This window comes from Pseudomonas sp. R2-60-08W, from assembly GCF_003852335.1.
Taxonomy (GTDB): domain Bacteria; phylum Pseudomonadota; class Gammaproteobacteria; order Pseudomonadales; family Pseudomonadaceae; genus Aquipseudomonas.
Map to the genome: position 1 here is coordinate 2,687,350 of NZ_CP027731.1, position 460,305 is coordinate 3,147,654.

393 protein-coding genes, 1 tRNA gene and 22 pseudogenes (2 of these 416 cut by a window edge) are annotated in these 460,305 nt (G+C 60.4%); 206 read left to right on the forward strand and 210 right to left on the reverse strand.

Features of this window, described 5'->3' with window-relative positions:
* The 5 genes in view from tssK to C4J90_RS12245 are tightly spaced (at most 19 nt apart) and all read left to right on the forward strand, a layout consistent with a single transcriptional unit that may run on beyond the window.
* Nucleotides 1-669, forward strand: the 3' portion of a protein-coding gene (tssK, locus tag C4J90_RS12225) for a type VI secretion system baseplate subunit TssK (protein ID WP_124362639.1). Its footprint begins 660 nt before the window's first position; the window shows 669 of its 1,329 coding nt (coding positions 661-1,329); its start codon lies beyond the left edge, outside the window; it ends in the stop codon at nt 667-669.
* A 5-nt stretch (nt 670-674) separates the two neighbouring features.
* Complete coding sequence (gene icmH, locus C4J90_RS12230; RefSeq protein ID WP_124419894.1) at nt 675-1,532, forward strand: type IVB secretion system protein IcmH/DotU; 858 nt, start codon at nt 675-677, stop codon at nt 1,530-1,532.
* 19 nt (nt 1,533-1,551) lie between these two features.
* Nucleotides 1,552-4,908 carry a type VI secretion system membrane subunit TssM gene (tssM, locus tag C4J90_RS12235; RefSeq protein WP_124419895.1) on the forward strand — a complete coding sequence of 1,119 codons (3,357 nt, stop codon included), beginning with the start codon at nt 1,552-1,554 and terminating at the stop codon, nt 4,906-4,908.
* A 5-nt stretch (nt 4,909-4,913) separates the two neighbouring features.
* Nucleotides 4,914-5,624 carry a PP2C family serine/threonine-protein phosphatase gene (locus C4J90_RS12240; protein ID WP_124419896.1) on the forward strand — a complete coding sequence of 237 codons (711 nt, stop codon included), beginning with the start codon at nt 4,914-4,916 and terminating at the stop codon, nt 5,622-5,624.
* Nucleotides 5,621-6,463 carry a serine/threonine-protein kinase gene (locus C4J90_RS12245; protein WP_124419897.1) on the forward strand — a complete coding sequence of 281 codons (843 nt, stop codon included), beginning with the start codon at nt 5,621-5,623 and terminating at the stop codon, nt 6,461-6,463. The genes C4J90_RS12240 and C4J90_RS12245 overlap by 4 nt, the downstream gene beginning before the upstream one ends.
* Before the next feature lie 8 nt (nt 6,464-6,471).
* Here the strand turns inward: C4J90_RS12245 and C4J90_RS12250 are convergent, their stop codons facing one another.
* Nucleotides 6,472-6,801, reverse strand: a complete 330-nt coding sequence (locus C4J90_RS12250; RefSeq protein ID WP_124362644.1) for a DUF6388 family protein — start codon at nt 6,799-6,801, stop codon at nt 6,472-6,474.
* An 11-nt stretch (nt 6,802-6,812) separates the two neighbouring features.
* Complete coding sequence (locus C4J90_RS12255; protein ID WP_256658962.1) at nt 6,813-7,067, reverse strand: hypothetical protein; 255 nt, start codon at nt 7,065-7,067, stop codon at nt 6,813-6,815.
* 341 nt (nt 7,068-7,408) lie between these two features.
* Here C4J90_RS12255 and C4J90_RS12260 point away from each other — a divergent pair, with 341 nt between their 5' ends.
* A complete protein-coding gene (locus C4J90_RS12260; protein WP_124419898.1) occupies nt 7,409-9,478 on the forward strand; it encodes an EAL domain-containing protein in 2,070 nt (689 codons plus the stop codon).
* A 430-nt stretch (nt 9,479-9,908) separates the two neighbouring features.
* Here C4J90_RS12260 and C4J90_RS12265 read toward each other — a convergent pair.
* From C4J90_RS12265 to C4J90_RS12275, 3 genes and pseudogenes are all read right to left on the reverse strand, one after another.
* Nucleotides 9,909-10,750 (reverse strand): annotated as a pseudogene (locus C4J90_RS12265) (metal-dependent hydrolase).
* 15 nt (nt 10,751-10,765) lie between these two features.
* A complete protein-coding gene (locus C4J90_RS12270) occupies nt 10,766-11,656 on the reverse strand; it encodes an SDR family oxidoreductase (RefSeq protein ID WP_124362648.1) in 891 nt (296 codons plus the stop codon).
* Complete coding sequence (locus tag C4J90_RS12275; protein WP_124414574.1) at nt 11,653-13,191, reverse strand: NAD(P)/FAD-dependent oxidoreductase; 1,539 nt, start codon at nt 13,189-13,191, stop codon at nt 11,653-11,655. The genes C4J90_RS12270 and C4J90_RS12275 overlap by 4 nt, the downstream gene beginning before the upstream one ends.
* A 267-nt stretch (nt 13,192-13,458) precedes the next feature.
* Between C4J90_RS12275 and C4J90_RS12280 the strand changes: the two genes are divergently transcribed.
* The 10 genes from C4J90_RS12280 (at nt 13,459) to C4J90_RS12325 (ending at nt 27,140) form a co-directional block, all read left to right on the forward strand.
* Nucleotides 13,459-14,457 (forward strand): alpha/beta fold hydrolase, encoded by a 999-nt coding sequence (locus tag C4J90_RS12280; RefSeq protein ID WP_124419899.1) that lies wholly within the window; start codon nt 13,459-13,461, stop codon nt 14,455-14,457.
* A 298-nt stretch (nt 14,458-14,755) separates the two neighbouring features.
* The gene (locus tag C4J90_RS12285) at nt 14,756-16,036 is read left to right on the forward strand and encodes an alkane 1-monooxygenase (RefSeq protein ID WP_124419900.1); all 1,281 of its coding nucleotides are present in this window, start codon (nt 14,756-14,758) and stop codon (nt 16,034-16,036) included.
* Nucleotides 16,037-16,160: 124 nt separating this feature from the next.
* A complete protein-coding gene (gene praA / locus C4J90_RS12290; RefSeq protein ID WP_124419901.1) occupies nt 16,161-16,664 on the forward strand; it encodes an alkane oxidation protein activator PraA in 504 nt (167 codons plus the stop codon).
* A 118-nt stretch (nt 16,665-16,782) separates the two neighbouring features.
* Nucleotides 16,783-17,268 carry an alkane oxidation protein activator PraB gene (gene praB / locus C4J90_RS12295; protein WP_124362653.1) on the forward strand — a complete coding sequence of 162 codons (486 nt, stop codon included), beginning with the start codon at nt 16,783-16,785 and terminating at the stop codon, nt 17,266-17,268.
* Nucleotides 17,269-17,469: 201 nt separating this feature from the next.
* Nucleotides 17,470-18,915, forward strand: a complete 1,446-nt coding sequence (locus C4J90_RS12300; protein WP_124419902.1) for an outer membrane protein transport protein — start codon at nt 17,470-17,472, stop codon at nt 18,913-18,915.
* Nucleotides 18,916-19,194: 279 nt separating this feature from the next.
* Nucleotides 19,195-21,720, forward strand: coding sequence for an acyl-CoA dehydrogenase (locus C4J90_RS12305; protein ID WP_124419903.1), 2,526 nt, complete (start codon nt 19,195-19,197; stop codon nt 21,718-21,720).
* Between the two features lie 138 nt (nt 21,721-21,858).
* The gene (locus tag C4J90_RS12310; RefSeq protein ID WP_124419904.1) at nt 21,859-23,202 is read left to right on the forward strand and encodes a 3-oxoacyl-ACP reductase; all 1,344 of its coding nucleotides are present in this window, start codon (nt 21,859-21,861) and stop codon (nt 23,200-23,202) included.
* A gap of 3 nt (nt 23,203-23,205) precedes the next feature.
* Nucleotides 23,206-24,114, forward strand: a complete 909-nt coding sequence (locus C4J90_RS12315; protein WP_124419905.1) for a MaoC/PaaZ C-terminal domain-containing protein — start codon at nt 23,206-23,208, stop codon at nt 24,112-24,114.
* Nucleotides 24,107-25,405 carry an acetyl-CoA C-acetyltransferase gene (locus C4J90_RS12320; RefSeq protein WP_124414582.1) on the forward strand — a complete coding sequence of 433 codons (1,299 nt, stop codon included), beginning with the start codon at nt 24,107-24,109 and terminating at the stop codon, nt 25,403-25,405. Before C4J90_RS12315 ends, C4J90_RS12320 begins: the two co-directional genes overlap by 8 nt.
* Before the next feature lie 31 nt (nt 25,406-25,436).
* Nucleotides 25,437-27,140, forward strand: a complete 1,704-nt coding sequence (locus C4J90_RS12325) for an AMP-binding protein (RefSeq protein WP_124419906.1) — start codon at nt 25,437-25,439, stop codon at nt 27,138-27,140.
* Nucleotides 27,141-27,254: 114 nt separating this feature from the next.
* On the opposite strand, the gene C4J90_RS12330 is transcribed toward C4J90_RS12325, so the two are convergent.
* Entirely contained in the window at nt 27,255-28,370 is a 1,116-nt protein-coding gene (locus C4J90_RS12330; RefSeq protein ID WP_124419907.1) for a Gfo/Idh/MocA family protein, read from the reverse strand.
* Entirely contained in the window at nt 28,363-28,566 is a 204-nt protein-coding gene (locus tag C4J90_RS12335; protein ID WP_124419908.1) for a hypothetical protein, read from the reverse strand. The genes C4J90_RS12330 and C4J90_RS12335 overlap by 8 nt, the downstream gene beginning before the upstream one ends.
* A gap of 180 nt (nt 28,567-28,746) precedes the next feature.
* On the opposite strand from C4J90_RS12335, the gene C4J90_RS12340 reads away from it, so the two are divergent.
* Nucleotides 28,747-29,799 carry a YCF48-related protein gene (locus C4J90_RS12340; RefSeq protein WP_177413425.1) on the forward strand — a complete coding sequence of 351 codons (1,053 nt, stop codon included), beginning with the start codon at nt 28,747-28,749 and terminating at the stop codon, nt 29,797-29,799.
* A gap of 16 nt (nt 29,800-29,815) precedes the next feature.
* Nucleotides 29,816-32,191 (forward strand): RND family transporter, encoded by a 2,376-nt coding sequence (locus C4J90_RS12345; RefSeq protein WP_124362662.1) that lies wholly within the window; start codon nt 29,816-29,818, stop codon nt 32,189-32,191.
* A 154-nt stretch (nt 32,192-32,345) separates the two neighbouring features.
* Here C4J90_RS12345 and C4J90_RS12350 read toward each other — a convergent pair whose 3' ends face one another.
* From C4J90_RS12350 to C4J90_RS12365, 3 genes are all read right to left on the reverse strand, one after another.
* On the reverse strand, nt 32,346-37,004 hold the full coding sequence (locus C4J90_RS12350; RefSeq protein ID WP_124419910.1) for a dermonecrotic toxin domain-containing protein: 4,659 nt from the start codon (nt 37,002-37,004) through the stop codon (nt 32,346-32,348).
* 395 nt (nt 37,005-37,399) lie between these two features.
* Nucleotides 37,400-42,262 carry a dermonecrotic toxin domain-containing protein gene (locus C4J90_RS12360; protein ID WP_164488015.1) on the reverse strand — a complete coding sequence of 1,621 codons (4,863 nt, stop codon included), beginning with the start codon at nt 42,260-42,262 and terminating at the stop codon, nt 37,400-37,402.
* Between the two features lie 193 nt (nt 42,263-42,455).
* The gene (locus C4J90_RS12365) at nt 42,456-47,372 is read right to left on the reverse strand and encodes a dermonecrotic toxin domain-containing protein (protein WP_124419912.1); all 4,917 of its coding nucleotides are present in this window, start codon (nt 47,370-47,372) and stop codon (nt 42,456-42,458) included.
* A gap of 146 nt (nt 47,373-47,518) precedes the next feature.
* On the opposite strand from C4J90_RS12365, the gene C4J90_RS12370 reads away from it, so the two are divergent.
* From C4J90_RS12370 to C4J90_RS12380, 3 genes are all read left to right on the forward strand, one after another.
* Nucleotides 47,519-47,809 (forward strand): DUF5629 family protein, encoded by a 291-nt coding sequence (locus C4J90_RS12370; RefSeq protein WP_124362667.1) that lies wholly within the window; start codon nt 47,519-47,521, stop codon nt 47,807-47,809.
* Nucleotides 47,796-48,971, forward strand: coding sequence for a lactonase family protein (locus C4J90_RS12375; protein ID WP_124419913.1), 1,176 nt, complete (start codon nt 47,796-47,798; stop codon nt 48,969-48,971). Before C4J90_RS12370 ends, C4J90_RS12375 begins: the two co-directional genes overlap by 14 nt.
* Nucleotides 48,972-49,127: 156 nt before the next feature.
* Nucleotides 49,128-49,307, forward strand: coding sequence for a hypothetical protein (locus C4J90_RS12380; protein ID WP_124362669.1), 180 nt, complete (start codon nt 49,128-49,130; stop codon nt 49,305-49,307).
* 58 nt (nt 49,308-49,365) lie between these two features.
* On the opposite strand, the gene C4J90_RS12385 is transcribed toward C4J90_RS12380, so the two are convergent.
* From C4J90_RS12385 to C4J90_RS12435, 11 genes are all read right to left on the reverse strand, one after another.
* Complete coding sequence (locus tag C4J90_RS12385; protein ID WP_124362670.1) at nt 49,366-49,959, reverse strand: glutathione S-transferase; 594 nt, start codon at nt 49,957-49,959, stop codon at nt 49,366-49,368.
* Nucleotides 49,956-53,594, reverse strand: a complete 3,639-nt coding sequence (locus C4J90_RS12390) for an AAA family ATPase (protein ID WP_124419914.1) — start codon at nt 53,592-53,594, stop codon at nt 49,956-49,958. Before C4J90_RS12390 ends, C4J90_RS12385 begins: the two co-directional genes overlap by 4 nt.
* The gene (locus C4J90_RS12395; RefSeq protein WP_124366882.1) at nt 53,591-54,832 is read right to left on the reverse strand and encodes an exonuclease SbcCD subunit D C-terminal domain-containing protein; all 1,242 of its coding nucleotides are present in this window, start codon (nt 54,830-54,832) and stop codon (nt 53,591-53,593) included. The genes C4J90_RS12390 and C4J90_RS12395 overlap by 4 nt, the downstream gene beginning before the upstream one ends.
* Nucleotides 54,833-55,076: 244 nt before the next feature.
* Nucleotides 55,077-55,316, reverse strand: a complete 240-nt coding sequence (locus C4J90_RS12400; RefSeq protein ID WP_124362673.1) for a DUF6124 family protein — start codon at nt 55,314-55,316, stop codon at nt 55,077-55,079.
* A gap of 462 nt (nt 55,317-55,778) precedes the next feature.
* Complete coding sequence (locus C4J90_RS12405) at nt 55,779-57,419, reverse strand: BatD family protein (protein ID WP_124419915.1); 1,641 nt, start codon at nt 57,417-57,419, stop codon at nt 55,779-55,781.
* Nucleotides 57,416-59,155 carry a tetratricopeptide repeat protein gene (locus tag C4J90_RS12410; RefSeq protein WP_124419916.1) on the reverse strand — a complete coding sequence of 580 codons (1,740 nt, stop codon included), beginning with the start codon at nt 59,153-59,155 and terminating at the stop codon, nt 57,416-57,418. Before C4J90_RS12410 ends, C4J90_RS12405 begins: the two co-directional genes overlap by 4 nt.
* Nucleotides 59,152-60,240: a VWA domain-containing protein gene (locus tag C4J90_RS12415; RefSeq protein ID WP_124419917.1), complete on the reverse strand. Its 1,089-nt coding sequence runs from the start codon at nt 60,238-60,240 to the stop codon at nt 59,152-59,154. The genes C4J90_RS12410 and C4J90_RS12415 overlap by 4 nt, the downstream gene beginning before the upstream one ends.
* Nucleotides 60,233-60,727 carry a DUF4381 domain-containing protein gene (locus tag C4J90_RS12420; protein WP_124419918.1) on the reverse strand — a complete coding sequence of 165 codons (495 nt, stop codon included), beginning with the start codon at nt 60,725-60,727 and terminating at the stop codon, nt 60,233-60,235. Before C4J90_RS12420 ends, C4J90_RS12415 begins: the two co-directional genes overlap by 8 nt.
* A complete protein-coding gene (locus tag C4J90_RS12425) occupies nt 60,724-61,656 on the reverse strand; it encodes a DUF58 domain-containing protein (RefSeq protein WP_124362678.1) in 933 nt (310 codons plus the stop codon). Before C4J90_RS12425 ends, C4J90_RS12420 begins: the two co-directional genes overlap by 4 nt.
* Before the next feature lie 5 nt (nt 61,657-61,661).
* Nucleotides 61,662-62,621 (reverse strand): MoxR family ATPase, encoded by a 960-nt coding sequence (locus C4J90_RS12430; protein ID WP_020301524.1) that lies wholly within the window; start codon nt 62,619-62,621, stop codon nt 61,662-61,664.
* 294 nt (nt 62,622-62,915) lie between these two features.
* On the reverse strand, nt 62,916-63,269 hold the full coding sequence (locus tag C4J90_RS12435; RefSeq protein ID WP_124419919.1) for a hypothetical protein: 354 nt from the start codon (nt 63,267-63,269) through the stop codon (nt 62,916-62,918).
* Nucleotides 63,270-63,740: 471 nt separating this feature from the next.
* Here C4J90_RS12435 and C4J90_RS12440 point away from each other — a divergent pair, with 471 nt between their 5' ends.
* Entirely contained in the window at nt 63,741-68,609 is a 4,869-nt protein-coding gene (locus C4J90_RS12440) for an NAD-glutamate dehydrogenase (RefSeq protein ID WP_124419920.1), read from the forward strand.
* 164 nt (nt 68,610-68,773) lie between these two features.
* Here the strand turns inward: C4J90_RS12440 and C4J90_RS12445 are convergent, their stop codons facing one another.
* The 3 genes from C4J90_RS12445 to C4J90_RS12455 all read right to left on the reverse strand — a co-directional run bounded on the left by C4J90_RS12445 (nt 68,774) and on the right by C4J90_RS12455 (nt 71,615).
* Nucleotides 68,774-69,460 carry a GntR family transcriptional regulator gene (locus tag C4J90_RS12445; protein WP_124419921.1) on the reverse strand — a complete coding sequence of 229 codons (687 nt, stop codon included), beginning with the start codon at nt 69,458-69,460 and terminating at the stop codon, nt 68,774-68,776.
* A 17-nt stretch (nt 69,461-69,477) separates the two neighbouring features.
* Nucleotides 69,478-70,179: a FadR/GntR family transcriptional regulator gene (locus tag C4J90_RS12450; protein ID WP_124362682.1), complete on the reverse strand. Its 702-nt coding sequence runs from the start codon at nt 70,177-70,179 to the stop codon at nt 69,478-69,480.
* Between the two features lie 125 nt (nt 70,180-70,304).
* Nucleotides 70,305-71,615, reverse strand: coding sequence for a C4-dicarboxylate transporter DctA (locus C4J90_RS12455; RefSeq protein ID WP_124362683.1), 1,311 nt, complete (start codon nt 71,613-71,615; stop codon nt 70,305-70,307).
* A 231-nt stretch (nt 71,616-71,846) separates the two neighbouring features.
* Here C4J90_RS12455 and C4J90_RS12460 point away from each other — a divergent pair, with 231 nt between their 5' ends.
* The gene (locus C4J90_RS12460) at nt 71,847-72,476 is read left to right on the forward strand and encodes a DNA-3-methyladenine glycosylase I (protein ID WP_124419922.1); all 630 of its coding nucleotides are present in this window, start codon (nt 71,847-71,849) and stop codon (nt 72,474-72,476) included.
* Between the two features lie 9 nt (nt 72,477-72,485).
* On the opposite strand, the gene C4J90_RS12465 is transcribed toward C4J90_RS12460, so the two are convergent.
* On the reverse strand, nt 72,486-73,640 hold the full coding sequence (locus C4J90_RS12465; protein ID WP_124419923.1) for a DUF1624 domain-containing protein: 1,155 nt from the start codon (nt 73,638-73,640) through the stop codon (nt 72,486-72,488).
* Between the two features lie 213 nt (nt 73,641-73,853).
* Here C4J90_RS12465 and yfcF point away from each other — a divergent pair, with 213 nt between their 5' ends.
* Nucleotides 73,854-74,486: a glutathione transferase gene (gene yfcF, locus C4J90_RS12470; protein ID WP_124419924.1), complete on the forward strand. Its 633-nt coding sequence runs from the start codon at nt 73,854-73,856 to the stop codon at nt 74,484-74,486.
* On the opposite strand, the gene C4J90_RS12475 is transcribed toward yfcF, so the two are convergent.
* Nucleotides 74,461-74,733, reverse strand: coding sequence for a hypothetical protein (locus C4J90_RS12475; RefSeq protein ID WP_124362687.1), 273 nt, complete (start codon nt 74,731-74,733; stop codon nt 74,461-74,463). The genes yfcF and C4J90_RS12475 overlap by 26 nt on opposite strands.
* A 143-nt stretch (nt 74,734-74,876) precedes the next feature.
* Here C4J90_RS12475 and C4J90_RS12480 point away from each other — a divergent pair, with 143 nt between their 5' ends.
* Entirely contained in the window at nt 74,877-75,521 is a 645-nt protein-coding gene (locus C4J90_RS12480; protein WP_124362688.1) for an ATPase, read from the forward strand.
* Nucleotides 75,522-75,565: 44 nt separating this feature from the next.
* Nucleotides 75,566-75,907 (forward strand): hypothetical protein, encoded by a 342-nt coding sequence (locus C4J90_RS12485; RefSeq protein ID WP_124404065.1) that lies wholly within the window; start codon nt 75,566-75,568, stop codon nt 75,905-75,907.
* A 129-nt stretch (nt 75,908-76,036) separates the two neighbouring features.
* Here C4J90_RS12485 and C4J90_RS12490 read toward each other — a convergent pair whose 3' ends face one another.
* Nucleotides 76,037-76,783 (reverse strand): creatininase family protein, encoded by a 747-nt coding sequence (locus C4J90_RS12490; protein WP_124419925.1) that lies wholly within the window; start codon nt 76,781-76,783, stop codon nt 76,037-76,039.
* Between the two features lie 30 nt (nt 76,784-76,813).
* Complete coding sequence (locus C4J90_RS12495) at nt 76,814-77,542, reverse strand: murein L,D-transpeptidase catalytic domain family protein (protein WP_124362691.1); 729 nt, start codon at nt 77,540-77,542, stop codon at nt 76,814-76,816.
* A gap of 39 nt (nt 77,543-77,581) precedes the next feature.
* Here C4J90_RS12495 and C4J90_RS12500 point away from each other — a divergent pair, with 39 nt between their 5' ends.
* Nucleotides 77,582-79,183 carry a murein L,D-transpeptidase gene (locus C4J90_RS12500; RefSeq protein ID WP_124419926.1) on the forward strand — a complete coding sequence of 534 codons (1,602 nt, stop codon included), beginning with the start codon at nt 77,582-77,584 and terminating at the stop codon, nt 79,181-79,183.
* A 114-nt stretch (nt 79,184-79,297) separates the two neighbouring features.
* Here C4J90_RS12500 and C4J90_RS12505 read toward each other — a convergent pair whose 3' ends face one another.
* Nucleotides 79,298-80,689, reverse strand: a complete 1,392-nt coding sequence (locus C4J90_RS12505; protein ID WP_124419927.1) for a HAMP domain-containing sensor histidine kinase — start codon at nt 80,687-80,689, stop codon at nt 79,298-79,300.
* Entirely contained in the window at nt 80,667-81,350 is a 684-nt protein-coding gene (locus tag C4J90_RS12510) for a response regulator transcription factor (protein ID WP_122539638.1), read from the reverse strand. Before C4J90_RS12510 ends, C4J90_RS12505 begins: the two co-directional genes overlap by 23 nt.
* Nucleotides 81,351-81,740: 390 nt before the next feature.
* Here C4J90_RS12510 and C4J90_RS12515 point away from each other — a divergent pair, with 390 nt between their 5' ends.
* Entirely contained in the window at nt 81,741-82,646 is a 906-nt protein-coding gene (locus C4J90_RS12515; RefSeq protein WP_124362694.1) for a hypothetical protein, read from the forward strand.
* A gap of 225 nt (nt 82,647-82,871) precedes the next feature.
* Here the strand turns inward: C4J90_RS12515 and C4J90_RS12520 are convergent, their stop codons facing one another.
* Entirely contained in the window at nt 82,872-83,780 is a 909-nt protein-coding gene (locus tag C4J90_RS12520; protein WP_124362695.1) for a MurR/RpiR family transcriptional regulator, read from the reverse strand.
* Between the two features lie 82 nt (nt 83,781-83,862).
* Nucleotides 83,863-84,066 (reverse strand): hypothetical protein, encoded by a 204-nt coding sequence (locus tag C4J90_RS12525; protein ID WP_124362696.1) that lies wholly within the window; start codon nt 84,064-84,066, stop codon nt 83,863-83,865.
* On the opposite strand from C4J90_RS12525, the gene iolC reads away from it, so the two are divergent.
* The 14 genes and pseudogenes from iolC to C4J90_RS27425 all read left to right on the forward strand — a co-directional run bounded on the left by iolC (nt 84,065) and on the right by C4J90_RS27425 (nt 99,545).
* A complete protein-coding gene (gene iolC, locus C4J90_RS12530; protein ID WP_124419928.1) occupies nt 84,065-86,002 on the forward strand; it encodes a 5-dehydro-2-deoxygluconokinase in 1,938 nt (645 codons plus the stop codon). The genes C4J90_RS12525 and iolC overlap by 2 nt on opposite strands.
* 171 nt (nt 86,003-86,173) lie before the next feature.
* Complete coding sequence (gene iolE / locus C4J90_RS12535; protein ID WP_124419929.1) at nt 86,174-87,061, forward strand: myo-inosose-2 dehydratase; 888 nt, start codon at nt 86,174-86,176, stop codon at nt 87,059-87,061.
* A gap of 2 nt (nt 87,062-87,063) precedes the next feature.
* Complete coding sequence (iolB, locus tag C4J90_RS12540; RefSeq protein WP_124419930.1) at nt 87,064-87,852, forward strand: 5-deoxy-glucuronate isomerase; 789 nt, start codon at nt 87,064-87,066, stop codon at nt 87,850-87,852.
* A 26-nt stretch (nt 87,853-87,878) separates the two neighbouring features.
* Entirely contained in the window at nt 87,879-88,694 is an 816-nt protein-coding gene (locus tag C4J90_RS12545) for a TIM barrel protein (protein WP_124419931.1), read from the forward strand.
* Between the two features lie 10 nt (nt 88,695-88,704).
* Nucleotides 88,705-90,636, forward strand: coding sequence for a 3D-(3,5/4)-trihydroxycyclohexane-1,2-dione acylhydrolase (decyclizing) (gene iolD, locus C4J90_RS12550; RefSeq protein ID WP_124419932.1), 1,932 nt, complete (start codon nt 88,705-88,707; stop codon nt 90,634-90,636).
* 19 nt (nt 90,637-90,655) lie between these two features.
* Nucleotides 90,656-91,666, forward strand: a complete 1,011-nt coding sequence (locus C4J90_RS12555) for a Gfo/Idh/MocA family protein (protein ID WP_124419933.1) — start codon at nt 90,656-90,658, stop codon at nt 91,664-91,666.
* Between the two features lie 153 nt (nt 91,667-91,819).
* The gene (locus tag C4J90_RS12560; protein WP_124419934.1) at nt 91,820-92,848 is read left to right on the forward strand and encodes a Gfo/Idh/MocA family oxidoreductase; all 1,029 of its coding nucleotides are present in this window, start codon (nt 91,820-91,822) and stop codon (nt 92,846-92,848) included.
* A gap of 128 nt (nt 92,849-92,976) precedes the next feature.
* The gene (locus C4J90_RS26895; protein ID WP_163001556.1) at nt 92,977-93,153 is read left to right on the forward strand and encodes a hypothetical protein; all 177 of its coding nucleotides are present in this window, start codon (nt 92,977-92,979) and stop codon (nt 93,151-93,153) included.
* Between the two features lie 48 nt (nt 93,154-93,201).
* Nucleotides 93,202-94,137 carry a sugar ABC transporter substrate-binding protein gene (locus C4J90_RS12565; RefSeq protein WP_124362704.1) on the forward strand — a complete coding sequence of 312 codons (936 nt, stop codon included), beginning with the start codon at nt 93,202-93,204 and terminating at the stop codon, nt 94,135-94,137.
* Between the two features lie 65 nt (nt 94,138-94,202).
* The gene (locus C4J90_RS12570; RefSeq protein ID WP_124362705.1) at nt 94,203-95,756 is read left to right on the forward strand and encodes a sugar ABC transporter ATP-binding protein; all 1,554 of its coding nucleotides are present in this window, start codon (nt 94,203-94,205) and stop codon (nt 95,754-95,756) included.
* 25 nt (nt 95,757-95,781) lie between these two features.
* Nucleotides 95,782-96,804, forward strand: coding sequence for an ABC transporter permease (locus C4J90_RS12575; protein WP_124362706.1), 1,023 nt, complete (start codon nt 95,782-95,784; stop codon nt 96,802-96,804).
* 420 nt (nt 96,805-97,224) lie between these two features.
* Nucleotides 97,225-97,629 (forward strand): TraR/DksA C4-type zinc finger protein, encoded by a 405-nt coding sequence (locus tag C4J90_RS12580; protein WP_003191666.1) that lies wholly within the window; start codon nt 97,225-97,227, stop codon nt 97,627-97,629.
* Between the two features lie 544 nt (nt 97,630-98,173).
* Nucleotides 98,174-99,406 (forward strand): methyl-accepting chemotaxis protein, encoded by a 1,233-nt coding sequence (locus tag C4J90_RS12585; RefSeq protein ID WP_372237500.1) that lies wholly within the window; start codon nt 98,174-98,176, stop codon nt 99,404-99,406.
* A pseudogene (locus C4J90_RS27425) lies at nt 99,352-99,545 on the forward strand (hypothetical protein). Before C4J90_RS12585 ends, C4J90_RS27425 begins: the two are co-directional and overlap by 55 nt.
* On the opposite strand, the gene C4J90_RS12590 reads toward C4J90_RS27425, so the two are convergent.
* On the reverse strand, nt 99,511-99,753 hold the full coding sequence (locus C4J90_RS12590; RefSeq protein WP_124362708.1) for a DUF2789 domain-containing protein: 243 nt from the start codon (nt 99,751-99,753) through the stop codon (nt 99,511-99,513). The pseudogene C4J90_RS27425 and the gene C4J90_RS12590 overlap by 35 nt on opposite strands.
* Before the next feature lie 71 nt (nt 99,754-99,824).
* Nucleotides 99,825-100,055, reverse strand: a complete 231-nt coding sequence (locus C4J90_RS12595) for a hypothetical protein (protein WP_124362709.1) — start codon at nt 100,053-100,055, stop codon at nt 99,825-99,827.
* A 762-nt stretch (nt 100,056-100,817) separates the two neighbouring features.
* On the opposite strand from C4J90_RS12595, the gene C4J90_RS12605 reads away from it, so the two are divergent.
* The 5 genes from C4J90_RS12605 to C4J90_RS12625 all read left to right on the forward strand — a co-directional run bounded on the left by C4J90_RS12605 (nt 100,818) and on the right by C4J90_RS12625 (nt 103,964).
* Nucleotides 100,818-101,288 (forward strand): hypothetical protein, encoded by a 471-nt coding sequence (locus C4J90_RS12605; protein ID WP_124362711.1) that lies wholly within the window; start codon nt 100,818-100,820, stop codon nt 101,286-101,288.
* Between the two features lie 131 nt (nt 101,289-101,419).
* Nucleotides 101,420-102,436, forward strand: a complete 1,017-nt coding sequence (locus C4J90_RS12610) for an ABC transporter substrate-binding protein (protein ID WP_124362712.1) — start codon at nt 101,420-101,422, stop codon at nt 102,434-102,436.
* Nucleotides 102,437-102,562: 126 nt separating this feature from the next.
* Nucleotides 102,563-103,000, forward strand: a complete 438-nt coding sequence (locus C4J90_RS12615; protein ID WP_124419936.1) for a DUF3995 domain-containing protein — start codon at nt 102,563-102,565, stop codon at nt 102,998-103,000.
* Nucleotides 103,001-103,090: 90 nt separating this feature from the next.
* Complete coding sequence (locus C4J90_RS12620; RefSeq protein WP_124419937.1) at nt 103,091-103,420, forward strand: hypothetical protein; 330 nt, start codon at nt 103,091-103,093, stop codon at nt 103,418-103,420.
* 97 nt (nt 103,421-103,517) lie between these two features.
* A complete protein-coding gene (locus tag C4J90_RS12625) occupies nt 103,518-103,964 on the forward strand; it encodes a GNAT family N-acetyltransferase (protein WP_124419938.1) in 447 nt (148 codons plus the stop codon).
* A 441-nt stretch (nt 103,965-104,405) separates the two neighbouring features.
* On the opposite strand, the gene C4J90_RS12630 is transcribed toward C4J90_RS12625, so the two are convergent.
* The gene (locus tag C4J90_RS12630) at nt 104,406-104,768 is read right to left on the reverse strand and encodes an NUDIX hydrolase (protein ID WP_124365144.1); all 363 of its coding nucleotides are present in this window, start codon (nt 104,766-104,768) and stop codon (nt 104,406-104,408) included.
* Nucleotides 104,769-104,893: 125 nt separating this feature from the next.
* Here C4J90_RS12630 and C4J90_RS12635 point away from each other — a divergent pair, with 125 nt between their 5' ends.
* The 3 genes from C4J90_RS12635 to C4J90_RS12645 all read left to right on the forward strand — a co-directional run bounded on the left by C4J90_RS12635 (nt 104,894) and on the right by C4J90_RS12645 (nt 107,245).
* Nucleotides 104,894-105,871: a Gfo/Idh/MocA family protein gene (locus tag C4J90_RS12635; RefSeq protein WP_124362716.1), complete on the forward strand. Its 978-nt coding sequence runs from the start codon at nt 104,894-104,896 to the stop codon at nt 105,869-105,871.
* 46 nt (nt 105,872-105,917) lie between these two features.
* The gene (locus C4J90_RS12640; RefSeq protein WP_124419939.1) at nt 105,918-106,547 is read left to right on the forward strand and encodes a ribonuclease T2; all 630 of its coding nucleotides are present in this window, start codon (nt 105,918-105,920) and stop codon (nt 106,545-106,547) included.
* 110 nt (nt 106,548-106,657) lie between these two features.
* Nucleotides 106,658-107,245 carry a LysE family translocator gene (locus C4J90_RS12645; RefSeq protein ID WP_124362718.1) on the forward strand — a complete coding sequence of 196 codons (588 nt, stop codon included), beginning with the start codon at nt 106,658-106,660 and terminating at the stop codon, nt 107,243-107,245.
* On the opposite strand, the gene C4J90_RS12650 is transcribed toward C4J90_RS12645, so the two are convergent.
* From C4J90_RS12650 to gloB, 8 genes and pseudogenes are all read right to left on the reverse strand, one after another.
* On the reverse strand, nt 107,187-108,080 hold the full coding sequence (locus C4J90_RS12650; RefSeq protein ID WP_124419940.1) for an AraC family transcriptional regulator: 894 nt from the start codon (nt 108,078-108,080) through the stop codon (nt 107,187-107,189). The two genes, C4J90_RS12645 and C4J90_RS12650, sit on opposite strands and share 59 nt — an antisense overlap.
* A 16-nt stretch (nt 108,081-108,096) precedes the next feature.
* Complete coding sequence (locus C4J90_RS12655) at nt 108,097-109,698, reverse strand: ABC transporter ATP-binding protein (protein WP_124419941.1); 1,602 nt, start codon at nt 109,696-109,698, stop codon at nt 108,097-108,099.
* 1 nt (nt 109,699) lies between these two features.
* Nucleotides 109,700-110,707, reverse strand: a pseudogene (locus tag C4J90_RS12660) (ABC transporter permease); the annotation flags it as partial.
* A gap of 12 nt (nt 110,708-110,719) precedes the next feature.
* The gene (locus C4J90_RS12665) at nt 110,720-111,793 is read right to left on the reverse strand and encodes a microcin C ABC transporter permease YejB (protein ID WP_124419942.1); all 1,074 of its coding nucleotides are present in this window, start codon (nt 111,791-111,793) and stop codon (nt 110,720-110,722) included.
* Nucleotides 111,794-113,632, reverse strand: coding sequence for an extracellular solute-binding protein (locus C4J90_RS12670; RefSeq protein ID WP_124419943.1), 1,839 nt, complete (start codon nt 113,630-113,632; stop codon nt 111,794-111,796). It lies immediately after the preceding gene.
* Nucleotides 113,629-115,458, reverse strand: coding sequence for an extracellular solute-binding protein (locus tag C4J90_RS12675; protein ID WP_124419944.1), 1,830 nt, complete (start codon nt 115,456-115,458; stop codon nt 113,629-113,631). Before C4J90_RS12675 ends, C4J90_RS12670 begins: the two co-directional genes overlap by 4 nt.
* A gap of 211 nt (nt 115,459-115,669) precedes the next feature.
* Nucleotides 115,670-117,070: a transglycosylase SLT domain-containing protein gene (locus C4J90_RS12680; RefSeq protein WP_124362725.1), complete on the reverse strand. Its 1,401-nt coding sequence runs from the start codon at nt 117,068-117,070 to the stop codon at nt 115,670-115,672.
* 98 nt (nt 117,071-117,168) lie between these two features.
* Entirely contained in the window at nt 117,169-117,936 is a 768-nt protein-coding gene (gloB, locus tag C4J90_RS12685) for a hydroxyacylglutathione hydrolase (protein ID WP_124419945.1), read from the reverse strand.
* A gap of 65 nt (nt 117,937-118,001) precedes the next feature.
* Between gloB and C4J90_RS12690 the strand changes: the two genes are divergently transcribed.
* The 3 genes from C4J90_RS12690 (at nt 118,002) to dnaQ (ending at nt 120,053) form a co-directional block, all read left to right on the forward strand.
* Entirely contained in the window at nt 118,002-118,760 is a 759-nt protein-coding gene (locus tag C4J90_RS12690; RefSeq protein ID WP_124419946.1) for a class I SAM-dependent methyltransferase, read from the forward strand.
* A 29-nt stretch (nt 118,761-118,789) separates the two neighbouring features.
* Entirely contained in the window at nt 118,790-119,242 is a 453-nt protein-coding gene (gene rnhA, locus C4J90_RS12695; protein ID WP_057725161.1) for a ribonuclease HI, read from the forward strand.
* 70 nt (nt 119,243-119,312) lie between these two features.
* Nucleotides 119,313-120,053, forward strand: a complete 741-nt coding sequence (dnaQ, locus tag C4J90_RS12700; protein WP_164485286.1) for a DNA polymerase III subunit epsilon — start codon at nt 119,313-119,315, stop codon at nt 120,051-120,053.
* Between the two features lie 72 nt (nt 120,054-120,125).
* Here the strand turns inward: dnaQ and C4J90_RS12705 are convergent, their stop codons facing one another.
* Nucleotides 120,126-121,760: a methyl-accepting chemotaxis protein gene (locus C4J90_RS12705; protein ID WP_124419947.1), complete on the reverse strand. Its 1,635-nt coding sequence runs from the start codon at nt 121,758-121,760 to the stop codon at nt 120,126-120,128.
* Nucleotides 121,761-121,986: 226 nt separating this feature from the next.
* On the opposite strand from C4J90_RS12705, the gene C4J90_RS12710 reads away from it, so the two are divergent.
* Together C4J90_RS12710 and C4J90_RS12715 are read left to right on the forward strand one after the other, a co-directional pair.
* Nucleotides 121,987-122,817, forward strand: a complete 831-nt coding sequence (locus C4J90_RS12710) for an undecaprenyl-diphosphate phosphatase (protein WP_124362730.1) — start codon at nt 121,987-121,989, stop codon at nt 122,815-122,817.
* A complete protein-coding gene (locus tag C4J90_RS12715) occupies nt 122,814-123,197 on the forward strand; it encodes a DUF1294 domain-containing protein (RefSeq protein WP_124419948.1) in 384 nt (127 codons plus the stop codon). The genes C4J90_RS12710 and C4J90_RS12715 overlap by 4 nt, the downstream gene beginning before the upstream one ends.
* On the opposite strand, the gene C4J90_RS12720 is transcribed toward C4J90_RS12715, so the two are convergent.
* Entirely contained in the window at nt 123,192-123,542 is a 351-nt protein-coding gene (locus C4J90_RS12720) for an MmcQ/YjbR family DNA-binding protein (RefSeq protein WP_124362732.1), read from the reverse strand. The two genes, C4J90_RS12715 and C4J90_RS12720, sit on opposite strands and share 6 nt — an antisense overlap.
* Nucleotides 123,539-124,447 carry a LysR substrate-binding domain-containing protein gene (locus C4J90_RS12725; protein ID WP_124404091.1) on the reverse strand — a complete coding sequence of 303 codons (909 nt, stop codon included), beginning with the start codon at nt 124,445-124,447 and terminating at the stop codon, nt 123,539-123,541. The genes C4J90_RS12720 and C4J90_RS12725 overlap by 4 nt, the downstream gene beginning before the upstream one ends.
* Nucleotides 124,448-124,573: 126 nt before the next feature.
* Here C4J90_RS12725 and C4J90_RS12730 point away from each other — a divergent pair, with 126 nt between their 5' ends.
* Complete coding sequence (locus tag C4J90_RS12730; RefSeq protein ID WP_124362734.1) at nt 124,574-125,185, forward strand: FMN-dependent NADH-azoreductase; 612 nt, start codon at nt 124,574-124,576, stop codon at nt 125,183-125,185.
* 192 nt (nt 125,186-125,377) lie between these two features.
* The gene (locus C4J90_RS12735) at nt 125,378-126,415 is read left to right on the forward strand and encodes a dienelactone hydrolase (protein ID WP_124366929.1); all 1,038 of its coding nucleotides are present in this window, start codon (nt 125,378-125,380) and stop codon (nt 126,413-126,415) included.
* Here C4J90_RS12735 and C4J90_RS12740 read toward each other — a convergent pair.
* From C4J90_RS12740 to C4J90_RS12755, 4 genes are all read right to left on the reverse strand, one after another.
* Nucleotides 126,409-127,581 carry an MFS transporter gene (locus C4J90_RS12740; protein ID WP_124419949.1) on the reverse strand — a complete coding sequence of 391 codons (1,173 nt, stop codon included), beginning with the start codon at nt 127,579-127,581 and terminating at the stop codon, nt 126,409-126,411. The two genes, C4J90_RS12735 and C4J90_RS12740, sit on opposite strands and share 7 nt — an antisense overlap.
* 118 nt (nt 127,582-127,699) lie before the next feature.
* On the reverse strand, nt 127,700-129,286 hold the full coding sequence (locus tag C4J90_RS12745; protein WP_124362737.1) for an ABC-F family ATPase: 1,587 nt from the start codon (nt 129,284-129,286) through the stop codon (nt 127,700-127,702).
* Between the two features lie 142 nt (nt 129,287-129,428).
* Complete coding sequence (locus C4J90_RS12750; protein WP_124414634.1) at nt 129,429-130,667, reverse strand: MFS transporter; 1,239 nt, start codon at nt 130,665-130,667, stop codon at nt 129,429-129,431.
* Between the two features lie 227 nt (nt 130,668-130,894).
* Nucleotides 130,895-131,281, reverse strand: coding sequence for a TIGR03067 domain-containing protein (locus C4J90_RS12755; protein WP_124362739.1), 387 nt, complete (start codon nt 131,279-131,281; stop codon nt 130,895-130,897).
* A 331-nt stretch (nt 131,282-131,612) separates the two neighbouring features.
* On the opposite strand from C4J90_RS12755, the gene C4J90_RS12760 reads away from it, so the two are divergent.
* On the forward strand, nt 131,613-132,938 hold the full coding sequence (locus C4J90_RS12760) for a Wzz/FepE/Etk N-terminal domain-containing protein (RefSeq protein WP_124414635.1): 1,326 nt from the start codon (nt 131,613-131,615) through the stop codon (nt 132,936-132,938).
* A 267-nt stretch (nt 132,939-133,205) separates the two neighbouring features.
* Nucleotides 133,206-134,105 (forward strand): lipid A hydroxylase LpxO, encoded by a 900-nt coding sequence (gene lpxO, locus C4J90_RS12765; protein WP_124409769.1) that lies wholly within the window; start codon nt 133,206-133,208, stop codon nt 134,103-134,105.
* A gap of 19 nt (nt 134,106-134,124) precedes the next feature.
* Here the strand turns inward: lpxO and ligD are convergent, their stop codons facing one another.
* Together ligD and C4J90_RS12775 are read right to left on the reverse strand one after the other, a co-directional pair.
* Complete coding sequence (ligD, locus tag C4J90_RS12770) at nt 134,125-136,656, reverse strand: DNA ligase D (protein WP_124419950.1); 2,532 nt, start codon at nt 136,654-136,656, stop codon at nt 134,125-134,127.
* Nucleotides 136,657-136,680: 24 nt separating this feature from the next.
* Nucleotides 136,681-137,520, reverse strand: a complete 840-nt coding sequence (locus tag C4J90_RS12775; protein WP_124362743.1) for a Ku protein — start codon at nt 137,518-137,520, stop codon at nt 136,681-136,683.
* Nucleotides 137,521-137,706: 186 nt separating this feature from the next.
* Here C4J90_RS12775 and C4J90_RS12780 point away from each other — a divergent pair, with 186 nt between their 5' ends.
* Complete coding sequence (locus tag C4J90_RS12780) at nt 137,707-138,033, forward strand: hypothetical protein (RefSeq protein ID WP_124419951.1); 327 nt, start codon at nt 137,707-137,709, stop codon at nt 138,031-138,033.
* 11 nt (nt 138,034-138,044) lie between these two features.
* Nucleotides 138,045-139,202: a PQQ-dependent sugar dehydrogenase gene (locus C4J90_RS12785; RefSeq protein ID WP_124419952.1), complete on the forward strand. Its 1,158-nt coding sequence runs from the start codon at nt 138,045-138,047 to the stop codon at nt 139,200-139,202.
* 132 nt (nt 139,203-139,334) lie between these two features.
* Here the strand turns inward: C4J90_RS12785 and C4J90_RS12790 are convergent, their stop codons facing one another.
* Nucleotides 139,335-139,814, reverse strand: coding sequence for a nuclear transport factor 2 family protein (locus C4J90_RS12790; RefSeq protein ID WP_124414637.1), 480 nt, complete (start codon nt 139,812-139,814; stop codon nt 139,335-139,337).
* A gap of 42 nt (nt 139,815-139,856) precedes the next feature.
* The gene (locus tag C4J90_RS12795; RefSeq protein WP_124419953.1) at nt 139,857-140,420 is read right to left on the reverse strand and encodes a TetR/AcrR family transcriptional regulator; all 564 of its coding nucleotides are present in this window, start codon (nt 140,418-140,420) and stop codon (nt 139,857-139,859) included.
* 125 nt (nt 140,421-140,545) lie between these two features.
* Here C4J90_RS12795 and pssA point away from each other — a divergent pair, with 125 nt between their 5' ends.
* On the forward strand, nt 140,546-141,889 hold the full coding sequence (gene pssA, locus C4J90_RS12800) for a CDP-diacylglycerol--serine O-phosphatidyltransferase (protein WP_124419954.1): 1,344 nt from the start codon (nt 140,546-140,548) through the stop codon (nt 141,887-141,889).
* Nucleotides 141,890-142,073: 184 nt separating this feature from the next.
* Here pssA and efeO (C4J90_RS12805) read toward each other — a convergent pair whose 3' ends face one another.
* From efeO (C4J90_RS12805) to efeU, 4 genes are read right to left on the reverse strand one after another with little or no spacing between them, the layout of a single operon-like run.
* A complete protein-coding gene (gene efeO / locus C4J90_RS12805) occupies nt 142,074-142,892 on the reverse strand; it encodes an iron uptake system protein EfeO (RefSeq protein WP_124419955.1) in 819 nt (272 codons plus the stop codon).
* Between the two features lie 26 nt (nt 142,893-142,918).
* On the reverse strand, nt 142,919-144,223 hold the full coding sequence (gene efeB, locus C4J90_RS12810) for an iron uptake transporter deferrochelatase/peroxidase subunit (protein ID WP_124419956.1): 1,305 nt from the start codon (nt 144,221-144,223) through the stop codon (nt 142,919-142,921).
* A gap of 13 nt (nt 144,224-144,236) precedes the next feature.
* Entirely contained in the window at nt 144,237-145,439 is a 1,203-nt protein-coding gene (efeO, locus tag C4J90_RS12815; protein WP_124419957.1) for an iron uptake system protein EfeO, read from the reverse strand.
* 10 nt (nt 145,440-145,449) lie between these two features.
* Nucleotides 145,450-146,295, reverse strand: a complete 846-nt coding sequence (gene efeU / locus C4J90_RS12820) for an iron uptake transporter permease EfeU (protein WP_124419958.1) — start codon at nt 146,293-146,295, stop codon at nt 145,450-145,452.
* A gap of 168 nt (nt 146,296-146,463) precedes the next feature.
* On the opposite strand from efeU, the gene C4J90_RS12825 reads away from it, so the two are divergent.
* Nucleotides 146,464-147,480: an AraC family transcriptional regulator gene (locus tag C4J90_RS12825; RefSeq protein ID WP_124419959.1), complete on the forward strand. Its 1,017-nt coding sequence runs from the start codon at nt 146,464-146,466 to the stop codon at nt 147,478-147,480.
* Nucleotides 147,481-147,714: 234 nt separating this feature from the next.
* On the opposite strand, the gene C4J90_RS12835 is transcribed toward C4J90_RS12825, so the two are convergent.
* From C4J90_RS12835 to C4J90_RS12850, 4 genes are all read right to left on the reverse strand, one after another.
* Complete coding sequence (locus C4J90_RS12835; RefSeq protein WP_124419960.1) at nt 147,715-149,130, reverse strand: efflux transporter outer membrane subunit; 1,416 nt, start codon at nt 149,128-149,130, stop codon at nt 147,715-147,717.
* Nucleotides 149,127-152,306, reverse strand: a complete 3,180-nt coding sequence (locus C4J90_RS12840) for an efflux RND transporter permease subunit (RefSeq protein ID WP_124362755.1) — start codon at nt 152,304-152,306, stop codon at nt 149,127-149,129. Before C4J90_RS12840 ends, C4J90_RS12835 begins: the two co-directional genes overlap by 4 nt.
* Nucleotides 152,307-152,321: 15 nt before the next feature.
* Nucleotides 152,322-153,563 (reverse strand): multidrug efflux RND transporter periplasmic adaptor subunit MexE, encoded by a 1,242-nt coding sequence (gene mexE, locus C4J90_RS12845; RefSeq protein ID WP_124362756.1) that lies wholly within the window; start codon nt 153,561-153,563, stop codon nt 152,322-152,324.
* Nucleotides 153,564-153,772: 209 nt separating this feature from the next.
* Nucleotides 153,773-154,648, reverse strand: a complete 876-nt coding sequence (locus tag C4J90_RS12850; RefSeq protein ID WP_124419961.1) for a LysR family transcriptional regulator — start codon at nt 154,646-154,648, stop codon at nt 153,773-153,775.
* A gap of 140 nt (nt 154,649-154,788) precedes the next feature.
* Between C4J90_RS12850 and C4J90_RS12855 the strand changes: the two genes are divergently transcribed.
* Nucleotides 154,789-155,673 (forward strand): NmrA/HSCARG family protein, encoded by an 885-nt coding sequence (locus C4J90_RS12855; protein WP_124419962.1) that lies wholly within the window; start codon nt 154,789-154,791, stop codon nt 155,671-155,673.
* On the opposite strand, the gene C4J90_RS12860 is transcribed toward C4J90_RS12855, so the two are convergent.
* The 4 genes from C4J90_RS12860 to C4J90_RS12875 are packed head-to-tail and all read right to left on the reverse strand — an operon-like array spanning nt 155,670 to nt 160,291.
* The gene (locus C4J90_RS12860; RefSeq protein ID WP_124419963.1) at nt 155,670-156,140 is read right to left on the reverse strand and encodes a response regulator; all 471 of its coding nucleotides are present in this window, start codon (nt 156,138-156,140) and stop codon (nt 155,670-155,672) included. The genes C4J90_RS12855 and C4J90_RS12860 overlap by 4 nt on opposite strands.
* Complete coding sequence (locus C4J90_RS12865; protein ID WP_124419964.1) at nt 156,137-158,452, reverse strand: ATP-binding protein; 2,316 nt, start codon at nt 158,450-158,452, stop codon at nt 156,137-156,139. Before C4J90_RS12865 ends, C4J90_RS12860 begins: the two co-directional genes overlap by 4 nt.
* A 10-nt stretch (nt 158,453-158,462) precedes the next feature.
* Nucleotides 158,463-159,116, reverse strand: coding sequence for a response regulator transcription factor (locus tag C4J90_RS12870; RefSeq protein WP_124419965.1), 654 nt, complete (start codon nt 159,114-159,116; stop codon nt 158,463-158,465).
* Nucleotides 159,113-160,291 (reverse strand): sensor histidine kinase, encoded by a 1,179-nt coding sequence (locus C4J90_RS12875; RefSeq protein ID WP_124419966.1) that lies wholly within the window; start codon nt 160,289-160,291, stop codon nt 159,113-159,115. Before C4J90_RS12875 ends, C4J90_RS12870 begins: the two co-directional genes overlap by 4 nt.
* A gap of 166 nt (nt 160,292-160,457) precedes the next feature.
* Here C4J90_RS12875 and C4J90_RS12880 point away from each other — a divergent pair, with 166 nt between their 5' ends.
* From C4J90_RS12880 to C4J90_RS12890, 3 genes are all read left to right on the forward strand, one after another.
* Nucleotides 160,458-160,976 carry an SgcJ/EcaC family oxidoreductase gene (locus C4J90_RS12880; RefSeq protein ID WP_124362763.1) on the forward strand — a complete coding sequence of 173 codons (519 nt, stop codon included), beginning with the start codon at nt 160,458-160,460 and terminating at the stop codon, nt 160,974-160,976.
* A 266-nt stretch (nt 160,977-161,242) separates the two neighbouring features.
* Nucleotides 161,243-161,560, forward strand: a complete 318-nt coding sequence (locus tag C4J90_RS12885) for a helix-turn-helix domain-containing protein (protein WP_124362764.1) — start codon at nt 161,243-161,245, stop codon at nt 161,558-161,560.
* Entirely contained in the window at nt 161,553-162,878 is a 1,326-nt protein-coding gene (locus C4J90_RS12890; protein ID WP_124362765.1) for a type II toxin-antitoxin system HipA family toxin, read from the forward strand. The genes C4J90_RS12885 and C4J90_RS12890 overlap by 8 nt, the downstream gene beginning before the upstream one ends.
* Here the strand turns inward: C4J90_RS12890 and C4J90_RS12895 are convergent.
* On the reverse strand, nt 162,834-163,394 hold the full coding sequence (locus C4J90_RS12895) for a TetR/AcrR family transcriptional regulator (RefSeq protein ID WP_124362766.1): 561 nt from the start codon (nt 163,392-163,394) through the stop codon (nt 162,834-162,836). The genes C4J90_RS12890 and C4J90_RS12895 overlap by 45 nt on opposite strands.
* A gap of 124 nt (nt 163,395-163,518) precedes the next feature.
* On the opposite strand from C4J90_RS12895, the gene C4J90_RS12900 reads away from it, so the two are divergent.
* Together C4J90_RS12900 and C4J90_RS12905 are read left to right on the forward strand one after the other, a co-directional pair.
* A complete protein-coding gene (locus C4J90_RS12900; protein ID WP_124362767.1) occupies nt 163,519-164,139 on the forward strand; it encodes a DJ-1/PfpI family protein in 621 nt (206 codons plus the stop codon).
* A gap of 41 nt (nt 164,140-164,180) precedes the next feature.
* Nucleotides 164,181-164,711: a DUF2867 domain-containing protein gene (locus C4J90_RS12905; RefSeq protein WP_124362768.1), complete on the forward strand. Its 531-nt coding sequence runs from the start codon at nt 164,181-164,183 to the stop codon at nt 164,709-164,711.
* 33 nt (nt 164,712-164,744) lie between these two features.
* Here C4J90_RS12905 and C4J90_RS12910 read toward each other — a convergent pair whose 3' ends face one another.
* The 16 genes from C4J90_RS12910 to C4J90_RS12985 all read right to left on the reverse strand — a co-directional run bounded on the left by C4J90_RS12910 (nt 164,745) and on the right by C4J90_RS12985 (nt 181,570).
* Nucleotides 164,745-166,088 (reverse strand): TolC family outer membrane protein, encoded by a 1,344-nt coding sequence (locus C4J90_RS12910; protein WP_124419967.1) that lies wholly within the window; start codon nt 166,086-166,088, stop codon nt 164,745-164,747.
* A 22-nt stretch (nt 166,089-166,110) separates the two neighbouring features.
* Nucleotides 166,111-167,628: a DHA2 family efflux MFS transporter permease subunit gene (locus C4J90_RS12915; protein WP_124362770.1), complete on the reverse strand. Its 1,518-nt coding sequence runs from the start codon at nt 167,626-167,628 to the stop codon at nt 166,111-166,113.
* Nucleotides 167,625-168,692 (reverse strand): HlyD family secretion protein, encoded by a 1,068-nt coding sequence (locus C4J90_RS12920; RefSeq protein ID WP_124362771.1) that lies wholly within the window; start codon nt 168,690-168,692, stop codon nt 167,625-167,627. The genes C4J90_RS12915 and C4J90_RS12920 overlap by 4 nt, the downstream gene beginning before the upstream one ends.
* Nucleotides 168,693-168,721: 29 nt before the next feature.
* Nucleotides 168,722-169,537 (reverse strand): DUF3050 domain-containing protein, encoded by an 816-nt coding sequence (locus C4J90_RS12925; RefSeq protein WP_124362772.1) that lies wholly within the window; start codon nt 169,535-169,537, stop codon nt 168,722-168,724.
* A gap of 47 nt (nt 169,538-169,584) precedes the next feature.
* Nucleotides 169,585-170,469 (reverse strand): fatty acid desaturase, encoded by an 885-nt coding sequence (locus tag C4J90_RS12930; RefSeq protein WP_256658969.1) that lies wholly within the window; start codon nt 170,467-170,469, stop codon nt 169,585-169,587.
* A gap of 85 nt (nt 170,470-170,554) precedes the next feature.
* A complete protein-coding gene (locus C4J90_RS12935) occupies nt 170,555-171,382 on the reverse strand; it encodes an SDR family oxidoreductase (protein WP_124419968.1) in 828 nt (275 codons plus the stop codon).
* Complete coding sequence (locus C4J90_RS12940) at nt 171,379-172,521, reverse strand: acyl-CoA dehydrogenase family protein (RefSeq protein WP_124362775.1); 1,143 nt, start codon at nt 172,519-172,521, stop codon at nt 171,379-171,381. The genes C4J90_RS12935 and C4J90_RS12940 overlap by 4 nt, the downstream gene beginning before the upstream one ends.
* Before the next feature lie 3 nt (nt 172,522-172,524).
* Nucleotides 172,525-172,968: a type II toxin-antitoxin system RatA family toxin gene (locus tag C4J90_RS12945; protein ID WP_124362776.1), complete on the reverse strand. Its 444-nt coding sequence runs from the start codon at nt 172,966-172,968 to the stop codon at nt 172,525-172,527.
* Nucleotides 172,969-172,982: 14 nt separating this feature from the next.
* Nucleotides 172,983-174,242, reverse strand: a complete 1,260-nt coding sequence (locus tag C4J90_RS12950) for an aspartate aminotransferase family protein (protein WP_124414653.1) — start codon at nt 174,240-174,242, stop codon at nt 172,983-172,985.
* Nucleotides 174,239-175,303 carry an SDR family oxidoreductase gene (locus C4J90_RS12955; RefSeq protein ID WP_124362778.1) on the reverse strand — a complete coding sequence of 355 codons (1,065 nt, stop codon included), beginning with the start codon at nt 175,301-175,303 and terminating at the stop codon, nt 174,239-174,241. The genes C4J90_RS12950 and C4J90_RS12955 overlap by 4 nt, the downstream gene beginning before the upstream one ends.
* Before the next feature lie 182 nt (nt 175,304-175,485).
* On the reverse strand, nt 175,486-176,214 hold the full coding sequence (locus C4J90_RS12960) for an AraC family transcriptional regulator (RefSeq protein WP_124362779.1): 729 nt from the start codon (nt 176,212-176,214) through the stop codon (nt 175,486-175,488).
* 179 nt (nt 176,215-176,393) lie between these two features.
* Entirely contained in the window at nt 176,394-177,725 is a 1,332-nt protein-coding gene (locus C4J90_RS12965) for an ABC transporter substrate-binding protein (RefSeq protein ID WP_124414654.1), read from the reverse strand.
* Nucleotides 177,726-177,753: 28 nt separating this feature from the next.
* Nucleotides 177,754-178,821, reverse strand: coding sequence for a branched-chain amino acid ABC transporter permease (locus C4J90_RS12970; RefSeq protein WP_124419969.1), 1,068 nt, complete (start codon nt 178,819-178,821; stop codon nt 177,754-177,756).
* A 22-nt stretch (nt 178,822-178,843) separates the two neighbouring features.
* On the reverse strand, nt 178,844-179,725 hold the full coding sequence (locus C4J90_RS12975; RefSeq protein WP_124419970.1) for a branched-chain amino acid ABC transporter permease: 882 nt from the start codon (nt 179,723-179,725) through the stop codon (nt 178,844-178,846).
* Between the two features lie 2 nt (nt 179,726-179,727).
* The gene (locus C4J90_RS12980) at nt 179,728-180,504 is read right to left on the reverse strand and encodes an ABC transporter ATP-binding protein (RefSeq protein ID WP_124362783.1); all 777 of its coding nucleotides are present in this window, start codon (nt 180,502-180,504) and stop codon (nt 179,728-179,730) included.
* Between the two features lie 10 nt (nt 180,505-180,514).
* Nucleotides 180,515-181,570 (reverse strand): AMP-binding protein, encoded by a 1,056-nt coding sequence (locus C4J90_RS12985; RefSeq protein ID WP_124419971.1) that lies wholly within the window; start codon nt 181,568-181,570, stop codon nt 180,515-180,517.
* Between the two features lie 1,093 nt (nt 181,571-182,663).
* Between C4J90_RS12985 and C4J90_RS27430 the strand changes: the two are divergent.
* From C4J90_RS27430 to C4J90_RS12995, 3 genes and pseudogenes are all read left to right on the forward strand, one after another.
* Nucleotides 182,664-183,083 (forward strand): annotated as a pseudogene (locus C4J90_RS27430) (HAMP domain-containing protein); the annotation flags it as partial.
* Nucleotides 183,084-183,185: 102 nt separating this feature from the next.
* Nucleotides 183,186-183,941: a methyl-accepting chemotaxis protein gene (locus C4J90_RS27435; RefSeq protein WP_372237501.1), complete on the forward strand. Its 756-nt coding sequence runs from the start codon at nt 183,186-183,188 to the stop codon at nt 183,939-183,941.
* 17 nt (nt 183,942-183,958) lie between these two features.
* Complete coding sequence (locus tag C4J90_RS12995; protein WP_124404135.1) at nt 183,959-184,879, forward strand: substrate-binding domain-containing protein; 921 nt, start codon at nt 183,959-183,961, stop codon at nt 184,877-184,879.
* A gap of 149 nt (nt 184,880-185,028) precedes the next feature.
* Here C4J90_RS12995 and C4J90_RS13000 read toward each other — a convergent pair whose 3' ends face one another.
* Both C4J90_RS13000 and C4J90_RS13005 read right to left on the reverse strand, forming a co-directional pair.
* Nucleotides 185,029-185,382: an MmcQ/YjbR family DNA-binding protein gene (locus C4J90_RS13000; RefSeq protein ID WP_124362787.1), complete on the reverse strand. Its 354-nt coding sequence runs from the start codon at nt 185,380-185,382 to the stop codon at nt 185,029-185,031.
* Nucleotides 185,383-185,392: 10 nt separating this feature from the next.
* On the reverse strand, nt 185,393-186,283 hold the full coding sequence (locus tag C4J90_RS13005; RefSeq protein WP_124362788.1) for an AraC family transcriptional regulator: 891 nt from the start codon (nt 186,281-186,283) through the stop codon (nt 185,393-185,395).
* 136 nt (nt 186,284-186,419) lie between these two features.
* Here C4J90_RS13005 and C4J90_RS13010 point away from each other — a divergent pair, with 136 nt between their 5' ends.
* Nucleotides 186,420-187,163 (forward strand): SDR family NAD(P)-dependent oxidoreductase, encoded by a 744-nt coding sequence (locus C4J90_RS13010; RefSeq protein WP_124419972.1) that lies wholly within the window; start codon nt 186,420-186,422, stop codon nt 187,161-187,163.
* 17 nt (nt 187,164-187,180) lie between these two features.
* On the forward strand, nt 187,181-187,582 hold the full coding sequence (locus C4J90_RS13015) for a VOC family protein (protein ID WP_124419973.1): 402 nt from the start codon (nt 187,181-187,183) through the stop codon (nt 187,580-187,582).
* Between the two features lie 249 nt (nt 187,583-187,831).
* Here the strand turns inward: C4J90_RS13015 and C4J90_RS27080 are convergent.
* Both C4J90_RS27080 and C4J90_RS13030 read right to left on the reverse strand, forming a co-directional pair.
* A pseudogene (locus C4J90_RS27080) lies at nt 187,832-187,936 on the reverse strand (hypothetical protein); the annotation flags it as partial.
* Nucleotides 187,937-188,081: 145 nt separating this feature from the next.
* Nucleotides 188,082-188,537 (reverse strand): annotated as a pseudogene (locus C4J90_RS13030) (aromatic alcohol reductase); the annotation flags it as partial.
* Here C4J90_RS13030 and C4J90_RS13035 point away from each other — a divergent pair.
* The gene (locus C4J90_RS13035; protein WP_124421205.1) at nt 188,524-188,943 is read left to right on the forward strand and encodes a helix-turn-helix domain-containing protein; all 420 of its coding nucleotides are present in this window, start codon (nt 188,524-188,526) and stop codon (nt 188,941-188,943) included. The pseudogene C4J90_RS13030 and the gene C4J90_RS13035 sit on opposite strands and share 14 nt — an antisense overlap.
* Nucleotides 188,944-189,162: 219 nt before the next feature.
* On the opposite strand, the gene C4J90_RS13040 is transcribed toward C4J90_RS13035, so the two are convergent.
* The 4 genes from C4J90_RS13040 to C4J90_RS13055 form a co-directional block, all read right to left on the reverse strand.
* The gene (locus C4J90_RS13040; RefSeq protein ID WP_124419974.1) at nt 189,163-189,795 is read right to left on the reverse strand and encodes a LysE family translocator; all 633 of its coding nucleotides are present in this window, start codon (nt 189,793-189,795) and stop codon (nt 189,163-189,165) included.
* A 62-nt stretch (nt 189,796-189,857) separates the two neighbouring features.
* The gene (locus C4J90_RS13045) at nt 189,858-190,685 is read right to left on the reverse strand and encodes a hypothetical protein (RefSeq protein WP_256658970.1); all 828 of its coding nucleotides are present in this window, start codon (nt 190,683-190,685) and stop codon (nt 189,858-189,860) included.
* Nucleotides 190,686-191,099: 414 nt separating this feature from the next.
* Complete coding sequence (locus tag C4J90_RS27090) at nt 191,100-191,639, reverse strand: AAA family ATPase (RefSeq protein WP_124419975.1); 540 nt, start codon at nt 191,637-191,639, stop codon at nt 191,100-191,102.
* Between the two features lie 135 nt (nt 191,640-191,774).
* Nucleotides 191,775-192,671 (reverse strand): LysR family transcriptional regulator, encoded by an 897-nt coding sequence (locus C4J90_RS13055; protein ID WP_124419976.1) that lies wholly within the window; start codon nt 192,669-192,671, stop codon nt 191,775-191,777.
* A gap of 152 nt (nt 192,672-192,823) precedes the next feature.
* On the opposite strand from C4J90_RS13055, the gene C4J90_RS13060 reads away from it, so the two are divergent.
* From C4J90_RS13060 to C4J90_RS13075, 4 genes are all read left to right on the forward strand, one after another.
* A complete protein-coding gene (locus C4J90_RS13060) occupies nt 192,824-193,477 on the forward strand; it encodes a hydrolase (RefSeq protein WP_124362794.1) in 654 nt (217 codons plus the stop codon).
* Nucleotides 193,478-193,645: 168 nt separating this feature from the next.
* A complete protein-coding gene (locus C4J90_RS13065) occupies nt 193,646-193,948 on the forward strand; it encodes a helix-turn-helix transcriptional regulator (RefSeq protein ID WP_101209484.1) in 303 nt (100 codons plus the stop codon).
* A 62-nt stretch (nt 193,949-194,010) separates the two neighbouring features.
* Nucleotides 194,011-194,985 (forward strand): zinc-dependent alcohol dehydrogenase family protein, encoded by a 975-nt coding sequence (locus C4J90_RS13070; RefSeq protein WP_124362795.1) that lies wholly within the window; start codon nt 194,011-194,013, stop codon nt 194,983-194,985.
* 42 nt (nt 194,986-195,027) lie between these two features.
* The gene (locus tag C4J90_RS13075) at nt 195,028-195,321 is read left to right on the forward strand and encodes an antibiotic biosynthesis monooxygenase (protein ID WP_124409817.1); all 294 of its coding nucleotides are present in this window, start codon (nt 195,028-195,030) and stop codon (nt 195,319-195,321) included.
* A 46-nt stretch (nt 195,322-195,367) separates the two neighbouring features.
* Here the strand turns inward: C4J90_RS13075 and C4J90_RS13080 are convergent, their stop codons facing one another.
* Nucleotides 195,368-197,227, reverse strand: coding sequence for an ABC transporter ATP-binding protein (locus C4J90_RS13080; RefSeq protein ID WP_124419977.1), 1,860 nt, complete (start codon nt 197,225-197,227; stop codon nt 195,368-195,370).
* A gap of 144 nt (nt 197,228-197,371) precedes the next feature.
* Between C4J90_RS13080 and C4J90_RS27095 the strand changes: the two are divergent.
* The 3 genes and pseudogenes from C4J90_RS27095 to C4J90_RS13095 all read left to right on the forward strand — a co-directional run bounded on the left by C4J90_RS27095 (nt 197,372) and on the right by C4J90_RS13095 (nt 199,027).
* Nucleotides 197,372-197,648: pseudogene (locus C4J90_RS27095) on the forward strand (hypothetical protein).
* Between the two features lie 3 nt (nt 197,649-197,651).
* Nucleotides 197,652-197,849: pseudogene (locus C4J90_RS27440) on the forward strand (hypothetical protein); the annotation flags it as partial.
* A gap of 269 nt (nt 197,850-198,118) precedes the next feature.
* A complete protein-coding gene (locus C4J90_RS13095; RefSeq protein ID WP_124362798.1) occupies nt 198,119-199,027 on the forward strand; it encodes a LysR family transcriptional regulator in 909 nt (302 codons plus the stop codon).
* Nucleotides 199,028-199,065: 38 nt separating this feature from the next.
* Here C4J90_RS13095 and C4J90_RS13100 read toward each other — a convergent pair whose 3' ends face one another.
* On the reverse strand, nt 199,066-200,154 hold the full coding sequence (locus C4J90_RS13100; RefSeq protein ID WP_124419978.1) for an alkene reductase: 1,089 nt from the start codon (nt 200,152-200,154) through the stop codon (nt 199,066-199,068).
* A 34-nt stretch (nt 200,155-200,188) separates the two neighbouring features.
* Complete coding sequence (locus C4J90_RS13105) at nt 200,189-200,947, reverse strand: SDR family oxidoreductase (protein WP_124419979.1); 759 nt, start codon at nt 200,945-200,947, stop codon at nt 200,189-200,191.
* A gap of 100 nt (nt 200,948-201,047) precedes the next feature.
* Here C4J90_RS13105 and C4J90_RS13110 point away from each other — a divergent pair, with 100 nt between their 5' ends.
* Nucleotides 201,048-202,001 carry a LysR family transcriptional regulator gene (locus C4J90_RS13110; RefSeq protein ID WP_124404148.1) on the forward strand — a complete coding sequence of 318 codons (954 nt, stop codon included), beginning with the start codon at nt 201,048-201,050 and terminating at the stop codon, nt 201,999-202,001.
* A gap of 21 nt (nt 202,002-202,022) precedes the next feature.
* Here C4J90_RS13110 and C4J90_RS13115 read toward each other — a convergent pair whose 3' ends face one another.
* The 12 genes from C4J90_RS13115 to C4J90_RS13175 form a co-directional block, all read right to left on the reverse strand.
* The gene (locus tag C4J90_RS13115) at nt 202,023-202,589 is read right to left on the reverse strand and encodes a thioredoxin domain-containing protein (protein WP_164487533.1); all 567 of its coding nucleotides are present in this window, start codon (nt 202,587-202,589) and stop codon (nt 202,023-202,025) included.
* A 68-nt stretch (nt 202,590-202,657) separates the two neighbouring features.
* Nucleotides 202,658-203,305 carry a hypothetical protein gene (locus C4J90_RS13120; protein ID WP_124362802.1) on the reverse strand — a complete coding sequence of 216 codons (648 nt, stop codon included), beginning with the start codon at nt 203,303-203,305 and terminating at the stop codon, nt 202,658-202,660.
* Nucleotides 203,306-203,402: 97 nt separating this feature from the next.
* Nucleotides 203,403-204,824, reverse strand: coding sequence for a mechanosensitive ion channel family protein (locus tag C4J90_RS13125; RefSeq protein ID WP_256658971.1), 1,422 nt, complete (start codon nt 204,822-204,824; stop codon nt 203,403-203,405).
* Between the two features lie 60 nt (nt 204,825-204,884).
* Nucleotides 204,885-205,733 carry an alpha/beta fold hydrolase gene (locus C4J90_RS13130; protein WP_164488016.1) on the reverse strand — a complete coding sequence of 283 codons (849 nt, stop codon included), beginning with the start codon at nt 205,731-205,733 and terminating at the stop codon, nt 204,885-204,887.
* A gap of 117 nt (nt 205,734-205,850) precedes the next feature.
* Complete coding sequence (locus C4J90_RS13135) at nt 205,851-206,867, reverse strand: alpha/beta hydrolase (protein ID WP_124419981.1); 1,017 nt, start codon at nt 206,865-206,867, stop codon at nt 205,851-205,853.
* A gap of 243 nt (nt 206,868-207,110) precedes the next feature.
* Nucleotides 207,111-207,863 (reverse strand): SDR family oxidoreductase, encoded by a 753-nt coding sequence (locus C4J90_RS13145; RefSeq protein ID WP_124362805.1) that lies wholly within the window; start codon nt 207,861-207,863, stop codon nt 207,111-207,113.
* Between the two features lie 53 nt (nt 207,864-207,916).
* Nucleotides 207,917-208,447 (reverse strand): DJ-1/PfpI family protein, encoded by a 531-nt coding sequence (locus C4J90_RS13150; RefSeq protein ID WP_124362806.1) that lies wholly within the window; start codon nt 208,445-208,447, stop codon nt 207,917-207,919.
* An 885-nt stretch (nt 208,448-209,332) separates the two neighbouring features.
* Nucleotides 209,333-210,946 (reverse strand): ABC transporter ATP-binding protein, encoded by a 1,614-nt coding sequence (locus C4J90_RS13155; protein ID WP_124419982.1) that lies wholly within the window; start codon nt 210,944-210,946, stop codon nt 209,333-209,335.
* A complete protein-coding gene (locus C4J90_RS13160) occupies nt 210,943-211,827 on the reverse strand; it encodes an ABC transporter permease (protein WP_124419983.1) in 885 nt (294 codons plus the stop codon). Before C4J90_RS13160 ends, C4J90_RS13155 begins: the two co-directional genes overlap by 4 nt.
* 3 nt (nt 211,828-211,830) lie before the next feature.
* Nucleotides 211,831-212,781 carry an ABC transporter permease gene (locus C4J90_RS13165; RefSeq protein WP_124362809.1) on the reverse strand — a complete coding sequence of 317 codons (951 nt, stop codon included), beginning with the start codon at nt 212,779-212,781 and terminating at the stop codon, nt 211,831-211,833.
* Complete coding sequence (locus C4J90_RS13170) at nt 212,778-214,391, reverse strand: ABC transporter substrate-binding protein (protein WP_124421207.1); 1,614 nt, start codon at nt 214,389-214,391, stop codon at nt 212,778-212,780. Before C4J90_RS13170 ends, C4J90_RS13165 begins: the two co-directional genes overlap by 4 nt.
* 45 nt (nt 214,392-214,436) lie before the next feature.
* The gene (locus C4J90_RS13175) at nt 214,437-216,857 is read right to left on the reverse strand and encodes a TonB-dependent siderophore receptor (protein ID WP_124419984.1); all 2,421 of its coding nucleotides are present in this window, start codon (nt 216,855-216,857) and stop codon (nt 214,437-214,439) included.
* 247 nt (nt 216,858-217,104) lie between these two features.
* Here C4J90_RS13175 and C4J90_RS13180 point away from each other — a divergent pair, with 247 nt between their 5' ends.
* The 5 genes and pseudogenes from C4J90_RS13180 to C4J90_RS27455 form a co-directional block, all read left to right on the forward strand.
* Entirely contained in the window at nt 217,105-218,913 is a 1,809-nt protein-coding gene (locus C4J90_RS13180; protein WP_124419985.1) for an ABC transporter ATP-binding protein, read from the forward strand.
* 277 nt (nt 218,914-219,190) lie between these two features.
* A complete protein-coding gene (locus C4J90_RS13185) occupies nt 219,191-220,288 on the forward strand; it encodes an ABC transporter substrate-binding protein (RefSeq protein WP_124419986.1) in 1,098 nt (365 codons plus the stop codon).
* A gap of 1,294 nt (nt 220,289-221,582) precedes the next feature.
* Nucleotides 221,583-222,632: pseudogene (locus tag C4J90_RS27445) on the forward strand (sensor histidine kinase); the annotation flags it as partial.
* Between the two features lie 246 nt (nt 222,633-222,878).
* Nucleotides 222,879-223,167, forward strand: a pseudogene (locus tag C4J90_RS27450) (response regulator transcription factor); the annotation flags it as partial.
* Between the two features lie 518 nt (nt 223,168-223,685).
* Nucleotides 223,686-224,024: pseudogene (locus C4J90_RS27455) on the forward strand (ATP-binding protein); the annotation flags it as partial.
* 155 nt (nt 224,025-224,179) lie between these two features.
* On the opposite strand, the gene C4J90_RS13195 reads toward C4J90_RS27455, so the two are convergent.
* From C4J90_RS13195 to C4J90_RS13215, 5 genes are read right to left on the reverse strand one after another with little or no spacing between them, the layout of a single operon-like run.
* Complete coding sequence (locus C4J90_RS13195; protein WP_124419988.1) at nt 224,180-225,640, reverse strand: FAD/NAD(P)-binding protein; 1,461 nt, start codon at nt 225,638-225,640, stop codon at nt 224,180-224,182.
* A 27-nt stretch (nt 225,641-225,667) separates the two neighbouring features.
* Nucleotides 225,668-226,300: an adenylyl-sulfate kinase gene (gene cysC / locus C4J90_RS13200; protein WP_256658972.1), complete on the reverse strand. Its 633-nt coding sequence runs from the start codon at nt 226,298-226,300 to the stop codon at nt 225,668-225,670.
* Nucleotides 226,301-226,327: 27 nt separating this feature from the next.
* Entirely contained in the window at nt 226,328-227,335 is a 1,008-nt protein-coding gene (locus C4J90_RS13205; protein WP_164488017.1) for an NAD(P)-dependent alcohol dehydrogenase, read from the reverse strand.
* Entirely contained in the window at nt 227,332-231,408 is a 4,077-nt protein-coding gene (locus tag C4J90_RS13210) for an SDR family oxidoreductase (RefSeq protein WP_124419990.1), read from the reverse strand. Before C4J90_RS13210 ends, C4J90_RS13205 begins: the two co-directional genes overlap by 4 nt.
* Nucleotides 231,409-231,445: 37 nt before the next feature.
* Entirely contained in the window at nt 231,446-232,381 is a 936-nt protein-coding gene (locus C4J90_RS13215; protein ID WP_124419991.1) for a DMT family transporter, read from the reverse strand.
* Between the two features lie 91 nt (nt 232,382-232,472).
* On the opposite strand from C4J90_RS13215, the gene C4J90_RS13220 reads away from it, so the two are divergent.
* Entirely contained in the window at nt 232,473-233,378 is a 906-nt protein-coding gene (locus C4J90_RS13220) for a LysR substrate-binding domain-containing protein (protein WP_124419992.1), read from the forward strand.
* On the opposite strand, the gene C4J90_RS13225 is transcribed toward C4J90_RS13220, so the two are convergent.
* From C4J90_RS13225 to C4J90_RS13265, 9 genes are all read right to left on the reverse strand, one after another.
* Nucleotides 233,361-234,521 (reverse strand): aromatic ring-hydroxylating dioxygenase subunit alpha, encoded by a 1,161-nt coding sequence (locus tag C4J90_RS13225; RefSeq protein WP_124419993.1) that lies wholly within the window; start codon nt 234,519-234,521, stop codon nt 233,361-233,363. The two genes, C4J90_RS13220 and C4J90_RS13225, sit on opposite strands and share 18 nt — an antisense overlap.
* 36 nt (nt 234,522-234,557) lie before the next feature.
* Nucleotides 234,558-235,661, reverse strand: a complete 1,104-nt coding sequence (locus tag C4J90_RS13230; protein WP_124419994.1) for a mandelate racemase/muconate lactonizing enzyme family protein — start codon at nt 235,659-235,661, stop codon at nt 234,558-234,560.
* Nucleotides 235,658-237,025: an NAD(P)-dependent oxidoreductase gene (locus tag C4J90_RS13235; protein WP_124419995.1), complete on the reverse strand. Its 1,368-nt coding sequence runs from the start codon at nt 237,023-237,025 to the stop codon at nt 235,658-235,660. The genes C4J90_RS13230 and C4J90_RS13235 overlap by 4 nt, the downstream gene beginning before the upstream one ends.
* A gap of 23 nt (nt 237,026-237,048) precedes the next feature.
* Nucleotides 237,049-237,978 (reverse strand): 2-oxoglutarate and iron-dependent oxygenase domain-containing protein, encoded by a 930-nt coding sequence (locus tag C4J90_RS13240; protein ID WP_177413399.1) that lies wholly within the window; start codon nt 237,976-237,978, stop codon nt 237,049-237,051.
* A 12-nt stretch (nt 237,979-237,990) separates the two neighbouring features.
* The gene (locus C4J90_RS13245; protein WP_124419996.1) at nt 237,991-238,680 is read right to left on the reverse strand and encodes a class I SAM-dependent methyltransferase; all 690 of its coding nucleotides are present in this window, start codon (nt 238,678-238,680) and stop codon (nt 237,991-237,993) included.
* Between the two features lie 233 nt (nt 238,681-238,913).
* Nucleotides 238,914-240,059, reverse strand: a complete 1,146-nt coding sequence (locus C4J90_RS13250; protein ID WP_124419997.1) for an MFS transporter — start codon at nt 240,057-240,059, stop codon at nt 238,914-238,916.
* A gap of 140 nt (nt 240,060-240,199) precedes the next feature.
* Nucleotides 240,200-241,435 (reverse strand): aromatic ring-hydroxylating dioxygenase subunit alpha, encoded by a 1,236-nt coding sequence (locus C4J90_RS13255; RefSeq protein ID WP_003181861.1) that lies wholly within the window; start codon nt 241,433-241,435, stop codon nt 240,200-240,202.
* A 193-nt stretch (nt 241,436-241,628) separates the two neighbouring features.
* The gene (locus tag C4J90_RS13260; RefSeq protein ID WP_124419998.1) at nt 241,629-242,990 is read right to left on the reverse strand and encodes an MmgE/PrpD family protein; all 1,362 of its coding nucleotides are present in this window, start codon (nt 242,988-242,990) and stop codon (nt 241,629-241,631) included.
* 130 nt (nt 242,991-243,120) lie between these two features.
* On the reverse strand, nt 243,121-244,077 hold the full coding sequence (locus C4J90_RS13265) for a LysR substrate-binding domain-containing protein (protein WP_003181858.1): 957 nt from the start codon (nt 244,075-244,077) through the stop codon (nt 243,121-243,123).
* A 365-nt stretch (nt 244,078-244,442) separates the two neighbouring features.
* On the opposite strand from C4J90_RS13265, the gene C4J90_RS13270 reads away from it, so the two are divergent.
* The 8 genes and pseudogenes from C4J90_RS13270 (at nt 244,443) to C4J90_RS13305 (ending at nt 252,814) form a co-directional block, all read left to right on the forward strand.
* On the forward strand, nt 244,443-245,477 hold the full coding sequence (locus C4J90_RS13270; RefSeq protein ID WP_003181855.1) for a glycine betaine/L-proline ABC transporter ATP-binding protein: 1,035 nt from the start codon (nt 244,443-244,445) through the stop codon (nt 245,475-245,477).
* A 46-nt stretch (nt 245,478-245,523) separates the two neighbouring features.
* Nucleotides 245,524-246,477 carry a glycine betaine/L-proline ABC transporter permease ProW gene (gene proW, locus C4J90_RS13275; RefSeq protein ID WP_027616458.1) on the forward strand — a complete coding sequence of 318 codons (954 nt, stop codon included), beginning with the start codon at nt 245,524-245,526 and terminating at the stop codon, nt 246,475-246,477.
* Nucleotides 246,478-246,518: 41 nt separating this feature from the next.
* Nucleotides 246,519-247,544 (forward strand): glycine betaine/L-proline ABC transporter substrate-binding protein ProX, encoded by a 1,026-nt coding sequence (proX, locus tag C4J90_RS13280; protein WP_164484540.1) that lies wholly within the window; start codon nt 246,519-246,521, stop codon nt 247,542-247,544.
* A 98-nt stretch (nt 247,545-247,642) separates the two neighbouring features.
* Nucleotides 247,643-248,713 (forward strand): GlxA family transcriptional regulator, encoded by a 1,071-nt coding sequence (locus C4J90_RS13285; protein WP_124419999.1) that lies wholly within the window; start codon nt 247,643-247,645, stop codon nt 248,711-248,713.
* A 102-nt stretch (nt 248,714-248,815) separates the two neighbouring features.
* The gene (locus tag C4J90_RS13290; protein WP_124420000.1) at nt 248,816-250,135 is read left to right on the forward strand and encodes an FAD-binding oxidoreductase; all 1,320 of its coding nucleotides are present in this window, start codon (nt 248,816-248,818) and stop codon (nt 250,133-250,135) included.
* Nucleotides 250,136-250,378: pseudogene (locus C4J90_RS13295) on the forward strand (MFS transporter); the annotation flags it as partial.
* Between the two features lie 41 nt (nt 250,379-250,419).
* On the forward strand, nt 250,420-251,322 hold the full coding sequence (locus tag C4J90_RS13300; RefSeq protein WP_124420001.1) for a dihydrodipicolinate synthase family protein: 903 nt from the start codon (nt 250,420-250,422) through the stop codon (nt 251,320-251,322).
* Nucleotide 251,323: 1 nt separating this feature from the next.
* Entirely contained in the window at nt 251,324-252,814 is a 1,491-nt protein-coding gene (locus C4J90_RS13305) for an aldehyde dehydrogenase (protein ID WP_003181840.1), read from the forward strand.
* Between the two features lie 274 nt (nt 252,815-253,088).
* Here C4J90_RS13305 and C4J90_RS13315 read toward each other — a convergent pair whose 3' ends face one another.
* On the reverse strand, nt 253,089-254,003 hold the full coding sequence (locus C4J90_RS13315) for a LysR family transcriptional regulator (protein WP_124362827.1): 915 nt from the start codon (nt 254,001-254,003) through the stop codon (nt 253,089-253,091).
* A gap of 269 nt (nt 254,004-254,272) precedes the next feature.
* On the opposite strand from C4J90_RS13315, the gene C4J90_RS13320 reads away from it, so the two are divergent.
* The 4 genes from C4J90_RS13320 to pgm all read left to right on the forward strand — a co-directional run bounded on the left by C4J90_RS13320 (nt 254,273) and on the right by pgm (nt 260,610).
* Nucleotides 254,273-255,295: a zinc-dependent alcohol dehydrogenase family protein gene (locus C4J90_RS13320; RefSeq protein WP_124362828.1), complete on the forward strand. Its 1,023-nt coding sequence runs from the start codon at nt 254,273-254,275 to the stop codon at nt 255,293-255,295.
* Between the two features lie 704 nt (nt 255,296-255,999).
* Nucleotides 256,000-257,418, forward strand: a complete 1,419-nt coding sequence (locus C4J90_RS13325) for a hypothetical protein (protein WP_177413401.1) — start codon at nt 256,000-256,002, stop codon at nt 257,416-257,418.
* Nucleotides 257,419-257,454: 36 nt separating this feature from the next.
* A complete protein-coding gene (locus C4J90_RS13330) occupies nt 257,455-258,858 on the forward strand; it encodes a PLP-dependent aminotransferase family protein (protein WP_124420003.1) in 1,404 nt (467 codons plus the stop codon).
* A gap of 108 nt (nt 258,859-258,966) precedes the next feature.
* Complete coding sequence (gene pgm / locus C4J90_RS13335; protein ID WP_124420004.1) at nt 258,967-260,610, forward strand: phosphoglucomutase (alpha-D-glucose-1,6-bisphosphate-dependent); 1,644 nt, start codon at nt 258,967-258,969, stop codon at nt 260,608-260,610.
* 126 nt (nt 260,611-260,736) lie between these two features.
* On the opposite strand, the gene C4J90_RS13340 is transcribed toward pgm, so the two are convergent.
* Nucleotides 260,737-261,432, reverse strand: coding sequence for a pirin family protein (locus C4J90_RS13340; RefSeq protein WP_124362832.1), 696 nt, complete (start codon nt 261,430-261,432; stop codon nt 260,737-260,739).
* Nucleotides 261,433-261,649: 217 nt separating this feature from the next.
* On the opposite strand from C4J90_RS13340, the gene C4J90_RS13345 reads away from it, so the two are divergent.
* Nucleotides 261,650-264,097 (forward strand): UvrD-helicase domain-containing protein, encoded by a 2,448-nt coding sequence (locus tag C4J90_RS13345; RefSeq protein ID WP_124420005.1) that lies wholly within the window; start codon nt 261,650-261,652, stop codon nt 264,095-264,097.
* A gap of 118 nt (nt 264,098-264,215) precedes the next feature.
* Here C4J90_RS13345 and C4J90_RS13350 read toward each other — a convergent pair whose 3' ends face one another.
* Nucleotides 264,216-264,488 (reverse strand): DUF1652 domain-containing protein, encoded by a 273-nt coding sequence (locus C4J90_RS13350; RefSeq protein WP_124362834.1) that lies wholly within the window; start codon nt 264,486-264,488, stop codon nt 264,216-264,218.
* 141 nt (nt 264,489-264,629) lie between these two features.
* On the opposite strand from C4J90_RS13350, the gene C4J90_RS27100 reads away from it, so the two are divergent.
* The 10 genes from C4J90_RS27100 (at nt 264,630) to C4J90_RS13395 (ending at nt 280,341) form a co-directional block, all read left to right on the forward strand.
* Nucleotides 264,630-264,758: a hypothetical protein gene (locus C4J90_RS27100; RefSeq protein WP_256658856.1), complete on the forward strand. Its 129-nt coding sequence runs from the start codon at nt 264,630-264,632 to the stop codon at nt 264,756-264,758.
* A gap of 9 nt (nt 264,759-264,767) precedes the next feature.
* Nucleotides 264,768-265,892 carry a P1 family peptidase gene (locus tag C4J90_RS13355; protein WP_124420006.1) on the forward strand — a complete coding sequence of 375 codons (1,125 nt, stop codon included), beginning with the start codon at nt 264,768-264,770 and terminating at the stop codon, nt 265,890-265,892.
* 348 nt (nt 265,893-266,240) lie between these two features.
* A complete protein-coding gene (locus C4J90_RS13360; RefSeq protein ID WP_124362836.1) occupies nt 266,241-267,674 on the forward strand; it encodes a serralysin family metalloprotease in 1,434 nt (477 codons plus the stop codon).
* A gap of 47 nt (nt 267,675-267,721) precedes the next feature.
* A complete protein-coding gene (locus C4J90_RS13365) occupies nt 267,722-268,078 on the forward strand; it encodes a protease inhibitor Inh/omp19 family protein (protein ID WP_124362837.1) in 357 nt (118 codons plus the stop codon).
* Between the two features lie 104 nt (nt 268,079-268,182).
* Nucleotides 268,183-269,934 (forward strand): type I secretion system permease/ATPase, encoded by a 1,752-nt coding sequence (locus C4J90_RS13370; protein ID WP_124420007.1) that lies wholly within the window; start codon nt 268,183-268,185, stop codon nt 269,932-269,934.
* Complete coding sequence (locus C4J90_RS13375; RefSeq protein ID WP_124420008.1) at nt 269,931-271,232, forward strand: HlyD family type I secretion periplasmic adaptor subunit; 1,302 nt, start codon at nt 269,931-269,933, stop codon at nt 271,230-271,232. Before C4J90_RS13370 ends, C4J90_RS13375 begins: the two co-directional genes overlap by 4 nt.
* Nucleotides 271,233-271,234: 2 nt before the next feature.
* Nucleotides 271,235-272,575 (forward strand): TolC family outer membrane protein, encoded by a 1,341-nt coding sequence (locus C4J90_RS13380; RefSeq protein ID WP_124420009.1) that lies wholly within the window; start codon nt 271,235-271,237, stop codon nt 272,573-272,575.
* A 32-nt stretch (nt 272,576-272,607) separates the two neighbouring features.
* Nucleotides 272,608-275,565, forward strand: a complete 2,958-nt coding sequence (locus C4J90_RS13385; RefSeq protein ID WP_124420010.1) for an autotransporter serine protease — start codon at nt 272,608-272,610, stop codon at nt 275,563-275,565.
* 158 nt (nt 275,566-275,723) lie between these two features.
* Nucleotides 275,724-278,831, forward strand: coding sequence for an autotransporter serine protease (locus C4J90_RS13390; RefSeq protein WP_124420011.1), 3,108 nt, complete (start codon nt 275,724-275,726; stop codon nt 278,829-278,831).
* 85 nt (nt 278,832-278,916) lie between these two features.
* Nucleotides 278,917-280,341, forward strand: coding sequence for a lipase (locus C4J90_RS13395; protein ID WP_124420012.1), 1,425 nt, complete (start codon nt 278,917-278,919; stop codon nt 280,339-280,341).
* 128 nt (nt 280,342-280,469) lie between these two features.
* On the opposite strand, the gene C4J90_RS13400 is transcribed toward C4J90_RS13395, so the two are convergent.
* Nucleotides 280,470-280,694, reverse strand: a complete 225-nt coding sequence (locus C4J90_RS13400) for a YgdI/YgdR family lipoprotein (RefSeq protein ID WP_057722473.1) — start codon at nt 280,692-280,694, stop codon at nt 280,470-280,472.
* Nucleotides 280,695-280,881: 187 nt separating this feature from the next.
* Between C4J90_RS13400 and C4J90_RS13405 the strand changes: the two genes are divergently transcribed.
* Nucleotides 280,882-282,528 carry a VRR-NUC domain-containing protein gene (locus C4J90_RS13405; RefSeq protein ID WP_124414702.1) on the forward strand — a complete coding sequence of 549 codons (1,647 nt, stop codon included), beginning with the start codon at nt 280,882-280,884 and terminating at the stop codon, nt 282,526-282,528.
* A complete protein-coding gene (locus tag C4J90_RS13410) occupies nt 282,525-284,783 on the forward strand; it encodes an ATP-dependent DNA helicase (RefSeq protein ID WP_124420013.1) in 2,259 nt (752 codons plus the stop codon). Before C4J90_RS13405 ends, C4J90_RS13410 begins: the two co-directional genes overlap by 4 nt.
* Nucleotides 284,784-284,897: 114 nt before the next feature.
* Here the strand turns inward: C4J90_RS13410 and C4J90_RS13415 are convergent, their stop codons facing one another.
* Together C4J90_RS13415 and C4J90_RS13420 are read right to left on the reverse strand one after the other, a co-directional pair.
* On the reverse strand, nt 284,898-285,848 hold the full coding sequence (locus C4J90_RS13415) for an alpha-E domain-containing protein (RefSeq protein ID WP_124362847.1): 951 nt from the start codon (nt 285,846-285,848) through the stop codon (nt 284,898-284,900).
* A 2-nt stretch (nt 285,849-285,850) separates the two neighbouring features.
* Complete coding sequence (locus C4J90_RS13420) at nt 285,851-287,260, reverse strand: circularly permuted type 2 ATP-grasp protein (RefSeq protein ID WP_124362848.1); 1,410 nt, start codon at nt 287,258-287,260, stop codon at nt 285,851-285,853.
* A gap of 371 nt (nt 287,261-287,631) precedes the next feature.
* Here C4J90_RS13420 and C4J90_RS13425 point away from each other — a divergent pair, with 371 nt between their 5' ends.
* The 3 genes from C4J90_RS13425 to C4J90_RS27105 all read left to right on the forward strand — a co-directional run bounded on the left by C4J90_RS13425 (nt 287,632) and on the right by C4J90_RS27105 (nt 288,623).
* Nucleotides 287,632-288,177, forward strand: a complete 546-nt coding sequence (locus C4J90_RS13425) for a hypothetical protein (protein WP_124420014.1) — start codon at nt 287,632-287,634, stop codon at nt 288,175-288,177.
* 84 nt (nt 288,178-288,261) lie between these two features.
* Nucleotides 288,262-288,477: a hypothetical protein gene (locus C4J90_RS13430; RefSeq protein ID WP_124420015.1), complete on the forward strand. Its 216-nt coding sequence runs from the start codon at nt 288,262-288,264 to the stop codon at nt 288,475-288,477.
* Between the two features lie 11 nt (nt 288,478-288,488).
* Nucleotides 288,489-288,623, forward strand: a complete 135-nt coding sequence (locus tag C4J90_RS27105) for a hypothetical protein (RefSeq protein ID WP_256658857.1) — start codon at nt 288,489-288,491, stop codon at nt 288,621-288,623.
* A gap of 93 nt (nt 288,624-288,716) precedes the next feature.
* Here the strand turns inward: C4J90_RS27105 and C4J90_RS13435 are convergent, their stop codons facing one another.
* The 5 genes from C4J90_RS13435 to C4J90_RS13455 form a co-directional block, all read right to left on the reverse strand.
* On the reverse strand, nt 288,717-290,063 hold the full coding sequence (locus C4J90_RS13435; protein ID WP_124414704.1) for a sodium:proton antiporter: 1,347 nt from the start codon (nt 290,061-290,063) through the stop codon (nt 288,717-288,719).
* Between the two features lie 111 nt (nt 290,064-290,174).
* Entirely contained in the window at nt 290,175-291,431 is a 1,257-nt protein-coding gene (locus C4J90_RS13440; RefSeq protein ID WP_124362852.1) for an EAL domain-containing response regulator, read from the reverse strand.
* A gap of 9 nt (nt 291,432-291,440) precedes the next feature.
* Entirely contained in the window at nt 291,441-291,824 is a 384-nt protein-coding gene (locus tag C4J90_RS13445; protein WP_124362853.1) for a response regulator, read from the reverse strand.
* Complete coding sequence (locus C4J90_RS13450; RefSeq protein ID WP_124420016.1) at nt 291,809-293,149, reverse strand: HAMP domain-containing sensor histidine kinase; 1,341 nt, start codon at nt 293,147-293,149, stop codon at nt 291,809-291,811. Before C4J90_RS13450 ends, C4J90_RS13445 begins: the two co-directional genes overlap by 16 nt.
* 61 nt (nt 293,150-293,210) lie before the next feature.
* Nucleotides 293,211-293,465: a hypothetical protein gene (locus C4J90_RS13455; RefSeq protein WP_124420017.1), complete on the reverse strand. Its 255-nt coding sequence runs from the start codon at nt 293,463-293,465 to the stop codon at nt 293,211-293,213.
* Here C4J90_RS13455 and C4J90_RS13460 point away from each other — a divergent pair.
* From C4J90_RS13460 to xylB, 5 genes are read left to right on the forward strand one after another with little or no spacing between them, the layout of a single operon-like run.
* A complete protein-coding gene (locus tag C4J90_RS13460) occupies nt 293,464-294,996 on the forward strand; it encodes a sugar ABC transporter ATP-binding protein (RefSeq protein WP_124420018.1) in 1,533 nt (510 codons plus the stop codon). The genes C4J90_RS13455 and C4J90_RS13460 overlap by 2 nt on opposite strands.
* On the forward strand, nt 294,989-295,972 hold the full coding sequence (locus tag C4J90_RS13465; protein WP_124367048.1) for a ribose ABC transporter permease: 984 nt from the start codon (nt 294,989-294,991) through the stop codon (nt 295,970-295,972). Before C4J90_RS13460 ends, C4J90_RS13465 begins: the two co-directional genes overlap by 8 nt.
* 34 nt (nt 295,973-296,006) lie before the next feature.
* On the forward strand, nt 296,007-296,939 hold the full coding sequence (locus tag C4J90_RS13470; protein ID WP_124420019.1) for an ABC transporter substrate-binding protein: 933 nt from the start codon (nt 296,007-296,009) through the stop codon (nt 296,937-296,939).
* 21 nt (nt 296,940-296,960) lie between these two features.
* Nucleotides 296,961-297,953: a LacI family DNA-binding transcriptional regulator gene (locus C4J90_RS13475; protein WP_124414709.1), complete on the forward strand. Its 993-nt coding sequence runs from the start codon at nt 296,961-296,963 to the stop codon at nt 297,951-297,953.
* 15 nt (nt 297,954-297,968) lie between these two features.
* The gene (xylB, locus tag C4J90_RS13480) at nt 297,969-299,429 is read left to right on the forward strand and encodes a xylulokinase (RefSeq protein ID WP_124420020.1); all 1,461 of its coding nucleotides are present in this window, start codon (nt 297,969-297,971) and stop codon (nt 299,427-299,429) included.
* Between the two features lie 145 nt (nt 299,430-299,574).
* On the opposite strand, the gene C4J90_RS13485 is transcribed toward xylB, so the two are convergent.
* Nucleotides 299,575-300,015 (reverse strand): Lrp/AsnC family transcriptional regulator, encoded by a 441-nt coding sequence (locus C4J90_RS13485; protein WP_124362860.1) that lies wholly within the window; start codon nt 300,013-300,015, stop codon nt 299,575-299,577.
* Nucleotides 300,016-300,124: 109 nt separating this feature from the next.
* On the opposite strand from C4J90_RS13485, the gene C4J90_RS13490 reads away from it, so the two are divergent.
* On the forward strand, nt 300,125-301,024 hold the full coding sequence (locus tag C4J90_RS13490) for a DMT family transporter (RefSeq protein ID WP_124420021.1): 900 nt from the start codon (nt 300,125-300,127) through the stop codon (nt 301,022-301,024).
* A gap of 96 nt (nt 301,025-301,120) precedes the next feature.
* On the opposite strand, the gene C4J90_RS13495 is transcribed toward C4J90_RS13490, so the two are convergent.
* The 3 genes from C4J90_RS13495 to C4J90_RS13505 form a co-directional block, all read right to left on the reverse strand.
* On the reverse strand, nt 301,121-303,100 hold the full coding sequence (locus C4J90_RS13495; RefSeq protein ID WP_124362862.1) for a U32 family peptidase: 1,980 nt from the start codon (nt 303,098-303,100) through the stop codon (nt 301,121-301,123).
* A 358-nt stretch (nt 303,101-303,458) separates the two neighbouring features.
* Complete coding sequence (locus C4J90_RS13500; protein ID WP_124420022.1) at nt 303,459-303,839, reverse strand: RidA family protein; 381 nt, start codon at nt 303,837-303,839, stop codon at nt 303,459-303,461.
* Nucleotides 303,840-303,911: 72 nt separating this feature from the next.
* Nucleotides 303,912-304,781 (reverse strand): oxaloacetate decarboxylase, encoded by an 870-nt coding sequence (locus C4J90_RS13505; RefSeq protein WP_124362864.1) that lies wholly within the window; start codon nt 304,779-304,781, stop codon nt 303,912-303,914.
* A gap of 290 nt (nt 304,782-305,071) precedes the next feature.
* Between C4J90_RS13505 and C4J90_RS13510 the strand changes: the two genes are divergently transcribed.
* The 3 genes from C4J90_RS13510 (at nt 305,072) to C4J90_RS13520 (ending at nt 308,410) form a co-directional block, all read left to right on the forward strand.
* Nucleotides 305,072-306,028: an ABC transporter substrate-binding protein gene (locus C4J90_RS13510; RefSeq protein WP_124420023.1), complete on the forward strand. Its 957-nt coding sequence runs from the start codon at nt 305,072-305,074 to the stop codon at nt 306,026-306,028.
* Between the two features lie 23 nt (nt 306,029-306,051).
* Entirely contained in the window at nt 306,052-307,374 is a 1,323-nt protein-coding gene (locus tag C4J90_RS13515; RefSeq protein WP_124420024.1) for an LLM class flavin-dependent oxidoreductase, read from the forward strand.
* Between the two features lie 103 nt (nt 307,375-307,477).
* Nucleotides 307,478-308,410, forward strand: a complete 933-nt coding sequence (locus C4J90_RS13520; protein ID WP_124420025.1) for a cupin — start codon at nt 307,478-307,480, stop codon at nt 308,408-308,410.
* A gap of 30 nt (nt 308,411-308,440) precedes the next feature.
* Here the strand turns inward: C4J90_RS13520 and C4J90_RS13525 are convergent, their stop codons facing one another.
* Nucleotides 308,441-308,701, reverse strand: a complete 261-nt coding sequence (locus C4J90_RS13525) for a metallothionein (RefSeq protein WP_177413403.1) — start codon at nt 308,699-308,701, stop codon at nt 308,441-308,443.
* A 192-nt stretch (nt 308,702-308,893) separates the two neighbouring features.
* Here C4J90_RS13525 and C4J90_RS13530 point away from each other — a divergent pair, with 192 nt between their 5' ends.
* The 3 genes from C4J90_RS13530 to C4J90_RS13540 all read left to right on the forward strand — a co-directional run bounded on the left by C4J90_RS13530 (nt 308,894) and on the right by C4J90_RS13540 (nt 311,322).
* On the forward strand, nt 308,894-309,124 hold the full coding sequence (locus C4J90_RS13530; protein WP_124420026.1) for a DUF317 domain-containing protein: 231 nt from the start codon (nt 308,894-308,896) through the stop codon (nt 309,122-309,124).
* 223 nt (nt 309,125-309,347) lie between these two features.
* Nucleotides 309,348-309,965, forward strand: a complete 618-nt coding sequence (locus C4J90_RS13535) for a dTMP kinase (protein ID WP_124420027.1) — start codon at nt 309,348-309,350, stop codon at nt 309,963-309,965.
* Between the two features lie 145 nt (nt 309,966-310,110).
* Nucleotides 310,111-311,322, forward strand: a complete 1,212-nt coding sequence (locus tag C4J90_RS13540) for a cytochrome c biogenesis protein DipZ (protein ID WP_124420028.1) — start codon at nt 310,111-310,113, stop codon at nt 311,320-311,322.
* A 3-nt stretch (nt 311,323-311,325) separates the two neighbouring features.
* Here the strand turns inward: C4J90_RS13540 and C4J90_RS13545 are convergent, their stop codons facing one another.
* Together C4J90_RS13545 and C4J90_RS13550 are read right to left on the reverse strand one after the other, a co-directional pair.
* Nucleotides 311,326-312,669 (reverse strand): HAMP domain-containing sensor histidine kinase, encoded by a 1,344-nt coding sequence (locus C4J90_RS13545; RefSeq protein WP_124420029.1) that lies wholly within the window; start codon nt 312,667-312,669, stop codon nt 311,326-311,328.
* The gene (locus C4J90_RS13550; RefSeq protein WP_124420030.1) at nt 312,666-313,406 is read right to left on the reverse strand and encodes a response regulator; all 741 of its coding nucleotides are present in this window, start codon (nt 313,404-313,406) and stop codon (nt 312,666-312,668) included. The genes C4J90_RS13545 and C4J90_RS13550 overlap by 4 nt, the downstream gene beginning before the upstream one ends.
* A gap of 268 nt (nt 313,407-313,674) precedes the next feature.
* Here C4J90_RS13550 and C4J90_RS13555 point away from each other — a divergent pair, with 268 nt between their 5' ends.
* The 5 genes from C4J90_RS13555 to C4J90_RS13575 all read left to right on the forward strand — a co-directional run bounded on the left by C4J90_RS13555 (nt 313,675) and on the right by C4J90_RS13575 (nt 318,896).
* The gene (locus C4J90_RS13555) at nt 313,675-314,997 is read left to right on the forward strand and encodes an epoxide hydrolase family protein (RefSeq protein ID WP_256658858.1); all 1,323 of its coding nucleotides are present in this window, start codon (nt 313,675-313,677) and stop codon (nt 314,995-314,997) included.
* Between the two features lie 62 nt (nt 314,998-315,059).
* Complete coding sequence (locus C4J90_RS13560) at nt 315,060-316,133, forward strand: alpha/beta fold hydrolase (protein WP_124420032.1); 1,074 nt, start codon at nt 315,060-315,062, stop codon at nt 316,131-316,133.
* A gap of 14 nt (nt 316,134-316,147) precedes the next feature.
* Entirely contained in the window at nt 316,148-316,648 is a 501-nt protein-coding gene (locus C4J90_RS13565; RefSeq protein ID WP_124420033.1) for a cytochrome P460 family protein, read from the forward strand.
* A 22-nt stretch (nt 316,649-316,670) separates the two neighbouring features.
* Nucleotides 316,671-317,447: an alpha/beta fold hydrolase gene (locus tag C4J90_RS13570; protein ID WP_124420034.1), complete on the forward strand. Its 777-nt coding sequence runs from the start codon at nt 316,671-316,673 to the stop codon at nt 317,445-317,447.
* A gap of 30 nt (nt 317,448-317,477) precedes the next feature.
* Complete coding sequence (locus C4J90_RS13575; protein WP_124420035.1) at nt 317,478-318,896, forward strand: aldehyde dehydrogenase family protein; 1,419 nt, start codon at nt 317,478-317,480, stop codon at nt 318,894-318,896.
* Nucleotides 318,897-319,137: 241 nt separating this feature from the next.
* Here the strand turns inward: C4J90_RS13575 and phzG are convergent, their stop codons facing one another.
* The 7 genes from phzG to C4J90_RS13610 are packed head-to-tail and all read right to left on the reverse strand — an operon-like array spanning nt 319,138 to nt 325,421.
* Nucleotides 319,138-319,806 carry a phenazine biosynthesis FMN-dependent oxidase PhzG gene (gene phzG / locus C4J90_RS13580; RefSeq protein WP_124420036.1) on the reverse strand — a complete coding sequence of 223 codons (669 nt, stop codon included), beginning with the start codon at nt 319,804-319,806 and terminating at the stop codon, nt 319,138-319,140.
* Nucleotides 319,803-320,639, reverse strand: coding sequence for a PhzF family phenazine biosynthesis protein (locus tag C4J90_RS13585; protein ID WP_124420037.1), 837 nt, complete (start codon nt 320,637-320,639; stop codon nt 319,803-319,805). The genes phzG and C4J90_RS13585 overlap by 4 nt, the downstream gene beginning before the upstream one ends.
* A 2-nt stretch (nt 320,640-320,641) precedes the next feature.
* Entirely contained in the window at nt 320,642-322,531 is a 1,890-nt protein-coding gene (locus C4J90_RS13590; RefSeq protein ID WP_372237502.1) for an anthranilate synthase family protein, read from the reverse strand.
* 20 nt (nt 322,532-322,551) lie between these two features.
* Nucleotides 322,552-323,175 (reverse strand): isochorismatase family protein, encoded by a 624-nt coding sequence (locus tag C4J90_RS13595; RefSeq protein WP_124414726.1) that lies wholly within the window; start codon nt 323,173-323,175, stop codon nt 322,552-322,554.
* Nucleotides 323,172-324,392 (reverse strand): 3-deoxy-7-phosphoheptulonate synthase, encoded by a 1,221-nt coding sequence (locus C4J90_RS13600; protein ID WP_124420039.1) that lies wholly within the window; start codon nt 324,390-324,392, stop codon nt 323,172-323,174. Before C4J90_RS13600 ends, C4J90_RS13595 begins: the two co-directional genes overlap by 4 nt.
* A gap of 23 nt (nt 324,393-324,415) precedes the next feature.
* Nucleotides 324,416-324,904 (reverse strand): PhzA/PhzB family protein, encoded by a 489-nt coding sequence (locus C4J90_RS13605; RefSeq protein ID WP_124420040.1) that lies wholly within the window; start codon nt 324,902-324,904, stop codon nt 324,416-324,418.
* A gap of 25 nt (nt 324,905-324,929) precedes the next feature.
* Entirely contained in the window at nt 324,930-325,421 is a 492-nt protein-coding gene (locus C4J90_RS13610; protein ID WP_124362895.1) for a PhzA/PhzB family protein, read from the reverse strand.
* A 402-nt stretch (nt 325,422-325,823) separates the two neighbouring features.
* Between C4J90_RS13610 and C4J90_RS13615 the strand changes: the two genes are divergently transcribed.
* Nucleotides 325,824-326,549 (forward strand): autoinducer binding domain-containing protein, encoded by a 726-nt coding sequence (locus tag C4J90_RS13615; RefSeq protein WP_124421210.1) that lies wholly within the window; start codon nt 325,824-325,826, stop codon nt 326,547-326,549.
* Between the two features lie 47 nt (nt 326,550-326,596).
* Here C4J90_RS13615 and C4J90_RS13620 read toward each other — a convergent pair whose 3' ends face one another.
* Entirely contained in the window at nt 326,597-327,187 is a 591-nt protein-coding gene (locus C4J90_RS13620; RefSeq protein WP_124420041.1) for an acyl-homoserine-lactone synthase, read from the reverse strand.
* Between the two features lie 267 nt (nt 327,188-327,454).
* On the opposite strand from C4J90_RS13620, the gene C4J90_RS13625 reads away from it, so the two are divergent.
* The 4 genes and pseudogenes from C4J90_RS13625 to C4J90_RS27465 form a co-directional block, all read left to right on the forward strand.
* Nucleotides 327,455-329,638, forward strand: a complete 2,184-nt coding sequence (locus C4J90_RS13625) for a PAS domain S-box protein (protein WP_124420042.1) — start codon at nt 327,455-327,457, stop codon at nt 329,636-329,638.
* A complete protein-coding gene (locus tag C4J90_RS13630) occupies nt 329,635-330,000 on the forward strand; it encodes a response regulator (protein WP_124362898.1) in 366 nt (121 codons plus the stop codon). Before C4J90_RS13625 ends, C4J90_RS13630 begins: the two co-directional genes overlap by 4 nt.
* A gap of 208 nt (nt 330,001-330,208) precedes the next feature.
* Nucleotides 330,209-330,886, forward strand: a pseudogene (locus tag C4J90_RS27460) (PAS domain-containing protein); the annotation flags it as partial.
* 111 nt (nt 330,887-330,997) lie between these two features.
* Nucleotides 330,998-331,474 (forward strand): annotated as a pseudogene (locus tag C4J90_RS27465) (methyl-accepting chemotaxis protein); the annotation flags it as partial.
* A 41-nt stretch (nt 331,475-331,515) separates the two neighbouring features.
* Here the strand turns inward: C4J90_RS27465 and C4J90_RS13640 are convergent.
* Nucleotides 331,516-332,991: a N,N-dimethylformamidase beta subunit family domain-containing protein gene (locus tag C4J90_RS13640; protein ID WP_124420043.1), complete on the reverse strand. Its 1,476-nt coding sequence runs from the start codon at nt 332,989-332,991 to the stop codon at nt 331,516-331,518.
* A gap of 336 nt (nt 332,992-333,327) precedes the next feature.
* Between C4J90_RS13640 and C4J90_RS13645 the strand changes: the two genes are divergently transcribed.
* The 3 genes from C4J90_RS13645 to C4J90_RS13655 all read left to right on the forward strand — a co-directional run bounded on the left by C4J90_RS13645 (nt 333,328) and on the right by C4J90_RS13655 (nt 336,253).
* Nucleotides 333,328-334,113, forward strand: a complete 786-nt coding sequence (locus C4J90_RS13645) for an IclR family transcriptional regulator (protein WP_124420044.1) — start codon at nt 333,328-333,330, stop codon at nt 334,111-334,113.
* Between the two features lie 45 nt (nt 334,114-334,158).
* Nucleotides 334,159-334,968, forward strand: coding sequence for a helix-turn-helix transcriptional regulator (locus C4J90_RS13650; protein ID WP_124420045.1), 810 nt, complete (start codon nt 334,159-334,161; stop codon nt 334,966-334,968).
* A 190-nt stretch (nt 334,969-335,158) separates the two neighbouring features.
* Nucleotides 335,159-336,253 (forward strand): alkene reductase, encoded by a 1,095-nt coding sequence (locus C4J90_RS13655; RefSeq protein WP_124420046.1) that lies wholly within the window; start codon nt 335,159-335,161, stop codon nt 336,251-336,253.
* A 103-nt stretch (nt 336,254-336,356) separates the two neighbouring features.
* Here the strand turns inward: C4J90_RS13655 and C4J90_RS13660 are convergent, their stop codons facing one another.
* The 4 genes from C4J90_RS13660 to C4J90_RS13675 all read right to left on the reverse strand — a co-directional run bounded on the left by C4J90_RS13660 (nt 336,357) and on the right by C4J90_RS13675 (nt 342,540).
* The gene (locus C4J90_RS13660) at nt 336,357-337,802 is read right to left on the reverse strand and encodes an amidase (protein WP_124420047.1); all 1,446 of its coding nucleotides are present in this window, start codon (nt 337,800-337,802) and stop codon (nt 336,357-336,359) included.
* Nucleotides 337,803-337,866: 64 nt separating this feature from the next.
* Nucleotides 337,867-339,210: an MFS transporter gene (locus C4J90_RS13665; protein WP_124362905.1), complete on the reverse strand. Its 1,344-nt coding sequence runs from the start codon at nt 339,208-339,210 to the stop codon at nt 337,867-337,869.
* Between the two features lie 300 nt (nt 339,211-339,510).
* On the reverse strand, nt 339,511-340,728 hold the full coding sequence (locus C4J90_RS13670; protein WP_124420048.1) for a fumarylacetoacetate hydrolase family protein: 1,218 nt from the start codon (nt 340,726-340,728) through the stop codon (nt 339,511-339,513).
* A gap of 27 nt (nt 340,729-340,755) precedes the next feature.
* A complete protein-coding gene (locus C4J90_RS13675; protein WP_124420049.1) occupies nt 340,756-342,540 on the reverse strand; it encodes an IlvD/Edd family dehydratase in 1,785 nt (594 codons plus the stop codon).
* A 266-nt stretch (nt 342,541-342,806) separates the two neighbouring features.
* Here C4J90_RS13675 and C4J90_RS13680 point away from each other — a divergent pair, with 266 nt between their 5' ends.
* From C4J90_RS13680 to C4J90_RS13690, 4 genes and pseudogenes are all read left to right on the forward strand, one after another.
* Nucleotides 342,807-343,844, forward strand: a complete 1,038-nt coding sequence (locus tag C4J90_RS13680; protein ID WP_124420050.1) for a LacI family DNA-binding transcriptional regulator — start codon at nt 342,807-342,809, stop codon at nt 343,842-343,844.
* Between the two features lie 180 nt (nt 343,845-344,024).
* Entirely contained in the window at nt 344,025-345,377 is a 1,353-nt protein-coding gene (locus tag C4J90_RS13685; RefSeq protein ID WP_124420051.1) for an MFS transporter, read from the forward strand.
* A 40-nt stretch (nt 345,378-345,417) separates the two neighbouring features.
* Nucleotides 345,418-345,564 carry a hypothetical protein gene (locus tag C4J90_RS26900; RefSeq protein WP_164488018.1) on the forward strand — a complete coding sequence of 49 codons (147 nt, stop codon included), beginning with the start codon at nt 345,418-345,420 and terminating at the stop codon, nt 345,562-345,564.
* A gap of 239 nt (nt 345,565-345,803) precedes the next feature.
* Nucleotides 345,804-346,135: pseudogene (locus C4J90_RS13690) on the forward strand (O-methyltransferase); the annotation flags it as partial.
* A gap of 55 nt (nt 346,136-346,190) precedes the next feature.
* On the opposite strand, the pseudogene C4J90_RS13695 reads toward C4J90_RS13690, so the two are convergent.
* The 10 genes and pseudogenes from C4J90_RS13695 to C4J90_RS27115 all read right to left on the reverse strand — a co-directional run bounded on the left by C4J90_RS13695 (nt 346,191) and on the right by C4J90_RS27115 (nt 354,088).
* Nucleotides 346,191-346,795 (reverse strand): annotated as a pseudogene (locus C4J90_RS13695) (aminodeoxychorismate/anthranilate synthase component II).
* Nucleotides 346,776-348,299, reverse strand: a complete 1,524-nt coding sequence (locus C4J90_RS13700) for an anthranilate synthase component I family protein (RefSeq protein WP_124420053.1) — start codon at nt 348,297-348,299, stop codon at nt 346,776-346,778. The pseudogene C4J90_RS13695 and the gene C4J90_RS13700 overlap by 20 nt, the downstream one beginning before the upstream one ends.
* 148 nt (nt 348,300-348,447) lie before the next feature.
* A complete protein-coding gene (locus C4J90_RS13705; RefSeq protein ID WP_256658859.1) occupies nt 348,448-348,972 on the reverse strand; it encodes a glutathione S-transferase family protein in 525 nt (174 codons plus the stop codon).
* 100 nt (nt 348,973-349,072) lie between these two features.
* Entirely contained in the window at nt 349,073-349,909 is an 837-nt protein-coding gene (locus C4J90_RS13710; RefSeq protein ID WP_124420054.1) for a glutamate racemase, read from the reverse strand.
* Between the two features lie 41 nt (nt 349,910-349,950).
* Nucleotides 349,951-350,553: a LysE family translocator gene (locus C4J90_RS13715; protein ID WP_124362914.1), complete on the reverse strand. Its 603-nt coding sequence runs from the start codon at nt 350,551-350,553 to the stop codon at nt 349,951-349,953.
* 91 nt (nt 350,554-350,644) lie between these two features.
* Nucleotides 350,645-351,358 carry a glutamine amidotransferase gene (locus tag C4J90_RS13720; RefSeq protein ID WP_124362915.1) on the reverse strand — a complete coding sequence of 238 codons (714 nt, stop codon included), beginning with the start codon at nt 351,356-351,358 and terminating at the stop codon, nt 350,645-350,647.
* 48 nt (nt 351,359-351,406) lie between these two features.
* Nucleotides 351,407-352,222 (reverse strand): annotated as a pseudogene (locus tag C4J90_RS27110) (FAD-dependent monooxygenase).
* Complete coding sequence (locus C4J90_RS13735; RefSeq protein WP_124421211.1) at nt 352,219-352,596, reverse strand: c-type cytochrome; 378 nt, start codon at nt 352,594-352,596, stop codon at nt 352,219-352,221. The pseudogene C4J90_RS27110 and the gene C4J90_RS13735 overlap by 4 nt, the downstream one beginning before the upstream one ends.
* A 401-nt stretch (nt 352,597-352,997) precedes the next feature.
* A complete protein-coding gene (locus C4J90_RS13740; RefSeq protein ID WP_256658860.1) occupies nt 352,998-353,600 on the reverse strand; it encodes a hypothetical protein in 603 nt (200 codons plus the stop codon).
* 266 nt (nt 353,601-353,866) lie between these two features.
* A complete protein-coding gene (locus tag C4J90_RS27115; RefSeq protein ID WP_256658861.1) occupies nt 353,867-354,088 on the reverse strand; it encodes a hypothetical protein in 222 nt (73 codons plus the stop codon).
* A gap of 301 nt (nt 354,089-354,389) precedes the next feature.
* On the opposite strand from C4J90_RS27115, the gene C4J90_RS13750 reads away from it, so the two are divergent.
* Entirely contained in the window at nt 354,390-355,421 is a 1,032-nt protein-coding gene (locus tag C4J90_RS13750) for a hypothetical protein (RefSeq protein WP_124420057.1), read from the forward strand.
* Nucleotides 355,422-355,496: 75 nt separating this feature from the next.
* Here C4J90_RS13750 and deoC read toward each other — a convergent pair whose 3' ends face one another.
* Nucleotides 355,497-356,180: a deoxyribose-phosphate aldolase gene (gene deoC / locus C4J90_RS13755; RefSeq protein WP_124367085.1), complete on the reverse strand. Its 684-nt coding sequence runs from the start codon at nt 356,178-356,180 to the stop codon at nt 355,497-355,499.
* A 129-nt stretch (nt 356,181-356,309) separates the two neighbouring features.
* Here deoC and deoR point away from each other — a divergent pair, with 129 nt between their 5' ends.
* Nucleotides 356,310-357,068: a DNA-binding transcriptional repressor DeoR gene (deoR, locus tag C4J90_RS13760; protein ID WP_124414737.1), complete on the forward strand. Its 759-nt coding sequence runs from the start codon at nt 356,310-356,312 to the stop codon at nt 357,066-357,068.
* Here the strand turns inward: deoR and C4J90_RS13765 are convergent.
* From C4J90_RS13765 to C4J90_RS27475, 5 genes and pseudogenes are all read right to left on the reverse strand, one after another.
* Complete coding sequence (locus tag C4J90_RS13765; protein WP_124420058.1) at nt 357,065-358,111, reverse strand: aldose 1-epimerase family protein; 1,047 nt, start codon at nt 358,109-358,111, stop codon at nt 357,065-357,067. The genes deoR and C4J90_RS13765 overlap by 4 nt on opposite strands.
* Nucleotides 358,108-359,439: an L-fucose:H+ symporter permease gene (gene fucP / locus C4J90_RS13770; protein ID WP_124362920.1), complete on the reverse strand. Its 1,332-nt coding sequence runs from the start codon at nt 359,437-359,439 to the stop codon at nt 358,108-358,110. The genes C4J90_RS13765 and fucP overlap by 4 nt, the downstream gene beginning before the upstream one ends.
* A 26-nt stretch (nt 359,440-359,465) precedes the next feature.
* Nucleotides 359,466-360,386 carry a ribokinase gene (gene rbsK / locus C4J90_RS13775; RefSeq protein WP_124409953.1) on the reverse strand — a complete coding sequence of 307 codons (921 nt, stop codon included), beginning with the start codon at nt 360,384-360,386 and terminating at the stop codon, nt 359,466-359,468.
* A 191-nt stretch (nt 360,387-360,577) separates the two neighbouring features.
* Nucleotides 360,578-361,441: a methyl-accepting chemotaxis protein gene (locus C4J90_RS27470; RefSeq protein WP_372237503.1), complete on the reverse strand. Its 864-nt coding sequence runs from the start codon at nt 361,439-361,441 to the stop codon at nt 360,578-360,580.
* Nucleotides 361,436-362,191: pseudogene (locus C4J90_RS27475) on the reverse strand (HAMP domain-containing protein); the annotation flags it as partial. The gene C4J90_RS27470 and the pseudogene C4J90_RS27475, both read right to left, overlap by 6 nt.
* A gap of 134 nt (nt 362,192-362,325) precedes the next feature.
* Here C4J90_RS27475 and C4J90_RS13785 point away from each other — a divergent pair.
* Nucleotides 362,326-363,522, forward strand: a complete 1,197-nt coding sequence (locus C4J90_RS13785) for a multidrug effflux MFS transporter (RefSeq protein ID WP_124420060.1) — start codon at nt 362,326-362,328, stop codon at nt 363,520-363,522.
* Nucleotides 363,523-363,525: 3 nt separating this feature from the next.
* On the opposite strand, the gene xerC is transcribed toward C4J90_RS13785, so the two are convergent.
* Together xerC and C4J90_RS13795 are read right to left on the reverse strand one after the other, a co-directional pair.
* Nucleotides 363,526-364,440 (reverse strand): tyrosine recombinase XerC, encoded by a 915-nt coding sequence (gene xerC / locus C4J90_RS13790; protein WP_124420061.1) that lies wholly within the window; start codon nt 364,438-364,440, stop codon nt 363,526-363,528.
* Between the two features lie 108 nt (nt 364,441-364,548).
* Nucleotides 364,549-365,361 carry a M949_RS01915 family surface polysaccharide biosynthesis protein gene (locus C4J90_RS13795; protein WP_124420062.1) on the reverse strand — a complete coding sequence of 271 codons (813 nt, stop codon included), beginning with the start codon at nt 365,359-365,361 and terminating at the stop codon, nt 364,549-364,551.
* Between the two features lie 412 nt (nt 365,362-365,773).
* On the opposite strand from C4J90_RS13795, the gene arnC reads away from it, so the two are divergent.
* From arnC to C4J90_RS13855, 12 genes are all read left to right on the forward strand, one after another.
* A complete protein-coding gene (arnC, locus tag C4J90_RS13800; protein ID WP_124362926.1) occupies nt 365,774-366,808 on the forward strand; it encodes an undecaprenyl-phosphate 4-deoxy-4-formamido-L-arabinose transferase in 1,035 nt (344 codons plus the stop codon).
* Nucleotides 366,805-368,796 carry a bifunctional UDP-4-amino-4-deoxy-L-arabinose formyltransferase/UDP-glucuronic acid oxidase ArnA gene (arnA, locus tag C4J90_RS13805; protein ID WP_124362927.1) on the forward strand — a complete coding sequence of 664 codons (1,992 nt, stop codon included), beginning with the start codon at nt 366,805-366,807 and terminating at the stop codon, nt 368,794-368,796. Before arnC ends, arnA begins: the two co-directional genes overlap by 4 nt.
* The gene (gene arnD / locus C4J90_RS13810; protein ID WP_124420063.1) at nt 368,796-369,680 is read left to right on the forward strand and encodes a 4-deoxy-4-formamido-L-arabinose-phosphoundecaprenol deformylase; all 885 of its coding nucleotides are present in this window, start codon (nt 368,796-368,798) and stop codon (nt 369,678-369,680) included. Before arnA ends, arnD begins: the two co-directional genes overlap by 1 nt.
* Entirely contained in the window at nt 369,677-371,332 is a 1,656-nt protein-coding gene (gene arnT, locus C4J90_RS13815; RefSeq protein WP_124420064.1) for a lipid IV(A) 4-amino-4-deoxy-L-arabinosyltransferase, read from the forward strand. The genes arnD and arnT overlap by 4 nt, the downstream gene beginning before the upstream one ends.
* A complete protein-coding gene (gene arnE, locus C4J90_RS13820) occupies nt 371,329-371,676 on the forward strand; it encodes a 4-amino-4-deoxy-L-arabinose-phosphoundecaprenol flippase subunit ArnE (protein WP_124404218.1) in 348 nt (115 codons plus the stop codon). Before arnT ends, arnE begins: the two co-directional genes overlap by 4 nt.
* A complete protein-coding gene (arnF, locus tag C4J90_RS13825; RefSeq protein WP_124420065.1) occupies nt 371,673-372,086 on the forward strand; it encodes a 4-amino-4-deoxy-L-arabinose-phosphoundecaprenol flippase subunit ArnF in 414 nt (137 codons plus the stop codon). The genes arnE and arnF overlap by 4 nt, the downstream gene beginning before the upstream one ends.
* Nucleotides 372,083-373,462 carry a UDP-glucose/GDP-mannose dehydrogenase family protein gene (locus C4J90_RS13830; RefSeq protein ID WP_124420066.1) on the forward strand — a complete coding sequence of 460 codons (1,380 nt, stop codon included), beginning with the start codon at nt 372,083-372,085 and terminating at the stop codon, nt 373,460-373,462. The genes arnF and C4J90_RS13830 overlap by 4 nt, the downstream gene beginning before the upstream one ends.
* A gap of 3 nt (nt 373,463-373,465) precedes the next feature.
* Nucleotides 373,466-375,088, forward strand: coding sequence for a glycosyltransferase family 39 protein (locus C4J90_RS13835; protein WP_124420067.1), 1,623 nt, complete (start codon nt 373,466-373,468; stop codon nt 375,086-375,088).
* Between the two features lie 296 nt (nt 375,089-375,384).
* Complete coding sequence (locus C4J90_RS13840; RefSeq protein WP_124414750.1) at nt 375,385-375,564, forward strand: hypothetical protein; 180 nt, start codon at nt 375,385-375,387, stop codon at nt 375,562-375,564.
* Nucleotides 375,565-375,728: 164 nt separating this feature from the next.
* A complete protein-coding gene (locus C4J90_RS13845) occupies nt 375,729-376,436 on the forward strand; it encodes an HPP family protein (protein WP_124362935.1) in 708 nt (235 codons plus the stop codon).
* 131 nt (nt 376,437-376,567) lie between these two features.
* Nucleotides 376,568-377,671: an enoyl-CoA hydratase/isomerase family protein gene (locus C4J90_RS13850; protein ID WP_124420068.1), complete on the forward strand. Its 1,104-nt coding sequence runs from the start codon at nt 376,568-376,570 to the stop codon at nt 377,669-377,671.
* Nucleotides 377,672-377,674: 3 nt separating this feature from the next.
* The gene (locus C4J90_RS13855; RefSeq protein ID WP_124420069.1) at nt 377,675-378,826 is read left to right on the forward strand and encodes an acyl-CoA dehydrogenase family protein; all 1,152 of its coding nucleotides are present in this window, start codon (nt 377,675-377,677) and stop codon (nt 378,824-378,826) included.
* Between the two features lie 146 nt (nt 378,827-378,972).
* On the opposite strand, the gene C4J90_RS13860 is transcribed toward C4J90_RS13855, so the two are convergent.
* Genes C4J90_RS13860 through C4J90_RS13880 form a run of 5 tightly spaced genes read right to left on the reverse strand, consistent with a single transcriptional unit; the run spans nt 378,973 to nt 384,530 of the window.
* Nucleotides 378,973-379,746 carry an enoyl-CoA hydratase gene (locus C4J90_RS13860; protein WP_092243611.1) on the reverse strand — a complete coding sequence of 258 codons (774 nt, stop codon included), beginning with the start codon at nt 379,744-379,746 and terminating at the stop codon, nt 378,973-378,975.
* Between the two features lie 11 nt (nt 379,747-379,757).
* On the reverse strand, nt 379,758-380,885 hold the full coding sequence (locus C4J90_RS13865; RefSeq protein ID WP_124414752.1) for an acyl-CoA dehydrogenase: 1,128 nt from the start codon (nt 380,883-380,885) through the stop codon (nt 379,758-379,760).
* 9 nt (nt 380,886-380,894) lie between these two features.
* Complete coding sequence (locus tag C4J90_RS13870; RefSeq protein WP_124407249.1) at nt 380,895-382,079, reverse strand: acetyl-CoA C-acyltransferase; 1,185 nt, start codon at nt 382,077-382,079, stop codon at nt 380,895-380,897.
* A 12-nt stretch (nt 382,080-382,091) separates the two neighbouring features.
* Nucleotides 382,092-382,859, reverse strand: a complete 768-nt coding sequence (locus C4J90_RS13875; protein WP_124420070.1) for an SDR family NAD(P)-dependent oxidoreductase — start codon at nt 382,857-382,859, stop codon at nt 382,092-382,094.
* 21 nt (nt 382,860-382,880) lie between these two features.
* Nucleotides 382,881-384,530, reverse strand: coding sequence for an AMP-binding protein (locus C4J90_RS13880; RefSeq protein ID WP_124420071.1), 1,650 nt, complete (start codon nt 384,528-384,530; stop codon nt 382,881-382,883).
* 203 nt (nt 384,531-384,733) lie between these two features.
* Here C4J90_RS13880 and C4J90_RS13885 point away from each other — a divergent pair, with 203 nt between their 5' ends.
* From C4J90_RS13885 to C4J90_RS13895, 3 genes are all read left to right on the forward strand, one after another.
* Nucleotides 384,734-385,792 (forward strand): tetratricopeptide repeat protein, encoded by a 1,059-nt coding sequence (locus C4J90_RS13885; protein WP_124362943.1) that lies wholly within the window; start codon nt 384,734-384,736, stop codon nt 385,790-385,792.
* A gap of 144 nt (nt 385,793-385,936) precedes the next feature.
* Nucleotides 385,937-387,439: an ATPase domain-containing protein gene (locus C4J90_RS13890; RefSeq protein ID WP_124362944.1), complete on the forward strand. Its 1,503-nt coding sequence runs from the start codon at nt 385,937-385,939 to the stop codon at nt 387,437-387,439.
* Nucleotides 387,436-389,106 carry an ATP-binding protein gene (locus tag C4J90_RS13895; RefSeq protein ID WP_124414756.1) on the forward strand — a complete coding sequence of 557 codons (1,671 nt, stop codon included), beginning with the start codon at nt 387,436-387,438 and terminating at the stop codon, nt 389,104-389,106. The genes C4J90_RS13890 and C4J90_RS13895 overlap by 4 nt, the downstream gene beginning before the upstream one ends.
* 25 nt (nt 389,107-389,131) lie before the next feature.
* On the opposite strand, the gene C4J90_RS13900 is transcribed toward C4J90_RS13895, so the two are convergent.
* The 5 genes from C4J90_RS13900 to C4J90_RS13920 all read right to left on the reverse strand — a co-directional run bounded on the left by C4J90_RS13900 (nt 389,132) and on the right by C4J90_RS13920 (nt 395,699).
* Nucleotides 389,132-389,509 (reverse strand): response regulator, encoded by a 378-nt coding sequence (locus C4J90_RS13900; protein WP_015372062.1) that lies wholly within the window; start codon nt 389,507-389,509, stop codon nt 389,132-389,134.
* A gap of 78 nt (nt 389,510-389,587) precedes the next feature.
* Nucleotides 389,588-390,781, reverse strand: a complete 1,194-nt coding sequence (locus C4J90_RS13905) for a hybrid sensor histidine kinase/response regulator (protein WP_124362946.1) — start codon at nt 390,779-390,781, stop codon at nt 389,588-389,590.
* On the reverse strand, nt 390,775-391,374 hold the full coding sequence (locus C4J90_RS13910; RefSeq protein ID WP_124362947.1) for a chemotaxis protein CheB: 600 nt from the start codon (nt 391,372-391,374) through the stop codon (nt 390,775-390,777). Before C4J90_RS13910 ends, C4J90_RS13905 begins: the two co-directional genes overlap by 7 nt.
* Nucleotides 391,371-392,201, reverse strand: coding sequence for a protein-glutamate O-methyltransferase CheR (locus C4J90_RS13915; RefSeq protein WP_372237478.1), 831 nt, complete (start codon nt 392,199-392,201; stop codon nt 391,371-391,373). Before C4J90_RS13915 ends, C4J90_RS13910 begins: the two co-directional genes overlap by 4 nt.
* Nucleotides 392,202-395,699 (reverse strand): response regulator, encoded by a 3,498-nt coding sequence (locus C4J90_RS13920; protein WP_124420072.1) that lies wholly within the window; start codon nt 395,697-395,699, stop codon nt 392,202-392,204.
* A gap of 236 nt (nt 395,700-395,935) precedes the next feature.
* Here C4J90_RS13920 and C4J90_RS13925 point away from each other — a divergent pair, with 236 nt between their 5' ends.
* Nucleotides 395,936-396,292, forward strand: a complete 357-nt coding sequence (locus tag C4J90_RS13925) for a response regulator (RefSeq protein ID WP_124414759.1) — start codon at nt 395,936-395,938, stop codon at nt 396,290-396,292.
* A gap of 108 nt (nt 396,293-396,400) precedes the next feature.
* Nucleotides 396,401-397,795: a DUF1254 domain-containing protein gene (locus tag C4J90_RS13930; protein ID WP_124420073.1), complete on the forward strand. Its 1,395-nt coding sequence runs from the start codon at nt 396,401-396,403 to the stop codon at nt 397,793-397,795.
* Between the two features lie 54 nt (nt 397,796-397,849).
* Here the strand turns inward: C4J90_RS13930 and C4J90_RS13935 are convergent, their stop codons facing one another.
* Complete coding sequence (locus C4J90_RS13935) at nt 397,850-398,521, reverse strand: DUF3313 domain-containing protein (protein ID WP_124420074.1); 672 nt, start codon at nt 398,519-398,521, stop codon at nt 397,850-397,852.
* A 424-nt stretch (nt 398,522-398,945) separates the two neighbouring features.
* Complete coding sequence (locus C4J90_RS13940) at nt 398,946-399,440, reverse strand: hypothetical protein (RefSeq protein ID WP_124420075.1); 495 nt, start codon at nt 399,438-399,440, stop codon at nt 398,946-398,948.
* A 245-nt stretch (nt 399,441-399,685) separates the two neighbouring features.
* On the opposite strand from C4J90_RS13940, the gene C4J90_RS13945 reads away from it, so the two are divergent.
* Nucleotides 399,686-400,378, forward strand: coding sequence for an aspartate/glutamate racemase family protein (locus C4J90_RS13945; protein WP_124420076.1), 693 nt, complete (start codon nt 399,686-399,688; stop codon nt 400,376-400,378).
* Here C4J90_RS13945 and C4J90_RS13950 read toward each other — a convergent pair.
* On the reverse strand, nt 400,375-400,887 hold the full coding sequence (locus C4J90_RS13950) for a GNAT family N-acetyltransferase (protein ID WP_124362955.1): 513 nt from the start codon (nt 400,885-400,887) through the stop codon (nt 400,375-400,377). The two genes, C4J90_RS13945 and C4J90_RS13950, sit on opposite strands and share 4 nt — an antisense overlap.
* Before the next feature lie 218 nt (nt 400,888-401,105).
* On the opposite strand from C4J90_RS13950, the gene C4J90_RS13955 reads away from it, so the two are divergent.
* A complete protein-coding gene (locus tag C4J90_RS13955) occupies nt 401,106-402,698 on the forward strand; it encodes an alpha/beta hydrolase (RefSeq protein ID WP_177412829.1) in 1,593 nt (530 codons plus the stop codon).
* Between the two features lie 8 nt (nt 402,699-402,706).
* On the opposite strand, the gene C4J90_RS13960 is transcribed toward C4J90_RS13955, so the two are convergent.
* The gene (locus tag C4J90_RS13960; RefSeq protein WP_124420077.1) at nt 402,707-403,846 is read right to left on the reverse strand and encodes a glycerate kinase; all 1,140 of its coding nucleotides are present in this window, start codon (nt 403,844-403,846) and stop codon (nt 402,707-402,709) included.
* Nucleotides 403,847-404,141: 295 nt separating this feature from the next.
* On the opposite strand from C4J90_RS13960, the gene C4J90_RS13965 reads away from it, so the two are divergent.
* Together C4J90_RS13965 and C4J90_RS13970 are read left to right on the forward strand one after the other, a co-directional pair.
* A complete protein-coding gene (locus C4J90_RS13965) occupies nt 404,142-405,938 on the forward strand; it encodes a triacylglycerol lipase (RefSeq protein WP_124420078.1) in 1,797 nt (598 codons plus the stop codon).
* Nucleotides 405,926-407,161 carry a T6SS immunity protein Tli4 family protein gene (locus C4J90_RS13970; protein WP_124420079.1) on the forward strand — a complete coding sequence of 412 codons (1,236 nt, stop codon included), beginning with the start codon at nt 405,926-405,928 and terminating at the stop codon, nt 407,159-407,161. The genes C4J90_RS13965 and C4J90_RS13970 overlap by 13 nt, the downstream gene beginning before the upstream one ends.
* 29 nt (nt 407,162-407,190) lie before the next feature.
* Here C4J90_RS13970 and C4J90_RS13975 read toward each other — a convergent pair whose 3' ends face one another.
* Complete coding sequence (locus tag C4J90_RS13975; RefSeq protein WP_124420080.1) at nt 407,191-408,294, reverse strand: sugar diacid recognition domain-containing protein; 1,104 nt, start codon at nt 408,292-408,294, stop codon at nt 407,191-407,193.
* A 161-nt stretch (nt 408,295-408,455) separates the two neighbouring features.
* Between C4J90_RS13975 and C4J90_RS13980 the strand changes: the two genes are divergently transcribed.
* The 4 genes from C4J90_RS13980 (at nt 408,456) to C4J90_RS13995 (ending at nt 413,580) form a co-directional block, all read left to right on the forward strand.
* Nucleotides 408,456-409,766, forward strand: coding sequence for an MFS transporter (locus C4J90_RS13980; RefSeq protein ID WP_124404242.1), 1,311 nt, complete (start codon nt 408,456-408,458; stop codon nt 409,764-409,766).
* Between the two features lie 168 nt (nt 409,767-409,934).
* Nucleotides 409,935-410,942 carry an aldo/keto reductase gene (locus C4J90_RS13985; RefSeq protein ID WP_124420081.1) on the forward strand — a complete coding sequence of 336 codons (1,008 nt, stop codon included), beginning with the start codon at nt 409,935-409,937 and terminating at the stop codon, nt 410,940-410,942.
* A 159-nt stretch (nt 410,943-411,101) separates the two neighbouring features.
* Complete coding sequence (gene rarD, locus C4J90_RS13990; RefSeq protein ID WP_124420082.1) at nt 411,102-411,983, forward strand: EamA family transporter RarD; 882 nt, start codon at nt 411,102-411,104, stop codon at nt 411,981-411,983.
* 265 nt (nt 411,984-412,248) lie between these two features.
* Entirely contained in the window at nt 412,249-413,580 is a 1,332-nt protein-coding gene (locus C4J90_RS13995; RefSeq protein ID WP_124420083.1) for an IS110 family transposase, read from the forward strand.
* 154 nt (nt 413,581-413,734) lie between these two features.
* On the opposite strand, the gene hppD is transcribed toward C4J90_RS13995, so the two are convergent.
* Both hppD and C4J90_RS14005 read right to left on the reverse strand, forming a co-directional pair.
* Nucleotides 413,735-414,811 (reverse strand): 4-hydroxyphenylpyruvate dioxygenase, encoded by a 1,077-nt coding sequence (gene hppD / locus C4J90_RS14000; RefSeq protein WP_124420084.1) that lies wholly within the window; start codon nt 414,809-414,811, stop codon nt 413,735-413,737.
* Between the two features lie 260 nt (nt 414,812-415,071).
* Nucleotides 415,072-415,995, reverse strand: a complete 924-nt coding sequence (locus C4J90_RS14005) for a DMT family transporter (protein WP_124420085.1) — start codon at nt 415,993-415,995, stop codon at nt 415,072-415,074.
* Nucleotides 415,996-416,068: 73 nt separating this feature from the next.
* Here C4J90_RS14005 and C4J90_RS14010 point away from each other — a divergent pair, with 73 nt between their 5' ends.
* From C4J90_RS14010 to C4J90_RS14020, 3 genes are all read left to right on the forward strand, one after another.
* Nucleotides 416,069-416,947: a LysR family transcriptional regulator gene (locus C4J90_RS14010; RefSeq protein ID WP_124414769.1), complete on the forward strand. Its 879-nt coding sequence runs from the start codon at nt 416,069-416,071 to the stop codon at nt 416,945-416,947.
* Between the two features lie 94 nt (nt 416,948-417,041).
* Nucleotides 417,042-418,583, forward strand: coding sequence for an EAL domain-containing protein (locus C4J90_RS14015; protein WP_124420086.1), 1,542 nt, complete (start codon nt 417,042-417,044; stop codon nt 418,581-418,583).
* A gap of 192 nt (nt 418,584-418,775) precedes the next feature.
* On the forward strand, nt 418,776-419,141 hold the full coding sequence (locus tag C4J90_RS14020; RefSeq protein WP_124362963.1) for a histone-like nucleoid-structuring protein, MvaT/MvaU family: 366 nt from the start codon (nt 418,776-418,778) through the stop codon (nt 419,139-419,141).
* 100 nt (nt 419,142-419,241) lie between these two features.
* Here the strand turns inward: C4J90_RS14020 and C4J90_RS14025 are convergent, their stop codons facing one another.
* Nucleotides 419,242-419,778, reverse strand: a complete 537-nt coding sequence (locus tag C4J90_RS14025) for a DUF4946 domain-containing protein (RefSeq protein ID WP_124421212.1) — start codon at nt 419,776-419,778, stop codon at nt 419,242-419,244.
* A gap of 178 nt (nt 419,779-419,956) precedes the next feature.
* On the opposite strand from C4J90_RS14025, the gene gloA reads away from it, so the two are divergent.
* Complete coding sequence (gene gloA / locus C4J90_RS14030; RefSeq protein ID WP_124362964.1) at nt 419,957-420,478, forward strand: lactoylglutathione lyase; 522 nt, start codon at nt 419,957-419,959, stop codon at nt 420,476-420,478.
* 49 nt (nt 420,479-420,527) lie between these two features.
* Here the strand turns inward: gloA and ahpF are convergent, their stop codons facing one another.
* From ahpF to C4J90_RS14045, 3 genes are all read right to left on the reverse strand, one after another.
* Nucleotides 420,528-422,093: an alkyl hydroperoxide reductase subunit F gene (ahpF, locus tag C4J90_RS14035; RefSeq protein ID WP_124367134.1), complete on the reverse strand. Its 1,566-nt coding sequence runs from the start codon at nt 422,091-422,093 to the stop codon at nt 420,528-420,530.
* 123 nt (nt 422,094-422,216) lie between these two features.
* Nucleotides 422,217-422,780: an alkyl hydroperoxide reductase subunit C gene (ahpC, locus tag C4J90_RS14040; RefSeq protein ID WP_003191303.1), complete on the reverse strand. Its 564-nt coding sequence runs from the start codon at nt 422,778-422,780 to the stop codon at nt 422,217-422,219.
* A 133-nt stretch (nt 422,781-422,913) separates the two neighbouring features.
* Nucleotides 422,914-423,846 (reverse strand): site-specific integrase, encoded by a 933-nt coding sequence (locus tag C4J90_RS14045; protein ID WP_124420087.1) that lies wholly within the window; start codon nt 423,844-423,846, stop codon nt 422,914-422,916.
* A 171-nt stretch (nt 423,847-424,017) separates the two neighbouring features.
* On the opposite strand from C4J90_RS14045, the gene C4J90_RS14050 reads away from it, so the two are divergent.
* Entirely contained in the window at nt 424,018-425,025 is a 1,008-nt protein-coding gene (locus tag C4J90_RS14050; RefSeq protein WP_124420088.1) for a DNA-binding protein, read from the forward strand.
* Here the strand turns inward: C4J90_RS14050 and gorA are convergent, their stop codons facing one another.
* Both gorA and galU read right to left on the reverse strand, forming a co-directional pair.
* Entirely contained in the window at nt 425,026-426,384 is a 1,359-nt protein-coding gene (gene gorA / locus C4J90_RS14055) for a glutathione-disulfide reductase (protein WP_124420089.1), read from the reverse strand. It lies immediately after the preceding gene.
* Nucleotides 426,385-426,490: 106 nt separating this feature from the next.
* On the reverse strand, nt 426,491-427,330 hold the full coding sequence (gene galU, locus C4J90_RS14060) for a UTP--glucose-1-phosphate uridylyltransferase GalU (protein ID WP_003173830.1): 840 nt from the start codon (nt 427,328-427,330) through the stop codon (nt 426,491-426,493).
* 299 nt (nt 427,331-427,629) lie between these two features.
* On the opposite strand from galU, the gene C4J90_RS14065 reads away from it, so the two are divergent.
* Entirely contained in the window at nt 427,630-427,815 is a 186-nt protein-coding gene (locus tag C4J90_RS14065; RefSeq protein ID WP_124414774.1) for a hypothetical protein, read from the forward strand.
* 143 nt (nt 427,816-427,958) lie between these two features.
* Complete coding sequence (locus C4J90_RS14070; RefSeq protein ID WP_124362970.1) at nt 427,959-428,240, forward strand: hypothetical protein; 282 nt, start codon at nt 427,959-427,961, stop codon at nt 428,238-428,240.
* A 9-nt stretch (nt 428,241-428,249) separates the two neighbouring features.
* On the opposite strand, the gene C4J90_RS14075 is transcribed toward C4J90_RS14070, so the two are convergent.
* The 4 genes from C4J90_RS14075 to C4J90_RS14090 all read right to left on the reverse strand — a co-directional run bounded on the left by C4J90_RS14075 (nt 428,250) and on the right by C4J90_RS14090 (nt 430,648).
* Nucleotides 428,250-428,480: a hypothetical protein gene (locus C4J90_RS14075; protein ID WP_124362971.1), complete on the reverse strand. Its 231-nt coding sequence runs from the start codon at nt 428,478-428,480 to the stop codon at nt 428,250-428,252.
* Between the two features lie 75 nt (nt 428,481-428,555).
* Nucleotides 428,556-429,467, reverse strand: a complete 912-nt coding sequence (locus C4J90_RS14080) for a c-type cytochrome (RefSeq protein WP_124420090.1) — start codon at nt 429,465-429,467, stop codon at nt 428,556-428,558.
* Nucleotides 429,464-430,111, reverse strand: a complete 648-nt coding sequence (locus C4J90_RS14085; RefSeq protein WP_124420091.1) for a c-type cytochrome — start codon at nt 430,109-430,111, stop codon at nt 429,464-429,466. The genes C4J90_RS14080 and C4J90_RS14085 overlap by 4 nt, the downstream gene beginning before the upstream one ends.
* Nucleotides 430,112-430,297: 186 nt before the next feature.
* Complete coding sequence (locus C4J90_RS14090; RefSeq protein ID WP_124420092.1) at nt 430,298-430,648, reverse strand: hypothetical protein; 351 nt, start codon at nt 430,646-430,648, stop codon at nt 430,298-430,300.
* A 212-nt stretch (nt 430,649-430,860) separates the two neighbouring features.
* On the opposite strand from C4J90_RS14090, the gene C4J90_RS14095 reads away from it, so the two are divergent.
* From C4J90_RS14095 to C4J90_RS14135, 10 genes are all read left to right on the forward strand, one after another.
* Nucleotides 430,861-431,163 carry a DUF1883 domain-containing protein gene (locus C4J90_RS14095; RefSeq protein ID WP_124362975.1) on the forward strand — a complete coding sequence of 101 codons (303 nt, stop codon included), beginning with the start codon at nt 430,861-430,863 and terminating at the stop codon, nt 431,161-431,163.
* Between the two features lie 26 nt (nt 431,164-431,189).
* Complete coding sequence (locus tag C4J90_RS26905; protein ID WP_164484542.1) at nt 431,190-431,357, forward strand: hypothetical protein; 168 nt, start codon at nt 431,190-431,192, stop codon at nt 431,355-431,357.
* A gap of 3 nt (nt 431,358-431,360) precedes the next feature.
* Entirely contained in the window at nt 431,361-432,026 is a 666-nt protein-coding gene (alkB, locus tag C4J90_RS14100) for a DNA oxidative demethylase AlkB (RefSeq protein ID WP_124420093.1), read from the forward strand.
* A gap of 132 nt (nt 432,027-432,158) precedes the next feature.
* A complete protein-coding gene (locus C4J90_RS14105) occupies nt 432,159-433,226 on the forward strand; it encodes a nitronate monooxygenase family protein (RefSeq protein WP_124420094.1) in 1,068 nt (355 codons plus the stop codon).
* Nucleotides 433,227-433,322: 96 nt separating this feature from the next.
* Nucleotides 433,323-434,075 (forward strand): molybdate ABC transporter substrate-binding protein, encoded by a 753-nt coding sequence (modA, locus tag C4J90_RS14110; RefSeq protein ID WP_124420095.1) that lies wholly within the window; start codon nt 433,323-433,325, stop codon nt 434,073-434,075.
* Nucleotides 434,076-434,756 (forward strand): molybdate ABC transporter permease subunit, encoded by a 681-nt coding sequence (gene modB / locus C4J90_RS14115; protein ID WP_124420096.1) that lies wholly within the window; start codon nt 434,076-434,078, stop codon nt 434,754-434,756.
* A 5-nt stretch (nt 434,757-434,761) separates the two neighbouring features.
* Complete coding sequence (gene modC / locus C4J90_RS14120) at nt 434,762-435,841, forward strand: molybdenum ABC transporter ATP-binding protein (protein WP_124362980.1); 1,080 nt, start codon at nt 434,762-434,764, stop codon at nt 435,839-435,841.
* A 75-nt stretch (nt 435,842-435,916) separates the two neighbouring features.
* Nucleotides 435,917-436,966 (forward strand): DNA topoisomerase IB, encoded by a 1,050-nt coding sequence (locus tag C4J90_RS14125; protein ID WP_124362981.1) that lies wholly within the window; start codon nt 435,917-435,919, stop codon nt 436,964-436,966.
* A 125-nt stretch (nt 436,967-437,091) separates the two neighbouring features.
* Complete coding sequence (locus C4J90_RS14130) at nt 437,092-438,726, forward strand: ATP-binding cassette domain-containing protein (RefSeq protein WP_124420097.1); 1,635 nt, start codon at nt 437,092-437,094, stop codon at nt 438,724-438,726.
* 64 nt (nt 438,727-438,790) lie between these two features.
* Complete coding sequence (locus C4J90_RS14135) at nt 438,791-439,495, forward strand: YoaK family protein (RefSeq protein ID WP_124362983.1); 705 nt, start codon at nt 438,791-438,793, stop codon at nt 439,493-439,495.
* A gap of 121 nt (nt 439,496-439,616) precedes the next feature.
* On the opposite strand, the gene C4J90_RS14140 is transcribed toward C4J90_RS14135, so the two are convergent.
* From C4J90_RS14140 to C4J90_RS14155, 4 genes are all read right to left on the reverse strand, one after another.
* Nucleotides 439,617-439,970, reverse strand: a complete 354-nt coding sequence (locus C4J90_RS14140; RefSeq protein ID WP_124362984.1) for a hypothetical protein — start codon at nt 439,968-439,970, stop codon at nt 439,617-439,619.
* Nucleotides 439,971-440,141: 171 nt separating this feature from the next.
* Nucleotides 440,142-440,453, reverse strand: a complete 312-nt coding sequence (locus C4J90_RS14145) for an AzlD domain-containing protein (RefSeq protein WP_124362985.1) — start codon at nt 440,451-440,453, stop codon at nt 440,142-440,144.
* Nucleotides 440,450-441,145 (reverse strand): AzlC family ABC transporter permease, encoded by a 696-nt coding sequence (locus C4J90_RS14150; RefSeq protein ID WP_124362986.1) that lies wholly within the window; start codon nt 441,143-441,145, stop codon nt 440,450-440,452. The genes C4J90_RS14145 and C4J90_RS14150 overlap by 4 nt, the downstream gene beginning before the upstream one ends.
* A gap of 71 nt (nt 441,146-441,216) precedes the next feature.
* Nucleotides 441,217-441,432, reverse strand: coding sequence for a hypothetical protein (locus tag C4J90_RS14155; protein WP_046068240.1), 216 nt, complete (start codon nt 441,430-441,432; stop codon nt 441,217-441,219).
* 171 nt (nt 441,433-441,603) lie between these two features.
* Between C4J90_RS14155 and C4J90_RS14160 the strand changes: the two genes are divergently transcribed.
* The 3 genes from C4J90_RS14160 to C4J90_RS14170 all read left to right on the forward strand — a co-directional run bounded on the left by C4J90_RS14160 (nt 441,604) and on the right by C4J90_RS14170 (nt 443,786).
* On the forward strand, nt 441,604-441,804 hold the full coding sequence (locus C4J90_RS14160) for a helix-turn-helix transcriptional regulator (RefSeq protein ID WP_124420098.1): 201 nt from the start codon (nt 441,604-441,606) through the stop codon (nt 441,802-441,804).
* A gap of 19 nt (nt 441,805-441,823) precedes the next feature.
* Nucleotides 441,824-443,107, forward strand: coding sequence for an arsenic transporter (locus C4J90_RS14165; RefSeq protein ID WP_124414787.1), 1,284 nt, complete (start codon nt 441,824-441,826; stop codon nt 443,105-443,107).
* A 67-nt stretch (nt 443,108-443,174) separates the two neighbouring features.
* Nucleotides 443,175-443,786: a LysE family transporter gene (locus C4J90_RS14170; protein ID WP_124420099.1), complete on the forward strand. Its 612-nt coding sequence runs from the start codon at nt 443,175-443,177 to the stop codon at nt 443,784-443,786.
* Between the two features lie 25 nt (nt 443,787-443,811).
* Here C4J90_RS14170 and C4J90_RS14175 read toward each other — a convergent pair whose 3' ends face one another.
* A complete protein-coding gene (locus C4J90_RS14175) occupies nt 443,812-444,504 on the reverse strand; it encodes a tellurite resistance TerB family protein (protein ID WP_124420100.1) in 693 nt (230 codons plus the stop codon).
* 125 nt (nt 444,505-444,629) lie between these two features.
* Here C4J90_RS14175 and C4J90_RS14180 point away from each other — a divergent pair, with 125 nt between their 5' ends.
* Complete coding sequence (locus C4J90_RS14180) at nt 444,630-445,157, forward strand: DinB family protein (RefSeq protein WP_124420101.1); 528 nt, start codon at nt 444,630-444,632, stop codon at nt 445,155-445,157.
* Nucleotides 445,158-445,167: 10 nt separating this feature from the next.
* Here C4J90_RS14180 and C4J90_RS14185 read toward each other — a convergent pair whose 3' ends face one another.
* A complete protein-coding gene (locus C4J90_RS14185; RefSeq protein WP_124420102.1) occupies nt 445,168-445,644 on the reverse strand; it encodes a hypothetical protein in 477 nt (158 codons plus the stop codon).
* A 224-nt stretch (nt 445,645-445,868) separates the two neighbouring features.
* Here C4J90_RS14185 and C4J90_RS14190 point away from each other — a divergent pair.
* Together C4J90_RS14190 and C4J90_RS14195 are read left to right on the forward strand one after the other, a co-directional pair.
* A tRNA-Leu gene (locus C4J90_RS14190) sits at nt 445,869-445,955 on the forward strand.
* Between the two features lie 285 nt (nt 445,956-446,240).
* Nucleotides 446,241-446,642, forward strand: coding sequence for a hypothetical protein (locus C4J90_RS14195; protein WP_124420103.1), 402 nt, complete (start codon nt 446,241-446,243; stop codon nt 446,640-446,642).
* A gap of 26 nt (nt 446,643-446,668) precedes the next feature.
* On the opposite strand, the pseudogene C4J90_RS27120 reads toward C4J90_RS14195, so the two are convergent.
* Nucleotides 446,669-446,920 (reverse strand): annotated as a pseudogene (locus C4J90_RS27120) (hypothetical protein).
* 118 nt (nt 446,921-447,038) lie between these two features.
* Here C4J90_RS27120 and C4J90_RS14205 point away from each other — a divergent pair.
* Both C4J90_RS14205 and C4J90_RS14210 read left to right on the forward strand, forming a co-directional pair.
* On the forward strand, nt 447,039-447,485 hold the full coding sequence (locus C4J90_RS14205; protein WP_124420104.1) for a hypothetical protein: 447 nt from the start codon (nt 447,039-447,041) through the stop codon (nt 447,483-447,485).
* A 106-nt stretch (nt 447,486-447,591) separates the two neighbouring features.
* On the forward strand, nt 447,592-447,957 hold the full coding sequence (locus C4J90_RS14210) for a hypothetical protein (RefSeq protein WP_124362996.1): 366 nt from the start codon (nt 447,592-447,594) through the stop codon (nt 447,955-447,957).
* Between the two features lie 9 nt (nt 447,958-447,966).
* Here C4J90_RS14210 and C4J90_RS14215 read toward each other — a convergent pair.
* Nucleotides 447,967-448,239, reverse strand: a pseudogene (locus C4J90_RS14215) (hypothetical protein); the annotation flags it as partial.
* A 113-nt stretch (nt 448,240-448,352) separates the two neighbouring features.
* On the opposite strand from C4J90_RS14215, the pseudogene C4J90_RS27295 reads away from it, so the two are divergent.
* Together C4J90_RS27295 and C4J90_RS14225 are read left to right on the forward strand one after the other, a co-directional pair.
* Nucleotides 448,353-448,508 (forward strand): annotated as a pseudogene (locus tag C4J90_RS27295) (integrase); the annotation flags it as partial.
* A 359-nt stretch (nt 448,509-448,867) separates the two neighbouring features.
* On the forward strand, nt 448,868-449,044 hold the full coding sequence (locus C4J90_RS14225) for a DUF3606 domain-containing protein (RefSeq protein WP_124367159.1): 177 nt from the start codon (nt 448,868-448,870) through the stop codon (nt 449,042-449,044).
* Nucleotides 449,045-449,127: 83 nt separating this feature from the next.
* Here the strand turns inward: C4J90_RS14225 and C4J90_RS14230 are convergent, their stop codons facing one another.
* The 4 genes and pseudogenes from C4J90_RS14230 to C4J90_RS14245 form a co-directional block, all read right to left on the reverse strand.
* Entirely contained in the window at nt 449,128-449,589 is a 462-nt protein-coding gene (locus C4J90_RS14230; protein WP_124362999.1) for a hypothetical protein, read from the reverse strand.
* Between the two features lie 175 nt (nt 449,590-449,764).
* Nucleotides 449,765-450,085 carry a hypothetical protein gene (locus tag C4J90_RS14235; protein WP_124420105.1) on the reverse strand — a complete coding sequence of 107 codons (321 nt, stop codon included), beginning with the start codon at nt 450,083-450,085 and terminating at the stop codon, nt 449,765-449,767.
* A gap of 5 nt (nt 450,086-450,090) precedes the next feature.
* Nucleotides 450,091-450,447: pseudogene (locus C4J90_RS14240) on the reverse strand (ShlB/FhaC/HecB family hemolysin secretion/activation protein); the annotation flags it as partial.
* A gap of 161 nt (nt 450,448-450,608) precedes the next feature.
* Nucleotides 450,609-451,067 (reverse strand): Hsp20 family protein, encoded by a 459-nt coding sequence (locus tag C4J90_RS14245; protein ID WP_124420106.1) that lies wholly within the window; start codon nt 451,065-451,067, stop codon nt 450,609-450,611.
* A 230-nt stretch (nt 451,068-451,297) separates the two neighbouring features.
* Between C4J90_RS14245 and C4J90_RS14250 the strand changes: the two genes are divergently transcribed.
* Nucleotides 451,298-451,726, forward strand: a complete 429-nt coding sequence (locus C4J90_RS14250; protein ID WP_124363002.1) for a hypothetical protein — start codon at nt 451,298-451,300, stop codon at nt 451,724-451,726.
* A 56-nt stretch (nt 451,727-451,782) separates the two neighbouring features.
* Here the strand turns inward: C4J90_RS14250 and treS are convergent, their stop codons facing one another.
* Complete coding sequence (gene treS, locus C4J90_RS14255; RefSeq protein ID WP_124420107.1) at nt 451,783-453,846, reverse strand: maltose alpha-D-glucosyltransferase; 2,064 nt, start codon at nt 453,844-453,846, stop codon at nt 451,783-451,785.
* Between the two features lie 299 nt (nt 453,847-454,145).
* Nucleotides 454,146-454,916, reverse strand: a complete 771-nt coding sequence (locus C4J90_RS14260; RefSeq protein ID WP_124421213.1) for an AraC family transcriptional regulator — start codon at nt 454,914-454,916, stop codon at nt 454,146-454,148.
* A gap of 187 nt (nt 454,917-455,103) precedes the next feature.
* Here C4J90_RS14260 and C4J90_RS14265 point away from each other — a divergent pair, with 187 nt between their 5' ends.
* The 4 genes from C4J90_RS14265 to C4J90_RS14280 form a co-directional block, all read left to right on the forward strand.
* Nucleotides 455,104-456,729: an APC family permease gene (locus tag C4J90_RS14265; protein WP_124420108.1), complete on the forward strand. Its 1,626-nt coding sequence runs from the start codon at nt 455,104-455,106 to the stop codon at nt 456,727-456,729.
* 11 nt (nt 456,730-456,740) lie between these two features.
* On the forward strand, nt 456,741-457,667 hold the full coding sequence (locus C4J90_RS14270; RefSeq protein WP_124420109.1) for a 4-hydroxyproline epimerase: 927 nt from the start codon (nt 456,741-456,743) through the stop codon (nt 457,665-457,667).
* A 37-nt stretch (nt 457,668-457,704) separates the two neighbouring features.
* Nucleotides 457,705-458,652 (forward strand): dihydrodipicolinate synthase family protein, encoded by a 948-nt coding sequence (locus C4J90_RS14275; protein WP_124420110.1) that lies wholly within the window; start codon nt 457,705-457,707, stop codon nt 458,650-458,652.
* Nucleotides 458,653-458,798: 146 nt separating this feature from the next.
* Nucleotides 458,799-460,305, forward strand: the 5' portion of a protein-coding gene (locus C4J90_RS14280) for an aldehyde dehydrogenase (NADP(+)) (protein ID WP_124420111.1). Its footprint extends 65 nt past the window's final position; 1,507 of the gene's 1,572 nt are visible here — the first part of the coding sequence; the start codon lies at nt 458,799-458,801; its stop codon lies beyond the right edge, outside the window.

Genomic DNA, 460,305 nt, shown 5'->3' on the forward strand with positions numbered 1-460,305 from the left:
GGCGAGAGCAGCGCCGCCGGCACGCAGGTGGGCGATTTCCTCATGCTGCAAGTGATCAATCGTACCGAGTTGGAGCTGCGCCACTGCTTGAGCCAGGCCCAGGTTCGCCCTGAAGCGGTGTTCCGCGCACTGGTGGCGCTGCTCGGTGAGTTGTCGACGTTCGCCAGCGATAGCAGGCGCCCGGCGCTGGATGTGCATTACCGGCACGCTGACCAGGGGGCAAGTTTCCGGGGGCTGATGGAGGCTGTGCGTACGGTGCTGTCGGTCGTGCTGGAACAGCACTCCATCGAGTTGCCATTGCAACAACGTCAGTACGGCGTATTGGTTTGCCCGGTCAGCGACCTGAAATTGCTGGGTACGGCGACGTTCATCCTGGCGGCTACGGCGCAATGTGATTCGGAGACATTGCGCCAACGTCTGCCAGCGCATTTGAAAGTCGGCGCGGTTGAGCGCATACGCGAATTGGTCAATCTGCACCTGGCGGGTATCAAGGTCAAACCACTGCCCGTGGCGCCGCGCCAGATCCCGTTCCACGCCGCCAAGACCTATTTCATGCTGGACATGAATGCCCGCGATATCGCGCAGCTGGAGCAGTCGGGTGGCTTCGCGTTCCATGTCGGGGGCGAGTTCGCCGGGCTTGAGCTGACCTTCTGGGCCATCAGGAATTGAATGCTATGGACAGTGAATACTCGCAGGACGAAAAAACCGTCCTGCTCGATCGCGACGGCCACGGGCCCGCGCAAGGGCCGCTCACGGAGTTCCCGGCGCCGCCGCGCTATGAACAATTGCAGGACCGGATGATCTACGCGAGCCAAGCACTGGGTGCGCACAGCTTCACCACAGCGCTCAATCCCCTCGTGGTCGCCGCCTGGGAGCTATTGTCGCAAGTGGTCCAGCTCAAGGGCTGCTCCGGTCGGGAAAACCTCATCACGATCAACGACCGATTGTCATCCGCGGTGACTCAATTCGAAACCCGTGCCTTGCAGGGTGGCATTGAAAATACCCAGGTCATGTCTGCGCGCTACGTGTTGTGCAGCGTGATCGACGAAGCAGTCGTCACCACGTCGTGGGGCGCTCGAAGTGACTGGTCGAAGGTGAGCCTGTTGAGTCGCTTTCATCACGAGACGTTTGGCGGCGAGAAAGTATTCCAGTTGCTGGAACGCCTGGCGCGCGACCCGGTAAAACACTTGGCGATGCTGGAGCTGGTGTACCTGTGCCTGTCCCTGGGGTTCGAAGGTAAATACCGGGTGATGGAGCGAGGGGTAGTGCAACTCGAAGCCGTTCGCGATGGCCTGTATCGACAGATCAGGCAGGTGCGAGGCAATCCACCGTCGGCGTCGGTGTTGCCGGAAGGGCAGGGGCGCACGCGACGCAGGCACGTACGCGTCATTCCGGTTGGCGGGTGTGTGGCCTTCACGCTGTGCGGTTTGCTCGCGATGTACACGGGATTCGCCTGGGTGTTGGAGCGAGAAAGGGCAAGTGCGCTGCAAAGCCTTCAATTGTCGGCGTCGGATCTTACCCGCACGCCCTAGTAAACGCAGGGAGCAACGAATGAACGCATTCTTCAAGGGCGTGGGCGCCGTGCTGGCCAAGGTTTGGGTGTGGAGCCTGATGCTGGTGCTTTGCTGCGCTGCATTTGTGTGGTACGCCGGACCGCTGTTGGCCGTGGACGACCACCGGTTCTGGCAAAGCGCCACTGCCCGCCTGTTGACCCTCAGCGTATTGTTTCTACTGTGGGGATTGGCGATGGTCCTGGCTGGCGGGCGCCGTGCTGCAGGACTCGAAAGGCCGGCTCCGCCAACCGCTCATCCGCCATTGAGAGCGGTGGAGGACGAGCAGAAGCACGTCCGTGGACGTTTCAAGGAAGCCCTTCATCGGTTGAAAACGTCTGCGCGCTATGGCGAGCGCAACGCACGTTGGCGCCATGATTTGCCCTGGTACCTGGTGATCGGTGAGCCGCGCAGTGGCCAGACCCAACTGTTGGCGGCAGCGGGTTTGCAGTCACCGTTCGATCAGGTTGACACGCGGCCGACGGGCGGCAGCGGGCAGTGTGACTGGTACTTCGCCGATGAAGGGGTGCTTATCGACACGCCAGGGCGCTATCTGATTCAACCAGACCGTTCGGTGGATGCCGCCGGCTGGACCACGCTGTTGGCCAGCCTGAGGTGGCGGCATCGAGTGCGCCCGCTCAACGGCGTGGTGGTGACGCTGTCGGTAGACAGGCTCCTGAGCGGTAATGAGCATGACCTGGAGCAACTGGCGCGCCATGTCCATTCGCGCGTGCAGGAAATTCAGCAGGTGCTGCAGGTGGACGTACCCCTCTATCTGGTGGTGACCCAGGCCGATCGACTGGCGGGGTTCATCGAGTACTTCGACTCACCGTCAGGGGACGATGTCGGAGCGGTGCTGGGCCAACCTCTGGAGGCTGACAAGGCGGGCAATGACATCACCCAGGTTCGCCGAGCGTTCGAGCAATTACTGCAACGTTTGCACGGCGAACTGATTGAGCGATTGCATCAGGAGCGCGATGTCGAGCGCCGCGGGCGAATGCTTGATTTTCCCCAGCAGACCGCGCAAATAGGCGAGCGTTTGTGCCTGTTTATCGAGTGGGCGTTTTGCGCCCATCGCTACCAGCGCATCAGCGGCTTGCGCGGGTTCTACCTGACCTGTGCCAGCGACAGCCGCAGCCATTTCGTGCAGGGCCTGTTCAGTCGGGTGATCTTTGCCGGAGCGGACCTGGCCGCCTTGCAGACCCGGGAGCGCCAGCGCATCTGGCGGCGCAATGGGTTGCTGGGGATGGCGGCTGCGCTGGTCCTGGCGGGTGCCGGGGGGCTGTGGATGCACAGTTACGCGGCCAACCAACAACGTTTGGCTCATATCGCTGCACTTAGCGCCCCCGTCGTGCAGGGTAGCGATGAAACCTTGACACTCCTGGCGCTGCTGGACGCTCGCTGGGCGGCGACCCAGGTGTTTCCCACACCAGGCGACACTCCGCTGATCGAGCGAGCCGGCCTGTATCAGGGCGAGGTCAGCCGACCGTGGGTGGCGCGCGCCTATGAGCAGGCGTTGCAGCAGCGACTGCTGGGCCGCACCGTTGCCCTGCTCGAAGAGCAGGTACGCGCCAGCCTCGGCGATCGCGAGCGCCTGCTCGACAACTTGCGTGCGTACCTGATGCTCAATCTGCGCGAACGCCGGGATACCGCGTGGTTGGCGCAGCATATGGCCAGCCATTGGTCGCTGCGGTTTCCCGGTGATATGCCGGTACAGAAGCGCCTGAATGAACATTGGGCGCGACTGCTTGAGCAGCCATTTTCCGCCCGCCTCAACGACGAGTTGGTGGCTCAGGCGCGGGCCGCGCTGCGGGGCGAGTCATTGGCCGACGTGGTGTACCGGGTGCTGCGCGAACAATCGCGCGACCTGGAGCCGTTGCGTCTGGCCGAGGGCAAGGTCTTTGCCGCCATCGATCCACCGGTTCCTGGCTTCTACACCAAAAGGTATGTGCAGTACTTCGAAGCGCAAGGCCCCAGGCTGGTAAACGCCATCGCCCAGGATAACTGGGTACTGGGCGAAGGCACTGACTTGAGCAACGAGGATCTGCAGCGCTTGATGATCGAACTGCAACAGCGCTACTTCAGTGAGTATGCCCAGGCCTGGAGCGACGCCCTCGGTCGCGTCAGGCTGCTGCACACCGACGGCCTGCGCGAGGATGCCGAACGGCTCGCGGGGCTGACGTCGGCCCAATCGCCAGTCCTTCTGCTATTGCAGCAGCTTCGTGAAAATACCCGTTTACTGCCGGGCCTGGAGCTGCCAGCAACGATGGCCCAGCCGTCAGGCGCGTTGGGCGTGATCGCCAAGGCTGCGGTGGCGCAGGGGCAGGCTGCCTTGGGCGACTCGGCACGCCGGGCTTTGCAGCGGCGTTTTGAACCCTTGCATCAGTTGCTGGATGAGCAGCAGAACCCCAGCGCGGAGCTGGCCCAGGGGTTGCGCCTGCTCGACCAATTGCACCTGCAATTGGCGACGCTGAGCCGTGAGGGTTCGCCGGAGCAGGCGGCCTTTTTGCGGGCAAAGCGGCGGATGGACGGCCAGCAGGACGTGCTGGGCGACCTGCGTGCAGCGTCCAGCCGTTTGCCGCTTCCGCTTGCCGGTTGGTTTGAAGGGATTGGCGATCAGACGTGGCGCCATTTATTGGACCAGGCCTATGCCCATGTCAATCAGCGCTACCAGAGCGAGGTGCAGGGGCTTTACGCCAGGGCGATTCGCCAACGGTACCCGTTCAATGCCCACGCGACGAGTGATGTGGCCCTTGACGATTTTCGTGAGTTCTTTAAACCCCAAGGCGTGTGGGCGCGTTTTTACGAGGGGTACCTGCGCTCGTTTGTCACTGCGGATGGCACGCGCTACCGGTTGCGTGGGCTGGACGGACAGGGTTTGCCGATCTCGCGTTCGCTGCTGGATCAACTGACGAAAGCCCAGGTTATCCGACGCAGCTTTTTCACCGAAGATCAGGGAGAGTTGGCGGTGGGCTTTACCTTGGCGCCCTACAGCCTGGATCAGTCGGTCAACCGAGCGATCCTGCGATTGGGTGAAAAGCAGTTGGAATACCGGCACGGCCCGATCATACCCATGACGTTCCGGTGGCCCATCGAAGCAGATAACGGACGCGCCAGCCTCGTACTGGAGAGGGGGGGCGAATTGCGCCCCCTGGGTATCGAGAAGAGCGCCGGCGCGTGGTCGTTGTTCCGTTTTTTCGACTTGCTGCAACGCGAGCCTGCGAGTGACCGCAACGCGCAGATCGTCAAGGCTGACCTGGCCGGATTGCGCGCCAACTACCTGCTGACCAGCCAACGGACACCCAGCCCATTTGAGATGGACACGTGGCGCACCTTCCGTCTGCCGGAGCAACTGTGAACCCGATGCGGCCCACATGGCGCAGCGCCGGGCGTACACAGCGCGGGCAGTCACGGCCGCGCAATGAGGATGCCCTGCTCGATTGCGCGCAAGGAGGCTGTTGGGCGGTGGCGGACGGCATGGGCGGGCACCGGCACGGCGATCTCGCGAGCGAGTGGGTGATCAGCAGCCTGGCTTCGTTGTCGGCGCAGGGCAGCCTTGACCAGCGGGTCGATGCGGTTCGACAACGGCTGCAAGGTGTCAATCAGCGGCTGGCGGATGCGCGGCGCACCGGCAGTGCGACGATGGGGAGTACGGTGGTCACACTGTTGCTGGATAACGGGCGTGCGGCCTGTGTGTGGGCGGGGGACAGCCGCTGTTATTTGTGGCGTGAACAACGCCTGTACCAGCTGTCGAAAGATCATTCGCTGTTGCAGCGCCTCATGGACGAGGGGCAGTTGAGTGCGACGCAAGCTCGGGCCCACCCTGATGCCAGAGCCTTGACCCGGGCCATTGGCGCGCACGCGTCATTGCGGCTTGCGGTGCTGGAGCTCAGGACCCGCCCTGGCGATGTGTTTTTATTGTGCAGCGATGGTCTCTACCAGGCACTCAGCCATGTCCAGCTGGGCCTGGCGTTGAGTGCAGGCGGGCCGCAGCAGGTCGTGGAAAGATTGTTCGCCAGCGCGTTGCGCGCCCCGGCACGCGATGATTTGACCGCCGTCGTGGTGCACTCATGAGTGCGGCATCAACTCCCCCGGTTTTGCTCGTTGGCCGCTACCACCTTGAGCAGGTCGTGGGCCGGGGCGGGATGGGCGTGGTGTACCGTGCGCGCGATCTGTTACATGAGCAATTTGGCGAGCCTTGTTCCGCTGTGGCGCTCAAGCTGCTGGACGAGTCTTTATCTGCATGCCCGGACGCCCATGTATTGCTGTTCAGCGAGTTTGCCCTGGCGCGCCGCCTGCGACATGAGCGCGTGGTGAGGGTGTATTCGTTTGAGGTGGATACATCCAGCCAGATCGCCTTTTTTACCATGGAGCTGCTGCATGGCCTGACGCTGGACCGACTGCTTGTGGAATGCCCTGATGGATTGCCGTGGGCAGAGCTGCAACCGATTGCCCTGCAACTGCTGGACGCGTTGGTTTATGCCCATCAACACAACGTGCTGCATGGCGATATCAAACCGGCCAATGTCATGGTGGGCGAAGCGGGCGTGCGTTTATTCGATTTCGGCCTTGGGCAGTCATTTGCGCAGACCCCGGCGGACTTGGCGGCGGTGAATCGCAGCCGGTTGAATGCCTGGACCCGGGCCTATGCGGCGCCTGAATTACTGGCGGGTGGCGCGTTGACGCCCGCTGCGGACCTCTATGGCGTGGCGTGCATCCTGTATGAGCTGGCCCAGGGCAAGCGCCTCGGGGAACGTCAACCGGGCGCCGGGCTGCCTCGGCCCAGGCAGTTGCCCCGACGTTGCTGGCCGGCACTGCACACCGCCTTGGCGCAAGACCCGCAACGCCGGGCCCTGACGGTCGCCGAGTTGCGGCAGGTCATGGGGTGCAGGCGGCTTCGCTGGTTCGGCTAGCCAGAACGTCAGCCAGCCAGGTCATGCAGTTGGCAGTAGTCGGCCCAACTCATGCCGGCCATCTGTGCGACTTCCTTGTGCACCTCGAGGCGCTGAGTTTCGAAGGCTTCGCTGGACTCGGCAGTCAGCTTGAGGGTCAGCTCCCAGGCGAACAGGCCCTGGCGCTCGGCCTGCGCCTCGAACGCTTCATACAGACGCTCGGTACGATACTGCGCCACGGTTTCTCCCCTGGCCTGGGCAGCCAGTGGGTTGAGGTTGTTCAATTCAGCGGCCACATCCGGGTGTTCGTGCAGGAACCGGTCCAGTGCGCGTTGATAGTTATCGCCAGGTGCTGACAACGCCAAGCCCCTCAGCGAGAGAGAGGGGAGTCGACGTCGGGCGCGTGCCCGTCGACGTGACGCCGAGCGCGCTTGCGCGACCTGCGCTGGAGCCAGCGTTGCAACGGTGCCAGTAAAAAGAACATCAGGTAGGCGACAAGCACCAACGTCAAATCTATCCAGGTCTCCGCGACGGGCCCGGTATACAGTTCGATGACGTTCTTGATGATAAATAACAGCGCCACGCTGCACAGCCACAACAGGATGGTGACAAATAGGGGGCGCATGGTGCTGGACCGCTTATGGTGCATGGTAAGGCTCTCTCTCCTTTGTGCCTGCTTCTGGCCAGGCAATATTCCCTGAGTGGGCACCCGGTGTTAACCAGGTTGTAACATCCTTTAACAAACGGAAACGCGGCGGATAATACCGACTCAGACAGGTTTAGGGGATGACTCAGGTCAGAAAGTTCGATTTTTTATCTAGGAATTTTCACAGCCCCCAGGTTTTTTTTGCTGAAAAGCCCGGTGAGATGGCAAAAAGCTTTCGCGCCGAGCATCAGGGCGTGTAGCGTTGACGGGTATTCCGGCGCTGATCTCCAGACCCCGCGAATACGGGCAGAGGGCGGCTCATGGCGCAAACGCTGTTCAAACTTTTCCTTACCCAGCGCCTGGCGGCCCTGGCCAGTATCGAGTCGTTGCGTGCGATTCGGGAGGGATTGTTGTGGATCCTGCCGTGCCTGTTGGTGTCTGCCATTTTCCTGATCCTGTCCGAATGCGCCAAGGTGCTGGGCTTCAGCCCACCGATAGTGAGCTTTCTTTCGGGCCTGCATGACCGGATCAGCTCGGTGATTCCACTGCTGGTCGCCGCTTCCATTGGCTATATGCTGGCCATTCAGCACCGCTTGCCACAACTGCCAATAGCCTTTTTGTGCCTTGCCAACGTAGTGGTGGCCACGTTTCTTTTGCGCGAATACCCTCGGGCTTCGGCCACCTTCCTGCTGTTCATTGCCATCGCGTCGCCGCTGATCAATGTGCCGGCCATCGCCTGGCTGCACCGTTTGCGTTGGACTCGCCTGGTGAATGAAGTCCTGATCGGACACAACCTCAAGGGCACGATCAACATGGTGCTGCCCGGTGCGATCACTGCGCTGGCATTGGTGGTGGTGTTGTCGTTGCTGCTGCAGATCCCCTATGTGGCGCAACTGCAGGGACCGCAGGTGCTCAATACGTTACAGGCGCCTTACGGCAGCGGCCTGTTTGTGACCTTGATGAACTCGCTGTTGTGGTTTTTCGGGATTCATGGCGTGTACGCCATGCAGCCGCTGTTCGACGTGCTGGATCAAGCTGTGGTACTCAACGGCACCGCGCTGGCGGCGGGTGAGCCGGTCCAATACCTGCTTAACAGCGGCCTGTTGGGCAGCTTCGCATTTATCGGTGGGTCGGGCGGCGCGTTGTGCCTGCTCCTGGCAATCCTGCTGTTTTCCAGGAGCCAGTCCATGCGGTTACTGGCGATGGCCAGCTTGCCGCTGTCGTTATTCAATGTCAGCGAAGTGCTGTTGTTCGGTTTGCCGATCATCCTCAACCCGCGGTTGTTCATACCCTTTTTGTTGGTGCCGGCGGTCAATGCGACGGTGGCGCTGGCGGTGGTGCAACTGGGTTGGGTAGCACCGGCCGTGGCCAGCGTGCCGTTTACCGCACCGGTGTTGCTCAATGCTTACCTCAGTACCCATGGCGACGTCGCGGCCGTGGTATTGCAGGTTGTACTGATGGGCCTGGGGACGCTGGTGTATGCGCCGTATGTACGGGCGATCCATCGCCAGGCAAGTGACGGCGGCACGGTATACCTCAAATCCCTGGACATGACATTTCGCGGCCTGGAGGAGAAGGGGCGGTTGCTGGAGTTCGACCCGGTACTCGCGTCGCACCGCGCCCTGGCCCGGCAGGCCATTGAGTTGAACCGGATCCAGCAGATCAGCGACTACGAGTTCTATCTTGAGTTTCAGCCCCAGGTCTCCACCCGTACCGGCCTGTGCACCGGCTGCGAAGCCTTGATGCGCGCCCGGGACAGCGAGGGCACGGTGCATTCACCCTGGGAGTTCCTGCAATGGTTGGCACAGGCCCGGTTGATGCCGGATGTGGACGTGTGGGTGGCGTCCCAGGCCGTACGCCAGTATCAACAGTGGAAGAAGGCCGGTTTTGAATTGCCCATGACCATCAATGTCTCCAGCGTCACCCTCAAGGACGCGGCTTATGGTAATCGCCTGGTGGAAATTCTCGCCCAGGCCCAGGGCTGGGTGTCGGTGGAAATCACCGAAGATGCGCTGGTCAGCGATATCCAGGCGACCCGTCAGACCATCCAGAAACTGCAGGCATTGGGGGCAAAGGTATATATCGATGACTTTGGCACCGGGTTTTCGGCGTTGAGTTACCTGCATCAGTTTCCGGTGGACTTCATCAAGATTGATCGCAGCTTCGTGGTTGCCCAGCACGATCCCAAGGGCGCTCAGGTGCTGACCGGCATGCTGCGTTTCTGTGAGGCGCTCAACCTGGGCGTGGTGGTGGAAGGGGTCGAGACCGCCGAGCAATTGGCGTTTCTGAATACGGGGGCTGAGTTGTTCATTCAGGGCTGGTATTTCAGCAGGGCGTTGCCGGGGCATGAAGTGCCGCTGTTTGTGCGCGAGCGGGCGGGGTTGGCGTGATCTGGCAGTCATGGGCTTAAGTATCTACACAACTTTGCAACTTTGTAGCAGCCTACGGTAACCACGATGCGAAGCGAGTTGCTCTTGATCTTGCTCTTGATCTAGGCGCCCCGTTAAACCACGCTGGCCGGAATTCGATATTGATTTGGGGGGGTAAACCGGCAGGGATGCCGGTTTAGCCGCCCCGCGCCATGGATGGCGCGTGGCGGCGGCCCCCCAAATCAATGTCGGATTACGGGCACACCGAGCCTAGGCGAGGTGCCGAGTGGTGGGGCAAGAGCGTTTTGCTTACTTTTGCGCTTTTCAAAAGTGAGCCGCTGTAAAAGCGGAACCCATAGCAGCCGTGACCGCAGAAACGGATATGTACTCGGTCCGATCCAACATCCTGGTCGGCCCAGAGGCCGCCATCGGGGGCAAGCCCCCTCCCACATTAGACCGCCTCGTAGCCCCGATTGGTCCGCTCGATCTGCTCGACCAGTGCGTCTATCCCCTCCAACCGTGCCCGATTGTCATGGTCCCAAGGATGAAAGCCCGGTTTGAAATAGTGCAGCCACGGCCGCAGCATGCGCGCAAAGATGCCCTTGGGGCATACAGAAACTTGAGCATGCGCCAGAACCCCTGCAGATGCCCACCCGACTTGCGGTCGGCAATCAACAGGCGCACGTGGAAATCGAACACCACCAGCCAGAACAGCAGCGTGGTAAACAGCATGGTGCCGGTGCGCAGCAAGTAGCGCTTGGGCCCAGGCGTGATCACCCGGTTCCACACATCGAAGGCCACCGCTTTATGTTCGGTTTCCTCAAGGGCGTGCCAGTACCACATCTGTTGGTAGCCCTTGAGTGAGTCGCCGAAACGCGACGGGTCGCTCAGCAGGATTTCCGCGAGCATCGCGGTGTAGTGCTCAAGGGCGATGGTCACCGCGAGGTTAAAAGATGGCGGCAGGTGTTTCTTTTGCAGGTCGAGAAAGAATTTCAAGCGGCGATCGAGGCTGTGCGCCGGCAGGCCTGCCGCTTGCAGCAGGTCGTTGTAGGCCACGTGTTCCCGGCTGTGCATGGCCTCCTGGCCGATGAAGCCCTGGATTTCTTTCTTGAGGTCCGGATCGTCGATGCGGGAACGGTAGTGGCGCACGCTGTCCATGAAAAACAGCTCGCCCTGGGGAAACAGCAGCGACAGGGCATTGAAAAAGTGCGTGATGAACGGGCCTTGTTCATGCCAGTTGGTGATGCGCCCGGCGGGCAGGGCGAAGCGGATATCACGGCGAATCGGCAACATGGGGTGTGCTCCTGTTCAGAGACGGGGCTCGTCGTTGGTTTCAAACACGGGCGTGCGTGGTTTGGGCGCCATGCGCCTGCTGGCAAACACCACCAGCGCTTGATAGGCCGCCGGCAGGCAACGGGCGAGCAGGTCGAGCAAATACGCGTCGCGGCCGATCAGCACGCGGCGTTTGTTTTTGCGCACGCCTTGCAGGATCACCTTGGCGGCCTGGTCGGCGTCGGTGATAAACAGCTTTTCGAAATCGGCGCGTGCCTGTTGTTCGCTATGGATAAGGAAACCGGTCATGTTCGCGTCAATCCGGCTGCTGCGGCAGATGTCGGTGCGAATTCCGCCAGGATGCACGCAGGTGGCGGAGACGCCGCAGCGTTGCAGGTCCAGCTCCTGGCGTAGCGCTTCGGTAAAGCCGCGCACCGCGAACTTGCTGGCGTTGTAGCCACTCATGCCGGGCTGGGCGAACAGGCCGAACACGCTGGAGGTGTTGACGATATGCCCGTCGCCGCTGGCCTTCAGGTAAGGCAGGAACGCCTTGGTGCCATGCACCACGCCCCAGAAATTGATGCCGACGATCCACTCCAGGTCGGCATAGTCCACGCCTTCCACGGTGCTCGACAGCGCCACTCCGGCATTATTGAAGACTAGGTTGACCTGGCCATGCTCGGCCGCACAACGCGCCGCCCACTCCAGCATGGCTTGACGGTCCGAGACATCCAGTACCTGAGTGGTGACGGTCACCGGCGACAGGGTCGAGGTCCTGACCAGGTCCCGTGTGCGCTCCAGCCCCTGGCTGTTCTTGTCGGCCAAGGCCAGGTGGCAACCCTCCCGTGCCAGGGCCAGTGCCAGTGCGCGACCCATGCCGGAGGCCGCTCCCGTGATTGCCGCCACGCGGCCGGTGAATGACTTCATGACAGACTGCCTTCTGTGGCGCAATGAGGGGTGGGTGCGGGGCGCGGCACAGGCACAACGGGCGCCCGGCTGACCACATAGTCCTTGAGCGCAAAATGCCGGGTGACTTGCTTGAAGCGCCACGTCGAGCCGGGCCACAGCGTGGTGTTCTTGCCGGTACGCGGGTCGAGGTACCAGCTTTGGCAACCGCCGGTATTCCAGATGGTGCGCTTGAGCTTGCCTTGCAATTGCTCGTTGTAGGCCTGCTCCACGGCGGGTTTGACCTCCACCATGGCGATGCGTTGGCGCTGCATCTGTTGCAACGCATCAAGGATGTAAGCGACCTGGGCTTCGATCATCAGAATCATCGAGTTGTGCCCCAAGCCGGTGTTGGGCCCGACGATCAGGAACAGGTTGGGATAGCCCGGCACCGTGGTGCCTTTATAGGCATGGGCGCCGTCGTGCCAGGTGTCCATCAGGTCGACGCCGTTGCGTCCGATGATGCAGCCACGGGGCAGGGGATCGGCAGCCTGGAACCCGGTGCCGAAGATCAGGCAATCGGCGGGGTGCTTGATGCCGTCAGCGGTGATCACGCCATCGGCTTCGACCCGCAGCACCTGGTCGCTCACCACCTCGACATTACTGCGTGACAACGCCGGGTAGTAGTCGTTGGAGATCAGCACACGCTTGCAGCCGATGGTGTAGTCCGGCGTCAGAATCTTGCGCAGGGAAGGGCGGGCCACTTGTTTGCGCAAATGACGCAGGGCGATTTTCTGCACCATCTTCATCAAGCGCGGGTGCAGGGCAAAGCCCACCACACGGCCTTCCAATGCCCAATAAAAGGCGCTACGCACCAGCCTTTGGGTCACTGGCAGATGCTTGAACAGCCAGCGTTCGACATGTGAGATCGGCCGGTCGGGTTTGGGCATGATCCAGGGCGGCGTGCGCTGGAACAGGTCCAGATGCGCCACTTGCGGCGCAATCTGCGGCACGAACTGAATAGCACTGGCGCCGGTGCCGATCACTGCCACGCGCTTGCCCTTCAAACTGTAGTCATGGTCCCACTGCTGCGAGTGGAAACGCTTGCCTTTGAAACTGTCGAGCCCAGGAATATCCGGCAATGTAGGACGCGACAGGCCACCCATGCCCGACACCAGCACTCGCGCACTGACTTGGCGGCCATCGCTGAACGTCAGTTGCCAGCGTTGCTGCTGATCATCGAACACCGCCCGTTGAAGGCCCATGCCGAAACGCAGGTACGGCGCCAGCCCGAAACGCCGCGCGCATTGCTCCAGGTAAGCGCGAATCTCCGCTTGCGGGGCAAATTGGCGCGTCCAGTCGGGGTTGGGCGCAAAGGAAAAGGAGTAGACATGGGACTGCACGTCACAGGCACAGCCAGGGTAGTGGTTGTCACGCCACGTACCGCCGAGTGTGTCGGCCTGCTCAGCGACGAAGAAATCGCTGAGCCCGGCTTGCTTGAGTTTGATCGCCATGCACAGGCCGGCGAAGCCCGAGCCGATGATGGCGATGTCGATTGCGTCGCTGTGGGCATTCATAAGCGGTCCTTGGTGGGCATCGGATGTGCTCCTGTTTTTCTTTTGTGTTTTAGATAGAACACCATTGCAAAGGAAAATTGAATTAATTATTTTAAAAAAGATTTTAAATAATCTACCTGAAAATTTCGCCTACGCTAGGACCTTGTTCGATCTATGCGACTTGTCCGACAGACGCGCATGGAGGCTGGGTCCAAGGTGTGGACGAAGGTTGAGGCCTTGATCAATCCCGATCAGGTCGCCAGCAGCAGGGAAGCAGAGGACCGAGCTATGGCTGTCGAGTGGGTTGTCGCTGCAGGTGTAGTGATAGGCGCGAGCGCTGTGTTGTGGGCTTTCAGCGCCTGGATGACACGGCGTATTGAAACCGCCGTTCCGATCAACGGGCGCGTCGTCGAGGTGGATGGCGAGCGCTTTCATTATGTAGACGAAGGCCAAGGCCCAGCGCTGGTGATGATCCACGGGCTGATGGGCAGCAGTCGCAACCTGACTTACGCGTTATCCGGTCAGTTACGTGGGCAGTTCCGCGTCATCAGCGTCGATCGCCCAGGGTCGGGCTACTCCAGTCGGCACAACCACACGGCGGCAGACCTGCCGGCCCAGGCGCGCCAAATGGCCGCTTTTATCAAAACCCTCGAGCTGGATCAGCCGCTGGTGCTTGGGCATTCCCTGGGCGGTGCGGTCGCCCTGGCATTGGCCCTTGACCATCCGCATGCGGTATCCGGCTTGATCCTGGTGGCGCCCTTGACCCATCCCCAGCGCATGCTGCCATTGGTGTTCCTGTCCTTGGCGGTGCGCCCCGCCTGGCTGCGACGCTGGGTGTCGCGCACCTTGACCCTGCCCATTGGCCTGTTGACCAAGGGCGCGGTGGTCAAGGGCGTATTCGCCCCCGATGCCGCCCCGCCAGACTTCGCTACGCGCGGCGGCGGTTTGCTGGGGATGCGTCCCGAGAACTTCTACGCGGCGTCCACTGAGATCAACCGAGTCAACGATCACTTGCCGGACATGGTCAAGCGCTACCCGCAATTGACGTTGCCAATCGGCCTCATCTACGGCGCCCGGGACAACGTGCTCGACTTCCAGAAACACGGTCAGGGCCTGGCCAGCAAGGTGCCCGGGCTGAAGCTGCAGGTGGTGGAAGACCGAGGGCACATGTTGCCGATTACCGCCACAGAGCGAGTGGTGGCGTTGGTCGAGCAGACCGCCAAACGGGCTGGGCTTGCACGAAGCGCCGCCGTATTGCAGCCCTCGTTTGCCTTGGCGGGCAAATAACCATGTCATGCGATCTGCGGTTCCAGCGCGTCGACGCCCGCCCTAGACACTTGGCCGGCGCTCTGAAAAAGAGACTGCCCGGTCACACAAAAAGGCCCGGATAAACTGGTTGACGACCTAACGATTCCGCGCTATTTATTTAAAAAATTATTTCAATTTCTAATTTGAAATATTTTTTGAAATGCCTAAGAGCGAATAAAATAATGAAAAAAACGCCTTTTATCGCATGGTTGATGTCTTGGAGCGGCCAGCGCTCCGCCCTCCTGTTTGCTGCCTCCGCCTGCGCTCGGAGGTGGGCATGAACCCGTCCCTGGCGATGCCAGGCGTCTGGGCCGACGGCAAGCGTTACCTGTGGTGGCTCGGCATCATGCCCCTGGCGACTCCACTGCTCTCGGGGGCCCTGGCTATCGGCACCGGTATTCAGCAACTGTGGTGGATCGGTGTGCTGGTCATCTTCGGCTTGATCCCATTGATCGACGGCCTGTTGGGTGAAGACCTCAGCAACCCGCCGGAATCTGCCGTCAGCCATCTCGAGTCCCAGCGCTACTACCGTTGGATCGTCTATACCGGCGTGCTGTTTGTGATCGCCTCGGTCGTGATCACCGGTTGGCTCGCCGCCGGCGGCATTGACTGGATTATCGGCGGCGGGCTGCTGCGGGCCACCACGACGCCCGATCCGTCGAGCGGGCTGGCACATGCCGCAGCGTTCATTAGCGCCCGCACCGAGTTGCACGGCCCCGTCAGTGGCTTCACTTATCTGGGCATGGCGATGTCCACCGGGGCCGCTACCGGTATCGCGATCAACACCGCTCATGAGTTGGGGCACAAACCCAAGCCATTGGAAGTGTTCCTGGCCAAGGTCACGCTGGCGCCGACGTTCTACGGGCACTTCTACACCGAACACAATCGTGGCCACCACGTACGCGTCGCCACACCGGAAGATCCGGCCAGTTCGCGGCTGGGTGAAAGCTTCTGGGCCTTCCTGCCGCGCTCGGTATGGTTCAGCGCTCGCTCGGCCTGGAACCTGGAGCGCGAACGCCTGCGCAAACTTGGCCTGCCGGCCTGGCACTGGAAGAACGCGGTGCTCAGCGCCTGGATGTACAGCGTGCTGCTCTGGGGGGCGATGATTGCCTGGCTGGGCGCGGCAGTGATCCCGTTCCTGATCATTCAGGGCGTCTACGGTTTCTCGTTGCTGGAAGTGGTGAATTACGTCGAGCATTACGGCCTCAAGCGCCAGAAATTGCCCAATGGTCGTTATGAGCGCTGTTCGCCGCGACACTCCTGGAACAGTAATCGAATAGTCACCAATATCTTCCTGTTTCAATTACAACGGCATTCCGATCATCATGCCAACCCCACGCGGAGTTATCAGTCGTTGCGCCACTTTGATGAGTCGCCGCAACTTCCCTATGGTTACGCGAGTATGATTGTCTGGGCCTATGTACCGTACTTGTGGCGGCGCCGGATGGATCATCGTGTATTGAATCATTATGCCGGTGATATCAACTTGGCTAATCTCCAGCCTTCACAGCGCTTGAAGTATCTGGAGAAGTACAGCGGCGAAGCCAAGCCGTTTTAATTTGAAATAAAAACGCGTTTTTCGAGTGTATTTCGATAAGGATTTCTACGTCGATTGTTTGTTAGCTTAGTTACAAGATGGTTGTTTACCCGAACGAAAATAATTTCAAGAGAAGGGCGTAAACATGCAAGTAACTCAGGTCACTATAAAGTTCACCGTTAAAGTCGTACTGGCCGCGCTGGGCATGATCGCGTGGCATCACGCACAGGCTGCCCGTATCGAACCTGCCGGTAGCGCGTTTACAGCCCAGGGCCCAATCAGCTTCTCCAAAGGCGCGTTGATCAGTGCCGACTGCACCATCAAGGTGGCCGGCAAAGTGACGGCCGATGGGACATCCGTCAATATCGACAAAGTGGCGTTCGATGGCGGGCTCAAGTGCAGCCGGGTCGAAGCTATTAATTTGCCATGGGTCTTGATTGCAAAGGATACAAAAAGCGGCTCGATGTCGAAGATCAGCGTCGACGTGCATGCATTCGGTCTGGGCGGCAAGTGCGGTCCTTCTACCGCAGTCGGTACGTGGGATAACGCCACCGGCAAGTTGGAGGCTGTCAATGTACCTATTGGTGATGATTGCACCATTAAAGCGGTGTCAATCAAGATGCCGCCTGATTTCAAAGTAGTTGAATAAGGTTGTCGGACTTAACTGAATTTGGCTGGAATATGAAGCTCTGCAGTTTTACAGGTGGCTTCGTGTTCATGGTCATTACCCCAGGCGAATAACTCGCCATTACATGTGAGGCAAAATAATGAAAAGCTTGAAAACCCTCGTTTGTGCAACTTCGTTTGCAATGTGCTTTGGCGCCGCGTCGATGGCCAGTGCGGCTTCCGTCTCTCCGGACGGTCCGTTCTCGACTAACGCAGGCACCATCGTGGTGAAGTCGCCTTCGTCTTTTGGCGCGGCAGTGACATGCGGTATCACTTTTACCGGCAATGTTAGCGGTGGCGTGGCCTCGATCAACGGCGCAACGCTGACCGGCGGCGGTCTGTGCGCTTTGCCAACGCTGACTAACCTGCCTTGGGTATTGACTGCCTCGACGGGCACCACCGGTACCGTGACCAATGTCGGCTACAAGATCAGCTCGATCCCAGCCACCAACTGCGGACCAACCCCTATCGCAGTCAACTGGGCTGCAGGGACCAAAACCCTTTCGGCCGCCAATCAGTCGCTGAGCGGAAACTGCACTGTGGTTTCGCTGAACGTTGTGGCCCCGACGCTCACGGTAAACCCGTAAGCGCGTGACTCCGTAAAGGGCTGATCACCCGTTGAAATGCCGGCGCCCCCCGCGAGGCGCCGGTCAACGGTAAATCGCCTTCGCTTATCACCCATCCCTGATTGTCATACACCGTTCCAGTACAGGCGCTTTTGAACAACGCTCCATGGCTACACGACCCACCGGCAGGGGCCGGGCGCACATAATAATAGGGAGTACCGCATGAATAATAAGAAACAACACGCTTACACGTTACTGGGACTGGCCCTGCTGGGAGGCCTGATCACTACGGGGCATGTGCAGGCGGGCGGGTTTTCCACGCCCACTTATGGCGCCCCCGGTTGGGGCCGCGCATTTGGTGGCGGTTCTCTGTTCAAGAATGACCCGAGTGCGGCGTACAACAACCCAGCGGCCATGGCGTTCATCGATTCAACCATCGTGCAGCAGACCGTCGATTACGCCCGGATCAAGATCAAATATTCCGGCCAGGCGTATGACCATAACGGCAACCCGGTGACCAACACGCCAGTGCTGGATGACCAAGGCAACCTGGGCGATCCGACCCTCAATACCAATAATGGCGGCCAGGGCGGTTTCACCGCATGGCTGCCCACTGGTTTTATGGTCATGCCCATCGGCGACCGCTTCGCTTTTGGCCTGAGCCAGGTCGTACCCCAAGGTATGAAAAGTACGTGGAACGAAAACTCAAAGCTGCGGGATTTCGCGGTCGACACCAAAATCGAGACCATCGGCCTGACAGGCTCCCTGTCGTTCAAGGTCAATGATGAATTTTCGGTCGGTGGTGGTGCCATCGTTCAGCGCAGCCAGGGCAACGTCAGCCAGAACATTGATCTGTTGGCTGCCGCAGATGTTTCTCCCGGGCTTGGCGGCACTGGCTTTCCGACCGGTGTCGGGCATTCCCTGATACGCGTGAAAGTCGACAACATCTCGGTGGGCTGGTTTGGTGGGGTGGTGTGGAAACCGACGCAGCAAGACACGCTGGGCTTGAATTACCACGCCAAGATCAAAAACAAGATGACCGGCAAGTACGATGTTTATACAGACGCCATCGGCCGTAACGCAATGACCAACCCGATTGGTCCGAACGGAGAGACGCTGGTTGAAATGGCCTATCCTGGCCTCAATCTGTTCCCGGATGGCGCGCATGCCAGTACTCAATTGGATATCCCGGCGACTGCTGCGATTGACTGGGTCCATCAGTTCAATGACCGCTGGACGCTCGGTGTGAGTGCGCAGTGGACTGAGTGGTCCTCATTTCAGGACCTCACACTCAAGTCGCAGGGCTCGACCATTGTTGCCATTCCCTACAACTACAAAAACGCGTGGATGACCTCAATCGGCGGCGATTACAAAGCCACCGACGAGCTCACCCTGCGTGCAGGTGTGGCGTATGACCAGACGCCTACCCGTAACTCCACCCGCGATCCGCGGATCCCTGATGGCGATCGTTATTTCCTGGCGTTTGGTGCCGGGTACGACATCAAGGCAGTGCCAGGCCTGTCAGTGGATGCCGCGTACTCGCACCAGTTCGTCGAAAAGGTCAACCTGAAAACCAAGAACGTCGATCGCCTCGGCGCTGCTCAACTGGACGGGAAGGCTGAGTCGTCAGGTGACGTCGTGAGCTTGTCGGCGACCTATAAGTTCTAGTCACGTACCTGACCGTGTTGAAGCCGGGTATTCAGCGCATCTTGAGACCCGGCGCACACTGACACGCTTACAGAACAATCCGCAGAACCTAATCGGAGCCACATGACTGATGCAATTAGGCTGCCTCGTTCAGCCCTGAATATTTTCGCCAGACCATTAAATAAAAATTTCAAAACAAAATTTGAATTTATTTTCCCGAGTTTGTAGTGTGGCTCTACGCCCCGCTCAATCCGAGCGGTCCGCACGGGTGCCACGCCCTGAATCAAGTAGAGGTATCCCATGGTTATCTGGTTATTGGTGGGTTTCGTTACGGCGATTGCCCTGGCGTATCGACAAGCCGCTGCCACCCTGTGGCTGGGCGCCGGCCTGGTATGGCTGGCGGCTGGCTATCTGTTCAACGCAGTGGCCGCATTCGGCGCTACCGTCACGGCGGTGCTGGTGGTGTTGCCGGCCTTGTTGTTGGCGATCAAACCCCTGCGCCGCGTGCTGTTGACCCGCAAGGCCCTGGGGCTGTTTCGTACGGTCATGCCGGCGATGTCCGACACCGAACGTGCGGCCATCGAATCCGGCACCGTGTGGTGGGACGCCGAGCTGTTCAGCGGCAAACCCAACTGGCAGCGCCTGCTGCAAGCCGCGCCGGCCAGCCTGAGTGCCGAAGAGCAGGCGTTCCTCGACAACGAAGTCGAAACCCTGTGCGACATCGCCAACGATTGGGAAACCACTCAGGTGTGGCAAGACATGTCCCCCGAGGGCTGGCAGTACACCAAGGATGCCGGCTTTCTCGGCATGATCATTCCCAAGCAGTACGGCGGCAAAGGCTTCTCCCACTATGCGCACTCACAAGTGGTGATGAAGCTGTCGACCCGCTGTTCGGCCGCGGCCATTTCGGTGATGGTGCCCAACTCCCTGGGGCCCGCCGAACTGCTGCTGCATTACGGCACCGACGCCCAGCGCAACTATTACCTGCCGCGTCTGGCGCGGGGTGAGGATATTCCGTGCTTTGCGCTGACCAGCCCATATGCCGGCTCCGATGCCGGGGCCATTCCCGACGTGGGGATTGTGTGCAAGGGCATGCACGAAGGCGAGGAGGTGCTGGGGTTCAGCGTGACCTGGGACAAGCGTTACATCACCCTCGGCCCGATTGCCACGGTGCTGGGCCTGGCGTTCCGTGCCGAGGACCCGGACGGTTTGCTCGGTGCCGCAGGTGCCTTGGGCATCACCTGCGCGCTGATTCCCACCTCCCATCCAGGCGTGAACAGCGGCCGTCGCCACTGGCCGCTGAATGCGGTATTCCAGAACGGTCCGACCACCGGCAAGGATGTGTTCATTCCGCTGGAATGGGTGATCGGCGGTCGCGAACAAGTCGGCAACGGCTGGCGCATGCTGATGGAATGCCTGGCGGCGGGCAGGGCGATTTCACTGCCGTCGGCCAACGTCGGCCTGGGCAAAGTGGCGGTCCGTGGCACCACCGCCTACGCTGCGATGCGTAAGCAGTTCGGCCTGCCCATCGGCAAGTTCGAAGGGGTGCAGGCACCGTTGGCCCGCATGGCCGGGCACTTGTATGCCTGTGATGCGGTGCGCAAGGTGTCGGTGGCGTCCCTGGATGCCGGCGAGAAACCTTCGGTCATCTCGGCCATCGCCAAATACCACGTCACCGAGCGCGCGCGAATGATCGTCAACGATGGCATGGACATCGTCGCCGGCAAGGGCATCTGCATGGGGCCCAATAATTTCCTGGCGCGCGCCTATCAGCAAAGCCCCATCGCCATCACCGTGGAAGGCGCGAACATCATGACCCGCTGCCTGATCATCTACGGCCAGGGCCTGATCCGCTGCCATCCCTATGTGCTGCGCGAAATGGAAGCGGCGCGCAACCCGGACCAGCGCAAGGCCCTGCAGGCGTTCGACAGCGCGATGTTCGGCCATGTGAGTTTTGTACTGGCCAACACCGTGCGTGCCACGGTACATGCGCTGACCGCTGGCCGGCTGATTTCTGCGCCGGCCAAGACTGACCCGGCGCTGGCTTCCTACTACCGCCAGGCCAATCGTCTGTCGGTGGTGCTGGCATTGGTCTCGGACGTTTCCATGGGGGTGCTGGGGGGCGCCCTCAAGCGCAAGGAAAGTATCACCGGGCGCCTGGGCGATATGCTGTCGCAGTTGTACATCCTGTCTTGCGTGCTCAAGCGCTTTGAGGACGACGGCCGGCCCCAGGCCGACTTGCCGCTGGTGCATTGGGCGGCCCAGGACGCATTGCTGCGCGCCCATGAAGCGCTGGCCGAAGTGCTCGACAATTACCCGTCCAAAGCCGCTGCGGCGGTGCTGCGGGCCTTGAGTTTCCCGTTTGGCATTCCTTTGCGCAAACCGTCGGATCGCCTGTTGGCCCAAGTCGCCGAGGTCGTACAGACCCCCGGCGAAACCCGCGACCGTTTGCTCGCCAACTCCTACATCCCGCGCCCGGAAATCGACAAGCTGGCCTATGGCGAACTGGGGTTCCGCCTGTTGCCCCAGGTGGAACTGATCGAGGCACGACTCAAGCCCGTCATCAAGCAAGGCCTGCTCGCGCCGATGCCGATCTCGGCCACGGCCTTTACCGGCTGGCGCGTCAAGGCACGGGCGTTGGATCTGATCAGCGACGACGAAGACGCTTTGCTCGCACGCTATGTGGAATACGCCGACCACGGCATCCAGGTCGACGATTTCCCGCAGGACTTCGGTTTGCTCGAGGCCCTGCAGCAGCGCAAGCAGGCGTTGGAGCCCGCCGCCAAACGTCGCGCCAGCCAAAGCGAGAACGCTTCGGTCAATTAATCCAAACGCGGTCCCAATGTGGGAGGGGGCTTGCTCCCGATAGCGGTGGCTCAGATGCAGATTCACTGACTGACACTCAGCTATCGGGGGCAAGCCCCCTCCCACATTTGATCGGATTTACAAAGCAGGATTTGTGTTATGAGTGACCGCTACCTTTCTTTCGTCAATTCCCCCTGGGGGCGCCGCCTGGCCCAGGCCGTTGGCTTGCCGCAACCCTTGCCCCTGCAACGCCATCGCAGCGGCCAGCACGGGTTGGCCAACCCGGTCATCGTCGCCGGGGCAGGGCGCCTGACCGAGCACGTACATCGCCTCTTCAGCAACACCGACACCGTCGCCGCCACCGCGGCGACCGTCAAGGCGCCGTCGACGGTGAAGGTGCAGGGCGCGGTGTTCGATGCCACGCACGTGGCCGACGTGCAGCACTTGGATGAGCTCTATACATTTTTTCACGCCAACGCCAGACGCCTGAGCCAACACGCGCGCGTGGTGGTACTCGGCACCGCACCGGAACATTGCCAGGACTTGCCCCAGGCCGTCGCCCAGCGCGCGCTCGAGGGGCTGGTGCGCTCGCTGGCCAAGGAGCTGCGCCGGGCGATCACCGTGCAATTGATCTACGTGGCGCCGGGCGCCGAAGACGCGTTGGACAGCAGCCTGCGTTTTTTCCTGTCGCGCCGTTCGGCTTATGTGTCGGGGCAAGTGATACGCCTCCAGAAGCCTGTGGACAGTCACATCACCCTTCACTGGGACAAACCGTTCGCCGGCCGTCGCGCCCTGGTGACCGGCGCCTCCCGCGGCATCGGCCTGGCCATCGCCCAGGTGTTGGCGCGCGACGGTGCCCATGTGGTGTGCGTCGACGTGCCCCAGGCCCAGTCGGCGCTGCAGCAGGCCGCCGACAGTGTGGACGGTTCGGCATTGCCCCTGGACATCACCGCGCCGGATGCCGCCGCGTTATTGCAGGCGCATGTCAGCCAGTATGGCGCCTTCGATGTGGTGGTCCACAATGCCGGAATCACCCGCGACAAGACCATCGCCAAGATGACCGAGACCGCCTGGCGCAGTGTGCTGGCGGTCAACCTGGAGGCGCCGTTGCAGCTCAGCCAGGCGCTGCTGGACAACCACGGCCTGAACCCCGGCGGGCGGATTGTGTGCGTCTCGTCGATTTCCGGTATCGCCGGCAACCTCGGGCAGAGCAACTACGCCACGTCCAAGGCCGGGGTGATCGGCCTGGTGCAGGGGCTGGCCCCGCGTGCGGCGGCACAGCAGGTGACGGTGAATGCGGTGGCGCCAGGGTTTATCGAGACGCAGATGACCGCGAAAGTCCCGCTGTTGATCCGCGAGGCTGGGCGGCGCATGAATTCGTTGCTGCAAGGCGGCCAACCGGTCGATGTGGCCGAGACCATCGCCTGGCTGGCGCATCCGGCGTCCGGTGGGGTCAACGGCCAGGTGGTGCGGGTGTGCGGCCAAAGCCTGCTGGGAGCCTGAACCATGGACTATGTGACCCAGATCATCGACCCGCCACCCTCGCGCATCCAACTGGTGTTCGACGCTGTGCGTGGCTTGCGCAAGCCCGAGCCTGGGTCCGCGCCGCCATTGCCCAGGGAGCGTCTGGTACGCACGGCGGTGGAGCTGTCGAGCCCCGCCATTGCGGCGTATGCGCGTACCTGTGGCTTTCGTCGCGAGCAGGGTGTGCCGCTGTCCTATCCCCACGTGCTGGCGTTCCCTTTGCACCTGATGCTGCTGACCCGACCCAGCTTCCCGTACCCGGCCAGCGGCATGGTGCATTTGGCCAATCGTATTCGCCAGCGCCAACGTTTGCATGAAGGCCAGGCGCTGCGCCTGGAAGTGTTTTGCGAACGCTGGGTTGCCCATCCAAAGGGGCAGGCGTTGAGCATCGCGACCCGTGCCTACGGCGCGGGCGCCCTGGTATGGGAAAGCGACAGCCTGTACCTGCGCCGGAATGTGAAAAATCCCGTCGGGGAGCGGTGGGTGGACGCACTGCCGTTACAGGACGAGGGCTTGCTACGCACCCAGCGCTGGGTATTGCCCGCCGATCTGGGGCGCCGTTTTGCCAAGGTCTCGGGGGACTTCAACCCGATCCATACCTCGGTGATGGGCGCGAAACTTTTCGGCTTTCGCCGCGCCATCGCTCACGGCATGTGGACCCTGGGCCGTGCGCTGGCGGCACAGCAGCCACCGGGTGGCCTGGACCACGCCGAGGCCCACTGCGATTTCAAATTGCCAATCTTCCTGCCCGGCCAGGTCGCCCTGTGGGGCCGCCCCGTGACCGGCCCGCTCCGTGAATTCGAAGTGCGCAATGTGGCCGGCGACAAACCGCATATGCGCGGGTTGTTGCTGTGGGATCAAACGCCTGGAATGAGAGCCTTACATGAGTGACTACAGCTTCAATCCGCCACCGACCCGACGCGTGGCGATCATCGGCGGTAACCGCCTGCCGTTTGCCCGTTCCAACACTGTGTATGCCCATGACAGTAACCAAGACTTGCTGGTGGCCGCCCTGCAAGGCCTGGTGGATCGCTACAACCTGCACGGTCAGCGCCTGGGCGAATTCGTCGCCGGTGCGGTGATCAAGCATTCGCGCGATTTCAACCTGGCGCGCGAGTCACTGCTGTCGACCACGCTGTGCGCGCAGACTCCGGCCTACGATGTGCAGCAGGCCTGCGGCACGGGCCTGGAAGCCGCGTTGCTGGTGGCCAATAAAATCGCGCTTGGCCAGATCGAAGTGGGTATCGCGGGAGGCGCGGACACCACCTCCGACGCGCCCATTGGCATCAACGAATCCCTGCGCCACACCTTGCTTGCGGCCAATCGGGCCAAGGGCATGGGCGACAAACTGAAGGCCTTGTTGAAGGTGCGCCCCTCGATGCTGTTCAAGCCGCTGCTGCCGCGCAATGGCGAGCCGCGCACCGGCTTGTCGATGGGCGAGCACTGCGAAGAAATGGCCAGGCGCTGGCAGATCAAGCGCCTGGCCCAGGATGAGTTGACCCTCGCCAGTCACCAACGCCTCGACGCGGCCTATAAGCGCGGTTTCTTCGACGATCTGATCAGCCCCCATCGGGGCCTCGCACGGGACAACAACCTGCGCGCCGACATCAGCCTGGAAAAACTCGCCAGCCTGGCGCCGGCCTTCGACCGCCAGGACGGCACGCTCACCGCCGGCAACTCAACGCCCCTGACCGACGGCGCTTCGGTGGTGTTGCTGGCCAGCGAAGCGTGGGCCGCTGCCAATGGCTGGCCGGTGCTGGCCTACCTGCGCACCGGCGAAACGGCGGCGGTGAATTTCGTCGACGGCACCGAAGGCCTGTTGATGGCCCCGGCCTACGCCGTACCGCGCATGCTCAAGCGCGAAGGCCTGGGCTTTGCCGATTTTGATTTCTTCGAAATCCACGAAGCATTCGCCGCCCAGGTGCTGTGCACGCTCAAGGCCTGGGAAGACCCCGACTACTGCCGCGAGCGGCTGGGCCTGGACGCACCGCTGGGCGCCATCGACCGCGCAAAAATGAATGTCAACGGCGGTTCGCTGGGCTGCGGCCATCCGTTTGCCGCCACCGGTGGCCGGCAACTGGCGGCGTTGGCCAAGGCCATCCATGAGCGCGGCGGCGGTCGCGGTTTGATCTCGATCTGTGCGGCGGGCGGGCTGGGTATTACCGCCATCGTCGAAAAGTAGCCCTATCCACAACAACAATAAGGACACAGCCATGAACGCCATCAGCCTGGAACACACCGAACGCATCTGGTTGAACGCCTACCTGCCCGGCGTGCCGGCGGACATCGACGCCGCTATCGAGGCTTACCCCTCGTTGCGCGAAGTGTTCGTGGAACACCTGGAAAAATTCCGCGAGCGGGTGGCGTATGTCAGCATCGGCACGCCCATGACTTACGCCGACTGGCACATCCAGGGCAGCGCATTTGCCGCCTGGCTGCAGGGCCAGGGGGTGAAGAAGGGCGACCGCGTCGCGTTGATGATGCCCAATTGTCTGCAGTACCCGATCTGCCTGCTGGGCACGATCCTGGCCGGCGCGGTGGTGGTCAACGTCAATCCGTTGTACACCGCCCATGAACTCAAGCACCTGCTCAAGGACAGTAGCGCCGAGACCGTGGTGATCTTCGAAAACTTCGCCCACACTCTGGAAAAGGTCATCGCCGGTAGCAGTGTCAAGCGCGTGGTGGTGGCGGCCATCGGCGACCTGCTCGGCACCTTCAAGGGCGCGGCGATGAACTTCATCCTGCGCAGCGTGCAGAAGCAGGTGCCGGCCTTCACGCTGCCTGGCTCGGTGCGTTTCAACCAGGTGCTGAAACAGGGGCGGGCGCTCAATTTTTTGCCCGTCAGCATAAGTCGCGATGAGCTGGCCTTCCTGCAATACACCGGCGGCACCACCGGCGATGCCAAAGGCGTGATGCTCAGCCATCGCAATATTATTGCCAACCTGTTGCAAGCCAAGGCCTGGGTCGGTGATCAACTGGACCAGGACAAGCAGGAGACCAACGTCACCTTGCTGCCGCTGTACCACATCTTTTCTTTGACGGTGAACTGCCTGATGTTCATGTGCCTGGGCGGGCGCAATATCCTGATCGCCAACCCACGGGACGTGAAGCGGGTGCAGATGATCCTGCGCAAGGAACGCTTCAACGGGATCGCCGGGGTCAACACGCTGTTTAACGGTTTGTTGGAGAACAAGGAGTTCTGCGCGCGGGACTTTTCCGACCTGCGCATGGTGATCGCCGGGGGCATGGCCACGCACACAGCGGTGGCCAAGCGCTGGAAGGAAGTCACCGGCTTGCCGATCATCGAGGGCTACGGGCTGACTGAGTGTTCGCCGGTGGTGAGCATCAGCCCCATCGACATCAACCGCATGCGCGAGATGGAATTCACCGGCAGCATCGGCGTGCCCTTGCCGTCGACCTGGGTGCGCTTCGTTCGTGAAGACGGCGAAATGGCCGAAATCGGCGAGCAAGGCGAACTGCAAGTGCGCGGGCCGCAAGTGATGCAGGGCTACTGGAAGCGCCCGAAGGAAACCGCCGAAGTGCTGGACGCCGAGGGCTGGTTGTCGACCGGTGATATCGGCGTGATGGATGAGCGCGGCTACATCCGCCTGGTGGATCGCAAGAAGGACATGATCCTGGTCTCGGGTTTCAACGTGTACCCGAACGAAATCGAGGACGTGGTGGCGATGCATCCAGGGGTGGCGGAAGTGGCGGCGATCGGTGTGGAAGATGGCGTGACCGGCGAGAAGGTCAAGATCATCGTGGTGCGCAAGGACCCGAGCCTGACCCAGGAGCAAATCCTCGCCCATTGCCGGGAATATCTGACCGGCTACAAGGTGCCGCGTTATGTGGAGTTCCGCACCACCGAACTGCCCAAAACCACGGTGGGCAAAGTACTGCGCCGAGCCTTGCGCTGATATTGAAGGCGACTGCGATCAAATGTGGGAGGGGGCTTGCTCCCGATAGCGGTGTATCAGCCGACTCATGTATTGGCTGAACCACCGCCATCGGGAGCAAGCCCCCTCCCACATTTAGATTGAGTTCACTTCGACCCAGCGCTCTTCAAGCGCCGCCACACGAATCGCCGTCGCCAGCCGCTCCACCGCCCACGCCGCTTCAAAATCAGTGCCATCCGCACCTTGCCCCGCCAGCGCCATGATCAGTTCGTGAACCTCCAGCGTCTTCAACTCGTTGTACCCCAACTGGTGGCCCGCCGCCGGGCTGAACGCGGCATAGCCGGGCAGGGCCGGGCCGGCGAGCAAGCGCTGGAAGCCATCCTGGCCGGCTCGGCACAGGCGCAGCTCGTTCAAGCGCTCCTGATCGAACGCCAGCGTGCCCAGGGTCCCGCTGATTTCGAAGCTCAGGTGATTCTTATAGCCATGCTTGAGCCAACTGCTGCTCACCGTGCCGCGCGCGCCGTTGGCAAAACGCAGCAGGGCATGCACCTGGTCATCCACGGCGATGCTCTTGAGTTCATGGCTGCCTTTGAGGGCCGGTCGTTGAGCGTGGACGGTGTGGGTATCGGCGCACACGCTGGCCACATCGCCCACCAGGTAATGGGCCATCGACAGTAAATGGCTGCCCAGGTCCGCCAGCGCGCCGCCAGCGTGTCCTACCTCGCAGCGCCACGACCATGGCGAGGCCGGGTCGGCCATGAAGTCTTCGCTGAATTCGCCCTGGAAACTGATGATCTCGCCAAGCTCGCCGCTGGCAATCATCTGTCGCGCCAGCACGATCATCGGGTTGTGCTGGTAGTTGTAACCCACGCGCGTCACCACACCGGCCGCGCTGGCAGCTCGACGCATGGCATCGGCCTGTTCCAGGCTGACGGCCAGCGGCTTCTCGCAATACACCGCCTTGCCGGCCGCAATCGCAGCCATGGCCATGGGGTAGTGGAGGTGGTTGGGGGTCGTGATGGCCACGACATCGACCTTGGGATCGTCGATCAGCGCCTGCCAGTCGGCGTGGGCCTGGGCAAACCCCCAGGCGCTGGCGCAACGCTGCGCGCGCTCGGCGTCGGCATCGGCCAGGGCCGCCAGTGTAAGCGTGACGGGCAGTTCGAACACCGCCCGAGCGTTGTTGAACGCCAGCGCGTGGGCGCGCCCCATGAAGCCTGTGCCGATCAAGCCGATTCCGAGTTCACGCATCGCCGTGGTCCTTTGGATTATTGTTTTCAGGAAGCGTATTAATGGAATAAATATTCTCAAAATTCAATAGATGGAATAAAAATTCATTATCCCGCATGGCGGTCTGATCGTTCCCACGCTCCGCGTGGTAACGCCGCCAGAGACGCTCTGCGTCCCATAACATCATCATTTGAGCTGATGCAGCTATATTCACCATGTGGCCAAACGCCGCCAGTTAACAAAAGATAACGTAGCGCCGATTGTCAGACGATTCCAAAGCCCGATAGGATGGCCCGTGCTTGCGTCAGGCGCTCTAGATTGCAGGTTTCAGAGCCCCGCGCAAAGCAACACGACCTAACAATAATAAATGGGAGAAAGGTCTATGAGTGAGCCTGTCATGGGTTGGGTTGTTTGCCGCCCACGCGCCGCACGCAAGCTTGCGTTGCTGGCCACAGCGCTCTCGCTGTTTGGCGCCGTTGCGTTACCCAGCGTCGTCCACGCCGCCAGCGATACCCCCGCCGCAGCGGTGTTTGCGATTGAATCCCCCAAGGCCGCCAAAGGCCTGATGATTGACGTGGTCCACGCCGGCCAGCGCCTGGTGGCGGTGGGTGATCGCGGGCACATCCTTTATTCCGATGACCAGGGCAGCACCTGGACCCAAGCCAAAGTCCCCACCCGGCAGTTGCTCACGGCGGTGTTCTTCGTCGATGCCAGCCACGGCTGGGCGGTCGGCCATGATGCGCAAATACTCGCCAGCAGCGACGGCGGCGCCACCTGGACCCAGCAATACCAGGACCTCAAGCGCGAAGCGCCGCTGCTCGATGTGTGGTTCAACGACGCCAATCACGGCCTGGCCGTGGGCGCCTACGGTGCGCTGATCGAGACCACCGACGGCGGCCAGACCTGGGAAGACGTCAGCGACCGCCTCGACAACGAAGACCAGTTCCACCTCAACGCCATCGCCTCCATCAAGGACGCCGGCCTGTTTATCGTTGGTGAGCAGGGCAGCATGTTTCGCTCCAGCGACGACGGCCAGACCTGGGAAAAACTCGAAGGCCCCTATGAGGGCTCATTGTTTGGCGTGATCGGCACCGCTCAAGCGCAAACGCTGCTGGCCTATGGTTTGCGCGGCAACCTGTACCGTTCCACCGATTTCGGCAGCACCTGGGAGCCCGTCGAGTTGAACGCGGCGCGGGGAGCGCTGGAGTTTGGTTTGTCCGGCGCGACCTTGCTGGAGGGTGGCGCCATCGTCGTCGTCGGCAATGGCGGCAGCGTGGTGGTCAGCCATGACGACGGCCAGACCTTCAGCGTGTTCAACCGTCCGGACCGTATCTCACTCTCGGCGGTCACTGCGGCCGGCAACGGCAACTTGGTCCTGGTCGGGCAGGGCGGCGTTCGCGTCGCTACCGCTGCTGGCGCCGAACCGCTCCTAAATAAAGAGCCAAAATAAGAAGAAGGCGGGAAATATGAGCAGTCATCACAACGATAAAGCGACCTTTCTTGAGCGCCTGATTTTCAATAACCGCCCGGCAGTGATCGTCATCTGCCTGCTGGTGAGTATCTTCCTGTTCTGGCAGGCGACCTTGATTCGCCCGTCTACCAGCTTTGAAAAGATGATTCCCCTCAAGCACCCCTTCATCGAGAAGATGATGGAGCACCGCAACGACCTGGCGAACCTGGGCAACACCGTGCGCATCTCCGTGGAAGCCAAAGACGGCGACATTTTCACGAAGGAGTACATGGAGACCCTGCGCCAGATCAACGACGAGGTGTTCTATATCTCCGGCGTCGACCGCTCGGGCCTCAAGTCGTTGTGGAGCCCCAGCGTGCGCTGGACCGAAGTGACCGAAGAAGGCTTCGCCGGCGGTGAAGTGATCCCGCAGAGCTACAACGGCTCGCCGCAAAGCCTCGACCAGTTGCGCAACAACGTGCTCAAGTCCGGCCAGGTCGGCCGGCTGGTGGCCAACGACTTCAAGTCGAGCATCGTTGATATCCCACTGCTGGAGTCCTACCCGGACCCGCAGGACCAGGGCAAGTTGCTGGCCCTGGATTACCGCAAGTTCTCCCATGAACTCGAAGACAAGATCCGCGACAAGTTCGAAGCGCAGAACCCCAACGTCAAGATCCACATCGTCGGCTTTGCCAAGAAAGTCGGTGACCTGATCGATGGCCTGGTGATGGTGGTGCTGTTCTTCGGCATCGCCTTCGTCATCACCCTGATCCTGCTGCTGTGGTTTACCAACTGCCTGCGCAGCACCGTCGCGGTGCTCAGCACCACGCTGGTCGCGGTGGTCTGGCAGCTCGGCCTGATGCACTTCTTCGGCTTCGGGCTGGACCCGTATTCGATGCTGGTGCCGTTCCTGATCTTCGCCATCGGCATCTCCCACGGGGTGCAGAAAATCAACGGGATCGCCCTGCAGTCGAGTGAGGCAGACAACGCCCTGACGGCCGCGCGGCGCACCTTCCGGCAACTGTTCCTGCCGGGGATGATCGCGATCCTCGCCGATGCCGTGGGCTTTATCACCTTGCTGATCATCGACATCGGCGTGATCCGCGAACTGGCGATCGGCGCGTCCATCGGCGTGGCGGTGATCGTGTTCACCAACCTGATCCTGCTGCCGGTGGCGATTTCCTATGTCGGCATCAGCCCGCGGGCCATCGCCCGGAGCAAGAAGGACGCGAACCGCGAACATCCTTTCTGGCGCCTGCTGTCGAACTTCGCCAACCCGAAAATCGCCCCCATCTCCATCGCCCTGGCCGTGCTCGCCTTCGGCGGCGGCCTCTGGTACAGCCAGAACCTCAAGATCGGCGACCTCGACCAAGGCGCGCCGGAACTGCGCCCCGACTCGCGCTACAACAAGGACAACAATTTCATTATCAGCAACTACTCCACCAGCTCCGACGTGCTGGTGGTGATGGTCAAGACCCGCGCCGAAGGTTGTTCGCGCTATGAAGCCATGGCGCCGATCGACCAGTTGATGTGGAAAATGCAGAACACCGAGGGCGTGCAGTCGGCGATCTCGCTGGTCACTGTGTCCAAGCAGATGATCAAGGGCATGAACGAGGGCAACCTGAAATGGGAAACCCTGTCGCGCAACCCGGACGTGCTGAACAACTCCATCGCCCGCGCCGACGGCCTGTACAACAATAATTGCTCCCTGGCGCCGGTGCTGGTGTTCCTCAACGACCACAAGGCCGAGACCCTCGACCGCGCCGTGCATGCGGTGCAGGACTTCGCCAAGGAGAACAATAAGGACGGCCTGGAATTCATCCTCGCCGCCGGCAACGCCGGGATCGAGGCGGCCACCAACGAGGTGATCAAGGAGTCGGAGCTGACCATCCTGATCCTGGTGTACCTGTGCGTGGCGACCATGTGCATGATCACTTTCCGCTCCTGGGCGGCGACCCTGTGCATCGTGCTGCCGCTGGTGCTGACCTCGGTGCTGGGCAATGCGCTGATGGCGTTCATGGGCATCGGCGTCAAGGTTGCGACCTTGCCGGTGGTGGCGCTGGGCGTGGGGATTGGCGTGGACTACGGCATCTACATCTACAGCCGCCTGGAAAGCTTCCTGCGTGCGGGCTTGCCGTTGCAGGAAGCCTATTACCAGACCCTCAAGTCCACCGGTAAAGCCGTGCTGTTTACCGGTTTGTGCCTGGCCATCGGCGTGTGCACCTGGATCTTCTCGGCCATCAAGTTCCAGGCCGACATGGGCCTGATGCTGACTTTCATGCTGCTGTGGAACATGTTCGGTGCGCTGTGGCTGCTGCCGGCACTGGCACGCTTCCTGATCAAGCCCGAGAAGCTGGCGGGGCAGAAAGGCAACTCGCTGTTTGCCCACTAAACGGCAAACAACCTGTAGGAGCGAGGGGGACGCCCAGTTCTTGCTCGCGAAGATCGTCAACGATAACGCGCTCATCCTGAATGAACGCGGCGCTCTCAGGTTCTTCGCGAGCAAGCTCGCTCCTACAATGAACGATGTTTCACAGGGCTTCGTATCACGGCGCCAACGGCAGGAACCAGCGCTCGGCCAGCCCCTTGTCGATCAAGCCACGGTGCACATCGACCACGGCCTGAGCACTTTGTGCCTTGGCCAACAGCGAGTAATAGCTTTGCTTGCGTTGCTCCCTGGTTTTCAGGTGCGCGGCGGTGTAGCTGGCTTTGGGGGCGTCAGCACTGGCGTAGTGAAAGTGCGCATACCACAACGGGTAGCCCTTCAGGTCAGTGACGGCATATTCCTGTACAAAGTCGCGACGCTCGCCACTCAATTGAATGCGCTCACCGTACCGTGCCACACCGACGCGTTTCTGGCTGATCAGGTACTCAAGATTGCCATGGGTGGGCGCCAGCTCCAGGCACAGCTGAATCCGCAACTCATCACCCTTGGTCGTCAGGCGAACGGCGGCCTGGCGCATTTCGGCCGCGAGCGCTTGGTCGGTTGCCACGCGGGCCTCTGCGGGAAGCGCCTGGATGGCCTGATCCAGTTCCGTGGCAAGTTTGTCGTAGCGTGCAGCCTCGAAATGCAGTACTTCCTGCACATCTTGAGGGTGTCTGGAAACCTTGCGGTAGTCGTCTCCCCTGCGTAGATGGGTATCGAGCATGGCCAGTAATTTACGCGCCTCACCCTTGACCACGCTCAGCCCACGGGCCACCGCGGGTGGTTTGGGAGCAAGTGGCTCGGTGAATGCTATCCACTCATCGCCACGTTGCGAATACAGGCCCAGCAGTTGGTCACCGATCTCGGAGCGTACCTCCACGGTCTCCAGACTGCCGATGGATTTCACCTCACCGATCAAGGTGCCGCGTTTCGGTGTCTTGATGACCTTTTTTGTCGGTCTTCCTGCCGTTGCCAAATTGCGCTTGGGTGCGCGCCGGCGAGGCTGTACCACCGGTTTGACTTCACCGGCCAATTGCTGGACGGCCTGCTGATAGAGTTCTTCTACCCGCATTGAGAGTCGGGCGAAGTACTCGTTTTCCAGTTCGTCGGCATTGACAATGCCGATCCCCTTCAAGGCGTCCACACTGCGGCCATAGTGTTCTACCAGGCTCTCCAAGACCTTGACGCGATCCTCAGTCGTCAGTTCCAGGGCGTTGAGCTCACTGTGAGTACGCACCTGTTCCTGCAAGGGGGTAAAAATACTGTCCAGGGTGTCGAACAGCGGATGACCAAATTCTTTGATCACGAGCAGCTTGAGGCTGCGGATCTGCAGATCCTTGATTGCCAGAGCGCTGATTTCGTTCGGTCGGTCCTGGGTCAGCCGCGCAAGCACCTCGCTGGCGGCGGCGCCCAGGTTGAACAGTTCATCCAGATAGCGATCCCTCAATTCCAGCCATTGGATCGAACGATCATTGATTTCCAGAGAGTCCTTGATGAACCGCTCATAACCTACAGGGTCACCGATGACGGCAAGTTTCAGCCGCGCACCGGCGACGGTGAAGTCCTTATTGGCATCGTAAAGGGCCGACCGATCTTTTTCGGCAATGACGACGTGTTTTCGCGCATTGTTGACGGTGTTTTCCATCAAGGACACGACGGTGCGGGTTGCCAGCGGGATACCCAGCTCATCACGCTCCTTCAGGCTCTCCAGCAATTGTCGATACTCGGTCGTCTGCTGTTGCAACGCCCCGTCGAAGCGCTGACGAGTGCCGGCTCGCTGTGCGGCGTTGAAGCGGTTATCGCGCTCGGCGCTTTCCATGACGGATTGTGCAATGTCGGTTGCCCTTTGCCGGTTTGTTTGCAAACTGATGAATTGGTTGTATTCGGCTTCCAATTGGCTGATCCGCTGCGCCCGCCGCTGGCGTTCAGCGGCAATACGTTTGGGGGGCATGCCGCCGCGCAGACGCAGCCGGATATCAACGGACCAGACACCCTGAGTGTCGGTACGTAAATGCGGGCCACGCCGTTGCGGTGCGGCGGAGTCGACGATCACCACCTCGCCGTCGGGCTCCAGGGTCACCTGGAACCAGTGTGAATCCACCAGGGCGTGCCAGAGGTCATTGATCAGGTACAGACCTTTGCGCGGTCCGTTCAAGATCGGCGCAGGCACAGTGGCCGGAGGCGTGGCGCGGAAGTCGGTCAGGCGCACGCGTTGGCTGGCCGTGAGCGCATGGGTCTGGGAAAAGCTGAAATCCAGAACGGTATTTTCCGGTTTCGGCAGCACGCCAGGCAACGACACGCCGGCTTGGTGGATGCGCGGCGGGCTGGGTACCGGCCACTGTTCGGCTATGCGTCTTGGCAGTAGCGGCGCCAATGCGTGCTCCTTGAATTCGGTCGCTACCACCGGCCGCGCCCGGTTCACGCTGGGTATGCCCTCCAACAGCAACAGGCCGAGGTTGAGCAGCATATCGATAGCCGCCAGCTCATGGGATTTTGGATCGCTATCACTTAAGGCACTGATGTCGCTGCCAAGGCTGGCATACAGGCTGAACAACCAACCCGTGACCATGGCCGGACCGCGCAACAAGGGCAGCAGGAGGTTACTGAACAGCAGGCTGGCCCCCTCCAGGAATACTTGCCAGCGGCTTTCGCTGTTGGACACCGAATCACTGTCTGCCTGCACCACCAGGGCCCGGGCGTTTTCGCTGTAGAGGTACTGCATCAAACGGCCTGTCACCAGGCATTGGTGCAATTCATCTTGATCGCTGCCCGTGGCCAGTTGGGCTGGTGAGGGAGGCCTGATGTAGGTGAACTCATCGCCAGGATGAAAATGTACGATGTGCGGTTCTTGAAAACCGCCGTTGGCGTAAATCGATCGGGCGCTGTCGGGCAGCCATGTCAGCACGCTGGTTTGCAGGGCACCGGGTTGCGCGATGGCCTGGAACAACGCCTCCCGGCTGGTGAACTCCTGGAGCGGGTCTGAATATAAGGGACGGTACAGGATGTGTGATCCCTCAGCGGTGTCCTGCCCTTCGATGATGTACATGTTGCTCACGATGTCCGGCTGGGCGCCGGGCTCGCGCAACAGTGACAGGTGGCGAATGACGATACCGCGCTGGTCGGCAACGTCTGTGTGCATCAACGCTTCAACCATGTGCGCACCGGCACGTGTCAGACCGAATGCCTGCTTGAGGCTCAACTCCAGGGCCAACAGAGGCAGATACACCGACTGTTGGTCGGCGAACAGCACCTCACGCTCTTGTGCCTGGGACATGTTTTCCAGCAGACGCTCGTTGAGCATCTGGGGGTAATACGTGCCGATGTCCACGCGCTCGATGAGACCGGCGGAGCCGGTGATATAGCCTGGGGTCAGCCAGGAGGGCAGTATCGCTCCCTGACGATGGGCAATGCTCAATTGACCGCTGGGCGCACTCACCAGGTTGTTGATGGCCAACTCCGTCAGACTCATTTGCTTGTGTTGGATAATGCCGACGGTGCCGGGGTAGCCGGCGGCAATCACGAACGTCAGTTCCAGGTCGTCGGGGTGCAAGGCGGATACCTGCGCCGGCGTGTTGAACTGTATGGCATCGTGTTGCAGCGCCTGCAGCAGCGCATCCACTGTAAAGGTCTTGAGGTCCTTGATGTCGCTGAGAAAGGTACGTCCGTTCCCGCGCTGTTTTGCACTGGCCAGGGCCAGGCTTAAACGACGATAGCTAAACTGATCGTCGACGCTGGCCTGTCGCAGCCAGTCCGGGAGCAGCGGACGCAATAGGGTCAGCAGCTCAGGTTGGATATCCGGTGCGTCGAGCAGGTATTGCCCGGGGTCGGTAATTTCGTGGTAGAGCGATTGCAACGCATCGAAGCCCTGGTTGACTGGCAGGCGTAATGCGCCGAGATTTTCCTGCTGCTGATTGAAAATCATCGCGGCCTGGTGATCGAAGATGTTGCCTTCGGGTTCATAGCGTCGGGTCACGATTTGCTGCGCCACGTATTGGGTGCTCAGATGCTCTCCCCAGGCTTGTATCAAGGCGTCCATGGACGAGAACGCCTCGATGCGCCCCCCAGCCTTACATAGCAATGCTGGCGCGGTGCCGTTGATGGTGCGTGTCAGGACTATCTCCGGCCCCAGCAAGGTGACGCGTTGGGGGGCACTGTCGATAGTGGTCTCAAGACAGTAGGCGAATACCGCTTCCTGGCCGTATTGCGCAACTCGCCGTTCGCGGTCCGGGCGGGTGATCAGTTGATCCACGGTCTCACGTTGCCAGACACCCAGTTCGGGTTGCTTGATGGCGCTGATTCTGAGGGCGTCCATCAACATATTGCTCAGCCAGCCCCAGGCATCGGGAACGACGTTGTTCCAATGTTGGAGCAGCGCGTTTTGCAGGGCGATGGGCAAGGTAGTGGGCAGCTCCTTGATCAAGGCCTCGATAACCTTCATGTCGAGCTTTTCCAGGGTCAGGCCAGGCAGTTTCAGACGTTTTGGCGGTGCTACTGAGAGGTAGTAAGACTTATCGCCGACGTCGCTGAAGTCCAGAATCGCACCGCTGGCCAGATATTCACGCACTGCTTGTAGCAGTGGGCGAATCTTGTACTCATTGTGGGTTTGCGGAATGAAGAGAGAGGACTTGGACAGGTCTATCGTGAGGGAAGGGTATTTTTCGGTAATGGATTCGCCGAGTAACTGTTTGATCACATCATTCAGGTCGGGCGGATCGGCAAATCGCGCGCTGACAGCTTTTGCCGTCAGGGGGCGGGGCTCTTGGGGGGTATGTATTTGCATGAAAAGTCCTTTTTTACAGGTAGCAGGTGGAATGGTTTTACTCGGCGGCACACGAATGGCAGGGCCATCGAGGCCTTGTCCGGCATGGGTATCTACACAACTTTTGATGCGACGCGAAACCCTGTGGCGAGGGAGCTTGCTCCCGTGACGGTCTGCCAGGCGAAACGTATTTAACGGGTTTATTGCGATTTAATTGTGGGAGCGGGCTTGCTCGCGAAAGCGGTGGTTCAGTCAAGGATGTATTCACTGACACAGCGCATTCGCGAGCAAGCCCGCTCCCACATTTGGCCCGCGTTTCACCCGCTCTATACCTGTCGGCTGTGAGGCCGTCCGGGTTCGAGCCCCTTCGCCATCGCAAGTACAGGAGCTCACCTGAGTTGTGTCGATACTTATGCTTATCCGGGCAATAGGCTCAAAAAGAGTTGCTGATCCAGCGGGGCAGTCACGGGGTTATAGAGGTCGCGCACGATGGATTTACTGTCTGCGCCTGCCTTCACGATCAGATCCTTGAGCGTCAAAAAACGATGTTCCGGTCGTTTCAAGTGGGCGGCGGTGTATTCGCCACCCGCGCTGGTGGGGCTGCTGTAGTGAAAATGCGCATACCACAATACGGTCTGAGCATTTTTCTCGCGCACGGCAAACTCAGAGACATAGTCCTTGGCGGCTGTTCGTTGCGGGCCATGCACCAGGCCGATATCCACCGCGCCGTGGCGGCGCAGGTAGTCGATGTTTTCTTGCCGAGGGCGTTGGGCCTTGTAACCTTCAATGCAGTGCTGCACGCCTTGCTGCCGGATCACACCGGCTTGCTCGCGCAGGCGTGCCACCGTTTGCGCTACCTCTGGTTTGTCCTGGTGAGCGGTGTGTATTTCATCGGCGATCGCCTCGATTCTTTTGGCCTGGTAATCGAGCATATCGCTCCAGTCACGAGGGTTGAGGTCGTCGCGGCGCAGTGGGTCCTTGAGTTTGCGTTTCTGGAATTCGATCGACTTTTCGATGGCCCCGACTTCACCGATCAACCTGTTGCCTTCCCCACGCAGCGTTGCAAAGGCGCGTACCTGAGGTGCGGGGGCGGGCGCTGCCGGTTTGGCGTCGACGATTTCCACCCAGCCTTCTGCGGGGTGCTCCATGAACCGGCCGCTGATTTGCTGGGTGATCGGATTGCGCGTGACAATAGTAGGAAACGGTGTGCCGGCCTCGGTCGGTTGCAGATCGCCGACCAGCGCCCCCTTGTCCCGTGATTTGAAGGTCCGCTTGGTTTGCGACACGGTTTTTATCGGCTTCAAGCTGGCCTGCCGAGGCGGCAGGAATTCTTCCTCGCGCAACAGGTTGGCCAGTTCGGTCTCGGCATTGCTGTTGGCGATTTCCAGGCGTTCGATCAACAGCATCATGTAGTGAGGGCGGACCAGCGGTGAGTCAAGTTCCACCAGGGAGCGGCAGATTTGCAGGCGTCTGTTGTAGTGCTTGATCAGATTGTTCAGCACATCCTTGTGCTCGCCGGACGTGAACCCCTCGGTGGTGAGCAGATCTATGTGACTGTCCTCTATCGACGACATGGCGCGCTGATAGTTGTCATAGAGACTGAGGAGATACTGTTCTTGTGGGGTTTGAGCAGAAATCGTCAGATCGATGCTCAGGTCGGTCAATTTATCCAGCGACGCAAGGACTACATATATTCGGTTGTAAAATCTGCGTACCGGATCGGCATTGAGATATTTTGTGCGTTGTGAGGCACCGCTTTTCTGCAGCTTGACCATTTCTTCGAGGGTGTTCTCAAGGTCGGTTATAGCCTGCGCATGCAGTTCAGCCGCGGCAAACACGGTCTCCATAAGATCCTGCACATAGGCGGATGACGCAGGATCGTGTGCCGTCCTTTGCAACTCGATCAGCGGTTGCCCCTCATCAGAATAAAAAGACGCGTGGTAAAACGAGCCAAGGCGTTTGATGCGCAGCTCATTGGCGGCGAGGATAGACAGGTATTGATCGATGCATTTCGATTCGTCATCAAACTGATTTTGCACCGCCTTGAATTCCCGATAACGCTTGATCAGGTCTCGGCGCAGTTGCAATAGAACGTCAGTCGTCTGATGAAACTGTTCTTCGCTGATCTTGTAGTTCAAGCGTGCTCTTGAGTACTGGGTCATCCGGGCTGCGTGCTCAGCCACCAGCGACTTGTCTTCAGGTGATGAACGCAACTTGGCGTAGGCAACCTTCAGCTCAACATGGGCTCTTTCAAACTGCCGTTTGGTGTCATTCAGTGCGTCGTCGATAGGCATTACGCGCGTGGTCTCTTGACGCACGGCATCAATTATCCGGTTGAGGTCTTCCCCGATCTCAGTGCGCTTTTGGTCAATTTCCGCCAGCTTTGCCTTAAGTCGGTTTTTCGGACCGCCCCCTCGCAGCTTCAGCCCTTGATCTAACGCCCAATGCCCATGTCCGTCGGTCTTGAGCCTGAACCCCGGGTGGGAGGGTTTTTCCGGATGAATAATAAAAACCTCAGCGAACCCAGGAACGATGCTGACGCGAAACAGCAGGCCCGCCACCGACGCGTGCCACTGATGACCGAGTCGGTACAACCCTTTGTAGGGTCCAATTTCGACGGCTGAAGGTGCCGGCTCCGGCCATGGGACGTTCAGTTCACGCAAGGCATTGAGCAGTCGTCGACTGGACGAATCCCTTGCGGTGGAGTGAATAAAGTCCACCAGCGTCTTGTCGCCGGCGGGTGGTTCGGCCGCCAGTGCTATCGGACCTTGCTCGACAGGTACCGTCGGTTGCGGTGAAGTGTCGGGCTGCGCACGACGCAAGGCCGCGAGGATCAACGGGCGATCGTTGTCGGCTGAACGCTGTGAGGGCTTGATGACCGGATGCTCCCCGGAACCTGCGTGCAACAGGATCAGCCCGATGTTAAGCAACACATCCACCCAGGCCAGTTCCCTGGCTGTGGCGTCATCACTTTGCAGCGCAGCAATATCCTGTTGGAGGCTGGTCGCCAATTGCAGCATCCAGCCTGCCAACATGGCCGGCCCCCGCAGCAGCGGCATGAGCAGGGTGTTGAACAGCAGCCAGCCGCCTTCCAGCAGGATCTTCCAGCGGCTCTCGGTATTGGAGACCGAGTCCCGGTCGGCCAGGTCCACCAGCGTCCTGGCGTTGCTGCCATACAGGTACTGACTCAGATTGCCGGAGGCCAGCGACTGCGCCAGGGAACCGTGAACCGCGTCACCGTTGGAGGGGCGGGCCAATTGGGCGGCTGGGGGCGCAGCCCATTGAACGGTGTCGTCTCCTTGGCCAAAGCGCAGGATATGCGGGCTGAGGAAACCACCATTGCTATAGATCGTCCGGGCGCCCTCCGGCATCCAGCTCAGTACACTGTCTTGCAAGGCGCCGGTCTGGGCAATCGCATCGAACAGCGCCTGGCGGGTTGCGAACTCCCGCAGCGCGTCCTGATACAGCGGTCGGTAGAGAATATGAGGGCCGACATCGCTGTTGCGAGGCTCAATGATGAACATGTTGTCGACGATATCCGCAGTGGTATCAGGCGTGCGGGTGAAAGCCAGCGGATGGATCTCTATGTCTTGCCCGTCGACAACGCGTCGGGGTGCATCGCGTTGCATCAAGGCCTTTACGTAGCGGTAGCCCAGGAACGTGAAGCCGTGTTCGCCACGCATCTTGTGTTCCAGCGCCTGAAGCGGCAAATGTACGCTCAACGCCTGATCGAACAGCGCCTCGCGACGGCGCGATTCGCTGCTGTCGCTGAGCAGCAGCTCACGGATCTTCTGGGGATAACGCTCGCCGATGTTGACCCGGCTGACCAGCCCGGGTGAACTGCTGAAAAGGCCCTTTTCACCGAGAATATAGTCCGCCGTCAGCCATGGCGGCAGCGGTGTTCCGGAGGTGTCACGAAGGGTCATTGCGCCGTGTGGAGCGGCTGCCAGATTGTTGACCGCCAGCTCCCGAAGACTCATGGTCACAGCGCTCAGATAACCGCCGCGCAAATCCCCGACCGGAACATGAAAGGTCAGCTCCAGGTTGCCCGGTTCGACACTGGACTCGGGATGATCCAGGCGTATCAGCTCGCGCAGTGCGCGGTCGGTGAAATCATGCAGGTTTTCGATCCCATCGAGAAAAGACGCGCCTGCCGTTTGCCGGCGCAGGCGTGCCTGTTCCACCAGCAGCTGACGATAGGCAAACCGGTCACCGGCGTTGGCCGTCTGTAGCCATTGGGGCAGTGCCGCCTTGATCGCCGCCTGGTTTATCGGATCAGGCACGGGCGCCTCATTGAAGAAGGGCGTGGGGTCGGTTATATCGGCGAACAGTTTTTCCAAAGGTCGCACACCGTCATGGGTCGGCAGTTGGATGGCTTCGAGGTTTTCCAGCTGGTGATTCAGCAGCAGGGCCGCCTGGACATCGAAGAGATTGCCGTCGGGTTCATAGCGTTTGATGATGATCTTATCGACCAGTACCTGGCTTTCCAGGCGTTTCCCCCACGCCTGGTTGAAGGCTTCCATTGAGGGGTACGCCTCGACGCTCCCGGAAGCCGCGCACAATAGTGTCAAGTCTCCCTGCACCACCAGAATATCGGGCGTCAGCAGGCGTGTGGTGGTGCCGTTGGCAATCAGGCAGGTTTCGAGGCAGTAAGCATGGATAAACCCGTCTGGATGCGGCATGGCCTGTCGCTCACGACGGTCGGGGTAGCGGGCCAGGTCAAAGAGCGCGTGCTGGGCTGCACGGCGTGCTTCGCCCCACAGGCTGGCCGCACTGCTCAGGTTGCCGGCCAGCAGGTCACCCAGCCATTGCCAGCGGCTGACGCCGGTGTCGCTGTTGAGGTTCCAGTAGGCAGCCAGTGCTTCCTGAAAGTGGAGGGGCAGGGCGTCAGCCAATTGGACGATGACCTGCTCGATAACCCGCATGTCCGGTTCTTTGGGGCCGTTGGCTTCATAAGTCAGATGCCTGGGGGCTTGCTGGGTCAGGAAGCAGCGCCGCCCGTCCACATGGGCGGTAAAGTCCATCGGCGTACTGTTGGCCAGATAGTCGAGTGCAACATCTGTCAGCAGTTTCAGGTCCCAGCCGCCTCGTTGATTGGGTTTGGCGACCTTGGCCTTGCTCAGGTCCAGCAGCAGGGGCGGGTAATGCTCAAGGATGGACTGGTGCAGAACTTGTTCGACTACATCGTGCAGGGTCGGTCGGCTGGCAAACTGGTGCGCGACGGCGTCGGCCGTCAGGTTGCTGCGGTGGGGACGCGGTGGGGATGAAATATCCGGCATGGCAGATTCCGTTCTATGGATAAAGGGCTGTCGTTTTGGGGCCAGAGTGGCGGGTCTGCAATCAATGAGGGTGGTAGCTGGCTACCGCTGAGGACTAAAAGGGCAACGACTCGAGCACGGCATGCTTCAAGCAAACGCCCGACGTTAAACCGTCGAGCGTTTGTGTTCGGATGGCTGTCGGTACGGCTTGAATTTACGGTGCAGGTGCGATGGCTAAAAAGAGTTGGTCCTGAGGCGGCACAATCAGCACGTAGAGGATTTTTTCAATGGGCTCGGCCCCTGGCTCCTGCTGGCTATGCAAGAGCGCTTGTACGTGCTGTTTGAGCAGGTCCTTTTGGGTGTACTTGCGCTGACTGGCCAGCTTCAGGTGTGCTCTGGTATAGCTGGCAGGTGGCGCATCGGCTGTCGCGTAGTGGAAGTGGGCGTACCACAACACGGTCGGAGGCTTTTGCGCTTTGTCATACACGGCATATTCAGTGAAAAAATCACCGCTGAGGGTAGGCCTTTGCGGGTCTGCCTGGCTGGTCAGGTTGATGTCGATTTCTTTCTGTCGCCACAAGTATTCAAGGCTTTGCAGCGTCGGCCACTGGCGTTTGTAAGCCTCGCTGCATACACGCTTCGCCATGCGCTGCATGTCTCTGGCGTGTGCCCGGTAGTTGTCGATCAAGTCTTGCGCCGAGGGCTGGCTGCGGTGTTCCCGAGCAATTTCATCGGCCAGGTCGGTTAGTTTTTTCGCCTGCCCGGTGAGCAACTCGTCCCAGTCAGCTGGATTGACATCTTGCCGGGTAAAGGGGTTTTCCAATTGGTGCTGCTGAGCGGTTATGGCCCGTTCAATCTCTGTGCGTTGCTGCACCAGTTTCTCGCCCTGGCTCTTTATCGCTGCCAGGGACCGCGCCTGTGGGGCAGGTTCTGGCACGTCCATCGGTGCCAGGGTTTTTTCCACCCAGGTGTCGGCCTCAAATTGTTCGAACGAAGTAACGGTTTCATCGAAAAATGGGTTGGTGATGGTGAAATGCTCTTGAGGGTGTTGGCCATCAGCAGGCCTGAGGTCACCGACCAGATAGTGTCTATTGCGGGTTTTGAAGATGCGCTTTGTACGGGCTTTTGGTCTGCGCAGCTTTGCCAGCGACGCTTCGACTTCCAGTGCCTCCTGGCTGCGCACCACGGCTTCCAGCTCGTTTTCGGCGAGGGTGCGAGCCCGTCTCAGCCCGCTCAGCAGCCGTTCGGCGATGAGGTGCACGCGCTGCGGATTAACAAACGTGAGGGCTTCGATGGCGGATGCGTAGCTGCGGTACTTGCCAAGGATAGTGTCATATAGCAGACGCTGTTCCTCGAGAGGATAACCGGTGCTGCTGCGCACTTCGGTGTGCGACAGCAAGACTTCACTCAGCCTCGATTCATCGAGATGTTTGATATACAGCAACTCCAGCGGGGAGGGCTCAACTGCTGACAGTTTTACGACCACCCGCGATAGCGGGATCAGAGCGTGGATTTCCAGATTTTCTGAAAAAAAATGTTGAGGAACGCTGATTTTTGCCAGCAACTCTTCCCGTATCACACGCCCCACCGCTGAGTCCTGCTCTAACAATTCAAGGGTGGTTTCCATTTCGCGGGAGCGGACCGCCATACGTTGGATCACGTCCGCGAGCTCAATTAATCGAGTAACGTGGTCGTTATAGTGCCAGGGACGTCCGCTCTGTATCTCAGGAAGCATGCGCTGCACCAAGTTATTCATTGGCTCGCCACGGTCGCTGAATAGAAAGGTGTCCGCCCATTTTTGCAGATGAAGATGCAGGCGCAGTTGATCATCCCAGAGCGACTTCAGGGTTATTGCCCTGTCCTGGACATGACCACGAGCCCCGGCGCACCGTTCGAGGTCCTGGCCCACCTTGTACAGTTCAATTCGCCGTGGCAGCAAAAGCGCATGCTTTTTTTCCAGGATATCCAGAGAAACTTCATAGCTGACGCGTATCTTTGAGTAGCTCGATATCTCCTGCTCGTGCCGCGTTTGAAGGGCTGTTTTCTGAGCGTCGGTGGCATTTTGCAGAAGCCGCCATACCAGTTTCAACGTACTGATTTGTTTGATCAGGTCATCACGGCTGCTGTTCATTCGAGTCAGCCACGTTCTGAATTCGGCCATCCCATGAGTGAGCTCCACATTGAGCTCTTGCATGCGGCCCTGAAGCAGTTCCAGTTGGCGGCGATTTTCCTCGCGCAGGGCCGCCACGCGCTTGGGACCACCGCCCGTCAGTTTCAGCCCACGATCCAGGGTCCAATGGCCGTTCCCGTCGGTGCTGAGTTTGATGCCGGGATGGTTGGGTTTGTCGGGATGAACAATGAACACTTCGTCAAAACCCGGAACGACAGTGACCCGAAAAAACAGGCCACCCACTGAGGCGTGCCAGTGGTTGTCGACCTTGAGCAACCCCTTGAGCGCACCAATAGCGATAGGTTCCGGTACCGGCTCAGGCCAAGGCGTGTTGACCTCGAGCAGTTTTTCCAGCAGACGCGCCGCTGCGCTGTCGCCGGCAAGGGAGCGATCAACGTCCAGCAGGGTTCTGCCGCCCCCTGGCGGTTCGGAAGGGAGGCCAACGATGCCACGTTCAATCAGCGGGAACCCGCTGCCTGCCCGGCCGGGTGGGCGCCTCAAGGGCAATCCTGCAAGGGTCTGTCGGGCGGTATTATCCTCGAGCAACGGCCCGCCTGAAGGTTGTGTGGGCAATCCATGGTGGATCAGTACCATGCCGATGTTGAGCAACAGGTCGACCCATGCGAGTTCCCTGGCAATGGGATCTTCGCTCGTCAATGCCGGCAGGTCCTGATTAAGGCTCAGTGCCAATTGCAGGAACCAGCCCACAGCCGCCAACGGTCCGCGCACCAGCATCAATAAAGTATTGAAACCCAGTTGCACCCCTTCGAGAATCAGCGCCCATCGGCTTTCAGTATTGGAGGTTGACTCACGGTCGGCCTGGTCGAGCAACTGACATGCTTCGCAGACAAACAGGTACTCCATCAATTCATTGCGGTTCAGTGCCTGCAGGATCTGATCGTTGCTTTCAGCATCCGCACTTGCCAGCGTCGCGGGCTTGGGGATGCCGGGCAAAGGGTCGAACTCTGAACCTATTCCGCTGATACGTATGTAATGCGGTTCTTTAAAGCCGCCATGGCTGTAGATGTCCCTGGCGTCATCGGCCAACCAGGCCAGTACGCTTTCCTGGATTGTCCCGGGCTGTGCGATGGCCTCCAGTAAACTGGCGCGGCTGGCAAACTCCAGCAGTGACTCACGATAGGCCGGGCGATAAAGCAGGTGCGGTCCGGATTGCGTGTCACGGGGCTCGATGATGAACATGTTCTGCACCACATCAGCCTTGGCGCCGGGTTTGCGTTGAAAGGCGAGGGTGCGCATGACGATTTCATCGGCGTCGACCCAACGCTCTGTACGGTGGGTGCCGACCACTGCCCTGACGCAACGCAAACCTCTTGGCGTCAGCCCGGCTTCACCTTTGATCTTGTGCTCAAGCGCCTGCATTTTCAGGGCGACGGGCCGTTGCCCGCAGAACATGCGTTTGCGCTTTTCAGCCTCCGGGGTATCACTCAGCAATTGCTGCTGTATATAGGCGGGGTAGTTCAGGCCGACATTGACACGTTGGATCAGTTCGTCCACGTAAGCCGTGGTCAGCCACGTTTCGATCTCCAGGCCTGCGGTGTGACGCAATGTCATGCGGCCTCTGGGTTTTCCCGAGAGGTTTTTCAAGGCCAGATCGACCAGGCTCATCGTGACCTTCTCGATGTAGCCACTTTGCAAGGTGCCGACGGGCACATCGAAGCTCAGTTCCAGTTCGTCGGCTTTGTATTTTGACTGCGCAACGTCTGTACAGGCGGCCTTGGCGTGCAATACGGCGTTTCTCTTCAAGCACAGTTGGTGATTCAAATGACGGGTGGCATAAGTGCGGATATCGTCCAGCCCATCCAGGTAGCCTTCACCCTGCGTCAGGCGTCTGAAGCTGGCTTGTTCGAGTAAGCATTGGCGGTAGACAAAGCGGTCGGCCGGTGAGGCATCTTGCAGCCACCTGGGGAGCGCGGCCTGGATTGGCGATAATGTTTCTATGGCGGTGAGTGGCGAAAGCGCAAACAAAGTGGCTGGATTGGTGATCGACGCAAACAGCGTTTCCATGTCGCTGACGGTGGTGGCGCCAGGCAGTCGGACCGCTGCGAGGTCCTCCAGGTGCTGGTTGAGCGCGAGTGCTGCCTGTACCTCGAAAATATCGCCGTCGGGTTCGTACAATTGCCAAGTGATTTTGTCGGCGATGAATTGCTCTGCCACATGTTTACCCCAAGCCTCCCCGAAAGCATCCAGGCTGGTGTAGGGCTCAATCCGGCCTGACACGGTACACAAAAACACCCGCTCGCCGCTGACCACCAGGATGTCGCTGGATTGCAACGTCAAGGTTGTGGCAGCACGTACAAGGTGCGTTTCCAGGGTATAGGCATGGATCGAGTTGTCGGGCCATGATCGCTTCGCTCTGGCCTCCCGGCTGGGGCAGTTTGCCAGTGTGCTGAGTATCTGCAGTTGTTGGGCATCATCCCCTGATTGGCGAATCGCCGAAGCCCTCAGCAAGCCTTGCAGCAAACCGGCCAGCCATTGCCAACGACTGCCGCCGGCATCACTGTCCTGGTTCCAGTATTTGGTCAGCGCATCTTGAAATCCGATAAACACAATCAAGGGCAGTTCCCGTATCACGCTTTCGACGACGTTCAGGTCATAGGAGACATGCTCATTGGCTGGCAGGGTGAGGCGGGTGCCCGTGGCGTCACTGAGGTAACTGTCGAGGTTGTGGCGCACGGAGAGGTCGGGGAAGCTGCCGTCGGCCATATGTTTGAGGGCCACCTCCAACAGCGGATGCAGGGCTCGGCCGCCGCCGTCACGGGGCAGTGCCAGGCAAAGATCGGAGAGCGCATTGGACAGGGATGGGAATTGTTCCTTCAAGGTATAGGTCAGCATCTGAGTAGCGACTGAACGCAGGGATGGACGCGTGAGAAATTGTGCTTCTACGGTCTTTTTCAGAAGGTTTTCAGCTGGGGCGCGCGTGGTGGTTGGCACGGGAGTCATCCTTAACGTGGGTTGGCGAGGTCCTCGTAAAGTAATGTCGACGGCGTGCCTGATGCGGTAGTCGGCTACCGCATGGCGATGGGAAAGAAGAAAGGCGCAAAGGATTGGTCTATCATCGACATTTTTCCCCTTGATGAATGATCCTGATGACTGCCGCCAGCCTGCTTACTGAACTTCAAACCAGCGACATGCTCGAAATCGATGGGCTGCATGCCTTCGATTTCACCTCAGACGAGCAAGGCTTGCGCATGACCTGCATGGACGGCCGGGCCGAGAAGCGCTGGACGTTCAGCCTCGCGCAAGTACAGGCCGCGACCTTTGATGACGCCTTGCAAAGCTGGACCCTCACCGGTGATTCGGGCGAACACCGCCTGGTGTGCATGGCCGCCTTCACCGGCAACAATAACGACGAGGAAGACGAGCATGATGATGCGTAAATTCTGGCCGCTGCTGATGGCCGGCAGTGTGGGGGCGATGTCGGTGCAGGCTGCACCGGCTGACACCTATGAATTGTTGGTGGGCAGCTACACCGCTGGCGCCAGCGAAGGTATTTATCGCCTGCAATTCGACAGCCGCACTGGCCAGTTCCAGGGCAAACCGGTGCTGGCAGCGAAGGCTGACAACCCTTCGTGGCTGACGGTCTCCAAAGACCAGAAGCACCTGTTTGTGGTCAATGAAAACGGTCCCGGCCAGCAAGACCCGGTCGGTCGCGTCAGCAGCTACAGCATCGACCCGAAGAGTCATCAGCTCACCCTGATCAATCAGGTGCAGAGCCTGGGTAACGAGCCGACCCATTCCAGCATCGCTGCGGATGGGCGTTACCTGTTCGTCGCCAATTATTCGGTGGTGGAAGACCCGGGCGGCAGCCTGGCAATCCTGCCGGTGGACGCTACCGGCAAACTGTCGGCGCCGGTGCAGTTGAGCGGGCACCCGGCCAGTCGCGTCAACCCCGAGCGCCAGGCCTCCAACCACGTGCACTCAGTGGTGTCTTCGCCGGATGGCAAGTACGTGTTTGTGCAGGACCTGGGGGCGGACAAAGTATTTGCCTACCATTACGACCCCAAGGCCAATCACGAATTGCCGCTGACCCCGGCCAACCAGGCATCGGTGCAATTGCCACCGGGCAGCGGCCCACGTCACCTGCTGTTCAGCGCCGATGGCAAGCACGCCTGGTTGACCACTGAGATGAGCGCGCAGGTCGCGGTGTTCGATTATGCCGACGGCAAGCTCACCCAGACCCAGTTGGTTGACTACGCCGCCGGGCAACCGGTGTCCGATAAGGCCGGCGCCGCCGTGCATGCGTCCAGTGACGGCAAGTTCCTGTATGTGAGCAATCGCGGCACCGCCAACCAGATCATCGTATTTGGCGTAGACCCAGCCACCGCCCACCTCAAAGAGCTGCAGCGCCGCAGCGTGGAAGGCGACCACCCGCGCGAGTTCAGCCTCGACCCGAGCGGCAAGTTCCTGCTGGTCGCCAACCAGAAGAGCAACGAAATTGTGGTGGTCGAACGTGACCCCAACACCGGCCTGCTGGGTAAAACCGTGCAGAAATTGCTGATCGATGCGCCCAGCGACCTCAAGTTCCTGGTGCGTCAATAAGCCACAGGCCCCGCAACGCGGGGCCTGACCCTAAGTATTAATTCCATTGATGACGGCTACTGTTTCAAAGCATTTCTAAGGTTCAACCCCCGGGCGTAAGTTGGGTTCCAAGGCCTCCCCAGGCCACTCAACCAAACGCACACAAGGGTTACCGACATGAATCTGAACCTCTTCTCCGTCATCGCCGCTTCCGCTGTTTCCGCCACCGTGGCCTTGCCTGCCAACGCCAGCGTGGACGTCGCCGGGAAAAAATCCAGCACCAGCGCCTACACCCAGAAATACCTGCAACAGAGCGCCAACTTTTATGCGGCGCTGGATCACAAGACCCAGGGCTAACACTGATCAACCTGTGGGAGGGGGCAAGCCCCCTCCCACAGGTTGATTGATGTTGGTTTCAGGGCTTTGCCATCACCGCGATAAACAGCGGTGACTCCAGAATCCGCTGTAGCCACGCCTGTAGCCGTGGATAGGGCGTACCCGCAAACCACTCGCGATCCACATGGGCGAACTGCCGCACAAACGGCACGATGGCTGCGTCTGCCAGGCTCATGTGCGCGGCGAGCAAGTACTCACGATCCGCCAGCAAACCCTCCAACTTCTGCAAGAACACCTCGCCCTCGGCCCGATAATCTTCCATCGGCTGCTGCGGATAGCGTTCGGCGTACTTGTATCGATTCAAATGATGTTTGAACAGGTCGTCATTTTCGGCGATCAATGCCAGTACCGCAGGATCACCTTGCAGTCGCCAATCGCCGGGGTCGTTTTGCGCCAATGCCCATTGCATGATCTCCAGGCTTTCCTCGATCACCCGACCTTCCACGCTCAGCACCGGAACCGTGCCCTTGGGCGACAATGCCAGCATCTCGGCCGGCTTGGCCTTGAGGCTCACCTCGATAATCTGCACCGCCACCCCCGAATAGCGCAGCGCCAGGCGTGCGCGCATCGCATAGGGGCAGCGCCGGAATGAATACAGCAGCGCTTCGCTCACTTGACCTCCAGGGTGCTCAAGCCATTGCCCTGGCGCTTGACCTGGATCTGCACCGGGATGCGCTCATGCATTTCCTGTACATGGGAAATCACCGCGACCTTGCGGCCCTGAGCCTGCAAACCGTCGAGGGCGTCCATGGCCAATTGCAGTGATTCGGGGTCGAGGCTGCCGAAACCTTCATCGATAAACAGCGATTCGATCTTCAACGTGCTTGACGCCATCGACGCCAGGCCCAAGGCCAATGCCAGGGACACCAGGAACGTCTCGCCGCCGGACAACGAGTGCACCGAGCGCAGTTCATCACCCATTTCCGTGTCCATCACCAGCAGGCCCAACATGCTGCCGCCACGCTTGAGGCGGTAGCGGCGCACCAGTTGGCGCAGCTGCACGTTGGCGTGATGCACCAGCAGGTCGAGGTTGTAGGCCTGGGCGATCTTGCGGAAGGTGTCGCCGGTGGCCGAGCCGATCAGCGCGTTCAGGCGGGCCCAGCGCTGCCATTCGTCATAGGCCTTGGCGATTTGCTCGGCCAGGGCGCTGTTGGCATCCTGGCGGCGCTGGTCCTCGGACTGGCGCGCGCGCAGTTCGGCGCAGTGTTTCTCGCCCTCGGCCAATTGCTGGTTGAGCGCGGCGAGGCTGCTGTCCAGCTGTTCGGCGTCCAGGTTGCCATTGTGCAAGGCCTGGTGCTCGGCGAGGCGTTGTTCGCGCTCTTGCAGCAGTACGCTGGCTTGTTCGACGGCTTTTTCGCAGGTGTGCAACTGCTGGCGCAGGTCGGTGATCTGGGCGTCGTCCAATGCCAGCAGACGCGCCAGACCGTCATCGTCCAGCTCGGGGCGCGCGGCGCGCCACGCGCTGATGCGCGTGTCCAGGGCCTGTCGTTCGCTCTCGAGCGCTTGCTGGCGCTCCTGCACGGCCTTGAGGTCGGCGACCAATTGCACCAGTGCGGAGTGAACGGCGTGCAACTCCTGGCTGGCATCGGCTTCGCTTTGGCGCGACTGGGCGACGGCCTGATCCAGTTGCTGTTGCCACTGTTCGGCGCTCGCGTGCTCGCCCAGCAATGCGCTGAGCGTTTCCTGGGCGTCGCGGTGCTGGGTGGCCAGCTCGGCGACCTGCAGATTCAGCGCCTCCAATTGCTGCTGGCGATGCTGCTGGTGGGTCTGTTGCTTCTCGATGGCCTGCTGACGCTCTTGTTGTTCAGCCAGCTCATCACGCTGATGGCCCAGGTGTTCCAGGCGCTGGCTGACCTGCTGATCAAGCTGCAGGAAGGTCGCCGCCGGTTCACTGCGCAAGCCTTCCAGCGTCGCGCTGGGCAACAGGCTGGCGAAGCTTGCAAGTTCTGCATCCAGGCGTTCGCGGTCGTTGGCCAGGGCGCGCTGCTGGTCGAGCAACAGTTGGCGGGCCTGCTGGCTGGCGTCCTGGGCGGCTTGCAACTGCTGCTGCAAACGCCCGGCGTTCTGTTGCAGGTTGAGCAGGGCGCTTTGGCGCTGTTCGTCCTGGGCGATGCTTTGCGTCAGTTGCGCCAGTTGCTGGGTCAACCAGCTGCTGCGCTTGGCGGCGTCCTGGTTGAACAGCGCGGCGCACAGCGGATGCGCCTGCAGGCTTGGCGCCAACGCTTGCTGCTGCAGCGCAAGCTGCTCCTGCTGCGCCAGGAATTCCTTTTGCTGGGCGATCAGGCCACCCACTTCGCCACGCAGCTCGGTGAGCTTTTCCTTGAGACTGTCGACGGCTTTCTGCGCCGTGGCCTCTTCGTTTTCATCGTGGCGCCCCAAGCTCTGCAACAACGCTTCGGGCTGGTGATACGGATGTTCGTGGCTGCCGCAGACGGGGCAGGGCTGGTCATCCTGCAACTGCTCGCGCAGTTCCTCGACGCTGGCACTGCGGGCCAGGCGCTGGCGCTCCAGCAGTTGCTTGGTCACCGTCAGGGTTTGCTCGGCCACCGTCAGCTCGGCTTTGGTTTGCAGGCCGGTCTGGTTCAGTTGCTCGCGCTGCTGCGCCGCCTCGGCGAGTTTTTGCGCCAGGCTGCTGGCCTGGGTGTCGAGCTGCTGCTGGCTGTCCCACAAACGTGCCAGGTCTTCGAAGGCACGTTGTTGCTTGCGATTGTCCTGCAAGAGGCTGGCGAGCAATTGCAGTTGTTCGGCCACTGCGTGCGGCTCGGCCCCGGCCTCCTGGTACAGCAGGTCCAGGGCTTCGCGCTGCTGGGTGAATTGCGCCACGGCGGCGGTGACGCGCTGTTCGAGTTGCGGCAGTTCGGTCTCGCCCTGATTCAGGCGATTGCCGATCAGCATCAACTGTTGCAAGCGGTCGCGGTAGGCGGTCCAGGCGTCGCTCAGGGGCGCGAGGGCGGCGCTGCGCTCCAGTTCAGCGGCCAGGCGTTGCAGGCGCTCGCCGACCTGGGCCTGCTTTTCTTGCAGGCTGTTGAGCAAAATCTGACCTTCGCTGCAGGCGGTGGCGTGCTGCTGCTGGTCCTCGGTGCGCTTGGCCAGTTCCTTGGTCAAGTGGGCGAGGGTGGTCTGTTGTTCGAAGGCCTGGCGCAACAACGGCGCGGCCTGCGCCTGGTTCTGCTGGGCTTGCCCGAGTGCCGACTGGGCGCTGGCCTGCTGCTGTTGCGCCTGTTCCTGGCGGCTGTGCAGCACGGCTTGTTGTGCAAGGTGCTGCTGAATCTGCGTGGCGAGCGGTGCCAGCAAGGCGTCGAGTTCTGCGCGGCGCAGGAAGTGATGGCGCTGTGGGGCGAGCTGGTCCAGGCGCGTCAGGTCCTGGCGCTGCTGGCCTTGGCTGTCCCACTGTTGCTGGGCGTGCTGCAACTGCTCGGCAGCGCTTTGCTGGCGCTCCTGCCATTCGCGCAGTTCCTTGAGCCAGGTGTGCTGCAATTCCAACTGCTTGAGCTGGGCCTGGTGGGTCTTGAGTTGCTGTTGCGCCTGGTTCAGTTGTTGATCCAGCTCGGCGCGCGCTTCGGCGGCCAGGGGCACCACGCCAGTGGCCTGGTCCTGCAACTGTTTGTGGGCGTCCCTGGCGTCCTTGGCCTTGTCGAAGGCGCGGCGGCCAAGTTGGGTGTAGAGCGCGGTGTCGGTGAGCTTTTCCAGCAGTTCGCTGCGCTCGTTGTCGTTGGCCTTGAGAAAGGCACTGAACTCGCTCTGCGCCAGCAGCACCGCACGGGTGAACTGTTCGAAGTTCAGGCCCAGGGCCAGTTCCAGCTGGGTCTTGTATTCGGTTTTCTGGCTGGCCAGCAGTTGCTCGCTGTCCAGGTCGATCAGGCTCTGGCGGCTGCTCTGCAGCTTGCCGCTGGCCTTGTCGCGGGCGCGGTTGGCTTCCCAGCGCGCCCGGTAGCGCCGGCCGCTGACGCCGACGAAATCCACCTCGGCGTAGCCACCGCCGGTACCCCGCCTGAGCAGGGTGCGCGGGTCGCCGATGGAAATATCGCTGTCGGCATCCGGCATCTTCGCCTGGCCGGTATCGCCCAAACGCGGCACCGCGCCAAACAGCGCCAGGCACAGTGCATCGAGCAGGGTGCTTTTGCCGGCGCCGGTCGGCCCGGTGATGGCGAACAGACCGGCACTGGCCAGCGGCTCGGCGGTGAAGTCGATCTCGAACGGCCCGGCCAGGGACGCGAGGTTTTTCAGGCGGATGGCGAGGATCTTCATGGCTGTTCGTCCTCCTGTTGCACTTCCTGGAGCAGCACGGCGAAGTCCTTCAAGGTTTGTTCATCCACTTCGCTGCCGTAGCTGTCCTGCCAGGCACGGCTGAACAGTTCCTGGGGCGTGAGCTGGTCGAGTTCGACCAGGCGCTCTTCATCGCCGTCAGCGCGCGGGCCGTTGCCGGCGTATTCGGCGGCGATGCGCACCAGGCGCACGGCCTTGCCTTGCAGGGCGGTTTCGATCTGCTGGCGCAGGTCCGGTTGTGGTTCGTCCAGGCGCACGCGCACTTCCAGCCAGGGATGGCGCTGGGTTTCGGCGAGCAGGTCGATGTCGGGCAGCTCGGCCAGGGCCTTGAGAATATCGGCCAGAGGCGCGGCTTCCAGGCGTTGCAGGTTGACCGAGCGCGGAATCAGCAGCGGTTCGACGCCGACCAGTCGTTCGCCCTGGAACGTTACGTCGAGCACCTGGTGCTTGTAGCTGATTTCGGAAAACGACAGCGGAATCGGCGAGCCGCTGTAGCGAATGCGCTCTTCGCCATTCACTTTTTGCGGCTTGTGCAGATGGCCGAGAGCAACATAGCCGACACTCTTATCGAACAGGCTGGCCGGCAGCGCCTCGGCATTGCCGATGATCAGGCTGCGCTCGGAGTCTTCCGACACCGAACCCCCGGCCATGTGCGCATGGCTGATGGCAACCAGCGCCTGGCCTTTCTTGCGTTTGGCGTTGGCGGCCGCGATCAGCCATTCATGCACTTGGCCGATGCCGCGCAGGTAATCATCGCCCAACTGCGCACCCGTGACTTCCGCCGGGCGCAGAAAGGGCAGCGCCAGGCACCAGGCGACGATCTTGCCTTTGGCGTCCGGCAATGGGATCAGCAGGCGTTCGGCATCCAATTGGCCGTCATCCAGCCACAGCACACGGCCCAACGCATGGGTACGCAGACGGCGCATCAGCGGGGCGGGCAACTCGATGCGCGAACCTGAGTCGTGGTTGCCGGCGATCATCACAATCGTCAGCGTGGGGTTTTGTTCGTGGGCGCCGATGATGAAGTCATACAGGCGCTCCTGGGCCTTGAGCGGCGGGTTGACCGTGTCGAAGATATCGCCAGCGATCAACAGCGCCTCCGGGCGGTGGGCCTTTAGTTGGCCCAGCAGCCATTCGAGGAAGCAGGCATGTTCGAAGTCGCGTTCCTGGCCGTGCAGGTTTTGCCCAAGGTGCCAGTCGGAGGTGTGAAACAGACGCAAGGCGAACTCCGTGGAGAAGATGAAAAGGAGGGGAGTTTACCTGTATTACTAGCGCAGTGCCTTGGGGGACGCCGGGGGTGATCGTTCCCACGCTCTGCGTGGTAATGCCTCCTGGGACGCTCCGCGTCCCGCCAGGCGCTGCAAGTTCCGCTACTGCACACAGGTGACGTAGAGCGTCACGGGCTGCATTCCCACGCGGGAGCGTGGGAACGATCTTTGAAGCCGCGCTCCACAGGGGGGGGCGTTATGCCTGGGGTTGCAGGCACTCCAAGGCTCGGTCCGCCAGGGTGCGGGCCATGTCGATCAGGTGGGCGGTGGAGCAGGCCATGTCGCGTTGGGCGCCGTTGAGGTCTTCAGCGGTCTGCGTTGCGGTAGTGGCGGCGCAACGTAATAGCGAGGCAATGCTTGCGATGGCGTCCTCGAAGCTGAGGTCTTCGTGGGCGACAAAAATCGGAAAGGGGGGATCGGGGACGAGTTTGTTCATGCGTGAAGCTCCTGCTTGGATTGGGAGCCATTCTTTTGCCGATCTCACACGTCAAAAGGTGGCAGCTATGTGCGGGGTGAGATACCGGAAAGCAGGACCCGGCCAGACCAAAGCCTGCCCGCACATAGCCGCCATAGACGGTCGTAGCGCATGGCGCCTGCTAATACACGGCATCTCACACCCGATCGCTGATATGCAGCGACGAAGCGAAGGCTATCCAGCGAAATGAGCAGGCGCAAGGCCGAAGGATTGTCTAGGAAACGTCCTGCAAATTAAAGCGATATGGATTGCTGGCCTTTAACAATGCATGTCCAGCAGGCGATGCAGGCCAACTGTGGGAGGGGGCTTGCCCCCGATGGCAATGGATCAGTGACAAGTATGTTGACTGACACACCGCTATTGATCGTTCCCACGCGGGAGCGTGGGAACGATCTTAGGTGGGGGCTTGCCTCGTGTCAGGGGTTATTTGGGGTAGAGCGGCGGCAGGCTGGTGGTATCGGTGGCCGGGTCTTGTACGCGCTCCGCCACGGGGATGGCCTTGATTGCGCGCCACAGGTCTTCACCCAGCCAATACTGGCCACTTTCGCTGTACAACGCGCCGTTCAGCCCGTCCAACGCATCCGACAGCGGCACGAAGCGCGCGGCCATGTCGGCGAGGGTTTCCGGTTGTTGGCGGGCCCAGGCATCCAGGGCCTGGCGGGTGGCGTGGGGGTCGTTGGCCTGGGTCGCGCGCTTGAGGTCGTCGAGCAGGGTGCGCGGGCTGGGGCCGGTTTGCGCGGCGCGTTGCACGGCGGGTTGGCGGCGGGCGCGCCACCACAGGCCGAAGCCCAGCAGGGTAGTGCAGGCCAGCAGCAAGGTGCTGAGCTGCCACAGCCACAGGCGTTCGTCATCCGGCGCGGTGATGACGGTCGGCGTGGCGGGGGTGTCCACCACCAGGCTCGGGTTGACCGCCACTTGCAGGGTGCGGGCCGGCAGGCTGGTGCGTTCCAGGTGGTCTTCGTGGGTGTTCCACCACACCACTTCCACGGCGGGCAGTTCCAGCGCACCGGCACGGGTGGGCACCAGTGCCTCGCGGTCTTCGCGGCTGCCGATCAGGCCACGGTCGCTGGTCTGGTTGCCCAGTACCGGTTGGTCCGGGTAGCGGCGCAGGCCGTTGACATCGGTACTGGGCAGCGCCGGCAGTTGCGCGCTGGACAGGCCCTCGACCTTGACCGTGAGGCTGCGCGTCAGCGAGTCACCGACCTGCACATGTTCGGGCACCGGGTTCCAGGCTTCGTCCAGGCTCAGGCTGCGCGCCGGCAACCAGGGCGTGTCGGCAGGGTAGAACTCGGGCTTGGGCTTGACCGTCAGCGCAAGCGGCGCTGAGCTGGCGTGGATCAGCTTGCCCGGCTTGGTGCCCTGCAGCGTATTCTCCTGGGGAGGGCGCGACTCCACCAGGGTCGCGCTGAAGGTCTGCGCCCCAATCGCCAAGGGCCCGCTGTGCTGCGGATAGATCGCGTAGCGGGTTTCGATCACGCCATGGCGAATGCTGTTGATGACTTTTTCATAGGTGCGCGACTCGCCCAATTGCTCGACCCGAGCGTCGGGGATTTGCAGGGGCGTGAGGCTGCTGTCGTCATACAGCGACACCGAGTGATACACGCGTACGGTCAACAGGGCCTGGGCCTGCACGTAAACGCTGGTCTGGTCGAGGTTGGCTTCGACGAACACCGGTGCCAGTTCGGCGCTGGTGTTCTGGCTGGCGGTTTCCAGCACTTGCAGGGTGATCGGCTGGGTCTTGAGGTCGCCCACTTGCAGCGGCGGGATCACCACGGTGCCGTTTTCCCTGGGCAGCAGGGTGATGATCCAGCGCGTGGTCGCGTGGTTATCGCCGCCCAGGGTGGTGAGCTGGTTGATCTGGCGCGTGCCGCTGACTTCGAACTGCGCATCCAGGGGCGACAGGTCGGGCTTGCCGAACTGGGTCACGTCGCTGGATTCCACCGTCAGCTCCACCGTTTCCCCGGAATTGAGGCGGCTGCGGTCGACGCTGGCGACCAGGTTCGCCGCCTGGGCGTGGCCTGCCGACAAGGCGAGCAAGAGCAGAAGGGTGGTGCGGCGGCTCATCGAGTCTTGTCCTGATGTTGTTGCTGTTCGTACCAGAATTTGCGTCGCAGCAGTTCACCGGGGTTGTCCGGGATCTGTTGCAGCCATTGCTCCAACGCCTGGCGATGTTCGCCTTCAAGGCTGGCATCGGCGGGGCGTAGCGGCGGCGTGGTGGTTTGCTCGTCGCCGAGCTCGCTGCCTGGCACGTCGTTACCGTCGGTTGGCGGCACGCCAGCGGTGTCGGTGGCGCCGTTGGCGGCTTGGCCCTGACCCTGGGTGGATTGTTCGCCACCCTGGGCATTTTGCCCGTCGGCGCCCGGTTGCGCAGTTTGGCCGGGTTGGGTGGTTTCGTCATCCTGGTTTTTTTCGGGTTCGTCGGGCTCAGGCTGGGCTTGTTCGCGCAGCAGGTTTTCCACCAGCGCCTTGTTCTTCAGGGCCGGCTGCAGATCGGGTTGGGCTTCCAGCGCCTGTTCGTAGGCATCGATCGCGGCTTCCAGCTCACCCGATCGGGCCAGGGCATTGCCGCGATTGTAGTGGGCGTAGGCGTTGTCACCCTGGGCAAAACGCTTGATGGCTTCGGCATAGTTACCGGCTTCGTACAGGGCCACGCCTTGCCATTGCGGGTCCTGGAAGCGTTCGGCGGCCTCGGCCGGGCGTTTTTTCTTCAGCAGGTACTGGCCTTGCTGGTCGGGGCGCAGCCACAGGTCCTGGAATTCGAAGGCATAGCTGGGCTGCGGTGCGACCATCAACAGCAGCGGCAGGCAGAACAGCCAGCCGCGGCGCCCGGCGCAGGCGGCCAACAGCAGCAGCGGCAGGAGCAGCCAGTAACCCTGGTCGGCCCAGGTGTCCAGGCGCAGCAGTTGACCGTCGTCGCGCAAGGCCTGGGGCGGGTCGAGTACGCCGAGTTGGCGCAGGTCTTTGTCGTCCAGGCGCGCGGCCCGGTAGCGGCCGCCCATTTCGCTGGCGAACGCCTTGAGGGTCGGGCTGTCGAGGCGTGGGATCAGGATCGCGCCCTGTTCGTCCTTGAGGAATTCGCCGCTTTCCTGGGTGACTGGCGTGCCTTCACGACTGCCGATCCCGAGGATCGACAAGCTCGGCGCCTGACTGCCTTGCAACAGCAACCGGATACCCTGGCGCTCCTGTTTGGACAGCGACGAGCCGATCAGCAGCAGGCGCCCCTGGCCGAGGCCGCCGTGCTTGAGCAGGGCCAGGGCTTTTTCCACGGCCAGGTCGGCGCGGTGGCCGGGCTCGGGCATGATCGAGGGGCGCAGCGCTTCAAGCAGGTTACGGCTGGTGGCCAGGTCATCCGACAGTGGCACCAGGGTGTGGGCGCTGCCGGCATACACGACGATGGCGGTTTGCGCATCGGTGCGTGCCTGCAGCAAGTCATAAAGCTTGCGCCGCGCCTGTTCGAGACGGTTGGGCGGGCTGTCGGTGGCGAGCATCTGCGGGGTGAGTTCCAGCAGCACCACCAGCGGGTCGGAAGGCTTCTGGCTGAGTTGTTCAACCCGTTGCCAACTGGGCCCCAGCAGCGCCAGCAACGCCAGCAGCCAGGCGATGCCCAGTACCACCCAAGGCGATTTGCTTTCGCGGCCGTTGCCGCCACTGAGCAGCGTGGCATGGAAGGCCTGGGGCAGGATGAGCTGCCAGCGCCCGGCGCGTTTTTGCCGGTGCCACAGTTGCCACAGCAACCAGCCGAGCAGCGGCAGCAGCAACAGCCACCACGGGCGCAGCCAGTGCGGCCACAAAGCGATCATCGACGCCTCCGCAAGCGCAGGCGCTTGAGGCGCTGGCGCCATTCCGGGCTCTGTGGCAGGAACATGCCCTTACTCGAGAGTTTGGTGTACAGCCGCTGCAAGGCGTTGTTCGGCCAGCGTTCGTGCACCACCAGCAACAGGCTGAGGAGCAGCGCCAGGGCCAGCGGGCCGCTGTACAACGCGTGGGCCGGGCGGGCCTGGGTGGGCTGCTGTTCGACGGGCTCGAGGGTATCGAGGGTGGTCTTGATCTGTTCCAGCTCGTTGCCATCGCGGGCGCGGAAATACTGGCCGCCCGTCGACTCGGCGAGGGCCTTCAGCGCCGGTTCGTCGAGGTCCAGGCTCGGGTTCACGCCGAGAATGCCCAGGGAGCCGGTTTGCTCAGGGTCGGCGCCGATGCCGATCGGGTAGATTTTCACGCCTTCTTCTGCGGCCAGGCGCGCAGCGGTGAGCGGGTCGATTTGTCCGGCGTTATTGGCGCCGTCGGTCACCAGGATCAGCACGCGGCTTTGCGCCGGGCGCTGGCGCAGGCGTTTCAGGGCCAGGCCGATGGCGTCGCCGATGGCGGTGTTCTTGCCGGCGATGCCGATGCGCGCTTCATCCAGCCAAGTGCGCACGGTGCGCCGGTCGAAAGTCAGCGGCGCTTGCAGGTAGGCCTGGCTGCCGAACAGGATCAGGCCCACGCGGTCGCCTTCACGGCCCTCGAGAAAATCCCCGAGCAAGTGCTGGACCAGCGCCAGGCGGCTGACGTCTTCGTCCTGCCAGTGCATGTCGGGAAAATCCATGGAGCCGGAGACATCCACCGCCACCAGCAAGTCGCGGCCACTGGCGGCAATCGGCAGCGGCTCGCCGAGCCATTCCGGGCGGGCGGCGGCGGTCAACAGCAACAGCCACAGCACCACGAACGGTGCCTGCTGGCGCCAGCCCGGCAGGTTCACCCGAGCGCGGCGCCGGGCCAGGCTTTCGAGGTCGTTGAGGTAGCTGACTTTCAACGCGGGTTCGCCACTGTCGGCTGCCGGCAGGACAAGGCGCATCAACCACGGCAAGGGCAACAGGGTGAAGATCCACGGCCAGGCGAACTCAAACATGTTTGCGAATCCAGGTGTCGACGGCTTGGGTCAGGCCAGCGATGGCCTTGTCGTCGAGTTTGCATTCTGGCTTGTAGGCGCCTTCGACCAGCACCATCCAGCGCGTGAGGCCGGCGGCGGGGCAGCGGTTATCGAGGAACGCCAGCCATTTGCGGCCGTTGAGGGTGTGGCTTTGGCTGTAGGGGTAGTCGTTGCGGCACAGGCGCTTGAGCAAGCCATTGAGTTGCTGCAGCCACGCTCCGGCGGGCGCGCCGTCATAGGGTTTGGGCATCAGCGCCAGCTCGGCCAGGGCCGCAATGCGCAGCGGGTCCAGCGGTTGTTCGGCGCGGGCCACGGGGCGGCGCGTGGGCAGGAAACGGCGCAGCCACCACAGGCCCCAGCCCAGCATCGGGAGCAGCAGCAACAACAGCCACCAGCCCGGCGCGGGCGGCCAGAAGCCGATGGCTGGCGGGGCGATCAGCGGTTGCAGTTGGTCGAGGTTGCTCATTGTTTTCTGACCGGGCGTTGCGGGTTGAGGTATTCGCGCAGTTGCTCGACCATTTCACTCTGGGTGCTCAACGGCATCAACAAGACGCGCAGCTTTTGTGCCAGCAGCTCCCAGCGGGCGATGCGCGCTTCGGCCTGGGCCTTGTAGGCCTGGCGCAAATCGAAATTGAGCGTATCGAGTTCCAGTTGCGCGCCTCGTTGCGCGAAACGCAGCAGCCCGGCGGCGGGCAGGGCGTGGTCCAGCGGATCGGAGATGGGCAGCAGCAGCAAATCGCAATGACGCGACAACAGGCTCAGTTGCTGCTCGGCGCCTTCAGTCAGCGCCCGTTCATCACAGATCACAATGCCCAGGCTGCCGGGGCGCAGCACTTCGCGGCCACGGCGCAGAGCCATGCCCAACGCGTCGGCTTCAGGAAGGCTTTCGGTGTTCAGGCTCTGGTTGACCCGCACCAGGCGGTTAAGCAGTTGCAGCAGGCTTTGCTTGCTGCGCCGGGGTTTGATTTCGTAATGCTCGCTGTCGCCGAACACCAGGCCGCCCACGCGGTCGTTGTGCCCCAGCGCGGCCCAACCGATCAGGCTGGCAGCTTGTGCGGCGAGCACCGACTTGAACATCTGCCCCGAGCCGAAAAACAGCCGGCAGCTTTGCTCGACCATGATGAAAATCGGCCGCTCGCGCTCTTCGTGGAACAGCTTGGTGTGGGGCTCCTGGGTGCGGGCGGTCACGCGCCAGTCGATGGTGCGCACGTCGTCCCCGGCCTGGTACACGCGCACCTGGTCGAAATCCACACCGCGCCCGCGTAGCTTGGAGTGGTGCAGGCCGATCAGCGGGCTGCGCTGGCCGGGGGTGGAGAACAATTGCACTTCACGCACGCGATGGCGCATCTCGATCAGCTCACTGAGCGTGACGTGGATACCCGCGCTCGCGTTCATCGACTTCAAGCGACGGCAACGACGTCAAGAATGCGTTGCACCACGCGGTCCTGGTCAACGCCTGCGGCTTCGGCCTCGAACGACAGAATGATGCGGTGGCGCAACACGTCGAACAGCACCGCCTGGATGTCTTCGGGGCTGACGAAGTCGCGGCCGGCCAGCCAGGCATGGGCGCGCGCGCAACGGTCGAGGGCGATGGAGCCGCGCGGGCTGGCGCCGTAGGCAATCCACTCGGCCATTTCCGGGTCGAACTTGGCCGGGGTGCGCGTGGCCATGACCAACTGCACCAGGTATTCCTCCACTGCATCGGCCATGTACAGGCCGAGAATCTCCTTACGCGCGGCAAAGATCGCCTGTTGGCTGACGCGGCGCTCGGGCTTGGTTTCGCCGTTGAGCGCTTCGCCACGCGCCTGTTGCAGGATGCGCCGTTCGACGGCGGCATCCGGAAAGCCGATCTTGACGTGCATCAGGAAACGGTCGAGCTGGGCCTCCGGCAGGGGGTAGGTGCCTTCCTGCTCGATGGGGTTCTGCGTGGCCATCACCAGAAACAGCGGCGACAGCTCGTAGGTGCTGCGGCCCACGCTGACCTGGCGCTCGGCCATGGCCTCGAGCAGCGCCGACTGGACCTTGGCCGGTGCGCGGTTGATTTCGTCCGCCAGCACCAGGTTGTGAAAGATCGGCCCCTGTTGAAAGACGAAGCTGCCGGTTTCGGGGCGATAGATTTCGGTGCCAGTGATGTCGGCGGGCAACAGGTCGGGGGTGAACTGGATACGATGGAACTGCGCTTCGATACCTTCGGCCAGCTCTTTGATCGCCTTGGTCTTGGCCAGGCCCGGCGCGCCTTCGACCAGCATATGGCCGTCGGCGAGCAGAGCGATCAGCAGGCGATCGATGAGTTTTTCCTGGCCGAGAATCTGCGTAGAAAGAAAGGTTCGCAGCGCAAGCAGCGCTTCACGATGTTCCATCGATGACGGTTCCTGGAAAGATGAGCCCGGGTGTCAGGGAAGAACACCGGCCTGGGGCGCTTACTTTAATGCATCGTGGGGTGTGGCGACTAACGGCGTGACGGGTATTTTTGGCAAAACTTGTAGGAAATTTGTGTAGGTGGTGCGCTTTCTGTTGTGAAGGCCGTCAATGTGGATGAGGGCCACTGTGGGAGGGGGCTTGCCCCCGATGACGGTGGGTCAGTCAATATTTCTGGCGACTGGCACACCGCTATCGGGGGCAAGCCCCCTCGCACATTTGATCCTGGGTGCAGCTCAAGTCCGCGTGTAGGTGCCAGTGCCTTTGAGGATGTTCTGCAGGGTTTCCTCGACCTCGGCCAGGTCGGAGGCGGCCGTGGCGTGGGTGATCTGCAACTGATCCTTGCCCCCCAGCGCATCCGCATCGCCGGCCGCCAGTTCGATCAATAAGCGGGTGTCGCCCAAGGTGACTTTCAGCCCATCCAGGGTCGAAGGCTCGTAATCCCAGGTCAGTTCCACCTCGTCTTCATCCGGATACCGGCTCAGCATGAACATCTCGCCGTTCTTGCCGTGGCAGCAGAGCATGGCCATGTTGTCTTCTTCGTCGTCACACGGGGTGACCATCAAGGCGTCGGTTTTCAGCTGCAGCATGGGGAATCCTGTGTGGAGGAGGGCGTTTGCGCCGGGTGATTGTGCCATTGCGGCGAATTTTATGCTGCATTGCGTGTCAGACCGAGTGCATGACCTGGCGGTCCAAAGCAGTCATTTTTGATACTGGCGGGCCTGAATATTGCCGGTTGCCCAAGTCGCAACCCCACACCTGCTTACCGATGACCGAATATGTCGCAGCACCGCAAGCAGCCGGCTTCCTACACTCGTTAAGCTGCGCAACGGATGTGCCCCGTGCCAGGCGCCTGACCTGCCCGTCGTACCGTCACCCGGCGCGGTGAGCATCTTGTGGAAGTTGTATGTGACCTGACTGTCTTGTCCAGCTTCACCCACCTGTCACTCTGATTCGTTTATGGTGCTTGTCATCACTACCAGAACAGAGCTGACGGTCTCCCCGCAAGGGGATAACACGCGACGCTTCCATCAATAACAAGCCCAAGCGGAGTACCACAGATGGCGTTCTTCACCGCAGCCAGCAAGGCCGACTTCCAGCACCAACTGCAAGCGGCACTGGCGCAGCACATCAGTGAACAGGCACTGCCACAAGTGGCGCTGTTCGCTGAGCAATTCTTCGGCATCATTTCCCTGGACGAACTGACCCAGCGTCGCCTTTCCGACCTGGCCGGTTGCACCCTGTCTGCCTGGCGCCTGCTTGAGCGCTTCGACCACACCCAACCGCAAGTGCGGGTTTACAACCCCGATTATGAACGTCATGGCTGGCAGTCGACCCACACCGCGGTTGAAGTGCTGCACCATGACCTGCCATTTCTGGTGGACTCGGTACGTACCGAGCTCAACCGCCGTGGCTACAGCATCCACACCCTGCAAACCACCGTGCTCAGCGTGCGCCGTGGCAGCAAGGGCGAGCTGCTGGAAATCCTGCCCAAGGGCACCCAGGGCGAAGGCATCCTGCAAGAATCGCTGATGTACCTGGAGATCGACCGCTGCGCCAACGCCGCCGAATTGAATGTGTTGAGCAAAGAGCTCGAGCAGGTGCTGGGCGAAGTGCGCGTGGCCGTGGCCGATTTCGAGCCGATGAAAGCCAAGGTCCAGGACCTGCTGGCCGGTGTCGACGCCAGTGAATTCGTGATCGACGGCGAAGAAAAAGCCGAGATCAAGAACTTCCTCGAATGGCTGGTGGGCAACCATTTCACCTTCCTTGGCTACGAAGAGTTCGTGGTACGTGACGAGGCGGACGGCGGTCATATCGAATATGACGCCAGCTCTTTCCTCGGTCTGACCAAGCTGCTGCGCGCCGGCCTCACCGCCGAAGACCTGCGCATCGAAGACTACGCCGTGGCCTACCTGCGCGAACCGACCGTGCTGTCGTTCGCCAAGGCTGCACACCCCAGCCGTGTGCACCGCCCGGCTTATCCGGACTACGTGTCGATCCGCGAGATCAGCGCCGACGGCAAGGTCATCAAGGAACACCGCTTCATGGGCCTGTACACCTCCTCGGTGTACGGCGAAAGCGTGCGGGTGATCCCTTACATCCGCCGCAAGGTCGCGGAAATCGAGCGCCGCTCGGGCTTCCAGGCCAAGGCGCACTTGGGTAAAGAACTGGCCCAGGTGGTGGAAGTACTGCCGCGTGACGACCTGTTCCAAACCCCGGTCGATGAGCTGTTCAGCACGGTGATGTCGATCGTGCAGATCCAGGAACGCAACAAGATCCGCGTATTCCTGCGCAAAGACCCGTACGGCCGTTTCTGCTACTGCCTGGCCTACGTGCCGCGTGACATCTATTCCACCGAAGTGCGCCAGAAAATCCAGCAAGTGCTGATGGATCGCCTGAAAGCCTCGGACTGCGAATTCTGGACCTTCTTCTCCGAATCCGTGCTGGCCCGTGTGCAGCTGATCCTGCGGGTTGACCCGAAGAATCGCCTGGACATCGACCCGGTGCAGCTGGAAAAAGAAGTGGTGCAGGCCTGCCGCAGCTGGCAGGACGACTACGCCAGCCTGGTGGTGGAAAGCTTCGGCGAAGCCCACGGCACCAATGTGCTGGCGGACTTCCCGAAAGGTTTCCCGGCCGGCTACCGCGAGCGTTTCGCCGCGCACTCGGCCGTGGTCGACATGCAGCATCTGCTCAGCCTCACCGAAGCCAACCCGCTGGTGATGAGCTTCTATCAGCCGCTGGGCCAGGTTTCCGGTCAGCGCGAGCTGCATTGCAAGCTGTATCACGCCGACACCCCGCTGGCGCTGTCCGACGTGCTGCCGATCCTGGAGAACCTCGGCCTGCGCGTGCTGGGTGAGTTCCCGTATCGCCTGCGCCACGCCAACGGCCGTGAGTTCTGGATCCATGATTTCGCGTTCATCGCCGCCGAAGGCGTGAACCTGGATATCCAGCAGCTCAACGACACCCTGCAGGACGCGTTCGTGCATATCGTCCACGGCGATGCCGAGAACGATGCGTTCAACCGCCTGGTGCTCACCGCCGGCCTGCCATGGCGTGACGTGGCGCTGCTGCGCGCTTACGCCCGTTATCTGAAGCAGATCCGCCTGGGCTTCGACCTCGGCTACATCGCCAGTACCCTGAACAACCACACCGACATCGCCCGCGAGTTGACCCGGTTGTTCAAGACCCGCTTCTACCTGGCGCGCAAGCTCACCGCCGATGACCTGGAAGACAAGCAGCAACGCCTGGAACAAGCGATCCTCAGCGCCCTGGACGACGTTCAGGTGCTCAACGAAGACCGCATCCTGCGTCGCTACCTCGACCTGATCAAGGCCACCCTGCGCACCAACTTCTATCAGTCTGACGCCAACGGCCAGAACAAGTCGTACTTCAGCTTCAAGTTCAACCCCCATGCGATCCCCGAGCTGCCCAAGCCGGTGCCGAAGTTTGAAATCTTCGTCTACTCGCCACGCGTCGAAGGCGTGCACCTGCGCTTTGGCAACGTGGCCCGTGGCGGCCTGCGCTGGTCCGACCGTGAAGAAGACTTCCGTACCGAAGTGCTCGGCCTGGTAAAAGCCCAGCAAGTGAAGAACTCGGTGATCGTGCCGGTGGGCGCCAAGGGCGGCTTCCTGCCGCGTCGCCTGCCGTTGGGTGGCAGCCGTGACGAGATCGCGGCCGAGGGCATCGCCTGCTACCGCATCTTCATTTCCGGCCTGTTGGACATCACCGACAACTTGAAAGACGGCGCCCTGGTACCGCCGGCCAATGTTGTGCGCCATGACGACGATGACCCGTACCTGGTGGTGGCGGCGGACAAGGGCACTGCGACCTTCTCCGACATCGCCAACGGCATCGCCATCGACTACGGCTTCTGGCTCGGTGACGCGTTCGCCTCCGGCGGTTCGGCCGGTTACGACCACAAGAAAATGGGCATCACCGCCAAGGGCGCGTGGGTCGGCGTGCAGCGTCACTTCCGTGAGCGCGGCATCAATGTGCAGGAAGACAGCATCACCGTGGTGGGCGTCGGCGACATGGCCGGTGACGTGTTCGGTAACGGCTTGCTGATGTCCGACAAGCTGCAACTGGTCGCGGCCTTCAACCACCTGCACATTTTCATCGACCCGAACCCGAATCCCGCAACCAGCTTCGTCGAGCGCCAGCGCCTGTTCGAACTGCCGCGTTCGGCCTGGACCGACTACGACACCAGCATCATGTCCGAAGGCGGCGGTATCTTCTCGCGCAGCGCGAAGAGCATTGCCATCTCGCCACAGATGAAAGAACGCTTTGACATCAAGGCCGACAAGCTGACCCCGACCGAACTGCTCAACGCCTTGCTCAAGGCACCGGTGGACCTGTTGTGGAACGGCGGTATCGGTACCTACGTCAAGGCCAGCACCGAAAGCCACGCGGATGTGGGCGACAAGGCCAACGATGCGCTGCGCGTCAACGGCAACGAGTTGCGCTGCAAGGTGGTGGGCGAGGGCGGTAACCTGGGCATGACCCAGCTGGGCCGTGTGGAGTTCGGCCTCAATGGCGGCGGCTCCAACACCGACTTCATCGACAACGCCGGTGGTGTGGACTGCTCCGACCACGAAGTGAACATCAAGATCCTGCTCAACGAAGTGGTGCAGGCCGGCGACATGACCGACAAGCAACGCAACCAGTTGCTGGCGAGCATGACCGACGAAGTCGGCAGCCTGGTGTTGGGCAACAACTACAAGCAGACCCAGGCCCTGTCCTTGGCCGCGCGCAAGGCTTACGAGCGTGCCGCCGAGTACAAGCGCCTGATGAGCGACCTGGAAGCCCGTGGCAAGCTGGACCGCGCCATCGAGTACCTGCCGACCGAGGAGCAGCTTGCCGAGCGCGCCGCGGAGGGCAAGGGCCTGACGCGTCCAGAGCTGTCGGTGTTGATTTCCTACAGCAAGATCGACCTCAAGGAAGCGTTACTCAAGTCCCAGGTACCGGATGACGAATACCTGACCCGTGACATGGAGACCGCGTTCCCGCCGAGCCTGGTGGCCAAGTTCTCCGAGGCCATGCGTCGTCACCGCCTCAAGCGCGAGATCGTCAGCACCCAGATCGCCAACGACCTGGTCAACCACATGGGCATCACCTTCGTTCAACGGCTCAAAGAGTCGACCGGCATGAGCCCGGCGAACGTGGCTGGCGCCTATGTGATCGTGCGCGACATCTTCCACCTTCCGCACTGGTTCCGTCAGATCGAAGCCCTGGATCACCAGGTGTCCGCCGATGTGCAACTGGAGCTGATGGATGAGCTGATGCGCCTGGGCCGTCGCGCCACGCGCTGGTTCCTGCGCAGCCGTCGCAACGAGCAGGACGCCGGGCGTGACACTGCGCACTTCGGTCCGCACCTGGCGGCGCTGGGCCTCAAGCTCGACGAACTGCTGGAAGGCCCGACCCGTGAAGGCTGGCAGAACCGTTACCAGGCCTACACCCAGGCCGGCGTTCCGGAGCTGTTGGCGCGCATGGTTGCAGGCACGACCCACCTTTACACCCTGCTGCCGATCATCGAAGCCGCCGACGTGACCGGGCATGACGCCGCCGAAGTGGCCAAGGCCTACTTCGCCGTCGGCAGCGCCCTGGACCTGCCGTGGTACCTGCAGCAGATCAGCGACCTGCCGGTGGCCAACAACTGGCAGGCCCAGGCCCGCGAAGCCTTCCGCGACGACGTGGACTGGCAGCAACGGGCGATCACCATTTCGGTACTGCAAATGGCCGACGCGCCACAAGACATGGAAGCCCGCGTGGCCCTGTGGCTTGAGCAGCACCAGGACATGGCTGATCGCTGGCGCGCAATGATGGTGGAAATTCGTGCAGCGGTTGGCACGGACTACGCCATGTATGCGGTGGCCAACCGTGAGTTGCTGGACCTGGCGTTGAGCGGTCAATCGGTGTTGCAGCCGGCGTGATGCGTTCGTAGTACCCATGTGGAAGGGGGCTTGCTCCCTCCCACACTGATCGTTCCCACGCTCTGCGTGGGAATGCCTCCCGTGACGCTCCGCGTCGCCCGCTCTCAGTCGGGACGTGGAGCGTCCCCAGCGGCATTCCCACGCAGAGCGAGGGAACGATCAGCTCAAGGGTGTTTGAGTAGTTTGCTTTCCAGGTGATCCAGGTGCTGGGTCATCAAGCCCACCGCAGCGTTTATGTCGCGCTGCTCGATCGCATCCACAATCGCCACATGCTCCTGCCACGCGCAATACGTGCAGGCTTTCGCTTCATATTGGGCAATCACCAACGACGTCAGCGGCACCAGGCTGTTGAGGAACTGGCTCAGCGGGCCGTTGCCTGCAATGGCAGCCAACAACAGGTGAAACTCCCCCGACAAACGCAGCGCCGGCCCGCGCTGGTCACGCTCGATGCAGTCGCGTTCGCGGCTGATCAATTCCCGCAATTGACGTAGCTGTGCACCGGTGGCCTGGGCGCACACCAGTTGCACCACAGTGATTTCAGTCAGGCGCCGCGCTTCGAGGATCTGCCGCGTCTGGTGCGCGTCCGGCGCCGCCACCTGGGCGCGGTGGTTGGGGCGCAGGATGATCACTTGCTGGTGGGACAGTTTGGCCAGCACCCGACGAATCACACTGCGGCTCACCCCAAAGGTTTCACCCAGGCTTTCTTCGGTAAAGCGGCTGGCCGGGGCGATGCGCTGCTCAAGGATCGCATCGAACAGGCGTGGGTAGATGTCATCCACCGAGGGCTTTTTGCCCGCTACCAGACGCAGTGCGGGAAGGAGGGGGTCGCGTTGCAGCGCGTGAGCGTTCATGGCTGGTCTCCAGAGTATCAACTGCCCAGATGGTCGTCCGGGATGTTCAAGCGGATGCCCATGCGCAGGCCTTCCTGCAGGATGTGCCGACGCATTTCGGCACTGGCCAGGGCGCTGTTCTTGTTACGGATGGCTCGCACCACCGCCTCGTTCTCGCGCAGGCGCTCGGCCAGGTGTTCAGGGGAATTGCGCAGCACCTGGGCGCTTTGCTTGAGCGCGTTGCTGGTTTGTTGCACCACGTTCTGGAAAATCGGGTTGGAGGTCAGGGCGAACAGTTCTTCGTGAAAGCCGATATAGGCGTTCATGCCGGCTTCGGCATCGTCGGCATCGAGGGCTTCGCGCATGTCCATCAGGGTCAGGCGCAGTTGGCCGATTTCCTTGCTGCTGATGGACTGGGCGACCAGGCCGACGATGAAGGGCTCGAGGGTGTAGCGCAGTTGCAGGATGTCTTCCAGGCTGGCATCCGCCACCGCGTCGCTCGACTGCGGCCCGCTGACACTGGTTTCCAGCACCACCACGCCTTTGCCGGGCATGGAACGCACCAGGCCGAGGGTTTCCAGCACAATCACCGCTTCACGCAGGCTCGGGCGGCTGATGCCCATCTGTTCGGCCAGTTCACGCTGGCCGGGCAGCATTTCCCCACGCCGCCACTGGCCGCGCGCCAGGGCGGCGCGCAGTTTTTCCACGACTGAATTGACGACGGTTGAGGTGCTGATCACGTCGTTATCTCCTTAATGTTGCGAATACAATTGTCAGGCTGACACTGGACAAATGTGGGAGGGGGCTTGCCCCCGATAGCAGTGTGTGAGTCACAAAATCCCTCCCAGATTGGCCTGTGTCGCCCTCAGAACTCCTGATGCGCCGGCACCACCGGCTTCTTGGCCTGGAACGCATAACCCTGCTGGCCGTCGAGCACCTTGTTGGCACGCTGGATATCAATGTCTTTTTCCCAGCGCGCAATCGCCACGGTAGCGACGCAGTTGCCGATCAGGTTAGTCAAGGCGCGCCCAATCCCCATGAACCAGTCCACCGCCAGGACCAGCACCAGGCCGACCACCGGAATCGCCGGGATCGCCGTAAGCGTTGCCGCCAGAATTACCAGCGCCGAGCCCGGAATACCGTGGGCGCCCTTGGAGGTGATCAACGAGACCAGCAGGATGGTCAGCAGGTCGGTCATCGACAGCGGGGTGCCGGTGGCGTTGGCGATAAACACGATGGCCAGGGTCAGGTAGATCGAAAAACCGTCCAGGTTGAACGAGTAACCGGTAGGAATCACCAAGCCAACGGTGGAGCTGCCGATACCCAGATGCTCCAGCTTGCGCATGATCTGCGGCAGCACCGCGTCGGACGACGCTGTGCCCATCACGATCAGCAGTTCTTCGCGCAGGTACTTGAGCAGCGGCAGCATGCGTAGCCCGGAAAGGCGCATCACCAGGCCCAGGATCAGCCCGACGAAGGCAAAGCAGGTCAGGTAGAACAGGCCCACCAGGCTGCCCAGGTGTTGCAGGGAGTCCAGGCCGTAGGTGCTGGTGGTGAACGCGATGGCGCCGAACACGCCAATCGGCGCCAGGCGCACGATCATGCCCATGATGCGAAAAATCACATGGCTCAGTTCGTTGATCAGCCGCGAGATCCCGGAAGCCGCTTCACCCACCAGGTTCAGTGCGCTGCCGAACAACACGGAGAACAACAGCACCTGCAGCACGTTATTCTCGGCAAAGGCACCGATCACCGAGTTGGGAATCAGGTCCATCAGGAACTGGCTGGTACCGCGAATGTGCTGGCCCTTGTCGGCCAGTTCATTCAGGCCGGCGGAGGACAGTTGCTCCAGATGAATATTCGCGCCGCTGCCGATGCCGGTGCTGAAGGCCATGATCAGGCCGAGCACCAGGGCGACGGTGGTCAGCACTTCAAAGTAGATCACTGACTTCAAGCCGATGCGCCCGACTTTCTTCAAGTCGCCGGCGCCGGAAATGCCGCTGACCACTACGCAGAACACGATCAGGCCGATCAGCATTTTGATCAGCTTGATAAAGCCATCACCCAGGGGTTTGAGTTGCGAGGAGAATTCGGGAAGGGCCAGGCCGCAAATGACGCCGAGCATCAGGCCAATCACGACTTGCAGGAAAATCGAACGCGAGCACCATCTGAGCATGGGAAGGATCTCTATTCGGTGCCCTGGTGGTTCCAGGGCTTAATTGTTGTGGTCTTACCGGTAAGTCCAGTGCGCGGCCAGTCTACGCCCGGTTTTTTTCAAACCACAAGCAAATATTCGGCGGTTGGGGCGCGCCGGTCTGACCAGTGCGCCTGCAACCGCGATGCTTGAGCGGTTGACGGGGCGCAAATTTTTTTGCGTATCATCCGCGCTCGGCATGCGAGGTGATAAATGGACCCATCAGGGCTGACAACGGACGAAACCGGGCGCACCCACTGCGCGTGGCGCAACGCCGCGCCGCAATACCCGCAGTACCACGACCACGAGTGGGGCGTGCCCGTGGCGGATGACATCCAGTTGTACGAGAAGATTTGCCTGGAAGGTTTTCAGGCGGGTATGGCGTGGATCACCATCTTGCGCAAGCGCGAGCAGTTTCGGCAGGCATTCGACGGCTTTGATTTTCACAAGGTGGCGCAGTACGGCGAGGTGCAGATCGAACGCTTGATGAACGACCCCGGTATCGTGCGTAACCGGGCGAAGATCCTGTCCACGATCAACAATGCGCGCCGCGCCTGTGAGCTGGTCAGCGAGACCGGTTCCCTGGCGCGCTGGGTGTGGTCTTTCGAGCCCGGCCCCGAGGAGCGCCCGGCGGTGGTGGATATGGCGTACTGGACGGCCAACCCGACGTCACCGGCTTCGGTGCGACTGTCCAAGGCGCTGAAGAAGCGTGGCTGGACCTTTGTCGGCCCGACCACGATGTATGCGCTGATGCAGGCGATGGGGATGGTCAATGATCATCTGCAGGGTTGCGTTCGCCGTGAGCAAATCGAAGTGCTACGCCGCCAATTCCAACGACCCTGAGTCATTGCCTCAAAGATATTTGAGCCAAGTGATATCCCTGCGCCGCGCCTTAAACCCGGCAAACCATCGCACCGGCACATACAACGCCAGTGGCAGCGCCAACGCCGCCAGCCACACGGCGCCCATGCTGTCGAAACCGAAGTAATTGCCGTGATTCAACCCAAACAACGCGACGGCAGCGACATACAACAGTTTGAGCACATACAGGTGCAGCAGATAAAAGAACATCGGCGCCGCGCCAAATACCGCAAGGATGCTGATCCAGCGTTTCTGCCCGGCCCGTTCGAACGCCAGCAGCAATAGCAGGCCGACGCCCAGCGTCAGCGCCAGGAACAACAGCGAAGGCGGGTATTTGGTGATGTTCAAGAAGCTCATCACTGTCTGCACGCCGCTGTCATAGGCCTGCCAGGGTTTTTCGCCATAGCCGTTGGCCGCCCGCAGCAGCACAAAACCCAGCAACGCACCGGCACCCGCCAGCAGCAAATAACCCTGGCGCACGGCGGGCAGGGCGGCATTTGCAAACCATGGGCCGAGGCCGTAGCCCAGGGCGATCACGCCGATCCACGGCAGCACCGGATACGTCACGCGCAGGCGCAGGGTATCGGACACCTCGATCCAGCTGCGCTCATGCAGGATCGACCAGGCAACCTGCAAGGCCGATCCGGGCGCGAAATGCACGCCATCGAGCAGGTTATGCCCGGCGATGATCGCCAGCGCCAGGGTGATCAGCAACGGGCGCGGTAACCACACCAGCGCGGCGAGGGCGAGCATGCTCACCCCAATCGCCCAGATCACCTGCAGGTAAATCACACTGGGCGGCAACTGGAAGGTCCAGGCGAAGTTGACCAGGGTGAACTCCAGCACCACCAGAAACAGACCCCGCTTGAACAAAAATGCCGACACCGCACGCCGGCCCTGGTATTTCTGCCCATACAGCCAGGCCGACAAACCGGTGAGCAGCACAAACACCGGCGCGCACAGATGGGCGAGGGTACGGCTGAAAAACAGCGCAGGCTCAGTCGTGTCGATGCTCATCGGGTCGCCCACCTGGCGGTGCAGCAGGAAGGTTTCGCGCACATGATCGAGCAACATGAACAGGATCACCAGGCCGCGCAGGGCGTCGATGGAAAGCAGGCGTGGGCGTAGCGCAACAGCGTCAGGCATGGGGGGCGGTTCACAAGGCTGGGCGAAGATGGGTTGTTATTATATAACATTTATCGGCACTTTGCCGCGTCGCGCAGGTACAGGCTCCGGTGTGCTTAATCAGCTTTTTGTCAGACAGCGCTATTCCTAGCAGGAATGCCCCCATAAAAACCGCGCATTGTCTTTATCGCCGCAGATCTCGTAGCGTTAGGCCTCATTTCAAGGAGATCGTCCATGAGCCACCGTCCGCTGCGCCTCTACGTTGATTCGCTGTTTACCAGCCCTTATGCCCTGTCGGTGTTCGTCGCGCTGCAGGAAAAAGGCCTGGCATTTGAAACCGTGCCGTTGGACCTGGACGCCGGCGAGCACCAGGCTGCGGGTTATGCGCGTTTGTCGCTGACCCAGCGGGTGCCGACGCTGGAGGACGGCGAGTTCTCCCTGTCGGAATCCTCGGCAATCACTGAATACCTGGACGAAGCCTACCCCGAGACGAGCATTTACCCCGTCGACCTGCAGCAGCGGGCGAGGGCGCGGCAGGTGCAAGCGTGGCTGCGCAGTGACTTGCTGCCGATCCGCCAGGAGCGTTCGACGCTGGTGGTGTTCTGCGCGCAGAAAATGCCGCCCTTGTCGCCACCGGCCGGCGCGGCGGCAGACAAGTTGATCAGCGTGGCGCAGGGGTTGCTGGCGGGTAACCCGGATTACCTGTTCGGCAGCTGGTCGATCGTCGACGTGGACCTGGCGCTGATGCTCAATCGCCTGATCCTCAACGGCGACGCGGTGCCTGCCGAGTTGGTGGCGTACGCGCGGCGTCAGTGGCAAAGGCCGTCGGTGCAGGCGTGGGTCAACCAGCCACGCCTTGGGGTGTAGCGCTTTCGTTGATTTGCGCGACGCGCCGGTCCAGGTCTTCCCAGTCCGCCATGCCCAGCACGCGCGTGGTATTCAAGCCGCGCAGGTAGCCACGCAGCTGTTGGGCACTGGAGGCTTGCTCGTCGGCGCCACTGGCCTCGTTCAACAGCACATTTTCATATTCGACCAGGTAATCGGCGACCCGCTCGCGAAACTCCGGCAATACGGCTTCGCGGATGCGGTCGAAGGTTTTCTGGTGAGGCTTCATGGCGTGGTCCTTATAGGTTTTATGGGGCTGGGCTGCCTGACACTATCGGTTCAAATGATAGTCACCATCAAGGATCACAAGTTCTGTTTTTATGGCAAAAGCGCAGAATCCGCTCATCGAAACGCTGCTCAAGGAACTGCGCGATGAGGACAATAATCCAGCTGGCTTTGATGACCCTGATGCTCGGCACTGCGGTGCTGGCCAACCCGGCGATTGCCGATGAGCTGCGTACAGGCCATTTGCTGCCACTCGTTGCTAGCGTAGACTCCCTGCAGCGCGCGCAGTCGGTGGGGGTGTTGTACAGCGAAAACACACGCGACAACCTCAGCTACCTCGAGCGCTACCACGCCATGGCGCTCAATGGCGCCAAGGATGCCCTGGATGCACGCATTCGCGAGGCGTTCGTCAACAGCTCCGATCCGGAACTGGCCATCGACTGGCTGATGCACTCGCTGCAAGGCACATTTGTCTCGGTCACGGTCTATGCCAGCCTGGATGACTTGGTGCAGGCGCATCCGGACGTGGTGGTGGTGCTCGATACCCATAGCCAGCTGCTGACACCGCGTAATGACGTGGTCGAGGCGCGCTTTACCGCGCGGTTCTATGACGCCGACCTGCAATACATCGCCAAGGCCGAAGGCTCGGTGGATAAGCAGGTGCCGTCGGTGTGGGTGCATGACAAGTCAGCACTTGAGATCGCCGCGCAGATCGAGCAGCAGCGAGATGTACAACAAGATGCCTTGAAGCAGTTCGATGCGTCGCTAAAAGCCTTGGTCCGCGCCGGTTGATACGCGGGCCGATGCAAACCTATCTGTTATTTTCAGGAATGTTTATGCGCTCTTTTTTCGCCCCGGCCCTGGCCTTTGCTTCCCTGCTGCTGACCGGTTGTATCACGGCGCCCAATGCCCCCTCGCTGACCCTGCAAACCACCAAGACCCCTGAAGGCTATGTGCAATGCGTATTGCCCAAGCTTGAAAAGCACGGCATCACCTCGACCGTGACCCAGAACTCACGCCACGCCAAGGTGCTGTTGACCAGCAAGGTCGCGGCCGATGATGTGCTGGAAGCCTACAAATCCCAGGACGGCACCAAGGTGTTCCTGTATGAGCGCAAGCCCCTGGCTTCGGCACTCAAGCCGTCGCGGCTCGAGCAGGCGGCGCAGGATTGCCAGTAATCTCAGGATCACACTGACCAAAATGTGGGAGGGGGCTTGCTCCCGATGGCGGTGTGTCAGTCAGCAAAACTGTAGCTGACCCACTGCTATCGGGAGCAAGCCCCCTCCCACATTTTGATGGCGTTCGATTCAGGGCTTTGCTTCGTTGCTGAAGCTGTTCACGGTCTTGACCAGCCCTTGCGCCGCCAACGCCACTAATTCACCGCCTTTCTCCACCGTCGCCAATGCCGGGTCCGAGCCCATGCGCCCGTCGGGGAAGCGGGCGCGGAAGTCCAGTGCTTCGCGGATCGGGCCGGTGTTGGCGATTTTCGGCGAGTAATCGGCTGACTTGATCGAGTCCGGGTAGGCCCATTGCGTCACGGCGATCTCCGACGGTGTCGCGTGGCTGCCATGGCCCACCGGGAACTGGCGCTGCGCCAGGTCGGTGACGCCCTCCAAATCCCACCAGTTGACCAGTTTCAGCGCGAAGCCGGCCGGGCGGCGGGCATAGCTGGCTTCGGCATAGAGCTCGGAAAACGCCGCTTCGATGGTGGCAATATTGCCGCCGTGGCCGTTCAGGAACAGGATCTTGTCGAAACCATGCCCGGCCAGCGAGCGCACCCAGTCGCCGATCGCGGCGATAAAGGTGGACGGGCGCAACGAGATGGTGCCGGGAAAGCCCAGATGGTGCTGGGCCATGCCGATATTGAAGGTGGGGCCGACCAGGATGTCGGCGTTCTTCTGCGCCTCGACGGCGATGATTTCCGGGCACATCCAGTCGGTACCCAGCAGGCCGGTGGGGCCGTGTTGTTCGTTGGAGCCGATGGGAATCACCACCGTGCGGCTGCGCTCCAGAAACTGCCCGATCTCGATCCAGGTGGATTTATGTAGAAGCATGCGACGCTCTCTTTTATCTGTGGGGACAGGCTATCCGCCACGGATTGTACGACTACTCGCCACCTGTTGGGGTTTGCAATTGAGATAGGTCGAAGACTTCAACCAGCGTTGGTCGGGGTACCAGGAGAACATGAACTGCCCGTCCTTGAGCTTGTCCACCACTTGGCGCGCGACTTGCGGGCGCACCGCCGGGCAGCCCTGGCTGCGGCCGATACGGCCTTCGCGCTTGCTCCACAACGGGCTGACGTAGTCGGCGGCATGAATCACAATGGCGCGGTCGCGGGCCAGGTCATTGAAACCGGGCTCCAGACCGTCCATGCGCAGCGAGTAGCCGTGGGTGCCGAGGTAACTTTCCTGGGTGCGGAACAGGCCCAGGCTGGACTGGTGGCTGCCTTCGAGATTGGAGAACGCGGTGGCGAAGTTTTCACCGGATTTGGCACCGTGGGCCACCAGGTCGCGCAGGACCAAAGTCTTTTTGCGCAGGTCGAAGATCCACAGCCGACGGGCGGTCGAGGGCTGGGAGTAGTCAATCACCGCCAGGCGATCAGAACGTTCCTCGCCATTACTGACCGCGCACTGCACCGCGTTCAAGGCGCTTTTGAGCACGATGGGATTGAGTTCTGGAGCCGAGCGCGCCAGGCTGCTATACAAAGAAGGAGGGGGGCCATTGGCGGCCAGCGCAACATTGCTCAGTAACGCCAGGCTCCCGGTGATCAAGCCCAGCTTGGTGATGCCGAGCCGGCGGATAAAAGTCAGCATCTACAGTCGATTCTCCCGCTGTGGAGTGGAGCTAAGCAATTGTTCAAAAAACACGCATGTTACTTGAGCATTTGCCTGCTCGTTACACCACTGGTCGCCACAGCCGAAACGCTGCCGCTGGAACCATTGCCGGTCACGACGCCTGCACCGGTTGACCTGGCGCCGCTGCAACAAGCCTTGGCGCAATTGGCCAGTGTCTGCCCGCAGCTCGCACCGCGTATCGACGCCACCGCACAATTGCGTCTGCAAGCCTTTTACCAGCAGCAGGGCGACACGCCGCTGTGGTCCGACGACGCGCGCCGGCAAGCCTTGCACAGCCAACTGCTGATGCTGGCCGACGATGGCCTGGACCCCACCCACTATAGCTTGCCCACCGCAGATGCCACGGCCAATGTGCTGTGCAGCGATATCGCAGTCAGCCAGCAGTACCTGCAAGCCCTGCAGGACTTGCATTACGGGCGCCTGCAGCAGTCGCGCTTCGAACCGCTGTGGCACGCCCAGCCGCCGGCCGTCGATCCAAACACCGCGTTGCTTGCCTTCGCCGCCACCGGCCTGCGGGACATGGCCCAGGCGTTCGACCAGGCGCGGCCCAGCGCGGATTTGTATCGCAGCCTGCGTAACGCTTATTCCAGCGTGCGCCAGCAGCCGTTGCCGCATTGGGAGGCGGTCGGCGACGGGCCGCTGTTGCGCCCCGGCATGGAAGACCCACGGGTGCCGGAACTGGCGCGTCGGCTCTACAGCGGCGGTTACCTGACCCAGGAACCCAAGGGCAGCGCCAAGCAGTACCGCGTCGAGTTGGTCGCTGCGGTCAAGGCCTTCCAGCTCAGCCATTCCTTGCAGTCCGACGGGGTGATCGGCGCCGGCACCGTGGCTGAACTGAATATCAGCCCGGCGATGCGCCGCGACCAGTTGCGCATCAACCTCGAGCGGTTCCGCTGGCTGGCCCAGGACCTGGAGCCCGAAGGCGTGGTGGTCAACGTCGCAGCCGCGCAATTGAGCGTGTACCAGAGCGGTATTCCAGTGTGGCAAACCCGCCTGCAAGTGGGCCGCGCCGAGCGCCAGACGCCGTTGCTCAAGTCGCGTATCACGCGGTTGACCCTCAACCCCACGTGGACCATTCCACCCACCATCATGCGCGAGGACAAGCTGCCGGCCATCCGCCTCAACCCGGAATATCTGCGCCAGCAGAACCTGCAAGTGCTCGACGCCGAAGGGCACCCGCTGGCACCCGAGCAGATCGACTGGGCTCACCCTGGCAATATTCTGCTGCGCCAGGAGGCAGGGCCGCGTAACCCGTTGGGCAAGATCGTGATGCGCTTTCCCAACCCGTATTCGGTGTACCTGCACGACACGCCGAGCCAGCCGCTGTTTACCAAGGGGCCACGGGCGTTCAGTTCGGGGTGCGTGCGCGTTGAGCAACCGTTGTTATTGCGCGACCTGCTGGTCAGCCCGGCCGAGCGTACGCGCACCGACGAGTTGCTGGCCACCGGCGTGACCCATGAATTCAGGCTGGCCACGCCGGTACCGGTGCTGCTGGGCTATTGGACGGTGGAAGTGGATCGCCAGGGCAGCCTGGTGTACGCGCCGGATATCTACGCGCGCGACCCGGTGTTGATCAAGGCGATGGGGGCTGTGCTGTAGTGTGGGAGGGGGCTTGCTCCCGATTGCGGTATGTCAGTCAGTTTATCTGTAGCTGACACACCCTCATCGGGAGCAAGCCCCCTCCCACATTTGGATCTGTGTTCATTCAGTTAATTATTCCGGCATCAGTTGCTGGCGGCATTCCAGCACAAGCCGTGCGCCGCCCAGTTCGCTGGTGCCGACTTCCAGCTTGAAGCCGTGCAGGTTGATGATCGCCGCGACAATCGACAAGCCCAGGCCAAAGCCGCCTTGTTGATCACTTTCATCGACCCGGTAAAAGCGCTGGAACACCGAAGCGCGTTCGGCGGCCGGAATGCCCGGCCCGGAGTCGAGGACGTCGATCCGCGTGCTGCCCAGGTCATTGACTGCACGCAGGATTACCTTGCCTTGGGGCGGGGTGAATTTGATCGAATTGCTCAGCAGGTTGGCCAGGGCCTCGAACAACAGGGCGCGGTCGCCGGTAATCCAGGGCAGTGAATCCGGGGTCTGCAGCACCAGTTCCAACTCACCTTCTTCTGCCAGGGGCAGGTAGAAGTCGTGCAGTTCGCGTAACAGCGGCAGTGGGTCCATCAGCAAAAAGCCTGAACGACGCTGGTGGTCTTCCAGTTCGGAAATGCGCAGTAATCCGCGAAAACGTGCCATCAGCGTGTCGGTTTCGGCAATCGCGTCATCGAGTTTCACCGCATGGGCCGAGTCTTCCTCGGCTTGCTGCTTGATGCGGTACAGCTGCGCGCGCAGGCGCGTCAGCGGGGTGCGCAAATCGTGGGCGATGTTGTCGCACACGCCCTTGACCTCGTTCATCAGCTTTTCGATGCGGTCGAGCATGGCGTTGACGATGGCCGCGAGCATGTCCAGCTCGTCGCGCCGGTCGGAGAGCGGCAGGCGGTGCGTCAAGTCGCCGGCGACGATGGCTTCGGCGCTCGCCTGGATCCCGCGAATGCGGCGCAGCGGACGCCGGCGCAGCAGGTGCCAGCCGGCGGCGCCAGGGATGATGGTCAATGACACGGCCCACAGCAGGGCATGCCAGATAATCCGGGTCACCCCGAACAACGAACCGTTGGCGCGCACCAGCACCAGCCAACGGCCGTCTTCGGTGTGGGTGGCGACGGCGTCGCAGCTGTCCTTGGGCAGTTTCGGGTCATCGGAGTCGACGCAGTTGGCCAGGGCGTGGATCTTGCCATCCAGGGGCAGGTCGGGCGGTACTGCGTGGATCGGCCCGCTCAAGGGACGAAACTGCTCGTCGAACAGGCCATAGGCATCCACGCCCTTCATGTCGAAAGTCATGCTGGTGGTCAGTGCGTCTACCAGTTCTTCCCCGTCGAAATGCTGGAACAAATGCTGGCGCTGCATCAGCGAATGGCGCGACAGGTCACTGAGATACCCCGACACCTCGTAATACAGCACCCCCATGAGGATGCAGCTCCACGCCACGAACAGCGAACTGTACAGCGCCAGCAGGCGGCTGCTGGAAGAGCGCCAGCCCTTAGAGGGGTTCAGCAATGACATAGCCCGAGCCTCGTACCGTGCGGATCAGCGGCGGCAGGCCCGGTGGGTCGATTTTTTTGCGCAGGCGACCGATATGCACATCGATCAGGTTGGTGCCGGGGTCGAAGTGATAACCCCAGACTTCCTCGAAGATCATCATCCGCGACAGGATCTGCCCGGTGTTGCGCATCAGAAATTCCAGCAACTTGTACTCGGTGGGCAGCAGGCTCAGCGGCTGCTCGGCGCGGCTGGCTTCGCGGCTGATCAGGTTCAATTCGAGGTCGGCCACGCGCAGCGCGGTTTCGAATTCCTTGACCGTGCTTTTACGCCGCAGCAGTACCTCGACGCGGGCGGCCATTTCATCGGACGCAAAGGGCTTGGTCAGGTAGTCATCGCCGCCGGCGCGCAGGCCGCGCACGCGTTCGTCGACATCGGAGAGGGCGCTGATCATCAGGATCGGCGTCGACACCCCGATGGTGCGCAGGGTGGTGACGATGGCCAGGCCATCCAGTTCGGGCAGCATGCGGTCGAGGGTGATCAGATCGTAATCACCACTCACAGCACGGACCAAGCCTTCGCGGCCATTGTCCACCCAGTCTACGTCCAGTCCATGGCTACTCAGCTCGGCGACGATCTCGCGGGCCGTTACGGCGTCATCCTCGATGGTCAAAATGCGGGTCATAGGATTACCTGGTGAGCGTTCACACTAGAAGTGCGGACATTTTGCCAAGAAGTTGCTGAATGTTTCCTAAATAAAACTTCATCTACGCGAAACCGGTACTTCCAAGCCTTGCCCAATTCAGTGTGGGAGGGGGCTTGCTCCCGATAGCGGTGGGTCATTTTGTCAATGCTTAACTGATACACCGCTATCGGGAGCAAGCCCCCTCCCACAGGGAATGCATAACGCCCGCTCTCTATAAGCAATTCTTGCAACTTGCATGACTTTAGGAAGTTCAATTTAGTTAACTTGCTGAAATATAAGGATTTTATTTTTTGTTTACGCTGGCACGCTGCCTGCACTGTCCTTTTTGAGACTTGTAACACTATTTTTCATGCCTGGAGCAAAACAACAATGATCACATCCTCATCCACGCTGCAAGAGTCGAGCGCGCTCTCCGGGGTTTCCTGGGGGGCGATTTTTGCTGGTGCCGCTGCGGCGGCTGCGCTGTCCCTGATCCTGGTGCTGCTGGGCTTCGGCCTGGGCTTTTCGGCGGTATCGCCGTGGGCCGACAGCGGCATGAGTGCCAAGGGGCTTGGCATTTCCACGATTGTCTGGCTGGCTTTCACCCAAATCGTCGCGTCGGGCCTGGGCGGCTACATTGCTGGCCGGTTGCGCGTGAAGTGGGCCAACATGCATGGCGATGAAGTGTACTTTCGCGACACCGCCCACGGGTTCCTGGCCTGGGCAGTGGCGACGCTGATCACGGCGATGCTGGTGGTCGGTTCGGTCAGCAGTGTGGTCAGCGGCGGCGTGAAAGCCGGTGCCAGCGTGGCCTCGGGTGCCGCCAGCAGCATGACTCAAGCCGCCGGCAACGCAGCAAAAGGCGCACACAGCGGTGATTTTGGCTACTACGTCGACAGCCTGTTCCGCGACGATCGCCCTGCAGCTGTCAGCGATGACGCCGCCCATGCCGTGGTCGGTCGCATCTTCGCCCGCACCCTGAGCAATGATGGCCAACTGGCGCCGGAAGACCGTACCTACCTGGCCCAGTTGATCAGCCAGCGCACCAACCTCAGCCAGGCCGATGCCGAAGCGCGTATCGACAAGGTGTATGGCGATGCCCGCAAAGCCATCGAAGATGCCAAGGTCAAAGCCAAGCAAGCCGCTGACACGGCCGCCAAAGTGGCTGCCTACACGTCGCTGTGGACCTTCGTCGCCCTGCTGATCGGCGCGTTCTTCGCCAGCTTCGCCGCCACCTTCGGCGGTCGCCGCCGCGATGCTGTGGTGTACGTCGAAACCGAAACCTACGTTCGTTAATTCAAGGAGAACATGATGCGCTCATTACTGCTGTGGTTCCTCGGCATTCCAATTCCGTTGATCATCCTGATCGCAATCTTCATGCACTAAACCCGAGCATTACTTGGTCCCATGTGGGAGGGGGCTTGCTCCCGATGGCGGTGGAACAGTCGATGCTGCAAGCGACTGACACACCTCCATCGGGAGCAAGCCCCCTCCCACATTTGGTTTGCGGTGAGCCCCGCTTCAGTCGTCGAACCCGACCTGCTCGTGAATCTCATCCACCTTCAGTTCCAAGCGATACGCCACCGCAATGAACAATGCCTGGCACAGGCACAACGTCGCGCTCAAAGAGCGGAAGGCGAACGATGAACCTTCATTGACCAACAACACTGCATTTGCCCGCTTGGCCAGGGGCGACAGGTTGCTGTCGGTGATGATCAGCGTTTTGGCCTGGTGATGCTGGGCGATGCGCAGGCAGTGCTGGGTCTCTTTGCCGTAGGGCGTGAAGCTGATGGCGATCACCAGGTCATTGGCGCGCACGCTGCGCATCTGTTCGCGGTAGCTGCCGCCCAGGCCCGAGATCAGGTGGATGCGCTTGTTGGTGTGCTGCAGGTTGTAAACCAGGTAGTCGGCCACCGCGAATGAGCGGCGCACACCGACCACGTAGATATTGTCGGCATTCACCACCAGGTCCACGGCCTTGTCGAAGGCCACGTCGTCGAGCTCCATCCCCAGGCGTTCGATGCCGGACAGCGTCGCGTTGACGCACTCACGCGCCAGGTCGCCGCCGCTGGCCTTCTGCGACTTGTTGGCGATCATGCTGCGGATGCGTTGCTGGTAGTTCTGCACCGGTGTGGTCTTGTGGGTGTACGCCTCGCGAAACAGCGCCTGCATCTCACTGAACCCGCTGAAACCAAACCGCTGGGAGAAGCGCACGATGGCCGAGGGATGCACCTCGCATTCACGGGCGATGTCGCTGATGCGGTCGACCATGATCCGGTCGCTCTGCTGGCTCATGTAGCTGGCGATGCGCTTGAGTTGGCGCGGCAGGCTTTCGTATTCGTCGGTGATCAGCTGCAACAGGCGTTCGGCATTGATCGGAGGGCTGGCGATCGTATCTTCCAGGTGGGTCTCGGGATCGGTGCGGGACATGGGCAATCCTTCTGGCGTGTTCGTCTGGTGCGCTGATGGGTGGCGCAAGTCTACAGGGTAGGCGCAAAAAAATACCTCGGCATCACGGCCCGCCTGGGCTGCTGAAACGATGCACGACGGCTGCCGCAGCATTATGCTGGCTTATTGGAAAAAATATTCCACTAAAAATAATTATGGAATAAATATTGATTGCGGCCGCCGGACGTTCTAGTCTGCTCCCACCAAGAGCGTTTGCCGTCGCCACGGCGGCACAACGCAGGCTGATAAAAATAACAGGAGCCAGCATGGGCCAGACTCGTTTTGCCAGTGGGCGTCAATTGGATCTGATTTGCCTCGGACGCCTGGGCGTCGACCTCTATGCGCAGCAAGTGGGGGCGCGGCTTGAGGACGTGTCCAGCTTCGCCAAATACCTCGGCGGTTCCTCCGCCAATATCGCCTTCGGCACGGCACGGCTGGGGCTCAAGTCGGCCATGCTCAGCCGCGTGGGCGACGACCACATGGGCCGCTTCCTCCTGGAATCCCTGGCCCGTGAAGGCTGCGACGTCAGCGCTGTCAAGGTCGACCCGGAACGCCTCACTGCCCTGGTGCTGCTCGGCCTCAAGGACCGTGAAACCTTCCCCTTGGTGTTCTACCGCGAAAACTGCGCCGACATGGCCCTGCGCGCCGAAGACATCAGCGAAGCCTTCATTGCCTCCAGCAAGGCGCTGCTGATCACCGGCACGCATTTCTCTACCGATGGCGTGTACAAGGCCAGCATCCAGGCGCTGGACTACGCGGCCCGGCACAACGTCAAGCGCGTGCTCGACATCGATTACCGCCCGGTATTGTGGGGCTTGGCCGGCAAGGCCGATGGCGAGACCCGTTTCGTCGCCGACCAGCAGGTCAGCGAGCATGTACAGAAGATCCTGCCGCGCTTCGACCTGATCGTCGGCACGGAAGAAGAGTTTCTGATCGCCGGCGGCAGTCAAGACCTGCTCGCCGCACTGCGCAAAGTGCGTGAACTGACGTCCGCGACCCTGGTGGTCAAGCTCGGCCCACAGGGCTGCACGGTGATCCATGGCGCTATCCCAGGGCGCCTGGAAGACGGGGCGATCTACCCCGGCGTGCGCGTGGAAGTGCTCAATGTGTTGGGCGCCGGCGATGCGTTTATGTCGGGCTTCCTCAGTGGCTGGCTCAACGACGCAACCGATGAGCGTTGCAGCCAGTTGGCCAATGCCTGCGGCGGCCTGGTGGTGTCGCGCCACGCCTGCGCGCCGGCCATGCCCACACCTGTCGAGTTGGAATACCTGTTCAACAGCCCGGTGCCGATTACCCGGCCGGACCAGGACGCGACCCTGCAACGCCTGCATCGTGTCAGTGTGCCGCGCAAAACCTGGAAGCAACTGTTCGTGTTCGCCTTCGACCACCGCTGGCAGCTGGTGGATCTGGCTCAACGCGGCGGCCAGGATCTGGCGCGCATCAGTGATGCCAAGCAACTGTTTATTCAGGCCATCGAACGCGTCGAGAAAAAACTGGCTGATCAGGGCATTGAAGCCGACGTCGGCCTGCTCGCCGACCAGCGCTTCGGCCAGGACGCGCTCAACGCGGCCAGCGGCCGGGGCTGGTGGATCGCCCGCCCGGTGGAAGTCCAGAACTCGCGGCCCTTGGCGTTCGAACATGGCCGCTCCATCGGCAGCAACCTGATCGCCTGGCCTCAGGAACAGATCATCAAGTGCCTGGTGCAATTTCATCCCGATGACGCGCCGCTGCTGCGCCTGGAACAGGAAGCGCAGCTCAAGGCGGTGTACGAGGCGTCGATTGTCAGCGGGCATGAACTGCTGCTGGAGGTCATCCCGCCCAAGGATCACCCCTCGACCTATCCCGACGTGCTCTACCGCAGCCTCAAGCGCCTGTACAACCTGGGCATCTACCCGGCGTGGTGGAAGATCGAGGCGCAATCGGCCGAGGACTGGAAAAAGCTCGACGAACTGATCGAAGAACGTGACCCGTACTGCCGGGGTGTGGTGCTGTTGGGCCTGAACGCCTCGGCCGAATGCCTCGCCGACGGCTTCCGGCAAGCCAGCCGCAGCACGACCTGCCGAGGGTTTGCCGTGGGCCGCACGATCTTCCAGGAACCGAGCCGCGCGTGGATGGCGGGGGAGATCGATGATGAAGTCCTGATTCAGCAGGTACAGGCTACCTTCGAACAGCTCATCAACGCTTGGCGCAGCGCCCGAACCTGATCACAGTTCCAAATATGCAATGCAATTCCAATGTGGGAGGGGGCTTGCTCCCGATAGCGATAGTTCAGTTACAGGAGTGTTGCCTGACACACCGCTATCGGGAGCAAGCCCCCTCCCACATAAAGCAGAAGCAGATCTCAGTGATACCTGAAAACAATAAAAGGTGCAGCCATGCCCGCAATCCGAATTGGCATCAACCCGATCTCCTGGAGCAACGACGACCTGCCGGCCCTCGGCGGTGAAACGCCGCTGAGCACCGCCTTGAGCGAAGGCAAGGACATCGGCTACGAAGGTTTTGAACTCAACGGCAAATTTCCCAAGGACGCCAAAGGGGTCGGCGACGTACTGCGTCCCTACGACCTGGCGCTGGTGTCCGGCTGGTATTCCAGCCGCCTGGCGCGGCGTTCGGTGGCTGAAGAAATCGAGGCCATCGCCGGCCACGTCGAGTTGCTCAAACAGAACGGCGCGAGCGTATTGGTGTATGGCGAAGTGGCCGATTCGATCCAGGGCTCGCGCATCCGTTTGATCGAACGCCCGCGTTTTCACAGTGAACAGGCGTGGCAGGCCTACGCCGACAAACTCACAGAACTGGCGCGGTTCACCCTGTCCCAGGGCGTGCGCCTGGCTTACCACCACCATATGGGCGCCTATGTCGAATCGCCCGAGGATATCGATCAGTTGATGGCACGCACCGGCCCGGAAGTCGGCCTGCTGTTCGATTCGGGCCACTGTTACATGGGCGGCGGCGAACCCCTTGAGGTGCTGCGCAAACACATCGCGCGCATCTGCCATGTGCATTTCAAGGACGTGCGCAAACCCTTGGTGCAACTGGCGCGCAACCAGATGTGGAGCTTTCCCGACTGCATCGTCAACGGCACCTTCACCGTACCCGGCGATGGCGATATCGACTTTGCCGAATTGCTCGATGTGCTGTTGGCCGCCAACTACGCGGGCTGGCTGGTGGTCGAGGCCGAGCAGGACCCGGCCGTGGCGCCCAGCTACATCTATGCAAAAAAGGGCTATGACACCTTGCGTGCGCTGCTCAACGAGAGGACTTAACCATGAGCTTGCTGGTCAAGAGCAATAAACGTGGGCAAACCATGGTCGCCCTGGAAGCCGGGCGCCTGGAGTATGTGGGTTTTAGCGCTTATCGCTTGAGCCTGGGCGAAACCCTGCCGGTCAGCGCCGGCGATAAAGAGCTGTGCCTGGTGCTGCTCAGCGGCCGGGTGAATATCGAAGGTGAGGGCTTCGACTGGCAGAACCTGGGGGACCGTCAATCGGTGTTCGAGGACAAATCCCCGTTCGCCGCCTACCTGCCGCCGGGCACCCAGGCCCAGGTCAGCGCCTTGAGCGACGTGCAGATCGCTGTCTGCGCCGCGCCTGGTGCGAACGGTTACACACCGCGCCTGATCCGCCCGGAGCAGTGCAAGCGCAGCGTGCGTGGCAAGGGCGCCAACACCCGCTACGTGTGCGACATCCTGCCCGACAGCGAGCCGGCCCATTCGCTGCTGGTGGTGGAAGTGCGCACGCCGTCCGGGCATTCGTCGAGCTATCCGCCGCACAAGCACGACCTTGATGACCTGCCGCACCAGAGCTTTCTGGAGGAGACCTACTACCACCAGGTCAACCCGCCCCAGGGCTTCGTGTTCCAGCGGGTCTACACCGACGATCGCAGCATCGACCAGGCCATGGCCGTGGAAAACAGTGACCTGGTGGTGGTGCCCAAGGGCTATCACCCGGTCAGCGTGCCGTACGGCTACGAGTCGTATTATCTGAACGTGATGGCCGGCCCCAAGCGCGCCTGGCACTTCCATAACGACCCGCAGCACAGTTGGCTGCTGGACCTCTGAACGGTTTTGCATGGAGAACAACAACAATGAAGTCGCCGTTACGTTTTGCCCTTAACCGCATGGTCGCGCCCAACCTGTCCCTGCCGGATTTCATCCAGTTGGCCGTGGCCTTGAAGTGCGACGCCATCGAGATCCGCAATGACCTCAAGGACCGCCAGATCGAATACGGCGCCCCGGCCAGCCGCGTGCGCCAACTGTGCGCGGCCCAGGGCATCACGGTGCTGTCGATCAACGCCTTGTACCCCTTTGATGTATGGAATGACGAGCGCCGTGCCCAAGCGATCGAGCTGGCCACCTATGCCCGGGAATGTGGCGCGCAAGGCCTGGTGATGTGCCCGTTCAACGAGCCGGGCGACATCCGCAACGAAGCCCAGCGCGCCGCCGGTTTGCGCACCGCGCTAAGCGAGTTGGCGCCGATCCTGCGCGAGCACGGGATTCTCGGTTTTATCGAACCGCTGGGCTTCGAAGAATGCGCCATGCGCCGCAAGCGCGTGGCGGTGGACGCGATCCAGTCCATCGGCGGCCTGGATGTGTTCCGCCTGGTGCACGACACCTTCCATCATCACTTGGCCGGCGAGCACGAGTTCTTCCCTGAGCTGACCGGGCTGGTGCACATCTCCGGCGTGGAAGATGCCGAGGCGCCGCTCAATTCGATCCGCGACGGCCACCGCGTACTGGTGGGCGAGGGCGACATCCTCGGTAACGCCGCGCAGATCGACACCTTGCTCAGCACTGGCTACAGCGGCTACCTGTCGTTCGAGCCGTTTGCCACAAGTGTGCATGAGCTGGCGGATATCCAGCAGGCCTTGGGGGCAAGCATCGCCCACCTGAAAAAACGTTAAGGGGTGCGACATGACCACAACCCGACTGACCATGGCCCAGGCCCTAGTGAAGTTCCTGGATAACCAATACATCGAAGTCGATGGCGTGCAGAGCAAATTCGTCGCCGGCGTGTTCACGATATTCGGCCACGGCAATGTGCTGGGCCTGGGCCAGGCGCTGGAGCAGGACAGCGGCGACCTGGTAGTGCATCAGGGCCGTAACGAGCAGGGCATGGCCCACGCTGCCATCGGTTTCGCCAAGCAGCACCTGCGGCGCAAGATCTACGCGTGTACCGCATCGGTCGGGCCCGGCGCGGCAAATATGCTCACCGCTGCGGCGACCGCGACGGCCAACCGTATTCCGTTGCTGCTGTTGCCGGGCGATGTCTATGCCAGCCGTCAACCGGACCCGGTGCTGCAACAGGTCGAACAGTTCCACGACTTGAGCATCAGTACCAACGATGCATTCCGTTCGGTGAGTAAATACTGGGACCGCATCAACCGTCCCGAGCAACTGATGACGGCGGCGATCCAGGCCATGCGCGTGCTTACCGACCCCGCCGACACCGGCGCGGTGACCTTGGCCCTGCCCCAGGACGTGCAGGCTGAAGCCTGGGACTATCCCGACTATTTCCTGCAAAAGCGCGTGCACCGTATTGAGCGTCGCCCAGCCACCGCCGCGATGCTTGGCGATGCGCTGGCGGCCTTCAGCGGCAAGCGCAAACCGTTGATCATCTGCGGTGGCGGGGTTAAATACTCCGGCGCGAATGCCGCGTTGCAGGCCTTCGCCGAGCGCTTCGAGATTCCCTTCGCCGAAACCCAGGCGGGCAAGAGCGCGGTGGTTTCAAGCCACCCGCTGAACGTTGGCGGCATTGGTGAGACCGGCTGCCTGGCGGCCAACCTGCTGGCACCCGAGGCGGATCTGATCATCGGCATCGGCACCCGTTATACCGACTTCACCACGTCGTCCAAATCCCTGTTCAAGCACGCCGAAGTAAAGTTTCTCAACCTCAATATTTGCCCCGGCGATGCGTTGAAACTCGACGGCGTGCAAGTGCTGGCCGACGCCAAGGTTGCCCTCGAAGCGTTGGCCGATGCCCTCGGTGATTACCGTTCCGGCTGGGGCGAGCAGATTGCTGACGCCAAGGCGCAGTTGGATGCCGAAGTGGACCGCGTGCATCAGGTCGAATACCACGGTGATGACTTCGTGCCGGAAGTCGACGACCACCTGGACCGCGCGGTACTGCGCGAATTCATCGAGCTGACCGGCTCATGCCTGACCCAAAGCCGAGTGCTTGGCGTGCTCAACGCGACGCTCGCCGATGACGCAATCATCGTCGCCGCCGCCGGCAGCCTGCCCGGCGATCTGCAGCGCGCCTGGCGCAGCAAGGGCGTCAACACCTACCACGTCGAGTACGGCTATTCGTGCATGGGCTACGAGATCAATGCCGCCCTTGGTGTGAAGCTGGCCGAGCCGAGCAAAGAGGTGTACGCGCTGGTCGGCGATGGCTCCTACATGATGCTGCATTCGGAGTTGGCCACTTCGATCCAGGAGCGCCGCAAGATCAACGTGGTGCTGCTCGACAACATGGCCTTCGGTTGCATCAACAACCTGCAGATCGGTAACGGCATGGACAGCTTCGGCACCGAGTTCCGCTATCGCAACCCCGAGAGCGGCAAGCTCGACGGCGGCCTGGTACCGGTGGATTTCGCCATGAGCGCGGCGGCTTACGGCTGCAAGACCTACAAGGTCAGCAGCGTGGAACAGCTTGAAGCGGCTCTGGCCGATGCGCGTACTCAAACCGTGTCGACCCTGATCGATATCAAGGTACTGCCCAAGACCATGGTCCATGGCTACCTGTCGTGGTGGCGGGTGGGCGTGGCGCAGGTGTCCACCAGCGAACGCACCAACGCCGCCGCGAAAAAACTCAATGAACACCTGGCCAAGGCCCGGCAGTACTAATAACAAGAGGAGTGTTTGTATGTCGTTGAAGCTTGGAGTGATCGGTACCGGTGCCATCGGCCGTGACCATATTCGTCGTTGCAGCCAGACCCTGCTCAATAGCCAGGTGGTGGCGGTCACCGATATCAACCTGGAACAGGCGGCTAAGGTGGTGGCCGAGTTGAAGCTGGACGCCGAGGTATACCCGGATGGTCACGCGCTGATCAACTCGCCGCAGGTGCAAGCCATACTGGTGACCTCGTGGGGGCCGAGCCACGAGGAGTTCGTGCTCGCCGCCATCGCTGCGGGTAAACCGGTGTTCTGCGAGAAACCCCTGGCCGTGACCGCCGAAGGCTGCCGCAGGATCGTCGAGGCCGAAGTGGCGCACGGTAAACGTCTGGTGCAAGTCGGGTTCATGCGCCCTTACGACGAAGGCTATCGCGCCTTGAAAGCCGTGATCGACAGCGGCCAGATCGGCGAGCCGCTGATGCTGCACTGCGCGCATCGCAACCCGACGGTGGGCGAAAACTACAAGACCGACATGGCGATTACCGACACCCTGATTCACGAACTGGATGTACTGCGTTGGCTGCTCAATGACGACTACGTCTCGGTGCAGGTGGTGTTCCCGCGCAAGACCAGCAAAGCCCTGGCCCACCTGCGCGACCCGCAGATCGTGCTGCTGGAGACCGCCAAGGGCACGCGCATCGACGTCGAAGTGTTCGTCAACTGCCAATACGGCTACGACATTCAGTGCGAAGTGGTGGGGGAGAGCGGCATCGCCAAATTGCCCGAGCCTTCCCAGGTGCAACTGCGCAGCGAGGCCAAGCTGTCGAATGCGATTCTGATGGATTGGAAGGACCGGTTTATCGGCGCCTATGACGTGGAATTGCAGGCGTTCATTGACAGCGTGCGGGCCGGGCAAGTGGGCGGGCCGTCGGCGTGGGATGGCTATGCGGCAGCGGTGGCGGCGGATGCGTGTATTGAAGCGCAGGGCAGTGGGCAGATTGTAAAAGTCAGCCTGCCGGATCGCCCACACTTCTACGGCTGATCACAATTTCACAGGTGCAACCGGGTCAATGTGGGAGGGGGCTTGCTCCCGATGGCGGTGTGTCAGGTACAGATTTAGTGACTGATACTCCGCTATCGGGGGCAAGCCCCCTCCCACATTTGATTCGGTTCCACTTCAAGTAAGGAGTGAGTTATGCGAATCGGACTGGTCGGCTATGGCCATGGAGGGCGCTTTTTTCATGCGCCACTGATTGCAACATTGCCGGGCGCCACGTTTGTGGGGGTGGTGACCCGTTCACCCGAGCGTCGTCAGCAATTGAATACCGATCTGCCAGGGGTCAAGGCCTTCGACAGCATCGGCCAGATCGTCGAAGCCGGCGTCGATGCCCTGGTCATCTCCACCACCCTCAAGGGCCGCCCGGCGCTGGTACTGGAAGCCATCGAACATGGCGTGGCGGTGGTCAGCGACAAGCCCTTCGCCGCCAACGCCGAGCAGGCCCGGGCCTTGATCACCGCCGCTGAACGCCAAGGCACGCTACTCAGCGTCTACCAGAATCGGCGCTGGGACTCGGATTACCTGACCCTGCGCAAACTCATCGATGCCGGTGCCTTGGGTGAGATCACCCGTTTCGAGTCCCGTGTCGAACGCTACAGCCCGCAGGCAGTGGGCAATGCCAGCGGCGGCGGCTGGTTGCGCGACCTCGGCAGCCATTTGGTGGACCAGGCGCTGCAATTGTTCGGCCCGGTGGACAAGGTATTCGCGCAATTGCAATTCACCCCTGAGCACCCCAACGTCGATCACGGCTTCTTCGTGTCCCTGACCCACGCCAACGGGGTGGTCTCCCATTTGTGGGGCAACGCCCTGCAGAACTGCCAGGCTCCGCGTTTTCGCGTCAGCGGCACCTTGGGTTGCTATACCGTGGACGGGCTGGATGGCCAGGAAGAAGCATTGATGGCCGGCAAGTCGCCGAAAACCGAAGGCGATCATTGGGGCGCGGAAGAACATCGACGCTGGGGCTGGTTCGAACAGGGGCCGGAGCGTGAAAGGGTGCCCTCTGAAAAGGGCTGCTGGACCCAGTTCTATCGGCAGTTGCAAACGGCGGTGCAAGGCCAGGGCTCATTGCCCGTGGACGCCTATGACGCGCTGGAAACCACCCGTATATTGGACGCCGCACGCCTCAGCGCCGAGCGCCAGCAGGTGGTTTCAACAAAAATAGAATAAAATTCTAAAACAGGTTGATATGGAAATTATTTTCCAATAAAGTCTTTTCCAGGTTGCATAAAGTACGTCTTGGGCTCGACCCCGGCGACTCAACAAAAACAAGATCAAAAACAACCAGGTACCGTCAGATGAAAATCTTCAACGCTGTACTGCGAGTTTTACGCCCTGCCCACACGCCACGCGCACTGCCCCGCGCCCGGCCGTTCTACTTCTCCTTCCTCAATGTGCTGTGCGTCGAAAACCAGGGCGCGCTGGTCTGCTGCATTCCAGGCGCGCCGGTGGTGCGGGTGCCCGCCGAGCGCTGATAAACGCAACGTCCATAAAACCAACAAGAAAGTGGAGACAGACCGTTCATGAAGACCCCGATTCGTTTTACCGCGCTGGCCCTGTCGATGCTCCTCGCCAGTGGCGTCGCCACGGCCGCCGACATCAAGGTGGGCGTGAGCATGTCCGCCTTCGATGACACCTTCCTCACCTACCTGCGTGAAGACATGGACAAGCAAGCCAAGTCCTATCCCAAGGGCGACGGCGTGCAACTGCAGTTCGAAGACGCCCGCGCCGATGTGGTCAAGCAATTGAGCCAGGTCGAGAACTTTATCAGCCAGAAAGTCGACGCCATCATCGTCAACCCGGTGGACACCGCCTCGACAGCCAACATCATCAAGGCCGCCACCGCAGCGAAAATTCCGCTGGTGTTCGTCAACCGCCGTCCCGACCAGAAAGACTTGCCCAAGGACGTGGTCGCGGTGACGTCCGATGACGTTGAAGCCGGCAAGCTGCAGATGCAGTACATCGCCGAAAAACTCGGCGGCAAGGGCAAGATCGTGATCCTGCTCGGCGACCTGGCGAACAACTCCACCACCAACCGCACCAAGGGCGTGAAGGAAGTGCTGGCCAACTACCCGGGCATCAAGATCGAGCAGGAACAGACGGGTACCTGGTTGCGCGACAGGGGCATGACCCTGGTCAACGACTGGCTGACCCAGGGCCGTGAGTTCAATGCCGTACTGGCCAACAACGACGAGATGGCGATTGGCGCGTCCATGGCGCTCAAATCGGCAGGCACCAAACCCGGCACCGTGTTGATCGCCGGGGTTGACGGCACGCCGGACGGCCTCAACGCAATCACCAAGGGTGAGATGGCCGCCTCGGCGTTCCAGGATGCCAAGGGCCAAGCCGTGGGCTCGGTGGAAGCGGCGCGCAAGATGGCCAGGAACGAGCCGGTGGAGCAGAACGTGGTGATCCCGTTCAAGCTCATCACGCCGGACAACGTCAAAGACTTCAAGTAGCCCTGACCTCACAACCCTAAGCCGGCAGGGCGGTCACGGCCGCCCTGCAGATGGAGTACCTTCCTATGCTCGCTCATGCCACTGTCTCGCAGCCGCCGGGTATCCAGCCGCTGGCGCAGGACGAACCCTACCTGCTGGAAATTCTCAACATCAGCAAAGGCTTTCCCGGCGTCGTGGCCCTGGACGATGTGCAGTTGCGGGTGCGCCCCGGCACGGTGCTGGCGCTGATGGGCGAGAACGGTGCGGGCAAGTCGACGCTGATGAAAATCATCGCCGGCATCTATCAGCCCGATGCCGGCGAAATTCGCCTGCGCGGCAAGCCGATTGTGTTTGAAACGCCCCTGGCGGCCCAAAAGGCCGGGATTGCGATGATCCACCAGGAACTCAACCTGATGCCGCACATGAGCATCGCCGAGAATATCTGGATCGGCCGTGAGCAGCTCAACAGCCTGCACATGGTCAACCACCGCGAAATGCACCGCTGTACCGCCGAGCTGCTGGCGCGGCTGCGCATCAACCTCGACCCGGAAGAACAGGTCGGCAACCTGAGCATCGCCGAGCGGCAGATGGTCGAGATCGCCAAGGCCGTGTCCTATGACTCCGACATCCTGATCATGGATGAACCGACCTCGGCGATTACCGAGAAGGAAGTCGCCCATCTGTTTTCGATCATTGCCGACCTCAAGTCCCAGGGCAAAGGCATCGTCTACATCACGCATAAAATGAACGAAGTGTTCGCCATCGCCGATGAAGTGGCGGTGTTTCGCGACGGCCAGTACATCGGCTTGCAGCGTGCCGACACGATGAACAGCGACAGCCTGATCTCGATGATGGTCGGCCGTGAGCTGAGCCAGTTGTTCCCGGTACGCGAGACGCCAATCGGCGACTTGTTGCTGTCGGTGCGCAACCTGAGCCTGGACGGTGTTTTCACGGACGTTTCGTTTGACCTGCACGCCGGCGAAATCCTCGGCATCGCCGGGTTGATGGGCTCGGGCCGCACCAACGTGGCGGAAACCATTTTCGGCATCACCCCAAGCAGCAGCGGGCAGATCACCCTCGACGGCAAACCGGTGCGCATCAGCGACCCGCACATGGCCATCGAGAAGGGCTTTGCGCTGTTGACCGAGGACCGCAAGCTCAGCGGCCTGTTCCCGTGCCTGTCGGTGCTGGAGAACATGGAAATGGCGGTGTTGCCGCACTATTCGGGCAACGGTTTCATCCAGCAGAAAGCCCTGCGCGCCTTGTGCGAAGACATGTGCAAGAAGCTGCGAGTGAAAACCCCCTCGCTGGAACAGTGCATCGATACCTTGTCCGGCGGCAACCAGCAGAAGGCGCTCCTGGCGCGCTGGCTGATGACCAACCCGCGACTGTTGATCCTCGATGAGCCGACCCGTGGCATCGATGTGGGCGCCAAGGCCGAGATCTACCGCCTGATCGCCTTCCTCGCCAGCGAGGGCATGGCGGTGATCATGATTTCCTCGGAACTGCCCGAAGTGCTCGGCATGAGCGACCGGGTGATGGTGATGCACGAAGGCGAACTGATGGGCACCCTGGATCGGGCTGAGGCCACCCAGGAAAAAGTCATGCAATTGGCCTCCGGTATGACCGTGGTCCACTGACTCCAGAATAAGAAGGTAATTGGCTATGAACGCAATAACAGACAACAAGCCGGCGATGGCACCGGTCAAGAACCGTCGACGCATGCCCACTGAATTGAGCATCTTCCTGGTGCTGATCGGCATCGGCCTGGTGTTTGAGTTGTTCGGCTGGATCGTGCGCGACCAGAGCTTTTTGATGAACTCCCAGCGCCTGGTGCTGATGATCCTGCAAGTGTCGATCATCGGCTTGCTGGCCATCGGCGTGACCCAAGTGATCATCACCACCGGCATCGACCTGTCGTCCGGCTCGGTGCTGGCCTTGTCCGCGATGATCGCTGCCAGTTTGGCGCAGACTTCCGATTTTTCCCGCGCGGTGTTTCCGTCCCTGACCGATTTGCCGGTGTGGATCCCGGTGGCGATGGGCCTTGGCGTGGGGCTGCTGGCGGGGGCGATCAACGGCAGTATTATCGCGGTGACCGGGATTCCGCCGTTCATTGCGACCCTGGGCATGATGGTCTCGGCCCGTGGCCTGGCGCGTTACTACACCGAAGGCCAGCCGGTGAGCATGCTGTCGGACTCGTACACGGCCATCGGCCATGGCGCGATGCCGGTGATCATCTTCCTGGTGGTGGCGGTGATTTTCCATATCGCCCTGCGCTACACCAAGTACGGCAAGTACACCTACGCCATTGGCGGCAACATGCAGGCGGCGCGTACTTCGGGGATCAACGTCAAGCGGCACCTGATCATCGTCTACAGCATCGCCGGCCTCCTGGCGGGCCTGGCAGGCGTGGTGGCCTCGGCCCGTGCGGCGACCGGCCAGGCCGGCATGGGCATGTCCTATGAGCTGGACGCAATCGCGGCGGCAGTGATCGGCGGCACCAGCCTGGCGGGCGGGGTAGGGCGCATCACCGGCACCGTGATCGGCGCGCTGATCCTCGGCGTGATGGCCAGTGGGTTTACCTTTGTTGGGGTGGATGCGTATATCCAGGACATCATCAAAGGGCTGATCATCGTGGTGGCGGTAGTGATCGACCAATATCGCAACAAGCGCAAGCTCAAGCGTTGAGACAATATTGAGGACAGCACCGGTCAAATGTGGGAGGGGGCTTGCTCCCGATTGCGGTGGCTCAGTCAAACAGATGGCGACTGACACTCCGCAATCGGGAGCAAGCCCCCTCCCACATTGAGTAATGCGCCAGCTTGTTCAACCGTTTGTCTTCTATATAGCTCACCTGGACTGAATTTCTTGCTATAAACGCACTCCGATGACCGTTCGCCAAGCCCGTCCTGGTGCTTTTGGGGGTTGATCGGGAAAAATGCCTGTCATTTCAGTTGCTGCGCCTTCAAGTCGGCCTTAGACTGCCGCCCCTCGTAAATTGAGTGCCGGGTGGCGCTTGGAACGGATGGCGCCTTTCCGAGACCTGCAGAGGTCGGCCGGAACGCTCCCTTATTCGCCTTAATGCACGTATTTTTTATAGAGAAATCAATGACAAAGGAAAAGTTGCTGGCCATGCCGGCGGATGACTACATGAATGCCGAACAGCACGCTTTTTTTGAGAAGTTGCTGCAAGACATGAAAGTGGAACACCACGAGCGCATTGAACAGAACCGTATCGCCATTGAAAGCCTGGACACGCCTGCCGACCCGGCTGACGCTGCTTCCGTGGAAGAAGAGCGCACCTGGCTGGTCAATGCCATCGATCGCGACCAGCGCATGTTGCCGCAACTGGAGCGTGCCCTGGAACGTATCAAGGAAGATTCCTTTGGCTGGTGTGATGACAGCGGCGAGCCTATCGGCCTCAAGCGCCTGCTGATCAGCCCCACCACCAAATACTGCATCGAAGCGCAAGAGCGCCACGAGCAGATCGACAAGCACCAGCGTCAAGCCTGATGCGCTGCACGGGGGGCCGCATGCCCGGCTCCCCAAAGAATTATTCGTTACGCCCTGGTTATTGATCTACTGCATGCACTTGCACTAAAGGCCCATGGATAATGGCCCGATAGTGGCGTTTAATGCAGACACAATAACGACAAGCAGCGGGGTAACGACAATGGCTGGAGACGGATCTCTGACGGGCGCAGCAGTGCCACCGCAATCGGTGGCGCGCGTGCTGCCCGGCTGGCTCACACCGCTCGCGCAGAGCGCCGTCCTGGTGCTGCTACTGCTGGGCCTCGCGTTTACCCGCTTGCCGCTCTATGTGTGCCTGCCGCTGGCCTTGCTGGTGATCTGGCTACCCCGCCTGAAAAGTCCCAAGCCTGGGGTGGCGCACGCTGCGGCCAGCGATGCGATTGGCGAGCTGACGCGCGATCTTTCCTATACCACCAGCCATAATGCACTCTCCGCTGCGGGCGTGGCCTATTCGGTCAAGCAGCTGGCGGCGCGTGTGCAATCGCAACTCGGCGCCTCCCAACAGATCGTCAGCAGCGCGCAAGTGATGATCAGCACCGAACAGGTCACTTCCCAGCTCAGCCGCCAGGCGTTGGGCGCGGCCAGCCAAGCCCATCAGCGCAGCAGTGAAGGCCGGGAAGTGCTGGTGCAGTCCATCACCCGCATGCATCAACTCAGCCAGCGTGCCGATGCCAGCCGCGAGCTGATCGAAGCCTTGAGCCAGCGCAGCGAGGAAATCCAGCGTGTGACGCTGGTGATCCAGTCTATTGCCAGCCAGACCAACCTGCTGGCGCTGAACGCGGCGATCGAGGCGGCGCGGGCCGGTGAACATGGGCGTGGCTTTGCCGTGGTCGCCGATGAAGTACGCGGCCTCGCTGGCCGTACGGCCACGGCCACGGATGAAGTCGGGGTGATGGTCGCTGACATCCAGCAACGTACCGCCCAGGTGGTGGAGCGGATTCGCCAACTGTCGGCGGACCTGCACACCGGTGTTAAACAGGTGGAATCTGCAGGCGAACACCTGGCGAGCATCGCCAGCCTGGCGGCGGATGTGGAAACCCAAGTCAGTGAAATCGCCCAGGGCACCGACACCAATCGCACGCAACTTGACAGCTTGTTCCACGCCGTGGAGCAGATGCGCAGCGACCTCACGGTAAGCGATCAGCAAACCCGCCAGCTCGCCGACGCCGCTGTGCAAATGGAAGGGCAGGCTGAAACCATCAGCGAACGCCTGGCGCAAGTCGGCCTGGATGACTATCACCAGCGTATCTACGACTTGGCTCGCGAAGGCGCCAGGCGCATTGCCGAACAGTTCGAGGCGGATGCGCTGAGCCGCCGGATCAGCCTCGAGGATCTGTTTGACCGCAACTACACGCCGATTGCGAACACCCGCCCGAGCAAATATAAAACCCGGTTTGACGCTTACACCGACCAGGTGTTGCCCGCCATTCAAGAGGCGCTGTTGCCACGTCATGAAGGCTTGGTGTTTGCGATCGCCTGCACCCAACAGGGCTACGTGCCGACGCATAACAAAGTGTTTTCCCACGCCTTGACCGGGGATGACCAAGTGGACGCAGTGCAGAACCGCACCAAGCGCAAGTTTGACGACCGTACCGGCATACGCTGCGGTAGCCATCAACAGCCCATGTTGCTGCAGACTTACACGCGCGATACCGGCGAGCTGATGCACGACTTGTCGGTGCCGATCATGGTCCAGGGGCGCCATTGGGGTGGTTTGCGTTTGGGCTACAAACCGCAAGGTGCAAAGCCAGGGCGATAACGATACGACGCGGCACCACCTTCACCAGCCGTGAGGAGGCGCAGGAATGCAAGGCTGCCTGGCAAGCGCTGATGCGCCGGAGCAATCAGGCAGCCTGCATTGCATCAAGCGGCGGGAGACTCGTGCAGCAGGGCGTTGAGGTCATCGACCGCAGGCGCCCATTCGGCGTCGATATGCAATTGTTCCCTGAGGAAGGCCGCTTGTTGCTCGCTCCAGAACGGCGCGTCGATGAGTTTGACGTCATCCGGCAAACGGTGTTCGGCGGTGAAGCGTTCGATGGCTTCCTGGCTGGAATCCAGGCCTAGTTGTTCGAATAGGGTTTCAAGTGTCGGGGTGGTGGTGTCCATAACATTCTCCATGCGGGCTGATCATCGTCCTGCATGTGAGGGGTATGGCACGCCAGAGTTCTATCGGATTATCAAGAACTGAGTGCGCCTGAATCCACGGCGGCTTTCAGCTCCTTGGCGGCCTCTTTTGCTGCGATGGCCGCAGCGTCGACAGTTTTGAACCAGCGGTCTTTCTCTACCTGATGCGCTGTCACTGTGGTCAACGGCGGTTTGGCCCGCATGATGATGACTGCTTGAAACTCACCGTCTACTTCCCTGGCATCGCCATGGATAAAAAATTCGCCAATATCAAATTCCGTCACGTATAGGCTTCTCTTCAAGGTAACTGCACTGATGAAACCTGACCCGCACGGGGCAAACTCCAATGGACGGGTCAGTATGGCAGTTGTTGAAGGGCCGCTGTGCAGTAAAGTCAGCCAGGTGACGAAACGAGTGTGCCGTGCAGACTATACAAATTGGCTTCCAGGGCTTTGGCCAATGCACAGGCCTTGGTGTGATCGCTGCGAAAGCCTTTTATCCTGCCGCTGGTCACTTCCTGGATATGGAAAAAATTCCTTCCGGCCGGCACAACGCGATAAAGCACGGAATGGGAGTACCCATCGGGCGTAGGTAAGCAGTAGTATTGCGGTTCGTCCGGACATGATGAACGCGAGTGGAAGGACGTATCGTCGTGTTGACGTCGTAGCATGCTCAGCTCCTGTCGATCGACCTTGTTGTTATAGCCGCCACATTTTGGGTGGTTTGACTAGTGTTGCTGTTTTAGTATTGTCGTTGGCGGCACGCGCCTGGTTCCATGTCCAGGTGTTTTCTTTTGTGATGCGTGTCGGAAAACTGTGTTTTTAATCGGGTTATTCTCTGAAGTTGCTCGACTCGTATTCTCGGGTCGTTGAACCTGTGATTTGCTGTGTTGCCGGATGACCTCGCATAAGGGCCGCCGCGCTTATCTGTACGGGTCTTATGGGTTTTCTTCAGGATTTTAACGAGTCTGTGATCGTGCCGTAACGGCCGTTTTTTTGTGCTGCCCGCTCAAGCGGTCAGTGCTATTTCGATGTGGGGACGTTTCCTTGGCAGTCAGTAATCTGGATATGCACGCGTTATTCGTGCTGGGTGATTTGCGCGCAAAGTTGGTCAAGCAGTTTCAATCTCGTTTTGTCTACGTCACCGAGCAGACACCGGAAGGTATCTACGTCGCTGAGATCGATACCGAAGCCGCGTTGGTGGTGGACGACAAGCCACGCCTGGAACTCAAGGTCGGCGACCATTTTCGCGCGGCGGTATTGCCCAGCCGCGAAGGTGGCAAGTTCGAACTGAAATTCCGCGATATCAAGTTGACCGTGTATGGCCTGGGCGACTATGCGTTTGTGTCATCGGCCGAGGGCGAGGGGATTGTGTTCAAGGAAGGCCACAGCGTCATGCTGGTATTTGCTGCCCACGAACAGCTGCAGGAAGGCCTGACCAAAACCCTCAAGGCCGTGACAGGCAAAGCCGCCAAGTGGCGCAAGGGCGAACTGGTGACGTTCAAGGCCAGTGAATAAATATCGCCACGGCGAACTTCTTTTATCTTCCGGAACCTCTACTACAGTTGAGTTGACTTAACTATTCAGAGGCTTCGCGCATAGCAGCAAAGCCGTCCGCTGATGGCTGCGATATCGCGAGGTGCGAGGGTATGAAAGGAATGCGAACACTGTTGGCTGCATCGTTGACGGCCCTGGGCCTGTCACTGGCGTCAATGCCGGTATCGGCCGCCCAGGCGCCGGTGCACTTTGCCGACCTGAACTGGGAAAGCGGCAGCCTGATTACCGAGGTGCTGCGGTTCATTGTCGAGAAGGGCTACGACTTGCCAACCGACACGTTGCCCGGTACCACCATCACCCTGGAAACCGCCCTGGCCAAGAACGACATCCAGGTGATCGGTGAAGAGTGGGCGGGCCGCAGTCCGGTCTGGGTCAAGGCCGAGGCTGAAGGCAAGGTGGTAGGCCTGGGCGATACGGTCAAGGGCGCCACCGAGGGCTGGTGGGTGCCGGAATACGTGGTCAAGGGAGACCCGAGCAAAAATATCAAGCCCCTGGCCCCTGACCTGAAAAGCGTAAACGACCTGGCGCGCTACAAGGATGTGTTCCGAGACCCTGAGTCTCCCGGCAAAGGGCGCTTTCTCAACAGCCCCATCGGCTGGACCTCGGAAGTGGTCAACAAGCAAAAGCTCAAGGCGTACGGCCTGGACACCAGCTACGTGAACTTTCGCAGCGGCTCGGGGGCGGCACTGGATGCCGAGATTGCGTCGTCGATCCGCCGGGGCAAGCCGGTGCTGTTCTACTACTGGTCGCCCACGCCGTTGATGGGCCGCTATAAATTGATTCAACTGCAAGAGCCGCCGTTCGACGCCGAGGCCTGGAAGACGCTGACGGATGCGGACAATCCTGATCCCAAGCCGACGCGCTCGCTGGCCTCGAAATTGAGCATCGGCGTGTCCACGCCGTTCCAGAAGGAGCATCCGCAGATCGCCGAGTTCTTTGAGAAGGTCGAGTTTCCCATCGAGCCGCTCAACAAAGCGCTGGCGGCGATGAGCGAGCATCACACAGCACCCAGGGACGTCGCCCAGGCGTTCCTCAAGGAGCATCCTGATGTGTGGAAGGCCTGGTTGACGGACGATGTGGCGCGCAAGGTTGAGGCAAGCCTCCAGTAGAGCGCGGATCAACCTTTGGGAAATGAGCGCGCGGGCTTGTGCGGCGCGCCCGCTCCGCCGACGAAATACCTGCAGAAACCTTCAGGGCGACTATCCTCATTCGCACATTTCTGTGAGGAGCCCGCCATGAGCTTCATCATCGCGCGCTGGATCGTCGCAATTTTTACCTGCATCAGCATGGTGCATCTGTACTGGGCCGCGGGCGGCAAACTCGGCAGCCTGGCCGCCATTCCTCAATTACCGGGCGAATTCGCCAGCGGGCCAAGGCCGGCGTTCAAACCCTCGGCGCTGGGCACCTTTCTGGTCGCCATGGGGCTGGTGGCGATTGCGCTGCTCGTCTGTCTGCGCGCCGGGCTTTATTTTTCGCCGGTGTCCCATGGGGCGCTGCAATGGGGGATCAGTGCGATCGCCGTGGTAATGTTTGCCCGGGCGATTGGGGATTCGGAGTTGGTGGGGTTTTTCAAAAAAGTCAGCGGCTCCAGGTTTGCCAAGCTGGATACCTTTCTCTATTCGCCGCTGTGCCTGGTGCTGGGCGCCGGGCTGTTGGTGGTGGCATGGGGCTGAGGGGTGGAGGATAGGGCAATCTGATGGCCCCTCTGTAACAAAATTCTCGCCAGAATCACTTTTATTTCAGGTGGTTAGGTGAGGAAGCTAATGCGCACTGTTGGAATCATGCTGATTGCCTGTTCCCTGGCCGGCGGCGCGGCAGCCGCGCAGGCTCGGGAGTTGCGCGAGGGTGACAAGTATATGTGCAGTTGGGGCGCAGGCACGGCTGCCAGGGCTCAGGAGCTCAAGCTTTCGGGGGTGTCGCTGTACGCCGCGCGGCAAAAGATCCAGACCATCAAATTCAACAAATCGTGGATGCGCATGATGGCCATGGGCATTACCGAGCAGACCTATGACAGCCGTTCACGGCTCAAACCCGAGGTGATTCGCCAGAGTTTTTACCAGGATTGCGTGCGCTATAAGGTGGCGCGTAAATAAGCGTTTTTTCCTACCGTGCTGCCGAGTGGTTTACAAATCCACGACAAATGCTGTGTAAGTATTTGCATACAATCGCGTGCTTGATCAGGAGGCATGTATGCAAGTGCTTATTCGAGTGGCGACCGTCGAAGACCTCGACACGCTTATTAAAATTCGTACCTCGGTGGTGCAAAACCATTTGAGCCTTGAACAGATGGCTGATCTGGGGATCACGCCACAGGTACTGGCCGACGCGCTGCGCACAGCCCCGTGCGCATGGGTCGCAGAAGTGGACGGCCAGGCAGCGGCCTTTTCCATGGTCGATCTTGAGACCGGCGAGGTGTTCGCGATGTTCGTCTTACCTTCCCACGAGAACCTGGGCCTGGGCCGGCGGTTGATGGCGGTGGCCGAGGCCGCGTTGTTTGTGCATCACGAGCGCGCGTACTTGGTCACTGATGGCCGCGATGAAGTCCGCGCTAACGGGTTTTATCAGCGCCTGGGGTGGCTGAGGGCCGGCCGTGTTGAGGGTGATGACGTTCGCTACGAAAAAAGCAGGGCGCACTGACTTCATGAGCGCCTAAGCCTCCCGATTAGCTAATAGCTTGCGCAACTTCGTGCTGGCGTGTTGGGCGCTGCAGCGCGCATGCAGGCGATTGAACAAACCGTTATTGAAAACTGTGAAAGTGGAATAACTAATATCCCTTTTTTATAAGTGGATAAAGTTCAAAGCCTTGCCCCTAACTTGCACCAAAAAGTGGCACAAATTTGCCTCTTTCCTTAAAAAACATGTGGTTATTGAATGACTTACGATGCTTCCATTCCGACGAAAGGAAGAAAATAATCTTGTGACGTGTTTTTGCAATCGCTAATATAGCCGTGCGTTCACCTCCCACGGTTTATGCATTTTTAAATCCCAAGTTTCCATCAGCTACTTGGGATTTTTTTTGCCTTGAATTTGACCCTGTGCACAGCAGTGGCAGCACGGCTCGCCAGTCAAACCGTCGCGTCAGAGGCGGCGCAGGAAAGATTTGACGATGTGCCGCGTGGCGTCAGTGGTGTCTAACTCATCGAGAGCGTTGTAGGCGTACCACTGGCAGTCGACGATCTCGTTGCACGGTCGCGCCTCGTCGATGTTCACCACCGAGGCCTCAAACACATGGTGCAGGGTGTCGCGGGCCTTCAGCTCCTGCAGGTACAGCAAGCCGTCCACGTTCAACCCCGTTTCTTCTTCCAACTCGCGTTCTGCCGCGCCCACCGGGCGTTCGCCGCGTTCGACCTTACCGCCCGGCAACGCCCATTTCGATCTTGCCTTGCGCACGAAGAGGATATGCCCCTCGTGTTCGCATATGACCGTGGCCCGTATTTTCATCATCTGTGCCCGTAACGAAATCTCTGTCATAAAAGTGTAATGCAATTGTCATGCTAAGTGGTTATGGCGCGCCAGGGTGTGTATGTGGATACTGCCCGATTGACATAAACGAACGAGGAGAGCAGATGAGCACCGTACGTTGGGGCATGATCGGCTGTGGCAGTGTCACTGAATTGAAGAGTGGACCCGCTTTCTACAAAGCGCCAGGTTCTGCCCTGGTAGCCGTGATGGGGCGGCGCGAGGACGCCGTGCGCGATTATGCGACACGTCATGGCATTGCCCGCTTCTATACCGACGCCCAGGCCCTGATCGACGACCCCGAGGTGGACGCGGTGTACATCGCCACGCCACCCGACAGCCACCTCGAGTACAGCTTGATGGTGGCAGCGGCAGGCAAGCATTGCTGCGTCGAAAAGCCCATGTCGTTGAACGCCGAACAGAGCGCGTTGATGCAACGCACCTTCGAGCGCGCCGGGCTGCACCTGTTCGTCTCCTACTATCGGCGCTCATTGCCACGCTTCCAGCAAGTGCGCAGCTGGTTGCAGGAAGGCCGTATCGGCGAGCTACGCCACCTGACCTGGACCCTGTGCAAGCCTGCGGCACAGGCCGACACCAATCCCGCCAATTGGCGCACAGACCCGGCGATTGCCGGCGGCGGTTATTTTGCCGACCTGGCCAGCCATGGGTTCGACCTGTTCCAGTACCTGGCGGGAGATATCGTCGAAGTGTCGGGCTTCACCGCACGGCAGGCCGGGCGTTACGCGGCGGAAGACGCAGTGACCGCCTGCTGGACCTTTGCCAGCGGTGCGTTGGGCATGGGCTGCTGGAACTTCGTGGCAGACCGCCGCGAAGACCGGGTCGAGCTGATCGGCAGTCATGGACGCATCACGTTCTCGGTATTCGAAGACCAGCCGCTGCGTCTTGAAGGGGAGTCCGATGAGGTGCTGGAAGTGCCTTGTCATGCGCACATCCAATGGCACCACGTGCTTGCGATGAATGCCCATATCCGTGGGGAAGCCAAGCACCCTTCGCTGGCAATCGAGGCGCTGAAGACGGATCGAATCCTGGACAAGGTGCTGCAACGTTATTCTCAACATCCCTAGCCGTCGCGATAGCGTGGTGATTCACTTTGTTTAAACGGATATCGCGATGAAATACTGGATGGTGGGGTGGCTGCTGATCATCACCGGCGCAACGGCAGCGCCGCGCAGCCAAGGGCTGCCGGGGGACTTTGATTTCTATGTATTGTCGCTGTCATGGTCGCCGACGTTTTGCCTGACACACCCGGACAACGAGCAGTGTTCGGGCAAAGGCTACGGGTTTGTCCTGCATGGCTTATGGCCGCAGTACGCGCGAGGCGGGTGGCCGGCCTCCTGTGCCCCTGATGTGCGATTGACCAACGAAGAAATGCGCAAGGGCGAGACGCTGTTTCCCACCCGTGCGCTGCTCAAGCATGAATGGGCCAAGCACGGCACCTGCAGCGGGCTCGTGCCGCTGGATTACCTGGAGAAAACCGATACGGCACTGGGGGCGGTGGTCATTCCGCCACAACTGCAGCCGTTCAATACGCCGCCGTCATTAGCGGCCAGCGAGATCGAGGCACTGTTTCGCGACAGCAACCCACGCATGGGCAATCACGGGATGGCTGTCATCTGCAAAGGCAAAGTGCTGTCTGAAGTGCGGGTATGCCTGACCAAGGACCTGGCCTTCGCCGGTTGCCCGCGCAGCGTGAAAAGCCAGTGCCGCAGCGGCGATATCCGGATCCCCGCGCAGCGCTGAGCCTGGATGCCTCACGCAGCTTGCAGCTTGAGGGGCATTTTGTTCAATACCGAGTTCGCTCCAGCCTATAGCGTGATGTCATCCGTCTGACATCACGAAAAGGAACCGCAATGAGCTTGATCATTTCCATGGCGGCGTTCGCCCTCGCCACTTCCATTACGCCAGGGCCGGTCAACGTGGTCGCCCTGAGCAGCGGCGCGCGCTTCGGGTTTGCTGCCAGCCAGAAGCACGTGTTCGGCGCTGCGCTCGGCTTCACGCTGCTGTTGATACTGATCGGCCTGGGCCTGCACGAGGTGCTGCTGCGCTGGCCGATCCTGACCCAACTGATCCAGTGGGGCGGGGTGGCCTTTTTGCTGTACATGGCCTGGAAGCTCGCCGTCGATGATGGCCAGTTGCAGGCCGATGGCGCTGCCACGGCGCCATCGATGTTGTACGGCGCGATCATGCAGTGGCTCAACCCCAAGGCCTGGCTGGCCTGTGTGGCGGGAATGGGGCTGTTTGCGGCGGACGGCGATGCCGGGCAAGTCTGGTTGTTCGCTGGCCTCTACCTGGTGATCTGCTACCTGTCGGTGGCGTGCTGGGCCTATGCCGGAACGTTTCTGCGGCGCTACCTGCACAATCCCCAGGGTGTCAGAGTATTCAACCGCTCGATGGCCGCGTTGCTGGTGGCCAGTGTGGGTTATTTGCTGATGGCTTGAGTATGTCGCGGTATTGCCCGGGCGTGGCGGCGAAATGCTGTTTGAACGCACGCTGGAAATGCGCCTGGTCGGCAAAGCCTGCGGCCAGGGCCACGTCGGCAATCAGCTCGCCATGGCGCAGCTGGGTGCGGGCGAACTGGATACGGCGATTGACCAGAAAGGCATGGGGTGTCAGCCCGTAATACTGTTTGAAGGCGCGAATCAAATAAGACGGCGACAGCTCGGCCGCTTGGCAAATGTCCTCGAGCTTCAGGGCCTCGGTGCAGTGTTCACGGATGTAGTCGGCGGCCCGCTCCAATTTGTGATTGACCTCCCGTACCGGTGCGAGCGAAGGATTCAGGCGCTGCTGCACCTCGCTGAAATAGCTCACCAGCGCGCTCTGTTTGTGCAGCAGTTCGGCCCGCTCATCCACCAACAGGCGGTACAACGCCAGCAAGCCGTTGTACAACGACGGGTCCTGCGTATGGGGGGTGTTGAACGGGCGGTAACCCTGGTCGGTACTGAAGCCCAGTTGATGCTGCAGGTCGGTCAGCCAGGGCGTGTCGAGGTAGAGCATATGGTAGGACCAATGCTCGTTTTCGATGGGATTGCAGGCATGCACATCGCCGGGGTTCATCAACACCACGGTGCCGGCGCTGATCTGGAAGGTCTGCGCGCCATGGTGGTAATAGCTGCGCCCGCGGGTGATTGCGCCGATAGAAAAATGTTCATGGGCATGCCGCGTATACGTCACCTTGCGTCCGTCGGCGATGGTGCGCGCCTCGATGAACGGCATGCGCTCGTCGCGCCAGAAGCGCGGCGAGTGCGAAGGGTGGGCGCGAGTGTTCAACGACATAGCGAGAGCTCCTACGTTAAGCGGGCACCAGAAAGGCCGCTTCCAGCAATTGCCGAGTATAGGGGTGCTGTGGGTTGGCGAAAATCGCCCCGGCATCGCCTTGCTCCACTACTTGACCCTGCTTGACCACCATCAACTGGTGACTCAGCGCCTTGACCACCGCCAAGTCATGGCTGATGAACAGGTAGGTCAGGTTGTACTTGGCCTGCAAACCGCGCAGCAGTTCCACCACCTGGCGTTGCACGGTACGGTCCAGCGCCGACGTCGGCTCATCCAGCAGGATCAGGCGCGGTTTGAGCACCAGGGCGCGGGCGATGGCGATGCGCTGGCGCTGGCCGCCGGAAAACTCATGGGGGTAGCGGTGCCGCGACTCCGGGTCCAGGCCGACTTCCTTGAGGGCGGCAATAATTGCTGCTTCCTGCTCGGCGGGCGTGCCCATTTTGTGGATGCGCAACCCCTCGCCGACGATCTCGCTGACGCACATGCGCGGGCTCAGGCTGCCGAAGGGGTCCTGGAATACCACCTGCATCTCGCGGCGCAACGGGCGTACCTGTTGCTGGGTGAGGCGGTCGAGTTGCTGGCCTTCGAAGCGAATGCCGCCCTGGCTGCCAATCAAGCGCAGGATCGCCAGGCCCAGGGTGGACTTGCCCGAGCCGCTTTCGCCGACGATGCCCAGGGTTTGCCCCTGGGGCAGGCTGAAGTTGATGCCGTCCACGGCCTTGACGTAATCGACGGTGTTGCGCAAAAAGCCTTTCTTGATCGGGAACCAGACTTTCAGGTCGTCCACTTCCAACAGCGGTGGCCCGGCGGCGTTGGTGGTCGGCCCGCCGCTGGGTTCCGCCGCCAGCAATTCCTGGGTGTAAGGGTGTTGCGGCGCCTGGAACAGCGCCTCGCAATCGGCCTGTTCGACGATGCAGCCCTGTTGCATCACGCACACCCGGTGTGCGATCCGGCGTACCAGGTTCAAGTCGTGGCTGATCAGCAATAACGCCATGCCCAGGCGCGCCTGCAGTTCCTTGAGCAGTTCCAGGATCTTCAATTGCACCGTTACATCAAGTGCCGTAGTCGGCTCATCGGCGATCAGCAGTTCCGGCTCGTTAGCCAGGGCCATGGCGATCATCACCCGCTGGCGCTGGCCACCGGAGAGTTCGTGGGGCAATGCCTTGAGGCGCTTATGCGGCTCGGGGATGCCCACCAGCTCCAGCAGTTCCAGGGTGCGCTGGGTGGCGACCTTGCCGGTGAGGCCCTTGTGCAGGCCGAGCACTTCGTTGATCTGTTTTTCGATGCAGTGCAGCGGGTTCAGCGAGGTCATCGGCTCCTGGAAGATCATCGCGATGCGGTTACCGCGAATGTGCCGCAGGGTCCTTTCCTTGAGCGTCAGCAGGTCTTGCCCGGCGTAGTGGATGGTGCCGGACGGGTGCCGCGCCAACGGGTAGGGCAGCAGGCGCAGGATCGAATGGGCGGTCACCGATTTGCCGGAGCCGCTTTCGCCGACCAGGGCCAGGGTTTCGCCGCGCTTGATATCAAAGCTGACGTTATTGACCACGCGATGGTGATGCTCGCCGGTGACGAACTCGACACTGAGGTCGCGGATTTCGATCAGATTGTCCTGATTCATCTCATTTCCTCGGGTCGAAGGCATCGCGAGCGGACTCGCCGATAAACACCAGCAGGCTCAACATGATCGCCAGCACGGCAAACGCGCTCATGCCCAGCCACGGCGCCTGCAGGTTGGATTTGCCCTGGGCCACCAGTTCGCCCAATGACGGCGAGCCGGCCGGTAGGCCGAAGCCCAGGAAGTCCAGGGCGGTGAGGGTGCCGATGGCGCCGGTGAGGATGAACGGCATGAAGGTCATGGTCGAGACCATCGCATTGGGCAGGATATGGCGGAACATGATCGCGCCGTTCTGCATGCCCAGCGCACGGGCCGCGCGCACGTACTCCAGGTTGCGCCCGCGCAGGAACTCGGCGCGCACCACGTCCACCAGGCTCATCCACGAGAACAGCAGCATGATGCCCAGCAGCCACCAGAAATTGGGCTGCACGAAGCTGGCGAGAATGATCAGCAGGTACAGCACTGGCAACCCGGACCAGATCTCCAGGAAACGTTGCCCGGCCAGGTCCACCCAACCGCCGTAAAAACCCTGCAGGGCGCCGGCGATCACGCCGATGATCGAGCTGAGCACGGTCAGCGTCAGCGCAAACAGCACCGACACGCGAAAACCGTAGATGACCCGCGCCAGTACATCGCGGCCCTGGTCATCGGTGCCCAGCAGGTTGACGCTGGACGGCGGCGCAGGGGCCGGCACTTTCAGGTCGTAGTTGATGCTCTGGTAGCTGAACGGGATCGGTGCCCATAAGGTCCAGGCGTCTTTGGCCTTGAGCAATTCCTGGATATACGGGCTCTTGTAGTTGGCTTCCAGGGGAAACTCGCCGCCGAAGGTGGTCTCCGGGTAGCGCTTGAGCGCCGGGAAGTACCAGTCACCGTCGAAGTGCACGGCCAGCGGTTTGTCGTTGGCGATCAACTCGGCGCCCAGGCTCAGCCCGAACAGGATCAGGAACAGCCACAGCGACCACCAGCCACGCTTGTTCGCCTTGAACCGCTCGAACCGGCGGCGATTGAGGGGGACAGGTTCATCTCAATGCTCCCGGCTGGCGAAGTCGATACGCGGATCGACCAGGGTGTAGGTGAGGTCACCGATCAGTTTCACGATCAGCCCCAGCAGCGTGAAGATAAACAGCGTGCCGAACACCACCGGATAGTCGCGGTTGATCGCCGCTTCAAAGCTCATCAGGCCGAGGCCGTCGAGGGAGAAGATCACTTCCACCAGTAAGGACCCGGTAAAGAAGATGCCGATGAAGGCCGAGGGAAAACCGGCGATCACCAGCAACATCGCGTTGCGGAACACATGGCCGTAGAGCACGCGGTGGTTGGTCAGGCCCTTGGCCTTGGCGGTGACCACGTACTGTTTGTTGATCTCGTCGAGAAAGCTGTTCTTGGTCAGCAGGGTCATGGTGGCGAAGTTACCGATTACCAGGGCGGTCACGGGCAGGGCCAGGTGCCAGAAGTAATCGAGCACCTTGGCGCCCCAACTCAATTCGTCGAAGTTGTTGGACGTCAGCCCGCGCAAGGGGAACCAGTCCAGGTAACTGCCGCCGGCAAACACCACGATCAACAGAATGGCGAACAGGAACGCCGGGATCGCATAGCCGACGATGATTGCCGAACTGGTCCACACATCGAAATGGCTGCCGTGGCGCGTAGCCTTGGCGATGCCCAGGGGGATCGACACCAGGTACATGATCAGGGTGCTCCATAGCCCGAGGGAAATGGACACCGGCATCTTTTCCTTGATCAGGTCGATGACCTTGGCGTCACGGAAAAAACTGTCGCCGAAATCCAGCCGGGCATAGTTCTTGACCATGATCCACAGGCGTTCCGGCGCCGACTTGTCGAAGCCGTACATTTTCTCGATTTCCTTGATCAGCGCCGGGTCGAGCCCCTGGGCGCCGCGATAGCTGGAACCGGCCACCGCGACTTCGGCGCCGCCACCGGCGATACGGCTGGTGGCGCCGTCAAAGCCTTCGAGCTTGGCGATCATCTGTTCCACCGGCCCGCCGGGGGCGGCCTGGATGATCACGAAGTTGATCAGCAGAATGCCGAGCAGCGTGGGGATGATCAGCAACAGGCGACGAACAATATAGGCCAGCATTCAATCGCCTCCGCTCGCCGCTTCGGCGCTTTGTGTGGTGTCCAGGGGGATCGCCGGTTTGACGTCGGGTTTGGCCCACCAGGTGGCGGTGCCGACGTCATAGCGCGGCGAGACTTGCGGATGGCCGAGGTGGTCCCAATACGCCACACGGAAGGTCTTGATGTGCCAGTTGGGGATCACGTAGTAACCGAACTGCAGCACGCGGTCCAGCGCCCTGGCGTGCGCGATCAGGCTTTTGCGCGAGTCGGCGTCGATCAGTTGTTCGACCAGTTGGTCGACGGCCGGGTCTTTCAGGCCCATGTAGTTGCGGCTGCCGGGTTTGTCGGCGCTGGACGACTTCCAGAACTCACGCTGCTCATTACCCGGCGAGGTGGATTGCGGAAAGCTGCCCACCAGCATGTCGAAATCCCGCGAGCGCAGGCGGTTGATGAACTGCGACACGTCAACCCGGCGAATCACCAGGTCGATGCCCAGGTCGGCCAGGTTGCGCTTGAACGGCAGCAGGATGCGCTCGAATTCGGTCTGGGCCAGCAGGAATTCAAGGGTGACCGGTTTGCCGGTGGTGTCGACCATCTTGTCGTCGACGATCTTCCAGCCGGCCTCTTGCAACAGCTGATACGCCTCGCGCTGCTGCGCACGGATCATGCCGCTACCGTCGGTTTTGGAAGGCTCGAAGGACTGGGTGAAGACTTCGGCAGGGATCTTGTCGCGCAGGGGCTCGAGAATCGCCAGTTCATCCGGGCCGGGTAAACCGGTGGCGGCCATTTCCGAGTTTTCGAAGTAACTGCGCGTGCGGGTATAGGCGCCATTGAATAACTGTTTGTTGCTCCATTCGAAATCCAGCAACAGGCTGATGGCCTTGCGCACCCGGACATCCTGAAACATCGGTTTGCGCGTATTGAACACGAAACCCTGCATACCGGTGGGATTGCCGTTGGGGATTTCTTCCTTGATCAAGCGGCCCTCGGTTACCGCCGGAATGTTGTAGGCGTTGGCCCAGTTTTTCGCGCTGAACTCCAGCCAATAATCGAACTGCCCGGCCTTCAGGGCTTCCAGGGACACGGTGCTGTCGCGGTAATAGTCAGTGATGCGGTTATCGAAATTGTAGAAACCCTTGGCGACCGGCAGGTCCTTGGCCCAGTAGTCCTTGACCCGCTCGTAGCGAATCATGCGCCCGGCCTTTACCTCAGCCACCTTGTACGGGCCACTGCCCAGCGGAATTTCCAGGTTGCCCTTGGAAAAGTCCCGGCTGGCCCACCAATGTTTGGGCAGTACCGGCAATTGCCCGAGGATCAGTGGCAGCTCACGGTTGTTGGTGCGCTTGAATTTGAACAGCACCCGCAACGGGTCCTCGGCGACCACTTCATCCACGTCGGCGTAGTAAGTGCGGTAGAGCGGGGTGCCATCCTTGATCAGGGTCTGGAAGGTGAACACCACGTCTTCGGCGCGGATCGGGTGGCCATCATGGAAGCGTGCCTCGGGCCGCAGATAGAAGCGCACCCAACTGTTGTCCGGCGCCTTTTCGATCTTGCCGGCCACCAGGCCGTATTCGGTGATGGGCTCGTCCAGGCTCTGCATGGCCAGGGTGTCGTAGATCAACGGCAGATTGTCTGCGGGCACGCCTTTGCTGATGTAGGGGTTGAGGCTGTCAAAGCCGCCCATGGCCGACTCGCGGAAGGTGCCGCCCTTGGGGGCGTCGGGGTTCACATAGTCAAAATGCTTGAAATCGGCGGGATACTTGGGCGGCTCGTTATACAACGTCAACGCATGTTGCGGGGCGGCCTGGGCCGCGCTGCACAGCAACAGGCTGGCGAATAGAGTACTGCGCAAAGACATCATTGGGCTTTCTCCGAAGCTTTCAGCCACCATGCGCTCAAGCCCAGGCTGTAGGGCGGCGTGGTGACAAACGCGAACCGGTTGCGGTACGCCAGGCGATGATAGTTGAGGTACCAATTGGGAATGCTGTAGTGCTGCCACAGCAGCACCCGGTCCAGGGCGCGGCCGGCGGCCAGTTGTTCTTCGCGGGTCTGGGCCGCGAGCAGTTGTTCCAGCAGGTGGTCGACCACGGGGTTGGCGATGCCGGCGTAATTCTTGCTGCCCTTGATGGCAGCCTGGCTGGAATGGAAGTACTGCCACTGTTCCAGCCCTGGGCTGAGGGTCTGGTTGAGGGTGACCAGGATCATGTCGAAGTCGAACTGGTCGAGGCGCTGCTTGTACTGCGCACGGTCAACGGTGCGCAGGTGCGCGTCGATGCCGATACTGATCAGGTTCTCGACATAGGGCTGCAGGATGCGCTCCAGATTCGGGTTGACCAGCAGGATTTCCAGGCGCAGCGGTTGCCCATCCTGGTTCAACAGGCGTTGGCCGGACAGCTTCCAGCCGGCCTCGCCGAGCAGGCCCAGGGCGCGGCGCAGGGTGTCGCGGGGGATGCCGCGACCGTCGGTTTGCGGCAGGCTGAAGGCCTGGGTAAACAGCCTGGCCGGCAGTTGGTCGCGGTAGGGCGAGAGCATCAGCCACTCGTGACCGACCGGAACGCCGGTGGCGGAAAATTCGCTGTTGGGGTAGTAACTCAAGGCGCGTTTGTAGGCATTGCTGAACAGGGTGCGGTTGGTCCATTCGAAGTCGAACATCAACCCCAGGGCTTCGCGCACCTTGGTCTGGCTGAAGGCCGGGCGCCGGGTGTTGATGAACAGGCCCTGGCTCTGAGTGGGGATGCGGTGGGCGATCTGCGCCTTGATAACCTCGCCGCGGTTCACCGCCGGGAAGTGGTAGCCGGTGTCCCAGTTCTTGGCCTGGTGTTCGATATAAATGTCGAATTCGCCCGCCTTGAAGGCTTCAAAGGCGACGTCGCTGTCGCGGTAGAACTCCACCTCGACCTTGTTGTAGTTGTACAAACCCTGGTTGACCGGCAGGTTCTTGCCCCAGTAATCCTTGACCCGTTCGAACACCAGCTGGCGGCCGGGGGTGACCTTGCTGATGCGGTACGGCCCGCTGCCCAGTGGCGGCTCGAAGGTGGTGGCCTTGAAGTCGCGGTTCTTCCAGTAATGCTGGGGCAGCACGGGCAACTCGCCCAGGCGCAGGATCAGCAGCGGGTTGCCGGCGCGCTTGAACACAAAACGAATGCGATGGCGATTGAGGATGTCGACCCGCGCCACTTCCTGCAGGTTGGTGCGGTATTGCGGGTGGCCTTCGGTCAACAGGGTTCGGTAGGAAAACGCCACGTCATCGGCAGTAATCGGTGCCCCATCGTGAAAACGCGCCTCGTGGCGCAGGTTGAACACCACCCAGCTACGGTCCTCGCTGTATTCCACCGATTGGGCAATCAGCCCGTAGCTGGACGTCGGCTCATCGCCGGAAGGGGCGTACTGGCCAGTGCCGACCATCAGCGGTTCGTTCAGCTCGTTGACGCCGTACTGCAGGAAGTTACCGGTGGAAACCGGGCTGGTGCCCTTGAAGGTATAAGGATTGAGAGTGTCGAACGTGCCAAAGGCCATCACCCGCAGTGTTCCGCCTTTCGGCGCTGCAGGATTTACCCAATCGTAATGGGTGAATTTGGCCGGGTACTTGAGTGTGCCGAACTGCGCGTAACCGTGGCTCTCGGTAATCGTCGCGTTCGCAGCAAAGCTCAAGGCCAGACTTATTAGTAGAAGGAGGGAACGCTTCAAGTCAGAGATCCGATCCGGGCGGCTTGGGCTTTATGATCGGTACAGTAACAGCTTGTTCCGGATGGAAAAAGGCTGCTGAGAGCACTGAAGATCCAATGTGGGAGGGGGCTTGCCCCCGTAGCTTTGTGCCAGTCAGTACATAGGCTAACTGAGCCACCGCTATCGGGAGCAAGCCCCCTCCCACAATTAGCTCTTCAGTGTTCTTGAGGTATCAGCGCGGCCCGGAAACCACCAGCATCTGCCCAGGCTTCAACGCCTGGCCGGTACGTGGGTTCCAACGCTTGAGATGTTGCATCTCGACGTTGAAGCGCTTGGCGACCATGTACAGCGAGTCGCCTTTCTTGACCTTGTACTGCACCGGTTTGGTCGCGGCGGCTTTACGCGTGTCCTGCATCACCAGGGTCTGGCCGACCTTGAGCGCCTGGCCGTTGAGCTTGTTCCAGCGCTGCAGGTCATGCACATCGACCTTGTTGGCCTTGGCGATCAGTGTGAGGTTGTCGCCAGTGCGCACCTTGTAGCTGCGGGTACGCCCAGCCACCGCCTTGGTCTCGACTTCGTCGAACACCGGCTTTTTCGGGCGCATGCTCAACAATTCTTCCGGCTTCATCGTCGACAGGGTGCTGGTGAGCAGTTGCGCCTTGGAGGTGGGCACCAGCAAATGCTGGGGGCCGTCCAGGGTGGTGCGTTGTTTCAGGGCCGGGTTGAGCTGGAACAGCTCGTCTTCATCGATTTCCGCCAGCGCGGCGACCCGGGACAGGTCCATGCTTTGCTTGACTTCAACCACTTCGAAATACGGCGTGTTGGCAATCGGGTTGAGGTTGACGCCATACGCCTCGGGGGCCAGCACCACCTGGGACAACGCCAGGAATTTGGGCACGTAGTCCTTGGTTTCCTGGGGCAGCGGCAGGTTCCAGTAGTCCGTCGGCAGGCCGAGCTTCTCGTTGCGCTCGATGGCCCGGCTCACCGTGCCTTCACCGGCATTGTAGGCCGCCAGGGCCAGCAGCCAGTCGCCGTTGAACATGTCGTGCAGACGGGTCAGGTAGTCCAGTGCGGCGGTGGTGGAGGCGGTGATATCGCGGCGACCGTCGTAGGCGCGGGTCTGGCGCAGGTTGAAGTAGCGCCCGGTGGACGGAATGAACTGCCACAAGCCGACCGCATCGCTGCGCGAATAGGCCATCGGGTTGTAGGCACTTTCAATCACTGGCAGCAGCGCCAGCTCCAGGGGCATATTGCGTTCTTCAAGGCGCTCGACGATGTAATGAATGTAGAGGCTGCCGCGTTCGCCGGCGTTCTCCAGGAAGGACGGGTTGCTGGCGAACCACAGGCGTTGTTGCTCGATGCGCGGGTTGACCCCTACGCCGTCCTGCAATTGAAAGCCCCGACGCATGCGTTCCCAGACATCCTGGGGCACTTCGGGGCTGGGCTTCTCTGAGAGCCAAATAGGTTTTTGCTTGATCTTGGCAGCAAGATTGGGTTTGGGTTGCACGGTGGATTGTGCAGCGTAATGAGTCGATTGGCAGCCCGCCAGAGTTGCGGAAACGGCCACCGCCACGGCTTGAGCCAGGCGGGTCAATGCGTCTGAAGAAATGGATTTACGAATAGATGACGACATTGGCTGGAAGTAAGTTCCGGGCAAAAATGTCGGGCGATTCTAGAAAGCGCTTCGGTTCCGGTCAACCATTCAGAAATTACGTATCAGATTGCGTCCGCTTAGAACTTATCTTTCCAAGCCCTCAAGCTAGCAAACACCTCGGCCCCAGAGCGGTTGTCGCGTCCGTTCCGTTCGTCCGCTTTTTGTTTAACGGATGTTTCAGAGGTGCGTAGAAAAGGGTTGGTGCGTTTTTCCAGGGCCAGGTTGGACGGCAGCGTCATCTCGCCACGGGCGCGCAATTGAGCGACTTCTGCCACTCGTTCAGCGATGTCGGCATTATGCGGTTCCACGGCTTGGGCAAACTTGAGGTTACTTTGTGTGTATTCGTGGGTGCAGTACACCAAGGTATCGGCAGGCAGGGCAGCCAGGCGTTCCAGGGACGCGTGCATCTGTTGCGGCGTGCCTTCGAACAGGCGACCGCAACCGGCGGCAAACAGGGTGTCGCCACACAGCAGCACGCCTTGATGGTAATAAGCGATGTGGCCAAGGGTGTGGCCGGGCACTGCATACACATCGAAATCCCAGCCGAGCACGGTGATGCGGTCGTTATCCTGCAAGTCGACGTCCCGTGCCGGGATTTTCTCGTTCGCGGGGCCATACACCCTGGCGCCGGTGACCGTCTTGAGTTGCTCGACGCCGCCGACGTGGTCATGGTGATGGTGAGTGACCAGGATATCGCTGAGGGTCCAGGCCGGGTTCTGCTTGAGCCAGGCGAGCACCGGCGCGGCGTCACCGGGGTCGACCACGGCGCAACGGTGGGTTTGCTCATCCTGTAACAACCAGATGTAGTTATCGGTGAAGGCGGGCAGGGCACTGATCTGTATCATTCTTCGATTCGCCAAGCTGAACACATTGGTGCATCTTAGAACGTCTAGGCGAGTTGGAGAATGCAATGACTGATAAAGCGTTCGCCCAGGCCGATCCTGAGTGGCTGGCCCTGATCGGCGCAGCCCGCGAATGGTTGTCCGGGCCGCTTGGGCAATTTCTGCTGGATGAAGAGCGGCGCATGCTCGATGACGAGCTGGGCCGGTTCTTTGGTGGCTATCTGGTGCATTACGGCCCGTCGGCCGAAACGCCGCCGTGCGCACCGCAGGTACAACGCAATGTACGCCTGGGGGCGCCGTTGCCGGGCGTGGAAATCGTCTGCGAGGAGCAGGCCTGGCCGTTAAGCGAAAACGCCGCTGATGTGGTGGTGTTGCAGCACGGCCTGGATTTTTGCCTGTCTCCCCATGGCTTGTTGCGCGAAGCCGCCAGCAGCGTGCGTCCCGGTGGCCATTTGCTGATTGTCGGCATCAACCCCTGGAGCAGTTGGGGCCTGCGCCACGCGTTTGCCCAGGACGGCCTGCGCCAGGCGCGCTGCATCGCACCTTCACGGGTGGGCGACTGGCTGAACCTGCTGGGCTTCGCGCTGGAGAAACGCCGCTTCGGGTGCTATCGTCCGCCGCTTGCGTCCGCCAAATGGCAGGGGCGCCTCGCCGGCTGGGAACGCCGCGCAGGTGCCTGGCAACTGTCGGGTGGGGGCTTCTATTTATTAGTGGCGCGCAAGATCGCGGTCGGGCTGCGGCCGGTGCAGCAAGTGCGCCGCGAACCGCTCGCCAAGCTGGTGCCGATGCCCCTGGCCAAGGTCAACCGCGAACAGCGCGAACCGTAAAACCTCTTTTGATTCAGGCTCAATAACCGATGACCGATAGCGTAGAACTCTTCACCGATGGCGCCTGCAAGGGCAACCCCGGCCCCGGCGGCTGGGGCGCATTGCTGGTGTGCAAGGGCGTGGAGAAGGAGTTGTGGGGCGGCGAAGCCAACACCACTAACAACCGCATGGAGCTGATGGGCGCCATTCGCGGCCTGGAAGAGCTCAAGCGGCGCTGCAACGTCCTGCTGGTGACCGATTCGCAATATGTGATGAAGGGCATCAACGAGTGGATGGTCAACTGGAAGAAGCGCGGCTGGAAAACGGCGTCCAAGGAACCGGTCAAGAATGCCGACCTGTGGCAATTGCTCGACGAGCAATGCAACCGGCATGACATCACCTGGAAATGGGTGCGTGGGCATATCGGTCATCCCGGCAATGAACGGGCTGACCAGCTCGCCAACAGGGGCGTGGATGAAGTGCGCGGCTACAAGCAGAGCTGAAGCCGGCTGACGTGTTAACATCGCGCCCTTTGACTCACCCCACACCGTTGAGAGCTGAACCCTGATGGCCATCCGATCCGTTGTACTCGATACCGAAACCACCGGCATGCCGGTGACCGATGGTCACCGGATCATCGAAATCGGCTGTGTCGAACTGATGGGCCGCCGTCTGACCGGTCGTCACTTTCACGTCTACCTGCAACCGGACCGCGACAGTGACGAAGGCGCGATCGGCGTCCACGGCATCACCGACGAGTTCCTCAAGGGCAAGCCGCGCTTTGCCGAAGTGGCCGATGAGTTTTTCGAGTTCATCAACGGCGCCCAACTGATCATTCATAACGCGGCGTTCGACGTCGGCTTCATCAATAATGAATTTTCCCTGATGGGGCAGATGGATCGAGCGGATATTTCCCAGCACTGCTCGATCCTCGACACCTTGATGATGGCCCGCGAGCGTCACCCGGGCCAACGCAACAGCCTCGATGCCTTGTGCAAACGTTACGGCGTGGACAACTCCGGCCGTGAACTGCACGGCGCCTTGCTCGACTCCGAGATTCTGGCTGAGGTTTACCTGGCCATGACCGGTGGGCAGACCAGCCTGTCGCTGGCCGGTAATGCCTCCGATGGCAACGGTTCGGCGGAAGGCTCGGGCAATCGTCCCTCGGAGATCCGTCGCCTGCCGGCTGATCGCAGGCCTACGGCTATCATCCGTGCCAGCGAGCAGGATCTGGCCGAGCATGCCGCGCGATTGGACGCGATCGCCAAGGCAGCCGGTGCGCCAGCGTTGTGGACTCAATTGACCCAACAATGATCCTGGTTTGATGCAGTAAAAAAATGTGGGAGAGGGCTTGCCCACTCCCACAGGGTGCTCATGACATGGGCGTCAGACTTTGAACTGGCGCAAGAGCCCGTCAAGCTGCTCACTCAAGCCGCGCAATTGCGCGCTCGCCACGCTCGACTGTTCAGCCGCCAGCGCGGTGCTGTGGGATAAGCCGGCCGCCTGGGTGACGTTCTGGTTGATGTCTTCCACCACATGGGCCTGTTGCAGGGTGGCACTGGCAATCGAGGCGTTCAGCCCGTTGAGATTATGCAGCGCCTGGCCGATGGCACTGAGGCTTGCACCGGCCAGGCCGGCTTGTTCGATGGTCAGTTGCGAGGCGCTGTGGCTGTCGCTGATGACCTTGACCGCCGCTTCCGAATGGCCCTGCAACCGCTCGATCATCGCCTGGATCTCAGCCGTGGATTTCTGCGTGCGCTGGGCCAGCAACCGTACCTCATCGGCCACCACGGCAAACCCACGACCCTGCTCGCCGGCGCGTGCGGCCTCGATGGCGGCGTTGAGGGCGAGCAAATTGGTTTGGTCGGCAATTGAACGAATCACTTCCAGCACGCCGCCGATCTGGGTGCTCTCGCTGGACAGGGTTCGGATAACCTCCACGGCCTGGCTGATGGTGGTGGAGAGCTGGTCGATCTGCTGCAAACTGCCGTCGATGTTGACCTGGCCTTGTTGCGCCTGGGCTTGGGCGTCGCGCATTTCGCTAGCGGCGTGCTCGGCGTTCTTGGCCACGTCCTGCACGCCGTAGGTGACTTCATTTATCGCGGTGGCCACCAGTTCCATCTGTTGCGACTGCTGCTGGCTGCGGTCGTGGGCCTGGCTGGCGTTGTGGCCCAACTCGGTGGACGACTCGCCCAGGGCGTTGGCGCACACCTGCAATTGGCCGACCACCTGGCGCAATTTGGCGGTGAAGGTATTGAAGTGCTGGGACAGTTGGGTGACCTCGTCGCGTCCGTGGGTATCGAGGCTGCGGGTCAGGTCGCTTTCACCGCTGGCGATGTTGCCCATGGCATTCACCGCCGCCTGCAACGGTTGCAGGATGCTGCGCGCGATCAACAGCACCAGCAGGGCCATGATCAGCGCGATGCCCAGGCCGATGGCAGAGGCTTTCCACACCTGGACGGTGAACTCGGCCTGCACGTCGTCCACGTAGACGCCCGAGCCGATAATCCAGCCCCAGGGTGCGAACAACTGGATGTAGGAGGTTTTCTGCACCGGCGCATCGGCCCCCGGTTTCGGCCAGCGGTAATTGACGATGCCGGCGCCCTTGGCCTTGGCCAGGCTCACGAACTCGTTGAACACCGCAAACCCGTCCGGATCGCGGATCGCCGAGAGGTTCTGGCCGTCCAGCTTGGGATTGGCCGCGTGCATGATCATCACGGGGGTGAGGTCGTTGATCCAGAAGTAATCGTCGTGGTCGTAACGCAGGCCGCGCACAGCGCTCAGGGCTTGCTGCTGCGCCGCTTCGCGGGTGAGCACCCCGGTTTTTTCCAGGTTCTGGTAGTAGCCCAACACGCCGCTGGCGGTTTGCACCACATGCTGGGTCTGTTGACGTTTGGCCTGGTAGAGGTCGTCATGGATCTGTTTGAGCATCAACGCGCCCAAGGTCAGCAGCATCAGCACGGCGACTACCAGGATCAGCCAGAGACGTCGGCTGATCGACATATTGCGCAAACTGTTCATCGTCCTGTCACTCCGTGCCTTTTATAATTGTGGGTGTTGCATCGACTTTTTCGGCTTGTCTGATAGGCTTTCGGCCCGTAATCGAAAAACCTGAGTACTGCCTGATTTTTCACGGAATTTTTGCAGTCCGGCATTGAGAATCGATGCCGGGCGCTGCAGCGCGCTCGTTGTCAGTGAACTTAAAAAACATAAGAGGCATGCCAGGCGCGTGACCTTTGGAGAAAGCATGGATTTTTGGACTGCCATACAGGCATTGATTCTTGGCGTGGTCGAGGGGCTGACGGAGTTCCTGCCGATCTCCAGCACCGGCCACCAGATCATCGTCGCCGACCTGATCAACTTCGGCGGCGAGCGTTTCGAGGCATTCAATATCATTATCCAGCTGGGCGCGATCCTGGCCGTGGTCTGGGAATTTCGCCGCAAGATCCTCGACGTGGTCATCGGCTTGCCCACTCAGCGCAACGCCCAGCGCTTCACCGTGAACCTGATCATCGCCGTGTTGCCGGCGGTGGTGCTGGGGGTGATTTTCGCTGACCTGATCAAGCATTACCTGTTCAACCCGATCACCGTGGCCACGGCCCTGGTGGTGGGCGGCGTGGTCATGTTGTGGGCTGAACGTCGCCAACATGCCGTTCATGCCGAAACCGTGGACGACATCACCTGGAAAGACGCGCTCAAGGTCGGCGTCGCCCAGTGCCTGGCGATGATCCCAGGAACTTCGCGCTCCGGTGCGACGATTATCGGCGGCCTGCTGTTCGGCCTGTCGCGCAAGACCGCCACCGAGTTTTCGTTCTTCCTGGCGATGCCGACCATGGTCGGTGCAGCGCTGTACTCGGGCTACAAATACCGCGACCTGTTCCAGCCGGCGGACCTGCCGGTGTTCGCCATCGGCTTTGTCACCTCGTTCATCTTCGCGATGATCGCGGTCAAGGGCCTGCTCAAATTTATTGCCAACCACAGCTACGCGGCCTTTGCCTGGTACCGGATCGCGTTCGGCCTGGTGATCCTGGCGACCTGGCAATTCGGCTGGATCGACTGGACCGCCGTCAAGCCATGAGCATTCAGCATCCGCGCCTGAAGGCGTTGGTCCTGCTAGTGCTGTGCGCCGCTCCGTTGCTGGGTGCGGCGCTATTGTGGCAGCGCGGCGAAACGGTCATGCCGTTGGCCGCCTACGGGGTAGTCAGCGTGGTGGCGTTCTTTCTGTACTGGAGTGACAAGCGCAAGGCCCAGACCGAGGGCCGGCGCATCCCGGAAAACATCCTGCACGCCGTCGAGCTGGCGGGCGGTTGGCCGGGGGCGTTGATCGCCCAGCAAGTGTTCCGGCACAAGACGCGCAAGGTGTCTTACCAGGTGCTGTTCTGGGTGATCGTGCTGCTGCACCAGGTGTTCTGGCTGGACCAGCTGCTTCTCGGCGGCACGCTGCTGTCGGTTCTATAGCAACAACCCCACCTGCGTGCGCTTGGGCAGCTTGCTCACCACCAATTGGTGGGAGCGCTGCAACAAGCCACGCAGTTCCTCGGGCGCCAGCGGGTAGGGCGTGTTCATGATGATCCATTGAGCGCGTGCCAAGTACGGCGCCGGGTGGATGCCTGGGCGGTCGACGTGGCCGAGGAACAGTTCCTTGTCGACCTTGAACGCCAGCGAGTCGCCGCGCAGGTTCTGCAGCGCGAACATCTTGTTGCCGGCAATCGAGAACACCCGTACGCCGCCCCATTTGTAGTCCTCGCGTGCGCCCGGCAGGCTCAGGCAGAATTGCGCGACTTGCGCTTCGGTCATGCTCATAGCAGGCGATCTCCACAGCCTTTGAAACCTTCTTCCAGGTAGTCGATCCAGGCGCGAATGGCCGGCAGCACGCCGCGCCGGTGCGGATACACGGCCTGCAGCCAGCCGCCGGGCAACGACCATTGCGGCAGCAGCTGCACCAGTCGGCCGCTGGCCAGTTCCTCTTCGCAATACATCATCGGCAGCACCGTGAAGCCCACGCCCATGAGGGCGCTGGTCTTGCGTACGATAAAGTCTTCGATGCCCAGGCGCGCCTCCATGACCAGCTCGTGAGCGTTGCCCTGGGGGTCGATGATGCGCTGGTGCACCATGCGGTCCGCCTCGAGTGCGCCCATTATCGGTAATTGCCTGAGGTCGTCCAGGCTGTCGACCTGTCGATCACGCAGCAGTGCCGGGCTGGCCACCAGCACGGTCTGCGCCTGGCGCAGGCGTTTGGTGACCAGCAACGGGTCTTCGTCGCCCAGTTCGCGCACGCGCAAGGCTACGTCGATCCCTTCGCCCACCAAGTCGACGCGGCGGTTGACCAGGGTCATGTCCAGTTGCACCAGGGGGTGGGCGGCGAGAAAGCCGGCCACCAGTTCCGGCAGGATCTGTTGGGCCAGGCCGACCGGGCAAGTGACCCGCAGACGCCCACGGGGCTCGGTGGACATGCTGGCCACGGCCTCATCGGCCATCTCTGCTTCCAGCAACATCGCCTGGCAGTGGCGCAGGTAGCGCTCGCCGACGGCGGTCAGGGTCAGTTGCCGGGTGGTGCGTTGCAGCAGGCGCGCGCCCAGGCGTTCCTCCAGCTCGGCAATGCGCCGCGACAGGCGCGATTTGGGAATCCCCAGCAGGCGGCCGGCGGCGGCGAAACCGCCGGCTTCGACGACTTTGGCAAAATAGTAGAGGTCGTTGAGGTCTTGCATGGTCAGCCTATTGTCCTGTCAGTGGGACAATCTATCGCATTCCAGATGGCTTATCGACCATTGGTTGGATGCGTAGCATCAACGCCATCTGATCGCCCCTGTCGATCCCACCCTCGGAGATCCACCATGAAACTGTTGCATATCGATTCCAGCATCCTCGGCGACAACTCCGCTTCCCGTCAGCTCAGCGCCGGCGTGGTCAAGGCATGGCAGGCCGCCGAGCCGGGTGTGGAAGTGACTTACCGTGACCTCGCCAGCGAAGGCATCAACCATTTTTCCGGCGCCACCCTGGGTGCGCTGGGCACCGCTGCCGAACTGCGCGATGCCGCGCAAAAGCATGAAGCCGAACTGAGCGCATCGTCGCTGGCTGAATTCCTCGCCGCCGATGCCGTGGTGGTGGGCGCACCGATGTACAACTTCACCATCCCGACCCAACTCAAAGCCTGGATCGACCGCATCGCGGTCGCCGGCCAGACCTTCCGCTACACCGAGGCTGGCCCTGAAGGCCTGTGCGGCAACAAGAAAGTCATCATCGTCTCCACCGCCGGCGGCCTGCATGCCGGCCAGGCGTCCGGTGCCGCCCATGAAGGCTACTTGAAGTTGCTGTTCGGCTTTCTCGGCATCACTGATATCGAAATCGTACGTGCTGAAGGCCTGGCCTACGGCGACGAAGTGCGCAGCAAAGCCTTGAGCGACGCCAACGTGCTGATCAGCGAGCACTTGTTCGCCGCTGCGTAAGGCTTGTGTAAATGTTCGTCGCGGCCGGTTTCAATCTGAAGCCGGGCGTCTAAACTCTGTATTCTGTTCGCCTGAGCGCGAGCGGAGTACGGAGTTTTTGCATTTATGGCCCAGGTTATGCACGCTTGGGTTCACTACCCTGGAATTTTCATACGGCATGCCGGTTCTCACGCAGCAAAGGTGGACATCCCCATGATGCGTCTCTGTGCTGTTTTGGTTCTTTCCCTGTGCGGCGGCCTGCTTTCAGTGCACGCCGCGCCTGCGCCGCACCCGCATTGGAGTGTGGGCTTTCATCGCATGAGCGTCCTGGACCCGCTGGATTCGCAGCCGATGAAGGCCATTGCGTTCTACCCCTCCACCGACACCGAGCACACCACGACGTTGGGCGCCTACCATGTAGCTGCCGGCGAAGACGCCAAGGTCGCCATCGGCCGTTTCCCGATGCTGATGCTGTCGCACGGCAATACCGGTACGCCGCTGGCCCTGCATGACCTGGCCACCTCGCTGGCGCGCAAGGGCTTTGTGGTGGTGGCGGTGCTGCACCCCGGCGACAACTACAAGGATCACAGCCGCCTGGGCACCGTGAGCAATCTGTATGGCCGGCCGATCCAGATTTCCCAGGCAATCACCGCGACGCTGGACGACCCGATGCTGTCGCCCTTCGTCGACATCGACCAGGTGGGCGTGATCGGCTATTCGGCCGGCGGTGAAACTGCGCTGATCCTGGCGGGGGCCAAGCCGGATTTCGAGCGCCTGCGCCGCTATTGCCAGCAGCGCCCGGAGGACCGTGACGCCTGCACCACCAAAGGCGAACTGGTGGTCGACCGTGACGACTTGCAGCCCCAGGCCGACCCGCGCATCCATGCCCTGATGCTGATGGCGCCGCTGAGCCTGATGTTTGGTCGCCACACCCTGGCTGACGTGCACGTACCGGTGCTGCTCTACAGTGGCGATGGCGACAAATTGGTGGCGGTGGACAAAAACGCCGCCGCGCTGGCGCGCAAACTGCCGGAGCCGCCGGACTTCAAACTGTTGGCCGGGGCAGGGCACTTCGTGTTCATGGCGCCGTGCGACAGCGACCAATTGGCGACGATGCCGGCCATCTGCACCGATGCCGACGGTGTCGACCGTGAGGGCATCCACCGCGATCTGGTCTCCGAGGCCGGGCGCTTTTTCAGTCACACCCTCGGCGAGGCCACCCGTGCCGGGTTACAGACGGCCGATCAGTAAGCGCGACGCTTGAGCAGCACGGTCAGTGCCAGCGCCGTGACTGACAGCAGCGCCGCGCAGAAGAATATCCAGCCATAGCCGAGGTTCAGCGCCACCGCGCCCATCAACGGGCCGGCAATCGCCAGGGCCAGGTCGAAAAACACCGCATACGCACTCAGCCCGGCGCCACGGCTACTGTCTGGCACGCGCTTGATAGCCTCGACCCCGAGCGCCGGGTACACCAGTGATAAGCCAAAGCCGGTCAACCCCGCGCCAATCAACGCTACGCCGGTCGACGGCGCCAGCCACAACAGCGTAAGGCCCAGGGTCTCGATGAGCATGCAGGCGATGGCGGCGGTGAAACCGCCCACGCGGCTAATGGCGGAAATGAACACCAGGCGCGACGCGATAAAACACACGCCAAATACCGTCAGGCAGTACGCTGCGCCGGTCCAGCCGCGATTGAGGTAGTACAAGGTGATAAAGGTGGTCAGCGTGCCGTAGCCAATCGAGGCCAGGCACAGGCTGGCGCCAAACGGAGCGATACGTCCGAACACCGCCCAGAACGGCAGGCGTTCGCCGCGCACCACCGGCACCGAGGGTTTGTTGCGGATCAGCACCAGGCCCAGCGCGGCCAGCCCTGTCAGCGCCAGGCCCAGGCTGGCGAAGCCATAGTCGGCCACCATCACCACCCCCAGCGGCGCGCCAATGGCGATGGCGCCGTAGGAAGCGATACCGTTCCAGGAAATCGACCGGGCCGTGTGTTCGGTGCCGACCGCGCCCATGCACCAACTGATGGTGCCCACGCCAATCAAGCCCTGGGCCACGCCCAGCAACAGCCGACCGGCGATCAGGATGGTCAGGCTCAGCGCCGGCAGGTCCTCCAGCAGCACCGCGATAAACGTCAGCACGCCACTGATCAGGATGCCGGCCAGGCCCAGCACAATGGCGCGCTTGGTGCCGACGTTGTCCGACATGCGCCCGGCCATCGGCCGACTGAGCAAGGTGGCGAGGTATTGCGAACCAATGGTGACCCCGGCCACCACGGCGCTGTAGCCCAGGTGTTCGTGAACATAGCCTGGAATTACCGCAATCGGCAGGCCGATGCAGATAAACGCAATGAAGGTGTAGAAGACGATGGAGACGATCTGCAGGGTGATCGACAGGGAGGAGGGGGCGGCGGGCATGTGAACTCGTTCGCTGGCGGGCGGTGCGGTCATGATGCCACTGCGCTGTTCAATGTGGGAGGGGGGGTTGCCACCTCCCACATTGGAAACTGTTTGGCCCGGCAGCTATGCGCTGTTCTTAGAACACCACACCCTGGCTACGCAGGTAATCGTCATAGGTGCCGCTGAAGTCGATCACGCCGTCTGCGCTCAACTCGATGATGCGGGTAGCCAGGGACGATACGAACTCGCGGTCGTGGCTGACGAAGATCAGCGTGCCCGGATAGTTCTCCAGCGCCAGGTTCAGCGCTTCGATGGATTCCATGTCCAAGTGGTTGGTCGGTTCGTCCATGATCAGCACGTTCGGCTTTTGCAGGATCAGCTTGCCGAACAGCATGCGGCCTTGTTCACCACCGGAGATCACTTTTACCGACTTCTGGATTTCGTCGTTGGAGAACAGCATGCGGCCCAATGTGCCACGAATCATCTGCTCGCCCTGGGTCCACTGGCCCATCCAGTCGAACAGGGTGAGGTCGTCTTCGAAGTCATGGGCATGGTCCTGGGCGTAGTAGCCCAGTTCCGCAGCGTCGGTCCACTTGATGCTGCCGGCGTCCGGGGTCAGTTCGTTGACCAGGGTGCGCAGCAGGGTGGTCTTACCAATACCGTTCGGGCCGATGATCGCCACGCGCTCGCCGGCTTCAACCTGGAAGCTGAAGTCTTTGAACAACGGCTTGCCGTCAAAACCTTTGGCCATCTTCTCGACCATGACCGCCTGGCGGTGCAGCTTTTTGTTCTGTTCGAAACGGATGAACGGGCTCACACGGCTCGAAGGCTTGACCTCGGCCAGTTGGATCTTGTCGATCGCCTTGGCGCGGGAAGTGGCCTGCTTGGCTTTCGAGGCGTTGGCCGAGAAGCGGCTGACGAAGGACTGCAGCTCGGAGATCTGCGCCTTCTTCTTGGCGTTGTCCGACAGCAGTTGCTCGCGGGACTGGGTCGCCACGGTCATGTACTCGTCGTAGTTACCCGGGAACAGGCGCAGCTCGCCGTAGTCCAGGTCAGCCATGTGGGTGCACACGCTGTTCAGGAAGTGACGGTCGTGAGAGATGATGATCATCAGGCTGGAGCGCTGGGTCAGGATGTTTTCCAGCCAGCGAATAGTGTTGATGTCCAAGTGGTTGGTCGGTTCGTCGAGCAACAGCACTTCCGGGTCGGAGAACAGCGCCTGGGCGAGCAATACGCGCAGCTTCCAGCCGGGCGACACTTCGCTCATCGGGCCGAAATGCTGTTCCAGGGGAATCCCCAGGCCCAGCAGCAGCTCACCGGCGCGGGATTCGGCGGTGTAGCCGTCCATCTCGGCGAACTCGGTTTCCAGCTCGGCCACGGCCATGCCGTCTTCTTCGCTCATTTCCGGCAGCGAGTAGATGCGGTCGCGTTCGGCCTTGACCTTCCACAGCTCTTCGTGGCCCATGATCACGGTGTCGAGCACGGTGAATTCTTCGTAGGCGAACTGGTCCTGGCGCAGCTTGCCCAGGCGCACGTTCGGCTCGAGCATGACCTGGCCGCCGGACGGTTCGAGGTCGCCGCCGAGGATTTTCATGAAGGTCGACTTGCCGCAACCGTTGGCACCGATCAAACCATAGCGGTTGCCGGCGCCGAACTTGACCGAGACGTTCTCGAAGAGCGGCTTGGCGCCGAACTGCATGGTGATGTTAGCTGTGGAGATCAATTACTTTACCTATCAATGGGTTGCGAGCGTGACGGCAGGAGCCTTCAGGCATGCGTCAACAGCGACATCGAGGCGCGAAACCCGGTCGCTGAGCGCAAAATCTGGAATGTGTGTTGGAATTTGGCGCGCATTGTCGCATATGTCAGGCGACAGGTGTATGGCGAGCGAAGGATGGTTTTGCCAGTGTCTCGGGCATGGCCAGCCCTACCAGCAGCAACGCGACGGCCGCCACCCCGGCCAGGGTCAGGAAGGCGGCGTTGTAGCCGGCTATTTGCACCACGAAGCCTGCCAGGCTGCTGCTCAGCGCCGCGCCCAGGCCAAATACCGTGGACAGCGCGCCGAGGCTGACATTGAAGCGGCCGGTGCCTTGGGTCAGGTCCTTGACGATCACGGGGAACAGCGCGCCGAAAATGCCCGCGCCGATACCGTCGAGCATCTGCACGGCAACCAGCCAGTAGGGGTCGCTGGACAGGGTATAAAGCACGCCGCGCAACGGCAGAATCATGAAGCCGGCCAGCAGCAGCGGCTTGCGCCCCCAGAGGTCGGCCTTGGCTCCCACCAGCATCGCCGTCGGCACCATCACCAGTTGCGCGGCGACGATGCAGGCCGAGGTCAACGGGGTGGCCATCTGCAGATTGATCTGCGACAGCTTCTGGCTGACCAACGGCAGCATCGCGGCATTGGCGAGGTGAAACAGCGCACAGCAAATGGCGAACAGCAACAAGGGGCGGTTGGCGAGCAAGACGTTCAGGCCCGAGGGCTGCTCATGGTCAGTATGATGCGCGGGGTCGAAGCCCCGGGCCACCTCATGGTCGATCGCCTTGCCCGGCACGCAACCGACCGCGATGACACTGGCGACGGCCATAAACGCCATCAGGTAAAACACCACCACCGGCCCGAACAGATAAGCCAAGCCCCCGGCCAGCAGTGCTGCCACGGCGTTACCGGCGTGATTGAAGGTTTCGTTGCGCCCGGTCCGCCGGGTAAACGCACGCGGCCCGGTGATGCCAAGGGAAATCGCGGAAATCGCCGGGGCGAACACCGACGCGGCGATGGCGCTGGCGGCCTGGGTCAGCGCCACCCAGCCAAACGAACTGACGAAGGGCAGCGTCAGGCAACTGAGCGTGACCAGCAGCGCGGCAAGTGCAATCACCGCGCGTTTGCTGCGGGTACGGTCGATCAATGCGCCTGCCGGACCTTGGGTGATCAGCGCGGCAATGCCCGCCAGGGTCATGACCACGCCAATGCTGGCCGGGTCCCATTGATGGACCGCCAGCAGATAAATCGCCAGGTACGGCCCCAGGCCGTCGCGCACATCCGCGAGGAAGAAATTCAGGCTGTCCAGGGACAAGGCAGTGCGCAGGTCTGAGTGATGGGCCACGATGCAACCTTCCAGAGTGCAGTCCAGGGGCCGGACACGCGTTGGGCTAGTGACCTGCGCACTTGGCGATAAGTTTCGCGCTGGCCCAGGGCGTTTTTCTGCGCGCAAAAAAAGCCCGCACATAACGGCGGGCCAAGGGAATCACTGGAGTAGGTAGGCCTCACCCTATAGGCCGGAACGTGAAGGCCTCGTGAAAATGCCGTGATCAAAGCGGATAAGGGCGTCGTTCATGCCCGGCGCACGAAGGTGCGCATGGTTTGCCCCGGGCCGGTACTGAACACGGTGGGCCGGGGCATGCCTTCATCGGCAGCGATAAATACAAAATGATCACCTTCGAGCCGGTAGCTGGCCGGTAGCGACTTGCCGGCGTCCGCGCCGATGGCGTCCACCCAGGTAATGCTCTTGGGCGTGGTGTCGGCGTCCAGGACAAAACGCCCCGCCAGCAAGAGGTCGCCCTCGACCGTGACGACTTCAAACGTGTCCCCGCTGATCCTGGTGATGGCACCTGGCGCGCTATGTGCATCGGCAGGGTTGAGTACGCCGTTGTCTTCCAGGGCGGTTTGCTCCCAGGCACCTTGCAAGGCGTGGTAATCCGTGACTGAAGGGGATGACATGCAACTTCCTTTTGCTGAGGGGGGAGGGGGATTGTATCCGCACAGGTGCAGTGCTTTCAGGTGGCAGGATTTTTTCTTTATGGGATAGCTATTTGACAGCATTTTCATGTTGTATTAGCTACGCTTGTAGCGTGATTAATCCCACATCAAAATATCTTTTTGGCTACACATCGACATAAAGCAGAAATAATCCTTAAATACGCGGGATTTTTCGTCAGACTCAGTAGTCAGATTGCCATCGTTCCGCCGTGCTCAGGGCGTTGTCCCTGATTTGAAGCCTTAGGACTTCTTCGAGTGATGGCCTTTTAGTATTAATTAAGGTGTGCTTATTTTGAATCGTACTTCCCCGCCAGCGTCTGATGAAATTGATCTGTTTGAATTGTTTCACGCCATCTGGCGACAAAAAAAGCTGATCGTGGGGTGTACGATTCTGGCGGGAGTTTTAGGCGCGGGGTATGCCTTCCTGGCGCCCAAGACCTACGAGGTCAGCAGCGTGCTACGGCCTGCGGCGATCAACGAGCTGGACGCGTTGAACCGCTCTGAAGTGTATAAATTGCCGCCCGCCGATGCGTTGCTAAAAGTGGGCGCGCAGTTGGACTCCTACGAGGCTCGCCTTGGGTTCTTCAAGGATCACGAGGAATTGTTCAAGGCGTTTCAGAAACCAGGGCAAACCCTGGAACAGAGTTTTGAAGCCTTCAATCGAAACTCGGTCAACCTCATCCTGCCGGACCCGAAGAAGTCCGACTCGCTGAGCAACTACATCCGTCTGGAATTGCAGTACCCGACCGATGTTGATGGGGTGAAAATTCTCAACGGGTTTGTCGACTACGCCATTGCCGCAGAGCGCCAGCAGGTCGGCGCCGACCTCAAGGTGATCGTGAATAACCGCTTGTCCGAGCTCAAGGGCAAGATCGACGCGGCCCGGGCCAACTACGACACCGAAAAGGAATCGAAAATCGCCAAGTTGCTCGAGGCGGACCGTCTCAAGCGTGCCCAATTGCAGGACGAACTCAGCGCCCTGCGCTTGCAGATGAAAATGGAGCGGACCAACCGCCTGGCGGAATTGGCTGAAGCCATCGGCATCGCTCAGTCCATGGGGATCAAAACACCGACCACGCCATCCTCCATGGCCGACTCCGCGCGAACCGGCTCGAGCCAGGTGATGCGCACCGAAGTCAACAATCAGAAGATTCCGCTGTACTTCATGGGTACTGAGGCCCTGGAGGCCGAGCGCGCCGCGCTGCAAAAGCGCACCAGCGATGACTTCACCAATCCGCGTATTGCCGAAATTGGCAAGGAACTCCAGCTGTTGGACGCGAACCGCGAAGTTGAAGTGCTGCGCAAACGTGGCAATGAAGACATCTTCCTGCAGGACGTCGAGCCGCTTCGCGCCGAAGTCGCCAGGTTGCGTGGTTTGAACATCGACATGAGCAACCTGAAGCTGGTGACAATTGACCGTCGCGCCCAGGAGCCTCTGGCACCGATCAAACCGAAAAAAGCTCTGGTCATTGCGTTGAGCCTGGTGGGCGGGTTATTGCTCGGGCTGATGGTCGCGCTGGTCCGCCACCTCATGTTTACCCAGCGTGGTGCAGTACCGTATTCGGCATTGGAAGACAGCAGTTTTTCACGCCGCGAACGTAAGGACGATCAGCTTTAAGCCGTAGCGACGTCTCTGGCCGGCGGGTCCTGGGGGCCCGCCGGCACAACCTCCCCAACACACTCAGTGGACAGCTTTTCACAATTCTTAGTTAACCTTTGGTTACAAAGTATGGCTAAATAACGGCCAATGGTCACACATCGGAAGGTCATCCTGCCGGTCGTGTCGCCTGTATGTGAATTGTGATTTCAGGTGCTGCTTATCCATCCTCGGCCGTTGTGGGCCCGCAGGAGCAGCCTGTTCTCTCCCTGACGTGTGACGAATCCCTTGAAACTCATCATTGTTGCTCTCTACGTTGCCTCCATCGCGTATGTACATTTGCGTGGCCGGGTGCGACACAAGTTGGGTCGCCAGCTCAGCGATCACTCGACGTTCCTGGCGCCGATCAACTGCTTCCTTTATCTGTTCTCCAAGCAACCCAGCCGCCCTTATCTGTCGCCCAGCGATTTTCCGGACCTGAGCCCATTGCAGGCGCACTGGGAAGAAATCCGCCAGGAAGCCCAGAACCTGATGCGCGCCGGAGAGATCAAGCGTTCGGAGCAATACAATGACGTGGGCTTCAACTCGTTCTTCAAGTCCGGCTGGAAGCGCTTCTATCTGAAGTGGTACGGCGACAGCCATCCTTCGGCAATGAAGCTGTGCCCGCGCACCACCGAACTGGTGCAAAGCATCGGCTCGATCAAGGCTGCAATGTTCGCCGAGCTGCCGCCGGGCTCCAAACTGGTGCGTCACCGTGACCCCTATGCGGGCTCCTACCGCTATCACCTGGGGCTGGATACCCCAAACGATCCGGGCTGCTACATCAATGTGGACGGCGAGAGCTATTACTGGCGCGACGGCGAGCCGGTGATGTTCGACGAGACTTACATCCACTACGCGGAAAACACCACGGCGCACAACCGCATCATTCTGTTCTGCGACATCGAGCGGCCGATGAAATACCGCTGGGCAGCCGCGTTCAACCGCTGGTTCAGCCGCAATGTAATGGCCGCTGCGGGTTCGCCCAATGATGAAGGCGACAAGACCGGCGGCCTCAACCGCGCTTTTACCCGTTTGTACAAGATCCGGTTGCGCGGCAAGGAGCTCAAAAAGCGCAACCGCACGCGCTACTACCTGGAAAAGTGGGCGATCTTCGCTGGCCTGGCGCTGATCTTCATCCTTATCTGAGCCCCACCCGTGGCGCGGATCACTTCGGTGGTTTGGCGCCCAGCTTGTCCCACATCTTCTTGCTGATCTTCTGTCGATTGGCATAGCCGGCCCAGGGGTCGGTCTTCAAACTCTGCAAGCGTTCGTGCAGGTTGGCGACTGTCCATTGCTGGGAACTGCGCAACCCATTCAACTCTTCCCGGCTGATCGGTACCGAAACCGGTAGGCCGGGTCGCGCCCGCACGGAGTAAGCGGCTACCGTGCTGGCGCCCCGGGCGTTGCGCAGATAATCGATGAAGATTTTGCCCACGCGGTTTTTCGGGCCGCTGGTGGCGGTGAAGCGCTCGGGCAGTTGCTGGGTCATGAATTGGGCGATGGCCTTGGCGAAGGCTTTCACGCTGTCCCAGTCGTCTCGCCGGGCCAGCGGTACGATCAGGTGCAAGCCTTTGCCACCGCTGGTTTTGACGAAGGCCTGCAAGCCCAATTCATCCAGCACCGAGAGGGTCAGTTGCGCAGCTTCCAGCATGGCCTTCCAGGGCAGGGCGGGGTCCGGGTCGAGGTCGAGTACGAACAGGTCGGGGGTTTCGATCTTGTCCGTGGTGGCGCCCCAGGTGTGCAGCTCGACCGTGCCCATTTGCACGGCGCCGACCAGGGCGTCTGCAGTGTCTATTTCCATCAGGCGTGCATGGCCGGGGTCCAGGGCCTGGTCCAGTTGCTTGATGTGCGGGATCGTCATGCGTTCGATGTGCTTCTGGAAGAACTGTTCGCCTTCGATGCCCTCCGGCGCCCTGAGCAGCGACACGGGCCGGTTGCGCAGGAACGGCAGGATCCATGCGCTGGTGTCGGCGTAGAACTGTGCCAGTTGCTGCTTTTGCGTACCGCTCTGCTTGTCGATGACGCGATCAGGGTGGGTGATTTTCAGGTCCTTCACGGTTTTCACCTGCTTCTCGGTTTTTTTCGCCACAGGCGCCTTGACCGATTTGGCCGCGCGCGGCAGTTCGTGAATGATCTGCGCGGCGGGCTTGTCGGTGCGCATGCCCACAAACGCGGCCTGGCGCACCACGCCTTCACGGGTCCATTCGGCAAATTGCACTTCGCCGACCAGGCTCGGTTCGACCCATTGCACGCCACGCGCCTGGGCGCTGGTCAACGGCTTTTGCAGTGGCGAGTCGTCGCGCTCGAGCGCGGTGAGCTTGGTGTAGATGGCTTTCAGCGATGCCTGGTCGAAGCCGGTGCCCACGCGCCCGGCGTATACCAGCCCGGCGTCGCCGTTGACCGCCAACAGCAGCGCGCCAAACCCGGTGCGCGAGCCTTGGGGGCGGGTATAACCGACAATCACAAACTCCTGGCGCAAGCGGCATTTGAGCTTGATCCAGTCGTCACTGCGCCTGGACACGTAAGGGCTGCCGGCACGCTTGCCGATGACGCCTTCCAGGGCCAGGTCGCAGGCGCTTTCGAAAATGTCGCGGTGGTTGGCCGCAAACGCTTCGGAGAAGCGCAGCAGCTTGCTCTTGCTGGCGGACAGCGCGGATTTGAGCGCGGCGCGACGCGTTTCGACCGGGTCTTCGCGCTGATCGCGGCCATTCAGAAAGGGCGCGTCGAACAGGTAATAGACGATGTCGAGGCTGCGGCCGATGTCGAAGGCATTCTGCAACGCCTGGAAATCCGGCAGGCCGTCGCCGTTGAGGCTGACCACCTCGCCGTCCAGCCAGCTGTCCTTGAGCTTGAGCGCTTGCAAAGCCTTGGCCTGACGCGGCAGGCGCTCGGTCCAGTCGTGCCCGTTGCGGGTGAACAGGCGCACTTCACCTCCTTGGATGCGCGCGAGGATGCGGTAACCGTCGAACTTGATCTCGTACTGCCAGTCACCTTCCGGTGCCCGATCGACCAGGGTGGCCAGTTGCGGGGAGAACTGCTCGGGCACGGCGGTGGCCTGCTTGCGCGTGCTCGCCTTGGGAGCTGCTTTGGGTGCCGCTTTGGTTTTCGCCTGAGCCTTGGCCTTGGGCTTGCCGACCACCGCGTCGCTCAGCACGCTGGCGGGTTCGGCCTGGACAATATCGTATTCGGCGATGGGCCGTGCCTGCTGGTCCTTTTCCTTGATCAGCAGCCACTGTTGCTTGTCGCCGCTGCCCTTGAGCCGGGTGCGCACCAAGGTCCAGTCCCCCGAGAGTTTTTCGCCGACCAGGCTGAATTTGAGTTTGCCGGCCGCGTAGGCCTTGTGCGGATCGTCATGGGGTTGCCAGATGCCGCGGTCCCACACGATGACATCCCCGGCGCCGTATTGGCCGGCGGGAATACTGCCCTCGAAGCCACCGTAACTCAGTGGGTGGTCTTCAACGTGGACCGCCAGGCGCTTCTGGCTCGGGTCCAGGCTCGGGCCTTTGGGCACCGCCCAGCTCAACAGCACGCCGTCGAGTTCCAGGCGAAAGTCATAGTGCAGGTTACGCGCATCATGTTTCTGGATCACAAAGCTCAGGGCCGAGGCTTTGCGCTTGCCGGCCGGTGAGTCGCCGGCGGGTTCGGCGGTAATCCCGAAGTCGCGTTTACGGTTGTACTCGCTCAGGGGCTTTGCCATGTCGTTCTCCAGCCAATGGCAGGCTCAAGAGGCCTTTTTGTTGGATTTCTTCGCAGCGGGTTTTTTCGCCGCAGGTTTGCCCGCAAGGCTGCGCTTGAGCAGTTCCGTCAGGTCGATCACATCGGCCGATTTGCGCTCTTCGCTGCCTTCGGTCGATTCCACGTCTTCGATCTTGCCGGCCTTGGCCTTTTTCTCCACCAGCGCCATGATTTTTTCCTGGAAGCTGTCGCGGTATTCCTCGGGTTGCCAGTCGGCGCTCATGTCTTCCACCAGGCGCTTGGCCATGTCCAACTCGCCCTTGGCCAGGGTGGGTTTGGTCACATCGCTGCCAAGTTCCAGCTCATCCAGGCTGCGCACCTCGGCGGGCCAGCGCAGCATGACCAGCACCAGGGCCGACTCCAGCGGCATCAATGCGGCAAGGTGCTGCTTGGTATGCAACACCACATTGGCCAGGGCGACCTTGCCGGTTTTCTTCAGGGTTTCGCGCAGCAGCGCATAGACCTTGCCGCCGCGTTTATCCGGGGCCAGGAAGTAGGGCGTGTCGATGTTTTGCAGGGGGATCTGGTCGCTGGCGACAAAGGCGATGATTTCGATGGTTTGGGTCGACTTGGGGTGGGCTGAGCGGATCTCATCTTCGCTGAGCACTACGTAGCGGCCTTTTTCATAAGCTACGCCCTTGACGATATTTTCCTTGGTGATTTCCTTGCCCGTGGCCTTGTTGATGCGCTTGTAGCCCACCGGGTCCATGCTGCGTTTGTCCAGCCAGTCAAAATCGACGCCTTGGGCAGACGTCGCCGACACCAGCGACACCGGGATGTGAACCAAACCGAAACTGATGGCGCCTTTCCAGATTGCCCGGGGCATAAGTACCTCTCCTTCAAAGATAAGCCTGTGTTCTGGTGACTCGTGGGCCTGGGCAAAAGTTTCGGCGAGCGGATGCTTGGACAGATCGTGTTACACCTGATGAGCAACTATTTAATGTCGCCAGACGAACCCCTGGGGTAGCGTGTTATCGAAAGCACGTACTCCTCGGCATAGAGAGGCATCGTCATGAACCGTTATGTGCGTCATCTTGCAGGGCTGGTTGCAGCGCTGGCTTCGGGCCTGGCCCTGGTGCCATTGGCCCAGGCGCAAAACCTGCCGGGTCGTTACGACTCCAACAACAGCCCTATCCACCGGGCCAACCCCAACAGCATGCAGGGCACCCAGCCCAATGCGCCGGCCGTTCGCGGTATCCAGACCGCGCCGACCCAACCTCGGCCCACCGTGGAAAACGGCGGAATCGGCAACAGTTATCCCAAGCGTGACGCCGCGCCCAGTCGCCCGAATACCGAAACCAAAGCTCCCACCTATGATGCCAACGGCAATCGCCGGTAAGGATCCGTCTTATGTTTCTACGCAAAACCCTGCTAGCCGCTCTTTGCGCAACCACGCTGCTGCCAATGGCTGCGGTTCAAGCCGCCGATGCCCGACAGTTTCCCAGTGAACAAGGCAGCATCACTGCGACGCCGGTCGCCAAGGGCCTGAATCGCCCCTGGGCGGTGGCATTCCTGCCGGACAGGCAAGGTTTCCTGGTGACCGAGCTTCCCGGCCAGCTGCGCTTTGTCAGCCCGGACGGCAAGCTGTCCGCGCCCTTGACCGGCGTGCCCCAGGTGTGGGCCAAGGGGCAGGGCGGTTTGCTCGACGTGGTGCTGTCGCCCGACTTCAAGCAAGACCGCATGGTCTACCTGTCGTACGCCGAAGGGGGCGGCCAGGACGGCAAGGCCGGGACCGCCGTGGGGCGAGGGCGCCTGGCCGATGACTTGAGCGGCTTGAAGGACTTCACGGTAATCCTGCGCCAGGAGCCCAAGCTGTCCACCGGCAACCACTTCGGCTCGCGCCTGGCGTTTGACCGTGACGGCTACCTGTTCGTGACCCTGGGCGAAAACAATGTGCGGCCCACCGCCCAGGACCTGGACAAGCTGCAAGGTAAAGTCGTACGCATTTATCCGGATGGTCGCGTACCCGACGACAACCCGTTTGTTGCCCAGCCTGGGGTACGCCCCGAGATCTGGTCCTACGGCCAACGCAACCCACAGGGCCTGGCGTTGAACCCCTGGAGCGGGACGATCTGGGAAAACGAACATGGGCCACGGGGCGGTGATGAAATCAACATCATCGAACGCGGCAAGAACTACGGCTGGCCGCTGGCGACGCACGGCATCAACTATTCCCTCACGCCGATCCCCGAGGCCAAGGGCAAGACCGCTGAAGGCACCGTGGCGCCGCATCATGTGTGGGAGAAATCACCAGCGATCAGTGGCATGGCGTTCTACGACGCCGACCGTTTCAAGGCCTGGCAGCACAACCTGTTTATCGGCGCGCTGGCCAGCAAAGAGCTGATCCGGCTGCAGTTCGATGGCGACAAGGTCGTCCATGAAGAACGTCTGCTGGGTGATTTGAACGCGCGGATTCGCGATGTGCGGCAGGGGCCGGATGGCTATCTGTATGTGCTCACGGATGAGGATGATGGGGTGCTGTATCGAGTTGGGCTGAATCAGGACTGAGTAACAGCCGCGCGGATCGTTCCCACGCTCCCGCGTGGGAATGCAGCCCCTGACGCTCCGCGTCACCTGTGTGTATTAGGGACGCGGAGCGTCCCGGGAGGCATTCCCACGCGGAGCGTGGGAACGATCGGGCTACAGACTTAATTCGGACAACCCCGGATGATCATCCGGACGCCGCCCCAGCGGCCAGTGGAACTTGCGTTCACTTTCCTTGATCGGCAGATCGTTGATGCAGGCAAAGCGATTGGTCATCAGGCCGTTTTCGTCAAACTCCCAGTTTTCATTACCGTACGAACGAAACCAGTTACCGGAGTCATCGTGCCATTCATAGGCATAGCGCACGGCGATGCGGTTGCCGGTGAAGGCCCATAGCTCTTTGATCAGTCGGTAATCCAGCTCTTTGGCCCATTTGCGCGTGAGGAAGCCCTTGGCCTCTTCGCGGTTATGGGCGAACTCGGCGCGGTTGCGCCACTGGGTGTCCAACGTGTAAGCCAGCGACACCCGTTGCGGGTCGCGTGAGTTCCAGCCGTCTTCGGCCAGGCGCACTTTTTCAATCGCCGACTCGCGGGTAAAGGGTGGTAGTGGTGGGCGGACTTCTGGGTTAGAGGACATGGAACGGCTCCTGAAAAGTTATGAAAGTGCATCGACAGTAGTTCAAAGCCCCAATAGGGTCCGTGCCATCGCTTGCGCAGTATCGGCAGCCGTTGAATCGCCCATCACCAGGGCAACGGTAATGGCGCCATCGATCAGGATCAGCAGCTGCGCGGCCTGCCGCTTCGGGTCGGGGGTGCCATGTGCTTGACACAGTTCAAGCGCGTACTCGAACAGTTTCTGTTTGTGAGCCTTGGCCAGCAGGCGTACCGGGGCTTGCGCGTTGCCGGTTTCGCCACTGGTATTGATAAAGGCGCAGCCGCGAAAATCCGCCGAGTCGAACCAGCTTTTCAGCGCGCTGAACAGCGCCAGCAGGCGCTCGCCGCTGTCTTCATGGCGCTCGACTTGCGTGCGCAGCCAGCGCATCCAGCGTTCGTCGCGGCGCTGCAGGGCGGCAATCACCAGTTCATCCTTGTTGCTGAAGTAGCGATAAATGCTTTTTCTCGAGACGCCGGCGGTTTTCACCAGCAAGTCCATGCCGGTGGCGGCGATGCCGTGGCGATAAATCAACTTCTCGGTGACGTCGAGAATAATATCGCGGGTTTCATTAAGAGTCATATCGTTCATGCCTCAGACAGTAGAACGATCGTTCTTCTTGGTCAATGGATATTTTTCCCTGTGCGCCGACGAGACCTGAGCACCCCCATGGTGTAAGCTTTGGGCCTCTTCGGATTCGACCCATTGCGAGCCTTATGCCGTCGTTCTTCAAACGCTCCCTGTTGCCTAAACTGCGCGGTTTTCCGCTGTCCACCGATGCCATCGAGGTGTTGCCCAGCGCCGATGCCTATCGGCGCTGCCTGATGGAGAAAATCCCCCAGGCCACCCGGCGCATCTACATCGTTGCGTTGTACTTGCAGCAGGATGAGGCGGGGCAGGAGATCTACGACGCATTGCACGCCGCCAAAGCCGCACGGCCGGCGTTGGACATCGTCGTGGTGGTCGACTGGCTGCGCGCCCAGCGTGGCCTGATCGGCGCCGGCAAGCAGCCGGGCAATAGCGCCTGGTACCAAGCCATGACCCAGGGTCACGCCAGTGAAGTGCCGGTGTACGGCGTGCCGGTGCAAACCCGCGAGCTGTTCGGCGTGCTGCACCTCAAGGGTTTTGTGATCGACGACACGGTGCTGTACAGCGGCGCCAGCCTGAACAACGTGTACTTGCACAAATTCGACAAGTACCGCTTCGACCGTTATCACCTGATCCACAGCCAGGCGCTGGCCGACTCCATGCAGCACCTCGTGGAACATGGCCTGGTCGCGTCCAAGGCGGTGCATCGCCTCGACCTGCCCAACCCGCCCACCACCCGCAGTCTGCGCAACGACATCGGTGACCTGCGCAGCCGCCTCAAGCATGCGGCGTATGACACCAGCGCCGGGCAGTTGCCCAATGGGCACTTGCAGGTCAGCCCGTTACTCGGTGTCGGCAAAAACAACCCGCTCAGCCGGGTGATCCTGGAGCTGATTGCCAGCGCCCAGCAGCAACTGACTATCTGCACGCCGTACTTCAACCTGCCGCTGCCGGTGACGCGCGAGATCAACCGGGCCCTGGCGCGCGGGGTGAAGATCGACATCATCGTCGGCGACAAGACCGCCAACGACTTCTACATTCCGCCCAGCGAACCCTTCAAGGTGATCGCGGCGTTGCCGTATCTGTATGAAATCAGCCTGCGTCGCTTTGCCAAGCGCCATCAGCCGATGATCGACAGCGGCCAGTTGAATCTGCACCTGTGGCACGACGGTGACAACAGTTACCACCTTAAAGGCTTGTGGGTCGACCAGCGCTACACCTTGCTGACTGGCAATAACCTCAACCCCAGGGCGTTCCGGCTCGACCTGGAAAACGCCTTGCTGATCGACGACCCCCAGGGCCAGTGGTTGGCGCCGCGTGCGCAAGAGCTTGCGCATATTTTCCAACACACCACGCGCATCGCCGGCTACCAACAACTGCAGACGCTGGTGGATTACCCGGTGGCGGTGGGCAAGTTCCTGCGCCGGGTCAGCCGGGTGCGCATCGAGCGGTTGCTCTACCGGATTCTGTAAAAACACCTGGCAAAAAAACACCCAGGCGCCGAAAGGGATTCATTGTAGGAGCGAGCTTGCTCGCGAAAAACGCCCAGGCAACGCGTTCATTCTGGATAAGCGCGGGGGGCTTGAGTTCTTCGCGAGCAAGCTCGCTCCTACAAAAGGCATTAGCTGACTGGCATTAGGGCCTGGGTGTTCGGGCTTAGTTCAGGCCCAACTTGCCGCGCAGCATCGACAGGTCTTCAGCCAAGGTATTGACCGGGCCAACCAAGGCCTTGCGGTCGTTATCCTTGACCTTGTCGTAGGTCTGAAAACCGCCGTCCGGGGTCTTGTACTTGGCCAGGATCTTGTCCACGGTGGCGAAGTTCTTGTCGACCTTGGCCAGGAATACCTTGTCTTGTTTCTCGATCTGGCCACGGAACAGGTCAACGATCTTCTTCGCGCCGTCGATGTTGCCCTGGAAGTCGTACAGGTCGGTATGGCTGTAGCGGTCTTCTTCGCCGGAAATCTTGGTGGCAGCGACTTCTTCGAGCAACGCCGCGGCGCCGCCGACGACTTTTTCCGGTGGGAAGGTCAGGCCGTCGACCCGGGTTTTCAGGTCCAGCACGTCGCTGTTGAGCTTGTCGGTGAGGGCGTCTAGGCCCTGGGTGGTGTTTTCAGCGAACAGGCTGTACTCGATGCGGTGAAAGCCGGTGAAGTCTTCGGCCTTCACGCCTTTTTCGTGATCGTCGACCCGTGAGTCGATGGAGGCGTCGAGGTCACTGAACAGCTCGGCGATCGGCTCGATGGATTCATAATGCACGCGGGTCGGCGCATAGAGTTTCCGGGCGGTGGCCAGGTCGCCTTTTTTCACGGCGTCGGTGAAGGCCTGGGTTTGGGTGACCAATTCACCGATTTCCTCGGTGACATAAATTTTGTAGTCCGACACCGGACCGACCAGGTCCAGCGGCGCCGTGGCGGCAAAGGCGGACAGTGGCGAAAGGGTCATCAGCAACGACAACGCGAGGGTCGACTTCTTCATGGGACGGTATCCGCTCTGAGTGTGTTTTAGGTAACGGCAGTGGTTCGAGGGTGCGTTGCTGCAAGCAGTGTGCGCCCGATGAAATCGTCGGGCCCCGTGACCCCCGGCAAGGTGAAGAAATAGCCGCCGCCGACGGGCTTGAGGTATTCCTCTAAGGGCTCGCCGTTGAGCCGGGTTTGCACGCTGATAAAGCCTTTCTCCAGGTCAGCCTGGTAACAGATGAACAACAGCCCCATGTCCAGCTGACCGTTTTTATTGACGCCGTTGGAGTAGTTGAACGGCCGCCGCAGGATCAGGTTGGCTTGGGTCTGCGGAGTGCGCGGGTTGGCCAGGCGGATGTGGGCATCGAGCTTGGTCAGCTTGCCTTCCGGGTCCTTGCTGTAGTCCGGGACCTGGGATTCCTTTTGGCCATCCATCGGCGCGCCGGTGGGCTTGATGCGGCCGATGATGCTTTCCTGTTCCTGCAGTGGGGTGCGGTCCCAGCGCTCGACGAAGTTACGGATGATGCGCACGGCCTGGTAGCTGCCGTTGGCCGCCCAGGCCGGTTCGTCACTGCCTGGCTGCACCCACACGATCTGGTCCATGGCCTTGGCGTCGTTGGAATTGGGGTTGGCCGAACCATCGCGAAAGCCCAGGAAGTTACGCGCACTCTGCGCCGGCTCGCCGGGTTTGGCCGGCGCCTGGGGCGGTACGCTGCCTTCCTGTTTCCAGCGCACCAGCAGCAGGTCGGGCAGGTTCTTTACGATGTCGCGCAGGGCGTGGATGTTGGTGTCCGGGGTGTTGGAGCTGAACTGCAGGCTCAGGTCGCCGTGGCACTGCGAAGGTTCCAGCGCATCGTTGGGGAAGCCGACCATGCGCGTCAGGCGCTTGGGCTTGGCCGCGCCGAGGCCGAAGCGTTCATCGAACAACGACTCACCGACCGAGACCGTGATGGTCAGGTTATCCGGTGTCACCACCGGGCCGAGGATGCCGGAGTCGGTGGGCGGCAGTTTCGGGTCGACTTGCGGCACGGTGCCGCCGGTCATCAGGAAGGCGATGCGCTCGTTCAAGGTGCGGAACAGGCGCTCCAGGTCTTCACGGTCACTGGCCAGTACGTCGAATGCCACGAGCATGCCGCAGGCGGGACGCGGGGTGACGATGCCGCTCTGGTGCTTGCCGAAGAACGCGTGGTGGTCTTGGGTCTTGTCACTGCGTGGCGCGGTGGTGACTTGCTCGGCGGCCGCCGCCATGGCCGGACAGGTCAGGGTGCTACCGGCAATCGCGGCGCCGGTGGCGGCCATGCCGAGCAGGACACGGCGGCGTTGGAGGTCAAATTGTGCTGAATCACTCATGTATGCGTTCGTCTCACTGCAGGCCGGAAAGGCCAAGGGCGGGGTCGATTCCATCGAGTGCGGCGGCCAGGGCCTTGGCCTTGTCGGCGATCTGCTTGCGCTGATCGGCGTTCACGCTGTCATAGGTGGCGTAGCCGTTGTCGACCTTGAAGCCTTGGAGTTCGGCATCAAAGGCGGCAAGGGCGCTGTCGACGTTGGGGAGCAGCTCGGCGGCGGACTTGGCCAACAGCGGCCGCATCAGCGCGACGATCTTGTGGGCAACCTCCAGGTTGGCGGCAAAACCGTTGAGGTCGATGTGGCTGTAGCGTTCCTCCTCACCGCTGTTGGCGCGTACATCCGCCAGGCTATTGAGGTTGCGCACCACAATGCTCACCAGTTGCTCCGGTGGCAGGGATTGGGCCAGCAGCTGTTGCTTGAGGGTGCTGACGTCGTTGACCAACCGCTGTGCGACGGGCGCCAGGCCGTCGAGGCTGCGCTGCTGAAACAGGCTGTATTCCAGGCGATGGAAGCCACTGAAGGCCGGGTCTTGCTCGCGCTTTTCAAAATAGTCGGCGCGGGCGTTGATCGCGTTGTCCAGCTCGGCCAGGCGTTGCGATGCCGGCGCCAACCGTTGGTAGGCTTCGCGGGCCGGTACATACAGGGCTTGGGCCTGGGCGAGGTCGCCGGCATCGATCGCGTGTTGCAACGCGGTGACCGCCTTCACCAGTGCAGTGCCCTGGCCGCTCAGGTAAACGCGGAACTCCGACAGCGGCCCGATAAACGCCACCATCGACGGCTTGGCCTTGGCCTGGGCCTCGGATTGCGCAGTCGGCGTGACATGCAAGGTGCCGCGGGGGTTGCTCAGCAGACCGCAAGTGATCGCGTAGTCGCCGGGCTGCAGATTGGCGTTGATCACCTGGCTCAGGCCGGGGGCAATATTTTCCCGCTCTTCGACGACCAGGACGCCATCGAGGATTTCCCATTCCACCGCGCGGTCGGAGCGGTTGATGATGCGAAAACTCGCACGCCCGGCGGGCACCGTCAGGGCGTTGGGCTCGCAAGCGTGGCCGTGGATGGTCACCGCGATCTCATTCTGGTTGGCCTGGCGCTTGCTGGCAGCCAACTGCGCGGCGTAATAGAACAGGCCACCGGCGGCGATCATCACGACCACCGAGCCGGCCACGGCCCAGCGCAGCGCGCGGGACGACGGAGCCGGTTGAGGGGTTGGGTTGGACAAGAGACGGTCCTTACTGGCTGGAGACGGAAGAAGTGGAGGTGACGGGCTTGGCCGAAGGCGACGGCAGGAAGAACATCACCAGCGCCACCACCAGGTAAATCAGATAGGCGCCGAGGGTGCTGACGGTCGGCGCTTCCTGATAACCGAACATACCGGCAAGCACTGAGCCCAGCGGGCTGTCCATGGGCAGCGCGGCGCTGAAATCGAACAGCACGGTCTGCAGGTGATTCCACACGCCCGCTTCGTGCAAGGCTTGCACCGAGTTGGCGAGAATGCCGGCCGCCACCACGAGGATGAACAGGCCGGTCCAGCGGAAAAACGCACCGAGGTTCAGGCGCATGCTGCCGGTGTAGATCAGGAAACCGACGATGATCGCCAGGATCAGGCCGAGCAGGGCGCCGACAGGTGCACCCGGGCCCTCGCTCTGCTGGAACACGGCGAGCAGGAAGAACACCGTTTCCAGCCCTTCGCGGGCCACGGCGAAAAACACCATGGCGATCAGCGCGAAGACTTGGTGTTGGGAGCCGGCCAATGCGTGGTCGAGGGACGCATGCAGCGAATGCTTGATCGAGCGCGCCACCTTGCGCATCCAGAACACCATGGAACTGAGAATGCCCACCGCGACCAGTCCGACGATGCCTTCGAACAATTCCTGCTGTTTCTGCGGGAATTCGGCACTGACCAGTTCCAGCCCGCCGCCCACCAGCAACGCCAGCGCAGCCGCGAGAAATACGCCGATCCACACAGCGGGCATCCACTGGCCGCGCCCGGTCTGTTGCAGGTAGCTGGCGATGATGCCGACTATCAGCGCCGCTTCAATGCCTTCGCGCAGCATGATTAAAAAAGGAACGAGCATCGGGCACCAGGGCGTAACTAGATAGGAGGCTAAGTTGTAACATAATGATACTCATTGCCAAACAAGAAATATTGACCTTTGCTGAACGTGGGCTGAACGGTGGTGGCGAAGCGCAACCGCCCTTATCATGCAGGCCACCCGAACCGCAGCCGGATTGCCCAACAGCCCATGTCGGAAAAAGACACCATCTCCATCCACCTCGTGCGCGAAGCCCTGCTGCAGAGCTGTGCGCCGGGCGCGGCCACCGTCGAGGCGTTAAGCAAAGTCGGGATTGACCCGGTGCTGCTGGAACAGCCCGGCGCACGGGTGGCCGCCACCGCCTATGCGCGCTTGTGGCGTTTGCTCGCACGGCGCAGTGATGACGAGTTTTTTGGCATGGACCCGCGCAAGCTTAAAACCGGCAGCCTGGCGTTCCTGTGTCGTGCCGCTATGGCACAACCGAGCCTGGTGGCCGGCCTGGAAATCGGCCTGGATTTTCTCTCGCTGATGCTCGAGCGCCTGCCTGCCCAGTTGGTGCGCCAACAAAGCCTGGCGGAAATCGTGTTGCTCGAACCGGAGCCCGAGCCCAAGCGCGCGTTCACCTATTTCACTTACTGGATGATCGTCCACGGCGTCGCCTGCTGGCTGGCGGGGCGGCGCATCCCGATTCTGGCCATCGAATTGCGCTGCGCACGGCCGGACTTTTGTGATGATTACCAAGTGATGTTTTCCGACAACTTGCGCTTTGATCGGCCACGCACCCGCATGATCTTTTCCGCCGAGTGCCTGGACCTGCCGATCAAACGAACCCCACAGGAATTGCAGCGTTTCCTCAGCCACGCGCCGGCCAATATCCTGGTCAAATACCGCGACCCGCAAAGCCTTGCCAGCCGCATCAAGCATGACCTGCGCCACATGCCCCCACACACCTGGCCGGAGACCGACGGCCTTGCCGCCACCCTGTGCATCTCCGCGTCCACCCTGCGCCGCCGCCTGGCAGAGGAAGGCCAGACCTACCAGGGCCTCAAGGACAGCGTACGCAAGGAACTGGCGATTGTGTGGCTGGCTGAGCCGCAGATCAGCTTCGCCCAGATTGCCGAGCGATTGGGGTTTGCCGATACGAGTTCGTTTTATAAGGCGTTTCGTAAGTGGAGCGGGTCGAATCCGGGGCATTATCGGAGTTTGATTCTTAACGACGCAACGTAGAACAATGATCGTTCCCACGCTCTGCGTGGGGATGCCACCCGGGACGCTCCGCGTCCGCTTTCAGCGAAAACTCAGGCACTTGCGCAATGGTGACGCGGAGCGTCACGGGATGCATTGCCACGCGGAGCGTGGGAACGATCAGGACTGATAAGCGGGCAAAAAAAAGCCCCGCGACCGAATCGATCGCAGGGCTAAAAATTGGCTGGATGCGACCAACCAAAGGAGCTCTTTACATCACTTGGCTGCAGCGACCACCGTATCCGGCTGCCAGCCACCTCCCAGTGCCTTGTAGATCGCAACGATGCCGCGATACAGATCCACTTCGGCCTGGGCCTGGGAGTCTTCGGCGGCCAGGCGTTCGCGTTGGGCGTCGAGCAGGACCAGGAAGTCTACGGTGCCTTCGCGGTAGCGGATCGCGGCCAGGTCGGCGGCGGCGCGGCTGGATTCGCTTTGGCGGATCAGCGAGACCAGGCGTTGCTGACGCTTGCCGTAGTCACTGAAGGCGTTTTCAGATTCTTCCAGGGCCAACAGCACTTGCTGTTCGTAGTTCGCCAGGGCGCCATCGGCTTCGGCGTCCGCGCCGCGCAAGCGGGCGCGTACGCTGCCCAGGTCGAAGGCGGCCCAGGTGATGCTCGGGCCAAGGGCCCAGGCATTGGCGGCGGACGAGCCGATCTGCGAGCCGCGCCCGGCGGTGAAGCCGAGGAAGCCGCTGAGGCTGACCCGTGGGAACAGGTCGGCCTTGGCCACGCCGATGCGTGCGGTGGCGGCCGCCAGTTTGCGCTCGGCGCTGAGGATGTCCGGGCGCCGTTGCAGCAGTTGCCCCGGGTCGCCGATCGGCAGCGCCTTGGCAATCGCTGGCAGGTCTTTCGGGCTCAGGTCCACGCTCAGTTTGTCGGGGCGTTGGCCGAGGAGGGTGGCGATGCGGTTACGCTCGCGCACTTGCTCGGCCTGCAGTTGCGGCACGCTGGCTTCCACCGCCGCGAGGCGCGCATCGGCGCGTTCCACGTCGAGTTGGTCGCCCACGCCGGCATCGCGCAGGCTGACGGTGATGCCGCGGGAGTCCTGCTGGTTTTTCAGGTTGTCCAGGGCAATGCGTTCACGCAGTTGCGCGCCACGCAGTTGACCGTAGGCATCCACCAGTTCAGCGATCATGGTGACTTGCAGCTGGTACAAGTCAGCCTCAGCGGCCTGCTGGTCGGCGTCGGTGGCTTCCAGGTTGCGCTGGATGCGACCGAACAGGTCCAGTTCCCAGGCCATGTCCAGGCCGAGGTCGTAGCGCTCGGTCTTGACGCGGCGGGTGGTCTGGCCGGGAATCTGGCCCTTGCCCTGGTCACTGCTGACGCGGCTGGTGATGGTCGGCATGGCGTCGTTGCTGGCGTCATCGCGGATCGCACGGGACGCACGCAGACGGGCAAAGGCGACGCGCAGGTCGCGGTTGCCCTGCAGCGACTGGGTGACCAACTGGTTGAGGGTCGGGTCCTCGAACTGCTGCCACCAGATGCCTTCGAACCTGGCATGGTCATATTGCTTGGCATCGGCGGCGGCCGTGATGTTGGCCGCTTCCGGGGTCTGGGCTTTGTAGTCCGGGCCCACGGCACAGGCGCTCAGCGCCAGTACCAGCAAGCTCGGCAGGAATACTTTCACGCTCATTGCTGTGTCTCCAGCTTCAAGGCCTTGGCCGCTTTGCGCGCTTCGCTGCGCTCCACATAGCGACGGATCAGTACGTAGAACACCGGCGTCAGCAACAGACCGAAGAAGGTCACCCCGATCATCCCGGAGAACACCGCCACGCCCATGGCATGCCGCATCTCGGCACCGGCACCGCTGGACAACACCAGTGGCACCACACCCATGATGAAGGCGAACGAGGTCATCAGGATCGGCCGCAGACGCAAGCGGCAGGCTTCCAGTACCGCGGCGAGCGGGTCGAGGCCTTCCTGCTGTTTATCCTTGGCGAACTCGACGATCAGGATCGCGTTCTTGCAGGCCAGGCCCACCAGTACGATCAGGCCGATCTGGGTGAAGATGTTGTTGTCGCCGCCGGAGATGATCACCCCGGTGATGGCCGACAGCAGCGTCATCGGTACGATCAGGATCACCGCCAGTGGCAGGCTCCAGCTTTCGTATTGGGCGGCCAGTACCAGGAACGCCAGCAGTACGCAGAGCGGGAACACGAACAGCGCGGTGTTGCCCGAGAGGATTTGCTGATAGGTCAGGTCGGTCCACTCGTAGGTCATGCCGTTGGGCAGTTCATCCTTGAGCAGTTTTTCAATCGCGGCCTGGGCCTGGCCGGAGCTGTAGCCCGGTGCGGCGTTGCCGTTGATTTCAGCGGTGATAAAGCCGTTGTAGTGCATCACGCGGTCCGGCCCCGAGGTGTCGCTGACCTTGATGAAGGTCGCCAGGGGGATCATCTCGCCTTTGTTGTTACGCACTTTCAGCTGGCCGATCTGGTCGGAGTCCTGGCGGAACTGTTGCTCGGCCTGCACGTTGACCTGGTAGGTACGCCCGAAGCGGTTGAAGTCGTTGGCGTACAACGAACCCAGGTAGACCTGCAGCGTGTCGAAGATGTCGCTGATTGCCACGCCGTGGGTCTTGGCCTTTTCACGGTCGATGGCGGCATCGACTTGCGGCACGTTGACCGTGTAGCTGGTGAACAGGCCGAACAGCTCAGGCACGCCGTGGCTTTTGGTGATGACGTTCTGCACTTCTTTGTACAGCTCGTCATAGCCGAGGTTGCCACGGTCTTCGATCTGCAGGCGGAACCCACCGATCGTGCCCAGGCCTTGCACCGGCGGCGGCGGGAAGATCGCCATATAGGCTTCTTCGATACTGGCGTACTGGCCGTTCAGCGCACCGGCAATCGCACCCGCCGACATGCTCGCGTCTTTACGCTCGTCGAACGGTTTCAGGGTCACGAACACGATGCCGCTGTTCGGGCTGTTGGTGAAACCGTTGATCGACAGGCCAGGGAACGCAATCGCGCTTTCCACGCCGGGCTGTTTCAGGGCGATGTCCGACATGCGCTTCATCACGCTTTCGGTACGGTCCAGGCTCGCCGCGTCGGGCAGTTGGGCGAAGGCCACCAGGTATTGCTTGTCCTGGGCCGGTACGAAACCGGTCGGCGTGTGGGCAAACCCGAAGAATGTCAGCACCATCAGGCCGGCGTACACGAACAGCGCGATACCCGTGCCGCGAATCACCCGGCGCACGGTACCGACGTAGCCATGGCTGGCCTTTTCGAAAAAGCGGTTGAAGGGACGGAACAGCCAGCCGCCGAAGATTTTGTCGAGGAACCTGGAGAAACGATCCTTCGGTGCGTCGTGGGCGCGCAGCAACACGGCCGCCAGGGCAGGGGACAGCGTCAGCGAGTTGAATGCCGAGATCACCGTCGAGATGGCAATGGTCAAGGCAAACTGTTTGTAGAACTGCCCGGTCAAGCCACTGATAAAGGCGGCCGGAATGAACACCGCACACAGCACCAGCGCCGTGGCGACGATCGGGCCGGTCACTTCGCGCATGGCTTTTTCGGTGGCCGGGAACGGCTCCAGGCCCAGTTCGATATTACGTTCGACGTTCTCCACCACCACGATGGCGTCGTCCACCACGATGCCGATGGCCAGTACCAAGCCGAACAGCGACAAGGCATTGAGTGAGAACCCGAACAGGTGCATCACCGCAAACGTACCGATCAACGACACCGGCACCGCCACCAAGGGAATGATCGAGGCGCGCCAGGTCTGCAGGAACAGGATCACCACCAGCACCACGAGGATCAGCGCTTCGAACAGGGTGTGCACCACCGCTTCGATGGAGCCGCGTACAAAGATCGTCGGGTCATAGGCGATGCGGTAATCCATGCCGGCCGGGAAGCCTTTTTTCAGCTCGGCCATCTTGGCGCGCACATCGTTGGAGATATCGATGGCGTTGGAGCCCGGACGCTGGAAAATCGGAATCGCGACGGCAGGCTGGTTATCGATCAACGAGCGCAGCGCGTATTGGCTGGAGCCCAGCTCGACCCGGGCGATGTCCTTCAGACGGGTGATCTCACCGTTGGCGCCGGCGCGAATCACAATGTTCTCGAACTCCTCCTCGGTGACCAGGCGGCCCTGAGTATTCACCGACAACTGGAAGCTGGTGTCACTCGGCGCCGGCTGGGCGCCCAGGGCACCGGCGGCCACTTGACGGTTCTGTTCGCGGATCGCGTTGACCACATCGGTTGCGGTCAGGTTGCGCGAAGCGGTCTTGTTCGGGTCCAGCCAGACGCGCAGCGAGTAGTCGCCCATGCCGAACAACTGCACGTCGCCGACGCCGCCCAGGCGGGCCAGCTCATCCTTGATATTGAGGATCGCGTAGTTGGACAGGTACAGCATGTCGTAACGCTGATCCGGGGAGGTCAAGTGCACCACCATGGTCAGGTCGGGAGAGGCCTTGTCCACGGTGATACCGATGCGCGTCACTTCCTCAGGCAGTTTTGGCTGAGTCCGCGTCACCCGGTTTTGCACCTGCACCTGCGCGTTGTCCAGGTCGGTGCCCAGGGCGAAGGTGATGGTCAGGGTCAGCTTGCCGTCGGCGGTCGATTGCGAGGACATGTACAACATGTTCTCGACACCGGTAATGGCTTGCTCCAGCGGAGCCGCCACGGTTTCGCCGATGACTTTAGGGTTGGCGCCGGGGAAGTTGGCGCGTACCACCACGGTCGGCGGCACCACTTCCGGGTACTCACTGATGGGCAGTTGGAACAGCGAGATTGCACCGGCGATCAGGATCAACAGCGACAGCACCGCTGCGAAGATCGGCCGCGAAATGAAGAACTTGGAAAAATTCATCTTGAGTCGTATCCCTTAACCGCGTGGAGTCGCGCTGCTGGCGAGCTTGGGCGCGGGTTTTTCCGGCGCCACTTGCTCCAGGTTGCTGGCTTCAAGCGCTTGTCGTTGTTGGGCCAAGGCGGCGAGGGTTTCCTGGCTGGCCATCGGAATGGTTTCCGGTGCGACCGGCGAACCTGGGCGTGCGCGCTGCAGGCCCTTGACGATAATGGTGTCGTCCTTGTTCAAGCCGCTGCGCACGATGCGCAGGCCTTCGATCTTCGGCCCCAGTTCCACGGCGCGATAGGCGGGCTTGTCGCCCTCCATCACCAGCACGAACTTCTTGCCCAGGTCGGTGCCCACGGCTTCGTCGTTGATCAGCACGGCGGAGTAGGTGCCGCTGCCCACCAGCTTCAAGCGCGCATACAGGCCAGGGGTGTATTCGCCCTTGCTGTTATCGAACACCGCGCGCCCACGGATGGTGCCGGTGGCCGGGTTGACCTGGTTGTCGACGAAGTTCATCTGGCCCAGGTGCGGGTTGCCGGTTTCATTCGACAGGCCCAGGTACACCGGAGTGGTCGCGCCGCGACGGCCTTGACGGGCCAGCTCGGTGTACTTGAGGAACACACGCTCATCGGCGTCGAAGTAGGCGTAGACCTTGTCGGTGGAGACCACGCTGGTCAGCGCGGTAGTGTCGGCGGTCACCAGGTTGCCGGCGGTGATCTCGGCGCGGCTGACGCGGCCGCTGATCGGCGACGTGACGCGGGTAAAGCTCAGGTTCAACTTGGCCAAATCCAACTGCGCCTGGATCCCGGCAACAGCGGCGCGGGCTTCCTGGGCGGCGGTGGTGCGCGAGTCGGCCAGTTCGGCGGAAATCGCATTGCTCTGGCGCAGGCGGTCGCCGCGTTGCGCTTCGTTATCGCTGCGGGTGGCGGCGGCTTTCGTTTGCGCCAACTGGGCTTCGAGGCGGCGTACCTCGGCCTGGAACGGACGTGGATCGATCTGGAACAGCAGGTCGCCTTTCTTGACCAAAGCGCCTTCGGTGAAAGCGACTTGGTCAATCTGGCCCGACACGCGTGGACGAATCTGTACGGTTTCCGGTGCTTCCAAGCGCCCGGTGAATTCATCCCACTCGTTGACCGGCTGCTCAAGTACCTTGGCCACGCTGACTTTCGCCGCTGGCATGGCGGCCGCTTGGTCCGGGGTCTTGCCGCATGCGCTCATCACCACCACGGCCAGGATCGCCAGGGGGAAGCGCAAATGTTTGAGTGACTGTTCCATGAGGTGCATCCGCCAATGTATTGAGATGGACGGATCATGCGCGGGGAGACGGTATGTCACGAATCGAATGAAGCAAAGGTAACTATCATTCGGAATGATATAAGCGCGCGGACAGCCCGCTAGCATGGGGGTTTCGTTAGGGGGCTATCAATGCCCTTGATGGCAATAGTCTATTGCGCAGGCTGCAAGAGACTCACGCGAGAGCGCCGTTATCCCTTCAACACCAACGACATGCCCGGATAGTGCGCGCAGATGAACTCCACAAACGCGCGAACCTTCGGCGCCGCAAGGCGCCTGGATGTATGCAGCACCCACAGCGCGGGTTCCATTCCGTGCACGGTACCCCACTGGACCAACTCACCACGGGCAAGCTGGCTCCCGGCAATGGACTGTGGAATCAGGGCGGCGCCGGCGCCGGCGACAGCTGCATCCCGCACCATCAATAACGAAGAGAACCGTAGCTTCGGCTTAGGCTCCAGCACCAGCTCCCCGCCATCGAGATGCCAGTGGGTGGGCTCGAAACTCGACGTCACGATAGCGGCAACGGGCCGGACCGCGCCGGGCATCGGCTTGAGCACCTCCGGCGCCGCCACCACGATCAGTCGGTCTTTGGCGAAGCAGCGGCCAACCAGGCTGCTGTCCGGGCTGGGGTTGATGCGGATGGCAACGTCAAAGCGTTCCTCTACAAGGTCAACCAGGCGATCCTCGGCGACGACTTCGATCTCCACGTCAGGGTAGGCGGCGCAGAACTCGGCGCCAATGCGCCCCATCGCAAGCTGGGAAAACAGCACCGGGGCAGCCACGCGCAAGCGTCCGCGCGGTGTTGAGATGCCCTCACGAGCCGCCGTCAAGGCTTCGATCACCTCGCCCAGCGGACCTTCCGTGCGCGTCATCAGCACTTCACCGGCTTCGGTGAGTTTCAAGCCGCGTGCGCTGCGCTCGATCAGCCTGACGCCCAGCTGTTCTTCCAGGTCAGCGATGCGGCGCGACAAGGTCGCCTTGGCTATACCGCTCGCACGGCTGGCCTTTCCGAGCCCTTCATTGGTGGCGACGAGGGCAAAATCGATCAGCGCGTTCAGGTTCATGGTGTCCCACTTTTGAAACGAAGTGTCTGTATTTTGGCGTCTGTGCTCCGCCTGCGCAACAGCATATCGTTGAACACATCGCAGCGAGCGTTGCGGATTTCACTCACTAACTTATCTAAACCCACTGCAGGAGTTTCACCATGAGCATTCTGGTTATCGGCGCCACCGGCACGATTGGTTCACTCGTCACCCAAGGCCTTGCAGAGGCGGGCGCCGAGGTCAAGGCCCTGGTTCGCCAGGCGGGCAAGCGCGATTTCCCGGCAGGCGTCACCGAGGTTGTCGCGGACCTCACCGATGTCGTCTCCCTGCGCGCCGCGCTGTCGGCGGTACGCACGCTGTTCCTGCTCAATGCCGTGACGCCCGACGAGGTCACCCAAGCCCTCATCACCTTGAACCTCGCGCGTGAGGCGGGGATCGAGCGCATCGTTTACCTGTCGGTGATTCATGCCGACACTTTCACCCAAGTGCCGCATTTCACCGGCAAGCACACGGTTGAGCGCATGCTCGAAAGCCTCGACATGCCCGCGACGATCCTGCGCCCCGCTTACTTTATGCAAAACGACCTCATGGTCCGGCAGACCATTCAGGACTACGCGGTGTACCCGATGCCCATTGGCTCGGCCGGGGTTTCAATGATCGATACGCGCGACATTGCCGATGTGGCCGTGGCAGAACTGCTGCGACGCGATAAAGCACCTTCCGCGCTTGCGCGCGTAACCCTGGAATTGGTCGGGCCAACCGCCCTGACGGGTGCCTCCGTGGCGAAGATCTGGAGTGCCGCCTTGGGCCGCGAGATCGCCTACGGCGGTGACGATGTGGCGGCCTTCGAAGGGCAACTGGCTGCCTACGGCCCCGCTTGGTTGGCGTACGACATGCGCCTGATGATGGCCGCTATCCAGACGTTCGGCATGCACGCCGCCGAAGGTACCGTGGAGCGGTTGGAGGCGATCATCGGGCATCCGTTGCGTGCCTATGAGGACTTTGTGCGTGAAGCGACGGCCGGCTTCGTCAGCCAACCGCACTAGCAGCGTCGTATCGCCGTCGAACCGCAACGCTGCAGCAGTTCAATCTGTTCCGCCGGCACCAGCGTACGCAGGGTCTTGTACAGCACCCGGGTTTCCAGCAGGTTCCACACCCGCAGCATGGTCTCCAATGCGTCGAGGGGTTTGCTGATGAAATCCCGGGCGCCCAGGGCCAGGGCGCGCAGGCGCGTGTCGCGGGTTGCGTCGGCGGTGAGTACCAGGATCGGCAGGTATTCGCCTTGAGGGATGCGCCGGTTGAGTTGTTCCAGCACGGCAAAGCCGTCGAACTCCGGCATGTGCAGGTCGAGGATCACCAGGTCCGGCTCGAAGCTGTTGAACAACTCCAGGGTGCGCAGCGGCTGGGTGCTGCTCAGCACGTTAGTCAGCCCCTCGCGCGCCAGCAGTTGTTCCACCAGGTCGAGGTTCGGGCGTTGGTCGTCGATGATCAGGATACGCAGGTCGAGGTTCACGCAGGCTCCGGAAAAGCTTGGTCGAGGTGGGCAAGAAACCCAGGCACGTTGATCGGTTTGTTCAATACGGCGGTGGCGCCTGCCTGCAGCAATGCTTGGCGGGTCAGGTCGCTGGCGTCGGCGGTGAGCATCAGCACCGGTGTGTCGCGGCTGATTGGTGACTGGCGCAAGCGTTGCAGCACCTTCAAGCCATCGATGTCGGGCAGCGCCACATCCAGCAGGATCAGCTGTGGCGCATGCTGCGCGGCGAGGTCCAGCCCCAACTGGCCCTGCATGCTCGACAGCAGGCGAATGCCGGGCCGGCGTTGCAGCAGGGTCTCGATCAGCGCCAGGCTGGAGAGGTTGTGTTCGATGCACAACACCTTGCCTTGGAACGTGCTGGCGACGGGGGCAGGGCGCTTTAATTCGGGCTCGATGCCAGGTGTGGCGCCACTGTGGGCGTGGGCCAAACGCACGAAGGGCAGTTCCAGGGTGAAGCGCGAACCGATGCCGGGCTGGCTCTGCACCTTGAGTTGGCCATCCATGTTTTCCAGCAGGCTTTTACTCAGCGCCAGGCCCAGGCCGCTGCCTTCCACATTCGGGTCGGCCCCCAGGCGTTCGAACGGCTTGAACAGTTGCCCGATGTGATCGGCGGCGATGCCGTTGCCGGTATCGCACACTGACACGCTGATCCGCTGACCGTGAATACTGATCTCAAGGCTCACCTGGCCCTCGCGCCGGTTGTATTTGATCGCATTGGACAGCAGGTTCAGCAGCACCTGGGTCAGGCGTTGGCGGTCGGCGACGATGCCGGTATCCGCCCCCAGTGCCGGCAGCGGCTGAAGCTGCACGCCCGCGTCGGCGGCCATCGGCGACACCAGGGTCAACGCCTCTTGCAGGGCACTCGCCAGCGGGATCGGTGCGATGTTCAACGCCAGGCTGCCGGCCTCGATCTTGGCGATGTCCAACACTTCGTTGATCAGCGTAAGCAGATGCTGGCCGGCGCGCAGAATGTGCCCGACATTGGCCTGTTGCGTCTCGGGCACGTCCATGTCCAACAACTGTGCGAAGCCCAGGATCGAGTTGAGCGGGGTGCGCAGCTCATGGCTCATGCGCGAGAGGAATTCACTTTTGGCACGGCTGGCGCGTTCGGCTTCCTCGCGGGCGGTGCGCAGGGCGATCTCCGCCGCACGGCGGTCGGTAATGTCGCGGGTGATCTTGGAGAACCCGCGCAGCGCGCCGGTAGCATCGTGTTGCGCGGTGATCACCACGCTGGCCCAGAACCGCGTGCCGTCCTTGCGGCAGCGCCAGCCTTCTTCGGTGTAATCGCCGTTGCGGGTGGCTTCGCGCAATGCCAGGTCGGGGTGCTGCGGGCATTCCTCGGGTAGGTAGAAGAGTGAAAAATGCTGACCGATGATCTCCTGTTCGGTATAGCCCTTGATCCGCTGCGCGCCGTTGTTCCAACTGGTGACATGGCCCGCTGTGTCGAGGGCGAAGATCCCATAGTCCTTGACCCCGTCGATGATCAGCCGCAAGCGCTCTTCGTTGTCGCGCAATGCGCGTTCGCGTTCGGCCAGCAATAAGCCGGCCTCCACCAGGCGGGTGCCCAACTGGCCGATTTCGTCTTTTTCCGGGGGCTGTGGCAGCAGCGGCGAACCCTGGGCCAGGCGCTGGGCGTTGCGCTGCACATTCTGCACCCGGGCCACAATGCCCTTGGACAGAAACAACACCGCGACAATCGCCCCGAACAGCCCGCAGATCGCCGCCAGCCAGGTGGACAGCAACAGCCTTTGCCGGGTATCGGATGCCGCAGCGCTACGCTCGGCCAGCAGCGAGTCTTCAAGGGTGAGCATGGTGCTGATGTGTTGGCGCAGGGCATCGAGGATGTGTTTGTTGCTGATCAGGATGGCACTGATGGCTTGCGGTGTGGCCTTGCTGTCCTTGAGCATCTGCTCCAGCCCGTCGACCTTGGCCTCGATCAGCGGTTTGATCGCGCTGAGCTGCTCGCGCACGCGTTGATCGCGCACATTGCGGTCGAGCCGGCGCAGGGCTGACTCGATCTGCGGCTTGGCGTTCAGGTAGGTGGGCAGGAAGTCTTCGCGGTGGGTGAGCAGGTAACCGCGCACGCTGGCGGCGGCTTCGGCGAGCAGGGTATGCACGGCCTGGATATCGCCTTGCACGCGCAACACGCGGCGCACATCTTCTTCGGCGCGGGCGGTCTGGCGCTCCGTGGTGTAGATCAGCACCAGGGACAGCAACAGCACCACCAGGGGCAGCGAAATGACCACCAGCGCTTTGCCGCGTAACGGCAGGTCGGCCCAATATTTTTTCATCGGCGTCGCTTCATGGTGGCGTCACCAGGCCCAGGGCGATGCCCCGCACGGCGGCCTGGGTGCGGTCGGCCGCGCCGAGTTTGCCGATCACCCGCTCGACATGGGCCTTGGCCGTGCCGGTGGTGATGCCCAACTGTTCGCCGATGGCCCGGTTGCTCATGCCGTTGGCGACCAGGCCGAGCACCTGACGCTCCCGTGGGGTCAGTGGCTCGCCGGGAGCGGCGCCGCTGGCCTGGCGTTCGGTCATGCGCCGCAGCAGCCGGGCGCTGACCGCCGTGTTAAGCGCTTCGCCGCCGGCGGCCACCTGTTGCAACGCCTGAATCACCTCGGCGCGGCTGGCATCTTTGAGCAGGTAGCCCACTGCACCGGCTTGCATGGCCGCCTCGAGGTACTCGGGGCTGTCGTCCATGGTGAATATCACCACCTTCACCTCCGGCAGGCGTTGTTGCAGCAAGCGGGCGGCGCCCAAACCGTTGAGGCCGGGCATGCGGATGTCGAGGATGACGATGTCTGGCAGCAGTCGCTCACACAGCTCCACCGCTTGCAGGCCATCGCTGGCTTGACCGACCACCTCGAACTGCGGGTGGCCCGCCAGCAGGGAGACGAAGCCGGTGCGCGTGACTTCATGATCGTCCGCCAGCACCAGGCGCAAAACGTGGGTCATTGAGGGACTCCGTTCCAGTGGGCTGGCACGCGAGCGTGCAGTCGGGTACCGCCGTCGGTGGCGCTGGCGCAGGTGAAGCTGCCGCCCAGCAGGCTGGCGCGCTCCTGCATGGTGGCGAGGCCCAGGTGCTGGGCGTCATCGAGTGACGGCTCCGACGTGAAGCCCTTGCCATTGTCATCAACCCGCAGCGACGCGTGACCGTCACGCAGTGCCAGGGTCAATTGCACCCGGCTGGCGCGCGCATGCTTGAGCACATTGTTGATGGCTTCCTGGCCGATCCGAAACAAGGCGATCTCCACCTGGCTGGGTAAGCGCGTGTCACAGTGCGCCTGCCAGAGCACGTTGATGCCGGCGTCACGCAGGCGGTCGGCTTCTTTATCGAGGGCTTTGAACAGACCGAAATCATCCAGCACCGTGGGGCGCAGGCCCGCGATCAGTTGCCGACCCTCGCCGACCGAGTGTTGGGCCAGGGTCAGTATCGCCTGCAGGTCGGCGGCCAATGCGTCCGGCAGCGGCGGGCAACGCCCGGCGAAGCCTTGCAGCCGTTGGTGCAGACCCGCGAGGGTTTGCGCCAGGCCATCGTGCAGGTCGTAGGCCACACGCTTGCGTTCATCCTCCTGGGCGCGGAGCAAGCGGTTGACCAGGTCGGACAGGGTTTTGTCGCGCGTCTTGAGGGTGCTCAGCAGGCGATCGTTTTCAAGGTGGGCAGCCAGCAAGGTGGCGAGCAGTTGCAGCGATTCGCTGTCCTCATGCTCCGGCGTGCGCAGGCTGACGCTATTGCCCAGCACCAGTACGCCAATGGCGGGGCCGTCGCCGGCGCGCAACGGCACTTGCAACACACTGGGCAAGTCCTCTGATGGCCGTTCCTGCCAACACGGCGAGCGCAGGCTGCGGTCGGCGAGGTGGGCGAGGCTGCTCAATCGCGCCGGGTTGCCATGGCGGGCGCTGGTGTGTGCGATGCCGTCGGCGTCCCACTCCTGCAGCAGCCCGTGGTCCATCGCCAGAAACCCGCAGGCCCGCGCGAGTACGCGTTCGCGCATGGCGTCGGGGGCCAGTTCGCGCAATTGCTGCCCGGTATCCACCAACAGGCGCAGGCGCGCCGTACGACTTTCCGACTGGCGGAAATGCGCGCGCATGGCCAAGGCGCTGGCGGGGTCATGGGGGTTGTCATGCACGGATAATGCTCCAGTGGACGGCGGGCGCGAGGGGGATGTATTAAACATCGTTGAACACCTTGGGCGCTATCTGCCAAATGGCATAGGTAAACACCTCCGGTTGGCCGATGGCGGGCGCCGGGGAGGAGGGCAAAGTGGGCTCAACGACGACCACTGGAGTAACGCCATGACATTCAAGATCGCGCCGCTTGCCCTGATATTTGCCCTGAGCGCACCGATTGTTCACGCTGCCGAGACAGCCCCCTATGTCTACCGTGAGGTGGCCCAGGCGCCGGCCAATGTGAAAGACCGCGAGATTGCCGGGCTGTTCGACCGCTGGAACAGCGCCTTGCAGACCGGCAACGTTAAATCGGTAGTGGACCTCTACGCACCAGGCGCTGTGTTGCAGCCGACCGTGTCGAACCAGGTGCGCACCACGCCGGAGCAGATCACCGACTACTTCGACCACTTCCTGATGCTCAAGCCGGTGGGCCAGATCAACTACCGTGAGATCCGCCAACTGGGCAGCAACGTCGCCATGGACAGCGGCGTGTACACCTTCACCCTGACCGAATCGGACGGCAAGGTACGCCAGGTGCAGGCACGCTATACCTTTGTCTATGAGCAGGTGGGCGGGCAGTGGAAAATTCTTAACCATCACTCTTCGGCGATGCCGGAGGTGCAGGCCAAACACGCCGGGAAGTAACCGCTGGAACAAAAATGCCCATGCCTGTGCCGGTGTGGGCTTTTTTTTGCGGTCAGCCCCGTTGAAGGGCTGGGGGGACAGGGCTGTACTGCACAATGGCGTTTTCTTGCGCCCATTCTGTACTCTATAAATCCAATAAGACGTGGATTATCGCATAATTTAAGCCATTAATATCCAATATACTGGATTTACCAAGCTTGTTAGTCACTGTGGTTAACTCTATAGTCACGGGGGTTAACTGGCAGAGCATGGGCTGGGTACACACTATGTTGGATTTAAGCTTCAGCAAGCCGAGCGAGGTCGTCAAGCGCCTCTGCGATCGCTTGCGCACAGAGCGCCTGGCGCTGGACATGACACAAGCTGACCTGGCCGGACGTGCCGGCATCGGCACCAACACCGTGTCCAACCTTGAAGCCGGGCGCAATGTCGGGTTCGAGAACGTGGTCCGGGTGGCGATGGCCCTTGGCCGAACCAAGGAACTCGAAGGCCTGTTCCTGCCGAAGCTGGACAGCATCGAGGATATTCGACGCTACGAAAACAGCGCCAATCGTCTGCGTACCAAGAGGAAGCCCGGCAATGCTTGAGCAGGTGAATGTCTTCTACGAGGGCTGGGGCGAGCGGTGGCAATGGGGCACGCTGGTCTCCACGACCGCCTTGACCGGTCGCCCATTGATCCTGTTCGAGTACAGCCATCAAGCCAGGCAAAGGGGCTTGGAACTGTCCTCCTATACGCTGCCGTTGGAGGGGGCTCAACTGCGCCGAGACTTTCCAGACCACCAGCTGTACTTGCCAGGTCCTGTTTACGACGCGTTGCCGGACGGGTGGGGCATGATGCTGATGGACCGACTGTTCAGGCGCCGCGGGCTCAGTACGGCGCGAATCGGCCCACTGGAACGGCTGGCCTACGTCGGTAGCAGCGCGATGGGCGCCATGACGTTCGAGCCCGTGGTACCCGAAGGGCTGGAATCCACTGCCCACATTTCGCTGGAGCAGCTTGCCAGCGAAGTGCACGAAGTGCTCCATGGCGATGGAGGAGAGTTCCTGCAGACGTTGCTGTTGGTGGGCGGCTCGCCTCAAGGCGCCAGGCCCAAGGCCCTCGTTTATCGCGATCCGGAAACGGGAAGGTTCACCACCGCTGTCACGCCGGACTTTGAAGCATGGTTGATCAAGTTCCCGGCCAAAGAAGAACAGGCCGAGGTGTGCGCCATCGAAATGGTGTATGCCCAATGCCTGCGCCTGTGCGGTATCGAGACCGCTGACACGCAGTATTTCAGTCTGCCCGGTGGCTTGGCAGCGTTTGCCTGCAAGCGATTTGACCGCCGGGACGGCGAGCGCATACCCATGCAAAGCCTTGCGGCCTTTACGGGGGCCAATTACCGGTCTCCTGGGGTGTTGGACTATGTCAACTTCGTGCGGGCAACGCAGATGTGTACCAACGACGTGCGAGAAATGGCGGTGGCGTTCGAGCGTGCCGTCTTCAATGTAGCGTTCAACAACAGAGACGATCATCCCAAGAATTTTGCCTATGTCATGTCCAAAGGCGGTCAGTGGAGACTGTCTCCGGCTTACGACGTAACCTTCTGCGAGGGGCCAGGCGGCTACCACCAGATGGACGTGATGGGAGAAGCCCTGTCGATTTCTCGCGCGCACATGCTCAGGCTTGCCGAGGAAGCCGAGCTGCCCCCGGAGATTGCAGGCCGAGTGATTGACGGCATTTGTGAGGTAGCGAGCCGGTTTGCAAGCATCGCCGAAGACCTGTACCCACAGGCGATTACCCGAGACACCTTGCGCATGATCCAAGGCCGCATCGATCAGAACGTAGCCCTGCTACAACCCGATCAAAAGGGGACGCTCAGCTCAGGATCGAAGCCGCCACGGAGAAAGAGCCCGTTCAAAAAGTGAAACGGCTCGGTGCAGGAAACGGTTGAAGCGCGCGGCATCACGGCGCAGCCCTGCCTGTTGGCCGCCAATCAGGCACAGATGGGCCATCTGGCCCATCACTTCGGCTTCGCCGGGCCCGTGCACCACGCTGCGGCAAGTGCGTATGGCGAAGTCCAGGCGCCTTGCGTCCACGCGTTGCTGGAACTCGCCCACCAACGGGTCGTGCAGCGACCAGGCGCGGATCGAAATTTCACGCCCGGGTTGTTTCTCAGCGGCAATACTCAAGTAGCGTTTCAAGGTTTCGCCCGCGCCACGACCCTGCGCGGCATAAGCGAGCATGCGCTCCGTGTAGTCTTCCTCCCAGGCGGCCAGCAAGGCGCGGACAAAATCTTCGCGATTGCGGAAATGGTGGTAGAAGGATCCACGGGTCACATTCAGTCGGCGCGACAGACTCTCGGCCGACACGCCAGGATGCCCCACTTGATCGAGCGCCTCAAAACCCGCCGCGATCCAATGGTGCCGCGTTAGTGTGCTCACCCGTTATTCACTCCCTATTTAGCGCCATACAGGCTGTGTATGGTGCGCAAACGATGGATAGGCTACGAACACCCGCATAGATGGCCGCTGCGTTTTGCAGGCCTGCCTGTTCATGGAGTTCGCCTTGAAGAAAATCGTCCTGGTTGCTTTCGACCATTTCACCGATATCGACCTGTTCCTGATGTGGGACATTCTAGGCCGCAATACGGAGGACTGGCACGTGCGAATAGTGGGTGCCAGCCCCATCGTGCGATCAGCGCACGGCTTGCCTGTTTCGGTGCACGGTCCGCTTCGCGAGGCCAATAGCGCAGACGCGGTATTGTTCGTCAGCGGTAAGCAAGGCATACCCGCTGCACTTGCCGCCCCGGATTTCCTGCCGGTGTTTGAACTTGACCCCAAACGCCAGCGCATCGGCGCCATCTGCGCCGGCGCTTTCATTCTTGAACGGCTCGGGCTGCTCAACGGCCTGGCCACGACGCACCCGGATGCACGATCACACCTGCAGGCTCTGGGAATTGAGTGCATGGACCGGCCGCTTGTCTTCCAGGGAAACGTTGCAACCGCTGGCGGATGCCTTTCGGCGCTCTATCTGGTGGGATGGCTGGTGGAGTCCTGGTTCGATGTCGACAAGCGCCGTGCGACGTTGCTCCCGGTACTGCCAACCGGCCAGCAAGCGCTCTATGATGCCTTGATCGGGCTCAGTATTCGGCAAGGAGAAGTGGGCACCTTAACGACATCCCGTTGATCCATGCTCATGCCCCTTAGCACCCAAAAGAGATTCCCCCGATGCCCCGAGAATGCGAGCTCGTTACGTCCGTGCCTGTTCCCTCAAGGTCCAGTATCACCCACCTTTATCAATCGATGCACCTGGCGGACGCTTTTGCGATTCGGCTCCCGGCAGGTACATCCGCTGACGCGGATGTGCTGGTGCGATTCATCCTTTCCCACCAGCCAGCGTGGATCGGCTGGCTCATGACGGTGCGCGACACGATCGTTGCCTGTTTTGGTCTCAAGACCGCCAGGTACCTGGCATCACTGGCTGATCGGGTTGGCGTCTTCAAGGTCTACAGCACCCACCGCACCGAAATTGTGTTGGGCGAAGACGACAAGCACCTGGACTTTCGCATATCGCTCCTGTGTGCGGATGAGGCCGAGCCAGATGGCAGTCGCCAACTGGTTTTTTCAACCGTGGTGCACTGCCACAACCGCCTGGGCCGGGCCTACATCATGGTTATCGCGCCGTTCCACCGCTTGGTTGTCAAGGCCAGCCTGGTTCGGGCGGCGCGCGTCGGTTGGCCGCTGGCTAACCGCCCCTGAGGCCCAGGGCGCAGCGCTCCATTCATCAGCACTTCAGTTCAGCGAACGGCTGACATCACGCAGGCGCACGTCGTTCAGGTTGCCAGTGGAGGCCAACAGGTGCAACTGAGCCATCAGAATGGCATAGCGCTGTTGGACCAGACGTTGCTGGGTATCGGTGACCACCTGTTGGGCGTCCAGCACATCGGTGTTGATACGCGAGCCGGCTTCGAAGCCGTGGGTCACGGCGGCGAGGTTGATCTGGCTGGAGTTCAGCACCTGCTTGAGTGCCCGGTATTGGCTTATGCCGTTCGTGACTTGCAGGTAGGCCTGACGCGCCATCAGCCCGGCGTTGCGGCGCGCCTCTTCCACTTCATCCGCCGCCTTGCTTTGCAGTGCGTGAGCTTCGCGCATGCGGCTGCTGGTGCGACCGCCGCTGTAAAGTGGAACGCTCAACTTGACCCCTACCACGGTCTGGTTATAGCGATTTTGCGGCAATGTGACGTCGTACACATCACCGCCGACCGAAGCGAAGCGGCCATGGGCGGCGATCAGGTCAAGGGTCGGCAAGTGGCCGGCCCGTTCCTTGTCGATGTCCATTTCAGCCAGGCGCTGGGCAATCTGTGCCGACTGCACGGCCAGGTTGCCTTGTTGCGCGGTGCTGGCCCAATCACCTATGGCGGCGGGCATTGGGGCACTGAACTGCGGCTCTTTGCTTGACCACGGGCGCGCCTGTGTGGCGGTCAATTGGGTGAGTGTTTCGTTGGCAATGTCCAATGCGCCACGCGCGCCAATCTGTTCGGCAAATGCCTGGTCATACTTGGCCTGCACCTGTGCGAGCGTGTTGGCGGTGGTGGCGCCATCGGCCAGCAGTCGTTGGCTGCGGTCCAGACGCTCACGCAGCGTTTGCAGTTGTTGCGTGCGTGTATTCAACAGTTCCTGGTTGAGCAGTACATCGAAATAAGCGCGGGCAACGCGCAGCATCAGGTCCTGGCGCGCCTGTTCCGTGTGGATTTCACTGGCGCTGATCAAGAGCTTGCTCTGATCGTGGGCAATCACGTTCTGCCAGCGCAGCAGTGGTTGTGTAAGGACCACCGCGTAGGCGTTGGTGTTATTGCGATTGCGGTGGTAGTCGGATGAATCCTCGGCATCGACCCAGGCCGCGCCGCCGGTGACAGACAGGTCCGGCAGCAGGTCGGCGCGGCTTTGCGGTTCCTTTTCCGCCGTGGCCAATTGCTGGGCCTGTGCAGCGGCGAACTGCATGTCATGGGTCAGCGCCTTTTGGTAGAGGTGATACAGGTCATCTGCCGACACCTGTGCGGGCGCGCAGGTCAGGGCCAGCAAGCACAGGGGCGTGAGCAGTGTGGTGGTGTCGAGACGCAGGCCTGGAATACGCAAGGGGTGTGCTCCACTGAAAAATTTATCGACTGACGGGGCTTCTACGCATCATCAGCACCATTGGAATACCGATGGCCATCACGGCTCCCAAGGTGCCGAACAACATGCTGAACGCCAGCATTTGCCCCTGCTCGCGCGCTTGCAGGTAAGGCATCAGGGCTATGGCTTGCTGATGGCTCGCCAGGCCCAGGGAGAGAAACAACGGGTCGGTCTCCACGCCTGCCCAGCCGCTCGCGACGAGACTGGATTCGGTGACGTGTTCGGAGAGCAGGCGATAACGCTCCCACGAGAATCGCGTGAGCAGCGTGGCGGCGATGGCGATGCCGACACTGCCGCCCAGCTGGCGCATCAGGTTCAGGACCCCCGAGGCGCCGGAGATCAATGTCAGCGGCAGGCGGCGCATCGCCAGGTTGGTCAGCGGTACGAAGATCATGCCCAGGCCCAGGCCACGGATCACCAGGGGCCAATAAAGCGTGTCCGGGTTACTGTCGAGGGTGAACTGGGTGTGCAGGAACATGGCATAGCAGTACATCACGATGCCCAAGGTCACGAACACGCGCTCGTCGATTCTGTTTTCCTGGGACAGCTTGCCGATCACCAGGGTGCTGATGGCGCTGGCCACCGCACCTGGAAAAATCACCAGTCCGCTCTGGTAGGCGCTTTGTGCCAATAAGGTCTGCAGGAACAGCGGCACCATGAACAGGGTGCTGTACAGCCCGAAACCCACGCAAAAGGCACAAATGCATCCCATCAGGAATTCACGGTTCTGAAACAGCGCGACATTGACGATGGGGTTGGTCACCCGCCGTTCCCACCAGAAGAAGCCCACCAGGCTGAAGCTGCTGAGCAACAGGCAGGCGACGGTCCAGTTGGACGCCATCCAGTCCCAATGTTCGCCGCGCTCGAGCAGGATCTGCAGGCTACCGACCCCCAGGGCCAGCAAGCAGAAGCCGCTGTAGTCGACGCTGCTGGGTTTTTGCTCGTTGGGCGAGTCGCTGATACACAGCCAGCACAGCAGCAGGGCCACGGCGCCGATCGGCAGGTTGATCAGGAAGATCCAATGCCACGACAACGTGTCGATCAGGTAGCCGCCGACGGTCGGGCCCAGGGTCGGCCCCATCATCACGCCCACGCCGTACAACGCCATGCCGCTGCTGACCTTTTCCTTGGGGAACACGTCGTAGATGATTGCCTGGGAAATACCCAGCAACCCGCCGCCTGCCAGGCCTTGCAACACCCGGAACGCGACCAGTTGCCACAGTTCGGCCGACAGTGCGCAACCCAGGGATGCCAGCACGAATACTGCAGTTGATACCAGGTAATAGGTACGCCGCCCAAACCACGCCGACAGCCAGCCACTGACCGGCAGAATGACCACGTTGGCCACGACGTAACCGGTGGAGACCCAGGAAATTTCATCGACCGAGGCACCGTAGGTGCCCATCAGGCTGGGAATCGCCACGTTGACGATGGTGACATCCAGCAACTCCATCATCGACACCAGCGTGACGGTGAACGCAATCAGGTAGGGCGACCTCATAGCGTCTGGCTGCCGTTGTGGTGTGTGGCGACTTCAACAAAGGCACTCATGCCCGGGCTCAACAGCGCCTTGTAGTTATCCGGCACACCGGTAAGCGCGATGCGTACCTGCACACGCTGAACCACCTTGGTGAAGTTGCCCGTGGCATTTTCCTGGGGCAGCAAGGAGAACTTCGCCCCGGTGGCCGGTGCCAGGCTTTCGACGACGCCGTCGAAGGTGTGCCCGGGGAACGCATCTACGGTAACCCGGGCATTCTGGCCGACGCGTACGCGGCCCACCTGGGTCTCCTTGAAGTTGGCGGTGATCCACAGCGGGTCGGTTGCAATCAGGCTCATGAGCTTTTGGCCGGCAACCACGAACTGGCCGGGCTCCACCTCTTTTTTCGAGACAATGCTGCGCATCGGCGCGGTCTGGCGGGCGTCGTTCAGCTTGATCCTGGCTTGTTCCATTTCGGCTTGCGCGGCGGCGATCCGGTAGTCCTGCACCTTGAGTTCAGCCTTGTTGGCCAAGGTGCTTTGAGCGGCGGCCTGAGTATTACTGCGCGCCACTTCCTGAGCATGACGAAGGGCGTCGAAACGCGCCTTGGCCACTTCCTGGTCCTGGGTGCTCAGCGCGCCTTGAGCACCCAGGCGACGGGCACGTTGGTAGTCATTGCGCGCCTGCTCAAGGTTGGCACTCGACTGCGCCAGGGCCGCCTGCGCGGCTTCACGCAGGGCAACCGCACCGAGGACCTGGCTGTCCAGCGCACCCGGCCCTCCGGCGCGCCCGGCGGCGGCAAGCAACGCTTGCCATTGTGCTTCGCGCTGCTGCAGCTGGTAGTGATATTCACTGTCGCGTATCTGAAACAGCAAGTCACCGCTTTGTACGGTGACGTTGTCCGTCACCGGCACACTGATCACTACGCCCGTTAGCTTGGCCCGCACCGGGATAATCACCCCATCGAGTTCTGCATTGTCGGTACTCACGTAGGTGCTGGAATACTGCCAGCGCTGCCAGCCCAACATCAGCAGCCCGCCCACCACGACGCCGCACAGCGTCAGTTTTACCAGCTTGCCTTTGGTCATGAGGTACTCCCTGTAATTGCGCGTCTGTGTCAAGCAGGCTCAGAAACGGTTTCGACCTCACGCACAGGGCGGTCCGCAGTGGAATGGGCCTTGTCCAGCAGGAACTGGTGCACGCTGTTCCACAGCTCGATCCGTGAATTGATGGCGGTCTTGGCACTCTCGACCATATGCAGGTGTTGCGCGGGTGTGGTGACGATCTCGGCGATGATGCGCTTGGCTGCCGGACCGTGGTCGTCGCCGTCCATTTCGATGTGGCGCTTCAAGTAGTACGTGAGCATCGGTACATCATGTTCACTGACCGACCATTGCGACAGCAGTCGGCCAAACATATCTGGGATGATGTCTTCACGACCAAAGAAAAAGTACGCCAGCACCGCTTCGGTCGTGCCGTGTTGTGCAATGTCGAGGGTTTGGCACATGAACACTTTCGCCGCCGTTGGGATAGCCGGGTCGTTGAGCGCCTTTGCCAGGGGAACCTGGGCCTTGATCGCTGCCAGGAAGCGGCGGAATACCGTGCTGTCGGCACCGATTTCATCCATGGCCGTGAGGTACAAATCCAAGTGGCTGATAAAACCGCCATTGGGGTGCTCGTCGGTTTCTTCGCCGACCACGATTTCATTGATCAGACGGGCGGCGGTGATGTGTACCGGCGGCACCCAGGGCAACTCCACACAGGTAAGGTCGCGCTGGATGCGCTTGAGCAAGGTCATGAAGTCCCATACGGCGAACACATGAAACTCCATCAGCGTGCGCACGTCTTCGAGGGTGCGGATGTTTGCAAACAGCGGATGGCTGAACAGCTGTTCGCGTTCGGTTTCAATGTGGCTATCGATGTTAAAAGGCATAGGTGCTCCTGCGGCCTGAGGGTTCAGGCGGAAAATCCATGGGGAAATTAAGGGTGTTTGTCGTTCAGCGTGTTTCCACGATAGGGGTGGCGACTGCAGGCGTATCGGAAGGACCGAACGAAGTGCTTTTCAAGCAGGTATTGCCGGCCTGCATACCATCCCGCGTCCAACAGGTGGCGGTGTACCTGGGGCAGTCGCCAGCACGGCACTGCGGGATAAAAATGATGCTCCAGGTGAAAATTCGAGCCGGCGTGCAGCCAGGTGTTGAAGCGCGAAGTGCGTGAGCGCGCTGGCGGCTGTTGATGGCCCGCTTCGAAAGCATGTTCCTGATAGGCATTGACCGCCGAGATCAGGAACGCCACCGCCAGGCTCAAGGAAAACCCCAGAAGCAGCCCGTCGATGCGCCAGATAGCCAGCCCGTAAAGGCTGAGCCATCCAGCCTGGCAGGCAATATTGCAGCGAGCCAGCCGTTGCACCTCGATCGCACTCAGCGGCAGTGGCGAGGGCGTGTTCAGTGGGCCGAAGGCCAGGCGCCAAGTGGCCTGCAGATAGCGCAGGGTGGCGACCAGGCGCGACAGCATGATGCGGCTTGCCAGCGTGTGGTAACGCGAAAAGAGCCGGTAGTCCGGGTCCTTCTCGCTGTTGCTGTAACGATGGTGTTGCCAATGGTCCACGAAATAACCGGTCACACAGAACCCTGGCAGCAACGAACTGGTGGCAATGCCCAAGTAGCAACTGTGCAAGGGGTTCGCACTCAAGTTGAAGTGAAAACCTTCATGCCCAAGGATCGCTTGCAGAAACAACCCATATCCGGCCAATACCACCAACGGCGAGCACACCAGCACCCAAAAAACGGAGGAGGTGCTCACCACCCACACAAACAGCGCGAGAGGTAACAGGTAGAGACTCAAGGCGTAGGCAATGATCAGCAAGGATTCTCCTGATCGGGCCCTGAACAAGGCACGGTCGAGGCGGACCTGGGGTTTGGGATGCGGGTGGCTGGCCATTGGCTACGGCTTACTCGATCAGTTCAGGTTTGAGTGCCAGGTGGCCGCCACGCGTGAGCGTGCGCAGGCGCAGGGCGATAAAAGTATCAACCACGCTTGGCATGCAGCGCGCGGTGTACATGGCCAGCGTGCCCATGAACGTCAGCCCACGGTTGCGCAGGCCATTTTTCTGGCAGGCGCGCACCAGGCCGGCAGCGGCTGCCTCCAGTTTTTCTTCCAGCGACAGCAGGGTCTTGTCACCCCACTTGAACGTCACCAGGCGCTTGACCGACAGGCCCACACGCTGCGCCGGCAAGTGGATTGCAGTGTCAATGAACCCCGGGTACACCGTGACCACGTCGAGTTCGCCGCGGTACTGCATGCGCAACACATCCGAATAAGCGCTCAGTGCACGTTTGCTGGCAGCGTAGGCGGCCACGTAGGGCGCGTTCACCAGCGCGAACAGTGACGACACGTTGACCACTTTGCCGCGTTTGCGCAGCAACCCCGGCAGGAGCCCCGAGACCAATTGCCATGGTGCGAACAGATTCACATCGACCGCGCGGGTCACTTCATCGGTAACGCCGGTTTCGCCGCGTTCCAGGGTCAGGATGCCGGCGTTATTGACCAAAATGTCGATGTCACCGAAATCGGTGCTGATGGCACTGATTGCGGCGGCCAGAGCGTGACGGTCGCACAGGTCGACTTGATAAAACGCGTCCAGCAGGCTGCCCTCCTGCGGCGTAAGTATGTCTAGACCAATCACCGTGGCGCCCTGTTGCTTGAGCTTGCTGGCGGTCGCCAAGCCCAGGCCGCGCGCGGTACCGGTGATTACGATGATTTTTCCGAGCAGGTTCATGGGTGCGCTCCGGTCATGCTGAAGGTTGAGTCGGTCAAGTAGGTGTCGAGGTTGGTCGCCATCGAGATCTTTGCCGGGGGATGGAATTGCAGGCCGCGGCAGGCCAGTAAGCCGTTGGAACTCTGGTTGCTGGTGATGAACGCCATCCCCCCCAACATGGCGTGGGCCTGGTCGGAGAGCTGGGCAAGCCGCCGTTCGATGCCGTAGCGCACCAACAGCAGGCGGGCCAGCACATTCGGCAAGTCCTGCGGGTTGCGCTCGATATCCAGGGCTGCGCCTTCCAGTGCACTGATCGCCAATTGCAGGTCGGCTGCCAGATCCACGCGGTGATGGGCTGTCCAGCGTGCGGCGTCGGTCACTGACTCGACCAGACCCGCGCAGGCGCCTACATAAGACGCGCAAATCAGCAGTTCGAACCAGATAAACCCCACGGTCTGCACGTCACCCAGCAGGTGGGTGTAGCCGGCGGAAAACAGCATGCGCTCAGGCACCAGCACGTCGTTCAGGCGCACTTCGATGCTTTCAGCAGCGGCCAGGGCGCTGTTCTGCCAGAAGGCACTGCGGCTGATGCCCGATGCAGTGGCGGGAATCAAAGCGACCATCAGTTCTTCACCCGCCGGGGTTTGGCGGATGTAGCTGGCAGTGAGCAGGTCCATCGACTGGCCGAGGCAGCAGGGCTTTTTGCTGCCGCTGAGCAGTACCCCTTCCGGGGTGTGCACCGCCTGCATGGCCGAATCGAGGATCCCGGCGCCCGAAGTGCCCTCGGCAAAACCCGACGACAGCAGCAGGCGGTTTTGTGCGACGGCGGCCAGCAACAGACCTTCGGCGCCGCCGCCGTTTTGTGTGAGTGCCAACAAGCTCGCCACGGAAAACTGGTGCATGGTGCTGGCCACCGCCAGTGAGGGCGACCGCGCGCCAATGGCGATCTGCACATGCATTGCGTCGAGGATGTCCGCACCCAGCCCGCCTGCTGCGCGGTTGACCAACAAGCCCACCGGACCATGTTGCTTGAACAGGGCGATGACGTCGCTTTGGGGGGCTTCGCGCTCGCCGGCCGGTATCGCCGCCAGACGCTCGTCAAAACCCGGGGCGTAGCGTTGAAGCAGGGCGCGCGAGCGATTCAGCAATGACAGTGACATGGTTCACGCCTTCAAGTAGCTCGCCGGAAACAGGCCGGTGATGATTGAGTGGATGTTTTCCCGAATGGCCTGTGTGGCCACCGGGTCGAGCATGTCCGCAAGCATCGGAAGGCCCAGGTCGAAGCGTGATTCAAAGGTGATGATCGCGTCTTTGCCGTCCGGTAAAACCTGCCAGGTGCCGGAGAAGTGATCGACATCGCCGGCCATTTGCTCGAAATGAATCTCCCGGGTCTGAGCATTGAACGTGTCGCGCTCCTGCCACTTGAGGATGCCGCTGTGGAAGTTGACCTCCCAGGAGGTGAACGAGACCTGGTCGCTGACTTTGTTGATGGTGATGTTACGCACCGATTTACACAGCTCGACGTACTTGCTGAAATCGCTGATCACGGCAAATACTTCATCAGCGCAGGCATGGGGAATGTGGGCCTGCACGTTGACTTCTTGCATGGGGGAAACTCCATTCAAAGGGATGGCATTGAGGTGGTCAGCGCCTGCGCGAAGCCTTCGAGCAACCAGTTGCAATCCTGGGCGGTCAACAGCGGCGATGGCGTGAGCCTCAGCACCCGATGATCATTGAGCGAGTGGCACACAATGATTCGTTGCTCGATAAGGGCCATGACCATGTTTGCTGCGATCGACGCGTCGGCAAATTCAAAGCCGAACAGCAAACCTGCGCTACGCAGCTCGACTCGCTCGGTCCAGCCCCGTTGTTGCAACAGCGCGCTGAAGCGGGCATGCAGGTCCTGCCCAAGCAGCCGGGCACGCGCTACCAGGTCTTCTTGCACCATCACTTGCAGCGTGGCCTGTACCGCCGCCATGGCCAGCGGATTGGCGCCGAAGGTCGAGGTATGAACCGTGGGGTTGCGGTTGAAAGGCGCATAGATCGTAGCGCTGGCAACCATGGCACTCACCGGTACGCAGCCGCCCGACAGGCTTTTACCTACCAGCATGATGTCGGGCACCACCTGCTCATGGTCGCAGCCCCACCAGTAGCCGGTGCGGCCCAGGCCAGACTGGATTTCATCGATAATCAGCACGGCGTCATATTGGTCGCACAGCTCGCGCACACGTTTGAGATAGCCTGGCGGCGGCAGGACCACCCCAGCTTCGGCCTGGATCGGTTCGAGGATCACGCAAGCCTTTTGCGACGATGCCCGCAGTTGCTGCTCCAGTGCCACGCTGTCGCCAAACGGCACAAAGTCGCTGTCGCTGAGCAACCCACTGAACGGCTCGCGGTAGCTTTCGCGGCCGGTGACGGCGAGGGCACCGAGGGTCTTGCCATGGAAGCCGCCGAGAGTTGACAACGTGCGGCGGCAGCCGTTGAGGCGGGCGAGTTTAAGGCCTGCTTCAGTGGCCTCGGCGCCCGAGTTGCAAAAGAACACATACTCCAGATTGCCTGGGCAATGTGCAGCCAGTGCGTGCGCGGCAAAAGCCTGTTGCGGATTGAGCAATAGCTTGCTCGCCAGCGCATTTTTCTGCAGTTGCCGGGCGACCGCTTCCACGACCACCGGATGGCCATGGCCCAGGAAAAACACGCCGTATCCGCCGGCGTCCAAGTACTGGCGGCCTTGCTCGTCATAGATGTAGACGCCACGGCTGGACTGCTCGATCGGCAGGTTCATCAGCGAAGCGAGGCGTGCGTAGCCCGAGTTGACATGCTTGCGCAAATACTGGTCGACCTGTGCGGCGTCGATGGCGGGTTCGGCGACAAGCGGGTTCATGCCGCGCTCGCTTGTGTGGACGGTAACAGCGGCTGCTTGAGCATCCTCGTCAAGGCTCCCAGCTTGGGTGCCAGGTGGTTGAGCGACAGCAGTAACTCACGGCTGACATCGCGCTGGCTGAACGCCGTTTCGCCGAGTAACTGCGGCAAGGACGTGGGCAGCGGCGTGCGCAGGCAGGCATAGCGGCACAGCTGTGTGGCGCGGGTCAGGGCGGCCTGGATATTGCCGCTCAGCGCCGGAAGAAATACCGGGCGGATCAACCGTTCGTAAATGTCCGGCGCCAGGCATCGTGGCCGTGTGAACGGTTGCGCCTGGGCTTGCATGGACTGGCACATCAGGTCCAGCAGACCATCGAGATCAAGGGACTGGGAACCGCTGGTAAGAAAATAGTCTTCGCCGATTAAACGCTGGCGCAGCGCGTTGGTAATGGCCTGTGCCGCGACATCACGGGCGATCAGGTCGACATAGCCGGCAGACGGGCAGGGCACGATGGGCAGCACGCCGGACATCATCAGCCCCATGGTCATATGAAAGCCCTGGAAGTTGGGCATGAACCCGGTCTTCGCATCGCCAATGATGATGGATGGGCGAAAAATCGACACATCGATACCGGCCGAGCGAACCAGGGTTTCGGCTTGGCGCTTGGCGACTTCGTAAGGGGTTTCGGCTTGGACGCCTTCGTAATAGTCGCAGGGATGGGTGAAGGCGGTGCTGATGTGATACAGCGGAACCTTGGCTTGCTTCACAAAGGCCACTACGTTTTCGGTGCCGAGGTAGTTCACCGAAAAAATCTGATCGATATCGCCGTCCAGGCGAGTCACCGCTGCGGCGTGGATCACCCAGTCGACACGCTCAAGCAGCGCTGCATGAACGTCGTCGGCCAGCCCCAGGCGAGGGCTGCAGATATCGCCCGTGAGCACTTCCACCCGGGGATCGCGGATGCGGCTTTTACGCGCCAGGCAGACCAGGTCAAAGTCTTCTGCCAGGCAGTCGATCAGTGACTCACCCAGTACGCCTGAGCCTCCTGTGAGAAGGACGGTTAATTTTTGCTGTGCTGACATGTAGGGCGCTTCCCTGCGGACTCATCGAAACAATTAACGGGGCCATTCGCCGAATCGCAGGCACGGGTGCCCCTAGCGAACACTTTTTATTCACGGTCGGTGGCGCTGAGTGGCTCTGGAGGGAGACGATCAGCGCTTACCGTTTTTGCGAATAAGATGCGATCGATATTGGCGTTTTGATATCAGCGCGTCTTGAACGAAACGCTTGTCTTGCGCAAAACCTCTGCGGCAGTGCGCGGCGTCATACCAATCATGCGGCGCATGATGCGGGCCAGGTGCGCCTGGTCGGAGAAGCCACCTTCGGCGGCGGCGTCCGATAACGTCGAACCGCCGGCCAGGGATTTGGAGGCCTGTTCCAATTTGTTCCAGATGATCCATTGGGAGAGGGACACCCCCATCTGGTGGGTGGCGACGCAGCGCAAGCGTGGGCTGGACAACCCCACCGCATGGGCAGCGCGACTGACGCTACCGGGACCGTCGCGGTCCAGGCGCAGAATATTCAGGGCTTTGTAAAGCCTATGGTCGATCGGCGTGGTAATCGCGAGCAACCGCGAGAGGGCGTCGACAAAGTGCGGGAGGGATGTGGCGCGGCGAAAGCACTCCAGTAATTCGTCACTGGCCAGGGCGATGCCATTGTCTTGCAGCAATGCATTGAGCGCACGGCCCAATGCCGAGTCCGGGCTGACATACACAAACGCCACTGGATGACTGTCGGCCACGGCCCGGTGTTCGACGTTGGGCCCGATGATCACACCGGCTGCGCGGACCAACTGTCCGGGCAACTCCAGGGTGACCGGCTGGCCCAAGCCGATGCACAGTTGGATAGCGACATGGGAGTGGGCGGTGTTTTGATCGGCACGGCCAATGTAGCCGGCCCACGAGTCGCCAAAGGTAACGCTGCCATCCCACATTAAAGGTCTTCCTGACGCACTGGGTGAGTGTTGCACGCGTGCAGGGTAGGCCTTCGCAGGTCTGGATTCAAGTGAGTGGTGCGCTCTAAAGCTTGCCCGCATGTAGCACGGGGACGCAATGGCGCTTGGTGGCACAGCCCTTTTGAAATGGCTGTGTCACCTGCCTTACTGACAGCGCCTCACTGCTCCTGGCTGCAATCACGCGGCGTGATGCCTTTCTCTTTGGCGTACCCGGCTGCGGAGGCTTCGATGATCGGTCGCAGCAGCGCGCGGTCGGCCTGGACCCAGTCGCTGATCAGGTTCCAGCGCTGGCCGTCCCATTGCTGGAAGCGCACGGCGCCGCCGCCCTCGTGGTCGGCGCAGGACAGTTTCAGCGGTTGCACCAGGCCCTTGGCGCCCAGCGCTTGCAGGCGCGCGTCGTCCAGGTTCAGGTGTTCGAAGCCCCAGCGCACTTGCTCACCGGTGAGGGGCTTCTGGCCATATTTTTCCTGGGCCAGGCGCAGGGCTTCGACGTTCAGAATGCCGTTGACCACGCCCAGGTTGTAATACACGGTGCCAAATCGCTTGGGGTCGGCCAGGTTGCCCTTGCCGGCATTCACCACGCTTTGCTCGATGCCTTGCAGCACCGGGAAGTCGGTGCCCGACGGGTGCGTGGTGATCGCGATAAACCCCTTGGCGGCGGCACCGGCCGGCACCACGTCTTCTTCGGAGTTGCTCCAGATATTGCCGATGATGTGATCGGCCGGGTAGCCGACTTTCTGCGCGGATTTGAGCGCCACCGGGTTCATCACGCCCCAGCCGCGCAGGATCACCCAATCGGGCTTGAGGCGGCGAATGTTCAGCCACTGCGATTGCTGCTCGTTGCCGGGGTGCGGCACTTCCAGCAAGGTCAGTTCGAAGCCGGCGTTTTTCGCCAGCGTCTCGAGCACGCCATTGGTTTCCTTGCCGTAGGGCGAGCCGTGGTAGAGCACCGCGATTTTCTTGCCCTTGAGCTTGTCGGCGCCGCCTTCGCGCTGGCCGATGTAGTTGATGATCGCCGAGACTTCCGAATACGGGTTCAGCTGCAGCGGGAACACGTAGGGGAATACGCTGCCGTCGGTGGAGTCGGTGCGGCCATGGTTGATGGTGATCAGCGGCAATTTGTCGGCCGTGGAACGTTCCAGCGTGGCGTAGGCGATGCCCACTGACAGCGGGTTGGTGGCGGCGGCCGGTGCGCCGTTGAGCCCGCCCTTGAGGCGCTCGTAGCATTCGACGCCTTTTTCCACCACGTACTCGGTCTCGCATTCGCTCCAGGTCAGCTTGACGCCGTTCACTCCGCCTTTGGCGTTGATGTATTGCAGGTAGTCGATGAAACCGCCGAAGAAACCGCTGCCGCCAGCGGCGTAAGGGCCGACCCGGTAGCTCTGCAAAGGGAAGTATTGTTCGTTGGCGGCCTGGGCGCCGGCCGTGAGCCCGGTGGTGATCAGGGCCAGGCACAGGGCCAGGCGGCGCAGCGATAAGCGGTGTGTCATGGAGGTCATTCCTGGGGGGTTATTGAGTTCAGTAACGCAGCGGCCAGACCCTGGCCCGTTGACGAAAGCGCTGCCACAGACGGGCCAGCCCCTCCGGTTCCTTGATCAGAAAAACGATGATCAGCGCGCCAAACAGCATCTTCTGGATGTTCTCCAGCTGGCCCGCGTCCATCAGCCCGACGGGCAACAGGGCGAAGAGGTTGCCCAGCAGGATCGGGAACAACACGATGAACGCGGCGCCGAGGAGGTTGCCGAGTACGCTGCCCAGGCCGCCGATAATGATGATGAACAGCACCTGGAACGAGCGGCTCAGGTCAAAGCCATGGGGTTCCACCGTGCCCAGGTAGGCGAAGGCCCACAGGGACCCGGCGACGCCCAGGTAGAAGCCGCTGATTGCAAACGCCAGCAGCTTGGCCTTCAACAGCCCAATACCGATGACGGCAGCGGCGGTGTCCATGTCGCGCACGGCCATCCAGTTACGCCCCAGTTCGCTGCGCACCAGGTTTTTACCCAGCCAGAACAGCGCCACCACCACGGCTAGTGTCAGCACGTAGCGGCCGCGCGGTGAGCTGAAATCCAGTCCGCCAATCAGCAGCGGCGGGGAGGTGATCACGCCGGACGCGTTGTCGTTGGTAAACCAGCTGAAGCGGGTGAGTACCCACTCCACCACGAATTGCGCGGCGAGGGTCGCCACCAGCAGGTAGAACCCCTTGATGCGCAGGCTCGGCAAGCCGAAGAACACCGCCACCCCGGCGGCAATCACGCCGCCCAGGGCAAAGCTGACCAGCAGCGGCAGACCGGGTACGCGCAAGTGCAGGTTGTAGGCGGCAAACGCGCCCACGGCCATGAACGCCGCCGAGCCCAGTGAGAGTTGCCCGGCGTAGCCCGTCAGCAGGTTGAGCCCGAGCCCGGCCAGCGACAGCACCAGCAGCGGCACCAGGATCGCGCTGAACCAATAGTCATTGCCCAGCCAAGGCACCGCAAAAAAAGCCAGGCCCAGCAGCAGCCACAGCGCGACGCGGTCCTGACGCAGGCGAAAGGTGCGGCGCTCGGCCGCATAGGAAGTGCTGATTTGACCGGCTTCTTGATACAGCATGCAGGGAGTTCCTCAGGGACAATCAAACCCGTTCGATGGCGCGCTCGCCGAACAGCCCGGCAGGCCGCACCAGCAGGAACAACAACGCCAGGACGTACGGCACCCAGTTTTCAATGCCGCTGCCGATGACCGGGCCTAGGTAGATCTCGGCGACTTTCTCTGCCGCGCCGATGATCAAGCCGCCGACAATCGCGCCGCTGATGGACGAGAACCCGCCGATGATCAGCACCGGCAGCGCCTTGAGCACCACCAGCGAAAGCGAGAACTGCACGCCCAGGCGGGCACCCCAGAGCAACCCGGCCACCAGGCCGACACACCCTGCCGCCGCCCACACCAGGGCCCAGATGCGGGGCAGGCGGATACCGATGGCCATGGACGCCAGCGGGTCGTCGGCCACCGCGCGCAACGACAGGCCCACCCGCGTCTTGTTGAACAGCAGCGACAGGACGATCACCAGCACGGCTGCGGTGCCGGCGGCAAACAGGTCGAATTGCGAGAGCAGCATGCCGCGGATTTCCAGCGGTTCGTCGGCGATGCCCAAGTCCAGTCCGTGCACCTGTGCGCCCCATAGGAACTGCGCAAACCCTTCGATCATGTAGGACAGCCCAAGGGTGGCCATGAACAGGATGATCGGTGGCCGGTTGACCAGCGGGCGCAGTACGACTTTTTCAATCAGCAGCGCCAGCACCACCATGCTCGCCAGGGTGACCAGGAACGCCCAGGCGAACGGGAAGCCGCGCTCCAACAGGCTGACAAACGTCAGCGCGGCAAACAGCACCATGGCGCCCTGGGCAAAATTGAACACGCCGGAGGCCTTGTAGATCAGCACAAAACCAATCGCCACCAGGGCATACATCACACCCGCCAGCAGCCCGCCGATCAGCACTTCGAAGAAAAATTCCATGCTCAGGTACCCAGGTAGGCGGCGATCACGTCGGGGTTGGCGCGCACTTGTTGCGGGGTGCCGTCGCCGATCTTGCGACCGTAGTCGAGCACTACCACGTGGTCGCACAGGCCCATGACCACGCCGATGTCGTGTTCGATCAACACCACGGTGGTGCCGAACTCGCGGTTGATGTCGCGGATGAACTGGCTCATCTGCGCCTTCTCCTGGGCGTTCATGCCGGCCATGGGTTCATCCAGCAACAGCAGGGTGGGTTCGGCGGCCAGTGCGCGGGCCAGTTCGACACGTTTTTGCAGGCCATAGGGCAGGGTGCCTACCAGCACATGGCGCCAGGGATGGATCTGCAGAAAGGCAATCACCTTTTCCGCCTGCAAGCGGTGCGCGTCGTCCTCACGCGGTGCCCGGCCCAGGCGCAGCATTTGCTCGAGCCAACTGCTGCGGCGCTTGAGGTTGCGCCCGGTGAGCACGTTGTCGAGCACGCTCATGCCCTTGAACAGCGCGATATTCTGGAAGGTCCGCGCAATCCCGCCTTCGGCCGCCTGGTGCGCGCGCATGCGTCGACGGGTCTGGCCCGCGTAGCGAATGCTGCCGCTTTGGGGGTGGTAGACCCCGTTGATGACATTGAGCAGCGAGCTTTTACCGGCGCCGTTGGGGCCGATCAGGCCGCAGATGTCGCCGGCCTTGACCTCAAAGCTGATGGAAGTAATGGCCTTGATGCCTTTGAACGACAGGGAGATGTCATCGAGCCGCAGTAATACCGCTTCAGTGGATGTGCGCATGGAAGGCTCGTCAGGCAGATTGAGGCAGCAAGTGGTCGCTGGGTTCGTGGCGGGAAGCGGGTTCTTGCCAATGGCCGGGATGGATGCCCAGGGCACCGAAGAACGCCGCACTGTCCGGATTCAGCGCTGGCCCGACCAACAAGGGCACGCGCAGGCGGCTCATCCCCAGTACATCCAGCAGTGGCCGACGGACCAGCCAGTGCCCCAGCCAGCGGCGCAGGGGGGATGGGCTCGGCTGCATGGCCCAGCGGTACACGCGATGGCTGAACGTCCCCGGCAGCGGCAGGCGTTCACGCACCCACTGCTCCAGGCGTGCATAGGATTCGCGGGTGCCCAGCACCAAGGTCGGGCCCAGCTCGCGCCGGTCGATGTCGCGGGTGGCCAGGGCCTCCGGAAAGTTCAGCCCAAAGCCGGCATGCAGCCAGGGTGCAAGCAGGTAGCGTGCTTGCCCGCTGGCGGCAAACACCCGTGCGGCCAGGGCCTCGTCGTCGGCGCCGAGGTGTTCCCGGTCGACCAGCGCACGGCCGTCCGCGAGCAACTGCGCATGGGTCAGGCGCAGGGTGGTCTCGGCATGAAAGACGAAGGCCGTGGCGTCGGGTTGCGGCGTGTGGGCGGGGGGCGGGGCATCGGTACGCAAGTCGGCATAGTCGATCAAGCCGGCGTCCGGGTACTGGCTCTGGCCACGCCCGTCGAGGAACACCACCACGTCGCGCTCACGCAGTTGTTGCAACGTGTCCAGGTCTTGCACGACCACGAAGCGCGGCCGCAGCACGTCCAACAACGCCTGGTTGTCGCGCTCCGGGTCGAGCAGTGTGACGCTGGCGCCCAACCATTGCGCCGCCAGCGCCAGCAGCAACGCTTCGGGACGCGCCTGGCTGATGATCAACAGGTCATCGTCACGCCCCAAGCTGCGCTGATGCAAGGCAGCGGCGAGCTGGCTGACCTCGCCAGCCACCTCACTCCAACTGCGCTCATGCCAGATGCCCAGGCGCTTATAGCGCAAGGCGATCGCCGACCCGCGGATGTGGGCTTGACGCAACAGCGCGTGGGGCAATGTCTGGGGCATGGATGCATCCTTCGGGATAGGTGCAAAGCTGATTGCATGCGCCATGCCAGAGGGATAAATGTTTGTATTTCAAATGGATAGGTAGCGTGCCTGGAGATTGGCGTGTGTTGATTCAGTACAAGCTGTCCAAGCACTGTTGGTGCGTGAACAGTGCTGACGCGAGGCGCGCCCGGCAGGCTGTCGGGAGTGCGCCTCGGTCATCACTCCCGTATTGCAGCGGTTTATTCGCGCTGAGTCGATCTTAAAACCTGCGCCAGTCGCTTTCTCCTTTCAAGTTCCTGGCTGCGCGGCCGATCCAGTCCTTAGCGCTCCGAGCAGTCTCCCTCGAAGTACGCCGACGCTTCAAACCAGCTCCACAACAATAAAAAACCTAACGGGGTTAGCCATGACCATTTTACAGCGGGTTATCGGGGGCTTTGCGGTGCTTGTGCTGTTGCTGCTGACCATGGCAGGGGTCAGCTATCAAAGCACGCATTCTATAAGCGAGCGTCTGGGCATCATCACGAGCCAATCGGCACCATTGAGTCGCGCGGCCAGTGAGTTGTACGTGCATATCCTGCGCGCCAACCAGGCGTTGCTGGCCATGCTGATCAGCGCCGATGTCAAACAGATCGACGCCGGCAAGCAAGCGTTCACCGACAGCATTACCCAGTTCAATCGCTTGCTCGACAGCACGGCGGTCTATGTGGTCGACCGCGACGAGTTGAAGGCTGGCCTCGCCCAGCAGCGCCAGTTAGTGACGGCCTACGCCGACCAGGCGCAAACCCTGATGGCCTCGCACCGTGAGCATGTGCAGCAACTCGCGTTGACGCGAGTGCTGCAAGGTTACAGCAGCGCCCAGGGTTCGCAGTTGGCGGGTTACCTGCGCGATTACATTGCTCGGGCCCGCAGTGCCGGCGACGCACAACAGGTGGCGGCGGCTGAAAAACTGCTGTTGGAAGTCAACAAATCCTATGACGGGCTGGCCGCGCATGCGGCGACGCCAGCCATCGACACCTTGCAACGCGTGCTGAACCTGCAGGACGAGGTCATCAGCACGCGCCTTCAGGCGCTGTTGGCCGTTGACCCCAGAGGCGGGCGGATTGCCGCCGTGATGGTCAATCGTCTACTCACCGATCTGACCGGCGCCGACGGCGTGTTCCATGCCTACCTCGCCGAGGCAAAATTGAGTGCGCAGGTTGTGCAGCAACGCACTGCGGTAGAAGTCGCCCTGCAATCCACCCTGGGCAAGATTGGCGAATTTGGCAGCCAGGCCCTTGAGGTCGCCAATCACGCCCGGGACGATGCCAACGCCACCATCGGCACCAGCCGCAGCCTGGTGTTGATCGCCTGTGTACTGGCGGTGCTGGCCGCCGTACTGATCGGCATTTGGGTCGCCTTCAGCCTGCGTCGTCCCCTGGCGGCGTTTCGCGAGGTGCTCAAGCAACTGACGGCCGGCGATATGCGCGTCAGTTTCGATGTCTCGCGCAAGGACGAGTTCGGGGAGCTGGGGGGCTACCTGAATGAACTGACCATTGCGCTGCGCAAAACCTTCCGTGAGCTGATCAGCTCCGCCGATGCCCTGGCGACCACGGCGGACAACAATGCCTTGAGCAGCGAGCAGACCACTCGCGTAGTGGATGAGCAAAAAGACAGGTTGCAGTCGGCGGCCTCGGCCATGACTGAGATGGAAAGTACCGTGGAAGAAGTCGCACGGCGCGCGCAAGACACCCGCAAGGCGGTGGACGACACCAGTGACCTCACCGATCAAGTGCAGGAGCGTGTGGCCGAGACCATCGTCAACATTCGCCTTCAGGCCGAGCAGGTAAACAAAGCCACCGAGGTTACCGACGAACTGCAGAAGTACGGCCACAATATCGAAGGCATTGTGGTTGCCATTCGTACCATCGCCGAACAGACCAACTTGCTCGCACTCAACGCGGCTATCGAAGCCGCGCGTGCGGGCGAACAAGGCCGAGGTTTTGCCGTCGTCGCTGATGAAGTGCGCTCCCTGGCAAGTCGTACCCAGACCTCTACCAGCGAAATCCAGGAAATGATCGGACGGATGCAGGAAAAAATTCATTCCGTGGTCCAGGTGATGAACGAGAGCCAGGTGCAGTCGGGCCAATGCGTGACGCTGGCCTCGGGAGCCGGTGAATTGCTGCACTCGATGAGCGAGGCGGTCGGCACGATTCGCGACATGAACATCCAGATTGCTGCGGCCACCGAGCAGCAGAGCGCCACCGTGGCGGAAACCAGCCGGATGGTCATCCAGATCAATGATTCGGCGCAGCAGACGGCCGAAGGTGCCGAGCAATCGGCCAGCAGCAGCCAACGCTTATCGGCCATGGCCAAAGTGCAGCGTGAACTGCTTCATCAATTCAGCGTTTGACCCTCGGGAGCTAGAAAATGAAAGCATGGTTCAGATGTTTCCTGGGGTCGGCGCTGTTAACCACAGGCCTGGCCCAGGCCGCTACGCCGCTGGTGGGCGTGGCCATGGCCAAATACGACGATAATTTCCAGGCGTTGCTGCGCAATGGCGTGCAGCAAAAGTCGGCGGCGATGGATATCGATATTTTCATGGAGAATGGGCAGGACAATTCCGAATTGCAGCTGCGGCAGTTTCGCAACCTGATCCATTCCAAAGTCGACGCGATCATCGTGGCCGTGGTCGACGGCAAAAGCACGCCGCAGATGATGCAGTTGGCCAGCGAAGCGAATATTCCCCTGGTCTTCGTCAACCGCAATCCTTCGCCCGAAAAGCTCACCGCGCGCGCTGCGTTTGTCGGCTCCAATGAACTGGAGTCAGGCACGTTGCAGATGGAAGAGCTGGCACGCCGGGCCGGCTACAAGGGCAACGTGGTGATTCTGGTCGGCGACCCCGCCAATGCGTCCTCATTGATGCGCACCGAGGACGTGGAAAAAGTCGTCGCCAAGTACCCGGACATGAAAGTCGTGCAGAAAAAAGTCGCCAACTGGGAGCGTAGCCAGGCCGCCACGGTGGTCATGGACTGGGTGAAGCAGGGCGTCGATTTTTCGATTGTCGCGGCCAATAACGACGAAATGGCGATCGGCGCGATCATGGGCCTGGAGAAGGCCGGCAAGCAGGCCAAGGATTACTGGGTAGGGGGCATCGACGGTACGTCGGATGGGCTCAAACTCATGGCAGATGGAAAGATGGCGGTCAGTGTGTTCCAGGATGCTGTAGGGCAGGCGAGTGGAGCGGTTGATGCGGCTGTCCGCCTGGCGCGTGGCGAAAAGCTGGATACACCGATCATCTGGGTGCCGTTCCAGTTGATTACTCCGGAGAATCGTCAGCAGTTCGAGTGACGGGCGATGTGAATCGGCTCAAGGGACGGGCGCGGTTGAACCGGCCCGCCCCTTTGAACATAGGTAGCCAGCAGCAGTGGGGGAGGCGGGCAGGTAGTGCACTTGCCGACCCAGCCCCAGCTTGACCACAGCGTCACGCGGGATCGCTCTCAGCGTGTGAGTTGAAAGCTGTCTTCAATCAGTGAGTGAATTTCTTGCGCGCCGAGTGGGCCGTTCAGCAGGACGGTAATCCAATGCTCTTTATTCATATGATAAGCCGGGTAAATGCCGGGCTTTTTCCTCAAGGAGCCGACCAACTCGGGCTCAACTTTCAAGTCGAGTACGTCAACCCGCGCATCTTGATCAACGCCTATTTTCTCGGCAGGAATTTCCATGAGCAGGGCATACCATTTCTCATTGTCCGAATGTCTGAAGACGGCGTAGTCGGGGAATTTCTCCCATGGGTGATCAGGCTTTGTCTGGTATTTCTTCAGTATGTAATCGATCAATTGCTGGCGGTTCATGTAGTGCTCCTTAGTCTGATAGCGCTCGTTTGCCGAGAATCCTCCCGGCATCTTGTGCAGGAGGCAGTCCAAATGCCCGTGAATAATCCCTGCTGAATTGTGTCGCACTTTCATAGCCGACTTCGAAGGCCGCCGCCATGACGCTCTTGGCGTGGGCCACCATCAGTGTTCTAGCCTGGAGCAGGCGAACCCGTTTTTGATATTGCAAAGGACTCAGGTTGGTGACTGCCTTGAAGTGGCGATGAAACGCCGAGACGCTCATTGATGCTCGTTGCGCCAGGCGCTCCACCCCAATTGGCTCAGCGAAGTCACGGCGGATCCACTGGATCGCCATGTTGACTCGGGCCATCGCCGTATCCGGTGCTGCAATTTCCCGCAGCATCCAGCCATGGGGGCCCTGGAGCACACGAAAGATGATCTCCCGTTCATAAACCGGGGCCAGGGCTGCGATGGCGTCCGGATCGCCCATTAATCGCAACATTCGCACCCAGGCATCCATCAGGTCGGTTGTGACTGGCGCTACGGAGAACCCGAGATTGTTCTCAGGGCGGCTGACAGGTTTGGGCAAGTCTTCAAATAGCGTTGACAATACAGTTGGGTCAAGAGTGAGGCTGACTGCCAAGTAAGGTTCTCCCGATACGCTTGGATGAACAGACCCCACTGCTGGCAAATCAATGGACATGACGAAATAGGTCGCAGGGTCATACTGAAGCGTCCTATCCCCCACGCTCATGCTTTTACTGCCTTGCAGGATCAGGTTGATCATCGGGTCATAGACCGCCGCCAGCATGTGTTCGGGGATCTTGCCCTTGACCATGGCCACGCGTGGGATGCCCGTTTCGGTGCGGCGATTTTCAGCCTTGGCCGCGAGCGACCTGAGTTCATTCAGTTGATTGTCCATGTCGGGATGCTGACGGCAGAACCCTGCGCCTGCAAGCGAAAAGCAGAAACAGGCAGGTTTCGAGTAGAAATGGGTACGACCGTGGCGATCGTGATGAGTACTGTGGGGCCACCTATAAGCCACAGAGGAACATCAAATGAGCGTCATCGTCATTACCGGCGGCAGCCGTGGAATCGGTGCCAGTGCCGCCGAGCAGATTGCTCGGCGCGGTATGGGTGTCATCCTCACCTACAACGCTGATTCCCAGGCTGCCGGCGCAGTCGTGGAACGCATCGAACGCGTCGGTGGCAAGGCTGTCGCTCTCAAGCTCGACGTGTCTGATGTTGGCAGCTTCGTAGCGTTTCGCAAGTCAGTGGTACTGACCTTACGGGACACCTGGAACGCTAACATGCTGGGTGGCCTAGTCAACAATGCCGGGTACGGGCTGTTCAATCCCTTGGCAACTGTCACCGAAACGCAGTTCGATGGCCTGTTCAATGTGCACCTCAAAGGGCCGTTTTTTCTCACTCAAACCCTCCTGCCGCTGTTCGCGGAAAATGCCAGTATCGTCAACCTGACCAGTGCCACTACCCGCGTCGCCACTGCTGGCGTAGCGCCCTATGCTGCCTTCAAGGGCGGGCTCGAGGTGCTCACCCGTTACATGGCCAAAGAATTCGGCGAGCGGCGAATACGGGCCAACGCGGTATCACCCGGCGCCATCCGTACCGAATTGGGCGGGGGGCTGAACGCTGAGTTCGAGGCGAAGCTGGCGGCGCAAACGGCACTCGGCCGGGTCGGCGAGCCGGAAGACGTCGCGCGCGTTATCGCCATGTTGCTGTCAGAGGAGGGCGCCTGGATCAATGCCCAGACCCTCGAAGTAGCCGGCGGCTACAACATCTGAATCACGAGGGTTTTGCCATGCTGGATCATATCTTTTTGTCCGTGAGCGATATCGCACGGTCCATCCGTTTCTACGAAGTTGCCCTGACCCCGTTGGGTATCACCGCGCGCCTGAACTACGACGGCAAGGATGGCCCACCGGGGCATCCTGACCTGAAAGGCTTCGGTGCCAACGGCCGGATGTTTTTCTGGTTGCGTGAGGGCGTTGTGGAAGAGCGCGCGGTACATGTAGGTTTTGTCGCAAGCAGCCAGGCTGAAGTTGATGCCGCCTATACCGCTGCGCTGCATCAGGGAGCGGTCGACAACGGCCCGCCTGGGGCACGCTTGCATTACGATCCCGACTACTACGCGGCCAATGTGCTGGACCCGGATGGGTACAGCCTCGAATTTGTTTTTAAGAAATGGCAGCACATCCAATAAGTACCCTAAGGCTTATCCAGGGGGTCACGATCCGGATCGAGTACGGCACCTGACGGAAATTTTGCCGGTGAATTTGGTGAAAAGCTCATCGCGGGCACTCCGCTGGGTCGCTTCGGTGAGCCGGAAGATATCGCACCCCTCGCCGTGTTTCTGGCATCGCGGCATTCGCACTGGGTGACAGGTGAATCCATCACCCAGGATGCGCTCCGACTGACCGAAAGAATAAATATCGGCGGTGTCTATGAAGTTGATCCCTTGCGCCAGAGCTTGGACGATCAACCTGTTGGCTTCGCCCTGTTCAACCGCGCCGATTGCGGCCCACATACCCGCGTTAGCATTACCTCCGAGCGTCATCGTGCCCAGGCACAGCTCGGATACATACAAGCCCGTACGGCCAAGTCGCTTGTATTGGTGGCCGCCTGCCCCATCTGAGCAAGGTACGTTTACTTTGAGGGATGTTTTGACTCGTCTTCAGCTACTCAACGCGCGTCTGCCAACCTTAACTACGACGCAGATTTGATTGCGCCCATTGTTCTGCGCTGGTCACTGGTAATCCATGTATTGCGTTGAATGTCCTCGCTACATCCCACGCCACACCACAGCCCATAGCAAAAACTGCCCGATATTTTCGTAAATTATCGTCAGGTTTTTCTGCAAGGTCTGCTAGCAACTGCTGCACGCTAAGCTCTCGGCGCTCGACTTTCCGTTCGATGATGTGCTCAACCAAATCAGCCAAAACACCGTAGGTAAGAGTGTCACCAGCGGTGTATACGACCTGATTAATAAGGCGCGGGCTGTGCAGGACAATGGCTGCGGTGAGCGTGCCTATGTCTTCCGGTGTTGTCACCGTAACCATAGTTTCAAAGCTGCCCAACGCATTGACCTGCCCGGCGGTCAGGTCAACGACCCCGAAAGCTGGATCGAATAGAAAGCTGGTGAACATGCCGGTGGTGATACCGAGCGGTCTGGACGCTCAGGAAATCGTGCGTCTTTCACAGGATGCCTGTCGCGCACTTAGCGAGGACGAGGATGGTCTCAAGCGCGATATCCTCAGTCATTCCGGTAACCGATGGTCACTAGGCGTAGTGCATGCGCTGGGTGTGAGTAGCCCCTTGCGGCACTCGGAGTTACGCCGCCGATTGCACGGCGTCACTCAACGCATGCTCACTCACACGTTGCGCCAGCTGGAGCGCGACGGGCTGATCTCTCGTCACGATTTTGGCGAGAAGCCCTTGCGTGTCGAATACGCTCTGACCGAACTTGGAATGGGATTATTGGTGCAGATGATTCCTCTATGGGCGTGGGTGATCGAACAGTCAGAGAGGTTTAATGAGGCACGGAGCCGTTATGACAAACGGTAAAGGTCGGATAGGAGGATTTACTGTTAGAGAAACAAAGCTCTATCGCTATCTCCCCGCTTGATGATATTCCCAACGATTAGCTTCCCAGTTTGACCCAGCGAAATGGAAGTAAGTCGGTAGTTCACTCGTTTTCCGACGTAGCGGGGAGTGACATCAATCAGTTGCCTCGCACGAGTGGCAGTCAGTTAATCAGTAAGCGTGACGTCCGGAAATACACACTTAAGTTCGTCTGGCTGTAGCCAGCAAGGCGGCTGCCCCGAGCATCATTCCACCCGTTATGCGATGGATAACCGATAATTTCCGTTCCGAAGGGCGCAGAGATCGAGTGATGCTGCCAGCGAGGGCCCAGCCTATAGCGGCGATAAACTCGACCGCAATGTAGATTGCACTTAAAACGATGAACTGGGCAGTGAAGGAGGCGCCAGCACCAGAAACAATGAATTGGGGAACAAAAGCAGTGAAGAGCAAGATTGCTTTGGGGTTGGTCATGGCAGTCATGAACTCCCGGCGTGCCAAGGAGTAGGCATCGAAAGGCTGGATTAAGCCCGAAGCCCCATCTTCGTTACAATCACGGCCTATCATCATATTTACGCCGAGATAGACAAGATAAAGAACACCGGCCCATTTAAGAATCTGGAAAGCAGGTTCAGACGCCTCTAGCAATGCTCCCAAACCGACAATCACCATCGCGATCATCAATACAAAGGCCATACACCGACCTAACAGGGCGACCACTGTAGGCAGCAAACCCCGCCTGCTGCCATTTGCGAATGCAAGCAGGTTGTTGGCGCCTGGTGAGATGGCAACGATTGCTGCTGCGGGGAGAAACAGAAGGATTTGGGCTAGGGTCATGGTTGGAACCTCGGCATCGGTAATGTTTGATTCTAGCCAGGGTATGCATCCGGCCAAGTCATCTAGTCGCGCTTATTCACTGACCAATGCGCCGTGGAGAGATCAACAGCTTTTTCTAGGACGGCCTGCAACATCTTCTCCGACGATTGTCCCTTGCTGAAGCTCTTCTCTGAATACTCCTCGGTCGATTTATTGATGAGAACGAGCGATCCCGATTGCTCTCTCTGTTCTTGATAAAGTCTTTCGATACTATTCCTGAAGCCATCAGGGTAGGCCGACCTCTCAACAGCAGGCAGATCATCGAAATAGTCCATGATGCCTTTGAATACTTCACTATTGTCGCCTCCATTCGTTATTTTGGCGTACAGCTTTGAGAAGTATGCTTCGTCCTGTTTGTTAAGCTCCCCATAAGCGGCATAGCGCTCGGCATCGGTATAGGTTCCCGTGTCATCATAAACAATCGCGCTTAGGCCGTTTCGCGCCATGCCCTCAAACGGATTAGGAAGATTTTTAGGTGGGACTTGAGAGAGGCCGATGGAGTAATCCAGTGACTTCTGGCCTAACGCCAAACGGTCAGGGTCATCCGTTTTGGGGAGCATGTCTTCCTTGTTGTAATTCCCGCCAGCAATGCGGTGCCCGAAATTATAAATATCCTTTTGCCCTTTTTCATGCATTTCTTTCAAATCGCTTTCTGACATAGATACTTGTCGTTCGCTAGAGCTGCTTAGAATATAAAGTGCCCGTGCAGAGCTGGATATTGAAACAGTTTTCTCTGTACCTGAGGAGAGGTTATCCGAAGAAGAATCAGCAGACGTCTCCGAACGAACGATCTCTTGCGCAGAGACTTTTGCGGGAGTACCCGCCTGATAAGTTTTAATCGAGATATCCATTATAATATTCCAGAAGTTGGATAATAAAGCATAGCTATTTCCCGCTAGGATGCCTAGGAACCTCCAGACAAGCCCTCAAATGCGCTGAAATACGATCAATGCCGCTTCTGATCTTTGCCTGCTTGGCCGGTCTTCAGGCTCAAACGACAGGGCGGTCACGTCACTTCCAGAGCAACAGCATCAGGCATAAGCCGGTGCTCTCACTCTGCCGTCTTGGCCTCGAATACTTGAGATGCTCCACCACCGGATTGTCCTGCTCGAAATTGGCGGATATGGAGCTACTGCTGCGCGATGAAGTGCACCGACAAGCTCAGAGACTGGAGTAGATTTGTGGGGATTTCTCAGGGACAGATTTATTTTTAAGATAATAAATCTGTCTCCTTTTTTGCTTTTTTTGAGTCAATCAACCGTCGTTCAATCTCGCGGGGCCTGGACGGTCGAACTTCCAATGCTCGCGAGAAAAGTTTCGGTATCCCGATTAGACCGCAGGCGAACAACGCGGCAATCTGATGGCGCTGTTGCCACAAGTTGCTGCATCTTTGCTCGCGCTGTTTTTTTCGTCCGCCACATGAATCTAAAAAACTCCGGCAGGTTGGCCAGCAGTTCGGGGCAGTTCTGCGGCAGGTCAGGCCGAGACTGACCACGTTGGAGCAGCGTTCTGCGCAGTACGCGCATGAATCGAAGCGTTGCAGATCGGTCAATCCAAATCAACAGATCTGCGCGTGCCAGCCGGTTATCCCACGTGGCTGAATGGCCACCTTCGAATATCCAGCAATCTCGGGCCTCTACTTCGAGACAAAGCTGCGTCTTCTCGTCCCGGCTTCTTTCAATCCACCCTGGCTGCCAGTGGATAGTGTCGATATGAACAACCGGTAGCCCCGTGCGCTGGCCAAGCTCACGCGCCAAAGTGCTTTTGCCCCCCCCAGGTTGACCAACTATCATCACCCGTTGCATCGAAGCTCCTTCTCGCTATGCAAGCTGATTTTTTGGGGTAGCGATTTTACGTCAATGCCTATCTCGGTCAACAACAAGCGCTCAGCACAGCAGGCAGCTCCTGGCCGAAACCACGCACTCAAACACCCCACCCAATCAAACAGCAACATCTCCCGCAAAATACGGAGATTTCCCGAAATACTCGATCAACAATTCCGCAAAGACCCGGATCTTCTGCGCAGGATGCTGACCGGCCGGGCGGACTAAGTAAGCACCCGCTGGCGGTGGTGGATACCGCGTCATGATCGGCACCAGTGCGCCGGATGCCACGTTGTCATACGTGAGGCAATCGGGCAGGTACGCGACCCCGAGTCCTGCGACTGCGGCGGCGACTAGCGCGATGCCGTTGTCAGCCTTGAAGCGTCCTTGCGGGCGAATGGCGACGATCTTGTCGCCATCCATGAATTGCCAAGCTTCGGTGCTTTGCATCAGAGCTTGATGGGCGGCTATCTCCTCAGGTTTCTCGGGTGAACCATAAGCCTTGATATAGCCCGGACTCGCGACCAGCTTGCCGTTGATCGGGCCGATGCGTCTTGCGATCAGGTTGGAATCCTGAAGGTAGCCGACGCGGATTGCGCAGTCGTAACCTTCGGCGATGAGGTCAACGAAGCGGTCGCTGTAGCAGGTCTGGATCTGAAGTTGCGGGTGTCGCACAGCCATTTCCGCCAGTACGGGGGCGAAGTGAGTCGGGCCAAAAGAAAGCGGCGCGGCCACTCGTAAACGACCCTGCAGCGCTCCGGCAGGCAGGATCGCTTCTCTGGCTGACTCCATTTCTGAGCAGACCCTCGCTGCATAGTCGCGAAAGGTCGCGCCGGCCTCAGTCAGCGCCGCACCGCGAGTCGAGCGTGTCAGCAACTGCACGCCAAGCTGCGCTTCCAATCGCGCCAGCCTGCGACTGACGATTGACTTGGACACGCCCAGCCGGGCTGCGGCAGGCGAAACGCCTCCTGCGTCAGCAACCTCTACGAATGTCTGAAGCTCTTCGATATCCAAACGGTGTTCCTCATTTCGCGACACAGCCAAACACTTGGCAACACTACCGGATTAAGCATCGAAACAGCACAGTGTTGTTCGCAGGCAGCGTCGGCGCTGGCGTATGCCGCTCATTACCAATCCAATTCATAACGACAACACGGGATCTACTAATGACTTTTCGTAACGGCCTTACATCGCTTCTTCGTCCTGAAGATTCGGTACTCGTTCTGATCGACCACCAGCCTTTCCAGCTCACTAATCTGAACAGCCATGAGCCGCAAATGGTGGTCAACAATGCGACGGCGTTGGCGAAGGCAGCCAAGGCGTTCAACGTGCCTACCATCTTGACCAGCGTGATCGCCGAGCGGGGCGGTTTCATCTTTCCGCAAATCCTCGATGTTTTTCCCGGCCAAGAGGTGATTGATCGGACGCTGATCAACACCTGGGAAGACCAGAAGGTGGTGGACGCGGTAAAAGCGACGGGCCGCAAGCAACTGGTTATCGCGGGTCTGTGGACCGAAGTCTGCGTCGCCATGCCCGTGATCCAGGCACTCGGCGAAGGGTGGGATGTAACGGTGATCACTGACGCATCCGGCGCGGTTTCGGTCGAGGCCCATCAAGTGGCGATCCAGCGCATGATTGCGGCGGGTGCGAACATGATGACTTGGCTCGCTCTCGCTGCAGAGTGGCAACGTGACTGGGCTCGGGAGGAAACCGCCGGTGCGCTGACCGATGTGCTGCTGCAGCATGCTGCCGGTAGCGGTATTGCGTATCTGTGGGAGCAGCAGTTGCTCAACGCGCCAGTGCCGGCCAGCGCCGGGTGATCTGAGTGGGGGATGAAGAGCTGGTTGATCGATGTCTGGCCACGGACATTGCGAGTCTTCATCTCCTCTCGCAGCAACTGGAGAGGTCTGTTCAGCAGAATGTGAGCCGTCGGTCGCGAAGGGAAATCGGGTATTGATATATCGCTAAATCTCGATATCATCCGAGCTATGGACTTACTCGAAATATTCAAAGCACTCTCAAATCCGGTACGCCTTCAAATCCTGAAAGGCTTGAAGGACCCCGTGAACAATTTCCCTGCGCAGGATGAGGGTGACGTTTTCACGGTGGGTGTCTGCGTCAGCAGTATCCAGGAGGGTATCGGGCTGTCGCAGTCTACGGTGTCGGGTTATCTGGCAACCCTGCAACGAGTGGGCCTGGTCGAAGTCAGGCGCATCGGCCAGTGGACGTACTACAAACGCAATGAAGCAACTATCAGTGCCCTTGCCGAGTTGATCGGGAAAGATCTGTAATTTTTTACCGCATAATATCGAGATATCCCGATATTCCTTTTTGTCGATACGAGGATTTCAAAATGAAAGCGATGCTACTCAAATCATTTGGCGGCCCGGAATCGTTCGAACTCTGCGACGTACCCAAGCCAGTGCCGGGTGTGGGACAGGTCTTGGTGCGGGTACACGCAACCTCCATCAACCCCTTGGATTTTCAGGTTCGGCGCGGCGATTACGCTGACCTGGTGCCACTGCCGGCGATTACCGGACATGACGTTTCGGGCGTTGTCGAAGAAGTCGGGCCGGGGGTGACGGGCTTCGCTCCGGGAGACGAAGTCTGGTACACCCCGCAAATATTCGACGGGCCAGGCAGTTATGCCGAGTACCACGTTGCGGCCGAAAGCATCATCGGCCACAAACCGCCATCGCTGAGCCATCTTGAGGCGGCAAGTCTGACTCTGGTTGGCGGCACGGTGTGGGAAGCACTGACCGTGCGAGCGGCGCTCAGGGTAGGGGAAAGCATTCTGATACACGGCGGCGCGGGAGGCGTGGGTCATGTAGCGATCCAAGTCGCAAAAGCCATTGGCGCGCGGGTCTTCACCACCGTGCGCGAAGCAAACTTTGAGTTCGCCCGTAGCATGGGTGCCGATGTGCTCATCGACTACAAAAAGGAAGATTACGTCGACGCCATCCTGCGCGAAACCGGCGGCCAAGGCGTGGATGTGGTGTTCGACACCATAGGCGGCGACACCCTGTCGCGCAGCCCGGATGCGCTGGCTCAACTGGGCCGCGTGGTCTCGATTGTCGACATCGCGCAGCCGCAAAACCTCGTTCAGGCCTGGGGCAAGAACGCCAGTTATCACTTCGTCTTCACCCGACAAAACCGCGGCAAGCTTGATGAGCTGAGCACGTTGGTGGCTCGCGGTCAGTTGCGCCCACACGTTGGCGCGGTCTATTCGCTGGCCGATATCGGCCTGGCCCATGCTCGGTTGGAAAGTCCAGAGAACGGCCTTCAAGGCAAAATTGCGATTGCAGTTGAGCCATCGCTTATTTCCTGAGCGCCTATTTTCAGCCGTCTAAGTCGTATCAGAGGAAATGCCATGATTTATGAAATTGCTCTGCTTCCCGTACACAAAGAACGCATTGAACAATTCAAAAGTGCCTTCGCCGAGGTCGCGCCGTTGCTCACCCGCGCGAAGGGTTACGGCGGCCACTTGCTCGCGCAAGGAATCGAAACCCCCGAGCATTTCAACCTGATAGTGCGCTGGGCTTCACTTGAAGATCACTCGCCGGGCTTCGAGGCGAGTGATGACCATCAGATGTTCATGCTGGGCCTTAAGGACTATTTTTCTGAAGAACCGAAGGTCCACCATATCGAAGGAGCAGTTTTCTAACTGGATCGATGCTCAGTGGACGGCATCGCTCGCCGCACTCCACCGTTCACACCTGATCCAACGCGTCAATCACACCTTTGTCCTCGCCCAGAAAACCACCGCTCTGGTGCTGCCAAAGCCGCGCATAAACGCCATTCTTTGCCAGCAGTTCACTGTGGGTTCCCTGTTCGATAATGCGCCCGTCATCCATCACGATGAGCCGGTCCATGGCGGCAATCGTCGACAGTCGATGGGCGATGGCGATTACGGTTTTGCCTTGCATCATCTCATCGAGGCTTTCCTGGATCGCAACTTCGACTTCCGAGTCCAGCGCGCTGGTGGCTTCGTCGAGCAGCAGGATCGGGGCGTTTTTGAGCATGACTCGGGCAATTGCCACGCGCTGGCGTTGGCCGCCCGACAACTTGATGCCGCGCTCACCGACCAAGGTGTCGTAGCCGCTATGACCTTGGCGGTCGCTGAGTTGGCTGATGAACTCGTCGGCCTGCGCATTGGCGGCGGCGCTGCGGATTTGTTCGTCGGTCGCGTCGGGTCGGCCGTAGGCAATGTTGTCGCGGATCGAACGGTGCAGCAGGGACGTATCCTGCGTGACCATGCCGATTGAGGCGCGCAGGCTGTCTTGCGTCACTTTTGCGATGTTTTGGCCGTCGATGCAAATCTTGCCGCTGTCGACATCATAGAAACGCAGCAGCAGGTTGATCAGCGTGGATTTACCCGCACCGGAGCGTCCGACCAGGCCGATTTTTTCGCCAGGACGGATGTTCAGGTTGAGGCCGCTGAGTACTTGGCGCTCGCCGTTGTAGTTGAAGCTGACATTGTTGAAAGTCACCGCGCCGCCGGTGGTCTGCAGCGCGCCCGCATCCGGCGCGTCCTGCACTTTGGTGCCCAGGGTCAGCGTCGCCATTCCATCCTGGGCGGTGCCGATGCTTTCGAACAGCGAAGTCATTTGCCACATGATCCAGTTCGACATGCCATTGATCCGCAACGCCATCGCAGTGATTGCCGCCACGGCACCCGCGCCGACCGCGCCGTCATGCCAGAGCCACAACGCATAACCGCCCGCCGACATGATCAACGCCACTACCAGTGCCTGATTGACGATCTCGAACTGGCTGACCAGGCGCATCTGGCGGAAACCGGTTTGCTTGAAATCCTCCATCGCCGCACGCGCGAAATGCGCTTCGCGATTGGAGTGGGAAAACAGTTTCACCGTGGTGATGTTGGTGTAAGCGTCCGAAATTCGCCCGGTCATCATCGACCGTGCGTTGGCCTGCTCCTGGCCGACTTTGCCCAGACGTGGCACGAAATACCACATGGCCAAGCCGAACAACACGAACCAGGCCATGAAGGGCAGGATCAGCTTCAGCGCGAAGCCGCCGGCCAGCGCGATGATCGCGATGAAATACACGCCGATCCCCGGCAGGATCTCGATCATTGTGAACAGCACGTCGCGCACGGCCAGCGCAGTCTGCATGACTTTGGTGGTGACGCGGCCGGAGAATTCATCGGAAAAAAACGCGAGGCTTTGTCGCAGCATCAGGCGATGGAAATCCCAGCGCAGCCGCAACGGCAAGTTGATCGCCAATACCTGGTGCTGCACCATCGTGCGCAACGCCACCAGCCCGACGCTGGTCACCATGACAATGCCCATGCCCCACAACACGCGGCTTTCCTGCGCCGCCGCTTCACCGCCGGCCTGCCAGGTCGAGAGCAGGTCGACGATTTGCCCCAGAAACGAAAACAGCCACGCTTCGTAGATCGACACACCGGCACTCAGCAGCGCCAGCGCCAGGATGTAACCGCGAGCGCCGCGCGTGCAGGCCCATAGGAACCGGGCCAGGCCAGCGGGCGGCGGTGGCACTTCGTCAGGCGGGAAGGGGTCGAGTCTTCGTTCAAATACACGAAGCATGCTGGTCTCCAAAACGATCAAGTTGAGGGGATTCTGCCATTGAACGGATGCTTTGAGGGTTTTGCGAACGCTGGGGGCCGCGATGAGGCGAGGTATGCGATATCTCGCCGACCTCAAAATCGGCTCATATTCATGGAGGAAAAAATGCGGATGTGCATCACAGGTGCCTCGTGTGCGGGCGTCACTACGCTGGGGCAAAACCTCGCAACGCTGCTCGGTGTACGGCATGTCAATGTCGATGATTTTTCTGGATGCCGACGCACGACCATCCCGATTTTTCAGGACGCAATCGAGTTTGGCACGAGGCTTGGGTATCCGGCAGAAGGCGCCGGTGTTGCGTGTTGATGGGGTGGAGAGTGCTGAGACGATAGTTGCGGGCGTGGCTCAAGAGGTGCGGATACGACACGGAGCGATTCTGTAAACACAATGCCTGGTCGAACAAGCGGTGAATGCCGCGCTGACCGAAGCGTTTGACGCGGCGCGGGCATTGCTGATTGATAGCTTACACCGTCTGCGGCGGGCAGGACCGGTGACCAAGCCCATTTGTGCCACCGCGGCATGTCTGAAATTCCATCTGATCGCATTTCCCTGGCTCCCCGAAACCCCTAATTTAGACGCCTAAGCATGTGGCTGAAGGATGAGAGTTATTCTTCAATTAGCGCTCGACCACTGTTGATCAACCCTGCAAAGCGCTTGGCGTCCAGAGGTGGAATGCGCGTTCAGGCTGTGACGACTTAGTACGCAGCCTCGGGTATGCGGTTAATGCACATGAATTGATTCAGGGGAATGATCAAAAAATTATGCCGCATGTGGAATGCCTATTTTTGTTCTGCCGTCTTATATGGACTTTTAACTAAATGTCTATGGGTTTCATATTAAGAGAGCGCAGTAATGATCAGATTTAATGACCTAGCCATTTTTGTACGTGTGGCAACCGTTGACAGTTTCTCCGTCGTGGCCAGGGAAATGGATCTCTTTCCTGCTCAAATCAGCGCCGCTATCAAGCGCTTGGAGTGTGAACTTGATACGCGCCTGTTTGCGAGATCAACACGAAGTCTGCGCCTGACAGCCGAAGGCGAACGTTATCTGCCTTACGCTCGGGAGGTTTTGAATACGCTCAGTGAGGGGCGAGCCGGGTTACAACAGGACGATCGTAAACTCCATGGCGTCTTGCAGATCGCCAGTGCCTCAGATTTCGGGAGAAATGTGTTGCTTCCCTGGCTGATCGATTTTCGAAGAGACAACCCTGGTCTGGTGCTTCGGGTGATGTTGTCCGATAGCGTCTCGGACATCTTTCGCGATCCGATAGACGTAGCCGTCAGGTATGGCACAGTACAAAACGCCGACTTTATCTCGTTGCCTTTAGTACCTGACAATCGCCGCGTACTGGCTGCATCGCCGGCTTATATAGCGCTGCACGGGCGGCCCAAGTCCGTGGAAGATCTTAAGACTCATGCGTGTCTTCGTTTCCATATGAATGGAAAACTCTACGACAGATGGATATTTCCCAAGTTGCCGGAGAGTGACTTCGTTATTGTAAACGGCCCGGTTCTAAGCGATGACGCAGACGTCATTCGACGATGCGCCATCGCGGGAGAGGGGATTTTGTACAAATCATGGATGGACGTTTGTGAAGATGTCAGTGCCGGTCACTTGGAGGTATTACTACCTGAGGTTCCAGGTGAGCTTTACCCTTTGAGTTTCGTTTGCCCGCACAGGAAACAGTTTACCCCGGCGATTCGTTTGCTTTACGCGTACTTGAAAGATAAGTGTGAATCGCTGTTAGTGACGCACGCCTAGGCGTGCGGCAGACGTTATTGTGCCAACACTTGGCTGCTTCAACCTGGCTGGCCAGAAAGCCCGGGATAGTCGGTGTAGCCTTCCTTCCCTTGGCTGAACCACGTCGAACGATCCCCCTGCCTCAATGGCAAGCGACGGCGAAGTACCTCTGGCAGTTGGGGATTGGCGATAAATGGACGTCCGAACGCCACGGCATCGGCAATACCCGCTTCCACAACGGCCTCGGCCCGAGCCGAATCGTAATCTGAGTTAAGGATAAGCGTGCCTTTGAAGGCATTACGAATAATGGCTGCGCTTGGAGGGTATTCCGAGACGCCAAAACTCCCATCAGCCGGCGGCTCGCGAAGCTCGAGATGGGCGACACCGATCTCGGATAACACGTCAGCGGCGTGGGTAAATAAAGGCACAGGATTACTGTCCCTCACGCCCTGGTCATGACTGCTGGGGGTTAACCGAACACCCGTCCGATCTGCTCCAACGACTCCCGCGACCGCTTGCGTCACTTCCTTGAGCAGCCTGACCCTGTTCTCAATTGAGCCTCCATAGGCGTCGGTTCGAAAGTTGCCGCTGTCGCGTAAAAACTGATCGATCAGGTATCCGTTGGCGGCGTGAATCTGGACGCCATCAAACCCCGCCAGCAATGCATTCCTGCCTGCCTGGGCGAAATCGGCAATCAGTTGCGGGATCTCCTCGAGCGGCAGCGCTCGAGCCTGGGAGTAGGGTTGTTTCCCAGCGTAGGTATGGGCCAGTCCAGGTGCTGTCGTCACCGAGGGACCTATGGGCTGTGCGCCATCAAGGAAGCTGGGATGTACCACCCGGCCCATGTGCCACAGTTGAGCGATTATTCGACCACCGCCAGCGTGCACGGCGTCGGTAATCAATCGCCAGCCGGCAATTTGCTCAGCGGACCAGATACCGGTTGCATAGGCCCATCCCAGGCCTTGCTGGCTGATGCCGATCGCCTCGCTGATGATAAGCCCCGCCGTCGCACGTTGAGCATAGTAGTCAACCATGATGGGGGTAGGGACGTGGTTCTGCGTTCCCCTGGCCCGAGTCATTGGGGCCATGATGATGCGGTTGGGTAATGTCATGGCGCCCAGACGCAGAGACTCGAACAGTGTGGCCATGTGGATCTCCTTTGTGTTGACGAAATTGTCAGGTTTAAACCAGGCGTGCGCCGCCATCGACGTTGATCGTGGCGCCGTTCATGAAACCGTTGCTCATCAGGAAAACCACTGCCGCGGCCGCTTCGTCGGCAGTGCCCAGACGGTGCAGAGGCAAGGTTTTCTCCAGTGCAGCGACAAAGCCATCGCGCGCATCGCCCATGGCTTTCGCGAGGATCGGCGTATCGATAGGGCCTGGAGACAGGGTGTTGACCCGAATAGGCGCCAATTCGAGGGCCAGGCCGCGGGCGAATGCCTCCATGGCAGCTGATGCAGCGGCGAGCACCGCCGTGCCGTGCGCATTGGGTCTATCTGCGAGCGCACCGGAAATAAAGGTGACGGAGCCGTCTTTGGCAAGGCGATTACCAAGCGCTCTCAAGGCATATACCGAGGCCCAGATTCGCTCGTCGAAAGCGCGTTGCAAATACGCCACATCCGCTTCGAGCACTTTGCCGGCGACGAACGTACCGGCCAGCAGCACCAGGTGATCAACCTTTGGGATATCGGCCAGAGCGACCTCGATTTGTTCGGGTTTAGTGACATCAGCGGCACGCCAGCCATCCAGCTCGTGGGTATTGGCGGCTTGCTGTGCCCGGTCCGGATTGGAGCCGATCACGAAGACCTTTGCACCAGACGCCTTGGCCTGAATTGCAGTTGAAAGGCCGATTCCCGATGTGCCGCCGACGACTACCACGGTTCGATCCAGAAGGAGTTGTGGGCGTACGTTGCTATGGCCTGGGTTGGAAATGTCGATCATCGCTGTTGGCTCCTCTAGGGCATCGAATTGATGCTGCGAGGACAGCCTATGGGCAACCTTCAAAGTTGATAATAGGGGTTCAGGTGGTTACTATTATTCCATGAAAGCACAAATTGGATTGGACCGCCTGACAGGCCTTATTGCGTTTGCTCGCACGGCCTCGCTGGGCAGCTATACAGCCGCTGCACGGGATCTCTCCGTGTCACCCTCGGCCGTCAGCAAAAGCGTTCAGCGCCTGGAAGAGCATTTAGGTCTGCGCCTCTTCAGTCGCACCACCCGCTCGCTGACCCTGACTCCCGAGGGACGTGAACTGTACGAGCGTGCATTGCGGGTGATCCGGGAAATCGAGGACATTGAGCAGACTGCGGTAGCGTCGAGAGGCGAGCCGTCAGGCACTCTGAAAGTAACCGCACCGCTTCCCATCGGCGTCAACATTCTTGCTCCTGCGCTCCCGGCATTCCGTGAGCGTTACCCGAAACTGGCGGTGGACTTGCGGCTTGGCGATCAATTCGCCGACATTATCGAGCAGGGGATAGATGTCGCCATCAGGGTCGGCAACCTGGCTGACTCCAGGCTGGTTTCCAAGCCTCTCGGCCCACACCGAATCTGCACCTTCGCATCGCCCGGCTATCTCGCCAGAAAGGGCAAACCGCGCAACATCGATGATCTGGTCAATCATGATTGCATCAATTTCCGTTATCAGAGTTCGGGACAGGCGCTACGCTGGCCCTTCCAGGTGGGGGAGCGCGTTGTCGAGATCACTCCCGACGCCACCATGACTATTGATGTGAGCGATGCGGTCGCGGTGACGCTCGCGGCAGGCGGCGGTATTGGTATCTCTCCGACTTATGTTGCTGCGCCTTTTGTGCTGAGGGGGGAGTTGGTACCGGTGTTTCCCGAATATGCGGTAGACAGATTCGTCATCACCGCTCTCTGGCCCGAAAGCCGCAGAGGCAATCCAAACGTGAAGGTATTTGTAGACTTCCTACAAGAAGTGTTCCCGGTACCGGCCCCTTGGGATGTGATAGTCGAATCGGCGGGTAATAATCCCTAAGGACGTACGACAGCGTAGCGCTCAGTTGAGTTGCTCGATCCAGGAGGACACCGGGTCACCACTGCTCATGTTCGGCCGGATAATCCCGTTGATCATGAACGTGGGCGAAACGTGGACGCCGTTCTGTCGAGCATACTTGGACTGCCATTTGATGGCCTGATCCAGGGTTGGAGTTGCGAAAGCCTCTGCCAGTTTGACGCCACTATAACGCTCGAGGCGCTCAATGATGTCTCTGGGCGTTACGTCCAGATTGGGGCCTTCAGCGTGATTGTCGAATTCGAATTCCCTCCGGTGCGCTGCGACAGCGGCCATGACGCCCTTGGCATTTTTTTTGCCGCCCTCAAGCGTCGCCGCGGCAAGGATGCACCGGATGATGACGCCTGAAAACATATGCCAGGGCTGGGACTGCAGGCGAATGATCAACGTGATCCGGTCTTCGCCGGCCTCTGCGAGGAGCGCATCGAATTTGAGGAACGCCTTGACGGAATAGGGGCAGGTGGGCTCAAGAAAAACTTCAAACAGGTGAGGGCCATGGCCCCACGAAAGCGTGTCCACTTTCACTGGCTGGTCGTTTTCAGGTTTTTGCATAAAGGTACCTTTCAATGAATCAGATCGAAGTGGGGGCCCCTGTGGGAGACAAAATAGCCTGAGTGCACTCAGGCATAGAGCACATCCCAGAGCCGTTTTAACTTGAGTGTCATATTGGTTTCAGACACGCTCTGAAGTGTTATGGCTTCTTTGAAATATTTGGCGTAAATCGCTTCAGTTACGTGTCGGACCTCGCCGTTTTCATCCAGTTCGACATCGGAAAATCGAAGGATACCTACAGGCTCGAACCCCGCACGCTCAGTGAACTGTTGCATGGCTTTCGACTTCATCGTGACGTATGAAAAAGCCATTGCGATACCCATCGCTTGAGCCAGGGCATCCACAATATAAGCCGCAAAAAGAGTAGCGCCCGTGCCCCGATGCGCCGGAGCGCACACACCATAGCGGCTATGGAGCGTCAGCGCGTCTCGATCCACTTCCAGGCACAAGGCGCAGACAATTTCCTCGCCGTGTCGACCGATGTAGACGATAACGTCCTTCGTCTCTTCACCCGAAAAGTAAACCTTCGCCTCATAGAATCGTGGGTCAATATACTTTTTGCCAGATCCGACACTGATGTCCGGATACCACGATTTGATAAGCGCGCATAGAAGGTCAATATCGTTACGTTCCAATTGCTCGTAGTTATATTCAGTCGGAGTGATGGTGTTTTTGGGCAGCTCCGTGAGTAGCGGCCAGGATGCGTGTTTTATCATGTCGATCTCTTGGTGCGTTAAAGTTCAGGCGTGATGCTGCTGACGATTTGAAAGCAGTTGTTTGCCCGGAGTTATGGATTTTCAGGCTCGAAGCCGGTCAGTGGTGCCTTAGCCATTTCAGAAACCCTCCAGGTACCGCCGTCGGCGCTTTCTGCATAAGAATGGAGCGGGCATGTTGCTGGCGGAGCATTTGGAGGCGGGTGAGGGACGTGCGTAATTGCGACCTTTCACCCATACACCGACGTACTTCATCCCGATGCAGTTGAAGTACTTTCACGGCGGAAAGCGCAATGAATTGCGCGCCGTTTGGCTTGTTATCCATGACGCCTTCTTCGCCTAGTACTTCCCCTGGCCCCATCCGCGCGACTTCGACCCAATGGGCTCCATCGTTCAACTGGACGGACACCACTCCACTGCCGATAACCAACAAGTATTCGCTGATTGCGTTGGCTTTCAACACAAAGTCGCCAGTTGCCAGCCAGGTTGATAGCAGGTTCATGGCAAGACGGTCTTTATCCTCTGAAGTGAAACTTGCGAAAATGCGCACGTCGTCCAACACAAAGCGAGTGATACCGGCCACCGGGATTTCAGCGGAATTGGCGATATCAACGCCGGATGCGCGTAGATGCCTGTAAGCAATGTCGTAAAGGCGATTACGTGCTGCAATTTTTTCGGCAGGCGTGCCGACAAAACCGATGACCTCATACTCCAATAAGCCTTCCGTTATGTTTTTGAGGATGACCTTGGGCGCAGGAACTGGCAGTAGCGCTGAATAACCCAGCAGCGCCTGCTCGAGTATTTCCTGGACGCGTTCGGGTCGAAATCGCAGAGGCAGGTGCAGGCTTATCGTCACCCCGTGTTGATCTTGGGGCCTGCTCATGTTTTGTATTTTGGTTTTCGCCGCCACCGAATTGGGTATGACGACGGTGCTGCCTTGCGAGGTCAGCAACAGTGTGGCGCGCCAATCGATGTCGGTGACCCTGCCTTCCATGCCATCGATTTGAATCCAGTCGCCCACTTGATAAGGGCGAGTGGCATTCAGGACAATCCCGCTGAATACATCGCTGAGTGTGCTTTGCAAAGCCAGGCCGACGATAATGGCCAACGCGCCAGAAGTGGCGAGCAATCCTTTGACGGGAAGTTCCAGTACGTAGGCTGCCGCTGCGACGGTGGCGACCAGAAAAATCAGAGCGCCGAGCACTTCCCTGAGCAAGCGACCGCCTCCCTCAGTTCTGGATATCAGGATTGCGCCGAGCAACTCCGTCAGCATCCGCGCGCTTAAAAACCACCAGACGAGTACCAGCAGTGTTGCAGCCAACTGCCAGGAACCAGAGTCAGGATCGCGCACGGGTTGCAAGGGGGAGTTGCCGGACAGAAAGATGGCAGCGCTGTAACAGGCGTAGAGACAAATATTAATGCCCACGCGCAACCCCTGCAGCCTTCGGGGAACAACCCACCAACCAATAATATCGGCGATTAATATCGCCCCGAGGAGGGCGCACAGCCATTCAAGTGTCACGATGTGGCCCTCCCGGAGTCTGGTGCATTCGTGCTTTCCCACAAGCGGCGGAACAGGCGATCAAATGGCGACGCCACGCCAGAACTGGTGGAGTTCAGCACTGATGAATTCAGGCTTTTCCTCAAATACCCAATGTCCGCACTGCGCGATGACACCACCTTTTGCCGACAGCGCGATGTGTTTTGCCGAGGTAAAACAATGGTCGCCAAATGACACTTCGCCACCCCAGGCCAACACTGGGATCTTTAGCTTCCCCTTGGTCAGTTGCGCGGTCTGCTCCGCCATTTGCGGGATAGAGCCATAGTGATTCAGGCTGGCACGCAGGTTGCCCGGTTGGCGCATCTGCATGACGTAATAGTCGATGTCTTTCTCGGGCATTGCCGTCGGGTTGTAGGCAAAATCTCTGAAGAAGTGCCGCAGGTACATATCCTCCCGACCTTCAATAAGGGCACGGCTGATGTCCATGTTCATGTGCATGCTCAGATGCCAGTAGGGCACCCGCGGATCGACATAACCTGGAAAATCCAGGCCAAAAAAAGGTGTTTCGATAGTGGCCAACGACAAAGCGCGTTCAGCCGCCAGGTAGGCCAGGGCAACCGAAGGCGGACCTCCCAGGTCATGGCTGAGGATGTGGAATGTATGAGCCTGTTCAACCTCCAGCAGACCGAGCATGTCTTTAGCGATATTGATGGGGTCGTAACCTTGATACGGCTTATCGCTGTCGGCGAAGCCGCGGAGGTCGGGGGCGATGAACGTGTAATGTTCTGCGAGCCTGTCGATGACCGGCATGAACTCTCGATGATTTTGTGGCCAGCCGTGCATACAGAGGACCACGGGGCCTTTCCCGGCAACCACGTAGTTGAGTCGAACACCGTTAACGGCGGCGCGTTTGTGCGTCAGGTTGGTCATGGCGAGTGCCTTTTTTGTCCCGTCTGACCCGGGCCTTTCGAGCCCGGGAGCGTAAGGCGGGTGTGCAATGTGATGCATGCCGGACCCGGCCGGGTGAACGGCATGCGCAAGGCTTGCTTAGTTAAGGTGAGCCTTGAGTTCTGTGCCCGCCTGCCTCATGGCCGCCTTGACTTCCGGTACCTGGCTCAACGGGTTCAGCAGGCCATAGTCATGGATCATGCCGTTGTAGCGAACCGCCGTGACATCGACCCCGGCCGCGTCCAGCTTCTGCGCGTAGGCTTCGCCTTCATCGCGCAACACGTCCAGCCCCGCAGTCTGTACGAGGGCAGGTGGAAGTCCTTTTAACTGATCGATGCTGGCCTTGAGCGGGGAGGCATGAATTTCCGCCCTGGCTTTCAGGTCGGTTGTGTAACTGTCCCAGAACCAGGTCATCATGTTCCTGGTCAGGAAGTGGCCTTCAGCGAACTGCTTGTAGGTGTCCGTCTCGAAGTTGGAGTCCGTGACCGGCCAGAGGAGCAGCTGAAATCGAATTTTCGGAGTGGCTTTTTCTTTAGCCATCAGGCTCACGACAGCGGCCATGTTGCCGCCGACACTGTTACCGGCCACCGCCAGGCGCTTGCCATCCACGTTGATCTGTTTGCCGTTTTCCGCCACCCACTTGGTGGCCGCGTAAGCCTGGTTAATGGCGGTGGGATAATGGGCCTCAGGGGATGGTGTGTAATCGACGTACACCGCGACCGCACCGGAGGAGACGACAAGGTCGCGGATCAGGCGCGCATGGGTGGGATAATCCCCCAGGACCCAGCCGCCACCATGAAAGAACATAAAGACAGGAAGCTCGCCTTTGGCTTTTTCAGGCCGAACCACCGTCAGCTTGATCGTCTTGCCATTGGCGGTAATGGTCTTGTCACTCACCTCAACGCCCGATAGATCAACCTTTACCGAGTTTTGCGCGCCCGTCAGCACCGCGCGGGCTTCTGTTGGACTCAATTGCTCGAGCGGCTTGCCGCCACCCGCCGCCAGCGCATTCAGAAAGGCTTGGGTTTGATGTTCCGGTATTGGATTGCCTGCGGCCATTGCGGACCCGACCGATAGGGCGATCATCGCCGGCACTGCTTTCACGACGTGTTTCATGTTGCCTCCTGAAGCCATTGGTTTGTATGAAGCGTGTAAGAACGAGGGCGACTATCGGTGTCATCCGGCCAGCCTCGTATGGGGGTTATTGGGCGAGATAACCGTTGCGGGCGAATGCGAAGCAGGCGGCTCGACCAATCCCGGTTAATGCTCCGGTCACAAGAACGACGTTGCTCATCATGGTTTCCCTTCTAATAAGACATGGCCACGTCAGGACGACGCAGCGCGTGAGCTGTCTCGACGTCAAACCAGTCGCGAACCTCCATCGATATTGATCGTGGCGCCGTTCATGAAGCCGTTGCTCATCAGAAACACCACGGCTGCACCCGCTTCGTCCGCCGTGCCGAGGCGATGCAGCGGCAGGGTTTGCTCCAGCGCGGCGACATAGCCATCGCGCGCATCGCCCAAGGCTTTCGCAAGGATCGGCGTGTTGATGGGCCCTGGAGAAAGGGTGTTGACCCGGATAGGTGCAAGTTCCAGAGCAAGGCCACGGGCCAATGCCTCCATGGCAGCCGATGCAGCGGCGAGCACCGCGGTGCCGTAAGCGTTTGGCCGATCTGCCAACGCACCTGAAATCAAAGTCACCGAGCCCTTTTTGGAAAGGCGATCGCCGAGAGCCCGCAAGGCATGTACCGACGCCCAGATCCGCTCATCAAAAGCGCGCTGCAAGTACGGGATGTCCGCTTCGAGGACTTTGCCGGCGACGAAGGTCCCCGCCAACAGCACCAAATGGTCAACCTGCTGTATGTCTGCCATTGCGGCATGGATCTGTTCGGGCCTGGTGATATCGGCCGCACGCCAGCCGTCCAGCTCATGGGTCTTGGCGGCCTGCTCTGCGCGTTGCGGATCTGAACCCAGAACAATGACCTTTGCACCCCGGCCCTTGGCCTGAATCGCGACAGCCAGGCCAATTCCGGAGGTCCCCCCAAAGACAACAATGTTTTTGCCTGCTAAATCACCGGTTAAGGCGTCCTGCGCGGAAGTAATAGAGTTCATGTCTTAATCCTCATACTGATAGCGGTGGTGTATTTTTGAAGTCTTGTCCGACGCTACTTGATGGTCTGCCGGAGGGACGTTCGGAGCCAGTTCGATACGGCCTGTGCAAAGGCTTCAACGTCTTTTCCATTGCCAGTGATGATCCACTTCAAGGCCACAACATCGTCGGGCATAAATATCGCGCCATAACTACTCAACTGGATCACCAATTCGACGGAGTTATTGATGGTTGCTTTTTTTCCAACCAAGATGCCTGCCTGGGCAAGCACTATTGCGCCAAGTCCAATTCCCGCAACCAACTTTCGGGCTTTATCGAATTCTTGTAGTTGAGCGATAACATTGATGTTATTCCACAAATACTCTTTAGTCCCCGCTCCCCCCATCACAGCGATGGCATCGAAACATTCACTGTACAGCTCTTCCAGATCTTGAGTCTTGATGTGTTCAAAAGTCATTCCGTGCGTAGTGCGTGCATCGACGGAGAAAATTTTCAGGTTATATTCTTTGCGCCATACACCCAGGCACGATAAGAGCATCGGTGCGTCTATACGTCTCGGCGGGATAATGATGGCTAAGCTTTTCATAGATGTATCCTAACGACCCAGCTAATTAAAGGTGCCGTATAAAAGTGCATATAGGCTATCGCCGTTATCTGTAGCCGCTGCACCGATTGCAGCTCTGGAGTGAGCATCACCCTGTCGCATTTAAAAATACAGGTGCGCTACGGATTAACACCTAAACTCTTGCGATGTAAATGCGTGCAGTCCAGAGTTTTAAAGGCGTAGCGGCATTAGCACTAAATTCATTTAAGTCCTAAATGCTGGCGTGCGTTCTCTTCTTCGCTGTTTGGAAATATGATCCAACTGCAAAGGGTTTACTCGTTGATCAATCTGCACGGTGACCCTTCCAAGGCGGCATGTCGTCAATTGAACATGTTAAGGAAATCCGTGAGGTGTTGAATGAGCGAGCCATCGGAAAAGCTGCAGGTGTTCGTAAGCTATAATCAAATCCGGGTGCAGTTCCATGCCTGTCCACCTCGGCCTTGGCCTGAACTACAAGATGCCCTCGATCGCCTCGCATCGTTGCCTGGGTGCGTTAATTACGCATTAAGCTATTGGACACATAGTGCATTCCAATGGTCGATTATGGGTGTATGGACTGACGAGGAAGACCGTGATCGTCATTACTGTAGTGAACAGATTCAAGTTCTTTTCAATTGCCTTATTCAGCAACATGCCGCATTGATCTGTTGCAGCGAGGGGCAGATTTGAGCTTTGTGGCGGGGAACGTCTGAGCGTCCTACATGCGGGAGAATAAAAGTAATGAGCTTCGAAAAGCGTTATCAACCTCATCGCGGCCCCGCAGCAGGATGGGGAGCTCTTTTGTCCGTTGCGAAATATTGGATGCGAAGTGGTAATGCAATGAAAAATGTCCGCGCGCTTCGACTGTGCTGCCGAGTAAAGCGCCGCTCATGCGGCGCTCGCGCTAGCGTGCTGGCCCGGGATGGCGCCAATCAGCTCACGGGTGTAATCGCTGGTCGGGCGGTTGAAGATGCGCTCCACCGAGCCCTGTTCGATCACCCGGCCATTGCGTAACACCAGCACCTCATGGGCGAAGTTGGCGACCACCGACAAGTCGTGGGACACCAGCACGTAGGCGATGCCCATGTCCCGTTGCAGCTCTTGCAGCAGTTCAAGGATGTGCGCCTGCACGGACACGTCGAGGGCGCTGACCGGTTCATCCAATAGCAATAGATCCGGTTTCAGCGCCAGGGCGCGGGCGATGGCGACACGTTGGCACTGGCCGCCGGAAAGTTCGCGCGGCAGGCGATCGAGGAAATTCACCGGCATATGCACGCGACTGATCAGCTCGCGCGCGGCCTGTTCCAGGGCCGGGCCCTTGAGCAAGCCGAACGACACCAGCGGTTCGACGATGCTGTCGAACACGGTGAAGCGTGGGTCCAGCGCCGCAAACGGGTTTTGTTGCACCAGTTGCAGGCGCTGGCGCAGCGGGCGGAAGTCGCGCCAGCTGAGGTCGGTGACGTCCTGTTGCTCGAACCACACCCGCCCGCGGCTGGGTTTTTCCAGGCCGAGGGCGATGCGCAGCGCGGTGCTTTTGCCTGAGCCGGACTCGCCGACAATCGCCAGGGTCTGCCCGGGGTAGACCTGCAGGCTCAGGTCCTCCAGCGCTACAAAGGTCGCGTCTTCGCCCTTGACCTTGGGCAGCGCGAACGTCTTGCCAACGTTCTGCAGTTGCAGGATCGGCGGCTGCGTCGGGTTCGGACGGGCCAGTGGCTGGCGGCGCTTGGCGAACGCCGGCGCGGCGGCGATCAAGGCGCGGGTGTAGTCATGCAGCGGCGCGCCGAGAATCTGCCGGGGTGCCCCTTGCTCCACCACTTGCCCTTGTTGCATCACCAGGACGCGGTCGGCGCGATCCAGCGCCACGCCAAGGTCATGGGTGATGATCAGCAACGAAATCCCGCGCTCACTGACCAGCCGTTGCAGGTGGTCGAGGATCTTGCGCTGCACGGTGACGTCCAGAGCACTGGTCGGCTCGTCGGCGATGATCAAGCGTGGGTTGCCGGCCAGGGCAATGGCGATCAGCACGCGCTGGCGCATGCCGCCGGAGAGTTCATGCGGGTACTGGCGCGCGCGCAGTACCGGCTTGTCGATACCGACCTGTTGCAGCAGCTCGACGATATCGGCATCGACGCCGGGGTAGCGCTTGCCCTTGGCCAGGATCAGCGCCTCGGCAATCTGCTGGCCAATGCGCAGGGTCGGGTTGAGGCTGACCATCGGGTCCTGGGGCACCAGGCCGATGGTGCGCCCGCGCAGGCCGCGTCTCTGGCGTTCGCTGGCGTGGGTGAGGTTGTTGCCGTCCACCCACAGCTCGCCGGCGCTGATGGTTGCGCTGTCCGGCAACAGGCCGAGAATCGCGTTGGCCAGGGTGGTTTTACCCGAGCCGGACTCGCCGACAATCGCCAGCGTCTCGCCTTGGGCGATGGTCAGTGACAGCTGGTTTACCGCCAGGTTGCCGTGCCGGTAGCTGACACTAAGCTGGCGAACATCCACTAAAGCATTCATCGCTGAACCTCCTCGAACGTGCGGGCAATGTGGTTGAGGCTGAACACCACCGCGACCAGGAACAGGCCGGGCAGCAACGACACCCAGGGGGCGGTGATCAGAAAGTGCCGACCGTTGGCGATCAACGTGCCCCATTCGGCGGCTGGAGGCGCGGCGCCGAAACCGAGAAAACTCAGGCCGGCGGTGGCGAGGATGGCTGCACCGAAATCCAGGGTCGCCAGTACCGCCACTGGGCCCCACGCGTTGGGCAGGATGTGCCGCAGCAAGGTGCGGCCCCAGCTGGCGCCGCCCAGGCGTGCGGCTTCCACGTACGGCAGGGTCTTGACCCGCAGCACTTCGGCGCGGGTGGTGCGGGCGAATCCGGGGATAATCCCGACGCCCACGGCGATAGCCACTGGCACCGTGCCGAAGCCGATGGCGGTGACAATCGCCAGGGCCAGCAGCAAGCCGGGCAGGGCGAGCAACACGTCGACGAACCGCATGATCACTGCATCGATACGCCCACCGGCAAAACCGGACAGAATGCCCAGCCCGAGCCCGCCCAACAACGCGATCCCCACCGCCAGCAAGGCCGCCAGCACCGACAGCCTGGCGCCGTAGACCACTCGGGTGTACAGGTCGCGGCCCAGCTCGTCGGTGCCGAACCAGTGGCTCAGGTTCGGCGCTGTGAGCTTGACCGCAGGGGCGGTGGCATAGGGGTCGAAGCTGGTCAACCACTGCGGCGCCACGGCGGCCAGCAATGAAAACACCACAATCAACACCGCCAGGCTGAAACCCGGTCGCCGCAGCAAGGGCATTACCGCCGCCGTGGCACGTTGTCGGCGGGTGCGGCGTTGCCAGAGTGGGCGCACAAGGCCGAGGTTTTGCTCAAGGATAGTCATGGTCTAGGACACCTTTGGCGTGTGGGAGATGCGCGGATCGAGCCACGGGTACAGCAAGTCCACCAGCAGATTGACCAGCACAAAGGCTGCCGCCGACACCGTGACAATCGCCAGCACCACCGGGATGTCCTGGCGCAGCACGGCCTCCTGGGCCAGGCGGCCGATGCCGGAGCGGGCGAAGATGGTTTCCACCAGCACCGCACCGGACACCGTGTTGCCCACCTGCAGGCCGATCAGCGTAAGAATCGGCAGCGCCGCGTTGCGAAACCCATGGCGCGCCTGCACCTGGCCACGGCTCAGGCCCTTGGCGTAGGCGGTGACGATATACGACTCCTGCCACACGCCCTGGAAGCTGCGCTGCAGCACTTGGGCATACACCGCCGCACTTGGAATCGCTAGGGTGATCGCCGGCAGTACCAGGCTTTCAAAGCCCCGGCTGCCGGTGGCGGGGAGCCAGCCGAGGCCGAAGGCGAACACCTGGATCAGCAACAGGCCCATCCAGAACACTGGCACCGAAAACCCCAGGGAAGGCAGGCGCGCCAGGGCTTTTTTCAGCGGTTGCCAGCGGATATAGGCGGTCAGGTAGGCCAGGCCGACACCGCCGACCAGCGACAACACAATCGCCAGGCCGGCCAGGGACAGGGTTTGCGGCAGGCGCTCGGCGAGCAACTCGGCGACCGGGCGGTTCAGCGACAGGGACTGGCCGAAATCTCCGTGCAAGGTGCCCAGTAGCAGGTCGACATATTGCTCGAAGAGGCCCTTGTCCAGGCCGTAATAGGCGCGTGCCTTGGCCAGGTCGGCCACCGACAGCGAATCGGCCTCCATGCCCGAGGCACTGAGCATGATCGACAGCGTGTCGCCCGGCAGCAGATAGAGGATGAAGTAGGTGATGCTATAGGCCCCCCACAGCACCAGCAGGGCTTGGCCGACGCGGCCGATCAGGTAGCGGCTCATGGCGTGCCGATCTCGATATCACCCAGCAGCGCGAAGCCCTCGGCGGTCCAGCGAAAGTTCTTCACCTTGGGCGACGTTGCGGCCTGCCACACGCGCTCGTACACCGGGAATGCCGAGCTTTCGTCGATCAGCAGGTCCTGCAGGTCGCCATAGGCGGCGGCGCGTTGTGCGCCTTGGGTGGCTGTAATGCCGGCATCGAACAAGCCCTTGGCTTTTTCCAGGGTGGCCGGTTCGTAGGTGTTAGTGGCCACGGTGGAGCTGTTGGCGCTGCGCGGGTCGAGGATGGTTTGCAGGATGATCGGGTCGGCGCGGGTCATGTAGTTGATGGTCAGGTCGTAGTTGCCGGCGGAGTTGTTGGCCACCCATTCGGCGCGGGTCACCACGCTGAGTTTCAACTCGATGCCGACCTTGCGCAGTTGGTCCTGGATCAGTACGTCACCCGCGGTTTCGGCCGGGCTGATGTTGTAGCTCAGGCTCAGGCGCTTGCCGTTTTTGCTGCGGTAACCGTCCGCGCCCTTGGCCCAGCCGGCTTGATCCAACAGTTTCTCGGCAGCTGCCGGGTCGTAGCCGAGCTTGCTGCCCTGGCTTTTGAAGTAAGGCGTGGTCACGTCGAAGATGCCGTCCACCACCGGGAACTCGGCGTTATACACGGTGTTGGCGTAGCTCTTGCGGTCGATGGACTTCTGCACGGCCAGGCGCACTTGTTGATCGGCGAGAATGCGTTCGCCACGCGTGTTGGGGTACAGGTTCAGCGCCGGGCCCGGCAGCGAGCGGCTCTGGATGGTCGCGCCCTTGGACTGGAACAGCTTCAGGTCGACTTCCGAAAACGGGTTGCGTGGCCACAGGATGTCGGCCTTGCCCTGCAGGAACAGGCCGTTGCGCACGCTTTCTTCGGGGATGTAGCTGATGTCGACTGCGTCCAGATGTGCCTCACCCGGGTTCTTCATATTCGCCGAGGGCCACGCGTAACCCTTGCGTTTGGTCAGGTGCGCGCCGACTTCCGGGGTATAGCTGGCCAGCACAAATGGCCCGGTGCCGATGATCTTGCCCAGCGAGCGCTCCTTGACCGTGAGTGCATAGGACGCGGGCGCGAGAATTGCCAGGTTGGTGGTCGAGGTGGCTTGTAAAAAGCCCGCGTTGGGTTTGGCCAGTACCAGCTTGACGGTGAAGTCGTCGACCACTTCGGCGTGGTCATAACCGGCCAGGTAGGTGGCGCCGAAGGTCGCGGGCAGCTCGGTGGCCAGGGCCTTGTCGCTGTCGAACGCGGTTTTCACCGCTTTTGCGTCGAAGCGCTCGCCGTTGCTGAACGTCACGTTGTCGCGCAGGTGAAAGGTGTAGGTCAGCGCGTCGTCACTGATCTCCCAGCTCTTGGCCAGCCAGGGGATGATCTTGCCGGTGGCCGGGTCCTGGTCGGTGAGCGACTCGGCGACATTGCGCAGCAGCACGCGGTGTTCCAGCCAGTAGACCTGGAACGGGTCGAGGCTGACCAGGGTGGTGTTGTCGCCAAAAAATGCAATATTCAGGGTTTTGTTCGCTTGCGCCTGGTCACCCGAAGGTGAGCAGGCGGCCAGGCTGATCGCCAGGGCGCAGGGGGCCAGCAGACGGCTCATCAAGTTGGAGGTGTTCAATGGGGTGCCCTCGTTTGGCGATGTGAATCAGAAGTCGTAGGCCAGCTTTGTGTACCAGTAGCCGCCGCCCGGATAGAACGGCGGGTTGCCGTAAGGCGCCAGGCCCAGGTTGCTGTAGACGGCGTGCCGGTCGGGGCGCACGTCGAAGATGTTGGTGCCGCCGATGCTGACGGTGATGCTGTCGACGAAGGTGTAGCTGACGTCGAGGTCTGTGATCCATTTGGCGCCGAAGCTGCGATCCCCGGTGGGGTTGACCGCCAGGGTCTTGACCGCGCCGTAGCGGGCGGTTTGCAGGTTGACCGCGAGGTCCTCGACCTTCCAGTTCGCGCCGAGGATCCACTTGGTCTTGGGCGATGCCTGCGTGAGGTCACCCTCGCGGTCGCGGCCCACCAGGGTCACGCCGGAACCGTTCAGTGCGGCCGGGGTGTCACGGGCGCCTTCGATGGTGGTCTTGTTCCAGTTGAACCCGAGGCTCCAGCGCACGTCGCCCCAGGCATCCAGCGGCGTGGTGTGGTCGGCCACCACATCCAGGCCACGGGTGCGGGTGTCGAAGGCGTTGGTGTAATAGTTGACCCAGGTGCCGGTGGGCACCCCTTGGGCGGCGAGGATCGCGTTGACTGCGCCATTGCCCTGGTCATAGATATTGCTGGTCAGGGCGATGCGGTCGTCGATATCGATCAGGTAGGCGTCGGCGGTGATGCTGGTGCGCGGCGCGGGTTGCCAGGTGAGGCCCAGGCCGAGGTTGCGCGACTTCTCCGGTTTCAGGTCGTCGCCACCCAGCGCCTTGGCCAGGTTGCTGCCCGATGGGGTCAGGCGGGTGACTGCCGGAACCACGTTGCCGTTGACGTCGGTGGCCACGCGGTTGTCCGCCACGGTGTAGCCGATCTGGGTCAGCGACGGCGCACGGAAACCAGTGCCGACGGTGCCGCGCACCGCCACGCTGTCGGTCAGCTCGAAGCGCGAGTTCACCTTGAGGCCGAAGGTGTTACCCGAGTCATCGTCGTAATGTTCGACCCGCCCGGCCACATCGAGGAACCAGCGCTCGGTGAGGTCAAAGCCCAGGTCCAGGTAGCCGGCGTAGTTGTTGCGGATCAGGCTGACCTCATCTTCGGGGCGAATGGTCACCGCCGCCTGTGCGCCCGATGCCGCCGGGTAGGTGCCGGTGATGTAGGCCTCGGGGTCGCCGGCGAAGGTGCTGAAATGCTCCCAGCGATGCTCCAGGCCGGCCGACACCTGCACCGGCGACGTGAGGTTGAACAGGCTGTCGTAACGGCGGGTGAAGTCGAGGTTGTTGACCCATTGCTCGAAGCGGAAGGTCGCCAGGTTGTCGAATTGGGTCGGCGAGGCGGTGCCCAGCGACGGGTTGATATTCAGGTCGCTGGAGTGGTGCACATTGTTGCGCCCGTAGGTGGTGCTCAGGTCCCAGTTCCACTCAGCCACTTGGCCCTTGCCGCCAAACAGCAACTGGTAGTCGCGGTCCTTGATGTTGTTCAGCGGGTAGTAGCCGTCGGGGAACACCTCGGGCACCGCCGCGCGGCCGGTGGGCAGACGCAAATAGTTGGCCGCTTCGGCGTCGCGCTCGCCGTAGGTGGAGAACGAATAAAGGGTCAGGTCTTCCAGCACCAGCTCGGCGTTGTAGGCCAGGTTGAAGGCCTTTAGGTCGGGGTCGCCGTTCTTGATTGCCACCCGGTCCCAGGCCGCTTCCCTGGCCGGATCGTTGAAGGCACGTACGCTGCTGTCGGCCTTGTCGTTCCAAGAGGCTTCGCCGCGTTTGCGCGCATCGGCCGAGAGGTGGAAGAAGCCGCCATCGCCGAGCTTGAAACCCTGGTCGCCGGCGACCTTGATGGTTTCGCCCTGGCCGGAATACAACTGGCCATAGCTGGTCTCCAGGTGCCCGCCGTTGTTGGCGGACTTGAGGATGATGTTGATCACCCCAGCCACCGCATCCGAGCCGTACTGGGCCGCAGCGCTGTCCTTGAGTACTTCGATATGGTCGACCGAGCTGACCGGGATCAGGTCGATGTCCACGGCATTCGCGCCGCTGTTGTCGATCGAGCCGCGCTGGCCGGTGGCGCCGTTGTGGCGCCGTTTGCCGTTGACCAGCACCAGGGTGTAGGCCGGGCCGAGGCTGCGGTTGCTCAGCGGGCGGGTCACCGAGTTGTAGCCAGCGATATTGGTGCCGAAGTTAAAGGAGGGCAGCAGCTTGGCAATCGCCTCGGACAACTCGGCGCGGCCGGTCTTGAGCAACTGCTCGTTGTTGATCACATCAATGGGTGCCGGGCTGTCGGCCACGGTGCGCTCCTGGCCGCGCAAACCGGTGGAAATCACGGTTACCGTGCCGAGCTTGGCGTCCTCGGCGCAGACGGGCACCGCCGCCAGCAGCAGCGAGCTGGTTAACAGCGACAGGCGGAATTTTTTCAGCGGGGCGGGGAGAGAAATATCTGGCATATCGAGAGAGATCCATGTCAGGAGTACGTCCTCCGCCAGGCATGGGGTCGGTCTGTGAGGTGAAGATATCTCTATAAAAAACGGCGGGGAAAGTCTTTTTTGGAATAAGCTAATTATTAGATAATGTTATCTTTCGTCTTAATAAAATCATCTATTTTTATTATCTGGCCCTTGGATGTGCGCAACGTCATCGCCTGTCATAATCCACCCGTCTCACCCCAGCCCCCACACGGAGTCCATACTATTGATGGTGCTGTTCAATCGATTGGGCGCGTTTTCCATCCAGGCGCGCAGGGCACTGAAGCTGGTGTGGGGGACGTCGCGGCCCTTATTCATAGGCCTGCTGCTGGCAACCATCGTTGCCGGTCTGTTGCCTGCGCTGGCGGCCTGGATCGGCCAGCGTATTGTCGATGGCGTGGTGCACGCGATGCAGATTCACGCAGCCGGCAGCCAGGCGCCCGTGTGGCCAGTGATGCAATACGTGCTGGCCGAGGCGGGCGTGTTGGCGCTGCTGGCCGCCGCCCAGCGCGCGTTGTCGATGCAGCAATCGTTGCTGCGGGTGCAGTTGGGGGTGAAGGTCAACCTGATGATTCTGGAGAAAGCCCAGACCCTCTCACTCCTGCAATTTGAAGACGCCGAGTTCCACGACAAGCTGGTGCGCGTGCGCCAGGGCGCGTCGACACGGCCGCTGAGCCTGGTCACCAAGGGCCTGGGGCTGGTGCAGAACCTGATCTCGCTGATCAGCTTTGCCGTGCTGTTAGTGCACTTTTCGCCGTGGGCACTGGTGATTCTGGTGGTCGGCGCCTTACCGGTGTTCTTCGCCGAGACGCATTTCTCGGGCAATGCGTTTCGCCTGTTCCACCGGCGCGCACCCGAGACCCGTCAGCAGAATTACCTGGAATCGCTGCTGTCCCACGAGACCCATGCCAAAGAGGTCAAGCTGTTCGGCCTGGCGCCGCTGTTCCTCAAGCGCTACCGCGACAACGCCCGGCGTTTGTACACCGAAGACCGCCAGCTGACGGTGCGCCGGGATGCCTGGGGCTTTGCCCTGGGCCTGCTGGGCACCGCGGCGTTTTATGTGGCTTACGCCTGGGTGGTGCTGGACACCGTGCGCGGCCAGACCAGCCTGGGACAGATGACCATGTACATCGTGCTGTTCAAGCAGGGGCAAAGCGCGATCACCGCCAGCCTCAGCGCGATTGCCGGCCTGTATGACGACAGTCTGTTTCTGTCGGACCTTTATGAGTATCTGCTAACCCCTGTGGTCGTGCCCAGTGGCCGGCTTACCCAGGGCGCGCGTCCCGGCGACGGTCTGCGCTGCGAGCACGTGGGGTTCAGTTACCCGGGCGCTGAGCGGCCGGCATTGACTGACATCAACCTGCACTTGGCGCCGGGGCAAAGCCTGGCCCTGGTGGGCGAGAATGGCTCGGGCAAAACCAGCCTGATCAAACTGCTCACGCGCCTTTACACCCCGCACGAGGGGCGCATTCTGCTGGATGGCAGCGACTTGCAAGACTGGGATGAACAGACACTGCGCCAGCGCACTGGGGTGATTTTTCAGGATTACATCCGCTACCAGATGACCGTCGGCGAGAACCTTGGAGTGGGTGACGTCGATGCGCTGAACGACGAGGCGCGCTGGCGCACTGCCGCAACCCAGGGGGTGGCCGCCGAATTCATCGAGCGCCTGAGCAAAACCTACGGCACACAGTTAGGGCGCTGGCTTGGCGGCCAGGAGTTGTCGGGTGGGCAATGGCAGAAAGTCGCCTTGTCACGCGCGTATATGCGCCAGGAGGCGGACCTGCTGATTCTTGACGAGCCCACTGCCGCGCTGGACGCCGGCGCCGAGGCGGCGGTGTTCGAGCACTTTCGCGAACACGCCAAGGGCCGCATGACGTTGCTGATTTCCCATCGATTCTCCAGCGTGCGCAATGCCGACCACATCATCGTGCTGGACGGCGGGCGAATCCTGGAGGAGGGCAGCCATCACCAGCTGATGGCGGCGGGTGGGCGCTATGCCGAGTTGTTCGATGTTCAGGCGCGGGGGTATCGCTAGGTTCCCGAGCGCTCGTCCAGTCCATGGGGGCAGTCAGCTCGATTTCGCGCGCAGCAGGTCTGTTGAGACTATGCTCATCCCCACCTCAGGCCATGTACTGGCTTCAGTTGCCGTCCGCCAAGGAAAGGAGTCTGTACATGTCTGGTTCTTCATACCCGGTTCTATTGTTGCACTGGCCGAACGAGCAGTCCGACCCGCTGAAATGGCTTCATCGACAGGCTGTCGGCAGATGTAGAGGGATGACTGTGGGTCAATCCCGGGCGCGATGGAGGACGACATGAAGGCTCAACCGATCCACACAATCATGTGGCGGTTCGCCGGCTACCTGGGTGGGCTAATGATGATTGCCGCCAATCCGGTCCAGGCCGCCGACGGTGGTATCGCCAGCGGCCCTACCGCAAGCTATGGCATTGCCTTCAGCAACTCCTATGCGGGCAGTGATTTTCGCAAGGTGATGGTGCGCAACTGGCGGGAGATTGCGCTCCAGGCGCAAAAAGAGGGTTTGATCGGTGAGGCTCCGGTGGTCAGCGCCAATAACTCGGCCTCGGAACAAGCGGCCCATATTCAGGAGATGATCGTCAACGGCGTCAACGCCATCGTCATCCTGGCCGCGTCCGACACGGCCCTCAACGGGGTGATCCGCGATGCCTGCAACGCCGGCATCGTGGTGGTGGTCATGGCCAGCCTGGTCACCGAACCCTGTGTCTATACGGTGGACTACAACTGGTCCGCCATGGGCCGCGTGGAAGTGGATTACATTGCCGAGCGCCTCAAGGGTAAAGGGACACTGCTGGAAATCCGCGGCATTGCCGGCGATGCCACCGATAAAAATATCAGCGACGGCATTCGCAAGGCCGCCAGTGACTATCCGGGCCTGAGGTTCGCCAAGACCGTGTACGGCAACTGGACGGAGTCTGTCGCACGCAAGGAAGTGGCGCTGGCGTTGCCATCGCTACCTAGCATTGATGCCGTTGCTACCCAGGGAGGCGACGGTTATGGCGCGGCCATGGCGTTCAAGGCGGCGGGGCGTCCTTTGCCGATCATCGTGATGGGGAATCGTCAGGACGAACTCACCCTGTGGCAACAGGAGCGCGATGCCAACGGCTACGAAACCGTCTCCGTTTCCGCTTCTCCAAGCGTCTCCCAGGTGGGGTTCTGGGTGGCCCAGCAGGTGCTGGCGGGCAAGCAGGTGCCGAAGTTCGTCGAAGTACCGCTGGTGCGTATCGATGCGAAAGACCTCGACGCCTGGCTCGCCAGCATGCCGGTGGGCGGCGCCGCCAATCCGCTCTACAGCCAGGCTTCCGTCGCGGCGATGATCGACGCGGCCGCCAACCATACGGCGCCGTCGGCGCCTTTGCCGGAAGTTGCGAAGTAGTGGCGGGCGGGGGGCGCGGCTGCGGGGCGCCATGTTGATATTCAAACCCGTCAGCGATCGGCCCATTGCCGTCAAAATTGGCTTGGCGGTCGCCGCCCTGGTGTTCCTGATGTTGACGGTGTCTCTGGTGAACCTCTACGGCCTGCGAGGCATGGTACGCGCGGTGGACTCGGCCAGTCATTCCGCAGAAATCCTGGCGTCGGTCAACGCGGCCACCGGGCGGGTGGAAAACTTCATTGCCACCCGCGATCAGGAAAGTTTGTCCCAGGCCGAGGGCAGGGTGGCGACGGCTATCGCTGGCCTCACCGCCATTCCGGTGGCCGAGGCGGAATCGCTCAAGGGCAGTCTGGAGCGGCTCGCCGCCGCGATCGCCGCCTTGCGCGCGGCGAGCCTGACCATGGATGGCGAAACGGAGAACATGACCGCCCATTACGGCCGGATGCGAGAGGCGACGACTCTCGTCGAACAGGGCATCGCCGATGGGTTGAAGGCGGTCGACGCTCGCGCCGTTGAGCACCAGGCGCGGGTGAGCAACATCGAAAGTGCCCACCGCATCCTCGATGTCCTGCGCAACGGCGAACGGCTCATCACCGCCAACGTGGCCAGGATGCTGGTGACCGGTGACGGGGTCGCCGCCACTGCGGTGCGTAATGCCTGCGCGGCACTCCAGCCCCTGGTCGAACAGTTGCGCGAGGTGATGGGGACGTCGCAGGAGAGCGAGGTCCTCGACCAGTTGGCCGCGGCGCTCGCGGCTGCCAGTGTGGCGATAGAGCGTCTTGGAGAGGCACCCAGGCTGCGCGCAGAGGAAGTTTTGCGGCATCTCTCCGCCGTGGGGGATGTGGCCGGGCGCCTCGAGGCGCTGTTGAGTGATGTGGAAGGGGACGTTGCCCATGACGCCAGCGACATTCAGGCAGCCACCGGTTTGCTGCACAATGCAGCGGCGTTATCCAAGCGTTTCGCCGAGCGTGTGGCGACCCTGGAAGCGCAAACCCTGTCGTTTCGTCTGTCACCGTCGGCCGAGATCGCCGGCGCCGTCGGCACCCTCCTGGACGAGCTACTCCGTCTCTCTCGGGTGCTTCCTTCCTCCGTGGGGCTGCAAGGCACGGCTACGCCGCTGACTGTCAACGAGCAGATTGCCGGCTACCGGGCGGCATTCGCCAGGTTCCATCAGGCGAGCAACGCCTTGAGCGACGCGCGCGACCAGGTTCGCAACGAGGCCCGCAGCGCCGGCCTGTTGGTTGCGCGCTTCGCGGGTCAAGCGCGCTCCGACGCCCTGGTCCACAATGACCGCGGCATGCTTGCGACGATCATTGCGGTTACCGTCGCCATCCTGCTGGCCGGCGCTATTGCCTGGAGCACCTCGCGATTTGTCGCGCAGCCCATCGTGGCTCTGGCCTCGGTCATGCGTCGGCTTGCGGCCGGCGACCTGCATGCCGAGATCGCCAGCGTCGGACGCGGCGATGAGATTGGCATCATGACCCGCGCCGTTCGGGTGTTCCAGGAGAATGCCCTGCGCATCCGGGTGCTGGAGGCCGAGGCCGAAACCGAGCGACAGCAAGTCCAGGCCTCTTTGGAGAGAATGGTCGCCGAACGCACCGATACGCTGCACCAACAGACCGAAGTGCTGGAAGCGCAAGCCGTCGAACTTATCCAGGCGCGCAACCAGGCCGAGACGGCCAACCAGGCGAAGAGCGATTTCGTGGCCACGGTCAGCCACGAATTGCGCACCCCCCTGACCCTTATTCTCGCGCCCTTGGAGCAGCTCTCGGCGGCGGCCACCCCGCCCGTGGATTGGCGCGTGCAGATCGAGCGCGCCCAACGCAATGCGCTGCGCCTGATGAACCGGGTGAACGATATCCTCGATTTCTCCAAGGCTGAAGCGGGCAAGTTTGAGGTGTGTCCAACGTCGGTTGATTTGAACAAAGCGGTGGGGGTGCTGGCCGAGGATGCCGCCATGGTGGCCGAGGGCAAGGGTTGCACCTTGACCTGCAGCATTGACCCCGCGCTCGGCAGCGTGTTCCTGGACCCTCGACACTTCGAGAAGATCCTGCTCAACCTGGTTAGCAATGCCATCAAGTTCACGCCTGCTGGCGGCACGGTGCACCTGGCAGTGACGCCGATCGATGGCGAGCGATTTGAACTGGCGGTGCACGACTCGGGGATTGGCATCGCGCCCGACAAACTGCCGCTGCTGTTCCAGCGCTTTTCCCAGATCGATAATTCCGCCACGCGCCACTACAGCGGCACAGGCATCGGCCTGGCCCTGGTCAAGGACCTGGTCGAATTGATGGGCGGCGAAGTCGGCGTCAACAGCGAGCCCGGACGGGGCTCGTGTTTCTTTGTTCGACTTCCACTGGGGGCTGAGCAAGACAGGGTAGCGACCGAAGGCGGCCCTCTGTACGAGCAGCCGTCACTGAGCACAACAAGCTCAACCGAGCAGCGCCACCTGCGTTTTGACGACGGCCACCAGGGCGCTCCAACGCCAGACGCAGGCGAGGAGCAGCACCCGGAACACGCCTCGCGGTCCAGAGTGCTGGTGGTAGATGACAGCCCGGAAATGCTCAGCTATCTCACCGAGCTTTTGCACGACGACTACAGTGTCGCCACCGCTACGGATGGAGAGCAGGCCTGGGCGCTCCTGCAGCGTCGACCGATCGATGTCGTCGTTTCGGATGTGATGATGCCGCTGCTCGACGGCTTCGGCCTGACCGCCAGAATCAAGGCCAGCACCGGTTTTGCCCATTTGCCCGTAATCCTGGTGACCGCCCGCGGCGGCGGTGACGCCTGCGTTTCAGGGCTGGAAAGTGGCGCCGATGACTACATCGCCAAACCCTTCTCGCCGTTGGAGCTCAAGGCTCGCGTTCGCGCGGCGCTGCGCATGAGCCAGGTGCAAAGCGAACTGCATGCCAAATCGCGCCAGGCGGGCATGGCCGAAATCGCCACGGCTGTGCTGCACAACGTCGGCAACGTCCTCAACAGCGTGAACGTCTCGGCAGACCTGGTCAGCAATCAGTTGCGCGCATCCAAAGTCCATGGCCTGGGCAAGGTCGCTCAATTGATGAACGAACACGTCAACGACCTGAGCGATTTTCTTACCCAGGACCCCAAAGGCAAGATGCTGCCCGACTACCTGCTCAAGCTGGCGCAGGTGGTGACGGCAGAGCAAAAAGGCATTGTCGAAGAGCTCGGGCAACTCACCAAAGGCATTGACCACATCAAAACCATTGTCGCTGCCCAGCAGTCCTATGCCGTTGCTGTCAGTGTCGTGGAGACAGTGTCGGTCACCGCGTTAATCGATGATGCCTTGCGCATGAGTGCCGGCTCGCTGGAGCGCCAGGGGGTGACGGTGGTCAAGGAAATTGCCGATGTGCCTCTACTCACGCTGGACCGTCACCGTGTGCTGCTGATTCTGGTGAACCTGATCAGCAATGCCAAGCATGCGTTGGAAGGCGTGGCCGATCGCAGCCCATGCGTCACGCTCGATGCCGCCCTCGTTGACTCATCAGGGCTGCGTATTTCGGTGACCGACAACGGCAGCGGGATTACGCCAGAGCACCTGGCGCGGATCTTTTCGCATGGCTTCACCACACGCAAAGAGGGCCACGGCTTCGGCCTGCACAGCTGTGCACTGGCTGCGCAGGAAATGGGTGGCCGCTTGACTGTACACAGCGACGGCGCCGGACAAGGCGCAACGTTTACCCTGGATATCCCCCTTGATGCTTCGCTGAATCAGTGATGAACAGCGGGAAAATCGATTACGCGCTGTGCCAGCCTGCCCAGAGAAGGAAAATTTTGCCCCCATGGGCTCTGGAATCCAGTGGAACTGGACGGACGGGGCCGAACTAAATTTAGCCATAACTTTATGTTAATAAAGGTTTTTTGGACTTTTGTTCACCCAGCAGCATGCGGAGTGCGTTTCAGGTCAGCGGCAACACCTGGCTCGCCTTGAGGCGTCACACGCAACCTGGAATTCTGCCCACCGCCAGCCGGTGCATCTGTCAGCAGGGTGGTCATGCGCGTGGCTAACTTGAACGAAAAGCGCCGAAGCTCAGGGACGGCGGTGGCTTCCCAATACTGCGCCTTGAGCATGGGCCCCACGTAGCTAAGCCAAGGGATCGGCTGATGCTGCTGATCCAACACGCGCAATTGGTCGTCCACAAGTATCCCGAAGCCACAAGGGGCAGCGCTGAGAAGCCCTTGCTCCAGCAAGTTGTTGACCAGGGAGGTATCGACTCGCTGGATGTCAAGGTTGGGCCCGGTGCAATTGATGATGTTGCTGACCCTGAGCGATACAGTTGCCTGGTCGCTGCGCCGTTTAAAGCCCACAATCAAGCCTTTGCCCAGCAGCGCCACATTGGTCAACCTGCCGGCATGAATGGCCAGTTGTCCACTTTCCAGATGATCTCGAAAGTGTTCGAAAGTGGCAGGCGCCAAACGATGACGATGGACGTCCCACCAAGGTTGGACATGCCGTAGAAATTGTCGCTGCTGCGTGGTATCCATCGCGCACCAGAGTTTTTGTACCCACGGACGCAAGCTGTCGATCACGGCTCGCCAATCGCCTCCTCGGCGCTGATGTTCCTTGACCCGCTTGCGCAGTGTCGCCATCAGCTGTCGAGGTGAGCCGCGCCCCAGGTGCACAGGGGCGCAAAGGGGGGCAATAACCTCCGTTGAGTGTCCAAGGGGCAAGAGCCCGCGCCGAGAGAGTAAATGGATTGGGCCGCGATGGCCTTTTTGAAACAGTTGCAGTGCCATGTCGACCGCTGTCAAGCCGGAGCCGATCAACAGCACTGCGGCGTCTGGATCGGACGCCAGACATAGAGGAGGACTCCAGGGATCATGCGCGTAGGTCTGCGGACGTAGGGTCTTGTTCAAATTGCAGCAGTCGGCGGGAGGGAAGTTGCCAAAGGCGAGGATCACATGATCCGCCTCGAGGGTACATCCATCCGACAGCTTGAGCCGGGCGCCGTCACCGCAGGGTTGCACCTGTATGACCTCCGCGACAATCCGTGACAACTGCGCACCAGGGTTTAAGCGTTCAGCGCTGTCGAGCACATCGTTCAAGTAGTCGCCATAAAGGTTGCGAGTGACGTACGAAGTAGACTCAACGTTGAGGTGCCGGCTTCTGCAGAACCTCAAAAAATCTTCTGGTTCATCATCCAGCGCACTCATTTTCCCCACGTTGGCGTTCAATAGGTGGAGGGGGCTGCTGGTGCCGTAGGCCAGCCCTCGTGCCATGGCCCGCGTACGATTGACCAGTATTATGCGCAGTTTGGTGCCTGCGCTACGCAGGATCTGTGCCGCAGTGACCACACCGCTGAAGCCAGCACCGACGATAACGAGCGTCTTCATAATGGTTGCCCCATATGAATGTAACGGTTAGTTCCAGCACCGACGGTTGTGCAGGAATGCTTCGATGGTGCGCGCGGCCTGCTCGACAGAGGTCGTTGCACTATCGATCAAGATGTCGGGGGATAGGGGCCGTTCATAGGGAGAGTCGATACCGGTGAAATTCTTGATCAGGCCCCTACGCGCCTTGGCGTACAGCCCTTTGGGGTCGCGTCGCTCCAGGACTGCCAGCGGCGCATCAATGAATATCTCGATGAAATCGTCGGGGGCGAAGAGAGCTCTGGCCATGCGACGCTCTTGTTCGAACGGTGAGATCAGGCACACCAAGGTGATCACGCCCGCATCCACCATCAGTTTGCCCACCTCGGCGGTACGCCTGATGTTTTCCTTGCGATCGTCATCGACAAAGCCCAGGTCGGCGGTCAGGCCCTGACGAAGCCGGTCACCGTCCAGCAGGCACGTGTGCAGCTGGTGCTCGTGCAGGTTGGCCTGGACCCGGTTGGCGATGCACGACTTGCCCGCGCCGGACATGCCGGTGAACCACAACAGGAGCGAACGGTGGCCCTTCAGATCGGAATGTTCCTGACGCCCTATCTCGAAGGGGTGCGGGACCAGGTCCGAGTGCACTGGGAGGGTTGGCGGTAGTGCCAGCGAAGAAGACATGAGGTATCTCCGTGGAATTTGTGTGGGTCAGAACTCAACGACGGCGCGATAACGCACCTGATTGTTGCGCAGTGCATCCAAGGCCTGATTGATTCCTGTCGCCGGAAATGTTTCGACCAGGGGCCAGACGTGATGCTCGCTGGCAAACGCCAACATTTGCAGCATGTCGTGACGCCCGCCAACATTGGCAGTGGAAACCGTCAGGGTTTTGTACGTCATGGCTGCGATGTCCAAGGTGACCGGGTTGGGCATACCTGCAAAGCACAGCGTGCCGCGCGGCCGCAGCAAGGCGATGGCGCTCGCCCAGTCCTGATCGTTGGAGGCCGTCACCAACAGGAAATCCAGGGTGTTTTCCTGGGCTTTCAGCGTGTGCGGGTCCAGGGTGCAGAAGTGGCTGGCACCCAATTCCATGGCTTGGGATTTCTTGTCCTCAGAGCTCGACAGCGCGGTCACGGTGCACCCGAACTTGGCGGCGAACTGGATGGCCAGGTGACCCAACCCGCCGATCCCCAGCACGCCGACCCGCATGTCCGGACGGGTGCCACGCAGCAGTGCGGTAAACACCGTCTGTCCCGCGCAAAACAACGGCGCCGCCATGGCTGAGGGCAGGGCATCGGGAATGGCGAATACGAACTTTGCGTCACAGGTCAAAAAGTCCGCGAAGCCACCTCGCTGCCCATTGCTGCACGTAGGCACTACCTTTGGACAATGCTGCTCTTCACCCTTCAGGCACCACTCGCACGCAAGGCATGCCCCCTTGTACCAGCCGACGCCGACACGTTGCCCCGCGGCGAGCCCCGTTACCGAGGACCCGCTGCGGACTACTTTTCCGACCACCTCATGACCACACACTTGCGGGTATTGGGAGGCTTCGCCCCAGTTTCCTTCGATCAAATGCAGGTCGCTCGTGCAGGCGCCGCAATGGGTGACCCGGATCTCGACTTCATTGGGACCCGGGTCCAGGCGGGGGTACGTAAAGGGCTCCAATGGCGAGCCTGGGCTATGGGCCGCCCATCCGGTGGTAGTCTGTGTCATGGGATCTCTCCTGTGTCCAGGTTGAGTGCGGTGAGGTACTGCTGCGTCCATTCGGCATCGATCACCGGGCATTCCAGCTGCGCGACTTGCAACGGGGCCGGGTGGCTGAAGTGTTTGAAGTCTTCGATGATCATTGGAAGGATCAGCAACGTGCGCTGTAGCACGGCGTTGCCAGGTGCCTGGGCTTCGAGTCTGACGCGCCATTGAGCGAGGGGGAGTGCCGTGAACCGGTCCGCCCCCAAGAGCGTCTGGATCCAACTGCAGATCTGTTCCCAGCGGGTGTTTTCTGGGTTGTAAAGGTGATGGATTGACGTCGATTGCGTCATCGATCCGCCGAGGGCACAGTGCACGAAGATCCGTGCGACATGATCCACCGGCGTGAGATTCAGCGACCAGTCGCTTTGCGCCGGCCAGGCCTTGAGAGCAACACAGCTACGAATCATCAGTCCGACATAGTCGTCGGGGTTGATGCGGTCGCAGGCATTGGCCTCAAGGGGAGCGCTGATGTCCCCGCATCTCAGGATGTGCAGATCTATGCCGGTCTGTTCACGGAACCTTATCGCTACGCTTTCGGCAACCAGCTTGGCTCGGTTGTAGCCGGTGGTCGGAACCGTTTCGGGCAAGGTCGAGGCGATGACAACGCCGGCACCGCCAAGGGCAGCCAGATGCAGCACTTCCAGAACGCCGCCTACGTTAGTCTCGGCCAGGCGTTCATAACGCTTGAGCCAGTTGACCTCGGCACCACAATGAATGATGCAGTCGACCTCCGAAGACAATCGACGGTAATCCTCGGGTGACAGGCCTAGCCGGGGTTGGCCCAAGTCCGCAACTACAGCCTCCACTGACCCAAGATCCGCAACCCTCTGCTGTGCGTGAGCCGGGTTTTCGGCCCGCACCAGGCATAGAATGCGTTCCACGCCCACGGCCTGTTGCAGGTGGCGCACGATCATTCGCCCCAGGTACCCCGTGGCCCCTGTAACCAGTATCGTGCGCCGTGCCTCGCGTTGAGGCATATGCGTAACAGGCGCTTGCAGCCTGGCCAGGTAAAGCTCGGTTTCGGCTTCGACAGAGAAGGGGGCCTCCTTGACGGGCTCGCCTTGAAGCTCAAGCGCGATCAGCTGCGTAATGCCCGCCAGGGTAGCGTCGCGGGTGATGTCGGCAACGGAGAGATCGAAACGGAAAGTCCGGTTGATCAGGTTTATCAATTCCAACAGCAACAGGCTGCCACCCATGTCGAGGAAGTCACTGTCGGGGCCCAGGGTCACACCCTGAAGGTTCAGGCAGTCGCCCCATAAGGCAGCAACCCGGGATTGCAGGGGCGTGAGCGGCGGTTCGTCATCTGGCAGAGGGACCAGTGGCAGTTGCAGCAGTATGTGCGAACCCAGGCGCTTCTGACTGGCACCGGCCGGGATCGATGGGGTCAGGAAGTAGGCCACCGGAACGCTGAAGGCCGGCAAGTGTTGACTCGCCCATTGCCGCAGCGTGCTGGCATGGGGCGGGTGTTCGGCATCCGCTGGGGCGATAAAGGCCACCAGTTGCAGGTCAAGCCCGTCGCCGCGCGTGGTGACCAAGGCCGTGCGTACTTCGGGATGAGCAATCAGGATGCGTTCCACATCGGTGCAGAATACCTTGAACCCGCGCAATTTCAGATGCGTGCTGCTGCGGCCCAGCAGGTGGATATTTCCGCTTTCGGTGAGTTGCACCCTATCACCGGTGCGCAGCAGCCGCCGGGCCAGGTCCGGGTGGGTTGGCGCCAGCGGATTGGATACGAAGGCCGCCTGGTCGGCCGTATCGTCCTTCAGATAACCCAGCGTGAGTCCCTGGGTGTGCACGTAGAGTTCGCCAGAGCTGCCCAGGCGAACGCATTCAAGTGTCGAGTCCAGCACGAAGGCTTCGGTGCCGGGGGCGAAGTGCAAGCGGCCTTGCGGGCCGACCAGGGCCACGTCCCCGGCTTCGTTCGAGCCATACAGATCGAGCACCTTACAGTGGGGCAGCCAACGCGTGAGTTGTTCGCGAATCGCGTCGGGTAGCGGCTCGCCGCTCAGCCACAGAGTATGCACACTGGCAAACGCCTGCTGGAATGCCTGTTCGTTTTGCAGCAGGCCGGCCACGAGACTGGGGGTGATCATCAATTGAGAGAGACGACTGCTTTGGATAAAACCTGTGAGAGCGTGGGGATCCAGCACCATGGCGTCCGGAATCAGGCAGGCCACCGCGCCGCTGAAGATGGGGTAGTAGACATAGCCGGTCATCCACGCATTGAGGCCGATGCGATCCCCGGGACGCAAATGCTGACGCCAGAAGGCGAGTGAATCGAGGCGAGCGTGTTCGCCAATTGTGACGACCTTTGCCATACCCGTCGTACCAGAGGTCAGCAAGCCATAGGCCACATCACCGAATGGCTGCGGTCGAACCTCTGGCGCAGCGTCGCAGCGCTCCGGCAGGCGGTCCAGCAGCAGCGTGCGATAACGGCCTGCCAGGGACTGGAGAGTCAGTGTATCGCCCACCACGACCACTGGATCGAGTTTCGCCAGGACGTTCGCAGTGGCGTCGGGGCCGTACCATTGCGGGATGTCCAGGTAGGGCCAGCGCAGCAGGCTGCAGGCGGTCATGGTCACCAGCGTGCGCAGGTCTTTGTCCAGGCGGATAGCCACCCAGCCGCCGTGGGGGCAACTGTGCAAAAGTCGCTCAGCCAGCTTGCGGGCCTGGTCATTCAGATCGCGGGCGCTCAGGCTTCGTTGGGGGCTGGCGGCGACCGTGCTGTCTGGGGCATCGCGCAGCAACTGACGCAGATGCGTGTGCCAGGAGGGCGTTGTTGCATCGGCCGGGGCGTTGAGACGCTGGGTCGTGATCTGCCGCTCGCGACTGTGTTGAGCTGCCGCCCGCTGGTACTGAGAAATCTGTGGGCTGACTTCATTCATTGCCGGGTTATCTCGATCGACAATGATCAGCTTGACCCCGGTGTGGCGTGCGTATGGGCTGTCGGGGCAGATCAGGCACAGCTGGCGATGACTCAGACGGCCTACGAACTCGAGCGGCACCGGGTCTTCAGAGGTCGTCAGCGTCACCAGAGGCAGGTCCTGCAACTGCTCGATCTCGCGGATGATTGCGTCGAAATGGCAGGCTGTGGGGCTGCTCCATAGCCAAACGGCATAGTCGCCAGGCAATTGCGCTGCCCATTGCAACGCACGCAGAAGCTGCTGCCTCGTCGATGCCAGCAACAACACGCGCAGATGTGCCTGCGCCGGTTCATGAAGGCAGGCAAGGTGATCCTTCGTGGGGGGCACGCGCTGCCAGGCAGCTGCCAGATGGAAAAACCTGTAGAGGTGTTGCTTGTCCCGTGCCGTGGATTCGACGGCATCCGGAAACGTGATTTCGGGGTGCGCGACTTGGGCGAAACCGCACGAGCGCTCGGCATCGTCATGCCAGCCTTGGAAAAATTGCCACTGTTCGACCTTTTCCGGTGCCCAGCTCAACAGGCGAGGCGAAAAGTCGATACCGGCGAAATCACAAAAGCGCGCCAGCGTGCCTCGCGTATCACCCATCAGGTCCTCATCACTGTCCAGGTACAGCACCTGACTGGCATCACACTGTTCGAGCACCCGCTCATGGATACGAGCCAGCTCATCGAAGCCGGATTCATCCGCATCGAAATAGGTGGTGCCACCGCTCTGGCTGACGCGATACAGCGAACGCATCACATCCCGCGGCTGGCGGACCAAGAACACATGCCTGAATTGCGCCAGCCACGTGCTATCGATCGAGTCGAAGTCGACGAAGTAAGCGATCTCCTTGGAGAATTGCAAGCGGTGCGGTGGTGCTGGACGTTCGCCGAGCAACGCCATCGCCTCGGCGTAACCGGTAATGCCGGGCGGTCCGTTATTGGTGCGGCGGGTGTGTTCAATCAGTGCATGTTTTTCGGGAAAGTGCTTGGCCAGAAAGGGTTCGGAGAGCCTTTCGTGCAACACCCTGACGCCCGGATGCTGCATCACGGCCCGCTCGAAAGCGGTAGAGCGGCTGCGGGAAACCGCCCACAGAATCACATTGGGCAAGGAATCAAATGACGTCAGCATAAACAGCTCCTTGTTAAGGCCTGTGCATGTGAAGCGTTCAGCGCGTAGCAGTGGGCTTGTTCAGCAGGATGAAGCCTGAAATCAGGATAAGGGCCAGACCGGCCGCGGTCCGGCCATTGAGCACTTCATTGAACAGCAATGCCCCCCAGGCAATCGCGAAAATCAGGTAGGTGTAATCGAATGCGCCGATGATCGAGGTCTCGCCGATTTGATAGGCCCGGGCGATGCCGGTACTGACCAGTACCATCAGAATCGCCAGCACCACCATCACGCCCCAGTCGCCGATCGCCATGGGCGACCAGTCGCCCACCAGAAATCGCAGGCCCTCGTTGGCCGGCAGGTGAGGGCCAGTCTGTGCGACGACAATGCTGCCGACCATTCCCATCAACAACAGGACGATATTCAGCGCCAGGGCCAGGTGCATGGGCGCCTCATTGGCGCACTTGCCCTTGGTCACGACCGCTGCGAGGGCATATAAAATCGCAGCGAGCACGGGCAGCAGTGTCCATAGGTTGAAGTCAGCCTGACTCGGTGCGAGTGTGACCAGCACCCCGGCGAACCCCACCAGAATGGCCACCCATTTGCGCGGTGTGACATGCTCGTCCAGGGTGACTGCCGAGAACAAAGCGATAAACAAAGGTGTCGTATAGATTGCCAATGCGGCTATGGTCAGGCTGATGAAGGGCAGTGCGCTGTAAAAGGCAATCCACATCAGGGCAAGCAGCAGGCTTCTTGCACCTATCCACAAAGGGGAAAGCGGCCTTTGCTGCGTTGTGCCGCGGCGGTACATCAGCAAGGCGACGAGCATGCCAATGGCCAGTACCGAACGAATCACGTAGAGCTGCCACATCGATGTCTCGGCGCTGGTGGCCTTGATAAGAGCATCTGAAACTGACAACAGGAACACCGAACCTACGACGATGAGTATGCTTTGTCGGTTTTCAGCGGCGGTAACGGTTGTGGTTGCAGACATGACGGGTCCTGATGTGATCGACCTGGAGGATTTTGGTTGAGCTCGTATTGCATTTAAAGTGACTTATGGTTACGCAGGAGGAATGAAAATTATGGATAACTTCAAACGCTCACTGCCCCCACTTTCCAGCCTGGTTCCCTTTGAAGCCGCGGCGCGTCTGGAAAGTTTTTCCAAAGCCTCGGATGAGTTGCATCTCACCCAGGCTGCAATCAGTAAACAGATACGATCCCTGGAAGAATTCCTTGGCGTCGCGTTATTTACGCGTAGAAATCGCGCCGTATTTCTAACCGAGGCGGGCGCAGAGTTTCGCGACGCGGTGCGCACAGCGTTCTTGGGCATTGCTTCACGCGCCGAAGACTTGAAGTCAGGGCGAGATAACAGTGAAATCGTCCTAGAGGTTCAATTGTGCGAAGCCTTTTACTGGTTGATGCCAAATATCACGCATTTGCACAGGAAGTACCCTGACCTGGAAGTTCGCCTTAATGCATCCATCCAACCTATTACCGAAACCGCGGAAAAATTCGATATAGCCATCCAAACCTCGGGTCGCCCATCCGGTGATCACACCCGGCTGTTGACCTTGAGTGATGACGTGTTTCCGGTGTGCAGTCCCGGCTACCTGACCTCGTTGGGCGATCACCCTCTGACCTTGCGAACCTTGGTGGATCTGCCTTTGCTGCATCACGTCGCTACGCCTCAGTACTGGAGCACCTGGAGCGACTGGCTGGGGGAGTTTCATATCAGGCCCGGAGAACTCAAGGGCAAGTTCTATGACAGTTATCCGGTCATGATGCAGGCGTGTGTCGAAGGCCTGGGTTTTGCCCTTGGGTGGCGTCGAACCAGTGAAAAGATGCTCGCCAGTGGTGATCTGGTAAGGCCTTTTTCCGAATCCATACACCTCCCTGAGGCCCTGAGCGTGTACAGATGGCGTAATGAAACCCTGAACCTGTCGGCTCGCCAGGTGCTGGAATGGTTAAGTTCATCGTTCGCAGACTGACGACTGGTGGTCCGTGTGCAGCAGTCCCAGCGCGGCGAGCGTTTTTTTCTGAATATCGTGCACGGCATGCTCGCTGTTGGCCCCAAGTGCCGGGTCAACGATAAAGCGACCTTGCTGGTAGCCGTCGCTGTTCAGGCCGCGCTGCACACTGGCGCACAGGGGGATATCTTCTTCACGGATCACGGCGACGAAGTCGATGACCTCCTGCTCTTCCCGGGAGGGCGTTGCTGCCGTGCAAAACCATTCAACCACCTGCAGGGTCTTGTCCACGCTGACCGGCAGATGATGCAACACATTCATGTACCCTCCTGGATAGACCTCCAGGCAAAAGTTCGGCCACAGGTACCAGGCGCCAAATTCGCGCGATCGGGCCGAGCCTTGCTTCATCGTATAGCCCTGGTTGGCGCCACTGTCGCTGCTGATATGGGCGTGATAATGCTCGTGGATCGCCAGGTGATAACTTTTCAGGTCAAGGGTCGCTGTCGAGAGAGTGGGATGGCACATCGGGCAGTGGTAACACTCTGAGTAATTTTCCACAGAGACCTTCCAGTTGGACTGCACGCTGTATTCCTTGGAGTAGGCGTGGAACAGCTTTTCCGGGGCTGGCGAGAAGGTTCGGATTGATGACTCGAGGCCGGGTAGCAGGGCCTGCATGGGCTGCGCATTCCAGTCGAAGTTGATGAAGATGAAACCGCAGAACACCTCCAGGCGTACCGGCTTGAGTTGAACCTGATCCGTGCTGAAGTCCTTGAGATGCTCGGATTTACGCGCGCTGATCAACTGTCCACGGGTGTTGTAGGCCCAGGCATGATACGGGCAGGTCAATAACCCAGGCACATGGCCGCTGCCCTCGACCAATCGATGCGCGCGATGCTGGCAAACATTATGAAAGGCCTGCAGCGTACCGTCCTTGTCCCGGACCACCAGGGCACTTCGCCGACCGAGGTCACGCACTCGGTAGTCACCCGCATTGGGAAGCGCGGAGACGTGGCAGACGTATTGCCAGGTACGCGCAAACACCGCTTCCATTTCCCGGTCGAACAGCTGGCTGTCGATGTAATGTTCGTTGGGCAAGGTAAAAGACGCAAAAGGGTCGATGTCGAACCCGCGAGCCAGGTGCAGCGGAGCAGGGGCGCTGGTCATGGAACCTCCATGGATCAGTTGGAAGGACAGTGAAATTTATCCGTATTGGGCGACGGGGTGCTCGAACTGCCGGGAGTCAAGCGTCAGCCCCAGGCCTGGGCGGTCACGCAGGTAGGCACGGCCTTGGCTGATTTCAAAATCCACCTCGGCCACACGCATCTCATGGTGTCGGCAGCAATTCCAGCTGGCACGATGCAGGCGGCCAGGGGTCGAGGCCGCTAGATGCATCACGGCGCTGTCACTGACCTGGGTGCCGCCAACGTCTTCAATATTCATCCGGATGCCGTGGTAGATGCAGAAGTCCCGAAGCTGTCGGGCTTTGGTCAGGCCTCCGACGCGGCCAATCTTTAACCCGATCAGTTGGGCGATGTTCTGGCGCTGGCCTTGTACCAGGTCGCCAAGGGTCACAATGGACTCATCCAGAATGATCGGGTTGCGTGTCAGTTCCCGCACCGCTCGACATTGCTCCAAGGATTCGCAGGGCTGTTCAAAGCACACTGTGGGGTCTTCCACGCTGTTCATCACAGCGACGGCCTCCGAAACCGTCCAGGCACGATTGACATCGAAAGTGATGACCTCCCCGGGCAGGCGCTGATCGAGCAGGCGCCGGATTTGAGCTACATCCTCCTCCACCCCGATGCCGACCTTGCAGGAGTGGGTGCGATAACCTTCGCTGCGGGCGAGGGCCAAGTGGGTCGCCATCTGCTCTGTATCATCGGTGGGGATGCTGCTTTGCAAGGCGATCGACGCCTGGAACCGTCCACCAAGCAATGCATATACCGGCAGCTGGCAGTGTTTGCCGAGGATGTCCCAGCATGCCAGGTCGATTGCAGCTTTCACATAGGGGTGACCCGGTAGCATCACGTCCATGCGTGCATTGATTTGATCCAGGTGCAGTGGATTTTCACCCAGCAGGTGCGGCGCTAATTCCTCGATGCCGGCCCGCACGCCTTTAGCGTAAGCCGGCAAGTAAGTGGCGCCCCATGGGCAACTCTCGCCGACGCCCACCAAGCCGCTGTCCGTGAAGACCAGGACGATGGTGGAGTCGAGTGAGTCATAGTGCAGTCGTCCGCCGCTGAGGCTGTATTTATTCTTGAGCGGTATATCCAGTTGATAGACCTTGATAGAAGTAATTTTCATGGTGCGACCGCTCCCTGTCGCAATGCCGGCCCGACTGCGCGGGCAGGGGAGGGAAAGCCCAGAATCGACTGGAGAAAAATTTGCTCGATGACGGGCAGTCGCAGCGCCTGCTGGAGCTCGCCAACCGCTGCGATACTGTCCAGGCACGGTTCATAGCTATCCAGGTGTTCGGCAACCCAACTGGGGCCGCAACTCCAGTTCACCACCTGCTCGATCAGCGCGTCCGCAAGACCTATTGCGCGGCCGATTTGCCAGGCCTCGTCGAGGATGACCTTGTTGATGCAGGCCAAGAACTCCACTAGGTGCGAGGCCAGCTTGATCTTGCTGTTATCGGTGAATACCAGGCCTGAATGAAACATCGGTGTGAGGGCTGGTGTAATACGGCCCATGGGGTCCTCAATCACTTCGCCGCTGTGGCAATAGTCGCGGTTGGCGCCATAGGGCGAAGGTGCATGAAAATCGGGCAGGGTGAGGGATAGATCGTTTTCCCGCTCACTCAAGGCCACCACTTTTACATGATTGTCCTGGCTGTCGAACAGCGTTCCCGCCTGGTGATAGCGCTGGGCGACGATGCGTCCCAGCGGCATTGCCACCCCCAGTTCATCGGCCAGTGCCTCAGTGAGACTCGTGTCCTTGACGGTGATCTCCAACGTACAGGAATGATCGTAGCTAGCGTCGAATATGAACGGGGTCAACTGGTTGCTGACAAAGCAGTTTCCCCGCGAGACTTTCACGTAGTCCCAGAGCCAGTGCAGCGGAATATCGTGGGCCCTGGCCATGACCAGTAACTCGGCCCATACCACGGTGGCGGTGTAGAACAGCAGGTTGGTGAGCAACTTGACCGATTGGCCGGCGCCGATCTCTCCAACGTAGAAAGACTTGCGGCCCATGGTGTCGAGCGTCGTCTGGCTCAATCGATAGCCGCGCTCATCCCCGCCGATGTAGAAGCACACGTTGGCGAAATCCACGCCCATATGTGACAGGTTGCTGACGGGCGCTTCCAGGCTGAATATATTTTTTTGCCAGGCTAATTCAGCGATATGACGGGTGTTGTGGTAATCGGTGGTGGATGTGTCGATCCACACCGTACCTTCCGCCATGCCCGCCAGGGCTCCGTGCTCGCCGGTCATGTTTTCCAGTACATGGTGCGGTAGCGGCAGGCAGGTCACCACGATCTGGCATGTGTAGGCGCACAGCGCAGGCGTGTCTTTCCACACGGCGCCCAACTCGATCACCGGGCCCGCACGTGCGGGGTCGATATCATGCACCTGGACCTCGTACCCCGCGTTCAGCAGGCGCTCTATCAATGGACGGCCCATATTACCGGTACCGATAAAGCCGACTTTCGGCTTGGCAGCTTGCATATCGATTCCTCTTGAGGGTGTAATCAAGCGAGTTCGCGGGCCCTGCCGGCACCCTGGCCGGTTACCCAGATTGAGTTGAAGTTTTCAAGCATGACTTGCTGGCACGACAAGACCTGGTCGCTGCCCAGAGGGTTGAACCTGGCGTCCACATTCGGGTACACAAAAAACGGCAGCGATACACGGGCGTTGTCCGCACGGTGAATGACTTGGTGCGGTGTACTGGTAAACAGGCCGTTACTCCACTTCATCAGCATGTCCCCCAGGTTGATCACCACTTCGTGTCCCCGAGGCGGTACGTCGATCCAACGTCCTCGGGAAAAAGCGCGTAGCGCGCAGGCATCACCGGCCTCTTGGAAAAGCAAGGTGAATATGCCGTTGTCCGTGTGTTTGCCCGCGCCACTGCGCTGGGGTGGGTAGTACAGGGCGCGCTGGATCAGCACCGGATCAGAAAAGAAGGGCTCGAAAAATAGCTTGTTCAACCCCAGTGCAAGCGCCAGCCCGTGTAATAATCCAGGCACCACGCGGTGCATGACTTGATCCTGCAGGGCCAACATTGCCTTGGCAAACGCGGGAGCGGTTTGCTCGTCTGGGAGCAGGTTCGGACCGGTGAAGGGTTTTTCACACAGGGCGGCCTCCCTTCCCATGTCGAAGTGCTGTTTACAATCGGGGCCCGTAGGCGCGTGCAACGTTTCGCCAAAGGTATGTACATAACCCCGACAAGTTTTGGGGCTGACCTTTTGGTGGTCTTGGGAGAACTGATTCTTGATCTCCAGCGGCAGTTCGAAGAATTGTCGCGCCGCAGTAAATGCCTGATCGATAAACGACGGACTTATACCGTGATCGGTTAAATAAAAAAAACCGTCCTTAATACAGGTTTCACGTAGACGGCGTACTTCGCGCGGCGTATCAATAGACTCAAGCATTTCAAGTGAAATGCGATTTAAGGCTTCCATGCTGCAGTCTCCTTATCGGGCAGTTCTAAATGCCAGGTAGTGAGCATGTACCTCATCTAAATAAGGAGCGTTCATAAGTGACGGTAGAGAGGATAGTTTTTTGGCCGCGACTAAACTGTCCAACAGGTCCGCGAAGTTTTCTGCTGTATAAAACGTGCAGCGCGTGCTAAACAATAAAAGTCCGCCGGGGGAGGTCATGCGAATAAGTTCGTGAATGGCTTCTATGGGCAGGTGGCCTTCGATGAACGCACCGCAGCACAAGGTTACGTCATACCTGTTGTCCGCAATCAACGTGTTGTGTTCGGTCAGATCCACGCCGCCGTAGAGCGCCCCATACGCCTGAGTCTGACGCGCCAACTGTGTCATCGCCGGTGATAGGTCGCATCCTTCTATGTTGCTAAAACCTCGCTGGGTCAGTTCTTTCCCCACCAATCCGGTCCCGCAACAGGCATCCATGATGCGCAAAGCGCTACGAGGTTGTTTGTTGTTTGTGTCTGCGTTGCCAAGCAGCGATGTCAGCAGGTCGCTGATCACGAGTGGGCCACAATAGTTCTCTTCTGACACATCGTTGTCGTAATCAGTAGACCATGTCTCATAGTAATCCCTGAGGCGAAAGTAGTCGCGATTGAAGTTCAGGGCGCGATTGACCGATGTCGCACAATAGGCGTCGGAAGTTCTCGTGGCGTTATTTTCGCTGGCCATACTGTATTCTCCGGAAAATTATTTTTCAGGTTGAATGAATCAGGGTGGTGGCGTGAGTGAGTGTTCATTCTTATTCGCCAGTTGGTGCACTGTAAAGACCAAATAGACGACTTATCCTTCGTCTTTTTCCTACATTGGTAACCAGGTGTTATACATTCCGGCTGTCTGTGGGGGACGCAAGACAGGGGCTATCGGAGTATTTCTACTTCAACGTTCAGTTGGTTGATGATGGATCACACGCGCAGACAATGCGCGGCAGCGCTCACAAATAGTAGAAGAAACACCAGGCCCCCTAACGCAAATGAAAGACTGCTCATATGGGCAACGAAACCGATCACCGCCGGGCCTATCAAAATTCCTGCATAGCCCATGGAGATAACCGCCGGTATGGCGACTCTTTGGGGCATGCGGTCCTGTTTTCCGGTGGCGGTAAACAGCACGGGAACAATGTTCGAGCATCCTGCGCCGAGCAATGCATATCCCAGTAACGAGGCGGGCCAGCCCTCGAATCCAAGCGATACGAGCATGCCGGTGGCAGCAATCATTGCGCCATAAGCCACCACGAGCACGCCGCCGAATCTGCGTACGAGGGCATCCCCTGTCAGCCGTCCCAGGGTCATCGCCGCCGCAAAACTGGCATAACCCAAGCCGGCCAAGGTGGGCTCCATGTTTCGGCTGGATACGAGAAAGACAGCACCCCAGTCCAGTACTGCGCCTTCGGTTAAAAAAACGATGAAGCACAGCGCGCCCAGTAAAAAGACAATGCCTTTTGGGATTGCAAAGATCGGGCCGTCTTTTTCGGTTCCATAGGTCAATAAACTTGGAATCGCTTTATACAGGCACCCCATTACCACGATGACGACGCACAGCACTGAAAACACCGGTTCTAATCCCATGCTCAACAATGCAGTCAACGCGCCGGCACCCAGAATGCCTCCGACGCTGTACAGGCCATGGAACCCCGACTGAAGTGCCTCGCCACTGTTTTTTTCCACAATGATGGACTGAATGTTCATCGCGCAATCCAGCATGCCCATAGCCGCGCCAAACAGCACTACGGCCAATGCCAGGCCCGGCAGCCAACTGAGGCTGCTCAACAGTACAAGCAATACACATAAAGTCGCAGTGGAACACACAATGACTGGGCGGCAGCCGTAACGTGCGGTGAGGTGCCCGGCAAACGGCATGGCAACAATCGACCCCACGCCCAGGCCCAGCAGCAAAAGCCCCAACCCGCTTTCGTCCAACCCCGTGCGCGCCTTGGCAAGCGGCACTAAGGGCGCCCATGCCGACATGACAAGCCCTGCGATCAGGAAAGCAATACGGGTTGACGTGCGTTCGCCGTAATTGGCGTTGATCGCTAACGATGACGTAGTCATTTGAATCACCCAAACAGGCACACGAAGAAAGGCCTGGCAGCGACTGCGCTGAGGCCTGGAAGGAGGAAGGGGCAAGTTGCCAAGGCGTAAGCCTTTCAATGCACGACTGTATTGAAAGGCTTACCCATCAGGCATCGTTCTTATCCGACAGACTTCAAGGGGATAGGCCCCTTGATCCTTTCCATCATGGTGGCGCAATACCAATCATCGAATTGGCAGACACCGGTCTCTGCGGTCTCGGAATACGGGCCTGGCTCATAAGAGGGTGAAGTCACACCACGCTGCGTGCCTTCTACCAGAGTGCGGTCCTGATCGTTGGTCGCGATCCATACCTTTGTCAGCCGATCAATGTCGTAGTCCACGCCTTCTACGGCAGTTTTGAGCACCAACCACTTGGTGGTCACCAAGGTTTCCGTCGCGCTGATGGGGAGCACGCGGAAGCTCAGAGCGTGGTCCCCCAGGAAGTGGTTCCACGTCGACGGATAGTTGAAGTACAGCAGTGCGCCGATATCCGCTTCGCCGGTGGTATCCAGGCGGCTGGTCACCGCGGGCTTGCCGTCCATGGTGTAGCTCACCGCGCCCTTGGACAATGGGATGCGGGTCATGCGGAACTGGCCTTTGATGTCCATCACCAAGCGGCTCGGCAAGCCGGCTTTTTCGCATTTGTTCCAGTAAGCGGAAAGCTCGGGGTCGTCGTCGCCGCTGGTGCCGCCCACGGAAAGGTTGTCCACGAACGATTGCAGCAGCTCGGGGTGAGATCCGTCGCAGTGGTAGCACTCACGGTTATTTTCGAAGACCAGTTTCCAATTGCCTTTCTCGACGATATTGGACTCAAAGGCCACTTTGCAGTCATCGAGGTTATGCGGGGCGACAAAGGGGGTCACGGCGGTACGGAAGTGTTCGAAATCCGGTGCTTTGCTCGCGACACACACATAAATAAAGGTGTTCACGATTTCGCAGTGAACGCTTTTGAGGTTGTATTCGGATTTGTCGAAATCCTGCCCCATGTTCCCGGCGAATAGCAGGTTGCCGTCCAGCTCGTAGGTCCACTTGTGGTAAGGGCACACCATTTTGGCGACTTTGCCATGGTCGGCTTCACAAATCTTGGCGCCACGGTGGCGGCAAGCATTGTGAAATGCTCGCACCTGGCCGTCCTTGCCGCGTACCACGGCCACCGGGTAGTCACCCACTTGCAGCGTGAAGTACTGACCGGGCTTTTCCAGTTCAAACGTGTGTCCGGCGAAGATCCAGTCTTTGTGCCAAATTTGCTCAAGGTCCTGGCGATAGACGCCTTCGCTGCTATAGAGCTTTCCCGGGAGTGAGTGCCATGGTTTACGTTGGGCAATCAGGTCAAACACGGTTTCTTTATTATCCATCTTATCCTCCCAGGATAAATAACGTGAGCGCTCACCTTTAACGGTGACTTTTATAGTGCTCTAAAAGTTCGGCATCGGTTGCCTGCTTAATGGCGGTGCAATAACTTCACGGCCTTTTTAGATAGATGACAGCCTAGGGGGCCGTCGCGACGCCCGCAAACGACATTTCGTAGGGGCAATCAATAATTCCAGGTTATCGATCAGCCGCTTCCTCGGAATGCGTAACGCTTGAAAATATAGGCTCCAGCGTCGTAATGGCTGAGTACGCCTGACCCAATGAATGAATCGCGTGCTTCACCGCAAGGCTTCGTTCAACTCCAAGATGGCTACTGAACAGGTCGAATTTTCCATCCAGCTCAGCGGCCGTCATCGCGGTGTGCGGATCACCTTTTGCCGCTGTCACAGGGCTGACGATGATCGTACCGTCTTTCAAGGTAAGGGTAAGTCTGGAAAGAATTTCATCCGGGAAACGCGCGGAAATATCCGCCGCTTCGACAATCTCGATGCGTGAACTCAGCGAGAGAATATCGGGGGCGGTGATTGAGCCCCCCGTGATTTCATCAGGCCCCAGCTTGCCTCGCACAATCAGCGCTGCCAGCGGAAACGCCAACGCGTATTGGGCTTCATCTGCGTTACGTGGGGTATGGCCCTGCAGGCACATCGATTCGAAGAACGTTTCCACGCGAATTGTTTCAAGGGTGCTCGCGCTCACTTCGGGATGCTGGCGCTGTAATTCAAGCATTGCCGTCAAGGCGGGTTGTGCCCATCGGCATACGGGCCATGGTTTGAAGTACTGGCTATCGATTTCCCAGCGGTTTCCTATATCCGCCCAGTGCGGCGCGACACTTGGGTCTTCCACGATCTCCGCGGGGGCACCGGTCATGCCTGCCTGCGCCATCAACAGTGCATTCAAGCCAACGTAAGCGCCTGCTCCATGTGCATCGCGCAACATGGTCGGTGCCAGCACCACACGCATCATTGGGCAGCGTGCGCTGAAATACTCGGCAATGCCCAATGCGTGCCGAAAGGTCGGCTCATCGAACTCAAGCAATCGTGCGCCAGCACACACCACCCCCATGGCGGAAAAACCACCAGAAGCGTGGTAGGTGGGTGAGGTTGCCATCAATGCAGTGCCAGCGCGTAGCGCCGTTTCATAGCCAATGCACAGCACCGAAAGAAGTTCGTGCCCGCTGATCTCCTGGCCGTTGTGGTGCAATGCGTCGGCCAGGGCCAGCAACGCCGGAACCACCGTTGCGCCGGCGTGCCCTTTGGATTTGAAGTGCCCTTCGTGAGCGTCCAGGCTGTCTGCGGAAAATCCGCCAGCCCAGGCGGCTCCAAGCATACTGACGCGCTGGCCATCGAACATCAGCCGACTGGTGTACACACCACCGGGGTAGTGGAGGCGTGCATAGCTGCGCATTATCTCGCTGGTGTCATTGGATGCCGCACCGGCCATCACACCGACGATATCCAACAGGCTGTTTCTGAGTATCGCTTGCGTGTGGGCGGGTGCTTGTTGGAGATCGAAATCGCGACAAAATTCGAACAGTGACATCCCGGGCATTCCTTACGAAATCATTATGGTGTCGCTGCACCATGATCCAGCGAGGGCTCACCGTTCCAGCAACATTTTCGTAGGGCAATCGATAACAAAAATGACGACTCTGCTTCTAAGGCATGCGGCGTCAGCGGGGGAACTTGGCCAGGAGCCACTCACGAAACCGGCGCAGCTCATCTTCGTTCTCGGCGTTTTCTCGACAGCTTAAGTAGTGCGAACTGTTGCGCAGCTGAACTTGCTGCTGGATCGGCCGCACCAACACCCCACGCTCTACCAGCCGGGTAACCAGGTGGTTCCAACCCAGGGCGATACCTTGGTGGGTCAGCACCATGCTGATCAGCAAGTTGTAGTCGTTGGCATTGAAAATCTGGGGGCTGTCTTGCGGGCGATCATCAATGTCAATCGACTGAAAGGCAAACCAGACACCCCAGTCAACGTGCTCGGCTACCTGGGATCGTCCGTAGGGGCTCAGGTTCAGCAGGGCTGAGTCTCTCAGGCCTTCGATCGTCGAGATTTCCGGGTGTTGCTCCAAAAATTGCGGGCTGCACACGGGATAGATCACGTCATGGCACAACGGGTAGCTTTTATAGTCGTCCCGGACACGGGCCATTTTGGTAATGAAGACGTCCGGCTGTACCCCGGGCTCCATGGTCAGGAAGTTCTGCGTCGTGACCAGGTTCAACTCAATGCCGGGGTTTTGTCTGATGAATTCGGGCAGGTGGTCTGACAGCCATAGGGCGGAAAAGGCGGGAGAGCAGCAGACGGTCAGCATTTTTTTGGAGGACTGGCTGCTGCGGATTCGCTCGGCTGCCTGGGCGATGTTTACAAATGACAGCTGCGCGGCATCAAAGAACACTGCCCCGGCAGAAGTCAGTTCGACAGCACGCCCTACGCGGTTGAAAAGCTGCGCACCCAGGTACTCCTCCAGCTCGCGAATCTGCCGGCTGATAGCCGCCTGCGAAACACAAAGCGCCTCGGCGCCGAGGGTGAAGCTCTCGTACTTGGCAGCCGCTACAAACGCTTTCACGGCCCTCAACGACGGCATTTTCAGCAGAATGCTGTCAGGGTCGACATGCTTTGACATCCTTACGTTCTCCTCATGCAGCCGCTCCCCAGCGAAGCGACGCGAGAGTAACTGAAGCCAGGCGGTAAAAACGGTGTGCAGGTCGTTTTTGAGACATTACGGGTCGTTCCTGTGTGCCGCAGCAAGAAAACTGTCCGCTTGAGACGATCTATAACCCGACGTTATCCAATTGTCCCTGTAAATGTAGTTGGAATTGACGGTGGGTTACTACTAAATTTGAAACATCCCTCTTTCCTAGGGGCCAAAAAATAATAAAAGGAAACCCGTCGTGAAACTCTCTATTCATTCCCGCTGCCGTTTAAAACTATTTTCGATCGTTTGCGCATCGCTTAAAGCGAATAGTGCTGAACACGAAGGGGCAAGGTATGACTAATTCCGACGAAATCATTTCCGTCAAAAATGTCTATAAGGTATTCGGCACTCAACCGGACCTTGCAATGAAGTTGCTGGCTGATGGGGCCTCTAAAGAAGAGGTCTTTAAAAAAACCGGGCAAGCTATTGGCGTCTTTGATGCAAACTTCTCCGTCCGCCGCGGCGAGATCTTTGTCATCATGGGGCTGTCGGGCTCCGGCAAGTCAACCATGGTCCGCTTGTTCAACCGCTTGATTGAACCCACCAGTGGCTCGATCTTTCTGAATGGTAAGGAAATCACCGGTCTGGCGGATAAAGACCTTCTGCAAGTGCGCAGGAAAGACATGGGCATGGTCTTTCAATCCTTTGCGCTGATGCCGCACATGAGCGTCATCGACAACGTCAGCTTTGGTTTGGAGATCAGCGGCGTCGCCGAGAAAGAACGCTACTGCCGCGCCATGGGCGCGCTGGCCCAGGTTGGGCTTGCTGGTCAGGAGTTCAGCTTTCCCCATCAACTCTCCGGCGGCATGCAACAGCGCGTCGGCCTCGCCCGAGCCCTGGCCAATGACCCGGCGATCCTGTTGATGGACGAGGCGTTTTCGGCCCTCGACCCGATGATTCGTAGCGAGATGCAGGGCGAATTGATTAAGCTTCAGGCCGAGCAGAACCGCACCATCATCTTCATTTCCCACGACATTGAAGAGGCCGTACGGATCGGCCACCGCATCGCAATCATGGAAGGCGGTCGGGTGGTGCAAATTGGTACACCGCGCGAGTTACTGTGCAACCCCATCAATAAATACGTGCGCGATTTCTTTAATGGATTCGACACCAGTCGAATCCTGAAAGCGGGCGATATCGCTCAACAGGACACCAGCATCACCTATGAGCCTGGTCGTCACACCCCCCTAAAAGCAGAAGCTTCGCTCAGAGAGATTCTGCATATCGTCGCGGCCTCCGCAACGCCTATGCCGGTGGTGGATGAAGTTGGCCTGTATAAGGGCTCGATTTCCCAAGGCCATCTTCTGAGCTGCCTGAATAATAGTTAATTTGAATAATCAGAGCAGTCTCAAGTTCTGAGGGCGAGGAAGTATCATGTCGGACTTTAATTATTTAGACCCGTTCCAAAGTTTCACTGTTCCATTGGGCGCTTGGGTTGAAGCGACGCTGACTTATCTGGTACATAACTTTCGGGAAGTCTTTCGCTCGATTCGATGGCCGGTTGACCAAGTGCTTGATGGTGTTCAGTGGGGCCTGCTTTCCGTGCCCCCCACAGTATTCATTCTTATCGCCGGATTGATCAGTTGGCAGATCGGCGGTAAACGAATCGCAATTTTCAGTATCGCTACATTGACCGGACTAGGCTTGATCGGTGTATGGGCCGATGCCATGGTGACTCTCGCTTTGGTCCTGACTTCATTACTCTTCTGTGCGGTTATTGGTATTCCCCTGGGCATCCTCTGTGCCCGCAGCGACCGAATGGAAGTGATCGTGCGTCCGGTGTTGGACGCGATGCAGACATTGCCCGCTTTCGTTTACCTGGTGCCTGTGGTGATGTTGTTTGGCATCGGTAACGTTCCAGGCGTCATCGTGACGATTATTTTCTCGGTTGCGCCCTTGGTGCGCCTGACCAACTTGGGCATTCGCCAGGTACCCGCCGATAAGGTCGAAGCCGCACGTGCGTTTGGCTGCACCGCCACCCAGATGCTGTTGAAGGTCCAACTGCCCCTTGCGGCGCCGACCATGATGGCCGGATTGAACCAGACACTTATGCTTTCACTTTCGATGGTCGTCGTTGCTTCGATGATATCCGTTGGCGGGCTTGGGCTGATGGTATTGAGCGGCATCGGCCGCCTGGACATGGGGCTGGCCAGCGTCGGCGGTGCCGGCCTGGTACTCCTGGCTGTCTTCCTCGATCGTTTGACCCAAGCGATGGGTGAGCGCAGCAGTGATCTGGCAACCGGCCAGCGTTGGTACGAAACCGGGCCGGTTGGCCTAGTGATGAAATTCAAGAAGAAAAAGAACGTAGCACACCCAGTGACTAACTAAGCACACCTGCTCACCTACTATAAATTCAAGCGCGGTGAAATATGAAACTTGCAAATCTCAAGCAAACCGTCGTCGCGACGCTGATGGCGTCCATGTTGGGTGCAACTGCATGTTCGGCAGCGTACGCCGCTGATGCAAACAAACCGGGTGACGGTGTTTCCATCACGCCTATTTTCCCGACTATCGCTGAAGAGCGTTTTCGCGGTGAGGTGGCGATTGCAGGCTTGAAAGACCTTGGCTATGACGTGAAGGCCCCGAAGGAAGTTGATTATCCCGCGATGTTCCTGGCGCTCTCCTATGGCGATGCGGATTTCACCGTGCATGAGTGGGAGAACCTGCACGCTGCCTTTTATAAGAAAGGCGGCGGCGACGACACCATGGTGAAAGTTGGCCAGGTCATGAAGGGCGTGCTGCAGGGCTACATGATCGACAAGAAAACGGCCGACGCATACAACATCAAGGATCTCTCGGATTTGAAGAAGCCGGAGATCGCCAAGCTGTTCGACGCCAATGGCGATGGCAAGGCAGACATGACAGGCTGCAACCCCGGTTGGGGCTGCGAAGTGATGGTTGAATACCACATGAAAGCCTATGGCCTGAGCCCAACCGTCGTGGACAACCGGGGTTCTTACTTCGCGCTGATGGCAGACACTATCGCCAGGTTCCAGCAGGGCAAACCCGTGTTGTATTTCACCTGGGTGCCGCAATGGATCTCCAGCGTGCTGGTGGAAGGGCGCGACGTCGTATGGCTGCCGGTTCCGTTCACCTCGTTGCCTGATGGCAAAGACAGTAAAGACACCTTTTATCAGGGCAAAAATCTCGGTTTCCCGGTGGATACCGTTAACGCTGTGATGAACAAAGAGTTTGCCGAGAAGAACCCGGTGGCTCGCAAGTTTCTGTCGGAAGTCAGTATCACCACGGACGACGAAAGTGCCCAGAACCTGCGCATGCAAAAGGGTGAGAAATCACTCGCTGACATCAAGCGCCATGCGGCCGAATGGATCAAGGCTCACCAGGCGCAATACGATGGTTGGTTGAGTGACGCGCGCGCCGCAGCCAAGCAATAGAAAACAGCAAGGAAAGTGCTGCCAGCTCGATTGAGCTGGCCGTACGCGGGACCGGCTGCGTTTGTTTTACGTAATAAAGTGATCAGGTGGCGAAGATAATGGATACCTTCCAAAGCTCGTTGAAGTTCCAGAATATTGGGTTTCGGCAAACTACCGACTCGGTCGGTCATGAAAAAGTTGTACGGGTGGCATTCATTTTGCTCGACCACTTTTCATTAACCGCACTCTCAACAGCGATGGACGCGCTGGCGACCGGCAATCTGATCAACAGTAATACCGTCTACAAAGTATCGACGTATTCGCTCTTGGGCGGACTGGTTGAAAGTGATATCGGCATACCGTTGTCCTCGGAACGTTTGAACGTTGAAAAAATCAATCACGATGCACTTGTGGTTATCGGTGGCCAGCGGGTAAGGCTGTCCAGCAACCCCACCATTCGCCGCGCATTGAAAAAGGCGGCAGGGGGAAGGGGCATCGTCGCTGGTGTATGGAATGCTGCGTTTTACCTGGCCGATGCGGGCTTGCTCGATGACCAGGATTGCGCCTGTCATGCCGATAGTTGTGCGTTGATAAACGAGTATTACCCCCAAGTGAAAACGGGGGAGTCCGAATACACCTTTACCCAGCGGCGCGCGACGTGCGCTGGTGCTTCATCCGCGCTGGATATGATCCTGGCAATCATGCAGGACCTCAGCTCACTGCGCGATGCTGATCTGGTGGATGAAATCAAACGTGTACATCAACCCAAAAAGCCTCAATTCAATACTGTAACCCTAGGTGCTGTCAGCCTGGTTAAACCGGTACCTCGCCCTCTGAACGTTGCGGTCTCCCTGATGGAAAACCACATTGAAGAACCCATGGAAATCAATGAGATCGCCAGCCACGTGGGGGTTTCGCGTAGACAGCTTGAGCGCAGATTTGCGCGCTATTTAAACGCGGCGCCCAACCGCTATTACCTGGAACTGCGACTTACCCGCGCCCGCCAACTGATTATTCAAAGTAATCGCTCGTTGACGGACGTGGCACTCGCTACCGGTTTTGTCAGCTATCCGCACTTTTATAAGCGCTTCAAGGATTTGTTCGGCCTGCCGCCCATGACGTTCCGGGATAACTACTATTCCAGCGACTTTAGCAATTCGGAACGCTATGCAATTGCGGCAGGTTTTTGAAACGCGTTTTGCCGCTGTGTCGTCGGTTAGTTACTCAGTTTATTTCGTCCTGCGCATTGTGTTGTGTTGGACCCGGTAATGCATTCAACTTAACGGCCTACTATTATGAAAGTTACCTCGTTACCCGCCGACGATAATAGCTGTGGCTGGTTTCATTTAAGCCGCCCGCGTAAGCCTAATCCCGCCCACCAGGGACACAGTACTGCCCGTTGGGTGATTGTTGGTGCGGGCTTTACCGGGTTGTCGGCAGCACGGCAACTGGCGTTGAGTTTTCCGAATGACGAGATCGTGCTGGTTGAGGCTCAGGAGGTTGGTCTCGGGCCCTCCGGCAGGAATGCCGGGTTCGCTATCGATCTGCCCCATGATATTGGGGCAGAGGATTACATCGGCGACATCACCCTTGCCAGGACCAGCCTGAAGCTCAATCTGGCGGGGCAATCCATTCTGCGCGACTTGGTCGATCAATATGGCATCGACTGTCAGATGAAGGCCTGCGGCAAGTATCAGGCGGCCGTGGAGGACCGCGGCATCGCGGTACTCGAAGCCTATCGGCGTGGGCTGGATAAGTTGGATCAGCCTTATCAAATGATTGAGCAAGATGAGCTGCCTCATCACCTGGGTACGCACTTCTACCGCAAAGCTTTATATACGCCAGGTGCCGTTCTGCTTCAGCCATCGGCACTGGTCAAGGGGCTCGCTGACCATCTGCCAGCCAACGTGACCTTGTATGAGCGTACGCCGATTCTCGAAGTTGAGTACGGTGCGAAAACCGTACTGAAACATGCCAATGGAAGTATCACCGCCGACAAGCTGATCCTCGCGAACAACTCATTTGGCATGCGCTTTGGTTTCCTCAGGGGCCGGATGCTACCCATCTATACCTACGGCAGTATTACGCGGCAATTGACGCCAGAAGAGCAGGCACAACTCGGTGGAAAACCGTATTGGGGCGCGATCCCAGCTGATCCATTTGGGACCACCGTCAGGCGTACACCGGATAACCGCTTACTGATCAGAAACAGTTTTAGCTTTAATCCCGACGGCCGCAGCGACAGTCGATATAACGAGCGATTCATACGCCGTCATAAAGCCTCGTTTGATAAACGCTTTCCCATGTTGCCCAACGTCAATTTCGAATACACCTGGGGCGGTGCATTGGCCATGACTCGAAACCACAACGGTTTCTTTGGTGAGTTGGCCCCCAACGTTTATGGGGCGTTGGGTTGCAATGGCCTAGGCGTGACCCGCGGCACAGTGACAGGGCAACTGCTTGCCGAGTGGCTCGCGGGCCAACGTGATGAACGGATCGACTTTCTATTGAACGCACCCGGGCCGAACAGTAACCCGCCGCAGCCGTTTCTCTCGTTGGGTGTCAACGCAAATCTTAAATGGGGGCAGTACCGCGCCGGTCGAGAAAGCTGAGTTTATCTCAATGAACTGTTTCCCACAGAAATTCGCGCATTTGCGGTCGGCGTAGGCACGTCGCTCTCACGCATCGGCGCCGCCGCGGGCACTTACTTGGTGCCGATTTCATTGAGCAAGTTAGGGATCGCCGAAACCATGTATGTCGCCGCCGCCATTTCGTTGGTGGGGCTGGTGTTGTCTTGGGTGCTGGCGCCTGAAACGCGGTCACTCAACCTGCAACAAGCCGCCTCGTTGAATTAGCAACCCCTGGATCAACCCTTGGAATTACTGGAGAAAACAGCATGAACTTTGACGGCATTTTTACCCCCGCGATAACTCCGCTCTCTTCGGATGGTCAAGTTGATTACTCGGCCTTTGATGAAGTGCTTGAATACCTGGTCGAGTCCAGGGTTCACGGCATCATTATCGGCGGCTCCACGGGCGAGTATTACGCTCATACGCCTGCTGAGCGTCTGGCGGTGGCTGAACGTGCGAAGAGTGTCCTGCAAGGTCGTCTGCCGCTGGTTGTCGGCACCGGCGGGATCAGAACCGAGGATTCGGTGTATTTCGCTGAGCAAGCGAAAGCGATCAAGGCAGATGCGATCCTGGTGGGTTCGCCGCCTTATGCCTTGCCCACCCAAAAAGAAATCGCCGCCCATGTGCTGGCGGTAGACAAGGCGGCAGGCCTGCCCATCATGCTCTACAACTACCCGGCGCGTATGGGGGTGGCCATGGGGGATGAGTTCTTCGAAGCGATTGCGCAGTGCAAGAACATTGAAGCAATCAAAGAAAGCTCCGGGGAAATGAATCGCCTGCATCGCCTGGCCTGCGCCCATCCTTCGATCCAGATCTCGTGCGGTTGGGATGATCAAGCCCTGGAGTTCTTCGCCTGGGGCGCTCGCAGCTGGGTATGCGCCGGCTCCAATTTCATTCCTCGCGAACACGTTGCGCTGTATGAGGCCTGCGTGATTGAAAAGGACTTCGATAAAGGCCGTCGCATCATGTCGGCCCTGCTGCCGTTGATGGACTTTCTTGAAGGCGGCAAGTTTGTGCAATCGATCAAACATGGCAGTGAGCTGATTGGCTTGCGTGCCGGTGGTGTCCGCGCGCCATTGCAAGCGTTGGAAGAATCCGAGAAGCAGGCGCTGAAGGCGGTGATCCAAACGCTTAAACAAAACGTTGCGCACATTGTGGGAGGTGCTTGAAATGGCCGATTTGCTGAGTAAAGAAGCCTACCGCGAACTGGCCGGCAAGCTTGAGTTTCGCACTCAGGCGTTCATTGACGGCCAGTTTCGCAGCGCGAAATCAGGCCGTACGTTCACCACCACCAACCCGGCCACCGGTGACGTACTGGCCGAGATTTCGGCCTGTGATGCCGAGGACGTAGACGTGGCGGTGGCGGCTGCCAAGGCAGCGTTTGAAGATGCACGCTGGCAGGGTCTTTCACCTGCTGTACGTAAAAGCGTGCTGCTGCGTTTTGCCCAGTTGTTGGAAGACAACTCGCACGAACTGGCGGTACTTGAAAGCCTGGACAGCGGCAAACCCATCCGCGAGTGCCAGAACGTTGATGTACCAGAGACAATCCACACGCTGCGTTGGCACGCCGAACTGATCGACAAAATCTACGACGCTACCGCGCCGGTGGGTTCGGGCGCTGTGACTATGGTGGTACGCGAGCCCATCGGCGTAGTGGGCCTGGTGCTGCCGTGGAATTTTCCGCTGCTGATGCTCGCCTGGAAAATCGGTCCGTCGTTGGCCGCAGGTTGCTCGATCGTGGTCAAGCCAGCAAAGGAAACCTCGCTGAGCGCGCTGCGTGTCGCTGAGCTGGCGTATCAGGCTGGTGTTCCCGCCGGTGTGTTCAATGTGGTGCCTGGTGGCGGCAAGGAGGCAGGTGAACCGTTGGGCCGGCATGGTGACGTGGCCATGGTCAGCTTTACCGGCTCGACCGATACGGGCCGGATTTTCCTAAAGTACTCCAGTGAATCCAACCTCAAGCGCATCGTGCTGGAATGTGGCGGCAAAAACCCAGCGGTGGTGATGAATGATGCCGAGGATATTGACCAAGTCGCGCAGCATGTGGTGAACGGTGCCTTTTGGAACATGGGCGAAAACTGCTCGGCGTCTTCGCGCCTGCTCGTTCATACCGATATCAAGGAAGCGTTGCTTGAGCGTATTCAGGTGCACCTCAAAGACTGGAAAATGGGCGACCCACTTGACCCGGACAACCGCTTGGGTTCAATGGTCAGCAAAGCGCATTTTGAGAAAGTGCGGTCCTACATCGAGCATGCCAAGGACGAAAAGCTGACTGTTCTGGCGGGCGGCAATACTGTTGACAATATCTTCGTAGAGCCGACCATCCTGGACGGAGTAGGGCGTAGCAGTCGCCTGTTCCAAGAGGAAATTTTCGGCCCTGTGCTAAGTGTCACCACCTTCAATACCCTTGATGAAGCCATCAAGCTGGCCAACGATACGGCCTATGGTTTGGCAGCGTCGGCGTATACCGGCAACCTGCGTAATGCGCTGAAGCTCTCACGCGGCATCCGCGCCGGCATTGTGACCGTCAACTGTTTTGGAGAGGGGGATGCGTCTACACCCTTCGGTGGTTACAAGGAGTCGGGGTTCGGTGGGCGGGACAAATCAATCTGGGCGCACGACCAATACACCGAGATAAAAACCATCTGGATCGACGCCTCCTGAGTGCTGCAGAGGGCGTGACGGCCTTATCGCCCCAGTCGCGGGACTGGGGCAATTCCGAGGCTGTAAAGGGGTGGGGCGAGCTGGGAAGCAACCGACGGAGTTGTCGTGAATAGCGAGCAAGGTCTCTACGAACGGCTGAAGCAACAGATCCTGACATTGCAACTGTCGCCCGATCAGTTGCTCGCTGAAGTGCCACTCAGCGCTCAGCATGGCGTTTCTCTTACGTCTATCAGGGATATCCATCGCCGCCGGTCAGTTGCCTGCCCAACGACACCTAAAGACTCTCAGGGTCGCCAAAAAACATCTGAATCCGCGACCGCAACCACCGCTCCCCCGGATCATTATCCTGCGACCCACGCCACGCCATGTGCAGCTCAAACGAACGCACCGGCAGCGGCGGGTCTTCGGCTCGCAAACCACCCGCTGAGGTCAGCGCCTCTGCCGCGTAATCCGGTACGGTGGCGAGGATATCGGTGCCCGCCAGTAACGTGCCCAGCCCATTGAACTGGGGCACAGCCAGCACGACGTGGCGTTTGCGATCGAGCTTTTCCAGCTCTTCGTCGATAAACCCGCTCAGGTCACCGGCAAACGATACCAAGGCATGCGGGCGGGCGCAGAAGTCGTCCAGGCTCAGTGGGCCGGGTACGCTGTCGGCGCGCAGCAGTTTCGGCAGGCTGCGGCGCAGGACCTTGCGCTTGGCGTTGGCCGGCAGGTCGGCGGTGTAGCTGACGCCGATGGAGATTTCGCCGGAGGCCAGCAAGCCAGGCATCAGGATGTAGTTGACGCGACGCACCACCAGCACGATGCCGGGGGCTTCGGCGCGCAGGCGTTTGAGCAATTGCGGCAGCAGGGCGAATTCCACGTCATCGGACAGGCCGATACGGAATACCGCAGTGCTGGTAGCTGGGTCGAATTCGGCGGCGCGGCTGACGGCGGTGGAAATCGAGTCCAGGGCCGGGGAGAGCAGGGCGAAGATTTCCACGGCGCGGGCTGTTGGCTCCATGCTGCGCCCGGTGCGTACGAACAGCGGGTCGTCAAACAGCCCGCGCAGGCGTGACAAGGCCGCGCTGATGGCCGGCTGGCCGAGAAACAGTTTCTCGGCGGCGCGGGTCACGCTGCGCTCGTGCATCAAGGTTTCGAATACGATCAAGAGGTTAAGGTCGACACGACGCAGGTCGTTACGGTTCATCTTGTGTCCTGGAAGAGTCAGCGAACTTGACGAGAGCGGCCATATCCAGAACCTCCAAGGTTCCGTTCAGAAGCATGACCGGCATGAATCTTACGGGGAAAGGCTGGTACTCTGCACAAGATAATTGAGTTTTCCTACGATAGCTGAGGTCTATGCCTCACATGCGGAATCAATGACAGACATGTCGACTATTAATGGCGACCGGTGGTCTTACCGGGAAAGCCCAGATAGAGTTCATGGCATTAGAGGTTACTTTGACGAGGTTTGCGATGTCCCGCACGATTCGTTTTCACAAGTTTGGTCCGGCCGAGGTGCTCAAATGCGAAGAGCATGCAACCGCGCAGCCCGCACCGGGCGAAGTGCAGGTGCGTGTCGACGCGATTGGTATCAGTTGGTACGACGTTTTGTGGCGTCAGAACCTGGCGTCGTCCCATGCACGCCTGCCGTCTGGCCTTGGCCATGAAATGGCCGGCGTGGTTGTCGCCCTGGGCGACGGCGTGGACGACTTGGCGGTGGGCGACAAGGTCGCCAGTTTTCCTGCCGAAAGCCCTAACGATTACCCGGTGTATGGCGAGCAGATCGTTCTGCCCCGTTCGGCCCTGACCCGTTACCCGGATGTCTTGAGCCCCATTGAAGCGAGCGTGCACTACACGCCGCTGCTGATTGCCTACTTTGCCTACATGGACCTGGCGCGGGTCAAGCCTGGGCAATTTGCGTTGGTGACCGATGCCAGCCACTGCGCCGGGCCTTCGTTCGTGCAGTTGGGCAAAGCCTTGGGGGTACGGGTGATTGCCGCGACCAAAGACAGCGCGGAGCGTGAATACCTGCTGTCGTTGGGGGCGGAAAAGGTCATCGTCACCGAAGAGCAGGACCTGCTCATGCAAATCAACAAAATCACGGGTGACCGTGGCGTCGATGTGGTGTTCGACGGCCTGGGCGGGCCGCAGATGTCGCTGCTCGGTGACGTGCTGGCGCCGCGTGGCAGCCTGGTGTTGTATGGCCTGCAAGGCGGTAACCAGACACCTTTTCCGGCCTGCGCCGCGTTCCAGAAGAATATTCAGTTTTTCGTGCATTGCATCGGCAACTTCACTGGCAAGCCGGAGTTGGGCATCATTCAGGACCAGGTTGCGTTGCAGCGCGCTTTGCGGGATATCAACCAACTGACTGCCGACCGGGTACTGGTGCCGTTGAAAACCACGGTGTTTCCGTTCAGTCAATTCGTCGAAGCCCACCGCTATATGGACGAATGCCCGTGCCGCGAACGAGTTGCGTTGCAGGTTGAAGCTGTTTGAGCTGTAGGAGTATTCGCAAATGAATACTCCAGCGTCTGCGCGGATGCAGCAGATGCGCCATTTATCAGGGCTTAACCCACGATCGGGTTGAGCCACTCCGAGGGCGTTGCGCCCTGCAAACAATACCTTTGGCCCTTATGCCGCCCTGAAATCCAGCGCGGCGCTGTCGTGTGGGCGTCACTGAAGTTCGCGCCGCAGATCATCTGAACTGCTTTCCTGCGCGGTTCTGTATCTATTAATCATTAGTTGAGTGCCGATAATTGCGGCTTAACCATCATCTCAAGGATTGAGCAATGATCAGCTGCCCGACATTACTGTCTTGCATCAGCAAACTAACGAGGCGTTACCTTGCCCGTCGAAAAAAACGTTCGAAACATCCCTTCTTCTTGCAAGAAGCCAGATTAAGTGGGTGATTTATTATTTGTCGGAGGTTTCGCTAATTAATTAGTTAACGCGCTGTAGGATAGTGTCGGAACATTCCTAGGAGTTGCCACTTGAGCACACGCGACTGCGGGTTAGCGCGTCTGTCTGTGGGATGGGGGGGCCCGCGACTCAGGTGTCCGCTCCGGTAATTTTGTTGCAGGGTGCTAATGTTTAATCATTCTTATGCCCTGCCGCGCAAGACAGACCTACAGATGTAATGGGTCAGGCAACGACGTCACAGAGTTGCTTGAAACTGATATTTCAACTCAGGTAGTAGAACAATGAGCGCAATTCACGAACAAGCCATGAACTATGTTTATCAGCAAGTTCTGCAACGTTTGATGGGGCACTTCACGCGCGCCGAACGGACTGCACTTCAATTGTTGATCCAGCGAATCGTGGTGGCGGCAGGCGGCATGGAACATGTGGGTAACTATAAAGTATTGATCGCCCACGGCGGCGGCGAAGTCAGCAGTTATACCCTGGCGCTGCTGCGCGCGGCACAGTTGAGCATCGCCGGCCGTACGCCAAAGACCTTTCACCTGCGCGTGGCGACGCTGCGGCATGCAGGGATGACCCAGGCCACACTGGGCAGGCTGAATGAGGGCTATAGCGCGCTGTTTTTTCACGATGACCCTCGGGTGGAGGTGCTGATGGTGGAAAATCAGGAGGTGCAGCCTTTCAATCATCAGCGGCCCGCTTCCAGCGCCGGCCGTGAGGTCAACCAACGCGACCGGCTAATGATCGGGCACCTGACGTCCGGGGATGTGCGTGCCACGCTGTGCACTGACACTTACCTGGCCCTGGGGGATTTCTACCAGCGTGTGAGCGCGTGGAACGGCGGCGTGCATGCTCTGGTCAGCGGCGATTCTGCGCGCAAGCAAAGCCAATACCTGGCCTGGCTGAAGCGTTCGGCCCTGGCTGCGGGTGTCGCTGTCCCGCCGCGCCAGTCCGCGTCGCTCAATATTCTGTTCGCGCGCATGGAAGAGTGGAGTACCGGTTGCTACCGCGACCTCTACGGCGAGCAATACGTGGAGGCCCAGAGCCCGGGGCATGGCGGGCACCGCCATCTGGCTTATATCGGGGTTGCCGACCTGCTCGACGAGGTTGACGTTGCCTCGTCACCGCTGCTCACCGAGTTCCTGGCCCACAAACCGGACCCGTTCGACTTTCACTTCAGTCATCCTGACTATCCCAACCCGTTGCTCATGGCGCATCTGCACGGGTTGCAGGCCCAATGCCTGCGTGAGCTGTCCTACGGCGAAGGCGTCGAGGCTTTTGTGCGGCAGGCGAGAGACGCGATGAGCCATCGACACATTCCAGACACCTTGATCGACGCATTGGGCGGCCACGATGGGCGCGTATTGTCGACGACCTATGCCCAGGAGTTCTTCGGCCTGGACGAGGGCCAGTTGACTTGCCTGTTGTTCTCGCCCTTCATCCATCATGGCGAGCGCCTTGAGGGTTACCTGCGCCAATGCCACCCCGGCATGCTGGTGGGGCTTCCCGAGTTGCACAAGGCGCTGCAGGGCAAACCCGCCGCAGATATGCTGCAGCAGTGGCTGATTGATACCAGCGGCCTGCCATTGCCTCTGTTACAAAACCTGTACCGCAAGCGTCCTCAGCAGGCGGGTCGTTGCACCCAGGCGCGCAAACGGCGTGGGGCCCAGGCGCAGATTGCGCAAGTGTCGGGGCGTTAGCCGCGTGCCTGTGCGTGCGAACTCGGGCGGGCGCTCATGAGACTGCGCGGGGAGCGGCAAGCGGATTTTGCCTACCAGGCGGTGTACCGCTACATGATCAACCTGATCAACGACGTCAGCCTGGAAAAACCGGTAAAGCTGCCGTCCCTGCGGCAGTTGTCGACCCGCTTGAAGGTGTCGATCTCGACGATCCAGTACGCCTACTCGATATTGGAAAAGGAAGGGCGGATCTACTCGGTGGCCAAGTCCGGCTACTTTGCCTGGCCGGTGGCCGCTAACGCGCCAATGGCCACGAGTGGGGACTTGCTTGAGCGCCTTTACGCGGCAGCGCGGCGGCCTGGCATGGTGGTACTCAGTGGCGACGAACCGGCGCTGCTGGGCTCACTCGATGGTGCGTTGCTTTCACTGGAGCGCCAACTGATCCGCCGCTATCCGCACCACCTGCAAACCCACTCGCAACCCTCCGGCGTCTGGGAGCTGCGCGCGGCGCTGGCGGCACGTTATACCTCATCGCCCACGCGCTGCTGGCAGGCGGATGAGGTGTATATCGGCGCCGACGTGCGTGGCGTCCTGGAGATCCTGATTGACGCCCTGGGCCTCAAGGGCACCGTGGTGGTGGCCGAATCACCCTGCGATTATCTGGTCTTGCGCCTGTTGCAGGGGGCCGGCGTGCGGGTAATCGAATTGCCCTGGCTCGCCGACGGCCGCTTCGATCTGAGTACCTTTGAACACCTGCTCAGCCACGAGCCGGTGCACCTGGTGGTGCTGTCATCGGTGGTGAGCATGCCGTCGGGCAGCGTGCTGTCGGTTCAGGAGCGCATGCAGGTGGCGCAATTGCTGGACCGATTCGGCTGCTGGCTGCTGGAGAATGACACCTTTGGCGAACTGAGCTTCGCACCGTCCTCCGTGTCCCTGCGGCACCTGGTCGACCCTGAACGGCTGATAGTGTTCTCTTCGTTCGAGAAGATCCTTGGCCCGGAAGCACCGTTTGGTTTTGTACTGTCGCGCCAGCTGAGCCGCGAGCTGCAGCGTCAGTTTTTATTGCGTGCATTCCGGTTGTCGTCGATTCGTCAGCGCGCCATTGCCCGCTTGTACGAAAGCGGACGGTATGACCAGCATGTGCAGACGTTACGCCAGCGCCTGCGTGAGCAGGCACAGGCTATGGGCCTGCGCCTGGATGCACGTCTGGAGGGGTGGGTGAGCTATCGGATGCCCGTCGCCGGCGCAAGTTTCTGGCTGCAGTCGACGGCGGCTGTGGACATGCGCCATGTGTTCCAGCGCATGGTCACGCAGCAGGTGGTGATCGCTCCCGGTGAGCTGTTCAGTCTCAGCGGTTTGCATCACCAGCATATGCGCCTGGGGCATGCGTTCAGCGGGCATCCGAACCTGGACATCGCCTTGGATACATTGGCCGAGGCACTGCAGCAGGCGCAGATTTGACGCGTATGAAATTTCTATATTAGTTGTGGGATCGATACCGTCGCGCCGTAGTCCAAGTCACCGTAAACTGTCATTTTTCCGAATCCTTATTTTTCTCGAGGTTTATGCATGACTATCAGTCCTTTTGCGGGCAAGCCGGCGCCAGCCCAGTTGCTGGTGGACATCCCGCGACTGGTCACGGCCTATTACACCGGCCAGCCTGATGCAGCGATCTCCACCCAGCGCGTGGCCTTTGGTACCTCCGGGCACCGTGGCAGCTCGTTCGAACTGAGCTTCAACGAATGGCATGTGCTCGCGATCAGCCAGGCCATCTGCCTGTACCGCCAGGCCCAGGGCATCGACGGCCCGTTGTTTGTCGGCCTGGACACCCACGCGCTGTCGACGCCAGCCGGCGCCAGTGCGCTGGAAGTGCTCGCCGCCAACGGCGTACACGTGATGCTCGCCGAGGGCGACGAATACACACCAACGCCGGCAATTTCCCACGCGATCATCTGCTACAACCGTGGCCGCACCAGCGGGCTGGCGGACGGTATCGTCATCACGCCGTCCCACAACCCGCCGCAAAGTGGCGGCTACAAGTACAACCCGCCTAACGGTGGCCCGGCCGACACCCACGTCACCAAGTGGATCGAAGCCAAGGCCAACGAGCTGCTGGCCAACAAGCTCGCCGGAGTCAAGCGCATCACCCACGCCCAGGCGCTGAAGGCCGATACCACGCACCGGCATGATTACCTCAACAGCTACGTGGCCGACCTGGTCAATGTGATCGACATGGACGCCATCCGCAGCGCCGGCCTGCGCCTGGGCGTAGACCCGCTGGGCGGAGCAGGGGTGCGCTACTGGTCGGCGATTGCCGAGCACTATCGGCTGAACCTGGAGGTGGTCAACACCGAAGTCGACGCTACCTTCCGCTTCATGAGCGTCGACTGGGACGGCCAGATCCGTATGGACCCGTCTTCCAGCTACGCCATGCAAGGTCTGATCGGCCTGAAGGAGCGCTTTGATGTGGCGTTTGCCTGCGACCCGGACCACGACCGTCACGGCATCGTGACCCCGTCCGGCGGGCTGTTGGCGCCGAATAACTACCTGGCGGTGTCCATCGACTACCTGTTCCAGAACCGTCCTGACTGGCGCGCCGATGCGGCGGTGGGCAAAACCGTGGTCAGCAGTGGCCTGATCGATCGCGTCGCCGCGCGCATCGGTCGTCGTTTGTACGAAGTGCCGGTGGGCTTCAAATGGTTTGCTGACGGTTTGTTTGATGGTTCGCTGGGGTTTGGTGGCGAAGAAAGCGCCGGGGCTTCATTCCTGCGCAAGGACGGTACGGTCTGGAGCACCGACAAGGACGGCCTGATCCCGGCTTTGCTTGCGGCCGAAATGACCTCGCGCAAAGGCCAGGACCCGAGTCAGATCTATCGCGGCCTGACTGACGCCCTCGGCGAACCCTTTGCCATCCGCGTTGATGCCAAGGCCACGCCAGCGCAAAAAGCCCTGCTGGGCAAACTGTCGCCGGAGCAGGTGACGTCCACGCAATTGGCCGGCGAAAGCATCCAGAAGATCCTCAGCCATGCGCCGGGTAACAACCAGGCGATCGGCGGCTTGAAAGTGATGACCGAAAACGGCTGGTTCGCCGCGCGTCCATCGGGCACCGAGGACATCTACAAGATCTATGCCGAGAGCTTTATCGGCGAAGATCACCTCAAGCAGCTGGTGGAAGAGGCTCAAGTACTGGTAGACGGAGCAATCTCCCAGTAATCACGCAACACCCATGTGGGAGGGGGCTTGCCCCCGATAGCGATGTGTCAGTCGATATATTCGATGCTGATCCGCCGCCATCGGGAGCAAGCCCCCTCCCACATTAGAGGCTAACAAGGCTTGAGATCAGGCGAGATCAACCAACACAATCTCGCTGTCTTCAATCGCCGTCACCCGCAACACCTGCTCATCGGCAACCGCCACGCCGTCTCGAGCCTGCGCACGCAAGCCGTTGACTTCAATCGTCCCCGTTGCCGGCACCAGGTACGCCCGGCGGCCGCTGTCCAGCCGGTACTCGGCACTTTCCCCAGCCTTCAGATTGGCCGCCACCAGGCGTGCATCGGCACGAATGCGCAGGCTTTGCGTGTCTCCGGCCTTGCCGCTGGCCAGGGTCACGAAGCCTTCGCGCGCACCCTGTGGAAACGGCCTGGCGCCCCAGGAAGGCGGCAAGCCGGCCTCATTCGGGATGATCCAGATCTGGAAGATCTTGGTCGGCGTGGCTTCCAGGTTGTATTCGCTGTGGGCGATCCCGGTGCCAGCGCTCATCACCTGTACGTCGCCAGCCTCGGTACGGCCCTTGTTGCCCAGGTTATCGGCATGACTGATCGCGCCTTCGCGCACGTAGGTGATGATTTCCATGTCGCGATGCGCGTGCTGCGGGAAGCCGCTGCCCGGCGCAATGATGTCGTCGTTCCACACCCGCAGGTTGCCCCAGTGCATACGCTCGGGGTCATGGTATTCGGCAAATGAAAAGTGATGATGGGCGTCGAGCCAGCCATGGTGGGCGCCGCCCAGGGTGTTGAAGGGTCGAAGTTCAAGCATGATCGTCTCCTGTGGATAGCCCTATGGTCCGTCAGTGCATGATCGATAAAAAGCGTAAAAAATGCCTGATTCCTATCTGTTTATTTGATGTTTATCTCAGGTATCAACTTTCACTTCATCGCCTAACCGCATGAGATCAAAGCATTTGGCTGGAACTGAGCGGCAATTCCGGCGACCATGGCGCACTGTAAAAACCTAGCTCATCGCAGGAGTCCGCGTGCCGCACCCACAGCCTGATCTGCCCCCTGAACTGCGCCCCCTGGCTGAAATGCCGCTACTGAAACGGCTTGCCGCGCGCCTGTTCGGCCATGGCCTCACGCGTTTGCGCGCGCAGCACCGGTTTTCGTGGTTGCATGGTCAAGCCGACGGTTTTCGAAGCGGGCATGAAGCCGGGGTGGAATACGGTTATCGCGAAGGCAAGGCGGACGGTTTGGAGGAGGGCCGGCAAGTCCTGCTGATCCGCGATTTCCGGTCCGATGAACACCGTGCGCCAGGTATTGATGACAGCCTGTTCGACGACTGGCGCTTGCCGCTCACCGCTGACATCAAAAAACGCATCAAGGCCGACGTTGCACGTTTGCTGCCGGCACACGCCCAGCCCAGTGCGGCGCAGTGGAAGATGATCTTCAGCGACACGCCGTCCAGTTCGGTGATTGCCGGGGCCGGCGCGGGTAAGTCGACCTCTCTGGTGCTGCGCATCCTGTTGCTCACCCATTACCTGGGCTTCGAGTTGAGCTCGATGACCGTGGTGACGTTTACTCGCGAATCGCGCAAAGACTTCATCCAAAAGCTCATGCACATTCTCAGCTTATGGGGCCAACCCCTTGACCATAAAGAAGCCCAGGCGGTGGTGCGCACCTTTCACTCACGCATCCTGCCGATGGTGCGCAGCCTGCCGGGCTTTGAGCGACTGCAAGCCTTCGAGAACCTCAGTGCCGGGTTCGAGGATGCCGACAGCAACCCGTTCGACCTGCGCATCAACGACGCCCAGCGCCAGCAGATGAACGCGTGTTACCACCGCTTGCACGGCCGTCATGCGCGTTTTCGCGAGTTGATCGCACCGCTGGCACGCCATGGGCTGCAGCTCAAGGAACTGGAGCGTGATCATCCCGATGTGCAGAAGCGCGTGGCGGTCACGGAATTGGCGGCCAAGCGTGACGAAGAACTCTGTGACGTCATCGAGGACCTGTGGTTTCGTGCAGGCGCCTGGCCCATCAAGGGCATCGAACCGAGCCGGCAAACGTTTGAGATCAATGGCGCGCAGTTTCATTGCCATGGCTATATCCCTGAACTGGACGCCTGGGTAGTGCTGGGCTTCGATTCGCGGGAAAACCCTCAGATCAGCCGGCCAAATGCCAAGCTGTCCGTGCGCGCAGAGTGGGCGGTAAAGCGCACGCTGTTTCAAGCTTTCTGTCGTAAGCCATTGATATGGTTGGATAGCTACGATTCTTCACGAAGAGTGTTAAGTTGCCTGGCGGGCGATGCCACGGCCGGGCCCGGGTTTGATTACAAGGTCAAGGGCGAGCTTGCCTCGGCGCCGCTCCTGGACAGCTTCGTCATGGCCGCCGGCTTTATCGAGAACCTCGGGTTGGATGTGCCCACCGCCGTGGGCCGGATGAGCTTCGCCAAAGACGATCCGGACCGCTTGTTCTTCGAGGCTCTGGGTATTTTCTGGAAGGCCCTGGAAGACCACTTGCTTGAGCAATCGCCGCCAATCATGACCTATAACCGCATGTTTTCGTTGTTTGGCGAAAACACCCCGGAGAACCTCAAGCTGCTCAGCGACGCGCTGCTGCGGCCGATGTCGCATCTGATGATCGACGAGTTCCAGGACGTGTCGCCGCAGATTGTCTCGTGGATCCGCGCCAGCCTGCGTGAAATCCGCAACCGTGGCCCGGCCATGCACGTTGGTCGCGGGGCGCAGCGTTCATCGTTGCTGTGCGTAGGGGATGACTGGCAGTCCATCTATGGCTGGCGCGGTAGCTCGCCCAAGTACTTCATGGAATTCAACAAGGAGTTCACCTCGCCGAGCACCACCCGCGTCATGCTGAGTGAGAATTACCGTAGCCACCAACACATCATCGACGCTGCCGAGCACATCGTGCGCAGTGCCCCGGCCATTCCCGGCAAGAAGGCGAAGGCCGCTGGCGAGCCCAGGCCCTTGGTGCCCGTGGTGGTGCTGGAGCGCGACGACGCGGCGTTGGCGCGGCAGTTGATCGAGCACTATCAGCGGGGCGATACAGTATTAATGTTGTATCGAAAAAGCAGCGATAACCTGTTGATACAAGAGCATATTCAGGCGGTAGTTAATCTGGATTCCAGCTTGCCGTCCCAGGCGCGCAGGCTGAAACAGCTGACCTACCACAGCGCCAAGGGCCTGCAGGCGGATGCGGTGTTTCTACTCGGGGACTGCCAGCACCTGACCAGCTCGCCTTACAAGAACCAGGTCTACCGTATGGCGGGCCTGGGCAAGGATGGCGACAGTGAGGCGTACGACAACGCTCAAAAAGACGAAGTGCTGCGCCTGGCCTACGTCGGCATCACTCGCGCGGTCAGCCACTGTTATTGGTATGTGGAAAAGCCCGAAGGCCAGGCGGTGAATGTGCCAAGGGCATCGGAGCGAGTAGACGGCAAGAAAGTATTTTTCGACGATCAGCGCGGTTAATGTGTGAGGGGGCTTGCCCCCGATGGCGGTGTGCCAGTCGACCTTTCAGTGACTGACCCAACGCTATCGGGGGCAAGCCCCCTCCCACAATTGGATTTCACAGGTCTGCGGATATTGATCAGGCCCGCAACGACAGAGGCGGCACAAAACTCTCAAGCTCAGCCTCCACCGCCTCGATGATGCGCTCCACATCGGCGGCGTTCATCACGGTGGCGCAGGGAATGCCGGCGATCGCGATCAGCGTCTCGCCGCTGGCCCGGTCGAACAGGCGAGCAACCATGCTGCCGGGGGCGTCCATGCTCCCTTCGAAGCCCATCGGATGAAAATGCCAGCGCATCAGCTGACAGGCGTTGGGGAATGTCACTTTGTTCATGTTGCCTACCTTGTTCATTGAGCGCTTCCTTTAGCTCGAGGCAGGGGCCAGGACCTTCACTAGTCATGGCATCGAACCCTCAAAATAGCATTCGTTCGCAAGACGAGGTGTTTTTTTCAGGCCCGTTCGGCGGTTCTTTACCTGACATTGACCTGGATCATGTTCCAAGCCTACGGATTGTCCAGGTCATGCCCCAATGACTGGATAAACAACATCGGCCTGCTGGCGTTGTCGGTGATTCTGTATTGCATCAGTGGCCGGTTGAGTCCGGTCTTTCAGAAATTGTAAGGAGTGGTTATGCGCGCACGTCAATTGGGCATCACCCTGGGGCTGGGCACGCCTGGGAAATGGAATGCGATCACCGATGTGCCCGGCGTCCGCGTCGGCCATGCCACGCTCAACAGCGAGGTCGGCGTCAAGCAGGTACGCACAGGCGTCAGCGTGATCCAGCCGCGCCCTGGCGAAGCACGCCATCAACCCTGTTTTGCCGGGTACCACGTGCTCAACGGCAATGGCGACGCCACCGGCCTTGAGTGGATCCGCGAAGCGGGGCTGTTGACCACGCCGATAGCCATCACCAACACCCACAGCATCGGCATCGTGCGTGACAGCTTGATCGCTCTTGAGCGTGAGCGCCTGGCTGACCCGGCGGTGTACTGGTGCATGCCGGTGGTGATGGAAACCTATGATGGCTTGCTCAACGACATCTGGGGTCAGCATGTGCGCCCTGAGCATGTGCGTGAAGCTCTGGACAAGGCTGAGTCGGGCCCGGTGCAGGAGGGCGCGGTGGGGGGCGGCACCGGGATGATCTGCCATGAGTTCAAGGGCGGCATCGGCACGGCGTCGCGGCGGTTGCCGGCAGAGCAGGGCGGCTGGACCGTCGGCGTACTGGTGCAGGCCAACCATGGCAAGCGCCAGGAGCTGCGGATCGATGGTTATCCGGTCGGTCGCTACTTGATGCAGATCGCTTCGCCGTTCGCCGACCGCGGCACACCGGGCATGGGCTCCATCGTGGTGATCATTGCCACGGATGCGCCGCTGTTGCCCCATCAGTGCCAGCGCCTGGCGCAGCGCGCCTCCATCGGTATCGCCCGCACCGGCGGCGGCACCGAGGATTCCAGCGGCGACCTGTTCCTGGCCTTCGCCACGGGTAATCAGGACTTGCCGCCCGCCGATTACGGGCGCAAGGATTTGCCGCACAGTACGGTATTGCGCATGGTCAACAACGACCACATCTCCCCGCTGTTCAGCGCCGCCGCCGAGGCGGTGGAGGAGGCGATCATCAATGCCTTGCTGGCCGGAGAGGACATGACCACCCAGGACGGCGTCACGATACCGGGCCTGGCCGGCGAGACGGTATTGGAGGCGCTGCACACATGTGGCTGGCGTAATGTCCCGGTAAAAGGGGACAACGCAGTTTAATGGTGTAAGTAGTGGCTCTTTAATGTTGCCAATGACACCGTGACAATATATTGGATCCCTTATTCAAGTAGGCCGCGCAACTAGCGCGGCTTTACCTGTATTTAATATTTAAATATCGCTGCGCGCTATTCGGTCACCTAAACACAACCGTCCCCAACAAACGCTACGCACGACTTCCTCAAGTTGCATCTGGGGCAGCTTTTCCCTGCTGAAATATGTGTAGACGAAAGATTTCAAATTGTGTCAGTTTTCTTACGCCTTCAAAAGAGGTGAGTGATAGGACTATCCTCGCCCGCGAGGTTCCTATCGAACAAAGACTGATGCACTTGCAAACAAGGAAGTACGTTTATGTCAAAAGTAAAAGACAAGGCTATTGTATCTGCCGCGCAAGCCAGCACTGCTTACTCGCAAATCGATAGCTTCAGCCATTTGTATGACCGTGGCGGCAACCTGACGGTCAATGGCAAACCGTCCTACAGCGTGGACCAGGCAGCCACCCAGCTGTTGCGGGACGGCGCCGCGTACCGGGACTTTGATGGCAACGGCAAGATCGATCTGACCTATACCTTTCTCACCTCGGCATCCTCGAGCACCATGAACAAACATGGCATCTCGGGCTTCAGCCAATTCAACGCCCAGCAGAAAGCGCAGGCCGCACTGGCCATGCAATCCTGGTCGGATGTTGCCAACGTGACCTTTACCGAAAAGGCTTCCGGCGGTGACGCACACATGACCTTCGGCAACTACAGCGGCGGCCAGGATGGCGCGGCGGCTTTCGCCTACCTGCCCGGCACCGGTGCAGGCTACGACGGCACCTCGTGGTACCTGACCAACAACAGCTACACGCCGAACAAGACCCCGGACCTGAACAACTATGGCCGGCAGACCCTGACCCACGAAATCGGCCACACCCTGGGCCTGGCTCACCCTGGCGACTACAACGCCGGGAATGGCAACCCGACCTATAACGACGCGACCTATGGACAGGACACGCGTGGCTATAGCGTCATGAGTTACTGGAGCGAGAGCAACACCAACCAGAACTTCAGCAAAGGCGGGGTCGAGGCTTACGCTTCCGGTCCGCTGATCGACGATATTGCCGCGATCCAGAAGCTCTACGGTGCCAACCTCAATACCCGCGCCGGTGACACGACCTACGGTTTCAACTCCAACACCGGGCGTGATTTCCTCAGCGCCACGTCCAATGCCGACAAGCTGGTGTTCTCGGTATGGGACGGTGGTGGCAATGACACCCTGGACTTCTCCGGCTTCACGCAAAACCAGAAGATCAACCTCAATGCAGCCTCGTTCTCCGATGTCGGCGGCCTGGTGGGCAACGTTTCCATCGCCAAGGGCGTGACGGTCGAGAACGCCTTCGGTGGCGCGGGCAACGACCTGATCATTGGTAACCAGGCCGCCAACCTCATCAAGGGCGGGGCCGGCAACGACCTCATCTACGGTGGCGGCGGTGCGGACCAACTGTGGGGCGGCGCCGGCAGCGACACCTTTGTGTTCGGTGCCGTGTCCGATTCCAAGCCAGGAGCGGCGGACAAGATCTTTGACTTCACCTCAGGTTCCGACAAGATCGACCTGTCCGGTATCACCAAAGGCGCGGGCGTGAGCTTCGTCAACGCGTTTACCGGGCATGCCGGCGACGCGGTGCTGTCCTACGCATCAGGTACCAACCTGGGTACGTTGGCCGTGGACTTCTCCGGGCACGGCGTGGCGGATTTCCTCGTCACCACCGTTGGCCAGGCAGCTGCCAGCGACATCGTGGCGTGATGCAAAGCGCGGCGCTCCGGCGCCGCGCTCCAGGATGGAGCCAGGCAATGCAGCGTTTTTCCAAAGGGGTCACCCTATTGATCGTGTCGGCAGGAGCCCATGCAATGGCGAGCAGTCTTGTTTTACCCACTACCGCACAGTTGGCGGGGCATTGGCAGTTGCACCAGGATGACCAGGTGTGTGCGCTGGACCTGCTCGAGCAGCCCAACAGCCTGGGGGGCGATGTGGCGTGTGCCGCGCAATGGCTGGGCGATAAACCGCTGACGTGGTCGCCGACGCCGGACGGCATCTGGCTGATGAATGCCGAAGGCAGTGGCATTACGCACTTGAATCGCCAGAAGGAAGGCGAATATCAGGCCCGCACTAAATCTGGAGCCATCGTGGTGCTGCAACGTACACCTTAGTTTCAGGTTATAAGCTTATAACTTCATTTATTAGTTGGCCGCCCGCTATTCAGGGGGTAGGGCAACTAGTGCGCGTACTTTGGGTTCATGGAAGATAAGAAGATATGGCCAAGCCCCATACCGTTGCACCCTTGTTCAAGGCGCTGGGTGAATACAAGAGCATCTTGATCAGCGTTGGCTGTTTTACCGCGCTGATTAACCTGTTGATGCTGGTGCCCTCGATTTACATGCTGCAAGTGTACGACCGCGTGCTGTCCTCCCAGAATGAAACCACCCTGGTGATGTTGACGTTGATGGTCGTGGGGTTCTTTGCCTTTATAGGCCTGCTGGAAGTTATCCGCAGTTTTATCGTGATCCGCATCGGCGCCCAGTTGGAGCGGCGGTTCAACTTGCGCGTGTACAAAGCCGCATTCGAACGCAACCTGCAACGTGGGCAGGGGCACGCCGGGCAGTCCCTGGGCGACCTGACCCATATTCGCCAGTTCATTACCGGGCCTGCGTTATTCGCGTTTTTCGATGCGCCGTGGTTTCCCATCTACCTGTTCGTGATTTTCCTGTTCAACCTGTGGCTCGGCGTGTTGGCCACGGCCGGCGCGGTGCTTTTGATTGCACTGGCCTGCCTCAACGAATATCTGACCAAAAAGCCCCTGGGCGAAGCCAGCGGTTATTCCCAACAGTCGACTCAGTTGGCCACCAGCCATTTGCACAATGCCGAAACCATCCAGGCCATGGGCATGCTCGGCGCGCTGCGCCAGCGCTGGTTCGCGGTGCATTCGCAGGTCCTCGGCTTGCAGAACAAGGCCAGCGACACCGGTTCGGTGATCACCTCCCTGAGCAAGTCCCTGCGCCTTTGCCTGCAATCCTTGGTGTTGGGCCTCGGTGCGCTGCTGGTGATCAAAGGCGATATGACCGCCGGGATGATGATCGCCGGTTCCATCCTGATGGGCCGGGTACTCAGCCCCATCGACCAGTTGATCGCCGTGTGGAAGCAATGGAGTTCGGCCAAGCTGGCCTACCAGCGCCTCGACGAGCTGCTGCGCGAATTCCCACCGGAGGCCGAGCAGATGGCCTTGCCGGCGCCCAACGGCCAGGTCAGCTTCGAGCAGGTCAGCGCCGGCCCGCCGGGTCGGCGCCTGGCGACCCTGCACCACGTCAACTTCAACCTCGGCGCCGGTGAAGTGCTGGGCGTGCTCGGCGCCTCGGGTTCCGGTAAATCCACCCTGGCCCGCGTACTGGTAGGCGTGTGGCCGACCCTGGCCGGCACCGTGCGCCTGGACGGCGCGGATATTCACCGCTGGGACCGCGACGACCTCGGCCCGCATATCGGCTACTTGCCCCAGGACATCGAACTGTTCAGCGGCAGCATCGCCGACAACATCGCACGCTTTCGCCTGGCCGACCCGCAGCTTGTGGTGACGGCGGCGCAACAGGCCGGGGTGCACGAGTTGATCCTGCGCCTGCCCCAAGGCTACGACACCCTGCTGGGCGACAACGGCGGCGGCCTGTCCGGCGGGCAGAAGCAACGCGTGGCCCTGGCCCGCGCACTGTATGGCGGCCCGCGCCTGATCGTGCTGGATGAGCCCAACTCCAATCTCGACACCGTCGGCGAAGCGGCGTTGGCCAGCGCCATTGTGCAGATGAAGGCCCAGGGCAGCAGCGTGGTGCTGGTGACGCACCGTTCGTCCGCATTGGCTCAGGCTGACAAGTTGCTGATCCTCAACGAAGGCCAGTTGCAGGCCTTCGGACCCAGTCAGGAAGTGCTGCGCGCGTTGTCCGGGCAGCAAGAGGCACCGAAGGAAAAAACCGGCGTCAGCTTTAGTCGCCAGTATCAGGCCGGAAGGAATCCAGGCGCATGAGCAGCCTTATAGTTGAACAACACGACGCACGTTTCTTCGTCCGCATGGGCTGGCTGCTGACCGTTGTCGGCGCCGGCGGTTTTTTCCTCTGGGCCAGCCTGGCGCCGCTGGATCAAGGCATTCCGGTGCAGGGCACGGTGGTGGTGTCGGGCAAGCGCAAGGCCGTGCAAACCCTCAGCCCCGGCGTGGTCAGCCGGATTCTGGTGCGCGAAGGCGAGGCCGTGAAGCAGGGCCAGCCGCTGTTTCGCCTCGACCAGACCCAGCACCAGGCCGACGTGCAGTCGCTGCAAGCCCAGTACCGCATGGCCTGGGCCAGCGCTGCGCGCTGGCAGAGCGAACGTGACAACCTGCCAGGTGTGCGCTTTCCGGCCGAACTGAGCGCCAACCCCGACCCGGCCCTGGCGCTGGTGCTCGAAGGCCAACGCCAACTGTTCAGCAGTCGGCGCGAAGCCTTTGCCCGTGAGCAGGCCGGCATCCGTGCAAGCATCGATGGCGCCACCTCGCAGTTGGGCGGCATGCGCCGCGCCCGCAGTGACTTGAGCGCCCAGGCGCAATCCCTGCGTGAGCAACTGAGCAACCTGCAACCCCTGGCCGACAATGGCTACATCCCGCGCAACCGCCTGATGGACTATCAGCGCCAGTTGTCCCAGGTGCAGCAGGACCTGGCGCAAAACGCCGGCGAGACTGGCCGCGTCGAGCAGGGCATTGTTGAATCGCGCCTCAAATTGCAGCAGCACAGCGAGGAATATCAGAAGGAAGTGCGCAGCCAACTGGCCGATGCGCAACTGCGCAGCCTGACCCTGGAGCAGCAACTGACCTCCGCCGGGTTCGACCTGCAGCACAGCGAAATCAACGCGCCGGCCGATGGCATCGCGGTCAACCTTGGCGTGCACACCGAAGGCGCCGTGGTGCGGGCCGGTGAAACCTTGCTGGAGGTCGTGCCCCAAGGCACGCGCCTGGAAGTGGAAGGGCACTTGCCGGTGCACCTGGTGGACAAGGTCGGCACGCACTTGCCGGTGGACATCCTCTTCACCGCCTTCAACCAGAGCCGCACCCCACGGGTGCCGGGGGAGGTGAGCCTGATTTCCGCTGACCAGATGCTCGATGAAAAGACCGGCGCGCCCTATTACGTGCTGCGCACCACGGTCAGCGAGGCGGCGCTGGAAAAACTCCACGGCCTGGTGATCAAGCCGGGCATGCCCGCCGAGATGTTCGTGCGCACCGGCGAGCGCTCGTTGCTCAATTACCTGTTCAAGCCGCTGCTCGATCGCGCCGGCTCCGCGTTGACCGAGGAATGAGCATGAAACCTGTGTTCATCGCCTTGCTCTTCAGCTGTGCCAGCGCGCACGCCGCCATGGGCCCGTTCGATGTGTACGAGCAAGCCCTGCGCAATGACCCGGTGTTCCTTGGCGCGATCAAGGAGCGCGACGCCGGCCTGGAAAACCGCACCATCGGCCGCGCCGGCTTGTTGCCCAGGCTGTCGTACAACTACAACAAGGGCCGCAACAATTCCGAGGCGCACCTGCCCGATGGGCGCGGTGGCAGCTATCGCGACGACCGCAACTACAACAGCTACGGCTCCACCTTCAGCCTGCAACAGCCGCTGTTCGACTACGAAGCCTATGCCAACTACCGCAAGGGCGTGGCCCAGTCGCTGTTTGCCGATGAAAGCTTTCGCGACAAGAGCCAGGCGTTGCTGGTGCGGGTGTTGAGCTACTACACCCAGGCGCTGTTCGCCCAGGACCAGATCGACATCGCCCGCGCCAAGAAGAAAGCCTTCGAGCAACAGTTCCAACAGAACCAGCACCTGTTCCAGCAAGGCGAGGGCACCCGCACCGACATCCTCGAGGCGGAATCGCGTTATGAGCTGGCCACCGCCGAAGAGATCCAGGCCCTGGATGAGCAGGATGCGTCCCTGCGCGAGCTGGGTGCGTTGATCGGTGTGCAAAGCGTCAACATCAACGACCTGGCCCCGCTGAATCAGGGCTTCGCCGCCTTCACCCTGACCCCGGCCAACTATGACACCTGGCATGAACTGGCGATCAGCAACAACCCGACGCTCGCCTCCCAGCGCCAGGCCCTGGAAGTGGCGCGCTATGAAGTGGAGCGCAACCGCGCCGGGCATTTGCCCAAGGTCACTGCGTACGCCAGTTCGCGCAAGCAGGAGTCCGACAGCGGCAACACCTATAACCAGCGCTACGACACCAACACCATCGGCGTCGAAGTCAGCGTGCCGCTGTATGCCGGTGGCGGCATCTCGGCGTCCACGCGCCAGGCCAGCCGCGCCATGGAACAGGCCGAGTACGAGCTGGAAGGCAAGACCCGCGAAACCCTGATCGAACTGCGCCGCCAGTTCAGCGCGTGCCTGTCGGGGGTGAGCAAGCTGCGCGCCTATCAAAAAGCCCTGGCTTCCGCCGAGGCGCTGGTGGTGTCGACCAAGCACAGCATCCTGGGCGGCGAGCGGGTCAACCTTGATGCATTGAATGCCGAGCAGCAGCTCTACAGCACCCGCCGCGACCTCGCCCAGGCGCGGTACGACTACCTGATGGCCTGGACCAAATTGCACTACTACGCGGGCAACTTGCGTGACACCGACCTGGCCAAGGTGGATGAAGCCTTCGGCCCGGAGAGAAAGCTGTAAGGGCGGCAATAACAATAAACAGGAGTGTACGGATGATCACGGATTCACCACGTTTCAAACCTTTCACCGCAGGCTCATTGCTGCTGTTGTCCGTTGCGGCACAGGCGCAATACGCCGAAACCGGCCAGCCGGGTGATCCCGCCAGCTGGCGTTCCGCCGAGTTCCAGAGCGACTGGGGCCTGGGGCGCATGAAGGCGGATGAAGCCTATGCCGCCGGGATCAGCGGCAATGGCGTGAAAATCGGTGCGCTGGACTCGGGTTTCGATACCAATCACCCCGAGGCGGCCAAAGACCGTTTCCACCCGGTCACCGCCAGCGGCACCTACGTCGATGGCAGCGCCTTCAGCACTACCGGCGCGCTCAACCCGAACAACGACTCCCACGGCACCCACGTCACCGGCACCATGGGCGCGGCCCGCGACGGCGTGGGCATGCACGGCGTGGCGTATAACGCGCAGGTGTATGTCGGCAACACCAACGCCAACGACAGCTTCCTGTTTGGCCCCACCCCGGACCCCAAGTATTTCAAGACGGTGTACACCGCTCTGGTGGATTCCGGCGTGCGCGCCATCAACAACAGCTGGGGCAGCCAGCCCAAGGACGTCAGCTACCAGACCCTGGACGACCTGCACGCGGCCTACGCCCAGCACTACAACCGCGGCACCTGGCTGGATGCGGCGGCGGATGTGGCCAAGGCCGGCGTGATCAACGTGTTCAGCGCCGGCAACAGCGGTTACGCGAACGCCAGCGTGCGCTCGGCGTTGCCGTACTTTCAGCCGGAACTGGAAGGCCACTGGCTGGCGGTGTCGGGGCTGGATAAAGCCAACAACCAGAAGTACAACAAGTGCGGCATCGCCAAATACTGGTGTATTTCCACGCCCGGTGCGCTGATTAACAGCACCATCCCGGACGGCGGTTATGGTGTGAAATCCGGCACCTCGATGTCGGCGCCCCATGCCACCGGCGCGTTGGCGCTGGTGATGGAACGCTATCCCTACATGACCAACGAGCAGGCGCTGCAGGTGCTGTTGACCACCGCCACCCAGCTCGACGGCTCGATCACCCAAGCACCCAACGCCATCGTCGGCTGGGGCGTACCGGACCTGGGCCGGGCGATGCACGGGCCGGGGCAGTTGCTCGGTGCGATGGACGTGAACCTGGCAGCCGGGCAGGGCGATGTATGGAGCAACGGCATGTCTGACCAGGCATTGCTCCAGCGTCAGGCAGAAGACCGCGCCGAGCACATTGCCTGGCAGCAGACCCTGCTCGATAAGGGTTGGCAAAACGGCGTGGGCGCCACGGCCAGCCAGCAGGACCAGACCGACTACGCCGTTGGAAACGCGCGCGATCAAGCTGCAGCGAATCGCGTGTACGAAGGCAGCCTGATCAAATCCGGCGCGGGTAGCCTGGTGCTCAGCGGCGACAGCACCTATCGCGGCGCAACCACCGTCAACGGCGGCCTGCTGGCCGTGAACGGCTCGTTGACCTCGGCCGTCACCGTCAATAACAGCGCCACCTTGGGCGGTTCCGGGCGTATCGGCGCGCTGTCGGTCAACAACGGCGGGCGTGTCGCGCCGGGCAATTCAGTGGGCACATTGCAGGTGGCGGGGGATGTGAACCTGGGCGCAGGCTCTACCTACGCGGTCGAACTGACCCCGACCAGCAGCGACCGCATTGTCGCCGGCGGCAAGGCCGTGCTCGGCGGCGGCACAGTGACCCTGGCCCTGGAAAACAGCCCGACGCTATTGAGCCAGAGCCAGGCCCAGAGCCTGATCGGTCGCCAATACTCGATCCTTGAAGCGGCCGGCGGTATCCAGGGCCAGTTCGGCCAAGTGCTGCCGAACTACCTGTTCCTCGGCGGCACCCTCGACTATGCCGCCAACGGCGTGCAACTGGCGGTCGGGCGCAATGACGCCAGCTTTGCCAGCGTCGGCGCCACCCGTAACCAGCGCGCCGTCGCCACGGCCGCCGAGCAATTGGGCGCCGGCAACCCGGTGTATGAAAGCCTGCTGCAGTCGGACTCGGTTGCGACGGCGCAGCAGGGCTTGCAGCAGCTGTCCGGTGAAATCTACCCGGCCGTGGACGCGATGTTGATCAACGACAGCCGCCAACTGCGTGACGCGGTAGGCGAACGTCTGCGCCATGTGCCGGTGGCCGGTGAAAGCAACCTGTGGCTCAAGGCCCTGGGCGCCTGGGGCAAGTCGGACACTCGCAGTGAAACGGCGGGCGCCACCACCTCCATCGGCGGCTTGCTGGCCGGGGTCGACGGCGCACTTGACGAACAGACCCGCATCGGCGTGGTCGCTGGCTACAGCGACAGCTCCTTGAGCCTGGGCAGCGGCACGCACTCATCGGCGTCCATCGACAGCTACCACTTCGGCGCCTATGCCGGGCGCGAGCTGGGCGCCTGGCGGGTGAGCGTCGGCGGTGCCTACAGCTGGCATCGCGGCGATGTGAAACGTGACCTGCAATACGGCGAGGTCAGCGGCAAGCAGAAAACCAAGCTGGATGCGCGCACCGCGCAGTTGTTCACCGAAGCCGCCTACCGCATTCACCTGCAACCGCTGGCACTGGAGCCGTTTGCCAACCTGGCCTACGTGCATCTGGACAGTGAGTCGTTCCACGAAAAAGGCGCCGCAGCGGCCCTGGAACGTGGCAGTGATCGACGTGATGCGGTGCTCGGCACCCTGGGCCTGCGGGCGTTGAAAACCCTGGCGTTGAACGACCACCAGCAGCTTGAGCTGTCGGGCTCCCTGGGCTGGCAACACAGCCTCACCGCCGTCGAATCCGAAGAACACCTGGCGTTTGTCGCAGGTGGCCCTTCATTCGCCGTGCGCAGCGCGCCGTTGCTGCGCGATGCGGCCCTGGTGGGCGTGCAGGCGAGCCTGGCGCTGAGCCCGTCGACGCGGGTCAACCTGGATTACAACGGCCAATTGGGTGGGCGCGAGAAAACCCAGGGCGTGGGGCTGAGCCTGAACTGGCAGTTCTAGGGGGAACACCGCAGTTCAACTGTGGGAGGGGGCTTGCTCCCGATGGCGGAGTGTCAGCCACCGAATGTACTGACTGATCCACCCTCATCGGGAGCAAGCCCCCTCCCACCTTGGAAGTGGTTCACATACTGGCAACAAGAAAACTAAGGAAGGTCACCGTGAAAAAACGCAAGTCAGGGTTAACTACCGCCATCCCCACCGGCCCGGGCTATCCGCTCAAGGCCTTGAGCAGCGTGCCATACGGCGCGTTGTTGTGTTGCCTGGCAAGCCTGGGGACCGCCCAGGCCGCACCCTATGTGGAAACCGGCAAGCTGGGCGACGCCGCCAGTTGGCGCAGCAATGAGTTCAAGGCCGATTGGGGCCTGGGCGCAGTACATGCCGACACCGCGTATGCGGCGGGCTACACCGGCAAGGGCGTCAAGCTGGGCATCTTCGACCAGCCGGTGTACGCCCAGCACCCGGAATTCGCCAGCCCCAACAAAGTGGTGACGATCGTCACCGAGGGCATCCGCCAATACACCGACCCGTATATCCCGGTGAAGGCCGGTGATGCGTTTCGCTATGACGGCACGCCGTCCCTGGGCTCAAACGGCAAGCTGGGCAACCACGGCACCCATGTCGGCGGCATTGCAGCCGGTAACCGCGACGGCGGGCCGATGCATGGCGTGGCGTTCGACGCGCAGATCATCAGCGCCGAAAACGGTGACCCAGGCCCGGAAGACGGGATCATCCTGGGCAACGATGGTGCGGTGTACAAAGCCGGTTGGGATGCACTGGTGGCCAGTGGCGCGCGGATCATCAACAACAGTTGGGGCATCGGCATCGGTGATCAGTACGCCAAGGGCGGCCGCGATCCTGCCTTTCCGAACTTCACGGTCAATGAAGCCCAGGCGCAATTCAACACCATTCGGCCGATTCTCGGCACGATTGCCGGTGGTGCCTATCAAGGTGCGATCGACGCCGCGCGCAGCGGTGTGCTGACCATCTTTGCCGCTGGTAACGATTACAACCGCAACAACCCGGATGCGATTTCGGGCCTGGCGTACTTCGTACCCGAGATTGCACCGAACTGGCTGTCGGTGGCGGCCCTGCAGCAGAACCCGGACACCAGCAGTGCCAACCCGTACGTGATCAGCACCTTCTCTTCGCGCTGCGGCTATGCGGCGAGTTTCTGCGTGTCGGCACCGGGCACCAAGATTTTCAGTTCGATCATCAACGGCACCAATCTGGACAACCTCACCACTGACTACGCCAACTTCAACGGCACCTCCATGGCCGCGCCCCACGTGGCCGGCAGTGCGGCGGTGCTGATGGAGCGCTTCCCGTACATGAGTGGCGACCAGATCTCCACGCTGCTCAAGACCACCGCCACCGACCTTGGCGCGCCAGGCATCGATTCGCTGTACGGCTGGGGCATGATCAACCTGGGCAAGGCGGTCAATGGCCCGGGGATGTTCATTACCGCCGAGGATATTCCGGCTGAGTTTCGCATCGACGGCGCCTATGGCACTGGCCAGTTCGTCGCGGACTTGCCGGGTATCGGCGCGGTGGTGGATGCCGGCAAACCGACCCAGCGCGTGTGCAACGACGTGCATTGCGGGCTGGATGTGTGGAGCAACGACATCGCCGGGCATGGCGGCCTGACCAAGCAGGGCATTGGCACCCTGGTGCTGACCGGCGCCAACACCTACAGCGGCCCGACCCTGGTTAACCAAGGCTTGTTGGCGATCAACGGCTCGGTTACCTCCGACGTGACCGTCAGCCAGAGCGGCATCGTCGGTGGCTCCGGGCGCATCGGCTCGCTGAGCGCAAACAGCGGCGGCACCGTGGCGCCGGGCAACTCCATTGGCACGCTGAACGTGGCGGGCAATGTCACCTTCGAACCGGGCTCGACTTACGCGGTGGAATTGTCGCCCACCAGCAGCGACCGTATCGTTGCCGGCGGCACCGCCACGCTGAACGGCGGCACCGTGACCCTGGCCCTGGAAAACAGCCCGACCCTGTTGAGCGCGACCCAGGCGCAAAGCTTGATCGGCCGCCAGTACAACATTCTGCAAGCCGCCGGTGGCGTCACTGGCAGCTTTGGTGCGGTACTGCCTGACTACCTGTTCATCGGCGGCACCTTGAACTACGCGGCCAATGGTGTGCAGCTGGACGTGGCACGCACCAACAGCTTCGCCAGTGTGGCCGCCACACCGAACCAACGCGCCGTCGCCGCCGCCGCCGAGCAATTGGGCGCGGGCAACGGGGTGTATGAAAGCTTGCTGCTCGCACCGACCGCGGCTTCGGCACAAGGCGCGTTCCAGCAACTGAGCGGCGAAGTCTATCCGGCGTTGGAAACGGCGTTGGTCAATGACAGCCGCTACGTACGCGAAGCGGTCGGTGAGCGCCTGCGCAACGGTGAAATGGGCGCGACCAGCCAGGCCATCGACAGCCGTGGCAACGTGTGGGTCAAGGCGCTGGGTGCATGGGGCAAGACCAACAGCCGCAACGACACTGCGGGCTACACCACCTCTATCGGCGGCATGCTGGCCGGTGTCGACGGTGCCCTCGACGACGCGACACGCATCGGCCTGGTGGCGGGCTACAGCGATACCTCGTTGAACATGGGCAGCGATACCCATAGCCGTGCGTCGGTCGACAGCTACCACTTCGGCGCATATGCCGGGCATGAAATCGGCGCCTGGCGCCTGAGCGGCGGTGCCACCTACAGCTGGCACCGTGCCGATGTGAAGCGCGACCTGCAATACGGTGACGTCAGCGGCAAGCAAAAAGCCAAGGTCGATGCCCACAGCACCCAGCTATTCACCGAGGCGGCATACCGCGTCAACCTGCAACCACTGGCCCTGGAGCCGTTCGCCAACCTGGCCTACGTGCACCTGGACACCGATGGCTTCACCGAGAAGGGCGATGCCGCCGCGCTGAAAAGCGGCGACGACAGCCGCGACCTGGTGCTGAGCACCCTGGGTGTACGCGCCTTGAAAACCTTCAACGTTAACGATCACCAGCAACTGGAAGTGTCCGGCACCCTGGGCTGGCAGCACAACTTGAGCAGCACCGACTCTGAGCAGCACCTGGCGTTTGCCTCGGGTGGCCCTTCGTTCGCGGTGGAAAGCGCGCCGATGGTGCGTGATGCCGCACTGGTCGGTGCGCGGGTGAGCCTGGCGTTGAGCAAGGATGCGCGGGTGAACTTCGATTACAACGGTTTGCTGGCCAGCAAGGAGAAGGTGCACGGCGTCGGTTTGAGCCTGGACTGGGCGTTCTAAGGCTACACACCCCCTGATGGAGTCCGTCAGGGGGTGACAGGTGTTTTCGCTTTCTCTACAAATCCAACAACAGAGAGGCAATACCATGGGTATCTTTGACTATAAAAACCTCGGGACCGAGGGCTCCAAAGCGTTGTTCGCCGATGCGATGGCGATCACGTTGTATTCCTACCACAACCTGGATAACGGCTTCGCCGTGGGGTATCAGCACAATGGCCTGGGTTTGGGCCTGCCGGCCACGCTGGTCGGGGCGTTGCTGGGCAGCACCGATTCCCAGGGGGTGATTCCCGGTCTGCCCTGGAACCCCGATTCGGAAAAAGCCGCGCTAGAGGCGGTGCAACAGGCCGGCTGGACGCCCATCAGCGCCAGCACCCTCGGCTACACCGGCAAGGTTGATGCCCGGGGTACCTTTTTCGGTGAAAAGCCAGGCTACACCACGGCCCAGGTCGAGGTGCTGGGCAAGTACGATAACGCGGGCACGTTGCTGGAGATCGGTATCGGTTTTCGCGGCACGTCCGGGCCGCGTGAACATTTGATCACTGATTCTATCGGCGACCTGGTCAGCGACCTGCTCGCCGCCCTCGGCCCCAAGGACTACGCAAAAAACTACGCCGGCGAAGCCTTCGGCGGCCTGCTCAAGAACGTCGCCGAGTATGCCGGAGCCCACGGCCTGAGCGGCCACGACGTGGTGGTCAGCGGCCACAGCCTGGGAGGGCTTGCGGTCAACAGCATGGCCGACTTGAGCGACAGCAAATGGTCGAGCTTTTACAAGGATTCCAACTACGTGGCCTATGCCTCGCCGACCCAGAGTGCCGGTGACAAGGTGCTGAACGTGGGCTACGAAAATGACCCGGTATTCCGTGCGCTGGATGGCTACTCCTCCAACCTGTCGTCGTTTGGCGTGCACGACAAGCCCCATGAGTCCAGTACCGATAATATCGTCAGCTTCAACGACCACTACGCGTCGACGCTATGGAACGCGCTGCCGTTTTCCATCCTCAACCTGCCGACCTGGGTGTCGCACCTGCCCACCGGCTATGGCGACGGCATGACGCGCATCCTCGACTCCGGTTTCTACGAGCAGATGACCCGCGACTCCACGGTGATCGTTGCCAACCTGTCCGACCCGGCGCGGGCCACCACCTGGGTGCAAGACCTCAACCGGAATGCCGAAGCGCACCAGGGCAATACCTTCATTATCGGCAGCCACGGCAACGACCTGATCCAGGGCGGCAAGGGCGCAGACTTTATCGAGGGTGGCAAAGGTAACGACACGATTCGCGACAGCAGCGGGCATAACACCTTTCTGTTCAGCGGGCAGTTTGGCAATGACCGGGTGATCGGCTATCAGGCGACGGATAAGCTGGTGTTCGACGGGGTAGGGGGCAGCACGGATTATCGTGATCACGCCAAGGTGGTAGGCGGCGATACCGTGCTCAGCTTCGGCGCCGACTCGGTGACACTGGTGGGTGTGAGCAGTTTGTCGGGGGAGGGGATTGTGATCGGCTAACTATTGGAACGCGGTCAAAACTGTGGGAGGGGCGGTGCGACGATTCGACTTGCTCCCGATAGCGGTGGGTCAGCTACACATAAGCTGGCTGACCCACCGCCATCGGGAGCAAGCCCCCTCCCACAGTTTTATTGTTCCTTGCGCACCGTCGCCACGTCATCGGCCTTGATACGGATGCGCTTGCCGGCGATATCGGTGAACTCATAGAAGCCGTCGGCGGTTTTGGCGTTGGGTGTGTCCTTGGTCAAATACTGTGTGCCGTTTTGCAACGTCACCACGGTTTGCGTTGAGCAACCGGCCAATACCAGAAAAGTGAGTGCAACCAGCGGCAGACCCAAATTCTTCATGTTCATTACCCTTACCTTTACCTTGAAAAGCCCCGCAGCGTCTGGCTGCGGGGCATAAATGTTACGCGATCAGCTCCCACATCTGATCGCTTTTTTGCAAAAAGTTGCAGGCGCCATTTATCTATTACCGATTGCAACAATGCGTTTGCGACGGCACTCTGTATGCATAACCAGTAGTTGATTGCTCTGCGCCATGGCCCACCCCCTTGAAGACCCCTTGTATTACCTGCACAACTTCCGCCAAGTGCTGATCGGGTTGCAGCAGCGCTACGCCGATTTGCTCGACCCGGACGAATTGCAGTTCATTCAGCAATTCGACAGGTTGCCGCAAGCGTCCCAGGCGTTATTGGTACGCATGGTCATGCGCAAGGGTGTGCATTTTCGTGGAGCAAAGCTCGATTACCTGGAAATCGGCTGCCCCCATGCGGCCATGCAGCCACTGCTGGCGAGCGGTTGGGTCGATGATCAATGCCTGTTGGGCTTTGATGAACTGTTCGGCTTGCTGCAAAAAGGCGAACTGCTCATGGCCTTCAAGCCCTGGATCGACCAGCCCAGCGCCAGGAAGTCCGACTGGCTGGCGCCATTGGCTGCGCGGTTCAATGAACGCCGCAGCTTTGCCCGTTGGTGCCCCGAACTGCAGGACGTGCTCTACAGCCTCACCGTGATGGAGCTGTGCGACCGCCTGCGCCTGATGTTTTTCGGCAACCTCTACCAGGACTGGTCGGAGTTCGTGCTGGCGGACCTGGGCATTTACACCTATGAGAAGGTGCCGTTCTGCGCCGAGTCCCGTGGGTTGCGCAGCCGCGCCGACGTGGAGGGCTGTGTGTTCCTGCACCAGTGCCAGCAAGCGTTTGAGGCGGGTGAGGCGCTGGAAACGGTGTTGGCCCACATCGCTAGCTTGCACACCGACAACCCCTGGCTGGAAAAACGCCGCGCCAAGTTGCTGTTCCAGATCGGCCAATGCTGTGAACGCAGCGCCGAATTGGGCTTGGCCGAGCAGATCTATCGCGGCTGCAGCTATCCCGGCGCGCGCGCACGATTGATCCGCGTATTGGAGCGCCAGGAGGCTTATGCGCCCGCCCTGGCGTTGGCTGTCGCCGCGCAACAGGCGCCGGAAAGCGCCGCCGAGCAGCAACACCTGCTGCGCGTAGTGCCGCGCCTGCGGCGCAAGCTGGGTGAGCCGAAGGTGGCGAAGGCCAAGCCGCGGCCCCTCACGCGCCTGGACCTCGCCTTGGCATTCCCCGAGCCGCTGATGTCGGTGGAATATTGCGTGCAGGCCCATCTGAGCGAGCCGGACGCGCCGGTGCATTATGTGGAAAATGGCCTGATCAATTCGCTGTTCGGCCTGCTGTGCTGGGATGTGATTTTTGCGCCGCTGCCGGGCGCGTTTTTCCACCCGTTCCAGCGCGGGCCGGCCGACCTGCACAGCGAAGACTTCCAGCAACGCCGCGCCGCCTTGTTCAGCGCGTGCTTCGAGCAACTGCGCGACGAGCGCTACAAAACCACTATCCGCCAACGCTATGTGGACAAATGGGGAATTCAATCGCCCTTTGTGTTCTGGAACCTGCTCAGCGAAGAGCTGCTGGAGCAAGCGCTGACGTGCCTGCCTGCCGAACACTTGCGCTACTGGTTCGAGCGGCTGCTGCTGGACATCCGCGCCAACCGCACCGGGATGCCCGACTTGATCCAGTTCTGGCCGGCGCAAAAAACCTACCGCATGATCGAGGTCAAGGGGCCTGGCGACCGCCTGCAGGACAACCAACTGCGCTGGCTGGAATTCTGCGGTGAGTACCAGATGCCGGTCACGGTCTGTTATGTGCGCTGGGCAGAGTCCGCTTGAGCTATAGCGTCGCGGTGCGGGCGTTGTGTGAGTTCACGGCCAAGGTCGGAGACCTGGACCTGCGCTTTACCCCATCGCCCAGCGCCCAGGAAGGCATCGTCGGCCATCGCACGGTGGCATCGCGGCGCAGCGCCCACTATCAGAACGAAGTGGCGCTCGAAGGCGAGTATCAGCAACTCAAGGTACGCGGCAGGGCGGACGGCTATGACCCGGACAGCAATCGTCTCGAAGAAGTAAAAACCTATCGCGGTGACCTCCAGGCCCAGCCGGCCAACCATCGGCAACTGCATTGGGCCCAGGTCAAGGTCTACGGTTGGTTGATGTGCCAGAAGCTCGGGCTCGATGACATCGAACTGGCGCTGGTGTACTTCGATATCGTCGGCGAGGGCGAAACCCTGCTCAAGCAACGCTTTACCGCGCCCGACCTCGAACATTTCTTCAACCAGCAATGCGCGCTGTTCCTGCACTGGGCCCACCAGCAGATGCAGCACCGTGAAGCGCGCAACCGCGCCGCGCAGAGCCTGGCGTTTCCCCACGCCGCGTTTCGCAGCGGCCAGCGCGCGCTGGCCGAATCGGTGTACAAAGCGGTGAGTACCGGCCGCTGCCTGATGGCCCAGGCACCTACCGGCATTGGCAAGACCGTCGGCACGCTGTTTCCGCTGCTCAAGGCCCTGGCACCGCAGCAATTGGACACGGTGTTTTTCCTCACCGCCAAGACGCCTGGGCGCAAGTTGGCGCTGGATGCCGCCCAGGTGCTGTACGACAGCAGCCCCGACTTGCCTTTGCGCGTGCTGGAACTGGTGGCGCGGGACAAGGCGTGCGAGCACCCGGATAAAGCCTGCCACGGCGATTCGTGCCCGCTGGCCAAGGGCTTTTACGACCGCTTGCCCGCCGCGCGCCAGGCGGCGTCCGGGATGCGACTGCTTGATCAACGTAATCTGCGCGAGGTGGCGCTGGCCCACGACGTGTGCCCGTATTACCTGAGCCAGGAAATGGCGCGCTGGACCGACGTTGTGGTCGCCGACTACAACTACTATTTCGATTTTGGCGCGATGCTCTTCGGCTTGGCCCAGCTCAATCAATGGCGGGTCGCGGTGCTGGTGGACGAAGCCCATAACCTGGTCGAGCGCGCGCGTTCGATGTACAGCGCCAGCCTCGATCAGTACAGCCTCAAGACCCTGCGCGAGAGTGTGCCCGAGGTGCTGAAAAAGCCCTTGCAGCGCCTGAACCGTGAGTGGAACGCCTTGCACAAGGACCAACTCGCGCCGTATCAGGCCTACGCGGCCAAACCCGACAAGCTGCTCCAGGCCCTGAGCCTGTGTGCCAGCGCCATGGGCGATTACTTCAACGAGCATCCCGAAGCGCTCAACGGCGACCTGCAAGCCTTCTACTTCGAGGCGCTGCAATTTGCCAAGGTGGCCGAGCTGTTCAATGAGCACTTCATCTTCGACATCAGCAAGCGCACGTTCAGCGGCAAGCGCAGCAGCTCGACCCTGTGCCTGCGCAACGTGGTGCCGGCCGAATTCATCCGGCCCCGGTTGACCGCCGCGCGCAGCAGCGTGCTGTTTTCCGCAACCCTGAGCCCACGCCACTATTACGCCGACCTGCTCGGGCTGCCGACGAACACCGCCTGGGTCGACGTCGAATCGCCGTTCCAGGCCGAGCAATTGCGGGTGAGCATTGTCGAGCATATTTCCACACGCTTTGTGCATCGCCAAGCGTCGCTGGAACCCATTGTGGCCTTGATCGCCCGGCAATTTGCCGAGCAACCCGGCAACTACCTGGCGTTTTTCTCAAGCTTCGATTACCTGCAACAAGTGGCGCAGCTGATGGCCGAGCGTCATCCGCAGATTGCGCTGTGGTTGCAGTCGCGGGGCATGGCCGAGGCGCAGCGCCAGGCTTTTCTGGACCAGTTCACCCAACACAGCCAGGGCATCGGCTTTGCGGTGCTGGGCGGCGCCTTTGGCGAGGGCATCGATTTGCCCGGTGCGCGCCTGATCGGGGCGTTTATCGCCACCTTAGGCTTGCCGCAGCTCAACCCGGTGAATGAACAGATGAAGGTTCGCATGGGCGCGATCTTCGGCGCGGGGTATGACTACACCTATTTGTACCCCGGTATCCAGAAAGTCGTGCAGGCGGCGGGGAGGGTGATCCGCAGCCAGCACGACCGCGGGGTGGTGATGTTGATCGATGACCGTTTTGGCGAGGCGCGGGTGCGGCAGTTGTTGCCCAGGTGGTGGTCGATTGATATTTGACAGGTGGACTGCGGTCCATGTGGGAGGGGGCTTGCCCCCGATAGCGGTGGGTCAGCTACAGATAAGCTGGCTGATAGACCGCCATCGGGGGCAAGCCCCCTCCCACATTGGGGCTTAGACCACTTCCAGATAGGAGCTTTGTATCGATCGCGCCAACTCGCGCACGCTGTCGATAAAGTCCGTCAGCCGTGTGTGCAGCCCGTCTTCCAGGATCTCATCGATGCCCGTGTACCTGAGCCGCGCCTCGAACTCCGCCGCCAGGCGCTGCGCCGTGCGCCCGTAGCTGCCGGGCAGGTCGGCGAGGATATGGCTCAGTTCCTCGATGCACGCATGCAGCGAGCGCGGCACATCACTGCGCAGCAGGAGCAACTCCGACACCGAGCGTGCGTTCAAGGCGTTCGGGTACAACTCGGTATACGCCTCGAACGACGATAACGCGCGCAGCAGGGCGCTCCACTGGTAATAACCGCGTGCCGACAGGTCGCTGACTTCTTCGGACTCTTCACCAAACATCTCATAACGCGCATCCAGCAGGCGCAGGGTGTTATCCGCGCGCTCGACAAAGGTGCCCAGGCGAATGAATCGATAGGCGTCATTGCGCATGATGGTGCCGGAGGTGGCGCCGCGAAACAGGTGCGAGCGTTGCTTGACCCAGTCACAGAAGTGGCTGATGCCGTGTCGCGCCAGGCCGCCGGCGGCGATGCTGCGCATTTCCAGCCAGGTGGCGTTGAGGTTTTCCCACATGTCGGCGGTGATGCGTCCGCGTACCGCATGGGCGTTGCTCCGGGCGGCGCGCAGGCAGTTGTAGATGCTCGCCGGGTTTTCTTCATCCAGGGCGAAGAAATGCAGCATGCGTTCGGCGTCCAGTTGCGTGTGGCGCTCCAGGTAACTGTCCAGGGTGCCGCTGCTGAGCAGTGACATCGCCAGTTCATCCAGCCCATCGCTGCGCCCGGCCTGGGGCATCAACGACAGCGAATAGCTGACTTCCAGCATGCGCGCCAGGTTCTCGGCGCGTTCCAGGTAGCGGGACATCCAGTACAAGTCTGCGGCGGTTCTACTCAACATACTCAGCCCTCCACCACCCAGGTGTCCTTGGTTCCGCCGCCTTGCGACGAGTTGACGATCAGCGAGCCTTCACGCAACGCCACGCGCGTCAGGCCACCGGGCACCAGGCGCGTTTCCTTGCCCGACAGCACAAAGGGGCGCAGGTCGATATGCCGTGGCGCGATGCCGTTTTCGACAAAGGTCGGGCAGGTCGACAGGCTCAGGGTCGGCTGTGCAATGTAGGCGTGGGGCCGGGCCTTGATGCGCTGGCGGAAGTCCTCGATCTCGGCGGCGCTGGACGCCGGGCCGACCAGCATGCCGTAGCCGCCGGAGCCCTGGGTTTCCTTGACCACCAGGTGCTCAAGGTTGGCCAGCACATGGGACAGCTCCTCCGGCTTGCGGCACTGGAAGGTCGGCACGTTTTGCAGCACCGGCTCTTCATCCAGGTAGAAGCGGATCATTGCCGGGACATAGGGGTAGATCGACTTGTCATCCGCCACGCCGGTGCCGATGGCGTTGGCCAGCACCACGTTCCCGGCGCAATACGCCGCGACCAGGCCGGGCACGCCGAGCATCGAGTCGGGATTGAACGCCTCGGGGTCGAGGAACGCGTCGTCAATGCGCCGGTAAATCACGTCCACCGCCTTGGGGCCGTCGGTGGTGCGCATGAACACCTTGAGGTCGTGGACGAACAGGTCGGCGCCTTCCACCAGCTCCACCCCCATCTCCCGGGCGAGGAAGGCGTGTTCGAAAAACGCGCTGTTGAAGCGGCCCGGCGTCAGCACCACCACGTTGGGGTTGTCCAGGCGGCTCGAGCTTTTCAGGGTCTTGAGCAGCAGGTTGGGGTAGTGGTCGACCGGCGCAATGCGCTGCTTGGCGAACACTTCCGGGAACAGGCGCATCATCATCTTGCGGTCTTCGAGCATGTAGCTCACGCCGCTGGGAGTGCGCAGGTTGTCTTCGAGCACGTAGTAGGTGCCGTCGCCGTCGCGCACCAGGTCCACCCCGGAAATATGCGAATAGATGCCCCGGTGCAGGTCGAGGCCGACCATTGCCTGTTGATAGCCCTCGTTGCCCAGCACCTGGTCGGCCGGGATGATCCCGGCCTTGATGATGCGCTGGTCGTGGTAGATGTCGGCGAGGAACATGTTCAGCGCGTTGACCCGCTGGATGCAGCCACGCTCGATCACGCTCCATTCGCTGGCGGGGATGCTGCGCGGGATGATATCGAAGGGGATCAGGCGCTCGGTGTCCTGTTCGTCGCCATAGAGGGTGAAGGTGATCCCGGCGCGGTGGAATAACAAATCGGCTTCGCGGCGTCGCTGGGCCAGCAGTTCCGGCGGCGTGTTGGCCAGCCAGCGGGAGAAATCCTGGTAGTGCGCGCGGCAAACGCCTTGCGCGTCATTCATTTCGTCAAAGAAAGATCGAGCCATTCCAGTACCTTGTCAGTGCCGAGGGGAGCGCGGGGGGCACTGCCGCTTTTAAACGCATTTTTTATGAGCCCGTGGTCGAGGGTGCCAACGGGCCTGGTCCTTACTTTCTTATGGGGTCGGCTCTGGGTCGGGGGGTAACGAATGCTCCTGAATGTGGGCAGATGAATGGTTTAAGCAAGGCGTGTGCCGGAACCGCTGAGACACGCTGATTCTCCCGCTGGAGTGCGCAGCACGTCCTGTTGCAGGGCCATTGCCGCCCGGCGCAAGCAAGCGCCCGCGCCACAACGCTTCAATTTGGTGCGCGACAAACTTGAACTTCACCCAGGCGCGCTTCTTCTAATAAGCCTTGAAACCTTGTGGAGCCCTTCGTCGTGCCCAGAATCATTTCGCCCAATACCCCGAAAGCGGCCCTGACCGACCACAGCGAGCACAACGCCAAGATCTTCGGTTCGCCCAAGGACCGTCTCGACTTCTATCGTCGCGAGATCCAGTACGAAACCAGCATCCTGGCCAACCGCACCGACGCCTACCTCACCGCCCAGTCATTTCTGGTCATTGCCTTCGTCTCCGGGATGGGCAATCTCAACCCGGAGTGGGGCAAGCTGTTCACCCTGCTGGTGCCGGCCATTCTCGCCGCGCTGGGGATCCTCAGCTCACTCAACGCCTGGCCGGGCATACGCGCCGCCTACGAGATCATCGATCACTGGCACTACAAGCAAAGCGAGCTGCTGCGCAGTGAACCGGTGATGGGCATGGCCTACGATGACTCGCCGTTGTTTTCCGAAATGGAGTCGACCCACAAGGGCTATCGCAAATCGCTGCTGTTTTCCATGCGCGCGCCTTGGTTATTCATGGGGTTCTGGCTGGTATTGGGCATCTACGCCTTCTACATCCAGGTCGACAACCCGTTGCGATGAGCAATCGTACGGAACTTCATCCAGTAACGCGGCGCCTTAGCATTACGGGGTATAGATTCCCCACAGGCCTGTAAGAGGTGTGCCATGACGACAAACAACGATCCCCAAACCAGTAACCGCAACGACCCAGCGATCGACGGTGGCGAGCCGGCCCCCAGCACTGGCGCCGATGCGCCCAAAGATCCAGCGCCGGCAAGCGACCCAAAGGCCAGGGAAAACGACTACAGTCCAGACTTCAAGCCTGAGCCGCTCGAGCCCAAGCCTGAAACCGATGCTGATATCGACACCCAAGGCGGTTAGAGGAGACAGTTATGTCAAAAGAACTGGATGAAGAACTCAACGATCCTGGAAATGAAGACCCAGGTTCGTTGATGGACGATGCCGAAGTGCCGCTCAACGACTTGGATGAAGCGGCGGACGTCGGCAACACCGAGGAGCAGGACTGATCCGATGGCTGCCAAGGGGGCTCGAGCTTGCAGCAAACGTCTTGCTCGGGCTGCCCACCGGCCTGCGCCCGTCGCGATTACAGCGGCCAGGCGTCACGTTTTTTGCACGGCACGGCGCTCGTACCACGCCAGCATCGGCTGAGTGCTCAGGCCATGCACGACAATGCTCAAGGCTATCACCGACACCGTAAGGTCCACGGCTACCGCGCTGCTGGTGCCGATCAGGCCGTGATTGAGGGCATAGAACAGGTAGAAGATACTGCCGATCCCGCGAATGCCGAACCAGCCCATCAAGCCGCGTTGGCGAAGATCGATCAGGCGTCCCCAGGGCATCGCCAATACGCTCAGCGGCCGGATCACGCAGAACAACAACGCCGCTATCGGCAGAGCGCGCCAATCCCAATGACTGGCCAGCACGATCCCCAGCACCGTCACCAGGAACACTTCCATCGAACGCTCCACCAGCCCGCCGAACGCGAGCATGTCGCCCATCATGACCCCGGCGGCAATTTGCGTGTCTTCCAGCGCGCTGACATCGCCGTGCAAGGCTTTTTCCGGCGCCACTTCCAGATGCCCGACCACGGGTTGGGCCAGGTGCTCGGACGGTGTCTGCGCTTTGCCACTGGATTTGAATTCGGCCTGGCGCAACCCCAGCCCGGCGGCGAATACTGCCAGGAAGCCATAGCCACCCACGGCTTGCGCCGCCACGTAGGCCAGGGCAATCAAGGCCAGGGTCAGGTAATCGTTGGGCGACAGGGTGCTGTCGGCATTGGCGATGCGCATGCGCAAGGTCACACGCCCGATGCCCCGGCCCATCCAGTAGCCAATCAACAAGCCGGCCGGCACCGCCCACAGCAGGTTCTTCAGTACCCAGCCACCCAGCCAGTCACCGTCGAAGCCGCCGTGCTGCATGAACAGCAGCGCGAAAATCACAAAGGGAAAAGCCGTGCCATCGTTCAGCCCGGCTTCACCGGACAAGCCAAAACGCAGCGGGTCATCGTCCTGGGCATTGTTGACCTGGACCAGGCCGGCCAGCACCGGGTCAGTCGGTGCGAGCATGGCGCCGACCAGCAATGACGCGCCCCATGACAACGCCAACAGATAGTGCAACGCCAGGCACACGCCGAAGATGGTCAATAGCATCACCGGCCCGGCCATGCCGAAGGCGATACGCCAGGTGCGATGCTTGAGGGGCAGGCGCAGTTTCAAGCCGCTGACGAACAGTGAAAACAGCACCGCAACTTCAGTCAGGTGCTCCATCCAGCGGGCCGAGCCCTTGATGTCCAGGTGCAGCAGGTTAGCGCCCATCGGGCCGATGGCGACCCCCAGCAACAGGCACACCGCCGAGGTAGTCACCGGCATCCAGCGCAGGTAGGAGGAGGTGAGGGCCAATATCAGCAAAATAGCCCCGAGTACGGCCATCCATAAAATAAACGTCATCAAGCGTGCATCCGGCCGTGGTCTATGCAGGTTGGAGAGGCATGGCCGGACACAGGTTCAATGTGGTTTGACGCTTGCTAGCCGCAGTATCAAGAGCGCCGGAGTCATCGGTCAACGCGCGGGTACCAGGCGCTCCAGCAGCAGGCGCTCCAGGGTGGAAGCCGGCAATGGTCGGCTGAACAGGTAGCCCTGGATCTGGTCACACCCGGCCTCCTTCAAAAACGCCAACTGCTCCTGGGTTTCCACGCCTTCGGCCACCACCCGCAGGTTCAGGCTGTGGGCCAGTTCGATGATGGTGCGGGTGATGGCCGCATCCTGTGGGTTGGTGGTGACTTCGCGGATGAACGCGATGTCGATCTTCAGGGTGTCGATGGGAAAACGGCGCAGATACGCCAGGCTTGAATAGCCGGTGCCGAAGTCATCGATGGAGATTTTCACGCCCATGGCGCGCAGGCGCTGCAGGCTGGCGATGGTGCGCTGAGTGTTCTCCATCAGCGAGCTTTCGGTCAGTTCGACCTCCAGGTAATGGGCCTGAACCCCGGTCCTGGCCAGGGTATGGGCGATATCGGCAATCAGGTCGCCTTCGATCAATTGGTGACCCGAGACATTCACCGACACTTCCACAGCGCCGATAACGCCGCGTTGCCAGGTCGCGATCTGTCGGCACACGCTGTCGATCACCCAGCGCCCGACAATCACGATCAAGCCAATGCTCTCCAGTATGGGAATGAACACCGCCGGAGACACTGGCCCATAGCCTGGGCGCTCCCAGCGCAGCAACGCCTCCAGGGCGCATATCTGGCCACCGGCCAACTCGATCTTGGGCTGGTAGTGCAGGGTGAAATCCTGTTGCTCAACCGCCAGGCGCAAGTCCTTTTCCAGGTCCTGGCGCGCCAGGTCGTGCACGCTCATGCCGGTGGTCTGATCGGTTTGCCGCTGCAGTTGCTGCTCGAGCAACAGGCTATGGTTTTTCAACTGGTCGCCACGGGCCTTGAGCCGCAGCAGGTTGCGCACCCGCAGCCATAACTCGACGCGCTCCACCGGCTTGCTGAGGAACTCCTCAGCGCCGGTTTCCAGGCCACTGACGCGGGCGCTGGACTCGCTCAGGGCCGAGAGCATGATGATCGGGATGCTGGCCGTGGTTTCATCACCCTTCAAATGGCTGGCCACTTCGTAGCCGTCCATGCCCGGCATCATGATGTCCAGCAGGATCAGGTCCGGCGGCTGTTGCGCCACCAACAGCAGGGCTTCTTCACCGCTGGCGGCGCTCAGGGTCTGGTAGCCCTCATGCTGCAGCAGGGTTTCCAGCAGCTTGCGAACCTGGGGTTCGTCGTCAACGATCAACAGCGTGGCGGGTTGGCTGGCCATGGAGAGGGCTCATGTGAGGGGGTTGATAGTCTTTTGCAGCAAGCTGTCGATCACCTGGTACAGCTCTTTGTAGCGCAGCGGCTTGATGATGTAGGCATCGCAACCGGCCAGGCGGGTTTTTTCGCGGTCCTCCTTCATCGCCATCGCGGTCAGGGCGATCACCGGGATATGGGCGGTGATGGGGTCTTGCTTGAGCAGAGACGTGGCGGCCAGGCCGTCCATGCCCGGCAGTTGGATGTCCATCAGGATCAGGGCCGGTTGTTTTTCCCGGGCCAGGGTCAGGCCGATTTCGGCATCGGCGGCCCACAGCACCGTGTGCCCAGCGTTGATCAGCAGCAGGCGGGCCAGGCGCATGTTGGCCTCGTTGTCTTCGACGATCAGGATGTCGGCCATGACGCCTCCGGGGCACGATGCAATGGCAGCCACACTACGAAGCGCGCGCCCAGGCCCACGCGACTGGCCACAGCGACGCTGCCGCCGTGCAGGTCGGTCAGTTGCTTGACCATCGCCAGCCCCAGGCCCGTGCCTTCAAACTTGCGCGCCAGGCTGCTGTCGATCTGGCTGAAGGCCTTGAACAGCTTGCTCATGTCGTCTTCGGCGATACCGATGCCGGCGTCGCTCACGCTCAGTTCCAGAAACCGCTGGTGCGCGCTGGGTTGCAGGGCGAAGCCATGGGCCGGCCAATCCCCCTGCACCTGGCCGACCTGGGCGCGGCTGACTTCGCGCACCGCCAGGGTCACGCGGCCGCCGTGTTCACTGAACTTCACCGCATTGGCCAGCAGGTTGTAGATGATCTGCTTGGTCTTGCGCAGGTCCAGGGCCAGCACGCCGAAATCCGTCGCACATTCGAGCTTCAACTCGATGCGCTGCAGCGCAGCCTTTTCCCGCACGATCAGCAAGCTGTTGGCCAGCAACCCGTCGAGCGCCACGGCTTCCAGCTCCAGGTCCATCATCCCGGCCTCGACCTTGGACAGGTCGAGAATGTCGTTGATCAGCGACAGCAAGTGCTGCCCGCTGGTGAAAATATCGCCGATGTATTCGCGCTGCACTTCGCTCATATCGCCCACCAGGCCATCCTTGAGCGCCTCGGAAAAGCCGATCACCGCGTTCAGCGGCGTGCGCAACTCGTGGGACATGGTCGCAAGGAACTCGGACTTCATGTGGCTGGCATGCTCCAGCTCCAGGTTCTTTTCTTCCAGCGCGCGCTCGAAGCCTTTGCGTTCGGCTTCCTCCTGCTTGCGTGCGGTGTTGTCGGTACCGATCAGCAGGTAGCCAATGATGGTGTCATGGCGGTTGCGCAAGGCGGTCACCGAGACCATGGCCGACAGGCGACTGCCGTCCTTGCGGATATAGGTCAGTTCATAAATGTCCTCGATGCCACGGGAAGCCTTGAACACCAGGGCTTCGAAGCCCGGTGTGATCGGCGTGTCGAGTTCCAGGCTGAGGGCCGCGGCGCGGGTGATCAGTTCGGCAGGGTCGGAGATGTCGGCGGGGGTGATGCGGTTGAGCACATCGGCAGCGGCGTAGCCGAGCATGCGTTCGGCGCCGACATTGAAAATCTGGATCACGCCTTTTTCGTCAGTGGCGATGCTGGAGAAATACGCGCTGTTGAAGATCGCATCCTGCAGCGCACCGGTCTTGAGCAAGGTTTTCTGGCGTTTGAACTCAACGATCTTTTCAGCGCGTGATTGGGGCGGGTCGGGTAGAGGGGTGTCCATTGCCAAGCATTCCGTGAACTTCAGGCCTGCCATCGGCAGAGCACGATGGCGTGGAGCATGCTCATTGACGATCGCGCGAACGCGACGCGCAGGAGATGCGTTCTTGGGACAATAGCAGAAAACATGGCGTTTTGATGGCTACGCCATCCATTTGACGCGTAAAAGCCGGCGCTACAGGGCTTTGCGTATTTTTTGCTGGGTGAAACGTTTCATCAGGCAAATAAATGCGCACGCAAGCGCTTGCGTAAGCAAATGTATCTGGACTAGAGTCGGCAGCACTCGACAACAAAAACAATAAATCCAGGAGCTCATCCATGAGCCTTGAACCCTTGCTTGAGATGCAGGGCATCAGCAAAACCTTCAACGGTTTGCGCGTGCTCAAAAGCGTCGGCCTGAAGGTCTACCCCGGCGAAATCCACGCTTTGATGGGGGAGAACGGTGCCGGCAAATCCACGCTGATGAAAATTCTCTCCGGCGCCTATCAAGCCGACCCTGGCGGCGAAATCCGCATCGATGGCCAGCCCGTCGCGACCTTCACGCCTGCTACCGCAAAAGCCCTCGGCATCGCCGTGATCTACCAGGAATTGAGCCTGTGCCCGAACCTGAGTGTGGCCGAGAACATCTACCTGGGCCGCGAGCTGCGGCGTGGCTGGACCATCGACCGCAAGAGCATGCAGGACGGCTGCATCGAGGTGTTGCAACGCCTGGGCGCCGAGTTCAAACCCTCGACGCCGGTCAGCGGCCTGTCGATTGCCGAGCGTCAACTGGTGGAAATCGCCCGCGCCCTGCATGCCCACGCCAGGATCCTGGTGATGGACGAGCCGACCACGCCGCTGTCCTCCCGCGAGACCGACCGCCTGTTTGCGCTGATCAAACAACTGCGCGGCCAGGGCTTGGCGATCATCTACATCAGCCACCGCATGGCCGAGATCTACGAGTTGTCGGACCGGGTGTCGGTGCTGCGCGACGGCCAGTACATTGGCGAACTGACCCGCGATGCGTTGTCGGCCGAAGTGCTGGTGAAAATGATGGTGGGCCGCGACCTCTCCGGCTTCTACAAGAAAGAACACGCCGCCTATAACCCTGGCAATGTGGTGATGCGCGTGCGTGACATGGCCGACGGCAAGCGCGTGCGCCACTGCAGCTTCGACCTGCATGCCGGCGAAGTGCTGGGCATCGCCGGGTTGGTCGGGGCAGGGCGCACGGAGCTGGCGCGGCTGATCTTTGGCGCCGACCCACGCACCAGCGGCACCCTCGAAGTGGTCGGCAAGCACGTGACCCAATTGCGCACCCCGGCCGATGCGATCCGCGCCGGCGTGGTGTACCTCACCGAGGACCGCAAGGCCCAGGGCCTGTTCCTCGACATGAGCGTGGCCGACAACATCAATGTGTGCGCCTGTGTGCCGGATGCCCACGCCGGCGGTGTGCTGGATCGCAGCCATGGCGCACAGCGCGCCAACGACGCAATCAAGGCGCTGTCGATCCGCGTGGCGTCGGGCAAGGTCAATGTGGGCGCGCTGTCCGGTGGCAACCAGCAAAAGGTGTTGCTGGCGCGGCTGCTGGAGGTCAAGCCCCATGTGCTGATCCTGGATGAGCCCACCCGTGGCGTGGACATCGGCTCCAAATCCGAGATCTACCGCATCATCAATCAGTTGGCCCAGGCGGGTGTTGGCATCGTGGTGATCTCCAGCGAGCTGCCGGAAATCATCGGCACCTGCGACCGTGTGCTGGTCATGCGCGAAGGCCAGTTGGTGGCTGAAGTCGGCGGGGCCTCCGGTCACGTCATCTCCCAGGAACGTATTATCGACCTCGCCACCGGTGGCGATCAGGTGGTGGTCAATGGCTGAATCGAATATCGCAACAACCACGACGGGCAAGGCTGAACGCGTACGCGAGCTGATGCGCACGGTGGGCATGTTGCCGGTGCTGGTGCTGCTGCTGGTGGGCTTTGCCCTGGCCAGCGAAAACTTCCTGACGATGCAGAACCTGTCGATCATCACGCAGCAGGCCTCAGTGAATGTGGTGCTGGCGGCCGGCATGACGTTTGTGATTCTGACGGCGGGTATCGACCTGTCCGTCGGCGCGATCCTCGCGGCGTCGGCGGTGGTCGCCCTGCAGGCGTCGATGTCGCCGCAGTTCGGCATGTTCGGGATTGCCGCCGGTATTGGCTTCGGGCTGTTGCTGGGCCTGGTCAACGGCGGATTGATCGCGTTCATGCGCCTGCCGCCGTTTATCGTCACCCTCGGCGCGCTGACCGCCATGCGCGGCTTGGCGCGCTTGCTGGCCGATGACAAGACGGTGTTCAACCCGGATTTGCCGTTTGCCTTTATCGGCAACGACTCGATCCTCGGCGTGCCGTGGCTGGTGGTCATCGCCGTGGCCGTGGTGGCGCTGTCGTGGTTCATCCTGCGCCGCACAGTGATGGGCGTGCAGATCTACTCGGTGGGCGGCAACCCGGAAGCCGCGCGGCTGTCGGGAATCAAGGTGTGGAAAGTGCTGTTGTTCGTCTACGCCATGTCCGGCGCCCTGGCCGGGCTTGGCGCGGTGATGAGCGCCTCGCGCCTGTTCGCCGCCAATGGCTTGCAATTGGGCCAGTCCTACGAGCTGGATGCGATCGCGGCGGTGATCCTCGGCGGCACCAGCTTCACCGGCGGCGTCGGCACCATCGGTGGCACGCTGATCGGCGCACTGATCATCGCGGTGCTCACCAATGGCCTGGTGCTGCTGGGGGTATCGGATATCTGGCAGTACATCATCAAGGGCATCGTGATCATCGGCGCGGTGGCGCTGGATCGCTATCGCCAGTCCGGCGCCCGAACCTGAGTTCACTCCTACAACAATCACAAGAGAGACCGCCATGAACGTCAAACGTATCTTCCCCGTCATTGCCTTGGCTGCCCTGATGTCCCAGGCCGTGCACGCCCGCGAACTCAAGGCCCTGGGCATCAGCATGGGCTCGTTGGGCAACCCGTATTTCGTGACCCTGGCCGACGGCGCCACGGCGCAGGCGAAGGCACTCAACCCCAACGTCAAGGTGACGTCGGTGTCGGCTGACTATGATTTGAGCAAGCAGTTCTCGCAGATCGACAACTTCATCTCGTCCAAGGTCGACCTGATCCTGATCAACGCCGTCGACCCGTCCGCCATGGCCTCGGCGATCAAGAAAGCCCGCGACGCCGGCATTGTGGTGGTGGCGGTGGATGTGGACGCCAAGGGTGTGAACGCCACGGTGCAGACCGACAACGTCGAAGCCGGCAAGCTGGCCTGCCAGTACCTGGTGGACAAGCTGTCGGGCAAAGGCAATGTGATCATCCAGAACGGCCCGCAAGTGACCGCCGTGACCGACCGCGTCAAAGGCTGCAAGGCCGCACTGGCCACCGCGCCGGATATCAAGCTGCTGTCCGATGACCAGGACGCCAAGGGCTCGCGCGAAGGCGGCCTGAACGCGATGCAGGGTTACCTGACACGCTTCCCGAAAATCGACGGCCTGTTCGCGATCAACGACCCCCAAGCCATCGGCAGCGACCTGGCGGCCAAGCAGCTCAAGCGCAGCGGCATCATCATTACCTCGGTGGACGGCGCGCCGGATATCGAGAATGCGCTCAAGACCGACACACAAATCCAGGCATCTGCCAGCCAGGACCCGTGGGCCATGGCCCAGACGGCGGTGAACGTCGGCAATGACCTGCTCAATGACAAGGCCCCGGCCGAAGCGGTGACCCTGCTCACGCCCAAACTCATCACCCGCGACAACGTCGGCAGCTACAGCGGCTGGTCGAGCAAGCACTGATTGACTCAAGGGGAGCGCGCCGTGGTCACCATGGACGACGTGGCAAGCAGGGCCGGCGTGTCGCCGTCGACCGTGTCCCACGTGTTGAACGGCACCCGCAAGGTCAGCCCTGCCACGGTGCAGGCGGTACAGCGTGCGATCCGGGAGCTGGGCTACATTCCCAACACCCTGGCGCGCGCGCTGGCCCGTTCCACCACCAACACCATTGGCGTGGCGATCTCGGCGCTGTCCAACCATTACTTCAGCGAGACGGTGCACGCGATTGAAACCGAGTGCGCCCGGCACGGCTACATGATGCTGTTTGTCGACACCCACGACGACCCGGAGCAGGAATTGCGCGTGGTCACCGCGCTGCATCACCGCCGGGTCGACGGGATTGTGCTGGCGCCGTCGAACGGCTCGCTGGCGCTGGACTACCTGCGCGCCAATGAGCTGCCTGCGGTGCTGGTCGATCGCATGATGAGCGAGCAGTTCGATCAGGTCGGGGTGGAGAATAGCCAGGCCACCCAGGCGTTGATCGAGCACCTGATCGCCCACGGGCACCGGCGCATCGGCTTTATCGCCGGGCGTGCGGGCTTCAGCACCACCGATGAGCGGGTGGCGGGCTACCAGGCCGCGTTGCAGGCGGCGGGGCTGGCGTTCGATCCACGGTTGCTGGTCAACGGCGGCTCCAATACCGAGCCGGCCCGCCAGGCCACCCGGCAGTTGCTGAGCCTGGCCGAACCGCCGACCGCCATCATGGCCGGCAATAACCTGATGACCCTCGGCGCCATGCACGCCCTGCGTGATGCACAGATCGAGGTGCCGGGGCACATGGCGTTGGTCGGCTTCGATGATTTCGAATGGGCGGACTTTTTCGTGCCGCGCCTGACCTTGATCGCCCAGCCGGTCCAGCAACTCGGCGCCCGCGCTGTCGAGCTGTTGCTGCAACGCATGGCGACCCCCACTGCACCCAAGCACAGCGTGCGCTTGGCGCCACGCCTGCAGGTGCGTAATTCCTGTGGCTGTGATTGATCGGACCCACCCCGTATGAACCGTCCTGTTTCCCTTGGTATAGACCTTGGCACCTCCGAACTCAAAGCCATCCTCATGGACCTCGACGGCAGCGTGCTGGCCCGCGCGGGCGTGCACTTGAGCGTGTCGCGCCGCCATGGCGGCTGGTCCGAGCAGGCGCCCGAAGACTGGTGGCAGGCCTGCCTGCAGGCACTGGACTCACTGCGCACCCATGAGGCGTTTGCCCGCGTGGCCTGTATCGGCCTGTCGGGGCAGATGCACGGCGCGGTATTGCTGGGGGCCGACAACCGCGTGTTGTACCCGGCAATCCTGTGGGACGACTCCCGCGCGGTTCGGCAGGCAGAACAACTGGGCACCGGCTATGCCGAGATCACCGGCAGCTTGCCGATGGCCGGGTTGACCGCACCAAAACTACTCTGGCTGCAACAGCACGAGCCCGAGGTGTTCAAGGCGATTGATTGCGTGCTGTCGCCCAAGGATTACCTGCGCTTGCGCCTGTGCGGGGAGCGGATCAGCGAGATGTCGGACGCCGCCGGCACCCTGTGGCTGGACGTGGCGCGGCGTGAATGGTTTACCCCGATGCTGCGCGCCACCGGCCTGACGCCTGCGCAAATGCCCCGACTGGTGGAGGGCGGTGCCGCAAGCGCTGGTGTCACGGCCGCTGGCTTGGGCTTGTCGCCGCAGGTGGTGATCGCCGGGGGCGGCGGCGATAACCCGGCAGCGGCCGTCGGGATCGGCGCTATTGATGCCGGTGACGGGTTTATCACCCTGGGCACCAGCGCGGCGATTGTCGCGATTACCGCTCACGCCGCCGGCAACCCGGCCAGTGCGGTGCACAGCTTCTGCCATGCACTGCCCGAGCGCTGGTACACCATGGGCGCCATGCTGGCCGGCGCCAGTTGCTTGCGCTGGGTAACGCGCCTGACGGGCACGGCGGATGAACAAACGCTGTTGGAGCAGGTGCAGGCGCAACTGCCAATCGAACACGCGGTGCCGCTGTCCACCCCGTTGTTTCTGCCGTACCTGGCGGGTGAGCGTACGCCGCATAACGACCCCTTGCTGCGCGGCGGCTTCATGGGGCTTGGCCATGACTGCGCACCGGCGATGCTTGGCTATGCGGTGATGGAAGGCGTGGGTTTTGGCTTGCTCGACGCCTGGCGCGCGGTGCAGTCGACCGGGGCTGAGGTCAAATCCTTCGCGCTCGTCGGCGGCGGGGCGCGCAGTGAGTATTGGGCGCAACTGCTGGCGAATATTCTGCAGCGGGAGGTTTTTACCCTGCATGGCAGCGAACTGAGCGCATGCATCGGGGCGGCGAAATTGGGGTTCATGGCCATCGGGGAGGGCGCTGATTTGCTGGCGGCGGGGATGCCGGTGAAGGCGCGGTATGTACCTGACGAGGGGGTGCAGCCAGTGTTGGCGGCGCGGTATGGCAAATTCAAGGGGTTGCTTGCTGCAGCCAAAGCCCTCCGGGATTGAACAGGATCATTCCCACGCTCTCGCGTGGGAATGCAGCCCGTGACGCTCTGCGTCATCTGCTCACTTGCAGCGGTTGGCGAGACGCGGAGCGTCCCAGGAGGCGTTCCCACGCAGAGCGTGGGAACGATCAGTGTTCTGCGTGCTGTCAGTCGGTCAACGGCGGCAAGCGCCGTTTCACCGGGGTTTTTTTGACGATGGCGGTGTTGGTTTCGGCATACCCATTGATCCGGTCGAGCAGGCTGTCCAGGTGGTCCATGGTGCGCACATGCAGGCGGGCGATGAAGCAGTCTTCGCCGGTGACTTTATCGCATTCGGTGAATTCGGGGATCGCCTGGATCTGCCGTTCCACTTCCTGCAACTTGCCGGGCAGGGGACGGATGCGCACGATGGCCTGCAGCAGGTAGCCAAAGTGTTTGGGATCGATATCGACGGTGTAGTGGGTCAACACGCCGCGCTCCTCCAGGCGGCGCAAGCGCTCGCCGACGCTTGGCGAAGACAGCCCGGTGATGCCGGCCAGGGCTTTGAGGGACAGGCGCGAGTCATCCATCAAGGCGGCGATCAGTTGCTGGTCGATGGTGTCAATCATAGGGTTCGCCTAATAAGAAAAGGTGAATCGACGGTTTGGCCTTTTTTAGTCGCTGGAGCGGCTGTCGGGCAGCTTGCCATAATTGCGCCTCACTTGAGGAGCATCAATCATGGATACAGCTGTCCGTCGCGGAACCTGGGAAATGATTGCCGCCATGCTGATCTCCGGCACCATCGGCTGGTTTGTGCTGGTGTCCGGCGTGTCGGTGATCGAAGTGGTGTTCTGGCGCTGTGTGATCGGGGCGCTGGCGCTGCTGCTGGTGTGCGCATGGCTCGGCTACCTGAAGCTGGACTTGCTCAGTTGGGCCAAGTTCGGGCTGGCGGTACTCAGCGGAGTGGCCATCGTCGGCAACTGGCTGCTGCTGTTCGAATCCTACTCGCGTGCGTCAATCGCCATCAGTACGGCGGTGTACAACGTGCAGCCGTTTCTATTGGTGATGCTGGCGGCGCTGTTTCTCGGTGAGAAAATCACCCTGCAGAAGATGGCTTGGTTGAGCGTGGCGTTCTTGGGCATGCTGGCAATCGTCACGGCCCATGGTGAACAACCGGCTGGCGAGGACTATTTGACCGGCATCGCGCTGGCCCTGGGCGCGGCGTTGTTGTATGCGATTGCAGCGCTGATCATCAAGCAACTCAAGCAAGTGCCGCCGCATTTGATGGCGTTGATCCAGGTGACTACCGGCGCGGTATTGCTGGCGCCGCTGGTGCCTTGGGACCACTTGCCCGCGTCGACCGATGCCTGGGCGGCACTCGCCACCCTCGGCCTGGTGCACACGGGGTTGATGTATGTGTTGTTGTACGGGGCGATACAGAAGCTGCCGACTGCGATGACCGGCGCCTTGTCGTTCATTTACCCGATTGCGGCGATTTTCGTCGACTGGATCGCCTTCGGGCATCGCCTGGGATGGCTGCAATGGTTGGGCGTGGCGGCGATTCTGCTGGCGGCGGCGGGGTTGCAGCGGGGCTGGTGGTGGCCCCGTAACCTCGGTAGGAGCGAGGGGGACGCCTAGTTCTTGCTCGCGAAGAACGCTAACGATAACGCAGCTCATCGGGTAAACATGCGGCGTTCTCAGGTTTTTCGCGAGCAAGCTCGCTCCTACAGAGGGTCAGTGTGTGCCCTGGAAAATGATGTTTTCCGGGTTGAAATGCTCCACGGCGCTGCCCGGCTGCGGCAATCCGAGGATGTGCCCCTTGATCTTGCCGACCACGTGCATTTCGCACGGTTTGCAGTCGAACTTCAGCGTCAGCACTTCATCGCCATGGATCAACTGCATCGGGGCCACCTTGGTCTTCACCCCCGTCACACCCTTGGCCTGTTTAGGGCACAGGTTGAACGAGAAACGCAGGCAGTGCTTGGTGATCATCACCGGCACTTCGCCGGTTTCTTCGTGAGCCTCGAAGGCGGCATCGATCAGCTTCACACCGTGACGGTGGTAAAAGTCGCGGGCCTTCTGGTTGTAGACGTTGGCCAGGAACGACAGGTGCGCGTCCGGGTACACCGGCGGCGGCGTGGTCTCGGCCTTGCGTCCACCGCGCGGGTGCGCGGCGACGCGAGCGACGGTCAGCGCTTCGATCACTTCACGGCGTAGCGCCTTGAGCTGCGAGTTGGGAATGAAGAACGCGTGCGGCGCGTCCAACTCGATGCGGGTGGCGTGGTACTCGGTAGTACCGAGCTGGCCCAGCAGGTCGCGCAGGGTATCCAGGGCCTGTTCCGGCTTGTTGGCCACGCCAAACGGGCCGGGCAGGGTGACGCTGGCGCTGATGCCTTCTTCGCTGGTGGCGGTGATTTGCAACTGTTCTTCACGCAGGCGCGCCACCCACGCCAGGCCGATACGACGCTCGGCTGAGGTCTTGAGCAGCGCCTGTTGCCAGTTATGGTCCAGATTGCGGTTCAACGGGTGATTCGGGCGCAGCTGGTGCAGGCCCGCCGGCATTTCGTTCGGTTCGACGCGGTAGCGATAGCGCTTCTCGCCGTCTTCCTCGAATTCGCCCTTGGGCTCGGCGATGTTGGCGCGGAACCCCACCACTTCACGCTTGACCAGTACATTGAGGCCGTCGCCGTTGGACAGCGGCTCATGGGTGACCACCTGCAAGTCGCGCTTGCCGGCTTTTTCCACCACACCCACCGGCAGGCCGGTGAAGGTCGGGGTGTCGAAGGCGCCGATATCGATCTTGCGGTCGCTGACAAAGTAGTCGGTACTGCCACGGTGGAAGGTTTTTTCCGGGTCGGGCAGGAAGAAGTGCGCGGTACGCCCGCTGGAAGCGCGGGCCAGGTCCGGGCGGTCTTCGAGGATTTCGTCGAGGCGCTGGCGGTAGTAGGCGGTGATGTTCTTCACATAGCCCATGTCCTTGTAGCGGCCTTCGATCTTGAACGAACGCACGCCGGCTTCGACCAGTGCGCGCAGGTTGGCGCTCTGGTTGTTGTCTTTCATCGACAGCAGGTGCTTTTCAAAGGCGACGACGCGGCCCTGATCATCTTTCAAGGTATACGGCAGGCGGCACGCCTGGGAGCAATCGCCACGGTTGGCGCTGCGGCCGTTCTGCGCGTGGGAAATATTGCACTGCCCGGAGAACGCCACGCACAAGGCGCCATGGATGAAGAACTCGATGGCGGCATCGGTCTCGTCGGCGATGGCGCGGATCTCTTGCAGGTTCAGCTCGCGGGCCAGTACCAACTGGGAGAAACCGGCCTGGTCGAGAAACTTGGCGCGGCCCAGGGTGCGAATATCGGTCTGGGTGCTGGCGTGCAGCTCGATGGGCGGAATATCCAGCTCCATCACGCCCAGGTCTTGCACGATCAAGGCATCGACACCGGCGTCGTAGAGCTGGTGGATCAACTTGCGCGCCGGCTCCAGCTCGTTGTCATGCAAGATGGTGTTGATAGTGGTGAAGACGCGAGCGTGGTAACGGCGGGCGAATTCCACCAGTTGAGCGATATCGCTCACCTCGTTACAGGCATTGTGACGGGCGCCGAAGCTCGGCCCACCGATATAAATGGCGTCGGCGCCATGCAGGATAGCCTCGCGTGCGATGGCCACATCGCGGGCAGGGCTGAGCAATTCCAGGTGATGCTTGGGCAAGGACATAGTTTTTTTAGTCAGGCTTGTCACGGTCGAGGCGGGCATTGTAGCTGCGAAAAGTCTTACCGGCATCTACCACAGGGCTGTCGGGCTCATGGACCTGCCGCTGATGGCGGTGGGTCAGTCACGCGTGCACTTGTTGAGACGGCCTCATCGGGAGCAAGCCCCCTCCCACAGTTTTGACCGAGTTCGGCATCCAGGCCCGGTTGGCTCCAAGACCTTTCGCTGTGTTTACCCAAAGCGGTCGGTATGCGCCGAGCCAATGTGGGAGGGGGCTTGCCCCCGATGGCGGTGGGTCAGTCACACATGCACTTGCTGGCACTGCCTCATCGGGAGCAAGCCCCCTCACACAGTTTTGATCGAGTCAGGCCTTGGCCGCCATCGCCGTTACTTCAACACGCATGCCTTCTACAGCCAACGCGGCGACACCCAACGCAGCCCGTACCGGCCATGGCTTGGCGAAAAAGCGTTTGTAGACTTCGTTGAACGCGGCGCGGTCGGCCATGTCGGTCAGGTAGATGGTCAGGTGCATGACCCGGTCCATGGAACTGCCGGCTTTTTCCAGCGCGACTTTCAGCGCTTGCAGGGTGCATTCGCTTTGCAGCGTGATATCGCCCAGTTCCAGGCTGCCGTCGGCGCGGGTTGGAATCTGGGTGGAGACCAGGATGCCGTTGAAGCCGATCACGTCGGAGGAGATCGAATCGGCATCCGGGTCGGGTGTGAAGGTCAGGTCGCGGTTGGCCATGGGCGCCTCGTGTTGGCAGGAACGAAAAGGCGCCATGGTCCCTGAAAAAACCACCTGGGGCAAACCAGGGGTTTACTCTTTCACGTCCATGAACTCCTCAGCCCACGCCACATAGCTCTCCGGCAATGTGTAGGTGTGGGTCAGCTCGGTCGCGCTGAGGTTCGAGGTGCTGTGGGTCAACTGCCGTTGCGCGCGCAGGCTGTCGTAAGTGGCCTTGATCGCGGCGAAGTAGGCGCCATGCCCGGCCACCACGATGCGCACGCCCAGGCTCGCCAGGCGCTCGCTGTCGTGCAGTTGGGGGTTGCCGTAGGTCACCAGCATCAGCGGCACCGTGAGGTTTTCGGCGATTTTTTCCAGGTGGTCGAAGTCTTTGACGCCGACCATGCAGATGCCATCGGCGCCGGCCTTTTCATAGGCCTGGGTGCGCGCAATCACGTCTTCGGTGGGCAATACGCCGGCGTTGGTGCGCGCGATGATCGACAGTTCAGGATCGACACGCGCCTCCAGAGCCGCCTTGACCTTGCCGATGCCTTCTTCGACGGAGATCAGGTCCGTGGATTTACGCCCGAATTGCGCAGGCAGCAGGGTATCTTCAATGGTCAGCGCCGCGACGCCAGCGCGTTCCAGCTCTTCAACCGTACGCATCACGTTCAGGGCATTGCCGTAGCCGTGGTCGGCGTCTGCAATGAACGGCAACTGTGCGACGCGGCCGATGCGGGTGGCCTGTTCGACGAACTCACTCAGGGTAATCAACGCGAAATCGGGTGCCGCCAGTACCTGCAGGGAGGCGACGGAGCCGCCGAGAATACCCACCTCAAAACCCAGGTCGGCCGCGATCCGGGCGGACATGGGGTCGAAAACCGAGGCGGTTTCAACACAGATGGGCGTGGCAAGCAGTTCGCGGAAGTGACGGCGCAGCGCTGAGTGAGAAATCTTGGGCATGTTCTTTCCTGGCTTTGGTCATCGTCAAGTGACGATCAATGTCTATTCGTGGTGGCGTGAGATTACCACGCAGACGGGCAGGGGTTGATGACGTTTGAATGCGCAAGAGGCGTCTTGCGCGGCGATGCGCCGATAAAATGCAATATGTGCATTTTTAGTGAATTACGTTATGCAATATAAATATTTTACATGTCTTTCTTATAACCTCATCGTAATGCCCCTTACGACTATCGCCGAGACCGCACGCGCGGATCGACTTGACGTGCCTCCCATGGCATCTGGAGACGAACGTGCGTTACCTGTCAAAACTGGCGACCGGCATGGCCGCCGCATTGATCTGCTTCACCGCCCATGCGCAAACGCTGGTAGTGGGCGATCAAAGCTATAACGCCCAAGCCGCGATGGAAGCGGCGGGGGTGCTTGAGGATCTTCCCTACACCCTTGAATGGAAGCAGTTCACGGCCGGATCGCCGGTGGCCGAAGCGCTCAACGTCGGCAGCCTGGATATCGGCCTGCTCGGCGACGCGCCGGTGTTGTTCCTGGGCGCATTGGGCGCGCCGATCAAGGTGATCGCCGTCAGCCGGCAAAACCTGGCGGGCGTGGCGATTCTGGTCAAGCAGGATTCGTCGATCCACAGCCTGGCGGACCTGGCGGGCAAACGTGCAGCCATCTGGAAAGGCTCCTGGAGCCAGCAACTGCTGCTGAGCGCACTGGATAACGCCGGCGTTGCCCGCGACGCGCTGCAGTTGCGTTACCTCAGCGCACTGGATGCGTCCCATGCGCTGGAAGGCGGCTCGGTCGATGTCATCGCCACCTGGGAGCCTTATGTGACCCAGCAGGAACGCCAAGGTGCACGGGTACTCGCGACGGCCGAGGGGTTGATTCCCGCCCAGAGTTTTATCGCCGCCAACGCCACTGCGGTCGAAGACAAACGCGCGCCCATCAACGACTTTCTCCAGCGCCTGAAAAAAGCCCGTGACTGGGCACGCCAGAGCCCGGCCAACACCAACGCCTACGCTGACGCATGGGCCAAACGCACCCGCGCCGACGCTGAAATCGCCCGCGCCTGGTTTGCCAGGGCACGCACCACGGTCGAACCGCTGACTGCCCAGGCACCGGTCGAAGCGCAAAAGACCGTGGACTTCTTCGCCAGCGAAGGCCTGATCAAGGCTTACCCGGCCGCCAGCCTGTTCGACCCGTCATTCGCTGCGGCCCTGCAGCCCGCCGTCGCCCAGGCACAGCCCTGAATACACCAAGGAATCTCTCTGATATGACCAAACGACAGCTCAAACTGGGCGCCTTGACCATGGGTTGCGGTGGGCCGGGTCGCCACAATTTGTGGCTCGACCCGCAATTGCCTGCCGACGCCAGCGTGAACATCGACTGGTACATCGATATCGCGCGCCAGGCCGAGGCAGCGTTGTTCGACTTGATCTTTATCGTCGACAGCCAGTTCATCACCCCGGGCTCGCCTTCCCATTACCTCAATCGCCTGGAACCGCTGACGTTATTGTCGGCGCTGGCCGTGAGCACGCGGCATATCGGCCTGGTCGGTACGCTGACCACCTCCTACAACGCGCCGTATAACGTTGCGCGGCGCCTGGCTTCCCTGGACCTGATCAGCAAGGGCCGCGCCGGCTGGAACGTGGTGACCAGCGGCGATGCCGGTACCGCCGGCAATTACAGCCGTGACGAGCATTATGACTACACCACGCGTTACAGCCGCGCCGTCGAACACGTCCAGGTGGTGCAGGGGCTGTGGAACTCGTACGAGGATGACGCCTTCGTGCGCGACCGCGCCACCGGCCAGTTTCTCGACCCGAGCAAACTGCATAGCCTGAATCATCAGGGCGAACACTTCGCGGTGGCCGGCCCGCTGAACATCCAGCGCTCACCCCAGGGGCAGCCGGTGATCTTCCAGGCCGGGGATTCCGAGCAAGGCCGCGACCTGGGCGCCGCCACCGCCGACGTCATCTTCACCCATGCCGCCAGCATCGAGCAGGGCCAGGCGTTTTACCGGGATATAAAGGACAGGGCGCGGCGACGCGGGCGCGATCCGGAGCAGATATTGATCATGCCCGGCGCGGAAATCTATGTGGGCGACACCGATGCCCACGCCCGCGAAATCGAGCAGCATTATCATCAGGTCGACCATAGTTTCGAGCTTGCGCTGAAAGAATTCGGGCGTAATTTCGGCTGGCACGACTTCAGCCAGTACGACCTGGATGCGCCATTTCCTCAAGAAAGCCTGGAGGCTGCGCGCAGCAGCTTTTTCACTGCGGCCAAACGCATCGCCGATCAGGCCCGCGAGAAGGGTTTCAGCCTGCGCCAGGCCGTCGAGTTTGGCCGCCAACTGCGTCCAGGGGCCTTCACCGGCACGGCCGACACGGTGGCGCAAAAAATGGCGGATTGGCTGCACGCCCGCGCCGTGGATGGTTTCAACATCTACATCGGGCACCCGGAGCAGTTCACTCGCTTTACCCGAGAAGTCATACCGTTGCTGCAGGAACGCGGTGTTTACCGGACCGCGTATGAAGGGAGTACGTTACGCGAGCGCCTGGGGCTGGAAATTCCGCAGTTTGCACGGCGTTAAGCCGCTGCCTGGCGCAATTGCCGTGCGGATCTCTATAGTTCACTCACCCCCACAGCGCACTCAACGGCGCTGTGCAAACCCGCCGAAGACTGAGGTGAGCCTGATGAACCGTGAATTGAGCCGCGCATTGTCCGATCCCAACCAGGTGGACGCCGAGTACTTCGAGTACAGCAAGGCCGCCAACCCCATCAGTGCCAATCTCATACCGCGCATTCCCTACCACAGTTTTCCTGCCGCGCTGTATGACAGCGGCCCTTCACGCGTCGTCCCGCTGGACCTCAGCGACGCCCTGGGCTGCGAAGGCCCGGCCACAGGTCCCGGATTGTGCGCCAACTTTATGCGACTCAACCGTGGCGACACGCTGGCCGTGCAACCCAACGCGACCTCCCAGGTGTTCTACGTGATCGCCGGGGAGGGCCGCGTGGTGCAGGCCGAGCATGAGATTCAATGGTCCAAAGGCTGCTTTATCGCGCTGCCGGGTTTGCAGGCGGCGCACTTCAGTGCCAGCGCGGATGCGCGCCTTTACTACGTGCACGATGAACCGTTGCTGCGCTACCTCGGGGTGGTACCCAGTGCAGATCGCTTCACACCAACGCTGTACCCCGCAGCGGTGGCCAACGCCAAGCTGCGCGAAGCGGCGGATGACCCGCGTGCCCAGGACCGCAGCCGCATCAGTATCCTGCTGGGCAATCGCAACTTTCCCCAAACGCGCACCGTTACCCACGTACTGTGGGCGATGTACGGCATCCTGCCGGCCGGATCGGTGCAAAAGCCCCACCGGCACCAGTCGATTGCCCTGGATTTCATCATTGACTGCCCGCCAGGCTGCTACTCCCTGGTCGGCACCGAGCTGGACACGGATGGGCAGATCCGCAATCCGGTACGGGTCGACTGGTCGCCCGGCCTGGCGTTCGTGACGCCGCCTGGGTATTGGCATGCGCACTTCAATGAATCCGACACCGAGGCGTTCCTCATCCCGATCCAGGACGCGGGGCTGCAAACCTACCTGCGTGCGTTGGATATTCGCTTCAGTTGATAAAACAACGCCCCAATGTGGATTGCACGATCAGGGTGAAATAGGATCGCTCGCCGGGAAGGTTTCTTCGATGGCCTCGTCAAGCTGGCTATCGCTGACAGCGCGGTCCTGCACCTTTACATGCGACTCGCAATGGCATTCGGCACTGGGGCATGCCTGACCGCGTGGGTGCAGGTCGGCGCAGGCCTGGCTGCAATAGGTTTTGCCATCGCGTTGATAGCGCGCGGCATCGGTCACCTGGCAACTGCAGCCTGGGCAGGCGCATGGCAAATCCGGGATGGCTTGGTTCATGAGTCCTCCGATTGTCAGTGTGGTTGAAGCGTTCACACCTGTTTTGATCAGCGTAAATTCAAGAGTTTAAAAAAAACAGGGTAGGGGTGACGAGCGGCGGGTGTGCGTGTGTGAGACAAGAAAACGAACCCTGCGCTGCCTCGTGCGTCTATGGTGATAACAACGATCACACAGACGCGAGGAGGTTTACCCATGATTGATTACGCAGCGGGCGACACCGATTCAGAAGCGCGCAACCGTTCGATCGGTGATGCCATAGGCCTGGCCGCCGATGAAGTCGAGTTGTGGGTGGCTTCGGTGGAAGAAGACGGCAGCGGCATGGGCTACGTGCTGACGTTTTCCGCGGACACGCCCAGCGAAATCCTCGCCAAGGTCGAGGGGCTGGGCGCTGACCGCACGATTAATATCGGTCCGATCGATTGAATCTTGCAAGTTCACGGGCCATTTATGGCTGCTGGTGACGAGGTAATGCGATTTCAGGTCACTGTAGGAGCGAGCTTGCTCGCGAAAAAATCAGGGCCCCCGCGTTTAACCAGAATGAACGCATTGCCTGGGCGTTTTTCGCGAGCAAGGGCTAGCCGCCCGCCTCGCTCCTACAAAAAAAGCCTTGACTGACCAACACGATGCGCGCCATGGAGCAGGTCAAATGATTCGTCCGCTGTTCGTTTCGCTGGACGGGCCCAAGGGCACCGGCAAGACCACGCTGCTGGAGGCTGTTACCTCAGCATTGAGGGCAGACGGCAAAAAGGTGATCCGACTGTGCGAAAAAAAGAGCGATCCCCATCGGGGTGAAACCATGGCGCTGGTCAACCAGCTCGTCAGGCATCCCAGCCCGGCACTGGAGTTGACGGTGTGTGAGCGATTTGCTGATAGCCGTGGCTGGATTTCCCGGCATGTACTGCCCAAACAGCCTTCTGACAGCATCATCCTGATTGACCGCTGGTACCCGTCTGACGCGGCGTTTCGGCGCCTGATTCCGTTCGCGCAGATTCTAAAGTTGAACATCGAGCGAGGCGTGCAGGTGCCAGACCTGCATGTCGGAGTGGTCACCGACGCTGAGACGTCATGGGCGAGGGCGGCAGCACGAACACGTGGGCTGGGCAGTACGGTGCTGCACTCCGTGGAAGAACAGGTGGCCTGCACGCTGGGGTTCGAGCGAGAGGTTGCCGATCACGGTTGGGTGCTATGCCGTAATGAAGGATCGATCGAGGACGCTACGGCGCAGGTGGTTGCTGAGATCTATGGCGTGCTGAGTGGGCGCTAGCAGTTCCGTATCGCAGTGTATCTACAGGCCCTGCGGATACTTGCGGATTCAATAGACCGCTTTACCGACACATCCGCGATACCTGCAGGCGGTTCAATTGGCTCCAGCGAGGGACACCCCCTCGGCCAATTGAGCAGGTAGCGCCATGTTCTTGATCGCCTTTCTCGGCGGCATCGTCACGGTACTCAGCCCGTGCATTCTTCCCGTCGTGCCGTTTTTATTCGCCCGTGCTGACCGCTCGCCAGCGTCAGTGGTGTGGACCCTGCTTGGCCTGGCGCTGACCTTTGCCCTCGTGTCCAGCCTCGCCGTGGTCAGCAGTGACTGGGTGGTGACGGCCAACGGCATTGGTCGCCAGCTCGCCCTGGTGGTGCTGGTTCTGTTCGCCCTGTCGTTGCTTTCCGCCAAAGTCGGTAACGGGTTGATGCGGCCGTTGACGGCACTGGGTAATCGCCTCGATCCCGCCACGCGCAGATTGTCGGGGCCCGGAGCATCGCTGCTGATCGGGGTCGCAACCGGATTGCTCTGGGCACCGTGCGCGGGGCCCATCCTCGGAATCATCCTGACCGGCGCAATGCTTCAAGGCCCGAGCGCGCACACCAGCCTGCTGCTGTTGGCCTACGGCTTGGGCAGTGCCGTCTCGTTGGGCGTGCTGATCTTCGCGGGCCGAGGCCTGGTGTCTCGGTTGAAGTTGTCGCTGCCCGTGATTGCCTGGCTGCGACGCGGCACAGGGCTGGCCGCGCTGGTGGTCGCAGGGGTGATCGCCAGTGGCTCACAAAGCCAATTACTCGCCGGCACTTCATCCCAGGGCGCTGCCAAGCTGGAGCAGTCGCTGCTGAGCGGTGTGCCCAAAGTCACTGATTACCTGGTGGACAGCGCCAAGGCCGCGACCACACCTGACCTGAGTGCCAAGGGTGAAATGCCGTCCCTGTCGGGCGCTGTCCAGTGGCTGAATTCACCCGAACTGAGCAAGGAGTCGTTGCGAGGCAAAGTGGTGCTGGTGGACTTCTGGACGTTCGACTGCATCAATTGCCAGCGCAGCATTCCGTATGTGAACGAGTGGGCAAAGAAGTACGAGAAGGAAGGGCTGGTTGTCATCGGCGTGCACACCCCGGAGTATCCCTTTGAAAGGGTGATAGACAACGTGCGCAAAAACGTAGCGAAGCTGGGCCTCAACTACCCGATCGCGATCGACAATAACTATGCGATCTGGCGCGCATTCGACAATCAATACTGGCCCGCCCACTACCTCGTCGACGCCGAAGGCAAGATCCGCTACACCCACTTCGGCGAAGGCAGCTATGACACTCAGGAAAAAGTGATCCAGCAGTTGCTGGCGGAGGCTAAGAACAAGGGGTGATGACTATTGGGGATGATCCATAGGCGTCTTTGCGGAAAGTTTCAGGGTTGGCGGCAGTTTCAACTCCACACACAGACCGCCGCCATCCCGGTTCACCAAGCGCAGGGCGCCTTGCAGGGTAAGCGCCAGTTGTTGCGAAATCGCCAAGCCCAGCCCTGTGCCACCGGTTTCCCGGTTTCGCGAATTCTCCACGCGATAAAAAGGTTTCAGCACTTCGGGCAATTGGTGGTCAGGTATGCCGGGGCCACGGTCCAGCACTTGAATCAGCAGCCCACCGTCCGGCTGGCGCTGCGCGATGATTTGCACCTCTGACCCGAACTTCAAAGCGTTGTCCACAAGGTTCACCAACACTCTGCGAAGCGCGTGGGGGCGGGTATCGATGGCTGCGCCGCCGTCAGCTTTTAACGCCACTTGCTTGCCGGTATCAAGGTAGTCAAAGACCAGGCTTTCCAGAAAGGAATCGACATCCACGCGCCGGCTTGGCTCATTGGAACCCGCCATGCTCCGCGCGTAGGCCACGCCTTCCTGGACCAGGTGCTGCATTTCCTCCAGGTCGTTGCAGAGCTTGTCCTTTTCCACCGAATCGTCCATGAACTCCGCGCGAAGCTTCATCCGTGTGATCGGGGTTTGCAGGTCGTGGGAAATCGCTGCCAACAGCTGCATGCGTTCCTTGACGTAATTCGCAATGCGCTCCTGCAGGGTATTGAAAGCCACGGCCGCGTAGACCACTTCGATTGGCCCTTCCTCCTTGAGCGGTTCGCCCTGGCCATTCGGATCCAGGCCGTCTACCGCTTGGGAAAGCCGCGTCAGTGGCCGTATGACCGTGCGTACGGCGAGCCAGGTGCAGACGAACAGCAGCAACAGTTGCGCAACCAGAACTGCCGGTAACCAAGGTGATAGCGGCATCACCAAGGGTCGTACATCAATCGTCAGGGGGCTGCCGTCCTTGAGGCGCAAGTGGGCCTGATAATGAGGGCGCGCATCGGCAATATCGCTGAAGCTCAATGGGTAGTCCCGGCCCAGCGTGGCTTGCATGGAGCGCACGGAGACGGGAGCGCTGGTCATGTCCATTGGCGTGCCCGGCTGGCCCTCATCAAGTTCGTATCGGTAGTTGGGGTGTTCCAGGCGCGGCAACCAGGCCTCACGCTCATTGGCCGGCAACCGCTCCAGTATCGCCAGTGAGGTGGTCAGGTCTTGTTCGAAATTGTCCAGCATCAACATCTTGGCACTTTGGTAGCGCTCATAGAACTGCAGCCCGAATGACAATCCATGGGCCACCGCCAGGCTCACCAGGAAGATCAGTGTCAACCGCGAGGCCAACGTGCGCGGCCAACGCGTCATGGTCATGGCTGTGCTCCTGACACTCGCACCGCATAGGTAAAGACATAGCCCTCGCTGCGAACAGTCTTGATGTAGGCAGGATCGCGGGCGTCGTCCTGCAGCCGGTGGCGCAACCGGCTGACGAGCAAGTCAATCGATCGGTCGAAGAGGTCGGCGTCCCGGCCCTGGGTGAGGTTGAGCAACTGATCGCGGTTCAGCACGCGCTGGGGGTGATCGAGGAAGACGCGCAGCAAGCGATACTCCCCGCCACTTAACGTCACGATGGTGCCTTCGCTGTCCAGCAGGTGTCGAGCCGTGGTGTCCAGCCGCCATTTGCCGAATGCGAGCAGCCGGCCTGCTTCGGTGACGATCAGGTTGGGCGGCAACATGCGGGTGCGGCGGAGCACGGCGTTGATTCGCGCCAGTAACTCCCGGGCGACAAAGGGCTTGGCCAGGTAATCGTCGGCGCCCATCTCCAGGCCGATGATTCGATCCGTATCGTCATTGCGCGCGGTCAGCATCAGAATCGGCGTGGCCTTATGCTTGCCTGCGCGCAGTTCCCGACACAGCACCAGCCCATCGTCTCCGGGCATCATGATGTCCATCACAATCAAGTCGACCGGCGTGGACGCCAGAAAGGCACGCATCTGGCGACCGTCCGCCACTACCGTCGTGCGCAGCCCGTTTTTCTGAAGATAATTTCCCACCAGCTCTCTGATCTCGCGGTCATCGTCGACGATGAGAATGTGATCTACGTGCTCCACTTGACTCACCTTTATCCCTGTTTAACGGCGTTGAAGAAGGTGGCGTCGAGTATATCCAGGTGACGCTTTCCAGCTGATAAAACTTTTGCACCAGACTCGCCTGGGTGGGTTTGTATCGTTGTGTATCTGCGCCGCAGCCAGATACACAGTGATTCGTTCAAGGCGGTTGGTGACACATACCGGATACCTGCGGGGCGTTAAATGAACCCATCGAGAAGGCGCAGCCCCTCTCCAACTGATGGCTCATCTAACGCTCGGAGATCTCGTTATGCCCTGGAAAAACCCCGTGAGGATGGGCGTGTTTGGTTTGGCCCTGGTCGCAGGCAGCGGCGGTGCCTGGGCCGCCGAAGCGTCAGTTGCCAGTTCGGCCACGATCCAACCCGAATCGATCCGGCCTTACCGAATTCATGTCGATGAAGCTCAACTGACCGATCTCAAACAGCGCATCGCCGCGACCCGCTGGCCAGATAAAGAGACGGTCAATGACGTCTCCCAAGGCGTGCAGCTGGCCCAGGTTCAGGCGTTGGTGAAGTATTGGGGCAACGGCTATGACTGGCGCAAGGCCGAAGCGAAGCTCAATGCGCTGCCTGAATTCATCACCACCATTGACGGCGTGGATATTCAGTTCATCCATGTCCGCTCGCGCAACCCGAATGCAATGCCGCTGCTGCTGACACACGGATGGCCGGGCTCGCAGTTCGAGTTCCTGAAGACCATCGGCCCGCTGACCGACCCTGTGGCTTACGGCGGTAAGGTCGAAGATTCGTTCGACGTGATCATTCCCTCGATCCCCGGTCACGGCTTTTCCGGCAAGCCCACTGAATTGGGCTGGGGGCCGGATCGCGTCGCGAAGGCGTGGGATGTGCTCATGAAGCGTCTCGGATACTCCCGCTATGTTTCCCAGGGTGGCGATCACGGCTCGGTGATATCGGATGCACTGGGTCGCCTGAATCCGCCGGGTCTGTTGGGCATTCACTTGAACATGCCGGCCACCATTCCGCCCGAGCTGGTCAAGCCGATCAACAGTGGTGACCCGGCACCTGTCGGGCTCAGCGAGCCTGAACGCAAGGCGTTTGAGTCCCTGAGTAGCTTCTTCGGCCGCAACGCGGCATACGGCGCAATGATGGTGACCCGCCCGCAGACCATCGGCTACCTGCTGGCCGACTCGCCCACCGGTACGGCGGCGTGGATGTATGAAAAGTTCGCCGCCTGGACCGACAGTGACGGTCAGCCTGAGCGGGTACTCAGCCGTGACGAGATGCTGGACGACATCAGCCTGTATTGGCTGACGAACGTCGGCGCATCGTCATCGCGTTTCTACTGGGAAAACAACAACAACAATTTCAGCGCCGCCGCGCAGAAAACCACAAGCATCAAGGTGCCGGTGGCGATCACGGTCTTTCCCCACGAAATCTATCAGGCACCCAAAAGCTGGGCGCAACGCGCTTATCCCTCACTGGCCTACTACAACCAGGTTAACAAGGGCGGCCACTTCGCTTCCTGGGAACAACCGCAACTATTCAGCGAAGAATTGCGTGAGGCCTTCCGGCCACTGCGCGCCAAGCTCGGCGTAACGAAGACCGCTCAGTAACGCCTACCCAACCCTGTCAATACACCGGGCCGTTATGCAGCGGCTCGCTACGGAGAAACATCATGGAGATGACCTTGCTGAACAACCAGAATAAATCCGGCCGCCTGCAGGGTTTTGCCCCCTCGCTACTGGCAGCAGCGTTGCTGCAGTTCGGCGCCGTGGCGGCAGGGTTTGCCCAGGCCAGCGCTGCTGACGTACCGGCCTCCACGGTGGCCGCTATTACGCCGGGCGCTCACACTTCGCTGGGTGACCTCAAGCATGTGAAAGCGGGTCTGCTGGACGTTTCCTACGCGGAACTCGGCCCCGCCGATGGCCCGGTGGTTATTTTGCTGCACGGCTGGCCCTACGATATCAACGCCTTCGCTGATGTCGCGCCGGCTTTGGCGGACAAGGGCTATCGGGTGTTGATCCCGTCTGCCCGTGGGTATGGCGACACGCATTTTCTCTCGGCCAAGACCGTTCGCAATGGGCAACCCGCTGCACTGGCCACCGACCTGATCGACTTCATGGACGCGCTGAAGATCAACAAAGCCGTGCTGGGTGGATTCGACTGGGGCGCCCGCACTGCCGATATCGTTGCCGCACTATGGCCGGAGCGCGTGAAAGCCCTGGTGGCGGTCAGCGGATACCTGATCGGCAGCCAGGAAGCGGGCAAAGCCCCACTGCCACCCGCCGCCGAGTTGCAGTGGTGGTACCAGTTCTACTTCGCAACCGAGCGCGGGCGTCTGGGCTACGAGAAAAACACCCATGACTTCGCCAAGCTCATCTGGAAGCTGGCGTCGCCAAAGTGGAATTTCGACGACGCCACGTTTGACCGCAGCGCGGCATCCCTGCAAAACCCGGATCACGTGGCCGTGTCGATGTTCAACTACCGCTGGCGCCTCGACTTGATCAAAGGCGAGCCCAAGTACGACGCGATCGAGAAGAAGCTGGCGGCATTCCCTACCATCAGCGTGCCGACCATCACGATGGAAGGCGATGCGAACGGTGCGCCCCATCCACCGGCTGAAGCGTATGCAAAACGATTCACCGGCAAGTATGAGTACCGCCTTATCAGCGGTGGAATAGGCCACAACCTGCCTGAGGAAGCGCCGCAGGCTTTCGCCCAGGCGGTGATTGACGCCGATCATCTCTGACAGGGAGTGTCACCATGAAACTCATGCATCTGTCCGGGGCTGTTGCAGCGCTTGCGCTCACCGTCGCTGGCGTCGCAGCGGGCGATTCCGCTGGCAGTGACGCTTCGCCGATCTACGGCGTAAAGATTCCCGAAGGCTATCGCCAGTGGCCGCTGATTGCGCCAGCGCAGGAAGCCGCGCCCTTGAATGAACTGCGCGCCGTGGTCGGCAATAACCTGGCAATCAAGGCCTACCAAGATTCAGCGCTGCCGTTTCCCGATGGCACGGTGCTGGTGAAACTGGCGTGGAAGCACGTCCAATCACCCGAGTTCGAGCCCGCCTCAATACCCGGCGCGGCCACCACGGTTCAAGTCATGGTGAAGGATTCGAAGCAGTACGCGGCGACCGGGGGGTGGGGCTTTGGGCGTTTTATCAACGGCAAAGCGGTCGACCAGGCTCAGCACGAGACGTGTTTTGCCTGCCATCAAGCGCGCGTCAAAAACCATGATTTCGTGTTCACCCGGTACGCCCCATAATCCCAAGTTCAAGGAGTTCTCCATGAAGAAAATCATTGCCTCGCTGGCAGTCGCTGCCTCTGTGTTGGTCGGTGCTGACGCGTTCGCGCAGACTGTGAAGCCGACGGTCGTGCTTGTTCACGGCGCCTTCGCCGACGCCTCGAGCTGGAACGGCGTGGTCAAGATCCTCGAAAAGGATGGCTACACCGTCGTCGCCGCGGCAAACCCGTTGCGCAGTGTGAAAAGTGATGCCGCATCCGTCGCGTCACTGATCGCGAGTATCAAGTCACCCGTTGTGCTGGTGGGGCATTCCTACGGCGGCAACGTCATCAGCGAAGCGGCCAATGACCAGGCCAACGTCAAGGCGCTGGTCTACGTGAGTGCGTTCGCTCCCGACACCGGCGAAACCGTCGCCGGCCTGGCTGGCAAGTTTCCCGGCAGCACCTTGGGGCCGACCCTCGCGGCACCGGTGCCGTTGAGTGAGGGTGGCAAGGATCTGTACATCCAGCAGAACAAATTCCACGCGCAATTCGCCGCTGACGTGCCCGCGGCTGAAGCGGCAGTGATGGCCGCCACCCAGCGTCCGGTCACCGAAGCCGCGCTGAATGAGCCGTTTGCCACGCCGGCGTGGAAGCACATTCCAAGTTGGGCTATCTACGGCGACAAGGACAAGAACATTCCGCCCCAGGCACTGGCCTTCATGGCCAAGCGAGCGGAGGCTAAAGCCGTGGAAGTGGTGAAGGGCGCCTCCCATGTGGTGATGGTTTCAAACCCGGCGCCCGTTGCTCGCTTGATCGAAAGAGCCGCGACGGCGAAATGAGCGCCCTATGAAGCCCCCAAGGTGAAGCCTATGTACACCCTCAGCACGAGCTATATAGACGGCACATTTGTCCCGGTTCGGGGCACGGAGAGCTTGCTGATTATTTCTCCCACGACCGAGAACGTCCTCGGGACGGTCACGCTGGCAAACCGCGAAGATGCGGTGCTGGCCATCGAAGCAGCCGCGCGGGCCCAACGTTTATTCGCCAGAAGTCCTAAGGCGCAGCGGATTGACATGCTCAGAGCGCTGCAAGCTGCGGTATTAAGGAACGCCGATAGCATTCGCGACTCTGCCATTGAAGAGTACGGCGGGGTCTACTCGCGTACTCAATGGGTAAGCCAGTACGTCTCGCAGAGCTTTGCGAATGCTATCCAGACGCTTGAAGACTACCCTCTGGTGCGAACAATCGGCGCGGCGCGGGTATCAATGGAGCCGGTGGGTGTCGCAGCGCTGATTGTGCCGTGGAACAGTGTCGCCGGAACCGTCTGCAGCAAATTGGCCTCGGCTATCGCCGCAGGTTGTACCTCTGTGATCAAGCCCAGCGAGCTCAGCCCCCTCCAGACACAGGTGATTACCGAGGCGCTTCACAGCGCGGGGTTACCGGATGGACTGTTCAATGTCTTGCTGGGCAGAGGGCACGACGTTGGAGATGAACTGAGCACCAACCCGACGGTTGCGAAAATTTCATTCACGGGCTCTACCCCAACCGGCAAGTTGATTGCGCGTGCAGGCCTCGACAGCCTGAAGCGGGTGAGCCTGTCGTTGACCGGCAAGTGCGCCTCGATTCTGCTGGAGGATGCAGATTTGGCGAGTGCCATCCCGATGATCGTGAATGCCGCGTTCATGAACAACGGCCAGGCCTGTGTCGCTGGCTCGCGACTCCTGGTGCCGAGCCAGCGGGCAGACGAGGTCGTTGCTGCCGTGAAGGCCTGTGTTGATGGGTTGGTGGTGGGCGACCCATGGCGTCCCGATACCAGCCTGGGGCCGCTGGCCAGTGCAGCGCAGTTTGATCGAGTCCAGCATTTCATCCGCCAGGGCTTGGAACAGGGGGCCCGACTCGTCGCTGGCGGGGCAGGGCGCCCGGACGGCATCGACAGAGGCTACTTTGTCAAACCAACGGTATTTGCCGATGTGACGAGTTCAATGGCGATCGCGCAGGAAGAGATATTCGGGCCGGTGCTGTCAATCATGACCTACGACTCCGAGGAACAGGCTGTCGAGATTGCCAATGACACCATTTACGGACTGCAGGCCTATATCTTCGGTAAAAATCTCGACCGCGCCAAGCGTATGGCCTCCCAGCTTGAGGCTGGCACCGTCTTGATCAATCGTGCCACTCCAGAATTACTCGCACCCTTTGGCGGTTTGAAGCAGTCGGGGATAGGCAGAGAGTTTGGCGTGCATGGCCTGGAAGCGTTTCTTGAGGCTAAATCGGTGGTGGTGGGTTAGGCGTCAGCGTTATGTCTCCTAGCTAACGACAAATGGGGATGTCAGTGAAACGGTCACAGCGCTGCGAGCGAGGACAACTCGACCTTGTGGCGGGCGAACGCACCCCAATGCCGATCAGTTAAGCGAAAGTGGTTCATTGTAGGAGCGAGCCTTAACTGGCGGGCGCCAGGGCTTGCCTGCGTTGGGGCGGAGAAATAACTCCAAAACCAGGCGCTGCAATCGCGCAGCGCCCACCCATAAATCAGGGCTGCAAACGCCGCACCTTCCAGCCCGTATCGCTGCGGTCATAGCGCAACCGCTCATGCAACCGTTCCTGCCCATTCCCCCAGAACTCCAGCGATTCAAGTCGCAACTCGAACACGCAATACCCCTCGGGACGTGGCAGTGGGCCTTGCGCCTCGGCCAGTTGCCTGGCGGCGTTGCGCATGGCTTGCACATCCTGCAGTTCTTCACTCTGGTGCGATACCGATGACATCGGATGCGTCGCATACGGGCGCTTGAGCCATGCTTCATCGGCCTTGGCGTCCGGCAGGCGCACGGCCTGGCCATTGAGGATGATCTGCTGACTGGTCTCGCGCCAATACAGCACACCCGACGCCCACGGGTTGTCGGTCAGTTCACGGCCTTTCTGGCTGCCAGCATGGGTGCTGAACAACAGCCCGGCGTCGCTGATTTCACTGATGACCACGATCCGCGTGGAGGGCCGGCCCTGGCGGTCGGCGGTGGCCAGCGCCAGGGCCTTGGGTTCGCGGATGCCCACGCGGCGCGCACGCTCCAGCCAGTTGTGCAGCACGCTCATGGGGTCGGCGGGCAGTGTCTGATATTCGGGGAAGGGCGCATCCAGTGTGCCGGTGAGGGATTCCGACATACCTTTACCCAGCAGCGGCTTGCCTTGCAGTGAAAGGTTCATAACACGATGCTCCCGCGTCCGAACGTGACGCCATGACCGGATACCTCGACTCGCGTCAGTTGATCGGCGCGGCCCTCGGCTTTGGCGAACATCAGTGAAGGACGGCCGATTTCCACGCCCTGCAAAATCTCCACGGGTTGGCCGAACGCAATCTGGCCATGGCGCGCCAGGTGAATCGCCAGCGGCCCGGCAGCAGAACCGGTGGCCGCATCCTCGACCACGCCGTAGGCCGGCGAGAACATCCGGCTGCGCCAATGCCGTCCCGCGCCGGCAAAACAGTTGATGGCCATGTCGTGGAAGCTGGACAGCGCGCGATGGTCGGGGTGCAGGGCCGACAAGGCTGCAATGCTCGGTAGGCCGACGAACACATGGCGCGGGCCGTTGTGATAAATCTCGATGGGAAAGATCGACTCGCTGATGCCCAGGGCCTTGAGCAATTCAGCGTCGCGGCCCAGGGCCGTCCAGGTCGGGATCGGCTGGTCCATGCTGGCGGCGATCACGCTGCCGTTCTGGCGCTCGAGTTCAAAAGCGATGGTGCCCATTTCGGTTTCCAGGTACAGCCGGTGATTGTCGGTGTGCGCACCCAGGGCAATGGCCGTACCCAGCAACGGGTGGCCGGCGAAGGGCAGTTCGTTGACCGGGGTGAAAATCCGGATCAGCGCATCCCCACCGTTACGTGGCTTGAGCACGAAGGTGGTCTCCGACAGGTTCATTTCTCGGGCGATGCGTTGCATCTGCGGGGCCGGCAAGTCGTCGGCGTCAAAGAACACCGCGACCGGATTGCCTTCCAGCGGCACGCTGGCAAAGGCGTCGATGATGACGTAGTTGTGCATGGTTATCTCCCGGCGGCCGAAACGGTGCTGTCGACAGGTGCGTGGATGAGGGCGTGCCGCAGCAGGTCGGCGATGATGCGCGGGCCTTCCTGGGTCAGCAGCGACTCGGCATGAAACTGCATGGAGGCAAACGACGGCCCGCGCAGCGCGTGGACCTCGCCGGTCTCGCTGTCGCGGCTGATCTCGACCGTGCCGATGCCATCGATGTCCAGGCGGTCACTGGAACTTTGGGCCGCGAATGTGTTGTAGAAACCCACCCGTTCGGCGTTGCCGAACAGGTCGATCTGTTTTTGCACGCCCTGGTTGGGAATGGCCTTGCGTTGCAACTGCAGGCCCAGGCACAGGCTTAGCACCTGATGACTCAGGCACACCGCCAGGAACGGTCGCTGCTGGCTGAGCAGGGAACGGATGGCTACGTGCAGATGGTCGATTTTCGGCAGTTGGACATCGCTTGGGTTGCCAGGACCGGGGCCCATGATCACCAGGTCGTAACCGTCGAAACTGTACTCGTCGCTGAAGCTGCACACCGTCACCACCAGGCCCAGCGCCCGCAGCTGTTTGGCGATCATCGAGGTGAAGGTGTCTTCGGCGTCGACGATCAGCACATGTCGCCCGCTGAAGTCGGCTTGGGTTTGTTGGCGCTGCTGGCTGTCCATCAACCAGAAATCCGAGACGTAGGCATTGCGGCTGGCCAATGCTGCGCGCACCTGCAGATGGCCACCGAAGCGCGAAGGTGCCTGGTTTTTCAGTGCGGCGATCAGGCCGGCGGCCTTGGCTCGGCTTTCAGCAGCTTCGGTCAGCGGCTCGGAGTGGCGCACGATGGTCGAACCCACGCTGATGCGTACTTGCCCGCTGTTATCGATGTCGGCGGTGCGAATCAGGATCGCCGAGTCCAGGGAGCGTCCGCCCTTACCATCGCTGCCGATCAGCGCGGCCATGCCGCTGTAGTACGCCCGGCCTTGCGGCTCATAGCGCTGGATCACCCGGCAGGCGCTTTCCAGCGGGCTGCCGGTAACCGTCGGGGCGAACAGGGTTTCATGCAGGATCTCGCGCACATCACGCCGGGTCTTGCCTTCGATGAAGTACTCGGTGTGGGCCAGGTGCGTCATTTCCTTGAGGTAAGGCCCCAGGACGTGCCCGCCGTCTTCACAGATGCGCGCCATCATTTTCAGCTCTTCATCGACCACCATGTACAGCTCATCGGCCTCCTTGCGGTCAGCCAGGAAGTCCATGACGTCGGTCAGGCTGGGGCCGGCGGGAGGGTAGCGATAGGTGCCGCTGATGGGGTTCATCACCGCGAGCCCGTCCTTGACGCTGATGTGGCGCTCGGGGGACGCGCCGACAAAGGTGCGACTGCCGGTGTGAATGATGAATGTCCAATAGACGCCTTTTTCCCGCTCCAGCAGATGACGAAAGAACGACAGCGCACTGGCCGGGCCGTACTCACTGATCTCGGCCAGAAAGGTGCGCTTGATCACGAAGTTGGCGCCTTCCCCGGAGCCGATTTCGTTGGCGATCACTTGGCTGACGATCTCGGCATAGGTGGCGTCGCTGAGGTCGAAGCGTTCGTTGTTCAATTGAATCGGCACGTTGGGCAGCAACGCCAGCAACTGCTCAATGCCGATGGACTGCTGCTCGGTGATGTTCATCGCCAGCAACGGTGACCCATCGTCCACCGCCTCGAAGCCGCGTTCGGCAATCTGGCGGTAGGGAATCAGCGTCAGTACATCCAGGCGCGGGGCACCGATCGAGGGCGCAGGCAAGTCGATATCGGCCAGTACCTGCGGCTGCGACATCTCGCCGATCAGCACGTTCAGCAGCCCGGGACCGCTGGATTCCGGACGATACAAGAGTGCAAACGGTTCGGGCGCCGGTTGCAGGATGCGTTCCATGAGGCGGGCGGCGGCTTGGCTCATAGCACCACCTCGTCGGTGGTGACGACCATGGCGCAACGGCTGGCGGCGTATTCCATGGCCATCCAGTGATGCTCCTTGCTGAAGTCGGCGATCGCGTCGGCAACGAGGAAGGGTTGAATGTCGTTGGAGTAGGCATCCACGCTGGAAATCAGTACCCCGACATGCGCATACACCCCGCACAGGATCAACTGGTCGCGCTCGCCGGCGTGCATGCGTTGCAGCAAGTCGGAATTGAAGAAGGCGCTGTAGCGCCACTTGGTCAGCAGCCAGTCACCCGGTTTGGGCGTGAGGGCGTCGACCACCTCGCGGTCGGCCGGGCTGGCCTGCATGCCTGGGCCCCAGAAATCCTTGAGCAGCCCGCGTTGCTCCGCGTTCATGCTGCCCGGTTGGGCGGTGTAGGCCACTGGCACGTCGTTGTCGGCGGCCCACTGGCGAATGCGCGCGGCATTGCTCACGACTTCTTCACGCAGGGCCTGGGGCAAGGGCCGCAGGAAGTAGCGCTGCATGTCATGCACCAACAGCACGGCGCGCTCGGGGTCGATACGCCACTGCGCGAGGTTGGAGGGCAGGTCGCGGGAGGTGGGCAGGGCGTAAGGGACGATCGATGGAATGCCGGTCATGGCGACAAACTCCAGTCAGAGGGAACCAAGGGTGGAGGAGGGCAGGTTTGCCAGGCCATCACCGCAGCAATGGCTTGCCGAGGGTTCAGGCGCGGGTCGCACAGGCTTGTGTAGTGGCTGGCAACCTGGTTCAGGCCGGCGGCATCGGAGGCGCACTCGCTGACGTCATCCGGGGTGGTTTCCAGGTGCAGTCCGCCGGCCACGCCACCAGCGGAGATCACGGCATGTTTGAAGGCGGTGATTTCCTCGGTGATGGTCTGCACCATGCGGGTCTTGTTGCCGCAGGGCGCGACGATGGTGTTGCCGTGCATCGGGTCGCTGAGCCAGATGATCTGGTGGCCGGCACGGCGCACCGCTTCAACCAGCGGTGGCAGGCGGTCGGCGACCTTGTGGGCGCCCATGCGGGCGATCAGCGTCAGCCGGCCGGGCTCGCGCCTGGGGTCCAGGCGCGAGCACAGGCTCAGCAGCTGGTCCTGGGTGATGTCCGGGCCGACCTTGCAGGCCACCGGGTTGAGCACTTCGCTGAGCAAGGCTACGTGAGCGCCGGTCAACTGGCGGGTACGCTCGCCAATCCACGGCCAGTGGGTTGAGCCGAGAAATACCCGGCCCTGCTCGTCCTGGCGCACTTGCGGCAGTTCGTAGTCGAGCACCAGCATTTCGTGGCTGGTCCAGGCGGGAGAACCGCTGAGCGACTCCTTGCCGGCCGGTTCTTTCCATCCCAGGTGTTGCATGATGTCCTGCGCGGCGCGATAGCCGCGCACCAGGCGTTGCGCATCATGCTGGCGATGGCCGCTGACTGCCTCGCGACCGTTGACCATGTCACCGCGATACACCGGCAACTCGACATCGCCGATGCGTTCGCTGTGGTTGGAACGCGGTTTGGCAAACTGCCCGGCAATCCGCCCCACCCGCACCACCGGTTGCTGGGTTACCAGCCGGAACGCACCGGCCAGAATGTCCAGCACCGCGGCTTTGCGCGTCACATGGCTGGGCGCGCTTTCATCCATGTCCTCGGCGCAGTCGCCGCACTGGATGATCATCGCTTCGCCCGCCGCGACCCTCGCCAGGGTGGCACGCAGGACCAGAATGTCTTCGACGCGAATCAGTGACGCGCTGTCCCTGAGGTAGGCCTGCGCGTCATGCAATTGTGAGGGTTCGCTCCATTGAGGCTGCTGGAACGCTTCACAATTTAGAACCCGTTTCAGTAAGTCTTCCATGATGCGATCACTCTCCCAAAGGATTAAGCAGGGATGCCTTCACGCTTGATGTGCGGTACCGCAATACCCAAGGCGCGCAGTTGTTGAAAGACATTCATGAATTCACGATTGCGTTTTACTTTGCCGTCCTCCAGTTCGAAAGAGTGCAGGAAGTGATTCTCGTAATAACCTTCCGGGTAACCCGGAAAGAGAATCTTGCCGTGACCATCGCACTCGACCCAAATATGGTTAGGGTCATCGGTTTCAAACACCTTGACGTTGTACCATTCCCAATCCGGGAAGCACTTGAGTGACCAAACAGCGTGTTCGGCCAATTTGGCTTTGCCGCTGATTACAATCGGGGCGCCGGTATCCGTGGTCCATAAGCCGCCGGAACCGTCTTCAGTGAATAGTTCATGACGGCGCAGGCGATCCTGGCCTTTGGTGCGCATGTATTGCTCGACCGTGGCGCGGTTCTTGCGACGTAGTTCAGTGTCATTAGTTGTCAGTTGTTGTGCTGCGCTGGTAGACATGCTCAATCTCCAATGGATAAAGGGCTTATGAGGCGGGGATCCCTTCGCGCTTGATGCTTGGAATCGGGATGCCCAAGGCGCGAAGTTGTTCGAAGGGGTTCATGAATTCACGGTTTTGCGTGATCTTGCCGTTGTCCAGCTCGAAGGAATGGATGTAATGGTTTTCGCAATACCCCTCCGGGTAACCGGGCACCAGGGACTTGCCACGGCCGTCGCTTTCCACCCAGAAATGGTTGGGATTGTCGGTTTCAAACACCCGGACGTTGTGCCATTGCCAGTCTGGAAAGCACTTGTCCAGCCACACGCCGAGGGCGGCGAGTTTCGCGTGGCCTTTAAACACAAGGGGCTCACCGGTTTCGGTGTTCCAGGAGCCGCCGCTGCCATCCGGCGTGAACAGCTCATGCCGGCGCAGGCGATCTGCGCCGTTAGTGCGCATGTACTGTTCAACCGTGGCGCGATTTTTTTGGCGAAGTTCGAGCTGATCATTAAAACCGCCAGTGATAAGCGAAGCAGGCATGGGCAGCGTTCTCCTTAGTTGGATCAAGATTTAAAAATCAAGTAAATATTTAGTTAATTGCGCATGGCCGTATCTAACAGTTGTTTTAACTGCGGTGCCTTCGCGGCTGTTCCGAGCGGTGTTGTTTATACACCCGCATTTCCGGGGCTTGGAACTACCAGATCTTGTAGTGGCTCAAGCCTGAGTGGTGCGGTGCGGGCTGTCGGATAGGTTGTTGCAGTATTATGAATGGGCAGGTTCATTCGTCGGCCGAGAAACAGTGGCCTATGGCTAGTTAGTTGGGTTAGTCATAAGAAATCTAGTGCTAGTGCGAAGCAGTCTATGGCGCTGGGATTTTGTGTTTGACATGAGTTCAGGTTGGTTTAGTCTCACATCTCCTTTGGAGCTTTATAGGTGTTCAAAATGGAATTAGGACAGCTGTTGGGATGGGATGCTTATTTTTACAGTATCTTTGCGCAAACCATGAACATGGAGGAATTCACGGCGGTTTCATTGAGGGTCTTGCGTGAACTGCGGTTTGATTTCTTTGCTTATGGCATATGCAGTGTGACGCCGTTCATGCGGCCCAGAACCCATATGTACAGCAATTATCCCGAAGACTGGATACAGCGCTATCAGGCAGCTAACTACGCAACGATCGACCCTACGGTGAAACACAGCAAAGTCTCGTCGGCCCCTATTTTGTGGAGCAATGAGCTGTTCCGGGGCTGCCCGCAGCTGTGGTCTGAAGCCAACGATTCGAATCTGTGCCACGGCCTGGCACAGCCCTCGTTCAACACCCAGGGGCGTGTCGGGGTGTTGAGCCTGGCACGCAAGGACAACGTCATCAGTCTTCAGGAGTTCGAAGCATTGAAGCCGGTGACCAAAGCGTTTGCCGCGGCGGCCCTGGCGAAGATTTCCGAGTTGGAAAGCGACGTTCGTGCGTTCAACACCGATGTGGAGTTCAGCGAGCGGGAATGTGATGTGTTGCGCTGGACCGCAGACGGCAAGACCTCGGAAGAAATTGGCGTGATCATGGGTGTGTGCACCGACACCGTGAATTACCATCACCGCAATATCCAACGCAAACTCGGTGCCAGCAACCGCGTGCAGGCCGTGTCTTACGCGGTCGCGCTGGGCTATATCTGAGGTTCATCGACTGCGCCGAGTCGTCCAGCAGGACGACTCGGCCGGTATCATGCGGTCTCTTCCAGAAACGCCCCGGACGTGAAGGCTGAAGGCATGCGCGCACCACGGTGGTGTTCACGGTGAGCCGAGAGTTTGATCGCGAGGATTTTTTCGTCCTGGTGCAGGGTGACCGGCCCCAGGCGTTCGTAGTTGACCCCATTGATTTTGTAATAGCGCTCCATCGTGCTGTTGACGATGCCGACGATGGCATCGGCGCCTGCCAAGCGAGCGGTCTTGAGACTTTTCCAGAACAAGGGCATGGCCAATTGCGGTTCGCGGGTGGTGAAACGTGTCATTTCCCAGATGGCGGTATGCTTGGGCGGTGTGCCTGCACAGGTATGGCTGAAGACGCCCTCCAGCAGGTTGGGGAATATTGTGGGTATCAGGCGGGCGCAGCCTATAATGGAATGATGCTCGTTGAACGCCAGGAGGTAGCGGGCGTGCTCCGTGTCGTATTGGTCCCACTCACAACCGGCCTGATGCGGCTGGATGGGCAATCGCCATCCAAGTTTCTCGACGAATTGTTCGTGCCGAAAGCGACCTAACATGAGTTTGAGCTCGTCACTCATTTCGCTCAGCGTATGCTCTTCCATGTGCATGACAGGATGTTCCTTGGGGAGGGGGCAAGTGCGGGTTTTTATAGAGGACTTGTAGAGGCTTGGCACCTACAAGATCTTGTAGTGGGCTCTATGCGCCATTTTTACTGAACTACCGAAACCCATAATGATCTAGCGTCCATTGCAGGCTCAGAAAAGATCTTTGCGGGTGAAATGAGATTTATCTGAAGTGGAACGCCGTCTCAGGCAGAGTAGGCCCCAAGACGGTGAAAACAGATGCGTTCCAATCAGGTGTTTGAGGAATGAACGATGTTGAATTTTGATGAGCGCCCCAGAGACGCGCGCGAGCCCAGCGAGTACGAGAAGCTGGTCGCGATGGGAACTCAAACGCTCGATGCCATTCCCGGGGCTATCTATCTCTGTGACCACAACGGGTGGCTCGTCCGATTCAACAGCGAAGCGGTCGAGCTGTGGGGCAGGACGCCGGCGCTGGGGGAGGGCGCAGACCGCTTCTGCGGTTCGTATCGCCTTTATTCCACAGATGGCACGCCGTTGGCCGTTGACGAATGCCCGATGGCCTCGACCCTCAAGGCGGGCCAGTGCGCGCGTAACCAGGAAGTCTTGATCGAGCGCCCTGACGGATCGCGATTCGTGGCACTCATGAGTATCCGCACGCTGAGAGACCGGGAGGGACACATCCAGGGCGCAATCAACTGCTTTCAGGATGTCTCGACGCACCACGCCATCGCCGAGGAGCTGCGACGCAAAAGCTGCGACCTTGAGGACTTTTTCGAAAACAGCGCCGTGGGCCTTCATATCGTCAGCGGCGAAGGCATTATTCTGCGGGCCAACAAAGCCGAGTTGTCGCTGCTGGGCTATTCAGCGGACGAGTACATCGGCCGTCACATCACCGAATTCCATGTGGATGAGCCGGTTATCGGTGACATCCTCACCAAGCTTGGCAGCGGCGATTGCCTGAACAGCTATCCGGCGCGCCTTAAAGCCAAGAACGGCACCATCAAGCATGTCGCGATTACCTCCAATGGGCGCTTTGAAAACGGCAAATTCTTCAATACCCGTTGTTTCACTATCGACGTGACCCGCGTGCACGACGCCGAAACCGAGCGCCAGGAGAGCGATGACCGCTTGGCGGCGACTTACGAGGCGGCGACCATCGGCATTGCGGAAGCAGGGGAGGACGGTCGCCTGCTGCGGGTGAACGATGCCCTGTGCACCATGCTCGGTCGGTCTCGCGAACAACTGCTGGCGATGACCTTCCTGGACTACACCCATCCAGACAGTGTCGAGCAGGACGCGGAGTTATACGCACGGCAGGTGGCGGGCGAACTGGACAATTACGTGTTGCGCAAACGTGCCGTAAAGCTCGATGGCCAGCCGATCTATCTGGATATTCACAGCTCATCGGTAAGGGCTGCCGATGGCAGGTTCCGCTACGGCGTACGGGTCATCCAGGACGTGACGCTGGCCCGAGAGATGGAACACCGCGTGCGCGAAAGCGAGCGACACATGCGCAACCTGCTGGAGGCGCTGCCGGCGGCCGTCTACACCACCGACGCCGTAGGGCGCATCAACTTCTATAACGGCGCGGCCGTCGAGTTGTCGGGGCGCACACCGCAACTGGGCGACCTGTGGTGCGTCACCTGGAAACTGTTCAACACCGATGGCACGTATCTGCCTCACGACCAATGCCCCATGGCCGTGGCGCTCAGGGAAAATCGGCCGGTGCGGGGCGTCGAGGCCATTGCGGAACGCCCGGACGGCACTCGCGTGTCCTTTGCGCCGTATCCGACCCCTCTGCACGATGCCGACGGAAACCTGATCGGTGCGATCAACATGCTCGTGGACATTACTGAGCGAAAGCAGGCAGAAGACCGACAGAAAAACCTGATCGATGAACTCAATCACAGGGTCAAGAACACCCTGGCCACGGTCCAGTCCCTGGCGGCGCAAACCGCGCGCAGCGCGCAGGATGCCAACGAAGGCTATGTCCGCTTCGAAGCCCGGCTGCTCGCGCTGTCGCGTGCCCACGACCTGCTGACGAAGCGGCATTGGGGCCACACTCCACTGAGCGTGCTCGCCCATGAAGTGCTAATGCCGGTATTCGGCGATGAACCTGGGCGCATCATGATCGCCGGTGATGCCATTGATGTGGACACCCGCGTCGCCCTGAGCCTCACCATGACCCTCAATGAGCTGGCAATCAACGCCCTGAAATACGGTTCGATGTCGAACGAGACCGGGACACTTTACGTGAACTGGAGCGTTCAACCCCAACCGGACGGCGCGCTACTCACCCTGGACTGGCGCGAGGAGGGCGGCCCTGCGGTGATCACGCCAGAGCGCAAAGGGTTGGGTTCGCGTTTGATGCAGCGCTGCATCGAGCGTGATCTAAACGGTTCTTTTGAACTCGACTATGCCCATGAGGGCGTTCATTGCCGCTTCTCGTTCATGGTCGTTGAGAACACACCATGACCGTGTTCCCAGGGATCAGGGTGCTGCTGGTTGAGGACGAGGGCGCCATCGCGATGTTGATCGAGGAAATGCTCGAAGGCATGGGATGCACGGTAGTCGCCTCCGTGGCCCGACTCGCGAAGGCACTCGAAAAGGCCAGTGTGCTCGACGTAGACCTGGCGATTCTGGACGTGAACCTGGCGGGAGAACGCGTGTTTCCGGTTGCCAGTGTTTTGCGTGCACGCCACATTCCGTTTTTATTCAGCACGGGGTATGGAGCCAGCGGTTTGCCGGAAGAGTTTGCTGACTGCCCGGTTTTGCATAAGCCGTTCGCGGAAAAGGATCTTCGGTTGAAGATGGCGCTGACGTTGAATGAGGCGTGATCAGAGCGCGGTTTATTGACGTCAAATCATAATTGTGTAGGACGCCATTCAGTTGCCCGATTGTCCGCCGATACCTATTCAAGTCGTATCCGTTGACGGTAAAACCGAGGGTCAGTCCATGTTCAATAAAACTATAAAAGATGAACTGGAGGCCAGGAAGGCTGAAGTAATGGGTTACAAGGGATTGTTCGAAGCACTGGGCCGCTCCATGGCGGTGGTCGAGTTCGATCTGGACGGAAAAGTGCTGCGAGCCAACGATAATTTTCTCGCCACCATGGGCTATAGCGCCGACCAATTGCTTGGTAAGTCGCATCGAGACTTCTGCCCCCCTGCGTTAACTCGCAGCGCGGATTACAGCCAGTTTTGGGCGCAACTGCGTGCCGGTACATTCGTGTCGGGGACTTTCCAGCGAATTAACGCGATGGGGCAGAATGTCTGGCTTGAAGCCAGTTACAACCCGGTGCTCGACGAGCGCGGCCAAGTGAACAGGATCGTCAAGTATGCATTGGACGTGACTGAAAAAGTCGCTCAAGAAGCGCTGGCGCAGGGCAAGCTGGCCGCGCTGGATCGCGCCATGGCTGTGATTGAGTTTGACCTCACGGGCAATATCCTCTCGGCCAACGACAACTTTCTACACACCATGGGCTACGGCCTAAACGAGCTCAAGGGTAAGCACCACCGGCTGTTTTGCGAGCCAAGCTTGGTCAATAGCAGCGAATACAGCGACTTCTGGCGTCGATTGAACGCCGGAGAGTTTTTCAGTGGTCAGTTCAAACGTATCGGCAAAAACGGACGGGTAGTCTGGCTGGAAGCGACCTATAACCCGGTGTATGACGCTGACGGCAAATTGTCGAAGATCGTCAAGTTCGCCAGTGATATCACCGCGCGCATCGAGCGCTTTGAAGAGGACTCGCGCGGCGCTTCCCGGGCGTACCATATTTCCGCCGAGACCGAGAAAGTCGCCGAACAGGGCGCCCAAGTCATCCAGGAAACAGCCAGAGAGATGCGCCAGATAGCCGAAAACATTGGCGCGTCGGCGCGGCTTGTCGGTCAGTTGGGTGACCGTTCCGAACAGATCACGGCCATCGTCAATACTATTCGTGGTATCGCTGATCAGACCAACCTGCTGGCCCTCAACGCCGCCATTGAAGCCGCTCGAGCGGGCGATCAGGGCCGAGGCTTTGCGGTAGTGGCCGACGAAGTCCGGCAACTGGCAGGGCGCACCAGTCGCTCGACTGCGGAAATTGCCGAAATGATCGGCAAAATCCTTTCCGAAACCCGTGATGCCGTCGCCAGCATGAACGCTACTCAAGAGGGTGCGCAACGCGGCGTCGGCCTGGCCGATCAGGCCGGCTCGGTGATATTGCAGATTCGCAGCGGCACCAGCGACGCCGTCGCGGCAGTGAGCATGTTCGCCTCCAAACTCGACGAGTCGGAAGTGATTCCCAAAACTGCTGTTAGTTGGGTTGGGTAAGAGGTTAGAGCAGGTGCGTACTTAAATTGTAAGGGTACGGGTCATGCCCATTCATGCGGGCGCAAAAAACGGTTAAGGACATTTTTAGTTATCATCACAGTGTAGAGATCATCCACTATGAGGCCGTGCACCCATTCACAGGTAGCAGCCGTAAAAACCTGTCCTTTTCCTTTATTGAAATGAACAATCATACCGGTACCGCGACTGTGCTGACGGACGCTTTCCTCGGAAAGCTGAGGCGCCAATAAAGATGCACGGTACTGGGCGTCGCGGTCGTCAAGCATGAACGAATAGGCATCTTCACCACGGCCATTTTCGGCAGAAGTAGCCCAGCCCATTGCCAAGATTTTCAGCCCTTGAGGAGCACCATCAGTGCCCAGTGGTTCAGGCAGGCCTTCAACAAAGCTGTAGTCGAGCCCGTCCACTTCATAACCGAAAATGCTCGCCTCATCGCCAAACATATCCGCATAAGAAAGGCCCGTTCCTGCAAAACACCAATGTTCAGGCCTGAACACTTGGTATCCACGGGGACTGCGCCGAGCCATGCCTCCAAAGCTTGCATAGATGCCTCGAAGTCCATTTACACCAAACGTGCTGGCGCCCGGAGAGTTCACCATAGGGTCTTCCCATGCGCTGGTCAGCCGCGCCGGATCGGTGCGAGCGAAGGGGTCAAGCGTGCGAGCATCGTATTTGTACGCGACTTGCCGCTTATGGTCATCTTCCAGCCGGATCTGCCACATGAAGTTGCCGGCGAAGCGGGCGACGTTTCCGCCGCGTTCGACAAAGGCATCCACGTGGTCGCGCATTTCCCGGGTCCAGTACTCGTCGTGCCCGACAAAAACAGCGCAAGCATAGCCCTCAAGGGCGTCGGGCTCTCGATGCAGATCTTCCTGGGTAATGATGTCGACCGAGTAGCCTTGCTCTTCTGCCCAGATCACGAACGGACGCTCGTAGGAGGCCCATCCGGCGAGTGCATAGTATTTGCTGAAACCATGCAGCGAAGCCCATTCGATGAATTCGTAGCGTGCAGGCCCCGGTTTATGCGGGCGTCTGGCGTTAATCGAACGCGGTGCATCCTCTGGCAGCCAGACTTGTCCACGCGCCCAGGGACGCTGAGTTGACAGTAGGGGTGAGCGCCCTCGCGTCGTGTCCGGATGTATGCCGTAATAGTGGTTCGCGCCGCCCCAGTCGTTGTACGCCGTCCAAGTAGAAGTTGCGGCTACCAGTACTAAAGAGTCTGAGTGCTTTTGAATCGCCTTCACGAAAAACAGATGGTGCCCGAGGACGACACCTGCCGCATTCACAACTTCGACTACATAGGCGCCCGCCTGGGTGCCTCCGGCAATTGTCCATTGCGATAAGACCGGCCAGTTGCATCCACGCTCATAAGCCCGGTCGGGCAGGGGATGGAAGCGAGTATTGAGGAGGGTTGTTTCATGCACAGTCCGCGCTACAGCGCCATCGCGGTAGATCCTCAGGGCGACTTGATCGGTGTTTGAGGAGACGTGTAACAGCACTGTGTCTCCTGGCAGATAAGAGTGGCGATCGCAGTAGCACCAAGCCGCTGCAGGCCCGTTCTCTGTCGGGACTTCTACCCAGGTTTCGCGAGCGCCCTGGCGCGATGCTGAAGTCTGACTGACAGTGATGTCGGTGCCGGCTTGCTTGACAGATGTCGGGAGCGTCTTTATCGCTGTCATGGTATTTACTCGCGAACTGCAATGAGTGATCGAATGGCTGTGCCCATACCGTTAGATGAATTTAAGCTCGGGCGTTGCGCTTATGTCAACTAATGATATAGTGAGTCACCAGATGATACGATATTGAGCAGTTTTGCATTTATATGGAGCAATTTCATGGTAGATACAGCAGCCAACCCCCTGTCCAAAGTGCGCGCGGTGGAGCGCGCGATGACGATCCTGCGCGCGTTTGGGCCTAACGCGCTGCGTCTGTCGCTGGCAGAGCTGACTCGACTCACGGAGTTGGACAAGGCAACCACGCGTCGCCTGTTACACACCCTTGCAGGCGGCGACTTCATCGAGTTCGACGATGCCACCAAGACCTACGCCCTTGGCCCGGGTGTGCTGCTTCTCATGCCGGGCGTGCAATATGGCAACGACCTGCGCGCCATTGCGGCTCCAGCCCTCACGCGTCTGTCAGAAAAAACAGGCGCGACCGCTTTTCTCTGGACTTACTTCGATGGTTCGGCCCTATGTCTGGACAGAGTGAACTCGCCTGATTTGCACATCCACACGCGCTGGTCCGGCATTGGTACTCGGGTTTCGTTGAACCATAGCGGCGGTCCCAGGGTGCTACTTGCTTACCTTTCAGCCGAGGAGCGCGCGAAAGTCCTGAGCGGTCCGCTGGAGCGTCCGACCGAGCTCTCAATGGTTGATCCGGTCGCGCTGGAATCAGCGGCGGCAGACATCAGGCAGCGGGGATGGGAGTTTGCGGTTAATGACTTTACGCTTGGTATGTCAGGGCTTGGGGCGCCCATCTTGGATCACAAGGGAGACTTGGTTGCCAGCGTCAGCATTGCGACCCTGACCCCGCAGTTTGCGATGAGCAATGGTCAACCGGAACATCTTCCTCTAGTCCTGAAGGCCGCAGCCGAGATCGCTGCGAGCCTGCGGCGAGATTGATCTTCCTGCAATGAAATTCCGGATCGAAATCCAGGCGGATACCGCATGTCGAACAGATCATCCAATGAGCAACGCCGCGAGCTTGGGATCTTCCTGTCCAGCCGCCGGGCGCGTCTGACCCCGGCTGACTTCGGCCTGCCGCCAGGGCCCCGGAGGACCCCAGGGCTTCGTAGAGAAGAGGTGGCATTGCTCGCCGGGGTCAGTGTCAGCTGGTACACATGGCTTGAACAGGGACGCGATATCAAGCCCTCGACCGCAGCACTGCAACGGCTGTCGAAAGTGTTCAATCTCGACAACGTGGAGTCTGCGCATTTACTGGCTTTGGGAGCACGCACAGCGCGCCCGGTCTCGCTGAGCGGCGAGGTAAGCACCGGTCTGAAATTGCTGGTTCGCGAGATGGATCCGATACCGGCTTATGTTCGCAACACACGGTTGGACATCCTCGCCTGGAATGACGCCATCGCTCAATTGTTTGTCGATTATGGATCGCTGCAACCTGACGAGCGCAATACGTTGCGCCTTTTATTCCTCTATCAGCCTTACCGCACGGTGATCCTGGACTGGGAGAACATGGCGCGAGGCATGATCTCGACCTTCCGTGCAGCCCGTGCTCAGGCCGATGACAAGGCGCCTTTCGATAGTCTGGTGAATGAACTCAATGCACTGAGCCCCGAGTTCCGCGACTGGTGGCCGGATACGGATGTGAAGGGGTTCGATGAAGGCTGTAAACGCCTCTTGCATCCCAAGGCAGGGCATATCGAGTTTACGTACATAGCGCTGACCCCGCATGGCCGCCCGGATCTTTCGCTGGTGACTTATATCCCGCGGCCCGTTGACTGTGAGTCTCGGTCATAGGTTCACAAGGCACCTTCTTGGGGCCGCAGGTGTTGCATAAGCTCTACGGCTTGGGCAGAGCGCTCCGCAACGGGCAAGACGATCGGCTCGGCCGGCGTACGGACATTAACAATGTGCCGCGACCGAAAGCTGAAAGAGTCGGACCGCCGGATCCTGCCTTTATCAACCCAGCCTGGAAAGAGCACATCCTATGTATACACCCGATAAAAGCCCGGTTTTTCAACCTGTCACCTTAGCTGGTCTACACCTGAAAAACCGTATTGTCATGGCCCCGATGACACGCAGCAGATCTGACGATGATGGGGTCCCTGCGCACTACGCTGCCGACTATTATTCGCAGCGCGCCGGGGCCGGCCTGATCATCACCGAAGCGACGAATATTTCCGCTCAGGCCCGTGGTTATCCACGAACACCGGGTATCTGGTGCGACACGCAAGTGGCCGCCTGGAAACGCATCACCGATGCAGTGCATCGCCAGGATGGGAAGATTTTCCTGCAACTGTGGCACACCGGTCGCATGTCGCATCCCGATATGCAGGGTGGCGAACTTCCGGTGGCACCTTCGGCCGTGAAGCCGGCTGGTCAGATCCGGGTACACGATGGAATGAAGGATTTTGTCACCCCGCGGGCCTTGATGGCCGACGAGATAGGGCTGATCGTGGAGGACTATCGTCGCGCCGCAGTGAATGCGCAAATAGCAGGCTTTGACGGTGTCGAGGTGCATTGTGCGAACAATTACTTGCTGGAGCAATTCATCCGTGACAGTACCAACCAACGCACTGACCAATATGGGGGCACGCTTGATAATCGCTTGAAGTTTCCCCTGGAGGTCATCAACGCGGTGATCGGGGTATGGGGAGCGGATCGCGTCGGTGTCCGAATTTCTCCTATTACCACGACGCCGGGTGACACCCCGCTTGATAGCGACACGATGAACACGTACGGCACTTTTCTGGACGAGTTATCCACTCTGGGATTGCTTTACGTCCACGACATTGAAGGCATCACGCAAATGAGTCGCGAGGAGTCTGGTGGGGTGAGCTTTGAACAGTTGCGCAAGCGTTTTCAGGGCGCCTACATAGCCAACAATCAGTACACGCTGGCCTTGGCCGAACGAGCCTTGTCCCAGGGCAATACCGACCTGGTCAGTCTGGGGCGGCCGTTCATCGCCAATCCCGACCTCGTCGACAGACTCCGCGCCGGCGCGCCACTGGCAGAAGCTCCCAAGGAGTATTGGTATGGCGGTGACGCTACCGGGTATTCGGATTGGCCTGGCATGCGATAGGCCATCAACGCTCGAGGATCGCGCCAGCGATCCTCGTCCGGCGATCAATCAGCAGATTCGCCCGTGCGTGGAGGCAATGCCCAGGCGGACCTGATCCCGGACTTCATGCAGAGGCTTGCGCTCGCAAAGGCCAGACGGCGCCACGAGACAGAAAGCGCTCGGTAAACATCTCTTCATAAGATAATGCGGCAATCAGAACGTTCTCATCGGCCCCCCGTGCACCAATGAACTGCAGTCCGACTGGCAAGCCCATACGTGTGCGGCCGCAGGGGGCGGAGCAGGCGGGTTGCTGGCTGAGGTTAATGGGAAAGGTGAATGAGGCCCACTCGATCCAACTCGTATAGCCGAGGGCGACGGGGACATCGGCTCCCGCTTCAAACGGCGCGATGGCGACCGTCGGCGATACCACAAGGTCATATTGGGCTAGAAGCGCATCCATCTTCGCGCCATAGTGTGCCCTTGCCACTTGCGATCTTGCATGGTCCACCGCACTGAGTTCCCGCCCAAGCGCAGCCGCCGCAAGCAGGCCGGGGTCACATTGGGCCTGCGCGTTTTCGTCGATCCCGGCGATTCGCGCCGCGGCCCCCACATACCAATGACTTTTGAACATCTCTGGCAAGGCGTCCTGGTCTGGAAGGCGAATCGGTTCTACGACTGCGCCCGCCTGGGCCAGCGCATTGATTGTGGAACGTACGATTGCGGCGACTTCATGATTCACAGGCCCGATGCAGGGCATTTCCCAATACCCGATCTTCACGCCCTTCCAGTCGAATGGGCTGGCACGGATGCCTGAAAAGGCCGTCGGTGGTTGGCTCCAGTCGCGCAAGCTGCGGCCGCTGAGGATGTCGAGCATGACTATCACGTCGCCGACGGTTCTGGCCATTGGCGCAACGTGGGCCAGGGTTCCAAACGTACTGGCGGGGTGCGACGGTACGCGGCCAAACGTGGGCTTGTGTCCAACCACGCCGCAAAAAGAGGCGGGAATGCGGATTGATCCTCCACCATCGGTGCCGAGATGGAGCACGCCCGCTCCCGTTGCCGCTGCAATCGCGGCGCCTCCTGAAGAACCGCCCGCGGTCTTGGATGGATTCCAGGGGTTGCGTGAAATGCCGTTGCGCGGGCTGTCCGTCACTCCCTTCCATCCAAACTCAGGCGTGGTCGTCAAGCCTAGAATGACCGCGCCAGCAGCTCGCAACCGTTGAACTGAAGGCGCATCCTCCATGGCGGACGAACGGCCAGCAGAAAGACTGCCATAGCGAACATCCAGGCCTTCGCACGCGATGAGGTCTTTGACCGTGATCGGTATCCCATCGATGGCAGACAGTTGCTGCCCACGACTCCAGCGTACTTGCGCCGCTTTCGCCGCCGTCAGTGCACCGTCGTGATCAATGACCGTAAATGCGTTAAGCGTAGAATTGATGCTTTCAGCTCGCGCCAGGCACGCCGCTGTGACCTCGACCGGGGATACGTCTGCGCTGGCAAACGCGGCACAGAGATCGCTCGCTGACGCCTCGCACAGCTCAGACAGGGGTTGCGAGAAATTTCTCATAGGTCTTCAACTATTCCAGCCAAAAGCGCCACGCCGTGAGCGAAGCGCAGTGCGGGTTTCAGGTTTAACGGGCTGCGTCGCGGTGGGTATTCGCTGCGGGCAGGGAGGGCGTTGCGAGGTTTGCCGATACGTTACTGGCATCAATTTCGCTGAGGTCGACGCCGGCCGTTTCGCGGATCAGAAATCCTGCGGCAACCGCAACAAGTCCCAGGCTCATGACGTAGTAGCTATAGACATGTTCCAAGCCAATGCCCGCCAGGTAAGTATTGAGGTAAGGGGCGGTACCACCGAACACGGCAACCGAGACCGACGAGACGAAACCTACGCCCTGGGCGCGTGCCTGGGTTGGTACTTGTTCCGACAACACCGCTGGGAAAATCGAGGCAATCAGTGACCACGCGCCGAGACCGATCACCTGCGCCCAAAACAGCGTATGGGGTTCGGTAGTGACCATGATGGAGATCGGATACGTCAACAACACCACCAGAATGCCCCACGCGACAATCACCGGTTTGCGGCCGATCCGGTCCGATAACATTCCGCAGATCGGTAACCAGATCGCACAAAGAATCATGGCAAACAGACTGGCGCGATAGGCGCCCACGGGGTCCATGCCCCGAGTGATGGCAGTCGCCGGGGCGAAAGTTACCCAGGTGTAATAGGTCAGATTGGCTGAGCAGTTGAGCATCACCAGATTACGTGCAATACGGAAAAGTTCGCCCCGTGACAATTTTCGACTGACTTGGGATTTCTCTTCCTGCGCTGTAAAGACGTGCGACTCCTCAACATTGCGACGCATGAAAAGTACATAGATACCGAGCACTCCGCCGATCCCGAAACCGATACGCCAGCCATAATCATTCATCGCGTCTGGGCCGAGCATTGACGTTAACGCAGCCGCAACGATCGTCGCGGCGATGACGCCAACAATGACACCCAGATAAATCGAACTGGACCATAGACCGCGATGCTCTTTGGGAGCTATTTCAGCGACATAGGTGTACGACACCCCTGTCTCGCCGCCGTGGGCAATCCCTTGCAACAGCCGAAAGAACATCAGTGCAATTGAAGCGAGCAAACCGATATCGCCGTAACTTGGAATCAGGGCGATGCCAATGCTGCTCAGTGCCAGAAGCGACATGGTGATCAGCATGATCTTCTGTCGCCCCAGTCGGTCTGCCAGTCGGCCGAATATCAGCCCACCCACCGGCCGCGCAAAAAAACCGACTGCAAACACCGCAAGCGTCGAAAGCATGGCAGAGCGCGCATCGGTTTTATCAAAAAGATTTCGGGCCAGATACACCGAAAACGTCGCATAGAGCGTCCAGTCGAACCATTCAAGCGCATTGCCAAGCCCTACAGCGCGTAAGGATCTGATGCGCCCGCGATAGGGATTCAAATCAACCATGCCTGTTCTCCAAAATTGTTTTTATCAGGAACGGCGACCAGGCTCGTCTGGTCGCCAGTTCATTAGAGGAGTAAATGCTTGTGGTGTCAATGCATGATTCATCGTGTCATTAGATGATACGATCAAGCTTTAGAAGCCCATTTCTGGTAGTTACGCCGGGGACGCGGAGTGGGTATAAATATCGGGATACGAGCTCACCCTATTGGGTGATCTCGATGACTGCGCAGCTGTGGGACCATCCTGGTAGTTATTTGACCGAGTCTTCGCCATGGACGACGACCGGCTTTCTTCTGCGCAATCTTAGCGTGGCTTGACTGCGGCAGAAACCAAGCCACGGTCGTTCAAGTTGTCGAGCAGGGCGCGATAACCCATCTGCCATGCGGGAGCGCGGTCACTGGTGGTGACCCGGTTGACCAGTGTGCCGAACTTGGCGCTGCTGATGGCTACCAGATCACCCTCTTTATGGGTAAAGCCTGCGCCGGGCAGGTCGCGGTCCTGCTTGGGCGCAAACAGGGTGCCGAGAAACAGCACAAAGCCGTCCGGGTACTGATGATTCTCGTTAAGTGTTTGAGCAACCAGGTCCAACGGGTCGCGGCTGATCTGGTTCATGGAACTGCTGCCGTCCATGACGAAACCATCCTCGCCGACCACACGCAGTGCGACTTCTGCCGAGCGCACGTCTTCAATGCTGAAGGATTCATCGAACAGCCGGATAAAAGGCCCCAGCGCGGTCGACGCATTGTTGTCCTTGGCTTTGGACAGCAACAACGCGCTGCGTCCTTCGAAATCGCGAAGGTTGACGTCATTGCCCAGCGTAGCACCCTGGACCTTGCCGCGACTGGAAACCGCCAAAACCACTTCAGGCTCGGGGTTGTTCCAACCGGATTTGGGGTGGATGCCCACGTGTGATCCGTAACCCACCGCTGACAAAGGCTGGGCCTTGGTGAATATCTCCGCATCCGGGCCAATCCCCACTTCGAGATACTGCGACCACATGCCTTGGCTGATCAGCACTTCCTTGAGCGCGGCGGCCTGGGAAGAGCCCGGTACGATTTCTCCGAGGTCAGCACCGATGCTCTCAACCAGCGTTGCGCGAATGCTGTCGGCCTTGGCCGGATCGCCCTTGGCCTGCTCTTCGACCACTCGCTCAAGCATGCTGGTGGCGAAGGTAACGCCGGCCGCTTTCACAGCTTGCAAGTCGATCGGAGCCAACAGCCAAGGCCGTGTTTCGTCGCGAATGGATGCATCACTGTTGGTCAGTAATGCGTCAAAGCTGATCAATGGCTCCTCCAGCGATAAGCTGCGCAAGTAGGTCACGGGATCATCCAGCTCAAGCAGCGCCGAAACGGTCGCCACCCGAGCACTGATGTCATAGATCTGCGCGTCTCTGAGCAACACGACGGCGGGCCCTGCAGCGACACCGGGCACCCAGGCGCGGCTGATCCAGGTGCCTTGCGCCAGGTCCTGAGCCGGTACGTTCAACGCCGACAATGTCGTTACAGCGGATGGTTGGGGCATGGGTATTACCTTCTGTAAAAGGACAAATCAATGGGAATGGCGTGGATCGCCGCTGCGTGCGATGACACGCAGGTGCAGGGTCGCAGGCTCCAGGCAGCCACCGGTCGAGAGCTGGCCAACCTGCTGTCGGTAGATTTCCTGCCACGGCGTCTGCGAGGCTGGGATGGATGGCTTGAACGCCGCTTGTCGGCGTGCTATTTCGCTTTCATCCACCAGCAGGTCGACCCGGCGCGCATTGAGGTCGACGCGCAGACGGTCATTGGTTTGCAGCAAACCTATGCCGCCGCCCACGGCGGCTTCAGGCGACATGTTGAGAATCGAGGGGCTGGCCGAAGTCCCGCTCTGACGTCCATCACCCAGGCAGGGTAGGGAGTCGACGCCGCGTTTGATCAGCGCTGCGGGCGGCGCCATGTTGACCACTTCGGCGCTGCCCGGATAACCCACGGTGCCGCAGCCCCGGATGACCAGAATGCAGCGTTCGTCGATGTCCAGCGCAGGGTCGTTGATTCGGGCTTGATAGTCCTCCGGGCCTTCGAAAACGATGGCGCGGGCTTCGAAACTGTCCTCTGCACCAGGCTCGGACAGGTAGGTTTTACGAAATGCTTCTCCCACCACCGACATCTTCATGATGGCGCTGTCGAAAAAGTTGCCGCTCAACACGATAAACCCGGCGCGTTGGATCAAGGGGTCTTCATACGCATGGATCACATCCGTATCGCTGGCGGCGCTGTTGCTGACGATCTCGCCAATGGTCCTGCCCGACACCGTGGCGCACGCTTCATGCAACCGGCCGGCATTCTTCAGTTCATGCATTACCGCAGGCACACCGCCGGCGCGGTGGAAGCCTTCGCCGAGGTATTTGCCGGCCGGCATGCAATTGACCAGCAAAGGCACGTCTTCGCCGACGCGTTGCCAGTCTTCCAGGCTTAAGTCGATGCCGGTGTGCCGCGCGATAGCGATGAGGTGCGGCGGGCAATTGGTCGAGGCACCCAGTGCCGACGCCACGGCGATGGCGTTCTCGAAGGCGTCGCGGGTCATGATGTGCGAAGGCCGGATATCCTGACGCACCATGTCGACAATGCGCTTGCCCGTGGCATAGGCCATCTGACCGCGCTCACGATAGGCCGCCGGAATACTCGCGCAACCCGGCAGCGACATGCCCAGCGCTTCGGCCAGCGCATTCATCGACAGCGCAGTGCCCATGGTGTTGCAATGACCGATCGAGGGGGAGGCCGCGGTGGTCATCTCCATGAAGCCTTCGTAGTCGATTTCACCGCTGGCCAGCAGGTTGCGCGCATGCCACAGCACGGTGCCGGAGCCAATCAACTGGCCCTTGTGGTGCCCGTCGAGCATGGGGCCGCCCGACAATACGATCGCCGGGATATCCACCGTCGCCGCCGCCATGAGGCAGGCCGGCGTGGTCTTGTCGCAGCCCGTAGTCAGCACCACGCCATCCAGCGGGTAGCCGTGTAGAATCTCGACCAGGCCGAGGTAAGCCAGGTTGCGATCCAGTGCCGCAGTGGGACGCCGGGTTTGTTCGGCCATCGGGTGCACGGGGAACTCCATCGGAATCCCCCCGGCATCGCGAATGCCCGCCTTGGTGCGCTGCGACAGTTCGAGGTGGTGGCGGTTGCACGGCGCAAGATCGCTACCGGTCTGGGCGATACCGATGATGGGGCGGCCCGATTGCAACTCCTCGCGCGTCATACCGTAATTCATGAAGCGTTCAACGTAGAGCGCGGTCATGTCGGCATGACTGGGATCGTCAAACCATTGTTGACTTCGCAGAGGCTGAGGAGTGTTTTCAGGCATGGTTTTATCTCTTGTTGTAAGCAAATCGATAGAAGTGAACACCCGCAGGGCGGTGAAGAAGTCAGCATCGCCACGTGTTCGAATGCCTTTATGTTACCGGTAACATCGTTTTTGTAAAGGCCCAATCGATACTCGAGCGGGCGCTTTCCTCAGGGTGTAACGAGCAGAGGTAGGCCAGTGGGTGCCTATGTATAATCAGCGCCCATCCGTGTTAGTGGCGTTGATTCCCAGGGTCCGCCGGTCATTTTCAGGAAAACAGGACGTTCATGAGTTACGAGGATTCAGGCAAAACCAACCCGCCGCCGCGTATGGCCGATGTCGCCAAGCTGGCCGGTGTTTCGAAGATGACGGTTTCCCGGGTCCTGGCCGGTCGCGATGTGTCGGAGCGCACGCAGAAGCTCGTCCATGAAGCGATTGAAACACTCGGCTATTTGCCTGATGCCTCTGCAGGGACGCTGGCCACCGGGCGCTCCGAATTCATCGTGGCGTTGGTGCCTTCCTTGGCCAGCTCCAACTTTGCCGACACCGTGCGCGGCCTGAATGACGCCGTCAGCGAACACGGCCTGTGCCTGCTGCTGGGGGACACGGATTACCACTTGGAGCAAGAGGCCTTGCTGGTGCGTACGCTGCTGCGGCATCGGCCGGTGGGGGTGATGTTGACGGGCAGCGCGCATCTGGACGAAACCCGCAGGCTGCTGCGCCAGGCGCAAGTGCCGGTTGTCGAGACATGGGACATTCCAGACGATCCTATCGAGCAATCGGTCGGGTTCAGCAACGTCGCCGCGGCGGCGGCACTTTACGAGCATCTGTACCAGCAAGGTTATCGGCGCATAGGCTACATCGGCGGGGCGTCGGTACTCGACCACCGTGGGCAGCAACGTCAGCAAGGCTACCTTCAGGCCGTCGCGGCGTCGGGGGCAGGGGAGCCGAGGGTGATGGAGTATGGCGAGTCGCCCATCACCATGAGCCATGGCGGGGAGTCGGTGAAGCGGCTGCTGGAAAAGTGGCCCGACACCGAGGCGGTGATGTGCGTCAGTGACCTGTCGGCGTTCGGAGCGATCATGGAGTGCCATCGACAAGGACGCCGCGTGCCCGAGGACATCGCGGTCGCAGGGTTCGGTGATTTCGAAGTCTCACGCTACTGCACGCCGTCCATCACCACCGTCTCGGTCGATCCTTATCGAATCGGCCGGCGCGCCGGTGAATTGCTGGTGGCCAGCGCGGCTGCGCAACGCCTTGGGCGGCCCCGCCCGCAGGTGTCCGATGTCGTCGAATTCAAAATCATAGCGCGCGAAAGCAGCTGAATTTTTTAATCGGGCCCGCTTGCGCTGCCTCGAAATTAATGGCTAAACTGGAAATGTTACCGGTAACAATCCACTTGCAGATTCCTTTTCCTGTCGATTGACTCAAATCAGCCCAGGGAACTCTAGGTCGCAAGCCAAAATAAAAACAATCGGCATGACGACATGCCTTGAGGTCTACAGATGGAATCAGTTTCTCAGCGTTCTCTCGAAAGAGAGGGCTCGGCGGCGCTTACCTCCGAGGACCGCACTTACCGCAAAGTCATCCTGCGTATCCTGCCAATCCTGCTGTTTTGCTACATGGCGGCGTACCTGGACAGGGTGAATATCGGCTTTGCCAAGCTGGACATGCTTAACGATCTGCAATTCAGCAACACCGTCTACGCACTGGGCGCGAGCATTTTCTTCTGGGGTTATTTCCTCTTCGAAGTCCCCAGCAATCTATTGCTGCATCGCTTTGGCGCGCGCCTCTGGATCGCCCGCATCATGATCAGTTGGGGCATTGTCTCCATGGCGGTGGCGTTCACCGTACCGCTGGCCAGGTTCTTTCACATCGAATCGGAAACCATGTTTTACGTGCTGCGCTTTCTGCTGGGGATATGCGAAGCCGGCTTTTTTCCAGGGGTGATTCTCTACCTCAACTACTGGTTTCCGACGCACCGGCAGAGCCGGGTGATGGCGGGCTTCCTGATGGCCATGCCGATCAGCCTGACGTTGGGCGGGGTTTTGTCCGGCTGGTTGATGGGGGCGATGCGGGGTGTCCACGGCATGGCCGGCTGGCAGTGGATGCTCATTATCGAAGGCATTCCATCGCTGATCATGGCCGTTGTCGTGGTGACGTTGCTGGTCGATAAGATCGACAACGCCAAGTGGCTGACGAGCGCCGAAAAGAACATGCTCAAAAACAACCTCGATCGGGAAAACACCACCAAGGCGTCGAGCCTTCGGGATGTGATCTTCAATGGTCGAGTGTGGTTGTTGGTGTTGATTCTGCTGACGTTCAACACCGGCTTTTACGGGCTGGCATTTTGGATGCCGACGATCATCAAGTCCACGGGGGTGTCCAATACCCTGCACATCGGTTTGCTGACGGCGATCCCGTACTCCATTGCCATTGTGGCCATGACCCTGAATGCCTGGCACTCCAACAAAACCGGCGAACGCCGACTGCATGCGGCCATTCCAGCGTTCATCGGTGGGGTAGGGCTGATTTTCAGCGCGGTCTTTGCCCATAACCTGCCAGTGTCGATTTTCTTCCTCAGCATCTCCGCATCAGGGTTACTGAGCCTGATGCCGATTTTCTGGACTTTGCCGGGTACGGTTTTATCGGGTGTGGCAGCTGCGGCCGGCATCGGCATGATCAACGCGATCGGCAATCTCTCCGGGTTCACCGGGTCCATGATCACGGCCATGGCGGAAACGCTGACAGGCGACATAAACAACGGCACCTATGTGTTAGGTGGCTGCCTGCTCATCAGCTGTGTGCTGATCCTGTTGATTCCCAAATCGATGCTTTCCAAACGCATCGAGAGCTGATTGACGGTCGATTGCGCATCGCCATTCGGACGGCAGCACGGTGCACCTGCATTGGTGGGACAGCGCTGAGGATCGAGGCTCGGCGGTGATGGAGATCTTTCGCCTTGAAGGTGACCACATCGTCGAGCACTGGGACGTGATGCAGCCCATCCTTGCCGACCCGACCAACGCCAACACGATGTTCTGATCCTGAACGGCAGGATAGATTTTTACTTCTCTGAAATTTCGATTTTCACTTCCGGGGACCGTGGAGGGTTGATTGGGATATGCCTGTCTTGATACAGGATTTAACAAGTGGGCGATGTCAGATGTTCATAAGACGCTCCCCAGCGCACTGCACTTGGCTCAATAGCTCAAAACGAATGCGATTGTTCATCGAGTTATGTTCATGGACGAGATTTTCCGCTCGTCTGGTCGATCCGAACTAGCGAATTCGAACCGTGAAGATTGAACTGGCGCGGCATCACTTTGTAGAAGGTGGCGTCAGTGACCTGATTGAAATTCGCGAAGGCGATGCACTCGACAGCCTTGCCAGCAACCTGCCGCGGACGGTCGATCTGTTGCTGCTCGATGGCGCCAAGGCGTTGTATGGCGACGTATTGAGTCTGGTTGAAAAACACCTGCGCCCCGGTGCACTGGTGATCGCCGACAACACTGACTATTGCCCGGAATACCTGGCTCACGTGCGCTCGCCGCAGAACGGTTATCTCAGCGTGCCGTTCGGCGATGACATCGAAGTATCGATGCGTCTGGGCTGAGTCATCACCTCGCCGGGCCTCGGGCGGCGACCCGGCGTCGCCTCAGCGCGAACGATCAGATCGCTGCCCTGGCGGGGCGGACAGCCTCAACCAGTTGAAGGTAGTTGCCCAGCATCGCCAGGCCTTGCTGGGTCATCACTGACTCGGGATGAAACTGCACGCCATAGATCGGCAATTCCCGGTGCCTCAGCGCCATGATCTCTCCCGGGTTGCCGTCGTCATCCAGCGCATGTGCCGTTGCGATCAACGGGTCGGGCAGGGTGCCTGCCACCAACGAGTGATACCGGGCGACTTGCAATCCGTCGGGCAGGCCGTTGAACAAGTCGCGACTGTCGTGACGGATACGCGACACTTTCCCATGCAGGACCTGGCGGGCCCTGCGCACCTCACCGCCAAAAGCGGCGGTTATACACTGATGACCCAGGCAGATGCCCAGGATCGGCAAGCGGCCCGCAAAGTGCTGGATGGCTGCAAGAGAAATGCCCGCTTCGGCCGGAGAGCAAGGCCCGGGCGAGATAATCAGCGATTGCGGGGCCAGGTCTTCGATTTCTGCCAGGGTGATTTCATCGTTACGACGCACTTCAATATCAGCCCCGAGCATTCCCAGGTATTGCACACGTTGTAGGTGAAAGAGTCGTAATTATCGATCATTAAATGCATACGCCACCTCCTGGTGTTGTGCGAGTGCTTCACACCGCCCGGCTGCAACCCGGATCAACTGACTTTTCTCCATGGTTTCCTGCCACTCGCGTTCGGCGACCGAGTCCTGCACCACGCCGGCACCAGCCTGAACATAGAGGCGAGCGTCGTGCAGCAGGGCGGTTCGGATCGCAATCGCCAGGTCGGCCCGGCCGTTCCAGTCCAGGTACCCGATGGCCCCGCCATAGACTCCGCGAGAATGCGGTTCCAGTTCGGCAATGATCTCAAGCGCCCGCACTTTCGACGCCCCGCTCAGGGTGCCAGCCGGGAAAATGCTTTTGAGCAGCTCCAGGCCACTGACATGGTCAGGTATCTGGCCGGTCACCGTCGAAACGATGTGCATGACATGGGAAAACAGTTCCACATTCAGCAATTGGGTCACGTGCACGCTGCCCACGCTGGCCAAGCGGCCGAGGTCATTACGCGACAGATCGACGAGCATCATGTGCTCGGCAATTTCCTTCGGATCAGCGAGCAACTCCTCCTTCAGGCGATGGTCTTCGGCCACCGCATTGCCCCGGCGACGCGTGCCTGCCATGGGCCGGGTCGTGACCGTTTGCGCTTCCTGTCGAAACAACATTTCGGGTGATGCGCCGACCACCTGGCAGTCGCTAAGGTTGAGCAGGTAGCGGTAGGGCGTGTCACATAAGTCATACAGGGAGCGATAAAACGCGACGGCGTCTTCCTCGAAAGGAAGGCTCATGCGTTGGGATAAAACGACCTGCATCACATCGCCTGCAGCGATGTAGTCCTTGATACGTGCCACGGCCTCAACGAACGCCGGCTGCGGGAAGGCCGACTGAGCGCCAAGCGGAGTCACTTCAGTCAATTGCACGCAAGGCGCGGGCGCAACGAGCAGTGGACGCAAATGCGCAACCATCCGGTTCAGCCGATCCAGCCCGTGCTGATAATCACCCAGCGCCTTCGGGCATTCATGCACGATGCAAAAGGCCAGACGCTTGCGATGGTCCAGCACGATCAGGTCGGTGCTGATCAATTGCAGTACGTCAGGGAGATCAAAACCTGAGGGTTTGCGCGGGACTCGACGCAGACGAGGCTCGATCAGGCGAGTCGTTTCGAAACCGAAATAGCCGAAGAATCCTCCGCTGAATGGCGGAAGACCTGGGCAGGACGGGATACGAAAGTCCTTTTGTACCCGAGCCAGTTCTGCCAGCGGATCGCCGCATTCAGTCCTGATGGACAGTTCGCCGTCGCGATAAAGGCGCAGGCCCCCTTCATCAAGCTCGATACGCTGACTGCAAGGCAGGCCGATCACCGAGTACGTCTGCTCGAACACACCTTCCTGGTAATGCCCGGTTTCAAACAGGTAGTCCTGCCCGCAGTTGGCTAGTACCTCGTACAGTGAAATGGCTTCGACTCCGGGCGGCAACAGCAAGCTCTGCCAAATCGGGACATGGGAATAACCCGCTTCGCCGTAGGCAAAAAAGTCTTCCAGACTCAACATACTCGTGTCTCCTGTGAATCACGCCGCAACCGATCGCCCCTGACGAGGAGGGGCAGGGGATGAACTTACTTCAGGGGGGTATCGACAAACGCCGGCAGTTGTTCGACGCGATCAGCGTAAGTGGCAAGCGCCGTGTAGCTTTCGACATTCACCAGGCTGGAAACCCTGAACTGCGACGCCAGGCGGCGGCCACAGTGACATCGGCCTGCGATATCTGCTCGGTGGCGAGCCACAGACTGGCGCAGCCGGCAGCCTCTTCCAGAAGTAGCAGCGCGGCATGCAATTGCTCGGTCACGCGAGTCATCCAGGGTTCGTAGTGATACTCGACTGGCTTGTTGTGCTCGTATTCAAGTTGCACAGCCTTTTCGCAGACTGCGAGGCCAAGTCCAATCAGCGAAAGCACTTTTTTATGCTGACCCGGATCCTTCGGCATCAAACTACGGCCTGGTTCGACCATGGATTCCAGATAATCAATGATCATTGAGGAATCCATGATCGTTTCGCCGTTATCGCAAATCAGTGTGGGGGCTTTGACAACCGGATTGATGGTTCGGAATTCATCCGCGTTGCGAAACACCGAGATCTGTTTGTGTTCGTGCCCCAGACCCATCAAACGCATTGAAATCGCCACGCGCCGAACATAGGGTGAACCCATCATGCCAACCAGTTTCATCGTTTTCTCCAAGGTGCCAATCGTCCGTTTATCTAACTTTCACTCGGTGTGTTGCCGGTAAAAAGAGTGCGACCTACACGTGCACAAGTGACGGGAGTCACTATGTATCCATTTTCGAAAACGAGACTGCTGATTTGTAAAATAACGAGGCTCGTTCTGAAACCGTTTCGATATCGCCGGTGGTAAAGAATCTGTTGTTCCCTGTTCTTTTGGTAGAAAGATGAGGGTTTCTCCTGAGGTGCTCAATCAGACCCCGGGCGCAAGTATCGGGTTGGGAAACAATTCGCGTTGAAGCCGGCAGTTCCGCCCGCCATAGATGCTCAACGATCGGATAGTGTGTGCATCCCAGTACGCAGACATCCGGTTTTTTCGAAGTGGCGCTTAGAAGTGCATCTACGTGTTTACGGATCTCCGCACGCAGAACTTCCTCGCAAGCGTCCTGTTCAATGAGTAACGCAAGACCATGACAGATCTGTTGATAAACTTTTATATGGGGCCGTCTGCTATTGATTTCGACGCCAAAGGCATTGGATTGCACCGTGTGTTGAGTTGCGAAAACAGCGACGCTCTCCACACAGGGATCATCTATGACATCGAACGCCTGGCTTACCGGTGTGCCTGCGATCTCTTCGGCGACAGGGACAATGACGCCAATCACTTGCCGATTCGGATACCTCTCTGGGAGCCAGGTTTCCCGCAGTTTGCGCAGGCTGGTGGCCACTGCCGTATTACAAGCGATGACGACCAGTGTGCAGCCGTGCTTGAACAGCCGGCCCACAGCGGCTTGCGTCAGATCAAAGATATGCTCGGATGAATTATTGCCATAGGGCGCATTGCCGTGATCACCCAGATAGACAAACTCTTCATTGGGTAGCGCGGATTCAAACGCGCGCATCACTGTTAACCCACCGCTACCGAAGTCAAATACGCCAATCAATTTACACCTCACTGAAATGCTTGTGATACCAAGCCGTTGGCCTAAATTGTTGTCGCAATGGCAGTCGCGACACCGATATACAGAACGCCCGTCACAACACTCATCTGGCGCTTGGTCCGAAAGACTTTTGCCGCATGCCGAGCCATCAGCATGTACATGGCGTACACCGATGTGGAAATGAAGATTGCCGTCGTCACCAGTGCAATGCACTGCGGGAGGTATGGCAGCGCCTTGTTGATGAACGTCGGGAATAAAATGACATTGGTCAGAATGCCTTTGGGATTTGTGAATGAAACAATTACGGCGCCGGTGAACATTTGCAAAGGCGTGCGCTTGCTGGAAGTTGCAACCAATACTTGAGAATGGGAACGCAATGACTTCAGCGCAAGATAGAGCAGGTAGGCAACGCCGATCCATTTGAGCCAGAACAAAATGCCAGGGTGCTCGCTGACCAGTATCCCGAGCCCCGAAAGAACAATAACGGCGTGCCCACCGCTTGCCAGTCCGAAACCAATGGCGCCCGGAAAAGATTCCTTGAAGCCATGATCAAGTGCCTGCGCCATGGAAAAAGCAACGTTCGGGCCTGGAAGAATCGCGGCCGAAAGGAAGACGATGCAAAACAAAATCCAAAGTTGAAAGTCCATGTTGCGCTATCCCTACACACGTGCCGAATTCAAATGATTTCGTACTGGATGAAGTTGTTATTAGAGTCCTGATGCCCGATCACTCAATGATTCAGGCAGGCGATCCTATCCATTCTGGAAGAAACGCCTTGATCCAGGTTTCAACTGCCGAGTCATGTCGGTGCCAACCGGCAAGATGTTCACTGGCAGGCCTTGCACCCGGCGCTTTGAGTCGTTCGGTACCACGCGTGACCCAGCCGTCGATCGTCTCGTAGGTCACTTCGGGGTGAAATTGCAACGCGTAGGCGTTGGTTCCGTATCGGTAGGCTTGCACTGGGAAAGTCGAGCCTTCGGCGAGTTGCGTTGCGCCGTTGGGCAAATCGAAACCTTCGCTATGCCATTGATAGACATGGTCCGGAAAGGGTGTGCTTGCCTCAGCGGTTATCTCGTGAGCAGCCGCGAGCGGCGTGATCGGATAATAGCCGGCCTCGATGGCGCCGTTGTCGAGCTGGTACACCCGGGAGCCCAAGTGTCGGGTCAGCATTTGCCCGCCCAGACACAGACCCAGTATCGGTTTCCCCTCTTTCAACGGTCTGGCAAGCCAGTCGATTTCTTCACGAACATACGCGTCATTGTCATTGGCGCTCATCGGGCCGCCGAAAATGATCACGCCTTCATGTTCCGACATGTTCTTCGGAAGTGGATCACCAAATCTCGGCTTGCGGATATCAAGTTCGAACCCCGATTGGTGCAGCAGGTGGCCGACACGGCCAGGCGTCGAGTGTTCCTGATGCAGAACAATCAGGACCTTGCGTATTTGATCCATTGCACAACTCCATTCATTCAGATGATCAGGCTGGATCCGGGTTTCGGTTCAGAGTGACCCCGTAAATGGAGGATTGCCGACCCACAGTTCTGCGAAGTTCTGTGCCGCCGGGCCCGAACCGAGAATGCGATCAAGCTCGGCCGTCTGAAGTCGCCGATGGAAATCAGCGTTGTCGTCGTAGCGATGCAGCAGCATGGCCATGAAGTGGGAAAACTGAACATCTCTCCACACTTGCTTCAACGCGATGTCGGAATAAGACAGCAGCAGGTCATCCTTGTCGTGGGCGTAAAACCGTTCAAAGGCCTGAGCAAGGATGTTCGCGTCGGAGACGGCGAGGTTAAGCCCCTTGGCGGCAGACGGCGGCACGATGTGGGCGGCATCCCCCGCAAGAAAGAGCCGTCCTTTTTGCATCTTCTCCGCAACAAAGCTTCTGAGTTGCACGAGGCTTTTTTCGATGATGGCGCCCCCGTTGACTTTCTCCGGCCTACCTTCGATGCGCGACTGCAGAAGATCCCAGATTTGCGAACCCTACCAATCATTCGGATCTTCGTTCTGAGCACACTGCAGATAAATTCGGGAAACACTGCGGGAGCGCATGGTGAACAACGCCAGCCCGGTTTCGTGAGGGGCGAAGATGACGTCCTCTGAAATGGGCGACATTTCGGCGAGGATCGCCAGCCAGGCAAAAGGGTAGGTGTGCGAGTGACAGGTCAGCGCGTTAGCAATATGAGGACGGCAAATACCATGGAAACCATCGCAGCCGACAACAAAGTCGCATTCCAGCGTCTGTTGTGTGCCGTCTTGAATGAAGGAAACGGAAGGGGTGCTTCCATCGGTGCCGTGAACCTGAACATCGACAATCATCGTTTCTTTGTAATGACGTCACTCATGTATTGATGCAAGTCACGCAGATCATTCACGCTCCAGGCATGTGGCGGTATCTTCATGCCATTCTCTCGCAACGTTTTTGGAATCAGGCTTCCACTGGGGCGAAGTATTATTGAGGACACAATCACGCCCGGATAATCATTGAGACGCTTCTTGAACGCAGCCGTTGTAAGGTCTGGCGTTGGTGGATTGCTTTTATTGGCCAGCGGCCCTGTTCCCTTGATGTCGGGGCCGTGACACACGGCGCATCGCTGTACAAAAAGGGCTTTTCCGTTGGCGTTGTCGGCAAAGGAAAGTGATGTCTGAAGCAGCGATAAAAATCCTAGTAAACCGATAAGTGATCTTTTCATTTTTCTGTGGCCTTGTTGATCCATCAAGTCGCAAGCGACACCGCCATGCACCGCGCTATCTCTGTGGCCAGAAGTCGCAAATGTACCGATGTTGATTCATGAGGCCGATAAAATTCGTCGCGCGCTTCAGAAAAAGAAACGAGCGGCGCGTCGTTACGCATATGTTTGAACGTCATGCCGTAAAGGCTTTATTTGATTTGAGTACTCGTCAACCGACGAGGGACGACTTCATGCCGAGGACGTAATAACGCCAATCATTGATGCGGCATCGAACAGAGGCTGAAAGTGTACGAAGTGCCCGGGAGGGAAAGGCAAGCGAAAGAGAAGATGGATTTATAACAGTGATATGAAACATGCCAATCCCTTGAGCGTTATTGTGGTTATTACAATGAGTACTATCCTCACTCATGGGCGTTACGATCACATTTGTTTCTGGATATGTCAATATCAAAAATCAAATTGACAATATTGCTTTCAACGCTTCCCTGACTAGGGCGTTCGAACCCGCAGTTGACGTTGCCAGTCACGGACAGCGATACGTCCAACGAGTCTCCAGTCTGATCGAAGCCATTGATTCCTCTATCCATTGCCCAACGATAAAGCCTTCGAAATCCTACCAGTACTGTCCTCGTTTTTTTGATCTCTTCGAGAGCAGTGATTAGTTGATGTGTAGCCCAAGGAAGTCCGGCCGCGAAATTTGTACCAGGTAAAAATCGAAGGGTATCCGCGAACATTGCCGCAGTTCGAGGTGCATATTTCTCAAGTGCATAAGCCATAAAGCCTTTGCCTATTTCGATTAGCTCTGAATTCAACTGGATCGCAGTCCAATCGATTTTCATTGCTAGTCCACCGTCATACCAGGTCCACACCTTCAGTTGAGTATCGACATATCGTGGTTGGTCATTAGTGCGAGTTCGAATCGCAACGTAAGCGGGGCCCTTGAACACATAAGCTGGCAAAGAGGAGGGTGGTGATGCGTGTTCTTGATCGGCTGATTTGGTCACGGCGAACCTCCTTAACTGTCTAGTCGACTCCAGGCTGCCGAGGTGCGCTGGGCGTTATGGAGGTTGGCCGACTCGGCTAGATAACGACCTGCGTAGCGGCGTGGCATCGTCGAGGTCTCAGACCAACCGCAGACTCGCCGGAGTTCGTCCGTGGCCCGCTCGAGGTCATGCCCACGCTTTTCGACCAGGTAAGCCAAAACCGGCCTGCAAATGTGTGGCGAAAGTCATGCGCAGAAAGTGTAGGCAACAACCCTGGATCAGCCAGTTCAATGGTCAGAAACAGCCGAATCCAGATCTCGGCTTTTGGCATAGGCGTAGAAAGCCTGGATCGCGCGCAGGTGCGCCGCAGCCGTATTGTAAGCGCGGTGCCTGAGTTTGAGTTGGACGTAGATGAACGGAATGAGTATGGGCAACGGAGTCGCATCACCAGCTTGTACAAGCAGCGGTAGTCGTTGACCTGAAGAGAAACGGCACTGAATCAGTCTCATCGGCAGCCACCTCATTCAAGGATTCGTCATGAACACTATGGACATAGCCCGTTGAGAGAGTAGGCGTCAACACGAATTCGTCGAATCAGTCACTTAGGCAGCTCATGAACATTTATGACATGGCCTGTCGTTTAACATAATATACATTATGCGTACCGTCCTATACGGAGCTGAGGGGCTCTGGCGGTCAGATTTAAAGCCTGGACAACTCAAAGCTCACTACCTCGACACTGCACGCTTGTATTGACCATAATAGTTTGGCCAGGCCCACAGCTCATTCTACTCACAGAGAATAATCATCATGGACGAACCGCAAGATGCTTCGATGGGTAGCGAAGAAAAAACTACATCCAAGATGCCTCAGCAATTTGGCGTCCAAGCCAGGGGCTTTAACGATGCGGAAACGGCAACGCGCCTTGCCACGGTTGTTGGCCATGCGGTGCGCAAGCTGGGTGATACATTCGATTTGAGCGGCCTCGACGGCGTAACGCTGGCTGTAGACTACAACCAGGCGTTGCTTGATCTCGATCGCGGCTACGAGACGAGCCATAAACTGACGGCTACTAATTCGCACGTTGTGGGTGTTGCAATGACACCAGGCGTCTTACGTGACGGCGTTTTGAAGTCGCACATCGTTCTCAATGCAAACTACATATGGCCACTCAGTGACCAGAATGATGCTGAGGGACGAGATAATGCAGTGCATATTTTGGCTCATGAGTGTGGGCATGTCCAAGTAACCAGTGCGTTCGACAATTGCTTCCCCAACGTATTGCTGAGACAAAAAAACAGTCCGCTCCTTGAGCAAATTCATTGGAAAGTGATTCTTCCAGTATGGGACGAGTTTGCAGTCACATCCCTCTCTGCTGGTTTTGGAGCAAGTCAAACAGAAACGTACGAAAATACGTTCATAAACGATTTGGCTGAAGCTGATGAGCGCTCCAATAAACTGCTTTTGAAGTATCAGGAACATGGCTCAGTAGATCAAATTCTAAGCGAGATATATGGCTGCTACGGAAACCTTTTGAAATTCGCTGCCTACCACTTAGGCAACTTAGATGGCGTCGGAATTCGCTGGCAGGATTCACAAAAAACTGCCTCACTTCTCAAGGATCATTGGTTTTTGCCATATTTTGAGCGTTTAGAAGCTGCCTGCATCGAAATCGCGAAGAGCTACGGGCGTTGGGAAAACACAGACAGCTTTATGCTCATTGCCGACATAATTGATGACCTGGTTGAGCGAGCTGGATTGTTGATAGAACGAATGGACGATGGTCGTCTTTGGGTGGATATCCCCTATACTCCTGAAACAGATCCCCTCCTCTGCAAATAACCAAAAATAATAACTATACTAAATAGTCATTTAGTATAGTTATATCTACCGATTACTAATCAGCAAAAAAAATCTTCAATAACCACCCGCCGCCGTCATCGCTCCGCCCACGATCGCAATTCCTGAACTACTGCCCAAACGTGTCGCCCCGGCTTCAATCATCTTTAAAGCCGTCGGATAATCGCGCACACCGCCGGACGCCTTTACACCAACCCCTGCGCCCACGGTCTGGCGCATCAGTGCCACATCTTCGACTGTCGCGCCGCTTCGGCTGAAGCCGGTGGAGGTCTTGACGAACGCCACACCCAAGTCGCGGCAGATTTCGCAGGCCTGGACCTTCTGCTTGTCGTCGAGCAGACAGGTTTCCAGTATGACCTTCAACGGCACGGCGCCGCAGGCCTCGTGGACCAGGGCGATGTCTTCGCGCACGGCGTCCAGCAGCCCGTCTTTCAACCATCCGATATTGAGCACCATATCGATCTCCCCTGCCCCGGCGGCAATTGCTCGTTGGGCTTCGAAAGCCTTGGTGTCACTCAGACCGGCCCCCAATGGAAAACCCACAACAGCACAAATCACTACGCTTTTGTCGGTCAGGCATGACGCGGCGTAAGGTACTTGACCCGAGTTCAGGCATACGGAGTAAAAGCCGTGTTCACGGGCCTCTTCGCACAAGGTTCGGATCTGCTCACGGGAGGCGTCGGGAGCCAGCAGGGTGTGATCGATGTACTTGGCCAATGCTGCGGGTGGAAGATTGTTCATTTAACGATCCCTTGCCTGTATGTTGCCAATGATTGTGGCGCGCGCGTCACAGTGCGCATATAAAATAGTTACAATAACAACATTTAATGTTACTTATTTAACAACAACAATCAACCCCCTGGAATACTCGTGGACAGTAGAAAAGCCGAGCGACTGAAGCTCATTCAACAAGCCTTGCAGGACCAGAATGCCATTCACTTGAAGGAAATGGCCGCGCTGCTGGAGGTTTCCGAAATGACCCTGCGCCGCGATCTCAACCACTTCAGCGATCATTTGCGCCTGCTGGGCGGCTACATCACGCGAGTCGGCAACGAGGCCGGCGATTATCGCGTGGCGGAGCAGGACACGCGTCACGTTGAGGAAAAACGCCGCATCGGAAAGCTCGCTGCCCAGTTGATCCAGGCCGGTGACACGGTATTTTTTGACTGCGGCACCACCTCGCCTTTTGTGGTTGATTTCATTCCCGATGCGCTGGAGTTCACGGCGGTGTGCAGTTCGCTGAACGTGCTGCTCAAACTGCAGAACAAGCCCAATTGCCACATCGTGTTGTGCGGTGGCACCTTTCACCGCAAGAACCAGGTTTTTGAAAGCCGCGCCGAAAGCAGCATCCTCGACAGCGTGCGCCTGACATGGGCCTTTGTGACCGCCGCCGGCGTCAGCCAGGAATTCGGCGTGACGTGCTTCAACTTCAACGAAGTCGAGGTCAAGCAAAAGGTCATACGCCAGGCCCAGCAGCGCGTGCTGCTCGCCGATTTCAGCAAGTTCGACACGGTGCGCACCGCTCACTTCGCCGCCCTGGAAGACTTTCATTACGTGGTCAGCGACAAGAAAATCCCCCGTAGCTACAAGGAAGTCATCCAGGCCAACGGCACGCAATTGCTGGTCTAACCCAACAGCTTCCGCCGCTCCTGCGCACTCAAGTAACCGGTGGTGACACTGAACGAAGCGCTGGCTCCAGCCGCCAGCACACGCACGTGACCTTTGGCTTTCTCAGCGTTATAGCCCTCGGGTTCACAGGTGGACGGCAGGACGAACGCCGCCACTTGCTGATCCGGCGTGTACAAGATCCAACGCGCGGCGTGCTCGAACTGTTCGGGACGGTAACGGGTGTAAAACGCCGCGCCATTGGGATGATCGAGTAGAAAATGCGCCTGGCCCGCGGCGTCAGTGGCAACACCATCAAAGAAAAACACGATCTCGGGGTCGTACAGTGACGGCTGTTCAAGGCAGGCCAACTGAGACGGGTGCTCGGCCAGTCGGGCCATGTAGGCGCTCCAGGCTGGCGTCGGCTTGACGTGGTCCGGCACGCTGGTACGCAGGCGCAGGCGTTGCACGCCCAACGGTTCGACAAACCGCGCACCGGTCACAAACGCGTAGTTCATGTGGGCCATGTACATCAGGTCCATGGGCTTTCCGGCAAGGTTCGTCACGTCCATATTGATATCGAACAAGGCCGAATCGGCGCGCAATGTGACGCTGGGGCAAGCCAGGTAACGATCGCCGAACCCCTTGGCGTACTGATACGAGCCGCCCAGGCGCAAAAAGCCCTCGCCCACTTCCAGCCAGGCCGTGTCCAGGGGCGCGCAGGGCATTTCGCCGTGCAAGGCGTGCGTGTCGTCCGGCGTCGGGCAACCATTGCGCAGCAGGCCACTATGAAACATGAAGCAGCCATAGGTGTCGATGACCGTCGGGCTGGGCCGAGGTTGCTCGAACAGGTTGTTCATGGTCAGGTTGCAACCGTCGAACTCGGCTGACCAGATCATCTGTCCTTGATAAGGCAGTACCACCAGCTTGCCACGGCTGTTCTCCAGGCTCAGGGCCAACACACCGGACGCATAGGTCCAGGCACTGACCTTGAATGCAGGGGATTGCAGAAGGATCTTTTCCTGCTCGCCAAACACCGCTCGGTACAGTGGGATACGTGTATTCATGAGGCCACCGCCCCGGTGGCGCCCGCCGGTAAGGTGCCGGGTTGGCGCATGCACTTGAGCGCATACATTACGATCACGATAAAGCACAGTAACGGCACGCTGTAAGCCAGCTGCATGTTGCCGCCGCTGGCGTCGGACAGCAGGCCCTGGAAGATCGGGATCACCCCGCCGCCTACAATGCTCATCACCAGCAATGAGCCACCGACACCGGTGTCTTCACCCAGGCCATCGATGGTCAGGCCGTAGATGGTCGGCCAGCAGGGGCCGAGGAAAATGCTCACGCCGACTGCTGCATACACCGCCGAAATGTTCGGCACCAGAATGGTATAGGCCAGCAGCACGATACACAGCACCCCGTAGATCGCCAGGACCTTGGCGGGGTGCAGCCGCCGCATCAACAGGTTGGCGATCAACTTGCCGACAAAATACGCGGCAAAGGTGGTCAGCAAAAACCAGGAGGCGCTGCGCTCGTTCATACCGCCCATTTGCATGGCCAGGCGAATGGTGAAACTCCACACGCCGACCTGGGCGCCCACGTAAAGAAACTGCGCCAATACGCCAAAGGTAAAGCGTGGGTTGCGCCACAGCCGGCCCAGGCTCTGACGCAGACTGCCGGGCTTGCTGCCAGCGGGCTTATTGCCCTTGCAGGCGGGAAATCGCGTAATGGCGATCAGGATAAAGATCAGCACCAGCACGGCGATCATCCACTTGTAGGGCAAGAGCGTGGACTGGATCATTTGCAACTGCGCAACCGCCGCCTCGGAAGCGCTCATCTGCGTCAGTTGTTCCCTGGTGGCGTCCGTGTCCTTGAACATCACAAAGCTGCCTACGTACACCCCGGCCATTGCGCCGAATGGGTGGAAGGTCTGCGAAATGTTCAAGCGTCGGGTCCCGGTTTCCCGTGGTCCCATCAGTGTCGAATAGGTGTTGCACGCGGTTTCAAGGAACGACAGCCCGGCGGCTATCACAAACAGCGCCAACAGGAACATGCCGTACTTGGCCGTGGACGCCGCCGGAAAAAACAACAGGCAGCCGAACATATACAGCAGGAGGCCGATCAGGATCGTGCTCTTGTAGCTGAAGCGACGCACCACCATCGCGGCCGGGATCGCCACGAAAAAGTAGCCCAGGTAAAACGCCGACTGCACAAAGGCGGTCTGGAAATCACTGAGCAGAAACGCTTTCTTGAAATGGGCGATCAGCACGTCGTTCATGCTCGCCGCCGCCGCCCACAGCGCAAAGATGCTGCACAACAGGATAAAGGCGAACCAGGGCGTGCGGTTCAGGTAGAAGCCATCGGGAGTCGGTTGCAGCGCAGGTTTGTTCATTATTGTTCTCCGGGCTGGGTGGGGTGTTACCGCTGTTGCTGGAAACGCGTGAACGTTTCGTGGTCGGGATAAGACGTTTGCGTGCCCAGCGCCATGACCGAGCACGCGGAATACGCTACCGCCTGTTCAATGGCCTGACGGATATGGCCGTCGCGGTTCCAGTGGTGAATGAAGCATCCGATAAAGGCATCGCCGGCCCCCGTGGTATCACGGGCCACCACCTGTACGCCGGGCACATGGAATTCGCCCTCTTCGCCCACGTACAACGCACCGTGCTCGCCAAGGGTGACGATCACGTGTCGAATGCCGCTGGTGACCAGGCTGCGCGCGGCGGCCTGGGCCGAGGCCGGCGAGTTCACGACGTGACCGGTGATCAGCGCCAGTTCCGATTCGTTGGGGATCAGGAAGTCCAACTGCGCCAAGTGCTCGGCGCTCAACCCGGTCAGCGCCGGTGCCGGGTTGAGCAGCACCGCGATAGCGTGTCGGTGAGCGAATTCGATGGCGTGGTAGACCGTCTCCACGTTGATTTCCAACTGCAGCACGATCAGCGTGCACTCACGCAGGTCCGCTGCAGCGGCATCGATGTCCGCCGGCGACAGATGCGCATTGGCTCCTTTGACGATCAATATGCTGTTGTGCGAGTCAGTTCGCACGAAGATCGGCGCGACGCCGCTGGAAACACCCGGCACGCGCTGCACGTAACGGGTGTCGATGCCAAAGCGTTGGAAGTTGGCCACAGTGTTGTCGGCAAACATGTCGTCGCCGACCTTGCTTAGCATTAGGACATCAGCCCCCAACTTGGCGGCCGCGACGGCCTGGTTGGCCCCCTTGCCGCCGCAACCGAGGGCAAAACCCGGCGCTTCGAGGGTCTCGCCCTGGGCCGGCATGCGGTCGATGTAGGTAATCAGATCAACCATGTTGCTGCCGATGACTGCGATCTTGCTCATTGCTATTCCACCTTGTTACGGCACGACGAGGCAAGGCGTGCCGCTCTTATTTTGTTATTTAAATAACATTAGGTGTGAATATTCAATCTTTTTTTGTGGGGTCGAATCAATTTTGCCGGATGGTCTTACCCGGTTCCCCTTTCTGCGGACAAAAAAAACCGGCCTCAGAGGCCGGCCCTTGATCAACAGGTCTACACGCTGAACCGATCCACCGACTGCGACAATTTCCCGGTCAGGCCGGCCAGCTCATCGGTGGTCGCGGCTGTTTCACCGATGACGCGGCTATTGTTTTGCGACATGCCGGCAATCATTTCCACTTGATGGGCAATTTCATTGCTGGCCAGGCTCTGCTCGCCGATGGTCCGGGAGATGTCATTGACCAACTCCGTGGTGCTCAAGGTGGCCTGCAGAATCTCGCGAATGGCGCGCTCCACATCGGCGGTCACGGCCATGCCTTTGTCTACCTGGGCGACGCCCTCCTCCATACTGGTCACCGCCTCCCGGGTGCTTTGCTGGATACGCCCGACCATGCTGGCGATTTCCTGGGTGGAGGCACTGGTGCGGCCGGCCAGGCTGCGCACCTCGTCGGCAACAACGGCAAAACCGCGCCCTTGTTCACCGGCGCGAGCGGCTTCGATGGCGGCGTTGAGGGCCAGCAGGTTGGTTTGGTCGGCGATGCCCTTGATCACTTGGATGATGCTGTAGATGGCCTCGGATTCCTTGTCCAGGGTGCGAATGACCAGAGCCGATTGCTGGGCGGAACGGGCAATGCCGTCCATGTCGCTGACCACTTGGTGAATCACCCGGCCGCCGTCCTTGGCCAGGGCTTCAGCCTGGTTGGCCATGTCCAGCGCGCGCCCGGCGTGGCGGGTGATTTCTTCGATGCTGGCGGTCATTTCGCTGGCGGCAGCGGCCATGGTGCTGGCGGCGGCGCTTTGCTGCTGGCTGCTGCCCGCCACTTCATGGCAGCCCTGGCTCAGTCGTTCGCTCACGCCATTGACGCCATGGGCATTGCTGCGCACCACGTCGATCATGCCGCGCAGGTCGCGCTGCATGGTGGCAAGGCTGCGTATCAATGAACTGGCTTCGTCCTTGCGGCTGGGCTCGACAATCGGTTCGCTCAAGTTGCCGCTGGCGATACTCGCGGCGATGCGGCTGGCCGCCTGCAGGGGGCCCATGATGCTGAGGATTACCCAGCGTCCCTGGGCCAGCAGCAGCAACAGGCTGGCGATCAAGACTGCGCCCAGGATCAGATTGGCGTTATGGATGGTGCGTTGGGTGGCTTCGCCCGTGCGTTCGGTATGGCTTTCGATCAACTCACTGAAGGCGCCCATTTGATCTTCAAGCTGGCTGAAGGCTTTATTGAAGGTTTCAAGCTCCCCGCGAGCGCCTTCGGGGTTGCCCAAGGCCAGCGCGACGATACGCTCGGCGGCGCCGATGTAGGTGTCCAGGCTGGGCTTGATGTTGTCGAGGTTGGTTTTGAGCGTGGCTTCCAACGGCAACTTGAGGTTGGCCTCCAGCGACTGGCGAAAGTGCTCGGCGTGCTCCTTGAGCGAACTATTGACCTCAGCGGCGGTGGTGGTGCTTTTGCCCAGGCCTACCAGCATGGCGGACAACACATCGGCGCGCAGCGCGTCATGCATCATGTCGGCTTCCATGTGGTTGCGCAAAACGGTCATGCTGACCTCGTTTTCCTGCACGGCAGCGCTCATCTGCCGGTTTCCAAGGTAACCGGCCAGGCTCATGACCACGGCGGTCAGCAACCCGGTCGCAATCAACAGCGTTAAGCGTAACTTGATCGTCATGCGGATATCCCCTTACCCAAGCGCCGATGCGTCGTTACTAGCGTTATCGGCATCACTGGCTGTTAGTGAAGCTCAAGTTTGCGGATCTGCGCGGATACCTTAAGCTGGGCGTCTTTTGCCTGCCCGGGACACCCATGCCTCAACGTATTGCCCACCTCGCCTTGCTGCTGGGGTTGATCACCGCCATCGGCCCGTTCGCCATCGACAGCTACCTCCCCGCCCTCCCCACCCTGGGCGCCAGCCTGCAGGCGTCGCCCGCCGCCGTGCAGATGAGCCTCACGGTATTTTTCATGATCATCGGCGTGTGCCAGTTGTTCTACGGGCCGCTCAGCGATGTGTATGGGCGCAAGCCGCCGATCTATGCCGGCCTGGTAATTTTCGCCGTGGCCAGCGTCGGTTGCGCACTGGCGCCGACCATTGAAGTGCTGATCGGGTTTCGCGCCCTGCAAGCGTTTGGCGCGTGCGCCGGCATGGTCATCCCGCGAGCGATCGTGCGCGACCTCTATACCGGCCATCAGGCCGCGCGCTTGATGGCGTTGCTGATGCTGGTGATGAGTGTGTCGCCGATCCTCGCGCCCCTGGCCGGCAGTGTGGTGATTTCACTCTGGAGCTGGCGCGAGGTGTTCGCCGTGCTGGCGGTGGTGGCCGTGCTGTGCCTGGTGATGACCGTTGTACAACTGCCCGAAACCCACCCGGCCGAGCGGCGCCTGGGCAAAACCCTGGGCGGTGCGATCCGCAGCTACGGCGCGCTGCTGCGCGATCCGGTGTTTATTGGCCTGGCGGTGGTCAGTGGTTTTGGCCTGGCCACGTTCTTTGTGTTTATCGGCAGCGCGCCGTTCGTGTATATCCAGTATTTCGGCTTGACGCCAACCCAGTTCAGCCTGTGCTTTGCCGTCAACGCCGCCTCGTTTTTCGCCATGAGCCAACTGACAGCCCGCCTGAGCGCGCGCTTTGGCCTGGCACCGTTGATTCGCTGGTCGGTAACTGCCGTGGCGGCCGTGATGGCGTTGCTGGCGGCCACCACGCTGTGGGGCGATAGCCTGGCGTTGATGATGACCCTGCTGTTTGTTGGCTTCGGTTTTCTCGGCCTGTTGTTGCCGGCCGCAGGAGTCTTGTCGCTGGAGGATCACGGTGCGGTGGCAGGGTCGGCGTCGGCGTTGTTGGGCGCGATTCAGATGGTCACCGCCGCTGTTTCAATGACGCTGGTGGGGCTGTTCGCCGACCATACGCCGGCGCCGATGCTGGTGGGCATCGCGCTGTGCGCGGCCGCCGCCCTGCTCACGGTGATATGGACGCTGCGCCGCTTGCCGCCGCACCTGGCGAGTGCTTGAACCTTACAAATCGAAGCGATCTACCGCGCGCCGCCGCTCATTGTCGTCACGCACGTCATAGCTGGCGGTGGTCTGGATGTTGGTGTGATGGGCCAGCTTCTGCGCGATCGACAGGTCATGCTCCTCGATCACCCGGGTAATGAACGAGCGGCGAAAATCATGGGGCATGATCTTCACGCCCACCTGGTCCCCACGCTGGCGCGCGATGTAGTAAATCGCGTGCTTGGTGATGCGTTCACGGGTGATATGGCTGCCGCGACGGATACGGTTGAACAGGAACGGGTCGTCCTGTTCGCCCTCCTTGAGTTGCCCGCGACGAAACTCCAGCCAGGCTTGGAGCTTGGCGAAAGCCCAGTCTGGCGCGTACTTGATCAGCTCTTTATTGCCCTTGCCGATCACGCGCAAGCTGCGCTGTTCAAAATCGATCTGCGCCAGGTCAAGGTTGACCGACTCCGATTTGCGCATGCCCGAGCCGTACAGGATGCCGATCACGGCGGCATCGCGCAGGCCTTGCGGGCGCGGGTCGGCGGCGCAGACCTCCATCATTTCGCGGATCAACGTGCGGCGCAGGTTACGCCCCTGCCCCAGGCGCGTACCGGACGCGGCCTTGACCGAGCGCATCTTCAACAAGTGTTCCTGGCTGATCAGGCTCATCCGCCATGCTTCGTTCATCACCCCGCGCACGGCATTCACATACAGCGACGAGGTGTTCGGCGCATAGCCGTCTTCGCGCAACGCAGCAACCAGGGCGATTACCTGTTCGGGCTGCAGCAGGTGCCAGTCGATGTCTTCAAGGTTGACGTCTTCAAAGCCCAGGCGGTCGGCGGCGTCCTGCAGCACGTAGCGCATGGTCAGCTGGCTGGAAGGCGCCAGGCGGGTGAGGTAGAGGGTCAGCGGGTTGCGGATGGACTCAGTCAAGGTAGATCAGCCTTTGGATTAAATATCACGAGCAATCTATTGATTAATCGCGATATTTATTGAATTGGCGAGGGCCGAGTCTAGCGCAGTCTTGGCACTGCCATCAAATCACGGCGCCACGTCATCCTCTTGCGTGGGCTGCTGGGGTTGGGTCTGGGACTGGCTCCAGTCGGCGTCCTGTTTTTTCATCAGCGCAAACCAGTGCTGACGCATGAACGCCAGGTAGCTGTCCGGTGCCTTGGCAAAATCCTTCTCGTCGCCATAGCAGCCCGGCAGCGGTAGCTCGGTGCCCTGCTCTTTGTACTGGCTGACCAGAGCCTGCTGCGCGGCAACGCTGCAATCGGTCGGCAACGGCATGCCGCGCAGGGCGCCGGCGTCTTCGTCCCACCAGGCTGCGCCGAAACGGTCGACGCCGCGCAGGCGATACTTCTCGGATTTGCCGGCATGCATGATCAGCTTGAATTCATTGGGGCTCACGTCGCTGGTGCAGGTGCGCGAGTAGCCGACAGTCGCCTGGGTCGTGCCGTCACCCAAAAGGTCGGTGACTCGGGTGGCTGCCGTGTCAAAGTGCAGCCCGGCGTCGAACTCGCACTGGCGCACATCGTCGTAAAGCATCCACACGCGCTTGGGATGCTCGCCGGCCAGCAGGTACTGGGCCGCGTAGACAAAGGCCGACTGGGTGCCATCGTCGTCCCGCTCGCTGACCTGTTCGGCCAGCACCAGCAGGTTCTTGCCCTGGCGGTCGTCCCAGGTATAGGCAGCGACCTGCTTGCCGCGTACTTCGACGCCTTCCGGCACCTGGTCAATGCTCGCCAGGGCTACGCCCTCATCGGCCCGCACGGTGGTGACACAGGCGACGCACACTAACAATCCGATCAACACCGGCCGCAACTGGCCGCGTAAAAGCTGCACGCTATTCATCCGAGTACCCTGGCAAGAGATGGCTTACTTTACCGGCACTTGAAGGGCAATGCAGAGAAGATTGTTGAATAGAGGCAGTGCAGCCATCACGGGCGCCGCTCACCTGAACCAAATACGTGCCAGCCCGTTCCTATTCGGCTGAACATTCACAAGGTTTAACACCTTGGCCACATAGCTGAACACTGGCTGTCTACCTGTCAAATAAACGAGTTTTTCATCCGCCTTTCATATTCGTTGAACATTTTTGCGCTTAACCTTATAGGCATCACTTCAGAACAATCCGGGGTTTATCGACTAACCTGTTGATTACACTTTATCTTTAGCGCCGTTTTGTCATCTGCGGGCCGTAGTTTCGCCCACTAATCGCTGCTGTTTTCGCGCTCCAAGTTGCTCCAGCCGAGGTTATTAATCTTTGAAACCCTACCCTATTCATTGCGTATCGATCGTTATTCCGGTCTATAACGAGCAAGAGAGCCTGCCTGAGTTGCTGCGCCGCACCACGGCCGCTTGCCAACAGCTGGCCTACGACTACGAAATCATCCTGGTGGATGACGGTAGCCGCGACAATTCGGCGCAATTGCTCGAAGACGCCGCCGCCGAAGATGGCAGCAAGGTGGTGGCGGTGATTCTCAACCGTAACTATGGCCAGCACGCCGCGATCATGGCGGGTTTCGAACAGTGCCGCGGCGAAGTGGTGATTACCCTCGACGCCGACCTGCAAAACCCGCCGGAAGAAATCCCGCGCCTGGTGGAACAAGCCGCCCTGGGCTACGACGTGGTCGCCACGGTGCGTAACAACCGCCAGGATTCAGCGTTCCGCCGCTGGCCTTCGCGCTTGATCAACCTGGCCGTGCAGCGCTCCACCGGCGTGGCCATGACCGATTACGGCTGCATGCTGCGCGCCTACCGCCGCACCATCGTCGACGCGATGCTGGCCTGCCGCGAACGCAGCACCTTTATCCCGATCCTGGCCAACGGCTTCGCCCGTCACACCACGGAGATCCTGGTGCACCACGCCGAGCGTGAACACGGCGAATCCAAATACAGCGCCATGCGCCTGATCAGCCTGATGTTCGACCTGCTCACCTGCATGACCACCACGCCGTTGCGCCTGCTCTCCATCGTCGGGTTCAGCCTGGCGGCGCTGGGCGTGCTGTTTGCCTTCGCGCTGATCGTCATGCGCCTGGCCTTCGGCGCCACTTGGGCGGGCGACGGCCTGTTCGTGCTGTTTGCGGTGCTGTTCGTGTTCACCGGTGGCCAGTTCATCGGCATGGGTCTGCTGGGCGAATACCTGGGCCGTATGTACAGCGATGTGCGCGCCCGCCCGCGTTTCTTCATTGAAAAAGTGCTGCGCAACCAACCGGCAGCACCGGCTCCCGTGGTCGTCGTCGATGGCCTGGTGTCTTCCCATACTTCTACTTCTTCTTCCGATCAGGTTCAGTCATGAGTTCAAAAGCCGTTGTATTCGCCTACCACGATATTGGCTGTGCGGGTATCGAAGCCCTGCTGGCTGCGGGCTACGACATTGCCGCCGTGTTCACCCATGCCGATGACCCCAAGGAAAACAACTTCTACGGCTCCGTCGCCCAGCTGTGCGCCCGCAACGGTATCCCGGTGCACGCCCCGGAAGACGCGAACCATCCGCTGTGGGTCGAACGCATCGCCAAGCTGAACCCGGATTTCATCTTCTCGTTTTACTACCGCAACCTGCTCAGCGAACCGCTGCTGGCCCTCGCCCGCCAAGGCGCGTTCAACCTGCATGGTTCGCTGCTGCCCAAATACCGTGGCCGCGCGCCAGCCAACTGGGTGCTGGTCAACGGCGAAACCGAAACCGGCGTGACCCTGCACCGCATGGTCAAGCGTGCCGATGCCGGCGCGATCCTGGCCCAACACAAAGTCAGCATCGAGCGCAGCGACACCGGGCTGAGCCTGCACGCCAAGCTGCGAGAGGCCGCCAGCCACCTGCTGCGCGACGCCCTGCCGCAACTGGCCCAAGGCAAACTGGCTGAAACTGCCCAGGACGAAAGCCAGGCCACCTGCTTCGGCCGCCGTACCGCCGCCGATGGCAAGATCGACTGGAACAAGCCCGCCGAAGAACTGTTCAACCTGGTGCGCGCCGTGACTCAGCCTTACCCTGGCGCCTTCTGCGCGGTGGGCGAGCACAAACTCATCGTTTGGCAGGCGGAAGTGGCCCAGGGCAACGAAGGCCTGGCGCCGGGCCGGGTGATCAGCGTCAATCCGCTGCGCATCGCCTGCGGTGAAGACTCGCTGGTGATCAAGTTCGGCCAGCGCAACGACAACGGCCTGTACCTGGCCGGCCCGTCCCTGGCCGATGAACTGGGCCTGGTGGACGGCTCCGTGCTGCGCGGCGCCGAGTCGGGCCGCAAGCCACGCCGCACCCGCGTGCTGATCCTGGGCGTGAACGGCTTTATCGGTAACCACCTGTCCGAGCGCCTGTTGCGTGACGACCGCTATGAAGTCTACGGCCTGGATATCGGCTCCGACGCCATCGAGCGCCTGCGCAGCCACCCCAACTTCCACTATGTGGAAGGCGATATCAGCATTCACACCGAGTGGATCGAGTACCACATCAAGAAGTGCGACGTGGTGCTGCCGCTGGTGGCCATCGCCACGCCGATCGAATACACCCGCAACCCGCTGCGCGTGTTCGAGCTGGATTTTGAAGAAAACCTCAAGCTGGTGCGCTACTGCGTCAAGTACAACAAGCGCGTGATCTTCCCCTCGACCTCCGAAGTCTATGGCATGTGCCAGGACCAGTACTTCGACGAAGACACCTCCAACCTGGTGGTGGGCCCGGTCAACAAGCAACGCTGGATCTACTCGGTCTCCAAGCAACTGCTCGACCGCGTGATCTGGGCCTACGGCGACAAGGGCCTCAAATTTACCCTGTTCCGTCCGTTCAACTGGATGGGCCCGCGCCTGGACCGCCTCGACTCGGCGCGTATCGGCAGCTCCCGCGCCATCACCCAGTTGATCCTGAACCTGGTGGAAGGCACGCCGATTCGCCTGTTCGACGGTGGCGAGCAGAAGCGTTGCTTCACCGACATCGCCGACGGCATCGAAGCCCTGGCGCGCATCATCGATAACGACAAGGGCGTCTGTGACGGCCAGATCATCAATATCGGCAACCCGGAAAACGAAGCCAGCATCCGTCAGTTGGGCGAAGAGCTGCTGCGTCAGTTCGAAGCGCACCCGCTGCGCGGCAACTTCCCGCCGTTCGCCGGTTTTCGCGACGTGGAAAGCAAGGCGTTCTACGGCACCGGTTACCAGGACGTTGCACACCGCAAGCCGAGCATCGAGAACGCCAAGCGCCTGTTGAACTGGGAGCCGACCGTGGCAATGAGCGAGACCATCGGCAACACGCTGGACTTCTTCCTGCGTGAAGCAATGCTTGAAATAGCGGATAAAAAGTAATGAAGGCAGGCCTGCGCATCGACGTCGACACCTACCGAGGCACCCGTGAAGGCGTGCCACGGCTGCTCGAGTCCCTGGACGAAGCCGGGATTAAAGCGACGTTCTTCTTCAGCGTCGGGCCGGACAACATGGGGCGCCACTTGTGGCGCCTGATCCGCCCGCAGTTCCTGTGGAAAATGCTGCGTTCCAATGCCGCTGGCCTGTATGGCTGGGACATCCTGCTGGCCGGCACCGCCTGGCCGGGCAAGCCGATTGGCCGTGACCTGGGGCACTTGATGCGCCAGGCCAAGGCCGCCGGGCATGAAGTTGGCCTGCACGCGTGGGACCACCACGGCTGGCAGGCCAATACCGGGCGTTGGAGCGACGCACAGCTGGTCGAGCAGATCCGGCGCGGTGTGGATACCTTGAGCGATATCTTGGGTGAGCGGATCGACTGTTCAGCGGCCGCCGGTTGGCGCGCCGACGAGCGCGTGGTGCAAGCCAAACAAGCCTTCAACTTTCGCTACAACAGCGATTGCCGGGGCACCAGCCTGTTTCGACCGACCCTGGCCGATGGCAGCGCGGGCACCCCACAAATTCCGGTAGACCTGCCGACCTTCGACGAAGTCGTCGGGCCGGTAGTGGCTGCCAAGGACTTCAACACGTTCATCCTTGACCGGTTCAACGCGTCGAAGCTGAACGTCTACACCATTCACGCAGAAGTAGAAGGGATTCTGATGGCCCAGGATTTTCGCCAGTTGCTCGCCCAGGCAGGGCAGCGCGGCATTGATTTCCAACCCCTGAGCGCGTTATTGCCTGCGGATGTGACCACCCTGCCCCAGCAACAGCTGGTGCGCGGCGCATTGAGCGGCCGCGAAGGTTGGCTCGGAGTGCAGCAGGCATGATCCGCCGCTGGGCATTGCCCTTGCTCCTGTTGGCGTTTGGCGTGTTTTACCTGTTACCACTGGCCACCCACGGCCTGTGGATTCCGGATGAAACCCGCTATGCGCAGATCAGCCAGGAAATGCTGCTGACCGGCAAGTGGGCCGCGCCGCACTTCATGGGCATTCGCTATTTCGAGAAGCCGGCGGCGGGCTACTGGATGATCGCGCTGGGCCAGGCGATCTTCGGCCAGAACCTCTTCGGGGTGCGCTTTGCGTCGGCCTTGAGCACCGGCTTGAGCATCCTGCTGGTTTACCTGATGTCCCGCCGGTTGTGGAACGACCCGCAGAAAAGCCTGATCAGCAGCGTGCTGTACATGAGTTTCGTCAGCGTGGCGATGCTCGGCGGCTACGCCAACCTGGACCCGCAGTTCACCTTCTGGGTCAACCTCACAGGCGTTGCCTTGTGGTTCTGCTTCCACAGCCGCACGCAGCGGGCCAGGTTGTGGTCCTGGGCCGTGCTGGGCCTGGCCTGTGGCATGGGCTTCATGACCAAAGGGTTCCTGGCGTGGTTGCTGCCGGTGTTGATCGCCCTGCCCTACGCCCTCTGGCAGAAACGTTCGATGGAACTGTTCAAGTACGGCCCGGTGGCAGTGGCTGCGGCGATCCTGGTCAGCTTGCCATGGGCCCTGGCCGTGCACCTGCAAGAGCCGGATTACTGGCACTTCTTCTTCTGGCATGAGCATATCCAGCGCTTTGCCGGTGAAGACGCGCAGCACGCCGAGCCGTTCTGGTATTACCTGCCGTTGCTGGTGGCGTTCACACTGCCCTGGGTTGCGCTGCTGCCGTCCAGCCTCAAACAGGCGTGGCTGGACCGGCGCCTGCCGAACACCGCGTTCCTGCTGCTGTGGCTGCTGATGCCCCTGGCCTTTTTCAGCCTGGCCAAAGGCAAACTGCCCGCCTACATCATGCCGTGCCTGCTGCCCCTGGCCTTGCTGATGGGGTCGACCTTGAGTGACAAACTCGCTCAAGGCCGTGGCCGCATGATGCGTATCAACGGCTGCCTGAACCTGGTCATCGGCGTGCTCGCCCTGTTGGCAATCATCTGGTTCCAGTGGAAGAAACCGGTGTACGAACCCGGTGAAGAAACCCTCAGCCTGGTGCTGCTGTTTACCTGCCTGTTCGGCTGGATCCTGGCCAACCTGTTTCAGGCGGCGCGCCCGTTGACACTGTGGGCCGCGCCGCTGATCGGCAGTGCCTTGCTGGTTGCCCTGGTGCCCGCCGCACTGCCCCATTCGGTGGTTTATAACAAGACCCCGGACCAGTTCATCATCGATCATGCCGAAGAACTCAAGCCTTCCATTGCGCTGTTGAGCAACGACCTGGGCGCCTCCGCTGCGCTGTCGTGGCGCCTGAAACGGCCCGACATCACGCTCTACAACACCTCTGGCGAGGTGAAATACGGCCTGGCTTATGCGGACACCGCCCAGCGTCTGGTCGACCGCAATCGAATCCAGGCCTGGATGGCCGAAACCCGCCGCAGCGGCGCCGTCGGCGTGGTGATGCGCGTCAACAGCCAGGGCGAAAAGGAAGAACTCGCCCTACTGCCTGCGGACGGCAAGCGCTATGCGCAGGGCAATATCGTGATCCTGATTTTCCCGCAGGTCGCGCAATGATCACCCTGCTTCTATTACTCAGCGCCTGCCTGCTCACATGCGCGGGCCAGGTCTCGCAGAAATTTGCCGTGGAAAGCTGGCGTGAATTGCCCGACGGTTGGGCGCTGAAGCTGCGCTCACCCTGGCTGTGGTCGGCGCTGGTGTGCCTGGGCCTGGGTTTGCTGGTGTGGCTGTTGGTGTTGCAGCGCCTGGAAGTGGGCATCGCCTACCCCATGCTCAGCCTGAATTTTGTAGTGGTCACGCTGATGGCGCGCTTTGTGTTTGCTGAACACATCGATGGCCGCCACTGGCTGGGCGTGGTGCTGATCATTGCAGGCGTTGTGCTGCTGGGGCGCCAGGTATGAGCCGGATGCGCGGTTTCGCCCTGGCCCTGGGCAGCGTCGGCCTGGTCAGCGCGGCCCAATTGGGCATGCGCTGGAGCATGACGCGCCTGCCGTTGCCGGATGCGTGGCTGAGCGCCTTGAGCAGCGCCAGCATCGACCTGAGCGCCCTGGGCGTGGTGGTCCTGGCGATCAGCGCCTATGCACTGTCGATGCTCTGCTGGCTCGGCGCGCTGAAGCACTTGCCCCTCGGGCGCGCTTACTCGCTGCTGAGCATCAGCTACGCGCTGGTGTACCTGCTGGCCGCCTGCCTGCCGGTATTCAACGAACACTTTTCGCTTGCAAAAACCCTGGGGGTGGCCTTGGTCATCCTCGGCGTACTGGTTATCAACTCTCGTCGTGCTAGCACCTCAAGTCCCAGGAATACCCCATGAAAATCAGTGTATTTGGTAGTGGTTATGTCGGCTTGGTACAGGCCACCGTATTAGCCGAAGTCGGTCACGATGTTATTTGCATGGACGTTGACCGGAGCAAGGTCGAGTCGCTGCAGAAAGGCCATGTGACGATCTTCGAGCCGGGCCTGGCGGCCATGGTCAAGGAAAACCTGGAAAGCGGACGCCTGCATTTCACCTACGACGAAAAACTCGCCGTCGAGCATGGTGAGGTGCTGTTCATTGCGGTGGGTACGCCGTCGGATGAGGACGGTTCGGCCGACCTCAAATACGTGTTGTCGGTGGGTGACGCGGTGGCGCGCCATCGCATGGCGCCGGTGATCCTGGTGGAAAAGTCCACTGTTCCCGTCGGCACCGGCGACACCCTGCGCGCGCATATCGAAAAAAACCTGCGCGCCGCCGGCCGTGAGCTGCAATTCGATATTGTCTCCAACCCGGAATTCCTCAAGGAAGGCTCGGCCGTGGCCGACTGCCGCCGCCCGGATCGCATCATCATTGGCTGCGAGCGCGAAGAAGTGCGGGAAGTGATGCGCGACCTGTACGCACCGTTCAACCGCAACCATGACCGCATTATCTTCATGGACCTGCGCAGCGCCGAACTGACCAAGTACGCCGCCAACTGCATGCTCGCCACCAAGATCAGCTTTATCAACCAGATCGCCGAGCTGGCCGAACACCTGGGCGCCGACATCGAAGCCGTGCGCCTGGGCATTGGCGCCGACTCGCGCATCGGCTACCACTTCATTTATCCCGGTTGCGGCTACGGCGGCTCCTGTTTCCCCAAAGACATGCGCGCTCTGATCCACAGCGCCAAGCAGGCCAACTGTTCCAGCGACCTGCTGGAAGCCGTGGAAGCGATCAACCAGCGCCAGAAAAGCAAGTTGTTCGAGCGCATCAACGCGTTCTTCAAGGGCGACCTGCGCGGCAAGACCTTCGCCCTGTGGGGCCTGGCCTTCAAGCCCAACACCGACGACATGCGTGACGCGCCGAGCCGCGTGCTGATGGAAGCCTTGTGGGCCGCCGGCGCCAATGTACGTGCGTTCGATCCCGAAGCCATGCAGGAAACCCAGCGCATCTATGGTGACGACCCACAATTGATGCTGATGGGCACGCCGGAATCCACCCTGGGCGGCGCCGATGCGCTGGTCGTCTGCACCGAGTGGCAGCAATTCAAGGCACCGGACTTCGACCTGATCCACCAGCGCCTGAAAACCCCGGTGATCTTCGACGGTCGCAACCTGTACGACGGCGAGAGCCTGACGCGCAAAGGCTTCAAATACTTCCCGATTGGCCGTGGTGACTCGTGCGAGTTGCCGATCCCCCAGCAAAACTGGGTGCAACAGGCCAAGGCAGGCTGATCAGTGCACAAGGTTCACCCGCCCCTGCTCACGCCAACGCTGAGCCGACAGTCACTGGGTCTGGGGCTGCTGGCGCTGCTGCTGTTCATCGCCGGCAGCTGGCACCAGGCGATTATCGGCTTCGACTCGCGCTTCGTGGTATTTGCCCAGGAGATGCTGCGCCATGGGCCGAGCTTCTTTCCCACCACCTACGGCCAGCCGTATGCTGACTACCTGGCCACCTCGACCCTGCTGACCTGGCTGCTCTCCCTGCCTATCGGCCAGGTCACCAGCTTCACGGCCTGGCTGCCCAGCGCTGTGGCTTCGGCGTCGATCGTAGTGCTGGTCTATCGGCTCACCGCGCCCTACTCCGTGCGCTGGGGCCTGCTGAGCATTGCAATGTTGCTGCTCAGCAGCACCTTTATCAGCCAAACCCGCGCCGTCTCCCTGGACCAGATGCTCGCGGCCGTGACCCTGGCGGTGTTCTACCTGGGGTATGCCCATGAGCATTTTGCTGCGGCCAAACGCCTGCACTGGGTGTTTGCGCTGTTGATGCTGGGTTTTGCGATTCGCGGGCCGATCGGCCTGGTGATTCCTACCGGGGTGCTGTGCAGCTATTACCTGATCAACCGTCAATGGCGTCAGTTGTTCAGCTTCGGGCTGTTGGCGCTGGCCTTGCTGGCAGCGTGTATCGGCCTGCTATTGCTGCTGGCCAAGCTCAGCGGTGGCGAAGACTTCATGCGTGAGGTGATTCGCATGCAGTTTCTGGGGCGCATGGATGGCAGCGAAGGCTCTGGCGGCGTGCTGTATTACTTCACCAGCTCCATAGGCAACTACGCCCTGGCCTATCCGGTGGCGCTGCTGGTGCTGCTGGCCGTGGTGAGCGGCGGCCGCCGAGCGCCAGACCCGGCGTTGAAGCTGGTGCTGTACTGCGCGGCGGCGGGTGTCTTGGTGATGCTTGGCTTGTCGGTGCCCCAGGCAAAAAAGGCGCGGTATATCCTGCCGATGCTGCCGATGGCGGCAATCATTGCCGCGTATCCGTTTCAGGTCGCACAAGGCCGTCTGTTCAGCGGGTTGCGCGGCTTGATGCTGGTGCTGTGGACGCTGCTGCCGGCGCTGTTGGCGGTGGGCCTGATCGTTGCGCGACGGCGTTACCCGCTACTGTTGGCCGATCTCGGGCCGATGTTTGGCGTACTGGCAGTGCTGCAGGTATTGGCGTTGCTGGCACTGTTCCGGGCTCGACTGCGCCCGGTCGGTCCGGCATTCGCCGCAGTCATGGCGATCTGGACGACTTACATCATGGTGGTCGAACCCTTGGAGCGCAGCCTTTACGACACCCGTACGTTCACCCTGGCGGCCAAGGAGCAGATCCTGCAACAACCGGCGCCATTGGTCTTGCATGCGTTGGGCAAAGACGCAAAAGCCATCAAGTTCATGGTCAACTTCAATTGCGACAAGGTTCCACTGTTTACCCAGTTGCCCGTCGAGCTCCAGCCTGTTCAGGCGCCCGCCTGGCTGGTGATGAGCCAGGCCGACTTTAACAGCCTGACTGACCCACGCTTGCGTGCGCTCACGCCGACGCTCACCGGGGCGTTCGATATGACCCCCTACGTGTTGTTGCACCTGAAGAAAAAAGCACCTCTTTGAGTGTGTTTGCAGCCGTCACGTAAGAAAAACGCCCGCTTATAAACCCCCTGGGCGTTTTTCATCATAATCACCGAGAAACCCCCTACAGTGCTTTGCGTAACGGCCGCTGAACTTCGCCTTCCGGTGCCCGGAGCCCAACTGTAGACTCGTTTGCAAGGGCATTAACTATCTACCACCCGTATCAAGGGCTGCCTGTAACAGCCCTGGTCAGGGAACCTGCATAACGACATAACAACAAGGAGGGCAATGCCGTGCGAGAGGATCGGTTATCTGTAGCCGCGCCGAGACTGGATCGGTTGAGGGGCTTACGTGACGCGCTGGTAGCGTTGAAGGGGCCGCTGGCCGACGAACCAGGCTTGCAGGCGAACCTGCAAAAACGCCTGTTCAATGAGGAAGTCGACAGCCTTGTACTGGGCAAGATCTGCACGCCCGCCGCCCATAACACCAATCGGATCTTCTTTGACGAAGCTCCTTAAGTACATAATTTTTGCATTCAACCCTCATTAATATGCATTGGCGCCGCTGCAACTCAGTTGGCACACTGTTTGGGTTCCTTCCCCCGATGTTGGAACTTTCAAGGGCTTTTCCGGGAAACCAGGCAGGCCTTTTTTTTCGCCCTCAGTTTCAGGACCCCTCTTCAATGCTCGCTCGCTGGTTACCTGCTGCCATCAATACCCGTCCTTCCGAATGGAGTCGCGCCGCCATCGGCATGGCCTTGGGCACACTGCTCAGTGTCTGGGTGTGTGCCCAGGTGTTCGGCATGGAAGTCGCCCTGCACCTGCTCGGCCCGCTGGGGGCGTCGGCGGTGCTGCTGTTTGCCGTGTCGTCGGGGGCGCTGGCACAACCCTGGTCGATCATGGGCAGCTATCTGTGTGCTGGCGTGGTGGCATTGCTCGTGGCGCGGGTGTTGGGACGCACCCTGGGCAGCGCTTGCCTGGCGGCGGGCATGACGGTCGTGCTGATCTGCTGGCTGCGCTGCCTGCATCCCCCGGCCGGTGGCCTGGCCATGACGCTGGTACTGGCCGACCCTGCCTCCATCGCCCTCGGCTGGCACGAACTGGCACCGGTCATGCTCGGCGCCGCTGCCCTGCTGGCGTGTGCGCTGGCCTACAACAATGCCACCCGCACGCGTTATCCCAAGGGACAAGCCGAACCGGTACCTGTCATGCTCGGCAGCGCGCCGGTGACCGACCCGGCCATCACCGCCGCCGACCTCAAGTTGGCATTGGCCGACATGGAGCAGTTCTTCGACGTCGAGCCCACGGAGCTGGAGCAATTGATTCATGCCGCCGAAGGCCATGCGCGACGGCGCAGTATCGGCGAAGTCCTGGCCAGTCGCGTGGTTTGATGCGGTGTGCATAAATGCAACAACGACCTGCATGATTCCGGGTTGTAGGCGGCAAATTTGCGCTGGTACGATCACGCGATAGTTCGCCCGCGAACATCTTGATAAAGAACAATAAAAGCAGGGAGTTAGTGATGACTGCTCAGGTGTCCTCCGAAGCACGCCACACCGATATTCAGCAGGAAGAAGTACTCAGTGAGGTGCGTAACCATATCGGTTACCTCACCCTCAACCGCCCCACCGGCTTGAATGCCATCACCCTGGAGATGGTGCGTCTGCTGACGACGCAGCTGCAGGCCTGGGCCGATGATCCGCTTGTCTATGCCGTGGTGCTGCGCGGTGCCGGCGACAAGGCCTTCTGTGCCGGCGGCGATATCCGTTCCCTGTACGATAGTTTCAAGCGTGGCGACACCCTGCATGAAGACTTCTTCGTCGAGGAATACGCGCTCGACCTGGCCATCCACCATTACCCCAAACCCGTGCTGGCCTTGATGGACGGCTTCGTGCTCGGCGGTGGTATGGGCCTGGTACAGGGCGCCGACCTGCGCGTCGTGACCGAGCGCAGCCGGCTGGCGATGCCGGAAGTGGCCATCGGCTATTTTCCGGATGTGGGTGGCAGCTACTTCCTGCCGCGTATTCCAGGCGAGCTGGGGATTTACCTCGGCGTCACCGGGGTGCAGATCCGTGCGGCGGACGCCCTGTACTGCGGCCTGGCCGATTGGTACCTCGACAGCGCCAAACTGACGGAGCTTGGGCACGCGCTCGACAGCCTGCAATGGCGCGACTCGCCCCTCAAGGACCTGCAAGGCGTGCTCGCCGGGCTGGCCCTACAACAACTGCCGGATGCGCCGCTGGCGGCCTTGCGCCCGGCCATCGACCATTTCTTCGCGCTGCCGGACGTGCCGAGCATGGTCGAGCAGCTACAGCAAGTCACCGTCGCCGACAGCCACCATTGGGCGCTGACTACCGTCGCCCTGATGCAGACCCGTTCGCCCCTGGCCATGGCCGTCACCCTGCAGATGCTGCGCCGTGGGCGCCACCTGCCGCTGGAACAGTGCTTTGCCCTGGAGCTGCATCTGGACCGCCAGTGGTTCGCACGCGGCGACCTGATTGAAGGGGTTCGCGCGTTGATCATCGATAAAGACAAGAACCCGCAGTGGAATCCGCCCACCCTGCAAGGGCTGGACGCCGACCATGTCGACAGCTTCTTTCACGACTTCAAGCAGATTGAGAAATAAGCCATGCAAGATCTTGAATATACTGAAGAACAAATGATGATCCGCGACATGGCGCGTGACTTTGCCCGAGGTGAAATCGCACCCCACGCCCAGGCCTGGGAAAAGGCCGGCTGGATCGACGACGCCCTGGTGGCCAAGATGGGCGAGCTGGGCCTGCTCGGCATGGTGGTGCCGGAAGAATGGGGCGGCACCTACGTGGATTACGTCGCCTATGCCCTGGCCGTGGAGGAAATTTCCGCCGGGGATGGCGCCACGGGCGCACTGATGAGTATCCATAATTCAGTGGGTTGCGGCCCACTCCTCAACTACGGCACAGAGGCGCAGAAACATACCTGGCTGGCCGCGCTTGCCAGCGGCCAGGCCATCGGTTGCTTCTGCCTGACCGAGCCCCAGGCCGGCTCTGAAGCCCATAATCTGCGCACCCGTGCCGAACTGCGCGATGGCCAGTGGGTGATCAACGGCGCCAAGCAGTTTGTCAGCAATGGCAAGCGCGCGAAGTTGGCCATTGTGTTCGCCGTGACCGACCCGGAGCTGGGCAAGAAAGGCCTTTCGGCATTCCTGGTCCCCACGGATACCCCGGGCTTCGTGGTCGACCGCACCGAACACAAGATGGGCATTCGCGCATCGGACACCTGCGCCGTCACCTTCAACCAATGCACGGTGCCCGAAGCCAACCTGCTGGGCGAGCGCGGCAAAGGCCTGGCCATCGCCCTGTCCAACCTGGAGGGTGGGCGCATCGGCATCGCCGCCCAGGCCCTGGGCATCGCGCGGGCCGCTTTTGAGGCGGCGCTGGCCTATGCCCGTGACCGGGTGCAGTTCGACAAGGCGATCATCGAACACCAGAGCGTGGCCAACCTGTTGGCCGACATGCAAACCCAACTGAACGCCGCACGCCTGCTGATCCTGCACGCCGCACGCCTGCGCAGCGCCGGCAAGCCGTGCCTGTCGGAAGCGTCACAGGCCAAGCTGTTTGCTTCGGAAATGGCTGAAAAGGTTTGCTCGAAAGCGATGCAGATTCATGGCGGGTATGGGTATCTGGAAGACTATCCGGTGGAGCGTTACTACCGGGATGCACGGATCACACAGATTTACGAAGGCACCAGCGAGATTCAGCGGATGGTGATTGCCAGGGAATTGAAGAATTATCAGCTCTGACTGATAAGGGTTTTATCGTTCCCACGCTCTGCGTGGGAATGCCACCTGGGACGCTCCGCGTCCCGCTAACGATGGCCACGGGTGACGCAGAGCGTCACGGGCTGCGTTCCCACGCGGAGCGTGGGAACGATCTTGACTCTCCACAGCTACTTGTCTTTGAACTCCGGTGCGCGCTTGGCCACGAACGCCGCCATCCCTTCCTTCTGATCCTGGGTCGCAAACGCTGCATGAAACACGCGGCGCTCAAAACGCACGCCTTCGGACAGGCTCACTTCAAACGCGCGGTTCACGCTTTCCTTGACCATCATGCTGATCGGCACCGATTTGCCGGCGATCAGCGTGGCCACTTTCAACGCTTCGTCCAGCAGCTCGTCAGCAGGCACGATGCGCGCAACGATGCCGCAACGTTCGGCTTCTACAGCGTCGATAAAGCGCCCGGTCAGGCACATTTCCATGGCCTTGGCCTTGCCCACCGCACGGGTAAGCCGCTGAGTACCGCCCATGCCCGGCAGCACGCCCAGGTTGATCTCGGGCTGACCGAACTTGGCGCTGTCACCGGCCAGGATAAAGTCGCACATCAGCGCCAGCTCGCAGCCACCACCGAGGGCGAAGCCGTTCACGGCGGCAATGATCGGCTTGCGGCGGTTGGCCACGCGGTCGCTGTCGCTGAACAGGTCGTCCAGGTAGATCTGCGGGTAGGTCAGCTCGGCCATTTCCTTGATGTCGGCTCCGGCGGCGAAGGCTTTCTTTGAGCCGGTCAGCACGATGCAGCCGATTTCCGGGTTGGCTTCCAGGCCATCCAGCGCCTGGTTCAACTCGCTGACCAGTTGGGCATTCAAGGCGTTCAGCGCCTGCGGGCGGTTGAGGGTAATCAGCCCGACGCGGCCTTGGACTTCGAGCAAAATGGTTTCATAACTCATGTATCGGCTCCTTAAAGATTGCGTGAGATGACCATGCGCTGGATATCGCTGGTGCCTTCGTAAATCTGGCAGACCCGCACATCGCGGTAGATCCGCTCCAGCGGGAAGTCGCTCAGGTAACCGTAACCGCCCAGGGTTTGCAAGGCGGCCGAACAGACTTTCTCGGCCATTTCCGAGGCGAACAGCTTGGCCATCGAGGCCTCGACCAAGGCCGGTTTGCCGCTGTCACGCAGGGCTGCCGCGTAATGGACCATCTGCCGGGCGACGGCAATTTGCGTGGCCATGTCGGCCAGGCGAAAGGCCACGGCCTGGTGTTCGATCAAGGCCTTGCCGAAGGTCTCACGCTCGCGGGCGTAGTCGCGGGCCGCTTCAAAGGCGGCGCGGGCCATGCCCACCGATTGCGCGGCAATGCCCACGCGTCCGCCTTCGAGGTTGGCCAGGGCGATCCTGTAGCCCTCGCCCTCCTCGCCCAGACGGTTGGCGACCGGCACCTTCATGTCTTCAAACAGGATCTGGCAGGTATCCGATGCGTGCTGTCCCAGCTTGTCCTCGACCCGCGCCACGGTATAGCCCGGCGAGTCGGTGGGAACGATAAACGCACTGATGCCGCGCTTGCCCGCCGCCGGGTCAGTGACCGCAAACACAATCACCACGCCGGCGTTTTGCCCGGAAGTGATGAATTGTTTGCAGCCGTTGAGCACGTAATGATCACCGTCAAGGCGTGCGCGGGTTTTAAGGCTGCTGGCGTCGGAACCGGCCTGGGGTTCGGTCAGCGCAAAGGCGCCGAGCATGGCCCCGCTGGCCAGGGGCTTGAGGAACTGGTCTTTCTGCTGGTCATTGCCAAATTTGAGGATCGGCACGCAACCCACCGAGTTATGCACGCTCATGATGGTCGAGCAAGCCCCGTCGCCGGCGGCGATTTCTTCCAGGGCCATGGCGTAGGCCAGGTAACCCGTGTCGCAGCCGCCCCATTGTTCCGGTACCAGCATGCCGAAAAAGCCCAGTTCGGCCATTTCACCGACGGCCTCCCTTGGAAAGCGATGCTCGCGGTCCCATTCGGCGGCGAACGGTTTCAGACGCTCCTGGGCAAACTGCCGGGCCGCGTCGCTGATTTGCAATTGTTCGTCATTAGGCAGCATGGTCAGTCCTTAATACAGGCATTCAACGGCCATGGCCGTGGCTTCACCACCGCCGATGCAGATGGCAGCGACCCCGCGTTTGAGGCCTTTCTGGCGCAGGGCCGAGAGCAAGGTCACTAGGATGCGCGCGCCCGAGGCGCCGATCGGATGGCCCAGGGCGCAGGCGCCGCCGTGCACGTTGACCTTGCTGTGGGGAATCTCCAGTTTGCTCATGGTCACCAGGCTGACCACCGCGAACGCTTCGTTGATCTCGAACAGGTCGACATCCGCCACGTTCCAGCCGGTTTTGCTCATCAACTTACGGATCGCGCCGACAGGCGCCACCGGAAACAGCCCCGGCTCATCGGCGAACGCCGCATGCCCATGAATCACCGCCAGCGGCTTGAGGCCGCGTTGCCGTGCATCGGACTCACGCATCAACAGCAGCGCCGCCGCGCCATCGGAGATCGAGCTGGAGTTGGCTGCGGTCACCGTGCCGCCGTCGCGGAAGGCCGGTTTGAGGCTGGCGATCTTGTCCAGCTTGGCCTTGGGCGGCTGTTCGTCATGCAGGATGGTTTTTTGCTCTTTGCCGACGGTGACCTGGACCGGGACTATTTCGGCGGCAAAACTGCCATGGGTGATGGCTTCCTGCGCACGCGTCAGCGAGGCAATCGCAAAGGCGTCCTGGGCTTGTCGGGTAAAACCGTTATGCTCGGCGCAATCTTCAGCAAAGGTGCCCATCAGGCGCCCCTTGTCGTAGGCGTCTTCCAGGCCGTCGAGGAACATGTGGTCGAGCACCTTGCCGTGGCCCATGCGATAGCCGCTGCGGGCGCGGTCGAGCAGGTACGGCGCGTTGGACATGCTCTCCATGCCGCCGGCAATCACCACGTCGACGCTGCCGGCGCGCAACGCATCGTGGGCCAGAATCGTCGCCTGCATGCCGGAACCGCACATCTTGTTGAGGGTGGTGCAGCGGGTGGCTTTGTCCAGCCCGGCGCCCAACGCTGCCTGGCGTGCCGGCGCCTGGCCGAGGCCGGCGGGCAGCACGCAGCCAAACAACACCTCATCCACGGCGTCGCTGGCGATACCCGCGCGCTCCACGGCCGCACGAATCGCGGCGGCGCCCAGTTGCGGTGCGGTCAGGCCCTTGAGGTCGCCCTGGAACCCGCCCATGGGCGTGCGCACGGCGCTGACGATAACGATAGGATCGTTCATGAAGAGACCTCCTTACTTGGCAGCCATACGCAAGGCACCGTCAAGACGGATCACCTCGCCATTGAGCATGCTGTTTTCAATGATATGCCGCACCAAGGCCGCATATTCGGCGGGTTTGCCCAGGCGCGGCGGAAACGGCACGCCGGCGGCAAGGGAATCGCGGACTTCCGGGGTCATGCCGGCCATCATCGGGGTTTCGAAAATGCCGGGCGCGATGGTCATCACCCGGATACCAAAACGCGCTAATTCCCGTGCGGCCGGCAGGGTGAGGCTGGCAATCGCGCCTTTGGAGGCGGCATACGCGGCTTGACCGATCTGCCCGTCGAACGCCGCCACCGAAGCGGTATTGATGATTACACCGCGTTCGCCATCGGCATCCGCAGGTGTTTCAGCGATAGCCGCTGCAGCCAGGCGCAGCAGGTTGAAGCTGCCGATCAGGTTGACGTTGATCACCTTGGCGAAGCTGGCCAGGCCGTGTGGGCCGTTTTTGCCGAGGATTTTCTCACCGCGCACCACACCGGCGCAGTTGACCAAGCCATGCAACCCGCCAAAGGCGGCAACGGCGGCGTGCACAGCCGCTTCGGCAGCGGCTTCCTGGCTGATATCCGCCACGGCGCTGCGGGCGTTATCGCCAAGTTGCCGGGCCTTGGCGGCGACGGCATCGGCGTTGAGGTCTACCAGCATGACCTTGGCACCCGCTGCGACCAGCATGTCGGCAGTGGCCGCACCGAGGCCCGAAGCGCCGCCGCTGACCAAAAATACCTTGTTTTCAATCTGCATCATGGTTTCCTTTTCAACGGATCACGCCACGGCCGCCTGGGCCTTGGCGATTTCCTGATTACGCAAAATAAAGCGTTGCAGCTTGCCGCTGGGGGTCTTGGGCAAGTCGCTGACGAATTCGATTTCCCGCGGGTACGCATGGGCCGCCAAGCGCTGGCGCACATGCAGGCGCAATTCTTCGGCGAGTTCCGGAGTCGCGCGGTACTGCTCATTGATCACCACGAAGGCTTTCACCAGTTCGGTGCGCTCCGGGCAGGGCTTGCCGACCACGGCGGCCTCGACCACGGCCGGGTGTTCGACCAGGGCGCTTTCCACGTCGAACGGTCCTACGCGGTAGCCGGAAGTGGTAATCACGTCATCACTGCGCCCGACAAAACTGATGCTGCCGTCCGGGTTGAGCTCCACGGTGTCGCCACTGAGGTAGTACTTGCCGACAAAGGCTTTGGTGTTGACGCCTTCATACCCGGCGAACCAGCACATTGGCGATTGCTCACGGTCGATGGCGAGAATGCCGGGCTGACCGGCAGGCAGTTCCTGGTAATTGTCATCCAGTACCACGATGCGATGCCCAGGCGAGGCGAACCCGGCCGAGCCGACGTGTACCGGGTGCGCCAGGCCATGGTGATTGCACAGCACCATGCCCAGTTCGGTCTGCCCGTAGTGATCGTGGATGGTCACGCCAAGGTTGTCGGCGAACCAGCGGATCACCTCGGGGTTCAGGGGCTCGCCGGCGCTGCTGACGATGCGTAGCTTGCCCTTGATCGAGCGGGCGAACGGCTCGCCGCCGGCGATCAACAGTCGATACGCGGTAGGCGAACCGGTGAGGTTGGTGATGCCGTATTTGTTGATGATCCGGCAGGTGCTTTCCACGCTGAAGGGGCCATCGTAGAAGGTGATCGGATGCCCCAGGGACAGCGGCCCGGTCACGCCGAAGTAGATGCCATAGGCCCAGCCCGGATCGGCCACGTTCCAGAACGCGTCTTCTGGGCGCAGGTCCACCGCGTCGCGGGTGTAGCTCTGGAACGCGACAATCGCCTTGAGCGGTACCGACAGGGCTTTGGATGGGCCGGTGGTGCCCGAGGTGAACATCAGCAGGAAGGGCTCGTCGCCCCCCAGCAGCACGGGCTCGCAGACGTTCGAGTGGTTGGGCAGTTCGGCCCAGAAGCTGAAATCGCCGCGTACCAGGCCTTCGCCCTTGGCCCCGGTGACCGTCACGATGGTGGGGCAGCCGTCAACGTCGGTGAGCTTGGGCCGGTTCACGGCATCGGTGACGACCAGCGCGGCGCCGGAACTGTTCAGGCGATGTTCGATCGCCTTGGGCCCGAATGCGGTAAACAACGGTTGATAGACCGCGCCGATACGCCAGGTGGCGAATACCACCACCAGCAGTTCGGCCGTGCGCGGCAACAGGCCGGCGACTTTATCGCCGCGCTTGACGCCCTGGGCCAGCAGGAAATTGGCGAAGCGTGAGGCCTGGTCCTGCAAGTCGGTGAAGGTCGCCGTGGCGCTGCGCCCGTCCCTGCCCTCCCAGAACAGCGCAATGCGCCCAGGCAATGCGTGACGGTCACAGCATTCCACACAGGCGTTGAGCGCCTGCAGGTTGCCGGCAAGGGCGGCGTCGACGGTGTGTTGGTAATCGAACTCGGTGGTGGCGGCCAGGTAATCACGCATCGCTTCAGTTCCTTGTGTGTTTTTGTTTTAAGGACACTTTCCAGGCGGTCAATCGCTCTCAAATAGTCGCCCTGCAGCGGCGCTACGAGCAATGGTCAAAGCCTTCAACATGGCTGACCGGTTTGGCCAATCGGGTTTGACACTCGCCCTGCACTGGCCGAAGCTTGAGGCTTTGTACCTGTACCCTGCCTTCGGACGCCTGCATGTCAAAGTCACGCCGTTACGCCATTGTCGGCCTGTGCGCCCTGTTGTCGATTTTGTTGATCACCTGGTTTTTCGCCCGCGCAACGCCGGTGGCCGTGCCGCCGGCGATTGCCCACGGTTATTCCCAAGCCTTGAAGCAGGCGCGCAACGGTGAGCCGGGCGCGGCGCGGGTGTTGTATCAACAGCTGGGGCGGCCGGACCTTTCACCTGAGCGCCGCGCCGCGCTGCATGCCGAATTGCCTAACTACCCCAGCCCCCAGGCGTTGAAGCTGGCAGATAAAGACTTGGCCAATGAATCGCCACGGGTGCGTGAAGCGGCAATTCACAGCATTGTCGGCCTGGTACCTTCCGGCCAGCGCACCTTGTTGCTCGGCCCGGTGCTGGATGACCCCGAGCAGCAGGTGCGCTTTGCCGCCGCCAACGCCCTGCTCGGCCTGTCGCCGGACACCCTGGGCCTGTACTTCGGCCCGCTGCAGCAAGTGCTCGACGAATTCGCCAATACCCTCAAGGCCCAACCCGAGACCGCCGAAGGCTGGATTCAGTTGGCGCGCCTGTATATCCACAGCGCCCTGCTGCCGGAGGCGCAAAACGCCCTGCAGCAGGCCATGCGCCTGCAACCGGATAACCTGCAAGCGGTGGTGGCGCAGATCGAGCTGCTGGATAAACAGAGCAAGACCGACGAATCGCGCCAGCTGCTCGCGCAGCAATTGGCGGCGCACCCGGAATCGGCCTACCTGCAACACGCCCTGGGTATGTGGCTGCTGCACCATGGCGAGCGGCCTTATGCCCTGCTCGGCCTGTCCAAGGCGGTGGAGCTTGAGCCGGACAATCAGGACTACCGCTACGACCTGGCCACCACGCTGCACGACCAGGAAGAACTCGAGGCTGCCCAGCGCCAGTTGGAAGAAATCGTGCAGCGCCACCCGGCCAATCGGAAAGCGCGGGTGCTGCTGGTCAACTATTGGAAAGAGAGCGGCCAGTTGCAGAATGTCCAGGTGCTGCTGGCACAGCTTGAGCAACAGAACCCGGATGACCCCGCGCTGCAGCAGGGTCTGTGACCGCGCTCAAAAAAATGCATGGAAGATGCCGGCGCCGCGCACAAATAATTCAAAACGTTGAACCGCCACAGGTCGATACGGTCAAGTGAATATGGCGCGCCACAGCGGCGCGCACCCAACTTGTACGTGACCTGAGGGCACTTCTTGTCTACATCTAATTCGCTTTTAAGTGAAAAGGCAGCCACTGGTATCGAAGGTCTTGATGACATTCTTGCCGGGGGGCTATCGCGCAGCCACTTGTTCCTGCTGGAAGGCGAGCCGGGCACGGGTAAAACCACCGTCGCCCTGCACTTTCTGCAGGCGGGAGCGAAAGACGGTGAAAAATCTCTGTATATCACCCTGTCCGAAACCGAACATGAGCTGCGCCAAGGCGCCAAGTCCCATGGTTGGGACTTGGACGACAACATCCATATCTTCGAATTGACTCCGCCGGAAAGCCTGCTCAACGCCGAGCACCAGCAGAGCCTGCTGTACTCCTCGGACCTTGAGCTGGGCGAAGCCACGCGGCAGATTTTCGAGGTGGTGGAACGGGTCAAGCCGACCCGCGTAGTGGTCGACAGCCTGTCGGAGATCCGCCTGTTGGCGCAGAGCTCCCTGCGCTATCGCCGGCAGATCCTGGCGATCAAACACTACTTTGTGCGGTATGACGCCACGGTGCTGCTGCTCGATGACCTGACCACCGAATCCCTCGACAAAACCGTTCACAGTGTGGCCCACGGCGTGATTCGCCTGGAAGAACTGACACCCAGTTACGGCGCCGAACGCCGCCGGGTGCGGGTAGTGAAATACCGTGGCCAGAAATACCGTGGCGGCTTTCACGATTTCACCATCATGGGCGACGGTGTACACGTATTCCCTCGCCTTGTCGCCGCCGAACATCGCGGCGGCTACACGCGCCAGACCATGAGCAGCGGCATCCCCGAACTCGACGCCCTGATGGGCGGCGGCGTCGAAACAGGTTCCAGCAGCCTGATCCTTGGCCCGGCCGGCACCGGCAAATCGCTGATTTCAATGGTCTTCGCCGCCGCCGCCGTACAGCGTGGCGAAAAGGCCGCGCTGTTTATCTTTGACGAAGAGATGGGTTTGCTGTTCGAGCGCATGCATAACATGGGTATCGATCTGGCTGCGATGCAGGCCACCGGCAACCTGTTGATCGAACAGGTCGACGCGGCCGAGCTGTCTCCTGGGGAATTCTCCCACCGAGTACGGCGTTGCGTGGACGAAGGCGGCATCAAAACCGTGGTCATCGATAGCATCAACGGCTACCAGGCCGCCATGCCGGAAGAGAACGCGCTGATCCTGCACATGCATGAACTGCTGCTGTACCTGAACCGACGGGGTGCCGCGACGTTCATGACCGTGGCCCAGCATGGCCTAGTCGGCGATATGCAGACGCCCGTGGATATTACCTACCTGGCCGACACCGTGATCCTGCTGCGTTACTTCGAGGCACTGGGCAAGGTTCGTCGGGCCATTTCGGTGATCAAGAAACGCACCGGTACCCATGAGTCGACGATTCGCGAGTACCGCATCAGCAGTCGCGGCATGACCGTTGGCGAACCCCTGGATAATTTCCAGGGCGTGCTGCGCGGCATCCCGATCTACATGGGCGCCGGCTCGCCTCTGCTCAAGGAAGAGGGAGTGTGACGTCCCTTACCCCAGTCTCCGAACGGGCCGTTATTCTTGCGCCTTTGGGGCGCGACAGCTCGTTGGCGCTGATGATGCTCAAAGAGGCCGGCTACCATGGCGTGGTTGCCGGCAGCCTGGCCGACTTGTGCGAAGCACTGCACGAGGGCGCCGGCGTGCTGATCATTGCCGCCGAAGCCTTGCGGGGCGTGGACATGGAGCCGCTGCTGGAGTACCTGCACCAGCAGCCGGCCTGGTCGGACTTGCCCATTGTACTGATGACCCATCACGGCGGCAGCGAGCAAAATGGCTCGTCGCATCTGAGCGGACTGTTGGGCAATGTCACCTTCCTTGAGCGCCCCTTTCATCCTGTCACCCTGATCAGCCTGATCAGCACCGCCCTGCGTGGGCGGCGCCGGCAATACGAAGCCCGGGACCGTTTGGTCGACCTGAGCGCCAGTGAACTGCGCCTGCAACGCACCCTGGAAACCCTCGAACAGCAAGTGGAAGAACGTACCGCGCAATTGCGCAGCAATGAAGAAGCCCTGCGCCAGTCGCAGAAAATGGAAGCCGTCGGCCAATTGACCGGTGGCATCGCCCATGACTTCAACAACATGCTGACCGGCATCATCGGCAGCCTGGAACTGCTGCGCCGGCGTGTGGCACGGGGCAAGCTGGACGATCTGGACAGCCTGATCGACCTGGGCGTCACCTCGGCCAACCGCGCTGCTGGCCTCACCCATCGCCTGCTGGCGTTTTCGCGCAGGCAATCGCTGGACCCGAAACCGGTGGAGATCAATAAACTGGTGACCTCCATGGGCGAACTGCTGGAACGCAGTATCAACGAAAGTATCTGCCTGCAAATGCGTTTGAGCGACACCCTGTGGACGGCCGAAGCCGACCCGAATCAATTGGAAAGCGCCCTGCTCAACCTGGTGATCAACGCGCGTGACGCGATGCCCAGCGGCGGCAGCCTCACCGTGGAAACCACCAACCGTCACCTCGATAGTGTATTCACAGCCGCCTATGGCACCTTGAGCCCGGGTGACTACGTCGAGTTGAGTGTCAGTGACACCGGCTGCGGCATTCCAGAGAGTGTCATGGGCCGAGTGTTCGACCCCTTCTTCACCACCAAGCCGATCGGCCAGGGCACGGGCTTGGGTCTGTCGATGATCTATGGGTTTGCCCGTCAATCCCGGGGGCACGTCACGCTGCACAGCGAAGTGGACAAGGGCACCACCGTCAGTTTGTTCCTGCCGCGCTTTGTCGGGGAAATGGTTGAGGATGCCGCGGTGAATCCGGCCTTGTTGCCGTTCGCCAATGACGGAGAGACCGTCCTGATCGTCGAAGATGACCCAGCGGTACGGGTGCTGGTGAGCGCGGTGCTCAAAGAGTTGGGCTACGCCTTTGTCGAAGCCGGTGACGCCAGCACGGCGGTACCGATCATCGAATCCGATCAGCGTATCGACCTGTTGATCAGCGACGTTGGCCTGCCTGGCATGAACGGCCGGCAATTGGCGGAAATCGGTCGACAAATCCGCCCTGACCTCAAAGTGCTGTTCATCACCGGTTATGCCGAACATGCAGCGGTGCGTGGCGGGTTTCTTGACCCCGGCATGCAGCTGATTACCAAGCCGTTCACGTTCGACCTGCTGACCGAGAAGGTGCGCGAGATGATCAGGGACTAGGGCTGCACGGCAGCCCTGGAGGGCGTCAGGCCAACAGGCGCTGGATATGCTCCTGCAGCGTATCCAGGTCAAACGGCTTGGCCAGGATCGGTGCGTTGCGCGTGATCGGGCTGTCGCAGTCGAGAATTTCCTGCGGATAACCGCTGATAAAGATCACTTTCAACTCCGGGCGCACCTTGAGCGCCGGTTCGGCGATCTGCACGCCGGAAATGCCGCCGGGCAGGCGGTAGTCGGTGACCATCAGGTCCAGGTGCGGTTTGGTCGCGAGGATTTCGAATGCCTCTTTTCCATTGACCGCCTTCAACACCCGATAACCCAGGCCCGCCAGGTATTCACCCAGCACAAACATAATGGATTCGTCGTCTTCGACGATCAGTACGACATCTTGCGCATCTTCACTCATGGGAAGCCTTTGTTCGGTCAATTGCTGGTGTTACGACCATGGGGTCACCTAGAGGTTGCGTCCAGGTGACGATTGATTTCATGCCGTCGCCTGAAGCGGCAGGCACACCCGGAACAGCGCGCCCTCGCCTATCTGGCTTTCGACCTCGATGGTACCGCCGTGGGCTGCGACGATCTGTTCGGAAATGAACAGCCCCAGGCCCAGGCCGGCCGCCGCATGGTTGACCGAAACCCGCTCGAACTGCTGAAAAATGCGCTTCTGGTTCTCTTCACTGATACCAATGCCGTGGTCACGCACTTCCACGCGCGCTTCGCCGTGTTCGGTGTAAACCCGCACCTCGACCGGGCTCTTGGCGCCGTAGCGCAGGGCGTTGGTCAACAGGTTGGTGACCACCTGCTCGATGCGGAACTCATCCCAATGGCCTTCCACCGGCTCGTCGGCGACCAGATGCATTGACGATTCGGCGGCAGCGACCTGCGGCTCGAAGTTATGCACCAGGTTGCGCACCAGTTGCGCCAGGTCAAAGCGCGCCGGGCGTATCGACAGTTTGCCGGTGCGGATGCGCGACACGTCGAGCATGTCCTCGATCAGGCGGATCAGGCTTTTGATCTGGCGCTCATCGCGGTCGACCATCGCGTGCATCTTGTCCAGGGTGAACGCTGCGGCGTTGTCGCGGGCCAAGTGCATCTTGCGCAATTGGGTTTCCAGGATCAGCCCGTTGAGCGGCGTACGCACTTCATGGGCGACGATCGACATGAAGTCATCGCGCATGCGCACGGCCTGCTCCAGCTCGGCCTGGGTGGCCTGCAGGCGCGTCAGCAGCAGTTCCTGCTCGCGGCGGCTGCGCTCCAGGGCTTCGACCTGCAGCTTCATCGCCTTGCTCTGACGGTACAGGTCAACGAATACATTGACCTTGCTCTTTACCGCGTGGATATCCAGCGGTTTGTGCAGGAAGTCCACCGCGCCGCTTTCATAGCCCTTGAAGGCGTAATTGAGTTCGCGGCCGGCGGCGCTGACGAATACGATCGGGATGTTCTTGGTTTTTTCGGTGCCGCGCATCAGTTCGGCCAGTTCGAAACCGTTCATGCCAGGCATCTGCACGTCGAGGATCGCCATGGCGAATTCATGTTCCAGCAACAGGGACAACGCCTCGTCGGCACTCAATGCCTTGAATACCTGGCGGTCTTCGCGCTTGATCAGCGCTTCGAGGGCCAGCAGGTTTTCCGGCAGATCGTCGACGATCAGCAGTTTGGCCTGGACAGTACTTAACATGGGGAAGGTTCCAGGGAAGCCAGCAATGAGCCAATCTGGCTCAAGGAAAGAATATGGTCGGGTGTGTGCAACGCCAGGGCCGCCAGGGGCATCACGGCAATCCGGGCTTCAGCGGGGTCCTGTACAACGGTGATGCCGCCCGATTGCTTGACGTGGGCCAGCCCGCGCGCGCCGTCCTGGTTGGCGCCGGTCAGCAGGATCGCCAGCAGGCCTCGCCCGTAGGCATCGGCGGCCGAGGCGAAGAGAAAATCGATGGCTGGCCGGGAATGGTGCACGCGGTCCTCCTGGCTCAGGGACAGGCTGCGGTCGTGTTCCACCGACAAATGATAGCCAGGGCCGGCGAAATACAAGGTGCCCGCCTCGATCGACTCCTTGTCCCGCGCCTCCTTGACCGGAATGCGCAGGCGCCGCGCAAAGACCTCCGCCAACTGGCTGCGACGTTCATCCGGCAGGTGCAGCACGGCAATGATCGGCAGGCCGAACGTATTCGGCAGCCTGCCGAAAATACTCAGCAACGCCTCCACGCCGCCGGCGGAGGCGCCGACGACGATGGCTTCAATCCCGATAATCGGGGTGATTGCAGCGTCGCTCATAATTTGCGGTAGATCCGTTCCTGTTTGACCAAGGGTTCGAATTGCTTGCTGTAGGCGGAGAAATCCAGGGTTTCCTTGCTGCCCAGTACCAGGAAACCGCGATGGCACAGCGACTCATGAAACAACCCAAACGCTCTGTCTTGCAACTTTTTATTGAAATAAATCAACACGTTGCGACATGAAATTAATTGAGTTTCTGAAAATACGCTGTCGGTCGCCAGGCTATGGTCGGCGAACGTGACGTTCTCGCGCAGCGTCTTGTCGAAGATCGCGTTATCGTAAGCTGCGGTGTAGTAGTCGGCAAATGAGCGTTGTCCACCGGCCTGCTGGTAATTGGCCGTGTAGGCGCGCACGTTCTCCAGGGAGAAGATGCCTTGCTTGGCCTTGTCCAGCGATGCCGGGTTGATGTCGGTGGCGTAGATGATGGTGCGCTCGAGCAAGCCTTCTTCGCGCAGCAGGATCGCCATGGAGTAAACCTCCTCGCCCGTGCTGCAGCCGGCGATCCAGATCTTGATCGACGGGTAGGTCTTGAGCAGCGGCACCACTTCCCGGCGAATCGCGAGAAAGTGCGAGGGGTCGCGAAACATCTCGCTCACGGGGATCGTCAGGAACTGCAGCAACTGCATGAACGCGGCCGGGTCGTGCAGCACCCGCTCCTGCAGCGCGGAAATGGTCGCACAGTCGAACTGGCGCAAGGCATGGGCCACCCGCCGTTTGACCGACGCACCGGAGTAGTCGCGAAAGTCGTAGCTGTACTTGAGGTAAATCGCCTCGATCAACAGGCGCAGCTCAATGTCGCTGCTTTTGTCCAAAAAACTTCGCTCCACTTAAATGCGTTCCATCTTTGGTAGCCATACGCGAATCAACGAGAACAGCCGGTCCAGATCAATCGGTTTGGCCAGGTAGTCGTTGGAACCTGCCGCCAGGCAACGCTCCTGGTCGTCCTTCATGGCCTTGGCCGTCACGGCGATGATCGGCAGCTTCTTCCAGCGCGGGTCCTGGCGGATCAGGGCGGTGGCTTCGTAACCGTCCATCTCCGGCATCATCACGTCCATCAGTACCAGATCGATATCCTCGACTTCATTGAGCTTGTCGATCGCTTCGCGGCCGTTGCGCCCGATCACCACCACGGCGCCTTTGTGCTCCAGGGCGCTGGTCAGGGCAAAGATATTGCGCACGTCGTCGTCCACCAGCAGGATCTTGCGCCCTTCGAACACCTTGTCGCGGCTGCGCGCGGTCTTGAGCATCTTCTGGCGGTCATGGGACAGCTGGGATTCGACTTTGTGCAGAAAGAGTGTGACTTCATCGAGCAGGCGCTCCGGAGAACGGGCGCCCTTGATGATGATCGAGCGCGAATACTTGCGCAGTTCGGCCTCTTCGTCGCGGGTCAGGTTGCGCCCGGTGTAGACAATTACGGGCGGGAACGAGCAGATATCCTCGGTGGCCATGCGCTTGAGCAGCTCGTTGCCTAGCATGTCCGGCAGCTTGAGGTCGATGATCATGCAGTCGTAGACATTGGTGCGCAGCAGGTCCAGTGCAGCCTGGGCGTAGCCGACATCGGTGATTTCAATGTCATCGTCGCCGATCAGGCGGGCAATGCTGTCGCGCTGCAGGTCGTCATCCTCGACCAGCAGCACGCGCTTGACCTTTTGCGTCAGCTTGGCTTCCAGGCGCGCGAACACGTCCTTGAGCTCTTCACGGGTGGTGGGTTTCACCGCGTAACCGATGGCGCCCATGTGCATGGCGGCTTCGACGCGGTCTTCCACGGAAATCACATGCACCGGAATGTGCCGGGTATTGGCGTGCGCCTTGAGACGCTGCAGCACCGTCAGCCCGGAATGGTCCGGCAGGCGCATGTCGAGCAGGATCGCGTCGGGGATGAACTCCTCGGCCAGGCTGTAGCCTTCGTCAGCACCGTGGGCGACCAGGCAGTTGTAGCCCAACTCATGGGCAAGGTCGAAGAGGATGCGCGCAAAATTCGGCTCATCTTCCACCACCAGGATGCAGCGGGTAGTGAATGGCCCTTTGTCACGGTCGTCGGCAAAGCGCGGGATAGGCTCGGCATCGGCTACCGGCAACGTCGCAACCTTTACGGGCGCGGGGGCCGGTACCGCTACGGCCTGGCGTGGGGCCTCGATCGGCGCGGCGTCTTCGGCGCGCTCAACATACTGTTCCGGCAATACCAGCGTGAAAATGCTGCCCTTGCCCGGTTCGCTGGCCACGCTGATGTAGCCGCCCAGCAAGTTAGCCAGGTCACGGGAAATGGACAGGCCCAGGCCAGTACCGCCGTAACGGCGATTGGTGGTGCCATCGGCCTGGCGGAAGGCTTCGAAGATGCTTTCCTGCTGATCCTGGGCGATACCGATGCCCGAGTCGCGCACGGTAAAGGCAATGCCCTCCCCCGGTGCGCGGGACACCGTCAGGCTGACATCGCCCTGCTCGGTGAACTTGATGGCGTTGGACAGCAGGTTCTTGAGGATCTGCTCCAGGCGTTGGCGATCGGTGAACAACAAGGACGGTGCGCCTTCCTGCAGGTCGATCTGGAAGCCCAGATTACGATCCTTGGCCAGCGGCTCGAACATGCCGCGCAGGCCATCCACCAGGCGTTCGACGCTGGAGTTTTCCGGGCGCACTTCCAGCTTGCCGGCTTCTACCTTGGAAATATCCAGGATGTCATTGATCAGGTTGAGCAGGTCATTGCCGGCCGAATAGATCGACTCGGCAAACTTGACCTGTTCGGCACTGAGGTTTTCCTGGGGGTTCTCGGCCAGCAACTTGGCCAGGATCAACGAACTGTTCAGCGGCGTGCGCAGCTCGTGGGACATGTTGGCGAGGAACTCGGACTTGTACTTGCTGGAGCGTTGCAGCTCATCGGCGCGGTCTTCGAGTTCCAGCTGCACCCGGTTGAGTTCGATGTTCTTGCGGTCCATGGCATCGCGCTGATCGGCCAGGGTCTGGGTCTGTTCGGCCAGTTGTTCGTTGGTCTGCTCAAGCTCCGCTTGCTGGGTTTCCAGGTGCGCCTGGGACTCCTTGAGGATGCGTGACTGCTCTTCCAGCTCTTCGTTGGCGGTCTTGAGCTCTTCCTGCTGCACTTGCAGCTCTTCGTTGAGCTGCTGGGTTTCAGCGAGTACTTCCTGCAAACGCTGGCGATAACGCGCGGCTTCGATGGATGTACCGATATTGCCCGCGATCAGTTCCAGCAATTCGACATCGCGTTCTTCCAGCGGGCGCAGGAAGCCCAACTCGATCACGCCGTTGACGCGGTCGTCATCGCTGGTTGGCACTACCAGTACGCTGCGGGCCGCGCCCTCGCCCAGCCCCGAGCTGACCTTGAAGTAGTCCACCGGCACGTCGTCCAGGCGGATCAGGCGATCGAGCTGGGCGGCCTGTCCCACAATGCCTTCGTCGCTGTAGATCGCTTGTTCCAGCTGCGCCTGTTCGCGGGAGAAGCCGTAGGTGGCCACGCGTTTGAGCCCGCCGTGTTCTTCGCGCACATACAACGCTCCAACGGCCGAGCCCATGTATTGGGCAAAGAACTGCAGAATATTGCGGCCCAACAGGTTCAGGGTCAGCTGGCCGAGCACCTGTTCGGCCAGTTCAGTTTGGCCGTTGCGCAGCCAGGCTTGCTGCTCCAGGCGCTTGGCGATCTTCTTTTGTGACGCGAGGCTTGCGCTGTAACTGTTTGATAGTTCAACTAAGTTTTTTCGGCCGACATACGCCAGAAACCCACTGAGCCCGAGTACGAACACCAGGTACAGGGTGACGCTGAGCACCGTGGTGCGGGTGACCTCTTCATTGCGGGTGATACGGAACTGCTGCTCCATCGCCACCGCGTCGTCATATTCCTTGCGAATTTCATCAGTCAGGCGCTTGCCCCGGCCCGCCTTCACCGCACCGCGGAAGTCGCCGCTGTCGCGCTGCAATTCAATCATCGACTGCGCGTAGTTGTTCCACTCTGCCTGCAACGCTTCAAGACGCTTGAGGCGGTCGACCTGCTGCGGGTTGTCGGCCACCAATTCCTGCAAATTGCGCAGGTCGGCAATGATTCGCGGCTTGGCCACCTCGTAAGGGTCGAGGAAATGCTCGTCACCGGTAATCAGGAAGCCGCGCATGCCGGTTTCCAGGTCGACCGTCAGTTTGGACGACTCATTGAGGTTGTTGATGACCCGGTCGGTGTGCTCCACCCACTGGATCACCGACAGCAAGTAAGTGATCAGGAAAACGAAAAACACCGCACTGAGCACACCCACGCCCAATGGCAGGGCCACATTGCGACCCAGGAGTTTACGGAAGCTCTTTTCATCAACTGACGACGCGGGAGTCATGGGCATGCCTTGGCCAAGTGCGGAAAAACCGGGAGTTTGCCCCAAAGTGACGGCCAAGACCATTTTTCTGGAATGATTTGGTACAGATTCCTACGATAGAACAGGCTATTCTGACTGGTCTTTTCTATCGTTTTTACCGCCCGACGGAACTTGTCGATAACCTGCGCTTACTCAAGTAACAGGTCGGTCAGAACGGCCGCTGGTAAAAACCTCGTCTTTTTTGGGAACGCCTTATTATGTCTAGCTCCACCATCCTTGTTGTCGAAGATGACGCTATCGTGCGCATGCTGATCGTCGATGTGCTTGAGGAGTTGGAGTTCACGGTACTCGAGGCCGCCGATGCCGAAGAGGCGCTGAAGATTGTCGAAGGCAAAGACACGGTCATCGACCTGATGATGACCGACGTCGGCCTGCCGGATATGGACGGTAAGCAACTGGCGACCAAGGTGCGCGAACTGCGCCCCGCCCTGCCCATCCTGTTCGCCAGCGGCTATGCCGAAAACATCGACGTGCCAGCCGGTATGCAGGTGATTGGCAAGCCATTCTCGATCGATCAACTGCGCGATAAAGTCAAATCGATGTTGCCCACATGATCCCTTGTCCTTTTGCAGGTTTTTAACGTGACGTCCGGGAAATAAAACAGGAAACTCATCGCCTTTATTTCCCCGTCAGTCAAACGAACTCTGGAAGGACGCAACAACATGATTGGACAACCCGCGCGCCTGGTGTTGGCGAGCCTCTCGATACTCCTGAGCACCAGCGCCTGGGCCGACTTCACGGCGACGCCGACCGAAGCACGGGCCATTGCCAAGGAAGCCTATTTGTACGGCTATCCTGTGGTGCAGATGTACAAGACGCTCTATACCCAGGCCGTTGATAAAGGCGGTGTCAACTACAAGGCCGCGTTCAATCACATCGGCAATACCGCGCAGGTTTTCACCCCCAAGGACACCGCGTTCGTGACCCCGAACTCGGACACGCCCTACTCCTTCGTCTGGATGGATCTGCGCAAGGAACCCTTGGTGCTGACCCTGCCCAAGGTCGAAGACAACCGCTACTACTCGGTGCAGTTGATCGACCTATATACCCACAATATTGCCTACCTGGGCACGCGCAGCACCGGCAACAATGGCGGTCACTACATGATCGCGGGGCCCGACTGGAAGGGTCAGCAGCCAGTCGACATCGACCGCGTGGTCTACAGCGAAAGCAATATCGCCTACGCGCTGTATCGTACCCAGCTGTTCGATGAAAAAGACTTGAGCAAGGTCAAGCAAATCCAGAGCGGCTACAAAGTGCAGCCGCTGAGCAGCTACGTGAAACAAGCGGCCCCGGCCAAAGTGCCGAAGATCGAGTGGCCCAAGCCGATGGCGAACATGAGCGACAGCCCGCAGTTGTTCCGCTACTTGAACTTCATGCTGGCCTTTGCTGCGCCGCAGGACAGTGAGAAAGACCTGCTGGCGCGTTTTGCCACCATCGGCATCGCCCCCGGCGCGCCCTTCAAGTTGAACCAACTGACCGCCGAACAGCGTAAAGCGCTGGAGGACGGGATTGCCGACGGCAAGGCCGAGTTCGTCGCCTTCAAGAAAGACAAGATCGACACCCACCAGGTCTCCAGCGGGGAGCTGTTCGGCAGCCGTGACCGCCTGAAAAACAATTACCTGTACCGTTACGCTGGCGCCAACCTGGGTATTTTCGGCAACTCTACCGACGAAGCCGCTTACTTCACCTACTTCGATGACAGCGAAGGCAAGCCGGCCAACGGCGCACGCCGCAGCTATACCGTGCACTTTGCCAAGGACCAGCTGCCGCCCGCCGATGCGTTCTGGTCGCTGACCATGTACGACGCCAAGACCAAATTGCTAGTGCCCAACCACAAGAAACGTTACCTGATCAACTCACGCATGCTGCCTGAGCTGAAGCGGGACGCCGACGGAGGCCTGACCCTGGCGCTGCAGCATCATGAGCCACCGAAGGCCGAACAGAGCAACTGGCTGCCCGCCCCCACCGGGCCGTTCTTCGCGGTGCTGCGTATTTACCTGCCCAAGCCTGAAATCAGTCAATGGACGTTGCCGCCGTTGACGCCGCTCAAGTAACACCACGCGTGGCGGGACTCGACTCACAGTGGCCTCCCGTCGCGCGTTTATGCGTCATTGCTGTTTGAGCTTCAGAAAAGACTGATGCAGGTCGGTTGCCCATCCATCGATGACGCTTTTTACATCACCGGCCTTCATCACTTGAGTGTTGTTTGCCAGCGGCTTCCCTGTGCCTTTGCGCACCACCTGGGCAATCACTTTTGCGTTGGCGCCATCAAGGAACTGCGCCTCGGTGCCCAAGGTGGTTTGCTGGTCGCGAATCCCCGTGCCGGTACTTACCGCCGCCGCGACAAACGCAACCGGAATGAACTCGTAAGGCTTGAGCCCTTCGGTTTTACTGCTGACGGCTGTAATCGCTGCGCGCACGACGATCACCCCGGGGCCAGGGCCATTTGCCAACGGCATTGAACGGGCCAGTTCACGCTTGAGCGCCTGGTTGTAATAGTCGTTGATGCCGCGCAGGGTGCTGTCTGGAATCCGGGGGGTGGCTTGAGGCTTGGGATAGAACTGCGTGGGTTCGATGTACACCGCGCTGTAGCGGTTCAGGTCCAGTGTGGGATCGACCCAGCGCATTACTTCGGCTCCGGAGGGCGACTTGGCTTCCTTGAGTCGGCTGTAGTCCGACAGAAAGCCCGAATATTCGTCCGGTTGCGTGACCTTGCTGGCGCAGCCCGCCATGCCGATCGAGGCGATGCACAGCATGCTGACCATTAGCCTGAGTTTCATCGTTGGAGCTCCCCATCGATAGCTTGAGCTCTAGGTATAGCCAATCTTGGCAAAACGGGCTGCTTATTTTGGCCATGAGCCTTGGGGGGCGAAGCCACAGGTTGTCGGTGACGGCTCGGGAGCCGAAGCCTCTTAACTGGCGCCCCGCGTTCCAAATGTGGGAGGGGGCTTGCCCCCGATGGCGGCCTGACAGCCGACCAGAACGCTGGATCAGAGCAAGTACATATTCAGATCAAGAGCTTCGCATCGTGGTTACTTAGGCTGCAACAAAGGTGTGTAGATACCTATGCCCCGACGAGGGAGTGTCTGTAAATGCATCTGCTACTGACCCATCGCCATCGGGGGCAAGCCCCCTCCCACATTTAGCTCGCGGAGCATCAGTCAGGCAGTCGTCGGCCGCCTCGCCCCTCATGATCAGAATTGCTCAGCCGCGTTCGCGGGGGATCAGGCTCTGCAACTGCGCAGCCAGGAAATTGGCGTCGAAGGCGAAGGTATCCGGGTCTTTCAGGCCATTGGTCTTCTTCCAGAGCCAATCATTTTTATCCGCCGGCAGCACCAGCGACACGCTGCCGTGGCGGGCGGCGGTCAGGCCCATTACCGCAACAGAAATAAACCCGTCCGCGCCCATCACGTCCGGCACGAACTCCACGCTTTTACCCGTGATGAGCACATTCAACTTCTCGGTCTTGAAGGTCGATGCCTCCACTGGCACGCTCGGACTGCTAGCGACATAGGCTTCCCGACGCACCTCCAGCAAACCTGCGCTTTTGACCGGTTCCAGCCACTGTTCGATCTGCTCGAACAACTCGCCAAGCTTCAGCGCCCAGCGCGCCGACTGCACCTCGAATTGTTGTTTTTTCTGCGCTTCGCTCTCGGCGTAATGACGAAGCATCTCGCCCAGTTGCTGTACATCGTCCATTGCGGATTTCCTTGGGTGAGCCAGGTTGCGAAGCCCGATCATGGCAGATACGTGCCTTCGGCGTACGGGTTATGGGCGACTGCGCCAGCGCCAGGCAGCAGACAGGTCATATCCGCTCAGTACCTGAGCAGTCCCAGGCCACCAAACGCGCATGAACTGCTCTGGTGAATTGGCGGGCAACTGCACATGACTAATCCGCCTTCGGTGAGTATGGTGGAATCCACATTCCCTGCCCGGAGCATCGCATGCGCACCATCGGCCTTATCGGCGGCATGAGCTGGGAGTCCAGCGCCGAGTATTACCGCATCATCAACCAGCAAGTACGCGACCGGCTCGGCCCGCTGCGTTCGGCGCAAGTGTTGATGTACAGCGTGGACTTCGGCCCGGTGGAACAGGCCCAGCACGCCGGGCGCTGGGACGATACCGCGCTGATCCTGGAAGACGCCGCGCGCCGTTTGCAGGCCGGGGGCGCCGCGTGTGTGGTGCTGTGTACCAACACCATGCACCGGGTGGCGCCGCGTATCGAGGCGGCGGTGTCGATTCCCTTCCTGCATATTGCCGATGCGGCGGGCGCTGCCGCCGTACAGGCGGGTACCTTGACCGTGGGATTGCTCGGCACTGCATTCACCATGGAACAGGACTTCCTCAAGGCCCGCCTGGTCGCACAGGGCCTGACCGTACTGGTGCCGGATGCGGACGAACGCAAAGCGGTGCACCGGATCATCTATGAGGAGTTATGTGTGGGGGTGATCAGCGCCGAATCACGCGCCGTCTACCAGCGGGTGATCGAATCCCTGGCCGCGCGCGGCGCCCAGGCAGTGATCCTCGGCTGTACGGAAATCAGCCTGCTGATCAAACCCGAGCACAGCGACCTGCCGCTGTTGGACACCACCGAGCTGCATGCGCGGGCTGCGGTGGCGTTTGCGCTGGAGGACTAAACCGGCGTGCGCAGGCGCGCCATGCTCAAGGTGTCGACGAACACACCGTCACGCAGGGCGTAATCGCGCAAACAGCCTTCGACCTCGAAGCCGAATTTGCGGTACAGGTTGTGCGCCGCTTCGTTGTCGGCGTACACCGTGAGTTCTACGCGATGCAGGTTCATCCAGTTGTCGGCCACATCCAGCGCGGCGGTCAGCAACTTCGAACCCACGCCCTTGCCCTGCCAGGCCGTCGCCACCCCCATGCCGAGCGACCCCACATGCGCCTGGCGCACGCGCAGGTACTGTTCCAACCCCAATTGGCCAATCACTTCGCCGCCGTGCACCGCCACCAGTTGCAAACGGCGCTCGTTATCCATTACCAGGCGCTTGCGCCACGCTTCCACTGACTGAAAAGGCATTTGCAGCACCTGACGGCATACCGCCGGTTCGTTATAGAGCGCAGCAACGCCCTCAAGATGGGCCTCGGTGAAACGCTGGATCACGATATGGGGCTCGGGGGTGTGCATCGTATTTCATCCTTTGAAAGACACGTGGCCGCCCAGTGTAGGAGCAAATTCGGCGCCCTGGCGAGCCCTTGACCTCCCGTGTACCAGGCGGCTGGGTCGCAGGCTGGTTGAGTATTATCGGAAGTTGCTGACCAAACAACCGATACGGTCCTACATTCACGGCAGGCTTTACTTGAAAAACTCGGGCGGGTCCAACCCTGCAACCGAGTGTCTGCCAATTGATAAAACAACGAACGCTATCAGCCTGCTTTTTTGTCTCTGTGCTATTGGGGGGCAGCGCTTGTACGACGAAACAACTGCCTGAGTGGGGTATCCGCTGGCTGCCGGATTGCGCCGGCCGGCCCTTCGCCGGGCTGGATCCGGAGGTGGTCGCCAGGACGCAATGCGGCATCGCCACCGTGCCCCTGGACCACCTGAACCCCAGCCTGGGCAAGCTCAAGCTGGATATCACCCGCGTTTCAGCGTTGCTGCCCGCCGAGCGCGAAGGTGCCCTGTTTACCAATCCGGGCGGGCCCGGCGCCGAGGCCGACGGATTCACCGTGCTCCTGGCCTCCATATGGAAAGGCTACGCCGATCAGCCACAGGGTGAGGCCTATCGGCACCTGCTCAATACCTATGATGTGATCGGAATTACACCAAGAGGGATGGGCAGTGACCCTCAATCGCAACTGGTGTGCCGATCCGACGAGGACATCGTTGCGCAAAACGACATCACTGAAGATCGCAGTCCGGCCAATATCGAGGCTATCGGGCATAACGCTGGCGTACTGGCCCGGGGTTGTGCCAGCCAGAGCCTGGCGCCCTATATCAATACTGAACAAACGGCGCGGGACATGGAGCTGGTGCGTGTGCTGCTCAACGAACGCCAGCTCAACTACTTCGGCAACTCTTACGGCACATGGCTGGGCGCCTGGTACGCCGGCTTGTTTCCAAAGCAGGTCGGGCGCATGGTGCTCGACTCGAGTACAGATTGGACCGCCACGTTCCAGGACGCCTCGTTGGTTCAAGCACCGGAAAAAGAACGCGTGTTCGCGCGATTTGTTGCCCAGCGCGCCGCCGACGATCCGCACCGCTACCAGATGGGAGGCACCCCACAGGCAATAAGCGCGGTTTTCCTCGACCTGTTGCCTCAAGTCAGGGTGGCGCTGCGTTCAGACAACGAGTACTACAGCGCGCCTGAATACCTGATGGCTGCCCGCGCACTCAATCAGTGGCTACGTGAGTCGCCAGACCTGCCAGACGCCAAGCTGTTGGCCAACGCCGGAGCCCATCGATTCAGCCCCGACGCTGGCGTAAATGCGCTGGCGAAACAGGCCTTTGCACGCCTGCTCGACGTCATTCGCCGCCCGTCACCGTGGAATGGTCTGGCGCTTGGCCCCTTGAACCTCACGCCCCAGGAGTCCGTCCGTAGCACCGTGTTATGCAACGATTCAGTGTCCGCAGGCGAAGCATTCTGGACCGAAAAAGAAAACCAGTACGCCATCCAGTATCCGGTGGGGGGCAGTTTCTTCCCGTCGAGGCATTGCGCCGAGTGGCGCGGCCAACAGCTTGACGGGGTCCCGCAGCGAAGGCTGGCGCAGGTCGACGGCCTCTTTATGGTTCAGGCCGAATATGACGATCAGACGCCCGCAGCAGGTGCTCTCAAAGCGTTCAGAAGCGTGCCTGCTGCGCACATGACGCTGCTCAAGGGCGCCTACCGACACGGCGTTTCGTTCTCCGGGTTCAACGTCTGCGTAAACAGGAACGTCGGAGATTTTCTGGCCTATGGACGTAAACCTGACCGCTTCTCGATCTGCTACGAATCCCCCTGAACTCAGGTTCAGCCTCGCAGCGCTGTCCGCCATAGCCGGGCGATGTCCGCCGCACGCTCACGCAACAATCGCGGCGCCTCGCTGCATGCCTGTGCAAGACTCATCGGCCCCGAGGGCAGCGCAAAGGCGGCATCCACGCCGTGGGCGTACATCTGCTCGTAGCCATCGCCCAGGGTTCCGGCGATCACGATCACCGGGACATTGTGTTGCCGGGCAATACGCGCCACGCCAAACGGGGTTTTCCCGCGCAGGGTCTGGGCATCGAAGCGGCCTTCGCCGGTGATCACCAGGTCGGCGCCACGCACCACGGCGTCGAGGCCAACCAGCTCGGCCACCACTTCAACGCCGGCGCGGAACTGCGCGCCGAGGAATGCCTTGGCGGCGAACCCCAAGCCGCCTGCCGCGCCGCTGCCGGGTTCGTCACGCACATCGTGGGCCAGCACCCTGGCGCAATGGTCGGCAAAATGACCAAGGGCAGCATCCAACTGCTGCACCTGTTCGGGGTTGGCGCCTTTTTGCGGGCCGAAAATCGCCGAGGCGCCGTGGGGACCGCACAGCGGGTTGTTCACATCCGCCGCGATTTCGAAGCAGACCCGCGCCAGGCGTGGGTCGAGGTTTTCCAGGTTAATACGCGCCAGGCCGCTCAACGCCAAGCCACCGGGTGCCAGGGGCTGGTTCTGGGCGTCGAACAACTGCACGCCGAGCGCTTGCATCGCGCCTGCGCCGCCATCGTTGGTGGCACTGCCGCCGATCGCCAGGATAATGCGCCGGGCGCCCAGGTCGAGCGCGGCGCGGATCAGCTCGCCGGTGCCATACGTGCTGCTGGAGCAGGCGTCACGCTGGCCCGGTGCAACCAACTGCAGGCCGCTGGCCTCAGCCATTTCGATGATCGCGGTGTGGCTGTCGGCCAACCAGCCCCAATGCGCCTGCACCGTATCGCCCATTGGCCCGCGCACGGCCTGGCTGCGCAATTGGCCGTTACACGCGGCGAGCACTGCTTCGACCGTCCCCTCACCGCCGTCCGCCATCGGGCATTGCACCAGCTGTGCGTCAGGCCAGACCTGAGCCAACCCTTGCGCAATGGCCTGGGCGACCCCTTCGGCACTCAGGCTGTCCTTGAACGAGTCGGGGGCGATGATGATTTTCATGGGCGTTCTCCGGTTTTTATAACGCCCATGCTGCCAGTTGGCACCGCCAATGACGCCGGTCCGATGCACAAGTGCAGCTGAGGTTTGTTGTTCATTTTTACAAAGTAAAACCTGCGCCCCATAAAAGCCAAACGCCTATGCCGGTTTGTTTGAGTTATCTGACGGCTAAAGCCTGTAACAGTGTAGGACGCCTCTTGAATAACCCATCTGCCTTGAGGCGTGGATTTACCCGCGAATAGAGTGTGGCCCGAGAAGATTCCAGGCATCGGCGCAAAGCCGGCTCAAGGAGAGTTTCATGGCGGGCACCTCTTCAACACCACGCATAGCTCCATTGTCCTACAACGCACGGGGTAACCCGGTGCATACCTGGGCCCTTACGCCCAGCCATATCACCGACCCGGTGCACTGCATATTGCCGCCGGAGGGTGTATTGCCGGTGATTTTTGTGCCGGGGATTATGGGGTCGAATTTGAAGAGTAAGCCGGTAAAGGGAAAGAAAAAGAAAACGGTGGGTCCTGTCTGGCGGTTGGATGCTGGGTTCATGGGCAAGAACATGTGGTTGGCGAAGAACTGGATCTTTAAAACGCCAGGCGAACGTCAAAAAATCCTGCACCCTGATCGAGCGGAGGTTGATAAAGACGGCGCGGTGCCCGGAATTGCCGTAGGTACGGTCATAACCGCCCCAGAGCTGGACAAGAAAAAGGCAGCCCTGGCCTTGACCACTCGCTATAGAGAGCGCGGTTGGGGCGAAGTCAGCGAAACCAGCTATCACGCTTTCCTTCTTTGGCTCGAAGACACCCTGAACAGCCAGTTCCTACCGCACAAATGGCCGCAATTCGACATTCGCCCAGAGCACTTGCATACCGCCGCCGTCGAGCCTGGGCCAACACACATCGCCCGATTGAAGCCCGGACTGCCCATCGCCATGCCAGGGTTGGGCGCCAACCTGGCGGCCCAGTTGCCCTCGATTCTTTCGGATGAATTGGTAGCGCGTGGCGGCTACCGCATGCCGGTGCACGCCTGTGGTTACAACTGGCTGGACTCCAACGAACAGGCCGCATCAAGGCTGGCCCAGCGCATTGATGAGTTGATGCACCAGTACGGGCGCAACTGCCAGCAGGTGATTCTGGTCACGCATTCCATGGGCGGACTAGTGGCGCGGCGATGCGCGCAACTGCCCGGTATGGCCGACAAGATCGCGGGTGTTGTTCATGGCGTCATGCCCGCAACCGGCGCGCCAGTCGCTTATCGCCGCTGCAAGGTCGGCATGAGCGACGAAGATCCCATTGCCGGTGCGGTGATCGGCCCGTCCGGCCAGGAAGTCACCGCAGTGTTTGCGCAGGCGCCAGGTGCCTTGCAGTTGCTGCCTACTCAGGATTACGCCCCGGGTTGGCTGAGGTTGCTCGACCAACACGGCGTGCCGGCGATGCCGCGCCAACCGGAAAAGGATCCATACGAAGAAATTTATTTGCGCCGTGACCGTTGGTGGGGATTGCTGCGTGAAGAGTGGTTGGCGCCGAAGGGCGGAGATCCGATCACATGGAAAGTTTTCACGGACAACATCCGAAGCGCAAAGGAATTTCACCAAGATATCGCGGGCTCCTACCACCCTCAAACCTACGTCTACTACGGCAACGACGACAAATACCCCAGCTTCGAATCCATCACCTGGGAAATGCGACGCGGGTCTCGCCTCAACGGCCCTTATGCCTCGAGCCCGGATGCCTTCACGGTGTCCAGCCTGCAGATGCATGACGTGCGCGACGGCGGGCGCAGCCCTCTTTACGTCGGTGGCCAGGCCGAGGCCGTGCCACCCCTGCGGGGTGACCCCGATGCGCCGGTCAGAACCGTGCAGACCAGTTACTGGGAACTGCATTGCCGTATGCAGGACGGCGCGGGCGACGGCACCGTGCCGGTGAGTTCCGGTCGTGCGCCCATCAGGCTGGCGAGCAAGGACTCAGTCCGCCACCAGGTTCAGGCGCCCGGTTTCGATCATGAGGCGTCTTACGCCCATCCGTTAACCCAGCAATTCACCCTCTACTCCCTGATCAAAATCGCGGCGAAAGCCAAGAGGCCTCTATGCGCAGGTTGAGCGCTTTTTTTTCATGCCTGGTGTTTGGAGCGGTCGCCGGGTGCACCGCCTTCAAACAACCCAGCGAACAGGAGAAACAAACCGTGCACGAATTGACCAGCAACATGCGCACCTGGGCGCTGGGCCGAGGCCTGATCAACTTGCCCGCTAATTGGACCGGCGGAGGGGATGTGAAGCTGTATTACGGGTTGGGAGCCGATCATTCGTCCGTGGAAGTGCGTGTGTTGAGTGAGGGAGTGACCCAGGAGCGGTTTGTTGCAGCCTTGTACGAGCGCGCGCGCCGGATTGCGGCGGTTAAAAACTATAAAAATTCAGATGTATCGATGCTGGTTTCGGCGAAAATTGTCTCACCCAGAGAAAAAATATTGCAGTACTACAAGCGAGCGACCCGCCGCCAAACGTTCGTTCACGAGTCTCACCTGCTGATCGATGATGTCTACGTCATGCTCCGTGCTGAGTCTTACGACGGGGATACGGATCCCGTTCAAACCCGATTGTTAAAGCTGGCGAAGGAAATCTTCAAAGTCTCCCCCGAAAATGCCGGCGCGGGGTTCGCGCTTGGGCCGGTGGTGATCCGAAGTCATCACGACCAGGAGATCGCCAGCTTCGAATTCAGTCCGCCCGCCTCAGACGTGTCGCTGGAGGTTTATGTCAACGCTTTGTCGCCAAGCCAAACGAAAAGCATAAAGACCCGAACCGAGGAAGGTGTACGGGTTTTTCTCGCGGGTGATTATGAAAACCTGCGCACGAAGAAAATCACCCTCGCGGGAATGCCGGCGGAAGAATCACTGATCGGCTTCAGCGACGACACCCATCGTCAAATACTCTTCGGCGCTGAGAACTATCGTGAAAATCCTGCCCTGGATCGTCCAAGCATGAACTTCCGCATGTCGGCGGGAGGCATGAAAGCAGACCCGTATGATCCCGACGAACCGGAAGATCTGGTGCGCTGGACCCTGCCCGAATTCGCCAACATAGGTTACGAACTGCCGCTCTGGCAACAGCCTGCATCACCCGCCCCGGTCAACCCTTCACTCACTGACCACGAAGCCATGGCCGTGTGGGACGCGATCCTCAAGTCCGTTCGCATGCGCCCCAACTCAGTCGCGCCCAGGCCGGATCCCTGGGCCTTCTACAGTGGACCTCGCCCTGAAGCTGCCGAAAACAAGCGCATTCTCGATGAGTTCATCGCCAGCTTTGAAAAGCGCAAGCCACAACCTTGAAAGGAAAGCCTATAGCGCCGTCCGAATGTCTAGGCCCCATTCTGAGGCAACAGTTGCACGCCCAGGTACAGCGCAAGCATGCCATCCAGAGTCAGCGGGTCGACGCCGCTCAGTTCGGCAATCCGTTCCATGCGGTAGCGCAGGCTGTTGCGGTGAATCCCCAGGGCATCGGCACAGGCCTGGCTTTGCCCGTCGTGGTCGCACCATGCGCGCAGCGTGGCCAGCAGTTGGCCGTTGTTGTCCCTGGCGAGGACTTTGCGCAGCGGGTTGAGCAATTCATCCAGGGCATCGTCGTTACGATGGCGCCAGAGCATGACAGGCAGACGATAGCGGTTGAGGATCAACAGGCGCGAATGCGGCAGGATATCGCGACCGTAGGCCAGCAAATCGCTGACACGGCGATAGCACCGGCGCAACCCGGCCAAACCTTGCGCCTGCCCGCCTACGGCGACCCGCAATACAGTCCAGCCCAGGCCGTCGAGCTTTTCCAGCAGGCGCGGGTTATCGATCTGCACTGACGCGGGTCGACACCACAACAGCGACAACGGCGCTGAACTGACGCACCAACTGTCCGGATAACGCGACGTCAGCCAGGCACTCAAGGCTTCGGCCGACTGCCCCGCGCCCAGTTCGAACAGGTAAGGCGTACGCGCCAGTTGCGGCTTGAGGCCCAGTTGTTGCGCTTCGTCGACCAGGCGCGGCGAGTCACCGGTATCGGCCAGCAGCAATGCCAGCAGGTCGTCACAGCGCTGGCGCCGCCACTGCTGCTCGGCCTGCTGGTGGCGGTGACTGACCAGCATCTCGGCGGTCATGCGCACCAGTTCGGCGTAGGTGCGCAGGCCTTGGGGTTCGCCGGTGATACCCAGCACACCGATCAAGCGCTGATCATGCATCAGCGGCAAGTTGATGCCAGGCAGCACACCCTTGAGGTGCTTGGCGGTCTGCCCATCGATTTCCACCACGCGCCCGTTCGCCAGCACCAGTTGGGCGCCTTCGTGGCGGGTGTTGATGCGTTCCGGTTCGCCGCTGCCGAGGATCAGGCCCTGGTTGTCCATAACGTTGACGTTGTAGGGCAGGATCGCCATGGTGCGATCGACGATATCCTGTGCCAGCTCATGATCCAGCTCGAACATGGGGCTATTTTCCTTCCAAAGCGAATTGGTCACCGGCACAGCGCAAAGCGGGCATGGCTGTGCGCAAGCACAAAGACAGTTGCCCATCGCGTCGCCGAGACTGTTTGGGCGATCAACGTTACCCTCGCATCGCTAAAAAACATAATAAAGAGAGACTCGCCATGTCACAGAGCGCCGCCGCAGCACTGGCCACCGATGACGATAAAAACGCCATCTACAAGCGCGTTACCCTGCGCCTGATCCCCTTCATTTTTATCTGCTACCTGTTCAACTACCTTGACCGGGTGAACGTTGGCTTTGCCAAGTTGCAGATGCTCGACGCGTTGAAATTCAGTGAAACCGTGTACGGCCTGGGTGCCGGGATCTTCTTTATCGGCTACGTGCTGTGTGGCGTGCCGAGCAACCTGGCGCTGACCCGGTTCGGGCCAAGGCGCTGGATAGCGCTGATGATGATCGTGTGGGGCACCTTGTCCACCTGCCTATTGTTCGTGACCACCCCGACGCATTTCTACACCTTGCGCCTGTTCACCGGCGCCGCCGAGGCGGGGTTCTTTCCCGGTGTGGTGCTGTACCTCTCGCAGTGGTTTCCGACGTTTCGCCGAGGCCGGATCATGGCGCTATTCATGTCCGCGATTCCGGTCTCCGGCCTGCTTGGCAGCCCGTTCTCCGGCTGGATTCTCAACCACTTTGCGGCAGGTCAAGGCGGCCTCGCCGGTTGGCAGTGGATGTTCCTGTTGCAAGGCATTCCCACCGTGATCCTCGGCGCCCTCGCCTACTTCCTGCTCAGTGACAGCTTCGCCCACGCCAAGTGGCTCAAACCCCACGAACGCGCGGTACTGGAAGCCGACCAGGCCACCGATCTTGCGAACAAACCGAAGACCACCACCGACTCCCTGGCCGAGGTGTTCAAGAACCCGGCGATCTGGGCATTCGGCCTGATCTACTTCTGCATCCAGAGCGGCGTCTACGCGATCAACTTCTGGCTGCCGTCGATCATCAAGAACCTGGGGTTCAGCGATAACCTGGTGATCGGCTGGCTCAGTGCGATCCCGTACCTGCTGGCCGCAGTCTTCATGTTGCTGGTGGGGCGCTCCGCAGACTTGCGCAAGGAACGCCGGTGGCACTTGGTGGTGCCGATGCTGATGGGCGCAATTGGCCTGGTGATCGCGGTGAATTTCGCTACCACCCCGGCTATCGCCATTCTCGGCCTGACCATCGCCACCATGGGCGCCCTCACCGGGCTGCCGATGTTCTGGCCGGTGCCCACCGCCATGCTCAGCGCGGGCGCGGCGGCGGGTGGACTGGCGTTGATCAACTCTATGGGCCAGATGGCCGGGTTTCTCAGCCCCTACATCGTCGGGTTCGTGAAGGATGCGACGGGGTCCACGGATGTGGCGCTGTACTTGCTGGCAGCGGTGATCGTGGCCGGCAGTGTGTTGGCGTTGCGCATGACACGCACCTTGAAGGTGTAAAGTGCGCATCGCCTGCAGGTATCGGAACGGGTGAAAGTGCTGCAGCGTTTTCTACAGGTGCGCTGCCAGACGTTGCTGAGCGCGTGAAGAAATACGCACAGGGCTTGTTCCAGAGCGTTGGTGTCTGGTATTGCATGAGCCACGTTTGCCTGCCATGAGGAGCTTTGCATGATTTACCGCACATTGGGCCAGTCCGGGTTGAAGGTCAGCGCACTGACACTAGGCACCATGATGTTTGGCGAACAGACCAGCACCGAAGACTCGCTGCGCATCATCGATAAGGCCTGGAGTCAAGGCATCAACTTTATCGACACCGCCGACATCTACACCGGCGGGCGCTCCGAGGAGATCGTCGGCGAGGCCATCGCGCGCAACCGCCAGGACTGGGTGGTGGCGTCGAAGGTCGGGATCGGCCCGGTGGATGGCGTGCCCAACCGCAATGGGCTGAGCCGCAAACGCCTGTTCAACGCGCTGGAGGCGAGCCTGGCGCGTTTGGACACCGATTACCTGGACATCTACTACCTGCACCGCGAGGACCACGACACGCCGCTGGAAGTCACGGTATCGGCGATCGGCGACCTGATTCGCCAGGGCAAAGTGCGCTACTGGGGGTTATCCAACTACCGTGGCTGGCGTATTGCCGAGGTCATCCGCGTGGCCGAGCGCCTGGGCGTTGACAGGCCCATCATCAGCCAGCCGTTGTACAACATCGTCAATCGCCAGGCCGAGGTCGAGCAAATCACCGCCGCGGCCGCCTATGGACTGGGCGTGGTGCCCTACAGCCCGTTGGCGCGTGGCGTGCTCAGCGGCAAGTATGCCCCCGACCTGACACCTGAACCGGGCAGCCGCGCGGCACGCCAGGACAAACGCATCCTGGAAACCGAATGGCGCGTCGAATCGCTGCGCATCGCCCAGCAGGTCCAGCAATACACCCAGGGCCGTGGCGTGGGGATGGTTGAGTTCGCGATCGCCTGGGTGCTGAACAACGCGGCAGTGAGTTCGGCGATTGTCGGCCCGCGCACCGAGGCGCAATGGGATGCGTACACCGGGGCATTGGCGGTAGAGATCACGGCGCAGGATGAGGCGTTCGTCGACTCATTGGTAACGCCGGGGCATTCGTCCACGCCGGGCTTCAATGACGTCGGGCATTTCGTGTCGGGCCGAGTGACGCGTTAGTCGCGATGACGCGTTCTCGCTGACCACGAAAACGCGTTCAAACCGCGCATTACACGAAAATTTACGCAAGCCCGCCCCAAAACAGCGCAGCGTTTTGACGCTAAAGGCACCATAATCCTCTGCTGGAATTGGATCTGAATCGGCTTTCGCGAGGACAGCGTGTCTAAAGGTGTTGCGTTATCGGTATTGGCCTCGGTGTTGTTCGCCGTGATGTATTACTTCACGTCCCTGCTCACACCGTTGAGTGGCCTGGAAATTTTCGGCTGGCGCATGTTGCTGACCGTGCCCTGCATGACCGTATTCATGGTAGTCAGCGGCGAATGGCGGCGGGTGTGGGAGTTGCTGCATCTGCTGGCGGCCAAGCCGCGCTTGATCGGCGGCGTGCTGGTGTCGTCTGCGTTGCTCGGCGTGCAGTTATGGCTGTTCATGTGGGCACCGCTCAATGGCCGCAGCCTGGATGTGTCGGTGGGGTATTTCCTGTTGCCGCTGACCATGGTGTTGACCGGACGCCTGGTCTACGGCGAACAGTTGTCGCGCTTGCAGCAGATCGCCGTGGTATTTGCCGCATTGGGTGTGCTCAACGAGCTGTACCAGGCCGGCGGTTTTTCCTGGGCGACCCTCGTAGTGATCATCGGTTACCCCGTGTATTTCGTGGTGCGTAAATACCTGACCACCGACCATCTGGGCGGCCTGTGGCTGGACATGGCGTTGATGCTACCGGTGGCCTGGTGGTTCGTGCAAAGCGGCGAACAAGGCTTTGCGGTACTGGATGCACAGCCCAAGCTCTACGCGTTGATTCCCATGCTGGGCGTGATCAGTGCCTCGGCGCTGGTGAGCTATATCATCGCCAGCCGTTTGCTGGCCTTCAGCCTGTTCGGCCTGCTCAGTTATGTGGAGCCGGTGTTGTTGCTGGCAGTCGCGCTGCTGCTGGGTGAAGGCATCAAGGGCGGGCAATGGCTGACCTATATCCCGATCTGGCTGGCGGTGATGGTGCTGGTGTATGAGGGATTCAAGCACTTGGTGCGTCAGCGCAAGGCCTGACTCGGTCAAAAATGTGGGAGGTCCCACTAAGTCTTCGACGTAGCGCTGTCGCGCATCAAACTGGTTCATCGTAAGGTTGAAGAACGCGTGCGGGGCAAAGGCCGTAGCCAACACTGGTGTGACAGCACCCGAGTGGGAGAGTGGCCTGCACGGTATCGGCGTGGAGTCATTGTCGGCACAGCAAAGCTGTGACCACGTATAAGAGAGTGAATCCGCTCGCCACCGTGTACCCCGCCCGCGTCGTTCAATCCTGCGAGGAATTGTCATGACGCGCAAGAACCAAAAGCGTTTTGAGGTTATCCATCCGGACTGCGCTGCCGTTGATGTGGGCGGCAGTGAGCATTTGGCCGCTGTTGATCCGACCAAATGCGATGATCCGGTTAAGCGGTTTTCAACCTTCACCGATGATTTGCATGCCATGGCCGATTGGTTTGAATCCATGGGCGTCAAGGTGGTGGCGATGGAGGCGACTGGAGTTTATTGGATCCCGCTCTTTGAAATACTCGATAGACGAGGGTTTGAAGTCTATCTCGTGAATTCCCGTGCGACCCGGCAAATAACCGGTCGCAAGTCCGACGTACTGGATTGTCAGTGGATCCTTCAGCTCATGACGCACGGGCTGCTGCGAGGCGCTTTTCGGCCCTCGGACGATGTGTGTTCATTGCGCTCACTGGTCCGTCAGCGTGGCAATAAGGTCCGCGACCAAGCCAAGGCCCTCAACCGGATGCAAAAGGCTTTGGTCCAGATGAACATCCAACTGGCTCAAGTCATCAGCAACATTGCCGGGGTGACAGGCATGAGTATTTTGCGGGCAATCGTTGATGGAGAACGTGACCCCGAAGTACTTGCCATGCTTAGAGACAAGCGCGTCAAAGCCGACCAGGCCACTGTCGCCCGAAGTTTGCGGGGTAACTGGCGAGCTGAGCATTTGCATGCACTGAGTCAGGAACTGGCGGCTTACGACTTCCTTGAAAAACAGATTGGTGAATGCGACCTAGCCATCGCCTTTGCACTTGAACGGTTGCCTGTTCTTCAAGACGAGGTCGTGCTCCCAGCTAAAACGCTGCGCAACCCACACCGCTCCACTGAGCAGCAATTGACCCTGCATCGAGCGCTGAATAAGGTGATGGGGGTAGATTTAACCGCAATTCCTACTATCGGCATCGATACGGCGTTGGTTTTGGCTAGCGAATTGGGATCGGACTTGTCGCGGTTTCCGACCTCACAGCACTTCTGTTCCTGGCTGGGCCTCGCGCCGCCAACGCGAATTTCGGGAGGAAAACCCTTGCCCGGGAAATCTCTAAAAGTGATTAACCGAGCTGCACAGGCTTTAAAGCAAGCCGCTTCTATCGCACGCAATGATAAAAGCTTTATCGGAGCAAGCCATCGGGCGCGCCTAACCCGAATGGATACTTGCTGCGCAATCAAGGCGACAGCGCATCAACTGGCCCGGCTGATTTACGCGATGCTGACTAAAGGTCAACCGTACGTTGAAAAAGGAATCGAGGAGTTTGAAGAAAAAAGCCGTGACCGGCAGATGCGCGCCTTGGAGCGCAAGGCGCGTAAGTTAGGAATGCAGCTGGTTAAAGCGGCTTGAAATTAAGAGCAAAAACAATGAGTTATTTTTTGTTTGATAAGAGGGGGCTTGCCCCCGATAAGGCAGTGTCAGTCAGCGCATATGTGACTGAGCCACCGCCATCGGGGGCAAGCCCCCTCCCACATTTGATCGCTGTTGTGTCAGGGATTATTGCTTAGTCAGCGGTCAACACACCGCGACGCACCTGATCACGCTCAATGGACTCGAACAACGCCTTGAAGTTGCCCTCGCCGAAGCCATCGTCGCCTTTACGCTGAATGAATTCGAAGAACACCGGGCCCATCAGGGTTTCCGAGAAGATCTGCAGCAGCAGGCGCTTGTCGCCCTCGATCGAGGAGCCATCGAGCAAAATGCCGCGCGCCTGCAGTTGGTCCACCGGTTCGCCGTGGTTCGGCAGGCGGCCTTCGAGCATCTCGTAGTAGGTGTCCGGCGGCGCGGTCATGAAACGCATGCCGATCTTCTTCAGCGCGTCCCAGGTCTTGACCAGGTCGTCCGTGAGGAACGCCACGTGCTGGATGCCCTCGCCGTTGAACTGCATCAGGAACTCTTCGATCTGGCCGGCGCCCTTGGAGGACTCTTCGTTCAACGGGATGCGGATCATGCCATCCGGCGCGCTCATGGCCTTGGAGGTCAGGCCGGTGTATTCGCCCTTGATATCGAAGTAGCGCGCTTCACGGAAGTTGAACAGCTTCTCGTAGAAGTTGGCCCAGTAAGCCATGCGGCCGCGGTAGACGTTGTGGGTCAGGTGATCAATGACCTTCAGGCCGGCGCCCTGCGGGTTACGGTCTACGCCTTCGAGGTAGACGAAGTCGATGTCATAGATCGAGCTGCCTTCGCCAAAACGGTCGATCAGGTACAGCGGCGCCCCGCCGATGCCTTTGATCGCTGGCAGGTTCAATTCCATCGGGCCGGTGTCGATATGAATCGGCTGGGCCCCGAGTTCCAGGGCGCGCTTGTAGGCTTCCTGCGAGTTCTTCACGCGAAACGCCATGCCGCACACCGACGGCCCATGTTCGGCGGCGAAGTACGAGGCAAGGCTGTTGGGCTCATTATTGAGGATCAGGTTGATCTCGCCCTGGCGGAACAGGTGCACGTTCTTGGAACGGTGGGTTGCTACCTTGGTGAAGCCCATGATCTCGAAGATCGGCTCCAGGATGCCCGGGGTCGGCGAGGCGAATTCAATGAACTCAAAGCCCATCAGGCCCATCGGGTTTTCGTATTGGTCGGTCATGTTCGGTGCCTCATCATGCTTGCGGTAACAACTAGTTATTTACTAGCTATATGGTTATTTGCGGGCAAGGATGAGGTCAGCGGGTGGCGCACAGGAAAGGCCTCGCACGCTGCGGGCGAGGAAGTCACCAAAGATGAGGGGCGAACCGAGTTGCTTCATGTCATCAGTCTCTGACGGCGAGGCTTGCGTGAGCGCAAGTCCATATTCTTGTATGCGTAAATCGATTCTACACAGCGTAACCGTGTTTGTCCGTACTCTTATCAAATCTCCATTGCCTTGCCTTGCGCAAGGGGTTTGTTACACAGGTAAATGCCCAGCAGGATCACACCGCCGCCAAGCAGCATGGGCAGCGTCAGGTGTTCGCCAAGTAACAACGCCGCGCAAATGACGGCGGTCAGCGGGTTGAGCGCAATGAACACACCGGAACGCGTCGCGCCGATGCGCCGAATGCCATCGTAATAGCCGATATAGGCCAGGGCCGAGCCCATTATGCCCAGGTACCCCAAGCTGGCCCATTGCGACACATGCAGCACGCTCAGGCCCGCCAGGGTCATGCGCCCGGTGACAAGGATCGCAGCCAGGAGCATCACCGTGCCCAGCAGAATTGACCATGTCACGGTTTGCAACGGCCCCAGGCTTTGATTCAACTGGCGCGAGCCCAATGAATAGACGCCCCACCCCACGACGCAGCCGAGTATCAACAGATCGCCACGCCAGGCATCCACATTGCCCTGCAGCAATAGCGGGTTGCGACTGATAATGACAGCCGCCGCCCCGCCCAGGCACAGCGCAATACCCACGCACTTGGCGCGCTCCAGGCGCTCGTTGAACAACCACCAACCCGCCAGGCCGATCACGGCCGGGTTCAAGGCGACAATCAGTGAAGCCCGCGACGCATTGACGTAATGCAACCCATAGAAAAAGCACAGGTTGTAGAAAAAAATCCCGAAGAAACCCAGCGTCGCCAATTGCACCCATTGCCGTGGGCTCGGGCAGGTCAATCGGACCCGGGCGAACAGCATGTACAACGACAACGCCACGCTGGCCAGCACAAAGCGCAAGCTTGCCGCCAGTAACGGGTCTACCTGATCGGCCAGGTAGCGCCCGGCAACGAAGGTTCCGCCCCAGATAACGCTGACAGCGGCAAGCTTGAGATAAGTAAAACCATCAGCAATGCGGCGCATAAATTTGCTCGAAGAATAAGGGAGAGCCTATTCTTCAAGTAATGATCAATCATCGTAAAATGAGTCTTTCCTCATGACCCTGACCCAGTTGGAAATCTTTTCCCTGGTAGCTGAACTGCAAGGCTTTACCAGCGCCGCTCACCGCCTGGGTATCAGCCAGTCGGCGGTGTCCCATGCGATCAAGGCACTGGAGCAGGAGTTGGGTGTGGAATTGTTCCGACGTCACCAGACCCTGGTTGAACCGAGCGATACCGGCGTGCAATTGCTGGGGCGCGCCCGTGCCATGCTGGGCCTGGCCAACACGTTGCAGCAGGAAGCCGCCGACGCACGTGGCATGAAGCGCGGTACGCTGCGTATAGGCTCGTTCGGGCCCACTGCTTCAATCCGCTTGCTGCCCAACATCCTCAGCCACTTTCGGCAGGCTTACCCAGGCATAGAGGTACACATCGACGAAGGCCCCGACCGGCAGGTCATACACTGGCTGGATGAGCGGCGGGTGGATGTCGGGTTTGTCGTTTTGGAGCAGGACCGCTTCGATACCGTGGCGCTGTTGCAGGATCAATGGGTAGCGCTGTTACCGGCCGGGCATCGGTTAACCGCCCAGGCCGCGCTGCCCCTGCAAACGTTATGTGACGACCCGTTTATCCTGACTGAAGCCGGATCGTCGGAATGGGTCACGCACCTGTTCAGCCAGGCCCGATTACAGCCGAAGGTGCGTTACCGCTGCGCGCAGTTGCTCAGCACGCTGGAAGCGGTCAGCCGTGGCGACGGACTGAGCATTGTCGCGCAGGCATCGCTGCCGGCAGTCATCGATCCGCGTTATGTGGTGCGGCCATTGGCGCCTCAAGTGCCGCGCCAGATTGGTCTGGCTGTGCTCGACCGTCGCCAGTCATCACCCGCGACACTTGCGTTCATTGCAGTGGCGCAAAAGTTGTATCCCGCCCCGGTTTGAACTCGATCAAGCGCTGTTACGTTTTGCCGAGCACCGTGTGGCAATGCCATCTATCATCGGCATAGTCTCCCCTTTTCTGCATGGCTGCCCCTGTATGCCCCTGACCTCCCAAGGCCCACGAAACCGAGTCGCCTGCTATGTGTTCAGCGCAGTCTGCGGCCTGCTTCCCGTTTTGCTTGGGGTGGTAATTCTTTATTGGCAGGCCGAGCGCACGCTTGAGCAAAGCACCGCGCAAACGGCGCAGGAAGCCGTGCGTCAGTTCGACTTGATGCTCGACAACACCGCCGCCGCCGCCCAAGCGCTGTTACCACTGGCCGGCTTGCCGTGTGATAAGGCCGCGAAGCTGGCGCTGCGTGAGCAGGTCACTCGTCGGCCGTTCGTGCGCGCCACCACCTTGTCCTGGCAGCGAAACATTTATTGCAGTTCGTTGTTTGGCAGCGGTTATGAGTCGCCGGTCAACCCAGATGACTACGTTGACGGCAGTTTGTGGTTGATGAACGGTAATCCCGTCACGCCGGATACCGCGCTGCTGGTGTACCGGTTGGTCGACGGTGATCGAGCCGCGTTCGCCTCGATTGACGGCTATCACCTCACCAATGCCCTGCGCCTGATCAGCCGCTATGCCTTCCTGGTGCTGAAGGTCGGCCCCCATTGGCTGGACGCCGGGGGCAAGGTGCATACCAGCGCGTCACCGACGTTTGCCGTGGCCCAGCACTTTTTGGCCTCCAACCGCTATCCCTACAGCGTTGATGTGGGCATGCCCGAGGGTGAGGTGTGGCGTTATATGCAGGCGCGTTACCCGGCGGTGTTCAGTCTGGTGGTGTTTTTTGGGGTGCTGGCCGGCGTCCTGGCCCATTGGCTGCAGAAGCGCTCTTCGGCACCTACCCACGAGTTGCAACGGGCCTTGGGCGCCAACGAGTTCATTCCCTATTTCCAGCCGGTGGTGCGCGGCGACACTCGCCAATGGGCCGGCTGCGAAGTGCTGATGCGCTGGAAACACCCTAAAGAGGGCCTGGTGCGGCCAGACCTGTTTATCCCCCTGGCCGAGCACTGCGGACTGATCGTGCCCATGACCCGCAGCCTGCTGCGCCAGACCGCCGCGCAATTGGCGCCGCATGCCGAGCACTTCAGCCCGGGCTTCCATATCGGCGTGAACATCACCGCACGCCATTGCCTGGACCTGGACCTGGTGGACGATTGTCGCGAATTCCTCGCAGCCTTCCCGCCCGGCCAGGTCACCCTGGTCCTGGAATTGACCGAGCGTGAGCTGATCGAACCCACCGACATCACGCGCCGCTTGTTCGACGCTCTGCACCAGTTGGGCGTAATGATCGCAATCGACGACTTCGGCACCGGGCACTCCAGCCTGGGTTACTTGCGCAACTTCAATGTGGATTACTTGAAGATCGATCAAAGCTTCGTCGCCATGATCGGAGCGGATGCGCTTTCCCGGCATATTCTCGACAGCATCATAGAACTGTCCGCCAAGCTCGACCTGGGTATCGTGGCTGAGGGTGTGGAAACAGCGCAACAGTGTGATTACCTCATTGCAAAAGGCGTGGACCTTTTGCAAGGTTACCTGTTCGGCCGTCCGGTGCCCTGCGATGAATTCATTAAGGCGTTGACCCGCCATTGAATAGCCATCGACTTTAGATGAAACAATCTTATTTGGACAAAGACATGATTTACTCGAAGTGGATTAACCACTACAATTTTTCGTGCCGGCGATACACTCACGCAGGTGTTTTCGTTGAGTTAGCTTAATCCTCTTGGCTTAAGGCTTTCTTCGCAGTAGCTATCAGCTAACTACACTATTGGAGTACAGATTTTGTCCAGACTCGCCGAATTTCGCGCAGCAGAAAAAGCCCTTCAAGAGCAGCTCGCCCAGCTGGAATCGCTGAAGAACGACGCCGGGCTGAAGAAAGAAATCGAATTCGAAGAAAAGCTTACAAAGCTGATGAGCAGTTATGACAAGAGCCTGCGCGATGTGATCGCCATCCTTGATCCAAACCCGGGCAAATCGGCTGCTGCGGCCGTTCGTGCGCCGAAACAGCGCCGCGCACGTGTGGTCAAGGTTTACCAGAACCCGCATACCGGCGAGCTGATCGAGACCAAAGGCGGCAACCACCGCGGCCTTAAAGCCTGGAAAGAAGAGCACGGCGCAGCCACTGTAGACTCTTGGCTTCGCGGTTGATTAACATGCACTAACAGAAAGCCCCGCTTACGCGGGGCTTTTCGTTTGTAGGTTCACAAACGAAACTAACTTAAGTTCACATTCGTTCGCCTAGAACCATTCAAAGTTTGAGGCTATCACGCACCGAACTGACCTCATCTTTGCTGGCCTCGTACGCTTGCGCCTGGCCCGCATATGAAAACACGTAGGCTTTAACGGCATCCACTGCCCCCACTAGTGTTTGCGACAGCACATGTCGACCGTTCTCGGTAATCACACAGGTAGTTTCCAGCGCCTCAAGACGGCTCAATGTAGCGGGGTGCATTTTGGTGCACACGCTTTGATAACCACCCTGGGCAAAATCTTTCTGGATGGATTTACGCATTTCCAGCAAAACGCCTTGAAGATTGACGTTATGCCCAGCCTCGATCGGCGTACCGGTCAACTCCATCACCATCAAGGTCTTGCCATTTTCATCATTTTTGATCGCGCGCTGTCGCGACACGGCCTGGGTCCTCCCGGCTGCGTTGCCATCAGGCTCAACTTCCTCGACCTGCCAGCCGCTGGGCCAATGAATTTCCGGCTCGGCCGCCAGTACGAACGGGCTGCCCAACACTAAGCACAACGTAGCCAATAACGGTTTACGAAACTCGATCATTGCCAAAAGCATCCAAGGTTCCAGCACCAAAGTTTGCGACCCGAGCCCCGCCCCTCGCAAGGGCCGCGTGAGCTTTTTCATTTGGCGCGATCGGCAGGCCTTGCGTATCATGGCTCGGCTGCACGGATGCTTGCCGCAAGCCAAGGGACCGCTTTGCCCCATTTTTTCTGGAGGGCCCATGAGCCTGCACGAACTGAACACCTTTCCCGGCGTTACTGCCCAACCCGACACCGCCACCACGAACTTCGTGTTCAACCACACCATGTTGCGGGTCAAGGACATCACCAAGTCGCTGGATTTCTACACCCGCGTCCTGGGTTTTTCCCTGGTTGAAAAACGCGATTTCCCGGAAGCCGAATTCAGCCTGTATTTCCTGGCCCTGGTGGACAAGGCACAGATCCCGGCTGACGCTGCCGAGCGCACCCAGTGGATGAAGTCGATCCCAGGCATTCTGGAACTGACCCACAACCACGGCACCGAAAACGACGCCGACTTCGCTTACCACAACGGCAACACCGACCCGCGTGGCTTTGGCCATATTTGCATCTCGGTGCCGGATATCGTCGCGGCATGCGAACGCTTCGAGGCCCTGGGCTGCGATTTCCAGAAGCGCCTGAGCGATGGCCGCATGAAAAGCCTGGCCTTCATCAAGGACCCGGACGCCTACTGGGTTGAAATCATACAGCCAGCACCGCTGTAAAACAAAAACCCCATGATCGCTCATGGGGTTTTTTATTTGCGCGCTGTTTTTACGCCGGCGCGGACGTGCGGATCAGATGGTCGAATGCGCTAAGGGAAGCCTTGGCGCCCTCACCTACCGCGATGACGATCTGCTTATACGGCACGGTCGTCACATCACCGGCGGCGAATACACCCGGCAATGAGGTCTCGCCACGCGCATCGACGATGATCTCGCCGCGAGGCGTCAGTTCCACGGTGCCTTTGAGCCAGTCGGTGTTAGGCAGCAAACCGATCTGCACGAAAATGCCTTCCAGGTCGATGGTCTTGAACTCGCCGCTGTCGCGGTCCTTGTAGGCAAGACCAGTGACTTTCTGGCCATCGCCCTTGACTTCACTGGTCAGCGCGCTGGTGATCACATCGACGTTTGGCAGGCTGTACAGCTTGCGCTGCAACACAGCGTCAGCACGCAGTTTGCTGTCGAACTCGAGCAACGTGACGTGGCTGACAATGCCGGCCAGGTCGATGGCCGCTTCGACGCCGGAGTTACCGCCACCGATCACCGCCACGCGCTTGCCCTTGAACAGCGGGCCATCGCAGTGCGGGCAGAAGCACACGCCCTTGGCCTTATATTCCTGCTCGCCCGGCACACCCATTTCACGCCAGCGCGCACCGGTGGCCAGGATCACAGTCTTGGACTTGAGCGTTGCGCCGCTTTCGAAGCGAATTTCGTGCAACTCACCGGCATTCTTCGCGGGTACCAGGCTGCTGGCACGCTGCAGGTTCATGATGTCGACGTCGTACTGACGCACGTGGGCTTCCAGGGCACTGGCCAGCTTCGGGCCTTCGGTTTCCTGGACCGAGATAAAGTTCTCGATGGACATGGTGTCCAGCACCTGGCCACCAAAACGCTCGGCGGCCACGCCGGTACGGATGCCTTTGCGTGCAGCGTAGATCGCGGCCGACGAGCCCGCCGGGCCACCGCCGACAACCAGTACATCAAAAGCATCCTTGGCACTGATTTTCTCGGCCGCTTTTTCGATACCGCTGGTGTCGAGCTTGGCGAGGATTTCTTCCAGGCCCATACGGCCCTGGCCGAAGTTCACACCGTTGAGGTAGACACTGGGCACTGCCATGATCTGACGCTCATCGACTTCGGCCTGGAACAGCGCGCCGTCGATGGCCACGTGGCGGATATTGGGATTAAGCACGGCCATCAGGTTCAGCGCCTGGACCACGTCCGGGCAGTTCTGGCACGACAGCGAGAAGTACGTCTCGAAGCTGAACTCGCCTTTCAGCGCACGGATCTGTTCGATCACTTCGACACTGGCCTTCGACGGGTGGCCACCGACTTGCAACAGGGCCAACACCAAGGACGTGAATTCATGGCCCATGGGGATGCCGGCGAAACGCAGGCTGATATCGGCACCCGGGCGGTTGATGGAGAACGACGGCTTGCGCGCATCATTGCCATCGGTGTTCAGGGTAATCAGCGTAGTGAGGCTGGCTACGTCCTGCAAAAGAGCGAGCATTTCCTGGGATTTCGCACCGTCGTCGAGGGAGGCGACGATCTCGATCGGCTGGGTGACCCGCTCCAGGTAAGATTTCAACTGAGCTTTAAGATTGGCGTCCAACATACGGGCGATTTCCTTTAATTCTGGTATAAAAAAACGCCCGAACGAATCTCGCCCGGGCGTTTTTTGAGGGCGGTTGCAGCTTACTGGGTAGGTGCGGTTACCCGCCCTTGGGACTTCACAGACTTAGATCTTGCCGACCAGGTCAAGGGACGGAGCCAGAGTGGCCTCGCCTTCTTTCCACTTGGCTGGGCACACTTCGCCTGGGTGGGCAGCGACATACTGAGCAGCCTTGATCTTGCGCAGCAGCTCGGAAGCGTCACGGCCAACACCGCCGTCGTTCAGTTCAACGATCTTGATCTGGCCTTCCGGGTTGATCACGAAGGTACCGCGGTCTGCCAGGCCAGCTTCTTCGATCAGCACGTCGAAGTTGCGGGAGATGGTCAGGGTTGGGTCGCCGATCATGGTGTACTGGATCTTGCCGATGGCTGGCGAGGTATTGTGCCAGGCAGCGTGGGCAAAGTGGGTGTCGGTGGACACGCTGTAGATTTCGACGCCCAGTTTCTGGAATTCGGCGTAGTTGTCAGCCAGGTCTTCCAGTTCAGTCGGGCAAACGAAGGTGAAGTCGGCTGGGTAGAAGAACACTACGGACCACTTGCCTTTCAGGTCAGCGTCGGTCACATCGACGAAGCTGCCGTTTTTGAAAGCGGTGGCTTTAAACGGTTTTACTTGGCTGTTGATGATAGGCATCGTTGACTCTCCGTCAGGGGTTAAGAAGTTGATGAGGTGAATCCTACCCACTCCGACCGACGATGGCTCATTGGCAAACCTGATGCTGACGATTGGTTTTCCCTATCAGGCGGCTGTATTAATAGAAGAAATCTCACAGCAGCGGTTGAGTCGCCAGCGTCATGCCGAGAAAGGGCGTCGCTTCAACATAGCGCATGGCCGATTTCATGTCGCTCCAGCCGACGTAACTCATCAATGACTTCAAATCCCAGCCGCTGCGATGGGCCCAGGTAGCGAAGCCACGTCGCAGGGAGTGGCTGGTGTACTGCTCGGCGGGGATGCCTGCGCGCTCCAGGGCTTGACGCAATAAGGGGATCACGCTGTTGGGATGCAGCCCCTCCTCCCCCAGATTGCCCCAGCGATCGATCCCGCGAAACACCGGGCCACGTACCAATGCCGAGGCACTGAGCCATTCGCTATAAGCCTGTACCGGGCACAAGCGCAACAGCGCGGGGGTGTGGTAGGTCTTGCCGAGGTTATCGCGGTCACTTTTGCTGCGCGGCAAGTACAGGCTGATGCCGGCCCCAGGCACTGCCTGGACATGCTCGATGCTCAAGCGACACAACTCATCGCTGCGAAAGCCGCGCCAGAACCCCAACAGGATCAGCGCGGTGTCGCGCTTGGCACGCAGTAACCCGGGCTGATCCTGGTTTTCAGCGGCTTGCCTGGCCTCATTTTCAAGCGATGCAACCACCTGCTCCAGATGCGTGAGCTGCAATGGCTGCGCTTGCCGCTCCTGCGCAGGGTGCACGGCGCGGATGCCCTTGAGCACCTTGCGCACCACCGGCGCCTTGGTCGGGTCAGCAAACCCCTGGCTGTTATGCCATTGCGCCAAGGCCGAGAGCCGCAACTTCAAGGTGTTGACGGCCAGCACGCCCGCATGCGCCACCAGATAGCGCGCCACGCTGTCGCTGGTGGCCGGCAGGAACCCACCCCAACTGACTTCGAAATGCTCGATGGCCGCGCGGTAGCTACGGCGGGTGTTATCGCGGGTAGCGGCATTGAGGTAGCGGTCGAGATCATTCATGGCAGGGCCCATTCGTACTGCGAACGCCTGTATCGACGTTGAAAATGCGTGTGACACGGGATAATACGCCAATATCCCATCTGTTAAATAATGAATTTAAAGAGTTTTTTAGCCGTGATACAGTATGTATATACATATCATGTACCACAGTACGAAATCGACGGAGACCCCATGGCACGCGGCGGCATAAACAAAGCAGTAGTTCAAACGGCACGCCTGGCAATCCTCGCCCGCGGTGAAAACCCCAGCATTGATGCTGTACGCATCGAGATGGGCAATACCGGCTCGAAAACCACGATTCATCGCTATTTAAAGGAACTGGACGAAAGCGAAGCCCGGCAAACCATCACCGAAGCGCCTATCGACGATGAGCTGGGTGAGTTGGTGGCACGCCTCGCACAACGCCTGAAGGAGAAAGCCCAGGAACCCATTGACCTCGCCCTGGCGCAGTTCGAACAGCAGAAAAGCGCCCTCCTCACTCAGCTTGAAGCGCTGCAGGAGGCCCATCACCAGTTGCAACAGCAGTTCGATATCCAGGCCGCCGCCCTCGCCGAGGAAAGCGCTGCGCTGCAAACCGCCAGTACCAGCCTGCAGGCCGAGCAAACGCGTAATGCCGGGCTAAGCCAGGCATGCAGCGATTACGAACTGAGGATCAACGACAAGGACGAGCAGATTCGCTCCCTGGAAGACAAGCACCTCCACGCCCGCGATGCGCTTGAGCACTACCGCAACGCCGTCAAGGAGCAGCGTGAGCAGGAGCAGCGCCGCCATGAAGGCCAGTTGCAGCAGGTACAGGCCGAACTGCGCCAGACCCAGCAGAGTGCACTGGTGCGTCAGGATGAAATCACTCAGTTGCATCGAGACAATGAACGCGTGTTGATCGAGCATCGGGTGACTGCCAAGGCGCTGAGCGCACTGCAGGAGCAGGTACGCAAAGACCAGGCGCTGCGGCTCGAATTGAACGAGAGGATTAGCCAGGTCGACAGCGAGCGCACGCTGCTTCAAGAGCGCCTGCGGGTTGCGCTGCTGGAAAGTCAGTCACGAAAGGACGCGCTGACCGAACATCAACAGGCCAACAAGGCGCTGGAACTGGACCTGATCAAGGCCCAGGCCAGCATTGAAGCGTTGCGCCTGGCCGCCGTCGTTGCAACGACGCCAGAGGCAACGCCCGAGTCCTGATCAGCTCTCCACAGGCGTGCGCATGGTGACGAACTCTTCCGCCGCCGTCGGATGCACGCCAATGGTCTCGTCGAAATGCTGCTTGGTCGCGCCAGCCTTGAGCGCGATCGCCAGGCCCTGCACGATCTCGCCGGCATCGGGCCCGACCATGTGGCAGCCCAGCACTTTGTCGGTGTCGGCGTCGACCACCAGCTTCATCAGGGTCTTTTCCTGGCAGTCCGTCAGGGTCAGCTTCATGGGCCGGAAACGGCTTTCGAAGATCTGCACCTTGTGGCCGTTCTTCTTCGCCTCTTCTTCCGTGAGGCCCACCGTACCGATGTTCGGCAGGCTGAACACAGCCGTTGGAATCATCGCGTAATCCACCGCGCGGTATTGCTCGGGCTTGAACAGGCGACGCGCCACCGCCATGCCTTCGGCCAGGGCCACCGGCGTCAATTGCACGCGGCCGATCACATCACCAATGGCCAGGATCGACGGCTCGGCGGTCTGATACAGATCATCTACGCTGACAAAGCCACGCTCGTCGAGTGTGACACCGGTGTTTTCCAGGCCCAGGTTGTCCAGCATCGGCCGGCGGCCGGTGGCGTAGAACACACAATCAGCTTCCAGCACGCGACCGTCTTTCAAGGTGGCCTTGAGGCTGCCATCGGCTTGCTTGTCGATGCGCTCGATATCGGCATTGAATTGCAGGTCGAGGCCGCGCTTGGTCAGCTCTTCCTGCAAATGCTTGCGCACCGCGCCATCGAACCCGCGCAGGAACAGGTCGCCGCGGTACAGCAACGAGGTCCGTGCGCCCAGACCATGGAAAATGCCTGCGAACTCAACGGCGATATAACCACCGCCCACCACCAGTACGCGCTTTGGCAGCTCTTTCAGGAAGAACGCTTCGTTCGAGCCGATGGCGTGCTCACGCCCTGGAATCTCAGGGATCTGCGGCCAGCCGCCCGTGGCGATCAGGATATGTTTGGCGGTGAAGCGCTCGCCGTTGATTTCCACCTGATGGGAATCAACCAGGCGCGCATGCCCTTCGTGCAGGGTCACGCCGCTGTTGACCAGCAAATTGCGATAGATGCCGTTGAGACGGTTGATCTCGCGGTCTTTGTTGGCGATCAGGGTCGCCCAGTCAAAGTTCGCTTCACCCAACGACCAGCCAAAACCGCTGGCCTGTTCGAAGTCTTCGGCAAAGTGCGCGCCGTACACCAACAGCTTCTTTGGCACGCAACCCACATTCACACAGGTACCGCCCAGGTAGCGGCTTTCCGCCACGGCCACCTTGGCGCCAAATCCGGCGGCAAAGCGCGCCGCGCGAACACCGCCGGAACCGGCGCCAATTACATACAGGTCAAAATCGTAGGCCATTTCATTCTCCTCGGCAGGCCATCAGCATACCGACTTACATGGGGCTGAAAAACGAAAAAGCCACCCGAAGGTGGCTTTCACTTGAAACAGATGAGCAACGCTAAAATCAGTAAGCCTTGCCAGTCTTGTAGAAGTGCTCGTAGCAGAAGTTGGTAGCTTCGATGTAGCCTTCAGCGCCGCCGCAGTCGAAACGCTGGCCTTTGAACTTGTAGGCAATCACGCAACCGTCTTTGGCTTGCTTGAGCAGGGCGTCGGTGATCTGGATCTCGCCGCCTTTGCCTGGCTCGGTTTCTTCGATCAGCTTGAAGATGTCCGGGGTCAGGATGTAACGGCCGATGATCGCCAGGTTAGACGGTGCATCTTCCGGCGCAGGTTTTTCGACCATGTCACGCACGCGGATCAGGCCATCACCAATGTCGTCACCGGCGATCACGCCGTACTTGTTGGTTTCTGTCGGGTTGACTTCCATCACCGCGACGATGGTGCAGCGGTATTTCTGGTAGAGCTTGACCATTTGGGTCAGCACACCGTCGCCTTCCAGGTTCACGCACAGGTCATCGGCCAGTACCACGGCGAACGGTTCGTCACCGATCAGCGGACGACCGGTGAGGATGGCGTGGCCGAGGCCTTTCATCTGGGTCTGACGGGTGTAGGAGAACGAGCATTCGTCGAGCAGCTTGCGGATACCGACCAGGTATTTTTCCTTGTCGGTGCCCTTGATCTGGTTTTCCAGCTCATAGCTGATGTCGAAGTGGTCTTCCAGCGCGCGCTTGCCACGGCCGGTCACGATGGAGATTTCATTCAAGCCGGCATCCAGTGCCTCTTCGACGCCGTACTGAATCAGTGGCTTGTTCACCACCGGCAGCATCTCTTTGGGCATGGCTTTGGTCGCTGGCAGGAAGCGAGTGCCGTAACCGGCTGCTGGGAACAAGCATTTCTTGATCATATGAGTCCTTACAAAGGGCTGTGCGTACGGAATTCGGCGCAGTCTAATGAGGCCGCAGTCACCTTACAATGGGTCCTGCTGGCGCCGCGATGTCATCATAGAGAAAAAATGTCGGCGTAAGTTCCGCTGATCTTTCAACAGGCAGACTGACCGGCGCTTGGGGGTTGATGTTTCCAAGGGCTGCACCCTTTGTAGCACGCTTTTCGGCGTCCGGCACCGGGCTTGAATTACTTGGGCAAACCCGGAGTATTTGCGGCTATCATTGCACCCTTGAATCAGCTTACGAGATTGCTAATTAGATGTCAGAACCAAAAGGCGTAAACGGCTACCTGATCACCCAACGTACGGACGGCTGGCACCTGATCAACTTCCATGGCGACAGCGTCGCAGGCGTTTTCGAGACCGAAGCCATGGCGATTGCGGTAGCCGAAGTGTTTGTGGATGAAGCAGGTCATGCGTCGAGCAAGCGGCCAAAAGGCAAATAATCCACGTTGCCTTGCATCAAAAGCCCCGCCAAGCGGGGCTTTTTTGTGTTTGGCTGTACCTAGATGGCAGTTCGCTATAATCTTCCGCCAACGCCCCACAATAGTGTCAGCGCTCCCCTCAACACCTTCGAAGACGACTCTCTATGAACAAGATCCTGGCACTCACTGCGGTATTGGCGCTGGCTGGCTGCACCACCACGTCGGACACCTACCTGAAAAATGGTGAACAAGGCCTGACCATTGACTGCTCGGGCGAAGCCAACTCGTGGGCCAGTTGCTATGAGAAAGCTGACGCCTCGTGCGCGGGGACTGGATACCGTATCGTCGGCACAGACGGCACCCCGTCACTCAAGGAAAGTGAACAGACTCTGGGCAAGGACGTAGGCAATTTCAAAAGCCGCAGCGTAGTGGTGGTGTGCAAGTAAGCCGTAGCACTACAGATGAACTTCGGCGAACTTGATCCCCAGGCTGCGCAGGATTTCAATCAAGTCATCCAGGCGCGGAAATGACTCGACCTCATCCTGATCATCCACCAGGAAGTAACTGCGGCCGTCACTCTTCTTGAAAAAGACGATCCACTCGCCCAGGTCGGCGGGGTTCTGGATGACGTGGGTCGCCGTGATCTGACCTTCAGCATGGCGGGCTTTAACGTGTTCTCGCTTCATAATGGGCGTTCCAGGCAGGGCATGCCGCTCAGACCCAGGGTTTGAGCGGCATTTTTGTAGGCGGTGACCGACAGTTTACCGGATGCCTTGCCCGATCAACACGCCATCTACCGTCTGGCCATAGAGATTGACGCCATCATTGGCGTGAAACTTGATGCGGGTCTTCTCTATCGATCCCTCGACCAGCCTCGGATCCTGGGGCCGCTCGTGGCTGTTGATGTACGCCGCGACATCCCATGCCTGCTGATCGCTCAAGCTGCCGATCTTGCCCAGCGGCATGTTGTGCTTGATGAAGGACGCTGCCGTGTTGATCCGGTGCATTCCGGCGCCCCAATTGTAGGAATCCTTACCCCACAACGGCGGCATGACATAACCCTCGCCCACCTTCTGCCCCTGCCCTTCAACGCCATGGCACACCGCGCATTGCCCGTTGTACACCTGCGCGCCCTGGGCCAGGTCGTAGCCTTTAGCCGGTTGCGCCACCTCGGGATAGCCGCGCCCGGGTAATTCAACCCCCAAGGGCGCTTTGCTGGAGAGCCAGTAGGCATACACCGACAGCGCGGTGATTTCGGGACTGTCCGCCGCCGGCGGAGTACCGCCGTTCATGCTGAACTGGAAGCAGCCCTGCAAGCGTTCGGCAAAGGTATTGACCTTGTCATTCTTCTTGCGATAAGCCGGGTACATCGGGTACGCACCCCACAATGGCGCCGAGTTGGCCATGCGGCCTTGATCCAGATGGCAGTTGCTGCAGTTGAGCCCGTTGCCTACAAACTGTGGTGCCAGGCGCTTGGTGTCGACGAACAAACCATACCCCTGCCTGACCAGCTTGCCGTAGGCATTGTCCGGCAGTTCGCTTTCCTGAGGGGGTTGAAAGGCAGGGGCATTGGGGTGCGCAGCGGCCTGCAATTGGGATTGGTCTTCCATGGCGATCGGCGTGGCATAGGCGGGCACTGCCATCAACATCCCCATCAACATGAGCGCCTTCATGGCTTGGCCTCCAGCGGTAATGAGGCGAAGTACTGGGCCACGCCCTGCACCTCATCCGGGGTCAGGGATTTGGCGATGTGCCCCATCAGGTCACTGGGATCGTCGCGCCGTGTGCCGTTCTGCCAGGCGCCCAATTGCGCGGCCAGGTACGCCGCCGGCTGGCCGGCCAACGGCGGGAATGCGTCCCCCACACCGACACCGGAAGGGCCATGACAACTGACGCACGCGGGAATCTGCCGCTCCCACGCTCCTTGCAGGGCCAGTTTCTGTATCGGGTTGGCAGGCATTTCGCTGCGGGGCATCCTGGCGGTTAAAGGGGCTGGCATCGCGGCCACAGCCTCGCTTAGCGCGGCGATTTCGGCGTCGGTGAGCGCCTTTGCCAACGGCTGCATCACCGGATTACTTCGCGCCCCACTGGCAAAGTCCGACAATTGCCTGCGCACGTATTGTGCGGGCAACCCCGCCAACCTGGGGAAACCTGCCGCCGCAAGCCCCAGCCCATCGGCGCCATGACACGCCACACAGGGCATCGCGCCTGGCTGAGAGCCGCCCTCGGTATAAATTGTGTTGCCGTCGAGCGCGAAGGCATTACCCAACAGCAGCCATAACGCGCTTCCCACCAGTGCTCGTTCCAGAGACTTCATCACAGCTCCATCTTTATGGTTATAAGCTTAGGCATAAAAAGCATAACCATGCAGATAGTATGGGAATTAACCCAGCGTCACAACACCCCGAAACAGCCAAAAAAAAGCCCCACCCTGTAGGAGCGAAGGTGCTCGTGCCTACAGGGTGGGGCTTTTATCGGGTCAGTGCGTGGGATTCGCCTTGGCTTAACCGGAAATGCAATTTTCCCCGGCTTTCTTCACATCGCCCGGCCGAATCGGCACGTTGGACATGCTTTCATAAAGTTTGATGCTGCTACCGCTGGAGCGATCCTCGATTTCGAAGATCGCCGATGGATCGGCCGAGAACTTCTGCGGCACGATCACTTGAAAACCCTCTTTATGGCGCTCGATCTGCGGTGGACGACGTGTCGCCTCCAATTTGCGCACTACGCACGCAGCATATTCCTGCGGTTTTTTCCCGGAAATGACCACCAACGTAGGTGGGGTCTGCTTGATATCTGCAACCGAAGCACAGCCACCTATCGCCAAGGCCAGCACCAACACACTCCACTTCATACTAAAACCTCCGATAAAGACCCTACGACAGCGGGCGCAGGAGATTTCTCCCGCCGATGTAGGATTTATCTCTGAAAACTCGGTAAATAACTGTTTTAAATTGTCGAAGTCGTCGACGACGACCCGATAATAAACGCGCTGGGGCTGATAAACTCCATCTTATCCTACGTATCGTTCTGATTTTTCAGAAAAAGCCCTTCTGGAGACACCCCATGAAATTTATCCATCAGCGTGAGCACCTCAACGAGGGAGACATTGTCGTCATCGAATGCTCGCAGACCTGTAATATTCGTCTCATGAGCGACGCGAATTTTCGCAGCTTCAAGAACGGCGGCCGCCATACCTACCACGGTGGGGCATTCGACACATTCCCGGCAAAAATCACCGCACCCAGCACTGGTTTCTGGAACATTACCCTTGATGTGGTCACACGCCGCGCCATCAGCGTTACCCGCAAGCCCGCGTTATCCCACAAGATTCGCATCGTTCGTCGCACCGGCACCAAGCTGAGCTGACCCCGAACACCGCAAGGAAAAAAGCTGTGACCACCACGACCAAATACGTCATCAAGTACAAGCTCAACGGCGAACGTCGCTTCGAATTTGCCCAGTTGACCAGCAATAGCGTTGAGGAAGCCAAGCAAGCCCTGGCGAAAATCCACGATGCGAGCGACGAAATTACTGACATCAACGTGAGCAAGGCGCTGTAAGCCATGCCGGGCCCTCCTGCTGACCTGTTTGCCGACGACGCCCTGCAACAGCCCGCAAGGCGCGAGAAGATCGGCGAAGAGTCTTATGTTCTGGGAGGCTACGCCCTGCCTTGGGTTGAGCGTTTACTGCCAGAGTTGCGGCGTATCCTGGCCCAATCGCCGTTTCGGCAGATGGTCACGCCCGGCGGCTTTACCATGTCGGCCGCGCTGAGCAGTTGCGGCGAGCTGGGCTGGACCACCGACACGTCCGGCTATCGCTACAGCCCGCTCGATCCGCGTAGCCAGCAGCCTTGGCCGCCAATGCCCGACGTGTTGCGCGAACTGGCGATATCGGCGGCAAACGCGGCGGGCTTCGCCGATTTCTCACCGGATGCCTGCCTGATCAACCGCTATGTGCCCGGCGCAAAAATGTCCCTGCACCAAGACAAGAACGAGCGGCGTTACGATGCACCGGTGGTCTCGGTGTCCCTCGGTCTGCCGGCGATTTTTCTGTTCGGTGGCCACCGGCGCAGCGACAAGGCGCAAAAGATTTCGCTGTTCCACGGTGATGTGGTGGTCTGGGGCGGTGTGGATCGCCTGCGTTACCACGGGGTGATGCCAGTCCGAGAAGGCGTTCACCCGATCATGGGGCCGCAACGCATCAACCTGACCTTTCGCACCGCCGGCTGATTTGACCGCAAGCTTCGCCCGTTAACCCGCTGCACAACGCATCGCCCCCGTCCAGTGAATAAAACAGACTGGCCGGGCGCCAGGGGGCCTGCTAAAACAGCGCAACGCTTACTGAAGCTGGAGACGCACCCCATGAGCACCTGGCCAGACACGCGCATTATCGATCTGCTGGGCATCGACCTGCCCATCATCCAGGCCCCGATGGGGGGAGCGACCACCACCGCCATGGTGATCGCCGCTTGTCAGGCCGGTGCGCTGGGTTCCATGCCTGCGGCGGCGCTGAGCATCGAGCAACTGCGCGAGGCGTTGACCGTCATTCGGCAAGCCGGCGTCCGCCCGCTCAATGTCAACTTTTTCTGCCATCAGGCGCCCGAGGCGGACGAAGCGCGCGACCGCGGCTGGAAAGCATTGCTTGCGCCCTACTACCGCGAACTGGGCGCCGATTTTGATGCGCCGACGCCAGTATCGAATCGTGCGCCCTTCAACGAAGCGGCATGTGAAGTGGTTGAAACCTTCCGCCCTGAAGTCGTCAGTTTTCACTTTGGTCTGCCGGAAAAATCCTTGCTGGCCCGGGTAAAAGCCACCGGTGCCAAGGTGTTGTCATCGGCTACAACGGTGGAGGAAGCGGTCTGGCTGGAAGAAAACGGTTGTGACGCCGTGATTGCAATGGGCATTGAAGCCGGTGGGCACCGGGGGATGTTTCTCAGCGACGACCTCAACAGCCAGATCGGCTTGATGGCGCTGCTGCCGCAAATCGTCGACGCCGTCAGCGTGCCGGTGATCGCGGCTGGTGGTATCGCCGATTCGCGCGCAATGGTCGCGGCCTTTGCCTTGGGTGCCTCGGCGGTGCAGGTCGGCACCGCGTATCTGTTCACCCCTGAAGCCAGCGTCAGCGCTGCCCATCACCATGCGTTGCGACATGCCCAGGCCAGCGAAACAGCCCTCACCAATCTGTTCACCGGGCGTCCGGCGCGGGGCATTGTCAATCGGGTGATGCGTGAGTTGGGCGCGATCAACCCCGCTGCGCCGGCGTTTCCACGGGCCGGTGGCGCGTTGATGCCGCTTAAGGCCAAGGACGAAGCCGGCTTCAGCAACCTGTGGGCAGGCCAGGCCTTGCGCCTGTGTAATGAACACTCAACTTATGACCTGACCCGCCATCTGGCAGCGCAGACCTTGGCCAAACTGCAACGGCAGCGTTAGCGCTTGGAACAACGCGGCACTGTACCGGCAGCAGGCAACCGCTATATATTCTCCTACATAGCGATACCCAGCCGTACATCCTCAAGGAGTTGTTTAATGTTGATCCGCGCCTCACGCCTGGCCCCCCTGCTTGCCGTCTTTGCCTTGGGTTCGGCGCATGCCGATGAGGTGCAAGTCGCCGTGGCCGCGAACTTTACCGCGCCGATCCAGGCCATTGCCGCCGACTTCGAAAAAGACACCGGTCACACGCTGATCGCGGCCTACGGGGCGACCGGGCAGTTCTATACCCAGATCAAGAACGGCGCGCCGTTCGAAGTGTTCCTCAGTGCCGACGACACCACCCCACAAAAACTCGAGGCCGAAGGCGATACCGTCAAGGGTTCGCGCTTTACCTACGCGGTCGGCACCTTGGCCCTGTGGTCGGCCAAAGAAGGCTACGTGGATGCCAATGGCGACGTGCTCAAACAGAATGCATTCAAGCACCTGTCCATTGCCAACCCGAAAGCCGCGCCCTACGGCCTGGCAGCCACCCAGGTGCTGGCCAGGGAAGGCTTGACCGACAAGGTCAAGGACAAGCTCGTCGAAGGCCAGAACATCACCCAGGCCTATCAATTCGTCTCCACGGGTAACGCCGAGTTGGGCTTTGTGGCGTTGTCGCAGATCTATAAGGACGGCAAAGTGTCCAGCGGCTCGGCGTGGATCGTGCCGTCGTCCTTGCATGACCCGATCAAACAAGACGCCGTAATCCTCAATAAAGGCAAGGACAGTGCTGCCGCCAAGGCACTGGTTGACTACCTGAAAGGGCCGAAGGCCGCTGCGGTGATCAAGTCCTACGGTTACGCGCTGTAAATGCTGCTGACGAGCGCCGATTTTTCCGCGATCTGGTTGACGGTCAAACTGGCGTCGCTGACCACTGTGATCCTGTTGGTGATCGGTACGCCGATCGCCCTGTGGCTGTCGCGCACTCGTTCCTGGTGGCGCGGCCCGGTGGGGGCCGTGGTTGCGTTGCCATTGGTGTTGCCGCCGACGGTCATCGGTTTTTACCTGCTGTTGTCCATGGGCCCCCATGGCTACTTCGGCCAGTTCACCCAATGGCTCGGCCTGGGCACCCTGACTTTCAGCTTCGCCGGGCTGGTGATAGGGTCGGTGATCTACTCCATGCCCTTCGTCGTGCAACCGCTGCAGAACGCCTTCTCAGCCATCGGCACGCGCCCGCTGGAAGTGGCCGCGACCTTGCGCGCCGGTCCTTGGGACACTTTTTTCACGGTGATCCTGCCGCTGGCACGCCCGGGCTTCATTACGGCGTCGATTCTCGGCTTCGCCCACACCGTCGGCGAGTTCGGCGTGGTGCTGATGATCGGCGGCAATATCCCGGACAAGACCCGGGTGGTTTCGGTGCAGATCTACGACCACGTCGAAGCCATGGAATATGCCCAGGCCCATTGGCTGGCCGGCGCGATGGTGGTGTTCGCATTCCTCGTGCTGCTGGCGCTCTACTCCAGCCGTAAAACCAACATGGGCTGGAGTTGAGCGCGATGATTGAAGTACGTCTGCACTTGAAATACTCCGGTTTCGCACTGGACGTGGAGCTGCAACTTCCCGGCCGTGGCGTGACCGCCCTGTACGGCCCATCGGGCTCCGGCAAAACCACCTGCCTGCGCTGTATCGCTGGCCTGGAGCGCGCCGAAGACGGATTTGTGCAGATCAACGATGAAGTCTGGCAAGACAGCCGTAACGGGCGGTTCGTGGCGCCGCATAAACGCGCCTTGGGTTATGTCTTCCAGGAGGCGAGCCTGTTCCCTCATCTGTCGGTGCGGGCCAACCTGGCGTTCGGCCTCAAGCGTATCCCGCGTTTGCAGCGGCGTGTGGAGATGGCCCACGCCACTGAGTTGCTGGGCATCGCGCACCTGCTTGAGCGCAATCCGCAGCATCTGTCCGGCGGTGAGCGCCAGCGCGTCGGCATCGCACGCGCGTTGCTCACCAGCCCCCGATTGCTGCTGATGGATGAACCCCTGGCGGCCCTCGACAGCCAGCGCAAAAATGAAATCCTGCCCTATCTCGAACGCCTGCACGACGAGCTGGATATCCCGGTGCTGTACGTCAGCCATGCCCAGGACGAAGTGGCGCGGCTGGCCGACCACCTTGTCCTGCTCGGCGACGGCAAGGTCCTGGCCAGCGGGCCCATCGGCGAAACCCTGGCGCGGCTCGATCTGCCCCTGGCACGAGGCGACGATGCCGGTGTGGTGGTCACGGGCAGCGTGATTGCCTACGACGATCACTATCAGTTGCTCACCCTGCAATTGCCCGATTGCCCGCTGCAGATACGCGTGGCCCACAGGCCGATGGCCGTGGGCAAACAGCTGCGGGTAAAAATTCAGGCGCGGGACGTCAGCCTCAGCCACCAGGCGCAGGAACACAGCAGCATCCTCAATCGCCTGCCGGTGACGGTCATCCAGGACGTCGCCGCGGATAACAGCGCCCATGTACTGGTACGCCTGGATGCCGGTGGCACGCCGTTGCTGGCGCGCATCACGCGGTTCTCGCGGGATCAGCTACAAGTGCAGCCGGGCCAGGCGCTGTGGGCGCAAATCAAGGCGGTGGCGGTGCTGGCCTAAACCATTTGGCACGACCGCAGGGCGACGCGGTCAATCAGACATACCGGCCTGATCCATTGCCAAGGAACCTGCACCATGCCCGACTCTTCGCCGCCCGTCGCTCTGCCCCGCGACCTGCATTACGTTGACGACACCCAACCCGGCATCCGCCGCAAAAAAATGCGCGGTAAGTTCCAGTATTTCGGCCCCGACGGCGAGCGCATCACCGATGCCGATGAGATCAAGCGCCTGAATGCCCTGGCGGTACCGCCCGCCTACACCGATGTGTGGATCTGCGCCGACCCGCAGGGGCACCTGCAAGCCACTGGCCGCGACGCCCGTGGCCGCAAGCAGTACCGTTACCACACGCGTTGGCGCGAAGTGCGCGACAGCGACAAGTACGCGCGGCTGCAGGCATTCGGCAGCGCCCTGCCCAAGTTGCGCAAACAGCTGGAAGCCCAGATCGCCGAACCCGGCTTCACCCGCGAAAAGGTGCTGGCCACGGTGGTGATGTTGCTCGACGCCACGCTGATCCGTGTCGGTAATACTCAGTACGCTCGCGACAATAAATCCTACGGCCTGACTACCCTGCGCAACCGCCATGTGGACATCAAGGGCAGCGAGATAAAATTCCAGTTTCGCGGCAAAAGCGGCGTGGAGCATCAGATCAGCGTCAAGGACCGGCGCCTGGCCAGCGTGGTCAAGCGGTGCATGGAGTTGCCGGGGCAGAACCTGTTCCAGTATCTGGACGAGGACGGTCAACGCCATACCGTCAGCTCCCAGGACGTCAATGCTTACCTGCATAGCCTGACCGGCGAAGATTTCACCGCCAAGGACTATCGCACCTGGGCCGGCACGGCCATGGCGCTGGCGGTGTTGCGCGAGTTGGCGTGGCAACCGGAGTCCGATGCCAAACGGCACGTGGTGACCATGGTCAAGGACGTCGCCCGGCAGTTGGGGAATACGCCGGCGGTGTGTCGCAAGTGCTATATCCACCCGGCGGTGCTGGAGCATTTCAGCCTGGGTGAGTTGTCGAAACTGCCCAAGCCACGGGTGCGCAAGGGGCTGAAAGCCGAAGAAGTTGCCCTGGCCATGTTCCTTGAGCAACTGGCCGCCGACTTGCCCGGGCAAGCCAAGGTGGGTTAGCCTCTGCCTCCCTTCTGAATCGCGGGACGATCGCCTACGTGAACAACTAAGCCTTCCAAAATGTATCTGCAACAAGCCCGCCTGGCGCGCTTGTTGGCCTGTTCGACATTTTCCTGGAGGTGCTGATGACTCACGTCAACCGGCTGCCCGTACTGGTCTCCCTGCAACACCTGTCTTTCCAGTTCGCCAATGGCGAAACCTTGCTGGAAGACCTCACCTTGTCCATCGACCACACGCCTACCGGCATTGTCGGCCGCAACGGGCGCGGTAAAAGTATCCTCGCGAAACTGATCGCCGGCATCCTGCAACCCTCCTCCGGTACGCTGAACGCGCCGGCCCAGGTGGCTTACGTGCCCCAGACCGTGGTGGTGCGGCCGGGTGCGACCGTCGCCGATATCACCGGCACCGCCCAGTGCCTGGCCGCCCTTGCACGCATGGCCCAGGGCACAGGCGTGGCCGGTGATCTTGAACGGATCGATGATCGCTGGGACCTCGCCGAACGCCTGCGAGTGGCCCTGGATACGGCGGGGATGCCCTCGCTCAGCGCGACTTCCCGGGCCGACCGGCTCAGCGGTGGCCAATTGGCCAAGGTGGCGCTGATCGGCGCGTTGTTGGCGGCGCCGCCGTTACTGATCCTCGACGAACCCAGCAACCACCTCGACAGCCTCGGGCGCGTTTGGCTGCTGCAGCAATTGTCGCAATGGCGCGGTGGCCTGGTGGTGGTCAGCCATGATCGCCAATTGCTCAACGCCATGGGCCGGATCATCGAACTGTCGCCCCTGGGTGCGCAGGTGTATGGCGGCAACTACGATGCCTATCTTCAGCAACGCGACACACAACGGCAGGCGGCTATCGCGGCGTGGGAACACGCCCGCGAACAGCGCAGCCGCGAACGTCGACGCTTGCAAAAAGATCATGACAACCTGCAGCGCAATGCGGCGCGTGCACGCCAATATGCAGCGACCGCCAACGTCGACCGGTTTACCAAGGCACGATGGAAAAGCGCGGCCACGCAAATCGTCAGCACTCTGGGCAGCGCCCATCATGATCAAAAAGACACCCTCAATGCGCAGGTGCGCCAAGCTTACGAGCGCGTGGTGGATGAGACGCCGACCTTGTTGGCCTTGCCGGGTGCGGCGGTGCCCAACGGCCGCCAGGTTCTGAGCCTGCAACAGGCACAGTTGCCCTGGCTGGATCCGCAGGCACCTTCCACCTTTCTGACGCTTGACCTGATCGGCCCCATGCGGGTGGCTGTGCGCGGGCCGAACGGTTGCGGCAAATCCACCCTGCTCAAGCTGCTTGCCGGGCAATGGCAAGCGCCCAGTGGGACGTGCACGGTGGCGCTGCCCTGCGCGTATATCGATCAGCACCTGACGCTGCTGGATGACCAGCGCACTGTCGTCGAACAGCTCAACCTGCTCGACACGCCGCTGGTCGAAGCCGAACTGCGCACGCGCCTGGCCTTGCTGCAACTGGATGCCTCGCGGGTGACCCAGCCGGCAGGCCAACTCAGCGGTGGCGAGCGGTTGAAAGCGGCGATGGCGATCGCTTTGTGGCGCGGCGTGCCGGCGCAACTGTTGCTGCTGGATGAGCCGACCAACCACCTCGACCTGGAGACGGTGATTGCGTTTGAACAGGCCTTGAAAGGTTTTACCGGGGCATTGCTGGTGGTGTCCCACGATGAAGCCTTCCTACAGGCGACCGAGCCCAGCCATTACTTGAGCTGGCATAGCACGGGCTGGCGCCTGGAGCCGGTGTGAGGTGATTGCGCGCGCACGCAAAGCGCCCTAGGGTAGTGGCCGAATAACTTCACTGGAAAGCCCTATGCTGCCTTCGCCCGCCAAGCCTTACACCAACGCCGCGCTCGCCCATCGACAGCGTTGGCGTGGGCGTGTGGGCTTAATGCTGGTGGCCGGTTTGTCGGTACTGGCAGGCATGACCGATGCCATTGGTTTCATGGCCAGCGGCGATTTTGTCTCGTTCATGAGCGGCAACACCACGCGCCTGGCGGTTGCGATCAGTGCGGGTGACCTTGGCCTTACCGGGCGGTTGCTGTTGCTGGTTGCCACCTTCATCGTCGGCAATGCCTTGGGCGTGGTTGTCAGCCGCGTAAGCAAGCGTCGCGCGCTGCCCTTGTTGCTGGGCATCGCCGCGCTGCTCTGCGGTGCGGCGCTGCTGCCATGGGCCGAGACCTTGCCCGCCCTGTTAGCGGCGATTATCGCCATGGGCATGCTCAACGCGGCCGTCGAGCAAGTGAACGGGGTGCCGGTAGGGCTCACCTATGTCACGGGGGCGCTGTCGCGTTTCGGTCGCGGGCTGGGCCGCTGGTTGTTGGGCGAGCGCCGCAATGGTTGGCGCATGCAGCTGATACCTTGGGCGGGAATGTTTATCGGCGCCGTGATCGGCGCGCTGCTGGAGCAGCAGATCGGCCTGAGCGCCCTGTGGGTCAGCGGCGCGTTGGCGGGATCATTGGGCCTGGCGACCCTGGCGATTCCGCGACGCTGGCAGTTAGGCTTCATGCCACGCTGAACAGTGGCCCCGGAAGGAGGTGCCCGCCCGACGTTTAAGCCTCGACATCCGTGTACCGGTAAAGAGCCATTACGTCGGGCGAGCGGGTGAATAATAGGCCAAATATGACCAAGGCAAAGTATTAAAGACAAGTGGCGAGTGCGGCCAAACGGCGTTTGGCGGGCATCGTGTCTTCTGCGGCGTAATACTTGACGGTAGAACCTGCGCCCGTGCTCAGCACATCCACAAAATAGTCTCCGCCGGTGGTGTACACCGTGAAACCCCCGGCCTCGGTGGCTTCCTTGAAGCCGCCGGCGTCGACGCCAAATACGCTTTCGTCCTGCCAGCCGTACTGGATGCATTGGGCGACCACCAGGGTGGCCTTGTCCGAGGCCATCGTCTTGTAAGGGCTGCCCGCGCGCGCCTCCTTCATCTTCGAACCCGCGCAACCGGCCAGTGCTGCCAGTACCAATGCGCCTATCACCGCTTTATGCATGCTCGTGCTTCCCTGGAAAAACCGTGACTCTACCATTGCGCCGCCGCCAACTGACGCGCCCATGAATTTTGTTTCACTGTGCAGGCAAAACCGGCCGCTTATAGTGGCCAGGCTCATTTTCAAGAAGTCCTCCTTCTGCCCGCCCTCCGCGGGCTTTTTTTCGCCTGCGGCTCACAACCACCAGCGCAACAGATAGAACAACACCATGCTCGACAACACCGTGATCAGCACGCTGCGCGTCCAAATCATCAGCGCCACGGCGCAGATCCCAGCCAGCAAATAGGGGTTGCTCGGGCTCAGGTTGAGCTGGTGGTCTTTGATGAAAATAATCGGCCCGCAAATCGCGGTGAGCATGCCCGGCACGGCGAACCCGAGGAACTCACGCGCCCCCCGGTTCAGTCGCACCGGCAGGCGCGGTTCGATAAACAGGTAGCGATTGAAAAACACCACCAGCCCCATCGCCACAATCATCAGGTAGATCATCGCTGGCCGACTCCCAGGCGCTTGCAGGCGAACCCGGCGCTCATTCCCAACACCCCCGAGACCACCACCGCCGATTCCCAGTGCAGGTAACTCAGCCACACCGAGCACAACAGCGAGACGGCAACGCAGACCACCGTCGGCACGTCGCGCACTACCGGCGTGATCAGGGCGATAAAGGTTGCGGCAATCGAAAACTCCAGCCCCAACTGGTCCAGGCCGGGAATGCTTTTGCCCAGGACGATGCCGGCCAAAGTGAACAGGTTCCAGATGATATAGAACGTCAGGCCGACACCCAGGGCATACCAGCGATTGAAGGTCTGGCGGTCATAGTGGTTGACCAGGGCAAAGAACTCGTCGGTCAACAGAAAGCCCAGGCTCATGCGCCAGCGGGTGTTGAGCGAGGACAGCGTCGGGCGCATGTGCATGCCATAGAGCAAGTGCTGGGAGGTCAGCAGCAAGGTGGTCAGCACGATGGAGATCAGGCTCGCGCCGCTTTTGACCATGCCGATCGCCACCAACTGAGCGGCGCCGGCGAACACGATGGCGGACAACCCTTGGGCTTGCAGCGGGGTGAACTGCGCATCGATTGCCATTGAGCCGGCGAGCAAGCCCCAGGGGGCACAGGCCAGGGATAACGGAATAACAGCGATTGCGCCACGCGTGAACGCGTCATGAGGCAGGGCAGTAGGCATGGATGAGGCTCATCGACAGACAGTCGGCAAGCATGCCAGCGCGCCCAGGCACTTGTCTTGAACGATCTTGCTCAGGCGAGCTTTACCGACACCAGCTCCACCGAGTCGCGCGCTTCGCGTAGTTCGTAGGCGTCCTGGTTCAACCGGTGAATGGTGTTGAGCAGGCGCTGGCGCAGCACCTCATCGCCGAGTTTTTCGACGGCACGCATCAGGTCGAACGCAGCGGTTTCGTTATTTTCCGCGACGGAATCCAGGGTCTTGCGCAGGTTACGAGTGGCTCGGGTCACGCGGTCTCTTCCTTCATCAGCAATGGGCGGCACTTTAGGACATTCGTGTTTCAGTTTAATTTCAATCACTTGTGGCTGATTAGGAGGCAGTTGATCCACGTCAAACGAAATCAGGATTTGGCTTACATTGAGGCTTATCCTCCTGTGCGAAATCGCAGACAGGCAAACGCCATGGATAGGTCGGCCCCTACCCTGTTTAAATGCCTGGCCAACACCACCCGAGCACAGTTGATGCGATTGATCCTGCGCAAAGGCGAACTTTACGTGGGCGAACTGATCCATGCCTTGGATGACAGCCCGCCAGGGTTGCAAAACGACGCGCGGCGTCTGGATGCAATGGGCGACAGATCACAACAGGCCAGCACTTGCTGAGCCATCGGAGCGTTTATTCATGCTTGTCGCAATTGCTATTTTCATCATCACTATCGTGCTGGTCATCTGGCAGCCCAGAGGCCTGGGCGTCGGCTGGAGCGCCTCCCTGGGCGCGATCCTGGCCCTGGCCTGCGGGGTGATCAGCCTGGCGGATATTCCGGTGGTGTGGCACATCATCTGGAATGCCACCGGCACCTTTGTCGCGTTGATCATCATCAGCCTGTTGCTGGATGAAGCCGGGTTCTTTGCCTGGACCGCGCTGCATGTGGCGCGCTGGGGGCGTGGCCGGGGCCGGCGATTGTTTGCCTATATGGTGCTGCTGGGCGCACTGGTGTCGGCGTTGTTCGCCAATGACGGCGCGGCGTTGATCCTCACCCCGATTGTGATGTCGATGCTGCTGGCCCTGCGTTTTTCGCCGGCGGCGACGCTGGCATTCGTCATGGGCGCGGGCTTTATCGCCGACACCGCAAGCCTGCCGCTGGTGGTGTCGAACCTGGTGAATATCGTCTCGGCGGACTATTTCAAGATCGGCTTCAATGAATACGCCGCCGTGATGGTGCCGGTGAACCTGGTCAGCGTCGCCGCGACCCTGGCGGTGCTGCTATGGTTTTTCCGTCGCGATATTCCGCAGTCATACGACCCCGCCGACCTGGAACAACCCGCCAGTGCCATACACGACCGTGCGACCTTTCGCGCCGGCTGGTGGGTGCTGGGTATTTTGCTGGTGGGCTGCTTCGCACTGGAACCGCTGGGCATTCCCATCAGTGCAATTTCCGCAGTATGCGCCGTGCTGTTGCTGGTGATTGCCGCCAAGGGCCACACGATCTCCACACGCAAAGTGCTGAAAGACGCGCCGTGGCAGATCGTGATCTTTTCCCTGGGGATGTACCTGGTGGTCTATGGCTTGCGTAACGCCGGCCTGACCGACTACCTGGCCACCTGGCTCGACACCTTCGCCAGCTACGGTGTGTGGGGCGCGGCCATGGGCACCGGCGTGCTCACCGCGCTGTTGTCCTCGGCGATGAACAACCTGCCAACGGTGTTGATCGGCGCGCTTTCCATCGAGTCGAGCCATGCCGTGGGCGTGGTCAAGGACGCGATGATCTATGCCAACGTGATCGGCAGCGACCTGGGCCCGAAAATCACCCCCATCGGCAGCCTGGCGACCTTGCTGTGGCTACATATTCTGGCGCGCAAAGGCATCACCATCACTTGGGGCTACTACTTCAAGGTCGGGATTGTGCTGACCGTGCCGGTGCTGTTGATCACCCTCGCCGCGCTCGCTTTGCGCCTGAGTTTGTGAAGGCAGGCGGTGTTCATTCATCCCGACACTGACGTATGCTCGCGCACTTTCTCGGAAGGACGCGGGCATGCTGACGATCTTTTTCTATGCGCTGGTTTTCGGTTTTGTGTTTTGCCTGTCTCCCGGCGCGGTGCTCGCTGAAACCCTGCGCCGAGGCTTGCTCTACGGTTTCACACCGGCCCTGTTGGTGCAGATTGGCTCGTTGGTGGGCGATGCGGTCTGGGCGGTGATCGGGCTGACTGGCATCGCGCTGCTGATCCAGCATGACGCGGTGCGCGTGCCGCTGACGGTGGTCTGCGCGCTCTACCTGGCCTGGCTGGGCATCCGCAGCCTGGTGGATGCGTGGCAGCTACCGCAAGTCGAAAGTGCACCCACCAGCTCCGGGAAAAACGCCCTGGCGGTGGGCACGGCGATCTCACTGGCCAATCCGAAGAACATCGTCTACTGGGGCGCCCTGGGCAGCGCGTTGTCGGGCATCGTCGGCACCACCCCGAGCCATGGGCAAACGCTGATGTTTTTTGCCGGCTTCATGCTGGCGTCGGTGCTGTCATGCTTTCTGACTGCCGCGCTGGTCAACGTGCTGCGCAAGAATGCTTCGCCAACTTGGCAACGCATCAGCTATGGCGCCTGTGGCCTGGTATTGATTTATCTGGCCATTCTCGCGGCGCAGGGTATTTAACAGGCCGGGGCGCGACGGTGAGGTTTCAGGCCTTGGTCTGGTGCTCCAGCTGCACTTGCAACTGCGCATCGATTTGCAACTGGGCGGCTAAATCGTCCAGGTAATTGCGCTCCGCGTCCTGCTGGTCATCCACCAACATGACGCTGGCCAGATACACCTCGGCCGCCAACGCCGGGTCGCTGGCGAACTCGGCGAAATCTGCCGCATCCAGAGGCTTGGCGACTTCAGCGTCGAGCCACTGCTGCAATTGCGGGTCGTCGGTATGCTTGCCCAGCTCATCGGAGATCAACTGCTGCTCGTTCGCATCGAACCGGCCATCGGCCTTGGCGGCAGCGATCAGTGCGCGCAATACGGCGTGGCTGTGCGCTTCGATTTGCGCGCCCGACAGCTGATCGGCCGTCTGAAAGGCCTGCTGCGGCTGGCTCGCCTGTTGGCTCTGCCAGGCCTGATACGCCTTGTAGGCCATCATCCCCAGAGAAGCCAACGCGGCATAGTTCATACCACCGGCGCGCCCTTGCGTCGAGCGCGTTGCCGCGCCACCGCCCAGCATGCCTCCCAGCCCACCCAATATTCCGCCCAGGCCGCCGCCGGCCGAAGCATTGCCGGCGCTGGTGCCTTTGAGCAGCCCGCCAAGCAGACCGCCCAACCCGCCGCCCGAAGAAGCACCGCCCTGCCCTGCGCCGCGCAACAGTTGTTCCAGTAGATCGCTGGTATTCATGGTGTCGCCCTCCAGGGCGCATAGTGGTGTTAAATCAACCTTAGTCCGCCCCCGATGGAACACCATGACCGCCGGGCGGGCAAGCTTTATGATGGCGCCACCCCGCCATTCGAGAGGACGCATCGGTGAATCGCATTGAGCACATTGGGTTGATGGCCAACTACAACCAATGGATGAATCGCAAGGTCTACGAAGCCGCCGGCAAGCTGACAGATGCGGCGTTGGTTGCGAACCGACAAGCGTTTTTCGGCTCGATCCTCGGCACCTTGAATCACCTGGTGCTGGGCGATACGGTCTGGCTCAAGCGCTTTGCCGAGCACCCGGCAGGCTTTTCCGCGCTGCTACCCCTGAGCGCCATCGCCACACCCGTCGACCTGAGGCAGTTGGCGTTCGCAGACATACGCGAACTCTCGGCCCAGCGTGCCTGGCTGGATCAATTGATCCTCAATTGGGCCGACAGCCTGCAGGAAACCGACCTGGACCAGCGTTTGCGCTACCACACCATGCGCGGAGCAGCGGCTGAGAAACCGTTCTTCGGCCTGCTGGTGCATTTTTTCAATCACCAGACACATCATCGTGGCCAGGTGACCACGCTGTTGAGCCAGGCTGGGGTGGATGTGGGCGATACTGATCTACTGGCGTTGTTTGACTGAGCGCGACTGATCATTTCACCTTGCTGCTCAGCGTCTCCACACTGCGCTTCAAATCATCCAGGCTGCGCTTTAAGCCCTCGATCTCGCTTTTCTGCCGATCAATAGTGCTTTTCTGCTCGTCCAATGCATGCTTGAGGCTGGCAAGCTGACTCTCATTGCTACCGGTGCTGGAGCCATCCTTGCGCTTGAATTCGTCGAAGGCGCGGTCCTGATCCTCTACTTTACTTTTGAGGCTCTGCAGTTCGCTGGCGGTAAGCTTTCGCGCCTCTTTAAGCGCCTCAATATCCCCGACTTTGATATTCGACGGATTCAACACTAACGCATTACCCGGGCCCAATGTGGCAGCGGTCAGCGGGTCTTCCGACCACGCTCTGCGGTCACCCCACTGCACCGCACTCGCAGCCTGCGCCGGTGCGATTATCGCAGCGCTCAAAAAACCAACCATGCCTGCAGCCATCATCCAAGAATGCATACGGACCTTGCGCATCAACTGACTCCCTAAAGAACTGCCGAGGTGGCATATCGCTATGACTGTCATTTATAGAGCTTGTTCCTGGGTTGGGCCCATGCCATGGGAATAATCTGGAAGGCTGCGTAGATCACTGATCTGGCAGGTTTTTTCGGATGTCGGTTTGTGCAGGAAAGCGTGCATCGAGGTTGCGCCGAAGCCGCTGGATCTATATATTCGCAACCCTGCTGCACCGCGCTACCGCCCGAATGGCGAAACTGGTAGACGCATGGGACTTAAAATCCCCCGCTCGTAAGGGCGTCCCGGTTCGATTCCGGGTTCGGGCACCATAGATATCAAGGGCTTGCCGGGGAAACCTGGGCAGGCCCTTATCTTTTCTGCTGCGCAATTCCCTTCCTTTGGCGTCCTGCCGACCTATCTCCCTATTCATAATTTGCCTGCTACCTTGTTCACTCCACGGAGGAACACTGATGAGGTTCTGCCGACATGGTCGGACTGCTCAAGTATTGAGGGCGGAGGGAATGGCCTATCCATGGGGCACCTTGAGCTTGTAATAGTCGCGACTTGCCGGTTATAAGTCGCCCGATAACGCTACAGAGTTCAAGGTGTAGGAAATGGATAACCTGATAAAGCTGCGTATCGGACTGACAATTGCGGCGGTTGTCGGGCTTGTACCAATCACCATCCTCTTCGTAGTCGGCGTAGTGGCGTTCTTTATTCCGCTCATTTTTGTCGCCAAGAGTCCTCCGCTTGGGACGCTAGCACTTATAGGCGCAGCAATCGTCTCGGCATTCGCGATATGGTCGGCATGGAAGATCTATGCACTTTCAATGGCAGCGGCACCCGTTGTAAGCAACTCACACTTGCTGGCATCGGGAGCAGTGATTGCGATGATTTGGGGTATGGTCCTCGCGTACTGGACGCGCGATCTGCCCGAACTCACATACATATTTCTTATGCCAGGAATAGTCTCGAGCTCCATGCTCGCCCTTACATTGAAAAGAGCGAAGGCTTGAGGCGGGCGACGAGTTGGGTCAGCATTTTACCCTTCTGAATTTTCCAGCAGCACATCATTCAGCTTCTGCTCGCCCAGGCGCATCACGCTGAGACACTGCAGGTCGTCGGACTTGGGACGGGGCCGAACACCGTCACCTCTCCCTTGGCGCCGATCATGGTCAGCGCACCCACGGTGCATTCGGGATGCTCACCCGCATCGAGGTCGTCGGCGATCTTGCAAGGTCTTGGCGGCGTCGCGACAGTCTTCCCGCTTGAACTCCAGCAATTTAACGGTCATTCAGGCCACCATGAATTTGTTGATCCGCAAGCTGCGCGCCAGCATGATCTAACGTTCCGATCCGTAAAAAACGTGACCAGACTGCCTGGCACTACACCAGTCAAAGGATACTGACCTAATGAAGTCAATGCTCACCGCTGCAGCGCTAATAACTGCGACGACTCTTGTTGCAGCCTGTCAGAGCGGGCCATACATCCCGCCGGGGCCTAAAACTGAAGTACCGACTGCCAAAATGGGCGTTGGCAACTTCATTTCACCGAAAGCGTGTACGAGTGGCACAAATACTCTGAATGGCAAATTGATTGGAGCCAGCCTATGTATCCGATCGCAGAAATATGAAGTCTTCGGCGGCCCAGATATCACCCTGAGCTTCAATCGTGAGCTCGTTACGGTGCTTACCCCTGAGGAAGCGGTCAAAGGGTTCAGAGCTACAAAATACGGCGTCACTGCTTCATTCAAGTGCGAAGAAATCCCGAAAAAAGACACCGATGAAGGGCGCTCTTATCATTGCTCCTACGATGCAAGCAATCTTCCTTTGATCAGGGCTGATATCACATTTCCATAGCCGAGCATCGCACCCAATCTCGCGCCACGATTTAGCGCATTCGAAAACGTGGCGCGGATGAACCGGGTCTACTCCGCTGAATTTGATTTTATGAGACTTCAACACCATGCACGCACGTTTGTATCTCATCGCGTTACTTCTCACTGGCCCAGCACTGGCATCGGAGCCATCCCGCTACAGCTACGACGAAGCCCCTACTGACGGCTACATGTACGCCGTTAGGTATCAACAGGCCAAGCTGGCTTGTGAATCGCTGCCTGATGACCTTGAAGCGGACTATGCGAAAGCGATGCGCCTTACCAAAGAAGCTAACCCCGAATTTGAGCGAACTTTCGTCAAAGGCTTAGCGGCAGATCTTAGGTGGCGCAAACCAGCGACGCCCGAAGATCAGCATTTGGAGTGCGATCAAAGTCAGCATGCACTGCGCGTGACGGTAAGCCTCGCCCGACAGTGGTTTCCAGGGGCATGGTAGGCGCTTGTATTATTTGGTCCGCCGCTCGACACCATCATGCGCCTTGTCACAATGCAGGCAGTGCTCGCAGCTCAGCGTCCGACATAGCTAGACCTTCACCCGCTGCCAGCACGTGACCATGAAGATGTGCCGGGCACCGGCCATAGCCAGGGATACGTGTAGCGTCAGGCCGGCGGTGGTCGGGCCGAAGGAGATATTCTGGCTACGCACCGACACAACGAAACCGGTGATGGCGATCGTGGTGTAGATCAGCTTCCCAAGAATGCCACCGTCTGGTTCGCCTACGTCTCCATCTGAAGGGCCGAATTCATGGCTGTAGAGGACAGCCATCCTGAAGCCTTCGTCATTTCCTTGGAAATAGACGTCTTAGAGCAACCGCAAGAGCCGCCGCTAATCAGATGCGCGACTTGCGCGCTAAGGCAGGTACCGACAAGGCAGAGTCGAGCGGTGACATTTTGCAAGTTCGTGATCAGCTCGGGCACACCACCGTGGTCATGACCGAGAACTACATTCGCAAAAGGATCGGCAAAAAGGTCACGCCGACGAGGTGAATTCTGCACCGCAATCATTTTCTCCCCCTTGAAAACAAAGGGCTGCAAGGGGTATTAAGAGAACGCATAGCGGTGCAGAATTGATGCTATGTCATTGTTTTAAACGATTACATTGCGGACTTAAAATCCCCCGCTCGTAAGGGCGTCCCGGTTCGATTCCGGGTTCGGGCACCATAGATATCAAGGGCTTGCCAGGGAAACCTGGGCAGGCCCTTATCTTTTCTGCTGCGCAATTACCCTTCTCCAGCGTTCTGCCGATCGATTGACTCCCACAGAAAATCAACCGAACTACGCACGCATCCCAAGGTTCTATCAGGAGACGCCTGGACATTTCCAGGCCAACCCGCATGGAGCTGAACATGTCTGACGATCTGAAAAACCGTGGCCCGCAAGACCGTGCTCGAGTGAACACCTCCGAAGCCTGGGAGTTGAAACATTGGACGAAAGAGTTTGGCGTGACTGAGCAACAGCTCAAGGAGGCAGTGAAAGCTGTTGGTCCAATGGTCGAGGACGTGCGTAAAAAGCTCGGCAAGTGAGAGTGGTGACGCCCCTGCTGCATCAATTGAAGCCGCACCTGTTGCGGCTTCAATCATTGGCCAGATGGCCGTGCGAATGCTCTCTACGTCAACGAAGAAAAACCTTGTGGGCTTTTGATTTTCTTAATAAAGACGTACAGAACCAGCCCAACCACGCTAACCACTAGACAGCTAAACCAGATCGCCCAGAGGGTCTTTTTAGCAGCCTCATGAAACGACATCGTGCCGGTATAATCCCGCTGGCTAAGGATGACATTGGACAACAGGTTGGTTGCAAGGCCTGCACTGAAAAAAGGGATCAAATACAGCACGACCTGATATTGATTTCGAAGATCCCTTTCTTCGGCGGTCGAGTCTGGCAAGAGTCCAAATATGCTTTGAACCATCCCCAGAAAAAGTGCTGCCCACACAAGCAATAGTATCGATGCCGCCACATCCATCCATTTGGGGGTCTTGGGGTCGCGTATGGCAACCAACATTGCTGCTGCACCTAGACCGCCTAGAAGGGTAGCACCGATGTGAAAATTTTTAATTAAGTCGAACAACTGCGCAATCTCCTGCCCACGCTGAGATATTTGTCTTACAAAGAACCAAGACAAAAAAAAGACAACCGTTTTAGTCTATTTCCATGCCCCGGCGAGGGAACTTAATTAATAGGATCACTCCATTCCCAACAATAAAAATCCGCCGCCCTACAAGCACCTTCACTTGAATATCCAATTAATTCATCCTGAACGGGTCAAATAGAACACTTTGTCCTAGAAGCTTCACTTTACGTATAAACTCCAACGCTAATTTGACTGCTTCGGAAATCTTTGGATTTAAGCTGGCGGCTGCTAATAATTCGTCTACAAGTGCGTCAATCTGCGAACCAGAAAATATATCGTAGTCATCAAAACTCAAGTTGGAAAGCATTGGAAACTGCTTGCTATCCAGCTTGAAGAAAAGATTCGCAGCACTTAAAGGGATTTCAATTTTATCAAGACAACCCTCTTGCCCAGTGGCTGCTAGATCTTTATCCCACATCATTAAGTAATACATGATTTAAGTCTTAATAACTCATTAGTGTGCAGATAGGCCCCACAGCGCTGGCCGATGTAGGGTTTGATCAGACGCGTGCGCTCAGCCTCGGTCAGCGCATCGGCGCCGCCCAGCTCGATGGTTCTGATCGGGAAGCAGCGGGTGTCGACGGGGGTGGCCGGTGCTGCTGTCGCAGCGGACTTGCCCGGCAGGTCTTTGAGTTCGTCGATGCGCCGTTGCTGCTGTTCGAGCAAACGGTCTTGGCGGTCGCGAATCAGGTCGGTGATGCCCGGCGTGTTCTGCGCCGTGGCGGCTTGCACCCACCCGGTGGTGCTCAAGCAAACGATAACGGACAGGCCGCCCAGACGTATCAAACGCCACATGTCTAGATCCCTCTATGTGGCTCAGTGCCACCAACGGGCGCGGATCTTAAAGTGGCATTTTGTTGGCGTCAATTAAATGTAGAAATTTGTTTCTCTGGTCAGCTCTGCGCGATTCAAACAAAAAAGGCGCTCCGTAGAGCGCCTTCTTACCGCCGATTGCGTTACTGCAAACTGACCTGACGCAACTCAGGCTTTGCCTCGCTACCAATCGTGATGCGTTTGGGTTTGGCCTCTTCAGGCACCTCGCGCAGCAGGTCGATGCTCAGCAAGCCGTTGTTCAGGAATGCGCCACGCACTTCGATGTGGTCCGCCAGGCGGAACGACAGCCGGAACGCACGTTGGGCGATGCCCTGGTGCAGGTAAGCGACCTTCTCGTCGGTTTCGCGTTTTCCGCCGGAAACCGTCAGAACGCCTCGTTCGACCTGAATATCCAGATCCTCCTCGGTCAGGCCAGCCACTGCGATGACAATCCGGTAGGCGTCATCACCGTGCTTTTCCACATTATGAGGTGGATAGGAGTTCGGAGCCTCGCTGCGCAGCGCCGACTCGAACAGGTCATTGAAGCGGTCAAAGCCCACCGATTGACGGAACAGTGGGGCCAACGAAAGGGTAGTAGCCATTTTAAAATCTCCTGAGTTTCTCCAAGTGATTTAGTACGCGACCCGTCTTCGGCATCGCGTGATCAAAAATTTATGGACGCACAAAAAGAATTCAAGAGGGCTGAGAAAAAATTTTTATCTGGCGGATAACGCTATCGCGAGAACTGCGGCGTTACCGCTTGTGCTCTAATCTTAAGCCCAGGCGTGCTTTAACCCGTGAGCGCCTGAGACAGCCCTTGAGGTACAAAAAAATGAAAATGACTCTCCCTGCCCTCGCATTGGGCATCCTGATTTCCCAAGGCGCCATGGCCGCCGGGGATGGCACTGCCGCCCTGGGCGGTGGTGTCGGCGGCGTGCTGGGCAATGTGGTGGGCCAGCAGCTCGGTGGTTCGACCGGCGCGGCCATCGGCGCCGGCGTAGGTGGCGCAGCCGGCGGTGCGGTGGGCGCGCAGAAAGGCAATCGCACGGAAGCAGCGCTTGGCGGCGGGGTCGGGGCTGCAGGGGGTTCGGTTATCGGTAACCACCTGGGCGGCAGTACCGGTTCGACCATCGGCGCAGGCCTGGGTGGCGCCGCCGGTGGCGCGGTGGGCAACAACCTGGCGGATGACGAGAGCAGCCATCGCTCCGACGGCCGCAAGCACAAGGGCAACAAGCATAAACACAAGAACAAGCACCGTTGATCTGACGCTGCCCGGGCTGAACGACGTTAAGTGCCGTTCAGCCCGGCCTGCCAGCATTACATCGGCGTACTGCTGACCACGCGCAACGCCAGCCCTTCATACGCATCCAGCGTAATCGTGAACGTCCCCTCTTCCGTCAGGTCCCCTTCCACACGCTCATTGATGATGTCCACCACCGGCCCCGGTGCAATGTTGGGCAGGTGCAGGGCTTCGGTGATCGGCGTGGCGCCGAAGTTGAGCGCAGTGATCTGCGTGCCCTTACCCGCCGGCAACTCGTGAACCATGATCAGCAGGCCTGGGTGTTCGACGTCCGGGATCAGGATCTGGCGGCTGGCAGCGATGTCGTAGGCGCGGCGCACGCCGAGGATCTTCTGCAACTGCGAGGCGAATGAGTCCGGGTCCTGCAACTGGCTGTTCAAACTGCCATACAGGCTTCTGGAACGCGGCATTTGCCCGGCCGACAGCTCGGCGTCGGGGTTGAGGTCGACCAGGTCGTAGGCGCCACGATGAATCCAGCGCGTGTCGCCATCGGCCATCAAATGCGCGACTTCTTCGGCGGCCAACGGCAGCGCGCCCACCAGGTCCCAACCCGACAGCGCAAACACCCCAGGCTGCATGGCGTTGTACATCACCAGCAGCAGGTGAATCTGGCGAATCTGCTGGATATCGGCTGCGGTGATGGCGTCCAGGTCACGAATGCCGAGGGCGGCGGTAATGATGCTGGCGGTGGTGCAGGACACGCCGTTGGTGACGAACTTGAGGTTGTACGGCGCATGTTCACCGGTCAGGCGTTCGTACATCTGCTCGCGGATATGCTCACGCAGGATATTGCCGGGGAAGGTCTGGCCCTGGAACATAAAGCTGTCATGGGCATGCAACGTCCAGAAGTGCACCAGCTCCAGGGTCAATTCATCGTGGTTTTGCAGCGCGTGGATCAGCGAGCCAGGGTCGATGCCGAGGCTGTGCATCTGGCGCAGCATCAGGCGCAGGAATTCAGTGTCGCCCATCAGCAAAGCGTGCTGGTAGGCCGGCCGGGTGATGAAGTCATAGGACAGGTCGGCGCCGCCATGGGACATGGAAGCGATGTCGTCCACGGTGAGGTTGAGTTCCTGGAAACTGAAACCGCCGGCCTTGCGGATCGCCCCACCGAGCAACTGGTTGCCGGTGATCGACAGCGGATGGCTTTCCGACCAGGCGCTGCCGTCGAGCTTGCGTTCCACGCCGAGGAAGCCGTTGGCGTCCAGGCGCAGGATCTTCGCGCCCATCACGTCGATGGCGTGCAGCGCGTCGCCGATAATCATCTGCTGGGCGGCGAAGGATGGATCGAGCCAGTTCAGCGACGGCTGCCCTTCCTTGAAGTAATGCAGGTACACCCAGCGCCGCGGCTTGCCGTCGACGCCCAGCACCACCGGCGTGGCGCTCCAGTCGGTTTCCTTGACGCCGGGCTCGAAGAAGATCACCCGCTGCAATTGGCCGACGATGTAGTGTTTGTCGCGCAGCGCATCCACCTGCGGCGGGCTTAGGTTCTGCGCGTCGCGGCCCTCGGCGACGTCCGGCAGCAACGGCCAGTCTTCTTCGCGGATTTCGACCATGTGGTACAGGCCGGGATAGTCTTCATAGGCCATTTCCGCCAGGCGAAAATCCGCGCCCTTGCCAGTGTGCGAGGGGATCACGTCGTCGATGATCACCGCGTTGTGCGCGGCGGCCATGCGTGTCAGCGCCTGCAACTGCGCCTCGGTGCCCAGTTGCGGGTCGATGTCGAAGCTGATGCGGTCGAAATTGCCGTCGATGGTCGGCGTATGTTCGGTACCGGACAAGCCGCCGGATTTCTTCAGCGGCCCGTTATGGATGCCCTGAATGCCGATCTTCGACAGCACATGCCACAGGGTTTCGTCGCCCAGCGCTTCCAGCACCGTGCCGTCTTCGCGAGTCACTATCGATGCCGGATACGCCGTGAACCACACCGATGACAAAGCTGACGCGTCACGCGGCCGGGTTTGCGCAAAGGGCTGCTGCCACATCCGCCCCTGCCCCGAATAGAGTTTGGCCCGCTGGCGCGCCGCGTGCAGCATGGAGCATTGCACCAGCCAATTCACATGATCGTTGTCCGCCGCCGTCATAAGCCTGATACCTGTGGTCGTGAAAGGTTACTCGTACGCATAGGAGCGACGCGCGGGGCGATTCGTTGCATTGAGATGCAGATTCAACTGTGGGAGGGGGCAAGCCCTAATGCCAGTCAGTTGCTGATCGTCCCCACGCTCTGCGTGGGAATGCCTCCTGGGACGCTCCGCGTCCCGCCGACCGCTGCACCTGGGAGCGACTGCGCATAGGTGACGCAGAGCGTCACGGGCTGCATCCCCACGCGGGAGCGTGGGAACGATCGTCATTAGGGCTTGCCCCCTCCCACATTGGATAGCAGCTATATCAAGCCTTGCGTCGCCTGCCGGTACTGCCTCGGCGTGAACCCCGTCGACGCCTTGAACTGCCGGGTAAACGCGCTGTGGTCGGTGTAGCCGCACTGCAACGCCACGTCGGTGATCGGCAGCGCGGTATGCAGCAATCGGTGGGCATGTTCCAGCCGTACCTTCTGGATCATCTGCCGAGGCGTGAGGTGGAACACACGCTTGCAGTAGCGCTCCAACTGCGCCACGGAAATGCCGGCGATGCGCGTCAGCTCGCCGAGGGTGACACGGCGGTTGAAGTGCGCGCGGATATGCGCGTCCACTGCCGCCAGGCGCTGGTAGGCCGGGTGGGTTTCGCTGGCCGATTGCAGGTCGACCGAGATACCGGCCAGGCCGATGATCGTGCCGCTATCGCTGTACAGCGGCCATTTGTGCGTGAGGCACCAGCCGGGTTCGCGGCTGCCGTACAGGTGCAGCTCAAGCTGGTCTTGCAGGACGAACCCCTGTTGCAGCACCCGTCGGTCCTGCTCGGTATAGCCTGGCCCCAGTTGCGCGGGGAACACTTCGGCGCTGGTCTTGCCCAGCAGCGGTTGCAGGTGCCGCAGGCCGCAGCGCTGCACCAGGGTGCGGTTGGCGAGCACGTAGCGGGCGTCGATGTCCTTGATGAAAATCGCCGCGTTGGGGATCACGTCCAGTAACGGCAACAGCTGCGCAGCGCCCGTCAGCAGTTGCTCGATGCTGTGGGGGCGGCCGCCCTGCAAGAGACTCGCCAGCATGTTCTGCACCATGACATTCATCGCCCGTTTCTGACCCCGACGCCGAGCAGAGTGCCCCATGCCCGGGACGCTGTCGAGCGCCGGCGACTGTGCTGAATTCGTCATCCATCCTCACAAAAAACATCAATCGCCGTGGGTTTATCGGGCTCACGATAGGGCCCCTGCATGCCTATCCAATAACTCACAAGAAGGCGCCGCTATGTCAGGCCAAGGCAAGTTCAAGAAACAGCTGTCATTGATGGACCTCACCTTTATCGGGTTGGGTGCCATCTTCGGTTCGGGTTGGTTATTCGCCGCCAGTCATGTGTCTGCAATCGCCGGTCCCGCCGGGATTATCTCCTGGCTCATCGGCGGCTTCGCCGTGCTGCTGCTGGGCATTGTGTACTGCGAACTCGGCGCCGCCCTGCCCCGTGCCGGTGGCGTGGTGCGTTACCCGGTGTATTCCCATGGCCCGCTGTTGGGTTACCTGATGGGGTTTATCACGCTGATCGCGTTTTCCAGCCTGGTGGCGATCGAGGTCGTCGCCTCGCGCCAATACGCTGGGGCGTGGTTTCCCGAGCTGACCAAGGCCGGCTCCAGCGACCCGACCACCCTCGGCTGGCTGGTGCAATTCGCCTTACTGTGCCTGTTCTTCCTCCTCAACTACCGCAGCGTGAAGACTTTCGCCATCGCCAATAACCTGGTGAGCGTGTTCAAGTTCATCGTGCCGCTGCTGGTGATCGGCGTGTTGTTCACCTTTTTCAAGCCGGCGAATTTCCAGGTGCAGGGCTTTGCGCCGTTCGGGCTGTCGGGCATCGAGATGGCGGTGTCGGCCGGCGGGGTGATCTTCGCCTACCTGGGGCTGACGCCGATCATTTCGGTGGCCAGTGAAGTGAAGAACCCGCAACGTACGATTCCGATTGCATTGATTCTTTCGGTACTGCTGTCGACGGCAATCTACGTGCTGCTGCAAACCGCGTTCCTGGGTGGCGTGCCCACCGAGATGCTTGCCAACGGCTGGGCCGGGATCAGCAAGGAATTGGCGCTGCCCTACCGCGATATCGCCCTGGCACTCGGCGTGGGCTGGCTGGCCTACCTGGTGGTGGCCGATGCGGTGATCTCCCCCAGCGGCTGCGGCAATATCTACATGAACGCCACCCCGCGCGTGGTGTATGGCTGGGCGCAGACCGGCACGTTTTTCAAGATTTTCACCCGCATTGATGAAAAATCCGGGATCCCGCGCCCGGCCCTGTGGCTGACCTTCGGCCTGTCGGTGTTCTGGACCCTGCCCTTCCCGTCCTGGGAAGCGCTGATCAACGTGGTCTCCGCTGCGCTGATCCTGAGTTACGCCGTGGCCCCGGTCACCGTTGCCGCGCTGCGCCGCAATGCACCGCAGTTGGCGCGCCCGTTCCGGGTCAAGGGCATGGCGGTGCTGGGACCACTGTCGTTCATCATCGCCGCGCTGATCGTGTACTGGTCGGGCTGGAGCACGGTGTCGTGGCTGCTCGGCCTGCAGATCCTGATGTTCGTGGTGTACCTGCTCTGCGCACGCTGGGTGCCCACCGCGCACCTGAACCTCAAGCAACAGGTGCGCTCGTCGGCCTGGCTGATCGGTTTCTATGCGGTGACTATCCTGCTCTCCAAGCTCGGCAGTTTCGGCGGCATCGGCCTTATCAGCCATCCGTTCGACACCGTCGTCGTGGCAGTCTGCGCCCTGGGCATTTACTACTGGGGCGCTGCCACAGGCGTACCGGCCCACCTGGTGCGCCTGGAAAGCGAAGACGATGAAAGCGAAGCCGTCAGTGACGATCACTACAGCCCACCACTCTCTGCAGCCACTCACTGATGGAGCCTTGCATGAAACGCCTGCACGTCATCGACTCTCACACCGGCGGCGAACCTACGCGCCTGATCATGAACGGCTTCCCGGCGCTGGCGGGGGCCACCGTCGCCGACCAGCTCGACGACCTGCGCAGCCACCACGACCAATGGCGCCGCGCCTGTCTGCTGGAACCGCGCGGCAACGATGTGTTGGTGGGCGCACTGTATTGCGCGCCGGTCACCCCAGGCGCCACCTGCGGCGTGATCTTTTTCAACAACGCCGGCTACCTCGGCATGTGCGGCCACGGCACCATTGGCCTGGTTGCCTCGCTGCACTACCTGGGGCTGATCGAGCCGGGCGTGCACACCCTCGACACCCCGGTTGGCCCGGTGGCGGCTACGCTGCACGACGACGGCACGGTGACCCTGCGCAACGTGCCCGCCTATCGCTATCGCCGGCACGTCGCGGTGGACGTGCCCGGCCATGGCGCGGTGATGGGTGACATTGCCTGGGGCGGCAACTGGTTCTTCCTGGTGTCCGACCACGGCCAGGCGTTGCAGATGAGCAACGTCGACGCCCTCACCGACTACACCTGGGCCATGCTCAAGGCCCTTGAGGCCCAAGGTATCCATGGCGCAGACGGCGCGCTGATCGACCACATCGAACTGTTCGCCGATGACGCCAATGCCGACAGCCGCAACTTTGTGATGTGCCCCGGCAAGGCCTACGACCGGTCCCCTTGCGGCACCGGCACCAGCGCCAAGCTCGCCTGCCTGGCCGCCGACGGCACACTCGGCACCGGCGAGCCGTGGGTCCAGGCCAGCATCACCGGCAGCCAGTTCCAGGCCCGTTATGAATGGGACGGCGAACGCATACGCCCGTTCATCACCGGCCGCGCCCACATGACCGCCGACAGCACCTTGCTGATCGACGAGCAAGACCCTTTTGCCTGGGGCATCTGAGCCCCTCTTCCTACTCAAGTACCAAGGAGTCAGCACCATGAGCGACAACATCTTCACCGGCTGTATGCCCGCCCTGATGACGCCCTGCACCCCGGCGCGCACACCCGACTTCGATGCCCTGGTGGCCAAGGGTCGCGAGCTGGTCGATATCGGCATGAGCGCCGTGGTGTATTGCGGCTCCATGGGCGACTGGCCGCTGCTCACCGAAGCCGAGCGCCAGGAAGGCGTGGCGCGCCTGGTGGCCGCCGGCGTACCGACGATTGTGGGCACCGGCGCGGTCAACAGCCGTGAGGCCGTGGCCCACGCCGCGCATGCCGCCAAGGTCGGCGCGCATGGCTTGATGGTGATTCCGCGCGTGCTGTCCCGTGGCGCTTCCGCCACCGCACAAAAGGCCCACTTCGCGGCGATCCTCAGCGCGGCGCCGAAGCTGCCGGCGGTGATCTACAACAGCCCGTATTACGGTTTCGCCACCCGCGCCGAGCTGTTCTTCGAACTGCGCCGCGAGCACCCGAACCTGATCGGCTTCAAGGAATTCGGCGGCGCTGCCGACCTGCGCTACGCAGCGGAAAACATCACCTCCCAGGACGATGACGTGACCCTGATGGTGGGCGTCGATACCCAGGTAGTGCACGGCTTCGTCAATTGCAACGCCACCGGCGCGATCACCGGCATCGGCAACGCATTGCCACGGGAAGTGCTGCAACTGGTGGCACTGAGCAAAAAGGCCGCCAAGGGCGATGCCAAGGCCCGTCGCCAGGCGCGGGAGCTGGAAGCGGCGCTGGCGGTGCTGTCGTCGTTCGATGAAGGCTGCGACCTGGTGCTGTATTACAAGCACTTGATGGTGCTCAACGGTGACCAGGGCTATGCCCTGCACTTCAACGCAACCGACGTGCTCAGCGACGCGCAGCGCCGGTATGCCGAGCAGCAGTACGCGCTGTTCCGCCAGTGGTACGCCAACTGGTCGGCAGAGCAGAACGTCGATTGATCCTCGTGGCGAGGGAGCTTGCTCCCGCTGGCTGCATAGCGGCCTCCGGCCTTTATTGGGGGGCGCTGCGCACCCCAGCGCAAGCAAGCTTGCTCGCTACAAATGTCTCGCGCCTACTTACTCTTTGTGTTTTCCAGGATGATCCCATGACTCTGACGGGCAATATGCTGATCGGTCAGCAATCCCTTTGCGGCACGCGCGAAGCGATCCGGGCCGTTAACCCCGCCACCGACACGCCCCTGGAGCCCGCCTATGCCGGTTGCGACAGCCAGCATGTCGAACAGGCTTGCGCGCTGGCGTGGTCCGCTGCTGACGCTTACCACGAAACTTCCCTGGCCGCCCGTGCCACGTTTCTCGAGACCATCGCCGACAACATCGAAGCCCTCGGCGATACCCTGATCGAACGCGCTATTGCCGAAACCGGCCTGCCCCGCGCCCGAATCCAGGGTGAGCGCGGCCGCACCTGCGCGCAGTTGCGCACCTTTGCCCGCACCGTGCGCCTGGGCGAATGGCTGGATGTGCGGGTGGACCCCGCGCAACCCGAGCGCCAGCCCTTGCCCCGCGCAGACCTGCGCCAACGTCACATTCCCCTGGGCCCGGTGGCGGTGTTTGGCGCCAGCAACTTTCCCCTGGCCTTCTCGGTGGCCGGCGGCGATACCGCATCGGCGCTCGCTGCCGGTTGCCCGGTGATCGTCAAGGCCCACCCGGCCCACCCCGGCACCAGTGAGCTGGTGGGCCGCGCCATCGCCCAGGCGGTGCAACACTGCGGTTTGCCACACGGGGTGTTTTCACTGCTCTACGACGCTGGGCATGAGGTGGGTACCGCGCTGGTGACCGACCCGCGCATCAAGGCGGTGGGCTTTACCGGTTCGCGCAGCGGCGGCATCGCGTTGTGCCGGGCGGCCCAGGCACGCCCCGAGCCGATCCCGGTGTATGCGGAAATGAGTTCGATCAATCCGGTGTACCTGCTTCCAGCCGCGCTGCAAGCCCGGGGCGCGGCGCTGGCCGAAGCTTTTGTCGTCTCACTGACCCAGGGCGCCGGCCAGTTCTGCACCAACCCAGGCTTGGTGATCGCCGTGCAGGGCGCCGCCCTGGAGCGCTTCATCCACAGCGCCAGCGACGCGCTCCAGCGCTGCCCGGCGCAGACCATGCTCACCCCCGGCATTTTCCACGCCTACGAACGCGGCGTAGCCAGTCTGACCCAGCATGCGCGAACCGCCGCACAGGGCTTAGCGGCGAGCGGACCGAACCAGGGCCAGGCCCAGTTGTTCGTGGCCCAGGCCGAGGCATTCCTGAGCAATCCACACTTGCAAGCCGAAGTCTTCGGCGCCGCCTCGCTGGTGGTGGAATGCCGCAATGCCGAGCAGGTGCGCCAAGTGTCTGAACGCCTGGAAGGCCAACTCACCGCCACCCTGCATCTGGATGAACCTGACCTGCCACAGGCACAGGCGTTGTTGCCGGTGCTGGAGCGCAAGGCCGGTCGCCTGCTGGTCAACGGCTGGCCGACAGGCGTGGAAGTTTGCGACGCCATGGTGCATGGCGGGCCGTTTCCGGCCACCTCGGATGCGCGCAGCACCTCGGTGGGTACGGCGGCGATCCTGCGGTTCCTGCGCCCGGTGTGCTACCAGGACTTTCCGGACGCTTTGCTGCCCG

What these genes read in the sequence shown, in the direction of transcription:
- C4J90_RS13080 (WP_124419977.1), bottom strand. Translation starts at nt 197,227, where the DNA reads ATGCTTCGTGTATTTGAACGAAGACTCGACCCCTTCCCGCCTGACGAA.
- C4J90_RS12995 (WP_124404135.1), top strand. Translation starts at nt 183,959, where the DNA reads ATGAAAGCATGGTTCAGATGTTTCCTGGGGTCGGCGCTGTTAACCACA.
- treS (WP_124420107.1), bottom strand. Translation starts at nt 453,846, where the DNA reads ATGACGGCGGCGGACAACGATCATGTGAATTGGCTGGTGCAATGCTCC.
- C4J90_RS13565 (WP_124420033.1), top strand. Translation starts at nt 316,148, where the DNA reads ATGAAACTCATGCATCTGTCCGGGGCTGTTGCAGCGCTTGCGCTCACC.
- C4J90_RS13985 (WP_124420081.1), top strand. Translation starts at nt 409,935, where the DNA reads ATGATTTACCGCACATTGGGCCAGTCCGGGTTGAAGGTCAGCGCACTG.
- gorA (WP_124420089.1), bottom strand. Translation starts at nt 426,384, where the DNA reads ATGGCCTACGATTTTGACCTGTATGTAATTGGCGCCGGTTCCGGCGGT.
- C4J90_RS13160 (WP_124419983.1), bottom strand. Translation starts at nt 211,827, where the DNA reads ATGACTATCCTTGAGCAAAACCTCGGCCTTGTGCGCCCACTCTGGCAA.
- C4J90_RS13170 (WP_124421207.1), bottom strand. Translation starts at nt 214,391, where the DNA reads ATGAGCCGTCTGCTGGCCCCCTGCGCCCTGGCGATCAGCCTGGCCGCC.
- praB (WP_124362653.1), top strand. Translation starts at nt 16,783, where the DNA reads ATGAAAAGCTTGAAAACCCTCGTTTGTGCAACTTCGTTTGCAATGTGC.
- C4J90_RS12980 (WP_124362783.1), bottom strand. Translation starts at nt 180,504, where the DNA reads ATGCGCACATCCACTGAAGCGGTATTACTGCGGCTCGATGACATCTCC.
- C4J90_RS13935 (WP_124420074.1), bottom strand. Translation starts at nt 398,521, where the DNA reads ATGAAACTCAGGCTAATGGTCAGCATGCTGTGCATCGCCTCGATCGGC.
- C4J90_RS12260 (WP_124419898.1), top strand. Translation starts at nt 7,409, where the DNA reads ATGGCGCAAACGCTGTTCAAACTTTTCCTTACCCAGCGCCTGGCGGCC.
- C4J90_RS13155 (WP_124419982.1), bottom strand. Translation starts at nt 210,946, where the DNA reads ATGAATGCTTTAGTGGATGTTCGCCAGCTTAGTGTCAGCTACCGGCAC.
- C4J90_RS12315 (WP_124419905.1), top strand. Translation starts at nt 23,206, where the DNA reads ATGGACTATGTGACCCAGATCATCGACCCGCCACCCTCGCGCATCCAA.
- arnE (WP_124404218.1), top strand. Translation starts at nt 371,329, where the DNA reads ATGATCACCCTGCTTCTATTACTCAGCGCCTGCCTGCTCACATGCGCG.
- C4J90_RS13185 (WP_124419986.1), top strand. Translation starts at nt 219,191, where the DNA reads ATGAAGGCTCAACCGATCCACACAATCATGTGGCGGTTCGCCGGCTAC.
- C4J90_RS12925 (WP_124362772.1), bottom strand. Translation starts at nt 169,537, where the DNA reads ATGCCTTTTAACATCGATAGCCACATTGAAACCGAACGCGAACAGCTG.
- C4J90_RS13670 (WP_124420048.1), bottom strand. Translation starts at nt 340,728, where the DNA reads ATGCCCCAACCATCCGCTGTAACGACATTGTCGGCGTTGAACGTACCG.
- efeU (WP_124419958.1), bottom strand. Translation starts at nt 146,295, where the DNA reads ATGCTCGTTCCTTTTTTAATCATGCTGCGCGAAGGCATTGAAGCGGCG.
- C4J90_RS12620 (WP_124419937.1), top strand. Translation starts at nt 103,091, where the DNA reads ATGCGCACTGTTGGAATCATGCTGATTGCCTGTTCCCTGGCCGGCGGC.
- C4J90_RS12525 (WP_124362696.1), bottom strand. Translation starts at nt 84,066, where the DNA reads ATGCTGGCTCCTGTTATTTTTATCAGCCTGCGTTGTGCCGCCGTGGCG.
- C4J90_RS14185 (WP_124420102.1), bottom strand. Translation starts at nt 445,644, where the DNA reads ATGCGCAAGGTCCGTATGCATTCTTGGATGATGGCTGCAGGCATGGTT.
- C4J90_RS14005 (WP_124420085.1), bottom strand. Translation starts at nt 415,995, where the DNA reads ATGCGCCGCATTGCTGATGGTTTTACTTATCTCAAGCTTGCCGCTGTC.
- C4J90_RS12560 (WP_124419934.1), top strand. Translation starts at nt 91,820, where the DNA reads ATGCGAATCGGACTGGTCGGCTATGGCCATGGAGGGCGCTTTTTTCAT.
- C4J90_RS13415 (WP_124362847.1), bottom strand. Translation starts at nt 285,848, where the DNA reads ATGTTGAGTAGAACCGCCGCAGACTTGTACTGGATGTCCCGCTACCTG.
- C4J90_RS13660 (WP_124420047.1), bottom strand. Translation starts at nt 337,802, where the DNA reads ATGAGAAATTTCTCGCAACCCCTGTCTGAGCTGTGCGAGGCGTCAGCG.
- arnA (WP_124362927.1), top strand. Translation starts at nt 366,805, where the DNA reads ATGAGTTCAAAAGCCGTTGTATTCGCCTACCACGATATTGGCTGTGCG.
- C4J90_RS12335 (WP_124419908.1), bottom strand. Translation starts at nt 28,566, where the DNA reads ATGGTGAATATAGCTGCATCAGCTCAAATGATGATGTTATGGGACGCA.
- C4J90_RS12850 (WP_124419961.1), bottom strand. Translation starts at nt 154,648, where the DNA reads ATGAACCTGAACGCGCTGATCGATTTTGCCCTCGTCGCCACCAATGAA.
- C4J90_RS14265 (WP_124420108.1), top strand. Translation starts at nt 455,104, where the DNA reads ATGTCAGGCCAAGGCAAGTTCAAGAAACAGCTGTCATTGATGGACCTC.
- C4J90_RS12375 (WP_124419913.1), top strand. Translation starts at nt 47,796, where the DNA reads ATGATGATGCGTAAATTCTGGCCGCTGCTGATGGCCGGCAGTGTGGGG.
- C4J90_RS12615 (WP_124419936.1), top strand. Translation starts at nt 102,563, where the DNA reads ATGAGCTTCATCATCGCGCGCTGGATCGTCGCAATTTTTACCTGCATC.
- C4J90_RS12890 (WP_124362765.1), top strand. Translation starts at nt 161,553, where the DNA reads ATGCTTGAGCAGGTGAATGTCTTCTACGAGGGCTGGGGCGAGCGGTGG.
- gloA (WP_124362964.1), top strand. Translation starts at nt 419,957, where the DNA reads ATGAGCCTGCACGAACTGAACACCTTTCCCGGCGTTACTGCCCAACCC.
- C4J90_RS13075 (WP_124409817.1), top strand. Translation starts at nt 195,028, where the DNA reads ATGATTTATGAAATTGCTCTGCTTCCCGTACACAAAGAACGCATTGAA.
- C4J90_RS14025 (WP_124421212.1), bottom strand. Translation starts at nt 419,778, where the DNA reads ATGATCGAGTTTCGTAAACCGTTATTGGCTACGTTGTGCTTAGTGTTG.
- C4J90_RS12985 (WP_124419971.1), bottom strand. Translation starts at nt 181,570, where the DNA reads ATGCCCCAGACATTGCCCCACGCGCTGTTGCGTCAAGCCCACATCCGC.
- C4J90_RS13735 (WP_124421211.1), bottom strand. Translation starts at nt 352,596, where the DNA reads ATGAAAAGATCACTTATCGGTTTACTAGGATTTTTATCGCTGCTTCAG.
- C4J90_RS13225 (WP_124419993.1), bottom strand. Translation starts at nt 234,521, where the DNA reads ATGACCAGCGCCCCTGCTCCGCTGCACCTGGCTCGCGGGTTCGACATC.
- C4J90_RS13960 (WP_124420077.1), bottom strand. Translation starts at nt 403,846, where the DNA reads ATGAAAATCATCATCGCCCCCGACTCGTTCAAGGACAGCCTGAGTGCC.
- C4J90_RS13435 (WP_124414704.1), bottom strand. Translation starts at nt 290,063, where the DNA reads ATGACGTTTATTTTATGGATGGCCGTACTCGGGGCTATTTTGCTGATA.
- modB (WP_124420096.1), top strand. Translation starts at nt 434,076, where the DNA reads ATGCTGCTGACGAGCGCCGATTTTTCCGCGATCTGGTTGACGGTCAAA.
- C4J90_RS27470 (WP_372237503.1), bottom strand. Translation starts at nt 361,441, where the DNA reads ATGCAGCGCGACCTGCGCGGCATGATCGACGTGGTGCGCAGCAATGCC.
- C4J90_RS12240 (WP_124419896.1), top strand. Translation starts at nt 4,914, where the DNA reads ATGCGGCCCACATGGCGCAGCGCCGGGCGTACACAGCGCGGGCAGTCA.
- C4J90_RS13100 (WP_124419978.1), bottom strand. Translation starts at nt 200,154, where the DNA reads ATGGCCACACTGTTCGAGTCTCTGCGTCTGGGCGCCATGACATTACCC.
- C4J90_RS12575 (WP_124362706.1), top strand. Translation starts at nt 95,782, where the DNA reads ATGAACGCAATAACAGACAACAAGCCGGCGATGGCACCGGTCAAGAAC.
- C4J90_RS12415 (WP_124419917.1), bottom strand. Translation starts at nt 60,240, where the DNA reads ATGTTTGAGTTCGCCTGGCCGTGGATCTTCACCCTGTTGCCCTTGCCG.
- C4J90_RS14175 (WP_124420100.1), bottom strand. Translation starts at nt 444,504, where the DNA reads ATGAATACCAGCGATCTACTGGAACAACTGTTGCGCGGCGCAGGGCAG.
- C4J90_RS13420 (WP_124362848.1), bottom strand. Translation starts at nt 287,260, where the DNA reads ATGGCTCGATCTTTCTTTGACGAAATGAATGACGCGCAAGGCGTTTGC.
- C4J90_RS12390 (WP_124419914.1), bottom strand. Translation starts at nt 53,594, where the DNA reads ATGAAGATCCTCGCCATCCGCCTGAAAAACCTCGCGTCCCTGGCCGGG.
- C4J90_RS13360 (WP_124362836.1), top strand. Translation starts at nt 266,241, where the DNA reads ATGTCAAAAGTAAAAGACAAGGCTATTGTATCTGCCGCGCAAGCCAGC.
- fucP (WP_124362920.1), bottom strand. Translation starts at nt 359,439, where the DNA reads ATGAACAAACCTGCGCTGCAACCGACTCCCGATGGCTTCTACCTGAAC.
- C4J90_RS12490 (WP_124419925.1), bottom strand. Translation starts at nt 76,783, where the DNA reads ATGCTTCTACATAAATCCACCTGGATCGAGATCGGGCAGTTTCTGGAG.
- modA (WP_124420095.1), top strand. Translation starts at nt 433,323, where the DNA reads ATGTTGATCCGCGCCTCACGCCTGGCCCCCCTGCTTGCCGTCTTTGCC.
- C4J90_RS13555 (WP_256658858.1), top strand. Translation starts at nt 313,675, where the DNA reads ATGCCCTGGAAAAACCCCGTGAGGATGGGCGTGTTTGGTTTGGCCCTG.
- C4J90_RS13430 (WP_124420015.1), top strand. Translation starts at nt 288,262, where the DNA reads ATGACGACAAACAACGATCCCCAAACCAGTAACCGCAACGACCCAGCG.
- C4J90_RS12935 (WP_124419968.1), bottom strand. Translation starts at nt 171,382, where the DNA reads ATGAACCTGCTCGGAAAAATCATCGTAATCACCGGTACCGCGCGCGGC.
- C4J90_RS27115 (WP_256658861.1), bottom strand. Translation starts at nt 354,088, where the DNA reads ATGAGACTGATTCAGTGCCGTTTCTCTTCAGGTCAACGACTACCGCTG.
- C4J90_RS14010 (WP_124414769.1), top strand. Translation starts at nt 416,069, where the DNA reads ATGACCCTGACCCAGTTGGAAATCTTTTCCCTGGTAGCTGAACTGCAA.
- C4J90_RS13560 (WP_124420032.1), top strand. Translation starts at nt 315,060, where the DNA reads ATGGAGATGACCTTGCTGAACAACCAGAATAAATCCGGCCGCCTGCAG.
- C4J90_RS13880 (WP_124420071.1), bottom strand. Translation starts at nt 384,530, where the DNA reads ATGCGTGATTACCTGGCCGCCACCACCGAGTTCGATTACCAACACACC.
- deoC (WP_124367085.1), bottom strand. Translation starts at nt 356,180, where the DNA reads ATGAACAATCTTCCACCCGCAGCATTGGCCAAGTACATCGATCACACC.
- C4J90_RS13650 (WP_124420045.1), top strand. Translation starts at nt 334,159, where the DNA reads ATGTCGAACAGATCATCCAATGAGCAACGCCGCGAGCTTGGGATCTTC.
- C4J90_RS12285 (WP_124419900.1), top strand. Translation starts at nt 14,756, where the DNA reads ATGAACCCGTCCCTGGCGATGCCAGGCGTCTGGGCCGACGGCAAGCGT.
- C4J90_RS12785 (WP_124419952.1), top strand. Translation starts at nt 138,045, where the DNA reads ATGTTTCTACGCAAAACCCTGCTAGCCGCTCTTTGCGCAACCACGCTG.
- C4J90_RS12480 (WP_124362688.1), top strand. Translation starts at nt 74,877, where the DNA reads ATGAGGACAATAATCCAGCTGGCTTTGATGACCCTGATGCTCGGCACT.
- C4J90_RS12425 (WP_124362678.1), bottom strand. Translation starts at nt 61,656, where the DNA reads ATGAACGCGAGCGCGGGTATCCACGTCACGCTCAGTGAGCTGATCGAG.
- C4J90_RS12645 (WP_124362718.1), top strand. Translation starts at nt 106,658, where the DNA reads ATGAGCTTGATCATTTCCATGGCGGCGTTCGCCCTCGCCACTTCCATT.
- C4J90_RS12970 (WP_124419969.1), bottom strand. Translation starts at nt 178,821, where the DNA reads ATGCTGTATCAAGAAGCCGGTCAAATCAGCACTTCCTATGCGGCCGAG.
- C4J90_RS13520 (WP_124420025.1), top strand. Translation starts at nt 307,478, where the DNA reads ATGAACCGTGAATTGAGCCGCGCATTGTCCGATCCCAACCAGGTGGAC.
- C4J90_RS13330 (WP_124420003.1), top strand. Translation starts at nt 257,455, where the DNA reads ATGAGACTGCGCGGGGAGCGGCAAGCGGATTTTGCCTACCAGGCGGTG.
- C4J90_RS12245 (WP_124419897.1), top strand. Translation starts at nt 5,621, where the DNA reads ATGAGTGCGGCATCAACTCCCCCGGTTTTGCTCGTTGGCCGCTACCAC.
- C4J90_RS12410 (WP_124419916.1), bottom strand. Translation starts at nt 59,155, where the DNA reads ATGATCGCTTTGTGGCCGCACTGGCTGCGCCCGTGGTGGCTGTTGCTG.
- C4J90_RS13995 (WP_124420083.1), top strand. Translation starts at nt 412,249, where the DNA reads ATGACGCGCAAGAACCAAAAGCGTTTTGAGGTTATCCATCCGGACTGC.
- C4J90_RS12715 (WP_124419948.1), top strand. Translation starts at nt 122,814, where the DNA reads ATGAGCATTCAGCATCCGCGCCTGAAGGCGTTGGTCCTGCTAGTGCTG.
- C4J90_RS13850 (WP_124420068.1), top strand. Translation starts at nt 376,568, where the DNA reads ATGACTGCTCAGGTGTCCTCCGAAGCACGCCACACCGATATTCAGCAG.
- C4J90_RS13250 (WP_124419997.1), bottom strand. Translation starts at nt 240,059, where the DNA reads ATGACTACGTCATCGTTAGCGATCAACGCCAATTACGGCGAACGCACG.
- C4J90_RS13270 (WP_003181855.1), top strand. Translation starts at nt 244,443, where the DNA reads ATGACTAATTCCGACGAAATCATTTCCGTCAAAAATGTCTATAAGGTA.
- C4J90_RS14070 (WP_124362970.1), top strand. Translation starts at nt 427,959, where the DNA reads ATGAACAAGATCCTGGCACTCACTGCGGTATTGGCGCTGGCTGGCTGC.
- C4J90_RS12705 (WP_124419947.1), bottom strand. Translation starts at nt 121,760, where the DNA reads ATGAACAGTTTGCGCAATATGTCGATCAGCCGACGTCTCTGGCTGATC.
- C4J90_RS13765 (WP_124420058.1), bottom strand. Translation starts at nt 358,111, where the DNA reads ATGAATACACGTATCCCACTGTACCGAGCGGTGTTTGGCGAGCAGGAA.
- C4J90_RS13195 (WP_124419988.1), bottom strand. Translation starts at nt 225,640, where the DNA reads ATGAAGACGCTCGTTATCGTCGGTGCTGGCTTCAGCGGTGTGGTCACT.
- C4J90_RS12270 (WP_124362648.1), bottom strand. Translation starts at nt 11,656, where the DNA reads ATGAAGTCATTCACCGGCCGCGTGGCGGCAATCACGGGAGCGGCCTCC.
- C4J90_RS13545 (WP_124420029.1), bottom strand. Translation starts at nt 312,669, where the DNA reads ATGACCATGACGCGTTGGCCGCGCACGTTGGCCTCGCGGTTGACACTG.
- C4J90_RS12460 (WP_124419922.1), top strand. Translation starts at nt 71,847, where the DNA reads ATGGACCCATCAGGGCTGACAACGGACGAAACCGGGCGCACCCACTGC.
- C4J90_RS12370 (WP_124362667.1), top strand. Translation starts at nt 47,519, where the DNA reads ATGACTGCCGCCAGCCTGCTTACTGAACTTCAAACCAGCGACATGCTC.
- C4J90_RS13065 (WP_101209484.1), top strand. Translation starts at nt 193,646, where the DNA reads ATGGACTTACTCGAAATATTCAAAGCACTCTCAAATCCGGTACGCCTT.
- C4J90_RS13130 (WP_164488016.1), bottom strand. Translation starts at nt 205,733, where the DNA reads ATGACCAACCTGACGCACAAACGCGCCGCCGTTAACGGTGTTCGACTC.
- C4J90_RS13445 (WP_124362853.1), bottom strand. Translation starts at nt 291,824, where the DNA reads ATGGCCGACATCCTGATCGTCGAAGACAACGAGGCCAACATGCGCCTG.
- C4J90_RS12795 (WP_124419953.1), bottom strand. Translation starts at nt 140,420, where the DNA reads ATGAACGATATGACTCTTAATGAAACCCGCGATATTATTCTCGACGTC.
- C4J90_RS12590 (WP_124362708.1), bottom strand. Translation starts at nt 99,753, where the DNA reads ATGGACACCACCACCCCGACACTTGAAACCCTATTCGAACAACTAGGC.
- C4J90_RS13375 (WP_124420008.1), top strand. Translation starts at nt 269,931, where the DNA reads ATGAGCAGCCTTATAGTTGAACAACACGACGCACGTTTCTTCGTCCGC.
- C4J90_RS14125 (WP_124362981.1), top strand. Translation starts at nt 435,917, where the DNA reads ATGCCCGACTCTTCGCCGCCCGTCGCTCTGCCCCGCGACCTGCATTAC.
- C4J90_RS12485 (WP_124404065.1), top strand. Translation starts at nt 75,566, where the DNA reads ATGCGCTCTTTTTTCGCCCCGGCCCTGGCCTTTGCTTCCCTGCTGCTG.
- C4J90_RS13685 (WP_124420051.1), top strand. Translation starts at nt 344,025, where the DNA reads ATGGAATCAGTTTCTCAGCGTTCTCTCGAAAGAGAGGGCTCGGCGGCG.
- C4J90_RS13925 (WP_124414759.1), top strand. Translation starts at nt 395,936, where the DNA reads ATGTCTAGCTCCACCATCCTTGTTGTCGAAGATGACGCTATCGTGCGC.
- C4J90_RS14140 (WP_124362984.1), bottom strand. Translation starts at nt 439,970, where the DNA reads ATGCATAAAGCGGTGATAGGCGCATTGGTACTGGCAGCACTGGCCGGT.
- C4J90_RS13515 (WP_124420024.1), top strand. Translation starts at nt 306,052, where the DNA reads ATGACCAAACGACAGCTCAAACTGGGCGCCTTGACCATGGGTTGCGGT.
- C4J90_RS14160 (WP_124420098.1), top strand. Translation starts at nt 441,604, where the DNA reads ATGGATAGGTCGGCCCCTACCCTGTTTAAATGCCTGGCCAACACCACC.
- C4J90_RS13060 (WP_124362794.1), top strand. Translation starts at nt 192,824, where the DNA reads ATGACTTTTCGTAACGGCCTTACATCGCTTCTTCGTCCTGAAGATTCG.
- C4J90_RS13600 (WP_124420039.1), bottom strand. Translation starts at nt 324,392, where the DNA reads ATGGAAGACTTACTGAAACGGGTTCTAAATTGTGAAGCGTTCCAGCAG.
- C4J90_RS13035 (WP_124421205.1), top strand. Translation starts at nt 188,524, where the DNA reads ATGCCGGTGGTGATACCGAGCGGTCTGGACGCTCAGGAAATCGTGCGT.
- C4J90_RS13585 (WP_124420037.1), bottom strand. Translation starts at nt 320,639, where the DNA reads ATGCACAACTACGTCATCATCGACGCCTTTGCCAGCGTGCCGCTGGAA.
- C4J90_RS12690 (WP_124419946.1), top strand. Translation starts at nt 118,002, where the DNA reads ATGACTGATAAAGCGTTCGCCCAGGCCGATCCTGAGTGGCTGGCCCTG.
- C4J90_RS13460 (WP_124420018.1), top strand. Translation starts at nt 293,464, where the DNA reads ATGAGCCTTGAACCCTTGCTTGAGATGCAGGGCATCAGCAAAACCTTC.
- rbsK (WP_124409953.1), bottom strand. Translation starts at nt 360,386, where the DNA reads ATGAGCAAGATCGCAGTCATCGGCAGCAACATGGTTGATCTGATTACC.
- C4J90_RS12735 (WP_124366929.1), top strand. Translation starts at nt 125,378, where the DNA reads ATGATGCGTCTCTGTGCTGTTTTGGTTCTTTCCCTGTGCGGCGGCCTG.
- C4J90_RS13645 (WP_124420044.1), top strand. Translation starts at nt 333,328, where the DNA reads ATGGTAGATACAGCAGCCAACCCCCTGTCCAAAGTGCGCGCGGTGGAG.
- C4J90_RS12510 (WP_122539638.1), bottom strand. Translation starts at nt 81,350, where the DNA reads ATGACCCGCATTTTGACCATCGAGGATGACGCCGTAACGGCCCGCGAG.
- C4J90_RS13910 (WP_124362947.1), bottom strand. Translation starts at nt 391,374, where the DNA reads ATGAGCGACGCTGCAATCACCCCGATTATCGGGATTGAAGCCATCGTC.
- C4J90_RS12405 (WP_124419915.1), bottom strand. Translation starts at nt 57,419, where the DNA reads ATGAGCCGCCGCACCACCCTTCTGCTCTTGCTCGCCTTGTCGGCAGGC.
- C4J90_RS12655 (WP_124419941.1), bottom strand. Translation starts at nt 109,698, where the DNA reads ATGAATCAGGACAATCTGATCGAAATCCGCGACCTCAGTGTCGAGTTC.
- C4J90_RS12495 (WP_124362691.1), bottom strand. Translation starts at nt 77,542, where the DNA reads ATGCTGACTTTTATCCGCCGGCTCGGCATCACCAAGCTGGGCTTGATC.
- iolE (WP_124419929.1), top strand. Translation starts at nt 86,174, where the DNA reads ATGCCCGCAATCCGAATTGGCATCAACCCGATCTCCTGGAGCAACGAC.
- C4J90_RS13625 (WP_124420042.1), top strand. Translation starts at nt 327,455, where the DNA reads ATGTTGAATTTTGATGAGCGCCCCAGAGACGCGCGCGAGCCCAGCGAG.
- C4J90_RS13605 (WP_124420040.1), bottom strand. Translation starts at nt 324,904, where the DNA reads ATGTCTACCAGCGCAGCACAACAACTGACAACTAATGACACTGAACTA.
- C4J90_RS12400 (WP_124362673.1), bottom strand. Translation starts at nt 55,316, where the DNA reads ATGAACAAACTCGTCCCCGATCCCCCCTTTCCGATTTTTGTCGCCCAC.
- C4J90_RS12965 (WP_124414654.1), bottom strand. Translation starts at nt 177,725, where the DNA reads ATGACACACCGCTTATCGCTGCGCCGCCTGGCCCTGTGCCTGGCCCTG.
- C4J90_RS13665 (WP_124362905.1), bottom strand. Translation starts at nt 339,210, where the DNA reads ATGGTTGATTTGAATCCCTATCGCGGGCGCATCAGATCCTTACGCGCT.
- C4J90_RS13900 (WP_015372062.1), bottom strand. Translation starts at nt 389,509, where the DNA reads ATGAGTGAAGATGCGCAAGATGTCGTACTGATCGTCGAAGACGACGAA.
- C4J90_RS13530 (WP_124420026.1), top strand. Translation starts at nt 308,894, where the DNA reads ATGATTGATTACGCAGCGGGCGACACCGATTCAGAAGCGCGCAACCGT.
- C4J90_RS13965 (WP_124420078.1), top strand. Translation starts at nt 404,142, where the DNA reads ATGGCGGGCACCTCTTCAACACCACGCATAGCTCCATTGTCCTACAAC.
- C4J90_RS13595 (WP_124414726.1), bottom strand. Translation starts at nt 323,175, where the DNA reads ATGACCGGCATTCCATCGATCGTCCCTTACGCCCTGCCCACCTCCCGC.
- C4J90_RS12950 (WP_124414653.1), bottom strand. Translation starts at nt 174,242, where the DNA reads ATGAACCCGCTTGTCGCCGAACCCGCCATCGACGCCGCACAGGTCGAC.
- hppD (WP_124420084.1), bottom strand. Translation starts at nt 414,811, where the DNA reads ATGACCGACCAATACGAAAACCCGATGGGCCTGATGGGCTTTGAGTTC.
- C4J90_RS14130 (WP_124420097.1), top strand. Translation starts at nt 437,092, where the DNA reads ATGACTCACGTCAACCGGCTGCCCGTACTGGTCTCCCTGCAACACCTG.
- arnF (WP_124420065.1), top strand. Translation starts at nt 371,673, where the DNA reads ATGAGCCGGATGCGCGGTTTCGCCCTGGCCCTGGGCAGCGTCGGCCTG.
- tssM (WP_124419895.1), top strand. Translation starts at nt 1,552, where the DNA reads ATGAACGCATTCTTCAAGGGCGTGGGCGCCGTGCTGGCCAAGGTTTGG.
- ligD (WP_124419950.1), bottom strand. Translation starts at nt 136,656, where the DNA reads ATGGCAAAGCCCCTGAGCGAGTACAACCGTAAACGCGACTTCGGGATT.
- ahpC (WP_003191303.1), bottom strand. Translation starts at nt 422,780, where the DNA reads ATGCCTATCATCAACAGCCAAGTAAAACCGTTTAAAGCCACCGCTTTC.
- pssA (WP_124419954.1), top strand. Translation starts at nt 140,546, where the DNA reads ATGCCGTCGTTCTTCAAACGCTCCCTGTTGCCTAAACTGCGCGGTTTT.
- C4J90_RS12360 (WP_164488015.1), bottom strand. Translation starts at nt 42,262, where the DNA reads ATGCCGGATATTTCATCCCCACCGCGTCCCCACCGCAGCAACCTGACG.
- C4J90_RS12565 (WP_124362704.1), top strand. Translation starts at nt 93,202, where the DNA reads ATGAAGACCCCGATTCGTTTTACCGCGCTGGCCCTGTCGATGCTCCTC.
- C4J90_RS13655 (WP_124420046.1), top strand. Translation starts at nt 335,159, where the DNA reads ATGTATACACCCGATAAAAGCCCGGTTTTTCAACCTGTCACCTTAGCT.
- C4J90_RS12545 (WP_124419931.1), top strand. Translation starts at nt 87,879, where the DNA reads ATGAAGTCGCCGTTACGTTTTGCCCTTAACCGCATGGTCGCGCCCAAC.
- C4J90_RS12640 (WP_124419939.1), top strand. Translation starts at nt 105,918, where the DNA reads ATGAAATACTGGATGGTGGGGTGGCTGCTGATCATCACCGGCGCAACG.
- C4J90_RS13045 (WP_256658970.1), bottom strand. Translation starts at nt 190,685, where the DNA reads ATGGATATCTCGATTAAAACTTATCAGGCGGGTACTCCCGCAAAAGTC.
- C4J90_RS13285 (WP_124419999.1), top strand. Translation starts at nt 247,643, where the DNA reads ATGGATACCTTCCAAAGCTCGTTGAAGTTCCAGAATATTGGGTTTCGG.
- C4J90_RS12960 (WP_124362779.1), bottom strand. Translation starts at nt 176,214, where the DNA reads ATGTGGGATGGCAGCGTTACCTTTGGCGACTCGTGGGCCGGCTACATT.
- C4J90_RS12870 (WP_124419965.1), bottom strand. Translation starts at nt 159,116, where the DNA reads ATGACCCACGTTTTGCGCCTGGTGCTGGCGGACGATCATGAAGTCACG.
- C4J90_RS12345 (WP_124362662.1), top strand. Translation starts at nt 29,816, where the DNA reads ATGAGCAGTCATCACAACGATAAAGCGACCTTTCTTGAGCGCCTGATT.
- C4J90_RS12585 (WP_372237500.1), top strand. Translation starts at nt 98,174, where the DNA reads ATGATCAGCACCGAACAGGTCACTTCCCAGCTCAGCCGCCAGGCGTTG.
- C4J90_RS13455 (WP_124420017.1), bottom strand. Translation starts at nt 293,465, where the DNA reads ATGGATGAGCTCCTGGATTTATTGTTTTTGTTGTCGAGTGCTGCCGAC.
- C4J90_RS14145 (WP_124362985.1), bottom strand. Translation starts at nt 440,453, where the DNA reads ATGATCTACCTGATGATTGTGGCGATGGGGCTGGTGGTGTTTTTCAAT.
- galU (WP_003173830.1), bottom strand. Translation starts at nt 427,330, where the DNA reads ATGATCAAGAAATGCTTGTTCCCAGCAGCCGGTTACGGCACTCGCTTC.
- C4J90_RS12880 (WP_124362763.1), top strand. Translation starts at nt 160,458, where the DNA reads ATGACATTCAAGATCGCGCCGCTTGCCCTGATATTTGCCCTGAGCGCA.
- C4J90_RS12775 (WP_124362743.1), bottom strand. Translation starts at nt 137,520, where the DNA reads ATGCCCCGGGCAATCTGGAAAGGCGCCATCAGTTTCGGTTTGGTTCAC.
- C4J90_RS13165 (WP_124362809.1), bottom strand. Translation starts at nt 212,781, where the DNA reads ATGAGCCGCTACCTGATCGGCCGCGTCGGCCAAGCCCTGCTGGTGCTG.
- C4J90_RS13980 (WP_124404242.1), top strand. Translation starts at nt 408,456, where the DNA reads ATGTCACAGAGCGCCGCCGCAGCACTGGCCACCGATGACGATAAAAAC.
- C4J90_RS13350 (WP_124362834.1), bottom strand. Translation starts at nt 264,488, where the DNA reads ATGAACAAGGTAGGCAACATGAACAAAGTGACATTCCCCAACGCCTGT.
- C4J90_RS12475 (WP_124362687.1), bottom strand. Translation starts at nt 74,733, where the DNA reads ATGAAGCCTCACCAGAAAACCTTCGACCGCATCCGCGAAGCCGTATTG.
- C4J90_RS13095 (WP_124362798.1), top strand. Translation starts at nt 198,119, where the DNA reads ATGATCAGATTTAATGACCTAGCCATTTTTGTACGTGTGGCAACCGTT.
- C4J90_RS13860 (WP_092243611.1), bottom strand. Translation starts at nt 379,746, where the DNA reads ATGAGTTATGAAACCATTTTGCTCGAAGTCCAAGGCCGCGTCGGGCTG.
- C4J90_RS13215 (WP_124419991.1), bottom strand. Translation starts at nt 232,381, where the DNA reads ATGTCTGCAACCACAACCGTTACCGCCGCTGAAAACCGACAAAGCATA.
- C4J90_RS13370 (WP_124420007.1), top strand. Translation starts at nt 268,183, where the DNA reads ATGGCCAAGCCCCATACCGTTGCACCCTTGTTCAAGGCGCTGGGTGAA.
- C4J90_RS12625 (WP_124419938.1), top strand. Translation starts at nt 103,518, where the DNA reads ATGCAAGTGCTTATTCGAGTGGCGACCGTCGAAGACCTCGACACGCTT.
- C4J90_RS13365 (WP_124362837.1), top strand. Translation starts at nt 267,722, where the DNA reads ATGCAGCGTTTTTCCAAAGGGGTCACCCTATTGATCGTGTCGGCAGGA.
- C4J90_RS13175 (WP_124419984.1), bottom strand. Translation starts at nt 216,857, where the DNA reads ATGCCAGATATTTCTCTCCCCGCCCCGCTGAAAAAATTCCGCCTGTCG.
- C4J90_RS14045 (WP_124420087.1), bottom strand. Translation starts at nt 423,846, where the DNA reads ATGAATGATCTCGACCGCTACCTCAATGCCGCTACCCGCGATAACACC.
- C4J90_RS13230 (WP_124419994.1), bottom strand. Translation starts at nt 235,661, where the DNA reads ATGAAAATTACTTCTATCAAGGTCTATCAACTGGATATACCGCTCAAG.
- C4J90_RS12940 (WP_124362775.1), bottom strand. Translation starts at nt 172,521, where the DNA reads ATGTCACTGTCATTGCTGAATCGCTCGCGCGCCCTGCTTCAACGCTAC.
- C4J90_RS12570 (WP_124362705.1), top strand. Translation starts at nt 94,203, where the DNA reads ATGCTCGCTCATGCCACTGTCTCGCAGCCGCCGGGTATCCAGCCGCTG.
- C4J90_RS12300 (WP_124419902.1), top strand. Translation starts at nt 17,470, where the DNA reads ATGAATAATAAGAAACAACACGCTTACACGTTACTGGGACTGGCCCTG.
- C4J90_RS12780 (WP_124419951.1), top strand. Translation starts at nt 137,707, where the DNA reads ATGAACCGTTATGTGCGTCATCTTGCAGGGCTGGTTGCAGCGCTGGCT.
- C4J90_RS12835 (WP_124419960.1), bottom strand. Translation starts at nt 149,130, where the DNA reads ATGAGCGTGAAAGTATTCCTGCCGAGCTTGCTGGTACTGGCGCTGAGC.
- C4J90_RS13905 (WP_124362946.1), bottom strand. Translation starts at nt 390,781, where the DNA reads ATGTTAAGTACTGTCCAGGCCAAACTGCTGATCGTCGACGATCTGCCG.
- C4J90_RS13220 (WP_124419992.1), top strand. Translation starts at nt 232,473, where the DNA reads ATGGATAACTTCAAACGCTCACTGCCCCCACTTTCCAGCCTGGTTCCC.
- C4J90_RS14235 (WP_124420105.1), bottom strand. Translation starts at nt 450,085, where the DNA reads ATGTATTACTTAATGATGTGGGATAAAGATCTAGCAGCCACTGGGCAA.
- C4J90_RS12680 (WP_124362725.1), bottom strand. Translation starts at nt 117,070, where the DNA reads ATGTCGTCATCTATTCGTAAATCCATTTCTTCAGACGCATTGACCCGC.
- C4J90_RS13260 (WP_124419998.1), bottom strand. Translation starts at nt 242,990, where the DNA reads ATGTCACTGTTCGAATTTTGTCGCGATTTCGATCTCCAACAAGCACCC.
- C4J90_RS12505 (WP_124419927.1), bottom strand. Translation starts at nt 80,689, where the DNA reads ATGTCATTGCTGAACCCCTCTAAGGGCTGGCGCTCTTCCAGCAGCCGC.
- C4J90_RS13885 (WP_124362943.1), top strand. Translation starts at nt 384,734, where the DNA reads ATGTCAAAGTCACGCCGTTACGCCATTGTCGGCCTGTGCGCCCTGTTG.
- C4J90_RS13970 (WP_124420079.1), top strand. Translation starts at nt 405,926, where the DNA reads ATGCGCAGGTTGAGCGCTTTTTTTTCATGCCTGGTGTTTGGAGCGGTC.
- C4J90_RS14105 (WP_124420094.1), top strand. Translation starts at nt 432,159, where the DNA reads ATGAGCACCTGGCCAGACACGCGCATTATCGATCTGCTGGGCATCGAC.
- C4J90_RS13040 (WP_124419974.1), bottom strand. Translation starts at nt 189,795, where the DNA reads ATGACCCTAGCCCAAATCCTTCTGTTTCTCCCCGCAGCAGCAATCGTT.
- C4J90_RS14170 (WP_124420099.1), top strand. Translation starts at nt 443,175, where the DNA reads ATGCTGACGATCTTTTTCTATGCGCTGGTTTTCGGTTTTGTGTTTTGC.
- C4J90_RS12305 (WP_124419903.1), top strand. Translation starts at nt 19,195, where the DNA reads ATGGTTATCTGGTTATTGGTGGGTTTCGTTACGGCGATTGCCCTGGCG.
- C4J90_RS14260 (WP_124421213.1), bottom strand. Translation starts at nt 454,916, where the DNA reads ATGGTGCAGAACATGCTGGCGAGTCTCTTGCAGGGCGGCCGCCCCCAC.
- mexE (WP_124362756.1), bottom strand. Translation starts at nt 153,563, where the DNA reads ATGGAACAGTCACTCAAACATTTGCGCTTCCCCCTGGCGATCCTGGCC.
- C4J90_RS13315 (WP_124362827.1), bottom strand. Translation starts at nt 254,003, where the DNA reads ATGAACCGTAACGACCTGCGTCGTGTCGACCTTAACCTCTTGATCGTA.
- C4J90_RS12825 (WP_124419959.1), top strand. Translation starts at nt 146,464, where the DNA reads ATGTCGGAAAAAGACACCATCTCCATCCACCTCGTGCGCGAAGCCCTG.
- phzG (WP_124420036.1), bottom strand. Translation starts at nt 319,806, where the DNA reads ATGAACCTTTCACTGCAAGGCAAGCCGCTGCTGGGTAAAGGTATGTCG.
- C4J90_RS13785 (WP_124420060.1), top strand. Translation starts at nt 362,326, where the DNA reads ATGCCTCAACGTATTGCCCACCTCGCCTTGCTGCTGGGGTTGATCACC.
- C4J90_RS12955 (WP_124362778.1), bottom strand. Translation starts at nt 175,303, where the DNA reads ATGTCAGCACAGCAAAAATTAACCGTCCTTCTCACAGGAGGCTCAGGC.
- C4J90_RS12365 (WP_124419912.1), bottom strand. Translation starts at nt 47,372, where the DNA reads ATGACTCCCGTGCCAACCACCACGCGCGCCCCAGCTGAAAACCTTCTG.
- C4J90_RS13205 (WP_164488017.1), bottom strand. Translation starts at nt 227,335, where the DNA reads ATGACACAGACTACCACCGGATGGGCGGCCCATAGCCCAGGCTCGCCA.
- C4J90_RS13930 (WP_124420073.1), top strand. Translation starts at nt 396,401, where the DNA reads ATGATTGGACAACCCGCGCGCCTGGTGTTGGCGAGCCTCTCGATACTC.
- C4J90_RS13340 (WP_124362832.1), bottom strand. Translation starts at nt 261,432, where the DNA reads ATGCTTGAACTTCGACCCTTCAACACCCTGGGCGGCGCCCACCATGGC.
- C4J90_RS12720 (WP_124362732.1), bottom strand. Translation starts at nt 123,542, where the DNA reads ATGAGCATGACCGAAGCGCAAGTCGCGCAATTCTGCCTGAGCCTGCCG.
- C4J90_RS14065 (WP_124414774.1), top strand. Translation starts at nt 427,630, where the DNA reads ATGTCAGAACCAAAAGGCGTAAACGGCTACCTGATCACCCAACGTACG.
- C4J90_RS12975 (WP_124419970.1), bottom strand. Translation starts at nt 179,725, where the DNA reads ATGGAATTTTTCTTCGAAGTGCTGATCGGCGGGCTGCTGGCGGGTGTG.
- yfcF (WP_124419924.1), top strand. Translation starts at nt 73,854, where the DNA reads ATGAGCCACCGTCCGCTGCGCCTCTACGTTGATTCGCTGTTTACCAGC.
- C4J90_RS14135 (WP_124362983.1), top strand. Translation starts at nt 438,791, where the DNA reads ATGCTGCCTTCGCCCGCCAAGCCTTACACCAACGCCGCGCTCGCCCAT.
- iolB (WP_124419930.1), top strand. Translation starts at nt 87,064, where the DNA reads ATGAGCTTGCTGGTCAAGAGCAATAAACGTGGGCAAACCATGGTCGCC.
- C4J90_RS14275 (WP_124420110.1), top strand. Translation starts at nt 457,705, where the DNA reads ATGAGCGACAACATCTTCACCGGCTGTATGCCCGCCCTGATGACGCCC.
- C4J90_RS13180 (WP_124419985.1), top strand. Translation starts at nt 217,105, where the DNA reads ATGGTGCTGTTCAATCGATTGGGCGCGTTTTCCATCCAGGCGCGCAGG.
- C4J90_RS12920 (WP_124362771.1), bottom strand. Translation starts at nt 168,692, where the DNA reads ATGACCAAAGGCAAGCTGGTAAAACTGACGCTGTGCGGCGTCGTGGTG.
- C4J90_RS12340 (WP_177413425.1), top strand. Translation starts at nt 28,747, where the DNA reads ATGGGTTGGGTTGTTTGCCGCCCACGCGCCGCACGCAAGCTTGCGTTG.
- C4J90_RS14210 (WP_124362996.1), top strand. Translation starts at nt 447,592, where the DNA reads ATGCACGCACGTTTGTATCTCATCGCGTTACTTCTCACTGGCCCAGCA.
- C4J90_RS13000 (WP_124362787.1), bottom strand. Translation starts at nt 185,382, where the DNA reads ATGAACCGCCAGCAATTGATCGATTACATACTGAAGAAATACCAGACA.
- C4J90_RS13950 (WP_124362955.1), bottom strand. Translation starts at nt 400,887, where the DNA reads ATGCACACCCCCGAGCCCCATATCGTGATCCAGCGTTTCACCGAGGCC.
- C4J90_RS13750 (WP_124420057.1), top strand. Translation starts at nt 354,390, where the DNA reads ATGGACGAACCGCAAGATGCTTCGATGGGTAGCGAAGAAAAAACTACA.
- C4J90_RS13265 (WP_003181858.1), bottom strand. Translation starts at nt 244,077, where the DNA reads ATGTCAAAGCATGTCGACCCTGACAGCATTCTGCTGAAAATGCCGTCG.
- C4J90_RS13120 (WP_124362802.1), bottom strand. Translation starts at nt 203,305, where the DNA reads ATGATAAAACACGCATCCTGGCCGCTACTCACGGAGCTGCCCAAAAAC.
- C4J90_RS13865 (WP_124414752.1), bottom strand. Translation starts at nt 380,885, where the DNA reads ATGCTGCCTAATGACGAACAATTGCAAATCAGCGACGCGGCCCGGCAG.
- C4J90_RS27105 (WP_256658857.1), top strand. Translation starts at nt 288,489, where the DNA reads ATGTCAAAAGAACTGGATGAAGAACTCAACGATCCTGGAAATGAAGAC.
- C4J90_RS12445 (WP_124419921.1), bottom strand. Translation starts at nt 69,460, where the DNA reads ATGAACGCTCACGCGCTGCAACGCGACCCCCTCCTTCCCGCACTGCGT.
- C4J90_RS13845 (WP_124362935.1), top strand. Translation starts at nt 375,729, where the DNA reads ATGCTCGCTCGCTGGTTACCTGCTGCCATCAATACCCGTCCTTCCGAA.
- C4J90_RS13355 (WP_124420006.1), top strand. Translation starts at nt 264,768, where the DNA reads ATGCGCGCACGTCAATTGGGCATCACCCTGGGGCTGGGCACGCCTGGG.
- proW (WP_027616458.1), top strand. Translation starts at nt 245,524, where the DNA reads ATGTCGGACTTTAATTATTTAGACCCGTTCCAAAGTTTCACTGTTCCA.
- C4J90_RS13110 (WP_124404148.1), top strand. Translation starts at nt 201,048, where the DNA reads ATGAAAGCACAAATTGGATTGGACCGCCTGACAGGCCTTATTGCGTTT.
- C4J90_RS12635 (WP_124362716.1), top strand. Translation starts at nt 104,894, where the DNA reads ATGAGCACCGTACGTTGGGGCATGATCGGCTGTGGCAGTGTCACTGAA.
- C4J90_RS13940 (WP_124420075.1), bottom strand. Translation starts at nt 399,440, where the DNA reads ATGGACGATGTACAGCAACTGGGCGAGATGCTTCGTCATTACGCCGAG.
- C4J90_RS13590 (WP_372237502.1), bottom strand. Translation starts at nt 322,531, where the DNA reads ATGGAACGCATCCTGCAACCGGCGCCCGAACCGTTTGCACTCTTGTAT.
- C4J90_RS12520 (WP_124362695.1), bottom strand. Translation starts at nt 83,780, where the DNA reads ATGTCCCGCACCGATCCCGAGACCCACCTGGAAGATACGATCGCCAGC.
- C4J90_RS12280 (WP_124419899.1), top strand. Translation starts at nt 13,459, where the DNA reads ATGGCTGTCGAGTGGGTTGTCGCTGCAGGTGTAGTGATAGGCGCGAGC.
- C4J90_RS14080 (WP_124420090.1), bottom strand. Translation starts at nt 429,467, where the DNA reads ATGAAGGCGCTCATGTTGATGGGGATGTTGATGGCAGTGCCCGCCTAT.
- proX (WP_164484540.1), top strand. Translation starts at nt 246,519, where the DNA reads ATGAAACTTGCAAATCTCAAGCAAACCGTCGTCGCGACGCTGATGGCG.
- C4J90_RS13325 (WP_177413401.1), top strand. Translation starts at nt 256,000, where the DNA reads ATGAGCGCAATTCACGAACAAGCCATGAACTATGTTTATCAGCAAGTT.
- C4J90_RS12330 (WP_124419907.1), bottom strand. Translation starts at nt 28,370, where the DNA reads ATGCGTGAACTCGGAATCGGCTTGATCGGCACAGGCTTCATGGGGCGC.
- arnT (WP_124420064.1), top strand. Translation starts at nt 369,677, where the DNA reads ATGATCCGCCGCTGGGCATTGCCCTTGCTCCTGTTGGCGTTTGGCGTG.
- C4J90_RS12755 (WP_124362739.1), bottom strand. Translation starts at nt 131,281, where the DNA reads ATGTCATCCCCTTCAGTCACGGATTACCACGCCTTGCAAGGTGCCTGG.
- efeB (WP_124419956.1), bottom strand. Translation starts at nt 144,223, where the DNA reads ATGAGTGATTCAGCACAATTTGACCTCCAACGCCGCCGTGTCCTGCTC.
- C4J90_RS12630 (WP_124365144.1), bottom strand. Translation starts at nt 104,768, where the DNA reads ATGAAAATACGGGCCACGGTCATATGCGAACACGAGGGGCATATCCTC.
- C4J90_RS13070 (WP_124362795.1), top strand. Translation starts at nt 194,011, where the DNA reads ATGAAAGCGATGCTACTCAAATCATTTGGCGGCCCGGAATCGTTCGAA.
- C4J90_RS13385 (WP_124420010.1), top strand. Translation starts at nt 272,608, where the DNA reads ATGATCACGGATTCACCACGTTTCAAACCTTTCACCGCAGGCTCATTG.
- ahpF (WP_124367134.1), bottom strand. Translation starts at nt 422,093, where the DNA reads ATGTTGGACGCCAATCTTAAAGCTCAGTTGAAATCTTACCTGGAGCGG.
- C4J90_RS12430 (WP_020301524.1), bottom strand. Translation starts at nt 62,621, where the DNA reads ATGGAACATCGTGAAGCGCTGCTTGCGCTGCGAACCTTTCTTTCTACG.
- rnhA (WP_057725161.1), top strand. Translation starts at nt 118,790, where the DNA reads ATGACCGATAGCGTAGAACTCTTCACCGATGGCGCCTGCAAGGGCAAC.
- C4J90_RS14225 (WP_124367159.1), top strand. Translation starts at nt 448,868, where the DNA reads ATGTCTGACGATCTGAAAAACCGTGGCCCGCAAGACCGTGCTCGAGTG.
- C4J90_RS14095 (WP_124362975.1), top strand. Translation starts at nt 430,861, where the DNA reads ATGAAATTTATCCATCAGCGTGAGCACCTCAACGAGGGAGACATTGTC.
- C4J90_RS12440 (WP_124419920.1), top strand. Translation starts at nt 63,741, where the DNA reads ATGGCGTTCTTCACCGCAGCCAGCAAGGCCGACTTCCAGCACCAACTG.
- C4J90_RS12740 (WP_124419949.1), bottom strand. Translation starts at nt 127,581, where the DNA reads ATGCCCGCCGCCCCCTCCTCCCTGTCGATCACCCTGCAGATCGTCTCC.
- C4J90_RS12435 (WP_124419919.1), bottom strand. Translation starts at nt 63,269, where the DNA reads ATGCTGCAGCTGAAAACCGACGCCTTGATGGTCACCCCGTGTGACGAC.
- C4J90_RS13875 (WP_124420070.1), bottom strand. Translation starts at nt 382,859, where the DNA reads ATGCAGATTGAAAACAAGGTATTTTTGGTCAGCGGCGGCGCTTCGGGC.
- C4J90_RS12350 (WP_124419910.1), bottom strand. Translation starts at nt 37,004, where the DNA reads ATGCAAATACATACCCCCCAAGAGCCCCGCCCCCTGACGGCAAAAGCT.
- C4J90_RS13620 (WP_124420041.1), bottom strand. Translation starts at nt 327,187, where the DNA reads ATGCACATGGAAGAGCATACGCTGAGCGAAATGAGTGACGAGCTCAAA.
- C4J90_RS27090 (WP_124419975.1), bottom strand. Translation starts at nt 191,639, where the DNA reads ATGCAACGGGTGATGATAGTTGGTCAACCTGGGGGGGGCAAAAGCACT.
- C4J90_RS12650 (WP_124419940.1), bottom strand. Translation starts at nt 108,080, where the DNA reads ATGTCGTTGAACACTCGCGCCCACCCTTCGCACTCGCCGCGCTTCTGG.
- C4J90_RS12515 (WP_124362694.1), top strand. Translation starts at nt 81,741, where the DNA reads ATGATCACATCCTCATCCACGCTGCAAGAGTCGAGCGCGCTCTCCGGG.
- C4J90_RS13300 (WP_124420001.1), top strand. Translation starts at nt 250,420, where the DNA reads ATGAACTTTGACGGCATTTTTACCCCCGCGATAACTCCGCTCTCTTCG.
- C4J90_RS13830 (WP_124420066.1), top strand. Translation starts at nt 372,083, where the DNA reads ATGAAAATCAGTGTATTTGGTAGTGGTTATGTCGGCTTGGTACAGGCC.
- C4J90_RS13505 (WP_124362864.1), bottom strand. Translation starts at nt 304,781, where the DNA reads ATGCCCAAGATTTCTCACTCAGCGCTGCGCCGTCACTTCCGCGAACTG.
- C4J90_RS13005 (WP_124362788.1), bottom strand. Translation starts at nt 186,283, where the DNA reads ATGGACAATCAACTGAATGAACTCAGGTCGCTCGCGGCCAAGGCTGAA.
- C4J90_RS12455 (WP_124362683.1), bottom strand. Translation starts at nt 71,615, where the DNA reads ATGCTCAGATGGTGCTCGCGTTCGATTTTCCTGCAAGTCGTGATTGGC.
- C4J90_RS12580 (WP_003191666.1), top strand. Translation starts at nt 97,225, where the DNA reads ATGACAAAGGAAAAGTTGCTGGCCATGCCGGCGGATGACTACATGAAT.
- C4J90_RS12840 (WP_124362755.1), bottom strand. Translation starts at nt 152,306, where the DNA reads ATGAATTTTTCCAAGTTCTTCATTTCGCGGCCGATCTTCGCAGCGGTG.
- C4J90_RS12725 (WP_124404091.1), bottom strand. Translation starts at nt 124,447, where the DNA reads ATGCAAGACCTCAACGACCTCTACTATTTTGCCAAAGTCGTCGAAGCC.
- C4J90_RS13010 (WP_124419972.1), top strand. Translation starts at nt 186,420, where the DNA reads ATGAGCGTCATCGTCATTACCGGCGGCAGCCGTGGAATCGGTGCCAGT.
- alkB (WP_124420093.1), top strand. Translation starts at nt 431,361, where the DNA reads ATGCCGGGCCCTCCTGCTGACCTGTTTGCCGACGACGCCCTGCAACAG.
- C4J90_RS14250 (WP_124363002.1), top strand. Translation starts at nt 451,298, where the DNA reads ATGAAAATGACTCTCCCTGCCCTCGCATTGGGCATCCTGATTTCCCAA.
- C4J90_RS13135 (WP_124419981.1), bottom strand. Translation starts at nt 206,867, where the DNA reads ATGAAACACGTCGTGAAAGCAGTGCCGGCGATGATCGCCCTATCGGTC.
- C4J90_RS12420 (WP_124419918.1), bottom strand. Translation starts at nt 60,727, where the DNA reads ATGAGCAACCTCGACCAACTGCAACCGCTGATCGCCCCGCCAGCCATC.
- C4J90_RS13495 (WP_124362862.1), bottom strand. Translation starts at nt 303,100, where the DNA reads ATGTCCTTGCCCAAGCATCACCTGGAATTGCTCAGCCCTGCCCGCGAT.
- C4J90_RS13465 (WP_124367048.1), top strand. Translation starts at nt 294,989, where the DNA reads ATGGCTGAATCGAATATCGCAACAACCACGACGGGCAAGGCTGAACGC.
- C4J90_RS14150 (WP_124362986.1), bottom strand. Translation starts at nt 441,145, where the DNA reads ATGCCTACTGCCCTGCCTCATGACGCGTTCACGCGTGGCGCAATCGCT.
- C4J90_RS12325 (WP_124419906.1), top strand. Translation starts at nt 25,437, where the DNA reads ATGAACGCCATCAGCCTGGAACACACCGAACGCATCTGGTTGAACGCC.
- gloB (WP_124419945.1), bottom strand. Translation starts at nt 117,936, where the DNA reads ATGATACAGATCAGTGCCCTGCCCGCCTTCACCGATAACTACATCTGG.
- C4J90_RS13145 (WP_124362805.1), bottom strand. Translation starts at nt 207,863, where the DNA reads ATGAACTCTATTACTTCCGCGCAGGACGCCTTAACCGGTGATTTAGCA.
- C4J90_RS13440 (WP_124362852.1), bottom strand. Translation starts at nt 291,431, where the DNA reads ATGGCCAGCCAACCCGCCACGCTGTTGATCGTTGACGACGAACCCCAG.
- C4J90_RS13105 (WP_124419979.1), bottom strand. Translation starts at nt 200,947, where the DNA reads ATGATCGACATTTCCAACCCAGGCCATAGCAACGTACGCCCACAACTC.
- C4J90_RS12945 (WP_124362776.1), bottom strand. Translation starts at nt 172,968, where the DNA reads ATGCAAGAAGTCAACGTGCAGGCCCACATTCCCCATGCCTGCGCTGAT.
- C4J90_RS12320 (WP_124414582.1), top strand. Translation starts at nt 24,107, where the DNA reads ATGAGTGACTACAGCTTCAATCCGCCACCGACCCGACGCGTGGCGATC.
- C4J90_RS26895 (WP_163001556.1), top strand. Translation starts at nt 92,977, where the DNA reads ATGAAAATCTTCAACGCTGTACTGCGAGTTTTACGCCCTGCCCACACG.
- C4J90_RS14085 (WP_124420091.1), bottom strand. Translation starts at nt 430,111, where the DNA reads ATGAAGTCTCTGGAACGAGCACTGGTGGGAAGCGCGTTATGGCTGCTG.
- C4J90_RS13630 (WP_124362898.1), top strand. Translation starts at nt 329,635, where the DNA reads ATGACCGTGTTCCCAGGGATCAGGGTGCTGCTGGTTGAGGACGAGGGC.
- C4J90_RS12905 (WP_124362768.1), top strand. Translation starts at nt 164,181, where the DNA reads ATGCCCCGAGAATGCGAGCTCGTTACGTCCGTGCCTGTTCCCTCAAGG.
- iolC (WP_124419928.1), top strand. Translation starts at nt 84,065, where the DNA reads ATGGGCCAGACTCGTTTTGCCAGTGGGCGTCAATTGGATCTGATTTGC.
- C4J90_RS13115 (WP_164487533.1), bottom strand. Translation starts at nt 202,589, where the DNA reads ATGCAAAAACCTGAAAACGACCAGCCAGTGAAAGTGGACACGCTTTCG.
- cysC (WP_256658972.1), bottom strand. Translation starts at nt 226,300, where the DNA reads ATGTCTTCTTCGCTGGCACTACCGCCAACCCTCCCAGTGCACTCGGAC.
- xylB (WP_124420020.1), top strand. Translation starts at nt 297,969, where the DNA reads ATGAACCGTCCTGTTTCCCTTGGTATAGACCTTGGCACCTCCGAACTC.
- pgm (WP_124420004.1), top strand. Translation starts at nt 258,967, where the DNA reads ATGACTATCAGTCCTTTTGCGGGCAAGCCGGCGCCAGCCCAGTTGCTG.
- arnD (WP_124420063.1), top strand. Translation starts at nt 368,796, where the DNA reads ATGAAGGCAGGCCTGCGCATCGACGTCGACACCTACCGAGGCACCCGT.
- C4J90_RS13255 (WP_003181861.1), bottom strand. Translation starts at nt 241,435, where the DNA reads ATGGATAATAAAGAAACCGTGTTTGACCTGATTGCCCAACGTAAACCA.
- C4J90_RS13975 (WP_124420080.1), bottom strand. Translation starts at nt 408,294, where the DNA reads ATGTTCGAGCTGGATCATGAGCTGGCACAGGATATCGTCGATCGCACC.
- C4J90_RS13395 (WP_124420012.1), top strand. Translation starts at nt 278,917, where the DNA reads ATGGGTATCTTTGACTATAAAAACCTCGGGACCGAGGGCTCCAAAGCG.
- C4J90_RS12610 (WP_124362712.1), top strand. Translation starts at nt 101,420, where the DNA reads ATGAAAGGAATGCGAACACTGTTGGCTGCATCGTTGACGGCCCTGGGC.
- C4J90_RS12275 (WP_124414574.1), bottom strand. Translation starts at nt 13,191, where the DNA reads ATGAATGCCCACAGCGACGCAATCGACATCGCCATCATCGGCTCGGGC.
- C4J90_RS12865 (WP_124419964.1), bottom strand. Translation starts at nt 158,452, where the DNA reads ATGAAAAAATATTGGGCCGACCTGCCGTTACGCGGCAAAGCGCTGGTG.
- C4J90_RS12670 (WP_124419943.1), bottom strand. Translation starts at nt 113,632, where the DNA reads ATGATGTCTTTGCGCAGTACTCTATTCGCCAGCCTGTTGCTGTGCAGC.
- C4J90_RS13920 (WP_124420072.1), bottom strand. Translation starts at nt 395,699, where the DNA reads ATGACTCCCGCGTCGTCAGTTGATGAAAAGAGCTTCCGTAAACTCCTG.
- C4J90_RS13400 (WP_057722473.1), bottom strand. Translation starts at nt 280,694, where the DNA reads ATGAACATGAAGAATTTGGGTCTGCCGCTGGTTGCACTCACTTTTCTG.
- praA (WP_124419901.1), top strand. Translation starts at nt 16,161, where the DNA reads ATGCAAGTAACTCAGGTCACTATAAAGTTCACCGTTAAAGTCGTACTG.
- modC (WP_124362980.1), top strand. Translation starts at nt 434,762, where the DNA reads ATGATTGAAGTACGTCTGCACTTGAAATACTCCGGTTTCGCACTGGAC.
- C4J90_RS13610 (WP_124362895.1), bottom strand. Translation starts at nt 325,421, where the DNA reads ATGCCTGCTTCGCTTATCACTGGCGGTTTTAATGATCAGCTCGAACTT.
- C4J90_RS13700 (WP_124420053.1), bottom strand. Translation starts at nt 348,299, where the DNA reads ATGTTGAGTCTGGAAGACTTTTTTGCCTACGGCGAAGCGGGTTATTCC.
- C4J90_RS12790 (WP_124414637.1), bottom strand. Translation starts at nt 139,814, where the DNA reads ATGTCCTCTAACCCAGAAGTCCGCCCACCACTACCACCCTTTACCCGC.
- C4J90_RS14245 (WP_124420106.1), bottom strand. Translation starts at nt 451,067, where the DNA reads ATGGCTACTACCCTTTCGTTGGCCCCACTGTTCCGTCAATCGGTGGGC.
- C4J90_RS13490 (WP_124420021.1), top strand. Translation starts at nt 300,125, where the DNA reads ATGGATACAGCTGTCCGTCGCGGAACCTGGGAAATGATTGCCGCCATG.
- C4J90_RS13525 (WP_177413403.1), bottom strand. Translation starts at nt 308,701, where the DNA reads ATGAACCAAGCCATCCCGGATTTGCCATGCGCCTGCCCAGGCTGCAGT.
- C4J90_RS12915 (WP_124362770.1), bottom strand. Translation starts at nt 167,628, where the DNA reads ATGAGGTCGCCCTACCTGATTGCGTTCACCGTCACGCTGGTGTCGATG.
- C4J90_RS13715 (WP_124362914.1), bottom strand. Translation starts at nt 350,553, where the DNA reads ATGGACTTTCAACTTTGGATTTTGTTTTGCATCGTCTTCCTTTCGGCC.
- C4J90_RS13705 (WP_256658859.1), bottom strand. Translation starts at nt 348,972, where the DNA reads ATGAAACTGGTTGGCATGATGGGTTCACCCTATGTTCGGCGCGTGGCG.
- C4J90_RS13540 (WP_124420028.1), top strand. Translation starts at nt 310,111, where the DNA reads ATGTTCTTGATCGCCTTTCTCGGCGGCATCGTCACGGTACTCAGCCCG.
- iolD (WP_124419932.1), top strand. Translation starts at nt 88,705, where the DNA reads ATGACCACAACCCGACTGACCATGGCCCAGGCCCTAGTGAAGTTCCTG.
- C4J90_RS13015 (WP_124419973.1), top strand. Translation starts at nt 187,181, where the DNA reads ATGCTGGATCATATCTTTTTGTCCGTGAGCGATATCGCACGGTCCATC.
- C4J90_RS13485 (WP_124362860.1), bottom strand. Translation starts at nt 300,015, where the DNA reads ATGATTGACACCATCGACCAGCAACTGATCGCCGCCTTGATGGATGAC.
- C4J90_RS12710 (WP_124362730.1), top strand. Translation starts at nt 121,987, where the DNA reads ATGGATTTTTGGACTGCCATACAGGCATTGATTCTTGGCGTGGTCGAG.
- C4J90_RS13615 (WP_124421210.1), top strand. Translation starts at nt 325,824, where the DNA reads ATGGAATTAGGACAGCTGTTGGGATGGGATGCTTATTTTTACAGTATC.
- C4J90_RS12665 (WP_124419942.1), bottom strand. Translation starts at nt 111,793, where the DNA reads ATGCTGGCCTATATTGTTCGTCGCCTGTTGCTGATCATCCCCACGCTG.
- C4J90_RS13305 (WP_003181840.1), top strand. Translation starts at nt 251,324, where the DNA reads ATGGCCGATTTGCTGAGTAAAGAAGCCTACCGCGAACTGGCCGGCAAG.
- C4J90_RS12730 (WP_124362734.1), top strand. Translation starts at nt 124,574, where the DNA reads ATGAAACTGTTGCATATCGATTCCAGCATCCTCGGCGACAACTCCGCT.
- C4J90_RS13450 (WP_124420016.1), bottom strand. Translation starts at nt 293,149, where the DNA reads ATGGACACCCCTCTACCCGACCCGCCCCAATCACGCGCTGAAAAGATC.
- C4J90_RS13380 (WP_124420009.1), top strand. Translation starts at nt 271,235, where the DNA reads ATGAAACCTGTGTTCATCGCCTTGCTCTTCAGCTGTGCCAGCGCGCAC.
- efeO (WP_124419955.1), bottom strand. Translation starts at nt 142,892, where the DNA reads ATGAAGAAGTCGACCCTCGCGTTGTCGTTGCTGATGACCCTTTCGCCA.
- C4J90_RS13675 (WP_124420049.1), bottom strand. Translation starts at nt 342,540, where the DNA reads ATGCCTGAAAACACTCCTCAGCCTCTGCGAAGTCAACAATGGTTTGAC.
- C4J90_RS13795 (WP_124420062.1), bottom strand. Translation starts at nt 365,361, where the DNA reads ATGAATAGCGTGCAGCTTTTACGCGGCCAGTTGCGGCCGGTGTTGATC.
- C4J90_RS14205 (WP_124420104.1), top strand. Translation starts at nt 447,039, where the DNA reads ATGAAGTCAATGCTCACCGCTGCAGCGCTAATAACTGCGACGACTCTT.
- C4J90_RS13945 (WP_124420076.1), top strand. Translation starts at nt 399,686, where the DNA reads ATGCGCACCATCGGCCTTATCGGCGGCATGAGCTGGGAGTCCAGCGCC.
- C4J90_RS13210 (WP_124419990.1), bottom strand. Translation starts at nt 231,408, where the DNA reads ATGCTGACGTCATTTGATTCCTTGCCCAATGTGATTCTGTGGGCGGTT.
- C4J90_RS12555 (WP_124419933.1), top strand. Translation starts at nt 90,656, where the DNA reads ATGTCGTTGAAGCTTGGAGTGATCGGTACCGGTGCCATCGGCCGTGAC.
- C4J90_RS14195 (WP_124420103.1), top strand. Translation starts at nt 446,241, where the DNA reads ATGGATAACCTGATAAAGCTGCGTATCGGACTGACAATTGCGGCGGTT.
- C4J90_RS13235 (WP_124419995.1), bottom strand. Translation starts at nt 237,025, where the DNA reads ATGCAAGCTGCCAAGCCGAAAGTCGGCTTTATCGGTACCGGTAATATG.
- C4J90_RS14075 (WP_124362971.1), bottom strand. Translation starts at nt 428,480, where the DNA reads ATGAAGCGAGAACACGTTAAAGCCCGCCATGCTGAAGGTCAGATCACG.
- C4J90_RS12855 (WP_124419962.1), top strand. Translation starts at nt 154,789, where the DNA reads ATGAGCATTCTGGTTATCGGCGCCACCGGCACGATTGGTTCACTCGTC.
- C4J90_RS14090 (WP_124420092.1), bottom strand. Translation starts at nt 430,648, where the DNA reads ATGAAGTGGAGTGTGTTGGTGCTGGCCTTGGCGATAGGTGGCTGTGCT.
- C4J90_RS13470 (WP_124420019.1), top strand. Translation starts at nt 296,007, where the DNA reads ATGAACGTCAAACGTATCTTCCCCGTCATTGCCTTGGCTGCCCTGATG.
- C4J90_RS13570 (WP_124420034.1), top strand. Translation starts at nt 316,671, where the DNA reads ATGAAGAAAATCATTGCCTCGCTGGCAGTCGCTGCCTCTGTGTTGGTC.
- C4J90_RS13535 (WP_124420027.1), top strand. Translation starts at nt 309,348, where the DNA reads ATGATTCGTCCGCTGTTCGTTTCGCTGGACGGGCCCAAGGGCACCGGC.
- C4J90_RS12255 (WP_256658962.1), bottom strand. Translation starts at nt 7,067, where the DNA reads ATGCGCCCCCTATTTGTCACCATCCTGTTGTGGCTGTGCAGCGTGGCG.
- C4J90_RS12465 (WP_124419923.1), bottom strand. Translation starts at nt 73,640, where the DNA reads ATGCCTGACGCTGTTGCGCTACGCCCACGCCTGCTTTCCATCGACGCC.
- C4J90_RS13720 (WP_124362915.1), bottom strand. Translation starts at nt 351,358, where the DNA reads ATGGATCAAATACGCAAGGTCCTGATTGTTCTGCATCAGGAACACTCG.
- icmH (WP_124419894.1), top strand. Translation starts at nt 675, where the DNA reads ATGGACAGTGAATACTCGCAGGACGAAAAAACCGTCCTGCTCGATCGC.
- C4J90_RS13870 (WP_124407249.1), bottom strand. Translation starts at nt 382,079, where the DNA reads ATGAACGATCCTATCGTTATCGTCAGCGCCGTGCGCACGCCCATGGGC.
- C4J90_RS14015 (WP_124420086.1), top strand. Translation starts at nt 417,042, where the DNA reads ATGCCCCTGACCTCCCAAGGCCCACGAAACCGAGTCGCCTGCTATGTG.
- C4J90_RS12310 (WP_124419904.1), top strand. Translation starts at nt 21,859, where the DNA reads ATGAGTGACCGCTACCTTTCTTTCGTCAATTCCCCCTGGGGGCGCCGC.
- C4J90_RS13575 (WP_124420035.1), top strand. Translation starts at nt 317,478, where the DNA reads ATGTACACCCTCAGCACGAGCTATATAGACGGCACATTTGTCCCGGTT.
- C4J90_RS14050 (WP_124420088.1), top strand. Translation starts at nt 424,018, where the DNA reads ATGGCACGCGGCGGCATAAACAAAGCAGTAGTTCAAACGGCACGCCTG.
- C4J90_RS13680 (WP_124420050.1), top strand. Translation starts at nt 342,807, where the DNA reads ATGAGTTACGAGGATTCAGGCAAAACCAACCCGCCGCCGCGTATGGCC.
- C4J90_RS12885 (WP_124362764.1), top strand. Translation starts at nt 161,243, where the DNA reads ATGTTGGATTTAAGCTTCAGCAAGCCGAGCGAGGTCGTCAAGCGCCTC.
- C4J90_RS13245 (WP_124419996.1), bottom strand. Translation starts at nt 238,680, where the DNA reads ATGGCCAGCGAAAATAACGCCACGAGAACTTCCGACGCCTATTGTGCG.
- C4J90_RS13320 (WP_124362828.1), top strand. Translation starts at nt 254,273, where the DNA reads ATGTCCCGCACGATTCGTTTTCACAAGTTTGGTCCGGCCGAGGTGCTC.
- C4J90_RS27100 (WP_256658856.1), top strand. Translation starts at nt 264,630, where the DNA reads ATGTTCCAAGCCTACGGATTGTCCAGGTCATGCCCCAATGACTGGATA.
- C4J90_RS14165 (WP_124414787.1), top strand. Translation starts at nt 441,824, where the DNA reads ATGCTTGTCGCAATTGCTATTTTCATCATCACTATCGTGCTGGTCATC.
- C4J90_RS14270 (WP_124420109.1), top strand. Translation starts at nt 456,741, where the DNA reads ATGAAACGCCTGCACGTCATCGACTCTCACACCGGCGGCGAACCTACG.
- C4J90_RS13405 (WP_124414702.1), top strand. Translation starts at nt 280,882, where the DNA reads ATGGCCCACCCCCTTGAAGACCCCTTGTATTACCTGCACAACTTCCGC.
- C4J90_RS13500 (WP_124420022.1), bottom strand. Translation starts at nt 303,839, where the DNA reads ATGGCCAACCGCGACCTGACCTTCACACCCGACCCGGATGCCGATTCG.
- C4J90_RS13855 (WP_124420069.1), top strand. Translation starts at nt 377,675, where the DNA reads ATGCAAGATCTTGAATATACTGAAGAACAAATGATGATCCGCGACATG.
- C4J90_RS13240 (WP_177413399.1), bottom strand. Translation starts at nt 237,978, where the DNA reads ATGGAAGCCTTAAATCGCATTTCACTTGAAATGCTTGAGTCTATTGAT.
- C4J90_RS12380 (WP_124362669.1), top strand. Translation starts at nt 49,128, where the DNA reads ATGAATCTGAACCTCTTCTCCGTCATCGCCGCTTCCGCTGTTTCCGCC.
- C4J90_RS13150 (WP_124362806.1), bottom strand. Translation starts at nt 208,447, where the DNA reads ATGAAAAGCTTAGCCATCATTATCCCGCCGAGACGTATAGACGCACCG.